At 60.5% G+C, this 454729-nt stretch carries 416 protein-coding genes, 1 pseudogene, 2 riboswitches and 1 other annotated feature (1 of these 420 running past the window's edge); of the genes and pseudogenes, 209 read left to right on the top strand and 208 right to left on the bottom strand.

Going from position 1 to position 454729, the window contains the following annotated elements; genetic code table 11:
- The 4 genes from rsxC to AC2CGQ_RS08150 form a co-directional block, all read right to left on the bottom strand.
- A protein-coding gene (gene rsxC / locus AC2CGQ_RS08165; protein ID WP_484593565.1) for an electron transport complex subunit RsxC crosses the window boundary here: on the bottom strand, nucleotides 1–200 show its beginning. The gene continues 2002 nt to the left of window position 1, outside the view; the window shows 200 of its 2202 coding nt (coding positions 1–200); the start codon lies at nucleotides 198–200; the stop codon falls past the left edge of the window.
- Nucleotides 193–765 (bottom strand): electron transport complex subunit RsxB, encoded by a 573-nt coding sequence (gene rsxB, locus AC2CGQ_RS08160; protein ID WP_015377753.1) that lies wholly within the window; start codon nucleotides 763–765, stop codon nucleotides 193–195. Before rsxB ends, rsxC begins: the two co-directional genes overlap by 8 nt.
- The gene (gene rsxA, locus AC2CGQ_RS08155) at nucleotides 765–1346 is read right to left on the bottom strand and encodes an electron transport complex subunit RsxA (protein ID WP_004938443.1); all 582 of its coding nucleotides are present in this window, start codon (nucleotides 1344–1346) and stop codon (nucleotides 765–767) included. Before rsxA ends, rsxB begins: the two co-directional genes overlap by 1 nt.
- A gap of 135 nt (nucleotides 1347–1481) precedes the next feature.
- Nucleotides 1482–1922, bottom strand: coding sequence for a DUF2569 domain-containing protein (locus AC2CGQ_RS08150; RefSeq protein ID WP_004938446.1), 441 nt, complete (start codon nucleotides 1920–1922; stop codon nucleotides 1482–1484).
- A gap of 224 nt (nucleotides 1923–2146) precedes the next feature.
- Between AC2CGQ_RS08150 and AC2CGQ_RS08145 the strand changes: the two genes are divergently transcribed.
- Together AC2CGQ_RS08145 and AC2CGQ_RS08140 are read left to right on the top strand one after the other, a co-directional pair.
- Complete coding sequence (locus AC2CGQ_RS08145; protein WP_103085594.1) at nucleotides 2147–3187, top strand: oxidoreductase; 1041 nt, start codon at nucleotides 2147–2149, stop codon at nucleotides 3185–3187.
- Nucleotides 3188–3259: 72 nt separating this feature from the next.
- Nucleotides 3260–4264: a bile acid:sodium symporter family protein gene (locus tag AC2CGQ_RS08140; protein ID WP_004938453.1), complete on the top strand. Its 1005-nt coding sequence runs from the start codon at nucleotides 3260–3262 to the stop codon at nucleotides 4262–4264.
- An 11-nt stretch (nucleotides 4265–4275) separates the two neighbouring features.
- Here AC2CGQ_RS08140 and AC2CGQ_RS08135 read toward each other — a convergent pair whose 3' ends face one another.
- The 3 genes from AC2CGQ_RS08135 to AC2CGQ_RS08125 form a co-directional block, all read right to left on the bottom strand.
- A complete protein-coding gene (locus AC2CGQ_RS08135; protein WP_103085592.1) occupies nucleotides 4276–4821 on the bottom strand; it encodes an AAA family ATPase in 546 nt (181 codons plus the stop codon).
- A 109-nt stretch (nucleotides 4822–4930) separates the two neighbouring features.
- The gene (gene add / locus AC2CGQ_RS08130; RefSeq protein ID WP_075685791.1) at nucleotides 4931–5929 is read right to left on the bottom strand and encodes an adenosine deaminase; all 999 of its coding nucleotides are present in this window, start codon (nucleotides 5927–5929) and stop codon (nucleotides 4931–4933) included.
- A 135-nt stretch (nucleotides 5930–6064) separates the two neighbouring features.
- Nucleotides 6065–6820, bottom strand: a complete 756-nt coding sequence (locus AC2CGQ_RS08125) for a DeoR/GlpR family DNA-binding transcription regulator (RefSeq protein ID WP_049241210.1) — start codon at nucleotides 6818–6820, stop codon at nucleotides 6065–6067.
- 97 nt (nucleotides 6821–6917) lie between these two features.
- Between AC2CGQ_RS08125 and AC2CGQ_RS08120 the strand changes: the two genes are divergently transcribed.
- Together AC2CGQ_RS08120 and AC2CGQ_RS08115 are read left to right on the top strand one after the other, a co-directional pair.
- Nucleotides 6918–7514 carry an NUDIX hydrolase gene (locus AC2CGQ_RS08120; RefSeq protein WP_076740264.1) on the top strand — a complete coding sequence of 199 codons (597 nt, stop codon included), beginning with the start codon at nucleotides 6918–6920 and terminating at the stop codon, nucleotides 7512–7514.
- Entirely contained in the window at nucleotides 7511–7879 is a 369-nt protein-coding gene (locus tag AC2CGQ_RS08115; protein WP_103085591.1) for an NUDIX hydrolase, read from the top strand. Before AC2CGQ_RS08120 ends, AC2CGQ_RS08115 begins: the two co-directional genes overlap by 4 nt.
- 32 nt (nucleotides 7880–7911) lie before the next feature.
- Here AC2CGQ_RS08115 and AC2CGQ_RS08110 read toward each other — a convergent pair whose 3' ends face one another.
- Both AC2CGQ_RS08110 and malX read right to left on the bottom strand, forming a co-directional pair.
- Nucleotides 7912–9093 carry a MalY/PatB family protein gene (locus tag AC2CGQ_RS08110; RefSeq protein WP_103085590.1) on the bottom strand — a complete coding sequence of 394 codons (1182 nt, stop codon included), beginning with the start codon at nucleotides 9091–9093 and terminating at the stop codon, nucleotides 7912–7914.
- On the bottom strand, nucleotides 9086–10705 hold the full coding sequence (malX, locus tag AC2CGQ_RS08105) for a maltose/glucose-specific PTS transporter subunit IIBC (RefSeq protein ID WP_076740262.1): 1620 nt from the start codon (nucleotides 10703–10705) through the stop codon (nucleotides 9086–9088). The genes AC2CGQ_RS08110 and malX overlap by 8 nt, the downstream gene beginning before the upstream one ends.
- A gap of 223 nt (nucleotides 10706–10928) precedes the next feature.
- Here malX and AC2CGQ_RS08100 point away from each other — a divergent pair, with 223 nt between their 5' ends.
- A complete protein-coding gene (locus AC2CGQ_RS08100; protein WP_015377763.1) occupies nucleotides 10929–11960 on the top strand; it encodes a Mal regulon transcriptional regulator MalI in 1032 nt (343 codons plus the stop codon).
- Here AC2CGQ_RS08100 and AC2CGQ_RS08095 read toward each other — a convergent pair.
- Nucleotides 11957–12838, bottom strand: a complete 882-nt coding sequence (locus AC2CGQ_RS08095; protein ID WP_021505437.1) for a LysR family transcriptional regulator — start codon at nucleotides 12836–12838, stop codon at nucleotides 11957–11959. The genes AC2CGQ_RS08100 and AC2CGQ_RS08095 overlap by 4 nt on opposite strands.
- 206 nt (nucleotides 12839–13044) lie before the next feature.
- On the opposite strand from AC2CGQ_RS08095, the gene blaSRT reads away from it, so the two are divergent.
- Complete coding sequence (gene blaSRT, locus AC2CGQ_RS08090) at nucleotides 13045–14181, top strand: SRT/SST family class C beta-lactamase (RefSeq protein ID WP_031300463.1); 1137 nt, start codon at nucleotides 13045–13047, stop codon at nucleotides 14179–14181.
- 26 nt (nucleotides 14182–14207) lie between these two features.
- On the opposite strand, the gene AC2CGQ_RS08085 is transcribed toward blaSRT, so the two are convergent.
- A complete protein-coding gene (locus AC2CGQ_RS08085) occupies nucleotides 14208–15116 on the bottom strand; it encodes a LysR family transcriptional regulator (RefSeq protein WP_021505436.1) in 909 nt (302 codons plus the stop codon).
- Between the two features lie 102 nt (nucleotides 15117–15218).
- Between AC2CGQ_RS08085 and AC2CGQ_RS08080 the strand changes: the two genes are divergently transcribed.
- On the top strand, nucleotides 15219–16373 hold the full coding sequence (locus AC2CGQ_RS08080; RefSeq protein ID WP_484593564.1) for a serine hydrolase domain-containing protein: 1155 nt from the start codon (nucleotides 15219–15221) through the stop codon (nucleotides 16371–16373).
- A gap of 44 nt (nucleotides 16374–16417) precedes the next feature.
- On the opposite strand, the gene AC2CGQ_RS08075 is transcribed toward AC2CGQ_RS08080, so the two are convergent.
- Nucleotides 16418–17950: a YdgA family protein gene (locus AC2CGQ_RS08075; RefSeq protein WP_484593563.1), complete on the bottom strand. Its 1533-nt coding sequence runs from the start codon at nucleotides 17948–17950 to the stop codon at nucleotides 16418–16420.
- Between the two features lie 141 nt (nucleotides 17951–18091).
- Complete coding sequence (gene manA / locus AC2CGQ_RS08070) at nucleotides 18092–19270, bottom strand: mannose-6-phosphate isomerase (RefSeq protein ID WP_015377769.1); 1179 nt, start codon at nucleotides 19268–19270, stop codon at nucleotides 18092–18094.
- 478 nt (nucleotides 19271–19748) lie between these two features.
- Here manA and AC2CGQ_RS08065 point away from each other — a divergent pair, with 478 nt between their 5' ends.
- The gene (locus AC2CGQ_RS08065) at nucleotides 19749–20081 is read left to right on the top strand and encodes a hypothetical protein (RefSeq protein WP_021505432.1); all 333 of its coding nucleotides are present in this window, start codon (nucleotides 19749–19751) and stop codon (nucleotides 20079–20081) included.
- 232 nt (nucleotides 20082–20313) lie between these two features.
- Entirely contained in the window at nucleotides 20314–21711 is a 1398-nt protein-coding gene (gene fumC / locus AC2CGQ_RS08060) for a class II fumarate hydratase (protein WP_004938497.1), read from the top strand.
- Between the two features lie 41 nt (nucleotides 21712–21752).
- On the opposite strand, the gene AC2CGQ_RS08055 is transcribed toward fumC, so the two are convergent.
- Entirely contained in the window at nucleotides 21753–22418 is a 666-nt protein-coding gene (locus tag AC2CGQ_RS08055; RefSeq protein WP_160125439.1) for a peroxiredoxin-like family protein, read from the bottom strand.
- Between the two features lie 102 nt (nucleotides 22419–22520).
- On the opposite strand from AC2CGQ_RS08055, the gene AC2CGQ_RS08050 reads away from it, so the two are divergent.
- The 3 genes from AC2CGQ_RS08050 (at nucleotide 22521) to AC2CGQ_RS08040 (ending at nucleotide 24561) form a co-directional block, all read left to right on the top strand.
- The gene (locus tag AC2CGQ_RS08050; RefSeq protein ID WP_015377772.1) at nucleotides 22521–23411 is read left to right on the top strand and encodes a LysR family transcriptional regulator; all 891 of its coding nucleotides are present in this window, start codon (nucleotides 22521–22523) and stop codon (nucleotides 23409–23411) included.
- A 1-nt stretch (nucleotide 23412) separates the two neighbouring features.
- On the top strand, nucleotides 23413–24102 hold the full coding sequence (locus AC2CGQ_RS08045; protein WP_015377773.1) for a helix-turn-helix transcriptional regulator: 690 nt from the start codon (nucleotides 23413–23415) through the stop codon (nucleotides 24100–24102).
- A 90-nt stretch (nucleotides 24103–24192) separates the two neighbouring features.
- The gene (locus AC2CGQ_RS08040) at nucleotides 24193–24561 is read left to right on the top strand and encodes a VOC family protein (RefSeq protein WP_004938508.1); all 369 of its coding nucleotides are present in this window, start codon (nucleotides 24193–24195) and stop codon (nucleotides 24559–24561) included.
- Here the strand turns inward: AC2CGQ_RS08040 and tus are convergent.
- Nucleotides 24551–25489 (bottom strand): DNA replication terminus site-binding protein, encoded by a 939-nt coding sequence (tus, locus tag AC2CGQ_RS08035; protein ID WP_015377774.1) that lies wholly within the window; start codon nucleotides 25487–25489, stop codon nucleotides 24551–24553. The two genes, AC2CGQ_RS08040 and tus, sit on opposite strands and share 11 nt — an antisense overlap.
- 330 nt (nucleotides 25490–25819) lie before the next feature.
- Here tus and AC2CGQ_RS08030 point away from each other — a divergent pair, with 330 nt between their 5' ends.
- Together AC2CGQ_RS08030 and AC2CGQ_RS08025 are read left to right on the top strand one after the other, a co-directional pair.
- Complete coding sequence (locus AC2CGQ_RS08030; RefSeq protein ID WP_484593562.1) at nucleotides 25820–27616, top strand: glycoside hydrolase family 3 protein; 1797 nt, start codon at nucleotides 25820–25822, stop codon at nucleotides 27614–27616.
- A gap of 126 nt (nucleotides 27617–27742) precedes the next feature.
- Nucleotides 27743–29029: a glycoside hydrolase family 10-like protein gene (locus AC2CGQ_RS08025; RefSeq protein WP_434093824.1), complete on the top strand. Its 1287-nt coding sequence runs from the start codon at nucleotides 27743–27745 to the stop codon at nucleotides 29027–29029.
- A 51-nt stretch (nucleotides 29030–29080) separates the two neighbouring features.
- Here the strand turns inward: AC2CGQ_RS08025 and AC2CGQ_RS08020 are convergent, their stop codons facing one another.
- On the bottom strand, nucleotides 29081–30349 hold the full coding sequence (locus tag AC2CGQ_RS08020; protein WP_031300458.1) for an MFS transporter: 1269 nt from the start codon (nucleotides 30347–30349) through the stop codon (nucleotides 29081–29083).
- A gap of 147 nt (nucleotides 30350–30496) precedes the next feature.
- Between AC2CGQ_RS08020 and AC2CGQ_RS08015 the strand changes: the two genes are divergently transcribed.
- From AC2CGQ_RS08015 to bioD, 3 genes are all read left to right on the top strand, one after another.
- Nucleotides 30497–31387, top strand: a complete 891-nt coding sequence (locus AC2CGQ_RS08015) for a LysR family transcriptional regulator (protein WP_004938523.1) — start codon at nucleotides 30497–30499, stop codon at nucleotides 31385–31387.
- A 159-nt stretch (nucleotides 31388–31546) separates the two neighbouring features.
- On the top strand, nucleotides 31547–32764 hold the full coding sequence (mlc, locus tag AC2CGQ_RS08010; protein ID WP_004938526.1) for a sugar metabolism global transcriptional regulator Mlc: 1218 nt from the start codon (nucleotides 31547–31549) through the stop codon (nucleotides 32762–32764).
- A gap of 144 nt (nucleotides 32765–32908) precedes the next feature.
- The gene (gene bioD, locus AC2CGQ_RS08005) at nucleotides 32909–33577 is read left to right on the top strand and encodes a dethiobiotin synthase (RefSeq protein WP_004938529.1); all 669 of its coding nucleotides are present in this window, start codon (nucleotides 32909–32911) and stop codon (nucleotides 33575–33577) included.
- Nucleotides 33578–33582: 5 nt separating this feature from the next.
- On the opposite strand, the gene AC2CGQ_RS08000 is transcribed toward bioD, so the two are convergent.
- A complete protein-coding gene (locus AC2CGQ_RS08000; RefSeq protein WP_462199409.1) occupies nucleotides 33583–34077 on the bottom strand; it encodes a DUF2938 domain-containing protein in 495 nt (164 codons plus the stop codon).
- A gap of 70 nt (nucleotides 34078–34147) precedes the next feature.
- Between AC2CGQ_RS08000 and AC2CGQ_RS07995 the strand changes: the two genes are divergently transcribed.
- A complete protein-coding gene (locus AC2CGQ_RS07995; RefSeq protein WP_015377779.1) occupies nucleotides 34148–34540 on the top strand; it encodes a helix-turn-helix domain-containing protein in 393 nt (130 codons plus the stop codon).
- Here the strand turns inward: AC2CGQ_RS07995 and clcB are convergent.
- From clcB to AC2CGQ_RS07970, 5 genes are all read right to left on the bottom strand, one after another.
- Entirely contained in the window at nucleotides 34537–35838 is a 1302-nt protein-coding gene (clcB, locus tag AC2CGQ_RS07990; protein WP_033633138.1) for a voltage-gated ClC-type chloride channel ClcB, read from the bottom strand. The two genes, AC2CGQ_RS07995 and clcB, sit on opposite strands and share 4 nt — an antisense overlap.
- Nucleotides 35839–35963: 125 nt before the next feature.
- Entirely contained in the window at nucleotides 35964–37103 is a 1140-nt protein-coding gene (osmV, locus tag AC2CGQ_RS07985) for an osmoprotectant ABC transporter ATP-binding protein OsmV (protein WP_015377781.1), read from the bottom strand.
- Nucleotides 37100–37750 (bottom strand): osmoprotectant ABC transporter permease OsmW, encoded by a 651-nt coding sequence (osmW, locus tag AC2CGQ_RS07980; RefSeq protein ID WP_004938544.1) that lies wholly within the window; start codon nucleotides 37748–37750, stop codon nucleotides 37100–37102. Before osmW ends, osmV begins: the two co-directional genes overlap by 4 nt.
- 8 nt (nucleotides 37751–37758) lie before the next feature.
- A complete protein-coding gene (locus AC2CGQ_RS07975; RefSeq protein WP_198509697.1) occupies nucleotides 37759–38616 on the bottom strand; it encodes a glycine betaine ABC transporter substrate-binding protein in 858 nt (285 codons plus the stop codon).
- A 64-nt stretch (nucleotides 38617–38680) separates the two neighbouring features.
- Entirely contained in the window at nucleotides 38681–39397 is a 717-nt protein-coding gene (locus AC2CGQ_RS07970) for an ABC transporter permease (protein WP_004938551.1), read from the bottom strand.
- Between the two features lie 509 nt (nucleotides 39398–39906).
- Between AC2CGQ_RS07970 and AC2CGQ_RS07965 the strand changes: the two genes are divergently transcribed.
- Nucleotides 39907–41394: an MDR family MFS transporter gene (locus tag AC2CGQ_RS07965; protein ID WP_484593561.1), complete on the top strand. Its 1488-nt coding sequence runs from the start codon at nucleotides 39907–39909 to the stop codon at nucleotides 41392–41394.
- A gap of 50 nt (nucleotides 41395–41444) precedes the next feature.
- Here AC2CGQ_RS07965 and AC2CGQ_RS07960 read toward each other — a convergent pair whose 3' ends face one another.
- Nucleotides 41445–41744 (bottom strand): DUF1161 domain-containing protein, encoded by a 300-nt coding sequence (locus AC2CGQ_RS07960; RefSeq protein ID WP_004938557.1) that lies wholly within the window; start codon nucleotides 41742–41744, stop codon nucleotides 41445–41447.
- 89 nt (nucleotides 41745–41833) lie between these two features.
- Entirely contained in the window at nucleotides 41834–42202 is a 369-nt protein-coding gene (locus tag AC2CGQ_RS07955; RefSeq protein ID WP_004938560.1) for a DUF1283 family protein, read from the bottom strand.
- Between the two features lie 148 nt (nucleotides 42203–42350).
- Between AC2CGQ_RS07955 and AC2CGQ_RS07950 the strand changes: the two genes are divergently transcribed.
- Nucleotides 42351–42677 carry a YnfA family protein gene (locus AC2CGQ_RS07950; RefSeq protein ID WP_172574686.1) on the top strand — a complete coding sequence of 109 codons (327 nt, stop codon included), beginning with the start codon at nucleotides 42351–42353 and terminating at the stop codon, nucleotides 42675–42677.
- Nucleotides 42678–42713: 36 nt separating this feature from the next.
- On the opposite strand, the gene ydfG is transcribed toward AC2CGQ_RS07950, so the two are convergent.
- From ydfG to fecI, 5 genes are all read right to left on the bottom strand, one after another.
- Nucleotides 42714–43463 (bottom strand): bifunctional NADP-dependent 3-hydroxy acid dehydrogenase/3-hydroxypropionate dehydrogenase YdfG, encoded by a 750-nt coding sequence (gene ydfG, locus AC2CGQ_RS07945; protein ID WP_016927858.1) that lies wholly within the window; start codon nucleotides 43461–43463, stop codon nucleotides 42714–42716.
- A gap of 125 nt (nucleotides 43464–43588) precedes the next feature.
- Nucleotides 43589–44110: a GNAT family N-acetyltransferase gene (locus AC2CGQ_RS07940; protein WP_004938571.1), complete on the bottom strand. Its 522-nt coding sequence runs from the start codon at nucleotides 44108–44110 to the stop codon at nucleotides 43589–43591.
- Between the two features lie 200 nt (nucleotides 44111–44310).
- On the bottom strand, nucleotides 44311–46662 hold the full coding sequence (gene fecA / locus AC2CGQ_RS07935) for a TonB-dependent Fe(3+) dicitrate receptor FecA (protein WP_484593560.1): 2352 nt from the start codon (nucleotides 46660–46662) through the stop codon (nucleotides 44311–44313).
- Between the two features lie 114 nt (nucleotides 46663–46776).
- The gene (gene fecR / locus AC2CGQ_RS07930; protein ID WP_242142187.1) at nucleotides 46777–47733 is read right to left on the bottom strand and encodes a ferric citrate uptake sigma factor regulator FecR; all 957 of its coding nucleotides are present in this window, start codon (nucleotides 47731–47733) and stop codon (nucleotides 46777–46779) included.
- Entirely contained in the window at nucleotides 47730–48254 is a 525-nt protein-coding gene (gene fecI, locus AC2CGQ_RS07925; RefSeq protein WP_015377788.1) for a ferric citrate uptake sigma factor FecI, read from the bottom strand. Before fecI ends, fecR begins: the two co-directional genes overlap by 4 nt.
- Nucleotides 48255–48680: 426 nt before the next feature.
- On the opposite strand from fecI, the gene guaD reads away from it, so the two are divergent.
- The 3 genes from guaD to dcp all read left to right on the top strand — a co-directional run bounded on the left by guaD (nucleotide 48681) and on the right by dcp (nucleotide 53285).
- Complete coding sequence (guaD, locus tag AC2CGQ_RS07920) at nucleotides 48681–49997, top strand: guanine deaminase (RefSeq protein ID WP_261438266.1); 1317 nt, start codon at nucleotides 48681–48683, stop codon at nucleotides 49995–49997.
- 191 nt (nucleotides 49998–50188) lie between these two features.
- On the top strand, nucleotides 50189–50917 hold the full coding sequence (locus tag AC2CGQ_RS07915; protein WP_015377790.1) for a hypothetical protein: 729 nt from the start codon (nucleotides 50189–50191) through the stop codon (nucleotides 50915–50917).
- 166 nt (nucleotides 50918–51083) lie between these two features.
- On the top strand, nucleotides 51084–53285 hold the full coding sequence (gene dcp, locus AC2CGQ_RS07910) for a peptidyl-dipeptidase Dcp (protein ID WP_021505249.1): 2202 nt from the start codon (nucleotides 51084–51086) through the stop codon (nucleotides 53283–53285).
- Nucleotides 53286–53356: 71 nt separating this feature from the next.
- Here dcp and AC2CGQ_RS07905 read toward each other — a convergent pair whose 3' ends face one another.
- The 5 genes from AC2CGQ_RS07905 to AC2CGQ_RS07885 all read right to left on the bottom strand — a co-directional run bounded on the left by AC2CGQ_RS07905 (nucleotide 53357) and on the right by AC2CGQ_RS07885 (nucleotide 58159).
- Nucleotides 53357–54667 carry an MFS transporter gene (locus AC2CGQ_RS07905; RefSeq protein WP_004938595.1) on the bottom strand — a complete coding sequence of 437 codons (1311 nt, stop codon included), beginning with the start codon at nucleotides 54665–54667 and terminating at the stop codon, nucleotides 53357–53359.
- Nucleotides 54668–54809: 142 nt separating this feature from the next.
- Entirely contained in the window at nucleotides 54810–55439 is a 630-nt protein-coding gene (locus AC2CGQ_RS07900) for an N-carbamoylsarcosine amidohydrolase (RefSeq protein WP_015377792.1), read from the bottom strand.
- Nucleotides 55440–55448: 9 nt separating this feature from the next.
- Nucleotides 55449–56201, bottom strand: coding sequence for a maleate cis-trans isomerase family protein (locus tag AC2CGQ_RS07895; RefSeq protein WP_015377793.1), 753 nt, complete (start codon nucleotides 56199–56201; stop codon nucleotides 55449–55451).
- A 15-nt stretch (nucleotides 56202–56216) separates the two neighbouring features.
- The gene (locus tag AC2CGQ_RS07890; RefSeq protein WP_076740248.1) at nucleotides 56217–57011 is read right to left on the bottom strand and encodes an alpha/beta fold hydrolase; all 795 of its coding nucleotides are present in this window, start codon (nucleotides 57009–57011) and stop codon (nucleotides 56217–56219) included.
- Entirely contained in the window at nucleotides 57008–58159 is a 1152-nt protein-coding gene (locus tag AC2CGQ_RS07885) for an FAD-dependent monooxygenase (protein WP_076740247.1), read from the bottom strand. The genes AC2CGQ_RS07890 and AC2CGQ_RS07885 overlap by 4 nt, the downstream gene beginning before the upstream one ends.
- A 326-nt stretch (nucleotides 58160–58485) precedes the next feature.
- Between AC2CGQ_RS07885 and AC2CGQ_RS07880 the strand changes: the two genes are divergently transcribed.
- From AC2CGQ_RS07880 to AC2CGQ_RS07865, 4 genes are all read left to right on the top strand, one after another.
- The gene (locus tag AC2CGQ_RS07880; protein ID WP_015377796.1) at nucleotides 58486–59544 is read left to right on the top strand and encodes a 2,5-dihydroxypyridine 5,6-dioxygenase; all 1059 of its coding nucleotides are present in this window, start codon (nucleotides 58486–58488) and stop codon (nucleotides 59542–59544) included.
- Between the two features lie 66 nt (nucleotides 59545–59610).
- Nucleotides 59611–60084: a MarR family winged helix-turn-helix transcriptional regulator gene (locus AC2CGQ_RS07875; protein ID WP_004938613.1), complete on the top strand. Its 474-nt coding sequence runs from the start codon at nucleotides 59611–59613 to the stop codon at nucleotides 60082–60084.
- Between the two features lie 85 nt (nucleotides 60085–60169).
- Complete coding sequence (locus tag AC2CGQ_RS07870; protein WP_015377797.1) at nucleotides 60170–60712, top strand: (2Fe-2S)-binding protein; 543 nt, start codon at nucleotides 60170–60172, stop codon at nucleotides 60710–60712.
- On the top strand, nucleotides 60705–64277 hold the full coding sequence (locus tag AC2CGQ_RS07865; RefSeq protein ID WP_484593559.1) for a molybdopterin cofactor-binding domain-containing protein: 3573 nt from the start codon (nucleotides 60705–60707) through the stop codon (nucleotides 64275–64277). The genes AC2CGQ_RS07870 and AC2CGQ_RS07865 overlap by 8 nt, the downstream gene beginning before the upstream one ends.
- 6 nt (nucleotides 64278–64283) lie before the next feature.
- On the opposite strand, the gene AC2CGQ_RS07860 is transcribed toward AC2CGQ_RS07865, so the two are convergent.
- Nucleotides 64284–65165 (bottom strand): LysR family transcriptional regulator, encoded by an 882-nt coding sequence (locus AC2CGQ_RS07860; protein ID WP_033633115.1) that lies wholly within the window; start codon nucleotides 65163–65165, stop codon nucleotides 64284–64286.
- Between the two features lie 108 nt (nucleotides 65166–65273).
- On the opposite strand from AC2CGQ_RS07860, the gene AC2CGQ_RS07855 reads away from it, so the two are divergent.
- From AC2CGQ_RS07855 to AC2CGQ_RS07815, 9 genes are all read left to right on the top strand, one after another.
- Complete coding sequence (locus AC2CGQ_RS07855; protein ID WP_060559628.1) at nucleotides 65274–66017, top strand: sulfite exporter TauE/SafE family protein; 744 nt, start codon at nucleotides 65274–65276, stop codon at nucleotides 66015–66017.
- A gap of 270 nt (nucleotides 66018–66287) precedes the next feature.
- Nucleotides 66288–66611, top strand: coding sequence for a hypothetical protein (locus AC2CGQ_RS07850; RefSeq protein WP_180994458.1), 324 nt, complete (start codon nucleotides 66288–66290; stop codon nucleotides 66609–66611).
- Nucleotides 66612–66871: 260 nt separating this feature from the next.
- Complete coding sequence (locus tag AC2CGQ_RS07845) at nucleotides 66872–68146, top strand: HlyD family secretion protein (protein WP_082997675.1); 1275 nt, start codon at nucleotides 66872–66874, stop codon at nucleotides 68144–68146.
- The gene (locus AC2CGQ_RS07840) at nucleotides 68139–70238 is read left to right on the top strand and encodes a peptidase domain-containing ABC transporter (protein ID WP_484593558.1); all 2100 of its coding nucleotides are present in this window, start codon (nucleotides 68139–68141) and stop codon (nucleotides 70236–70238) included. Before AC2CGQ_RS07845 ends, AC2CGQ_RS07840 begins: the two co-directional genes overlap by 8 nt.
- Nucleotides 70239–70407: 169 nt before the next feature.
- Entirely contained in the window at nucleotides 70408–71463 is a 1056-nt protein-coding gene (locus tag AC2CGQ_RS07835) for a P1 family peptidase (RefSeq protein ID WP_484593557.1), read from the top strand.
- Nucleotides 71464–71479: 16 nt separating this feature from the next.
- Nucleotides 71480–72304, top strand: coding sequence for a M55 family metallopeptidase (locus AC2CGQ_RS07830; RefSeq protein WP_015377804.1), 825 nt, complete (start codon nucleotides 71480–71482; stop codon nucleotides 72302–72304).
- A 201-nt stretch (nucleotides 72305–72505) separates the two neighbouring features.
- Entirely contained in the window at nucleotides 72506–74728 is a 2223-nt protein-coding gene (locus tag AC2CGQ_RS07825; protein ID WP_099981616.1) for a xanthine dehydrogenase family protein molybdopterin-binding subunit, read from the top strand.
- Nucleotides 74728–75186, top strand: a complete 459-nt coding sequence (locus AC2CGQ_RS07820; protein ID WP_004940763.1) for a (2Fe-2S)-binding protein — start codon at nucleotides 74728–74730, stop codon at nucleotides 75184–75186. The genes AC2CGQ_RS07825 and AC2CGQ_RS07820 overlap by 1 nt, the downstream gene beginning before the upstream one ends.
- Nucleotides 75187–75197: 11 nt before the next feature.
- Entirely contained in the window at nucleotides 75198–76502 is a 1305-nt protein-coding gene (locus AC2CGQ_RS07815) for a c-type cytochrome (protein ID WP_280598238.1), read from the top strand.
- Between the two features lie 37 nt (nucleotides 76503–76539).
- On the opposite strand, the gene AC2CGQ_RS07810 is transcribed toward AC2CGQ_RS07815, so the two are convergent.
- Together AC2CGQ_RS07810 and AC2CGQ_RS07805 are read right to left on the bottom strand one after the other, a co-directional pair.
- Entirely contained in the window at nucleotides 76540–77709 is a 1170-nt protein-coding gene (locus AC2CGQ_RS07810) for a cupin domain-containing protein (protein ID WP_085058669.1), read from the bottom strand.
- 292 nt (nucleotides 77710–78001) lie between these two features.
- Entirely contained in the window at nucleotides 78002–78913 is a 912-nt protein-coding gene (locus AC2CGQ_RS07805) for a LysR family transcriptional regulator (protein ID WP_033633109.1), read from the bottom strand.
- A gap of 103 nt (nucleotides 78914–79016) precedes the next feature.
- Between AC2CGQ_RS07805 and AC2CGQ_RS07800 the strand changes: the two genes are divergently transcribed.
- Nucleotides 79017–79583 (top strand): chromate transporter, encoded by a 567-nt coding sequence (locus AC2CGQ_RS07800; protein WP_033633658.1) that lies wholly within the window; start codon nucleotides 79017–79019, stop codon nucleotides 79581–79583.
- Nucleotides 79580–80101, top strand: a complete 522-nt coding sequence (locus AC2CGQ_RS07795; RefSeq protein WP_033633108.1) for a chromate transporter — start codon at nucleotides 79580–79582, stop codon at nucleotides 80099–80101. Before AC2CGQ_RS07800 ends, AC2CGQ_RS07795 begins: the two co-directional genes overlap by 4 nt.
- Nucleotides 80102–80105: 4 nt before the next feature.
- Here AC2CGQ_RS07795 and AC2CGQ_RS07790 read toward each other — a convergent pair whose 3' ends face one another.
- A complete protein-coding gene (locus AC2CGQ_RS07790; protein ID WP_004940750.1) occupies nucleotides 80106–80459 on the bottom strand; it encodes an AprI/Inh family metalloprotease inhibitor in 354 nt (117 codons plus the stop codon).
- Nucleotides 80460–80870: 411 nt separating this feature from the next.
- Here AC2CGQ_RS07790 and AC2CGQ_RS07785 point away from each other — a divergent pair, with 411 nt between their 5' ends.
- Complete coding sequence (locus tag AC2CGQ_RS07785) at nucleotides 80871–82487, top strand: serralysin family metalloprotease (protein ID WP_242141697.1); 1617 nt, start codon at nucleotides 80871–80873, stop codon at nucleotides 82485–82487.
- Between the two features lie 42 nt (nucleotides 82488–82529).
- Here the strand turns inward: AC2CGQ_RS07785 and AC2CGQ_RS07780 are convergent, their stop codons facing one another.
- Nucleotides 82530–83180, bottom strand: a complete 651-nt coding sequence (locus AC2CGQ_RS07780) for a dihydrofolate reductase family protein (protein WP_033633106.1) — start codon at nucleotides 83178–83180, stop codon at nucleotides 82530–82532.
- 69 nt (nucleotides 83181–83249) lie between these two features.
- On the bottom strand, nucleotides 83250–84254 hold the full coding sequence (locus tag AC2CGQ_RS07775) for an alpha/beta fold hydrolase (RefSeq protein WP_156865637.1): 1005 nt from the start codon (nucleotides 84252–84254) through the stop codon (nucleotides 83250–83252).
- Nucleotides 84255–84488: 234 nt separating this feature from the next.
- Here AC2CGQ_RS07775 and AC2CGQ_RS07770 point away from each other — a divergent pair, with 234 nt between their 5' ends.
- From AC2CGQ_RS07770 to AC2CGQ_RS07735, 8 genes are all read left to right on the top strand, one after another.
- A complete protein-coding gene (locus tag AC2CGQ_RS07770) occupies nucleotides 84489–84920 on the top strand; it encodes a DcrB-related protein (protein WP_004940742.1) in 432 nt (143 codons plus the stop codon).
- 31 nt (nucleotides 84921–84951) lie between these two features.
- Nucleotides 84952–89238 (top strand): RHS repeat-associated core domain-containing protein, encoded by a 4287-nt coding sequence (locus tag AC2CGQ_RS07765; protein WP_484593556.1) that lies wholly within the window; start codon nucleotides 84952–84954, stop codon nucleotides 89236–89238.
- An 8-nt stretch (nucleotides 89239–89246) separates the two neighbouring features.
- Nucleotides 89247–89621, top strand: coding sequence for a hypothetical protein (locus AC2CGQ_RS07760; protein WP_230199816.1), 375 nt, complete (start codon nucleotides 89247–89249; stop codon nucleotides 89619–89621).
- A 163-nt stretch (nucleotides 89622–89784) separates the two neighbouring features.
- Nucleotides 89785–90243 (top strand): hypothetical protein, encoded by a 459-nt coding sequence (locus AC2CGQ_RS07755; RefSeq protein WP_166445090.1) that lies wholly within the window; start codon nucleotides 89785–89787, stop codon nucleotides 90241–90243.
- Between the two features lie 3 nt (nucleotides 90244–90246).
- Nucleotides 90247–90642 carry a hypothetical protein gene (locus AC2CGQ_RS07750; protein ID WP_166445091.1) on the top strand — a complete coding sequence of 132 codons (396 nt, stop codon included), beginning with the start codon at nucleotides 90247–90249 and terminating at the stop codon, nucleotides 90640–90642.
- 64 nt (nucleotides 90643–90706) lie between these two features.
- Nucleotides 90707–91036, top strand: coding sequence for a hypothetical protein (locus AC2CGQ_RS07745; RefSeq protein WP_166445092.1), 330 nt, complete (start codon nucleotides 90707–90709; stop codon nucleotides 91034–91036).
- Between the two features lies 1 nt (nucleotide 91037).
- Nucleotides 91038–91505 (top strand): hypothetical protein, encoded by a 468-nt coding sequence (locus tag AC2CGQ_RS07740; protein WP_484593555.1) that lies wholly within the window; start codon nucleotides 91038–91040, stop codon nucleotides 91503–91505.
- 75 nt (nucleotides 91506–91580) lie between these two features.
- Nucleotides 91581–91961 (top strand): hypothetical protein, encoded by a 381-nt coding sequence (locus AC2CGQ_RS07735; protein ID WP_015377818.1) that lies wholly within the window; start codon nucleotides 91581–91583, stop codon nucleotides 91959–91961.
- 68 nt (nucleotides 91962–92029) lie between these two features.
- On the opposite strand, the gene AC2CGQ_RS07730 is transcribed toward AC2CGQ_RS07735, so the two are convergent.
- Together AC2CGQ_RS07730 and AC2CGQ_RS07725 are read right to left on the bottom strand one after the other, a co-directional pair.
- Entirely contained in the window at nucleotides 92030–92926 is an 897-nt protein-coding gene (locus tag AC2CGQ_RS07730) for a PhzF family phenazine biosynthesis protein (RefSeq protein ID WP_484593554.1), read from the bottom strand.
- Nucleotides 92927–92979: 53 nt separating this feature from the next.
- Nucleotides 92980–93897 carry a DMT family transporter gene (locus AC2CGQ_RS07725; protein ID WP_484593553.1) on the bottom strand — a complete coding sequence of 306 codons (918 nt, stop codon included), beginning with the start codon at nucleotides 93895–93897 and terminating at the stop codon, nucleotides 92980–92982.
- Nucleotides 93898–94076: 179 nt separating this feature from the next.
- On the opposite strand from AC2CGQ_RS07725, the gene AC2CGQ_RS07720 reads away from it, so the two are divergent.
- The 4 genes from AC2CGQ_RS07720 (at nucleotide 94077) to AC2CGQ_RS07705 (ending at nucleotide 96663) form a co-directional block, all read left to right on the top strand.
- The gene (locus tag AC2CGQ_RS07720; protein ID WP_033633095.1) at nucleotides 94077–94946 is read left to right on the top strand and encodes a helix-turn-helix domain-containing protein; all 870 of its coding nucleotides are present in this window, start codon (nucleotides 94077–94079) and stop codon (nucleotides 94944–94946) included.
- A gap of 18 nt (nucleotides 94947–94964) precedes the next feature.
- Nucleotides 94965–95399, top strand: coding sequence for a VOC family protein (locus AC2CGQ_RS07715; RefSeq protein ID WP_164094979.1), 435 nt, complete (start codon nucleotides 94965–94967; stop codon nucleotides 95397–95399).
- Nucleotides 95400–95709: 310 nt separating this feature from the next.
- Complete coding sequence (locus AC2CGQ_RS07710) at nucleotides 95710–96162, top strand: MoaF-related domain-containing protein (RefSeq protein WP_015377823.1); 453 nt, start codon at nucleotides 95710–95712, stop codon at nucleotides 96160–96162.
- Between the two features lie 9 nt (nucleotides 96163–96171).
- Nucleotides 96172–96663 carry a nuclear transport factor 2 family protein gene (locus AC2CGQ_RS07705; protein ID WP_021504558.1) on the top strand — a complete coding sequence of 164 codons (492 nt, stop codon included), beginning with the start codon at nucleotides 96172–96174 and terminating at the stop codon, nucleotides 96661–96663.
- Between the two features lie 171 nt (nucleotides 96664–96834).
- Here AC2CGQ_RS07705 and AC2CGQ_RS07700 read toward each other — a convergent pair whose 3' ends face one another.
- On the bottom strand, nucleotides 96835–98034 hold the full coding sequence (locus AC2CGQ_RS07700) for a multidrug efflux MFS transporter (RefSeq protein ID WP_015377824.1): 1200 nt from the start codon (nucleotides 98032–98034) through the stop codon (nucleotides 96835–96837).
- A gap of 255 nt (nucleotides 98035–98289) precedes the next feature.
- Here AC2CGQ_RS07700 and AC2CGQ_RS07695 point away from each other — a divergent pair, with 255 nt between their 5' ends.
- The 3 genes from AC2CGQ_RS07695 (at nucleotide 98290) to AC2CGQ_RS07685 (ending at nucleotide 100417) form a co-directional block, all read left to right on the top strand.
- Nucleotides 98290–98862: a cysteine hydrolase family protein gene (locus AC2CGQ_RS07695; protein WP_033633093.1), complete on the top strand. Its 573-nt coding sequence runs from the start codon at nucleotides 98290–98292 to the stop codon at nucleotides 98860–98862.
- Entirely contained in the window at nucleotides 98859–99875 is a 1017-nt protein-coding gene (locus tag AC2CGQ_RS07690; RefSeq protein WP_484593552.1) for an FUSC family protein, read from the top strand. The genes AC2CGQ_RS07695 and AC2CGQ_RS07690 overlap by 4 nt, the downstream gene beginning before the upstream one ends.
- A gap of 92 nt (nucleotides 99876–99967) precedes the next feature.
- A complete protein-coding gene (locus AC2CGQ_RS07685; RefSeq protein WP_015377827.1) occupies nucleotides 99968–100417 on the top strand; it encodes a MarR family winged helix-turn-helix transcriptional regulator in 450 nt (149 codons plus the stop codon).
- A gap of 37 nt (nucleotides 100418–100454) precedes the next feature.
- Here the strand turns inward: AC2CGQ_RS07685 and AC2CGQ_RS07680 are convergent, their stop codons facing one another.
- The gene (locus AC2CGQ_RS07680) at nucleotides 100455–100736 is read right to left on the bottom strand and encodes a YjcB family protein (RefSeq protein ID WP_004940713.1); all 282 of its coding nucleotides are present in this window, start codon (nucleotides 100734–100736) and stop codon (nucleotides 100455–100457) included.
- A gap of 294 nt (nucleotides 100737–101030) precedes the next feature.
- Between AC2CGQ_RS07680 and mrdA the strand changes: the two genes are divergently transcribed.
- Together mrdA and AC2CGQ_RS07670 are read left to right on the top strand one after the other, a co-directional pair.
- Nucleotides 101031–102956: a penicillin-binding protein 2 gene (gene mrdA, locus AC2CGQ_RS07675; protein WP_076740232.1), complete on the top strand. Its 1926-nt coding sequence runs from the start codon at nucleotides 101031–101033 to the stop codon at nucleotides 102954–102956.
- Between the two features lie 107 nt (nucleotides 102957–103063).
- Complete coding sequence (locus tag AC2CGQ_RS07670) at nucleotides 103064–104782, top strand: penicillin-binding transpeptidase domain-containing protein (RefSeq protein ID WP_021504563.1); 1719 nt, start codon at nucleotides 103064–103066, stop codon at nucleotides 104780–104782.
- Nucleotides 104783–104788: 6 nt separating this feature from the next.
- Here AC2CGQ_RS07670 and AC2CGQ_RS07665 read toward each other — a convergent pair whose 3' ends face one another.
- Together AC2CGQ_RS07665 and AC2CGQ_RS07660 are read right to left on the bottom strand one after the other, a co-directional pair.
- Complete coding sequence (locus AC2CGQ_RS07665; RefSeq protein ID WP_131164220.1) at nucleotides 104789–105187, bottom strand: SRPBCC family protein; 399 nt, start codon at nucleotides 105185–105187, stop codon at nucleotides 104789–104791.
- A 46-nt stretch (nucleotides 105188–105233) separates the two neighbouring features.
- A complete protein-coding gene (locus tag AC2CGQ_RS07660) occupies nucleotides 105234–106472 on the bottom strand; it encodes a hypothetical protein (protein WP_160125455.1) in 1239 nt (412 codons plus the stop codon).
- 335 nt (nucleotides 106473–106807) lie between these two features.
- On the opposite strand from AC2CGQ_RS07660, the gene AC2CGQ_RS07655 reads away from it, so the two are divergent.
- A complete protein-coding gene (locus tag AC2CGQ_RS07655) occupies nucleotides 106808–108433 on the top strand; it encodes a methyl-accepting chemotaxis protein (RefSeq protein ID WP_442222665.1) in 1626 nt (541 codons plus the stop codon).
- 153 nt (nucleotides 108434–108586) lie between these two features.
- On the opposite strand, the gene osmB (AC2CGQ_RS07650) is transcribed toward AC2CGQ_RS07655, so the two are convergent.
- A complete protein-coding gene (osmB, locus tag AC2CGQ_RS07650) occupies nucleotides 108587–108799 on the bottom strand; it encodes an osmotically-inducible lipoprotein OsmB (RefSeq protein WP_004940700.1) in 213 nt (70 codons plus the stop codon).
- Nucleotides 108800–109029: 230 nt separating this feature from the next.
- On the opposite strand from osmB (AC2CGQ_RS07650), the gene AC2CGQ_RS07645 reads away from it, so the two are divergent.
- From AC2CGQ_RS07645 to AC2CGQ_RS07635, 3 genes are all read left to right on the top strand, one after another.
- Nucleotides 109030–109425: a DUF427 domain-containing protein gene (locus AC2CGQ_RS07645; protein WP_004940699.1), complete on the top strand. Its 396-nt coding sequence runs from the start codon at nucleotides 109030–109032 to the stop codon at nucleotides 109423–109425.
- A 131-nt stretch (nucleotides 109426–109556) separates the two neighbouring features.
- The gene (locus AC2CGQ_RS07640; protein ID WP_004940698.1) at nucleotides 109557–110027 is read left to right on the top strand and encodes an Rrf2 family transcriptional regulator; all 471 of its coding nucleotides are present in this window, start codon (nucleotides 109557–109559) and stop codon (nucleotides 110025–110027) included.
- Nucleotides 110028–110220: 193 nt separating this feature from the next.
- A complete protein-coding gene (locus tag AC2CGQ_RS07635) occupies nucleotides 110221–110358 on the top strand; it encodes an AcrZ family multidrug efflux pump-associated protein (RefSeq protein WP_004940695.1) in 138 nt (45 codons plus the stop codon).
- A gap of 39 nt (nucleotides 110359–110397) precedes the next feature.
- Here AC2CGQ_RS07635 and AC2CGQ_RS07630 read toward each other — a convergent pair whose 3' ends face one another.
- The 6 genes from AC2CGQ_RS07630 to AC2CGQ_RS07605 all read right to left on the bottom strand — a co-directional run bounded on the left by AC2CGQ_RS07630 (nucleotide 110398) and on the right by AC2CGQ_RS07605 (nucleotide 116755).
- Nucleotides 110398–111159 carry an amino acid ABC transporter ATP-binding protein gene (locus AC2CGQ_RS07630; protein WP_004940693.1) on the bottom strand — a complete coding sequence of 254 codons (762 nt, stop codon included), beginning with the start codon at nucleotides 111157–111159 and terminating at the stop codon, nucleotides 110398–110400.
- On the bottom strand, nucleotides 111156–112061 hold the full coding sequence (locus tag AC2CGQ_RS07625) for an amino acid ABC transporter permease (RefSeq protein WP_049241052.1): 906 nt from the start codon (nucleotides 112059–112061) through the stop codon (nucleotides 111156–111158). The genes AC2CGQ_RS07630 and AC2CGQ_RS07625 overlap by 4 nt, the downstream gene beginning before the upstream one ends.
- Complete coding sequence (locus tag AC2CGQ_RS07620) at nucleotides 112058–112972, bottom strand: ABC transporter substrate-binding protein (protein WP_049241050.1); 915 nt, start codon at nucleotides 112970–112972, stop codon at nucleotides 112058–112060. The genes AC2CGQ_RS07625 and AC2CGQ_RS07620 overlap by 4 nt, the downstream gene beginning before the upstream one ends.
- Before the next feature lie 17 nt (nucleotides 112973–112989).
- Nucleotides 112990–114327, bottom strand: coding sequence for an LLM class flavin-dependent oxidoreductase (locus tag AC2CGQ_RS07615; protein WP_021504570.1), 1338 nt, complete (start codon nucleotides 114325–114327; stop codon nucleotides 112990–112992).
- Between the two features lie 19 nt (nucleotides 114328–114346).
- On the bottom strand, nucleotides 114347–115651 hold the full coding sequence (locus AC2CGQ_RS07610) for an MmgE/PrpD family protein (RefSeq protein WP_484593551.1): 1305 nt from the start codon (nucleotides 115649–115651) through the stop codon (nucleotides 114347–114349).
- Between the two features lie 216 nt (nucleotides 115652–115867).
- Complete coding sequence (locus tag AC2CGQ_RS07605; protein WP_021504572.1) at nucleotides 115868–116755, bottom strand: LysR family transcriptional regulator; 888 nt, start codon at nucleotides 116753–116755, stop codon at nucleotides 115868–115870.
- A 121-nt stretch (nucleotides 116756–116876) separates the two neighbouring features.
- Between AC2CGQ_RS07605 and AC2CGQ_RS07600 the strand changes: the two genes are divergently transcribed.
- Entirely contained in the window at nucleotides 116877–118043 is a 1167-nt protein-coding gene (locus AC2CGQ_RS07600) for a serine hydrolase domain-containing protein (protein ID WP_172574707.1), read from the top strand.
- A complete protein-coding gene (locus AC2CGQ_RS07595) occupies nucleotides 118034–119251 on the top strand; it encodes an MFS transporter (RefSeq protein ID WP_172574708.1) in 1218 nt (405 codons plus the stop codon). Before AC2CGQ_RS07600 ends, AC2CGQ_RS07595 begins: the two co-directional genes overlap by 10 nt.
- On the opposite strand, the gene AC2CGQ_RS07590 is transcribed toward AC2CGQ_RS07595, so the two are convergent.
- Nucleotides 119178–120053: an alpha/beta hydrolase gene (locus AC2CGQ_RS07590; protein WP_484593550.1), complete on the bottom strand. Its 876-nt coding sequence runs from the start codon at nucleotides 120051–120053 to the stop codon at nucleotides 119178–119180. The genes AC2CGQ_RS07595 and AC2CGQ_RS07590 overlap by 74 nt on opposite strands.
- 143 nt (nucleotides 120054–120196) lie before the next feature.
- Between AC2CGQ_RS07590 and AC2CGQ_RS07585 the strand changes: the two genes are divergently transcribed.
- The 3 genes from AC2CGQ_RS07585 (at nucleotide 120197) to AC2CGQ_RS07575 (ending at nucleotide 123534) form a co-directional block, all read left to right on the top strand.
- Entirely contained in the window at nucleotides 120197–120946 is a 750-nt protein-coding gene (locus AC2CGQ_RS07585) for a DeoR/GlpR family DNA-binding transcription regulator (protein WP_033633079.1), read from the top strand.
- A 12-nt stretch (nucleotides 120947–120958) separates the two neighbouring features.
- Entirely contained in the window at nucleotides 120959–122026 is a 1068-nt protein-coding gene (locus AC2CGQ_RS07580; RefSeq protein ID WP_484593549.1) for an oxidoreductase, read from the top strand.
- A 113-nt stretch (nucleotides 122027–122139) separates the two neighbouring features.
- Complete coding sequence (locus AC2CGQ_RS07575; protein WP_484593548.1) at nucleotides 122140–123534, top strand: MFS transporter; 1395 nt, start codon at nucleotides 122140–122142, stop codon at nucleotides 123532–123534.
- Here AC2CGQ_RS07575 and AC2CGQ_RS07570 read toward each other — a convergent pair.
- The 7 genes from AC2CGQ_RS07570 to AC2CGQ_RS07540 all read right to left on the bottom strand — a co-directional run bounded on the left by AC2CGQ_RS07570 (nucleotide 123519) and on the right by AC2CGQ_RS07540 (nucleotide 128131).
- Nucleotides 123519–124058, bottom strand: coding sequence for a dihydrofolate reductase family protein (locus tag AC2CGQ_RS07570; protein WP_484593547.1), 540 nt, complete (start codon nucleotides 124056–124058; stop codon nucleotides 123519–123521). The two genes, AC2CGQ_RS07575 and AC2CGQ_RS07570, sit on opposite strands and share 16 nt — an antisense overlap.
- Nucleotides 124058–124459, bottom strand: coding sequence for a VOC family protein (locus AC2CGQ_RS07565; RefSeq protein WP_015377846.1), 402 nt, complete (start codon nucleotides 124457–124459; stop codon nucleotides 124058–124060). The genes AC2CGQ_RS07570 and AC2CGQ_RS07565 overlap by 1 nt, the downstream gene beginning before the upstream one ends.
- 145 nt (nucleotides 124460–124604) lie before the next feature.
- The gene (locus AC2CGQ_RS07560; protein WP_004928567.1) at nucleotides 124605–124799 is read right to left on the bottom strand and encodes a ribbon-helix-helix protein, CopG family; all 195 of its coding nucleotides are present in this window, start codon (nucleotides 124797–124799) and stop codon (nucleotides 124605–124607) included.
- Between the two features lie 80 nt (nucleotides 124800–124879).
- The gene (locus tag AC2CGQ_RS07555) at nucleotides 124880–125668 is read right to left on the bottom strand and encodes a spermidine synthase (protein WP_004928565.1); all 789 of its coding nucleotides are present in this window, start codon (nucleotides 125666–125668) and stop codon (nucleotides 124880–124882) included.
- 30 nt (nucleotides 125669–125698) lie between these two features.
- Entirely contained in the window at nucleotides 125699–126154 is a 456-nt protein-coding gene (gene fabZ / locus AC2CGQ_RS07550) for a 3-hydroxyacyl-ACP dehydratase FabZ (protein ID WP_004928563.1), read from the bottom strand.
- 188 nt (nucleotides 126155–126342) lie between these two features.
- Nucleotides 126343–126837, bottom strand: a complete 495-nt coding sequence (locus AC2CGQ_RS07545) for a TIGR00645 family protein (RefSeq protein WP_004928561.1) — start codon at nucleotides 126835–126837, stop codon at nucleotides 126343–126345.
- Nucleotides 126838–126931: 94 nt separating this feature from the next.
- Nucleotides 126932–128131, bottom strand: coding sequence for an MFS transporter (locus AC2CGQ_RS07540; RefSeq protein ID WP_088381569.1), 1200 nt, complete (start codon nucleotides 128129–128131; stop codon nucleotides 126932–126934).
- 97 nt (nucleotides 128132–128228) lie between these two features.
- Here AC2CGQ_RS07540 and AC2CGQ_RS07535 point away from each other — a divergent pair, with 97 nt between their 5' ends.
- Nucleotides 128229–129170, top strand: a complete 942-nt coding sequence (locus AC2CGQ_RS07535; protein ID WP_015377850.1) for a LysR family transcriptional regulator — start codon at nucleotides 128229–128231, stop codon at nucleotides 129168–129170.
- A 6-nt stretch (nucleotides 129171–129176) separates the two neighbouring features.
- Here AC2CGQ_RS07535 and AC2CGQ_RS07530 read toward each other — a convergent pair whose 3' ends face one another.
- The gene (locus AC2CGQ_RS07530) at nucleotides 129177–129470 is read right to left on the bottom strand and encodes an Rdx family protein (RefSeq protein ID WP_004928553.1); all 294 of its coding nucleotides are present in this window, start codon (nucleotides 129468–129470) and stop codon (nucleotides 129177–129179) included.
- A gap of 127 nt (nucleotides 129471–129597) precedes the next feature.
- Nucleotides 129598–130836 carry an NAD(P)/FAD-dependent oxidoreductase gene (locus AC2CGQ_RS07525; RefSeq protein WP_088381570.1) on the bottom strand — a complete coding sequence of 413 codons (1239 nt, stop codon included), beginning with the start codon at nucleotides 130834–130836 and terminating at the stop codon, nucleotides 129598–129600.
- Between the two features lie 191 nt (nucleotides 130837–131027).
- On the opposite strand from AC2CGQ_RS07525, the gene AC2CGQ_RS07520 reads away from it, so the two are divergent.
- The 3 genes from AC2CGQ_RS07520 (at nucleotide 131028) to adhP (ending at nucleotide 134333) form a co-directional block, all read left to right on the top strand.
- Nucleotides 131028–131813, top strand: coding sequence for a sulfite exporter TauE/SafE family protein (locus tag AC2CGQ_RS07520; RefSeq protein WP_015377852.1), 786 nt, complete (start codon nucleotides 131028–131030; stop codon nucleotides 131811–131813).
- Between the two features lie 16 nt (nucleotides 131814–131829).
- Nucleotides 131830–133119: a bifunctional sulfur transferase/dioxygenase Blh gene (gene blh / locus AC2CGQ_RS07515; RefSeq protein ID WP_075685352.1), complete on the top strand. Its 1290-nt coding sequence runs from the start codon at nucleotides 131830–131832 to the stop codon at nucleotides 133117–133119.
- A 197-nt stretch (nucleotides 133120–133316) separates the two neighbouring features.
- The gene (gene adhP, locus AC2CGQ_RS07510; protein WP_118892049.1) at nucleotides 133317–134333 is read left to right on the top strand and encodes an alcohol dehydrogenase AdhP; all 1017 of its coding nucleotides are present in this window, start codon (nucleotides 133317–133319) and stop codon (nucleotides 134331–134333) included.
- Nucleotides 134334–134388: 55 nt separating this feature from the next.
- On the opposite strand, the gene exaC is transcribed toward adhP, so the two are convergent.
- Nucleotides 134389–135909 (bottom strand): acetaldehyde dehydrogenase ExaC, encoded by a 1521-nt coding sequence (gene exaC, locus AC2CGQ_RS07505; RefSeq protein WP_015377854.1) that lies wholly within the window; start codon nucleotides 135907–135909, stop codon nucleotides 134389–134391.
- Nucleotides 135910–136185: 276 nt separating this feature from the next.
- Here exaC and AC2CGQ_RS07500 point away from each other — a divergent pair, with 276 nt between their 5' ends.
- Nucleotides 136186–137961, top strand: coding sequence for a sigma-54-dependent Fis family transcriptional regulator (locus AC2CGQ_RS07500; protein ID WP_075685348.1), 1776 nt, complete (start codon nucleotides 136186–136188; stop codon nucleotides 137959–137961).
- Between the two features lie 53 nt (nucleotides 137962–138014).
- Here the strand turns inward: AC2CGQ_RS07500 and AC2CGQ_RS07495 are convergent, their stop codons facing one another.
- The gene (locus AC2CGQ_RS07495) at nucleotides 138015–138932 is read right to left on the bottom strand and encodes an ABC transporter substrate-binding protein (protein WP_484593546.1); all 918 of its coding nucleotides are present in this window, start codon (nucleotides 138930–138932) and stop codon (nucleotides 138015–138017) included.
- Nucleotides 138933–139081: 149 nt separating this feature from the next.
- Here AC2CGQ_RS07495 and AC2CGQ_RS07490 point away from each other — a divergent pair, with 149 nt between their 5' ends.
- Nucleotides 139082–140278, top strand: a complete 1197-nt coding sequence (locus tag AC2CGQ_RS07490; protein WP_484593545.1) for an MFS transporter — start codon at nucleotides 139082–139084, stop codon at nucleotides 140276–140278.
- Here AC2CGQ_RS07490 and AC2CGQ_RS07485 read toward each other — a convergent pair.
- Nucleotides 140275–142368 carry a putative bifunctional diguanylate cyclase/phosphodiesterase gene (locus AC2CGQ_RS07485; RefSeq protein WP_484593544.1) on the bottom strand — a complete coding sequence of 698 codons (2094 nt, stop codon included), beginning with the start codon at nucleotides 142366–142368 and terminating at the stop codon, nucleotides 140275–140277. The genes AC2CGQ_RS07490 and AC2CGQ_RS07485 overlap by 4 nt on opposite strands.
- A 948-nt stretch (nucleotides 142369–143316) precedes the next feature.
- Here AC2CGQ_RS07485 and AC2CGQ_RS07480 point away from each other — a divergent pair.
- Together AC2CGQ_RS07480 and AC2CGQ_RS07475 are read left to right on the top strand one after the other, a co-directional pair.
- Nucleotides 143317–144756 (top strand): serralysin family metalloprotease, encoded by a 1440-nt coding sequence (locus AC2CGQ_RS07480; protein ID WP_099982543.1) that lies wholly within the window; start codon nucleotides 143317–143319, stop codon nucleotides 144754–144756.
- 98 nt (nucleotides 144757–144854) lie between these two features.
- Complete coding sequence (locus AC2CGQ_RS07475) at nucleotides 144855–145169, top strand: AprI/Inh family metalloprotease inhibitor (RefSeq protein ID WP_099982542.1); 315 nt, start codon at nucleotides 144855–144857, stop codon at nucleotides 145167–145169.
- Between the two features lie 155 nt (nucleotides 145170–145324).
- On the opposite strand, the gene pqqF is transcribed toward AC2CGQ_RS07475, so the two are convergent.
- From pqqF to AC2CGQ_RS07435, 8 genes are all read right to left on the bottom strand, one after another.
- The gene (pqqF, locus tag AC2CGQ_RS07470; protein ID WP_484593543.1) at nucleotides 145325–147637 is read right to left on the bottom strand and encodes a pyrroloquinoline quinone biosynthesis protein PqqF; all 2313 of its coding nucleotides are present in this window, start codon (nucleotides 147635–147637) and stop codon (nucleotides 145325–145327) included.
- Nucleotides 147638–147639: 2 nt separating this feature from the next.
- On the bottom strand, nucleotides 147640–148776 hold the full coding sequence (pqqE, locus tag AC2CGQ_RS07465) for a pyrroloquinoline quinone biosynthesis protein PqqE (protein WP_033634064.1): 1137 nt from the start codon (nucleotides 148774–148776) through the stop codon (nucleotides 147640–147642).
- A complete protein-coding gene (gene pqqD / locus AC2CGQ_RS07460) occupies nucleotides 148769–149047 on the bottom strand; it encodes a pyrroloquinoline quinone biosynthesis peptide chaperone PqqD (RefSeq protein ID WP_015376770.1) in 279 nt (92 codons plus the stop codon). The genes pqqE and pqqD overlap by 8 nt, the downstream gene beginning before the upstream one ends.
- Complete coding sequence (gene pqqC, locus AC2CGQ_RS07455; protein WP_015376769.1) at nucleotides 149047–149802, bottom strand: pyrroloquinoline-quinone synthase PqqC; 756 nt, start codon at nucleotides 149800–149802, stop codon at nucleotides 149047–149049. The genes pqqD and pqqC overlap by 1 nt, the downstream gene beginning before the upstream one ends.
- Before the next feature lie 9 nt (nucleotides 149803–149811).
- The gene (gene pqqB, locus AC2CGQ_RS07450) at nucleotides 149812–150723 is read right to left on the bottom strand and encodes a pyrroloquinoline quinone biosynthesis protein PqqB (protein WP_484593542.1); all 912 of its coding nucleotides are present in this window, start codon (nucleotides 150721–150723) and stop codon (nucleotides 149812–149814) included.
- A 58-nt stretch (nucleotides 150724–150781) separates the two neighbouring features.
- Nucleotides 150782–150859 carry a pyrroloquinoline quinone precursor peptide PqqA gene (gene pqqA / locus AC2CGQ_RS07445; protein ID WP_004937827.1) on the bottom strand — a complete coding sequence of 26 codons (78 nt, stop codon included), beginning with the start codon at nucleotides 150857–150859 and terminating at the stop codon, nucleotides 150782–150784.
- A 117-nt stretch (nucleotides 150860–150976) separates the two neighbouring features.
- Nucleotides 150977–152026 (bottom strand): dipeptidase, encoded by a 1050-nt coding sequence (locus tag AC2CGQ_RS07440; RefSeq protein WP_015377866.1) that lies wholly within the window; start codon nucleotides 152024–152026, stop codon nucleotides 150977–150979.
- Nucleotides 152027–152107: 81 nt separating this feature from the next.
- Nucleotides 152108–152770 carry an O-methyltransferase gene (locus AC2CGQ_RS07435; RefSeq protein ID WP_118892039.1) on the bottom strand — a complete coding sequence of 221 codons (663 nt, stop codon included), beginning with the start codon at nucleotides 152768–152770 and terminating at the stop codon, nucleotides 152108–152110.
- Between the two features lie 94 nt (nucleotides 152771–152864).
- Here AC2CGQ_RS07435 and AC2CGQ_RS07430 point away from each other — a divergent pair, with 94 nt between their 5' ends.
- Nucleotides 152865–153506, top strand: a complete 642-nt coding sequence (locus AC2CGQ_RS07430) for a TetR/AcrR family transcriptional regulator (protein ID WP_076741258.1) — start codon at nucleotides 152865–152867, stop codon at nucleotides 153504–153506.
- A gap of 40 nt (nucleotides 153507–153546) precedes the next feature.
- On the opposite strand, the gene AC2CGQ_RS07425 is transcribed toward AC2CGQ_RS07430, so the two are convergent.
- The 4 genes from AC2CGQ_RS07425 to AC2CGQ_RS07410 all read right to left on the bottom strand — a co-directional run bounded on the left by AC2CGQ_RS07425 (nucleotide 153547) and on the right by AC2CGQ_RS07410 (nucleotide 159188).
- A complete protein-coding gene (locus AC2CGQ_RS07425) occupies nucleotides 153547–154452 on the bottom strand; it encodes a LysR family transcriptional regulator (protein WP_261438161.1) in 906 nt (301 codons plus the stop codon).
- Nucleotides 154453–154591: 139 nt separating this feature from the next.
- A complete protein-coding gene (locus AC2CGQ_RS07420; protein WP_031299643.1) occupies nucleotides 154592–156061 on the bottom strand; it encodes a pyridoxal phosphate-dependent decarboxylase family protein in 1470 nt (489 codons plus the stop codon).
- A gap of 18 nt (nucleotides 156062–156079) precedes the next feature.
- Nucleotides 156080–157462 (bottom strand): diaminobutyrate--2-oxoglutarate transaminase, encoded by a 1383-nt coding sequence (locus AC2CGQ_RS07415; protein ID WP_004937838.1) that lies wholly within the window; start codon nucleotides 157460–157462, stop codon nucleotides 156080–156082.
- Between the two features lie 505 nt (nucleotides 157463–157967).
- Nucleotides 157968–159188, bottom strand: coding sequence for an NADH:flavin oxidoreductase/NADH oxidase family protein (locus AC2CGQ_RS07410; protein ID WP_015377869.1), 1221 nt, complete (start codon nucleotides 159186–159188; stop codon nucleotides 157968–157970).
- Nucleotides 159189–159260: 72 nt separating this feature from the next.
- On the opposite strand from AC2CGQ_RS07410, the gene AC2CGQ_RS07405 reads away from it, so the two are divergent.
- Nucleotides 159261–159668 (top strand): MerR family transcriptional regulator, encoded by a 408-nt coding sequence (locus AC2CGQ_RS07405; protein ID WP_031299644.1) that lies wholly within the window; start codon nucleotides 159261–159263, stop codon nucleotides 159666–159668.
- Here AC2CGQ_RS07405 and eno read toward each other — a convergent pair.
- Genes eno through AC2CGQ_RS07390 form a run of 3 tightly spaced genes read right to left on the bottom strand, consistent with a single transcriptional unit; the run spans nucleotide 159665 to nucleotide 162362 of the window.
- Nucleotides 159665–160948 (bottom strand): phosphopyruvate hydratase, encoded by a 1284-nt coding sequence (eno, locus tag AC2CGQ_RS07400; protein WP_380693943.1) that lies wholly within the window; start codon nucleotides 160946–160948, stop codon nucleotides 159665–159667. The two genes, AC2CGQ_RS07405 and eno, sit on opposite strands and share 4 nt — an antisense overlap.
- 16 nt (nucleotides 160949–160964) lie before the next feature.
- Nucleotides 160965–161393 (bottom strand): adenine nucleotide alpha hydrolase family protein, encoded by a 429-nt coding sequence (locus AC2CGQ_RS07395; RefSeq protein WP_004937850.1) that lies wholly within the window; start codon nucleotides 161391–161393, stop codon nucleotides 160965–160967.
- A gap of 3 nt (nucleotides 161394–161396) precedes the next feature.
- On the bottom strand, nucleotides 161397–162362 hold the full coding sequence (locus AC2CGQ_RS07390) for a DHHA2 domain-containing protein (RefSeq protein ID WP_442519370.1): 966 nt from the start codon (nucleotides 162360–162362) through the stop codon (nucleotides 161397–161399).
- 40 nt (nucleotides 162363–162402) lie between these two features.
- Nucleotides 162403–162478, bottom strand: a riboswitch (Fluoride riboswitch).
- Nucleotides 162479–162653: 175 nt separating this feature from the next.
- Here AC2CGQ_RS07390 and AC2CGQ_RS07385 point away from each other — a divergent pair.
- From AC2CGQ_RS07385 to AC2CGQ_RS07375, 3 genes are all read left to right on the top strand, one after another.
- Nucleotides 162654–164534 (top strand): diguanylate cyclase domain-containing protein, encoded by a 1881-nt coding sequence (locus AC2CGQ_RS07385; RefSeq protein WP_015377872.1) that lies wholly within the window; start codon nucleotides 162654–162656, stop codon nucleotides 164532–164534.
- A 71-nt stretch (nucleotides 164535–164605) separates the two neighbouring features.
- Complete coding sequence (locus tag AC2CGQ_RS07380; RefSeq protein WP_088381578.1) at nucleotides 164606–165454, top strand: AraC family transcriptional regulator; 849 nt, start codon at nucleotides 164606–164608, stop codon at nucleotides 165452–165454.
- Nucleotides 165455–165507: 53 nt separating this feature from the next.
- Nucleotides 165508–165915 (top strand): DUF2000 domain-containing protein, encoded by a 408-nt coding sequence (locus AC2CGQ_RS07375; protein ID WP_049241007.1) that lies wholly within the window; start codon nucleotides 165508–165510, stop codon nucleotides 165913–165915.
- Between the two features lie 36 nt (nucleotides 165916–165951).
- Here AC2CGQ_RS07375 and AC2CGQ_RS07370 read toward each other — a convergent pair whose 3' ends face one another.
- The gene (locus tag AC2CGQ_RS07370) at nucleotides 165952–166821 is read right to left on the bottom strand and encodes a LysR substrate-binding domain-containing protein (RefSeq protein ID WP_172574720.1); all 870 of its coding nucleotides are present in this window, start codon (nucleotides 166819–166821) and stop codon (nucleotides 165952–165954) included.
- 181 nt (nucleotides 166822–167002) lie between these two features.
- Between AC2CGQ_RS07370 and AC2CGQ_RS07365 the strand changes: the two genes are divergently transcribed.
- From AC2CGQ_RS07365 to AC2CGQ_RS07345, 5 genes are all read left to right on the top strand, one after another.
- The gene (locus tag AC2CGQ_RS07365) at nucleotides 167003–168175 is read left to right on the top strand and encodes an MFS transporter (protein WP_254071073.1); all 1173 of its coding nucleotides are present in this window, start codon (nucleotides 167003–167005) and stop codon (nucleotides 168173–168175) included.
- Between the two features lie 17 nt (nucleotides 168176–168192).
- Entirely contained in the window at nucleotides 168193–169245 is a 1053-nt protein-coding gene (locus tag AC2CGQ_RS07360) for an NAD(P)/FAD-dependent oxidoreductase (protein ID WP_172574721.1), read from the top strand.
- Nucleotides 169246–169506: 261 nt separating this feature from the next.
- Entirely contained in the window at nucleotides 169507–169824 is a 318-nt protein-coding gene (locus AC2CGQ_RS07355) for a cupin domain-containing protein (protein WP_015377878.1), read from the top strand.
- A 356-nt stretch (nucleotides 169825–170180) separates the two neighbouring features.
- Nucleotides 170181–170972 carry an AraC family transcriptional regulator gene (locus AC2CGQ_RS07350; protein ID WP_004937878.1) on the top strand — a complete coding sequence of 264 codons (792 nt, stop codon included), beginning with the start codon at nucleotides 170181–170183 and terminating at the stop codon, nucleotides 170970–170972.
- 86 nt (nucleotides 170973–171058) lie between these two features.
- Nucleotides 171059–172594, top strand: a complete 1536-nt coding sequence (locus tag AC2CGQ_RS07345; RefSeq protein WP_166445113.1) for a phospholipase D family protein — start codon at nucleotides 171059–171061, stop codon at nucleotides 172592–172594.
- Between the two features lie 267 nt (nucleotides 172595–172861).
- On the opposite strand, the gene AC2CGQ_RS07340 is transcribed toward AC2CGQ_RS07345, so the two are convergent.
- The 4 genes from AC2CGQ_RS07340 to AC2CGQ_RS07325 all read right to left on the bottom strand — a co-directional run bounded on the left by AC2CGQ_RS07340 (nucleotide 172862) and on the right by AC2CGQ_RS07325 (nucleotide 176744).
- Nucleotides 172862–173404, bottom strand: a complete 543-nt coding sequence (locus AC2CGQ_RS07340; RefSeq protein WP_484593541.1) for an SLATT domain-containing protein — start codon at nucleotides 173402–173404, stop codon at nucleotides 172862–172864.
- 222 nt (nucleotides 173405–173626) lie between these two features.
- Nucleotides 173627–174568: a sugar phosphate isomerase/epimerase family protein gene (locus tag AC2CGQ_RS07335; RefSeq protein ID WP_015377886.1), complete on the bottom strand. Its 942-nt coding sequence runs from the start codon at nucleotides 174566–174568 to the stop codon at nucleotides 173627–173629.
- A gap of 10 nt (nucleotides 174569–174578) precedes the next feature.
- The gene (locus AC2CGQ_RS07330; RefSeq protein WP_277496892.1) at nucleotides 174579–175754 is read right to left on the bottom strand and encodes a Gfo/Idh/MocA family protein; all 1176 of its coding nucleotides are present in this window, start codon (nucleotides 175752–175754) and stop codon (nucleotides 174579–174581) included.
- A 66-nt stretch (nucleotides 175755–175820) separates the two neighbouring features.
- Nucleotides 175821–176744: a substrate-binding domain-containing protein gene (locus AC2CGQ_RS07325; RefSeq protein ID WP_166445116.1), complete on the bottom strand. Its 924-nt coding sequence runs from the start codon at nucleotides 176742–176744 to the stop codon at nucleotides 175821–175823.
- 317 nt (nucleotides 176745–177061) lie between these two features.
- Here AC2CGQ_RS07325 and AC2CGQ_RS07320 point away from each other — a divergent pair, with 317 nt between their 5' ends.
- Nucleotides 177062–178084, top strand: coding sequence for a LacI family DNA-binding transcriptional regulator (locus AC2CGQ_RS07320; protein WP_033633034.1), 1023 nt, complete (start codon nucleotides 177062–177064; stop codon nucleotides 178082–178084).
- Between the two features lie 34 nt (nucleotides 178085–178118).
- Here AC2CGQ_RS07320 and AC2CGQ_RS07315 read toward each other — a convergent pair whose 3' ends face one another.
- A complete protein-coding gene (locus AC2CGQ_RS07315) occupies nucleotides 178119–178781 on the bottom strand; it encodes a hypothetical protein (RefSeq protein WP_166445118.1) in 663 nt (220 codons plus the stop codon).
- Between the two features lie 174 nt (nucleotides 178782–178955).
- Here AC2CGQ_RS07315 and AC2CGQ_RS07310 point away from each other — a divergent pair, with 174 nt between their 5' ends.
- Nucleotides 178956–179336 carry a nuclear transport factor 2 family protein gene (locus AC2CGQ_RS07310; protein ID WP_033633032.1) on the top strand — a complete coding sequence of 127 codons (381 nt, stop codon included), beginning with the start codon at nucleotides 178956–178958 and terminating at the stop codon, nucleotides 179334–179336.
- A 145-nt stretch (nucleotides 179337–179481) separates the two neighbouring features.
- Here the strand turns inward: AC2CGQ_RS07310 and AC2CGQ_RS07305 are convergent, their stop codons facing one another.
- Nucleotides 179482–179832: a GrpB family protein gene (locus AC2CGQ_RS07305; protein ID WP_254071075.1), complete on the bottom strand. Its 351-nt coding sequence runs from the start codon at nucleotides 179830–179832 to the stop codon at nucleotides 179482–179484.
- Nucleotides 179833–180091: 259 nt separating this feature from the next.
- Between AC2CGQ_RS07305 and AC2CGQ_RS07300 the strand changes: the two genes are divergently transcribed.
- Entirely contained in the window at nucleotides 180092–180469 is a 378-nt protein-coding gene (locus AC2CGQ_RS07300; protein ID WP_033633031.1) for a VOC family protein, read from the top strand.
- Between the two features lie 85 nt (nucleotides 180470–180554).
- Here the strand turns inward: AC2CGQ_RS07300 and AC2CGQ_RS07295 are convergent, their stop codons facing one another.
- Complete coding sequence (locus AC2CGQ_RS07295; protein WP_172574730.1) at nucleotides 180555–181013, bottom strand: YbaK/EbsC family protein; 459 nt, start codon at nucleotides 181011–181013, stop codon at nucleotides 180555–180557.
- A gap of 168 nt (nucleotides 181014–181181) precedes the next feature.
- Here AC2CGQ_RS07295 and AC2CGQ_RS07290 point away from each other — a divergent pair, with 168 nt between their 5' ends.
- Nucleotides 181182–181607, top strand: a complete 426-nt coding sequence (locus AC2CGQ_RS07290; protein WP_021503704.1) for a DUF2231 domain-containing protein — start codon at nucleotides 181182–181184, stop codon at nucleotides 181605–181607.
- 10 nt (nucleotides 181608–181617) lie between these two features.
- The gene (locus AC2CGQ_RS07285) at nucleotides 181618–182919 is read left to right on the top strand and encodes a PQQ-dependent sugar dehydrogenase (RefSeq protein ID WP_015377893.1); all 1302 of its coding nucleotides are present in this window, start codon (nucleotides 181618–181620) and stop codon (nucleotides 182917–182919) included.
- A gap of 40 nt (nucleotides 182920–182959) precedes the next feature.
- On the opposite strand, the gene AC2CGQ_RS07280 is transcribed toward AC2CGQ_RS07285, so the two are convergent.
- Nucleotides 182960–183568: a class I SAM-dependent DNA methyltransferase gene (locus tag AC2CGQ_RS07280; RefSeq protein ID WP_015377894.1), complete on the bottom strand. Its 609-nt coding sequence runs from the start codon at nucleotides 183566–183568 to the stop codon at nucleotides 182960–182962.
- Between the two features lie 229 nt (nucleotides 183569–183797).
- Here AC2CGQ_RS07280 and AC2CGQ_RS07275 point away from each other — a divergent pair, with 229 nt between their 5' ends.
- From AC2CGQ_RS07275 to AC2CGQ_RS07265, 3 genes are all read left to right on the top strand, one after another.
- Nucleotides 183798–184199, top strand: a complete 402-nt coding sequence (locus AC2CGQ_RS07275) for a DUF2946 domain-containing protein (protein WP_166445120.1) — start codon at nucleotides 183798–183800, stop codon at nucleotides 184197–184199.
- 225 nt (nucleotides 184200–184424) lie between these two features.
- Complete coding sequence (locus tag AC2CGQ_RS07270) at nucleotides 184425–186491, top strand: TonB-dependent copper receptor (RefSeq protein ID WP_277496893.1); 2067 nt, start codon at nucleotides 184425–184427, stop codon at nucleotides 186489–186491.
- A gap of 140 nt (nucleotides 186492–186631) precedes the next feature.
- Nucleotides 186632–186793 carry a hypothetical protein gene (locus AC2CGQ_RS07265; protein ID WP_015377897.1) on the top strand — a complete coding sequence of 54 codons (162 nt, stop codon included), beginning with the start codon at nucleotides 186632–186634 and terminating at the stop codon, nucleotides 186791–186793.
- A 19-nt stretch (nucleotides 186794–186812) separates the two neighbouring features.
- On the opposite strand, the gene AC2CGQ_RS07260 is transcribed toward AC2CGQ_RS07265, so the two are convergent.
- On the bottom strand, nucleotides 186813–187706 hold the full coding sequence (locus AC2CGQ_RS07260) for a LysR family transcriptional regulator (RefSeq protein ID WP_172574732.1): 894 nt from the start codon (nucleotides 187704–187706) through the stop codon (nucleotides 186813–186815).
- Between the two features lie 84 nt (nucleotides 187707–187790).
- Between AC2CGQ_RS07260 and AC2CGQ_RS07255 the strand changes: the two genes are divergently transcribed.
- Nucleotides 187791–188567 carry an NAD(P)H-dependent oxidoreductase gene (locus AC2CGQ_RS07255; protein ID WP_172574733.1) on the top strand — a complete coding sequence of 259 codons (777 nt, stop codon included), beginning with the start codon at nucleotides 187791–187793 and terminating at the stop codon, nucleotides 188565–188567.
- 15 nt (nucleotides 188568–188582) lie between these two features.
- On the opposite strand, the gene AC2CGQ_RS07250 is transcribed toward AC2CGQ_RS07255, so the two are convergent.
- Together AC2CGQ_RS07250 and AC2CGQ_RS07245 are read right to left on the bottom strand one after the other, a co-directional pair.
- On the bottom strand, nucleotides 188583–189233 hold the full coding sequence (locus AC2CGQ_RS07250) for a LysE family translocator (RefSeq protein WP_099982074.1): 651 nt from the start codon (nucleotides 189231–189233) through the stop codon (nucleotides 188583–188585).
- 91 nt (nucleotides 189234–189324) lie between these two features.
- The gene (locus AC2CGQ_RS07245) at nucleotides 189325–189879 is read right to left on the bottom strand and encodes an NAD(P)H-dependent oxidoreductase (protein ID WP_033633026.1); all 555 of its coding nucleotides are present in this window, start codon (nucleotides 189877–189879) and stop codon (nucleotides 189325–189327) included.
- Nucleotides 189880–189980: 101 nt separating this feature from the next.
- Between AC2CGQ_RS07245 and AC2CGQ_RS07240 the strand changes: the two genes are divergently transcribed.
- Nucleotides 189981–190340 carry a winged helix-turn-helix transcriptional regulator gene (locus AC2CGQ_RS07240; protein ID WP_004937947.1) on the top strand — a complete coding sequence of 120 codons (360 nt, stop codon included), beginning with the start codon at nucleotides 189981–189983 and terminating at the stop codon, nucleotides 190338–190340.
- A gap of 4 nt (nucleotides 190341–190344) precedes the next feature.
- Here AC2CGQ_RS07240 and entS read toward each other — a convergent pair whose 3' ends face one another.
- Genes entS through fes form a run of 4 tightly spaced genes read right to left on the bottom strand, consistent with a single transcriptional unit; the run spans nucleotide 190345 to nucleotide 201809 of the window.
- Complete coding sequence (gene entS, locus AC2CGQ_RS07235) at nucleotides 190345–191628, bottom strand: enterobactin transporter EntS (RefSeq protein ID WP_015377905.1); 1284 nt, start codon at nucleotides 191626–191628, stop codon at nucleotides 190345–190347.
- Between the two features lie 58 nt (nucleotides 191629–191686).
- Complete coding sequence (locus AC2CGQ_RS07230; RefSeq protein WP_484593540.1) at nucleotides 191687–200197, bottom strand: amino acid adenylation domain-containing protein; 8511 nt, start codon at nucleotides 200195–200197, stop codon at nucleotides 191687–191689.
- A 50-nt stretch (nucleotides 200198–200247) separates the two neighbouring features.
- A complete protein-coding gene (locus AC2CGQ_RS07225) occupies nucleotides 200248–200472 on the bottom strand; it encodes an MbtH family protein (RefSeq protein ID WP_004937955.1) in 225 nt (74 codons plus the stop codon).
- A 29-nt stretch (nucleotides 200473–200501) separates the two neighbouring features.
- Entirely contained in the window at nucleotides 200502–201809 is a 1308-nt protein-coding gene (gene fes / locus AC2CGQ_RS07220) for an enterochelin esterase (RefSeq protein ID WP_484593539.1), read from the bottom strand.
- A gap of 200 nt (nucleotides 201810–202009) precedes the next feature.
- Between fes and AC2CGQ_RS07215 the strand changes: the two genes are divergently transcribed.
- Entirely contained in the window at nucleotides 202010–204199 is a 2190-nt protein-coding gene (locus AC2CGQ_RS07215) for a TonB-dependent siderophore receptor (RefSeq protein WP_076741239.1), read from the top strand.
- 740 nt (nucleotides 204200–204939) lie between these two features.
- Here the strand turns inward: AC2CGQ_RS07215 and AC2CGQ_RS07210 are convergent.
- Nucleotides 204940–205560 (bottom strand): helix-turn-helix transcriptional regulator, encoded by a 621-nt coding sequence (locus AC2CGQ_RS07210; protein WP_015377909.1) that lies wholly within the window; start codon nucleotides 205558–205560, stop codon nucleotides 204940–204942.
- Between the two features lie 110 nt (nucleotides 205561–205670).
- Nucleotides 205671–207128 carry an amino acid permease gene (locus AC2CGQ_RS07205; protein ID WP_015377910.1) on the bottom strand — a complete coding sequence of 486 codons (1458 nt, stop codon included), beginning with the start codon at nucleotides 207126–207128 and terminating at the stop codon, nucleotides 205671–205673.
- A 619-nt stretch (nucleotides 207129–207747) separates the two neighbouring features.
- On the opposite strand from AC2CGQ_RS07205, the gene AC2CGQ_RS07200 reads away from it, so the two are divergent.
- Nucleotides 207748–209022, top strand: a complete 1275-nt coding sequence (locus tag AC2CGQ_RS07200) for a Glu/Leu/Phe/Val family dehydrogenase (protein WP_004937972.1) — start codon at nucleotides 207748–207750, stop codon at nucleotides 209020–209022.
- Between the two features lie 39 nt (nucleotides 209023–209061).
- Here AC2CGQ_RS07200 and AC2CGQ_RS07195 read toward each other — a convergent pair whose 3' ends face one another.
- Nucleotides 209062–210600 carry a long-chain-fatty-acid--CoA ligase gene (locus AC2CGQ_RS07195; RefSeq protein WP_004937975.1) on the bottom strand — a complete coding sequence of 513 codons (1539 nt, stop codon included), beginning with the start codon at nucleotides 210598–210600 and terminating at the stop codon, nucleotides 209062–209064.
- Nucleotides 210601–210735: 135 nt separating this feature from the next.
- Between AC2CGQ_RS07195 and AC2CGQ_RS07190 the strand changes: the two genes are divergently transcribed.
- A complete protein-coding gene (locus AC2CGQ_RS07190; RefSeq protein WP_004937978.1) occupies nucleotides 210736–211305 on the top strand; it encodes a DJ-1/PfpI family protein in 570 nt (189 codons plus the stop codon).
- A 7-nt stretch (nucleotides 211306–211312) separates the two neighbouring features.
- On the opposite strand, the gene AC2CGQ_RS07185 is transcribed toward AC2CGQ_RS07190, so the two are convergent.
- The 5 genes from AC2CGQ_RS07185 to AC2CGQ_RS07165 all read right to left on the bottom strand — a co-directional run bounded on the left by AC2CGQ_RS07185 (nucleotide 211313) and on the right by AC2CGQ_RS07165 (nucleotide 218790).
- Nucleotides 211313–211666 (bottom strand): DUF1493 family protein, encoded by a 354-nt coding sequence (locus tag AC2CGQ_RS07185; protein WP_004937980.1) that lies wholly within the window; start codon nucleotides 211664–211666, stop codon nucleotides 211313–211315.
- A 155-nt stretch (nucleotides 211667–211821) separates the two neighbouring features.
- Nucleotides 211822–213264: an efflux transporter outer membrane subunit gene (locus AC2CGQ_RS07180; RefSeq protein ID WP_484593538.1), complete on the bottom strand. Its 1443-nt coding sequence runs from the start codon at nucleotides 213262–213264 to the stop codon at nucleotides 211822–211824.
- A gap of 1 nt (nucleotide 213265) precedes the next feature.
- Nucleotides 213266–216403 (bottom strand): efflux RND transporter permease subunit, encoded by a 3138-nt coding sequence (locus AC2CGQ_RS07175; protein WP_484593537.1) that lies wholly within the window; start codon nucleotides 216401–216403, stop codon nucleotides 213266–213268.
- Between the two features lies 1 nt (nucleotide 216404).
- On the bottom strand, nucleotides 216405–217547 hold the full coding sequence (locus AC2CGQ_RS07170; protein ID WP_075686299.1) for an efflux RND transporter periplasmic adaptor subunit: 1143 nt from the start codon (nucleotides 217545–217547) through the stop codon (nucleotides 216405–216407).
- 124 nt (nucleotides 217548–217671) lie between these two features.
- Complete coding sequence (locus AC2CGQ_RS07165) at nucleotides 217672–218790, bottom strand: MFS transporter (RefSeq protein WP_021503721.1); 1119 nt, start codon at nucleotides 218788–218790, stop codon at nucleotides 217672–217674.
- A gap of 362 nt (nucleotides 218791–219152) precedes the next feature.
- Between AC2CGQ_RS07165 and AC2CGQ_RS07160 the strand changes: the two genes are divergently transcribed.
- On the top strand, nucleotides 219153–220202 hold the full coding sequence (locus AC2CGQ_RS07160; protein WP_004937998.1) for a DAPG hydrolase family protein: 1050 nt from the start codon (nucleotides 219153–219155) through the stop codon (nucleotides 220200–220202).
- 92 nt (nucleotides 220203–220294) lie between these two features.
- Here AC2CGQ_RS07160 and AC2CGQ_RS07155 read toward each other — a convergent pair whose 3' ends face one another.
- The 3 genes from AC2CGQ_RS07155 to AC2CGQ_RS07145 form a co-directional block, all read right to left on the bottom strand.
- Nucleotides 220295–221041 carry an IclR family transcriptional regulator gene (locus tag AC2CGQ_RS07155; RefSeq protein ID WP_004938000.1) on the bottom strand — a complete coding sequence of 249 codons (747 nt, stop codon included), beginning with the start codon at nucleotides 221039–221041 and terminating at the stop codon, nucleotides 220295–220297.
- A 246-nt stretch (nucleotides 221042–221287) separates the two neighbouring features.
- Nucleotides 221288–221968: a class I SAM-dependent methyltransferase gene (locus AC2CGQ_RS07150; RefSeq protein WP_261438149.1), complete on the bottom strand. Its 681-nt coding sequence runs from the start codon at nucleotides 221966–221968 to the stop codon at nucleotides 221288–221290.
- 76 nt (nucleotides 221969–222044) lie between these two features.
- On the bottom strand, nucleotides 222045–223184 hold the full coding sequence (locus AC2CGQ_RS07145; RefSeq protein WP_033633004.1) for an agmatine deiminase family protein: 1140 nt from the start codon (nucleotides 223182–223184) through the stop codon (nucleotides 222045–222047).
- A 143-nt stretch (nucleotides 223185–223327) separates the two neighbouring features.
- Here AC2CGQ_RS07145 and AC2CGQ_RS07140 point away from each other — a divergent pair, with 143 nt between their 5' ends.
- From AC2CGQ_RS07140 to AC2CGQ_RS07130, 3 genes are all read left to right on the top strand, one after another.
- On the top strand, nucleotides 223328–224191 hold the full coding sequence (locus AC2CGQ_RS07140; RefSeq protein WP_015377919.1) for a LysR substrate-binding domain-containing protein: 864 nt from the start codon (nucleotides 223328–223330) through the stop codon (nucleotides 224189–224191).
- A 162-nt stretch (nucleotides 224192–224353) separates the two neighbouring features.
- Nucleotides 224354–226027 (top strand): gamma-glutamyltransferase, encoded by a 1674-nt coding sequence (ggt, locus tag AC2CGQ_RS07135; protein ID WP_015377920.1) that lies wholly within the window; start codon nucleotides 224354–224356, stop codon nucleotides 226025–226027.
- Nucleotides 226028–226229: 202 nt separating this feature from the next.
- Complete coding sequence (locus AC2CGQ_RS07130) at nucleotides 226230–228527, top strand: FdhF/YdeP family oxidoreductase (protein WP_484593715.1); 2298 nt, start codon at nucleotides 226230–226232, stop codon at nucleotides 228525–228527.
- Between the two features lie 67 nt (nucleotides 228528–228594).
- Here the strand turns inward: AC2CGQ_RS07130 and AC2CGQ_RS07125 are convergent, their stop codons facing one another.
- A complete protein-coding gene (locus AC2CGQ_RS07125) occupies nucleotides 228595–230520 on the bottom strand; it encodes a DUF3857 domain-containing protein (protein ID WP_484593536.1) in 1926 nt (641 codons plus the stop codon).
- A gap of 123 nt (nucleotides 230521–230643) precedes the next feature.
- On the bottom strand, nucleotides 230644–231213 hold the full coding sequence (locus AC2CGQ_RS07120; RefSeq protein WP_076741232.1) for a helix-turn-helix domain-containing protein: 570 nt from the start codon (nucleotides 231211–231213) through the stop codon (nucleotides 230644–230646).
- 129 nt (nucleotides 231214–231342) lie between these two features.
- Between AC2CGQ_RS07120 and AC2CGQ_RS07115 the strand changes: the two genes are divergently transcribed.
- On the top strand, nucleotides 231343–232239 hold the full coding sequence (locus AC2CGQ_RS07115; protein ID WP_088381603.1) for a DMT family transporter: 897 nt from the start codon (nucleotides 231343–231345) through the stop codon (nucleotides 232237–232239).
- 209 nt (nucleotides 232240–232448) lie between these two features.
- On the opposite strand, the gene AC2CGQ_RS07110 is transcribed toward AC2CGQ_RS07115, so the two are convergent.
- The 5 genes from AC2CGQ_RS07110 to tetR form a co-directional block, all read right to left on the bottom strand.
- Nucleotides 232449–233054, bottom strand: coding sequence for a nitroreductase family protein (locus AC2CGQ_RS07110; protein ID WP_004938044.1), 606 nt, complete (start codon nucleotides 233052–233054; stop codon nucleotides 232449–232451).
- Nucleotides 233055–233123: 69 nt separating this feature from the next.
- Nucleotides 233124–234422, bottom strand: a complete 1299-nt coding sequence (locus AC2CGQ_RS07105) for a c-type cytochrome (RefSeq protein WP_484593535.1) — start codon at nucleotides 234420–234422, stop codon at nucleotides 233124–233126.
- Nucleotides 234423–234450: 28 nt separating this feature from the next.
- Nucleotides 234451–236709 (bottom strand): xanthine dehydrogenase family protein molybdopterin-binding subunit, encoded by a 2259-nt coding sequence (locus tag AC2CGQ_RS07100; RefSeq protein WP_484593534.1) that lies wholly within the window; start codon nucleotides 236707–236709, stop codon nucleotides 234451–234453.
- The gene (locus AC2CGQ_RS07095) at nucleotides 236706–237179 is read right to left on the bottom strand and encodes a (2Fe-2S)-binding protein (protein ID WP_049188933.1); all 474 of its coding nucleotides are present in this window, start codon (nucleotides 237177–237179) and stop codon (nucleotides 236706–236708) included. Before AC2CGQ_RS07095 ends, AC2CGQ_RS07100 begins: the two co-directional genes overlap by 4 nt.
- A gap of 175 nt (nucleotides 237180–237354) precedes the next feature.
- Nucleotides 237355–237996, bottom strand: a complete 642-nt coding sequence (tetR, locus tag AC2CGQ_RS07090; protein ID WP_015377927.1) for a tetracycline resistance transcriptional repressor TetR — start codon at nucleotides 237994–237996, stop codon at nucleotides 237355–237357.
- 64 nt (nucleotides 237997–238060) lie between these two features.
- Between tetR and tet(41) the strand changes: the two genes are divergently transcribed.
- From tet(41) to AC2CGQ_RS07070, 4 genes are all read left to right on the top strand, one after another.
- Complete coding sequence (gene tet(41) / locus AC2CGQ_RS07085; protein ID WP_139831009.1) at nucleotides 238061–239239, top strand: tetracycline efflux MFS transporter Tet(41); 1179 nt, start codon at nucleotides 238061–238063, stop codon at nucleotides 239237–239239.
- A 197-nt stretch (nucleotides 239240–239436) separates the two neighbouring features.
- Nucleotides 239437–240393: a sulfonate ABC transporter substrate-binding protein gene (locus AC2CGQ_RS07080; RefSeq protein WP_172574740.1), complete on the top strand. Its 957-nt coding sequence runs from the start codon at nucleotides 239437–239439 to the stop codon at nucleotides 240391–240393.
- Between the two features lie 257 nt (nucleotides 240394–240650).
- A complete protein-coding gene (locus AC2CGQ_RS07075) occupies nucleotides 240651–241385 on the top strand; it encodes a MurR/RpiR family transcriptional regulator (protein ID WP_004938065.1) in 735 nt (244 codons plus the stop codon).
- A gap of 128 nt (nucleotides 241386–241513) precedes the next feature.
- On the top strand, nucleotides 241514–242950 hold the full coding sequence (locus AC2CGQ_RS07070) for a 6-phospho-beta-glucosidase (RefSeq protein ID WP_484593533.1): 1437 nt from the start codon (nucleotides 241514–241516) through the stop codon (nucleotides 242948–242950).
- A gap of 56 nt (nucleotides 242951–243006) precedes the next feature.
- Here the strand turns inward: AC2CGQ_RS07070 and dsdA are convergent, their stop codons facing one another.
- The 7 genes from dsdA to AC2CGQ_RS07035 all read right to left on the bottom strand — a co-directional run bounded on the left by dsdA (nucleotide 243007) and on the right by AC2CGQ_RS07035 (nucleotide 249204).
- Nucleotides 243007–244344, bottom strand: coding sequence for a D-serine ammonia-lyase (dsdA, locus tag AC2CGQ_RS07065; RefSeq protein ID WP_261438143.1), 1338 nt, complete (start codon nucleotides 244342–244344; stop codon nucleotides 243007–243009).
- A gap of 108 nt (nucleotides 244345–244452) precedes the next feature.
- Nucleotides 244453–245142: a VIT1/CCC1 transporter family protein gene (locus AC2CGQ_RS07060; RefSeq protein WP_015377931.1), complete on the bottom strand. Its 690-nt coding sequence runs from the start codon at nucleotides 245140–245142 to the stop codon at nucleotides 244453–244455.
- Nucleotides 245143–245168: 26 nt separating this feature from the next.
- The gene (locus tag AC2CGQ_RS07055) at nucleotides 245169–245642 is read right to left on the bottom strand and encodes a VOC family protein (protein ID WP_015377932.1); all 474 of its coding nucleotides are present in this window, start codon (nucleotides 245640–245642) and stop codon (nucleotides 245169–245171) included.
- Between the two features lie 11 nt (nucleotides 245643–245653).
- On the bottom strand, nucleotides 245654–246004 hold the full coding sequence (locus AC2CGQ_RS07050; protein WP_004938082.1) for a DUF1428 domain-containing protein: 351 nt from the start codon (nucleotides 246002–246004) through the stop codon (nucleotides 245654–245656).
- 104 nt (nucleotides 246005–246108) lie between these two features.
- A complete protein-coding gene (locus AC2CGQ_RS07045) occupies nucleotides 246109–247551 on the bottom strand; it encodes a GGDEF domain-containing protein (RefSeq protein ID WP_166445132.1) in 1443 nt (480 codons plus the stop codon).
- Nucleotides 247552–247871: 320 nt separating this feature from the next.
- Nucleotides 247872–248333 carry a GNAT family N-acetyltransferase gene (locus AC2CGQ_RS07040; RefSeq protein WP_041922341.1) on the bottom strand — a complete coding sequence of 154 codons (462 nt, stop codon included), beginning with the start codon at nucleotides 248331–248333 and terminating at the stop codon, nucleotides 247872–247874.
- 55 nt (nucleotides 248334–248388) lie between these two features.
- Nucleotides 248389–249204, bottom strand: a complete 816-nt coding sequence (locus AC2CGQ_RS07035) for an alpha/beta fold hydrolase (RefSeq protein ID WP_166445133.1) — start codon at nucleotides 249202–249204, stop codon at nucleotides 248389–248391.
- Between the two features lie 114 nt (nucleotides 249205–249318).
- Here AC2CGQ_RS07035 and AC2CGQ_RS07030 point away from each other — a divergent pair, with 114 nt between their 5' ends.
- The gene (locus AC2CGQ_RS07030) at nucleotides 249319–249501 is read left to right on the top strand and encodes a hypothetical protein (protein ID WP_004938091.1); all 183 of its coding nucleotides are present in this window, start codon (nucleotides 249319–249321) and stop codon (nucleotides 249499–249501) included.
- A 48-nt stretch (nucleotides 249502–249549) separates the two neighbouring features.
- Here AC2CGQ_RS07030 and AC2CGQ_RS07025 read toward each other — a convergent pair whose 3' ends face one another.
- Nucleotides 249550–251979 carry a DUF3772 domain-containing protein gene (locus AC2CGQ_RS07025; RefSeq protein WP_015377936.1) on the bottom strand — a complete coding sequence of 810 codons (2430 nt, stop codon included), beginning with the start codon at nucleotides 251977–251979 and terminating at the stop codon, nucleotides 249550–249552.
- A 449-nt stretch (nucleotides 251980–252428) separates the two neighbouring features.
- Between AC2CGQ_RS07025 and AC2CGQ_RS07020 the strand changes: the two genes are divergently transcribed.
- Nucleotides 252429–254159 (top strand): ABC-F family ATP-binding cassette domain-containing protein, encoded by a 1731-nt coding sequence (locus tag AC2CGQ_RS07020; protein WP_166445134.1) that lies wholly within the window; start codon nucleotides 252429–252431, stop codon nucleotides 254157–254159.
- Nucleotides 254160–254493: 334 nt separating this feature from the next.
- Nucleotides 254494–255342: an inositol monophosphatase family protein gene (locus tag AC2CGQ_RS07015; protein ID WP_076741221.1), complete on the top strand. Its 849-nt coding sequence runs from the start codon at nucleotides 254494–254496 to the stop codon at nucleotides 255340–255342.
- Here the strand turns inward: AC2CGQ_RS07015 and AC2CGQ_RS07010 are convergent.
- The 5 genes from AC2CGQ_RS07010 to AC2CGQ_RS06990 form a co-directional block, all read right to left on the bottom strand.
- Entirely contained in the window at nucleotides 255285–256661 is a 1377-nt protein-coding gene (locus tag AC2CGQ_RS07010; RefSeq protein ID WP_088381611.1) for a cation diffusion facilitator family transporter, read from the bottom strand. The two genes, AC2CGQ_RS07015 and AC2CGQ_RS07010, sit on opposite strands and share 58 nt — an antisense overlap.
- Nucleotides 256662–256687: 26 nt before the next feature.
- A complete protein-coding gene (locus AC2CGQ_RS07005; protein WP_004938106.1) occupies nucleotides 256688–256867 on the bottom strand; it encodes a hypothetical protein in 180 nt (59 codons plus the stop codon).
- Between the two features lie 107 nt (nucleotides 256868–256974).
- Nucleotides 256975–257067, bottom strand: a complete 93-nt coding sequence (mgtS, locus tag AC2CGQ_RS07000) for a protein MgtS (RefSeq protein ID WP_004938109.1) — start codon at nucleotides 257065–257067, stop codon at nucleotides 256975–256977.
- A gap of 129 nt (nucleotides 257068–257196) precedes the next feature.
- Nucleotides 257197–258219, bottom strand: coding sequence for a magnesium transporter (locus tag AC2CGQ_RS06995; protein WP_004938111.1), 1023 nt, complete (start codon nucleotides 258217–258219; stop codon nucleotides 257197–257199).
- A gap of 75 nt (nucleotides 258220–258294) precedes the next feature.
- Nucleotides 258295–258468: riboswitch (M-box (ykoK) riboswitch) on the bottom strand.
- A 142-nt stretch (nucleotides 258469–258610) separates the two neighbouring features.
- Nucleotides 258611–260230: an ABC transporter substrate-binding protein gene (locus AC2CGQ_RS06990; protein WP_075684430.1), complete on the bottom strand. Its 1620-nt coding sequence runs from the start codon at nucleotides 260228–260230 to the stop codon at nucleotides 258611–258613.
- Between the two features lie 412 nt (nucleotides 260231–260642).
- Between AC2CGQ_RS06990 and AC2CGQ_RS06985 the strand changes: the two genes are divergently transcribed.
- The 3 genes from AC2CGQ_RS06985 to AC2CGQ_RS06975 are packed head-to-tail and all read left to right on the top strand — an operon-like array spanning nucleotide 260643 to nucleotide 264310.
- Nucleotides 260643–261659, top strand: coding sequence for an iron ABC transporter substrate-binding protein (locus AC2CGQ_RS06985; protein ID WP_004938115.1), 1017 nt, complete (start codon nucleotides 260643–260645; stop codon nucleotides 261657–261659).
- Between the two features lie 33 nt (nucleotides 261660–261692).
- Nucleotides 261693–263276, top strand: coding sequence for an ABC transporter permease (locus AC2CGQ_RS06980; RefSeq protein ID WP_031299659.1), 1584 nt, complete (start codon nucleotides 261693–261695; stop codon nucleotides 263274–263276).
- A complete protein-coding gene (locus tag AC2CGQ_RS06975; RefSeq protein ID WP_021503743.1) occupies nucleotides 263273–264310 on the top strand; it encodes an ABC transporter ATP-binding protein in 1038 nt (345 codons plus the stop codon). Before AC2CGQ_RS06980 ends, AC2CGQ_RS06975 begins: the two co-directional genes overlap by 4 nt.
- Before the next feature lie 32 nt (nucleotides 264311–264342).
- On the opposite strand, the gene AC2CGQ_RS06970 is transcribed toward AC2CGQ_RS06975, so the two are convergent.
- Nucleotides 264343–265839: an alpha/beta hydrolase gene (locus tag AC2CGQ_RS06970; protein WP_484593532.1), complete on the bottom strand. Its 1497-nt coding sequence runs from the start codon at nucleotides 265837–265839 to the stop codon at nucleotides 264343–264345.
- Between the two features lie 221 nt (nucleotides 265840–266060).
- On the opposite strand from AC2CGQ_RS06970, the gene AC2CGQ_RS06965 reads away from it, so the two are divergent.
- The gene (locus AC2CGQ_RS06965; protein WP_004938127.1) at nucleotides 266061–266309 is read left to right on the top strand and encodes a glycine zipper domain-containing protein; all 249 of its coding nucleotides are present in this window, start codon (nucleotides 266061–266063) and stop codon (nucleotides 266307–266309) included.
- Nucleotides 266310–266535: 226 nt separating this feature from the next.
- Entirely contained in the window at nucleotides 266536–268641 is a 2106-nt protein-coding gene (fusA, locus tag AC2CGQ_RS06960) for an elongation factor G (protein ID WP_015377944.1), read from the top strand.
- 27 nt (nucleotides 268642–268668) lie between these two features.
- Here fusA and AC2CGQ_RS06955 read toward each other — a convergent pair whose 3' ends face one another.
- Both AC2CGQ_RS06955 and AC2CGQ_RS06950 read right to left on the bottom strand, forming a co-directional pair.
- Entirely contained in the window at nucleotides 268669–269637 is a 969-nt protein-coding gene (locus AC2CGQ_RS06955) for a DMT family transporter (protein WP_172574745.1), read from the bottom strand.
- Nucleotides 269638–269735: 98 nt separating this feature from the next.
- Nucleotides 269736–270563, bottom strand: coding sequence for an AraC family transcriptional regulator (locus AC2CGQ_RS06950; protein ID WP_004938135.1), 828 nt, complete (start codon nucleotides 270561–270563; stop codon nucleotides 269736–269738).
- Nucleotides 270564–270760: 197 nt separating this feature from the next.
- On the opposite strand from AC2CGQ_RS06950, the gene AC2CGQ_RS06945 reads away from it, so the two are divergent.
- Entirely contained in the window at nucleotides 270761–272194 is a 1434-nt protein-coding gene (locus AC2CGQ_RS06945) for an NAD-dependent succinate-semialdehyde dehydrogenase (RefSeq protein WP_484593531.1), read from the top strand.
- A 48-nt stretch (nucleotides 272195–272242) separates the two neighbouring features.
- Here AC2CGQ_RS06945 and AC2CGQ_RS06940 read toward each other — a convergent pair whose 3' ends face one another.
- Genes AC2CGQ_RS06940 through AC2CGQ_RS06930 form a run of 3 tightly spaced genes read right to left on the bottom strand, consistent with a single transcriptional unit; the run spans nucleotide 272243 to nucleotide 275110 of the window.
- Nucleotides 272243–273145 carry an alpha/beta hydrolase gene (locus AC2CGQ_RS06940; protein WP_166445141.1) on the bottom strand — a complete coding sequence of 301 codons (903 nt, stop codon included), beginning with the start codon at nucleotides 273143–273145 and terminating at the stop codon, nucleotides 272243–272245.
- Nucleotides 273135–274028, bottom strand: coding sequence for an alpha/beta fold hydrolase (locus tag AC2CGQ_RS06935; RefSeq protein WP_166445142.1), 894 nt, complete (start codon nucleotides 274026–274028; stop codon nucleotides 273135–273137). The genes AC2CGQ_RS06940 and AC2CGQ_RS06935 overlap by 11 nt, the downstream gene beginning before the upstream one ends.
- Before the next feature lie 26 nt (nucleotides 274029–274054).
- A complete protein-coding gene (locus AC2CGQ_RS06930; RefSeq protein WP_021503749.1) occupies nucleotides 274055–275110 on the bottom strand; it encodes a sugar phosphate isomerase/epimerase family protein in 1056 nt (351 codons plus the stop codon).
- A 140-nt stretch (nucleotides 275111–275250) separates the two neighbouring features.
- Here AC2CGQ_RS06930 and AC2CGQ_RS06925 point away from each other — a divergent pair, with 140 nt between their 5' ends.
- Nucleotides 275251–275844 (top strand): TetR/AcrR family transcriptional regulator, encoded by a 594-nt coding sequence (locus AC2CGQ_RS06925; protein ID WP_021503750.1) that lies wholly within the window; start codon nucleotides 275251–275253, stop codon nucleotides 275842–275844.
- Nucleotides 275845–276053: 209 nt separating this feature from the next.
- Here AC2CGQ_RS06925 and AC2CGQ_RS06920 read toward each other — a convergent pair whose 3' ends face one another.
- The 5 genes from AC2CGQ_RS06920 to AC2CGQ_RS06900 form a co-directional block, all read right to left on the bottom strand.
- Nucleotides 276054–278201, bottom strand: coding sequence for a hypothetical protein (locus AC2CGQ_RS06920; RefSeq protein ID WP_015377952.1), 2148 nt, complete (start codon nucleotides 278199–278201; stop codon nucleotides 276054–276056).
- Between the two features lie 653 nt (nucleotides 278202–278854).
- Nucleotides 278855–279178 carry a cupin domain-containing protein gene (locus tag AC2CGQ_RS06915; RefSeq protein ID WP_166445143.1) on the bottom strand — a complete coding sequence of 108 codons (324 nt, stop codon included), beginning with the start codon at nucleotides 279176–279178 and terminating at the stop codon, nucleotides 278855–278857.
- A 119-nt stretch (nucleotides 279179–279297) separates the two neighbouring features.
- Nucleotides 279298–280017 carry a glucosamine-6-phosphate deaminase gene (locus AC2CGQ_RS06910; RefSeq protein ID WP_021503752.1) on the bottom strand — a complete coding sequence of 240 codons (720 nt, stop codon included), beginning with the start codon at nucleotides 280015–280017 and terminating at the stop codon, nucleotides 279298–279300.
- Nucleotides 280018–280207: 190 nt separating this feature from the next.
- Complete coding sequence (locus AC2CGQ_RS06905) at nucleotides 280208–282088, bottom strand: potassium transporter Kup (RefSeq protein ID WP_166730015.1); 1881 nt, start codon at nucleotides 282086–282088, stop codon at nucleotides 280208–280210.
- A gap of 256 nt (nucleotides 282089–282344) precedes the next feature.
- On the bottom strand, nucleotides 282345–283274 hold the full coding sequence (locus AC2CGQ_RS06900) for a LysR substrate-binding domain-containing protein (protein ID WP_021503754.1): 930 nt from the start codon (nucleotides 283272–283274) through the stop codon (nucleotides 282345–282347).
- Nucleotides 283275–283443: 169 nt separating this feature from the next.
- On the opposite strand from AC2CGQ_RS06900, the gene AC2CGQ_RS06895 reads away from it, so the two are divergent.
- The 9 genes from AC2CGQ_RS06895 (at nucleotide 283444) to AC2CGQ_RS06855 (ending at nucleotide 290877) form a co-directional block, all read left to right on the top strand.
- Nucleotides 283444–284394: a branched-chain amino acid ABC transporter permease gene (locus AC2CGQ_RS06895; RefSeq protein ID WP_166730016.1), complete on the top strand. Its 951-nt coding sequence runs from the start codon at nucleotides 283444–283446 to the stop codon at nucleotides 284392–284394.
- A 10-nt stretch (nucleotides 284395–284404) separates the two neighbouring features.
- On the top strand, nucleotides 284405–285517 hold the full coding sequence (locus tag AC2CGQ_RS06890; RefSeq protein ID WP_166730017.1) for an ABC transporter permease subunit: 1113 nt from the start codon (nucleotides 284405–284407) through the stop codon (nucleotides 285515–285517).
- Nucleotides 285514–286284, top strand: coding sequence for an ABC transporter ATP-binding protein (locus AC2CGQ_RS06885; protein WP_004938167.1), 771 nt, complete (start codon nucleotides 285514–285516; stop codon nucleotides 286282–286284). The genes AC2CGQ_RS06890 and AC2CGQ_RS06885 overlap by 4 nt, the downstream gene beginning before the upstream one ends.
- Nucleotides 286277–286990 (top strand): ABC transporter ATP-binding protein, encoded by a 714-nt coding sequence (locus AC2CGQ_RS06880; RefSeq protein WP_015377959.1) that lies wholly within the window; start codon nucleotides 286277–286279, stop codon nucleotides 286988–286990. Before AC2CGQ_RS06885 ends, AC2CGQ_RS06880 begins: the two co-directional genes overlap by 8 nt.
- A 76-nt stretch (nucleotides 286991–287066) precedes the next feature.
- Nucleotides 287067–288176, top strand: coding sequence for a branched-chain amino acid ABC transporter substrate-binding protein (locus AC2CGQ_RS06875; protein WP_370456115.1), 1110 nt, complete (start codon nucleotides 287067–287069; stop codon nucleotides 288174–288176).
- An 18-nt stretch (nucleotides 288177–288194) separates the two neighbouring features.
- The gene (locus tag AC2CGQ_RS06870; protein ID WP_099982459.1) at nucleotides 288195–288686 is read left to right on the top strand and encodes an L-2-amino-thiazoline-4-carboxylic acid hydrolase; all 492 of its coding nucleotides are present in this window, start codon (nucleotides 288195–288197) and stop codon (nucleotides 288684–288686) included.
- Entirely contained in the window at nucleotides 288683–289909 is a 1227-nt protein-coding gene (locus AC2CGQ_RS06865; protein ID WP_166445145.1) for a Zn-dependent hydrolase, read from the top strand. The genes AC2CGQ_RS06870 and AC2CGQ_RS06865 overlap by 4 nt, the downstream gene beginning before the upstream one ends.
- 83 nt (nucleotides 289910–289992) lie before the next feature.
- Complete coding sequence (locus AC2CGQ_RS06860) at nucleotides 289993–290340, top strand: ArsR/SmtB family transcription factor (protein WP_004938187.1); 348 nt, start codon at nucleotides 289993–289995, stop codon at nucleotides 290338–290340.
- A 3-nt stretch (nucleotides 290341–290343) separates the two neighbouring features.
- Nucleotides 290344–290877: an SRPBCC family protein gene (locus AC2CGQ_RS06855; RefSeq protein WP_015377962.1), complete on the top strand. Its 534-nt coding sequence runs from the start codon at nucleotides 290344–290346 to the stop codon at nucleotides 290875–290877.
- Here AC2CGQ_RS06855 and AC2CGQ_RS06850 read toward each other — a convergent pair whose 3' ends face one another.
- The 3 genes from AC2CGQ_RS06850 to AC2CGQ_RS06840 form a co-directional block, all read right to left on the bottom strand.
- On the bottom strand, nucleotides 290878–291906 hold the full coding sequence (locus AC2CGQ_RS06850; RefSeq protein WP_015377963.1) for a transporter: 1029 nt from the start codon (nucleotides 291904–291906) through the stop codon (nucleotides 290878–290880).
- A 212-nt stretch (nucleotides 291907–292118) separates the two neighbouring features.
- Nucleotides 292119–293549 (bottom strand): SH3 domain-containing C40 family peptidase, encoded by a 1431-nt coding sequence (locus AC2CGQ_RS06845; protein WP_033650062.1) that lies wholly within the window; start codon nucleotides 293547–293549, stop codon nucleotides 292119–292121.
- 151 nt (nucleotides 293550–293700) lie between these two features.
- Nucleotides 293701–294288 carry a hypothetical protein gene (locus tag AC2CGQ_RS06840; RefSeq protein ID WP_484593530.1) on the bottom strand — a complete coding sequence of 196 codons (588 nt, stop codon included), beginning with the start codon at nucleotides 294286–294288 and terminating at the stop codon, nucleotides 293701–293703.
- A 170-nt stretch (nucleotides 294289–294458) separates the two neighbouring features.
- On the opposite strand from AC2CGQ_RS06840, the gene nudI reads away from it, so the two are divergent.
- The 3 genes from nudI (at nucleotide 294459) to AC2CGQ_RS06825 (ending at nucleotide 296940) form a co-directional block, all read left to right on the top strand.
- Nucleotides 294459–294884, top strand: coding sequence for a nucleoside triphosphatase NudI (nudI, locus tag AC2CGQ_RS06835; protein WP_015377966.1), 426 nt, complete (start codon nucleotides 294459–294461; stop codon nucleotides 294882–294884).
- A gap of 93 nt (nucleotides 294885–294977) precedes the next feature.
- Nucleotides 294978–295814, top strand: coding sequence for a D-alanyl-D-alanine endopeptidase (gene pbpG / locus AC2CGQ_RS06830; protein WP_160125517.1), 837 nt, complete (start codon nucleotides 294978–294980; stop codon nucleotides 295812–295814).
- A gap of 139 nt (nucleotides 295815–295953) precedes the next feature.
- Complete coding sequence (locus AC2CGQ_RS06825; protein WP_351005054.1) at nucleotides 295954–296940, top strand: MsnO8 family LLM class oxidoreductase; 987 nt, start codon at nucleotides 295954–295956, stop codon at nucleotides 296938–296940.
- Here the strand turns inward: AC2CGQ_RS06825 and AC2CGQ_RS06820 are convergent.
- Nucleotides 296937–298241 (bottom strand): aminotransferase class I/II-fold pyridoxal phosphate-dependent enzyme, encoded by a 1305-nt coding sequence (locus tag AC2CGQ_RS06820; protein ID WP_351005053.1) that lies wholly within the window; start codon nucleotides 298239–298241, stop codon nucleotides 296937–296939. The two genes, AC2CGQ_RS06825 and AC2CGQ_RS06820, sit on opposite strands and share 4 nt — an antisense overlap.
- 66 nt (nucleotides 298242–298307) lie before the next feature.
- Between AC2CGQ_RS06820 and AC2CGQ_RS06815 the strand changes: the two genes are divergently transcribed.
- The 3 genes from AC2CGQ_RS06815 to AC2CGQ_RS06805 are packed head-to-tail and all read left to right on the top strand — an operon-like array spanning nucleotide 298308 to nucleotide 300121.
- The gene (locus AC2CGQ_RS06815; protein ID WP_021503766.1) at nucleotides 298308–298562 is read left to right on the top strand and encodes a hypothetical protein; all 255 of its coding nucleotides are present in this window, start codon (nucleotides 298308–298310) and stop codon (nucleotides 298560–298562) included.
- Entirely contained in the window at nucleotides 298559–299275 is a 717-nt protein-coding gene (locus AC2CGQ_RS06810; RefSeq protein WP_156865981.1) for a glutamine amidotransferase, read from the top strand. The genes AC2CGQ_RS06815 and AC2CGQ_RS06810 overlap by 4 nt, the downstream gene beginning before the upstream one ends.
- 3 nt (nucleotides 299276–299278) lie before the next feature.
- Entirely contained in the window at nucleotides 299279–300121 is an 843-nt protein-coding gene (locus AC2CGQ_RS06805; protein ID WP_015377971.1) for a PfkB family carbohydrate kinase, read from the top strand.
- A gap of 44 nt (nucleotides 300122–300165) precedes the next feature.
- On the opposite strand, the gene AC2CGQ_RS06800 is transcribed toward AC2CGQ_RS06805, so the two are convergent.
- The 4 genes from AC2CGQ_RS06800 to AC2CGQ_RS06785 all read right to left on the bottom strand — a co-directional run bounded on the left by AC2CGQ_RS06800 (nucleotide 300166) and on the right by AC2CGQ_RS06785 (nucleotide 305387).
- Nucleotides 300166–300879 carry a flagellar brake protein gene (locus AC2CGQ_RS06800; RefSeq protein WP_004938226.1) on the bottom strand — a complete coding sequence of 238 codons (714 nt, stop codon included), beginning with the start codon at nucleotides 300877–300879 and terminating at the stop codon, nucleotides 300166–300168.
- 76 nt (nucleotides 300880–300955) lie between these two features.
- Entirely contained in the window at nucleotides 300956–301738 is a 783-nt protein-coding gene (locus AC2CGQ_RS06795) for an N-formylglutamate amidohydrolase (RefSeq protein ID WP_015377972.1), read from the bottom strand.
- Nucleotides 301739–301839: 101 nt separating this feature from the next.
- Nucleotides 301840–303561, bottom strand: a complete 1722-nt coding sequence (gene olsF, locus AC2CGQ_RS06790) for an ornithine lipid synthase OlsF (RefSeq protein WP_015377973.1) — start codon at nucleotides 303559–303561, stop codon at nucleotides 301840–301842.
- Between the two features lie 155 nt (nucleotides 303562–303716).
- Complete coding sequence (locus tag AC2CGQ_RS06785) at nucleotides 303717–305387, bottom strand: DUF4091 domain-containing protein (protein WP_484593529.1); 1671 nt, start codon at nucleotides 305385–305387, stop codon at nucleotides 303717–303719.
- A 465-nt stretch (nucleotides 305388–305852) separates the two neighbouring features.
- Here AC2CGQ_RS06785 and AC2CGQ_RS06780 point away from each other — a divergent pair, with 465 nt between their 5' ends.
- The 13 genes from AC2CGQ_RS06780 to uspE all read left to right on the top strand — a co-directional run bounded on the left by AC2CGQ_RS06780 (nucleotide 305853) and on the right by uspE (nucleotide 318974).
- On the top strand, nucleotides 305853–307106 hold the full coding sequence (locus tag AC2CGQ_RS06780; RefSeq protein ID WP_380691569.1) for an ABC transporter substrate-binding protein: 1254 nt from the start codon (nucleotides 305853–305855) through the stop codon (nucleotides 307104–307106).
- 78 nt (nucleotides 307107–307184) lie between these two features.
- Nucleotides 307185–308126 carry a carbohydrate ABC transporter permease gene (locus AC2CGQ_RS06775; protein WP_044031158.1) on the top strand — a complete coding sequence of 314 codons (942 nt, stop codon included), beginning with the start codon at nucleotides 307185–307187 and terminating at the stop codon, nucleotides 308124–308126.
- A 10-nt stretch (nucleotides 308127–308136) separates the two neighbouring features.
- Complete coding sequence (locus AC2CGQ_RS06770) at nucleotides 308137–308955, top strand: carbohydrate ABC transporter permease (RefSeq protein ID WP_380691571.1); 819 nt, start codon at nucleotides 308137–308139, stop codon at nucleotides 308953–308955.
- Nucleotides 308956–308976: 21 nt separating this feature from the next.
- The gene (locus AC2CGQ_RS06765; protein ID WP_004938255.1) at nucleotides 308977–310089 is read left to right on the top strand and encodes an ABC transporter ATP-binding protein; all 1113 of its coding nucleotides are present in this window, start codon (nucleotides 308977–308979) and stop codon (nucleotides 310087–310089) included.
- Between the two features lie 20 nt (nucleotides 310090–310109).
- The gene (locus AC2CGQ_RS06760) at nucleotides 310110–311393 is read left to right on the top strand and encodes a Gfo/Idh/MocA family protein (RefSeq protein WP_380691573.1); all 1284 of its coding nucleotides are present in this window, start codon (nucleotides 310110–310112) and stop codon (nucleotides 311391–311393) included.
- A gap of 18 nt (nucleotides 311394–311411) precedes the next feature.
- Complete coding sequence (locus AC2CGQ_RS06755; RefSeq protein WP_041922243.1) at nucleotides 311412–312317, top strand: ROK family protein; 906 nt, start codon at nucleotides 311412–311414, stop codon at nucleotides 312315–312317.
- Nucleotides 312318–312651: 334 nt separating this feature from the next.
- Nucleotides 312652–313422 carry a transcriptional repressor AgaR gene (agaR, locus tag AC2CGQ_RS06750; protein ID WP_380691576.1) on the top strand — a complete coding sequence of 257 codons (771 nt, stop codon included), beginning with the start codon at nucleotides 312652–312654 and terminating at the stop codon, nucleotides 313420–313422.
- Nucleotides 313423–313448: 26 nt separating this feature from the next.
- Nucleotides 313449–314615, top strand: coding sequence for an SIS domain-containing protein (locus AC2CGQ_RS06745; RefSeq protein WP_380691578.1), 1167 nt, complete (start codon nucleotides 313449–313451; stop codon nucleotides 314613–314615).
- Between the two features lie 9 nt (nucleotides 314616–314624).
- Nucleotides 314625–315479, top strand: coding sequence for a tagatose bisphosphate family class II aldolase (locus AC2CGQ_RS06740; protein WP_015377981.1), 855 nt, complete (start codon nucleotides 314625–314627; stop codon nucleotides 315477–315479).
- Between the two features lie 305 nt (nucleotides 315480–315784).
- On the top strand, nucleotides 315785–316096 hold the full coding sequence (locus AC2CGQ_RS06735; RefSeq protein ID WP_015377982.1) for a hypothetical protein: 312 nt from the start codon (nucleotides 315785–315787) through the stop codon (nucleotides 316094–316096).
- 219 nt (nucleotides 316097–316315) lie between these two features.
- Nucleotides 316316–316840, top strand: a complete 525-nt coding sequence (ogt, locus tag AC2CGQ_RS06730) for a methylated-DNA--[protein]-cysteine S-methyltransferase (protein WP_044031154.1) — start codon at nucleotides 316316–316318, stop codon at nucleotides 316838–316840.
- Between the two features lie 280 nt (nucleotides 316841–317120).
- Complete coding sequence (fnr, locus tag AC2CGQ_RS06725) at nucleotides 317121–317885, top strand: fumarate/nitrate reduction transcriptional regulator Fnr (RefSeq protein WP_004938278.1); 765 nt, start codon at nucleotides 317121–317123, stop codon at nucleotides 317883–317885.
- A 126-nt stretch (nucleotides 317886–318011) separates the two neighbouring features.
- Nucleotides 318012–318974 (top strand): universal stress protein UspE, encoded by a 963-nt coding sequence (uspE, locus tag AC2CGQ_RS06720; RefSeq protein ID WP_004938281.1) that lies wholly within the window; start codon nucleotides 318012–318014, stop codon nucleotides 318972–318974.
- Between the two features lie 56 nt (nucleotides 318975–319030).
- On the opposite strand, the gene pntB is transcribed toward uspE, so the two are convergent.
- The 3 genes from pntB to AC2CGQ_RS06705 all read right to left on the bottom strand — a co-directional run bounded on the left by pntB (nucleotide 319031) and on the right by AC2CGQ_RS06705 (nucleotide 322384).
- Entirely contained in the window at nucleotides 319031–320425 is a 1395-nt protein-coding gene (gene pntB / locus AC2CGQ_RS06715) for a Re/Si-specific NAD(P)(+) transhydrogenase subunit beta (protein ID WP_031299663.1), read from the bottom strand.
- Between the two features lie 10 nt (nucleotides 320426–320435).
- Entirely contained in the window at nucleotides 320436–321965 is a 1530-nt protein-coding gene (gene pntA, locus AC2CGQ_RS06710) for a Re/Si-specific NAD(P)(+) transhydrogenase subunit alpha (RefSeq protein WP_004938288.1), read from the bottom strand.
- Nucleotides 321966–322114: 149 nt separating this feature from the next.
- Complete coding sequence (locus AC2CGQ_RS06705; protein WP_144240700.1) at nucleotides 322115–322384, bottom strand: hypothetical protein; 270 nt, start codon at nucleotides 322382–322384, stop codon at nucleotides 322115–322117.
- 118 nt (nucleotides 322385–322502) lie between these two features.
- On the opposite strand from AC2CGQ_RS06705, the gene ydgH reads away from it, so the two are divergent.
- The 4 genes from ydgH to AC2CGQ_RS06685 all read left to right on the top strand — a co-directional run bounded on the left by ydgH (nucleotide 322503) and on the right by AC2CGQ_RS06685 (nucleotide 326222).
- A complete protein-coding gene (gene ydgH / locus AC2CGQ_RS06700; protein ID WP_004938291.1) occupies nucleotides 322503–323453 on the top strand; it encodes a DUF1471 family protein YdgH in 951 nt (316 codons plus the stop codon).
- 244 nt (nucleotides 323454–323697) lie between these two features.
- The gene (locus AC2CGQ_RS06695) at nucleotides 323698–325089 is read left to right on the top strand and encodes an amino acid permease (RefSeq protein ID WP_015377984.1); all 1392 of its coding nucleotides are present in this window, start codon (nucleotides 323698–323700) and stop codon (nucleotides 325087–325089) included.
- A gap of 220 nt (nucleotides 325090–325309) precedes the next feature.
- A complete protein-coding gene (locus AC2CGQ_RS06690) occupies nucleotides 325310–325795 on the top strand; it encodes a hypothetical protein (RefSeq protein WP_015377985.1) in 486 nt (161 codons plus the stop codon).
- 52 nt (nucleotides 325796–325847) lie between these two features.
- Nucleotides 325848–326222 carry a pyridoxamine 5'-phosphate oxidase family protein gene (locus tag AC2CGQ_RS06685; protein ID WP_021503779.1) on the top strand — a complete coding sequence of 125 codons (375 nt, stop codon included), beginning with the start codon at nucleotides 325848–325850 and terminating at the stop codon, nucleotides 326220–326222.
- A gap of 101 nt (nucleotides 326223–326323) precedes the next feature.
- On the opposite strand, the gene AC2CGQ_RS06680 is transcribed toward AC2CGQ_RS06685, so the two are convergent.
- Nucleotides 326324–326734 carry a hypothetical protein gene (locus AC2CGQ_RS06680; RefSeq protein ID WP_033632942.1) on the bottom strand — a complete coding sequence of 137 codons (411 nt, stop codon included), beginning with the start codon at nucleotides 326732–326734 and terminating at the stop codon, nucleotides 326324–326326.
- A 184-nt stretch (nucleotides 326735–326918) separates the two neighbouring features.
- On the opposite strand from AC2CGQ_RS06680, the gene folM reads away from it, so the two are divergent.
- The 4 genes from folM to AC2CGQ_RS06660 all read left to right on the top strand — a co-directional run bounded on the left by folM (nucleotide 326919) and on the right by AC2CGQ_RS06660 (nucleotide 331277).
- A complete protein-coding gene (gene folM, locus AC2CGQ_RS06675) occupies nucleotides 326919–327641 on the top strand; it encodes a dihydromonapterin reductase (RefSeq protein WP_016927586.1) in 723 nt (240 codons plus the stop codon).
- Nucleotides 327642–327716: 75 nt separating this feature from the next.
- On the top strand, nucleotides 327717–328442 hold the full coding sequence (rstA, locus tag AC2CGQ_RS06670; RefSeq protein WP_004938307.1) for a two-component system response regulator RstA: 726 nt from the start codon (nucleotides 327717–327719) through the stop codon (nucleotides 328440–328442).
- Entirely contained in the window at nucleotides 328439–329743 is a 1305-nt protein-coding gene (gene rstB / locus AC2CGQ_RS06665) for a two-component system sensor histidine kinase RstB (protein ID WP_031299665.1), read from the top strand. Before rstA ends, rstB begins: the two co-directional genes overlap by 4 nt.
- Before the next feature lie 34 nt (nucleotides 329744–329777).
- Nucleotides 329778–331277 (top strand): carboxypeptidase M32, encoded by a 1500-nt coding sequence (locus AC2CGQ_RS06660; RefSeq protein ID WP_015377988.1) that lies wholly within the window; start codon nucleotides 329778–329780, stop codon nucleotides 331275–331277.
- A gap of 167 nt (nucleotides 331278–331444) precedes the next feature.
- Here AC2CGQ_RS06660 and AC2CGQ_RS06655 read toward each other — a convergent pair whose 3' ends face one another.
- Entirely contained in the window at nucleotides 331445–332350 is a 906-nt protein-coding gene (locus tag AC2CGQ_RS06655; RefSeq protein ID WP_075684407.1) for an alpha/beta fold hydrolase, read from the bottom strand.
- Nucleotides 332351–332534: 184 nt separating this feature from the next.
- Between AC2CGQ_RS06655 and asr the strand changes: the two genes are divergently transcribed.
- The 3 genes from asr to AC2CGQ_RS06640 all read left to right on the top strand — a co-directional run bounded on the left by asr (nucleotide 332535) and on the right by AC2CGQ_RS06640 (nucleotide 333917).
- On the top strand, nucleotides 332535–332810 hold the full coding sequence (gene asr, locus AC2CGQ_RS06650) for an acid resistance repetitive basic protein Asr (protein WP_004930450.1): 276 nt from the start codon (nucleotides 332535–332537) through the stop codon (nucleotides 332808–332810).
- 86 nt (nucleotides 332811–332896) lie between these two features.
- The gene (ydgU, locus tag AC2CGQ_RS06645; protein ID WP_455677416.1) at nucleotides 332897–332977 is read left to right on the top strand and encodes a small membrane protein YdgU; all 81 of its coding nucleotides are present in this window, start codon (nucleotides 332897–332899) and stop codon (nucleotides 332975–332977) included.
- Nucleotides 332978–333104: 127 nt separating this feature from the next.
- Nucleotides 333105–333917 (top strand): trypsin-like serine peptidase, encoded by an 813-nt coding sequence (locus tag AC2CGQ_RS06640; RefSeq protein ID WP_166445154.1) that lies wholly within the window; start codon nucleotides 333105–333107, stop codon nucleotides 333915–333917.
- Between the two features lie 96 nt (nucleotides 333918–334013).
- On the opposite strand, the gene hrpA is transcribed toward AC2CGQ_RS06640, so the two are convergent.
- The gene (gene hrpA, locus AC2CGQ_RS06635; RefSeq protein ID WP_484593528.1) at nucleotides 334014–337901 is read right to left on the bottom strand and encodes an ATP-dependent RNA helicase HrpA; all 3888 of its coding nucleotides are present in this window, start codon (nucleotides 337899–337901) and stop codon (nucleotides 334014–334016) included.
- Between the two features lie 269 nt (nucleotides 337902–338170).
- Here hrpA and azoR point away from each other — a divergent pair, with 269 nt between their 5' ends.
- Nucleotides 338171–338776, top strand: coding sequence for an FMN-dependent NADH-azoreductase (azoR, locus tag AC2CGQ_RS06630; RefSeq protein WP_015377994.1), 606 nt, complete (start codon nucleotides 338171–338173; stop codon nucleotides 338774–338776).
- 119 nt (nucleotides 338777–338895) lie between these two features.
- On the opposite strand, the gene AC2CGQ_RS06625 is transcribed toward azoR, so the two are convergent.
- Genes AC2CGQ_RS06625 through AC2CGQ_RS06615 form a run of 3 tightly spaced genes read right to left on the bottom strand, consistent with a single transcriptional unit; the run spans nucleotide 338896 to nucleotide 342034 of the window.
- Nucleotides 338896–339219 (bottom strand): YdbL family probable chaperone protein, encoded by a 324-nt coding sequence (locus AC2CGQ_RS06625; RefSeq protein WP_015377995.1) that lies wholly within the window; start codon nucleotides 339217–339219, stop codon nucleotides 338896–338898.
- Between the two features lie 8 nt (nucleotides 339220–339227).
- Nucleotides 339228–339425, bottom strand: coding sequence for a YnbE family lipoprotein (locus tag AC2CGQ_RS06620; RefSeq protein WP_004930472.1), 198 nt, complete (start codon nucleotides 339423–339425; stop codon nucleotides 339228–339230).
- The gene (locus AC2CGQ_RS06615) at nucleotides 339422–342034 is read right to left on the bottom strand and encodes a YdbH family protein (RefSeq protein ID WP_484593527.1); all 2613 of its coding nucleotides are present in this window, start codon (nucleotides 342032–342034) and stop codon (nucleotides 339422–339424) included. Before AC2CGQ_RS06615 ends, AC2CGQ_RS06620 begins: the two co-directional genes overlap by 4 nt.
- Nucleotides 342035–342501: 467 nt before the next feature.
- Here AC2CGQ_RS06615 and AC2CGQ_RS06610 point away from each other — a divergent pair, with 467 nt between their 5' ends.
- Both AC2CGQ_RS06610 and hslJ read left to right on the top strand, forming a co-directional pair.
- Entirely contained in the window at nucleotides 342502–343494 is a 993-nt protein-coding gene (locus tag AC2CGQ_RS06610) for a 2-hydroxyacid dehydrogenase (RefSeq protein ID WP_015377997.1), read from the top strand.
- A 50-nt stretch (nucleotides 343495–343544) separates the two neighbouring features.
- A complete protein-coding gene (hslJ, locus tag AC2CGQ_RS06605; RefSeq protein WP_015377998.1) occupies nucleotides 343545–343973 on the top strand; it encodes a heat shock protein HslJ in 429 nt (142 codons plus the stop codon).
- Nucleotides 343974–343997: 24 nt separating this feature from the next.
- Here hslJ and AC2CGQ_RS06600 read toward each other — a convergent pair whose 3' ends face one another.
- Nucleotides 343998–344252: a DUF333 domain-containing protein gene (locus AC2CGQ_RS06600; RefSeq protein WP_015377999.1), complete on the bottom strand. Its 255-nt coding sequence runs from the start codon at nucleotides 344250–344252 to the stop codon at nucleotides 343998–344000.
- A gap of 477 nt (nucleotides 344253–344729) precedes the next feature.
- Nucleotides 344730–345062, bottom strand: a complete 333-nt coding sequence (ssmE, locus tag AC2CGQ_RS06595; RefSeq protein ID WP_004930487.1) for a multidrug efflux SMR transporter SsmE — start codon at nucleotides 345060–345062, stop codon at nucleotides 344730–344732.
- 238 nt (nucleotides 345063–345300) lie between these two features.
- On the opposite strand from ssmE, the gene nifJ reads away from it, so the two are divergent.
- The 3 genes from nifJ to AC2CGQ_RS06580 all read left to right on the top strand — a co-directional run bounded on the left by nifJ (nucleotide 345301) and on the right by AC2CGQ_RS06580 (nucleotide 350547).
- Nucleotides 345301–348834 carry a pyruvate:ferredoxin (flavodoxin) oxidoreductase gene (gene nifJ / locus AC2CGQ_RS06590; RefSeq protein ID WP_484593526.1) on the top strand — a complete coding sequence of 1178 codons (3534 nt, stop codon included), beginning with the start codon at nucleotides 345301–345303 and terminating at the stop codon, nucleotides 348832–348834.
- 229 nt (nucleotides 348835–349063) lie between these two features.
- Complete coding sequence (ttcA, locus tag AC2CGQ_RS06585) at nucleotides 349064–350002, top strand: tRNA 2-thiocytidine(32) synthetase TtcA (RefSeq protein ID WP_049239791.1); 939 nt, start codon at nucleotides 349064–349066, stop codon at nucleotides 350000–350002.
- 146 nt (nucleotides 350003–350148) lie between these two features.
- The gene (locus AC2CGQ_RS06580; RefSeq protein ID WP_004930496.1) at nucleotides 350149–350547 is read left to right on the top strand and encodes a VOC family protein; all 399 of its coding nucleotides are present in this window, start codon (nucleotides 350149–350151) and stop codon (nucleotides 350545–350547) included.
- Between the two features lie 217 nt (nucleotides 350548–350764).
- Here the strand turns inward: AC2CGQ_RS06580 and zntB are convergent, their stop codons facing one another.
- Nucleotides 350765–351748: a zinc transporter ZntB gene (gene zntB / locus AC2CGQ_RS06575; RefSeq protein WP_484593525.1), complete on the bottom strand. Its 984-nt coding sequence runs from the start codon at nucleotides 351746–351748 to the stop codon at nucleotides 350765–350767.
- A 154-nt stretch (nucleotides 351749–351902) separates the two neighbouring features.
- Here zntB and AC2CGQ_RS06570 point away from each other — a divergent pair, with 154 nt between their 5' ends.
- The 3 genes from AC2CGQ_RS06570 to AC2CGQ_RS06560 all read left to right on the top strand — a co-directional run bounded on the left by AC2CGQ_RS06570 (nucleotide 351903) and on the right by AC2CGQ_RS06560 (nucleotide 354090).
- Nucleotides 351903–352604, top strand: a complete 702-nt coding sequence (locus AC2CGQ_RS06570; protein WP_076741190.1) for a hypothetical protein — start codon at nucleotides 351903–351905, stop codon at nucleotides 352602–352604.
- Nucleotides 352556–353647: a hypothetical protein gene (locus AC2CGQ_RS06565; protein ID WP_080497455.1), complete on the top strand. Its 1092-nt coding sequence runs from the start codon at nucleotides 352556–352558 to the stop codon at nucleotides 353645–353647. The genes AC2CGQ_RS06570 and AC2CGQ_RS06565 overlap by 49 nt, the downstream gene beginning before the upstream one ends.
- Nucleotides 353648–353841: 194 nt before the next feature.
- Nucleotides 353842–354090 (top strand): hypothetical protein, encoded by a 249-nt coding sequence (locus AC2CGQ_RS06560; RefSeq protein WP_015378004.1) that lies wholly within the window; start codon nucleotides 353842–353844, stop codon nucleotides 354088–354090.
- Nucleotides 354091–354251: 161 nt separating this feature from the next.
- Here AC2CGQ_RS06560 and AC2CGQ_RS06555 read toward each other — a convergent pair whose 3' ends face one another.
- Both AC2CGQ_RS06555 and AC2CGQ_RS06550 read right to left on the bottom strand, forming a co-directional pair.
- The gene (locus AC2CGQ_RS06555) at nucleotides 354252–355886 is read right to left on the bottom strand and encodes a peptide ABC transporter substrate-binding protein (protein WP_484593524.1); all 1635 of its coding nucleotides are present in this window, start codon (nucleotides 355884–355886) and stop codon (nucleotides 354252–354254) included.
- A gap of 158 nt (nucleotides 355887–356044) precedes the next feature.
- Nucleotides 356045–356395: a hypothetical protein gene (locus AC2CGQ_RS06550; RefSeq protein WP_015378006.1), complete on the bottom strand. Its 351-nt coding sequence runs from the start codon at nucleotides 356393–356395 to the stop codon at nucleotides 356045–356047.
- Nucleotides 356396–356601: 206 nt separating this feature from the next.
- On the opposite strand from AC2CGQ_RS06550, the gene mpaA reads away from it, so the two are divergent.
- Complete coding sequence (mpaA, locus tag AC2CGQ_RS06545) at nucleotides 356602–357309, top strand: murein tripeptide amidase MpaA (RefSeq protein WP_004930517.1); 708 nt, start codon at nucleotides 356602–356604, stop codon at nucleotides 357307–357309.
- A gap of 3 nt (nucleotides 357310–357312) precedes the next feature.
- Here mpaA and ycjG read toward each other — a convergent pair whose 3' ends face one another.
- Nucleotides 357313–358287 (bottom strand): L-Ala-D/L-Glu epimerase, encoded by a 975-nt coding sequence (ycjG, locus tag AC2CGQ_RS06540; RefSeq protein WP_166445159.1) that lies wholly within the window; start codon nucleotides 358285–358287, stop codon nucleotides 357313–357315.
- A gap of 225 nt (nucleotides 358288–358512) precedes the next feature.
- On the opposite strand from ycjG, the gene tpx reads away from it, so the two are divergent.
- Complete coding sequence (gene tpx, locus AC2CGQ_RS06535) at nucleotides 358513–359016, top strand: thiol peroxidase (protein ID WP_076741187.1); 504 nt, start codon at nucleotides 358513–358515, stop codon at nucleotides 359014–359016.
- A 57-nt stretch (nucleotides 359017–359073) separates the two neighbouring features.
- Here the strand turns inward: tpx and tyrR are convergent, their stop codons facing one another.
- From tyrR to pspA, 7 genes are all read right to left on the bottom strand, one after another.
- The gene (tyrR, locus tag AC2CGQ_RS06530; protein ID WP_015378008.1) at nucleotides 359074–360645 is read right to left on the bottom strand and encodes a transcriptional regulator TyrR; all 1572 of its coding nucleotides are present in this window, start codon (nucleotides 360643–360645) and stop codon (nucleotides 359074–359076) included.
- Between the two features lie 313 nt (nucleotides 360646–360958).
- On the bottom strand, nucleotides 360959–362020 hold the full coding sequence (locus AC2CGQ_RS06525) for a YcjF family protein (protein WP_015378009.1): 1062 nt from the start codon (nucleotides 362018–362020) through the stop codon (nucleotides 360959–360961).
- Nucleotides 362017–363414 carry a YcjX family GTP-binding protein gene (locus AC2CGQ_RS06520; RefSeq protein WP_484593523.1) on the bottom strand — a complete coding sequence of 466 codons (1398 nt, stop codon included), beginning with the start codon at nucleotides 363412–363414 and terminating at the stop codon, nucleotides 362017–362019. Before AC2CGQ_RS06520 ends, AC2CGQ_RS06525 begins: the two co-directional genes overlap by 4 nt.
- Entirely contained in the window at nucleotides 363395–363661 is a 267-nt protein-coding gene (gene pspD, locus AC2CGQ_RS06515; RefSeq protein WP_031299672.1) for a phage shock protein PspD, read from the bottom strand. Before pspD ends, AC2CGQ_RS06520 begins: the two co-directional genes overlap by 20 nt.
- A gap of 94 nt (nucleotides 363662–363755) precedes the next feature.
- Entirely contained in the window at nucleotides 363756–364115 is a 360-nt protein-coding gene (pspC, locus tag AC2CGQ_RS06510) for an envelope stress response membrane protein PspC (RefSeq protein WP_015378011.1), read from the bottom strand.
- A complete protein-coding gene (pspB, locus tag AC2CGQ_RS06505; RefSeq protein WP_004930553.1) occupies nucleotides 364115–364342 on the bottom strand; it encodes an envelope stress response membrane protein PspB in 228 nt (75 codons plus the stop codon). The genes pspC and pspB overlap by 1 nt, the downstream gene beginning before the upstream one ends.
- Nucleotides 364343–364405: 63 nt before the next feature.
- Nucleotides 364406–365071, bottom strand: coding sequence for a phage shock protein PspA (gene pspA / locus AC2CGQ_RS06500; protein ID WP_004930555.1), 666 nt, complete (start codon nucleotides 365069–365071; stop codon nucleotides 364406–364408).
- Nucleotides 365072–365255: 184 nt separating this feature from the next.
- On the opposite strand from pspA, the gene pspF reads away from it, so the two are divergent.
- Nucleotides 365256–366263 carry a phage shock protein operon transcriptional activator gene (gene pspF / locus AC2CGQ_RS06495; RefSeq protein ID WP_044031138.1) on the top strand — a complete coding sequence of 336 codons (1008 nt, stop codon included), beginning with the start codon at nucleotides 365256–365258 and terminating at the stop codon, nucleotides 366261–366263.
- Between the two features lie 193 nt (nucleotides 366264–366456).
- Here the strand turns inward: pspF and zigA are convergent, their stop codons facing one another.
- Genes zigA through folE2 form a run of 3 tightly spaced genes read right to left on the bottom strand, consistent with a single transcriptional unit; the run spans nucleotide 366457 to nucleotide 369131 of the window.
- Entirely contained in the window at nucleotides 366457–367644 is a 1188-nt protein-coding gene (gene zigA / locus AC2CGQ_RS06490) for a zinc metallochaperone GTPase ZigA (protein ID WP_380691610.1), read from the bottom strand.
- A 10-nt stretch (nucleotides 367645–367654) separates the two neighbouring features.
- Nucleotides 367655–368215, bottom strand: coding sequence for an LbetaH domain-containing protein (locus AC2CGQ_RS06485; protein WP_015378014.1), 561 nt, complete (start codon nucleotides 368213–368215; stop codon nucleotides 367655–367657).
- Nucleotides 368205–369131: a GTP cyclohydrolase FolE2 gene (folE2, locus tag AC2CGQ_RS06480; RefSeq protein WP_160125532.1), complete on the bottom strand. Its 927-nt coding sequence runs from the start codon at nucleotides 369129–369131 to the stop codon at nucleotides 368205–368207. Before folE2 ends, AC2CGQ_RS06485 begins: the two co-directional genes overlap by 11 nt.
- A gap of 204 nt (nucleotides 369132–369335) precedes the next feature.
- On the opposite strand from folE2, the gene sapA reads away from it, so the two are divergent.
- The 7 genes from sapA to AC2CGQ_RS06445 all read left to right on the top strand — a co-directional run bounded on the left by sapA (nucleotide 369336) and on the right by AC2CGQ_RS06445 (nucleotide 377245).
- Nucleotides 369336–370985, top strand: coding sequence for an ABC transporter substrate-binding protein SapA (gene sapA / locus AC2CGQ_RS06475; RefSeq protein WP_076741183.1), 1650 nt, complete (start codon nucleotides 369336–369338; stop codon nucleotides 370983–370985).
- The gene (sapB, locus tag AC2CGQ_RS06470; protein ID WP_004930575.1) at nucleotides 370982–371947 is read left to right on the top strand and encodes a putrescine export ABC transporter permease SapB; all 966 of its coding nucleotides are present in this window, start codon (nucleotides 370982–370984) and stop codon (nucleotides 371945–371947) included. The genes sapA and sapB overlap by 4 nt, the downstream gene beginning before the upstream one ends.
- A complete protein-coding gene (sapC, locus tag AC2CGQ_RS06465; protein ID WP_004930580.1) occupies nucleotides 371934–372824 on the top strand; it encodes a putrescine export ABC transporter permease SapC in 891 nt (296 codons plus the stop codon). Before sapB ends, sapC begins: the two co-directional genes overlap by 14 nt.
- Nucleotides 372824–373816 carry a putrescine export ABC transporter ATP-binding protein SapD gene (gene sapD / locus AC2CGQ_RS06460; protein WP_484593522.1) on the top strand — a complete coding sequence of 331 codons (993 nt, stop codon included), beginning with the start codon at nucleotides 372824–372826 and terminating at the stop codon, nucleotides 373814–373816. The genes sapC and sapD overlap by 1 nt, the downstream gene beginning before the upstream one ends.
- A 1-nt stretch (nucleotide 373817) precedes the next feature.
- A complete protein-coding gene (gene sapF, locus AC2CGQ_RS06455; RefSeq protein ID WP_004930589.1) occupies nucleotides 373818–374630 on the top strand; it encodes a putrescine export ABC transporter ATP-binding protein SapF in 813 nt (270 codons plus the stop codon).
- Between the two features lie 420 nt (nucleotides 374631–375050).
- Nucleotides 375051–376235, top strand: coding sequence for a CMD domain-containing protein (locus AC2CGQ_RS06450; protein WP_261438113.1), 1185 nt, complete (start codon nucleotides 375051–375053; stop codon nucleotides 376233–376235).
- Between the two features lie 461 nt (nucleotides 376236–376696).
- Nucleotides 376697–377245 (top strand): inclusion body family protein, encoded by a 549-nt coding sequence (locus AC2CGQ_RS06445; RefSeq protein WP_015378018.1) that lies wholly within the window; start codon nucleotides 376697–376699, stop codon nucleotides 377243–377245.
- 87 nt (nucleotides 377246–377332) lie between these two features.
- Here the strand turns inward: AC2CGQ_RS06445 and AC2CGQ_RS06440 are convergent, their stop codons facing one another.
- Nucleotides 377333–378238 (bottom strand): LysR family transcriptional regulator, encoded by a 906-nt coding sequence (locus AC2CGQ_RS06440; protein ID WP_166445162.1) that lies wholly within the window; start codon nucleotides 378236–378238, stop codon nucleotides 377333–377335.
- A gap of 65 nt (nucleotides 378239–378303) precedes the next feature.
- A complete protein-coding gene (dacD, locus tag AC2CGQ_RS06435) occupies nucleotides 378304–379473 on the bottom strand; it encodes a serine-type D-Ala-D-Ala carboxypeptidase DacD (protein WP_049239775.1) in 1170 nt (389 codons plus the stop codon).
- Nucleotides 379474–379755: 282 nt separating this feature from the next.
- Between dacD and AC2CGQ_RS06430 the strand changes: the two genes are divergently transcribed.
- Nucleotides 379756–382062: an FdhF/YdeP family oxidoreductase gene (locus tag AC2CGQ_RS06430; protein WP_016927545.1), complete on the top strand. Its 2307-nt coding sequence runs from the start codon at nucleotides 379756–379758 to the stop codon at nucleotides 382060–382062.
- 15 nt (nucleotides 382063–382077) lie between these two features.
- On the opposite strand, the gene AC2CGQ_RS06425 is transcribed toward AC2CGQ_RS06430, so the two are convergent.
- Nucleotides 382078–382932: a LysR family transcriptional regulator gene (locus AC2CGQ_RS06425; RefSeq protein ID WP_484593521.1), complete on the bottom strand. Its 855-nt coding sequence runs from the start codon at nucleotides 382930–382932 to the stop codon at nucleotides 382078–382080.
- Between the two features lie 99 nt (nucleotides 382933–383031).
- On the opposite strand from AC2CGQ_RS06425, the gene gloA reads away from it, so the two are divergent.
- Both gloA and AC2CGQ_RS06415 read left to right on the top strand, forming a co-directional pair.
- Nucleotides 383032–383559 (top strand): lactoylglutathione lyase, encoded by a 528-nt coding sequence (gloA, locus tag AC2CGQ_RS06420; protein WP_118891984.1) that lies wholly within the window; start codon nucleotides 383032–383034, stop codon nucleotides 383557–383559.
- 187 nt (nucleotides 383560–383746) lie between these two features.
- Nucleotides 383747–385681, top strand: a complete 1935-nt coding sequence (locus AC2CGQ_RS06415; protein WP_015378024.1) for an exoribonuclease II — start codon at nucleotides 383747–383749, stop codon at nucleotides 385679–385681.
- Nucleotides 385682–385755: 74 nt separating this feature from the next.
- Here AC2CGQ_RS06415 and AC2CGQ_RS06410 read toward each other — a convergent pair whose 3' ends face one another.
- A complete protein-coding gene (locus AC2CGQ_RS06410) occupies nucleotides 385756–387066 on the bottom strand; it encodes an MFS transporter (protein ID WP_015378025.1) in 1311 nt (436 codons plus the stop codon).
- Between the two features lie 30 nt (nucleotides 387067–387096).
- Entirely contained in the window at nucleotides 387097–388260 is a 1164-nt protein-coding gene (locus AC2CGQ_RS06405) for a M20 aminoacylase family protein (protein ID WP_411748630.1), read from the bottom strand.
- A 43-nt stretch (nucleotides 388261–388303) separates the two neighbouring features.
- On the opposite strand from AC2CGQ_RS06405, the gene AC2CGQ_RS06400 reads away from it, so the two are divergent.
- Nucleotides 388304–388588, top strand: a complete 285-nt coding sequence (locus AC2CGQ_RS06400; protein ID WP_126181070.1) for a hypothetical protein — start codon at nucleotides 388304–388306, stop codon at nucleotides 388586–388588.
- 57 nt (nucleotides 388589–388645) lie between these two features.
- Complete coding sequence (locus AC2CGQ_RS06395; protein ID WP_437988532.1) at nucleotides 388646–390712, top strand: carbon starvation CstA family protein; 2067 nt, start codon at nucleotides 388646–388648, stop codon at nucleotides 390710–390712.
- A 48-nt stretch (nucleotides 390713–390760) separates the two neighbouring features.
- On the opposite strand, the gene fsa is transcribed toward AC2CGQ_RS06395, so the two are convergent.
- A complete protein-coding gene (gene fsa / locus AC2CGQ_RS06390; RefSeq protein WP_015378028.1) occupies nucleotides 390761–391426 on the bottom strand; it encodes a fructose-6-phosphate aldolase in 666 nt (221 codons plus the stop codon).
- 149 nt (nucleotides 391427–391575) lie between these two features.
- Here fsa and AC2CGQ_RS06385 point away from each other — a divergent pair, with 149 nt between their 5' ends.
- The 4 genes from AC2CGQ_RS06385 to osmB (AC2CGQ_RS06370) all read left to right on the top strand — a co-directional run bounded on the left by AC2CGQ_RS06385 (nucleotide 391576) and on the right by osmB (AC2CGQ_RS06370) (nucleotide 396199).
- Nucleotides 391576–392475, top strand: a complete 900-nt coding sequence (locus AC2CGQ_RS06385) for a glycyl-radical enzyme activating protein (protein WP_176325833.1) — start codon at nucleotides 391576–391578, stop codon at nucleotides 392473–392475.
- A gap of 4 nt (nucleotides 392476–392479) precedes the next feature.
- Nucleotides 392480–394912 carry a formate C-acetyltransferase/glycerol dehydratase family glycyl radical enzyme gene (locus AC2CGQ_RS06380; protein WP_484593520.1) on the top strand — a complete coding sequence of 811 codons (2433 nt, stop codon included), beginning with the start codon at nucleotides 392480–392482 and terminating at the stop codon, nucleotides 394910–394912.
- Nucleotides 394913–394962: 50 nt separating this feature from the next.
- Entirely contained in the window at nucleotides 394963–395709 is a 747-nt protein-coding gene (locus tag AC2CGQ_RS06375) for a DeoR/GlpR family DNA-binding transcription regulator (protein ID WP_004930631.1), read from the top strand.
- 271 nt (nucleotides 395710–395980) lie between these two features.
- Entirely contained in the window at nucleotides 395981–396199 is a 219-nt protein-coding gene (osmB, locus tag AC2CGQ_RS06370; protein ID WP_004930634.1) for an osmotically-inducible lipoprotein OsmB, read from the top strand.
- A 188-nt stretch (nucleotides 396200–396387) separates the two neighbouring features.
- On the opposite strand, the gene yciH is transcribed toward osmB (AC2CGQ_RS06370), so the two are convergent.
- Nucleotides 396388–396714 carry a stress response translation initiation inhibitor YciH gene (gene yciH, locus AC2CGQ_RS06365; RefSeq protein ID WP_021503812.1) on the bottom strand — a complete coding sequence of 109 codons (327 nt, stop codon included), beginning with the start codon at nucleotides 396712–396714 and terminating at the stop codon, nucleotides 396388–396390.
- Between the two features lie 10 nt (nucleotides 396715–396724).
- Nucleotides 396725–397453: an orotidine-5'-phosphate decarboxylase gene (pyrF, locus tag AC2CGQ_RS06360; RefSeq protein WP_004930640.1), complete on the bottom strand. Its 729-nt coding sequence runs from the start codon at nucleotides 397451–397453 to the stop codon at nucleotides 396725–396727.
- 329 nt (nucleotides 397454–397782) lie between these two features.
- Between pyrF and bhsA the strand changes: the two genes are divergently transcribed.
- Both bhsA and AC2CGQ_RS06350 read left to right on the top strand, forming a co-directional pair.
- Nucleotides 397783–398043 carry a multiple stress resistance protein BhsA gene (gene bhsA / locus AC2CGQ_RS06355; RefSeq protein WP_004930642.1) on the top strand — a complete coding sequence of 87 codons (261 nt, stop codon included), beginning with the start codon at nucleotides 397783–397785 and terminating at the stop codon, nucleotides 398041–398043.
- Nucleotides 398044–398215: 172 nt separating this feature from the next.
- Nucleotides 398216–398515, top strand: coding sequence for an Arc family DNA-binding protein (locus tag AC2CGQ_RS06350; RefSeq protein WP_015378033.1), 300 nt, complete (start codon nucleotides 398216–398218; stop codon nucleotides 398513–398515).
- A 60-nt stretch (nucleotides 398516–398575) separates the two neighbouring features.
- Here the strand turns inward: AC2CGQ_RS06350 and lapB are convergent, their stop codons facing one another.
- The 3 genes from lapB to pgpB form a co-directional block, all read right to left on the bottom strand.
- Nucleotides 398576–399748: a lipopolysaccharide assembly protein LapB gene (gene lapB, locus AC2CGQ_RS06345; RefSeq protein ID WP_015378034.1), complete on the bottom strand. Its 1173-nt coding sequence runs from the start codon at nucleotides 399746–399748 to the stop codon at nucleotides 398576–398578.
- Nucleotides 399749–399754: 6 nt separating this feature from the next.
- On the bottom strand, nucleotides 399755–400057 hold the full coding sequence (locus AC2CGQ_RS06340) for a LapA family protein (RefSeq protein ID WP_004930650.1): 303 nt from the start codon (nucleotides 400055–400057) through the stop codon (nucleotides 399755–399757).
- A gap of 298 nt (nucleotides 400058–400355) precedes the next feature.
- Nucleotides 400356–401120, bottom strand: coding sequence for a phosphatidylglycerophosphatase B (pgpB, locus tag AC2CGQ_RS06335; RefSeq protein ID WP_021503815.1), 765 nt, complete (start codon nucleotides 401118–401120; stop codon nucleotides 400356–400358).
- A 279-nt stretch (nucleotides 401121–401399) separates the two neighbouring features.
- On the opposite strand from pgpB, the gene ribA reads away from it, so the two are divergent.
- Entirely contained in the window at nucleotides 401400–401993 is a 594-nt protein-coding gene (ribA, locus tag AC2CGQ_RS06330; RefSeq protein ID WP_004930678.1) for a GTP cyclohydrolase II, read from the top strand.
- Between the two features lie 56 nt (nucleotides 401994–402049).
- On the opposite strand, the gene acnA is transcribed toward ribA, so the two are convergent.
- The 4 genes from acnA to topA form a co-directional block, all read right to left on the bottom strand.
- A complete protein-coding gene (gene acnA, locus AC2CGQ_RS06325) occupies nucleotides 402050–404722 on the bottom strand; it encodes an aconitate hydratase AcnA (protein WP_004930681.1) in 2673 nt (890 codons plus the stop codon).
- 498 nt (nucleotides 404723–405220) lie between these two features.
- Complete coding sequence (gene cysB, locus AC2CGQ_RS06320) at nucleotides 405221–406195, bottom strand: HTH-type transcriptional regulator CysB (RefSeq protein ID WP_004930690.1); 975 nt, start codon at nucleotides 406193–406195, stop codon at nucleotides 405221–405223.
- A gap of 221 nt (nucleotides 406196–406416) precedes the next feature.
- Nucleotides 406417–406551, bottom strand: a complete 135-nt coding sequence (locus AC2CGQ_RS06315) for a hypothetical protein (RefSeq protein ID WP_255201708.1) — start codon at nucleotides 406549–406551, stop codon at nucleotides 406417–406419.
- Between the two features lie 5 nt (nucleotides 406552–406556).
- Nucleotides 406557–409154, bottom strand: coding sequence for a type I DNA topoisomerase (topA, locus tag AC2CGQ_RS06310; RefSeq protein WP_015378045.1), 2598 nt, complete (start codon nucleotides 409152–409154; stop codon nucleotides 406557–406559).
- 427 nt (nucleotides 409155–409581) lie between these two features.
- Here topA and AC2CGQ_RS06305 point away from each other — a divergent pair, with 427 nt between their 5' ends.
- Entirely contained in the window at nucleotides 409582–409833 is a 252-nt protein-coding gene (locus AC2CGQ_RS06305) for a YciN family protein (protein WP_004930700.1), read from the top strand.
- Between the two features lie 51 nt (nucleotides 409834–409884).
- Here AC2CGQ_RS06305 and sohB read toward each other — a convergent pair whose 3' ends face one another.
- Nucleotides 409885–410931 carry a protease SohB gene (gene sohB, locus AC2CGQ_RS06300; protein WP_004930703.1) on the bottom strand — a complete coding sequence of 349 codons (1047 nt, stop codon included), beginning with the start codon at nucleotides 410929–410931 and terminating at the stop codon, nucleotides 409885–409887.
- 359 nt (nucleotides 410932–411290) lie between these two features.
- On the opposite strand from sohB, the gene AC2CGQ_RS06295 reads away from it, so the two are divergent.
- Both AC2CGQ_RS06295 and cobO read left to right on the top strand, forming a co-directional pair.
- Nucleotides 411291–412052 carry a YciK family oxidoreductase gene (locus AC2CGQ_RS06295; protein ID WP_021503822.1) on the top strand — a complete coding sequence of 254 codons (762 nt, stop codon included), beginning with the start codon at nucleotides 411291–411293 and terminating at the stop codon, nucleotides 412050–412052.
- A gap of 13 nt (nucleotides 412053–412065) precedes the next feature.
- Complete coding sequence (gene cobO, locus AC2CGQ_RS06290) at nucleotides 412066–412656, top strand: cob(I)yrinic acid a,c-diamide adenosyltransferase (RefSeq protein ID WP_004930707.1); 591 nt, start codon at nucleotides 412066–412068, stop codon at nucleotides 412654–412656.
- 39 nt (nucleotides 412657–412695) lie between these two features.
- Here cobO and rluB read toward each other — a convergent pair whose 3' ends face one another.
- From rluB to rnm, 5 genes are all read right to left on the bottom strand, one after another.
- Nucleotides 412696–413592, bottom strand: a complete 897-nt coding sequence (rluB, locus tag AC2CGQ_RS06285) for a 23S rRNA pseudouridine(2605) synthase RluB (protein ID WP_015378049.1) — start codon at nucleotides 413590–413592, stop codon at nucleotides 412696–412698.
- Between the two features lie 161 nt (nucleotides 413593–413753).
- Nucleotides 413754–414551, bottom strand: coding sequence for an alpha/beta fold hydrolase (locus AC2CGQ_RS06280; protein WP_484593519.1), 798 nt, complete (start codon nucleotides 414549–414551; stop codon nucleotides 413754–413756).
- A 149-nt stretch (nucleotides 414552–414700) separates the two neighbouring features.
- On the bottom strand, nucleotides 414701–415060 hold the full coding sequence (locus AC2CGQ_RS06275; RefSeq protein WP_004932057.1) for a Rap1a/Tai family immunity protein: 360 nt from the start codon (nucleotides 415058–415060) through the stop codon (nucleotides 414701–414703).
- A 115-nt stretch (nucleotides 415061–415175) separates the two neighbouring features.
- A complete protein-coding gene (locus AC2CGQ_RS06270; RefSeq protein ID WP_004932058.1) occupies nucleotides 415176–415796 on the bottom strand; it encodes an L-threonylcarbamoyladenylate synthase in 621 nt (206 codons plus the stop codon).
- Nucleotides 415797–415843: 47 nt separating this feature from the next.
- On the bottom strand, nucleotides 415844–416725 hold the full coding sequence (gene rnm, locus AC2CGQ_RS06265; protein WP_484593518.1) for an RNase RNM: 882 nt from the start codon (nucleotides 416723–416725) through the stop codon (nucleotides 415844–415846).
- 239 nt (nucleotides 416726–416964) lie between these two features.
- Nucleotides 416965–417068: a sequence feature (Trp leader region), on the top strand.
- Between the two features lie 24 nt (nucleotides 417069–417092).
- On the opposite strand from rnm, the gene AC2CGQ_RS06260 reads away from it, so the two are divergent.
- The 6 genes and pseudogenes from AC2CGQ_RS06260 to AC2CGQ_RS06235 all read left to right on the top strand — a co-directional run bounded on the left by AC2CGQ_RS06260 (nucleotide 417093) and on the right by AC2CGQ_RS06235 (nucleotide 424185).
- Nucleotides 417093–418655, top strand: a complete 1563-nt coding sequence (locus tag AC2CGQ_RS06260) for an anthranilate synthase component 1 (RefSeq protein ID WP_015378065.1) — start codon at nucleotides 417093–417095, stop codon at nucleotides 418653–418655.
- A pseudogene (trpD, locus tag AC2CGQ_RS06255) lies at nucleotides 418655–420251 on the top strand (bifunctional anthranilate synthase glutamate amidotransferase component TrpG/anthranilate phosphoribosyltransferase TrpD). The gene AC2CGQ_RS06260 and the pseudogene trpD overlap by 1 nt, the downstream one beginning before the upstream one ends.
- 3 nt (nucleotides 420252–420254) lie before the next feature.
- On the top strand, nucleotides 420255–421616 hold the full coding sequence (gene trpCF, locus AC2CGQ_RS06250; protein ID WP_031299679.1) for a bifunctional indole-3-glycerol-phosphate synthase TrpC/phosphoribosylanthranilate isomerase TrpF: 1362 nt from the start codon (nucleotides 420255–420257) through the stop codon (nucleotides 421614–421616).
- A 41-nt stretch (nucleotides 421617–421657) separates the two neighbouring features.
- Complete coding sequence (gene trpB / locus AC2CGQ_RS06245) at nucleotides 421658–422848, top strand: tryptophan synthase subunit beta (protein WP_015378068.1); 1191 nt, start codon at nucleotides 421658–421660, stop codon at nucleotides 422846–422848.
- A complete protein-coding gene (gene trpA, locus AC2CGQ_RS06240; protein ID WP_021503826.1) occupies nucleotides 422848–423654 on the top strand; it encodes a tryptophan synthase subunit alpha in 807 nt (268 codons plus the stop codon). The genes trpB and trpA overlap by 1 nt, the downstream gene beginning before the upstream one ends.
- Nucleotides 423655–423870: 216 nt before the next feature.
- The gene (locus AC2CGQ_RS06235) at nucleotides 423871–424185 is read left to right on the top strand and encodes a BON domain-containing protein (RefSeq protein ID WP_004932073.1); all 315 of its coding nucleotides are present in this window, start codon (nucleotides 423871–423873) and stop codon (nucleotides 424183–424185) included.
- A 44-nt stretch (nucleotides 424186–424229) separates the two neighbouring features.
- Here the strand turns inward: AC2CGQ_RS06235 and ompW are convergent, their stop codons facing one another.
- Nucleotides 424230–424862 carry an outer membrane protein OmpW gene (gene ompW, locus AC2CGQ_RS06230; RefSeq protein ID WP_004932076.1) on the bottom strand — a complete coding sequence of 211 codons (633 nt, stop codon included), beginning with the start codon at nucleotides 424860–424862 and terminating at the stop codon, nucleotides 424230–424232.
- A gap of 286 nt (nucleotides 424863–425148) precedes the next feature.
- Between ompW and AC2CGQ_RS06225 the strand changes: the two genes are divergently transcribed.
- On the top strand, nucleotides 425149–425589 hold the full coding sequence (locus AC2CGQ_RS06225; RefSeq protein WP_015378070.1) for a YkgJ family cysteine cluster protein: 441 nt from the start codon (nucleotides 425149–425151) through the stop codon (nucleotides 425587–425589).
- A 34-nt stretch (nucleotides 425590–425623) separates the two neighbouring features.
- Nucleotides 425624–426376: a YciC family protein gene (locus tag AC2CGQ_RS06220; protein WP_004932079.1), complete on the top strand. Its 753-nt coding sequence runs from the start codon at nucleotides 425624–425626 to the stop codon at nucleotides 426374–426376.
- Nucleotides 426377–426428: 52 nt separating this feature from the next.
- On the opposite strand, the gene AC2CGQ_RS06215 is transcribed toward AC2CGQ_RS06220, so the two are convergent.
- Nucleotides 426429–428132, bottom strand: a complete 1704-nt coding sequence (locus tag AC2CGQ_RS06215; protein ID WP_484593517.1) for a SulP family inorganic anion transporter — start codon at nucleotides 428130–428132, stop codon at nucleotides 426429–426431.
- A 221-nt stretch (nucleotides 428133–428353) separates the two neighbouring features.
- Between AC2CGQ_RS06215 and AC2CGQ_RS06210 the strand changes: the two genes are divergently transcribed.
- Nucleotides 428354–428893, top strand: a complete 540-nt coding sequence (locus tag AC2CGQ_RS06210) for a septation protein A (protein WP_004932082.1) — start codon at nucleotides 428354–428356, stop codon at nucleotides 428891–428893.
- A 76-nt stretch (nucleotides 428894–428969) separates the two neighbouring features.
- Nucleotides 428970–429398: an acyl-CoA thioester hydrolase YciA gene (gene yciA / locus AC2CGQ_RS06205; protein ID WP_004932085.1), complete on the top strand. Its 429-nt coding sequence runs from the start codon at nucleotides 428970–428972 to the stop codon at nucleotides 429396–429398.
- Between the two features lie 67 nt (nucleotides 429399–429465).
- Here yciA and tonB read toward each other — a convergent pair whose 3' ends face one another.
- Together tonB and AC2CGQ_RS06195 are read right to left on the bottom strand one after the other, a co-directional pair.
- Nucleotides 429466–430209, bottom strand: coding sequence for a TonB system transport protein TonB (gene tonB / locus AC2CGQ_RS06200; RefSeq protein ID WP_021503828.1), 744 nt, complete (start codon nucleotides 430207–430209; stop codon nucleotides 429466–429468).
- A 236-nt stretch (nucleotides 430210–430445) separates the two neighbouring features.
- A complete protein-coding gene (locus AC2CGQ_RS06195) occupies nucleotides 430446–431099 on the bottom strand; it encodes an epoxyqueuosine reductase QueH (protein WP_015378073.1) in 654 nt (217 codons plus the stop codon).
- A 175-nt stretch (nucleotides 431100–431274) separates the two neighbouring features.
- Here AC2CGQ_RS06195 and AC2CGQ_RS06190 point away from each other — a divergent pair, with 175 nt between their 5' ends.
- Nucleotides 431275–431571, top strand: a complete 297-nt coding sequence (locus tag AC2CGQ_RS06190; protein WP_004932096.1) for a YciI family protein — start codon at nucleotides 431275–431277, stop codon at nucleotides 431569–431571.
- 100 nt (nucleotides 431572–431671) lie between these two features.
- Here the strand turns inward: AC2CGQ_RS06190 and AC2CGQ_RS06185 are convergent, their stop codons facing one another.
- Nucleotides 431672–432526 carry a LysR substrate-binding domain-containing protein gene (locus tag AC2CGQ_RS06185; protein ID WP_172574760.1) on the bottom strand — a complete coding sequence of 285 codons (855 nt, stop codon included), beginning with the start codon at nucleotides 432524–432526 and terminating at the stop codon, nucleotides 431672–431674.
- 91 nt (nucleotides 432527–432617) lie between these two features.
- Here AC2CGQ_RS06185 and AC2CGQ_RS06180 point away from each other — a divergent pair, with 91 nt between their 5' ends.
- Nucleotides 432618–433562 (top strand): DMT family transporter, encoded by a 945-nt coding sequence (locus AC2CGQ_RS06180; protein ID WP_076740773.1) that lies wholly within the window; start codon nucleotides 432618–432620, stop codon nucleotides 433560–433562.
- Between the two features lie 24 nt (nucleotides 433563–433586).
- Here AC2CGQ_RS06180 and AC2CGQ_RS06175 read toward each other — a convergent pair whose 3' ends face one another.
- Together AC2CGQ_RS06175 and AC2CGQ_RS06170 are read right to left on the bottom strand one after the other, a co-directional pair.
- A complete protein-coding gene (locus AC2CGQ_RS06175) occupies nucleotides 433587–434588 on the bottom strand; it encodes a LacI family DNA-binding transcriptional regulator (RefSeq protein WP_015378079.1) in 1002 nt (333 codons plus the stop codon).
- Nucleotides 434589–434659: 71 nt separating this feature from the next.
- Nucleotides 434660–435214, bottom strand: coding sequence for a D-lyxose/D-mannose family sugar isomerase (locus AC2CGQ_RS06170; RefSeq protein ID WP_154870288.1), 555 nt, complete (start codon nucleotides 435212–435214; stop codon nucleotides 434660–434662).
- A 228-nt stretch (nucleotides 435215–435442) separates the two neighbouring features.
- On the opposite strand from AC2CGQ_RS06170, the gene AC2CGQ_RS06165 reads away from it, so the two are divergent.
- From AC2CGQ_RS06165 to AC2CGQ_RS06145, 5 genes are all read left to right on the top strand, one after another.
- Complete coding sequence (locus AC2CGQ_RS06165) at nucleotides 435443–436477, top strand: NAD(P)-dependent alcohol dehydrogenase (RefSeq protein ID WP_154870287.1); 1035 nt, start codon at nucleotides 435443–435445, stop codon at nucleotides 436475–436477.
- A 4-nt stretch (nucleotides 436478–436481) separates the two neighbouring features.
- Nucleotides 436482–437999, top strand: coding sequence for a xylulokinase (xylB, locus tag AC2CGQ_RS06160; protein WP_044031109.1), 1518 nt, complete (start codon nucleotides 436482–436484; stop codon nucleotides 437997–437999).
- On the top strand, nucleotides 437996–439501 hold the full coding sequence (locus AC2CGQ_RS06155; protein ID WP_484593516.1) for a sugar ABC transporter ATP-binding protein: 1506 nt from the start codon (nucleotides 437996–437998) through the stop codon (nucleotides 439499–439501). The genes xylB and AC2CGQ_RS06155 overlap by 4 nt, the downstream gene beginning before the upstream one ends.
- Nucleotides 439502–439577: 76 nt before the next feature.
- On the top strand, nucleotides 439578–440555 hold the full coding sequence (locus AC2CGQ_RS06150; protein WP_016927501.1) for an ABC transporter permease: 978 nt from the start codon (nucleotides 439578–439580) through the stop codon (nucleotides 440553–440555).
- Between the two features lie 33 nt (nucleotides 440556–440588).
- Nucleotides 440589–441596 carry a substrate-binding domain-containing protein gene (locus AC2CGQ_RS06145; RefSeq protein WP_004932124.1) on the top strand — a complete coding sequence of 336 codons (1008 nt, stop codon included), beginning with the start codon at nucleotides 440589–440591 and terminating at the stop codon, nucleotides 441594–441596.
- Nucleotides 441597–441739: 143 nt separating this feature from the next.
- Here the strand turns inward: AC2CGQ_RS06145 and AC2CGQ_RS06140 are convergent, their stop codons facing one another.
- Complete coding sequence (locus AC2CGQ_RS06140) at nucleotides 441740–442303, bottom strand: TetR/AcrR family transcriptional regulator (RefSeq protein ID WP_025303067.1); 564 nt, start codon at nucleotides 442301–442303, stop codon at nucleotides 441740–441742.
- A gap of 127 nt (nucleotides 442304–442430) precedes the next feature.
- Between AC2CGQ_RS06140 and smfY the strand changes: the two genes are divergently transcribed.
- Together smfY and AC2CGQ_RS06130 are read left to right on the top strand one after the other, a co-directional pair.
- Nucleotides 442431–443903 carry a multidrug efflux MFS transporter SmfY gene (smfY, locus tag AC2CGQ_RS06135; RefSeq protein WP_033632877.1) on the top strand — a complete coding sequence of 491 codons (1473 nt, stop codon included), beginning with the start codon at nucleotides 442431–442433 and terminating at the stop codon, nucleotides 443901–443903.
- 200 nt (nucleotides 443904–444103) lie between these two features.
- On the top strand, nucleotides 444104–444595 hold the full coding sequence (locus tag AC2CGQ_RS06130; protein ID WP_004932132.1) for a Dps family protein: 492 nt from the start codon (nucleotides 444104–444106) through the stop codon (nucleotides 444593–444595).
- A gap of 45 nt (nucleotides 444596–444640) precedes the next feature.
- Here AC2CGQ_RS06130 and AC2CGQ_RS06125 read toward each other — a convergent pair whose 3' ends face one another.
- Nucleotides 444641–444817, bottom strand: coding sequence for a YciY family protein (locus AC2CGQ_RS06125; RefSeq protein ID WP_025159792.1), 177 nt, complete (start codon nucleotides 444815–444817; stop codon nucleotides 444641–444643).
- A gap of 242 nt (nucleotides 444818–445059) precedes the next feature.
- On the opposite strand from AC2CGQ_RS06125, the gene cls reads away from it, so the two are divergent.
- Both cls and AC2CGQ_RS06115 read left to right on the top strand, forming a co-directional pair.
- Complete coding sequence (gene cls, locus AC2CGQ_RS06120) at nucleotides 445060–446520, top strand: cardiolipin synthase (RefSeq protein ID WP_484593515.1); 1461 nt, start codon at nucleotides 445060–445062, stop codon at nucleotides 446518–446520.
- A 56-nt stretch (nucleotides 446521–446576) separates the two neighbouring features.
- Nucleotides 446577–446900: an HI1450 family dsDNA-mimic protein gene (locus AC2CGQ_RS06115; protein WP_484593514.1), complete on the top strand. Its 324-nt coding sequence runs from the start codon at nucleotides 446577–446579 to the stop codon at nucleotides 446898–446900.
- 73 nt (nucleotides 446901–446973) lie between these two features.
- On the opposite strand, the gene oppF is transcribed toward AC2CGQ_RS06115, so the two are convergent.
- The 6 genes from oppF to AC2CGQ_RS06085 form a co-directional block, all read right to left on the bottom strand.
- Entirely contained in the window at nucleotides 446974–447975 is a 1002-nt protein-coding gene (gene oppF / locus AC2CGQ_RS06110; RefSeq protein ID WP_004932143.1) for a murein tripeptide/oligopeptide ABC transporter ATP binding protein OppF, read from the bottom strand.
- On the bottom strand, nucleotides 447972–448988 hold the full coding sequence (gene oppD, locus AC2CGQ_RS06105; RefSeq protein WP_044031106.1) for an ABC transporter ATP-binding protein: 1017 nt from the start codon (nucleotides 448986–448988) through the stop codon (nucleotides 447972–447974). Before oppD ends, oppF begins: the two co-directional genes overlap by 4 nt.
- A gap of 11 nt (nucleotides 448989–448999) precedes the next feature.
- Nucleotides 449000–449908 (bottom strand): oligopeptide ABC transporter permease OppC, encoded by a 909-nt coding sequence (oppC, locus tag AC2CGQ_RS06100; protein ID WP_004932149.1) that lies wholly within the window; start codon nucleotides 449906–449908, stop codon nucleotides 449000–449002.
- A 14-nt stretch (nucleotides 449909–449922) separates the two neighbouring features.
- On the bottom strand, nucleotides 449923–450843 hold the full coding sequence (gene oppB, locus AC2CGQ_RS06095; protein WP_004932150.1) for an oligopeptide ABC transporter permease OppB: 921 nt from the start codon (nucleotides 450841–450843) through the stop codon (nucleotides 449923–449925).
- Nucleotides 450844–450925: 82 nt separating this feature from the next.
- A complete protein-coding gene (oppA, locus tag AC2CGQ_RS06090) occupies nucleotides 450926–452563 on the bottom strand; it encodes an oligopeptide ABC transporter substrate-binding protein OppA (protein WP_004932153.1) in 1638 nt (545 codons plus the stop codon).
- A 147-nt stretch (nucleotides 452564–452710) separates the two neighbouring features.
- Nucleotides 452711–454348, bottom strand: coding sequence for an ABC transporter substrate-binding protein (locus AC2CGQ_RS06085; RefSeq protein ID WP_325961768.1), 1638 nt, complete (start codon nucleotides 454346–454348; stop codon nucleotides 452711–452713).
- Nucleotides 454349–454729 lie beyond the last annotated feature (381 nt).

Below are 454729 nucleotides of genomic sequence, written 5' to 3'. Positions count from 1 at the left end.
TTCAACACCCGATCGCCGGCGCTGACGCACAGCTCGCCTTCCGGCCCCAGATGCTGTTGCAGCGGAATGATAAAGGTCTTGGGCAGGGGCGCGACACGCAGCGGCGCACCGCTGGACTGCGTTTTCATTTCCGGTGGATGGATCCCGCCGTCGAAATCCCAGATCCGGTCTTTTTTAAAGGCGGCGAACAGATTAAGCATGTTGCTCCACGTGGATCACTTGCACCGGGATCGTCTTCATGTCCCACTTCCAGTTGGCGGTGGTGGTAGCGACCGGTCTCATTTCAATACAGTCGGTAGGGCAAGGGGCGACGCACAGATCGCAGCCGGTACAGAGGTCGGTAATGACGGTATGCATGGCGCGGGTGGCGCCGACGATGGCGTCCACCGGGCAGGCCTGAATGCACTTGGTGCAGCCGATGCAGTTGGCCTCGTCGATATAGGCCACTTTACGCTCCGGCTCGGCGGCGGCTTCGCTGCCCAGCGGCTGCGGCTCGACGTTGAGCAGCTCCGCCAGTTTCAGCATCACCTGTTCGCCGCCCGGCGCGCATTTGTTGATCATCTCGCCGTTGGCCACCGCCTCGGCATAGGGGCGACAGCCGGGGTAACCGCACTGGCCGCACTGGCTCTGCGGCAGGATCGAATCGACCTGCTCGGCGACCGGATCCTCTTCCACCTCAAAACGGCGCGCGGCGTAGCCCAGCACCAGTCCGAACAGCAGCCCGAGCGCGCTTAGAGCCGCGATAGCTATCCACAACGCAGTCATTAGAATTTCACCAGCCCGGTAAAGCCCATAAAGGCCAGCGACATCAGCCCGGCGGTGATCAGCGCGATCGAGGAGCCGCGGAACGGCGCCGGCACGTCGGCCACCGCCAGACGTTCGCGAATGGCGGCGAACAGCACCATCACCAGCGAGAAACCGGCGGCGGCGCTAAAGCCGTAAACGGCGGACTGCAGGAAGTTGTAGCCGAGGTTGACGTTAAGCAGCGCCACGCCCAGCACCGCACAGTTGGTGGTGATCAGCGGCAGGAAGATGCCCAGCAGGCGGTAGAGCGCCGGGCTGGTTTTGCGCACTACCATCTCGGTGAACTGCACGACGACGGCGATCACCAGAATGAAGGAGAGCGTGCGCAGGTACACCAGATCCAGCGGAACCAGAATAAAGGTGTTGATCACCCAGGCGCTGACGGAGGCCAGCGTCATGACGAAGGTGGTGGCCATTCCCATGCCGATGGCGCTTTCCAGCTTCTTGGAAACGCCGAGGAACGGGCACAGGCCAAGAAACTTCACCAGAACGAAGTTGTTCACCAGTACGGTGCCGACAAACAGGAGCAGGTATTCGGTCATTGCGATGCCTAAAAAAATAAAAGCCGCCTATTATCGGGAATCGGCGGCCGGACGACAACATATGAATCGCAGGGGTATTGCCTTTTTTGGCGAAAATTTACACAAAATACCCGATAAAACGTGCTGCAACCGCCTTTAACGTTCGGTAAAGGTGCCTTTGACCCGCTGCGAGCGCTTGATATAAGGCACCAGCAGCGCCGCCATCAGCAGCGGCCAGCCGAGGCTGCGCACCGCCACTTCATCCGGCACCGGCGCGAAGGCGAAGGCTTTCACCGCCAGGATCACCGTGATCAGCAGCCATAACAAGAACAGTTTAGGGAAGCGCTGCGACCGCTGGCAGAACAGAAACACCAGCCACAGGGTAAAGCCCCACATCAAGAGCGTGGTCAGCACCGAAAAGTACCATTGCAGGGTAAACGCCTGGGCGTTGGTCAACAGATAGTCGCGCGACTCGGGCATGAAGATCGCCATGGCGTACAGGAGCAGCATCAGGCTGGCGCTGAGCAGGGTAACGATCAGATAGGCCAGCGGGGCCAGCAACCAACCGCCGATACGAGAGTATTCAGCTTGAGACATAAAACGGCTTCCTGATTGAATCGGGGATCACAGGCGGCATAGCTTAGCGGGTAATATAGGCTTCGTCATCTCTATCAAGCGGATAGCTCGGCATTGCGGCGCCGGGCCGCACGTTTGGCTACTCCGGCCTCGCTTTGAATTAACATCTCATTTACTTCTTGTTCCATCCGGCCGCATGGTGTCAAATCGAAAGGGTCTGTCGTGAGCCTGCAAGAGGAAATCCCATGGCTGAAAAAATTCGTGTCGGGCTGGTCGGTTACGGCTACGCCGGTAAAACCTTTCATGCGCCGCTAATCGCCGGTACGCCGGGGCTGGAACTGGCCGCCGTTTCCAGCAGCGATGCCGGCAAAGTGCACGCCGACTGGCCGTCGATGACGGTGGTGGGCGATGCGCAAGCGCTGTTCGCCGATCCGACCCTCGATCTGATCGTGATTCCCACCCCTAATGACACTCATTTCCCGCTGGCGCAACAGGCGCTGGCCGCCGGCAAGCACGTGGTGGTGGATAAACCCTTCACCGTGACGCTGTCACAAGCTCGGGCGCTGCAACAGCAGGCGCAGCAGAGCGGTTTACTGCTGTCGGTGTTCCACAACCGTCGCTGGGACAGCGATTTCCTTACCCTTAAGGCGCTGCTGAACGACGGTTCGTTGGGCGAGGTGGTGTACTTCGAGTCGCATTTCGATCGCTACCGGCCACAGGTGCGCCAGCGCTGGCGCGAACAGGGCGGCGCCGGCAGCGGCATCTGGTTCGATTTGGGGCCGCATCTGCTCGATCAGGCGCTGCAATTATTCGGCAAGCCCGACCGACTGTTTGTCGATCTGGGTGAGCTGCGGCCGGGGGCACAGGCGGTGGACTATTTTCACGCGCTGCTGAGCTATGGCGATCGCCGCGTGGTGCTGCACGCCAGCATGCTGGCGGCGGCGGAGAGCCCGCGCTACGTCGTGCACGGCACCCGCGGCAGCTATGTCAAATACGGCCTCGATCCGCAGGAGGACCGGCTGAAGGCCGGCGAGCGCTTGCCGCAGGCCGATTGGGGCTATGACATGCGCGACGGCGTGGTGACGCTGTCACGTGACGATCTGCTGGCGGAACAGCCGCTGCTCAACATTCCCGGCAATTATCCGGCTTATTACGCGGCGGTGCGCGACGCGATCACCTGCATAGGCGAAAACCCGGTGCCGGCCGCCGACGCCATCGCGGTGATGGCGTTGATCGAACTGGGGCTGGAATCGGCCCGGCTGCAGCAGGCGCTGCCGGTGGTTTGATACCGCCCATTTCTCTGTGCCCGGCGCAACGTCGGGCCTTTTTACGACTTTACGTGCAAGGAAATTCGTTTCATGTCCTGGTTGCAGCGTTTGCGCATTGATAAATTTTTGCTGGTTCTGATTTTGGTGGTGATCGTCGCCTCGCTGTTCCCCTGCGAAGGCATCTGGAAAACCTTCTTTGAACACCTGACCACCGCCGCCATCGCGCTGCTGTTCTTTATGCACGGCGCCAAGCTGTCGCGCGAGGCGATCGTCGCCGGCATGAGCCACTGGAAGCTGCATCTGCTGGTGTTCCTCAGCACCTTTGCGCTGTTCCCGCTGCTCGGGCTGGCGATGAACCTGCTGGTGCCGGGCATCATGACGCCGACGGTCTATCTCGGCTTCCTCTATCTGTGCGCGCTGCCGGCCACGGTGCAGTCGGCCATCGCTTTTACCTCGGCGGCGGGCGGCAATGTGGCGGCGGCGATCTGCAGCGCCTCGGCGTCCAGCATTCTTGGCGTGTTCCTGTCGCCGCTGCTGGTGGGGGCGTTGATGCATACCCAGGGCGGCAATACCGACGTGCTGCACGCCATTGGCTCAATCATTCTGCAACTGATGGTGCCGTTCGTGATCGGCCATCTGGCGCGGCCGCTGATCGGCAAGTGGATCGACCGCCATCGCAAACTGATTAACCTGACCGACCGTTCGTCGATCCTGCTGGTGGTGTATACCGCGTTCAGTGCGGCGGTGGTGGAAGGGATTTGGCACCGTATCGACGGCTGGTCGCTGCTGACCATCCTGGTGATGTCGCTGGTGCTGCTGACGGTGGTGCTGGTGATCAACACCTACGCGGCGCGCTGGCTGGGCTTCAACACCGCCGATGAAATCACCATCGTCTTCTGCGGTTCGAAAAAGAGCCTGGCGAACGGCATTCCTATGGCCAACGTGCTGTTCCCGGCCGCGGCGGTGGGCGCCATGGTGCTGCCGCTGATGATTTTCCACCAGGTGCAACTGATGGTGTGCGCGGTGCTGGCGCAGCGCTATGCGCGTAAAACCGCCAAACAGCGGGCCGAGGCGGAGGCGCTGGCGGCCAAATAGGCCGCAGGCCGCTAACGGTGGCCCAGCGCGTCGAGCAGAAAGTCGGCGCGCTCATCGGGTGAGGCGCGCGGCAGCTCTTGCAGCCGATAGCCATGACGGCGATAGATGGCCACCATCGCCCGATAGGTTTGCTCGGCTTCGGCGAAAGACTGTTTTCTCTCGCTGTCCTGCGCATAAATCGCTCGCCACGGCGGGGCGATGAACACCGTATCGGCATAGCGAAAGGCGTCGATCGCCGCCGTTAAGGGGGCGGGGATCGATAATCCGCACAGCGTCAGGTAACCGGCGATATCCGGCAGGCCGCGATCGAAGAACCAGCATGTTGCGCCCGTCGCTTCGCGCCATGAACGCAGTTCCCAATCGAGCATCCGCTCGGCGAAAGCCTGGCGATCGCCCCACGGCAGCGCATTGCCGCCAATACTCACCTGATCCTGAATAATCGCCCGGCCCGCCTCCTGGGAATGCGGGTAACCGCGGCGATGAAGAACGTCGATGAGCGTGCTTTTGCCCGAACCCGGGCCGCCGGTCAGCACGATACGGCGTAGTTTGTCAGACATGCGGAATTCCTTTCTTGCAACAGAGTGATGGGGTGAAAACAGCGATAAAGACGAACAGGCGGAAGAAAACGGGGGATGAGAAGAAGGCGCCGTTTGGCGCCTGGGGAGATTAGCCCTGAACTTTGGCGCGCAGCGCCTGTTTTTCCTGCTCGCTGAGGAAAGCCAGCTTCAGGCCGTTTTCCTGCGCGGTGCGGATTTCTTCCGGCGTCAGCCCGGCCTGCGGCGCGGCGACGCGGTATTCATGCTCGATCTCGATGCCCTGAACCGCCGGATCGTCGGTGTTGATCGACGCCAGCACGCCGTGGCGCAGGAAGGTGGCCAGCGGATGCTGCGCCAGCGACGGCACGGTGCTGGTTTGGATGTTGGAGGTCAGGCAGGACTCGATGCCGATGCCGTGTTCCGCCAGGAAGTCCATCAGCGCCGGATCTTCGACCGCTTTCACCCCGTGGCCGATACGTTCGGCGCCCAGCTCGCGGATCGCCTGCCAGATGCTTTCCGGGCCGGCGGCTTCGCCCGCGTGCACGGTGATGCGCAGGCCGGCGTCGCGCGCACGGTTGAAGTGACTGAGGAACAGGCTGCCGGGGAAGCCCAGCTCATCGCCCGCCAAATCCAGTGCGGTAATGCCGTCGCGGTGCGCCAGCAACCCTTCCAGCTCCTGCAAACAGGCGGCCTCGCCAAAGGTGCGGCTCATGATGCCGATCAGGCGAATGTCGATATCGCGATCGCGGCAGCCCGAGCGGATCCCGTCGATCACCGCTTCCACCACGCCAGCGACCGGCAGCTGATGCTTCATCGCCATGTAGTAAGGGGAAAAACGCAGCTCGGCGTAGTGCAGGCCGGCGTTGGCGGCGTCCTCGACGTTTTCGTAGGCCACCCGGCGGCAGGCGTCCAGATCGCCCAGCACCGCTACGCCCCAGTCCAGTTTCTGCAGGAAGCTGACCAGATCCGGTTCGGCGTGGGTGATCTGCACGTGCGGGCGCAGGCTCTCCAAATCGTTGGCCGGCAGGGTGAGGTTGAACTGGCGACCGAGGTCGAGAATGGTCTGCGCGCGGATGTTGCCGTCGAGATGGCGGTGAATGTCGGTAAGCGGTAGGCGGGGATCGATCATGCTGGGCACTCGCTAAGTATCGTAGGTAAAGTGCAGAACAGTATAAAAACAAATGAATGAAACTTGCCATCTCGTTGCATAAAAAAGTGACTTGCATCACAAATAATGCGAGGAGTATCGCATTATCGTCGTGAATCAGGCTTTCAACACGCTGACGCCCGCCTGCTGCAACGGCGCGATCAATGCGTCGTCGGTGGCGCGTTCAACGATGATGGTATGCGCCAGCGTAATATCGCCGATCGCATACTGCGAGGCGGCGTTAAGCTTGGCGGCGGAAGCCAGCACCACGGTTTCCGCCGCGCGGGCCGCCAGCGCGCGCTTGATGTAGGCCTCTTCCAGATCGCCGGTGCTCAGCCCCGCAGTGGGGTGCACGCCGGTCACGCCCATAAAATAGATATCGGCGCGAATATGCGACATCGCTTCCACCGCGGCGGCGCCGACGCTGACGATCGAATGCTTGTACAACCGGCCGCCGATCAGGATCACCTCCACCGTGGGATGATCGGCCAGGCCCACGGCGACGCTGGGGCTGTGGGTGACGATGGTGGCGTTCAGGCTGAGCGGCAGCTGCCTGACCAGCTCGGCGGAGGTGGTGCCGCCGTCGATGATCACCACCTGGCCGGGGGCGATCAGCGCCGCCGCCGCTTTGGCGATCGCGCGTTTGGCGCCGGATTCCAACTGATTGCGTTCGGCGAAGCTGGCGATGGCGGATGAAACCGGCAGGGCGCCGCCGTGCACCCGCTGCAGCAACCCCTCGGCGTCCAGTTCGCGCAGATCGCGCCGGACAGTGTCTTCCGACAGCCCGAACAGCTCGCTGAGCTGCTTGGCCAACACCTGGCCGTCCTGAGCCAGTTTCTCCAGGATGATTTTCTTGCGCTGGCTGGTCAACATGGCCATTTTTCCCTCAAACTTGTTTTGCACGAAATATCTTGATCATACACGAAACTGCACGATAGTATCAATTTCCTTCCTCTGGCGGAGTAAACCGATGATAGCCACCAAAGACAGGGTTCGCATTGTCGAAACCCGGGTGTTGTCCGATGACTGGTACCTGCTGAAAAAAACCACCTTTGATTTTCTGCGGCGCGACGGCGTCTGGCAGCGGCAAAGCCGTGAGACTTACGATCGCGGTGACGGCGCGGTGATTTTGCTGTTCAACCGGCAGGCGCAGACGGTGATCCTGACGCGCCAGTTCCGCTTTCCGGTGTTCGTCAACGGTCATGACGGCATGCTGATTGAGGCCGCCGCCGGGCTGCTGGACAACGCGTCGCCGGAGGCGCGCATCAGAGCCGAAGCGGAAGAGGAAACCGGCTATTTCGTGCAGAACGTGGAGAAAGTGTTCGAGGCGTACATGAGCCCAGGTTCGGTCACCGAGAAGCTGCACTTTTTCATCGGTGAATATCAGGCGGGCGATCGCGTCAACGAGGGCGGCGGAGTGGCGGCGGAGGGCGAGGATCTGGAGGTGATCGAGCTGCCGCTGGCGCAGGCCCTGCAGGCGATTCGTCAGGGCGCGATCGTTGACGCCAAGACCATCATGCTGCTGCAGTTTGTCGCCTTGAACCGGACGTTGGAGGAAGAACGATGAAAGCACAACAAATCCTGATCGCCGGCTCCTATCGCAGCGGCACCGATGGCGATCCGCAGCGTATCGCCGCCAATCTGGCGCGCCTGGAACAGGCGGCGCTGGCGGTTTACCTGCGGGGACACGTGCCGGTGATCGGCGAATGGCTGGCGCTGCCTTTGGCGGCGGCGGCAGGCTCCACTCAGGTTGGCGATGCGGTGAGCGAGGCGTTTCTTTACCCGGTGGCCCATCGGCTGATTGCGCAGTGTCAGGCGGTGTATCGCATCGAAGGGGCATCTGCGGGAGCCGATAACGACGTGCGGTTGGCTAACGAATGGGGATTGACGGTCTATCGTCATCTGGAGGAAATTCCGTCTGTTCAGGCGTAACCGAGGGGCGGGCAGAGGCTCGCCCCCTCGCGTTATTGCTCGCCCAGCACCATCCTCAACCCGGCGATCAGCTTGTCCATTCCGGCCTCCAGCTTGCCGCGCGGGCAGCCGACGTTGAGACGCAGGAACCCGCGGCCTTCCTCGCCGTAGGTAAAGCCCGGCATGATCGCCACCTTTTCGCGCTCGATCAGCGCCTGCTGCAGCGCCCGATCGTCTACGGACAGCGGCCGCAGATCGATCCAGGCCAGGTAGGTGGCCTGCGGCGGGCGCCAGCCCAGCGCGGGAAACGCCTGCTCCAGCCGTTCGGCGACGTAGCTCAGATTATCCTGCAGATAGTCGCGCAGGGCGTCCAGCCAGGGTTCGCCGTGGCGATAGGCAGCCACGTGCGCCGCCACCGCCAGCACCGCCGGCGAGGAGAGGCCGTCGCGGGATTTGAGCTGCTGGAAGTAGGCTTCGCGGCTGGCGTCATCGCTGATAAAGCCGTAGGCGCCGGTCAGCGCCGGGATATTGAAACTCTTGGAGCCGGAGGTCAGCAAGGCCCAGGCGCCGGTCGCCACCTGGCTCCACGGCGTATGGTGGTGTTCCCCCCATGCCATATCCATGTGGATTTCGTCGCTGATGACGCGCACGTCGTGGCGCTCGCACAGGTCGGCCATCTGCTGCAACTCGTCGCGGCGCCACACTTTGCCGGTGGGATTATGCGGGCTGCACAGCAGCAGGATCTTGGTTTGCGGCCGCGCCAGCAACGCCTCAAGGTGCGCCATGTCGCAGCGCCAGTCGTCGCCGGCCTTGTGCAGCGGGCAGGCCAACAGCTGGCGTTGGTTGGCGAGGATCACCTTGTAGAAGGCGTCGTAGGCCGGGGTATGGGTCACCACATAGTCGCCCGGTACGGACCATTGGCGGATCAGCTGCGCCGCCATGTAGATAACGGAGGGGCCGTACACCGCCGTTGCGGTGTCGATGGCGACGTTGAAACGTTGCTGATACCAGTGGCGCAGCGCGCCGAGAAAATCCTCGTGCTGCCAGCGGCTGTAGCCCAGCACGCCGTGCTGCAGGCGTTGCTGCAACGCCTCGAGAATGCACGGTGCGGTGGCGAAATCCATATCGGAGATGGTGAACGGCAGCAGGTCGTCGCTGCCGAAACGATCGGCGATATAGTCCCACTGGGTGCACCAGGTGCCGTGGCGGTCGATCGGGGTGGAGAAATCAAACATGGGTGGCTCCCTGCAGCGCCGCGGCAGGTTGCGCCGTGGCTATCAGTGAGTCTAATTCATCTTTCACCGATTGCACCTGCGGGCCGATCACCACCTGCAGATTATGGTCGTTGAGATGCACTACGCCGATGGCGCGGTTGGCCTTCAGCGCCGCGTCGTCCACCCGGCTCATGTCGTTGACCGACAGGCGCAGGCGGGTGATGCAGTTGTCCAGCGTGATAACGTTGCCCGGGCCGCCGAGGGCCGCCAGAATCGCCGGCACGTTGTAGCCGGATTTGCCCACCGCGCCGCTCGGCGCGCTTTGGCTGATGGCGCTGTCGCTCTCACGGCCCGGCGTTTTGATGTTAAAGCGCTGGATGGCGAAGCGGAAAATGGCGTAATAGCCGACGAACCAGACGGCGGCCACCACCGGCACCAGATACCACTTGGTGGCGGTGCCGTGCAGAATGCCGAACACCACGAAGTCGATGATGTTGCCGTCGGTGTTGCCGATGGTCACGCCCAGCAGCGCCATCACGGTAAAGCCCAACCCGGTGAGCAGCGCGTGGATCAGATACAGGAACGGCGCGACGAACAGGAACAAAAATTCGATCGGTTCGGTGGTGCCGCCGACCACGCAGGCCACCACGCCGGAAATCAACAGCCCTTTGATTTTGTGACGATTCTCCGGTTTAGCGCAGTGGTACATCGCCAGCGCCGCGCCCGGCAGGCCGCCGAGGAACGCCGGCATTTTACCCTGTGACAGGAAGCGGGTGGCGCTCTCGGCGAAGCCGGTGGTGGTCGGGCAGGAGAGCTGCGCCTGGAAGATGGTCAGGGCGCCGCTGACGCTGTGGCCGCACACCTCCATCGTACCGCCCGCCTCGGTAAAGCGGATCAGCGCCACCAGAATGTGCTGCAGGCCGAACGGCAGCAGCAAGCGTTCGCCGGTGCCGAACAGCATCGGGCCAAAGGCGCCGGCGCTGTTGATCACCCAGCCCAGCCCGGTGATGCCGGCGGCGAACCACGGCCAGATCAGTGGGATCACCAGGCCGCACAGGCCCAGCACCACGGTGGTGACGATTGGCACGAAGCGCGTGCCGCCGAAAAACGCCAGCGCGTCCGGCAGGCGGATGGTGTGGAAGCGTTCATGCAGGCGATAGACGATGATGCCGACGATCACCGCGCCGAGGATGCCGGTATCGATCGACTGAATGCCGAGGATGTTCTGGATATTGTTGGCTTTCAGCACCAGCGGATCGCTGGTGGGCAGCACGCCGGCGGCGGTCAGGTAGAAGTTGGTGCCCAGATTCAGCACGGCGAAGCCGACGAAACCGGAGAACGCGGCGACGCCTTTGTTTTCGCGCGCCATGCCCAGCGGAATGGCGATGGCGAACATCACCGGCAGGAAGCTGAAGGCGAAGGAGCCTACCTTGCTCATCCAGGTGAAGATCAGCTGGAAGATCGGGTGGCCGATAAACGGCATCAGGGTGATCACGTCGCGGCTGCTCAGCGAGCTGCCGATCCCCAGCATGATGCCGCAGAAAGAGAGCAAGGCGACGGGCAACATGAACGTTTTGCCCAGGCTCTGGAAGAACTCCCAGAGGGTGATTTTGGGTTTGTTGGCTGCTGACATAACCGACTTCTCCTGGCGAAAAGACGAGCAAAAAGGGGACTGCTGATTAGGTAAAAAGAAGATAAAACGTTTTACCTAGCAAAAATGCGCCACCAATCACAAATCTGCCGCCCGGTTTTTGGCGACAATGCGGCTGGCAGTAAAACGTTTTACTGAGTTAACGGATTCGGTATACCCTTGATCATTACGGCGCGGGTTGCCCAGGAACGGGTTCGCAGAGACTATGAGCATCAAAAAAATCACCATCACCGATGTGGCGCAGCAGGCGGGCGTGTCGGTCACCACGGTTTCCCTGGTGTTGAGCGGCAAGGGGCGGATTTCGCCGACCACCGTCGAGAAGGTCAATCAGGCGATAGAGCAGCTGGGCTACGTGCGCAATCGTCAGGCGGCGACGCTGCGCGGCGGTGAATCTGGGGTGATCGGCCTCGTTCTGCGCGACATTTGCGAACCCTTCTATGCCGAAATGACCGCCGGGCTGAGCGAAGCGCTGGAGGCGCACGATAAACTGCTGTTTTTAACCCAGAGCGGGCGCGACGGTCAGGGCTTGCAGCGGGCGTTTGACGCGCTGCTGGCGCAGGGCGTCGACGGTATCGTGCTGGCCGGCGGCATTCGCGCGGCGGCTGGGTTGAAGGAGAAGGCGGCCGAGCAGGGCGTACCGCTGGTCTGCGTGGCGCGCTCCAGCGGTCTTGATGGGGTGGACGTGGTGCGGCCGGACAACATGCAGGCCGCCAAACTGGCCACCGAATTTTTGATCAAACGCGGCCACAGCCAAATCGCCTACCTTGGCGGCCAGAGCGACTCATTGACGCGTGCCGAGCGGTTGGGCGGCTTTTGCGCCACGCTGGTGCAGTACGGCCTGCCGTTTCGCAGCGAATGGATCGTCGAGTGCGATTGCCGGCAGCGTGAGGCGGCGCAAGCGGCGGAACAGCTGCTGCGCCACTATCCGAACATTACCGCTGTCGTTTGCCACAAGGCTTCGGTGGCGCTTGGCGCCTATTTTGGCCTGACGCGCAGCGGCCGCAGCATCGGCTCGGATGGGGTTGACGCTTACTACGGGCGGCAGGTGGCGCTGATCGGCTTCGGCGACGTGCCGGAGGCCGAGCTGACCGAGCCGCCGCTGACCTTCGTCTCCAGCTCGGCGCGGGAAGTGGGGCGCAGCGCCGCCGCGCGCCTGCTGCAGCGCATCGGTGACGCCGACCTGCCGGCGCAGAACGTCATTCTGCCGCCGACGCTGATCCGGCGCGGCTCCGCCTAATCCCGCCGCAGTTCCTCTTCCGCCTCCCGGCGGATCCAGCCGATAAAGGTTTTCATCGCCGGCGTCAGGTCCCGCGACTTCAAATGGGTCAGCCAATAGGCGCCAAGCGCGGCCTCGGCGGCGAACGGCCGCTGCAGCACGCCGGCGGCCAGTTCGCGGCGGAACATGCTGACCGGCGCCAGCGCCACACCGTCGCACTGGATCGCGCCTTCCACCATCAGTCTTGACGAGTCGAACACCGGGCCGTTGATCCGCCACGGCGTCACCTGCGCAGCCGTGAACCAGCGCTCCCATTCATCCTTGCGGTAGGTGCGCATCAGCTGCTCGTGCTGCAGATCCTGCGGCGTGCGCAGGCGCGCGGCGACCGCCGGCGGGCAGAGCACCGTCAGCGGCGCGTCGAACAGCTTGATATTGCAGGTGGCGGGCCAGAGGCCTTCGCCGAAGCGGATGGCGAAATCCATGCCGTCGGCCGACAGATTGACCAGGTTGTTGTGGGTCAGCACCCGTAGATCGATAAACGGGTGCGCCGTGCGGAACGCCGCCAGCCTCGGCATCAGCCAGCCGACGGCGAAGGTGCCGACCACCGCCACCGTCAGCACCTCGTGGAAATGCCCGCCTTCGAACTGCTGCAGCACCGCCTCGATGCGGTCGAAGGCGTCGTTCAACACCGGCAGCAGCGCCTGGCCTTCTTCGGTCAGATCCAGGCCGCGCGGCAGGCGGCGGAACAGCTGAATGCCCAGCTGTTCTTCCAGCATGCGTACCTGCTGGCTGACGGCGGCCTGGGTGACGCGCAGCTCCAGGCCGGCGCGGGTGAAGTTCAGGTGGCGGGCGGAGGATTCGAACGCCCGCAGGGCATTGAGGGGAAGTCGATTGCGCATCGTCGATAGCCATAAGTTTTTCTTTATGCTGGCTGAAATTATTATCGCTTGTCAACCCGGCGGCAAAATCCGATATTTGGCGCGGCTGCTGAGAGCGTCGCGGCAGCCGTAAAGGAATGACATCATCAACCAGGGAAAGCGCCGTGCATAACGCCAATAAAAACTTTTGGCCGCGGCCGATGCCCTGCAACCTGAGAGCTTCTATCATGACGAAAATGAACCGCCTGGCGGCCGCGTTGATCGCCGCGCTGATCCTGCCGACCGCACAGGCCGCACAGCAGCAGGATATCGACGCCGTTATTCAGCCGCTGATGAAAAAATATGGCGTGCCGGGCATGGCGATCGCCGTGTCGGTTGACGGCAAACAGCAGATTTACCCGTATGGCGTGGCCTCGAAGCAGACCGGCAAACCGATCACCGAGCAGACGCTGTTCGAAGTGGGCTCGCTGAGCAAAACCTTCACCGCGACGCTGGCGGTCTATGCGCAGCAGCAGGGTAAGCTGTCGTTCAACGATCCGGCCAGCCGCTATCTGCCCGAGCTGCGCGGCAGCGCCTTCGACGGCGTCAGCCTGCTGAATCTGGCGACGCATACCTCCGGCCTGCCGCTGTTCGTGCCGGACGACGTGACCGACAACGCCCAACTGATGGCCTACTACCGGGCCTGGCAGCCGAAACACCCGGCGGGCAGCTACCGCGTCTATTCCAATCTCGGTATCGGCATGCTGGGCATGATCGCCGCCAAAAGCCTCGACCAGCCGTTTATCCAGGCGATGGAACAGGGGATGTTGCCGGCGTTGGGCATGAGCCACACCTACGTTCAGGTGCCGGCGGCGCAGATGGCCAACTATGCGCAGGGTTACAACAAGGACGATAAGCCGGTGCGGGTCAATCCCGGCCCGCTGGACGCCGAGTCTTACGGCATCAAGTCCAACGCTCGCGATCTGATTCGCTATCTGGACGCCAACCTGCAGCAGGTGAAGGTCGCACAGCCATGGCGCGACGCGCTGGCCGGGACGCACGTCGGCTATTATAAGGCGGGCGCGTTCACGCAGGATCTGATGTGGGAGAACTACCCGTATCCGGTGAAACTGTCGCGTTTGATCGAGGGCAACAACGCCGGGATGATCATGAATGGCACGCCGGCTACCGCCATCACGCCGCCGCAGCCGGAATTGCGCGCCGGCTGGTATAACAAAACCGGCTCTACCGGCGGTTTCTCCACCTACGCGGTGTTCATCCCGGCGAAGAATATCGCCGTGGTGATGCTGGCCAACAAATGGTTCCCGAACGACGATCGGGTCGAGGCGACTTATCGCATCATCCAGGCGCTGGAGAAGCGCTGACAATCAGGGGCGCCGGCGGGGCGCCCCTACCACCGATGCTGCCGTTCACGTTGCTCGCGCATGAAATCGATAAAGGCGCGCAGTTTGAGCGGCAGATGTCTGCCGGCGGGGAAGTAGATGAAAAATCCCGATGCTTCGCTGGCGTAACCCGGCAGCACTTCCACCAGTTGCCCCTGGGCCAGCTCCTGCAACACCGTGCCCTGAAAACGCTGTGCGATACCCAGCCCCGCCAACGCCGCATCCTTGATCAGCCTGTCTTCGTTAAAAATCAAACTGCCGCTGACGTCCAGCGCGCGTTCATCGTCGCCCAGGCTGAAATACCAGGGTTCCAGTTTGCCGCTGCCGGGAAAACGGTAGCGCAGGCAATGGTGCGCGAGCAGATCGTCCGGCGTGGCCGGTGCGCCGCAGCGCGCCAGATAGTCAGGCGAAGCGACCAGCACCCGGCGCTGGCCGTTATCGATCGGCACGGCGATCATGTCCTTTTGCAGCATGGCGTGCATGCGAATGCCGGCATCGAAACTGCCCAGCACCAGATCGGAAAAGCGGTCTTCGGTAAACAGCTCCAGCTGAACCTCGGGATAGCGCCGCTGAAACGCCGCCAGATGTGGCATTACCAGCAGCGAAGCGGCCAACTGCGGCAGCGTAATGCGCAGCAGGCCTGCCGGCTGTGCGCCCAGGGCGCGCACATCGTCCGCCGCCACATCGATCTGGCCCATGGCCGGCGACACCTTCTGATAGAACAACCGGCCTTCGTCGCTGAGGCGCACCGAGCGGCTGGTGCGGTGAAATAACCGCACTCCCAGCTGATTCTCCAGCGCCTGAATGTTTTGCGACACCGCCGGCGGCGTGACGCCCAGTTGGCTGGCCGCGCGGGTAAAGTTGCCCAGGCGTGCCACGGCTTCGAAATAGGGCAGCAGTTGCAGGAGTGAACTCATCTATCAATAACCTCTGCTTAATGATTCATTAAATTATGCCTTATTTTAATTTATGAAGAACGTTTTAGACTGGTTTTACTTTCCCTCAGAGAGATTAAAATCATGTCGGCAATACAACAGGCGTTAACAGAACGGATCGCGGCGATCGATCAACAGGCGATGGCCGAAGGGCGCATCGTCGGCAGCGTGGTGCTGGTGGCGCGGCGGGGCGAAATTTGCTACGCCGGGGCGGCCGGCTATGCCGATCGCGAAGCGCGGCAACCGATGCGGCGGGAAACGCAGTTTCGGCTGTCGTCGGTTTCCAAACCCTATACCACGCTGGCGGCGTTGCGTTTGATTGAGCAAGGCAAGCTGAGCCTGGACGATGCGGTCAGCGACTGGCTGCCGTGGTTTACCCCGGCACTGGCGGACGGCCGGCGCCCGACGATCAAGATCCGTCATTTGCTGAGCCATACCGCCGGGCTGGACTATCGGCTGAACCAACCGCCGGCGGGCGTTTACCATCAGTTGGGGATCCAGGACGGCGTGGAGCTGTCGACGCTGACGCTGGAGCAAAACCTGCGGCTGTTGGCGCAGGCGCCGTTGCTGTCGGCGCCGGGGGAGCGCTTCAATTATTCGCTGGCGATCGATGTGCTTGGCGCGGTGCTGGAGCGGGTGACGGGCATGTCGCTGCCGCAACTGTTTGTCGAATGGGTGGCGCAGCCGCTGGGGCTTGGCAACACCGCATTCCATGCGACGGACGCCGCGAACCTGGCGACGCCGTATTACAACACCCCGCAAGGGCCACTGCGCATGTATGAAGGCCTGCGGGTGGCGCTGCCGGAGGAGATGGCGGGGGGCGAGGTGCTGTTTTCACCCGAGCGCGCGCTTAACGCCGGGGCTTATCCCTCCGGCGGCGCGGGCATGGTCGGTGATGCCGACGACGTGCTGCGGCTGGTGGAGGCGCTGCGCAGCGGCGGGCAGGGCATTTTGCAGCCGGATACGGTGGCGTTGCTGCGCAGTCCGCACGTCGGCGCGCAGGCGCAAACGCAAGGGCCGGGCTGGGGCTTCGGCTTTGGCGGCGCGCTGCTGGTGGATCCAGACGCCGCGCAGACGCCGCAGCACGCCGGCACGCTGACCTGGGGCGGCGTTTACGGCCACAGCTGGTTCTTTGATCCACAGGCGCAGCTGAGCGTGGTGATACTGACCAACACCGCGTTTGAAGGCATGTGCGGCCGCTACCCGCAGCAGATCCGCGATGCGGTTTATGCGGCGTAAATAAAAAAGGCCCCGCAGGGGGCCCTTGTCAGGTTTTCAGGCGATTACTGCGCCGGTGCCGGAGCGGGTTCCGCTTCCTGAGCCGGTTCAGCGTCTTCCGCCGGGGCGCCCAGCATGGCGAACTGGCCGATGAACTCCTGCAGCGACATTTTGTTGCCGTTCAGGTCAACCTGGTTGTCGGCATAGTGGAACTGGCTCGCGATCACGCCGTCTTTCTGGGTGGTCAGCTTGAACATCTGCCCCATGGCCGCCAGGCCCTGCACTTGCTGCTGCGCCAGTTTCTGCGCGTCTTCCGCATTATAGCCCTGCAACAAGGCGGTCTTCGCGGTCACTTCGGTAGCCATCGCTTCCGGAATGGTCAGGTTGATATCCAGCTTTTTAACCGCCTGAGCGATCAGCTGATCCGGCGATTGTGCCGGGGAAGCTGCCTTGCTCGGATCGGTCATCGCCAGATCCAGCGTGAAGACGCTCTCACCCTTGCTGTTTTTCCAGCTCAGCGGGGCGATGCTGAGGCTTGGGTTGCCTTTCAGCAGCAGCGGCAGGTTCTTTTGCAGCATCTCGGAGGTCTGCTGTTCGTAGACGTCCGGATCCAGGTTCTCGCCCTGCTGCAGCAGCGCCATGGTTTGGCGGTTGTAGCTGTCGGAGACGTCTTTCAGCGCCTTGCCGTCGACGTTGTCGATTTTCAGCGTCAGTTTACCGGCGCCGAAGTCGTTGCCCTGCACCTTGAGCGCGTCCATGGTGTAGTCGATCTGGCCGCCGATATTGCTGCTGCCTTGCTCGCCAAATTTGCTCACCAGATTGAAACCGTCCAACGCCACGGTATCTTTACCGTCGATCGTCAGTTTGAACTGCTTCAGCGTCATCGTCTGATCGCCGAGCTTCACGCCGAACTTGCTTTCGTTGCTGTTGCCTTTAAGGTTGAAGCCCTGGAAGGTGATCTGCTCGTTTTGGCCGAATTCGTTCGGGCTGGCGAACACGATAGTGTCGCTATTGGCGTCCAGCGCGAATTTTTTCAGATCGCGGGACACATCGGCGTCAATGGTGGCGCCGCTGAATTTCAGCGAAGATTTATCCTTCTGGTAGTCCAGTGGGATAAAGTCGATGGTGGACGCGGTATCGCCGCTGTACGAGATGCGCGAATCGGCGGTAAACAGCGATTTGCCTTTGGTGGTTTCAAACAGGCCTTTCACCGCCGGGGTGTTTTCCAGCTCGGTATGCACCGACGCCATGCTCGGCAGCAGGTTGAATTTTTTCAGCTGCGCGAACGGGAACGGACCGTGATCGATGGTTTCCAGGAACGCCACTTCTTCACCGGCTTTCAGCGCCGCATTTTCACTGGTATCCGTGCCGTCGGAACGCAGCACATAACGCACTTTACTGCTGAACAGGCCGCGCTGGTAATTTTCATAGCTCAGCTTGACGCCGGCTTTCGGCAGGTAGGCTTTCAGTTGGCCGTTGGCGTTGTCGACGACTTCGCCCATGTGCTGCTCGATCTGTTTCCCGGTGTACCAGGATGCCCCGGTCCATGCTGCGCCAAGAACGACAATGACGCTGACAGCGACTAACGATTTTTTCATAGCTCTGTTTCATCCTTTTTTTCTTATCACCCTCCGTTGCATGGGAGGGGCAAATAGGGGCCGACAAAAAACGCCCGCAGGCGTTTAATTGTGGGGGTAGCTCTCGCTTTCAGCAAGCAATTTGCTGAAATTTATCAACGGTTAGGCCAGCTGGTTATAAACCCGGGCGATGCGGCCGCTGCCGCTGACGTTGACCGGGGATTCGAACGCCCCGATAAAGCAGGACTCGCCCGGTTTGAGCGTCAGGCGTTGCCCGGATTTCTCCAGCGTCGCTTCGCCGGCGACGCAGAACACGATGGCTGCGCTTCGCTGTGCCAGCGCCTGTGGTGCGGCGGTCAAATCGTGCAGTGAGAAGGCGAAATCCTCCACCGGGATCGGGAAGAACAGCTCGTTGCCGCGTTGCTCCGGTTGGGTCAGCAGGCCGGAAGCCGGTTGCGGGCGGAACTGCAGGTTGGCCAGCAGCTCGGGCACGTCGATGAATTTCGGCGTCAGGCCCGCGCGCAGCACGTTATCCGAGTTGGCCATCACCTCCAGCGCCACGCCTTTCAGGTAGGCGTGCGGCGTTTCGGCATACAGGAACATCGCCTCGCCCGGCGCGAGCTGCACCACGTTCAGCAGCAGCGGTGAGAACAGACCGCTGTCGTCCGGATAGAAGCCGGCGATAAAGCGCACGGTATCCCAGGGTTCCCCCTGCTGGTTGTTGAGCGCGGCTTTCAGCACGCCGAGCGCCAGCGATTTTTGTTCGCCACTCATCGTCAACAGGCTGGCGAACAGGGTCGCGAGGTGCGCGGTGTCCGGCTGTTGCAGGAAGGCGGCGATGTCGTGGTGCGCGCCCGCGATCGGTTGCAGCAGGGAAACGATATCGGCCAGTTCGCGAAAGCCGTTCATCGCCAGGAACGGCGTCAGGGCGAACACCAGCTCGGGCTTGTGGTTGGGATCTTTATAGTTGCGTTCGGCGGCGCTCAGCGGGATGCCGGCGGCATTCTCTTTCGCGAAGCCGATCTCGGCCGCCGCTTTACTCGGGTGAACCTGGATCGACAGCGGCTGATCGGCGCACAGCACTTTAAACAGGAACGGCAACTCGCCAAAACGGCTGGCGACGTCGGCGCCCAGCTGTTTTGGCTGGTCTTCATCGATAAGAAAGCGCAGCGAACGCAGTTCGCCGTCGGCGCCCGGCACGCGGGAAGGGCTCTTGGGATGGGCGCCCATCCACAGTTCGGCCATCGGCTGATTATCCGGGTTGGCGATGCCGTAAAGACGGGTCAGCGCATCGTGGCTGCCCCAGGCGTAATTCTGTACCGCGTTGGTCATTTTTTGCATGTCGATAAACGTCCTTAACGTCATTGTCGCACTGGATGACAATAACCTACTGATTTTATACGGTTAACTAAATCTGTGCCGACGACTATCCTACGCCCGCGTCGGCAGGAAAAATCATGGGCGCGATCAAAAAAACGCCGGATAACGTCGCGCCCGGCAATGGGGCCATAGTATAACGTGATAACGATCGGCGTCTCAATTGGCGCGCAGGTCCCAAGGCGACCCGGAAAACCCGCCGATCGATTATTATTTGGCCCAACGGGGATTATTGCCGTTAGCCTGGTCATTCAACGTCATTATTTATTTTTTCAGCATGTCAAACTATGTCGGCTGAATTTATTTTTTACCGTCTGAGCCATTCCCTTATTATTATTCTCGCGCTGCACCGGGCTATCACACGCTGAGCTTAAACCTGGGCGTCAGACCCCTTTACCGTAACGGCTAACACGTCGATTTAACGAAACAAGAGGTCTGTTGCATGAAAACACTGTTGTTGCTGTTGGGGTTTTGCACCGGCGCAGCCCAGGCGGCGGTGATTGTCGCCTATCCCTACGCGGCGCCGCGCGCCGTGGTGATCGCGCCGGCGCCGATCGTCGTCACACCCGCCCCGGTCACGGTTCCCGCCGCGATCGCGCCTGTGGCGTATCCGCTGGCACTCACCGCCGGTGCGGCGGCGACCGGGGCGTATCGGCATCATGAACGGCAGGACGCCTACGACGAGATCAATCATCTGCAGCAGCAACGGATCGATGAACTCAATCATTTACAGGCGCAGCGCATCAATAATTTTAATGCGCGTCATCCGCGTTAATGGTTATCCAGATTTTTATTCTCCAGGCTCATTCCCGGCCGTTTATTTCACCGCGGGTTAACCGGCGGAAAATAACCGCGTCGTTAATGGGTAAAAGAGATGAAACGTGCTGTGAGATAACTCTCTTAATGCGAATAGTTATTATGTCACTATACTGGGAGTGCATGCCGACGTGGGGGGGAGCGCGTCGGCCTAACCCTACAATTTTAGGAATTATGCTAAGGAGATCGTGATGGCAGGCGTTCGTATCGAAAAAGACTCTATGGGCCCCATCGAAGTACCGGCCGACAAGCTGTGGGGCGCGCAAACCCAGCGTTCGTTGGCGCATTTCCGTATTTCCTCCGAAAAGATGCCGACCGCGCTGATCCACGCGCTGGCGTTGACCAAGCGCGCCGCCGCGCAGGTGAACGTGGATCTGGGGCTGCTGCCGGCCGAACGGGGCGCCGCCATTATCAACGCCGCCGACGAAGTGCTGGCGGACAGCCATGCCGACCAGTTCCCGTTATCAATCTGGCAAACCGGCTCCGGCACCCAGACCAACATGAACATGAACGAAGTGTTGGCCAACCGCGCCAGCGAGCTGCTGGGCGGCGTGCGCGGTGAAGAGCGCAAGGTGCACCCGAACGACGACGTCAATAAAAGCCAGAGCTCCAACGATGTGTTTCCCACCGCGATGCACGTGGCGGCGGTGATTGCGCTGCGCGAACACCTGATCCCCGAGCTGAAAGTGCTGCACAAGACGCTGAGCGACAAGGCCGAAGCCTACCGCGATATCGTCAAAATCGGCCGCACCCATCTGCAGGACGCCACGCCGCTGACCCTGGGGCAAGAGATATCCGGTTGGGCGGCGATGCTGGCGCACAATCTGAAACACATCGAGGACAGTATCCCGCACATTGCCGAGCTGGCGCTGGGCGGCACGGCGGTCGGCACCGGCCTGAACACCCATCCGGAGTACGCGGTGCGCGTCGCTAAAGCGCTGGCGGAATTGACCCATCAGCCGTTCGTCACGGCGCCGAACAAGTTCGAAGCGCTGGCGACTTGCGATGCGCTGGTGCAAGGGCATGGCGCGCTGAAAGGGCTGGCGGCTTCGCTGATGAAGATCGCCAACGACGTGCGTTGGCTGGCGTCCGGCCCGCGCTGCGGCATTGGTGAGATTTCGATCCCGGAGAACGAGCCGGGCAGCTCCATCATGCCGGGCAAGGTCAACCCGACCCAGTGCGAAGCGATGACCATGCTGTGCGCTCAGGTGCTGGGTAACGACGTGGCGGTGAACATTGGCGGCGCTTCCGGCAACTTCGAGTTGAACGTGTTCCGCCCGATGGTGATCCACAACTACCTGCAGTCGATTCGCCTGCTGGCCGACGGCATGCAGGGCTTTAACGAGCACTGCGCGGTGGGCATCGAACCGAACCGCGATCGCATCTCCCAATTGCTGAACGAATCGCTGATGCTGGTGACGGCGCTCAATACCCATATCGGTTATGACAAGGCGGCGGAAATCGCCAAGAAAGCGCACAAGGAAGGGCTGACGCTGAAAGCCGCGGCGCTGAAGCTCGGCTACCTGACCGAAGCGCAGTTCGACGAGTGGGTGCGGCCGGAAGCGATGGTCGGCAGCATGCAGAAATAATGACGTCATGCCTAAATGGGGCGCGGTTGCGCCCCGTCTTTTCAAGCCAACATCTCTAGCACCGATAACAGCGCCTGCGGCTCCGGCCGCTGGGTGTAATCGGCGTGCGCTTCGGCGTAGACAATACGGCCATCGCGGGCGATGACGAATCGCGCTGGCAGCGGCAGCGTCCAGCTGTCATCCTGGTTGAACTGCGCCAGATCGAGGCCGAGCCGCTGTTGATACAGGGCGATCAGCGCGTCCGGCAGGCGGTAACGCAGGCCGAACTGGGCCGCCAGACGGTTGCCTGCATCGCTGAGCAACGGAAAGGTGAGATCGTGATCGCGCGCGGCCTGGCGGTTATGCACCGCGCTCTGCGGCGAGACGGCCAACAACTGCGCGCCGTACTGCGTGATGGCGGGCAATGCGGCCTGCAGCGCCTGCAGATCGAGCGTACAGTAAGGGCACCAGATCCCGCGATAGAAACTGACGACCAGCGGCCCTTTTGCCAACAGCGCCGTGGAAGAGCATGGTCGGTTTTCGCTGTCCGACAGTGTAAAGCCGGGCGCGGCGTCGCCGACCTTCAGGGCGCGTTCGGCCACGCCCGACGCGATCTGCGCCTGGATCGCCTCACGCATCAGCGCGTGATCTTGCGCCGCGAGTTTGAACGGCAGTTGGTCGGCCTCGAATGCCGCTTTGAAGGCATCGAGTTTGTCTTGCAGTGTCATGCGTTCTCCTGACGGGAATGAGGGGGAGCGCTTATCTTGCCCATTCCAAAATGGCGCGTGTAGACTGCAATAAATGTAACCGTTATTCCAACAAGGAATGCCATGGGTAAATTTGCCGATTACGAAACCTATGCCTGCGTTTACGAGAGCGGCTCCTTTACCGCGGCGGCGCGGCGGCTGCACGTGGGGCAGCCGGCGGTCTCAAAAGCGGTGGCGCGGCTGGAACAGCAGCTCGGCACGCGCCTGATGCTGCGCTCGACCCACGGCCTGCAGCCGACGGATGCGGGACAGCAGCTGTATCAACGCACCCGGCGTATCCTGAACGAGCTGGCGGAGACGGAAGCGCTAGTGCAGAGCGCCGGCGAGACCCTGAGCGGCCGGTTGCGGGTCGCTTCGGCGGCGGTGTTCGCCCGCATCGTTCCCTTGCCTGATTTGACGGCGTTTATGCGCGCCAATCCACGGTTGCACGTTGATCTGCTGCTGGATGACGGCAATCTGTCGCTGATTGAAGAAGGCATCGATATTGCCCTGTGTGTTGGCGAGTTGGAGGATTCCGGTTTTACCGCCCGCAAGCTGGGTGAGGTAAAGCAATGCGTGATCGGCACGCCCGGCTATTTTGCCGCTGCCGGTATGCCGCAGCGGCCGGAAGATCTGTTGCAGCACGAGATGGTGATTTACCATCGCCGTGGCGGCGGCGAGCAGTGGCGCTTCAGCCGCGGAGAAGAGCAGCGCGCGCTGCGGTTACCGGGCCGCATGCGGGTTAACGCGGCGGAGTGCGTGCGCGAGTTGGTGCTGGCGGGCTTTGGCGCCACCGTCGCCAGCGAAGGCCTGTTTCGCAGCGAGCTGCAAAGCGGGGCGGCGATTGCGGCTTTAGCGGACTGGCAACTGCCGCCGCTGGCGCTGTGGGCGGTGTTCCCCGGCGGCCATTTCGTCTCGGCCAAGGCGCGAGCCTTTGCCGATTTTGTCCAAACCGCGCTATGCAGGGAGCCGTGATATGTCGCGCGCACAACGTTTACTCGATCTGATGCAGCTGCTGCGCAACCACCGTTATCCGGTGGCGGGCCATGCGCTGGCGCAGACGCTGGGCATCAGCATGCGCACCCTGTACCGCGATATCGCCACGCTGCAGCAGCAGGGGGCGGAAATCGCCGGTGAGGCGGGCGTCGGCTATGTGCTGCGCCCCGGCTTTATGCTGCCGCCGCTGATGTTCTCGCCGGCGGAGACAGAAGCGCTGGTGCTGGGGATGCGCTGGGTCAGCCGCCGCGGTGACAGCCAACTGGCGAGCGCGGCGGGTCAGGCGCTGGCCAAGATCGCCGCGGTGCTGCCGCCGGCGCTGCGGGAGGAGCTGGAGGCCAATACGCTGCTTATCGCGCCGGTTCAGGCGCCGCCGGTGGCGGATGAGATGCGGGTGCTGATCCGAGACACCATCCGCTGCGAGCGCAAACTGCATATCGACTACCTCGATCTGGCGGGGCAGCGCAGCGAACGCCTGCTGTGGCCCTTTGCGCTGGGTTTTTTCGATCAGTTTCAGATGTTGGTCGCCTGGTGCGAGCTGCGTCAGGCCTTTCGCCATTTTCGTCTCGATCGCATTCAGGCCGCCACGCCGCTTGCACAGCGCTATCCGCGTGGCCGGCGGCGGCTGCTGAAAGAGTGGCGCCTCAGCGAGGGCATTGCGGAGCAATAGCGGCACGCTGCTGCCATAAACTGTCAGTCGCGCGCCTTAGTCTGTGCCTATCGGGAACCGGCCGGTTCCCATCACCCAAAGGACAGACCGATGACCCTTCCCAGCATGACCCTGCTTTACGTCGACAACCCGCTCAACAGCGCCGCCTTTTATCAACGCCTGCTGGGGCAGGCGCCGGTGGAGCTTTCGCCCGGCTTTGCCCTGTTCGTGCTCAACAACGGCTTCAAGCTGGGGATGTGGGCCAAACAGGGGGTAAAACCCGCCGCCACGCTGACCGGGGGCGGCGGTGAACTGGGCTTTTTATGCCAGGATCCGCAAGAAGTGGAGGCGCGCTATAACCAGTGGCGCGAACTTGGGCTGACTATCGAGCAAACGCCGACCGAGATGGAGTTCGGTTACACCTTCGTGGCGCGAGATCCGGACGGCCATCGCCTGCGGGTGTATGCCCTCAGCGAGTAGCGTCGTCGGTATACAGGTGCAGACGCGGCACCAGCAGCCGCAGCGGCCTGGCGTCGGGTTTGTAACGGTGTTTCACCGCCTCGGCGTCGTAGTTGAGCAGTTCGCCGATCTTCGGCACCGCGGCGCCGCTTTCAACCTGACACAGGGCGATCAGCGGTAGCGGGCAGGGGTGCTGCACCTGTTTTTGCTGCTGCTGATACCACACCCGGGCGATCGGCTGCACTTTTACCGGCCGTTTGATCTTCAGCGTCGCCTGCTGCGGCAGCCGGCTGACGTCGTCGATCTCACGGCTGACCAGGGCGGCCCACTGTTCACGGCTGTGCGGCGGCACCGCGCGGCCGGCTTTCAGGCTTTTCTCCAGCTGCGCCAGAATGTCGTCCCGCTTGACGTTTTTGATGATGTGCTTGTTGGCCCAGCCGAAGCGCACGGAGTCGGGATTGGTCAGGGCGGTGAGGGTGCGATAGGCGCTGAGGGTAATCAGCCCGTGCAGATGGGTGTGCACGAACTCGAAACGCTGCTCCGGCGCCAGGCCGGAATCGACGGTGATAATCTGCTCCAGTTCGCCCTTCAGGCGGTTGATCAGCGCCAGCTGCGTTTGCAGCGCCTGATACTCCGGTTGCTCCACCGCCAGACAGATGACGCCGGGCAGGCGCACGGCGGCCTTGCTGCTGACATTCTCCCGGTTGTGGTGAATGAACAGCCGCTGATAATGCTCCAGCGCCAGATCGCGCGCCGCTTGCCCCACATGCTGCTCGACCGCGATATGCGAAATGGCCTGATGTTCCTGGCCTTTTTCAACCTCCGGCAGGCTGAACACCCGCGCCGCCAGCAACCGCAGCGGGGCGATCTGCTGCTGCAACGCGCCGAGCGCCTGCTCCAGCTCGTTAAAGCAGGCGTTCATTCGGCCAATCACATCGTATCTGCTCATCGCACACCCCCATATTAGTTACAACATACTATAGAAGAGTGGCCGACTGGGGGCAACATCGGCAAACGAAGAGGGAGCGGCCTCACTGGCCACCCGGCTTGCCAGCGAAAAATACGCCTGAGGGACTTCTACAGCAGGGTGTGAAATAGACTTTGCATTGATAGGGGTTTGATTCATTGATGGATTTTTTCTGTTGGTTGATATTTTGTTTGATCCATTTTCCGTTTGCCGTTGTCCAATCGCTGGAACAAACAGAATGGCAGGACGCTATGAGCCCCTCGGGTTATCTTTTCTTCTGTCATTAACGGGTGCTTTAAACGGAGGTTTACTGTGGATATTAAACAGAAAGTCAAAAACATGACGCTGGAAGAGAAGATCGGGCAAAAAATCATGCTGGATTTTCGCTACTGGGATCAGAACGGTAGCAGCAATCAGGATATGACCGTTCCCGATGCAGCCATTGGCAAGCTGATCACCGATAACCACATCGGTGGGGTGATCCTGTTTGCCAATAATCTGAAAGACAAGCAGCAGATCAAAACGTTGACGGCCTGGTATGCCGCGCTGAAAACCCACGCGGGCGTTCGTTTGTTTATTGGCACGGATAACGAAGGCGGTAACGTTTTCCGGCTGCCGCGCGGCGACTACGCCTCATTCCCCGGCAATATGGCGCTGGCGGCGGCGATCGAGGGCGGTGCGGATAAACAGCTCGCCGTTGAACAGGGCAAACTGATGGCCCAGGATATGCGCGCGTTGCATATCAATACCAACTTTGCCCCGGTCGTGGACGTCAACACCAATCCGTTCAACCCGGTGATTAACGTTCGCGCCTTCAGCGATGATAAGAACACCGTTGCCCGCCTGGCGGAAAACATGGTGGCGGGCATGAAACAGCAGGGGCTGATCAACGCGTACAAACACTTCCCCGGCCATGGCAGCACCTCCACCGACTCGCATACCGGTTTGCCGCGCGTCGATCGTACGCGGGAAGAAGCTTTTGCCATTGATATCGCCCCTTATAAACAGGCCATCGATCGCTGCGCGGCGCCGGATATGGTGATGACTGCGCATATTCAGTACCCCGCACTGGATAACAGCCAGATCGACACCCGCAACGGTGAAAAAATCACGGTGCCGGCCACCATGTCGCGCGAAATCCAGACCCAGATCCTGCGCAATGAGCTGGGTTATGCCGGCGTAACGATTTCAGACGCGCTGGATATGGGCGCGATTGCCGAGCATTTCAGCCAGCAAGCGGCGGCTGAAAACGTCTTTACCGCCGGGGTGGATATTGCTCTGATGCCTGTCAGCATCGCCTCGCCGGCGCAGGCGAGCCTGCTGCCCGAGCTTATCCGCTACATTGCGCAGCGGGTGAAAACCGGGCATCTCAGCGAGGCCGATATCGATGCTTCGGTCGAGCGCATTTTGCGCCTCAAATTGCGCCATCACCTGATGGGCCATAGCGATAAACCCTGTTCCCACGACGTTTCGTCCTCCGCGCATCAGCTAGAGAAACGGATTGCCGATCGTTCCATTACCGTGGTTATCAACCGTCAATGTCTGCTGCCGTTAAAGGACAAAGCGCTGCGCTACTTTATTCTGACTCCGTGGGGCGAGCAGGCCAAAGGCATTGCGAACGTGATGGCGCAGGAGGGCTATCAGAACGTCGTGGCCGCGAAGGAAACGGAACTGAGCGACGCCCAGGTCAGGGAACATATTGCCGGCTGCGACGTGTTCTTGCTTGGAACCCTCTCAACCCGCTTTACGCCTGCCGAGCAGGATGGGGTCGTGACCGCCGCAACCGGGGCGGCTAATGACAGCAGCCCTTACCCGGGCTGGCTGAAATACGCCGCCGAGCAGGGGAAAAAATGCGTTCACCTCTCATTGCGCGCGCCTTACGATATCGTGAACTATGCCGCAGACGTGGATGCGGCTGTCGCCACCTATTCTTACTACGGGTATGACAGCGGCGTATGGCGTGGCCCTTCGATGATATCGCTGGCGCAGGTGCTGACGGGGAAAATCAGACCGCACGGAAAACTGCCGGTTAATACCTGGCATGACTACGATGAGCAAACCAATACCGGCAAGGTGGCGTTCCCTCGCGGGACGGGGCTGAGCTGGTGATGGGATAAGGAGAGGCGTCGCCAGAAAGGGCGGCGCCGGTCGCTGGATGGCGTTGATAAAGCGGGCGGTTTCTTGCTCCGCACGCCGCGACATGGGATAACCGTCACTCACGGAAGGAGAACATTTATGCCGACAGGCGCAACAAAACTAGGCGGATGGCTGTTGATGGCCGCCATGCTGGGCGTGAGCGGATGCGCCAAACCCCCTGAGCCGGAAAAGCCTCCGCAGCCTGTACCGCCGGCAACGCCGATGCGGGGCATCTGGCTGGCCACGGTCATTGGCTTGGACTGGCCGCCGGCGGCCTCGCTGAAAGCGGAATCCACGCAAGAGCGGGTGCGTCTGCAGAAGCAGGGGCTGACGGACGCTCTGGACGACATGGTGAAAACCGGGATTAACACGGTGTATTTTCAGGTTAAACCGGACGGCACGGCCCTGTGGCGTTCTGACATCTTGCCCTGGTCGGAGGTATTGACCGGCACCGTGGGCCAGGACCCCGGTTATGATCCGCTGGCCTTTATGCTGACAGAAGCGCACCGACGCGGCATCAAAGTGCATGCCTGGCTGAACCCTTATCGGGTTTCCATGAATACCCGACAGCAAACGATTGATGCACTCAATCATACGCTGCAGTCGCCGCCGGCCAGCGTCTATGCGCTGCATCCCGACTGGATACGCACCGCCAGCGATCGCTTCGTGCTCGACCCCGGCCTGCCCGAGGTGCGCAACTGGATCACCGGCGTGGTGGCTGAAGTCGTCAAAAACTACGATGTCGACGGCATTCAGTTTGACGATTATTTCTATTACGAAACGCCGCAATCGCCGCTGGATGATGAAAAGACGTATCGCGCATACGGCAAAGGGTTTGCAGACAAGGCCGACTGGCGAAGAGACAACACGCTGCAATTGATAAAACAGGTTTCCGCCACCGTCAAAGCACTGAAGCCCGAGGTCGCGTTTGGCGTCAGCCCGGCGGGCGTATGGCGAAACAAAGCGGACGATCCTGCCGGTTCGGCGACGCGGGCCGGCGCGCCGTCGTACGATACGGCCTATGCCGATACGCGCCAGTGGGTCAAACTGGGGCTGCTCGACTATATCGCACCGCAGCTGTATTGGCCTTTCGATCGTGAAATTGTTCGCTACGACGTGCTGGCCAACTGGTGGGCCGAGGTGGTGAAAGACACGCCGGTTCGGCTCTATGCCGGGGTGGCGCTGTATAAAGTGGGCACGCCATCGGCCAGCGAGCCGGCCTGGACCGTCGACGGCGGCGTCCCCGAGCTGAAAAGGCAGTTGGATCTCAACGAGAGCCTGCCGGGGATGGGGGGAACCATCCTGTTCCGGCAACGTTATCTGACCGAGCCGCAAACGGACAAGGCGGTGGAGTACCTGCAAACTCGCTGGAAACCCGGTCAATAATCACGGGCTCTGGCATGACGAGCCGCGGCTAACCACCGCGGCTTTTTCCATTCACAGGCGCGCCGCTTCCGGCAGCCGTTTCAGGTAATGCACCACCAGCAGCGCCAGCAATAGCATCAGGCTGATAAACGCCGCCACGCCATTCCAGCCGAAGCTGTGCCAGAACACGCCGCCCAGGGTGCCGGCCACGCTGGAGCCGACGTAATAGCAGAACAGATACAGCGACGACGCCTGGCCTTTGGCGCGGCGCGCACGGCGGCCGATCCAGCTGCTGGCCACCGAGTGGGCGGCGAAGAAACCGGCGGTGAACAGCATCATGCCGATAAAGATCGCCGGCACCTGCGGCAGCGCGGTAATCAGGATCCCGATCAGCATAATCACGATCGACGCCAGCAGCACCGGGCCGCGCCCGAAGCGCGAGGTGAGCGCGCCGGCCTTGGGCGAACTGTAGGAGCCGGTGAGGTACACCACCGACAGCAGGCCGACGATCGCCTGGCTCAGGTGATAAGGATCCGCCAGCAGGCGATAACCGATGTAGTTGAACAGGGTGACGAAGCTGCCCATCAGCAGGAAACCTTCCGCGAACAGCAGCGGCAGGCCCTTATCGTGCCAATGCAGTTTGAAGTTGATCAGCAGGGTGCGCGGGCGCAGCGAGCTGGCGCGAAAATGCCGCGAGGCGGGCAGGATGCGCCAGAACATGCAGGCGGCGGCGAGGGCGAACAGACCGATGACCCCGAGCGAGACGCGCCAGGAGAAGAAGTCGGTCAGCACCCCGGTCACCAGACGGCCGCTCATGCCGCCGATCGAGTTGCCGCTGATGTACAACCCCATCGAGAAGGCGACGAAGCTGGGGTGGATCTCTTCGCTGAGGTAGGTCATGCCGACCGCGGCGACGCCGCTCAGCGACAGGCCGATCAATGCGCGCATCAGTAAAATGCCGTGCCAGCTGGTCATAAAGGCGCAAATCAACGTGCAAACCGCCGCCAGCAGCAGCGCCACCACCATCACCGACTTGCGGCCGATGGCGTCGGACAGCGGCCCGGTAAACATCAGGCCGATCGCCAGCAGGCCGGTGGAGACCGAGAGCGACAGGCTGCTTTCCGCCGGCGAGACGCCGAAGTCTTGCGACAGCACCGGCAGGATCGGCTGCACGCAGTAAAGCAACGCGAAGGTCGCCAGCCCGGCGGAAAACAGCGCCAGCGTGACGCGCATAAACTGCGGCGTGCCGCGTTCGATATAGGGGAGTTTATTGTTGAGGGTGGAGCGTTTTACTTTTGGCGCAGCGGCCGCGTCATCGTTGGCGGCCAGCGTCGACGGCATCACGGCCGCAGAACGCACAGGGGTTGTCACAGCGTTTCCTTACCGAACTTCGGGGAGATAAACAGACACTTTGCAGATAACAAAATGATAGGGAGCGGCGAATTTTTTGTCTAATATATTAATAATTACAATTAAGACTTTTTAAATATGAATATCGAGTTGAGACACCTGCGTTACTTTATCGCCGTGGCCGAAGAGCTGCATTTTGGCCGCGCCGCCGAGCGGTTGCGCATCTCCCAGCCGCCGCTCAGCCAGCAAATTCAGGCGCTGGAAGAGATGGTCGGCGCGCGGCTGCTGGCGCGCAACAACCGCAACGTCAGTTTGACCCAGGCCGGGGAGATGTTCCTCAAAGAAGCCTATCAGGTGCTCGATCAGGTCGGCCGCGCGGCGGAAAAGGCGGCGCGCCTGGATCGCGGCGAACTGGGGGAAATGACCATCGGCTTTACCTCTTCCGCGCCCTTTATCGGCGTGGTGGCGCGCAGCCTGCGCGCCTTTCGCCAGCAGTCCCCGCAGGTGCACATCAAGATGCGCGAAATCAACACCAAACAGCAGATCGAACCGCTGCTGAACGGCGAACTGGATCTGGGGGTGATGCGCAACACGCGGCTGCCGGAAGCGCTGCACTATCAGCTGCTGCTGCGCGAACCGCTGGTGGCGGTAGTGCCGGAAGGGCATCCGCTGGCGGAAACGCCCGGCGGCGCGCTGCGGTTTCAACATTTGGCGCGGGAGCCGTTCGTTTTCTTCTCGCGCGAAGTGGGCACCGCGCTGTACGACGAAATTCTGCTGCTGCTCGGCAAGGCCGGCATCACCCCGTATATCACCCAGGAAGTGGGGGAAGCGATGACTATCATCGGGCTGGTCTCCGCCGGGTTGGGAGTTTCGATTCTGCCGGCGTCTTTCGCCCGGGTGCGGGTGGACGGCGTGCGCTATTTGCCGCTGGCGGAGCCGGACGCCACCACCGAAGTGTGGCTGGTGCACCACCGCCGGCGGCCGTTGACCGCGGCGGCGCAGTCGCTGATGGCGTTGATGCTGAAATGACGTTGAGCTTGGGCAAATAAAAATCAATTCACGCTGAAATTGCGAGGAATTTGTGCAGCAAATCACATAACGAATCAAATAGTTGACGCTGTATGACAAAAGCCCCACCATAACCCCTAGTCTTTATTTAGAAGCGCGAAAAATAGTAGGAGCCGGTTTGTGATTGCGGTTGGGCAGCCTGGGCATATCGATCAAATCAAACAGACCAATGCGGGGGCGGTTTATCGGCTAATCGATCAACTGGGTCCGATTTCGCGCATCGAACTGTCAAAACGCGCGCAGCTGGCGCCCGCCAGCATCACCAAGATCGTGCGCGAGCTGCTGGAAGCCCATCTGGTCAAGGAAACCGAGTACCAGGAGATCGGCAGCCGGGGGCGCCCGGCGGTGGGGCTGGTGCTGGACACCGAAGCCTGGCACTACCTTTCCGCACGCATCAGCCGCGGCAGCATCACGCTGGCGCTGCGCGATCTCAGCAGCAAGCTGGTGGTGGAGGAACAGCTGCCGCTGGCGGCCGAACATCCCGAACCGCTGCTGAAACGCATCCTGACCGAAGTCGATCAATTCTTTATTCGCCACCAAAGCAAGCTGGAACGGTTAACGGCGATCGCCATTACGCTGCCGGGCATGATCGACGTGCAGTCGGGCGTGGTGCACCGCATGCCGTTTTACGACGTGCTGGAGATGCCGCTCGGCCCGGCGCTGGAAACCCGCACCGGCCTGCCGGTTTACCTGCAGCACGACATCAGCGCCTGGACCATGGCCGAGGCGCTGTACGGCGCCTCGCGCGGCAGCCAGAACGTGATTCAGGTGGTGATCGACCACAACGTCGGCGCCGGGGTGATCACCGGCGGCCATGTGTTGCACGCCGGCAGCCACAGCGTGGTGGAGATCGGCCACACCCAGGTCGATCCCTACGGCAAACGCTGTTACTGCGGCAACCACGGCTGTCTCGAAACCGTGGCCAGCATTGAGAACATGCTGGAGATCGCCCAGCAGCGGCTGAGCGGCTCGATGAGCTCCAGCCTGCACGGCGCGCCGCTGACCGTCGAATCGCTGTGCGACGCCGCGCTGGCGGGCGATCAGCTGGCGCGGGACATCATTCTCGGCGTCGGCCACAGCGTGGGGCGCATTCTGGCTATCATGGTCAACCTGTTCAATCCCGAGAAGATCCTGGTGGGCTCGCCGCTCAACCGCGCGGCGGAGATCCTGCACCCGGCCATCGCCTCCTGCATTCGCCAGCAGGCGCTGCCGGCCTACAGCGAGCAGGTCAAGGTCGAATCCACGCAGTTCTTCAATCAGGGCACCATGCCCGGCGCGGCGCTGGTGAAAGAGGCGCTGTATAACGGTTCATTGCTGGTGCAACTGCTGCAAGGCTAACATCAGAACCTCTTATTAATTCCGCAAAAGATTGAGCTACCTCAAGCCCCTAAGCGGCAGCATCCCCTAGAATTTTTCCGAAATACTTCTTCGCCGCCGGTGCGGCGATACATTGTTAACGGGGCATTCTGGGGCATTTTATTCATGTTGAAGCGTTTATTTGTGACAGGCACGGATACCGACGTCGGTAAAACCGTGGTTTCCCGCGGGTTGATGCAGGCGCTGGCCGCCGAAGGCCGTTCGGTGGCCGGCTACAAGCCGATCGCCGCGCGCTGCCAGGAAACCAGCGAGGGCATCCGCAATAAAGACGCTTTGGTATTGCAGGCATCTTCAACCCTGCCGCTGTCCTACGAGGAGATCAATCCCATCACCTGCCTGGATGAGGTGTTTCATGCGCATGCGACCGAGGACATCAACTATGGCGTGATGAGCAGCGGTCTGCGGGATCTGTCGGCCAAAGCCGATACGGTGGTGGTGGAAGGCAGCGGCGGTTGGCGGGTGCTGATGAACGATCTGCGGCCTTACGCCGAGTGGGTGGTGCAGGAACAGCTGCCGGTGGTGCTGGTGGTGGGCATCAAGCTGGGCTGCGTCAGCCACGCGTTGCTGACCGCACAGTCGATTATCAACGACGGCCTGCCGTTGCTGGGCTGGGTCGCCAACCGCATCAACCCGGGGTTGGCGCACTATGCCGAAACCATCGCGGCGCTGCAGCAGCGCATTTCTGCGCCGCTGCTGGGTGAAATTCCGTACCTGCCGCGCGCGGAGCAGCGCGAACTGGCGCACTACCTCGACATCTCCACGCTGCTGCGCTAGCGCGCTCAGGCCAGGAAAGGGGCCAACAAACGGGCGGAGACAAACAGCCCCAGGCCGTACACCGTATGCACCAGCAGGCTGATGATGCGGCTACGCGTCGGATTGGGGGTGTTCGCCGCCGCCACGCCAAAGCCCAACGCCGGCTGCATCACGAAGAAGGGCGCCGCCAGGCTCAGCCAGCCGCTCAACAGCGCGACCAGCGGCGTCGGCGCGGCGTACCACGCGATGCCCGCCAAGCCGAGCGGGATAAAGGCGAAGGCGACGCCGATCGCGTAGTGCAGCAGCCATCCCATCGCTTTTTCTCCCCGCCGCACCGGCGCAGCCATGATCGGAGCGTGATAAAACCGGCCGTCGAACAGGCCGATAAACCAGCGGCCGACCAGCGCGTAGTTAAGGGGCGGGATGCCCAGCACGCGCTTTTGCACGATGGTCCACAGATCGGTGCACAGCGTGGCGCCCACCCCGGTCAGCAGAATCATCAGTAAAATTTCTGTCGTCATTTTCGTGTCCTTAAAGTCACTCATGGTGTAATGTGCGCACAGTGTGCAACTTAAAGTCGACTTCAAGTCAATGGAAAAAGAACTGGATATTGGCGAGGTGGCGCGTTTGAGCGGCATCGCGCCCTCGGCGCTGCGGCATTACGAGAAAAAGGGGCTGATCGCCTCGATAGGCCGCAACGGTTTACGTCGCCAATACGCCGCCGGCGTGCTGGATCAACTGAAGCTGATCGCCCTTGGGCGGCTGGCGGGATTTACGCTGGATGAGATCGCCTCGCTGTTTGACGATCGAGGGCGCATCGCCCTCGATCGTCGGCTGCTGGCGGCGCGGATTGAAGAACTGGATCGCACCCTGCGGCGTCTGGGGCAGGTGCGCGCCGGTTTGCAGCACATGGTCGATTGCCCTGAACCGGAGCACCTGCAGTGCCCGCAGTTCAGGAAGCTGCTGCAGCAGGGCGAGTTTTAAGCCTCGCGTTTGGGCGGCGGCGCGGTGTGGTAGACCGATACCGGCCGCAGGCCGCGCGACACGGTGGTGGCGATCACGCAGGCCAGCAGAATGCCGGGCAGCAGCGCGTATTCGCCGGTCATTTCAAACACCATCAGCGCCGCCATGATCGGCGCATGGGTGGTGGCGGCCAGCAGGGTAGCCATGCCGGTCAGCGCCAGCAGCAGCGGCACCGCCGCATCCATCCCCGGCCACAGGCCGAACAGCTGGCCGATCATCGAACCGAGCGCGGCGCCGACGAACAGCGTCGGGGTGAAGACCCCGCCGGGCGCGCCCGACCCGCTGCTGGCGAGGATCGCCAACAGCTTGCATACCAGGATCGCCCCCAGCAGCAACACCCCCGGCGGCGCGATCAGCAGCGCCTGCACCACGCTGTAGCCATTGCCCCATACCTGCGGGAACAACAGCGAAAGCAGCCCAACGATCAGGCCGCCCAGCGCCAGCTGCAGCGGCGGCTTCAGGCGCAGCGATCGGAACGCGCGGCCGGTGGCGGTCATCAACCATAAAAACAGCGGCCCGCCGGCGCCGGCCACCACGCCGACCAGCGCCATCAGCAGGTATTGCGTCGGCAAAGGGGCGGCGAGCGGCGTCACCAGGTAGAGCGGCGCCTGGCCGCCGTTGAGCAGGTTGGTCATCAGCAGGGCGCTGACCGCGGCGATCACCACCGGGCCGAGCGAGGCCAGCATCAGGGTGCCGAACAGGATCTCGGCGATAAACAGGCTGCCCGCCAGCGGCGCATGGTAGGCGCTGGCCATCCCGGCTGCGGCGGCGCAGGCCACCCACAGTTTCCATTCTTTCTCGTGCGTAAAGCGCTGGGCAAACAGCGAGCCCACCAGCGCCGCCAGCAGGATCATCGCGCCTTCACGGCCGATGGCGCTGCCGCTCGACACCACCAGCAGCGACGCCAGACACTTCACCAGGCTGGCGCCGGTGTCCAGCTTGCCGTTGCCGGTCTCGATCGCTTCCATATAGTCGGTGGGCGCCGCCGGGCGCTGGTGGCGGTAGCGCTGGTGAACATACAGCAGCAGGCCCGCCGCCAGCCCGCCCAACGCAGGCGTCAGGGCGCGCCGCCAGCCGGGCAGCGCGGCGGCGGCGGCCACCAGACTGCCGTCGGCATTGCCGAGCAACAGCCACTCGAGGCCAATCATCGAACGGTGGAACAGCCACACCGCCAGGGCGGCGGCGACGCCGATGAACACGGCGATAAACAGGCTGCGCAGCAGGGCGCGATAGTGGTGCAGGTGGACCAATCTTTTCATGCGTGGGCGGCGTCGTGAGAAAAATCAAAGGGTCATCAGCGCATTGTGCTTGGCGCTCCGGCCGATGACCAGTGAATCTTTATCAAACTGCGGCATGGGCGGGGCGGTCGGCGCCCCGGCGGGGGTTATTGCGGCGTCAGCACCCGGCGCGTGCGGCCGGAGCTAAGGTAGTCAGCGATATAATCCTGCGAGATTTCGCCGCTGTAGCGGCCGTCTTCATCGACGATCGGCATCCAGGACGTATTGTGCTCATACAGCTTCGACAGCACCACGCGCAGGTTCTCTTCCGCGCGGGCGGTGACGCGAAAGTGGTGCAGGCTGTCGGCGCATACCCCCGGCGCACCGCGCGCCTCGCGGCGTTTGACGTAACCCAGCGGTTTGCCGTCGGCGTCCACTACCGTCACCGAACGGGCGTCGATATCGTCCATCAACCCGAATGCCTCTGTCAGCGGCGTTTCCCGGCGTACCGTCACCGTCTCTTGTTGGTCTGCCACGTCGCCGGCCTGCACCAGCAGCAGGCGCTTCAGCGTGCGATCCTGGCCGACAAAGGAGGCGACGAAGTCGTTCGCCGGGCGCGCCAGCAGCTCATCGGCGCTGGCGTTCTGCACGATCTTGCCCTGGCGGAACACCGCGATGCGATCGCCGAGCTTCAGCGCTTCGTCGATGTCGTGGCTGACCAGCATCACGGTCTTCTTCAGCTGACGCTGCATGTCGAGAAACTCGTTTTGGATGGTTTCGCGGTTGATCGGATCCACCGCGCCGAAGGGTTCATCCATCAGCAGCACCGGCGGATCGGCCGCCAGCGCGCGGATCACGCCGATGCGCTGCTGCTGCCCGCCGGACATCTCTTTCGGGTAGCGGTGCAAAAAGCGCTTGGGATCCAGCGCCACCATGCTCATCAGCTCCTCGGCGCGATCGTGGCAGCGTTTTTTGTCCCAGCCCAGCATGCGCGGCACTACGGTGATGTTCTCCTCGATGGTCATGTTGGGGAACAGACCGATCTGCTGGATGACGTAGCCGATTTTGCGGCGCAGGCTGACGGTATCCAGCGCGCTGGTGTCTTCGCCGTTGATCAGAATGGTGCCGCCGGTGGGTTCGATCAGGCGGTTGATCATCTTCAGCGTGGTGGTTTTGCCGCAGCCGGATGGGCCGAGCAGCACGCAGATTTCGCCTTCCGGCACGTCCAGATTGATGTTGTCGACGGCGTTGAACGGCGTGCCGTTCTTTTGCATGAACTGTTTGGTCAGATTTTCCAATTTAATCATGAGCGGATCCCCTTGGGCGTGAGCGCAATTTGCAAACGGTGCAATAACCAATCGAGGACGATCGCCAGCAGGCTGATCATCACGGCGCCGGTAATCAACTGGCGGATGTCGCTGCTGCTGATGCCGTTGAGCAGCAGCAGGCCGAGGCCGCCGGCGCCGATCACGGCGGCTATCGCCATCACGCCGATATTCATCACCACGGCGGTGCGAATGCCGCCGAAAATCACCGGCAGCGCTACCGGGATCTCCACCCAGCGCAGGCGTTGCCAGAAGGTCATGCCGATGCCGCGGCCGGCTTCGCGCAGCCCGCCGGGCAGGTTGTCGAGCGCGGTGTGGGTATTGCGCACGATCGGCAACAGCGAATAGAGGAACACCGCGGTGATCGCCGGCACGTAGCCGATGCCGTGGCCGATTAAGGAAAACAGCGGGATCATCAGCCCGAACAGGGCGATGGAGGGCACGGTCAGCACCAGCGTGGCCAGGCTCAGCACCGGTGTCGCCAGCCATTTGTGGCGGACGATCAGCACGCCGAGCGGCACGCCGATCAGGATCGCCAGGCCGACGGCGATGCCGACCAGCAGCAGGTGTTCCAGCGTCAATCCGGCGATATAGGCCCAGTTTTGCCAGGCGTAAAGTAAGGTATTCATCATGCCTCCTAAATCAGGCCGCGCTGCTTGAGGAACGCGTCGGCGACCTGTTGCGGCGTCTGGTAGTCGATATCCACTCTGGCGTTAAGCTCGGTGATCACCTGATTGTTGAACTGTTTCGACAGCGTGTTCAGCGCCGCTTCCAGCCCCGGCGTGTTTTGCAACACGTCGGCGCGCACCACCGGCGTGACTGCATAGCTCGGGAAATAGCCTTTGTCGTCTTCCAGCACCTGCAGATCGAAGCCTTTCACCCGGCCATCGGTGGTGTATACCAGCCCGGCGTCGACGAAGCCGTCGCGGATGGCGTTGTAGACCAGGCCGGGATCCATCTGGCGGATTTGCGGGCGATCCAGCGGCATGTCGTACAGCGCCTGCATCGGCTTCAGGCCGTCCGAGCGGCCGGCAAATTCCAGATCCAGCCCCAGCAGCCAGTTGTGTTTCGGGTCGGTTTTACGCACCTGTTCCACTTTGGCCACCAGCTGCGACATCGTGCGGATCTGCTCTTTTTCCGCGCGCCGGCGCTGCATGGCGAAGGCGTAGGTGTTGTTCATGTCCGCCGGCTGCAGCCACACCAGGCCGAGTTTGGCGTCGAGCTTTTTCACCGTGTCGTAGGTTTCCTGCGGCGACATGCGCTTATTGATGTGGTTAAAGATGATCAGCGAGGTGCCGGTGTATTCCCAGGTCATGTCGATCTGCTTGTTGATCATCGCGTTGCGGGTGATCACCGTAGCCAGATTGGTCTTGGGTTCGACCTGAAAACCCTTGGCCCGCAGGTATTGCACGGTGATCGCCGACAGAATGCGCTGTTCGGTAAAGTTCTTGCTCGCCAGCGTCAGCGGGGCGGCCCAGGCGGCCGCGCCGGTCATCAGCAAGGAGAACAGCAGCGCGTGGCGGAGTCGTTGTAACCATCGAGTCATCGCGTTTCTCCCATCAGGATGCGGTGTGCGGGCTGAGCCGGCGGCCGAGACCGGCCAGCGCCAGATCGAGCAGCAGGGCGATCAGCGCGGTGGCGGCGGCGCCGAGGATCAGCGTCGGGAAGTCGTTCAGGTAGATGCCGGGGAAGATCAGCTCGCCATAGCTGCTGGCGCCGATCAAAAACGCCAGCGGCGCGGTGCCGACGTTAATCGCCATCGCGATGCGCACCCCGGCGAAGATCACCGGCAGGGCATTGGGCAGTTCGACCTGGCGCAGCCGCTGCCCGGCGGTCATGCCAATACCGTTGGCGGCCTCGACCAGCGCCGGCGGCACCGAACGCAGGCCGGCATAGGTATTGCGCACGATAGGCAGCAGCGAGGCGAGGAACAACGCCACCACCGCTGGCCGGTCGCCGATGCCGATGATCACCATCGCCAATGCCAACACTGCCAGCGGCGGCAGGGTGTTGCCGACGTTAAAGATCTGCATCACGTGCTCCGCCCAGCGGCGGGCGAAAGGGCGGCTCAGCAGGATACCGCTGGGAATGCCGACCAGCAGCGACAGCAGCATCGAACACACCACCAGGAACATGTGCTGCTGACCGAGGTAAATCAAATCTTCCCGGCGCGACTTGAGGGTTTCCCAACCGATGCCGTAAACCAGCAGCGCGATGACGGCGATAAACAGCAGGCTCCCGAGGAGCAGGCGCCGGTATGGCGCTGACTTGTGCATGATGTTGCGTCCTCCGTTGCGCGGAGCGGCCGACAAGACGGCGCATTCCGCTCTGATTGTTACCCACGGCCCGGCGGGCGTGGCGGTACAAAACGGGCGTTTCGCATGAGGTTAGCGACATTGAGCGAAGGGTGCGTTCGGCACAGCGTGCTGAACGTAGGCTCAATACGTGAGTTAATCAGCATAAGATACTGATATTTAAACCCGAGAAAGCACGAAGCCCAAAGGCGCCGGCTAGGGAAGGTATAGCACCCTGTCGTTGACCGTGCCAAGTTTTATGAACAAAATCAGCTGATTGAGTTTGCCCGTATTGGCGCCGCAGCCCGCGTCAGCGCTGGGATGCGGGTAAAATGAAAAAAATCCACGGCAAAACGTTACGCCGTAACAGTTAGTCCAAATGGTGCGATTCGCCGCCGGCAAAGGCAGGATGTGAGGGCGAATAGACTTGGCGCTGGCGCTTGCTGATATACTCAGGGAAAATAAAAACGCCAGGAAACCTGCATAACGCCATGACAAATAACGTTTCACCCGCACCCATTGCCCACCGCCCGCTGATCCTGATCGCCTGCATGCTGGCGATGTTCATGTCGGCGATCGAAGCCACCATCGTCGCCACCGCCATGCCGACCATCATCGGCGATCTCGGCGGCTTCTCGCTGCTGGGCTGGGTGTTCGCGGTCTATTTGCTGGCGCAGGCGATCACCATTCCCATCTACGGCCGGCTGGCGGATCTCTACGGCCGCAAGCGGGTGTTTTTCTTCGGCGCGACGCTGTTCCTGCTGGGATCGGTGCTGTGCGGCTTCGCCCCCGACATGTATTGGCTGATCGGCTTCCGCTTATTGCAGGGATTGGGCGCCGGCGCCATCATGCCGATCGCGTCCACCATCATCGGCGACATCTACAGCGCCACCGAGCGGCCGAAGGTGATGGGTTACCTGTCGAGCGTGTGGGGCGTATCGGCGATCATCGGCCCGCTGCTGGGCGCGTTTATCGTGCAACACCTGCCGTGGGCGCTGGTGTTCTGGGTCAACCTGCCGATCGGCCTGTTGGCGATGTTCTTCCTCTGGCGCTATCTGCCGGCGCATCAGCAACTGCGGCGGCACGCGCTGGATCTGGCGGGCACCGCCTGGCTGACGCTGTTCGTTTCGGCGCTGCTGCTGGCGCTGTTGCAGATGGAAAGTCTCGGATGGTGGGTGGCGCCGTTGCTGGCGCTGGCGGCGGCGTCGCTGGCGCTGCTGATCCGTCAGGAGCGGCGCGCGGTCGAGCCGCTGTTCCCGCTGGCGCTGTGGCAAAGCCGGGTGATCGTCGCCGGCAACATCGGCGGGCTGGTGATCGGCGCGGCGATGATGGGCATCAGCGCCTTTCTGCCCACCTTCATTCAGGGCGTGATGGGGGGCTCACCGCTGGAGGCGGGCACCACGCTGGCGCTGATGTCGATTGGTTGGCCGCTGGCCAGCACGCTGAGCGGCCGTTTGATGCTGATGACTTCGTATCGCGCCACGGCGCTGTTGGGCGCGCTGCTGCTGGTGGCGGGCGGCCTGATCCTGCTGATGTTGCAGCCGGACGGCGGTCTGATGTGGGGCCGGGTGGCGGCGTTTATGGTCGGCGCCGGCATGGGATTGTGCAACACGACGTTTCTGGTTTCGGTGCAGAACGCGGCGCATTACAGCATTCGCGGCATTGCCACTGCCTGTACAGTGTTTACCCGCATGGTGGGCTCGGCCATCGGCACCGCGATTTTGGGCGCCACGCTGAACCTCAACCTGCAGTGGCGTTTGCCGGAGATTGACGATCCGGTGCAGCGGCTGATGGAGCCGGCGGTGCGGCAGAGCATGGGGAGCGAAGCGCTGGCGCAGCTTATCCAGCAGGTGGCGGCTTCGCTGCATTGGGTGTTCCTGGTATCGGCGTTGGTGTCGTTGCTGGCGCTGGCGGCGGCGATGCTGATCCCGGCGCGTTGTCGGCCGCAAGGCGAAGAGGAAGAGGCGGAGCAGGCGTAAAGGAAAAGGAAAGGGCGCGGCTGTTGCGCGCCCTGGGTAGCCGATGCGGCTTACTGCGCGTTGGAGGTGTCCTGGCTGGTGCCGGTCTGCGCCGCGTCACCACTATCGTCGCCGTTGTTTAGGCGGGTATAAACGATCTTCTGGGTGTCGTTTTCGCAGTGGCCGACCACCTGGCCGCCCGCTTGATCGGCCTGATCGTTAGGCACGATCTCCAGTTTGAAGCCGGACTCCGGAACGCCGTTATTGACGATTTTTTGCGAAATGTCCGCTTTCACGCTTTCACAGGAGGCCAGAGCCGCCAATGGGGCGCCGGCCAGCAAGACAGCGGTTAATATCAGCGTTTTCTTCATCACGTCATCCTTTTAGACAATGAACTTCCTGTAACAGGATAGCAGCAACGGCGGCCGGGTTTCACGCTTGCCCGCCCGCCGCAGGCGGATTAAGGATTAATCCGACGCCCGGTCTGGCGATCCAGACATTTACGGGTGTCCGGTTCCCAGTACGCGTTGACGTTGTTGCTGTCGTTGCAGCGGTCTTCGTCATCCGCCGCGCGATCGGCCTTGTCGAACTCTTTCTCGACGCGAGTGTTGACCTTGTGGCGCAGGGATTTGGTATCATTCCACTGCTCTTTGCTTTGGCGCGCTTCTTCGGTGCTCATCGCGCCGCTGCCTTTGCCATCGACGGTGACGCAGGTACTGCCCTGCGTGCAGGTGGCGGCCAGCGCCGGCGCCTGCCAGGCGCCCATAACGGCCAGCATGGCGACCGGCAGCATCCCGCGCAGCAGTCGTTGGGTCGAAAATGTTTTCATCGTTTCATCCTTATGAGTGAGTGCGCCTGATGATGGCGACACTGGCGTTACCTCGCCCGCAGGCGTGGTGATAAATATACCACTGCGCTCCTGGAATTCACCAGCCAAGCGCCGATTCGTTTACTTTACCGAGAGAAAACTGCGACCGATGTTAAAAACCACGCTGTTGTTTTTCGCCACCGCCCTGGCTGAAATTATCGGCTGTTTCCTGCCTTACCTGTGGCTGAGGAAGCAGGGCAGCGCCTGGCTGCTGCTGCCGGCGGCATTAAGCCTGATGCTGTTTGTCTGGCTGTTGACGCTGCATCCGGCGGCCAGCGGGCGGGTCTATGCGGCCTACGGCGGTGTGTATGTGGCGACTGCGCTGCTGTGGCTGCGAGTGGTGGACGGGGTGAAGCTGTCTGCGCTGGATTGGGTCGGCGCCGGCGTGGCGCTGGCGGGCATGCTGATTATCGTTTCCGGCTGGCGCGCGGCCTGAGGAAACGCGGCGGGAGTCGCCTCCCGCCGTCGCGGCTCAGGCGCCGCGGTGGATGTTCAGCCCGGCGAAGGACTGGCTGACCGGCATCATTTCCAGCGTGTTGATGTTGACGCGCGCCGGCAACGTCGCGACCCAGAACACCGACTCGGCGATGTCTTCCGGCGTCAGCGCATCGGCGCCTTCGTAGGTTTTGTTGACCTTGCCGTCATCGCCTTTGAAGCGCACGTTGGAGAACTCGGTGCCGCCCACCAGGCCCGGCTCGATATCGGTCACGCGGATGCGCGTGCCGTGCAGATCGGCGCGCAGACCCAGGCTGAACTGTTTGACGAACGCCTTGGTGGCGCCGTACACGTTGCCGCCGGCGTAAGGCCAGTTGGCGGCGGTGGAGCCGATGTTGATCACATGGCCGACGTTGCGCTCGACCATGGCGGGCAGCAGTGCGCGGGTCATGTTCACCAGCCCTTTGGCGTTGGTGTCGATCATGGTTTCCCAGTCATCGGCGTTGGCCTTGTGCGCCGGCTCCAGCCCCAGCGCCAGCCCGGCGTTGTTCACCAGCACGTCGATCTGGCGCAGCTCGGCCGGCAGTGCCTCGATCGCCTGTTGAATGGCGGCGCGGTTGCGCACGTCGAGCCGCACGATGTGCAGCGCTTGGCCGAGTTCTTCCTGCAGCTCTTCAAGACGCTCAAGGCGGCGCCCGGCGGCGATCACCTGGTGGCCTTCACGGATAAAACGGCGCGCGATCGCCTCGCCGAAACCGGAGGTGGCGCCGGTAACAAAAATAATCATGTTGCTGTTCCTCAACTGTTTTTACCCTACATGCCTCTATCATTAGCACAAACCCGCAGGCAGTGGCAGGGGTTATCACGGCGGAAAGCAAAAAAGATGACACCGGGCCGGCGGCCCGATGCTGACTAGCGCTGAGGCGGCAGGTGATACACCACGGCGTCATACTTGATGCGCTCGCAACGGCCGGCCAGCACGCCGCCCAGCGACTCGACGAGGCGGCGGCTGGCGGTATTCTGCTCGGCCACCGGGTAGAGAAAGTGCGGCGGCTGAAAGCGCTCGCTGGCCCAGCGCGCGATGCCCTGCACGATTTCGCGGCCGTAGCCCTGGCCATGCAGGCTCTCTTTAACCCAGATGCCCAGCTCCGGGGTGTGGCTGCGCAGATTATGCGCGCCGCCGACCCCGACGAACTGCCGGTCTTCGCGCCGACGGGCGACGAAGATCACTTCTTCACCTTCGCGCATCAACGGCAGCCAGCCTTGCCAGACGTTGGCGAAATCCTCCGGCGACGCCTCCGGCTCAAAGGTCATAAAGCGCGTCAGAGTGGGGGTGATCGCCTGGTAAACATCGTCGGCGTCTGCTGCGGTAAAGGGGGCAATCAACAAACGGTCGGTGTCAACGCGGCACTGAGAAAGGTCATTATGATTCATCTTATTCCCTCGCTTTTCAGGCCAGAATGGCAAAAAAATCCGCGCCCATAAGTTGGGGCGGATCGTCGATATTACGCGCATTGGCGTCAGAAGCGACTTATTTTTCGCCGCTGCGGCGGCGCGGAGGAACGGCTTTATGTGACGGCGTCACGTTGATGAGAAAGACGGCGAGCACGGTTAACCGCGCCCGCCGCTGCGGATCAGAACTTCACCGAACCTTGCAGATAAATCGTGCGCGGCTGGCCGATGTACAGACCCTTGTTGTTGTCGTCATAGGCGCGGGTGAAATACTCGTGGTTGAACAGGTTTTTCACGCCGACGCCCAGATTCAGGCCGGCCATTTCCGGGCCGAAATCATAGGCGGCGCGCACACCCCACAGCATGTAGCCAGGGATGCGGCCGGTGCTGCCGTCGGCGCTTTCCGCCACGGTGTTGGCGTTGTCGGCGAACTGGCTGGACTGGAACTCGCCGTTAAGGTTAAACGCCCAGTTGCCCGGCGTGTAGTCCAGCCCCAGCGTGCCTTTATGCTTCGGCGAGAACGGCACCTGGTTGCCCTTGTAGCCGCCGTCTTCGCGGATGGTGGCGTTGACGTAGGCGTAGCTGGCGTAGGCGGTCAGGTCGTCCAGTTTCGGTGTCAGCTGCGACAGATCGTAACGCAGGCTGCCTTCCAGCCCGGCGTGGCGGGTTTTGCCGCGCGCGGTCACGCTGTCGGTCACCTGGTTGGAGTCGTACTGGTTGTTGAAGTTGATCAGGAACAGCCCGATCTCGCCGGTCAGCGCATCGCCGGCGTAGCGGGTGCCCAGCTCCCAGGTGCGCGCCTTCTCCGGTTCAATTTTGCCGCTGTCGACCGCTTTGCCCATCTGGCTGTATTGCACGGTGCCGAAGGAGCCTTCGGTGTTGGCGTACAGGTTCCAGTATTCGTTCAGGTGATACATCACGTTCAACGCCGGCAGCGGCGCGTTATAGCTGACGTCGAGGCGGTTGTTCTTGATGTAGTTGTTCTGATACGACTTGATGTACTCGTAACGCATGCCCGGCGTGAGGGTCCAGTCGCCGATGTCGATGCGATCGTCGATATAAAACGCGTGCGCCTCGGTGCCGGACTGGGTGTCGCGATCGTACGGGCTGGCGGTGGACGGCAGCCTGCCGGTGCTGGCTTTGCTGGTGTAGCGCAGTTCGTGGGTGGATTCGCTGACGTAGCGGTAGCCGACGCCGACCTCATGCGCCGAGTCGCCCCAGCGGAAGCTCTGGCTGTAGCGCGGTTCTACGCCGCGCACCCAGTATTCGCGCGGCGACAGCGTCAGGTTCTTGCCCTGATCCAGATAGCCGCTGCGCAGGGTGTAGGTGTAGAAGCTCTGCACGTCGAACTTGTGCTGCCGATCCGGCTGATATTGGTAGCCGAAGTTCGCCAACTGGCGGCGGCCCCAGAACTTGTCGTACGGGCGCGTCGACTGGAACGGGTTGGCGTTGTAGTCCGCCCGGCTCAGTCCGCCCGGCATGTTCGCTTCGCCTTCGTAGTATTGCAGCAGGCTGTTGAAGGTGTGCACCTCGTTCGGGGCGTAGCGGCTTTTCAGCATCACGTCGTCGATCTTGGTCGCGCTGTGCTCGCGCCAGTCGCTGCCGCGGGTGCCGGAGTAGAGCAGCGCCGCGCCGAAGCCGTTGTCGGCGGTGCCGCCGATCATCAGGTTGCCGGTGCCTTTCGGGTGATCCTGGCGCGAGGTCGGGCTGAGCTGCCCCTGCATGCCGGCCTCCATGCCGAAGGTTTTCGGGATGGCGCGGGTGACGAAGTTGACGACGCCGCCGACGCTCTGCGGCCCGTAGCGCACCGCGCCGCCGCCGCGCACCACGTCAATCGCATCCATATTGCCGAGCGAGACCGGCGCCAGCGACAGCTGCGGCTGGCCGTAAGGGGCGAAGGGCACCGGAATGCCGTCCATCAGCACGGTGGAGCGGCTGGCGAGGCGCGGGTTGAGGCCACGAATGCCGAAGTTCAGCGCCATATCATGGCTGCCGGTGCCGTTGTTCTCCGGCGCCACCACGCCCGGCACGCGGTTCAACGCTTCGCGCACGGTGGTGGTGCCGGTTTTGGCGAAGTCTTCGCGGCGCACCACGTCGCGCGCGCCGGGGTGTTCGAACACGTCTGCCTGACGGCCTTCCGCCAGCCAGTCACCGACTACCGTGATGTCCTCTTCCTTGTGCGGCTGCGGCAGTGTGGCCAGCGTGTAACCGTTGTTGCCGAGCGCTTTAGCCTGCAGGCCGCTGCCCGCCAGCAGGGCGTTCAGGCCGTCGTCGACACCGTAGCTGCCGTTCAGGCCCGGCGAACGTTTACCTGCGGTTAACGCGCCGTCTACCGAGAGTGCGATGCCGGCGCGAGCGGCGAAAGCGTTCAGCGCGCCGTCCAGCTCACCGGCTGGAATGTGATAGGTTGCCGCGGCGCTGGCGGCGCTCGCTATCAGCGGTGCGGCGAATGCCAGGCCAATAGCCACGGCCAGCGGTTTGGCCCGTTTTCCCCAAAGCGAAGCCGGAGCGACCTTTCCCCAAGCGTTGTTCATACCTTCTCCTGAATCATTTTTATTTATTGCTGCAGTGTTTTCCTGGGAGTCGGATGAGCAAGGCAAAAGGGACAATCAAAAATGCGATTTTTTATCATTTTCATTTAAAAAGATTCAGGCGGGGACGATTTGCAGCCAATAGCGGGTAAAGCTCTGCAGACGTATCGGCAGGGTCTGGCTGAGCAGGGCGAGGGCGCGATCGGTATCGTTGAGCGGGAAACTGCCGCTGACGCGCAGGCCGGCGACGGCCGGATCGCAGCTCAGGTGGCCGCGCCGGTAGCGCGCCAGTTCGGCGATCACCCGGTCCAGCCGCCACTGGCTGACGCTCAGCACGCCGCGCAGCCAGCCGTCCTCCGCCGCAGCCGATTGCTTGTCGCCGAAGGCCGTGGCGCTGAAGCTAATCTGTTCGCCGGCGTTCACCCGGCGCGTTTGCCGCGCGTCCTGCGCCAGCTGCGCTTCAACCGCATGCTCCAGCACCGTCAGGCGCGTCTCGCCAGCGCTCTCACGCACCAAAAAGCGGGTGCCGAGCGCGCGCATCGCCCCCTGCGGGCTTTGCACCCACAGCGGCCGGGGGTCGCGTCCGGTAATCAGGCTGATTTCCCCGGCGTGCAGGCGGATCAGCCGTTGACGATCGTCGTAATGTACGTCCACCGCGCTGGCGGTGTTCAGCACCAGCTGGGTGCCGTCGCTTAACACAATGGGTTTGATCTCGCCGGTGGCGGTGCGGTAGTCGGCGCGTAGCTCCCGGCCGAACGGCGACTGGTAAAGGAAGCCGCCGCCGCCCACGCCGAGCAACAGCAGCAGGCTTTTCAGCAGGGTGCGGCGATCGATCGCCGCCTGGCGGCCGGCGCGGTCGAGCGCACGGTAGCTGAACTTGCCCGGCACGCCCTGCAGCTGGCTCTGCAGCGCTTCGACGCGCTGCCAGGCCCAGCGGTGATCGTCATGCTGCTGATGCCAGGCTTGCCACTGTTGGCGCTGGCGCTCGGTGACGTGCTCGTCGCACAGCAGCGCATACCAGTGTGCGGCCATTTTCAGCGCCTGGCGCTGCTCGGGGGTGATGGCGTTGCTCATGAATAAACGTCGTTTTCCAGGCTGAACAGCAGGCAATGCTCGGTGGCTTTGGCCATGTATTTTTTAACCGAGCTGACCGACACGCCGAGGCGCGCGGCGATGTCCGCATAGCCCAGGCCTTCGAGCTGCGACAACAGAAAGGCCTGCTTCACCTTGGGCCCGAGGCCGTCGAGCATGGCGTCGATCTGCTGCAGGCTGTCCAGCAGGCTCTGGCGCTGCTCCGGCGACGGGGCATAGCCTTCCGGGATCAGCGCCAGCATCTCCAGATAGGCGCGCTCCAGCGTTCTGCGGCGGAACAGATCGACCATCACCCGTTTGGCGACGGTGACCAAAAAGTCTTTCGGTTCGCGCAGGGTTGCCGCGGCGTCGCTTCTCAGCAGGCGCATAAAGGTGTCCTGCGCCACATCGTCCGCATCGAACGCGCAGCCCAGCCGCCGACGCAACCATCCCTGCAACCAGGCGTGGTGGGTGGCGTAAAGGCGCGACAGCGCGGCGTGCGGGGCAGAGGCGGTGGCGGACATGGTTTTCGCATTGCTGGTCAAAAAGATGCGCGGATGATAATTGAGAATGGTTATCGTTTCAAGTTTGGCCGTTGTCCTTAGGCCGAGATTCAACCCCCAGGCGTGGTGTTGAAATAAGCCGTGCGCCGTGAAGATATTCGCTTGCTCATTCAAGGTGCAGCGACGCGATGTTATTTTGGCAGGCAAACGGTTGCTATTGATCCGCCGTCGAAGACTGAGCGTGGGTCTTATTCTCTTTCGCCGGCCTATGCTTTCAGGTTAATTACCAATCAATTGTTTTTATTTAAAAATATATTTTATCGCCGCCTGTTGGCATGCGGCTTGCTATGCTTAAGCCGGTCTTTACGTTTGGGCAAAAAAGCCTTGTTTCATCGGCGCAGGTTATTTCGCGGGTGAGCTTGGCCGGTCGTCACAAGGAAGAAAATAATGGCACTGCAATTCACCACGGCTATTCGGGGCAATTTTTTTGATATCGCAGCCTGTGTGGAGGCGCCGCAACAGCTCGAGGAACGCCTGCGGCATGTTCCCGACGGTTTGCTGCTGCTGAACGACGGCGTCATCGTCTGGTTCGGCAGCTGGCAGCAGGGCGAGGCGCTGCTGCCGCCGGGCTTCACGGTCACGGAATATCACGACAAGCTGATCGTGCCGGGATTTATCGATACCCACATCCACTACCCGCAAACCGAAATGATTGGCGCCTATGGCGACCAACTGCTGGACTGGTTAAACAATTACACCTTCCCGACCGAAAGCCGTTATGACTGTGAGCAGCACGCCGATGCGATGTCGGCCTTCTTTTTGCAGCAGTTGCTGAGTAACGGCACCACCACCGCGCTGGTGTTCGGCACCGTGCATCCACAGTCGGTCGATGCGCTGTTCAGCCAGGCGGCAGCGCTGAACATGCGCCTGATCGCCGGCAAGGTGATGATGGATCGCCATGCGCCGGAGGCGCTGCTGGAAACGCCGGCGCAGAGTTACCGCCAGACGCGTGAGCTGATTGAACGCTGGCACGGCAAAGGCCGCCTCGGTTACGCCATTACGCCGCGCTTTGCGCCCACCAGTACGCCGGCGCTGCTGGCGCAGGTGCAGCGGCTGCGCGAAGAGTATCCCGACGTTTGGCTGCAGACGCACCTGAGCGAGAACCCGCAGGAAGTGGCCTGGGTAAAAGCGCTGTTTCCGCAGCACCGCAGCTATCTGGATGTTTACCACCGTTATGGCATGACCGGCGATAAAAGCGTGTTCGCTCACTGCCTGCACCTGGAGGAGCAGGAGTGGGACTGCCTGTGCGATACCCGCTCGGCGATCGCCTTTTGCCCCACCTCCAACCTGTTTCTCGGCAGCGGGCTGTTTGACCTGCAGCAGGCCTGGCGCAAGCGGGTGAAGCTCGGCATCGGCACCGACGTGGGGGCCGGCACCACCTTCAATATGCTGCGCACGTTAGGCGAGGCGTACAAGGTCGGCCAGCTGCAGCATTACCGGCTCTCCGCCGTAGAAGCGTTCTATCATGCCACCCTGGGCGGCGCCCGCGCGCTGGCGCTGGACGACAAAATCGGCAACTTCAACGTCGGCAAAGAGGCGGATTTCGTGGTGCTCGATCCGGCGGTGACGCCGCTGCAGCAGCTGCGTCACGCCAACAGCGCCACGTTGATGGAGCAAGGGTTTGTGCTGATGACGCTGGGGGACGATCGCAATATTTATTGCACCTATGTGGACGGTAAGGTGGTTTATCAGGCGGCGCGCTGACACAGCCGCATTCATTCCTGGTATTGAAGCGTCCAACGTCGCTGTCTTTCTCTGGTTATTGTGCGGGAAAAGGCGGGAGAGACGTGAAGTCATTGGTACAGGGTTAACACTGTTGAGCGGATACTATTTATTTATCAGGAATGACACTGCGCGTATTTTTAATTAAACACTATATAAAGGATTTATTGCTCATGCTCGTATCTGACCCCCGTTATCACTTGTTAGCCGTCTGCAGCGCTCAGCATCTGCGCGCTGTAGCTGAAAGGATCTGTGCTCGCGATAAACTAGAACCGCTAGCATTTGATGCTGTTCTTTGGCGGAGTTGTTGGACATCACCACTGCCAACCATATCGCCAGAGTCGTCAAGTGAGTTTTTGCAATCGGTGGGGCATGTTTATCCTCGCGCCACTTATGAGCTAAGGTCTTGGCTCATCTCTGGCGGACGTAAGTTGGATCTGCAAGCTGCCGACAAGCTGATTTATCTTGCTCGCGTGATCGAGAAGGAGTGGAAAGTTGAAGAGCAACCTTCTGTTTGGCGCAAGCACCCCAGCAACAGGCTTAATGGTTATGCATACAATATCGTACAGATTCTTATACATACCAGCGTATCTGAGGACTATCCAAAGGAGAATAATATCTCTCACCGGCATGATTTGCTTACGCATTCACCGAGTAACTCAAGGCTCACGGCTTGGATGGAAAAATATCAACATAGCTCAAAAGATCCCTTTGTTTTCGCACGGCTTGATGTGACACGTATCAGTAATATGAGGGAGTTGTTTCTGTGGCAGATTTCGCTTGAAACCCGTAGCGGATTATATACTTCGGCAACCTTCGAGGCTGCAGTGGGGAAAAGAATCAGGTCATACGATCGTCCGGTGCCCGGTCGGCGCATTCAAGCGTTTATAGGTTATATCTAATCGAGTTAACGCACCGCTATACGCCACAGGGAGCGAATCATCATGGGAGGAATATTCTAATCACTTGTTTTTGCTCAAACTGCCAACTGCGCCTAAGCTAGGTGGTGACTCAGAGGGAGCCATTCCCCGAGACCTTATTCCGTGAACATGGAGGAGTTTCGATTTGATGCGTTTATCCACATTGGTGCTGGCGATCGGCATGGCGCTGGGCTCGCAGGCACAGGCAGCAGAAACCCAACCTCACGCCGACCATAGCGCGCTGCCCAGCGGCCAGGCGAAGGAGGCTACCGTGACCGGTGAAGCCAATCAGCACGACAAGCAAAAGACCCAAAACCCGTTCTTCTATCAAAGCCGTCTGCCGTTCCAGGCGCCGCCGTTCAACCTGATCAAGGAGAGCGACTACGCGCCGGCGATCGAAGCGGGCATCAAGCAAAAGCGGGAAGAGGTGGAGAAGATCGCCAACAACCCGGCCAAGCCCAACTTTAAAAATACCTTCGTGGCGCTGGAGCAGGCCGGTTCGCTGCTGACGCGGGTGATGAACGTGTTCGGCGCCATGACCTCGGCCAACACCAGCGACGCGCTGCAGAAGCTGGATGAAGAGACCTCGCCGAAGCTGGCGGCGCTGAACGACGACATCATGCTCAACGGCAAATTGTTCGCGCGCATCAAGGCCATTTATCAGGATCGCGATGCGCTGAAGCTGGATCCGGAATCGCGCCGGCTGGTGGAAGTGACCTACAAGAACTTCGAGCTGGCGGGCGCCAACCTGTCGGACGCTGACAAGGCCAAGCTGAAAGCGCTGAACCAGGAAGCGGCGACGCTGAGCACCCAGTTCACCAACAAACTGCTGGCGGCGAGCAAAAACGGCGCGCTGGCGATAACCGACCCGGCGAAGCTGGACGGTCTGTCCGAAGGCGAACTGGCCGCGGCAGCGCAGGCGGCCGCCGAACGCAAGCTGGAGAAACAGTGGCTGCTGGTGCTGCAGAACACCACGCAACAGCCGTTGCTGCAGAGCCTGAAAGATCGCGACACCCGCAAAGCGCTGTTCGACGCCTCCTGGACGCGTGCGGAGAAGGGCGACGGCAACGATACCCGTCAGACCATTTCCCGTCTGGCCAAGGTGCGCGCCGAGCAGGCCAAACTGCTGGGCTACCCGAACTACGCCGCCTGGAAGCTGCAGAACCAGATGGCCAAGACGCCGGATGCCGCGCTGAGCTTTATGCGCAACATCGTGCCGGCGGCCACCGCGCGCGCCGAGCGTGAAGCCAAAGACATACAGGCGGTGATCGATCAGCAGAAGGGCGACTTCAAGGTGCAGGCCTGGGACTGGCAGTTCTACGCCGAACAGGTGCGCAAGGCCAAGTACGATCTGGACGAATCGCAGATCAAACCTTACTTCGAGCTGAACAACGTGCTGAACAACGGCGTGTTCTACGCCGCCAACCTGCTGTACGGCATCAGCTTCAAAGAGCGCAAGGACATCCCGGTCTATCAGCCGGACGTCAAGGTGTATGAAGTGTTCGACAAGGACGGCAAATCGCTGGCGCTGTTCTACACCGACTACTTCAAGCGCGACAACAAGGGCGGCGGCGCCTGGATGAGCAACTTCGTCGATCAGTCGAAGCTCAACGGCACCAGGCCGGTGATTTACAACGTCGCCAACTTCACCAAACCGGCGCCGGGCCAGCCGGCGCTGCTGTCGTATGACGACGTGATCACCATGTTCCACGAGTTCGGCCATGCGCTGCACGGCATGTTCGCCGATCAGGAGTACCCGAGCCTGTCGGGCACCAACACCGCGCGCGACTTCGTCGAATTCCCGTCGCAGTTCAACGAGCACTGGGTCAGCGATCCGAAAGTGTTCAGCCATTTCGCCAAGCACTACCAGACCGGCGAGGCGATGCCGCAGGAACTGGTCGACAAGATCAAGAAGGCCGACAAGTTCAACAAGGGCTACAGCATGACCGAGTTGCTGTCCGCCGCGCTGCTGGACATGCACTGGCATATGCTGACCGCCGATCAGCCGCAGCAGGACGTGGACAAGTTCGAGGCCGAGTCGCTGCAAAAAGACAAGGTGGATCTCAGCTATGTGCCGCCGCGCTACCGCTCCAGCTACTTCCAGCATATCTGGGGCAACGGCTACGCCGCGGGCTACTACGCCTATCTGTGGACGGAAATGCTGGCGGACGACGCCTTCCAGTGGTTCACCGAACACGGGGGCCTGACCGCCGAAAACGGCCAGCGCTTCCGCGACATGATCCTGTCGCGCGGCAACAGCCAGGATCTGGAGAAGCTGTACATCGACTGGCGCGGCAAAGAGCCGAGCATCGAGCCGATGCTGATCAACCGCGGGCTGAAGGACGAGTAAGTTCGGCCATTCCCGGTAAGCAAACAAAAGGGCGCGTTATGCGCCCTTCGTCTTTTTGGCTTGGCCGACAGTCAGCGGTTCACCACCTTGGCCGGCAGGGCCACCACCAGCAGCGAGCTGAGCAGCAGGCAGCCGGCGAAGGCCCAGAGCGCGCCGCCGCTCTTGCCGGTCAGATCCAGCGCCAGCCCCATCAGCGAATTGCTCACCAGCCCGGCGATGTTGGCCAGCGAGCAGGCCAGCGCGAAGCCGGTCGCCGCCGCCGTGCCGCGCAGGAAGGTGGCCGGCAGGCTGAAGAACACCGGCACCGCGCCGATGATCGCCGCCTGGGCGATGGAGAACAGCAGCACCGTGGCCAGCGCATTGTGGGTGAAGAAGGTGCTGCCGGCCATCGCCAACGCGCCGACGATAAACGGCACGATGATGTGCCAGCGCCGTTCGCGCAGCCGGTCCGAACTGCTGCCGATCAGCAGCATGCCGAGCAGGGCGGCGACGCTGGGGATCGCCGTCAGGTAGCCGATGGTGGTGATGTCGGTGACGCCGGCGGTTTTGATGAAGGTCGGCATCCAAAAGCCCATGGCGTAGGCGCTGAGCAGAATGGCGAAGTCGATGCCGCCGAGCATCCACACTTTCAGGTTGAAGAAGCCGTCGCGGAAGCTGTGCTTGCCGTGATCGGCCTCGGCGTCGTCACGCGCCAAATCGTCGGCGATGCGCTGCTTTTCCTCGGGCGTCAGCCACTTGGCCTGCTGATAAGTGTTAGGCAACAGCCAGAAGGTCAGCACGCCCAACAGCACGCTGGGAATGCCCTCCAGCAGAAACAGCCACTGCCAGCCGTGCAGCCCGTGGCGCATGTCGAAATGGCCCATGATCCAGCCGGAGAGCGGCCCGCCGATCACGCTGGAGAGCGGCAGGCCGATCATGAACAGCGCGATGATGCGGCCGCGGCGATAGGTCGGGAACCACAGCGTCAGGTAAAAGAGCACGCCGGGCAGGAAACCGGCTTCCGCCACGCCGAGCAGAAAGCGAATGACGTAGAACTGCGTCGGCGTGGTGACGAACATGGTGGCGGTGGACAGCAGCCCCCAGGTGATCATGATGCGGGCGATCCACATCTTGGCGCCGACGCGCTGCAGGATCAGGTTGCTCGGCACCTCGAACAGAATATAGCCGACGAAGAACAGCCCGGCGCCCAGGCCGAAGGCCGCTTCGCTCAGCTGCAGCGCGTCGGCCATCTGCAGCTTGGCCAGCCCGACGTTGATGCGATCGAGGTAGGCCGCCAGATAACACAGGCAAAGAAACGGGATCAGTTTCCAGGTGATTTTGCGGTACAGCAGCAGCGATTCTGCGTCCGCTTTCCCCGCCAGCGGGGTGTCGACAATGGCCATGATGTTGTCTCCAGGTGGTGCGTGTTGGCCTCCGCAGGAGGCGCCTGTTGTGTTTGCGTTGCATGGACGCCGCCCTGTTTCGGGCGGTCGCCTGAGGTGCTGTCTGCGCCTTCGTTATTGTCGTTGCAGGTGAATCGTTGATTCATAACCGGTTCAGATAGTCGAGCGCCTCCCGTTTGTGCACCACGTCGCCGTATTTGCTGTCGATGTCGAACAGGTTGGCTTCGTGCGGGCCGGGGTGACGATCGCCGACGCACTCGCGCACCACCATGGCGCGAAAGCCGTGCTGTACCGCGTCCACCGCGCTGGCGCGGATGCAGCCGCTGGTGGAGCAGCCGATCATCAGCAGCGTGTCGATCCCTTGCGCCACCAGCAGCGGCGCCAGCGCGGTGCCGAAGAAGGCGCTGGCGTATTGCTTGCTCAGCACCACCTCATCGCCCAGCGGCGCCACCGGCGGGCAGAACGCCGCCAGCGGGTTGCCTTCCACCATGTCCTTCATCACCGGCGCTTTCTTGACCCACAGGCCGCCATCGGCAAAATGGCCTGCATGATAGCGGATATGGGTGTGGATCACCGGAATTCCCGTTCGGCGCGCGCAGGCCAGCAGCTCGCGGCTTTCCTCGACTGCGCTTACTACGCCCGGCGCGAACAGCGGCGCGCCTTCGGTGGTGTAGGCCTGCATAAAGTCGATCGCCAGCAGCGCCGGGCGCCGGCCGAAGCCGATGCGCTGGCCCCAGACGCCGCGATAGTTGTCGCTGAGGGTGTCGTTCATTCTGCCTCCTCAATAGGCGCCGGACAGCAGGGCGCCGGCGCCGGGGACGATCGGCTCCAGCTCCAGCGCGGTCAGCATCGCGTAAGTGGTGGCGATGGCGGCGGTGATCACCGGTTTGCCGGTTTGGGCCTCCACCGTCGGGACGGCCGGCAGCGAAGGCATCTGCACGCAGGCGGACAGCACGATAGCATCGACCTCGCGTAAGTCCATCTCGGCGACGATCCCCGGCAGCCTGGCCGGATCGTGCCGGCCGACTTCGAGGTTGTCCGGGATCTCCAGCGCGCGCCATACCTTGACCTCGATGCCTTCGTGCTGGATGTAGTCCACCACCAGCTGGGTCAGCGGTTTCATGTAGGGCGCCACCAGCGCGATGCGTTTGGCGCCGATCACCTTCAGGCCGTTGACCAGCGCGCCGGCGCTGCTGATAACCGGCGCGGCGGCCTGATTGTCTTTCGTCACCTGCGCCAGCCGGGCCTGCGATTCGCGGTGGTAGCCCAGCCCCATCGCCATGATGGCCACCAGGCAGGCGTAGCCGAGCACGTCGACCCGCGCGTCGGACAGCTCCAGCGCACAGCGGTCGGACTCGGCGTCCATCGCCGCCAATTCTTCTTTATTGACGTGTTTCATGCGCATGCGGCTGGAGTGAAAGGTGAAACGCTCCGGGCGTATCAACTGGCGCGCGCCCAGCATCGCCGGGATCTCGGTTTCCATCGTGGTGTTGGAGCTGGGCACGATCTGGCCGATGCGGTAGTGGTTGCTCATGTCGGTGTTCCTCAGTTAATCCAGAAAATCGCCCAGGGCGTGGAAGAAGCCGTCGAAATCGTCCCACGGGATCATGTGTCCGGCGTTCTCGACCTCGACGATGGCGATCTCCGGCTGCAGCGCGCGGATCTCCGCCCGGTCTTCGGGCTGAATGACGCCGCCTTTGCCCGCGGCCATCAGCAGCGTCGGCATGGTCAGCTGCGGGTAGTCGCGGTGGCTGTCCACCTGATGAAAATCGTCGTAGGCGCGTTGGATCGCCGGCTCGTAGCAGGTATGCAGCCACTCGGCGCGCAGCTGGCGCTGTTCTTCGCTCCAGGTTGGGCAAAAGGCGCGCATCTGCTCGGCGCTCATGCCCGGCTGCGACTGCCGGATGGAGTCGGCGTACCATGGCCATTGGCCGGGATAGGCGCGGCGGCCGGGGCCGGAAACCGGCGGATCGACCAGCACCAGCCGCCGCACGCCGGCGGGCCGCAAAGCGGCGGCGCGCAGGGCGAAGCGGGCGCCCATCGAATGGCCGAGCAGGGCGTAACTGTCCAGGTTCAGCGCGGCGGCGAAGGCGTTGACGTCCTGTGCGCAGGTCTCTGCGTCATAAGCCAGTTCCGGGCCGCTGGACGACAAACCGCGGCCGCGCACGTCGAGCACGTAGACGTCGTATTTTTCCCCCAGCCGCTCGGCGACGAAGCCCCAGGTGATCGCCGGGCTGGTGATGCCGGGCACCAGGATCAGCGCCGGGCCGTGGCCGCCGTAGCGCAGATAGTGTTGGCGAATGTTGTTGGCGTGAACGTGGGCGCCGTAGAGGAAGGTGCTCATGCGGCGTTCTCCGATTTCAGCGCTTGCGCGTACAGGTCATAGCCGTAAACCCAGGCCGGATCTTCCTGGGTGCGCAGGAAGGTGTTGGCGTTGGACACCGCCTGCACCCTGGAGGCGCGTTCCTTGCGGTTGGCTTCATACAGCTGGAAGGCGGTGCGGTAGTCGCCGAGGCCGGTTTCCTGCAGGCAGCGGGTCAGCATGGCGGCGTCTTCGATCGCCATCGCCGCGCCCTGCGCCATGTGCGGTTTCATCGGGTGGCAGGCATCGCCGAGCAGCACCAGACGGCCTTCGCTCCACAACGGCAGCGGTTTGCGGTTCAGCAATGGCCATTTGGTGACCTGTTCGCTGGATTCGATCAGCGCCTGCACGATCGGATGGTAGCCGGCGAAGGTCTCGAACATCTCTTCGCGGCTGCTGTCGATGAAGCTGCCCTGGAAATCCCAGGCCGGGTGCGGCACGCCGCTGACGTAGTAATATTCGTCGCGCCGTTGGGTGGTGTAGTAGACCATCAGATGGCGATCCGCCGACCACCACTTCACGCAGTCTTCGAACGTCAGGTTGTATTTCGCCAGCTTCTCGCCGCGGATCAGCGCGCGGTGGGCCACCCAGCCGCTGTAGGTCGGCGCTTCGGCGCCCAGCAGATGCTCGCGGATGCGCGAGTTGATGCCGTCGGCGCCGATCACGATATCAGCGTGGGCCGAGGTGCCATCGACGAAGTTCAGCGCCACCTCGTCACCGCGATCTTCAATCTTGCTCAGGCATTTGCCGAAGTGCAGGGTGCCGGGCTGCAGCGCGGAGAGCTGCAACGCCTGCAAATCGCCGCGGTGCACCGTCACATAGGCGGCGCCGTACTCCCGGCGGGCGAAGGCGCCCAGTTCGATGCGCGACAGGTAGTCGCCGCTTTCGGCGTCGCGGCTGAACCAGAAATCGGGATGAGACGCCATCTGCTCCAACCGTTGCTCAATACCGAGACGGCGGAAAATCTTCAGCACGTTCGGCCCCATGTGAATGCCGGCGCCGAGGCGCGAGAACGCCGGGCTCTGCTCATACAGATCGACGGTAAAGCCGGCTTTTTGCAGCAGCCCGGCGGCGGCGGCGCCCCCCAGCCCGGCGCCGACGACGGCGATGCGTGGTTGTTTGCTCATCATGTTTCCCCTGTCTGTTGGCTTTTTTCAGCGTAGGCCCAACGCGTGGTTGGACGATTGATTTATAGTGTATGCACTAGATAACGCAAAGTTGCAAAAGTGTTAAATCAGATCTTGCTCACGCTAATTGACAGCGCATTACTGTTAAACTCATGTTAATCACAGGATTGATAAGGCATGAAATAGGACTTTCTTATGATGGCCATCTGTGGCTTGCTTTCTCTTCCTTTTTTGACTTAGATAAAATGAGTGTGTTCACTTTAAATTGTTTGAAAAATAACCGCCGCCTTGCGGGCGTCGGATACCCTTGACGTGACAGGAGACAGGCCATGGCGGTCAATGAAACCCAGTTGGTACAGCTGTTCGAGCAGGTGCTTACGCTGTCGAAGGTCGATGCTTCGCAGAGCGTGGCGATTTTGAAAAGCCATTATTCCGATGCGCGCACGGTGCGCGCCGCGACCGACGCGGCGCTGCGGCTGGGCGCCAGGGTGTATGCCGTCGAACTGCCGGCGTTCAACCATCCGCGGGCGATGGGCAACGACATGACCGCCTATTGCGGCGATACCGCGCTGACCGGCAACCTGGCGGCGCAGCGTGCGCTGGAGGCCGCCGACCTGATCGTCGATACCATGATGCTGCTGCATTCGCCGGAGCAGGAACAGATCCTGAAAACCGGCACCCGCATCCTGCTGGCGGTGGAGCCGCCGGAGGTGCTGGCGCGCATGTTGCCCAACGCGGAGGACAAAGCGCGGGTGCTGGCCGCCGCCGCCGTGCTGGAGCAGGCGAAGCTGATGCAGGTGACCTCCGCCGCCGGCAGCGATTTCCGCGCGCCGCTCGGGCAATATCCGACGGTGACCGAGTACGGCTATGCCGATGAGCCGGGGCGCTGGGATCACTGGCCGAGCGGTTTCCTGTTCACCTGGCCGAATGAGGAGCAGGCGGAGGGCGTGTTGGTGCTGGAGGTTGGCGATATCTTGCTGCCGTTCAAAAGCTATGCGCGCGAACGCATCACGCTGGAGATCGAACAAGGGTTCGTCACCCGCATTCACGGCGGTTTTGAGGCGGAATACCTGCGCGAATACATGAAATACTTCGACGATCCGGAAGTGTACGGTATCTCGCACATCGGCTGGGGTTTGCAGCCTCGCGCCCAGTGGACGGCGATGGGCCTGCACGACAAGAACGACGGCATGTGCATGGACGCGCGCGCGTTCTACGGCAACTTTCTGTTCTCCACCGGGCCGAATACCGAAGTGGGCGGCACGCGCAAAACGCCTTGCCATATGGACATCGCGCTGCGCCGCTGCGACATTCGTCTCGATGGGCAAACGGTGGTGGCGGACGGGGAAGTGGTGGCGCCGGAGGCGTCGCGCGTGCGCCGGGCCTAATCGTTGCTGCCAACGGCGGGGGTTTGTACTATTCTCGTGGATTCCATAGATGGTGAGAGTAACGCAATGACGCCCCCCGAATACCCGTCAGCCGTGAGCGGCCAACCCGAAAATTATCATTTTACCGAGCAAGTCGGGCACCTGCTGCGCAAGGTTTATCAGCGCCACGTGGCGATTTTCCAGCAAAACGTCGGCGATTCGCAGCTGACGGCGGTGCAGTTCATCACCCTGTGCGCGGTGCGCGATATGGGGCCGAGCTCGCTGACCGAGCTGGTGCAGGTGACGGCGGTGGATCAAGCCACCATCCGCGGCATCGTCGAGCGGCTGAAGGCGCGCGATCTGATCACGGTGACGCCGGATCCGGTGGATCGGCGCAAGGTGGTGGTCGGCCTGACCGACGCCGGCGGCGCGCTGCTGGCGGAAACGGTGCCGCAGGCGGCGAAAATCACAGAATTGACGTTCGGCACGCTGAACCCGGCCGAACGGATAGCGCTGATATTCCTGCTGAATAAAATGCTGGAAGACCCTGCCACCGGCTGATTCGCCCGCGCAACGTCGGTTGCCTGGTGGTCGGTGGCGAGAGGCCAGCCCATAAGACCATCAAGTGCAGGCGGAGACGCAAACAATGGCGATATCTGAAGTGCAATCGCCCAGGGAAGGCGCGAAAACCACGCTGACGGAGCATCCGCTGATGCTGTCGGTGAACGGCGAACAGCTTCATGCGCAGGTGATGGCGGATACGCCGCTCTTGCTGGTACTGCGCAACGATCTGGCGCTCAACGGCCCAAAATACGGCTGCGGCCTGGGCGAATGCGGCGCGTGCACCGTGCTGATCGACGGCGTGGCGGCGCGCTCCTGCGTGATCCCGGCCCTCGGCGTGTCCGGCCGGGCGATCGTGACCCTGGAAGGTCTCGGCACTCGCCGGCGCCCGCATCCGGTGCAGCGCGCCTTTATCGAAGAGCAGGCGGCGCAATGCGGCTACTGTCTCAATGGCATGATCATGACCACCAAAGCCCTGTTGGATCGCAATCCCGCCCCGAGTGAGGCGGAGATCCGTCAGGCGCTGTCCGGCAATCTGTGCCGCTGCGGCACCCATCTTGAAATCCTGCGTGCGGTTCAGCGCGCCATCATTCTCTGCCGCGATGAGGACGCCCACGATCATGACTGATTCCCGTACCCCATCGCCGAGCCAGGCCGAATTGCTGCAGCGCGACGGCGTTCTGTTGATCGTCGACAGCGTGCAACCGCCGCCGGGGCTGGTGCCCAAGGGGCAAACGCCGGTGCTGAAGCCCAAGGAGCAAGGGTTGTTTATCGCCCTGTGCGGCAGCGGTGAAATCTATGCCTTTAACGGCCATGTCGATCTCGGCACCGGCGTGCGCACCGCGCTCGGGCAGATCGTCGCCGAAGAGCTGTACCTGCGCATGGATCAGGTGCAAATGGTGTTGGGCGATACCGAGCGCGCGCCGAATCAGGGCGCCACCATCGCCAGCGCCACGCTGCAGATCGCCGCCGTGCCGCTGCGTAACGCCGCCGCCGAAGCGCGCCGTTGGCTGTTGCGCCAGGCGGCGCAGCGCTTCGATGCGCCGGTGGAACGGCTGACGCTGGAGGAGGGCGTGATCCGCAGCCCGCAGGGGCAAGCGCTCAGCTACGCCGAATTGGTGGCCGGCGGTCATGTCGAACTGTCTATTTCCGGCGACGCGCCGCTGAAACCGCAGGCGGAGTATCGCCTGGTGGGCACCAGCGCCGCGCGCGTCGATATTCCGGCCAAGGCGACCGGCGAAACCACTTACGTACACGATATGCGGTTGCCGAATATGCTGCACGGCCGGGTAGTGCGGCCGCCCTATGCCGGGTACGACAGCGGCGAATTTGTCGGCACCAGCCTGCTGGCGGTGGACGAAACCTCGATCGCGCATATTCCCGGCATCGTCAAACTGGTGGTGATCGGCGATTTCATCGGCATTGTCGCCGAGCGCGAAGAGCAGGCGATCAAGGCGGCGCAGGCGCTGCAGGTCAGTTGGAAAGACTGGCGGCGCAATTTGCCGCAGATGACCGACGTGGCGCAGGCGCTGCGCGACAACCCGCATTCGACCCGAGTGGTGCACGATACCGGCGACGTGGACGCGGCGCTGGCGGCGGCCGACAGGCGTTTCACCCGCAGCTACCTGTGGCCGTATCAGCTTCATGCCTCGATTGGCCCTTCCTGCGCGCTGGCGGACTACCGGCCGGAGCGTCTGCAGGTCTGGTCAGGCAGCCAGAACCCGCACCTGCTGCGCGCCGATCTGGCCTGGCTGCTGGAGTACCCGGAAGCGCAGATCGAGATCGTTCGCATGGAGGCGGCCGGCTGCTATGGCCGCAATTGCGCTGATGACGTCTGCGCCGACGCGGCGCTGCTGTCGCGCGCGGTGGGCAGGCCGGTGCGGGTGCAACTGACCCGCGAACAAGAACATGTGTGGGAACCGAAGGGCACGGCGCAACTGATGGAGGTGGACGGCGGGCTGGACGCCGCCGGGCACCCGGTCGCCTACGATTTTCGCACCTATTATCCTTCCAACGGCGCGCCGACGCTGGCGCTGCTGCTGACCGGCCGGGTCGAGCCGCTGCCGGTGGCCTATGAAATGGGCGATCGCACTTCGGTGCCGCCTTATGAGTATCCGGCGCTGCGCGTCAGCATCGAGGACATGGCGCCGATCGTGCGTGCCTCCTGGATGCGCGGCGTTTCCGCCTTGCCCAACACCTTCGCCCACGAGTCTTATATCGATGAGCTGGCCCACGCCGCCGGCGTCGATCCGCTGGAGTATCGGCTGCGCTACATCAATGATGAACGCGCCAGTGAACTGATGCGCAGCACCGCAGAACGCGCCGGCTGGACGCCGCATACCGAACCGATGCAGACCCCGGCGGAAGACGGCGTGCTGCGCGGGCGCGGCTTTGCCTATGCCCGTTACATCCACAGCAAGTTTCCCGGCTTTGGCGCGGCCTGGGCCGCCTGGGTGGCCGACGTGGCGATCGACAAAGCCAGCGGCGAAGTGGCGGTGACGCGCATCGTGGTCGGCCACGACGCGGGCATGATGGTTAACCCGGACGGCGTGCGCCACCAAATTCACGGCAATGTATTGCAATCGACCAGCCGGGTATTGAAAGAGCGCGTGACCTTTGAGGAATCGACGGTCTCCGCCAAAGAATGGGGGGCCTACCCGATCCTGACCTTCCCGGAGGTGCCGGAGGTGGACGTGGTGATGATGCCGCGCCCTTACGATCCGCCGCTGGGCGCCGGGGAGTCGGCGTCGGTGCCCAGCGCGGCGGCCATCGCCAACGCGGTGTTCGACGCCACCGGCATTCGTTTTCGCGAGCTGCCGATCACCTCGGACAAGCTGCGTGAGGCGCTGAACGGGCCGGATGCCGAACGGCAGGCCGCGCCGCCCAAGAAAAAGAAGCGCGGCAAATGGTGGTTCGGCGGCGCGGCGGGGCTGTTCGGCGCCGTGCTGGGCATCGCCGGCAGCGCCTTGCCGTGGCGGGCGGAGATCGCGCCGGTGGCGACGCCCGGCGCCGGCACCTGGTCGGCCGCCACGCTGGAGCGCGGCCGTCAGCTGGCCGCCGCCGGAGACTGCGCGGTTTGCCATACCGCATCGGAAGGGGCGACCAACGCCGGCGGGCTGGCGATGGCGACGCCGTTCGGCACGCTCTACAGCACCAATATTACCCCGGACGTGGCAACCGGCATCGGCAACTGGTCGTTTACTGCGTTCGATCGGGCGATGCGCCAGGGTATCGCCCGCGACGGCCGCCACCTCTATCCGGCATTTCCTTACACCGCCTTCAGCAAAATGACCGACGGCGACATGCAGGCGCTGTACGCTTATCTGATGTCGCAACCGGCGGTGCGCCAGAGCAACCCGGCCAATCAGATGCGTTTCCCGTTTAACCTGCGGCCGCTGATGGCCGGCTGGAACGCGCTGTTCCTGCGCCAGGGGGAATATCAACCCGATCCGCAACAAAGCGCGCAATGGAACCGCGGCGCTTATCTGGTCAACGGGCTTGGCCATTGCGCCGCCTGCCATTCGCCGCGCAACCTGCTGGGGGCGGAAAAGGGCGGCGCGGCTTTCCTGGCGGGGGGGATGGTGGACGGGTGGGAAGCGCCGGCGCTGAATCAATTGGCCAACGCGGAAAAACCCTGGACCGAGGAACAGCTGTTTCAGTATTTCCGCAGCGGGCATTCCGCCGAGCACGGCGTGGCGGCCGGGCCGATGGGGCCGGTGGTGAGCGAGCTGGCGACGTTGCCGCAGAGCGATCTGCGGGCGATGGCCAATTATGTGATGTCGCTGAGCGCCAAGTCGACGCTGAACGTGGAACCGCAGGCGCAGTTGGCGGCTCGCGCATTGCCGGCGGTGGGGCAACTTGCCGGTGAGCGGTTGTTTCAGGGCGCTTGCCAGGCCTGCCACAGCGCCGCCGCCGGCGGGCCGCAGCTGTTCGGCGTCAGCCCGGATCTGGCCAATAACACCAACATCTTCAGCGAACGCCCCGATAACCTGATCAAGGTGATCCTGCAAGGGATCCCCAAACCGGCCACCGCCGAATTGGGCTTTATGCCGGGCTTTAAGGACAGTTTTTCCGATCGGCAGGTAACGGCGCTGGTGAATTATTTACGCCAACGCTATGCCGGCGACAAACCGGCCTGGCGCGACGTGGAGGCGCAGGTTGCGCGGTTGCGCGCAGAGCCGGGCATGCACTGAGCCGCCTCAGGCATGGCGCAGGAACGCCACCAGCCGCTGCGCCGGCAGCGGCAACTGCGCCGGGTCACGCACCGCGATCGACAGGCGCCGGGTCGCCCAATCGTCCGTCAGCGGCAGTGCGCTGTGCCGAATTTCCGGCTGGCGTTGTGCGCTCTCTTCCGGCACCACCGCCAGCCCGGCGCCGCGCAGCACCATGCGGCAGATGGCGTCGAAATGAGCGGCACGCGCCCGCAATCGCATCGGGCCGCCGCTGCGTATCGCCAATTGCTCAAGATGTTGTTGCAGCGCGCTCTCTTCCGGCAGGCCGATGAAATCAAAAGGCAGGGCGTCCGCAAAGCTGACCTGCCGGCGGCCGCTGAGCGCATGCCCCGGCGGCAGCGCCAGCACCAGACGATCCTGGCGAAAAGGGTAACTTGTCAGCCCGCGCAGATCGGCGTGGTCCGCGACGATGCCGATATCCGCCGCTCGTTCGGCGATCGTCTGCGCGATGGCCGGGCTGGGCAGCTCTTCCAGCGCGATATCGGTGTGCGGGTGCAGCATCAGAAAATCCGCCAACAGCTCCGGCAAAAAGGCGTCGGCGGCGACGGTATTGGCGACGATGCGCAGCTGGCTGCGCTGGCCCGGCGCGAACTCGGCCATATCACCGCGCAGCCGGTCGCGCTGCTGCAATAGCACTCGCGCGTGATGCAACAGGCGCTCACCGGCGGGCGTCGCCTGGACGCCGCGCGGATTGCGCGTCAGCAGCGCTACGCCGGCCTGTTGCTCCAGCCCGCGCATGCGGGCGCTGGCGGCGGCCAGCGACAGCCCGACGCGCTCGGCGCCGGCGGTGATGCTGCCGGTCTCGAGCACCGCCGCCAACAGCCGCAGATCGATAAAGTCAAAATGCATGCGTTTTCCCCTCTGTCTTTGCCGCAGGCAGGCTCTGTCATTGCCGCATTGTGCCGCGGCGCGGCGCTGGCCACAATCGAGCCGTTGATTCGCCATAAGGATAGACGCATGTCGCTGACGTTACTCGAAATTGTCGCCCTTACGGGCATTTTTACGCTGGCCGGCACGGTCAAAGGGGCGATCGGTCTGGGGTTGCCGACGGTGTCGATGGGGTTGCTCAGCCTGATGATGCCGCCGGGGCAGGCCGCCGCGCTGCTGCTGTTGCCCTCGCTGATCACCAACCTGTGGCAACTGCTGTGCGGGCCGACGCTGTGGGCGCTGTGGCGGCGGCTCTGGCCGATGATGCTGTGCGTCACGCTGGGCACATTGTTGAGCGCCGGAGCGCTCACTGCTGGCGACGGCGGCCTGGCGCCGCTGGCGCTGGGCATGTGTCTGATCGGCTATGCCCTGTTGGGATTCACCCGTTTCGACTGGCGCATTTCCGCCGAGGCAGAGCCTTGGCTGGGGCCGCTGTGCGGCCTGGTGACCGGTACGCTGACCGGCGCCACCGGGGTGTTCGTCATTCCGGCGGTGCCTTACCTGAATGCGTTAGGCCTGGCGCGCGATGAGCTGGTGCAGGCGCTGGGGCTGTCGTTCACCGTCTCGACGCTGGCGCTGGCCGCAGGGTTGGCCTGGCATCAGGCGCTGCCCGGCTCGTTGCTCGGCGTTTCCTTGCTGTCGCTGTTGCCGGCGTTGGCCGGCATGTGGCTGGGGGAGAGGGTGCGCCGTCATTGTCGCCCGCAGCTGTTTCGCCGCCTTTTCTTTATTGGGTTATTAATCCTGGGCGTTGAGATTATTTGGCGATTCAATTAATTGAATCGATAGCATCTGCGTGTAATTGGGTTCGGTATATTATTCTGGATTTTATTTTAATATGATGGGTTGCAATGTTTAGAACACACTTTTCTTATTGGTTTTTTTCATGAAATACAGGATGGTTATGGATTTTTATTAGTGTGTTTTAATTTTTCCACTACAGCTATTTTTAATGGCTGTAAAACCAGCAAACCCATAGGAGAGTATTTATGAAGGAAATTTTAAGCAGCCAACTCGATGCGATGTCGGGTGGATGGCAGGATCGCGATGGGAGTGGAAAAAGATCGTCTGATAGCGGAGATGGGGTATATGATGAATAGATATGTTGTTTTTATAAAGAGTGATGAATCAAAAGTGCTAAGAAAGGAAGTGGTTACACGAGAAATTATTAAGAGTATGAAGCGGAAGGGATTCAGGAAGCATCATATCGAAGTAGAGGCTGATAACGAAAACGATGCTATTAACAAATTAAATAAGAAAAGCAATGATTATTTGTATTCATTGAGAAATTTTTCAGGTGATTTATTGTTCTGTTCTATTTGTGTTATTGTTATGACGATAGTCTATTTTGCCACGATGAAAATGAGTTAGAAGTAGATGCTGTTGGATTTAAAAAATAAAACGGCTTGTCGAACTGGATCTCTCTGGTTTCCTCTGGATATGATACTGCCATAGGGTGAAAAATACGTTCATGAAAATTTATTGGTGCTAGGATCACTCAGAAGATTTAAAGGTGTTTATTTTAATAGTTTCATATCCTCTCACCAAAATTAACTGATCTTCTGCTTGTTTTATTATCAATACAATAGCCTGTGAATTTGAATGTTAGCTATCACTAAGGGACGCTGATCATGTTTCGCCAGGAAGCGATCGATAATCAGAAAATGAAATGGCGTGGCCGGGCGCTCCTCCTTCCCGGCATTCCCTTTTGGTTCACGGCGGGGCTGTGCCTGTTTTTTCTCATTGCTTTTCTCACCTTCACCATCGCCGGCACCTATACCCGGCGGGTCAACGTGACCGGTGAGATCAGCACCTATCCCCGCGCCGCGAACGTTTACTCCACGGTTCAAGGGGTAGTGGTCAAACAATTTGTCACCGAAGGGCAGGTGATTGCCGTTGGTGCCCCCATTTACCAGATCGACGTCAGCAAGAGTACCCGTAGCGGTGTGCTCAGCGACAACCAACGGCGGGATATCGATGGCCAGCTGGCGCGCATTGCGCAAATCATTAACCGACTGGAAAGCAGCAAGCAGGCCACGCTTATCATGCTGGAACAACAGAAGGCGCAATACACCGCTGCATTCACCCGCTCCACCGATATCCTCAAACGCGCCCAGGAAGGGATACGCATCATGAAGGAAAACATGGAGAACTACCGGCACTATCAGACCAAGGGGCTGATCAATAAGGATCAGCTCACCAATCAGGTGGCGCTGTATTACCAGCAGCAGAACAACCTGCTGGGCCTGTCCGGCCAGAACGAACAGAATGCGTTGCAGATCACCGCGCTGGAGAGCCAGATCCATATCCAGGCTGCCGAATTCGACAACCAGATCTACCAGATGGAGCTGCAGCGCTATGAGCTGCAAAAGGAGCGGCAAAACATCGATGCCACTGGCGATATTATCGTTCGCGCGCTGGCCGGCGGCCGCATCGATTCGCTGAGCGTCACGGTTGGCCAGATGGTCAACATTGGCGACAGTCTGCTGCAGATTATTCCGCAAAACATCGATCGCTATGCCCTGGTACTGTGGGTGCCCAACGACGCCATCCCCTACATTGCCGCCGGCGATAAGGTCAATGTGCGCTATGACGCCTTTCCGGCGGAGAAGTTCGGCCAGTTCGCCGGCACCGTGTCCGTCATCTCCAAAGCCCCGGCTTCACCGCAGGAAATGCTGACCTACCAGGGGGCGCCCAAAGCGGCGCTGACCGCCGCCGTGCCTTACTACAAGGTGATTGTTATCCCGGAAAAACAATCCATTGCTTACGATGGCAAACGTCTGAGCCTGGAAAACGGCATGAAAGCGCAAAGCACTCTGTTTCTGGAAAAAAGGAAGATGTATCAATGGATGCTGTCGCCGTTCTACGACATGAAACACAGTGCGACGGGGCCGGTCAATGAGTAGGAGCACATTCAAACAGCGGGTCAGCCAACTGGATCTGCGGCTGCGCCACCGGGTTCCGATGATGCACCAGACCGAGTCGTCGGAATGCGGGCTGGCCTGTCTGGCGATGATCTGCGGTTATTACGGCAAAAACATCGACCTGATCGCGCTGCGCCGGCAGTTCAATCTGTCATCCCGCGGTGCCACATTGGCTGGACTGACCGGTATCGCCGAGCAATTGAGGTTGAGCACCCGTCCTCTGTCTCTGGATCTGGACGAACTCGGTGCGCTAAAACTGCCCTGCATTCTGCACTGGGAATTCAACCATTTCGTGGTGCTGGTCAGCGTCAAAGGTCACCGCGCGGTGCTGCACGATCCGGCGCGCGGGCGCCGGGCCGTCAGCCTGACGGAACTGTCGCACAGTTTCACCGGCGTAGCGCTTGAGGCCTGGCCCGGCAGCGAGTTCACCGCCGACAGCGTCCGCCATCGCATTCATCTTCGCACGCTGATCGGCAGCGTGCATGGCCTCAAGGGGGCGCTCGGCAAAATATTTTGCCTGTCTCTGGTGTTCGAAACCATCAACCTGGTGATGCCCATCGGCACGCAGCTGGTGATGGATCACGCCATTCCCGCCGGAGATCGCGGGTTACTGTCGCTCATCTGCGCCGGATTGATGCTGTTTATCTTGTTGCGGGCTGCCATCGGCATGGTGCGGGCATGGTCAGGATTGGTCATGGCGACGCTTATCAACGTGCAGTGGCAGTCCGGGTTGTTCACCCATCTGCTGCGCCTGCCACTCGGTTACTTTGAACGGCGTAAGCTGGGTGACATTCAATCACGCTTCGGTTCACTGGATACGCTGCGCAGCACTTTCACCACCAGTATCGTCGGCGCCATCATGGACGGCATCATGGTGATCGGTGTGCTGGTGATGATGGCGCTGTATGGCGGCTGGCTGACCTGGGTAGTGCTCACTTTCACTGCGCTTTATGTGTTGATGCGGCTGCTGACCTATGGATATTACCGTCAGCTGTCCGAGGAGGCGCTGGTGAGAGAGGCGCGGGCCGGCTCGTATTTTATGGAAACGCTATACGGTATCGCTACCGTCAAAATGCAGGGCATGGCAGAACGCCGCATCGCCCACTGGCTCAATCTTGAAATCGACACCATCAACACGGGTATCCGCGTCACCAGGATGGACATGCTGTTTGGCGGGATCAACACCTTCATAGCGGCGTGCGACCAGATCGTCATTCTGTGGCTGGGAACCAGCCTGGTGATCGATAACCAGATGACCCTCGGCATGTTCGTAGCGTTCGGCGCCTTTCGGGGCCAGTTCTCCGACCGCATCGGGTCGCTGACGGAATTTTTGCTGCAGCTGCGCATGATGAGCCTGCATAACGAGCGCATTGCCGATATCGCCCTGCATCCGCGGGAGGCGCGTAAACCCGATCACCCTTACACGGCGGGGCTGCAACCTTTGGGATTGACGACCCATGCCCTGAGCTATCGTTACGACAGTCAGTCATCGGCTATCTTTGATGGCCTGGACATCAGCGTTGCGCCGGGCGAAAGCGTGGCCATCGTGGGCCCGTCCGGCGCCGGCAAAACCACGTTGATGAAGGTGTTGTGCGGACTGTTTACCCCGGATTCAGGGCGGGTTGAGGTGAACGGTGTCGATATCCGCCAGCTCGGCATCAACAACTACCACAAAATGATTGCCTGCGTGATGCAGGACGACAAACTGTTCTCCGGCTCGATCCGGGAAAATATTTGCGGGTTTGCGGACGAGGTGGACGATGCCTGGATGCAAGCCTGTGCCCGTGCCAGCTATCTGCATGACGTGGTTTTACGCATGCCTATGGGATATGAAACACTGATTGGCGAGTTGGGGGAAGGATTGTCCGGCGGGCAAAAACAACGGCTATTCATAGCCCGGGCAATCTACAAAAAACCGGCTATTTTGTTTCTGGATGAGGCCACCAGCGCGCTGGATAAGGAGAGCGAAGCTGTGGTGAATCAGGCCATCAAGAGACTCAATATCACTAAGCTGATCATTGCCCACCGTGAAACGACCATTGCGTCGGCAGATCGGGTTATACATTTGGGATAAGGGGGGGATCACCCGCGGCACCGGCCATTTTCACTGTTTCCCCCTAAAAACCCAATAAATGGCGATGGGGCAAGGCTATTTTTGCTGCTCGCTTCGGCTTTCAATTTACGGCGCGGCGCATTGCGCGATATTCTGGTTTTCTGATGGGCTGACGGCGGATGAGGGAACCATGACAGACAGCCAGGCGTTTGAACAACAAAGCCTCGACAATCTGCTGAGCTATTGGCGGCGCCATCGCCGCCTGCCGGGCGCGCGCTATCCGGCCGGCCCGACCGACACCCTGTGTGACGTGCCGGGCGTCAGCGTCGGGCATCACACGCTGGCCGACGGCGAATGCCAGACCGGCGTTACCGCCATCGTGCCGCCGGGTGATCTGTTTAACCAGCCGCTGCCGTGTGGTAGCGCGGTGCTCAACGGCTTCGCCAAGCCGCTGGGGCTGGTGCAGCTGAACGAGCTGGGGGTGCTGCAAACGCCTATTCTGCTGAGCAACACCTTCGCCGTCGGCACGCTGTTCAACGTCATGGTGCGGCGCAGCTGTCTGCGTTACCCGCAGATCGGCCGCGGCAGCGCCACCATTAACCCGCTGGTGCTGGAGTGCAACGACGGCTACCTCAACGATATTCAGGCGATGGCGGTGCGTGAGGAGCACGTCTTCAGCGCGCTGGATAACCATTCCACCCGCTTTGCGCGCGGCAGCGTTGGCGCCGGGCGCGGCATGAGCAGCTTCGGCTTGAAAGGGGGCATCGGCACCGCCTCGCGCTATTGTCCTGGGCTCGGCACCACGCTCGGCGTGCTGGTGTTGGCCAACTTCGGCACCCTCGACTCGCTGACGCTGAGCGGCGTGCGCGTTGGCCAGGCGCTGGGCAAGCTGTTGGCGGATCCGCCGCCGCAGGTGGACGCCGGTTCGGTCATTATCATCATCGCCTGCGATCGGGCGCTGGACAGCCGCCAGCTGAACCGCATCGCCCGCCGCGCGGGCGCCGGTTTGGGGCGGGTGGGCAGCCATTGGGGGCACGGCTCCGGCGATATCGCGCTGGCGTTTTCCACCCGGTTGCTGGGGGCGACGTTGCCGGACGAGCGGCTGGAGCCGCTGTTTGCGGCCGCCGCGGACGCCACCGAATACGCGGTGTTGGATGCCTTGCTGAGCGCGGAAGGCGTCAGCGGTTTCCAGCAGCACGATCGTATGGCGTTGGGCCCGCTGCTCGATCGGCTGGCGGCAAATTAAATAACGGGAGTGTGATGTGAAAGTCTTTATCTCTGCGGATATTGAGGGTATTGCCGGCGTGATGCGGCCGGAGCAGTGCAACCCGGCCCATGCTGACTATGCTGCGGCGCGCGAGCTGATGGAGCAGGAGGTCAACGCCGCCATCGACGGCGCTTTTGCCGGCGGCGCCACCGAGGTGACGGTGGCCGACAGCCACGCGATGATGCAGAACCTGCGCGCCGATCGCATCGATGCGCGGGCGCGCCTGGTGCAGGGCAAACCGCGCGGGCTATCGATGGTGGAAGGGCTGCAGCATCAACGTTACGACGGCCTGATGTGTATCGGTTATCACAGCGCCGCCGGCGAACGCGGCGTGCTGGCGCATACCATCAATGGCCGGGCCTTTTACCGCGTCAGCCTGAACGGCGAGGTGGTAGGCGAAAGCGATCTGTATGCGGCGGCGGCGGCCGAGTTGAACGTCCCGCTGTGGCTGGTGAGCGGTGACGACGAGCTGCAACGCTGGATCGCTGAACGTTATCCGCAATCTGGCTATGTTTGCGTGAAACGCGCCATCTCGCAAACCGCCGCCGAATCGCTCAGCCCTCAGCGGGCGCGGGCGGAGATCCGCGAGCGGGCGATGCAGCAGGTGCGCCAGGGCGCCAGACTGCCGGTGGAGCGCCGCTTCATGCCACCTTACCGGTTGACGCTGATGGCGGCCAAACCGGTGCTGGCGGATCTGTTCAGCCTGGTGCCCGGCGTGCAGCGCCAGGACGCGCTCACCGTGGCCTTCGACAGCGACAACATGGCGGCGCAAATCCGCCTGCTCAGCGTCTTCTCCTCTCTGGCGACGACGCAGAGCTGACTCCCGGTGCGGGTTCCCGCCCGCACCGCACGATTCTCCAACAGAAAATCCCTTATCAAGATTAGGCCTGCTGAATAATAGGCTACGCTAATTATTGCTCTGTTGCGCTATGTCACCTGACCGGCGCGGCAAGCCATTCCCATAACAAGAGTTGTTTTGCCGAAGGCAGTGACGCCTTCGGTTTTTTTGGAGTCATGAGCAATGAGCATATCCCAAGTTCCGCTTTCGCGGCGGCGGTTTATCGTCGGCGCCGGGGCGTTGGTGATCGGCGCCTATCTGCCGTCCACCGGCGCGCTGGCGCGCTCGAACGCCCCGGCCGCCTCCGGCACGGCGGCGTTAGACGCCAACGCCTTCGTTCAGATTGGCGCCGACGGCGTCGTCACCGTCATCAGTAAACACACCGAAGTGGGCCAGGGGGTCTATACCGGCATGGCGACGCTGGTTGCCGAAGAGCTCGACGCCGACTGGGCGCAGGTGCGGGTCGTGGCCGCGCCGGTGGACACCAATATCTACAAGAACCTGGCGTTCGGATTCCAGGGCACCGGCGGTTCCAGTTCGGTGGCCAATGCCTATGAGCAAATGCGGCGCATGGGCGCCATGGCGCGCGCGCTGCTGGTGCAGGCCGCCGCGCAGAGCTGGAAAACCTCGGCGCAGGAAATCACCGTGCAGGCGGGCAAGATCCGCCATGCCGCCAGCGGGCGAGAAGCGGGCTTTGGCGAGTTCGCCGCGCTGGCCGCCACGTTGCCGCCGCCCGATCCCGCCAGCCTGACGCTGAAGGACCCGGCCAATTTCATCCTGATCGGCAAAACGCGCGGTTTGCACCGCGTCGATTCGCTGGCGAAAACCAACGGCAGCGCGCAGTTCTCGCAGGATATCCACGAGCCGGACATGCTGACCGTCACCATCAAGAAACCGCCGCGTTTCGGCGGCAAAGTGGCGACCTTCGACGCCGAGCGGGCGCTGGCGGTGCCGGGCGTGGTGGCGGTGAAACAGGTTGCCACCGGCGTAGCGGTTTACGCCAAAAACACCTGGGCGGCGATCCAGGGGCGGGAACGGCTGAGGGTCACCTGGGACGATGCGCAGGCCGAACGGCGCAACACCGAGGAGATCTACGCCGAGTTCCGCCAGGTGGCGCAGAAAACCGGCGTGGTGGCGAAGAGCCACGGCAAGCCGGACGAGGTGTTCGATAAGGCCGACAAGGTGATCGAGGCTGAATACACCTTCCCGTACGTCGCCCACGCGCCGATGGAGCCGCTGGACGGCTATCTGTTCTGGGACGGCGAGAGCGTTAAGGCGCGCTACGGTTGCCAAATCCAGACGCTTGACCACAAGCAGCTGTGCGATCTGTTCGAGTTGCCGCCGGACAAGGTGCAGATTGAAACCATTCTGGCGGGCGGCAGCTTCGGCCGGCGCATCGATTTAGGCAACCCGACGCTGGGGCCGGATCTGGCGGCCGACATGGCGGCGGCGGCCAAGGGCATCGGCCCCGGCCACGGCGTGAAGGTGGTATGGACGCGCGAGGACGACATCCGCAACGGCTGGTATCGCCCGATGATCCTGCACCGCCTGCGCGGCGCCATTCGCGGCGGCAAGGTGGTGGGCTGGACCGATACCGTGGTCGGCCACTCCTGGACGCGCCACAGCGCGATGGATGCGCTGGTGGTCAACGGGCTCGATCAAATGATGGTCGAGGGCGCCAGCGAGGTGTCATACACCTTCGAAGCCTTCCGCTGCGATGCGCACATCGTGCCCGGCAAGGTGCCGACCACCTCGCTGCGGTCGGTCGCCAGCACCCACACCGGCCACGCGGTGGAGAGCTTTATCGATCAGCTGTTGCAGGAAACCGGGCAGGATCCGGTCGAAGGGCGGCTGGCGCTGATGGGCGATGCGCCGCGCGCGGCGGGCGTGCTGCGGGCGGTGGCCAAAGCCGCCGGCTGGCAGGGCGCCAAGGTGGTGGACGGGCGCGCGCGCGGCGTGGGCGTCGCCAAGGCGTTCGATACCTATGTGGCGCAGGTGGCCGAGGTGTCGATCGGCGAAGGCGGCATCCCGAAAGTGCACAAGGTGTGGTGCGCGGTGGACTGCGGCGTGGCGGTGAACCCCGACGTGATCCGCGCGCAGATCGAGGGCGGCATCGGTTACGGCCTCAGCATGGCGCTATACGGCAATATCACGCTGAAAGACGGCGTGGTCGAACAGTCCAATTTCAATAACTTCCGCCCGCTGCGCATCGATGAGATGCCGGAGGTCGAGGTGATCATCGTGCCCTCGACCGAGAAACCGACCGGCGTGGGCGAGCTGGGGGTGCCGACCATCGCCCCGGCGGTCGGCAATGCGCTGGCGCTGCTCGGGCGGCCGCGCACTTCGCTGAGCCTGCCGCTGCATAATCCCACTGCGAATCCGGCGTCTGACAAGGAGAGAACCTGATGATTCATTTAACCGTAAACGATCAGCCGCTGACCTTTGAGGGCGATCCGCACATGCCGCTGCTGTGGTTTCTGCGTGACGAAGCCGGCCTGACCGGCACCAAGTTCGGCTGCGGCATCGCCATGTGCGGCGCCTGTACCGTGCATCTGGACGGCGTGCCGGTGCGTTCGTGCATGACGCCGGTCTCCGCCGCCGTCGGCAAGAAAATCACCACCATCGAAGCCGTGGGCGCCACGCCGGAAGGCAAGGCGGTGCAGGAAGCCTGGCTTGATCTGGACGTGGTGCAGTGCGGTTACTGCCAGTCCGGCCAGATCATGAGCGCCAGCGCGCTGTTGGCGCAAAGCAAGGATCCGAGCGATGCGGACATTGACGCGGCGATGGGCGGCAACGTCTGCCGCTGTGCCACCTATGTGCGCATTCGCGCTGCCATCCACCAGGCCGCCAAGGCGTTGGGTTAGGGAGAGATGCGATGAGCAATGCCTTGAAAGGGCTGTTATGGCTGATTATCGCCGTGGTGGTGTTGGCGGGAGGATACGCGCTGTACACGCTGCTGCGGCCCACCGGCGCTGAGCCGGCGGCGCCGATCGCCGGGGCGCCGGCCGGCATGACCGACAAACTGGCGCGCGGCGAGTACCTGGCGCGCGCCGCCGACTGCGTGGCGTGCCACACCGCGCCGGGCGGCGCGCCTTATGCGGGCGGCTTCGCCTTCAAATTGCCGTTCGGCACCATTTACGGCACCAACATCACCGCCGACAAGGAGACCGGCATCGGCAACTGGAGCGACGATCAGTTCGTGCGCGCGGTGCGTGAGGGCATCGGACCGCAGGGCAACCTGTATCCGGCGATGCCTTATACCTCGTACACCGGGCTGAGCCGCGACGACGTGCTGGCGATCAAGGATTATCTGTTCAGCCTGCCGCCGGTGAAACAGGCCAACCCGCAAAACGAGCTGTCGTTCCCGTTCAACCAGCGCTGGGGCATGAAATTCTGGAACCTGGCGTTCTTCCATGAGCAGCGCTTCGCGCCGGATCTCAACAAGGACGAACAGTGGAATCGCGGCGCCTATCTGGCGACGGCGCTGGGCCACTGCGGCGAGTGCCATACGCCGCGCAATCTGGGGTTCGGTCTTAACCAGAGCAAGCACCTGAGCGGTGAAGTGGTGCAGGGCTGGTTCGCCGCCAACATCACGCCGGACAAACAGACTGGCATCGGTGACTGGAGCGACCAGCAGCTGTCGCAATATCTGGCTACCGGCCATGCGCCGGGGCGCAGCAGCGCCGCCGGCCCGATGGCGGAGGCGGTGGAAAACAGCCTGCAGTTCCTGACGCCGGAAGATAATCTGGCGCTGGTGAAATACCTGCGCGACATCGAGCCTATCGCCGGCGACGGCGCGGCGGCGGTGAACCTGCAGCCGAAGGGCGCGGGGGCTTCCACGCCGATCCTGCCGGGCGGGCAAGACAGTTCGCTTGGGCGCCGGGTGTTCGCCAACGACTGCAGCGGTTGCCACCAGTGGAACGGGCCGGGCCGCCAAAGCGAGTACGCATCGCTGGTCGGCAGCACGGCGGTGAACGATCCGCAGGGGCGCAGCGTGGTGCAGGCCATCCTGAAGGGGACGAGCATCAGCGTCGGCGAGCGGCATGAGATGATGCCGGCGTTCGGCAGCGCCTATTCCGACGAGGAAGTGGCGGCGGTCGCCAACTTTGTGGTCGGCCATTTCGGCGACAAGCAGGGCAAAGTCACCGCCAAACAGGTGGCGGAGCAGCGCAAGCAGTAAAGAAAAGCGGCGAGGGAGCGGCTCCCTCGCCGCGGCGTCAGCGGCTGCGCCGCGACATCACCCGTTTGTCTTTTGGCCGATCCCGCCAGTCTTCAACCTGGTTATTGAAGTTGTCCGCCAGCAGGTAGGCCGGGGTTTTCGCCAGCCAGTCGGACAACGAAATATCCTGATAAATGCCGTTGTCCATCACGATCAAGACCTTCAAATCCTCATCGCCGATGTTCTCGATGTAATGGCCGAAGCCCTGCGGCACGTAACCGACGTCTGAAGGGGCGTACTCTTCCGTCTGCGCGTGGCCGTGCGAGCTGAACACCGTCATGCGGCCTTTGCCGGCAATATAGTATTGCCATTCGTTGGCGTTGGGGTGCCAGTGCAATTCCCGGATCGCGCCGGGTTTCACGATCTCGATGATGCCGGTCATGGTGGTGGAGATGGGGAATTCTTTCGACGACACCAAATGGACGCTGCCCGCGTCATTTTCAAAGAACGGCTTTTGCTTCATTAATTCATAACGGTGGGTCAGCGGGGCGTTATTTAATCCGCCGTCGTTTTTCGGCAATGGCAATGTGGGCGGGATGGCGCCGCCGACAATATAAGCTTCACCCTGTTTGGCCTTGGAAAATACCGCCGCCGGCATGTTGACGCTTTTTTCCAATACCTCTTTCGGCATATGCGCCACCCAATCGGTGATGCTGAAGGTGCCGAATTCGGAGAAATGGCCGTTATCGAACGCCAAAATAAAATGCGCGCCGTCCGCCAACGCCTGAATGGAATGGCCGTAGCCTTTCGGGAAATACCAGACGTCGCCGGGCCCGAAATCCGCCACTTCGCATTTGCCTTCGGGATCGAGAATGGTGATGCGCGCATGGCCCTCCAGCATAAATGCCCATTCGGCGGCGATGGCATGCCAGTGCAGTTCGCGCACGCCACCCGGTTCCAGCGTCATGTCGACGCCGGCCACGCCCTCGGAGATCGGGAATTGCTCGACGGTGGCTTCACGCGCCCAGCCGCTGGGCAGGCTGCGCTTTTTGCTGTCGGTGAATTTGTATTTATAGAGATGCTGCGCATCGGCAGGCGGCTGATAGCTGCTGGGGGGCACGATATTGCGATGGTCGTCGGCAGCGGCATTTTTGGCGATGCCGCCAATCATGCCGGCGGCGGCCGCGCTGACGGCGGAGACTTTCAATATATCACGACGCGATAGCATAGCATTTTCTCCAATATAAAGCCGTGCGCCTGCAGAAGCAGGCGACAGGGAAGGCGCGTTCGCCATTGAAATGATTTTTTGTCATCGGCGGAAATAGGCTGTGACCCTTAAATCCTAGCGGCTGGAAGGTATTGCGTAGGCGCTTATTTGTTTGCGTTTGTTACTAAGTGAGTGCAGGTTTAATTAATTAAACGGAAGTTGAATAGTCATTGGATGGAATTAATTTTAGTCGCCGGATAATTTAAATAAATAATAAACGAACGTCATTTTTTATTGGCCGTTTGGGCTATTTTTATGACTGTCCCACGGTCTCCAGCACCAGTTGCCGAAAGCGCTCGACGATCGGCGAGGCCGGACTGCGGCGCAGCGCCAGGTAAAGCGGGGCGCTGAGCTGCGCCTCTGCGGCGAGAGTGCGGTAGACGATGCCGTCGCCGCCCAGCCGCCGCATCGAACCGGGCACGATTGACACCCCCAATCCGGCGCCGACCAGGCTGAGGGTGGCCGGCAGGCGCGGCGCTTCCTGCACGATGCGCGGGCTGAAGCCGGCGCGGTGACAGGCGGCCAGAATGGCGTCGTACAGCCCTTGGCCGGCCGGGCGGCGATAGAGAATAAACGCCTCGTGGGCCAGTTCGGCCAACGGCAGCGGCTGCTGCGTCTCATGCGCCAGCCGATGGCCCAGCGGCAGAGCGACGATCATCGGCTCGCTGAGCACCGGCTCGACGCTCAGGCCGGGAATGCCGTTGGCCGGCGAGCGCACGAAGGCGGCGTCGAGGCGCTGTTCCAGCAACGCCTCCATCAGTTCGCCGCTGCCGGCCTCTTCCAACTGAGTGGTGATGCCCGGCAGGATGTCGCGGTAGCGGCGCAGCAGGTTGGGCACGAACGGGTGCAGCGCGGCGGAACTGGTGAAACCGATGGCGATATGGCCCTGCTCGCCGCGGGCGGCGCGCTGCACCGCTTCCCGCAGGCGTTCGGCGCGCGCCAGCAGGGCGCGGGCTTCTTCGAACAGCACGCCGCCCGCTTCGGTGACGCGCACGCCGCGCGGCAATCGCTGCAACAATTTCACGCCCAATTCATCTTCCAACCCCTGTAATAAACGGGTCAGCGGCGGCTGCTGGATAAACAGCCGCTCGGCGGCGCGGGTGATGTTGCCTTCTTCCACCACGGTGACGAACGCCCGCAGGCGACGCAGTTCGATCATAGCCATACCTCAAAGGTATCTTTAGTAGTTCCGGAATGCATTAGACATCATGGCACGGCGGCGCGCATGATACCAGACATCAAAACAAGCGATGTGGAACGGCAATGTCATGTCAGATATCAATACGTTAAAACCGCACCCGGCGGCAGCGCCGGGCAACGCGGCGCTGTTTTTGGGCTTTCTGTGGTTGGGGCTGATCGGCTTCGGCGGTGTGCTGCCGATGGCGCGCAGCATGTTGGTGGAGCGGCGGCGCTGGCTGAGCGGCGAACAGTTCACCGAGCTGCTCGGGCTGTGCCAGTTTCTGCCCGGCGGCAACGTGATCAACCTGTCGGTAGCGGTGGGCATGGAGTTTCGCGGGCTGCGCGGCGCGCTGTGCGCCTTGCTGGGCCTCATCAGTGCGCCGACGGCGATTGTGGTGGGGCTGGGCGTGGTGTACGCCCGCTTCCAAAACGATCCTCATGTGCAGCATGTGTTCGCCGGTCTGGCCGCCGCCGCCGCCGGGTTGCTGCTCTCGACCGGGATTAAGATGCTGCTGCCGCTGCGCGGCAAGTGGGCGGCGCTGGCGATTGTGGCGCTGGCGCTGATCGCCATTGCCTGGCTGCGCCTGCCGCTGTTGCCGACCATGCTGGTGCTGGCGCCGCTGAGCATTCTGCTGATGTGGCGGTGGCCGTCATGAGCGGGGTGTTGATGGCGTTGGCGCTGATCTTTACCGAGCTCTCTCTGCTGGCGTTCGGCGGCGGCATGACCATTCTGCCGGAGATGCAGCGGCAGGTGGTGGAGGTGCATCAGTGGATGAGCGCCCAGGAGTTCAGCGCGCTGTTCGCCATGGCGCAGGCCGCGCCGGGGCCGAACATGATGATCGTGCCGCTGGTCGGTTGGCACGTGGCCGGCTGGGCGGGGCTGCTGGTGTCTTCGATCGCCAAGTTCGGGCCGTCTTCCATCGTCACGCTGCTGGTGATGGGGGCCTGGCGGCGCTTTAAGGATCGTCCGTGGCGCCGCATCGTGCAGGCCGGGCTGGTGCCGCTGACCGTGGGGCTGGTGGCGGCCAGCGGCCTTTTGATCGCCGAGGCTTCCGCGCCCAATTGGCGGCTGGCGGCGATCGTGGCGCTGGCGACGGGGTTGAGCATGAGCAAGCGCCTCCATCCGCTGTGGGTGCTGGCCGGTGGCGCGCTGCTCGGCTTGCTGTTCGCCTGAAGGATTAGCGCGGGATCAGCACAAAGCGTGAAGGGCCGTTGCGGTCGATCAGCTCATAGCGCTTCGGCGCGGTCAGGGCCAGAAACGCCACCATGCTCCCTTCGGCGTCGGTCAGCGTCATGCCGTCCGGCGTTGGCCGCCAGGCGACCGGCAGCGCGTGCAGCGCCAGCGGCTGCAGGCATTCGGCTGAGGCGCTGAAACGGAAGGCGTTGGTATTGGCTACCGCTTCGTCGCTCAGCTGCACCTCGCAGACGGTTTTACCGTCGCCGATGGCGGCGAGTTGCCAGTCGCCCTTCAGCGCGGCGGGTTCCAGCAACGGCAGTGAACTGCCCAGGGCACTGCTGCACAATACGCTCATAACGACTCCTGTCAGGCTGGCGCGGCGCAAGGCGCGCATAAGGAAATGGGTTGGCATCGGGTCACTCCTTTCGGCTGTCCGTTCACACCTTAGCACGTTCCCGGCGGGATGATGAGGCAAGGATTAGGTTTTTTAATCCTCGATAATTCTGATCTAACCGGCGATAACATGCCCAAAAAGACGAGTCATTAGCCCGCCGATACGTTTATCTTTCTCATTAATACTGCGCTAATACAAATCGTTATGATTATTTCCGCCTTAACGCCCGGCGCGGTGATGCGCGGCGGCGTGGGCTCGCGCCGTCGGGGTTAATTACTATACTGGTCAATCCTAAGCCATGGCTTAGATTAAAACGACTGATGAATAGTCTTACAAAGCGAGTGGATTCCTACTGTGTAAAAGGAGAATGCAATGAGCAGTCGCCACAACGACATTTTGCAAGATGACGATGAGTTCACCAGCCTGGCCGCCACATCCCCCAACGATCACAACTATCAGTTTTACTATCATCAGCCCGGCAGCCCCTATGACGGATTGGGCTACGGCGCGCTGTTCACGCTGGACAACGCTAACCTGTACAGCAACCAGCGCGGCGGGGCAGCCATCAACAACCTGGGTAAAATCCGCGATAACTTCAGCTTCGATCGCGCCGCCGATCAGCTGACGCGGCCGGGCCTGACGCACAACGGCGATCAGGCGTATCACCAGCCGGTGGCGCTGACCTATTCCTTCCTGACGCAGAGCGCGCTGAACCGCATCGGCCAGACCGGCGACGGCGACAAGGGGCTGCAGCCGCTGACCCTGGCGGCGCAGGCTCAGGCGCTGAAATCGATGCAGGCCTGGGCCGATGTGGCGAACGTAACCTTTACTGCGGCGGCGTCCACCGACATCAACCACCGCGCGGATATTACCTTCGCTTACTTCACCCAGCGCGCCGACGGCAGCACCGCCGCCGGCAGCGGCCCGAATGCCATCAACGCGTACGCCTATTACCCGCCTAGCTCCAAAGCGGGCAGCGATAACGCCTTCGCCGGCACGGTATGGTTTAACAAAAACTTCGCCACCCATAAGGCGCCGGTTAGCGGCGACTTCAGCAGCCAGACCTTCACCCACGAACTGGGGCATGCCCTGGGGCTGGCGCACCCGGGATCTTATGACGCATCGTTAGGCAACCCGAGCTACCAGAACGATGCCGCCTATTATCAGGATTCGTTGCAATACTCGATCATGAGCTATTTCAACGCCGGTTACACCGGCGCCGACACCAAAGGGGTGTACGGCTATGGCCCGATGGTGGATGACATCGCCGCGATCCAAAAATTGTACGGCGCCAACATGAGCACCCGCACCGGCGACACGGTGTACGGCTTCAACTCCAACACCGGGCGCGATTTCCTGACCGCCACGGCGGACAACGGCAAACCGGTCAACTTCGCGGTGTGGGACGCCGGCGGCAACGACACGCTGGACTTCTCCGGCTACAGCCAGCAGCAGATGATCAACCTGAACGACGGCGCGTTCTCCAGCGTCGGCGGCGGCACGCAGAACGTCGCCATCGCGCGCGGGGCGATCATCGAGAACGCCATCGGCGGCAGCGGGCGCGATCTGATCATCGGCAACGATCAGGACAACCTGCTGGCGGGCAACGCCGGCTCCGATATCCTGTACGGCGGCCTGGGGGCGGATCATCTGTGGGGCGGCAAAGACGCCAATAACTTCACCGACTATTTCGTCTATCTCAACGCCAAAGAGTCCACGGTGGCGGCGTTCGACGTGATTGAAGACTTCGAGCACGGCATCGACAAGATCGATCTCTCCGGCCTGCGCTTCAACAACAGCCTGAGCGAGCTGCGCTTTATCGACAGCGGCAGCGCCTTCAGCGGCCAGAAAGGCGAGATCCAACTCAACTTCGACGCCTTCAACGGCACCACCGATCTGTTGATGAACACCCAGAGCAACAGCTACGCCGCCGACTTCAAGATCCACGTGGTCGGGCAGGTGGAGCAGAGCGATATTCTGTTTGCCTGAGGGCGAGGAAGGAAAAGAGAAAAGGGCCGAACGGCCCTTTTTTTACGACTGGGCCGCCGCCGCGCTTTCCACCGTGAAGTCGCCGGTGGCCACCTCGCCGGCGCGGCGGTAGTGGGCCACGATCACGCCGCCGGGTGAGACCACCGATTGGGTCAGCGTGAAGGCCGCCGGCGCGGCGTTGTCATCGAACAGCCGCTTGCCTGCGCCGAGCAGCACCGGGTAGGTAAGCAGGCGCAGTTCGTCCACCAGATCGTTGGCCAGCAGCTGTTGCATCAGCGTGCTGCTGCCCTGCACCAGCAGCACCGGCCCCTGAGCGCGCTTCAGCTCGCGCAGCCGGGCGATGATGTCCCGCCCCAGCCACTGGCTGTTCTGCCACGCCAGCGTCTCGCCGTGGTGGGTGGCGACGTACTTGGTGGCCTGATTGAACACGCGGGCGATATCGGCCGAAAACGGGTCGGCCTCGTCGGTGATCTGCGGCCAGTAGCCGGCGAAGATATCGTAGGTGCGCCGCCCGAGCAGCAGATCGAAAGGCGCTGAGAAAAGATCGCTCATCGTTTCCGCGACGGCGTCATCCCAGTAGGGGGCGGTCCAGCCGCCGAAGCGAAAGCCGCCGCTGCGGTCTTCGTCCTGCCCGCCGGGCGCCTGCATCACGCCGTCGAGGCTGACGAACGCGCTGGCAATAATCTGTCGCATGGCTGTCTCCTGCAATTGAGTGCCAGCTGAAAGTTTAGCCGCCGCGCGCCGGCTGCGCCAACCGGCCGCTCAGGGTTGCAGCGCCTTGAGCAACGCCTGATGGAAACGCTCCGGCTCCTCCATTTGCGGCGCGTGGCCGAGCCCAGCGAACTCGATCAGCGTGGCGTGCGGGATCAGTTTCGCCGCCTGTTTGCCTAACACGTCATAATGCCCGATCGCGGCCTTGACCGCCGGCGGGGCGATATCGCTGCCGATGGCGGTGGTGTCGGCGGTGCCGATCATCAGCGTGGTGGGCGTTTGCAGATCCTTGAACTCGTAATACACCGGCTGGGTGAAGATCATGTCGTAGATCAGCGCCGAGTTCCACGCCACCAGGCGATGGCCCGGCCCGTTGTTCAGCCCGGCCAGCATGTCCACCCAGCGATCGTACTCCGGCTTCCAGTGGCCGCCGTAGTAAGTGTGCTGCTCATAATTGCGGATGCTCTCAGCGGAGGTGTTCAGCTCGCGCGCGAACCATTGATCGACGCTGCGCCACGGTACGCCTTTCGCCTTCCAGTCCTCAAGGCCGATCGGGTTGACCATCACCAGCCGTTCCACCGCCTGCGGATACATCAGGCTGTAGCGCGTGGCCAGCATGCCGCCGGTGGAGTGGCCGATGACGATGGCCTTGCTGATGTTCAGATTCTGCAGCAGGCCGTGGGTATTTTGCGCCAGCTGCTGGAAGCTGTACTGGTAATGCGCCGGCTTGGTGGAGGAACAAAAGCCGATTTGATCGGGCGCGATGACGCGGTAACCGGCCTTGCTCAGCGCCTTGATGGTGTCCTGCCAGGTGGCGGCGCAGAAGTTTTTACCGTGCAGCAACAGCGCGGTGCGGCCGTTGGCGGCGCCTTCCGGCGGCACGTCCATATAGCCCATTTTTAACGGCTGCCCCTGCGAGGTGAAGCTGAACTGTTGCAACGGGTAGGGGTAGTGAAAGCCCTGCAGCTCCGGGCCGAACGTCGGCGTTTCGGCGGCGCCGGCGGCGAACGCGGCCAGCGCGGCGCACAGCAGCGCGCTACGGGTGAATCTCAGCATCCTGATCTCCTGAAAAACGGACGAAAGCCGAGTATAGCCATAATCGGCGCGGCGGCGCGCCGGTGGATTCAGATAATTCTGTAATATGACGGTTTGATTCCCGGCCAGATTCCGGCACCGCTCTTTTGCACAGTGAACGCGGTCACGCCGCGCAACATTCGCCGTATCTGATGGTTTTATTTCAAGGCTAAGTTATGCGATGCTTAAGCATTATTTATGCAAAAGGATCCTCGCATGTCCGCTTTATCCCGCTGCGCTTTCAGCGAAGGCAGCGTCGCTTTGCCGGAAGGCTATGCCGATCGCACGGTCAACGTCCTGTTGGCCGGCGATGATGTTTCCCCCTCAGTCAATATTTCCCGCGATGCGCTGCAGCCGGCGGAGAGCCTGGAAGGGTACGTCACCCGCCAGCTCGATGCGCTGGCGCAGGGGCTGAAAGGCTGGGCGTTCAAAAGCCGCGAGCCGGCGACGTTGGGCGATGGGCTGGCCGCCGGTGAGTGGGTGCGCGCCAGCTACCTGCGCGACGGCAAACGCATCTGGCAGAACCAGGCGGTGTTCGCGCTGGCGGAGGGGCGGGTGCTGGTATTCACTCTGGCGATGGCGCGCAAGCTGACGCCGCAAGACGACGCGCTGCTGCAGCAGGTGCTGAGCAGCTACCGGGCGGCCTAACGATGAACTCTTTGCGTAAAAGGACCTTACGATGACCGAAGCGGCTCGCGTCGGCGATACCATCGGGCATTCCCATGCCCTGGCCGGCATGATTGCCGGCACCATTGTCGGCGGCCTGATCGCCGCCGCAGGCGCGGTGGCGGCGGGCGCGCTGTTCGTCGCCGGCCTGGCGGCTTCCTGTATCGGCGTCGGCGTGCTGCTTATCGGCGCCAGCCTGGCGGTGGGGTATCTCACCGGGGAGGCGGCCACCGCGGCGCGCGACGGCATTGCCGATGCCGGTGCCGGTAGCCTGACCCCCAAAGGCAATATCGTCACCGGCTCCCCCAACGTTTTCATCAACGGCAAACCCGCCGCGCTCGCCACCAACAGCCAGGTGGCCTGCAGCGACGACGGCCCGAGCATGCAGATGGCGCAGGGCTCCGACAAGGTCAGCATCAACGGCCAGCCCGCCTCGCGCGTGGGGGACAAAACCAACTGCGACGCGCAGGTGATGGAAGGCTCGCCCAACGTGTTTATCGGCGGCGGCACCGTCACCACCTTGCCGATCAAGCCCGAAGTGCCGGATTGGCTGTACAAGGTCTCTGACCTGACGCTGCTGTTCGCCGGCCTGGTGGGCGGCGTGGGCGGCGCCGCCGGCAAGCTGGGGGCATTGGGCAAACTGCTGGGCAAGCTGCCCGGCATCAACAAACTGGCGCGCATCGCCTGCCGCGCCGGCACCCTGATGACCGCCACCGCCGCGGTCGGCATTATCGCCCGGCCGGTGGATATCGTCAGCGGCCAGAAATTCCTCGACGGCGAAGACGATCTCGATTTCGTGCTGCCATCGCGCCTGCCGGTCGCCTGGCAGCGCTATTGGCGCAGCGGCAACCCCGGCGACGGCGTGCTGGGCCGCGGCTGGAACCTGTTCTGGGAGAGCAGCCTGCAGCCGTATCAGGACGGCCTGGTGTGGCGTGCGCCTTCCGGCGACTTCGTCGCTTTTCCGATGGTGCCGCGCGGCCACAAAACCTACTGCGAAGCCGAAAAATGCTGGCTGATGCACAACGACGACGGCAGCTGGCAGCTGTTTGACGTCGGCGAACAGATTTTCCACTACCCGCCGCTGGCGGGCGACCAGCCGAGCCGGCTGAGCATGATCACCGACGCCATCGGCAACGCCACCTCGCTGTTCTACGACGATGAGGGACTGCTGAGCGAACTGGTGGACAGCGCCGGGCAGCGCCTGATGTGCCGCTATGCGCAGGGCCGCCTGCGTGAAGTGGCGCTGCAAACCGCCGACGGTGAACGAACGCTGGCGCGCTACGGTTACGATGAGCAGGGCCAACTGACGACGGTGAGCAACCGCGCCGGTGAGGTGACGCGGCGCTTTGGCTGGCGCGACGGCCTGATGATCAGCCACCAGGACGCCGCCGGGCTGCTGAACGAATACCAATGGCAAGAGATCGACGGCGTGCCGCGCGTGACGGCCTACCGCAACAGCGCCGGGGAATCCCTTGAGTTCGGTTACGACTTCGCCGGCGGGCGCCGCAGCGCGGTGCGCGGCGACGGCAAACGGGCGGAGTGGCGGCTGGATGACGACGACAACGTGGCGCAGTACACCGATTTCGACCAGCGCCGCTACGGTTTTATCTACCAACGCGGCGAGCTGTGCAGCGTGCTGCTGCCCGGCGGCGCGCAGCGCCAGAGCGAATGGGATCCTTACGGCCGCCTGCTGTCGGAGACCGATCCGCTCGGCCGCGTGACGCGCTATCAATATTCGCGCAACAGCGGCCGGCTGTTCGCCGTCGCCTACCCGGACGGCAGCAGCGAAGCGCAGCACTGGGACACGCTGGGGCGCCCGACGCGCTATGTCGATGCGCTGGGCAACGCCACGCTGTACCGCTATCCGGATGACGAAGAGAGCCTGCCCGCTAGTGTGATCGACGCGCTGGGCGGGGAAGTGAAGCTGGAGTGGGACGCCCGCGGCCAGCTGACGCGCTACACCGACTGTTCCGGCAGCGTAACGGCTTATACCTACGATGCGCTGGGGCAACTGACGACGCAGACCGATGCCGAAGGCCATCAGACGCATTACCGATGGGATAACGGCGGGCGCCTGCACACCCTGATCCACCCGGACGGTGGCGAAGAGCGCTTTAACTGGAATGCGCACGGCCAGCTGGCCGTGCATCAGGACGCACTGGGCAGCCTGACCCGCTGGCAGTACAACGCCCTGGGGCTGCCGGTCAGCATCACCGATCGCATCAACCGCACCCGGCGCTATCACTACAGCCCGCAGGGCTGGCTGACGCGGCTGGAGAACGGCAACGGCGGCGAATACCGCTTCAGCTACGATGCGGTGGGCCGCGTGCTGACCGAAGAGCGCCCGGACGACACCCGCCACGATTATCGCTACGGCGCGGCCGGGCTGCTGGAGGAGCACCGCGAGGTCGGCCTGCCGGGCAGCGCAGGTGAGCTGACGCAGCGCGAACAGCGCTTCCGCTTCGACGAGGCGGGGCAGCTGGTCTGGCGCGGCAACGCCAGCGCGGAATGGCATTACCGTTTCGACGCCATGGGGCGGCTGCGCGAGCTGAACCGCCTGCCGACGGCGAGCGGCGCGGCGCTGGGCATCGAGCCGGACAGCGTGCAGATGCGCTATGACGCCGCCGGGCGGCTGCTCGGCGAACAGGGCGTGAACGGCGAGCTGCAATACCAGTGGGATGCGCTGGCCAACCTGCAGGCGCTGACGCTGCCGCAGGGCGATCACCTGCAGTGGCTGTATTACGGCTCCGGCCACGCCAGCGCCATCAAATTCAACCAGCAGGTGGTGAGCGAGTTCACCCGCGATCGCCTGCACCGGGAAACCGGCCGCAGCCAGGGCGCGCTGCAGCAGCAGCGGCGTTACGACGCCATGGGCCGCCGCAGTTGGCAGAGCAGCACCTTCGGCCACGATAAACTGACCCGTCCGGAAGACGGCGTGCTGTGGCGCGCTTATCGCTACACCGGCCGCGGCGAGCTGGCCGGGGTGAGCGACGCGCTGCGCGGCGAAGTGCACTATGGTTACGACGCCGAAGGCCGCCTGCTGCAACACCGCGAACCCAATCAGGGCAAACCGGGCGCGCGGCTGGTGTACGATCTGGCGGATAACCTGCTGGGTGAACGCAGCCCGCAGAACGACATCGACGCGCACCTGCCGCTGGCGCCGATCGCCGACAACCGCCTGACGCACTGGCAAAAACTGTTTTACCGTTACGACGCCTGGGGCAACCTGATCAGCCGGCGCAACGGCCTGTACGAACAGCACTACCGCTACGACGCCGACAACCGGCTGGTGCAGGCGCACGGCCGCGGCCCGCAGGGCGAGTTCGAGGCGCAGTATCATTACGACGCGCTGGGCCGCCGCAGCCGCAAGGCGGTGCGCTATAAGGGCAAAACCGAACAGACGACCCGTTTCCTGTGGCAGGGCTACCGGTTGCTGCAGGAGCAGCGCGACGACGGCAGCCGCCGCAGCTGGAGCTACGATCCGGCCAGCCCGTGGAGCCCACTGGCGGCGCTGGAGCAGGCAGGCGACAGCCGCTCGGCGGATATTTACTGGTATCACACCGATCTGAACAGCGCGCCGCTGGAAGTGACCGACGCAGCGGGCAACCTGTGCTGGTCCGGGCAGTACGACACCTTCGGCAAGCTGCAGGGCCAGACGGTAGCCGGCGCGGCGAAGCGGCAGGGCGCGCAATATCAGCAGCCGCTGCGCTACGCCGGGCAATATCAGGACGACGAAAGCGGCCTGCACTACAACCTATTCCGCTACTACGAACCCGAGGTGGGGCGTTTCACCACGCAGGATCCGATAGGGCTACGCGGCGGGTTGAACCTTTATAGATATGCTCCAAATCCTTTGGGATGGATAGATCCTCTAGGACTTAGTGGCTTAAATAGCCTTCAGCAACAAATTGATGAGATTCTATTGGAACATCTTCCTGCTATACAGAAGATAGATCCAAACGCAACCGTTGGATATAGAGGTAGTGCTGCAAGTGGAATAAGTAAGTCCCATGATCCTGCGATTGCTAGACCTATTAACATGAATGATTTCGATGTTGATGGATTTATTAAGTCGGATTACTTAGCTAGTTCACCTGAGTTTAGGAACAGACGCCGGGACGCATCTAAGCTTGGGGGGATGAAATCAATAGAGGAGTCTATCGATTCGAAGTTAAGGCAGAAATTCCCAGGGTTAAGAAATGAACCATTTGGGTTTAGGGTGTTCTACACCCATGAGTTAGATGATCTGGCTAGAAAAGGCGACGTCCAAAGAAGGTTAGGGCGTTCCGGATGTTCATGAAATGGAGAATGGCTGTGAACGAGAATAGGCAATTAGGTATTTTATTATTGGAAGACATTCCATTTGATAAGCTGCTTATTAAGCTGGAAAGGGCGTTTGGTGTTTCACTTCCTTGTGAAGATGATAAGGGGCGCTATGTGGCAAAAGCAGAACTAGATGATTATAATATAGAGGTTATAGATAGAGTTGATAGATTAGGGGATGTTCTTTGTGATGATAATCATGTGATCGACGTGAAAATAAAATCTAATGATTTTTTTAATCCAGACTTTGAGAGAAAAATAAAAAAAATACTAAGAGATGGAGATGTGAAGTGGAAGGATGGAATTTGGACTAAGCTTCATAGGGATGAGGATTATAGAGTCGTCTATCCTGACTCTTAGTGTTCACGTTAACAATGTAACCATTTCTAAATCTGCGTTAGAGCCGACAATTCTCAGTCGGTTCTAAATATCTAGAGTAAAAAAGTATCTAAAAGCAGGTTTGATAATTTTGAAATATCCATCCATAAACATTGATAAATCATTTTATATTACGGTATCTAACATGATTGATTTTAACGCTAGGATTGTGTCTGGTGTTTCCATAGGGAATGTCGTTCTAAATGAAAATATTTCATTATATATTAATGAGATGCAATCCATATTTAGCGTTAAGATTAAAAATCACTCCCTACCTGACGGGAGTGAGCGAAAGTCATATACAGTCGATAATACCTTATCCGTCATAACTGATAAAGACGGTGTCATTTTGTCACTTGGATGTAATGCTCATTACCAAGGGGGCTACAATGGAATCATATTCCCCGGAATGGAAATAACAGATATAATCAAGCTGACGATATCACAGAAAATATACAATGGTTCAATAGTTATTAATGATGACTTTGGTATTTCGTTTATCCTCCCATGCCCATATGATGAGATTGCCGATGCGATAAACGATATTCCTGGCGGGGTGATAATAAACGAAATTTTCGTATCTGATTTTTCATTCTGGCGTTAGCTTATGGAACATATGAGTGAATTTAGTGAGAATATAATTAAATATGGGGTGGGTGATATAATTGTTACTGGCTACATAGATTCGGATACACCACCGTTTTTTCATCCGATGTATGACAGGGTTTACTTTATATCCGGTGAGGTTATATTTGAATTTTACATTGATGATGATGGGGTTGTTAATTCACATTTAGTTGAAAACATCTCTCCGTGGTTTGAAGTAGATGTGGATGATCAATTTTACATGATGTCAATCTATTCACAAGCTTTTAAAACTGAACGGGAAGTTAAAATAATTGCAGTGAATTATAGTGAAGAACCGTTCTCAGTGTTCATCGTCAGGTATAAAGATGGTGACAATGAAAATTCACTGTATTCAATGAAAATTCACTGTATTTAGAGCCAAAGAGTTTTTTGGCTTTTTGATTTCATAGAAAAAACCATGGAATGATTAGGAGTTCAATGTGAGCAAGGAATTAAAGCTTGATGTTATGAATAACAAAAATGACTTGATTGAAGGGACTTTTTGCTACTCGCTTTTTGAGAGGTCGTTCTTTGATGAAAATCTGTTAAGTGACTTAATAAATAATTCAGGGGCGTTTTTAAAAGAAAACGAATGTGATAAGGATGTTTTAAATTTGCTATCATGGGTTGTCAATGGTGTTGATCAGTGTTTTACTTCCCATAGTGATGAAAATGACTATTATTTAATTGAAAACTACTCTGTGGCATTGGAAAATAGGTGGGTGCTTTTTTGGCGGTCAAAAATTGATAAAATAATTGACGGGAAGTAAAATGGATATCAAGAAAATACAAGAGAAATGGGTGCGTGGTCAGTTAATTGGAGTGGACCTCATTGCAAGTGAAAACAATACAGCAAGAGAGATAAATATTTACTCTGAAGAAAGTGATGGTTTCAAAAATACTTTTAATAAGGAGTATGGCATTTCATATGGGAGTGTTATTTCGTTAAGCTCACTCATTAAGAAACGTGATGATTTGTGGTCTGAAATTCAAATAAACAACAAGGTATTGCTTCCTGATGGTGACGTTTTATTTTGCGGGGAGGGCGAAATGGGGAGTGATGGTTTTATTTTCAGAGCAGATAAGTATAATAAATTGAAATGGTTCATGTACTCTACGACCTCTAACCCATTTCTTGATGTTATAAGGTTAAACGGTCGGCTGCATATAAAATCCACGTTGGGTTTTTATCTTGACTTCGGTATCGCTGACAATGATATTTTTCTGAGAAATAAATGAGTGATATTTTTCTAATTGACATCATTAGTATTAAGCCTAATAATAAATGAATTTTTAATTTGATGGAGGTTACCAATGATTAACAAATCTAGTCTGGTTGATGGTATCCTTTTTCGGGATGAGAATGACTCGAATGAAACTGTAGTTTTCAATTTTTATACTTGGGTGGAAATGCTCAAAGCGATCATTGTTAAATATGCGCAAAAGTCTGAAAGTGACGCGGAGTTATTGGTTTTATCATCGAGCTTAGTGTGCAAGCCTATCAACAGTTATACGGCTGTCTGTCTCAGGAGCCATGAAATTGAATATCATTGGGCAATGCTGATAGCTTATGGTGAACAGTATTGGCTGAAAGGCGTAGAATCCAAACAGCCTGATGGCTACTTTGACTGGGATGTGCAACATAGGAAAGAACATAACTTAGCAGAGGAAAGCTTTGTTTTTAGCAATTCATGAATCGCGACCCGATAGGGTCAAACATCCCTCCAAATGTCCAACGCCTTCCTTATCCTACATCCCCCAAACTAAATACCCAATGTGCCATTAATCAGGGTGCGGCACTGCCCGCCGATCCAGGGTTCGCCGTCAATAAAGCGCACGCCCACGCGGCCATCTCGATTCAGTTGGGTGCCCTGGCGCACCTGGTAACCCTGTGCGGTCTGGCCGCCGTCGGGGAAGCGGCTGGCCTGCAGCAAGCGCGCCAGGCAGGCATTGGCGCTGCCGGTTACCGGATCTTCAATCAAAACACCGCATTCCACCATAAACGCGCGCATTTCGTAATCGGCCGGTTCGGCCGCAGAACAGGCGCCATAAATCACTACGCCATCCACATCACAGGCGGTTTGCAGCTGTTTAATCGTGGCCTGATCCGGCGTTACCGCCAGGCAGGACTGCGCGTCCGGCAGGCGCACCATCAGCCAGCGAATGCCCATCTCGGCAATCACCGGCGGGGTGCCTGCTGCAATCACTGCAGGCCGTAAAGCGGCCGTCAGCCGTTCGGTTTCCTCGGCCGCCATGGGGCGGAACTCTACTTCGGGCGCGGCGAACGCCAATGTGCCTTCCGGCTGGATATTGACCGCCACCAGGCCGACGCCGCATTCCTGCATCACCGTTCCAGGGCGTTTAGGCGTCAACCCGGCTTTCAGCAAGGCGTGGGCGGTGCCCAGCGTTGGGTGGCCGGCGAAGGGCAGCTCTTTTTCGGTGGTGAAAATGCGCACCTTATAATCCGCCGCCGGGTGCGTCGGTTTAAGCACGAAAGTGGTTTCCGACAGATTGGTCCAACGGGCCAATGCCAGCATCTGCGCGTCGTTCAGCCCTTCGGCTTCCAGCACCACCGCCACGGGATTGCCCTGCAGCGGCGTACGGGTAAACACGTCCACCTGTTGGTAGGCGCGGGGTGTCACATCATCACTTCTGAGCATTTGCCATCATCCGTTATCAACAAAACCTGATGATAACGATATTTGCAATAGCTTCAAAAGGTTGAGTTTTGTTTTGAGATGCCCGCCCGTCGCCACTTCATCCCCGGCTTGGCGAACATCACCAGGTTGCCCAACAGGATCAGGCACAGGCCCAGCACGGCGTTGAAATGCCACTGGTAGCCTTCGTAAATCGTTGAGATGGTCAGCGCCACCAGCGGGAACAGCAGGGTGCTGTAGGCCGCCGCGCCGGCGCCGATGCGGCCGAGCAGGCTGAAGTAGGCGGCGAAGGCGATCACCGATCCGAAGATCGCCAGATACAACAGGGATCCGATATAGCGGCTGCTGTATTCCATCTGGAACGATGCGCCCTGCGCCAGGGCGATCAGCGCCATCAGCATCGCGCCGTAGGTCATGGCATAGGTATTGGTGGAAAAAATATCCAGCCCGCGGCGCTGATGGCGCGCGCTGATCATATTGCCCAGCGAGAAGCCGTAGGTGCCGAGCGCGCTCAGGCCGATGCCTTTAAGCAGCTCCGGCGCCATGCGGGTGGCGGCCAGATCTTGCCAGAACAGCGCCACGATGCCGGTCAACCCCAGCAGCGCCGCCGGCAGCAGGTTGGGGCTGGGGCGCTGGCGGAAGAACAGCAGGCTGTTGAGGGCGTTGAACAGCACCGCCATCGAGAAGATCACCGATTCCAGCCCGCTGCTGATATAAGCCGCTGCGTGGTAAAAACAGAAGAAGTTGAAGCCGAACACGCAGCAGCCCTGCAGCACGCAGAACAGATGATCGCGCGGGGCGATGTGGCGCAGGCGGCGTGTTAACAACAGCACGGCGAACATCACCGCAGCGGAAATGGCGAAACGGTAAGCGATCGACACGGGAATGGCCACCGGGCCTTCCTGTTGCAGGGTAATCGCTATCCAGGTGGTGCCCCAAATCAGCACCACGGCGAGGTACAACAGCGCATTCATTCTATTCACTCCGAAAAAACCGATGGCGCAGTATCCGCTTTGGCGCGCGGCGGCGCTTGCAGCGCTTTGCGCCCAGTTGCATATTCTTGCGCTTTTTTTTGGTAAAAGCGCGAGGCGGCGGCTGGCATGCCGCGGCGCCACTCTTTACACTGTCAGCATGTCGAACAACGGGGCCGGCGATGTCCAACTATCAGGCGTTTGAAACACTGCGTGAGCACAAGGCGCGGCTGCACGGCAGCGTGCTGCTGGGCACCGGCGTGGAGCTGGCGGCCTGGTCCAACTGCAACGATCGCGTCACGCAGGAAAGCGCCGACCACCATACCCTGAGCCTGTACGTCGCCGACGGCTATGAGTGCTACCAGCAGGTGCCGGGCGGCTGGCGCAACGGCGGCGGGCCGGATCGCTTCTGCATCATGCCGCGCCAGTACGCTTCCACCTGGGATGTGCGCAGCGATCTGTCATTCGTGCATCTGTACTGCACCGATGACCATCTGCGGCAGTTGGCGGAGCAAACCTGGGATCGCAGCCCGGCGGCGATCAACGTGGAGCAACGCAGCTTCGGCGAAGATCCGCAGATCACGCTGCTGTATCGCCAGTTTTTGCTCAACTGCGACTGGCGGGACAGCGCCAACCTGCTGGCGCTCAGCAGCGCCTCGAACCTGCTGATGTCGCACCTGATCCAGCGCTACAGCCAGCTGCAGTGGAAGCTGCCGGCGGCGCGCGGCGGCCTTGCTCCCGCGGTAGCCAGGCGGGTGCGGGAATATATCGCAAGCCACCTGGATCGGCCTTTGTTGTTGGCCGATCTGGCGGCGCAGGCCGGGTTGAGCGAATACCATTTTGCCCGCATGTTCAAACATTCGACCGGCCTGGCGCCGCACCAGTTTGTGATGCGCGCGCGGCTGCAGCGGGCGGAACAGCTGTTGCGCCACAGCCAACAGCCGATCACCGAGATCGCGCTGGCGTGCGGCTTCAGCTCCGCCAGCCATTTCAGCAACCGCTTCAAGGCGGCCTATGGATTTGCTCCGCTGCAGGTGCGGCAGGGGCGCTAACCGGAAGGGAGTGCAAGCATGGATCAACCATTTGCCGGGCTGGGCGTGTTGTTCGTCGCCGGATTCGGGCCGATCACGCGTGAGAGCGACGAGAGCGAGGCGTTTTATGTCGAGGCGCTGGGGTTGCCGCTCAAGCCGATGCCGGGCAACGAAACCTATCTGCTGGCCGAGCAGGGCGCGCTGGACGGGGTGAAGCACTTCGCCCTGTGGCCGCTGGCGCAGGCGGCGCAGTCCTGCTTTGGCGACGATCGCTGGCCGGCGGATCTCGCGGTGCCGCAGGCATGGATCGAGTTCGACGTGGCCGACATGGCGGCTGCCACCCAGGGACTGATCGATCGCGGTTATCGGCTGCTGGTCGCCAATCGTGAAGAGCCGTGGGGGCAAAGCGTTACCCGTTTGCTCAGCCCGGAAGGGTTGCTGGTTGGCGTCACCTATACGCCCTGGCTGCGTTAAACGCCACGCCGTTCGCCGCCGTTTCCCTGCGGCGGGCGGCTTAAGAATAAATACGCATTAGCTTAAAGCGATCTGCGCTATAGACCCATCAAATCCCCGAGTGGTTTCCCTTCCTGAAAGCAGTAATTCCGTTCATTGCGTAAAAACCAATGGCCAGAACGCGCTATTGCCATGCCATTTTACGGCGATTTTTCGCCCGCTTTTTTCGCCGCCAGGTGCCTGATAGGAATAGAGATTATTCTTATATTTCCGCCAACCGTTAAGAAATAATAATGATTCTCGTTTTCAACCACGGAAAGGAGAAGGAACGATGAAAACAGTGAAACGAACGGGCATCGCGCTGGCGATAGCCCTGACTTTCCCCCTGGCATTGCCTGCCGCTTTGGCGGCGCAAACCACCCTGACAAACAGTAAGGCGGCGACGATGACGGAAAAACACGGGCAGTTTATTGCGGTCGGTAAAGTGGTGCAGGTGACCTTCGGCGATTTCGCCTTCAAGCTGGATTTTACCGATGACAAGACCATGACCTTCACCGGTATCGGCGAAGCGTCGCAGGGCATCACCGATACCGTGCAGTACACCGCGGTGGAGATTCGGCCGAAGGTCTACATGGTCTATTGGCATGAACCACAGTCCGGCGACAACGTGACGCATGTCGAGGACTTTGAGCGCGGCGAGGTATACACCAACATCGCCGCCAGGGACGGCAGCTTCACCCATCTGAAAGGGCAGCTGAAAATCGTAGGTCACTCAGGAAACTAAGGAGCAGTTATGAAAAAGGCATTGATCACCTGTGCGATCGTCGGCGGTTTGCTGGCGAGTTACCCGGCGCTGTCAACGGATCAGGCGGCGTCTTACAAATCGGCCGGCAAGGGCGGTTATCATCATGCCCAGCAGAAGCTGAAGGTGGTGGAAGATCTGTATGCAGGCTTTTTCAACCGTCATGACATCAGCGTGGCGCAAAAGCTGATTGTGGAGAACTACAAGCAGCATAACCCGTTCGTCGGCGACGGCATCAAGCCGTTCCTGGATTTCTTCAGCCAGACCTTCAAAGACAATCCGCAGTACAGCGCCAAAATATACCGCAGCGCGGTCAACGGCGATCTGGTCTACGTTCACGTCCAATACCAAAATAACCCGCAGGATCGCGGCACCGCCAGCGTGGATATTTATCGGGTGAACGATCAGGGTAAAATCACCGAGCATTGGGACGTCAATCAGGATGTGCCGGAAAAATCGGCCAACGACAATACCATGTTCTGATCCAAAAGGGCCGCTGCGGCGGCCCTCCACACGCCCGCAACACTTTATTTACTTACATAAATACCAAACGTTCATCGTGTCGAGTAGGCTACGGCCGCCTTTGGCAGTGGTGGTACGGTTGATGGGCGTCATTGTCCCGCCACTGCTTGAGGCGTTTCCCCACATTCCTCGTTATCCCGCGCGTTTATTTTCCACTTTTTTGAACTGATGCCGCAGCTGCAGCGCATTGCAAAGCACCAATACCGCCGTGACGGCGAACACCCAGCGGAACCCCATCATCGCCGAAATGCCCGATCCCAGCAGCGGGCCAACCACGTTGCCCAGGTACATAAAGGATTGGTTATAGCCGAAGATGCGCCCGGTCACCTGATCGGAGGAATACTTCAGCAGCAGCGCCTGCACCGCCGGCATCAGCGCGCCGTCGGCGAACCCCAGCAGGAAGCGCAGAATGCCCAGCTGCAGCGGCGTATTCACCCAGGCCATCACGGCGAACAGGCCGGTGGTGAACAGCAGCGCGGCGATCAGGATGCGCGCGGTGCCGATGCGATCGCCGAGCCGCCCGAGGCGTGGCGCCGAGATCAGCGCCGCAATGCCGGGCACGGCGGCAATCATGCCGCTAACAAAGGCGATATTGCTGACGTCGCCCGACAGTTCGCGGATGAACAGCGTCAGGATCGGGCTGATGGAGGAGTTAGCCAGCTGGATCATCAGGGTACAAACGAACAGCGTGACGATCAGCGTCGGATAAGGCAGCGAACGGAATACCGCCTTGCCGCTTAGCTGATCCGCTTTTTTCACCGTGATGCGCCGTTCTTTAATCAGGAACAGCGTCACCAGGAAGCTGACGAACATCAGCCCGGCGGTGACGAAAAACACCACCCGCAGCCCCAGATGGTCGGCCATCAGCCCGCCCAGCAGCGGCCCGGCGATCACGCCGGAGATCTGCCCGGTAGAGAGCGTGCCCAGCGCCCAGCCGCTTTTATCGCGCGGCGCCTGCGAGGCGACCAGCGCCATGGCGTTGGGAATATAGCCGGACGTCAGCCCCATCAGGGCGCGCAGCGCGAACAGCTGCCAGACGTTGGTGGCCAGCCCCTGCAGGGCGATGACGATCGCCATGCCCAGCGAGGCGCGCAGCAGCATCAGCTTGCGGCCTTTGCGGTCGGCGAGGCTGCCCCACAGCGGCGACACCACCGCCGAGACCAAAAAGGTGCCGCTGAACACCAGCCCGGACCACAGGCTGAGGGACTGATGATCGCTGACGCCGAGCTGTTCGACGTACAGCGGCAGAAAAGGGAGGATTTGGCTCATCGCCAGCCCGGTGAAGAAACACCCGAGCCAGACCGAGATCAGATTGACTTTCCACGCTTCCATCGACTTGTCGTACCACTTTGAATTTGGAGGGATTTGTTAAGCAAGATAATAATAACACCGCGAACTGGCCGGCGCGGGGGAAATGCGTGAGAAAACGTAAAGCCCGTCGGTGGCGTTGTTACATTTCGCTATAAATTAATAGCTATATTATCATAGGTATTTATTTTAAGCTACTCCACCAAGCCGCTCAACAATTGGGCGGCGCCACACTCTCTCTACCCATTTCGCCGTGTCGGCGGCAAGGAGACGCTTTCTATGAATACCGCACTGATCGCTCTGGATTACATCGTGGATATCTCCCACCCGGAAGGAAAAATTGCGCGCTCGGCGCAGCAGGTCATCGAGCGCGATGCCATCGCGCGGGCAAATAGCGCATTGTCTCTCGCACAGCGCAAGGATTGGCTGCGCATATTGGTTAAAGTCGGTTTCGCGGCCGGCTATGTCGATCAACCCAAATACTCGCGGATGTTTGGGCAGGCGCATCAATTTGGCGCTATCGCACTGGGCCAGCCGGGCACGGATTTTCATCCTGATTTAGCGTCTGATTTGGGGGAGTTAACCATCGTAAAACCGCGCGTCAGCGCGTTTTATGGCACCAATCTGGATGCGACGCTGCGCGCCCGCCGCATTGAACGGTTGGTGATCTGTGGGGTCAGCAGCACCTGGGCGGTACAGGCGACGGCGCGCGACGCGCACGATCGCGATTATCAGGTGCTGATACTGGAAGAGGCTTGCGCGGCGGCCACGGCGGAAGAGCACCGGATCTCGATGGAAACGCTTGCCACTATTGCCGATATCGTCACGCTGGAACAGCTGAGCGCATTGTGAAGCTGCTGCGTGAAGAAATCGCCTGGCGTCAGCTGCGACGGGGAGCATGGGTGTTGGCGCCGTTGCTGGCCCTGAGCCTGGCGACAGGCAATGCCAACTGGCTGAAGGCTTCGGTGGTCACCATATCGCTGTTTGTCGTTTGCGAGCGTCTTGAACTGGCGCCGCTCGGCGTGGCGCTGCATGCGGCGGCATTGCTGCTGCTCTTTATGGCGCTGCTGTGCGCCATGCACACGCCGGTAATCTTCATTTTGGCGTGCGTGTTGGCGGCGGCGGCGGCGGTTGGGATCTCCGCGTTCGGCGGCAAGCTGCGATCCCTGGGGAATTTTATTTTTATTCCGGCTCTTTATCTGGCGTGTGAAACCGCTGAAGGTGGCGCCGGCGCGCCATTAGCCCAATGCGGCTTGGCGCTGCTCCCTTTTCTGGAGGCAGCCGTCTTGCCGGTGCTGATGCTTGCACTGGCTGAGCACCGGCGGCTAGCGCGGCTGTCGACGAGTGACAGCCTGCATCATTATCTCCAGCTGCGCCGCAGCGATGAGCTTGGCGCTCGCGTGGCCTGCGGCGAGGCTTTGCTCGCCGTAAGTTGTGCCGTTGCACTGTCGGCGGCGATCGTTGAGTGGCAACACCTCGATTACGGGCAATGGGTGATCTGGTCGGCCGTCAGCGTGATCAGCGGCGATATGGCCGGTACGCGCAACAAACTCCGCCAGCGTGCGTCAGGCGCATTGCTGGGGGTGCCCGTCGGTATTTTGCTGGGTAGCCTCATGCCGCATGGCAATGTGGGTTATGAACTGCTGAGCGTAGTGACGATGCTCACCCTGGTGTCTTTTCATCGTTATACCTTGGGGTTTGGCGCCCGTTGCGCCTGCATCGCCTGCGCGTTGGTGATTGCCGGAAAAGCGCCGTCGATCGCCGCAGAAAGGGTGGTCAATGTGTTGCTGGGTGGTGGCATCGGCCTGCTGTTCGCTTTGGCGGTGCATGCGGTGTTGCCGCTCAACGCCGGCACCCGCCAATAGCGAGCTGGCATATTTCGTCCGCCAATTTCGGTTGACCGTTTCCGGTCTCGGTGTGAAAGTACGGACAAATCTATCGTTATCTATTGATGCCAATGAAAAAAGATCATCCTGAAGACGTGACGCTGCTGCGCACGCAGTTAATGTCGCTGGTGCGCCGTTTGCGGCGCGAGTCGCGCAGCGACGAAAAATCCTGGGCCCAGTTGATGCTGCTGGGAGCTATCGATCGCCACGGCGGTGAGGCGACGCCGTCGCTGCTGGCGGAGTCGGAGCGCATGCGTTCCTCTAACCTGGCGGCCGCCTTGCGGGAGCTGGAGGCCGATGGGCTGCTGGTGCGCACGCCGGATGCCGAAGACAAACGCCGGGTGCGGGTGCGCCTGACGCCCGCCGGGCTGGGGCTGCTGCAGCAAAGCCGCACCCGGCGCGAGGCGTGGCTGCTGGCGGCGATGGAAAGCTGTTTAACGGAGCAAGAACAGGCGCAGCTGATCGAAGCGGGGGCGTTGATGGCGCGGCTGGCGGCGGCGCCGTCAACGGACGCGGAATAATCGGCGGGGCGGCAGATGCGCCGCCCGTGCAGCGAGGTTACGGCATCGGCCAATCGGCCGGCATGGTGCTGACGACGTCCACGTAGCGATCCCAGGCCGATGACCAGAATTGGGTGAAGGCTTCCAGGGTGAGGTGGATGCCCATCAGGCCCATCACGAACCAGCAGGCGGTAAACAGGCCCAGGCTGCTGAACATGAACGCCATGCCGTTGCGGCTGGTTTTACGGCAAACGACGTTTAACTGGCTGGCGAAGAACATCATCACGGCGCTCAGCAACTCCCAGCGCATCATGACTAAACCGGTGGCAATGGTACTCATCGAACTCGATCCTATGTAACAAAAAGCCGCATCCGGCAGGGCGCCGACAGGGAAATGCGGGGGAATAACGGGAATAATGTGATTCAGATCACATTGTAGCATTGGGGCGAACGACGGCTCAATGGGGCGCGCGGTGAAAAAAACGCCGACGGTAACATTCCAATATGCTGAAACAGTTATGCCATTTCATTAGCAACCTTTTCATGGGGCGGCGCGCTCGATAACGCTATGCTTGCCGGCTTTTCAGTTCCCTGATTTTACGGGGAAATGTGACGCAAAAGGTACCGGCACCGCATGGCCCTGTTAAAAGAAAAAATTCGCGACCACTCTGCGGAAGAGAGGCTGTTTATCCGCCGGGCAGGCGTAGCGCTGGCGCTGGTGGTGGTCTGCTTCAGCGCGCTGATCGTTAACCTCTACCGGCTGCAAATCCGCCAGCACGGCTTTTACCAGACGCGTTCCAACCAGAACGACATCAAAATGCTGCCGCTCGCCCCCAGCCGCGGGTTAATCTTCGATCGCAATGGCACTCCGCTGGTGCGAAACGTGACACTGTATCGTGTCGAAATCACGCCCAGCAAAATCACCGACATGGCGGCGCTGCTGCAGGCGCTGACGCCGATCGTCGATCTGACGCCGGAGGACATCAGCGCGTTTCGCGACGATATGCACCACAACAGCCGCTACAAGCCGGTGACGCTAAAAACCGGGCTGAGTGACACTGAGGTGGCGCGCTTTGCCGTCAATCAATACCGTTTCGACGGGGTGACCATCGATACCTATCAGCAGCGTGAATATCCTTACGGCGCCCAGCTGGCGCACGTGCTGGGCTATGTGTCGAAGATCAACGACAGCGATCTCAAGCGCCTGGACAAGGCCGGCCTGAGCGAGAACTATGCCGCCGACCGCAACATCGGCAAACAGGGCATCGAAGCCTATTATGAGTCAGAACTGCACGGCACCACCGGCTATCAGGAGGTGGAGGTGGATAACCATGGGCGGGTGATCCGCTTGCTGAAGGAGCAGCCGCCGAAGGCCGGCAAAAACATTTACCTGACGCTGGATCTGCCGCTGCAGCAGTACATCGAATCGGTGCTGAAGGGGCAACGCGCCGCGGTGGTGGTGGAAGATCCGCGCGACGGCGGCATTCTGGCGATGGTCTCCAGCCCCAGTTACGATCCTAATCCCTTCGTCAAAGGCATCGGCTATCAGGCCTATAAGGCGCTGCTGGGCAACCCGGATCTGCCGCTCATCAACCGCGTTACCCAGGGGTTGTACCCGCCGGCTTCCACGGTGAAGCCCTACATGGCCGTTTCGGCGCTGTTCGCCGGGGTGATCACGCCCACCACCACCTTTTTCGGCGCGCCGACCTGGACGCTGCCCGGCACCGAGCGGCGCTACCGCGACTGGCTGAAAACCGGCCACGGCATGCTCAACGTCACCAAAGCGATCGAGGAATCCGCCGATACCTTCTTTTATCAGGTGGCGTATGAGATGGGCATCGATCGCATTCACCACTGGCTGAGCCAGTTCGGCTACGGCCAGTCGACCGGCATCGATCTGAACGAAGAGTACCGCGGCGTGCTGCCGAGCCGCGACTGGAAGCTGAAGGTGCACAAAAAAGGCTGGTATCAGGGGGATACGGTCTCGGTGGGCATCGGCCAGGGGTATTGGGTGGCGACGCCGATCCAGATGGTGAAAGCCTTGAGCACGCTGCTCAACAACGGCCGGGTGAAAACGCCGCATCTGTTATATTCGCTGCAGCAGGGCAACCGGGTGACGCGCTACCAGCCGCCGGCGCAAACGGCGCAGATCGGCGATCCCAACTCGCCTTACTGGGGCATCGTGCGCAACGGTATGTACGGCATGGCCAACTTGCCGAATGGCACCGGTTACAAGCTGTTCCACACCGCGCCGTATCAGATCGCCGCCAAATCCGGCACCTCGCAAGTGTTCAGCCTGAAGCAAAACCAGACTTACAACGCCAAAATGATCCCGGTGCGGCTGCGCGATCACATCTTTTATACGCTGTTTGCGCCCTACAAAAATCCCCGGGTGGCGATGGCGCTGATCCTGGAAAACGGCGGTGGCGACGGCGTGGTGGCGGGGCCGACCGCGCGCGCGATCCTCGACCACATTTTTGACCCGGCCAACGCGCCGCAGCCCGGCGATACGCCGCAAAGTAAACCGCAGTTAAACGACAGCGCGGATGTGCAACGGTGATGCGGTTTGTTTTTACTTTCTTACAAACTGCAATCTCCTGACCATTTCCGGCAAGGTAGACTGAAATAACACCATAAACTGAATAAAAACGTAGGGTTAACACAACAGTGGCGCCATCGACCAAAAAGAGCGGTAAAACCTATTCCACAGTTCGTTTCGGCTGGATTTGCGCCGGCATGCTGGTCTGTTTTTTTCTGTTGGCGTTCAGGGTCGGCTACCTGCAACTGCTGGAACACCAGCAGTTGGCCAACCAGGCTGACCAACGTTCGATCCGCACCCAGGTGGTGCCGACCAACCGCGCCATGATCACCGATCGCAACGATGAGGCGCTGGCGGTCAGCGTGTCGTCCAAAGACATCGTGCTGGATCCGAAGCATATTCTCGATACCCAGACCGATACCGGCAACGAACGCTGGCAGAGCATGGCCAACGTGCTGAAGATCCCGCTGGCGGACATCCAGCACCTGATCCAGAGCAACGCGCGCAAACGTTTTGTCTACCTCGCTCGCAAGGTAGAGGACGATAACGCCGCCTACATCAGCAAACTGCATCTGACCGGCGTCAGCACCGAGCAGGATTTCAGCCGCTTTTATCCGATGGGCCAGGACGCCGCCGGGCTGATCGGCATCGTCGGCCAGGACAATCAGGGGCTGGAGGGCATTGAGCTGGGTTTCAACCCGCTGTTGCAGGGCAAAAACGGCCTGCGGGTCTATCAGAAGGACGGCAGCGGCGCGGTGATCGGCGTGCTTAAAAGCGTGGATCCGGTGCCGCCGCCGAACGTGACGCTCAGCATCGATAAATTTATTCAGTACGTGCTCTATGCGCAGATCCGCGACGGCGTGGTGGCTAACCAGGCCGACTCCGGCTGTGCGGTGCTGGTCAAGATCGACACCGGCGAGGTCCTCGGCATGGCCAGCTACCCGTCGTTCAACCCGAACAACTATGGCAGCACCCCGGCGAAGGATATTCGCAACGTGTGCAGCAGCGACAGCTTCGAACCGGGCTCGACGGTGAAACCGGTGGTGGTAATGGTGGGGCTGGAGCATAAGCTGATCCGGCCGGATACGGTGCTGGACACCACGCCGTATCGGGTGAACGGTCACCTGATCAAAGACGTCGGCCATTGGTCGAAACTGACCATCACCGGCGTGCTGCAAAAATCGAGCGACATCGCGGTATCGCACATTGCGCTGGCGCTGCCGGCCACGGTGCTGCCGGCGGTCTACCGCAGCTTTGGCCTGGGGCGACCGACCGAGCTCGGCATCGGCAACGAGAGCAGCGGCTATCTGCCGCAGCATCGCGAACGCTGGGCCGATATCGAACGCGCTACCTTCTCCTTCGGCTATGGGCTGCGCGTGACGCCGCTGCAGATGGCGCGCGAGTATGCCGCGATCGGTTCCTTCGGCATTTATCGGCCGCTGTCGATCACCAAGGTGACGCCGCCGGTGATGGGGCAACGTATTCTGCCGGCGGATACGGTTCGGGCCGTGGTGCATATGATGGAGAGCGACGCCTTGCCGGGCGGCAGCGGGGTGAGCGCCGCAGTGCCGGGCTACCGGCTGGCGATCAAAACCGGTACCGCCGAGAAAATGGGCCCGAGCGGCAAATACGACGGCGGCTACATCAACTACACCGCCGGCGTGGCGCCGGCCAGCGATCCGCAGGTGGCGCTGGTGGTGATGGTCAACAACCCGAAAGCCGGCAAGCACTTCGGCGGTTCGGTGGCCGGGCCGGTGTTCGGCAAGATCATGGCCCAGGTGCTGGAGCACATGAATATTCTGCCGGATGCCCAGCCGCTTAACGTGGTGTCGTCGGTCAAGGGGTAAGGGGGATTAGCGCGATTCCAGCAGGCGCTTCAGCGCCTGCAGATCGGCGTTCACCAGCCCGACGTCGCGGGCGAACAGCGCGTCGTCCATGTCCGGCTGGCGGAACAGGGTGAAGATCACCTCGGCACCTTGTCGGTTGGCGAGCGCGCGCAGCGGCACGTAGACTACGCCGCCGTCCGGCAGCGTCACCCAATGATCCAGCACGCCGAAGGCATTGGGCGCGCTAAATCGAATGCGGATCCGCCCCTGCGGGGTCTCCGCCATCCAATCTTCACCTTCCCGCCGTAAGCTATTGGTTAATCCTTTGGCCCACAACGGGAAGTTTTCCGGGCGGCTGAGAAAGGCGTACACCTCGTCACAGGGGCGGTTGATGGCGACATGCAGCGTTTGCGCGCTCAGCATCATGATTTCTCCGGTTGACGGCGATACTTCAGTGTAGATCCCGCCGCGCTCAGAAGTAGTAACCGATGTTTACGTTGGTGCGAAAATACCATTTATTGCTGCCGGAGGACTGGGTGCCGGTCCAGCCGGTGGCGTTTTCCACGCCGCCCCACGGATTGGCGTTCTGCGCCCAGGTCAGATCCACCCACAGCATCACCGGCATGGCGAACACCTGCACCCCGAGCGTATTCATTTTGGAGTCGGAGCCGCCGTGCCTGTCCTTCCAGAGCACGCTGTAGTCGTTGTAGAAGCGCAGCTTTTTCACCGGTCCCCAGGGCACCTCGACGTCGCGCGCCAGGTTGATGGCGGCAGTGGTGGCCTGCGACGGGATCAGATAGGCCGGCGTCAGGCCGTTGCCGCCCATCAGGATCACCGAATTGCTGGCGCCGGCCGGGCCTTTGGCGTCGTAACCGTAGCGGATCACCTGGCCGGACAGATGCCAGGCATCCCGATTCACCAGCGTATGCAGGCCCGCCGCCCAGAAGCTGCCGTTATCACCGGTCGCCTGGTTGTAGAGCCGCGAGGCCGCCAGCGAACCGCCGAGCTCATTGTCCCAACCGCCCTGGTGGAAAGCCCGCGTCAGCCGCAGGTTTACCTGATCGCGTTTTTCGTTGCGCTGCAGATGCTGTGAGGCAAAGTTGGTGTTCTTCAGATCGTCGTAGCTGGCGACGTCGGGGGCGTAACGCACGCCGGTCGGCATCATGCGCGGGTAGTAGGCGGCGTCAAAGGCCCAATCGCCCCGTTGGTATTGGTATTTGGCGCCGAGCCCGGTGTTGACGCCAAAGCCGAGGTAAAACGGAATGCCGTACGACCAGCCGAACTGCGGATAGGGCATCAGGCCGAACGGTTTGAACGGCGCGCCCAGCTGCACGGTGGAGCGCTCAGACAGGTGGTAGCCGACATAGGCGCGGTCGATGGCGTATTTGCGCCGATCCTGAAACCAGAATCCGCTATCGAAAAACGCGTCGTTTATCTGGCCGGCGGCATCGATGCGAAAGGCGTCAAAGCGTAAATGCGGCGGATGCCGATAATTGCTGCTGTGCCAGTCTTCATAGCGATAATTGGCGCGCAGCGCGCCGCCGATATCAATATTCTTTTTATTATCCTCGTTTTGCCAATGAATATGCGGAAAGGCCGGGCGGTTTTTTTTTACCGGCGCCACGGTGGCAGCAGCGTCGCTGGGCAATGTGACGGTAGTCGCGTAACTCACTGGTGAAACAAGAAAAAAACAAAGAGTGATCTTGCGCATGCCTGGCCCCTGGTGAATGTTTGGTTTTTATTAAGACGAGCGGGGTTTACCTGTGAATAAGGCGCTGTTGCTCGTTTGTTTTATATTTGAGACGTTTCATTGTGCGTTTCATATATTAAATTCATTTCCGGTTAATATATGAAACTTTGTTTCTTGTTTAATGGGAAAACTATAAATCCGGTATTGAACAAGTCAAGAAATAAAAATGAGCGTTGACGAGAAATTCCGATTATTGAGTCGCCCTGGTTTGCGGGGGCGACACAAAGCAGGCTGAAATAGTCGTGTCATAAATGCGCGTTAGACTCGCGGCATTCTGGCATTACTGACTAAAAATCATGAACATAAAACTGACACTTGGCCGCCGGGTAAAACCTGCGGCAGCGCTGCCGCACGCGTTTGGCATCGGCAAGAGCATGGGCTTATTAGGCGGCGTAATTTGCGTTATTGCGCTATTTTCTCTGCTGCAATTGTTTTCCACCGTATTTATTTCCACTATTCTGCACGACGCCAAGGTTAACCTGGTGACGGGAGACGGGTTGCATCGCCAGCAGGCGACGATGGATCGCGCCAGACTGTCGCTGCTGACGGCCAGCGACACCCTGAACCGTGCGGGCATCTATTATCTGCAGGACAAAGTCACCGGCTCCGACGGCAGTTGGCATAGCCTGCTGGATGAATCGTTGGCGGCGTTGGAGGCTTCAAAGCAGGCCTTTGCCCGGTTCGAGCGCTTGAGCGCGGCTGCGCCCGAAGCGGCGGGCGCCCTGAAAGACAGTTATCGCCTGTTCTATGACGGCCTGAAGGAACAGGCGCAAGGGTTGCAAAGCAGCGCCAGCATCGATGCGTTTTTCGCCGTGCCGATCCAGGCGTTTCAGGCGGATTTCAACGAAAAGTACCTCGCTTATCAGGCGCTGAACGAACAGCATGGCAATGACGTCAACGTGCGGCAATTGGCGGCGCTGGAGCAGGCCAATACCTTTGCGCTTGGCGCATTGGCCGCGCTGGCGCTGATCGCCGTGGGGGTGTGGTTCGGCGTCGCCCGCTGGGTGATAGCACCGCTGCAGCGGGCAATTGTCCACCTCAACGTGCTGGCCGCCGGCGATCTTTCGCGGCCGCTGCCGCCTGAGCGGGCGTTGAACCGCGAGATGCGTCAGCTGCAAACCAGCATTGGCCACATGCAGGGCGGTCTGCAGCGCCTGGTAAGCGAGGTGCGCGATGCGGCGAGCGGGATCCTGAACGGCGTCGAGCGGCTGGCGGACGGCAATCGACAGTTGACGGCACAGTCGGCGAAGCAGAACGGGGAACTGCAGTTGGCGACCGAGCACGTGCAGCAGTTGGCGGCGCGGGTGGAAGAAAACGGCCAATACGCGCAGCAGGCCAGCCAACGAACCGAACAGGCCCGGCAGTGCGCCGGCGCCGGTGAGCAGATGATGCAAACCGTCAATGTTTCGATGCACGGAATCGTCAACCAATCGGCTGAGATGCGCGGCATTGTCGCGCTGATCGACAGCGTGGCGTTTCAGACCCATATTCTGGCGTTGAATGCGGCGATCGAGGCCGCGCACGCCGGCGTTCACGGCCGCGGTTTCGCCATCGTGGCTAAAGAAGTGGGCTTGCTGGCGCAAAAGAGCAGCCATTCGACGCGCGATATTCAGCAGTTGATCGGTCGCTCATTGCAGCAAATCGATCAAGGTTCGCAGGCGGTCGAACGGCTGACGGGCAACCTGCGCAAAATTATCGATCTGGTGAACAAATGCAGTGCGCTGATGGGGGAAATCTCGCTGGCGTCATTCAATCAAGGGGAGAGCATCCAGGACGTGACGGCGCGCATCACCGCGCTGAATCAGGTGGCGCAGCAAACCGGCGCCGTGGTGAGCGCGGTGACCGAGGCTTCGCAGCTGTTGCAGGGCGAGTCGGAACGGTTAGAAAAAGCGATGGCGCGTTTCAGGCTGCCGGCGCAATAAATACTTCCGATGCAGGTTAATGAATAATAAAGCTGCGCTTAATGTTATTCATTATTTCCCTGTGCTGAGGGACGTTATTTCGATAAATAAAAACAGGCCGGCGCTTATGGATTAAAAAAGCGCCGGCCTGCAGAGATTATTTTAACGGGAGGATTAACGGCTGGTCTGGTGGCCGATAATACCGCCCAGCGCTGCGCCGCCGAGGGTGCCCAGCGTGCTGCCGTCGGTCAGCACTGCGCCGCCGACCGCGCCGACGCCCGCGCCGATCGCCGTGTTGCGATCGCGATTGGACATATGCCCACATGCGGTAACGGAAAGCGTCGCCATCACCACCACCAACACACCTGCGGCACGTTTAATATTCATAATCAGTTCCTGGTAAATTGGCTGATTAATGGATTAAAAATAATCCGATTAACCCACCGGTAGAAGTTGGGATGAATGTATTCCTCCGAAAGAAAATCGAACAGGTAAAAATTCTTAATTTTGCGGCGGTGAAAAGCGATTGCTCGCCGAATGTGCGGCCACCGACAAAACCGCTGGTCTATACTGGGAAGACGCCTCGCGGGGGCGGGGCACATACTCTGGAGGCCGCCATGTCCGATCTCGTTTCCGCGTCCGGCAAACCGGTGAAAATCCCCGGCCCGGATCACCCGATCACCTTGACCCGTCATCCGACGCGGGTCGTGGTGCGTGCTGCCGGGAAAACCCTGGCCGACAGTCGCAATGCGCTCATCCTGCAGGAAGCCACCTATCCGCCGGTGTTTTACTTTCCGCGTGAGGACGTGAAGATGGCGCTGTTGCAGAAAAACGAGCACGTCAGCTACTGCCCGTATAAGGGCGACTGCAGTTATTTCACCTTCGCGCTGAACGGCGCACAGGGGGCCAATACGGCCTGGAGCTATGAAATGCCTTACAACGCCGTGGTGGCGATCAAGGATTATCTGGCATTTTATCCCGACAAAGTGACAGAAATCAGTACTGAAGCCTGACCTGCCGCCGCCGCCGGGCGGGGGCAGGTTGACATTCCGCTTATCCCTACTCATTATGTGTATTACTGGAAACTGATACGCTTTCCTTATGTTTTAATCCGACATAAACGAAACTCTGAGCAGGTGCCAAGGTGTCTACCTCTACGCGATTTGCCGTTGCCATCCATATCCTGACCAACATCACGCTGTGTCGTGGCCAGACGGTGCGTTCCGAAGATATCGCGCGCAGCGTCAACACCAACCCGACGGTGGTGCGGCGGATCCTCGGCGCGCTGGCGGAGGCCGGGCTGACCTATTCGCAGATGGGGCAAGGCGGCGGGGCGCTGCTGGCGCGGCCGGCAGAAGCGATCTCGCTGCTGGACGTGTATCGCGCGGTGGAGGATCAACCCTATTTCATGCTGCACCGCGCCCGGCCTAACGATGCGTGTTATATCGGCCACGCGATTACCCCGGTGCTGGAGCAAGAGTTTGCGCGCGTTGGTCACGCGCTGGAGGCCAGCCTGGCGCAAACCAGCATCGCCGAAATGGCCGGGCAGGTCGAGCGGCAAGCCGGCTATCCTTTCGTCCCTTGTTCAGCGCAATATCAAGCGGATACGCAATAAAAACCCACGCCAATTCCGTCTTCCCGCAGAGCATTTTTTGCATTGCGTTAATGTAATTGTGTAAGTTACATTAGCTCGCATCAAGTGTGATGTGGCTCACGTTTTAGACTGCCTCCCCACGATAATCGATCGATTGGCCGGAAACCTTTTCTTCCGGCGCAGATTCGCTGTGCTTATAAACCAGGAGAGAACGATGTTAGAAATGCTTGAAAGCTTGGCCACCGTGGTGGTCCTGGTGCCGGTAATGGTGGCCGTCTTGCTCGGCGCGATTTACGGCTTGGGTGAAGTGTTCAACGTCTTTTCCGCTATCGGCCGCAAAAATAACGGCTGAATTTGAACGTCAGGGGACGCAACGCCCCCTGACGCAGGACTACAATACCGTCGCCAGGAAGTTGCGCGTCCTCTCATGTCCCGGCGCATCCAGAACCTGCTGCACGCTGCCCGTTTCAACCACCTTTCCCTGATCCATAAAGACAATCTGGTCGGCCACTTCGCGGGCGAAGCCGATTTCGTGCGTGACCACCACCATGGTCATGCCCGAATGCGCCAGGTCTTTCATCACCTGCAGCACTTCGCCAACCAATTCAGGATCGAGGGCGGAGGTCGGTTCATCAAACAGTAACACCTGCGGGTTCATCGCCAGCGCGCGGGCGATGGCGACGCGTTGTTGCTGGCCGCCGGACAGTTCTCGCGGCCAGGCGTTGATGCGATGTTCCAGCCCGACGCGGGCCAGCAGCTGCTTCGCCCGTTCCTGCACCTCGGCTTTTTTTTCCTTTTTCACCCGCAGCGGCGCGTCGCTGACGTTTTGCAACACGGTGCGGTGCGCAAACAAGTTGAACTGCTGAAATACCATGCCGATGCTTTTACGCTGTTCGGCCACCTCGGCTTCTTTCAGCTCGTACAGATGCCGGCCTTTTTGACGATAGCCGATCAGCTGTTCGCCAACGCGAATGGTGCCGCCGTCCAGCTTTTCCAGGTGGTTGATGCAGCGCAACAGGGTGGATTTGCCGGAGCCGGAAGGGCCGAGGATCACCGTCACCGAGCCTGCCGGGATGGTCAGGCTGATGTTTTTCAACACGTCGGTGCCGGAAAAGGATTTCCGCACCCGGTTGATGTGGATGGATGCGCTCATTGTTCACCTCCCTGAGGGGCTTTGCGGTTGAGGAAGAACCCGCCGCGGCGCGTTGCCTGCGTGCCGCGGCCAAAATAGCGCTCCACGTAGTATTGGCCAATCGACAGAATCGAAGTCATGGCCAGATACCACAGGGTGGCGACCAGCAGCAGCGGGATGACCTCGTAGGTGCGTTGGTAAATGATCTGCGCCGAATACAGCACGTCCTGCAGGGCAATCACCGACACCACCGCGGTGGTTTTCAACTGCCCGATCACCTCATTGCCCGCCGGCGGCAGGATGGTGCGCATCGCCTGCGGCAATACCACGCGCCACAGGATTTGCCCACGACGGTATCCCAGCGCTTTGGCGGCTTCCAGCTGGCCGCTGCCGACGCTTTGGATGCCTGCGCGCACGATCTCCGCCGCATAGGCCGACTGATGCATCACCAGCGCGATCACCGCCGCGCTGAAGGTGCTGATAAGGGTATTGGTCGGCGCGCTGGCGACTTCGCCAAGAAACGGGATCCACAGGCTGATGCGCGGATAAAGCGCGGCGATGTTGTACCAAAGGAACAGCTGCACCAGCATCGGCACCGCACGGAAGAACCAGGTGTAGAACCAGCTTACCGCAACCAATACCGGATTGGCCGACAGGCGCATCAGCGCCAGCAGCACGCCACCGGCGAAGCCGAACACCACCGAAATCACCGTCAGCTTAAGCGTCATGAGCACGCCGTTGAGGATGGAAGCCTCGGTGAGGTTTTCCGCCACCACCGCCCATTCAAAGCGCGGGTTGTGCAGCATGGAATTGATGATAACGCCGACGATCAACAGCACAATCAGGGCGCTGAGCCAACGCCCGTAATGCCGATGGCCGACGATGCTCAGTTCCGCGTCGTCGACAGGGTGTTGCCCACTCATTTGGCGATCTCTTCATTGATGCCGGCGGTTTTCACTGCACCAAAACCGATATCCCAGCCGTCGAGGATTTTCTGGTAACTGCCGTCGGCGATCAGAGAATTCAGCGCTGCCTGCACCGGTTTCACCAGTTCGGAGCCTTTCGGCAGGGCAATGGCCACCGTGGTGCCGTCAATGTTGATATCACCGGCCAGCGTCAGCGGTTTAACGTGGGTGGCCTGGTAGCGCAACCCTTCATACGGGCCGAAAAACATCGGTACGCGGCCGCTGATCACCGCTTGCACCCCGGCCGGGCGGTCCGGGAAGATCGGCATGGTGATGGCCGGCTTGCCGGCGGCGACGCATTGATCGCTGGCCTGCTGCAGGCGGGTGATCTGCGAGGTGCCTGCGCCGGCGCCGACGGTCTGGCCGCACAGCTGCGCCAGCTCGGTGTAAGGGCCTAGCGCAGCGTCTTTGCGGGCGATCAAGGCCAGCTTGGAAGCGTGGTAATAGCCGACGAAGTCCACCTGTTGGAAGCGCTTTTTGTTGGCGTCAATGTTGGCCAGCGCGACGTCATAACGGCCGGACTTCAGGCCGGGGATGATGTTGTCGAAGCCGCCGGTGTCCTTCCAGTGGATCGCCACGCCCAGGCGATCGGCAATCGCGCTCATCACGTCGATTTCACGCCCGGCCAGCGTTTTGTTGTCCGCCTGGTAAAAGGTGGTCGGCGGGGTGTTCGGGTTGGTGCCGGCAACGATGTAGCCGGCCTTTTTGATCGCTTCAGGCAGGCTGTCGTGCAGCGCCGGATCGGCGGCAGCTTTCAGCGCCGCCTTGAAGGGAACATCGCCTTCAGCGGCATGACCGGCTGCCAACGGCGCCAGCGTGGAGGAAGCCAACAGCAGGGACAGTACGGTGCGTTTGAATGTGGTTTTCATCATGATTTCCCTGCGGATTAAGCCGATTTTACGTTAGCGAAGTTGATTGCCGGTTCCGGCAGACCCAGGTTTTCACGCAGGGTTGCATGCTGATACTCTTCACGGAACAGGCCACGGCGACGCAGCTCCGGGATCACCTGCTCGACGAACAGTTCCAGCTGGTTGGGCAATACCGCCGGCATGATGTTGAAGCCGTCTGCGCCTTGCTGTTCCAGCCACAGCTGGAAGTCGTCGGCGATCTCTTCGGCGGTGCCTACCACCACGCGGTGGCCGCGCGAACCGGCCGCGACGGCCGCCAGCTCACGCAGCGTCAGGTTTTCCCGCGCGGCCAGATCGGTCAGCAGTTTCACGCGGCTTTGGCCGCCTTCGGTGGCGCCCACGTTCGGCACCGGGCCGTCCAGCGGATAATCGCTCAAATCGAAACCAAAGCGCGCCGACAGCTGCTCAATGCCGTTATCGATATCCACCAGTTGATTCAGCTGATACCAGGTTTCCTGCGCTTCTTCTTTGGTACGCCCGACAATCGGCATCACACCTGGCAGGATCAGCAGGTGGTCCGGGTTGCGGCCGGCGTCGGCCACGTATTTTTTCTGACTGCGGTAGAAAGCTTGTCCTTCTTCCAGGCTGGCGGCGGCGGTGAACACCACTTCGGCGGTTTCCGCCGCCAGCTGCTGGCCGGCCGGGGAAGAGCCGGCCTCAATGATCACCGGCCGTCCTTGCGGCGAGCGGGAAATGTTCAGCGGGCCCTGCACCGAGAAATGCTTGCCCTTATGGTTGGCGGCGTGGATTTTCTCGTCGATGGCGTACACGCCATTTTGCTTGTCGCGCACGATGGCGTCTTTTTCCCAGCCGTCCCACAGTTTGTAGCTGGCCTCGAGGAATTCCCGCGCCACTTCATAGCGTTCGGCGTGCGACGGCAGATCTTCACGGCTGAAGTTGCGCGCCGCATCGCTGGAGAAAGAGGTCACTACGTTCCAGGCGGCGCGGCCGTGGCTGATATGGTCGATGGAGGCCATGGCGCGTGCCAGGTGGAAGGGTTGATCGAACGTGGTGGAGGCGGTCGCCGCCAGCCCGATATGGCGGGTGTTGACCGCCAGCGCCGCGAGCAGCGTCAGCGGCTCCAGGCGTGACATCGTCGAGGGCAGGCGGTGCACGCTGGTTGCCAACGCGTCGCCGACGAAGAACATATCGAAAGTGCCTTCTTCGGCTTTTTTTGCGATCCAGGTGAACCAGTCGATATCGGTCGGTGAACCGCTGGCGCCTTCTGCGCGCCATCCCCCGATGTGGTGCCCCAGAGCCTGAACGAACAGGCCGAGACGGAGTTGGCGCGATGGTGTTGAAGGTGAAGTACTCATAATTATTCCTGTTTTATTATTAATTTAACAATGCAATCAGTCGCGGCAGCGCGCCAGGGGACATAAGCGCGCAGTCGCGGATAACGCTCTCGCCTTCGAGGCCCGGAAGCAGCTGCAGAATGGCGCGCAGCTTGGCGTCGAGGTCTGTCGGCCGGGCGGCGGTTTGCTTTCTTGTGACTATGTCACTTATTTGCCTCCCGTCCTGCAGCGTCAGGGTCAGACGATGGAAGCGCATCTCCGGATCGAGCGCGTCCGGCGGGGCTGCGGGATCGACATGGCGCACAACTTTTGCCGCCAGGGCGGCGATAGCCGCATCGACAGGCTGTTCGCCGTAATGCGTCAGCGGGACCTCGCCGTGGTATAGCGCATCGGCGATGACGTATTCGAGGCTAAAGCGCGCTTCCACACCGGTGGCCGGTTGGCGAATAAAGGGCGCAGTATCTGCGCCGGGCGGAAAACTGACCTCAACCTGTGCGATCTCCGCAAGGACGTCGCCTTGTGCCAGCAGCCGCGCGCGCAGGGCGAGCGCCGCCTCGGCCGCGCTGTGAGTGCCACCGCAAGTCGGGTACCGCTTGAATTCCAGCCCCGGCTGCAGGATGCGCCAGGGCGTGCCCCAGCCGGCGGTCAGGCATTCCGGTTTTTGCCGGCCGCCGCCGTGGGAAGTCAGCAGGCTGTCCAGCACGCCCTCCGGTTGGCCGATGAAACCGGCCTGAGCCAGCAGAGCGGCGTTGACCGCGTTGCGTGCCGCCAACCCGGCATGCAGCGGTTTGGCCGCCGAACCGAACTGGCTGCGCAGGCCCGCTGCCTGCGTGGCCGCCAGGCCCAGAGCAATCTGCGTCTGCCGCTGGTCAAGCTGCAGATAACGCGCCACGGCGGCGCAGGCGGCGACCGCGCCCAGGGTGGCGGTGCTGTGAAAACCCAGCACGTAATGTTGCGTGCCAGCGGCCAATCCCAGCCGGCCAGCGGCCTCTACGCCGATGACATAGGCGGTTAACAGCTCAGTGACATTGTCACTCTCACCGTTCAGCGCCAGCAGGGCTGAGAGCACTACGGTGCTCGGATGGCCACGCAGCGCAGGATGGTAATCATCGAAGTCCAACGCGTGGCTGACATAGCCATAGCGCAGTGCGCGGTTCTCGCTGCCGTTCGGCGGAAACGTCTTACCGATCGCTGCCAGACCGGCATCGCTCAACGCCCCGCGGGCAATCGGCAGCGCGCAGGCGAAGTAATCTTTCACGCCGCGGCGAGCGGCTGACAGGGCGTTTTCATCCGGCTGGCTGTTCAATATCAGATGGGCGAATTGGGCGGTTATCGGTAATGACAAGGCGTTAACACCTGAATTTATATACGGTTATGCACGAGTGCGGGGTGAAAGGTATTGTGTGGCGATTTTCGTTGTCCCGAAAGAACGAACGGCGCTTCCATATCTCTGAATGGAATATAACGACGGCACTGCGCCGCCGTCAGAGCTGCTGGCAGGCTGCGCCTTAGCTATTTTTGTGCAAAGCAAAGCTGTATTTGCTCTAGCACGATAGAGGACTCAGGCCGAGAAAAGGCGAACGCTCATGATGTCGATAAATGCCCTGAGACGCGGTGTAAGATGTTTGCTTGAAGGCCAGAGAATTTTGAGACTGCCACTGTGTCGGCAGTGGTCGCCAAGCACCGGTTGGAGCCGCCGTCGCTCCAGCGCCTCTCGCACCGCGAAATCGGGCAAGCAGGCGATGCCCAGGCCCTGTTCCGCCAGGTAAATCAGCGTGTCGACGGTGTTGCATACCGTGCGCTTGCCCAGGCCTTCGTCGAGCAGTTTATCTCCGCCCGCCACCGGCCAGGTCTCGACTTTGCCGGTGGTGGGGAATCTGTATAACAGGCAGGCGTGATCGCGCAGTTCTGCCGGCTGGCGGGGTATTCCCGCTCGGCGCAGATACTCTGGCGCCGCCACCAGCTGTAGGTGAAACGTGCCCAGTTGGCGGCTCATTAAGCGAGAGTCCTCGGTATCGCCCACGCGGATCACCGCATCGAACCCTTCTTCGATCACCGCGACCCGCCGGTCGGAAAAATCGGTTTCCAGCTCAATCTCCGGGTAACGCCGGACAAATTCCGCCAGCACCGGATTCAGCAGGCCGCCCACCAGCGGCAAACTGACACGCAGCTTGCCGCGCGGCGCGCTGTGCGTATCGCTGATTTCCCGTTCCGCCGCCGCCAATTCCCCGAGAATGCGCTGGCAGCGGTGCAGAAACAGCCGGCCTTCGGCGGTCAGCGTCATGCTGCGCGTGCTGCGGTGGAACAGACGCGCGCCCAGCCGATTTTCCAGGCGGGCGATGCTTTTCCCCACCGCGGAAGCGGAAATGCCGAGCACGCGCCCGGCCTCTACGAAACTCAGCGTCTCTGCGGCCTGCACAAAGACGTTCACCCCAGACAGATTATCCATTGCTTGCCCCATTGCGGACTTGAGTGTCCGCTATGAAAGGAAATCTAGCCTGTTTTTTCGTTAATCACCACGCTCTATGCTCGGTGGCGGCAGCATGGGCTGACTACCTGGGGTAATAAAAATGAATGAATACGGATCCTCTGCCAACGCGATTGACGGCGCGATAGAGCAAGCCTTGCGTGAAAAACGATTGGTTGGCGCGGTCGTTTTGGTGGCGCAGGGCGGTGAGATCGTTTATCACCGCGCGGCGGGCATGGCAGATCGCGAAGCGGGCAAGCCGATGGCGCTCAATACGCTGTTTCGTCTGGCCTCGGTATCCAAACCGATCGTGTCCACGGCGGCGCTGGCATTGATGGCGCAAGGCGCCATGCGGTTAGACGATCCGATCACCCGTTGGCTGCCGAATTTTCGCCCGCGGCTGGCGGACGGCACCACTCCGTTGATGACGCTACGGCATCTCATGACCCACACCGCCGGACTAAGCTACCGCTTTTTCCAGCCGGAAGGGGGATTCTATGCCCAGCTGGGCGTCTCCGACGGCATGGATGAAGCGTCTGTCAGCCTGCAGGAGAACGTGCGGCGTATTGCCTGCGCCCCTTTGCTGGCTCCGCCCGGCGCGGCGTGGCGCTATTCCATCGCCACCGATGTCCTGGGCGCGGCGATCGAACAGGCGAGCGGCCTGCCGCTGACGCAGGCAGTAAAAAAATGGGTGACCGGGCCGCTGGCGATGACGGATACCGATTTCCTGGCGGTGGATCCCGCACGTTTGGCGGCCGCTTACGCCGATCATCCCGGCGAGCCGCGCCGTTTGCGCCAACCGGATCGTTTACCGTTCATCGATGGCAGCGCCGGTTTTCATCTGTCGCCGGCGCGTGCGCTGGATCCGCAGGCGTACGCCTCCGGCGGCGCCGGCATGGTCGGCTCGGCGGAGGATTTCCTGCGCCTGCTGGAAACGTTGCGCCAGGGGGGCGGGCAGGTGCTGCCGGCCGAATGGGTGACGGCGCTGACCACCAACCAAATCGGCGATTTGCCGATGCCGTTTTGGCCGGGGCGCGGTTTCGGCCTCGGCATTACCGTACTGAAAGATCCCGTCGCCGCGCAAACGCCGGAGTCCGTTGGCAGCTGGCGAATGGGCGGCACCTATGGCCACTCGTGGTTCGTCGATCCTGTCCGGCAGCTCAGCGTCGTCGCGTTTACCAACACGGCGCTGGAGGGCATGTCCGGCGCTTTTGTCGGCGAGATTTGTCAGGCGGTCTATGCCGCGACGGGAGCGATACAATGCGCCTGATGCCACCGATTTTCTTTATCGCGCTGGGGTTGTTCGGCGTCTACTGCATCGAGTTTGGCGTGGTGGGTATTTTGCCGCAGATCATCGCGCGGTATGGCATCTCTACGGCGCAGGCCGGCTGGCTGGTCGGGATCTTCGCCCTGACCATCGCGCTGCTCGGGCCGCTGTTGGTGCTGCTGGCGTCGCGATTCAATCGCAAACGCATGTTGTTGATCGCGTTGACCGTGTTCGCGGCGGCCAGCGCGCTGTCCGCTCAGACGGACAGTTTCGCCATGCTCATGTTGCTGCGCATTGTGCCGGCGTTGTTTCATCCGATCTATTTTTCGCTGGCCATGGTGGCGGCCGCGGCGCTTTATCCGCCGCATCTGGCCACCAAAGCAACCGCCTATGCGTTCATCGGCACCAGCATGGGCATGGTGTTGGGGATACCGTTGACGCAATGGATCGCCGGGCAGTTCAGCTATGAGGCGTCGTTTCGATTTTGCGCGCTGGTAAACCTTCTGGCGGCGTTGGGATTGCTGTGGCGCTTGCCTGATGCGGCCGTGCAGCGCCTCAGCTATGGCAAACAGTTGGCAATCCTGCGCAGCGGCACGCTGTGGTTGAATATCATTACCTGCGTGCTGATCTTTGCCGCGATGTTTGCCGTCTACGCTTATGCGGCCGAGTACCTCAGCCGTGAAGCCGGCATTGGCGCCGCCGCCATCGGCTTTCTTCTGGTGGTGTTCGGCGTGGGCGGCGTCGCGGGCAATCTGTTGGCCGGCAAGGGGTTGAGCCGCCATCGTGCAGTGACGGTGCTGCTGCACCCGCTAGCCTTGATTGCGGCTTATGCGCTGCTGTATCGCTACGGCAGCGCGAATATCGGTTCGATGACGGCGCTTTGTCTGTATTGGGGAGCGACGCACACCAGCGGTTTGATCGTGACGCAGATCTGGCTGACATCCGAAGCCCCCGAGGCGCCGGCGTTCGCCACCGGGCTGTATATCGCCTTTATCAATTTGGGCGTGGCGCTGGGCTCACTGGCGGGCGGCTGGTTCATCGCCGCGTGGGGGCTACAGGGCAGCCTGCTGTGCGGAGCCTTGTTCGCCGCGCTGGCGGTGATTACGATCGCCGCCAGGCTGCGGTTGCAGCGGCAGACTACCGCTGCGTTGCGTCGATCATCGCCATCACCTGCCGGAACATCGCGCTTTCCGCATCGGCCAGCTCGTTGACCAGCGTAAAGTGATTGCAGTGGCGGTCGGCCAGCAACTGAACGTCGAGGCCGCGCGCCAGACAGGCGTCATAATAGGCCTGCGTCTGGTTTTTGAAGCCTTGCGTTTCCCGCTGGCCGACGTCGAGCAGGATCTGCGGCGCATGCTCTTTCGCTGGCAGCAAAAACAGCGGGCTGAGCGTTTGCGCCTGTTCGGGCGTCAGGTGCAGCCAGTCGTTGATGTAGATATCGCACAGCGGGCGCAGATCGTAGAGGCCACTCAGCGCCAGCGCGCCTTTGATCGCGTCGGGCGGCAGGCGATAGCGTTGCTGCCAGCCGTCGGCGATCAGCATGCCGCACAGGTGGCCGCCGGCCGAACTGCCGCTGACGAAAATGCGCGCCGGATCGATGCCGAACGGCGCCCCGTGATGATAAAGCCAGGCGACGGCGCTGCGCACCTCGTGCACGATCTCCGCCAGCGTCGCTTCTGGCGCCAGTGTGTATTCCAGCGTGGCGACGGCCACGCCGCGCTGGGCAAACGCGGCGGCCATCGAACAGGCTTCCTCTTTGCGCTGCGAATGCCAGTAGCCGCCATGAATAAAGATCAGCAGCGGGGCGGGCTGCGTGCAAGCCGGGAACAGATCGAGGCGCTCGGCGGCGCTCATGCCGTAACGCAGATCGTAAATGCCGGGCGTCTGTGCCTTGGCGCGCTGGGCCTGCGCGGCGTATTCCGCCATGCAGGCGTCAAAATCCTCCACCGACGCGCGGGCGTTGTATTGCACCGCTCTGGCGGCGGTATCGTCGAACATCAGGTCGATTTTCATAACTTCTCCTTGTTGGTGACGCTCGATTATCCACCTAATGCTTTTTTAATGTTTGATGCGGAATGCGCCGCCGACGGGCGTTCTTTTTTGCTTCTTTTTGCGGTATATTGCTGTTTTATGCGTTCTACTACGGAAATGACCCCATGCACAAAGCGGCACGACAGCGCCATTTACTGGATTTGCTCAGCGAACGTGGGCAGGCGGCGGTGGCGGAATTGGCCACCGCCATCGGTGTTTCGGTCGATACCGTGCGCCGCGACTTGGCCGATCTCGAGCGGCAAGGGTTGGCGCAGAAACATCACGGCGGCGCGATAGCGCTCGAACCCTCCGGCATGCCGCGCCAGGCGCGCGCTGCGCTGTTGCCGCAGGTCAAGCAGCGGCTTGGCCGCGCGGTGGCCGCGCAGATCCCGCCCGGCAGCACCCTGATGCTGGATGCGGGCAGTACGCTGTTGGCGGTGGCGCAGGCGTTGCGCGGCCCGGCGACGGTGATCACCGCTTCGCTGGATATCGCGCAGTGCCTGAGCGACAGGCCGGAGATCAATCTGATCTTGCTCGGCGGCCAGTGGGATGCGCGCCAGCGGCTGTTCGCCGGCAGCGCCACGCTGGCGTTGCTGGCGCGCTACCGTGCGGATATCGCCTTGCTGGGCGCCTGCGCGGTGCATCCTCAGCTGGGACTGAGCGCCGGCGAAGAGGCCGATGCAGAGGTCAAACGCGCCATGCTGGCTAACAGCGGCGAGCGCTGGCTGGTGGCCGACCATATGAAACTGGATCGCTGCGAGCCGCATCACGTTGCGGATCTGGCGCAGATCCAACGCCTGTTTACCGATCGCCCGTGGGACAACCTGGACGAACAATCATTGATTGAACTTTGTGTCGTCGCCGACGACCGCTAGAGGAGAACACTGATGAACGATAACGCTCAACCGTTGCAGGTGGCGCTGATTGGCTACGGCTTTGTCGGCAAGGCGTTTCACGCGCCGCTGATCAACGCGGTGCCGGGGCTGGAACTCAGCGTGGTGGCTTCGCGCGACGCCGACAAAGTTCACGCCGTCCTGCCGCATGCACGCGTGATCGCCGATCCGCTCGAGGCCATCCGCCTGCCGGAGGTCGATCTGGTGGTGATTGCTTCGCCGAACGCCACCCATGCGCCGCTGGCGCTGGCCGCACTGGAGGCGGGCAAGCACGTGGTGGTGGATAAGCCGTTTACGCTGGATTTGGCGCAGGCGCGCGCGCTGATTGCCGCGGCGGAGAAGCACGGCCGCCTGCTGTCGGTGTTCCAGAACCGTCGCTGGGACAGCGATTTCCTGGGGGTGAAACAGGTGATCGAGCAGGGGCTGATCGGTAAGGTGACGCACTTTGAGTCCCATATCGACCGCTATCGCCCTGAAGTACGGGTGCGCTGGCGTGAACAAAACCTCCCAGGCAGCGGGCTGTGGTTCGATCTGGGGCCGCACATGGTCGATCAGGCGCTGCAGCTGTTCGGTTTGCCGCACAGCGTGCAGGCCAACATCGCCACGTTGCGCCCCAACGCGCAGATTAACGACTGGGCCCACGTGGTGCTGAACTATCCGACGCACCGCGTGATCCTGCACGGCAGCATGCTGGTGGCGGGCGGCGTCTCACGCTTTACCGTGCACGGCGAGAAAGGCAGCGTGGTCAAAGCGCGCGCCGACGGGCAGGAGAGCCAGCTGCTGGCCGGCGTGACGCCGGGTTCGGCGGAGTGGGGCAAAGACGACGACGCGATGAGCCTGTTTATCGGTACGGAGCCGGTGCGCACGCTGCCGACGCCGGATGGCGATCAGCGCCAGTATTACTTCCAGGTGCGCGATGCGTTGCGCGGCGCAGGCGCCAACCCGGTTACCGCGGCGCAGGCGTTGGCGGTGATGGCGGTGCTGGAAGCGGCCACCCTGGCGGCGGAAACCGGTGTGACTCAGACGTTGCCGCTCACCGAGGCGGAAATCGCCGCCTGGTAACGGCTCGCGTCAGATAAGGCGTCAGGCGCATGGATACAGTGCATGCCATGCGTCTTCCGCCATGCTAACCCCTGACATAGGCTTACCCGCAGTCTATGTCAGGAGTGTTCATCATGTTATCCCACCCTTCGCCGCAAGGCGTCCGCGGCATACTGGCCGCTCTTTCTCTGAGCATGCTGCTGTCATCGCTTGGCATCAGCATTGCCAACGTCGGGCTGCCGGCGCTCGCCACTGCGTTCCATGCCTCGTTCCAGGCGGTGCAGTGGGTGTTGCTCTGCTATTTGCTGGCCGTCACCACTTGCATTATCGGCATCGGCCGTTTGGGCGACAGCCTCAATCGCCGCCGCCTGCTGCTGGCGGGCATCGCGCTGTTTACCGCCGCTTCGCTGATTTGCACGCTGGCTCCGCAACTGTGGCTGTTGCTGGCGGCGCGCCTGGCGCAGGGGCTGGGGGGCGCAGTCATGATGTCGATCGCCATGGCGCTGGCGGGCGAGGTTCTGGGGAAGGAAAAAATCGGCCGCGCGATGGGGCTGCTCGGCACTATGTCAGCCGTGGGCACCGCGCTGGGGCCGTCGTTGGGCGGCGCGCTGATCGCCGGTTTCGGCTGGCGGGCGATGTTCCTGATCAACCTGCCGCTGGGGCTGCTGGCGCTGTGGCTTGCCTGGCGATACTTACCGAATGGGCCGCGCGCGGCAACGCGCGCGGAACCGTTCGATCGCGCCGGCACGTTGCTGCTGGGCGGCGCATTGCTCTGCTATTCGCTGGCGATGACCCTCGGGCGCGGCGACTTCGGCGCGCTTAACCTGGCGTTGATGTTGGGGGCGCTGTTGGCGGGGGCACTGTTTATCCGCGTGGAACGCCGCGCCGCATCGCCGCTGCTTGCGCCGTCGATGTTCCGCCATCCGGCCCTGACGGCGGGGCTGGCGGCCAGTGCGCTGGTGATGACGGTGATGACCGCCACGCTGGTGGTCGGGCCGTTCTATCTGTCGCGGGCGCTGGGCTTAAGCGCCGCGCAGGTCGGGCTGGTGATGTCGGCGGGACCGGCGGTGGCGATCCTGACCGGCATACCGGCCGGCTATCTGGTGGATCGCTTCGGATCGCAGCGCATCGCCCAGTTTGGGCTGACGGCGGTGGCCGCAGGCGCGGCGTTGCTGTCACTGTTTAACCGTTGGGGCGTGCTCGGCTATATCGCCCCCATCGCGCTGTTGACCGCCGGCTATGCGCTGTTTCAGGTGGCCAACAACACCATGCTGATGAAGGATCTGTTTCCTGAACGGCGCGGGCTGATCGCCGGCATGGTGAACCTGTCGCGCAATCTGGGGGCGATCACCGGCGCGTCGGCGATGGGGGCGCTGTTTTATCTGGCTTCGCAGCAGGTTGCGGGCACTGCGGCCGCCGCGGCTTACGGCATGCGGGTGACCTACGGCGTGGCGGCGCTGTTGGCATTGGCGGCGTTGCTCATCGCCTTCGGCGGTCGCCGCCTGATGCTGCGTTACGGCGCGCGCTGAACCGCGTAGCGTTCTTGCACGAAACCGTTGTCCGATGAAGTGACGGCAAGCAGGCGCAGGCGCTGCTCCTGGCCATCGGCGCCGAATAAGGGGATACCGCCGCCCAACAGCAGCGGCACGCGCGTAATCGTCAGTTCGTCGATCAAGCCGGCCTGCAGGAAGCGCTGCACGGTCTGGCCGCCGTCGATATACAGGTGACGGCAGCCTTGCTCGGCCAACTGCGTCACGATGGCCGCCGGTTCGCCATTCATCCAGCGAACGTGGCCCGTTGCGTGCGGCGCGGGCGGCTGCGTCGACAGCACCACCACCGGCAGTGCGCCATAGGGCCACTCGGGAAAGGCGCGGACTTTATCATAGGTATGGCGGCCCATCACCAGCGCGTCGATGTTGGCGACAAACGCTTCAAAACTCAGCCCATTGAGCAGCGAAACCGCATATTCGGGCCGCAGCAGCCAGTCGATGTCGCCGTCCGGTCCGGCAATGAATCCGTCTACGCTGGTGGCGATGTAAACCGAGCATTTCATCAGGCGAGATCTCCCCGATAAACCACATGCACCTTGTTGCCGTCGGGATCGCGCAGGTAAGCGCCGAAATAGCCTTTGCCGTAGTGCGCGCGCTCGCCGGGCTCGCCTTCACTGCTGCCGCCCGCCAGCAGACCGGCGGCGTAGGCGCGTTTAACCGCCAGCTCGTCGGCGGCGAGGAAGGCCAGCATGCTGCCGTTGCCGGCGCTGGCGGGCTGTCTGTCGAAGGGTTGGTAGGCGTAAAAACGCGGCAGCGTTTGGCCTGGCATCACCCAGCAGCGGGCGGCGGGGCCGCCGTCCGGCGTCACTTCCCGCCGTTGTAAGCCCAATGGCAACAGAATGGCGTCGTAGAACGCGGCGGCGGCATCCAGATCGCTGACGCCGACGGTAATATGGCTGAACATGGCGCGTTTCCTTCCCCAAGAGAGAATAATGAACGCCTAAAACAGTAGCAGCGATATCGCAGGATGGACAGACCGCCGTGGAGGATTCGGATTAGGGACGCGCGCAGGTGTAGCGCGCTTCACGGTTTGCGGGGCAGGCCGCCGTTCAATTGCTCTCGACGCGCGGATTGGCGTGGGTCGGCTGGCTGGGATAATCCACCTGATGCTTGTGCAGATAATCGCGGATCAGCTGACGCACCACCTGAGAAGGGGTGACGTCCTGCTGCAGGCACAGCTCTTCCAGAGCTTTCTTCTTGTCCGGGTCAATCAGCACCGTTAGCCGCGCCGTTTTCTTTTCCATCAGGATCCTCCAGAGAATGATGACTGAATGATAATACCATGTGGACGAAGCGGCCAGCCAGACCGCGTCGCCGCTCGTTCTTAGCGGAAATGCAGCCGTTCTATTTTGCGTGACAGGTAGCCGAGTTCGCAGTTGAACAGCTCGCCGCTGCCGGCGGCCAGCGTGCGCAGCGTGCTGAGCGGCAACGTCACCTGCGCCGGCGTGGCGTAAATGATCACGTTGCCGCTGGGGGCGACGCAAAATAATACGGTGCCGAATATCCGGTGCAGGCTGTGGTACAGCAGGCTGTTTTCATCGGGCAGATCGTGGTAATTGAGCACCAGCCAGCCCCCGTCGTTCAGCCGCGCGGCGCAGTTTTCCAGGAATGTCTGGGTGCCTTGCTGCGGATCCATGGCGAACGCCGAATAGAGATCGGAGAAAATCAGGTCGTAACGCGTCTCGGCGGGCGGGCGCACAAAGTCCATGGCGTCGGCGGTACGCAGGCTGATGGTGTCGGTGGCCGGCAGCGTAAAATAGCGGCGCGCGACGGCGATCACCGCGGCGCGCAGTTCAACCACGTCCAGACGCATGGCCGGATCGAGCGCGTGCAGCGCACGCAGCAAGCTGCCGCCGCCTAACCCCAAGATCAGCGCCGAGGTCGGCGGCTGCCAGGCCACCGCCATCAGCATCGCTTTGATGTAGTTGTGGATCGGCTGCGCGGGGTTGCTGAGGCTCATCTTGCTTTGCTCGCAGATGCCGTCAAACCGCAGCGTGCGGTAGTCCTTGTGATCGGAAACGATGATTTCGCCCCAGGCGTCGGTTTCGCGAGCGATCACCTGGCCGCGCGGGGAGAAATCGAGGGTTCTGAGTAAGCTGTCAACCAGAGACATGGTATTCGCAGGTTTCCTTTGGCAAGCGGCCTATTTACGGGCGCACATGAAATCGGCGGTGCAAATGCGCCGGCCATCGATGCTGGCGCGGCCGGTGAAGCGGGCGATCGCGCCTCGCCGGCGTACAAAGGCGACCTCCATCAACACCTGGTCGCCGGGACGGGCGGCGCGATAAAACCGCGCCCGCTGAATGGAAGCGAAGTAGTAATGTTCTCCTTCATTCAACGCCCCGAGATAATAATGCGCCAGCAGCCCGGTGCTTTGCGCCAGCGCTTCCACCAACAGCACGCCGGGAAAACCGGCGAAGTGCGCATGGCCGTTCCAGAACGTCGGCTCATTGGCGGTGATGTTCTTGATGGCGCTCAGCCGGCCTTCGGCAATGCAGGTGCCGGCGGGCAGCACGCGATCGACCAACAGGCAGGGATAACGATGAGGCAGAATCGCCTGAATATCGTTGAATTGCAGGGGGTGACCGTTTAATGGCATGGAAGTGCGTGATCCTGTCTGCGGCGAATCCGGTGTGGTGGCCGGCGTTCGGTCCATAATGAGTGTAATGACATTATAATAAAATTATCATCAGATGTGCCAGATGAAAGACATGACGGCGGTGACGGTTGGGGAACAGCGAAGGAGGGGAAGACACCCGATCCTGACGATCGGGCGTGGTGGCGCGTTTAGTGCTTGGAGCGGGTCACCTTGTCCAAATAACCCATCACGAAGGCGGAGAGCACGAAGGTGAGGTGGATGATCACATACCACATCAGCTTGTTGTCGGGCACGTTCTTGGCGTCCATAAACACCCGCAGCAGGTGAATGGAGGAGATGGCGACGATAGATGCGGCGACCTTGTTTTTCAGCGAGGTGGCGTCCATTTTGCCCAGCCAGCTCAGTTTCTCTTTCCCTTCGGTGATATCCAATTGCGAGACGAAGTTTTCATAGCCGGAGAACATCACCATTACCAACAGGCCGCCGACCAGCGCCATGTCGATCAGCGACAGCAAGGTCAACACCAGATCGGCTTCGGTAACGGCAAAAATATTTGGCAGGACGTGGAGAATTTCCTGAAAAAACTTGATCGACAGGGCGACCAGAGTGAGCGAAAGGCCGAAATAAACCGGCGCGAGCAGCCAGCGGGAGGCGTACATCGCGTTTTCTAGCAAGCGTTCCATCATAAAATTGTTTTAAATGCGTAGCAAAAAGGGCGCTCAGTATAGCGCAAGAGGCCTGGGTGAAATCAACCGCTTGCGCCAGCAGAGGGCGCTATCAGGCCACTACGCGCGCCGTTTTGCGCCCGCTGCGGATCCACAGCGCCACGGCCCCCGCCGCCGTCGCCAGCGCCACGACGCCCGGCCAGCCCGCGCTTGCCAGAATGCGGCTGCCGAGGGCGGCGCCGGTCGCCATACCGATGAAGACGCCGGTGAACAAGAGGGCGTTCAATCGGCTGCGGGCTGCCTGATCGAGACCGTAAACGATGGTTTGGTGCGCGATCAGCGTAGCCTGGATGCCCAGGTCGAATCCGACGGCGCTCAGCGCAATGAGCGCCAGTTGCGCCGGGAGCGGCAACAGCGGCAGCAGAAACATCAAGGCGAAGGAGGCCAGAACCAGTCCCGCGCCGATACGGGTCACGACGTCAGGGCCGTGCCGATCGGCCAGACTGCCCGCCAACGGCGCCGCCAGCGCACCCGCCGCCCCCGCCAGGCCAAACGCGCCGGCGGCCGCGCTGCCGATCTGGTAGCGCTCCGCCAGCATCAACGCCAGCGTTGACCAGAAAGCGCTGAAGCCCAATGACAGAAAGCCTTGCGCCAGCGTTGCGCGCCGCAGCGCGGGATACTCGGCCCACAGATGTCCCAGCGAGCGCAGCAGCGCGGGGTAACTCAGCGCGTTATGAGGGCGAAGACGCGGCAACATGCGCCAGATCGCCAGCGTGATCGACAAAACGCCCAGCGCCGCGAGTGCGTAGACGCTGCGCCAGCCGGCGTACTCGGCGAGTGCGCCGCTGAACACCCGCGACAGCAAAATGCCGGCCAATAGCCCGGTCATCACTGCGCCGACGGTTTTGCCGCGGCTGGCCTCCGGCGCCAGCGTGGCGGCGGCGGGGATAATGTCCTGCGCGACGGTGGCGGTCAGGCCTATCGCCAGGCTGCTGAGCAACAACAGCGGGAACGAGGCAGCAAAAGCACAGAGTAACAGCGTCAGCGTCAGCAGCGCGCCTTTTACCAGAATGATCCGCCGGCGATCGTACCGGTCGCCGAGCGGCGCCAACAGTAAAATGCCCAGCGCATAGCCTAACTGGGTCAGCGTCGGCACCATGCCGGCATCGGCGACGCCGGCGTGGAAATCGGCGCCCATCATGCCAAGCATGGGCTGGCTGTAATAGATTGACGCGACGCTGAGGCCGGCGCCGGCGGCCAGCAGAAATACGACGTTGGCGGACGGTGCACCGTGGGTGGTGGCGGTGTTCATGGCAAAAATTCCTGCAAAGTGAATGTGCGGTCATTTTTACCGCTTGCTTCATGCCGCTGTAGCCCCCTCGCAGGTAAAACTGTTATACACTCAACGTATGAATAAAATTAACTTACCTAACGGCGACCGCATAACTTTGCTGCATACGCTGGTGCGCATCGTCGAAAGCGGCAGCCTGTCGGCGGCGGCGCAGCAGCTGGGCACTTCGCAGCCGACGATCAGCCGGCGTCTGCAGGCATTGGAACAGCTGCTGGGCGCCAAACTGATCCAGCGGACGACCCACGCCCTCAAACTGACCGATGACGGCGAGCGCTGTTACCGCCAGGCGCGGGGGCTGATCGAACAATGGCAAAGCCTGGAAGAAGGGCTTGGCGGCGCGCGCGACGAACCGGTCGGCGTGTTGCGCGTGCGGGCGCCGCACGCATTCGGCCAGGATCAGCTGATCGGTCCGTTGGGCGAGTATTTGCGGCGCTACCCGCAAACTTACGTTGAGTGGACGCTGAACGATCATTCTCCGGACTTTATTCCCGAGGGGGTGGATTGCGCCATTCACGTCGGTGCGGTGACCGATCCGTCGGTCGTGGCGGTGTTGCTGGCGGAGGTGCCGCGCAGCACGGTGGCGTCACCGGCGCTGTTGGCTGAACGACCGGCGATCGTCGATCTCGACGATTTGGCCTCATTGCCGTGGCTGGCGGTAAACAGTTTTTATCGTAATGAGGTCGTCTTGACCCACGCGACCAGCGGTGAACAGCGGCGTTTCGACATCGCGCCGAGGTTGAGCACCGACAGCCTTTATGCGGCGCGCAAGGCGGCGCTGGAAGGGCTGGGCGTCGCGATCGTGTCGTCTTGGGTGGTGAAAGAAGAATTGGCGCAAGGCGCTCTGCAGACGCTGTTACCCCTGTGGCGAGCTGAGCCACTGCCTATTTACCTGTTGTATCCCTACGCCAGCTATTATCCCGCGCGTTTACGCAAATTCATGGAAATGATGAAAGAAACAATGCCGCGCATTCTCGGCGCGCAGCCGCCGACGGGGCGCTGACGGCCTTCAGTGTCTGGCTTTTTTACCGTCGCTGTGGCCGAGAGAACGATCGGGGAAGCTGTGATCGCGCAGCCGCTGCTTTAACTGCGCCGCATCGGGGAAGCCGCCGTCAATCTTGCGATCCCAAATCATCACGCCATCGACGCTGATTTGGTAGACCCCGCCGGTGCCCGGCATCAGGGTGACGGAGGCGAGATCGTCGCCGAAGGTGTTCAGCAGCTCTTGCGCCATCCAGCCGGCGCGCAGCAACCAGTTGCATTGTGAACAGTAGTGAATCGTAACGGCGGGTGCGTTTTTCATCGTTGATCGACCGGTTAGTGGTGACGGCTTGCAATCAGCCTGCTGGCTCGCAAGCGATGGTGGCTGTGTATCGCCAAATAGTCAAGCGCCTGCTGCGGCCAGAGCGACAAGGGGAGCCGAGTGTGCATCACGGCCGCTTGCTTCCGGCAAACCATTCAACCCCGCGCAGCATGCCCGCCCAATAAAACCGGGGTAAAAACCAGGCTTTCAGCCACCAGGCCATACGGCTGGGCTGGGTTGCGTCGAGCAGTGGAAACGTGGGCAGCAATTTACCGTCATAGCCAAACTCCGCCAGCACAACTTTGCCTTTCTCGACCGTCAATGGACAGGAACCATAACCATCATAATGGGCTGTGAGAGGCGTGCCATGAATACGTGCCGCGACGTTTTCCGCCACCACCACCACCTGCTTTCGCGCTGCCGCCAGGGTTTTGGCGTTTGGCGTTGAGCAACAGTCGCCTACCGCAAAAATATCCGGCCAATGCTTATGTTGCAGCGTCAATTTATCCACATCGCACCAGCCGGCGCCATCCGCGAGTCCGCTTTGCGAAATAAACGCCGGGGCTGATTGAGGCGGCACCACGTGAAGCATATCGAAGGGCAGGGTTAACTCGCGTTTTTCCTCTTCATTTGTCTCCACGGCAAATATCGCTTGCCGATTTTCGCCATCTATACGGATTAAATTATGATTGAAGTTGACCTGTGCACGGTATTTTTCCAAATAGCCGCTCAGCGGGGGGACAAATTGCGGAATGCCAAAAACCGCCGTGCCCGCAAGGCAGAAATTGACGTTAATATTATTCAGAACGCCTTGTCGCCGCCAATGGTCGCATGAAAGATATAAGGCTTTTTGCGGCGCGCCGGCGCATTTTATGGGAAGCGTGGGTTGGGAAAATATCGCCTTGCCGCCTTGCATCTCCCGGATCAGTTGCCAGGTGTATTCTGCAAGATCAAAACGATAATTAGAGGTGACGCCGTTAAATCCTAACGTCTCTTCAAGGCCTTCTATTTTATCCCAACGTAAAACAAGGCCGCAGGCAACAATAAGGAAATCATAGCTTACGCGTTTACCCTGACGGGTCTCGATATATTTTTCATTGGGATCAACCCTGACAACGCTGTCCTGGAGCCATGAGACGCCAGAAGGAATAACATCGCGCATGGCGCGCTGCGTTTTATTGATATCAAAGAGCCCGCCGCCCACCAGGGTCCATGCCGGCTGGTAATAATGACAGTCATTGGGTTCAACGACAGTTATATCCGCATCTTTAACTCGCTTCCTTAAGCTTGCGATGACGCCGATGCCAGATGAACCACCGCCAATAACAACAACTTTCTTCAGGGTGTTTATTTTTTCTGGTTTCATGCAGGTCTCCTTTCATAAGAAAGTAGGGGGTTGTGGCTCAGATTTAAAGATAATTTATAGAACTTATGGTTATATTAAAATTCGCATATTCGATTTGGATATATGTAATAGCTAAATGTAATAAGTTATTTGACAATCAACGCAAACTGATCGTTAATAAATGCCATAAATATCGAAAGGGAATTAATGCATTGGATTTTTTCCATTTTACTTTTTATACCCTGACGCTGTTGGTGATAACCGGGGGAATAGTCGGATTTCTCCTGGCTCTGACCGGGGGAGGCGGATCCATCGTCTGCGTTCCCTTGCTGCTGTATATGGTGAAAATCCCGGATACGCACTTGGTTATAGGCACCAGTGCCATGTCCGTTGCCATTAGCGCGCTGATCAATCTTTTTGTTCATGCCGCCAAAGGAAACGTCCGGTGGCAAACCGGCGTTACCGTTTCGCTGGTGGCGGTGGTGGGAACGCTGGCGGGCTCTCAGGTGGGAAAAATGACGGACGGGCACCATTTAACCCTGCCTTTCTCTCTGCTGATGCTGGTTGTCGCCGGATTGACGCTGAAAAGAAATCATCGGGCAGGCAACGGATTACCGTCCTCCCATCCGACATTTCATCCCGCCATCGTGTGGCCCAGCGTGCTGGCGCTGGGCGCGGTGGCCGGTTTTTTGGGCATCGGCGGCGGATTTTTGGTGGTGCCGGCGCTGCTCTGGTTCTTCCGCTTTTCGCTGGTTGAAGCGGTGGCGACCTCACTGGTCGTGGTTTCCGCCATGGGATTATCGACAAGCGCAAGCTATGCCATGTCCGGCAAGGTGTCGCTGGTCATTACCTGCTGGCTCATCGTCGGCGGCGTTCTGGGGGGCGTCGTGGGGGTGGCGCTCACCGAGCGCCTGAAAAAACGCGAGGACATTATCCGTGTGCTCTATGCCGGCATGTTGTTGGTGCTGGCCCTTTATATGCTTTTTAAAAGCCTATAAAACAAAAGGAAAAAATATGCACATCCGTACTTACCATCATCAGCTCTCCTTTTCGGGGGCGCCCGCAGCGAATGATTTCGCCATCCTGCATCAACAAGGCTATCGGTTTATCGTCAACAATCGGCCAGATGAAGAGCCGGGCGAGTACCTTAACCATCAACAAGAAAAAGCGTTGGCTGAGCAATGGGGAATGGGCTACGTCTATCTGCCTTACACATTCGACACGTTGACCTGGGAGACCGTTTATATCTTCCATTACCTGTTGCGGCGGGGTGAGAAGACCCTGGCGCATTGCAGGAGCGGAGCGCGTTCTGCCTGCCTTTCCCTGCTGTATGCGCTGCGCGAAGGCCAGATAGACGAAGCGCAATTTCGCAGCCAGTGCGCAGAGTATGGCGCCGATGCCGATAAGGCGCTGGGCTGGTATGGCCGGCATCAGGCCGTTCAGCCTCACGCGCAAGTGCACGCGTTTTATGAGCCGGAAAGCGGCAGCCTGCAGTATGTCGTCGCCGATCCCGCAGCGCGTCGCTGCGCCATCATCGACCCGGTGCTGGATTTTGATCGCCGATCGGGCACGGTCTCGCATCAGCAGGCCCGCACCATTTTAAGCTTTATCCAGCAGCAAGGATGGGGAGTGGCCTGGGTGCTGGATACGCACCCGCATGCCGACCATTTTTCTGCCGCCACCTGGCTGGCGCAGAAAACCGGCGCCCTCACCGGCATAGGCGAAAAAATTACCGCCGTGCAGGGGCTGTGGCAAGACATCTATAATTTGAAAGAATTGCCTCCTGCCGAGACCCTGTGGGATGCGCTGTTTGCGGATGGGGACGTCTTTTTTATCGGCAACCTGCGTGCTGAAGTCTTGCTGTCTCCTGGCCACACCCTGGCGTCCGTCACTTATCACATCGCCGATGCGGCGTTTATTCACGATACGTTTTTCATGCCGGACAGCGGCACCGCAAGGGCCGATTTTCCCGGCGGAAATGCGGAAGCCCTGTGGGATTCGTTGCAGCGGATCTTGAGCCTGCCAGCGGATACCCGCCTGTTTACCGGCCATGATTATCGCCCGGCGGGGCGTGAGGCCCGCTGGGAAAGCACCGTGCGAGAGCAGCGCGAGAACAACCCCTGGGTGGCCAACATGGGTAAAGCCCAATTTATCGCGCAAAGAAAGCAGCGAGACGCCACGTTGCCGCATCCGGAATTGATGCTGATGGCGCTGCAGGTCAATATTCGCGGCGGCGTTCTGCCAGATTGCGAAGATGATGGGCGGCACTACCTCAAAATCCCTGTTAATCGCTTCAAGGGATAAATCAAGCCATGGAGGCGCGATCGTTCACGGCTGCCAACCTCAAGGCGATCGCGCCGTCTGTTAATGGTTTTTTATGAAATAAGCAGACTGATTCATATTTAATTATTTGTTTTTACACAAAACAGGTGGCACTTGCCCTCACCGAATACAGTCACTACATTAACAACTGTACTTCCCACTCTGCTAAGGAAAACACCATGAAAGCTGCCGTAGTGACGAAAAACCATACCGTAGACATTCAGGATAAAGTGCTGCGCCCGCTGAAGCACGGCGAAGCGGCGTTGAAAATGGAGTGTTGCGGGGTGTGCCACACCGATTTGCACGTGAAAAATGGCGATTTCGGTGAGGTGCCGGGCATTACGTTGGGGCATGAGGGCATCGGCGTGGTCTCCGCCGTCGGTGAGGGCGTCACCTCGTTAAAAGTGGGTGACCGCGCCAGCGTCGCCTGGTTTTACCAGGGGTGCGGCCATTGCGAATACTGCGTCAGCGGCAACGAGACCCTGTGCCGCTCGGTGAAAAACGCCGGCTATAGCGTTGACGGCGGCATGGCGGAAGAGTGCATCGTGGTGGCGGACTACGCGGTGAAAGTGCCGGATGGGCTCGATTCTTTCGCCGCCAGCAGCATCACCTGCGCCGGCGTCACCACCTACAAGGCGGTGAAGATTTCCGATATCAAACCGGGGCAGTGGATCGCCATCTACGGCTTGGGCGGGCTGGGCAACCTGGCGCTGCAGTATGCCAAGAACGTGTTTAACGCCAAAGTGATCGCCATCGACGTCAACGACGGTCAGTTGGAGTTCGCCAAACAGATCGGCGCCGATCTGACCATCAACTCCAAAACGCAAAACGCGGAGGAGATCATTCAGCAGCAAACCGGCGGCGCTCACGCGGCGGTGGTGACGGCGGTGGCGAAAGCCGCCTTCAACTCGGCGGTGAATGCGGTGCGCGCCGGCGGTAAAGTGGTGGCCGTGGGGCTGCCGCCGGAGAGCATGGATCTGAGCATTCCGCGCCTGGTGCTGGACGGCATTCAGGTGGTGGGTTCGCTGGTGGGCACACGCGAAGATCTGAAGGAGGCGTTCCAGTTCGCCGCCGAAGGCAAGGTGACGCCGAAAGTGACCAAGCGGCCGCTGGGGGATATCAACGCCATCTTCGACGAGATGAAGGCGGGCACCATTCGCGGTCGCATGGTGATCGATCTCGGCATGACGAAGTAGGCCACGCGAAAAAAGAAGGCCACCTGCGGGTGGCCTTCTTGTCATTACGCCGGATTCAGAACAGGCCCAGCGGCTTGGCGTCGTAGCTGACCAGCAGGTTTTTCACCTGTTGATAGTGCGACAGCGCCGCCTTGTGGGTTTCGCGTCCGATGCCGGAGTTCTTGTAGCCGCCGAACGCGGCGTGCGCCGGGTACAGGTGATAGCAGTTGGTCCACACGCGCCCGGCCTTGATCGCGCGGCCCATGCGGTAAGCGCGGTTGATGTCGCGGGTCCACAGCCCGGCGCCCAGCCCAAACTCGGTGTCGTTGGCCAGCGCCAGGGCTTCGGCCTCATCCTTAAAGGTGGTGACGCCAATCACCGGCCCGAAGATCTCCTCGCGGAAGAAACGCATGCTGTTGTTGCCGGTAATCAGCGTCGGCTGCAGGTAGAAACCGTTTTGCACTTCGTCGCCGCGCTGGGCGGGCTCGCCGCCCGCAACGATTTTGCCTCCCTCGTTTTTAGCGATCTCGATATAGGACAGGATCTTGTCGTACTGCTGTTTTGACGCCTGGGCGCCGATCATGGTCTCGGTGTCGAAGGGATCGCCCTGGCGGATGGTAGCGATACGCGCCAGCACTTTCTCCATAAACTGCGGGTAGATGGATTCCTGGATCAGCGCGCGTGAAGGGCAGGTGCACACCTCCCCCTGGTTGAAGAAGCCCAGCACCAGCCCCTCAACCGCTTTGTCGATAAACTCCGGTTCCGCCTGCATGATGTCTTCAAAATAAATGTTCGGCGATTTTCCGCCCAGCTCGACGGTGCTGGGGATGATGTTCTCCGCCGCACAGGCGAGGATATGGCGGCCGACCGGCGTGGAGCCGGTGAAGGCGATTTTTTCGATGCGTTTGCTGCGCGCCAGCGCTTCGCCGGCCTCGGCGCCGAAACCTTGTACCACGTTGAGCACGCCCGGCGGCAGCAGATCGCCGATCTCTTCCATCAGCACGCTGATGCCGAGCGGCGTTTGTTCCGCCGGTTTCAGCACCACACAGTTACCGCCCGCCAGCGCCGGCGCCAGTTTCCAGGCGGCCATCAGCAGCGGGAAGTTCCACGGAATGATCTGGCCGACCACGCCCAGCGGTTCATAGATATGGTAGGCCACGGTGTTCTGGTCGATCTCCGCCGCGGTGCCTTCCTGCGCGCGCAGGCAACCGGCAAAGTAACGGAAATGGTCGACCGCCAACGGCAGATCGGCATTCAGGGTTTCGCGGATCGGTTTGCCGTTGTCCCAGGTTTCGGTCAGCGCCAGCATCTCCAGCCGCGATTCGATGCGATCGGCGATCGCCAGCAGCACGTTGGAACGCTCCTGCACGCTGGTTTTACCCCAGGCGTCCGCCGCCGCATGCGCCGCGTCAAGCGCCAGCTCGATGTCTTTGGCGTCGGAACGCGGGAATTCGGCGATCGGCTGGCCGGTCACCGGCGAGGTGTTGGTGAAGTAGTTGCCGGATACCGGTTCGACGAATTTGCCGCCAATGTAGTTGCCATAGCGTTTGCGGAACGAAACCAGCGAGCCAGGCAAACCGGGGTGGACATATTTCATGTTAAGCACCTCTCTGCAGATGAAAAGCGGCGCTATTGGGCTGCGCCTGTGAATGCGGCATGTCGCCGCAGCAAAGAGAAGCACGGCGCGTGCCAGATTAGCGACAGAGGTAGCATCCGTAAAAAAAAGAACGAGTTATTAAAACATTAAGCATTGAGAGGGCTGAGAACTTCGGGTGGCGCCGCCGTCGCCGATGATTTTTTGTGTCCCGTGTCGCAACGCCTGATACACATTTATGATACACATTTGCAACACTCGCGAACGGGGGAGAAACGCATGTTGTCTGACGACCGCTTGCCCGCAGAGGGCGCCAGCTTGCTGACCCAGCCGTTGGCGGAATCCTGGCAACGCAGCCAGGGTTATGGCTTGACGCGCACCGATCAACATATCCCGTTTATCAAAGCCGGATTGCTCGAAGAGCTGCGCAGCCGCAACGATTGGGTGCCGCAGCGGGTACAGCCGCTGATCGAGCAGCTGGGCGCGCAAATTACGCGCCAGCCCGCCATTGTGGTGATCGCCGACGCCGACGGGCTGGTGCTGGAAACCCGCGGCAATACCGACTTTCTGCATAAGGCGTCGCGCTTTGCGCTGGCGCCGGGCAACCAGTGGGGAGAAGCGGAGCGGGGCACCAACGCCATCGGCACCGCGCTGGCGCTGGGCGCGTTCTGCGAAGTGCGCGGCGACCAGCATTTTCTCAACCAAAATGCCGGATTGAACTGCACCGCCGCACCGATCTATCGGCCGGATGGCCGCATTGCCGGCATACTGGATCTCTCCGCACCCGCGCAGCGCCCGTACCGCGATGCACAGCGCCTGATCATGCAGGCGGTGCGGCATATCGAACACCGCTGGGTCAGAAGCGCGATCGCCGACCGCCACTGGACGCTGCGTCTGCACGCCGATGCCCGCTGCCTGGGCAGCGCGCAAGAGCTGCTGCTGGTGTTTCACGACGAAGTGCTGATCGCCGCCAATCGACTGGCGATGATGGAGTTCCAGCTCTCGTCGGCCTCATTCGGCTCCGTTGAGTTCACCCAGCTGTTTCCCGACCTGTTGCGACAGCCTTCCGGGGCACCGCGCCAGACGCTGGCCGGCAATCAACAGCACTATTATTCGTTGCTTGAGGCGCCGCAGCGCCGCGTCAGCGCTCTGCGTTCTGCGCCGCCGGCGGAACGGCACGACGAGCAGCATCAGAAAGCGCTGCGCATTCTCAACGCCGGCCTTTCGCTGTGCGTGACCGGCGAAACCGGCTGCGGTAAAGAGCATTTCAGCCGCCGCCTGTTTCAAGAGAGCCGCTGGCGCAACGGCAACTTCGTGGCGATCAACTGCGCGGCGCTGCCTGAGCCGCTGATCGAATCCGAACTGTTTGGCTATGCGCCGGGGGCGTTTACCGGCGCCAATCCGAAAGGCTACATCGGCAAGATCCGCGAGGCGGACGGCGGCGTGCTGTTTCTCGATGAAATCGGCGACATGCCGGCGGGTCTGCAAACGCGCCTGCTGCGGGTATTACAGGAAAAAACGGTCACCCCGCTCGGCAGCCGCAGCGCTTATCCGGTCGAGTTCGCGCTGGTCTGCGCCACGCACCACGATCTGCATCGGCAGGTAGAGGCGGGGGCGTTTCGCGAGGATTTGCTGTACCGCATACAGGAATACAGCCTGCGCATTCCGCCGCTCAGAGAGCGGGCGCAGCTGGAAGCCTTCATTTTGCAGCTGTGGCGAGAGCTGGGCGGCGAGCGGCGCGACATTCGTCTGTTGCCGGAGGCGCTGGCGATGCTGGCGCGCTATCCGTGGCCCGGCAACGTGCGGCAACTGTTGAGCACGCTCAAGGTGCTGCTGGCGCTGGCGGACGATCATGCGGTGCTTACCCTGGACGATCTTCCTCAGTCCATCGCGGTGCTGGCGCCGCGGCAAGAGAACGCCGATACCGATCTGGGGGCGCTGCAGGCGGCGATCGACAGGGCGGGCGGCAATCTCAGCCGGGCGGCGAAGGCGCTCGGCGTTTCACGCAGCACGCTGTACCGCAAGCTGGGGAGGCAGAAAACGGCGGCGGAATAAGGCGGCGCGATTGAGCGGCGATAAAGCCCCGCTGCGCGGGGCCTGTTGCTCTCTCAATCCCCCAGCCCCGGCGGGTTAATCTCGGAATGGGCAATCTTCTCGTCGCTCTCCGCCCAGCGATCCAGCACCTGCAGATAGCTGCCGTTGGCGATGGCGCTGTTGAGCGAAGCCTGCACCGCGTCCACCAGGCCGTTGCCTTTCTTCAGCGTGACGGCGATGTTGGCGGTCTTCGGCCAGCCGCCGGGCACGATGCCCACCAGCCGGGTTTTGCCGGTCAGCCGCGCCTGATAAGCGCCGGAAACGTTGGGCCCGAAGGTGGCGTCGGCGCGGCCGGACTGAATAGCCAGCGTGGAGGCGGCCTTGTCGGTGACATACACCGGCTGCAGCGGCGCGAGCCCCTTGGCGCGGTTCTCTTTGTCCCAGGCCAGCAACACCGCTTCCTGATTGGTGCCGGAGTCGACGATGATCTTTTTACCGGCGATATCCGGCGCGGTTTTGATCTGGGTGATTTTACTGTCGGATTTGACGTAGAAACCCAGCGTATCCTGCCGATAGGTGGCGAAATCGAATTTGGTCTTGCGTTCGTTGGTCACGGTGATGTTGTAAACCGCAGCGTCATATTTGCCGGAGGCCACCCCCAGCGGCCAGTCTTCCCACGAGGTGGGCACCAGCTTGAGTTTTAACCCCAAACCGTCGGCCACCAGGCGCGCAATGTCCGCCTCGCTGCCAATCACCGTTTTATTGTCGCGGGCGTACAGGCCGAACGGCGTGCCGCTGCCCAGCAGAGAAATGGCGACCGTCAGCGTGCCGGGTTCCACGAACCGGAAGCCGGCGGGGATTTTGGCCACGGCTTCGGCGCTCTTCACCGTGTGGATCGGCGTTTCGTTGGCGACGAGATCCACGCCTGGTGCGGCGGCGGCGGAAAAACTCAGCAGCGCCGCAATCACTATCATCTTTTTGCTATATATCATTATGTTAATTACCTTCATTATTATGGGTGTCACACGGTCGTTGCACTATCTCTAAAGGCGGCAGATCTGTGAACGAACAAAATCAACTAACCAATCTTGGAAAAATCATGAGGCGCCTCTGGCGGCGCTGAATCGATCGAGGATGCACCATGTCGTCGCGTTTCGCTACGTTGGGCCGCATACCGCGCGGCGTGTGGGTATTGGGTGGCGTGAGCCTGCTGATGGACGTTTCCTCGGAGATGATCCATAGCCTGTTGCCGCTGTTTATGGCGACGACGCTCGGTGCCAGCGTGATCGTCATCGGGTTGATCGAAGGGCTGGCGGAGGCGACGGCGTTGATCGTCAAGGTGTTCTCCGGCGTGCTCAGCGATTACCTCGGCAAACGCAAGGGGCTGGCGCTGCTGGGCTACGGGCTGGGCGCCATCAGCAAACCGTTTTTCGCCATCGCGTCGTCGTCCGGCATGGTGATGAGCGCGCGCCTGCTGGATCGCGTGGGCAAAGGCATCCGCGGGGCGCCGCGCGATGCCCTGGTGGCCGACGTGACGCCGCCGGAGATCCGCGGCGCGGCTTTCGGGCTACGCCAGTCGCTGGATACCGTCGGTGCCTTTTTAGGGCCGCTGCTGGCCGTCGGCCTGATGCTGCTGTGGCACAACGATTTTCGCGCCATCTTCTGGGTGGCGGCGATCCCGGCGGCGCTGGCGATTGCGCTGCTGTTTTTCGGCCTGAAAGAGCCGGCCACCGCGATAATCCACAAGCGCACCAACCCGATCACCCGCGCCAACCTGCGGCTGCTGGGGCGCAGCTATTGGTGGGTGGTGAGCATCGGCGCGATCTTTACGCTGGCGCGTTTCAGTGAAGCGTTCCTGGTGTTGAAGGCGCAGCAGGGCGGCACGCCGCTGGCGCTGATCCCGCTGGTGATGGTCGCCATGAATCTGGTCTACGCCTGTTCGGCCTATCCGTTCGGTAAATTGTCCGACCGCATGAGCCATGAAGGATTGCTGAAAGCCGGGCTGCTGGTGCTGATCGCCGCCGATCTGGTATTGGCGCTGAGCGATCATTGGGGCGGGGTGCTGTTTGGCGTGGCGCTGTGGGGCGTGCACATGGGCATGACGCAGGGACTGTTGGCGGCGATGGTGGCGCACACTGCGCCGGCGCACCTGCGCGGCACCGCGTTCGGCATGTTCAATCTGATCGGTGGCGTGGCATTGCTGCTGGCGAGTCTCTGCGCCGGAACCCTGTGGGAACTGTTCGGTTCCGCCTCCACCTTTTACGCCGGGGCGATCATCTGCGTGGTGACGCTGGTCGGCATGAAGCTGGCGCCGTTCGGCGAACGGCAGGGCGCTTAGCGGCCCTCGACAAACTGCGGCATAGCCTGCAGCAACTCGGGCACCTGCTGGGACTCCACCGCCGGGCTGAACAGAAAACCCTGGCCGATATGGAAACCGGCTTCGCACAGCGTTTGGCGCTGCTGCTCGGTTTCTACGCCTTCGGCGATGATATCGATCGACAGTTTTTGACCGAGAATGCCGATGCTTTCCACGATCGCCAGGATCGCCGGTTCGGTGTTCATGCGTTGAATAAAGTCGCAGTCCAGTTTAATGCAGTCCAGCGGGTAATCCATGATATGGCTGAATGAGGAGTGGCCGGTGCCAAAGTCGTCCAGCGCGATGCGGATACCCATCTCTTTGAGCATTTGCAGCGCGCGCAGTACGTATTTCGAACCGTGCTTGTTGAACGCGTGTTCGGTCACTTCCAGTTCGATCAGGTGATGGGGAATGTGGAACTTCAGCAGACGTTGCAGGAAGGTTTCGGCGTAGTTGTCGCGTAAAAACTCGATCGGCGACACATTCAGCGAAATAGGCCGTACCGCCACGCCGGCCGCGCGCCAGCGGGCGATATCGGCGAAGACTTTCAGCTGCATGGCTTCGCTGATCTTGGTTGCCAATTCGTAGTCGTTGAACGCCTCGCTTACCGTCGCCGGCAGCTGTACGCCGTTTTGCGGGCAGTGCCAGCGCAGCAGCGCTTCAAAGCCGACAATGCTGCCGTCGATCAGGCAGACTTTCGGTTGGTAGCTGGGGCGGATGCAGTTGTCGCGTACGATCTGGCGCGCGTAGTTGAGCTGGCTGGCGCGGGCGCGGGCTTTGTCCATCATCTTGCGATCGAACATGTAGACGCCGCCGCGGCCGCCGTCTTTCAGTTCATACAGCGCGGTATCGGCACATTTCATCAGCTCCGAAGCGTCGCGAGCGTCTTTGGGATAGATGGCGCCGCCGATGCTCATGCCGCAATGCAGCGTCTTGCCGCCGTGGGTGATCGGCGTCTCCAACTGCAGCAGAAACTTGTTGGCGATGCGGAAAATATCCTGCTCGTTTTCGACATCGCTGATCACCACGGCGAACTCGTCGCCGCCGAGGCGGGAGACGAACGAATGCGCATTCATGCAGGCGCTGAGCCTTTTACCCAAGATCCGCAGCAGATGGTCGCCCGCCGCGTGGCCCAGCGTGTCGTTCACCAGCTTGAAGTGGTCAAGATCCAGCAGCATCAGCCCAAGCGACTTTTTGCCGTGCAGGGCGCGTTTCATCTCTTGCTTCAGCTTTTTCTTGAATAAGCGCCGGTTGGGCAGGCCGGTCAATTCGTCATATTCGCTGGCGAGCAACAGACGTTGTTCCATCACGCGTTGCGACGTCACGTCGCGCGAGACGCACAAGATCTCGGCCACGGCGCCGTGTTCATCGCTGACCGGTGTGAGAATGTTGTCCCAGTGCTGTTTTTTACCCTGCGGCGTCACGCTCAATCCGGTGAAGCGCGCATTTTTTCCGGCTCTGACGTTGCGTAGCGCCTTGCTGCCGCGGCGACGGATCTCGGGGGACAGCAGCCCCAGCCAGGGCATGCCAAACTCTTTTTGCGCCGGATCAAGACCGAGCGCCAGGCTGCCGGAGCGATTCATGTGGCGCAGCGTGCCGTCGTGATTGATCACTTTGATGCAGTCGACGCTGGCGTCCAGCATGTCTTGCTGGATAGAGAGCGCCTGAACGTTTTGCTGGCGTTGCAGCATTTGCGGATGGATGTCGGTGGCGGTGAGGTACCAGCTGGGCTCCTGCGCCATGCCGTCCTGACGGGCGTTAAACGCCAGCATAAACCACCGGTAGGCGCCGCTGCGCTCGCGCAGACGGGCTTCGCCGGCGAACGAGGAGAGGGCAACGATCGCCTGGCGCCATTGCGCGGCCAGGCGATCGCGGTCGTCGGGATGCAGTGCATCGAGCCAGTCTGCGGCGGCGTGCTCACCGGCGATGGCGCCGGTATAGTCGCGCCACTGCTTATTGAAGTAACCGCCAAGGCGGTTGCCGAAGCAAATCAGACCCGGCAAGTCGTCTACGATTTCGCTATAGAGATCAATCGGATTTTTGTTATTACTCTGCTTGGGCAACAGGGTCATGCGGTATTTCCTCGGAAAATTACCCATATTCTTGCTCTATAGCAGAGCCTCTTTCAATATAGTCATTGCCAATGAAAATGGGAATAGCCAGCGGGCGCGGCTAAGAACCAGCCTGGTAGCATGAAATAGATTACGCAAGAACGCATTAGGAATACTCCTGTTATTTATAAGCCCCTCTTATATTGCATCGAAAAATAAGTGCTCCGACCACGATGTTTTACTGTCTGAAAAAGTAATCAATATTGATGTTTCAATGTGGCGAAATGTTTAGCTGCCATGCTGTTGTTGCGCTCGGCATTTTGCTTGCGCTATGCACCAATGCTGAAGAAATCCTCGCTTATGGCGGTGATGCTCACCATTTCATGCACGTTTTAACAGGCGCCAAAGCACGGTTCCCGGGCGATGACGAGAAAAGTGATGATATAAATCAAGAAATGTTTTGTTTCATCTGTTGACACTTTGCTGACGTGTGAGATAGCCTCGCGAATGATAATCATTAGCAAAACTGGATGGTGTCGCAAATGCATTCACGTAATGATCCCCAGGTAGCGGTTCGGATGACAGGCAACGTTCATAACACGAGACCACGTCTGCTGTGGTCTCTGGCAACGAGACAATGTATCGAACGGCCGCTGTCATCAAGCCTCTTGGGCGGCATCTTCACTTAGCCTCAACCAGCAGATCTCGGTATTAAGCCATGGCCGGATCAAGGCGGTCTATTATTTCCACGCATTTTTCGCGGATATATCGCGATCTCACGGAGTTGCATACGTTCTCAATCATGGGTAAGGAGGCCTCGGGCGGTTAAAATTAAATTTACTCTCTGGGTGTAAAGGAATTGGCAAAAAGAATGGGGCGTATCGGGTTATCGCTATTCTCAGGACTTTGATTAACCCCAAGAGACATTTCGGATGTCATATTAATACTAGCTTCTTTGTGGAGAAAGCTATGGGTAATACCATGAATGGAAACAAAACAGGTTGGGACAGTGTTAACGATCTTATTCACTACCATGAGCGCGGGAATGGTTTGACGATCAATAATAAACCGTCCTATGACATAAATGATGCGGGGTTGCAGATAGCGCGCAGCGATAAAACCTGGAATGGCGTTCACGTCACGGGCAAAGATGCGACGGTGACCTATTCCTTCCCGGATTGGGAATATAACGAACTGAACCTGGGCCACCGCTCCTCAGAACGCGATACGGGGCTAAGTGCGTTCACGCAACATCAACAAGAACAGGCGAAGTTATCTTTGCAATCCTGGGCCGATGTTGCCAACCTAAAGTTTGTCAAAGTGGCATCGGATCAACCTTCCAATATTACTTTTGGGAATTATGAGGGGAAAGGGCAAGCGTATGCCTTGAAACCATTCTCATATAATGGCAATGACTACAGAGGATACAATTCTGATGGGCAAAGTTGGTATAATATTAAGAACCATTCTGAAAACTTGCACCCTGAGCTGGGTAATTACGGCCGTTTAACCATTACCCACGAAGTTGGCCATACTCTCGGGTTAGATCATCCGGGAACGTATAATGCGGGGCAAGGAAGCCCAAATTATACCAAGGCAGTTTACGCCGAAGATACCCGGCAGTTTAGCGTAATGAGTTACTGGAATGAATCCATTACCGATGCGGATCATGGCCACTACTATGCCGCTGCACCGTTGGTTGATGATATCGCGGCCATCCAACATCTTTACGGTGCCAACATGACCACCCGAACCGGCGACACCGTTTACGGGTTTAATTCAAATACAGACCGAGACTTCTATACACTCAAGGGCAGCCACGACAAGCTGGTGATGTCTGTCTGGGATGCAGGTGGTAATGATACCCTTGATTTCTCGGGGTATAGCCAAAATCAACGTATCAACTTGAACGAAGGCGCTTTCTCCGACGTCGGGGGATTAAAAGGGAATGTTTCCATCGCTGCCGGTGTCACCATCGAAAACGCGATAGGGGGCTCAGGTAATGACATCATCGTTGGGAATCACGCAGACAATACGCTCAAAGGCGGCGCCGGCAATGATGTTATTTACGGCGGGGCTGGTCAGGATCAATTATGGGGAGGAGACGGTAATGACATTTTTGTCTTCTCTGATCTTAATGACTCGCCTGTTCAGGCACCTGATACAATTTGGGACTTTGAGTCAGGCAAGGACAAGATCGATCTGTCCTTCTTCAACCAAGGCGATAAAGGCAGTGATTTCATTCAGTTCGTCGATCATTTCAGCGGGCAGGCCGGTGAGGCGCTATTGTCCTATGATAGCCAGAACAATCTGAGTGAATTGGCCTTCAACATCCAGGGCGGTGCAAATCCAGACTTCCTGGTGCACATCGTTGGACAGGCTGACGTCGCTGTTGATTTTATCGTTTAAAATGGCAACGGTGGGCGATGATGCCCACCGTTTCACATGGGCCACCTATGTATAAATTTATTCTTGTCGGAATAATATTCTTGTTTTCAGGAGTCTCTATGGCAAGCAGCCTGGTTTTACCTTCCGCCGAAACGCTATCCGGGCAGTGGACGGTCAGTGATAAATCAAAATCTTGTGTTGTGCAGCTCAACACGGAGAGTGTGGAATCGGCCGGCGGCTATAGTCTGAAATTCTTGTCTGATTGCACGCCCGACGTATTGCCGCAAGAGCCTGCCGCATGGCGTCCCGCCCCCGATGGCATTGCGCTGTTGGACAAGGATGGGCTAACCGTACTTTTCTTCTCTCAGGAAGACGATCATTACCGTAGTCAAATCTGGGCTGAGACAGGGAAGATCTTGAAGAGAAATAACTAGCCAACAACGCCTTCTTATCCCTCGGCCTCGGCCGGCGCTTCTGAACGCGGTCATCAGGTTTCACGTCGCTCCGCTCACGATTTTCTGAGATATCGTTCCCTTGGTTATTCGTTGTCTTGCTGCGTTTATTGCGTCGGGTGGACACCGGCGCAATATCAGCCGGCAACGAACAGCCGCTGCTGCCAGTACAACAGTTGTGTCAGCGTGATTGGCGCAGCGGCAGCAATGGTCGCGCGATTTTCCAACGCAATCTCCCGCGCGCGTTGCAACGGCTCGGCGCTGAGGCGTTGCAAGTTTTGTTGCAGCGCCTGCTGTGTTTGCTCCAGCTCACCAACGCTAACGTGCGTCAGCTCATGATGCATCTGCTGCAAGAATTCGTCGGTTAACTGCCGCAGCTGTTCCGCGGTGAACGTCGGGGATTGCAGCGCGAACAGCAGGCCTTCGACATGGGTGCAGCGGTGGAAGGCACATTGCACCACGTAGCCCACGTTGCGTTCCACGCGCAGCCGCTGAAAATAGCGCGGCGCGTAAAGCCGGGCCAGCACGCGCAGCGCCCAGCGGCCTTCGGCTTCATCGCTTTGCAGCGGGTAAAACTGCAGCAAGGCGTGTTCGGCGCCGCTTTCCGTCAGCGTGACAGGAGGATGTAAACGCGGCGGCGTTTGCGGCTCAGCCGTTATGGCGTAGGGGAAGTCATACAGCAAATGTGACAGCCGCCGTTTTAACTCGACATCGCCGCCGACCAGGGTGGCATGCCAGTATGGCGCGGTTGCCGTAGAGACGTTCAACGCCGCCGGCAATTGGGCTAACAGGCGGCGAATGGCGATATCGTTTTGTTGTTTTAACTGCGCGTGGCGCAGGTTTCTCGCCGCTTCGTTGATGATGGCCGGCGGCTGCGCCGCCAGGGCCCGGTTCACGACGTTCAGGCCGTGGCAGATCAGCCCGTGGCTGCCCGCCAGCTGCAGCAGCCACACACCCTGGTGGCGTTCGACGCTTAAATGTCCCTCCCGATGCGCTAACTCGGCCGCTCCGGGGCGCAATGCCGCCTGCAAACCACAGGCCTGTTCTTCGCTGAGTGAGCCATGCGACGATGGGCGCAGCAACAGCACCGGCTGCGCCTCGCCGGAACGTAGATGCTGCAGCGGCGCCTGGCCGGCCGGCAAGGGCGGTATCGGCAGCGCCGCCGAAGCGGAGAAAAAGCGGAAAGGCTCCGCTGTAGGCGTCAGCGCGGCGCCGACGAAGGGGCCAAGGGTCAGCGGCAGCCCTTGGATTTCGCGCGTTTCACCGCCCCCCTCGGGCAGCACGGCCAGGCGGCGGCGCGGCGCTGCCATCAGCATAGCGAGTTGCCGTGTCCAGTCGTCATGCTGTTCCGTCGGCGGCAGCCCCAATGCCCTGGCCCGCAGCTGATCGAGCGGCGCCAAACGGTGAAAATCGCGGTTCGCCAGTTGCCCGAAATGCTCGAGCTGGCCCGGTGTCAGCGCGTTCAGGGCCTGCAGCCATGCTAGCAAGGCGCTTTCGATATGGGCGGCCTCAGACGCCGAGCCGTGATTGACGGTGAAAATAAAACTCAGCAGGGCGCTGTTTTCGCCGCAGCGGGCATAATCCAGACGAACGGCGTCACCCCACGCGTGCGCGCGCAGCCGTGCCAGCAGCCCGCCTGGGGCATCGTCCAGCAATAAACGCTCAAGCCGTCGCAGCCAGCCGCGTGAACGGCAGTGCGGCAGGGCAAACACCAGCCGCAGCTGCGGCGCGCCGGGAAGAGACAGCGTGTAATCTTGTCCGGCGGCCAGCGGCGGCAATGTCTCGGGCGGCGTGGCGCTGCCCGACGGCAAGCCGCCACCGTAGCGCTGTGCCAGCGCATGCAGCTGCTCGAGCGATTGCGGGCCTTGCAGCCACAGCGTCATGTTCGGTGCGCGGTAATAGTGGTGGTGAAACTGCCGCAACGCCTGCTGCAATGCGGAAATATCGCTGCCGAAAGCGGCGCGGCTGCCGATATGAAAGCGATGCAGCGCGTCAAATCCGCTGAACATCTGCCGCTGCGCCGCTTCGCAGCGGGTTTCACCGTCGGCGCGCAGCAGGCGGTATTCGGCGTCGATGACCTCGATCTCCTGGGCGATTGCCTCAGCCGCCAGCTGCGGGGCGGCGAGCATATCGCTCAGCCGAGCCAACCCCTCCGCCAGAGGGGCAGCGCCCACTTCAAAGAAAAACGCGGTTTGCGTGGCCTGGGTGGTGGCGTTTAGCCGGCCGCCGGCCGCCTGCGTCCAGCCCATCAGCCCATCTTGCGCGCTGAAGTTCGCGCTGCCGCGAAACAGCATATGCTCCAGCAGATGCGCCAGGCCGGGCCAGGCGGCAGGCGCCTGAAAGCTGCCCGCTTCGATGCACACCAGTGCGGCGGCGCCCTCAGCGGCCGGGGTGCTTATCGCCCTGACGGCCAAACCGTTATCGAGCTGCCACGAAGCGGCGAGTGTCATCGTCAGCCCTTGAAGATCAGTCGGGAGTTGGTCTGATTGCGAAAGCGCAGCTGATCGATACCGATCTGCGAGCGATTCGCCGCTTCACGCGCCGCCAGAATGGTGCCGTGATGCGGCGATTTGCCGCACACCGGGTCGGCGTTGTCGGCGTTGCCGGTCAGCATGAACGCCTGGCAGCGGCAGCCGCCGTAGTCTTGCTCTTTCTCCGAACAGGACCGGCAGGGCTCCGGCATCCAGTCATAGCCGCGATAGCGGTTAAAGCCGAAGGAGTGGTACCAGATATGCTGCAGATCGTGCTCCAGCACCGACGGAAACGTAATCGGTAACTGACGGGCGCTGTGGCAGGGTAACGCCATGCCTTCCGGCGTCACGCTCATGAAGATGGCGCCCCAACCGCCCATGCAGCCTTTAGGCCGCTCCTCGTAGTAATCCGGCGTGACGAACAGCAGGTTGGCCAGTTTGCCGTCGGCGGCCATGCGCTCGCGATAGCGTTTCACCACCGCTTCTGCCTCGGCGATCTGTTCGCGGGTCGGCAGCAGCCCTTCGCGGTTCAGGTGCGCCCAGCCGTAGAACTGGCAGGTCGCCAGCTCGACGTCGTCGGCATCCAGCTGGATCGCCAGTTCGATGATGCGGTCGATCTGGCCAATATTATGGCGATGCAACACGAAGTTGAGCACCATCGGATAGCCGAGCGCCTTGACTGCCCTGGCCATCGCCAGCTTCTGCTGAAACGCCCTGGCGGAGCCCGCCAGCGCGGCGTTCAACGTTTCGTCGCTGGCCTGAAAACTGATCTGAATATGATCCAGCCCGGCGTCGGCGAAGGTTTGCAGTTTCTTCTCGGTCAGGCCGATGCCGGAGGTGATCAGGTTGGTGTAAAACCCGAGATCGCGCGCGGCGGCGATCAGCTCGGGCAGGTCTTTACGCACCAGCGGCTCGCCGCCGGAGAAGCCGAGCTGCACGCTGCCCATCGCCCGCGCCTGGCGAAACACCTCGATCCACTGCGCGGTGGTCAGCTCTTTTTCCTGCGCGGCAAAATCGAGCGGGTTGGAGCAGTACGGACACTGCAGCGGGCAGCGGTAGGTCAGCTCCGCCAGCAGCCAGAGGGGCGGATTCACCGCCGGCGCACGTGGTTCAGTCACGGAAGGTCACCCATTTTTGTTCGTAGGCGCGCTGGAAAAACTCCAGCACGTCGTCCGCCAACCCGTCGGCGCCGGGGAAGCGGGCGTTCAGCTGCGCGATGATGCCATTCAGCGTGGTGTTGCCGTCGACCAGCTGCAAGATGGCGGCGGCGCTGTCGTTCAGCTTGGCCATGCCTTCCGGGTAGAGGATCACGTGGCTGTTTTGCACCGGCTCCCATTGCAGGCGGTAGCCACGGCGGAATACCGGGGTATGTTCAGGGTTCAGCGTCATTACACCAGCCTCTGGTTGTGCCAGACCCGCGCGGCGGTCACGCTGTGGTAAGGCGGGCGGTTCAGGGTGTAGGCCATGCTCATGGCGTCCAGCATGCTCCACAGAATGTCCAGCTTGAACTGCAGGATTTCCAGCATGCGCTGCTGTTTTTCTACGGTGTCGCAATAGTCCAGCGCCAGCGCCAGGCCGTGTTCCACGTCGCGGTTGGCCTGGCCGAGGCGGCTGCGGAAATAGTCGTAACCGGCGGCGTCGATCCACGGGTAGTGTTGCGGCCAGCTGTCGAGGCGCGACTGGTGGATCTGCGGCGCGAACAGTTCGGTCAGCGAGCTGCAAGCGGCTTCCTGCCAGCAGGCGCGGCGCGCGAAGTTGACGTAGGCGTCCACCGCAAAGCGCACGCCGGGCAGCACCAGCTGTTCAGAAAGCAGGGCGTCGCGCTGCAGGCCGACGGCCTCGCCGAGGCGCAGCCAGGCCTCGATGCCGCCTTCGCTGCCGCCGTAGCCGTCGTGATCCAGAATGCGCTGCACCCATTTGCGGCGGGTGTCCGGCTGCGGGCAGTTGGCCATGATCGCCGCATCCTTGATCGGAATGCTGGTCTGGTAGTAGAAGCGGTTGGCCACCCAGCCCTGGATCTGCTCACGCGTCGCTTCGCCGTTGTGCATTGCGATGTGATACGGGTGGTGGATGTGGTAATAAGCGCCTTTGGCGCGCAGCGCCGCTTCAAATGCCTGCGGCGTCAGGGGGCGTGGTTGCGTCATGGCGATTCCCTACAGTTCGATGTTCATGCCGTCCCAGCTCACTTCGATGCCGGCGGCGGTCAGGCTCTGCCGTTCCGCGGAGTCTTCATTGAGGATCGGGTTGGTATTGTTAATGTGGATCAGGATCTTGCGTTTGGCGGGCAAGGCGCTGAGCAGGGCCGCCAGCCCGTGCTCTTCCGCCAGCGCCAGGTGCCCCATGTCCTTGCCGGTATTGCGCCCCACGCCGGCGTTGGCCAGCTCGTTGTCGCGCCACAGCGTGCCGTCGATCAGCAGGCAATCCGCCCGGCGCAGCCAGGGCATCAAGTTCTCGTCCGGCTCGCCGAGGCCCGGCGCGTACAGCAGACCGGCTCCGCGCGCGATATCTTCGATGAACAGCGCCACATTGTGGCCCGGCAGCGGGCGATCGCGGTACGGCGAATAGGGCGGCGCGTTGCTGAGCAATGGAATGGCGGTAAAGCGTACGTTCGGGCAGACCGCCGTGTGAAAAGGTTCGCCGGGCGTTACCGGGTGGTGAATCAACCCGCCGTTCCAGTGGGAGAGCATGGGAAACACCGGGAAGCCGGTGCTGAGATCGTCATGCACTTCAGGGGTGCACCAGACCTGATGCGGGCAGCCCTCACGCAAATTGAGCAAGCCCGCGCAGTGATCGATCTGGCTGTCGGTCAGCACGATAGCGCCGATGCCGGTGCCGCGCAGCACGTCGGGATTGTTCAATTCGGGCGAGGCCAGCAGCTGATGGCAAATGTCCGGTGAAACGTTGCACAGTACCCAGTTTTTACCGTCGTCGCTGACGGCGATGGAAGACTGCGTGCGGCGCGTGGCGTTGATGCTGTGGCTGCGAACGCCCCGGCAGTTGTCGCAGTTGCAATTCCACTGGGGAAAGCCGCCGCCCGCTGCCGAGCCGAGAACTTTTATCTGCATGTCTGAACCAGAAAAAGAAGGAAAGAAATGCCCGCGCGAAAGGCGGGCAGACGGGCGATTAACGGTTGGAAATGTACAGCGTCACTTCCAGCCCCAGACGCAGGTCAACAAACTCAGGTTTAGTCCAGGTAGTCATAGCGGTGCTCCTTTACATGCATCGTGATAGTTCGAGCCCAATGAGAAATTTTCGCATTAGGCCGGCCCAATGTTGGCGAAATGTGACGAAGATCGCAACCTTTAAAGCGTAACCGGGTTATTCACCCCAGGTGGCGGCGAGCGCGTTCAGCCAGTTGCGCCAGGTCAGCTTCTCCAGCAGCCGGTTATCGAACCCGGCCTGCGCCAGCGCTTGCGTCAGGCGCGGCAGGCCGGCGGCGTCCTCCAACGGTTGCGGTACGTTGACCCCGTCAAAATCAGAGCCAAATCCCACGCGATCTTCACCAAGTTTAGCGATCAAATACTCAACGTGTTTAACAATTTCTGTTAGGTCGGTCGTTGCACTGTCACGTTTACCGTCAGCGCGCAGGAAGGCGGTGCCGAAATTGACGCCGACTATCCCGCCGCTCTGGGAGATGGCCTCCAGCTGTGCGTCGGTCAGGTTGCGCGGCTGCGGGCAGAGGGCGTGGACGTTGGAGTGGGTGGCGACCAGCGGTGCTCGGCTCAGCGCGGCGGTTTGCCAGAAGGTTTTCTCGTTCATGTGCGAGACGTCGATCATGATGCGGCGCTGGTTGCAGGCGCGGATCAGCGCCTCGCCGGCCGGCGTCAGGCCGGGGCCGGTATCGGGGGAGCCGGGGAACGGCCCGCTGACGCCGGTGCCGAAGGCGTTCGGCAGATTCCAGAATGGCCCGATGCTGCGCACGCCCAGCCGGTAGAAGGCCTCCAACTGCGTCAGCTCCGCATCGATCATGCCGGCGCCTTCGATATGCAGCACCGCGGCCATTTGCCGGTTGAGGCGGCACTGTTCTATCTCGGCGGCGGTGCGGCAGATGCGCAGCCGCCCCTGGGAAGCCTGTTCCAGCTGATAAAGGATAGCGATCTGCCGTTCGGCGATCGCCAGCGGATCGAAGGCGGCCTGCGCCTCCTCCGGCGTTTGATTACGCATCTGGGCGATATAGCTGACCGGGGGAATAAATACCGCGAACAGCCCGCCGCAGAATCCGCCGCGCTGCATGCGGGAGAAATCGAGGTGGCCCGGCGTGACGCGGGAATAAAAGGCGGCGACCGGATCGTCGTCATGCTGTAGCCACAGGTTGAGCAGCAGATCGTTATGGCCGTCGAACACCGGCCAGAGAGGGGGAAGCGTCATGGGCATTTCACTGAGTCAGGCATCGTGAATGCTATGTTCTCCCATCGCGCGAGGGGGAACAACCCCCGCGCGATGAGGGATTTAAAGGCGTATCGACAGCTCGACGTCATCCGCGAACGGCGTGGAGAGATAACCCGACGCCGGAGAACGCACGCGCGCCAGATATTCCGGGCTGTAATCGGCGTTGTCGGCGACGATCAGCGCGCCGGGGCGCAGACGATTTTCCAGCAGCACGAGGATATCGGGGTAAAGCCCCTTGGCGCCGTCCAGCAACAGCAGGTCGACAGTGGCCGGCAGATCGTCGCGCAGCGTTTCCAGGGCATCGCCCACGCGGATCTCCACCAGATCGACGACGCCGCCTTCGGTCAGGTTGTGGCGCGCCTGCGCCGCTTTGCTCGGTTCAAATTCGCAGGTGATCAACCGGCCGCCGCCGTTGTCGCGCAGCGCGGCGGCCAGGTGCAGCGTTGAAATACCGAACGACGTGCCGAATTCGACGATGTTTTGCGCCCGACAACCGCGCGCCAGCATGTACAGCAATGCGCCGGTTTCCGGCGACACCGCCAGGGGGAAATCCTTCAGGCGATGGTAGAGTTCACGATAGTCGGTTTTGCTCTGCATCAGTCGATTTTGCTCTTCGTCAGGCACGTCGCGGAACAGGGCGGCGAGCGCCGGTGAACGGCCGGCGGCCTGCTGGAACAGGGTGCTTAGCAGCGGCGCCAACGGCACGGTGGTCAGGGTACTCATGGCAAAACTCCCGTAGAAAAAGTGAGCGCGAAAGCGCGTGCCGCTATAATATGACGAACTATTCGCATTTCACTATTCGCATTGGCCGCCCGCTATGACTGAACGCCGCAGTAAGCAAATTTCCTCGAGAAAACAACCGCAACAGGCGCGATCCGCCGAATTGGTCTCCGCCATTTTGACCGCCGCTATTCAGGTTTTGGCGCAGGAGGGCGCCGCGCGTTTCACTACCGCTAGAGTGGCTGAACGCGCCGGCGTCAGTATCGGTTCGCTTTATCAGTATTTTCCCAATAAAGCGGCGATCCTGTTTCGTTTGCAAAGCGACGAATGGCGGCAGACCACCGCCATGCTGAGCGGCATTCTGGCCGATAGAGAGACTGCGCCGTTCGAGCGTTTACGGTTGCTGGTGCAGACATTTATCCGTTCGGAATGTGAAGAGGCGCAGATGCGCGTGGCGCTGAACGATGCGGCGCCGTTGTACCGCGATGCGCCGGAGGCGCAGGTGGCGAAGGCCACAGGCAAGGGTATCGTGCAGGTGTTTATGGGCGAAGCGCTGCCCGATGCGGCGGAAGGTGTCCGTACGTTGGCAGGCGAGCTGATCGTCGGCACGCTTGGGGCGGCGGGCAAGCAATTCTCCGAAACGCCGCGCAGCGATGCGGAAATTGTGGCTTATGCCGACGCGATGGCGGACATGTTTTGCGCCTATCTGGCCGATTTAAACGGGCGAGCGGCGCCGTAAGGGAATGTTTGGTGACGTTGTCACTTGAGGTGCGCGGTGCCTACGCCCGCTGGCGGCAGACGGCCAACACCAACTGCCGCAGCCAGCGGTGATCCGCCTCGGCGTCCAGACGCGGATGCCACATCTGCGAGACGGTGATGGGCGGCGTTCTTACCGGCAGCTCGAAGACGCGCAGCGGGCCATCGGCAGGTTGAGCCTGGAGGAAAGAGGCGGGCAGCAACGCCAACAGGTTCGAGGCTTGCGCCACCGCCAGCGCGGCGGGAAAGCTCGGCACCACGGCGGCGATATGGCGTGCCAGCCCCAGCTCCGCCAGCGCGGCGTCTACCGGCCCGAGGATGCGCCCGCTGCGCGAGGCCACCACGTGGCCGCAGGCGGCGTAGTCGGCGGCGCCGATCTCGCGCTGCTGCGCCAGCGGATGTGCGGTTCTCATCACGCCGACGAAGCGATCGCGGAACAGCGCCTGCAGGCGAATTTCCGGCCCCATGTCACCCAGCACGCCGATCTCCAGATCGACCAGCCCTTCACGCAGGGGGCGGTCGCTTTTCTCCGGCTTGGGCGCAAAGCGCAACCGCGCCCGCGGCGCCTGTTCGGCAGCGGCGGCGATCAGCGCCGGGCCGAAGGCCTCGACGAAGCCGTCGTTGGCGCGCAGCGTGAAGGTACGATCCAGCGCGGCGGGATCCAATGCTCCCTGCGCCGGGCGCAACACAGCGCGTGCTTCGAACGTCGCGTGCCGCGCCCGCTCGCACAGCGTTTCGGCATAGGGCGTCAGCACCATATGACGGCCGGCGCGCACCAACAGCGGATCGCCGGTGGCCGCGCGCAGTCGGCTGAGGGTGCGGCTCATCGCCGAGGGGCTTAAACCGAGACGGCGCGCCGCGCCGGCAACGCTGCCCGCCGTCAGCAGCGCGTCGAGCGCGATCAGCAGGTTGAAATCAGGGTCGGTCATGCGTTTATCCTGTGGCGCTGGAAATAAGGGAAGGCGTTTGCTTCAGTATATCAGCGTAAGCGCTGCGCCACTTGTTCTCTGATGGGCAATAAAAAAGCCGATAACAAACGTTATCGGCTTTACAGGCGGGGGGACGACGTTACGCCGGCAGCTGCTGCGCGGTTTTCTCGACCAGCGCCAGCAACAGCTTGATGTCTTCCAGCGTCACGATCGGGTTCAGCAGCGTCATTTTCAGGCAGGTCACGCCATCGAACTCGGTCACGCCGACGTTGGCGCGGCCCGATTCCAGCAAGGCGTCACCGATGCGCTGGTTGAACAGGGCGACCGCTGCGTCGCCTTTCGCCGCCAGCTGCGCCGGACGGTAACGGAACAGCACGCTGGCCAGCTGCGGCTGCATCACCAGTTCCAGCGATTCCTGGTCGGCGATGTAACGCGCCACCTGTTGCGCCAGCGTGACGCCGTGATCGATGATCTCGGCGTATTGCTTCTGCCCCAGCGCTTCCAGCCCCATCCACAGCTTCAACGCATCGAAGCGGCGGGTGGTCTGCAGCGATTTGGAGACCAGGTTCGGCACGCCTTGCGCCTCGTCGAACTCGGAGTTCAGGTAGGCCGCCTGATAGCGCATCAGCTCGTAGTGGCGCGCGTCTTTCAGCAGGAAGGCGCCGCAGCTGATGGTCTGGAAGAACTGCTTGTGGAAGTCCAGGGTGATGGAGTCCACCAACTCCAGGCCGTCCAGGTAGTCGCGGTACTGCTCGGAGAGCAGCAGCGCGCCGCCCCAGGCCGCATCCACGTGCACCCAAATTTTCTGCTCCGCCGCCAGCCGCGCGATATCGCGCAGCGGGTCGATCGCGCCGGCGTCGGTGGTGCCGGCGGTGGCGACGATCGCCATCACCTGCTCGCCGTTGGCCTTCGCCTGCGCCAGTTTGTCCGCCAGATCGTTCACGTCCATGCGGGCGAAGCGATCGGTTTTCACCAGGGTGACGGACTGGTAGCCGAGGCCCATCAGCGCCATGTTCTTCTGCACCGAGAAGTGGGCGTTTTCAGAACAGAACACTTTCAGCTTGCGCAGATCGCCCACCAGACCGTCCTGCTGCACGGAGTGGCCCTGACGCGCGAAGAACGCATCGCGCGCCAGCATCAGCCCCATCAGGTTGCTCTGGGTGCCGCCGCTGGTGAACACCCCGGCGTCGCCGGGCTGGTAACCGACCTGGGCGCGCAGCCACTCGATCAATTTCATTTCGATCAGCGTGGCCGACGGGCTCTGATCCCAGGAGTCCATACTTTGGTTGGTGGCGTTGATCAGCACTTCGGCGGCCTGGCTAATCACCAGGCTCGGGCAGTGCAGGTGCGCCACGCATTGCGGGTGGTGCACCGACAGGCTGTCTTTCAAAAAGTACTCGATGGCGCGCTCGATCGCCGCCTGGTTGCCCAGGCCTTGCGGGGTGAAGTCGAGCTGGATGCGCTCGCGCAGTTCGGCAACGCTTTTGCCCTGATACATCTCGGGCTGTTGCAGCCACTGCACGACGGCTTCACTGCTCTGCGCGATCGCCTGGCGGTAAGCCTCGGCGCTGTGCGCCGAGGAAGCCAGAATCGGGTTTAACTTGGACATCGCGGTCATTCGCTCCAATCAGACTGGCTTGACGCCGGCGGCCAACAGCGCCTGCTCAAATTTATCCAGGAAAATACCCAGCTCATCGTTGGTGATCAGCAGCGAAGGCAGCAGACGCAGCACGCAGCCGTTGCGCCCACCGCGCTCCAGGATCAGACCGGATTCGAAGCATTTCTTCTGCAGCAGCGCGGACAGCTCGCCATCGGCCGGGTAGCAGCCCATGTGATCCTGCGCTTCGTTCGGCTTGACGATCTCGATGCCGATCATCAGGCCCAGACCGCGGACGTGGCCGATCACCGGATAACGTTTCTGCAGCTCGGCCAGCTTACCTTTCAGCCACTCGCCCTGAGCGGCCACTTTGTCGGCGACCTTATGCTCTTTCAGGTACTGCAGGGTGGTCAGGCCGGTGGCCATCGCCAGCTGGTTGCCGCGGAAGGTGCCGGTGTGGTGGCCCGGTTCCCAGGCGTCGAACTCTTTTTTGATGCCCAGCACCGCGAGCGGCAAGCCGCCGCCGACCGCTTTCGACATCACGATGATGTCCGGCTCGATGCCCGCGTGTTCGAAGGCGAACAGCTTGCCCGTACGGGCGAAACCGGCCTGAACTTCGTCGATGATCAGCAGAATGCCGTGTTCCTGGGTCACTTTGCGGATGCGCTGCAGCCACTCGGCCGGCGCCGGGTTAACCCCGCCTTCGCCCTGAACGGCTTCCAGGATCACCGCAGCCGGTTTACGCACGCCGCTTTCCACGTCGTTGATCAGGTTGTCGAAGTAGTAGGTCAGCGCCTTGACGCCGGCTTCACCGCCGATGCCCAGCGGGCAGCGGTATTCATGCGGATAAGGCATGAACTGCACTTCCGGCATCATGCCGTTGATCGCCGCCTTCGGCGACAGGTTGCCGGTGACCGACAGCGCGCCGTGGGTCATGCCGTGGTAGCCGCCGGAGAAGCTGATCACGCCGGAACGGCCGGTGTGCTTTTTCGCCAGCTTCAGCGCGGCTTCCACCGCATCGGCGCCGGACGGGCCGCAGAACTGCAGGCAATACTCTTTGCCTTCGCCAGGCAACAGAGAGAGCAGGTAATCGGAGAAACGATCTTTCAACGGGGTCGTGAGATCGAGAGTATGTAACGGCAAGCCGCTGGTAATGACATTTTGGATGCTTTGCAGGACGTCGGGGTGATTATGTCCAAGAGCCAACGTTCCCGCCCCGGCCAGGCAATCAAGATATTGATTATTCTCAACATCAGTGATCCAAACGCCCTGGGCTTTCGCAATTGCCAACGGCAATTTGCGCGGATAACTCCTAACATTCGACTCAAATTCGGCTTGACGCGCCAAATAGGTTTCATTGTTTCCGTTTAATGAGTTTGCAACTAAAGTATCAATACGGACTTTATCCGTCATCATATCTCTCCTACAACCGAAGGTCTCAAGACGCAACGATTGAATTAATGAATTAGAAAAGTAACTGCCTTGTGAAAAGCGCGACCAATATATGGCTTTTTCGCCTGGGACTCAATAGCCGATTTTGTTTTGAATTGTTTAGTTTTTTCTTAGGCTCATCAATATGTTGTTGATTTGTTGACCGTTGGTTTTGCCGGCAGAAAACAACATTTCTTTAACATTGCGTAAAAATCCTTTTCTGCTTTCCTTTGGCTGCTTCTTTAATGCATTTATTATTAAGGTGAATTTCCGATTAATAACATAAATAGAAAATAGCGGCTTATTTTCATCTATTCACCACCTTAAGTCCTATAGCGGTTATATACACAAAATTTGTGATGAATATAAGCGGTCGAGCGTTAAAAGCGCAGTATCCAGAGTGGTGATTTCTTGCAGATTTTACGTAGCGCGATCAAAACAGCGGGATTTTTGTGCGGTGCCGGCATGTCTGCCGGCGCCGCGGTCATTAACGTTGCCGTAACCAGGCATGATAGCGCCGCAGAGTGCGGCGGGTGCGCCACCGATCGATGAGCAGCGACCACAGCGGGGAGTAACGCACGTTGCGCGTCCGATTGCGGCTCAGAGCGTGCATGCGGCGCTTGATCAGCGCCATGCGGGCGAGCAGCGTCAGCGTTTTGTCGCGCCATTTTACCGGCGCGGGCAGCGCATGAGGGGCTTCGCCGGTTTGCCAACGGCGCGGCAGATCGGGAATTTCCGCCATGGCGGTGGCGATGCCGACCACCGCGACGCCGCTGTTCAGCACCCGTTGCGCCACCGTCGGGCGGGTGATGCCGCCGGTGGTCATCACCGGCATGCGGGCTACTGCGGCGAGATCGCGGGCAAAGGTCAGGAAATAGGCTTCACGCGCCAGGGTACTGTCGTCTGCCGTTTCGCCCTGCATCGCCGGGCTTTCATAGCTCCCGCCCGATAACTCCACCAGATCGACCGGCAGTTCGTTGAGCATCAGCAACACCTGCCGGGCTTCGTCCGGCGAAAAGCCGCCGCGCTGAAAATCGGCGGAATTGAGCTTTACCGCCACGCAAAAACCTGGCGAGACCCGCTTGCGCACCGCGCGCACCACCTCCAGCAGCAGGCGGGCGCGATTTGCCAGTTCGCCCCCCCAACGATCGCTGCGCTGGTTGGCCAACGGCGACAAAAACTGAGAGATCAGGTAGCCATGCGCCGCGTGGATCTGCACGCCGGTAAACCCGGCCCGTTCGGCGGCGTGCGCGCTGGCGGCAAAGCGGGCGATCACCTCGGCAATCTGCGCTTCGCTCATGGCTTCCGGCTGCGCGAACGCTTTACTGTACTTACCCATGGCCATCGGAATGGCGGAGGGCGCCCAGGCGTTGCCACCCATGTCGGCCATTACCTGGCGGCCCGGGTGGCTGAGCTGCATCCAAACCTGCGCGCCTTCCTGGCGCGCGGCCTTGGCCCAGGTTTCGAACGAGGCGAGCGGCGTATCCTGTTCCAGCACCACGCCGCCGGGGCCGGTCATGGCGCGGCCGTCGATCATCACGTTGCCGGTGATGATAAGACCGGCGCCGCCGATACCCCAGTGGCGATACAAGCGCCATAGCGCGGGGCCGGGCAGTTGGCCTTCATCGGCCAAATTTTCTTCCAACGCGGCTTTGGCCAAACGGTTGGTCAGGCGGCTGCCGTTGGGCAGTGTCAGTGGGGTAAACATCGGGTTTGCGCTCCTGTCGCAGGGGGAATGGCGCTATACTAGGTTTAAAGTTAACTTTAAGGTCAATAGGGCATGAAGATCGGAGAATTGGCGGAACGGGCCGGCGTGGCCGCCTCGGCGATACGCTACTACGAGCAGCAGGGGCTGCTGCCCAAAGCGGTGCGCGGCGTCAACGGTTATCGGGTGTATAGCGAAAGCGCGCTGGAACGGCTGCATCTGATCCAAATTGGCCAGAATCTGGGCTTTTCGCTGCAGGCGATCCAACGCGTGCTGGCGCTGCAGGGCAGCGCTTATGAGGATGGGTTGATACAGGGCGTCGAGACCCGTCTGGCGGAAATCGAGCGGATGTTGGTCACGTTGAATGAGCAGCGAGAAGCATTGCTGGCGACCCGACTTACCTTGCTGGGATCCGGCGTGGCGGGGTTATGCCAGGTCAAAAATGAAAAGTTGGCCGGTGCGTGGCCGGCCTGCAAAGATTAGCGGCGTTTAAAGGCGGAGCGCCCGGCATATACCGCCGCGGTGCCCAATTGGTCCTCAATGCGCATCAGCTGATTGTATTTTTCGATGCGCTCGCCGCGGCACGGTGCGCCGGTTTTCACATGGCCGGCTCGCATCGCAACCGTCATATCGGCGATAAAGCTGTCGACGGTTTCGCCGCTGCGGTGCGAGATAAAGGCGCCCCAGCCGTTTGCCTGGCAAAGCTGCACGGCGGCGAAGGTTTCGCTCAGCGTGCCGATCTGGTTCAGCTTGATCAGCGCGGCATTAGCCAACCGTTCATCAATCCCGCGCTGGATGTATTTCACGTTGGTGACGAACAGATCGTCGCCGACCAGCTCCACCTGGTCGCCCAGGGCGTCGCTCAGAATACGCCAGCCGGCCCAGTCGTCCTCAGCCAAGCCATCTTCAATCAGCACAATGGGGAAATCCTGTACCAGCCGCTGGTAATAGGCCGTCATCTGGGTTGCGTCCAACTCGAGGTTCTCGCTGCGCAGGCGGTATTTGCCGTCGGCGTAGAATTCACTCGAGGCCGGATCCATGCAGATAGCGATATCTTCTCCCGGTCGGTAGCCGGCTTTCTCTATCGCCTGCACGATCAGCTCCAGCGGCTGGCGGTTTGAGGCGACCGCCGGCGCGAAACCGCCTTCGTCGCCGACGCCGACCGACAGGCCTTGTTCCAACAGGATTTGGCGCAGCGCCTGATAGACTTCACTGCCCCAGCGCACGGCCTCGCGCAGCGACGGCGCGCCCAGAGGGGCTATCATAAACTCCTGAAAGTCCGCCCCTTGCCAACGGGCGTGCACGCCGCCGTTGATGATATTCATGCAGGGCACCGGCAGCAGGTTGGCGCCGATGCCGCCCAGATAACGATACAGCGGCAACTGAGACAATTGCGCCGCGAGGCGGGCGGTGGCCAGAGAAACGCCGAGCAGGGCGTTGGCCCCCAATCGACTCTTGTTCTCGCTGCCGTCCAGCGCGATCAGCCGGCGGTCAATCTCCTGTTGTTGGCGCACATCCACCCCGCGCAGCGCCTCATTGATCGCCGTTTTGACGCTGTGCACCGCCTCCAATACGCCTTTGCCGCCGAAACGGTGCGGATCGCCGTCGCGGTGCTCCACCGCCTCGCGCGACCCGGTGCTGGCGCCGGAGGGGACCGAAGCCCGTGCCACGACGCCCGCCGCGCTCATTTCGACTTCGACGGTCGGGTTGCCGCGCGAATCCAGGATTTCTCTGGCGGTTACGTTTTCAATCTCATAGCTCATGGGTAGTCACCTCATTCTAGGGAGTTGGCACATGCTTTATCAGCACGTCGATGGACAAATGGTTAATGAACTCGAAGCCGAAGGAGGAAAAGACGCCGAACGGACGGTTCTGATGGCCTAACAGCAACAGATCGACGCCTTCGCGGGCAATCAGGGCTTCGACGTCTTTGAAGCGATGGATACTGACAATTGCGCGCACCTCCAGGGGGATTGAGCAGTCCTCCACCAGACGGCTGAGCATGGCCTTGGCGGCGATCACCTCGCTGGACTGGCGATCTTTGGTCAGCGAATCGCTGAGGTAGTCCAGCTCGGCATAGTCGGCGCTGATGTGCGCTACGGTGATGCGCGTATTCATCTGCTGATTGAGGCGTTCGGCATGATGCAACAGCAGCCGGCCGTCGCGTTCATCCTGCACCAGCAGTAAAGCATGTTGGTAGAGCGGCATGACTTATCTCCCTGCGTTAGCGATCTGGCGGGTTAACCACGGTAAAACCTCTTTTTTCCGGCTCGTCATGCCGGGCAGAGACACCTGACGAATGTCGAGCACCTGGTTCGGCGAGAAATACAGGGTGGAGCGACGGCAGGTGATATCGGTGACCAATAGCGCGGCCATCTCCAGCCCGGCTTCCTGCTTCGCGTGTTCAAGCGCCTGTTGCAGTGCGGGCAACAGCGGATCGATGTCGCTCATGGTCCGCACTTCTATCTGCGACAGCAGCAGCGAGACGCTATGGATGCGGTAATTCTTGGCGTCGCGGTGCAGCAACTGCGCGGCGGATTGCCCCGAGAGATCGGTTTTGGCGGCGAGCAGCCCGGCGGTGAAGGCGTCATAGTCGACATGAGCAATTGCGCGCAACCGCGAGACCGCCAGCCGATCCTGTTCGGTGGCGGTCGGCGCGCTCAGCGCGACGGTATCGCTCAAAATGGCGCCCAGCAGCAGCGTGGCCTGGGCGGAAGAAAGCGGCATCGGCCTTTCCGCCGCCAGGATCTGCAGGATCACGGTGGCGCAACAGCCGACGGCGCGAACCCAGACATCGGGCGGGTTGCGAGTGACTAACGTGCCCAGCCGGTGATGGTCGATAACGCCGACCACATCGCTGTCGGGCAATGAGGCCGGCCCTTGTTCGACGTCGGTAAAATCGACCAGCCAGACTTTACGGTCACGGAGATCTTCTGTCAGCAGCGCAGGCGCTTGTACGCCGGCGGCGGCCAGTATGTAGCGGGTTTCCGGCGTCAGTTCGCCAAGGCGGAAAGCGACGGCCGGTTTGCCAAGGTGATTGAGCCAGTCCGCGACCACCAGCGCGCTGCAGATGCTGTCGCTGTCGGGATTTTTATGGCCGAAAACGTAAAGCGGCATTTCCCGCGCGTCGGCATCGGGCTGGAGTGGAAAAGGGGTAAAGCGTGAGATTTCATTCATAGCGACTCCTGACATACCTGCCTAAAAAATAAAGCGAAGTTGTATATCAGGCGTCATCATCCGGTTCGAGCGAACGCGGCGGTTGGGAAAGGTGGAACACCATCACCTTGTGAACGACTGTAGCGCAGCGCGGTGACAAACGCAACGCCTGGCAAAGCTGGCGAGAATGCGCAATCGGATTGATACTGAGTGAGTCTATGATGGACAAGGATATTTGCCGCTAATCGACGGAAACGCTGAACGGACTCACGTGGCTATGCCGGGTCCGTCGGTGACACAATGGGAGACAACATGCTCGAACCCTGCTTCCCCGAAAACGAAGCCGAACGCCTGTCGGTATTGCATTCGCTGAACGTGCTGGATTCAAACTCGGTGGAAAAACTGGATCGCATCACGCGGTTGGCGGCGAAATACTTCGGCGTGACCATCGCGCTGGTGTCGCTGATCGACCGGGATCGCCAATGGTTTTTATCGCGTTACGGTCTGGATGCCCGGGAAACGCCGCGCAATATCTCGTTTTGCGGCCATGCTATCTTGCAACGCGAAGCGCTGGTGGTGCCCGATACCGCCAAAGACCCGCGCTTTTTCGATAATCCGCTGGTGATTGGCGGGCCGCGGATCGGTTTTTACGTCGGGCAGCCACTGCTGTCGCTCGACGGGTTGCCGCTCGGTACCCTGTGCATTATCGACAGCCAGCCGCAGCCGTTTTCCCCGGAACAACTGGCTGACCTGCACGATTTCGCTGCCGTGGTGGAGGAGTATTTGCAGAGCATTGAACGCCACGTCTATACCGAAAACCTGAAGTCCAATCTGCAACGCTCGGAAGCCCTGTTCGAACAGACCTTCGCCCAGGCGGCGGTAGGGATGGCGCTGGTGTCGCTGCAGGGGTATTGGCTGCGGGTCAATCCGCGCATCTGCGAAATGTTGCGCTATTCCGAGCGCGAGCTGATGGATCGCACCTTTCAGGACATTACCTATCCGCTCGATCTCAACACCGATCTGGAAAAACTGCAGCAGCTGCTGAGAAACGAGATCAGCACTTACTCGCTGGAGAAACGTTATTTCCGCGCCGACGGCTCGATCATCTGGGTGCAGCTGACGGTGGCGTTAAACCGGCTGCCTAACGGCAAGCCGGACCATTTCATCTCGGTTATCGTCGATATCAGCGAGCGCAAGGCGGCGGAGGCCGATCTGTTCGCTCTGCAACACGAGCTGGAACAACGCGTCGAAATCCGCACGCGAGAGCTGAACGTGGTCGTCAAGAAACTCAACGAAGAGATTGAAACCCGGGTGCTCGCCGAATGTCAGCTCAGTGCGGAGAAGGAGCGTTTGCGCGCCATTACCGACAACATGCCGGCCTTAATCAGCCAGATCGACGGCAATGAACGCTACCTGTTCGCCAACAGCGCCTACAAAACCTGGTTCGGGCTGGAGGAGTCCAGTCTCAGAGAAATGACGGTGCGCGATTTCATGGGGGAAAGCGTTTATCGGATAGCAAAACCGATGATCGAACGGGCCCTCGCGGGCGAAATGGTGAGTTTCGAGAATGAGCTCCAGACCCAGAAGGGGTTGCTGATGATCCACACCACGCTGGTGCCGTGTGAAGCGCAGGGGTTTTACATTCTGTCGATGGACATTACCGAGTTGAAGCGGCTGCAGCAGCGGCTGGAATATGACGCAACCCACGACATGCTGACCGGATTGACCAATCGCCGCGCGTTTCTGCGCCGGTTGTCGGGCACGCTGCAGGCCTGTTGCCATCAGCGGCAGATGGCGCTGTTGTTTATCGATCTCGACGGGTTCAAAACCCTTAACGACAGCTATGGTCATGACTTCGGCGACGCGATCTTGAAGACATTCGCCACATTGCTCAGCGCCTGCGCCGGCGAGCACCACAGCGTCTCGCGCCTGGCCGGTGACGAGTTCACGGTGATCCTGTGGCCGTTGACGGATCCGCGGCGCGAAGTCAGCGAATTTTGCGAAAACGTGTTGGCGCAACTGGCCAAAATTACGCAGATCGGGCCGCAGAAGGTACGGCTTTCCGCCAGCATCGGCGCGGCCATTTCCCCATGCGGCGATGTGACGGAGGAGATGCTGCTGACCCGCGCCGACGGCGCAATGTATCAGGCGAAATCGGCCGGAAAGGGCACTTATGCCATCTGCGAGCTGTGAGCGTGCAACGGTGGCGGTCTCAGGGTAAGCTGTTTTTTCTTTTCCTGTGAGCAGAACTCCGGATTTATTGCATGGCGTCAAATCATCAACATACCGACTGGCTCGAACTGCGGCGCGATGACGAAACCGGTATCGAGAGCGTCAACGCCCACTTTCAGGGGCATGCCTACGATCCTCACGATCATGATGAAATGCTGGTGGGCGTCACGCAGCAGGGCTTGCAGCGTTTCAATTGCCACCGCTCGCTGCATACCAGCCGACCGGGGCGCGCCATGCTGATCGAGCCGGGCGCGGTGCACGATGGCCATGCGCCGCAGGCCGAAGGGTTTACCTATGCGATGCTTTATCTGCCGCAGCGCTGGGTCTCCGACGCGATGCAGCGCCGCGGATTGGGGGACGCCTCAGTGCTGGAAGGCGCCTTCCACAGCACGTTGACCGACGATCCGATGCTGGCGACCGCGATACAACAGGCTTTTTTTGCGTTGCATCAGAGGGAAGGCCGGCTGGCGCGCGATCAAAGCCTGGACCAACTGCTGACGCTTTTGGCGCGGCATATACGCGTCATGCCAACGTCCCAAAGCGATGACGCTTTGATTGAGATGAATCGTTTACGGGACTACTTGCATGAGCACATGGCGGATAATCCCAGTCTGGAGGAACTTGCGCTTCAGTGCGGCCTGGATCGTTTCCGTCTGACTCGCCAATTCACCCGCGCTTTCGGCCAGTCGCCACATGCTTACCTGATCCGGCTGAGGCTGCGTGCCGCGCGACTGTTACTGGCGCAGGGGGAAGAGCCGGCGCAGGTCGCCATGCAGGTCGGCTTTGCCGACCAGAGTCATTTGGGCCGCTGGTTCCGGCGCGCCTACCGTTTATCGCCGGCGGCCTATCAACGCCAGTGCACAAACGTTCTATACCGCTGACTCGCTCATCGCCGATGATGCGCTTTTAAGAGCACAACGGAGTAAAGCGAAACATGTTTGATACCAAGATAGCGTTTATCGTGCGTGACGATCTGCAAACCTGGCAGCGGCTGAACGTGGTGGCCTTTCTGGCGACGGGGATCGCCGCTGCGGCCCCGGAGATCATCGGCGAATGTTACGTGGATGCGGAAGGCAGACGCTACGGCGGCATTTCCGGGCAGCCGATGCTGATTTTCGCCGCGGATCTGCCGGGCCTGCAAAATGCGCATCGTAAAGGGCTGGAACGGGAATTGACGCTGATCCCCTATGTGCACGCCATGTTCTCGACCGGGCACGATGAAGCCAACCGGCAGGTTTTTCTCGCTGAAAACGCGGACAACCTGGACTTGGTCGGCCTGGCGCTGCGCGGGCCGAAGAAAGCGGTGGATAAGGCGATAAAAGGGCTGACGCTCCACGCCTGAGAATACCGTTAACGCGGTGCGCTTCCAATACGGCGCTTAGGCCTGGAACGTCTGCAGCCAGGCGGCGAATTTTCTCACGACCTCATCGTCCCGATCGCGCAGCAGCAGGGAGTAAACGCCGGTTCGGATAGTCAACGCCGGGAAAGGCGACACCAGCCGACCGGACGACAGATGTTTGGCGCAGAACAGGTAAGGTACGACGGCCAGCCCCAGGCCGTCTTCGGCCGCCTGAATGGCGGCGAAGGTATGGTCGAGCGTGAGCGGCGGCGGTGAGGCGTCCAGCGCCGTCGGGTAGGTATTCAGCCAGCTGTGCCATAAATCTTCCCGGGCGCGAATGCGGATGGCGGTATGCTCGCCAAGCTTGTCCGGCGCACTGACCGGCATGGCGCGCAAATAGCTCTGGCTGCAGACCAGCAAGCTGTCTTCCTGCAGGAAAGGGATCGCCTTCAGCCCGGAGAAGTGCGCGGGATCGCGCCGGATCGCCACGTCAAACGGCGTATTGCGATCGACGGCGCCGGTGCTGGTGGTGATATCAACCGCGATCCCCGGATGTATCTCATTGAATGCCGCCAGCTTTGGCATCAGCCAGTGCATGGTAAACGTCGGCAGGCTGTGCACTACCAGCCGCTGCCGGCCGGCGCTCGCTTTCAGCGCGCTTTCCGCTGCAAACAATTCGCTTATCACCCGAGACGCGGTGCGCGAAAAATTCTCACCGGCCGGCGTCAGCCGCACGGACTTGTGCGCGCGATAAAACAGCGTGATCCCCAGCTGTTCTTCCAGGCTGCGAATATGGCGGCTGACCGCGCCGGTGGTGAGAAACAGCTCATCCGCAGCGGCGCTGAAGCTGCCAAGACGGGCGGCGGCTTCGAATGCGGACAGGTGTGGCAGGGAGTGAACTTTTTTCATAGGTTGAGTTTAGCTCAACCAAATGAGGGACGAAAGATCGTTTGTCAGCCGTTGATTTTGCTCACTATTATGGCGCATCCTTCCCGCGTTGCCGAGTGCGCCATGTTAAGTTTCGTCCCGTCAGTTATCCGTGTTAGTCGAGTCATCCTCACCCATCGATGGACAGTGAGGCGGCGCTGAGATGCGAGCTTTCTTTCTGCTTTGCGTAAGCCGGGCAGGCCTCTGCCTGGGCACCATGATGTTCGCTGGCGCGCTGCCGACCATCAGGAGCGAGTGGCAGCTCGACGCCGCTTCGGCCGGCACGGTGCAGACGGTGTTCAGCCTGACCAACGCCCTGGCGCTGCTGGTGGCCTCCTGGTGGTGTGATTCGTTGGGCGCCCGCCGGGTTTATCTGCTGTTCTCCTGGCTGGGCGCCGCTGCGTTGATGCTGTTCGCCGTATTTGCCCATTCTTATCTCGGCGCGTTGATGTTGATGGCCTTCGTCGGTTTGACGCAGGGCGGGGCTTATACGCCGGCGCTGCTGTTGGCGATGGGGATGAACGGTCCGGCGCGGCGCGGTTATGCCATCGGCATGGTGCTGGCGGCCAGTTCGCTGGGGTATTTTCTGTCGGTTTTCATCGCCGGTTGGAGCGCCACGCGCTGGGGCGCCGGCGTGGCGTTTTCGCTGTGTGCCGCCGGTGCGTTACTGGGAGCGCTGGCGGGATCGTTGGCCCTGGTCGGTTATCGGGAACCGCAACCGCGCACGCTGGGGAGGAAGACGAAACGTGAAAGCTATGCTATCACCTACGCGACCCTGCTGTTGCTGATCGGGTATATCGCCCACAGCTGGGAGCTGCTCGGCAACTGGTCCTGGGCGCCCAGCCTGGTCAGCGAGGCGTTGAGCGGCTTCTCTCTGGATCCGCTCAGCGCCGGATTGATCGTCGCGGCGGTGATCCACCTGGCCGGCATGGTGGCTACATTGATTGTCGGCACCGTTTCGGACTATTTCAATCGCGCGTCGGTGCTGATGTTTATGGGCGCCGCCGGCGCATTGGGTTCGCTGTTGATGGGGTGGTCGGCGGACTGGGGGCCGGGCTGGACGCTGCTGCTCGTCAGCATCGGCAGTTTCTTCATCCTCGGCGACTCCGGCGTGCTGTCGGCTGCGATGGCGGACAACGTGCCGCCGCAACAGCTGGGCAGCGTGATGGGCTGGCGATCGTTGCTGGGGTTCGGTATTGGTTCGTTCGCCCCGTTATCCTTTGGCGTGGTGATGGATACCACCCACAGTTGGGGCGCGTCTTACGCCGTGCTGGCCTGCGGCGGCGGGGTAGCCTGTCTGGCGGCATGGCTGCTTTGGCGACAACATTTGAAATGAGGCACGGGCATCATTAAATGAATGGAACATCATCACGCATTGTTATCGTGGGCGCCGGGATTGTCGGGGCATCGATCGCCTATCATCTTGCGCGTCAGGGGCAGCGCGTTATCGTCGTTGAGCAGGCGTATCCTGCGGCGGGGGCCACAGGCAGCTCGTTCGGCTGGATCAGCGAAGGCGTGCCAGAGGGCGCTCCCGATGCGTTTCTGCGACGCGAGATCGTGGCTGACTGGATGCGCCTGACGCAGGAGATCCCGGAATTGTGGGTGAATTGGTCCGGCGCGCTCAGCTATGGTCAGGCACCGGCTACGCAAAACCCCGACAATCGGCGTCTGTCCTTAGCCGAGGTGATGGCGCTGGAGCCGGCGCTCGGGCGGCCCGATAGCCAGGCCTATTTTGCGGCGCGCGATGGCGCGGTCGATCCGCAAGAGGTGACACAGCGGCTGCTCGAACGGGTAGGCGCGTTGGGCGGCGAGTTGCTTCTGGGACGTGCGGTCAGCGGATTTCTGCGCGAAGCCGGTGGGCAGATAACCGGCATCGTTACCGATGAGGGCGCGATCGCCGCCGAACGGGTCGTGCTCGCCTGCGGTACGGGGATCTCGGCGCTGCTGGACGGCAGCGAATTCTCGTTGCCGATCGAGGCGTCGCCGGCAATTTTGTTGCGCTATCACGCGGCGGCGCAGGCGGTGAACACGCTGATTGCGGGCGACGACATTGAAGTGCGTCATGCGCAAAATGGCGATCTGCTCGCGGCGGAGGATTATCCCGCTGGCGGCAATGTCAAACGCGTGGAAGAGGACGCGCAATCGGCGATTCAAAACCGCCTGCACGGCTCGGCGCCATTGCAGCTGCAGACGTGTTCGGTGGGGCTGCGCCCCAGGCCGCGCGACGCTTATCCCATCCTCGGGCCGCTGGGCGCCACCTGTCTCTATGTGGCGGTGATGCATCCGGCCGTGATGTGCGCTCCGACTTTGGGGCGGCTGGTCAGCGACGAGCTGCTGCACGGCGTTAATCCCGCCATTCCTCGCGGCTACCGCCCGGCGCGATTCACTGATTGGGCTGCTGGATAATCTTTCCGACTATGGATTCACACCGTAATGCGCTCAACGTTGCAGCGGTTTTTTGCGCCGTCGGCGAGGCTCTTATATATTTATTAGCATGCCTGAGGCAGGTTAGGCATGAAACGGCGGTCGATCGGGCCGCTGCAAGTACGACAGTTAATCCGTTCGCCAAGAGGCTGCGAGCCTGTGCTTTCGGTAGGGACAGCCGCCAATCGTTTCTACGGCGACCGAAGGCGGAGCAGCTACTCACCGGTCACGAGGACACTTACCATGCATAAGAGAACACTGGCGTCACTGCATTACGAAAACATGCCTTACGATGGGGTACACTTTCACATTTTGAAACGGGAGACGCCTGGCCATACGGCGTTGCTGAAGCTGGATGCGGGCAGCCGGCAACCGGCGCGTTTTCATCCGGGCTGGGTGAAACTGATGGTGCTGAGCGGTGAACTGAAGGTTGACGATCAGACGTTGCAACCCCATGAGATGTTGATCATTCCTGCCAATACCGCTTATACGGTACAGGCCATCACGGAGGTGATTTGTCTGGCGATTTCCGAGCTGGACGGCGCCGAGTTGGCCCGTTAATGAGATAACAACGTTGGATGGAGGAGAGCCTAGGCGCTCTCCCTATCCCTTCAGCAGTAAGCCGTCCCCCAGGCCGAGCTACCTGCTGATTGATGCGTACACCTCCTGATTATGCCACCGCGCTTTCCCTCTCCATCACTTTCGGCCGCGTCGCCCCCGCAACGAGCCGCCGTCGCGCAGCGCATGCGCAACGTCATCGCCTCCGTTTTACGCAGAACGATGAAATTTTGGTGTAAATAGTGAGTTTCTTCGCATAAGGCCCCTGGTGTGGCTTGCGAGAACGTCACTATATGGAGGATCATGCGCTCCCTCTATCAAATAAAAGACATTCGCGTTATCAAAAGGGACAAACGATCATGGGATTCGAAGTCGACAACGCCGAAACGAAACGCATTGACCTCAGCAGCCACGAAAACTCCTCGTTCGAGGTGACGGGGCTGGTGAAACACTATCCGGCGGGCTTCGTCATTCCTTACCACTCGCATAAACGCTGTCATTTGCTCTATTCGCAACAGGGCGTTATGGCGGTCGAGGCGAGCAGCGGTCGCTGGATCGTGCCGCCCACCACCGCGGTTTGGTTGCGGCCGGGGGTAGAACATCAGATCGTCATGCAGAGCAACATCTGCGTTTACGGGATTTTGGTCGATGAAATCACCGCCGCGCGTTTGCCGCTGCGCGACGGCGTATTACAGGTTTCACCGCTGTTGCGAGAACTGATCGCCCAGCTGGCGACGCTGGCGCCTGAAGGGGCGGAGACCAAACGCAATGCGCTGCTCAGAGCGTTGTTCCTGGAGGAGCTGAGCCTGCAGCCGCAGCTGGCGCTGCATCTGCCTTGGCCGGTAGAGGCGAGAATGGCCGAAATTTGCCGGCAGTTGGTCATCACGCCGGCCGACGAACGCGGTATTGAGGCCTGGGCCGATTCACTGTCGATCAGCGTAAAGACCTTTCAACGCCATTTCAGCCAACAAACCGGCATCACCTTCGGCCAGTGGAAACAACGCCTGCGGCTGCTGTCGTCCATTCCGCTGCTGCTGGCCGGCAACTCGATCATCCACGCCGCCTTCGAAAGCGGTTACGAGAGTCACAGTGCCTATTCGGTGGCGTTCAAAAAACTGTTTGGCGTTTCGCCTTCGCGCTTTACGCTATAGCCTTATGGCATAGCGCGCTTCTCCTATAGATTGAAGCAACCTAATGACGTATAAAGCAAAGCAGTCAACCTCCGAGGCCGCGTCCCGTGATAAAAATTGTCGTGTATCTGATTCTCGCCGTGACGGTCGCCATTATTGCGGCAAGAGTCCTCTTTCGTTTGCCGGATATTTCGCAGCGTCTGCCGCAGGCGGCGTTGCCGGCGGATCCTGCCGCGCTATTGCCGGCGCGAGCCGCCGAACTGATGGTGGCGCATCCCGGCCTGAGCGGCGTGGTGCCGCTGGTCAGCGGGCACGATGCATTCGCCAGCCGCCTGGCGCTGGCGCGAATGGCGGAAAGGTCGATCGACGCCCAGTATTACATCTGGCATAACGATACCTCCGGGCAGATCCTGCTGAAAACCCTGTATGACGCCGCCCAGCGCGGCGTGCGCGTGCGGCTGCTCTTGGACGATAACGGCGTCGCCATGGACGAGACCCTGGCGGCGCTGAACGCCCAGGAAAACGTCGAGATCCGTCTGTTCAACCCATCAACCGTGCGCACGCCGAAGTTGGCCGGCTACGCCTTTGACTTTATGCGCATGAACCGGCGCATGCATAACAAGTCTTATATCGTCGATGGCGCTGTGGCGATCATCGGTGGCCGCAACATCGGCGACGAGTATTTCCAGGTCGGCGACGAAAACTATTTCCTCGATCTCGACGTGTTGAGCGTCGGTAACGTGGTGGCGGAAACCGCCGAGGTCTTCGATCGCTACTGGAACAGTGCTTCGGTGTTTGGCGTTGAGCAAATTATCCGAGGCAAAGGCAATCTTTCTGCTTTCCTGACGCAGGCCACCGCGACCGAAAGCAGTGACCGGGCTCGCAAACTGGCGGTGCAGCTGGAAACCAGTGCGGTGCGCTTTCGCGATGGTGCCGTGCAGCCGGAATTCACCCAGGTCGAGCTGGTGGCCGACGATCCGGCGAAGGGATTGGGCAAAGCGTCGCGCGATCGTTTGATGGTGACGCAGCTCAGCAAGATCATCGGCGGCGTCAACCAGCAGTTGGAGCTGGTCTCCGCCTATTTCGTGCCGGGCCGGGAAGGGGCGAGCTTTTTTGAATCGCTTGCCAAACAGGGGAAATCCATCCGTGTGCTGACCAACGCGATGAACACCACCGACGTGCTGGTGGTCCATGCCGGTTACGCCAAATACCGGCGTGAGCTGCTGAAGGCGGGCGTCGAGCTGTTCGAGCTGAAATTGCGCGCCGGCCAACCGACGGGGCGCAAGGAGCTCAAACCGCTGGGGCTGTCCGGCGCGGCGCTGCACGCGAAAACCTTCGCCATCGACGATAAGCGGGTGTTTATTGGTTCGTTCAATTTCGATCCACGCTCGGCGCACCTGAACTGCGAAATGGGCTTTTTGATCGACAGCCCGACGCTGGCGGCCGACACCCGCCAACTGTTTGATGGCCCGCTCGAGTACGCTGCCTATCGGCCGACATTGACGCCCAAGGGTAAAATGGTGTGGAACGAAGCCTTCGAAGACGGCCACACCGAGGTGCACCAGCAAGAACCCGGCGCCGGCTGGGTAAAACGCATCGTTCTCTCCGTGGCCGGCTGGCTGCCGATCGAGTGGATGTTGTAAGGGGAAAGGTTCGCAGAGTTTGGTTGGCAAGTCTTGAACGCATAAAACTTGCCGATTAATCATTACGGCAACAAATTATTTTAGTAGAAAAGGCTGTATTATTTTTGTGTATCCTAATACATCGGAAATAACCACAAATACAAATATGGTCAGAAAAGAAGGGAATATGTACTGCATTGATACTGTCATTTTTAACCAGAAGCGAATAATTCTATGCCAAATGTTTTTTCTAAACCAGTTGATGTCCGTTTTCTCTAAGTCTTTCATTTATATTGTGTTTTTAACGAAATGGTAATCCTGATCGCTATGGTTTTCGCTGTTTCTCAGGCATTCACGATATCTTTTGTTGTAATCGTTTAGTACATTCTTCGTGATGTTTTCACCATCTCTCTGGCTAAGGGCGATAATGTCCTTAAGTTCTCTGGAGAGATCTTTCACTAAATCAGCACAGACTGTCATTTCTTTCGCTCTAATGGAGTATTTCGCGGTTGAAATGAGAACTGAGTATACAAGGATTGCGACAGCAAAGAATATCTGCAACGTACTTAACACGTTGTTGCTATAGTGTAATTTTATATCAGAAAATTGAATTAGTGGCAAAAAAATCAATGCAAGGGAAATAATTATAGATGTTATAAATGTATATGTGTTCAATGATTCTAATCGTTTACCTGCCTGGAATCTTGCGTCAATGGTAATTCGCATTGAATGATATAAGTTATTGGCATTCATTAATAATTCATCTTGTTGTTCACCACGTACACTATTCTTATCGGAGTGGTTGGCTGAGTCGATGTCAATTAGTTTCATTATTGCTCTGATTGGTTGTTACTTATACATTAAACAGGGAGGATATTGTATTATTTATTCCTTGTAATAGGTACATGTTTTACATGAGAAAAGTTAGTTTCATTTGATAACAAAAATACCGTGATAATTTAATCATAGCCCCTTTGAAAAGGGGCATGTTGAATATCAGAACAGAGATTGTAACGATAGAAAGCGCAGCGAACGCAACCGCTGCGCCCGGTGTTACCGGCTGATCGTCTGCTGCAGCGCCTGAACGGAAGAGTCGATGCCGGCATCGACCGACATGGTCAAGTCTTCCATTTCCAGCGACACCCAGTCGTTGTAACCCATCATGCGCACCACCGAGAAGAATTCCTTCCACCACTGCAGATCCCGGCCGCAGCCGACGGCGACATAGTTCCAGGCCCGGCCAGCTACCTCGTCGATCGGTTTGGTCTCCAGCAGCCCGTTGATCTCGACGACGCCGCGTTCCAGGCGCACGTCCTTGCCGTGTACATGGTGAATGGCGGGGCCGAGGGCGCGGGCCACCGCGATGGGATCCGCGCCCATCCAGATCAAGTGGCTGGGATCGAGGTTCAAGCCCACCATTGGGCCAACGGCCTCGCGCAGCCGGAACAGCGTTTCCGGGTTCCACACCAGCATGGCGCTGAAGTTTTCCAGCGCAAAGCGCTCGACGCCGCACGCTTTGGCTCGGGCGACCAGCGCCTGCCAATAGGGGATCGCCACCTCATTCCATTGATAGTCCAGACAGTTTTTCACCGTAGGCGGCCAGCTGACGGTATAGGTGATCCAGTTGGGGATGGTGTCATGCGGGCTGGCCGGCGGCAGGCCGCTCATCATCACGATCTTCTTCACCCCCAGCAGGCCGGCCAGCTCCAGCGTATTGTCGGTTTGGCGCAGATGACGCTGCCCCAGCTCGCCCGGATCGAGCGGATTGCCGGAGACATTGAGCGCGGCGATCTCCATGCCGCGGCTGGCCAGCGCTTCCTGCAGCTGCCGGCGTTTGGCGGGGTTGGCCAGCAGTTCCTCGGTATCCAGATGGGGCGCCGGGGACCAACCGCCGGTGGTCATCTCCACACCGCGCACCCCCAGCTCCAGCAGCCGATCCAGCATCGGCTCGAAGGGTAAATGGCCCAGGCTGTCGGTACAGAACGAAAGTTTCATGGTGCTTTCCTTATTGGTAATTAACCCAGGTGGCGCCGTTGTCGGCGGAACGAACGCAGTTTTCAATCCAGCGCACGCCTTCCAATCCGGCATCGATATCCGGATAGATCAGCGCGGCCAGCGTCTGTAGATCGCCGCGCTGACTGGCGCTGATGGCGATGGCGAACTTGAGGTAAATATTGGCCCAGGATTCGGCCAGCCCTTCGGTATGCAGCGCGCCGAGCCGCTCTTCCGCCAGGGCGCTGTCGTCCAGATAGGGCATGCCGTGGTGCAGCGTCTGGCTGGGCCGCCCCTGGATCTCATAGCGTAATTCGCCGGGTGTGGAATCACTCCATTGCAGGCTGGCGCGTGAGCCCACCACGCGGATGCTTTGGCTGTCCATCGCGCCCGCGTTGATGGCGGAGGCCCACATGCGCCCGACGGCGCCGTTTTCGTAGTGCATCAGCACCATGGCATTGTCTTCCAGCGGGGCGCGGGAACGGATAAAGCTCTGGCGATCGCACAGCAGGGAGGCAATTTTCATGTCGGGCATGACCAGCTGTGAGATGTAGAAGGTGTGGGTAGAGATGTCGCCCAGCACAAAGGAGGGGCCGGCGATTTTCGGATCGACGCGCCACTTTTGCGCCTCGAACGTGTCCGCGCTTTCATTGGCGTTGAAGCCATGGGTGTACTGCAATTCGACCATGCGTATTTCGCCGATGTCGCCGTTCGCGATCATGGCGCGCATCTGCATCAGCAGCGGATGGCCGGAGAAGCCGTAGGTTACGCCGACGATCAGGCCTTTCTCCGCCGCCAGCGCCTTGATTTCTCTTGCCTCCGCCGTGGTAAAGAACAGCGGCTTTTCACAGATGACATGCAGGCCGGCACTCAGCGCGGCGCGCGTAATTTCATAGTGGGTGCCGTTGGGGGTGGCGATGGTCACCACCTCAACGCCATCTTCGCGGTTAGCTTCTTGCTCCAGCAGCTGTTGATAGTCGTCATAGCAGCGTTCGGCGGGCACACCGAGATTGACGCCAAACTCACGTCCGCGCGCCGCGTCGATATCAAAAGCGCCGGCAACCAGCCGATAGGCGGTATTGTCGCGCAGTGCGCCGGAACGATGCTTGTAGCCCACCTGGCTGAGGCGGCCGCCGCCGATCATCGCCCAACGCAGCGGGCGAGGGATGCTTCTTTCACCATTTAACATGCTGACTCCTGATATTGTGGTATTGCACTCGGGTGCAAAACGGGTTTAAAAGAGAGTGGCAACGGTTTATTTCTGGTTCATCTGTGCAAATTGCGGGTAGTTTTCTCGCGTCACGGTGGCATAAGGCACCCAGTTGTAATACTCGGTTTTGGCGCGATCCAACATCGCTCGGGTCACTTGCACCGCGCCGATCGCCTGGGCTTTGGCATCCTGGAAAATGGTCACCGCCAGGTCGCCATTTTTGATAAATTGCAGGCCGTCGGGCGTGCCGTCGATACCGGCAACCAGTACGCCGTTCTTTTTGGCCTGCTTCAGCGCCATGATCGCGCCGATGGCCATCTCATCGTTGTTGGCGGCGATCGCATCGATCGGTACGCCGTTCAGCAACCAGCCGGAGACCACGTCGACCGCTTCATTGCGCTGCCATTTGGCGGTCTGTTTCTCTACCACCTTCAGGTCTTTGTGTTTGGCGATCACCGCTTCCACCGCGCGGGTGCGTTCACGGGTTTCTTCGTTGGAGAGGGCGCCCATCAGGATCGCCACGTTGCCGCGGTAATTCATTTTTTTCGCCAGGGCCTCCATCTGCAGGCGGCCGCTGAGCACCGAATCGGAGCCGACGTAGGCCGTCGCGCCGCTCAGCGGCACTTCGGGTTTACGGTTGACGAAGATAAGGGGGATAGCGGCGCGTTTGGCGGCCGCTATCATCGGCTGGACGCCTTGCGTATCAACCGGGTTGAGGATAATGGCGTCCACGCCCTGATTAATCAGATCGTCTACCTGCTGCACCTGCAGGGCGACATCGCCTTTGGCATCGACGAACTGGCCTTGCAGCTGTTGCGCAGCCAGTTCTCGCGCCATTTGGCTGCGCAGGATGGAGACGAAGTTGAGATCGAAATTGGCCAGCGCCACGCCGACCTGATAGCTCTTGGCCTGAGCGGTCACGACAAACAGCGAGCAGGTTAACATCAACAGCAGTCTGGTTTTTTTCATTACGGTATCCTGTTGAGAAGAGAGGTGTTATGTAAAAACAGCGTTTTTGCAACCGGGTGCAAATCAGAAGAAAAAACGGCGATGAGTCTCTGAATGCCACCGTGAATGTCGGCCATGGATAAAATTTGGTCAACAGGGGGAAGGTAAAAATAGCGCGGACGATCACAAACTCTTTACGTTTTGCACCCGGTTGCACAGCAAATTGCAATCGGGTGCAAAAACGATACATAATTGCAGCAGATATGCCGGCAGGCGCTTAGGGGATCTGAGCGAGCAGGGTATAGTTTAACTTCACCGAAGCAGGGATCGACGCAACCATGAAAAAACACCACAAAGCCACCGCCAGCGACGTCGCCGAAAAGGCTGGCGTCTCTAAATGGACGGTATCGCGCGCCTTTACGCCCGGCGCGTCGATCTCGGACAGCGCGCGTGATAGCGTGTTGGCGGCGGCGGCCGAGCTGGGCTATCGGCCAAACCTGCTGGCGCGCAGCCTGTCGCAAAAACGCACGCACATCATTGGCGTGGCCATCGACGAGATGAAGAACCCGCATTCGATGATGATGCTCGATATGGTCACCAAACAGCTGCAAACTCGCGGTTATATGGCGCTGCTTCTGAACATCACTGCGGGGGAAAACTACCGGGCGGTGATGGCGATGGCCGATCAGCTGCAGGTCGATGGCATTTTGTTCCTGGCGACGGTGTTAACCAAAGAGTGGGCGGCGATCGCGCAAGATCTGCATCAGATCCCGCTGGTGCAGGTATGTCGCAATACGGAAAGCGAACACATTGATGTGGTCAATATCGACGGCTACCGCGCCGGCGAAGAGATCGCTGCGCTGCTGATAGAACAAGGGCATCGGCGCTTTGGTTACATGAAGGGGCCGGACACGCAAAGCAGCCATTTGCTGCGCATGGAAGGCTACCGCGACAGGCTGATGGCCGCCGGCTTTCGGCTGGATCGGGTGCTCACCGCCGGCCACTACGATCGCCAACGCGGTTTCCAGCTGATGAGCGAATACCTGCAGGCAACGCCGGAAAGCGAGCGGATTGAGGCGCTGTTCTGCGAGAACGACGTGCTGGCGCTGGGGGCGCTCGAAGCGCTCAGGCAAACGGCGCCGTCGTCCGCGATGGCCGTGGTGGGCTTCGACGATATCGATGAGGCCGGCTCAGCCAATTGGGCGTTGACCAGCTATAGCCAACGCATCGACCGGCTGGTTGAAGAAGCCTTGAATCGCCTGATCGACAATCGCGCCACGGCAGACGGCGCCTGGCGGCATGGGGAGCTGCGGGTTCGGCGGTCGCATGTGAAGCAAGACAGAATTCAGATCGCTGATTGAGCTCATGGCGGATAACATTTCCGCCATGCAAAAATTATGGCGTTTCATCCGGCACTGAGATAAGCCAGGGTGTAGCTGAGCCATTTTTTATGGCTTCAATATAATTTTCTGCCAAAATCTGATTTTTTGCAGATATTTCACAGAACATTACCAGCTGGCCGAATAGTTCAGTATCATCATTGATTTCATTAGGGATTGCTTCCGGAACGAATGTAACTGCGCGTTTAGACAACGTTCGCACGGTGAATTTTTTACCAATGACAGGTAGGTCATCAAACGCATTAACACCTATCTCAAGTGAATTTAGAGAGGGTGAGTAGACGGCATACCAAGATTTTTTATAGCAAAAAATGTCGCTTTTGAATTCTGGCATTTCTTTGAAATCAATTGAGTTTTCCGTTTTTATTCGCTTTATGGCAGCTAATATATACTTTTTCGTTGAGTATACATCCTTGATTAAGATGGCAACACATAAAGAAAAAAAGCCTGCTGCAATAAAAGAAAATATGGCAATCAGAATGCTAGTGCCAGAAAGGTCTGAATTTAATAAGAAAATTATAACAATGCCGATAACTAGAGAGAAGGATATATTTATCAACCCATCTTTGCTTTTTATTTCCTTCTTGAACTTCACTATAAAATAAATTAATGCAACAAAGACTAAACCATAAAAAAAGAGTAGTGACCGATCGGGCATGATTCCATTCGCCAAAAAATTGATATTACGTTTAATTTATAGTAATGGTTTAAAATAAGCAATGTCAGGTTTGATTTTCAACCGTTATGGCAGGAGTCACATCAACTCAAATCTGACCCTGTGTGAGTTTCTTGTCTCCAGATTTTACGTAGCGCGATCAAAAAAGAGGGCATTTTGACCTGTTTTGCAGAGTTGCTGAATCTAATCCAGATGCTTGAAGTTGAACTGCATCGGCCAATGGTGCGCCGCGATCCGCGGCGCGTCGCGGCATTGCTGCATGAAGACTTTGAAGAGATTGGTCGTTCAGGGCTGCGTTATGACAAACGCCAAACCGTTGCGGCGCTGGAAATGGAAACTGAACATCCGCAGATTTTTGCCGAAGGTTTTAAGCTGGCGCAAATCAGCAAAGGCGCCGTGTTGCTGACGTATAAAAGTTTTCAGCGTGATGCGCAGGGCCACGCCGTTCGTTGCACCGAACGTTCATCGATTTGGCTTCTGACAGCCAAGGCAGGTTGGCAAATGCGGTTTCATCAAGGCACGCCGACTGATGAGTGATTGCATTTAAAAGCGGCCTAGTGGCAGTAAGCCTGGCGGTAAAACGGGATGTCAGAGGGATGGATAGCGTTGAAGGTGAGGCGGGAGATAATGTGCAGGGCTAAACCCGGTACGTCTCCAGTGATTCAATTTAACATAATATACATTATGCGCACCTAGATGCAGGTATGTGGATTATGCCGGCAGCCTTCTGCTGCCTGGTATTTGATTGCCCTGTATTGCTGAGAACATCATAATGCTTGCGCAGATAATCTCTGAACGCCAAATGCCCGATCGCCTGTTCACTTCCCGCAATAAATGCATGCACGTGATGCGTGCGTTTGCCGTTTCCCTTGATGTCGTAACGCCTGCAGGCAATGCCGTTCTCGCTACGCGGCGTATATCCCATGTCACGCATCCTGTCATTCAAGCTATCCAACGCCGGCAGACTTTCAACCTCCAGCAATATATCAATCGTTGGGATCGTGATGATGCGCGCTGATATTTTCCACTCCAATAATGATGACCGGGCATGGTTTCCAATGGCGTATACCTGCCGGTATTGGCCAAAAACCCCCTGCTTTTTTGATCGCGCTACGTGAAATCTGATAAAATGTGGCGGCTACGATACTGCAGATTTCTCCCAAACGCGTCATTTAAGCGGGCAGTATTTGCACGCCAAATGCGCATTGGCGCGCGTTTCATTGCTTTCGGCGCCCACCACGGCGTTGGCTATACTGAATGGAAACATTCTTCCTCGCTCCAGGAGCCTCTCCATGTTTGATCATGTGAAATTTGGCGTCAGCGACTTTGCCCTCAGCAAAGCGTTTTTCCTCAATGCGCTGGCGCCGCTGGGCGTAAAAATCGTTGCTGAAGGCGAGCCCGGCTATGGCGTCGAACTTTGTCCCGATCGGGGTAATGTGTCATTGTGCCTGTTTCAAACCGACGAAAAGCCGGCGCACCTACACCTGGCATTTGTCGCAAGCAGCCGTGAGCAGGTCGATGCGTTCTACCACGCCGCGCTAAAAGCCGGCGGCAAAGACAATGGCGCGCCCGGTTTACGGCCCAATTACCATGCCCACTACTATGCGGCATTTGTGATCGCCCCGGATGGCCATAATATCGAGGCAGTTTGCCACAATCCGATGGACTAGTGATTTTTCCAGTTAAAACAGCATATTAATCACGAGGTAATGCATTGGATTTAACATAACGCAATTGTGACATAGTCACTTAAAGTTACCCCGTCACGTCAATCCATTCTGCTCCGGTGATGCTGGCCAGCCGCTGCGGCGCAATTCTCACGCCTGAGTTATCGCTGCCGCCTGCCGGAAGCACTTCACTGTAGCTGCACAGGCTGCGATCGCAGTAAACTCTCACCGTTGCCGGAGCGGCAAAGGGGCAAACGCCGCCGGGCGGATAGCCGGTCAGCGCCTCCACCTCCTCCGTCGGCAGCATGCGTGCCTTTACGCCAAAGAATTGCTTGTACTTCTTGTTGTCGATTCTGGCGGTTCCCGCCATTACCAGCAGCACCACATCGTCGTTAACGCGAAACGAAAGCGTCTTGGCGATCTGCCCGCTCTCCACGCCAAAGGCTTCTGCCGCCAGCGCCACCGTTGCGGTGTTCTTTGCCAGCACCGTCACCGTCGTCTCCGGTGCGTGCTCGGCCAGAAAACGCTGAACGCGTTCTATGCTCATGCCCTGCCTCCTGATATTGCTAAGCCATTGATAATGCCGAAGTGATGGTTTCGGTTTTAACATCGCATGCTAAAAATGAGAATCAAAATTGTTCAAATCGGTGAATCTGAACAAAGCTTTAAGGGGCCAACGCCTTTTTTATCTATCATTTTTCATGGAGATAACCGTATGACCACGCAAACGACAGCAAGGCCTTCAGCGGCCGCGGTGGCCGTCTATGAATGGCTCAATCCGATACCCTACGGATTTTTTACCGCGGCGCTCATTTTCGACATCATCTATGCCTGCACGGCGAATATTCAATGGGTCAATGGTGCCAGTTGGCTGATCGCCATCGGCCTGATTTTTGCCATTATTCCCCGGCTGATTAACCTGGTGCAGGTGTGGTTCGGCAGCGGCCGGCTACAGGGCTCATCGGTCAAGCTCCATTTCTGGCTGAATCTGTTGGCCATCGTTCTCGCCATTATCAACGCTTTCGTGCATAGCCGGGATGCGTATGCCGTGGTGCCGCAAGGCCTGGTGCTGTCTGCGATCGTGGTCGCGCTGCTGAGCTTCGCCAACATTCTGCTGGCCGTGAGCGCCCGCGCAAAATAAGGAGGTTTTCATGAAGCTATCATCCATCGCGATTGCGCTTTCGGCCGTGTTGGCGCTGGCCGGCTGCGATAACAGCGCCGTCATTTCGCCGGAACAACAAATGGGGCCTGATCCGGCGTTGCCGGCGGCGCAAGACTTCCTGATGCCGCCGATGCAGGTGCCAAAGGGCGTGGGCTGGCAGCAAAACCAGATGCCGAAAGTCGCCGAAGGCTTAAAAATTGACAAGGTGGCAGACGGTTTGCTGCACCCGCGTCAGTTGCTTACCCTGCCCAACGGCGATGTTTTGGTGGTGGAGGCCAACGGGCCGGGCACCGAAGCGGTCAGCACCCCCAAGCAGCTGATCGCCGGGCTGGTTAAGGGCAAGTCAGGTAAAGGGGGAAAAGGCGGTAACCGCATCACCCTGCTGCGCCCAACCGCCGACGGCAGTTGGGAAAAGCATGTCTTCCTCGAGGGGCTCGATTCTCCGTTCGGCGTTCAGCTGATTGGCAACACCCTGTATGTGGCCAACACCGGCAATATCATGCAGTACGCTTATCAGCCGGGCGAAACGCACATCAGCGATCCGGGTAAAGAGCTGGCCGATCTGCCGGACACCATCAACCATCATTGGACCAAGGCCCTGCTGGCCAGCCCGGACGGTAAAAAGCTGTATGTCGGCGTTGGATCCAACAGCAACATCACCGAAAATGGCCTGGCCGTAGAGTACCGGCGCGCCGCCGTGTTGGAAGTGGACACCGCCTCCGGCGCCAGCCGCATCTTCGCCAGCGGCCTGCGCAATCCGACCGGGCTGCAGTGGGAACCGCACAGCGGCAAGCTGTGGGCGATTGTCAACGAGCGTGACGAGATCGGCGCCGATCTGGTGCCGGACTACCTGACCTCGGTGCAGGACGGCGGCTTCTACGGCTGGCCTTACAGCTATTTCGGCCAGCACGTCGATCGTCGGGTGCAGCCGGCGCGGCCGGATCTGGTGGCGAAAGCCATCAAGCCGGACTACGCCCTCAGCTCGCACGTCGCGCCGCTGGGGCTGCTGTTCTACACCGCGAGCGCTCTGCCGGCCGACTATCGCGGCGGCGCCTTTGTCAGCGAGCACGGCAGCTGGGATCGCTCGCCGCTGAACGGCTACCGGGTCAGCTACGTGGCGTTTGAACAAGGCAAGCCGGTCGGTAAACTCAAAGCGGTGGTCACTGGCTTTGTCTCCGACGACGAGAAGGAACTCTATGGCGCACCGGTTGGATTAGCGGTCGATAAGGCTGGCGCCCTGCTGATTGCGGATGATGTGGGCAACACAGTTTGGCGCGTCAGCGCTAAATAACGTTAACGTGCAGGTTCCGAAGAACCTGCACGTGACATTGTCACTCAATGCTTTGCGCCAACCAGACCGTTCTTCCCCCGCAGGCGGGATCTTCCACCACATGATCGACCACGCGGAAGCCGTTCTCTTGCAGCAAGCGCGTATACTCCTCCGGCGCCAGGCTGGAGTGAAACAGCGGCTGGCCTTCGAAATTGCCGATCGCCACGCCGTCTGCAGGGCCGCTGGTGAACATCAGTGCGGCATTCGGCTTGGCGTGCCGTCTGAACAGTAGAAACATGCGGCGCTGATCGTCGCGCGCCAAATGGAAGAAGCTGTCCCAGGCCAGCAGGCCGTCGAATCTTGTCGCCAGATTCAGCTGGCGCATATCCATCTGCCGCCACTCCTGCTGTGGAAAACGCTGCCGGCAGCGTGCGATCATCGCCTGCGCACCGTCGATGCCGGTGACTCGATACCCTTGTTCAATAAAATAGGCGGCGATCGGCGCGCCATTGCCGCAGCCGAGATCGAGCAGCCGTGCATTGGCCGGGGTAAGCTGTAAAAAGCGGTCGAGCCACGGCCGCTCAAACAGCGTGGTGGGTCTGAGGCGTTCCCAGGCGGCGGCATGTTCGTCATAAAGCGGAATAATCGTGCTCGCCAGTTCTTCCGTCATTAATATTTTCCCCGTTATGTTATTGGCGCAGTAAAAATAGCCTTTGGCCAAAATTAACGCGCTTATCCGATAATATATTCATCAACAGGCCGTTGACCAGAAATAAAAGGTTTTAACATTTCGACATAAACCAGTACAATTCCCTACCCTGTGTTAACCCTTTTTTAGGTCGATTGTGTCGTTAATTCAGCCCCATGCATCGCGAAATCGGGCCGCCGCCTGGTTAGGGATGTTTGCCATTCTGATGTTGTTCATTGCGCCGGTGATCTCGCGATCCCTGGAGCATGTACGCGCCGGAAGTGCTGGAACGGCCGTCATGGCGGATTGCGGCATGGATATGCCGATACATCACGAGATGCACTCGCCGTCGCCTGAACCTGAAAAAGCCGCGCAGCCGCTGATGCAGCACGGCGGCGGCCACCACAACATGGCGATGATGATGGACGACAGCGCCTGCGGCTACTGCGTGCTGTTGTTGCATGCGCCGCTGCTGGACGTGAGCCACGCCCCGCTGTTCTGGTCCCTGCCGCTGGCTTCACGCCCGCCGCCGATCCACTATCTCGTTCCCCTGTTTGCCCACGTCGTTCACACCGAATTACAGCCGCGCGCGCCGCCCGTCTCTTTCCTCTGATTTAACAATAAGCCCATTGCCGTTCTCTGTATTGCCGTTGATCGCTTCAACCCGGCGGAATTAATTCGCCCAATGGTTAATCATCGAGACGACATTATTAGCCCGGTTATTTCCACGTTCAGGGAATTAACCCCCCGTATTTACCGATGGTGATTTTCGCCAGGCCTCCCCACGCCTGAATAATCCCTCGGCCAAGAACGGAAAAAGTTAGCTTAAGGAAAGATGATGTTTAAACCCGTTTATAAAAAGAACGCCGCCACCCGCGCCATTACCACCGCCATGCCGCTGTTCCTGCTGGCCGGCCACGCGGCGCAGGCGCATCAGCACCCTACCGACACACAGGTTAATGATGGCGACGTGATCACCGTCACCGCACCACTCTACTCTCCGCTAACCATCGTGACGTCACCGAAAACTCCGCGCCAGCCGGTGCCCGCCAGTGACGGTTCGGACTATCTGAAAACCATTCCCGGCTTTTCTCAGATCCGCAACGGCGGCACCAACGGCGATCCGGTGTTCCGCGGCATGTTCGGTTCGCGGTTGAAGATCCTCACCGACGGTTCGGAAATGCTGGGCGCCTGCCCATCGAGAATGGATGCGCCCACCTCTTACATCTCGCCGGAAAGTTTCGATCTGCTGATCATCACCAAAGGGCCGCAGACGGTGCTGTGGGGGCCGGGATCGTCGGCGGGCACCGTGCGTTTCGAACGTGAACGCCCGCGCTTCGACAAGCCGGGCATCAAGGGCAGCGCCAGCGTGCTGACCGGCTCCAACGGCCGCTGGGACGAGAATATCGACGCCAGCCTCGGCGCCGAACAAGGTTATCTGCGGGTGATGGCCAACAAATCCCGCGCCAACGATTATCAGGACGGCACCCATACGCGCGTGCCGTCGCGCTGGGACAAATGGAACGGCGATCTGGCGCTCGGCTGGACGCCGGACAACGATACGCTGTTGGAAGTGACCATGGGCCGCGGCAACGGCGAAGCGCGCTATGCCGGCCGCAGCATGGACGGTTCGCAGTTCAAGCGCGAAAGCCTGGGCATGCGGGTGGAAAAATCCAACATCGGCGAGGTGCTGGATAAGCTGGAAGCGCAGGTCTACTACAACTACGCCAACCACGTGATGGACAACGTCACCCTGCGCTCGCCGGGCAGCGGCGGCATGGGTGGGCACGGCGGCCATGGCGGCATGAGCATGGGCGGTCATGGCGGGCATATGATGTCCTCCGGCATGACGATGCAGCTCGATCGCCGCACCGTCGGCGGCCGCGTGATGGGCACCTGGCAGTGGCAGGACGTGAAGCTGGAAAGCGGCCTGGACACCCAAACCAACACCCACCGCAGCATGAGCCGCGGCAGTTGGGAAAAAGACGCCCAGTTCAACAGCTACGGCGCCTTCAGCGAACTGACCTGGTCCACCAGCGAGCAGGATAAGCTGATCGGCGGCGCGCGTCTCGATCGCACCCTGGTGGAGAACTTCCGCAACGGCGGCGATGCGGAGCGTTCCGACACCCTGCCGAGCGGCTTTATGCGCCTTGAGCACACGCTGGCCGAGCTGCCGCTGATGCTGTATGCCGGCGTCGGTTATACCGAGCGTTTCCCGGATTACTGGGAGCTGTTCTCGCCGAAGCTCGGCCCGAACGGCAGCAAGGATCCGTTCTCCAGCGTCAAGAGCGAGAAAACCACGCAGCTTGATATCGGCGCGCAGTATAACGGCAAGCGCTTCAATGGTTGGGTCTCCGCTTACCTGGGCCGCGTCGATGATTTCATCCTGTTCAAATACGATCCGCACAACGCGCGCCTCAGCCAGGCCGACAACGTCAACGCCAACATCATGGGCGGCGAAATGGGCATGGGCTACCAGCTGAGCGAACACTGGAAAACCGACGCCAGCCTGGCCTACTCCTGGGGTAAAAACACCCGCGACGGCCGCCCGCTGCCGCAGATCCCGCCGCTGGAAGCGCGCCTGGGGCTGACCTACGAGTACGGCGACTGGAGCGGCACCGGCCTGTGGCGTCTGGTCAGCAGCCAAAACCGCGTGGCGATCAACGAAGGCAACGTGGTGGGCAAAGACTTTGCCGAAAGCGCCGGCTTCGGCGTGCTCTCCGCCAACGCCGCCTACAAGGTGAATAAAAACGTCAAGCTGAGCGCCGGTCTGGATAACATCCTGAACAAGACCTACAGCGAGCACCTCAACCTGGCGGGCAACAGCGCCTTCGGCTATTCGGCCAACAGCGCGGTGAATGAACCGGGCCGCACCCTGTGGGCCAAGGTTAACGTCACCTTCTAAGCTATTCACCGGGCGATGGGTAACCGTCGCCCGGTCAGGCGATATGCGATCCGGTTCTTAGGATATGAGTTTTAAGTTTTTCCCATTCGGTTAGGCGGCGATTACTATCATCCTCAGGTTTATCATTGCCCGGAGGGAATATGCAAAAGATCACTCGTTTTCTGGCCCTGCTCGGCGAGCTGATGATCGAAAAAGCCGAAGACACCGCGCCGCAGGCTGCCCAGCCTGACGATCGTGACGACGCGTTGCCACCGCGCCTTGAGCGTGGTGTTCCGCTGGCCGACCGCTTCCTGTTCATGTAATTTCCCGCGCTGTTTCCGCTCACACTGAACGCACGATATGTTCGCGCAGCCACCGGTGAGCGGGATCTCTATGCGATCGTTCGTGCCACAGCATGGTCATTTCAAAACCCGGCACCGCCAGCGGCGGCGTGATCTGCTGCAATAGAGGCTGGTTGCGCACCAGCCGCTCCGGCAACATCGCCACCAAATCGGACTGCGTCAGTACCGAGATCACAAATAGAAAATGCGGCACGGAAAGCACCACGCGCCGCGTCAGCCCCACGTCCGCCAGCACCTGGTCGGTGATGCCGTAGAAACCGCCGCCGTCCGGCGAGACCATCACCTGCTCCAGTTCGCAAAATTGCGCCAGCGTCAGGTTTTCATGCAGCTTGGGGTGGCCGACTCTGCCCACCAGCACATAGCGTTCACTGAACAGCGTGCGCTGACGCAGACCGGGCGGCGCGCCTTCGCGGGTGTGAAACGCCAGATCGATCTCTCCCTGTTCCGCCAGTTTGGCGAGACGTGCCGGCGCGATTTCCAGCACCGCCAGTCGGGTGCCGGGCGCCGCGGTTCGCAAACCCTGTAGCGCCGGCAGCACGATGGTGGATTCGCCATAGTCGAAGGCGGCAACGCGCCAGGTATCGGTCGCCACGGCAGGATCGAAAGGCGTGGCCGGCGTTACCGCCAACTCGAGCGCCGCCAATGCCTGGCGTAACGGTTCCCGCAGCTGCTCCGCTCTGGCGGTCGGACGCATGCCGCGCGGGCCAGGCAGCAGCAGCGGATCGTCAAAGATCGCCCGCAGTTTGGCGAGATGCACGCTGACCGCCGGCTGAGAGAAATTGAGCCGCTGCGCCGCGCGCGTGACGTTGTTCTCCGCCAGCAGCGCGTCGAGCGTCACCAGCAGGTTGAGATCCAGTCGTCTTAAATTATTCATAGTTATACCTGGGATAACGGTAATTCATTTCTAATATACCTACTAACGCCCTAACCTGCAGCTCTCACCCCAAGGAGAGCTGTTATGAATGTATTGATTGTTTACGCCCACCCAGAGCCGCAGTCGCTGACTGGCTCACTGAAAAACTTCGCCGTTGAACGCCTGACGCAGGCCGGCCATCAGGTCCAGGTGTCAGACCTGTACGCCATGAAGTGGAAAGCGGCGATCGACGCCGACGACAGCCTGGAAGGCGCATCAGGGCCCCGTTTCGATCCTTCGCTGGATTCGAAGCGTGCGTACGCCAGCGGCGTGCAGAGCGCCGACATCGAACGGGAGCAACAAAAGCTGCGCTGGGCGGACGCGGTGCTGCTGCAGTTTCCGCTGTGGTGGTTCTCGATGCCGGCGATCCTGAAAGGTTGGGTCGATCGCGTCTATGCCTATGGTTTTGCCTACGGCGTCGGTGAACATTCCGATACCCATTGGGGCGACCGTTATGGCGAGGGTATGTTGGCGGGCAAACGGGCGATGCTGATCGTCAGCGCCGGCGGGTGGGGATCCCATTACGCCCCGCGCGGCATCAACGGGCCGATCGACGATATTCTGTTTCCGATCCAGCACGGCATGCTGTATTACCCCGGTTTCGAGGTGTTGCCGCCGTTCGTCACCTACCGCGCCGGTAAGACCGACGAGACGCGCTTTGCCGAACTGTGCGAGCAGCTCGGACAGCGGCTCGATAACCTGTGGCGCACCGAGCCGATTCCGTTTCGGCGGCAAAACGCCGGTGACTACCTGATCCCGCAGTTGACGCTGAAAGCCCATCTGGCGCCGGGGCAAGACGGCTTTAGCATTCACCTGAAATAGCGCGAGCCGCTCCCCTTATCGCGGCGCTGACACAGCGCCGCCCCCAAGGAGGAGTTTGGCGCCCAATCCCATCATGACCACGCCCGTAAATCTCTGCTGCCAGACCAACAAACGGGGATTGCGGGCGAGCCATTGCCCCACGGTGCCGGAGGCCATCGCGACAGAGCCCAGTGAAAGGATCCCGGCCAGCTTCTGAATGGAACCTAAAACGAGCAATTGCAACCAAACCGGCCCGTTTTCTGGGTTAACAAACTGCGGCAGAAAAGCAAACATGAACAGCAGCGACTTAGGGTTGGTCAGGCTGTTAATCGCCCCTTCTTTCACCGCCTGCCACCCGGTCATCATCCGGGGTTTCAGTGCGGCATCGGAACGCTGCCGGCTTACCTTCAGCATTTTTATCCCCAGCCAGACCAGATAGGCGGCTCCAACCCAACGCAATACGTCCAACGCCAGCGGATAAGTATGCAGCAAGGTGGCGAGACCGAGCACCAGCATGGAAACCTGCACCATGCCGGCGACAAAAACCATGCCGAAAACATTGAGCAGCGCGATACGGCGGCCTTGGCCGATACCCCGGGCCAGCGTGAGCATCATGTCCGGTCCGGGAGACAGTTCCAGGAGGGTGAGTGCAACAAGAAAAGCAATAAACGTTTCGGCCGAAGGCATGGGGTTATCACCGGCGAGTCATAGGAGACGGTAATCATATTCCTCCCCGGACATTCGCAACAGCACTATCAGGCGCATCAGGGGCGTGTCGTTAATTCAGGGCAGCGAGAAATGCCCGATAGCCCTGCGCGCTGCTGTCCAGCTCGTGCTGCTGAACCTGCTCTGCCGCCCCGTCCGAAGCGGCTTCCTTGCCGTAAAAGGCAAAGAACGAAGCATAGTCGGCCCGCACGTAACCGGCGGTGACTTCAAACGGCCGGAAGATTTCCTCCAGCGAGTAGCGATAACGCCCTTCACGCGCGTAATCTTCTGCGCGCACGCCCGCCGTGACCGCCAGCGCCAGTTTCTTGTTCTGCATCTTATAGCCGCTGCGGGAACCGTAGGCCCAGCCGTAGGTGAGCACGTCGTCCAGCCATTTTTTCAGCAGCGGCGGGCTGCTGAACCAGTAAATCGGGAACTGCAGCACGATGTTGTCATGCGCTTCAATCAACTGCTGTTCTTTGGCGACGTCGATCTGCCAGTCCGGATAGGCCTGATGCAGTTCGTGCACGGTATACAGCGCCGGATAGCGGCGCAGTTCCTCCAGCCAACGTTTATTGACCACCGAGTTCGCCATATCGGGATGGGTCACGACCACCAAGGTTTTCATACTGAGTTCTCCAGTCAGGTGTTTCGACGCATCTTAGGGTATGCTGACAGAATGTAAAATACGCACACTCACGACACATACTTACCTTGGGGAAAGTGTAAATGACCGCAGAATCCCGCTGCAGCCCAACGGGCATCAGCCTCGAAGACACCGGCTATGGCTATACGCTGTCGGTGATCAACGGCAAATACAAAATGATTATTCTCTACTGGCTGGCGCTGTATAAGCCGGTATTGCGGTTCAACGAACTGCAGCGCTGTATCGGCACCATTTCGTACAAGACGCTCAGTTCGACGCTTAAAGAACTGGAAAAAGATCGGCTAGTGGTGAGAAAGGAGTATCCGCAGATCCCGCCCAAGGTGGAGTACAGCCTGTCCGAGCGCGGGCGTTCGCTGATCCCGGTGATCGACATGATGTGCCACTGGGGGGAACAGCACCGGCCGGAACCGCCGGTGCCATAAGGGGTTAATTGTCCGCCGCCGCTGAGGTTGCCGGCGCGGGTTCATCGTGCTCGACCAACGCGTCTGCCGGCCGGCACTGGCGCAGCGTGCGCACGCTGCAGGCCACCAGCACGCCCAACAAGGCGGCGAACGCACCGAACGACAGCACGCTCATCAACGGGGTAAACATCTTGCCCAGAACGCCGAGCCCCAGCGCGCCGATCGAATCGCCGGTCACGTCCTGCGCGGTGCCGAGGCTGTTCACCCGCCCCAGCAGATGATCCGGCGTGTTGCTCTGGATCAGCATGAACTGCAGAAGTGAGGCGATGGCATTGGCATAGCCGTAGCACACCAGCGCCAACAGCGCCGGCGCCAGGTGGCTGAACAGCCCCAGCGATGCGATGGCGGTGAACGCGACGATCGCGGCGGCCAGAATCAGCACGCCAGGGCGAGAGAAACGCCCCACCCAGCCGCTGGTCAGCGCGCCCAACATCGCACCGAGCGGCACTGCGGAGTACATCAGACCAATAGAGGACGCGCCGACGTGGTAAGCGTCCTGCGCCAGCGCCGGGAACAGCACCCTGACGGCGCCGACGATGCTCATCAACATCCCCAGCAACACCACCGAGCCGACCACCTTATTGTGCCAGACAAACTGGAAGCCGCTGGCGAGCGCGCGCAGCGGATGTTCCGGCTCCTGCTGCTGCGGCAGCAGCGTCGGCAAGCGCACCAGCGGCACAAGGGTGCCCAGCGTCCCGGCCGCCGCGACGGCGAAAGCGAGACCGACGCCGCCGAACACGATGATAATCCCGCCCAGCGCCGGCGCCAGGATCGCGCCGATGCGCACCGTCACCATGCTCAAGGCCCCCGCCGCCGCCAGGTTTTCACGCCCCACCAGCAGCGGGATCACCGCCATCAGCGCCGTCATGCCCAGCGCGCCAAAGAATCCGTCCCAGGCTGCCAGCAGGTAGAGCGCCCACAGCGACGGCGCCGGGGCGAAGGCGTTCAGACTCAGGGCGACAAAGCCCAGCCCGCAGGTGCCGCGCGCGAACAGGATCAGCTTGCGGCGATCGTAGCGATCGGCGAGTACCCCGCCCAGCATCAGGCCGATAAACATGCCTGCGCCGTCCAGCGCCACCGCCACGCCCACCTGCAACGTGGAGCCGGTCATCGCCTGGATCTGAATCGGCACCCCCACCGCCAGCATGCCGAGGGAAAACACCGACAGCATGCGGGCGCAGAAAATCGCACGAAAATGCGCATTGCTTCTCAGCAAACTGAAATCAAGAAAAAAAGAAGGTCTGGCCATAGTGTCCTGCATATCATGTTTTAGTACGGGCCGTGGCGCACGCCCCGGCCCGGTTGCGTTATATCAACCCGTATTGCCGCGTCAGCAGCGAATGTAATAGCGGCCCAAGCGTCTCCAGCGAGGCCGGCGACAGGATGTCTGCGTGCTCGCAGCCTTGGTGATGGCAGATCAGCCCATCCAGATACGGCGCCCACACGGCGTTGATATCCATCTCTGGCGGCAGCGTCCGGTCGGCGACGAACAGCGTCGCCGTGCCGTGGAAACGCTGACTGCGCGCCTGAGAAAGAAGGCGCACCGCGTCGCGGTAGTTGGCGACAATGCTGTCAAACATCGCCGCCTTCTCCGCCATCAGCGCCGGATCGCCATGATCTTCCGCCATAAACTCGGCCTGCTCCTGCGCCACCTCCTTCTGCGCCTCCTCCTCGGTGGGGCCGGTCCAGTCCTGGCCTTCCGGCGGATAGGTATCCAGCATGCCGAGGAACGCCACCTCCTCCCCCTGCTGCTGCAGACGCGCGGCCATCGAATGCGCCAGCGTGCCGCCGAGCGAATAGCCCAGCAGGTAGTAAGGCCCCTGCGGCTGCAGGCGGCGCAGAGTGGCGAGATGACGATCGACCATCTGCTCGATATCCTCGCAGGTGGCGATGGCGCCATCCGGCCTTGGCGACTGCAGCCCGATGATGGGGTAGCTCCCCGGCAGATAACGGCTCAGCCCCGAGTACTGCCAGGCGAAACCGGAAGCCGGGTGCAGACAGAATAGCGCCGGGCCTTGGCCGGCCCGCAGCTGCAGGCATTCGCCGACGCCGCGGCTTTCGGCCGAGTTGGCGGCCTGCACGTCATCAAGCAGATGCGCCATCTTCTCCAGGCTACGGGCGAACATGATTTGCCCGACGGTCAATGGCCGAGGGACGCGCCGCCGCAATTCCGCCGCCAAACGCATCGCCAGCAGCGAGTGGCCGCCCAGTGCGAAGAAGTCGTCGTCGGCGTACACGTTTTCACGGCCCAGCAGTTCCCCGAACAGCGCCGCCAGTAGGCGCTCGCTGTCGCTGTGCGGCGCGCGGCCGCTCTGCGGGTTCAGCTGCGGCCGTGGCAACGCCTTGCGATCCAGCTTGCCGCTGGCGCTGAGCGGGAAGCTGTCGGTCATGACATAGCTGACCGGCATCATATGCGCCGGCAAACGCGCCTCCAGCGCCTGATGCAGTACGGCGGTATCCAGCGTCACCCCCGGTTGGGCGATCAGCCAGGCGACCAACTGCCGCATATCGGCGCCGCCCAGTCCCGTCGCGCCCTCGCCCAGTTCGATGGCGTGCACCGCCGCTTGCGCTACCCCCGGCTGCGCCAGCAGCGCCTGCTCGATTTCACCCAGCTCGATGCGCTGGCCGCGGATCTTCAGCTGATCGTCGCTGCGGCCCAAATACTCGACGCTGCCGTCCTCCAGCCAGCGGGCGATATCGCCGGTGCGATACATGCGAGCGCCGTTGCCGGCGGGATCGGCGACAAACCGCTGCGCCGTCAATCCCGGCCGATGCAGATAGCCGTCGGCCAGTTGAATGCCGCGCAGGTAGAGGTCGCCGGCGCAGCCGACGGGCACCGGCCGCAGCATGGCGTCGAGAATGCTCAGTTGGGTGTTCCAGACCGGTTTGCCGATCGGCACGCCGGCGCCGCTCACCGCCGCCAATGCCTCGCCGGACGCCGGTTGATAGGTAACATCGACCGCCGCCTCCGTCGGGCCATACAGGTTATGCAGCGGCGCGGCAACCAATGCCTGATAGCGGGATGCCAGTTCACACGACAGCGCCTCTCCGCTGCAGAACACGCGTTTCAGGCTGGCGGCGGCGCGCTGCGGCGCCCGTTCGTTCAGCGCCTCAACCCAGATAGCCAACATCGACGGAACGAAATGCAGCGTGGTCACACCATAGTCGTCGATCAAGGTCGTCAGCGCCTGCGGATCGCGGTGCGCCTCCGGCGGCGCCATCACCAGGCGCGCGCCGACCATCAGCGGCCAGAAGAACTCCCAAACGGAAACGTCGAAGCTGCACGGCGTTTTCTGCAGGACCACGTCCTGCGCATCAAGCGCATACTCATGCTGCATCCAGAACAGACGGTTGACGATCGCCCGGTGGTTCACCACCACCCCTTTCGGCCGCCCGGTCGAGCCGGAGGTATACAGCACGTAGGCGGGATAATCGCCGTTCCCCGCCGGTGGGCGCGGCGCAGGCACACGCCCGCTGTCATCCAGCGCATCGAACCGCAGCGTCGGCGCCAGCGCGGCGAAGCGGGCATCCAACGCGCTCTCGGTAACGATCAACCGTGGCTTGGCGTCTGCCACCATGTAGGCCAGCCGCTCGTCCGGATAGCCGGTATCCAGCGGCAACCAGGCGGCGCCGGTCTGCACAATCGCCGTCAGCGCCAGGCTGAGGCGCACGGATCGCGGCAACGCCACCGCGACGATATCTCCCGGCTGAATGCCGGCCGCCGTCAGCCGCTCGGCCAGCAGCGCGGCCTGGCGCTGCATGTCACGGTAGCTGAGGCTGTGCCCGGCATCCTGCAGCGCGATGCGTTCCGGCGTGCGCCGCGCTTGATCGGCGATCGCCTGATGCAAGGTGGTGTCCGCCACCGCCTGCCCGGTGCGGTTGACTGCCGCGACCAGCGCCTGCTCCTGCGGCGTTTGCAATTGCCAGCGCGGCAGCGGCAGATCCGGCTGCGCTATCCACTGTTGCAGCAGCGCCATCAGCCGCGCGGCGAAGCGTTCAGGCTGCGGCACCGAATCGCGGTACTCCATCAGCAGACGCAGGCGCTCGCCCGGCAGCACCAGCAGCGTCAGCGGATAGTGGGTATAGCCTTTGTTACGGATGGCATCGCAGCGCAAGGAACCTGCGCCGCCAAGCAAGGCGTCGTTGTCCGGGTAGTTTTCCACCACCAACAGCGTGTCGAACAGCGTGCCCGCCCCGGCCAGATGCTGGATCTCCCCCAAGCCCAAATCGTCGTGCTCCAGCAGTTCAATCTGCCGATGCTGCAGTTCGGTCAGTTGATCCGTCAACGAACGGTCATGCTGCAGACGAACCCGCACCGGCAGCGTGTTGCTGAACAGGCCAACGTGTTCCTCAATCCCTTCTATCTGGCCAAAGCGGCCGGAAACCGGCGAGCCGAACACCACGTCCTGATGGCCGCAACAGCTGGCCAGCTGCAGCGCCCAGATGCCCTGCATCAGGGTATTGAGCGTCAACCCGCGTTCGCGGCACAGGGTCAGCAAGCGCCTTTCCTCGGCCGGCGGCAGCGTCATTTCCAACTCATGCACGCGATCGTTATGCGATTCACCGAACAACAACGTCGGGCGCACATCCTGCAGCGTCTCGCGCCAGAGGCGGCGCGAGGCGTCGGCATCCCGCGCGGTCAGGCGGCGCACGATATCGGCGTAGTTCGAGCGCAGCGGCGGCAACGCCTGCTCGCCTTCACGCAGGGCCAGCATCAGATCGTTGAGCACCACCGGCGTCGACCAGCCGTCGACAATCAGATGGTGTGCGTTAAGGAACAGCGTGTAGCGTTCGCTATCGCCGTGTTTGATCCGCAGCGCATGCAGCATCGCACCCGGCTGATTAAACAGATCGCGCCGCAACTCTTCCTGTTCCAGTTCATGCAGCGCCTGCGCTTCTTGCTCTTCGGACAGCGGCGGCAGCTTACGGCTGTCCAGCGGCCAATGGCTTTCCTGCGGTATCAGCTGCAGCGGTTCCCCCTCGCGGTTGAACCGGGCGGCCAGCTGCGGATGGCGGCGGATCACCGCATTCAGCGCTTGCTGGAGTTGATGTTCGTCCAGCTCGCCGCAGAGGCTCAGGCGCGTCAGCGAGTTATAGCTGCCGCCCTGCTGCGCCGTCTGCGCATGGAACAGCAGGCCATGTTGCAACGGCAACAGCGGCAGCGCCGCGGCCAACGGCCCGCACTCTTGCTCCCAGGCGCGCACCGTCTCATCGTCAACGTTCGGCTGGGCGATCTCGGCCGCCACCAACGTTGCCGCCGCGCGTTCGGGATGACGCTCGGCAAACTCGCACAGTGAACGCACCGCTTGCTCGATGCCGCTGTGCAGCTGCGCAATGTCGCTCTCGCTGAAAATCGCCTCCAGCCAGCTCCAGTTGATCGCCAGGCAGGCGCCGTCGCGCCGCTCTTCGACAAAGATATTCACCTCCAGGCCATACGACAGCGCCTGCTGCGCATCCTGCGCCACGGCGAAGGCGTCGCGGAAGCGGGTTTGGCTGCGTTGCGGCGTCCAGTGCCCCTCATCCTGGCTGAAACGCCCGAGGTAGTTGAACAAGATCTCCGGCGCATTGCGCTGCGCCAGCGCCGCCAGTTCGTCACGCTGCGGATGCAAATAACGTAGCTGGCCATAACCGACGCCGCGATCGGCCACCGCTCGCGTCGCCCGTTTCACCGCACGCACGGCCTCATTGTGCTCAGCGTCATGCAGTTCAATGTGCAACGGATACTCCGCCGTCAGCCAGCCGACAGTGCGGGCCAGATCGAGTCCGTCGTCCAGTTCGGCGCGGCCGTGCGACTCCAGAGAGAAACGCAGCGAAGCGGCCTGGAAACGGCGGCGGCAGGCCTGAGCCAGCGCGCACAGCATGATCTCTTCAACCTGCGCGCGGTATCCCTGCGGCAATGTGCCGAGCAGCGCGGCGGTCAGCCGGCTGTCGAGCAACGTGCGTTTTTCCGATACGTCGCCAGTGCGATCGCTAAGCGGATCCAGCGCGCGGTGCCCCAAACGCGGTGCGCCGTCCGCCAGCATCCGCCGCCAGAACGGCAGCTCGGTTTCCCGGCGTTCAGCGTCGGCTCGTAGGCGTGCAGACCACTCATAGAGCGAGGTTTCTTCCGGCGGCAATGTGATCGGCTGCCCCTGCATGGCGCTGTCGGCCACCTGCCGCAGCTCGTCGAGCAGGATGCGCCAGGAAACGCCGTCGACTACCAGGTGATGGATCGCCAGCACCAGCCCCAGGCTCTGCCCGTCGCGCTGCAACAGGATGCCTTGCATCATGGTGCCGGCAGCCGGTTCGAGATGGTCAAGTGCGGCATCAAACGCCTGTTCCGCCGCTAACTCCAGCTCACCGGATACGTTATGAACCTGCATCAGCTCACCGGCGGCGGCGGTTTCAACCACCAACTGCCCCTCGCGGATCCGCGCGCCCAGCGCCGGGTGCGCCGCACGCAACTGCTCCAATGCATAACGCAGCTGTTCCGGTTGCAGCTCGGCAGGCACGCGCAGAAAAACGCCGTGCGCGAAGCGACGATGCATATCGCCCGTCTCGGCAAACCAGTACAGGATCGGCAGCCCGTCGATCGGGCCTTGTTGCACGCTGCGCGCAGCCTGAGAGTCTACGGCCAGCGGCTGCATCGCCTGCGCCATGCGCGCGGGGGTGTGCAGCGCGAAGATCTCGCGCGGCCGCAGCAGATACCCTTTGCGCCGCAGGGCGGTGCCCAGCCCCATCGCCGAGATGCTGTCGCCGCCGAGCGCGAAGAAATCGTCGTCGGCGCCGATGCGATCCATCCCCAGCAGTTGCGCCATGGCGCCGCAAATCAGCCTTTCCTGCTCGGTGGCCGGCTCGCGAATGCTTTGCGCCAGCGTCTCCTGCGGTTTGGGCAGCGCCTGGCGGTCAATCTTGCCATTCACGTTAAGCGGCAGCTCCGGCATCACCACCAGGATCGCCGGCACCATATAATCCGGCAGACGCTGCGCCAACTGCCCCAGCAGCTCGCTTTGCAGCGAGGGTGAGGCACGGCGCGCGTCATCCTGCACCGAGCAATAGCCGATCAGGCGATAGGTGGCGCCGATCGGCTCGGCGATCGCTACCGCCCGCCCCACGTCCGGCAAGGCGGCCAAGGCGCTTTCCACCTCACCCAGCTCGACGCGGAAGCCGCGCACCTTGATTTGGTGATCGGTCCGGCCAATGAACACCAGTTGGCCCTCAGCGCTCCAGCGCATCAGATCGCCGCTGCGGTACATCACTTCGCCTTCGGCGAACGGATTGGCGACAAAGCGCGCCGCCGTCAGATCCGGGCGCCGCAGGTACCCGCGCGCGATGCCTTTGCCGGAAATGTACAGCTCTCCCGCCGCGCCGATCGGCACCGGCTGCAGGCGGCCGTCGAGCAGCCAGACTTCGGTATTGGCGAGGGGACGGCCAATCACCGGCTGTTCGGCGGCCGTGACCGGCGCGCCGAGGGTATCGACGGTGTATTCGGACGGGCCGTAATAGTTGTGGATCTCCACCTCCGGATGCTGCTGCATCAGGTTCCACAGCGTCGGCGTTGCCGCCTCGCCGCCGATCATCACGAACGCCGGCAGCGGGAACTGCCCCTTCAGCAGGCCGCAGTCCACCAGTTGCGAGAAGAATGACGGCGTGATGTCCAGCAGATCGATCGGCGTCTGTTGGGTTTGTTCGAGCAGCGCCCAGGGATCGCGGCGCAGCTCCTCATCGAAGATGACCAGTTCGCTGCCCATCATCATGCAGAACAGCGGTTCCCAGGAGGAGTCGAAAGAGAACGAAGCGGTATGGCCGGCGCGCAGGCGGCGCGCATGGCGAGCCTGGAATTTTTCGATCGCCGGGCCAAACAGCGAGGCCTGATGCGACAGGAACAGGTTCAGCAGCCCGCGGTGCGTGGACATCACGCCTTTGGGTTTGCCGGTCGAACCGGAGGTGTAAATCATATAGGCCAGATGCGCCTCGTTCAGCGGCGCACGCCGTTCGGCATCCGTTATCGGCGCAGCTTCGGCGGCCGCGCAGCGCGCCAGGCACGCTGCGTCGTCCAGGCACAATACCTGTGGCAGATCCGGCATATTGGCCTGCGTAGCGTGGTGGGTCAGCAACATCGCCGGCCGCGCGTCGTCGCACATCAGCGCCAGGCGTTCACGCGGGTAATCCAGATCGAGCGGCATATAGGCCGCGCCGCTGGCCAACACGCCGAACAGCGCGACCAGCGTGTCCACCGAGCGCGGAATGCCGATGGCGACCACGTCTTCCGCGCCGATGCCGCTTTCGATCAGCACTCGCCCCAGCTGCATCACCCGTTCGGAGAGCTGACGGTAGCTGAGGCGCACATCGCCGCAGGCCACCGCCAGCGCCTCGGGCTGCCGCTCAACCTGGCGCTGGAAAGCGTCCATGATTGACACCATGCCCGCCGGCGGCGTCAGATGCGCGCCGCGCCCCCAGGCCGCGAGCTGCTTTAACTCCCCTTCGCCGATCAACGCCAGTTGACCGTTCGGCTGATGCGGCTGCCGCGCCAGTTGCTGCAGCCAATGGCCGATGCGCTCCGCGTGGTGATGCAAGGTGCGCGGCGAGTATTTGGCCGGGTTGGCCACCAACGACAGCGTCAGCACGCCGTTGCGAAAGCCGATCTCAAACTCGAGATCGTCGACCGGCCCCATCGCCAGCGTATGGGTAACGGCCGCCTGGCCGTCGAAGGACAAGGCGCTGTGGTAGACCTTGACGTTGATCACCGGGCCGTACAGTTCCTGATGGCCGCCGACCAGGCCGAGATCGCGTTTGATCTGCTCCGCTTCATAGCGTTGATGGCGGCGCGCCTGTTTGATTTGCGCCACGGTCGCCTGGCAGACGTCCGCCAGCGACATCTCCGGCGTCACATTCAGCAGCAGCGGCAGCACGTTAACCACCGGGCCGACCGCCGCCAGCGCCTGGGAGCCCATACGGCGCATGAAAGGAAAACCGAGTGAAAAACGGGTTTCGCCGCTCATGCGCGCCAGATACATCGCCAGCGCCGCTGTGACGATATCGGCCGGTTGCAGCGACTGCAGCGCGCCATCGCGCAGCGCTTCGTCAAACAGCGATTCCGGCAGCACCAGCGCCTGTTTGAGCGGCCGGGCGCCCGGTTCAACCTCCCGACTCTCCGTCGATAACGACAGCGGCGACGGCAAATCGCGCAGATGCTGTTGCCAGAACTCGGCCGCCCGCCGGCGCGCCGGCGACGTTTGCCATTGCTGATACTCTTCCACCACCTTGCCGAACGGGGTAAACGGCGATGCCGCCGGCGACAGCCCGTGACGCAGCGCGCGATAGATATCGGCGATCCGACGGGTGATGGCCTCGAAGCTGAAGCCGTCCAGGGTCAGATGATGAAAGCGCTGGTACCAGAACCAGCGATCGGCGCTGACGCGGATCACCGCATGGCGATAGAGCGGTCGTTCGCCGTCCGCCGGCAGATCCTGCGCCAGATCGTCGTTCATCAGCGCCAGCGCCGCCTGCTCGGCGTCCGGCCGCGCGCTGAAATCGAACCACTCCGGCGCATGCACGCGTGCGGGATCGGCTATCAGCGGTAAACGCTGCACCGGCTGGCCGTCCTGCGCCTCAAAGAATCGCGCCTGAACCGTATCCGCTTCGGCCAGCCCCTGACGGATCGCGCGCTCCAGCGCCGAACGATCGATAGCGCCGTGCAGTTCGGTGTAGTGCGCCACGGCGAAGCTGTTGCGGCGCAGCGCGATTTGGTCGGCGATCCAGATCCCCGGTTGCGCAGCAACCAGCGGATAATCCCGATACTCGACCTGAGTATCCGGTAAAGAAAGCGTTTCTGACATGGTGTCTGTCCTTTCCCTCAAACGGAATATATCGATTGACTGCCTGGCGCTTAACGCGCCGCATCCGCCGCTTTCAGCGCCGCCGGCCGCATGTCCTGCCAGTGCGTTTCGATGTAGTCGATGCACTCGCCGCGCGACGCCGGCCCCATCAGCACGCGCCACCCCTGCGGCGTATCGGCAAACTGCGGCCACAGCGAATACTGCTGCTGCGCGTTGACCAGCACGGAGAAACGGAGGCTTTCGTCATCGAACGGGTTTTGTTGTTCCTGAGTCATTTGCATTACCTGTCTGTCAAAATGTGGGATTACTTCATTGCGGAAAGCAGCCGGCGCACGCCGTCCACCAGGCCGCCGCGCCAGCAGAGCGAGTCATGTCCGCCGGAATACACGCGGTAGTCGGTGCGGTGCCCGGCCGCCGTCAGCGCCTGGTGCATCTGGCGATTGACGAATTCGATGTCCGCCTCCCGATCGCCGGCCTGTTGGATCACGGTGAGCTTGGGTGCCGCCGCGTTGCGCTGCCGAACCTGGCGTATCAGCCAGCCTTCCTCCAGTTCGTGGCGTTTTTCGAACTGGGTCACAAATTGCACCGTAGGCCACCAGAAAGAGCCGGACTGGCTCAGCACGTGGCCGAAGCGCTCTGGCCAGTGCAAACCGGCGTATAACGCCGCCAGCCCGCCGTAGCTCTGGCCGGCGACCACGGTGCGCGCCCCAGTCTCGCTGAACGCTTCGCGGCGCTGCGCCTGCGGCAGCAGTTCGTCGATCACCGCCTGCCAGAAGACGGCGTTGCAGGGCAGCTCGTTTTCCCGGTATTCACCATCGATCGCATCGATCAGCAACCAGCACGCGGGCGGCAACTGCCCTTTTGCGGTTTCGTTCTCGATCACCGGCAGCAGCGCATGCCTTTCGATCCAGTTTTGGCCGTCGAGCAGCAGCACCAGCGGGCGGTTCGCTTTCACCGCCGCGTCGCCGCTGGCATACAGCCAAACGCGCCGCTGGTTACCCAGCCGTTCGCTGTGCCACTGAAATCGCTGTAGCCGCGCCTCATCCAGCGGCCGATCGGCAGCCTGCCAGGCGCTTTGATCGTCTGCATCCGGTCCTTGCGCCAGGGATACGGGCCGCGGGCGATGAGACGGCCCCAGCGAGAGGCGATTCAGCGGATCGGCGATCGCCAACGGGAACAGCGATACCCACCAGGCACGCTGCTGGCGGTCGCGTAACGTTTCGTCATCGCTGAAGACGGGGGGGAGATCTCGCTCGGTAATGGGGATCAGGCTGTAGCTGCCGCGCCAGCGGCGATCGATAACGGCCGAGCCGTACCAAACGTCGGTGCCGGGGAGCCTGGTCAGGCTGCTGGGGGACGTGCTGTGGTGATCGGTAATGCCGTTGATATCGGCGTAAACGCGGCATATCGGCGAGTGCCGTTCATCGCCGGCGGGGTCGCGCCATAGCCAGGTCATTTTGACGTGGCGTTCGTCGAGCGCGTCGACGATGGGCGTGCCCTGCGCGGCAACCTTTTGCCACCACGCGGATTGCCCTGCCGCCTCTTCACGCAGCCATTGCGCCGCCAATCCCTCAAGGTCGTTTCCTGGCCTCTTTTCCGGCAAAAACTCCATAGCGCCCCTTACATAACATGAGTGATTTTTACAAAACCTGACAATCGTATTGATACTCATTATCATTTTCAATACTATTTGTCGGATTTTTACCGTCGTACACATACGGCGTCTCCGCGTCGACGGGTGAATACCGCTCGTCGATATTTCGGGGTTTATCAGGGTGGCATAACACACAACGCAGGTATGCAGGAGAGATAATGAAGATTAAAAACAAAGGGATAGCTAACGGGAATGCGGAGGCGATGTCCGCCAGGCGTCTGTTGCTGGGATCGGCGCTGGCGTTATTGCCCTTGGCGCAACACGCGTCTGCGGCAGCGGACGAAACGATTTTGGTGACCGCCGACGCGCAAAACAGCGTGACCGCGCCGGTCAAAGGGATCGTCGCCAAAGAGAGCGCCGCCGGCACCAAGACCGCCGCCTCTCTGCGCAAGACGCCGCAGTCCATCTCGGTGGTCACGCGCGAGCAAATGAACGACCAGGAGCCGGCGTCGGTCGCCGACGCGCTGAACTACACCAGCGGGGTGATCACCACCTACCGCGGCAACTCCAACCGCAATGACGAAGTGATCAGCCGCGGCTTCCGCTATGCGCCCAAACTGCTCGACGGCCTGCACTTTGGCCTCTCGAGCCAAAATGGCGGCGCCGGGCAGATCGACCCCTGGCTGCTGGAGCGCGTGGAGATGGTGCACGGCCCGGCCGGCGTGCTGTACGGCCAGGTCAGCCCCGGCGGCGTGGTGGTGATGACCAGTAAACGCCCTACCGCCCAGAGCATTCACGAAGTCAAATTCAGCACCGGCAACCGCCATCTGGCGGAAACGGCGTTCGATTTCGGCGGCAAACTCAACGACGACAACACCCTGTTCTATCGCCTGAACGGTATCGCCAGAACCGAGCACGAGTTCGTCAAAGACAGCAAGCAGCAACGGGTGGCCATCGCGCCGGCCTTCACCTGGCTGCCGAACGAAGACACCAGCTTTACGCTGCTGACCAGCTACCAGAACGATCCGAAAGCCGGGTCGCGCAACTTCCTGCCGCGTGCCGGCACGCTGTTCCCGACCAGCGCGGGCTATGTGCCCTATGACTTCAACGTCAGCGAGCCCAGCTTCAACAAATCGCGGCGCGAGCAGGCGTCGATCGGTTACAGCCTCGAGCACAACTTCAGCGATGCGCTGTCGTTTACCCAGAACCTGCGCTTCACTCACCGCGATGAAGACTATAAATATCTGGTCTATAACGTAAATTCTGACGTTAACGACCACACCGTGACGCGCAGGGCGCAGCATGAAACGCAGATGACCAACGAGTTTGGCGTGGATAACCAGCTGAAGGGCCTGTTCGATACCGGCGAGGTGAAGCACACCGTGCTGGGCGGGCTGGATTACCGCTACAGCCATAGCGATTCGAAGATGTATCGCGATCGCGGCAACGATTACCCGATCGACTGGGCCAATCCGGTTCGCCCCAGCATTGATGGCAGCGCGCTGACGCTGGTTTCCAGCGAATTGAAGACGCTGAATCAGGTCGGGGTGTATCTGCAGGATCAGCTGGAGTGGAATAACTGGAACCTGCTGCTGTCCGGCCGCCAGGACTGGTCGCAGGTCAACACCCGCGATCGCACCGCCGGCGGCAAAGAGCAGACCTACAACGATGCCCAGTTCACCGGCCGCGCGGGCCTGCTCTACGCCTTCGACAACGGCATTTCGCCGTATGTCAGCTACAGCACCTCGTTCGATCCTAACCTGTATCCGAGCGCGCCGGGCGCCGATCCGCTCAAGCCGACCACCGGCAAACAGACCGAGGTGGGCGTGAAGTACCAGATCCCGGGCGGCAATACCCTGCTGACCCTCTCCTGGTTCGATATTACCCAGCGCAACGTGGCGTCCTATAACCGTCTCACCTCCGCCTATGAGCAGATTGGCGAGGTGAAATCCAAGGGGATTGAGGCGGAAGTGCACGCTCAGCCGACGCCGGCGATCAAGCTGACCGCCGCCTATACCTACACCGACGTAGTGACCAAAGACTCCAACTCGGCGGACGAAATCGGCCACAGCCCGGCGGGCATCCCGCGCCACGCGGCGTCCGCCTGGGGCAGCTACAGCTTCCTGAGCGGCGCGCTCAACGGCCTGACCGTCGGCAGCGGCGTGCGTTACATCGGCGATGCGCCGGCCGACGCCACCGGCCAGTACGACGTGCCGCACTACACGCTGTACGACGCCATGGTGAAGTATGACCTCGGTCAGGCTTCGTCGGCGCTGCGCGGCGCTGCGCTGCAGCTCAACGTGCAGAACCTGACGGACAAGAAATACGTTTCGTCGTGCAGCGGCGAGTACGCCTGCTTCTACGGCAGCGGCCGCAGCATTATCGCTTCGGTCAACTACCGCTGGTAACGAAAATGGGCGGCCAGCGCCGTAATGCGTGTCAGTTAGCGTTTTTCTGAAGGTATTGGTGACGTATTTCGGTCGATAAATGTGAGATGCACCATGAAACTCATGCGCCTCGACCGAGCAAGGGACCGTAGGCGCGGTCCCTTGCAACCCGCGCCTTTGCCCTATCAGACGGTTGGCTTTGCCAACTGCCCTCCCTCCGCCATAGCGCATTGAGGCCGGTTGCGACAGGCGTCCCTGCCTGTCTCACCTGAAACCGCCGTCCATGGCGGTTTCGCCTAATGCGCTATGCCTGCGTTCGGCGTCTTCAAGGGCGCCCAACACCGCGCTCATCTCCAACGTCTCTACCACAACCTCATAAGCGACAGATTTCCCGGTAGCCGCCAGCTCAGGTGTTGACCTTGGGCGCGCATCACCGGCTGCCGAGCAAGACGGCGTTGTCAGGGGCAACCGGCCAGGGAAGGCCGGTTGAGGCGAGACTAACAGGGACGTTTGTCGCAGCCGACCCGCCCGACAATGCAGACGCGGCGAGGGTATCCGCATAACGGACAGACGGTGTTAAGCGAAGGCGCGGGTGTAGGGGCCGCGCCTTCGGCCCCTACAATTGCCGTTCATTGTGGTAACAGAGAAATTCGGGGTATTTACGGCAATTTTTCCTGCACGGCGCTGACAGATACCGGATAAAAAATGCCAGTCAGGTTTACGGCCAGCGCCGCCCCTTTCTTCCGCCTTTCTCGCCGCCTTTACTCCTGCTTCAATTCCCGCAAGTGTTTGTACACCGTGGCGCGCCCCATCGACAGCACGTTGGCGATGTAATCCGCCGCGCTTTTGGCCTTGAACGCCCCCTGATGATAGAGATCGCTGACCAGCCGCCGTTTCTGCTCGCGGCTCAGCGCGCCGAGCGCAGCGTTCTCGCGCCGCAGCCAGTCATGCAGGAAGGTGTTGATCTTCTCCTGCCAGTCGTCTTTGAACAGCTGTTGCGGCTGCGGCTGCAATCGCGTGACCGATAAAAACATGTCCAGCGCATTGCGGGCGTCCTCGAACATCGCGGTGCTCAGGTTGATGCACAGCAGATAGCTGGGCTTGCCCTGCTCGTCGCGCGCGGCGATGCTCACCGAACGCATCTTTTTGCCGTCCCAGTTCAGCTTTTCATAGGGGCCGGTCACGCCGGCGCCGCCATCGAGCTCGAAGTCTTCCAGGCCGGCGTCATCGCCCGGTTTGCGCTTCGACAGGTTGTTCGCCAGATAGGCAATCTTGTTGGTGGCCAGATCGTGGATCACCACTTCCGCATTCGGGAAAAACAGCGCGGCGATGCCGTCGGCGACCGATCGCAAAAGGTCGAGTTGAGAAGAAGAGTTCGGCACGCTGGGGGTCTCCGTATAGCCCGGTTTGGTTTGCGGTTCAGCCGCTTAGCATACCTCAGTTGCCGCCGCTTGCCGAGCGGAGCGGCGGCAAGCGGCGTATCCTTCACCGGTTATTCCGCCTCGGCGCCGCGCCGATAAAACACGTAGCTCTCGCGCGCCACGCTGTCGCGGACCCGATAGCGCCAGATCAGGCCGAGCGTGGTAAACCACAGCGGCATGCTGCACAACGCGATCAGCGTATCGCTATCGAACACCATCAGCACCAGCGTAAAGGCGAAAAATGCCAGCGTCAGCCAGGCCATCGCTACCCCGCCCGGCATTTTGAAGTGGGAAGCGGCGTTCAGATCCGGCCGCTTCTGGCGATACACCAGGTAGGCGACCAAAATCATGCCCCAGCTGTAAACCACCAGGATCGCCGCCACGGTAGAGACAATGGTGAACAGCGTCATGACGTTCGGCACCAGTACCAGCAGCAAGGTGCCGGCCACCATGCAGAAGCAGGAAAACAGCAGGCTGCGGATCGGAATGGCCGTGGTGCGCGACAGAATGCGGAACTGACCGTGGGCGTGCTTTTCCATCGACAGGCTGTACAGCATGCGGGTGCTGGAATACACCCCGCTGTTGGCCGAGGACATCGCCGAAGTCAGCACCACGAAGTTGATCACCGCGGCGGCGGCCGGCAGCCCCGCCCGATCGAACAGCATCACGAACGGGCTGCTGTCCGGCGAGATGTGGCTCCATGAGGTGACGGCGATAATGGTCAGCATCGAGCACACGTAGAAGACGATGATGCGGGCCGGGATCGCGTTGATCGCCTTCGGCAGCACCTTCTCGGGGTTTTTGGTCTCCGCCGACATCGTGCCCAACAGCTCGATGCCGGTGCAGGAGAAAATGGCGATCTGGAAACCGGCGAAAAAGCCGAAGATGCCGTGCGGCATGAAAATGGCGGGATCGGTGACGTTATGCAGCGAAGCGGTCACGCCGTCCGGCGAAGTCCAGCCGCTGAACACCATCCAGGCGCCGGTAGCGATCAACGCGACGATCGCCACCACCTTGATCATCGCGAACCAGAATTCGGCCTCGCCGAACATCTTGACCGACAGCATGTTGAACAGACACAGAAACCCCAGCGTCAGCAGCGCTGGCAACCAGGGCGAGACGTCTGGCAGCCAATATTGCACGTAGCCGCCGCACACCACCACGTCGGCAATGCAGGTTACGACCCAGCTCAGCCAGTAGGACCAGCCGAGAAAAAAGCTGGCGCGCGGCCCCAGGTATTCGGAGACAAAATCGGCGAACGAGCGGTAATCGAGCCGCGTGAGCAGCAGCTCCCCCATTGCCCTCATGACCATGAACATGAAAAAACCGACGATGGCGTAAGTCAGTACGATGGAGGTGCCCGATAGCGCGAGGGTTTTCCCGGCACCCATAAACAGCCCGGTGCCGATGGCGCCGCCGATCGAAATCAGTTGAATGTGGCGCGCACTCAGCCCGCGCTGCAAGGTTTGGGCACAGTGAGGCCCCTCGGCTGAACCTGGGTTCAGCCGATCGCAGTGGTTTTTTGTCATGGTGTTACCTGTCCGTCGTTAAGGCGATTAAGCAACCGATGCGCGGTTGCAGCAGGAATGAAACGCCCGCGGGCGCTCTAACCGGCAAAAAAATTGAGACCAAACGCTGCCCGCCCCGTTGTGACAGGGAGGTAATAATAATGGGTACCAAGAAAATGCTCTCGTGAGCCGTCGTATCGCCCACGTTTGGCGTACAAAGCCTGAGCGTGGTGGGTAAACACTACAATATCAAATGGTTATACTTTCCCTTGTGCAACAAAAAAACGACGCCGGAGCCGTTTTAACATTAATTTAACTCTGGCGAGGGGAAATGCCATTGTCAACATGGCAGTTAAATAAAATGAAACTTTTTGATCACATTCAAGCTTCTGAAAAATAGATAAAAAGGGTTTTTATGCGCTTTATATGCATAAATTATGCATGTGATCGCTCACCGCCGACAAAAAGTAATTAACTATTCATTTACCGCTCTGCAGGCGGCGAAAAACCGTCCGCTGGCCCGATGAGAGGGGGGCTAACAACCGGCATAATTAGTGGTAAATTTAGCGTCGCAAAGTGTTATGCGCTTGCTAATCCACGGTTAAACGAAATAAATACCTCTAATATATAAAGGTTGGTTATGGAAAAGCTATCCTACGCTTCAGACAGCAGCACCACCGCTTGGGCTACATATCTGCAACAAATCGATCGCGTCGCCCCTTACCTCGGTGACCTGTCACGCTGGGTTGATACGCTGCGTCACCCTAAGCGCGCTTTGATTGTCGATATCCCGCTGCAGATGGACGATGGCACCATCCGTCACTTCGAAGGTTTCCGCGTACAGCACAACCTGTCGCGTGGGCCGGGCAAAGGCGGCATCCGCTTCCACCCTGACGTCGATCTGAACGAAGTGATGGCCCTGTCCGCCTGGATGACCATCAAGTGTGCCGCGGTCAACCTGCCGTACGGCGGCGCCAAGGGCGGTATCCGCGTCGACCCGTTCAAACTGTCTGAAGGTGAACTGGAGCGACTGACCCGCCGCTACACCAGTGAAATCGGCTTTATCATCGGGCCACAGAAAGACATTCCTGCGCCGGACGTCGGCACCAACGCCAAAGTGATGGCCTGGATGATGGACACCTACTCCATGAACCACGGCACCACTATCACCGGCGTGGTCACCGGCAAACCCATCCACCTCGGCGGCTCCCTGGGCCGTGAGAAAGCGACCGGCCGCGGCGTGTTCGTCACCGGCAGCGAAGTGGCCAAGCGTCTGGGCGTGCAGATCGAAGGCGCCAAAGTGGCGGTACAAGGCTTCGGTAACGTGGGCAGCGAAGCGGCCCGTCTGTTCGTCGGCGTCGGCGCGCGCGTCGTCACCATCCAGGACCACTCCGCTACCCTGTTCAACGCCGACGGCATCGACCTGGCCGCGCTGACCGAATACCAGGCCAAGCACAAGCAGATCGCCGGCTTCCCTGGCGCCAGCGAGATCGAGAGCGAAGCGTTCTGGTCGGTTGACATGGACATCCTGATCCCTGCGGCGCTGGAAGGCCAGATTACCCGCCAGCGCGCCGAAATCCTCAGCGCCAAACTGGTGCTGGAAGGGGCTAACGGCCCAACCTTCCCAGAAGCGGACGACATTCTGCGTTCCCGCAACATCACCGTGGTTCCGGACGTTATCTGTAACGCCGGCGGCGTAACGGTCAGTTACTTCGAGTGGGTGCAGGACATGGCGAGCTACTTCTGGAGCGAGTCCGAGATCAACGAGCGTATGGACAAGATCATGACCGACGCGATGGTCCACGTCTGGAACAAGGCCGCCGAGAAAGAGTGCAGCCTGCGCACCGCCGCTTACATCGTGGCCTGTGAGCGCATCCTGACCGCACGTAAAGAGCGCGGCATCTACCCAGGTTGATACCCGTATTCCGGCCTGCCCCGGCAGGCCGGATTTTCCTCAGCGCAAACAGCGTTTCAACACCTTACCGGTACTGGTCATCGGCAAGCGTTCGACAAACTCGACGATACGCGGATACTTGAACGCCGCCAGCCGCTCCCGGCTCCAGGCGATCAGCGCTTCTTCCTCGATCGGTTCTTCCGTTTCCTTCAATACCACCACCGCTTTGATCTCTTCGCCCAGCGAAGGATGCTCGACACCGATCACCGCCACCAACGACACCGCCGGATGGCGAATCAGCGCCTCTTCAATCTCGCGCGGATAGACGTTGAACCCGCCGCGAATGATCATGTCCTTGGCACGATCGACGATAAAATAGAAGCCGTCGGCGTCGCGGCGCGCCAGATCGCCGGTGCGAAACCAGCCGTTTTCCAGCACCTCCGCCGTCGCTTCGGGGCGATTCAGATAGCCTTTCATGATGTTGTAACCGCGCACCGCGATCTCCCCCACCTGATCGACACCGTCGATCGGCTGCCCGGTGACGTCGAGCAAGCGAACCTCCACGCCCCAGATCGGTTGGCCGATGGAGCCGGGTTTGGTCACGCGGTGCGGATGGTTAAAGGTGGCGACCGGACTGGTTTCCGACAGCCCATACCCTTCGAGAATGTTGACGCCGAAGCGGCGCGAGAAATCCTCCAGGATCTGCACCGGCAGGCTGGCGCCGCCGGACACCGCCATACGCAGCGTGCTGCGCAAGCGTTCGATATCCGTGTGCTCATCCAGCGCATTCAACAGCGCCCAATACATGGTCGGCACCCCGGCGAAAAAGGTGATGCCGTGCCGTTGCATCAGCGCGATGGCCTGTGCGGCGTCGAAGCGCTCGACCAGCACCAGGGTGGCGGCGGCGGCAAATCCGGCGTTCATCTGCACCGTCGAACCAAACGTGTGGAACAGCGGCAAGGTTACCAGGTGACGATCGGGATTCGCCTCTGAGCCGTCGAACAGCCGCACCGATCCCAATGCGTTGAGCACCAGATTGGCGTGGGTCAACTCCGCACCCTTGGCCCGGCCGGTGGTGCCGCTGGTATAGAGCACCACCGCCGTGTCGCTTTCGAGCGTCGCGGCAGACGCGAACTCAGTGGACTGTGCGGCTATCGCCTGGCTGAAACGCTCCCCCTCGAGCGGCAGCCGATCGCCGATAATAAACACCTCGCGGCATTGTTCCGCCTTCGCCGCCGCCCGCAGCGCCTCTTCCCCCAACGGCAGAGTGCTGCTGCCTTCGAAACAGAACAGCGCCACCGCCGCCGAATCCGCCAGGTAATAGTCGAATTCGGCGCTTTTAAGCAAAATATTCAGCGGCACCACCACGGCGCCGCTTTTGAGGATGCCGTAGTAGATAGCCGGAAACTCCGGCCGGTTTGTGCAGGCCAGCGCCACCCGTTCACCGGGCTGCACGCCGCGCGCGACCAGCAAATTCGCCACCCGGTTGGCCATTTCATTCAGCGCCCGATAGCTGAGCGGGATATCGTCCTGTATCACCGCCGGCCGCTCCGGCCAGGTACGCGCACTCTCTTCAAGCAAGGTTGCCAGATTCAGCATCGGGGATTCTCCCTGGGGTTGAGCGACGAGAAAAGCGCCGCAGTATCACGAGTATAGATAGGCGCTTTGCGGTTCGCATTCCAAGGGGGGCTGGGCTATACCTTAGGCATTCCCCCTCCTGCAGGAGTTGTGATCATGAGCAAGAAAAAGATCCTGATGCTGGTCGGCGACTACGCCGAAGATTACGAAACCATGGTGCCGTTCCAGGCATTGCAGATGATCGGCCATTGGGTGGACGCCGTGTGCCCCGGCAAAGCCGTCGGCGACTATATCCAGACCGCGATCCACGATTTTGACGGCGCGCAGACCTACAGCGAGAAACCCGGCCACCGTTTCACCCTGAACGCCGACTTCGCCGCCGCCAAAGAAGAGCACTACGATGCGCTCTTGATCCCCGGCGGTCGGGCGCCGGAATACCTGCGTCTGAACCCCGACGTGATCGCGCTGGTACAGGCGTTTGACGCCGCGAAAAAACCGATCGCCGCCGTTTGCCACGGTCCGCAGCTGCTGGCGGCGGCCGGAGTGTTGAAAGGCCGCACCTGCAGCGCCTACCCGGCCTGCGCACCGGAGGTGCGGCTCGGCGGCGGTCATTATGCGGAGATCGGCATCGATCAGGCGCACGTCGACGGCAATCTGGTCACCGCCCCGGCCTGGCCGGCGCATCCGCAGTGGCTGGCGAAGTTCGCTGAGGTATTGGAGCAGTAATGCGGCGCTAACGGAGCTGCTCGATCAGAAAATGGATGTCGTACAGCCAGCGTTTGGCGCGCGCGGAGCGCACCAGCATAGACACGCACAGCGGCCGGGTGTGTTCTTTACAGGCGGAGGGAGAAAACCAGCGCCCGGTATTGCTCGGCGGCTGGAAATACAGCTCGTGGTTATAGTTGCCGCTGTCGACGCCGAAGGTGTCGAAGTAGCGGCGCATCAGCGTGTTGGAGTCGCTGAACGACAGATTGAGCACGGTGTTAATCTCGGTTTCCGGGGTGATGGCCACGCCCTTCTGCAGCCGCCCTGATGCGTTGAAGGCGGCGATAAGCGCGATGACCTGTTGCTGAATGTCTTCTGCCATGACGACCTCGAGCCGATATGAAGAAAAAGTGAGTGCAATTACCTGTCTGACTCTGCCCGCCGCGGCGAGTTCGGGCCGCCGCGCGGGTTTTCCGTTTCTTTACACTTTCCATAAAAAGCGCGCGCAGCCAAACGCCCGGCGCGCGCGGTCGAAGGTTAGCGGCTGAGCGTCGTCTTGTCGGCGATGACGCCATCCCCCTGCCGCTCGGCGGCAACCCCGCCGCCCAACACTTTATACAGGGTCGCCTGATTGTCGTACGCGGTCTGCTGTGCGGCGATCAGCGACTGCTGCGCCGTATACAGCGTGCGCTGCGCGTCCAGCACGGTCAGATAGCTGTCCACGCCCTGGCGGTAGCGCAGTTCGGCCAGACGATAATATTGCTGCGCCGCCGCCACATAGCCGGTTTGCGCCGCCAGCTGCTCCCGCAGCGTGGCTTTGCGCGCCAGCGCGTCGGCGGTTTCCTGAAATGCCGTCTGCACCGCTTTCTCATAGGTGGCGACATACAGATCTCTCTGCGCTTTGCTGTAGTTCAGTTGCGACGTGTTATAGCCGCCGCTGAAAATCGGCAGGCTGATGCTCGGGGCGAATGACCAAACGCCCGCGCCGTGGCTGAACAGCGACGAGAGTTCACCGCTGCCCACCCCGCCGCTGGCGGTCAGGCTGATCGACGGGAAGAACGCCGCCCGCGCCGAGCCGATATTGGCGTTGGCGGATTTCAGGTTATGCTCCGCCTGCAGCACGTCCGGCCGCGTCAGCAGCACCTGCGAAGACACCCCGGCCGGCAGGTCGCGCATGATCCCGCCCAGCGCGTCGATGCCGCCGGGCAGCAGGTTTTCCGGCACGCTTTGCCCCACCGCTAAATCCAGCGCGTTTTTCGCCTGCGCGGCGCTGGTCGCATAGCTGGCGGCGTCCGATCGCGCCTGTTGATAAACGGTCTCCGCCGACGCCACGTCGACCAGCGACGAGATGCCGTGCTGCTGGTTCTTGCGCGTCACCTCCAGCGACCGTTTGGCGCTTTCCATCGTCTGCTGCGCCACCGCCAGATTGCTGCGCTCGGCTGCCACCGCCACCCAGTCGGTGACGATGTCGGCGATCAACGTCAGGCGGGTGCTTTTCGCCGCCTCCGAGTTCGCCAGATAGGTTTCGAACGCCGCCCGCGACAGGCTGGCGTTTTTGCCGAACAGATCCAGCTCAAAGGCGCTGACGCCGGCCTGCGCTTCGTAACTCTGGCTGATGGCGGTGGCATTGCCGTTGCCGGTCAGCGAACGCCCGCGACTGCCGTCGGCGGTGGCGTTGATCGTCGGCAACAGCGCTGCCCGCTGCTCACCGTACAGCGCGCGCGCCGAGGCGATATTGGCGATCGCCTCGCGCAGATCGCGGCTGCTGCTCAGCCCCATCGCCACCACCTGGCGCAGCCTGGCGTCCTGCATATAGTCGTGCCAGGCGACGTCCGGGTAGCTCAACGCCTGCTTGCCGGCGGCCTCGCCCTGCGGCAGGTTGGCGGGCACCGGCGCCGCCGGGCGCTGGTAGTGCGGATCCAGCGACAGACACCCGCTCAGCAGCAGCGGTAAAGTTAACATCATGACTCGTTGCAACACGTTATTCTCCTGCCTGCGACGGCGAGTTGGCGGGCCGACGGGTAAACATGCGGCGCACCAGCACATAAAACAGCGGTACGAAGAAGATCGCCAAGGCGGTGGCGGTGATCGTGCCGCCGATAATGCCGGTGCCGATGGCGATGCGGCTGTTGGCGCCGGCGCCGCTGGATACCGCCAGCGGCAGCACCCCGGCGGTGAACGCCAGCGAGGTCATCAGGATCGGTCGCAGGCGCATGCGCGCCGCGTGGACCGCCGCGCCAATCAGCGTTTCCCCCCGCTGGTGCATCTCCTCGGCGAACTCGACGATCAGAATGGCGTTTTTTGCCGACAAACCGACGATGGTGAGCAGCGCCACCTGGAAGTAGATGTCGTTTTCCAGCCCGCGCAGCGTGATCGCAAGCAGCGAACCCACGATGCCCATCGGCACCACCAACATCACCGCAAACGGAATCGACCAGCTCTCATACAGCGCCGCCAGGCACAGGAACACCACAATGAGCGAAATGGCGTACAGCGACGATGCCTGACCGCTGGTCAGCCGCTCCTGATAGGAGAGCCCGCTCCAGGAATAGCTGCTGCCGGCGGAGAACTTCGCCGCCAGTTTCTCCATCTCGCTCATCGCCGTGCCGGAACTGACGCCGGCGGCGCCCTGCCCGGTGATCTCGAACGACGACAGCCCGTTATAGCGCGACAGGTTTTCCGGGCCGTAGATCCAGTGTGAGGAAGCAAAGGCGGAGAACGGCGTCATGCTGCTGTCGCCCGCCGCGTTGGTGCCGCGCACAAACCATTTGTCGAGATCTTCCGGCTTGGCGCGATACGCTACGTCGCCCTGCATATAGACTTTTTTCACCCGGTTGCGATCGATAAAGTCGTTGACGTAGGTGCTGCCGAACGCGCTGCTGAGCGTGCTGTTGACGTCGCCGGCGCTCAGGCCGAGCGCCTGCAGTTTGCCGCTGTCGATCTCCACCTGCAGCTGCGGCGTGTCCGGCAAGGTGTTGGCGCGCACCGCCAGCAGCGACGGATTGCCGGCGGCGGCGGCGACGATCTGATCGCGCATCGCCTGCAGCTCGGCGCGGGTGGTCGCCCCTTTGGCCTGCAGCTCGAAGGTGAAGCCGTCGGACTGACCGAAGCCGTCGATCGCCGGTGGGCTCATGGAAAAGACCTGGGCGTCGCGCAGCGAGGCGAAATGCGCCATGGCGCGTTTGGCGATGGCGTCGGCGGTGTTTTCGCTGCCGACGCGTTGGCTCCAGTCTTTGAGGCTGACGAACGCCATGCCGGCGTTTTGCCCGCTGCCGCTGAAGCCGAAACCGTTGATGGTGAAAATGGTGCTGACGTTGGCCTTTTCCTGCTCGAGGAAATAGGCGGTCACCGCCTCGCTCACCGCCGAGGTGCGGGCATTGGTGGCGCCGGCCGGCAAGGTGTACTGCACCATCACCGACCCCTGATCCTCATTGGGCAGGAAACCGGTCGGCAAACGCAGATACATCACGGCGGTGGCGATCAGCAGCAGGCCGTACAGCAGCAGATAGCGCGTCGGCCGGTGGATCACCCCGCCGACCTTGTCGGCGTACTTCTCCTGCAGCCGGTTATAACCGCGGTTGAATTTACCCAGCAGCCCTTTGTCGGTCTGTTCTTCATGCGACGCTTTCAGCAGCGTGGCGCATAGCGCCGGCGCCAGCGTCAACGCCAGCACCACCGACAGCACCATCGAGGAGACGACGGTGATCGAGAACTGGCGGTAGATCACCCCGGTGGAACCACCGAAGAACGCCATCGGCAGAAACACCGCCGACAGCACCAGCGCGATGCCGACCAGTGCGCCGGTGATCTCGCGCATCGATTTCTCCGTCGCCTCGCGCGGCGGCAGCTTATCTTCACGCATCACGCGTTCGACGTTTTCCACCACCACGATGGCGTCGTCCACCAACAGCCCGATCGCCAATACCATGCCGAACAGCGTCAGGGTATTGATCGAGTAGCCGAACGCCGCCAGCACGCCGAAGGTGCCCAGCAACACCACCGGCACGGTGATGGTCGGGATCAGCGTGGTGCGCAGGTTTTGCAGGAACACGAACATCACCACCACTACCAGGACCACCGCTTCGAACAGCGTTTTCACCACCTCCTCGATCGAGATGTTGATGAAGTCGGTGCTGTCTTTCGGGTAGGCCACCTTATAACCCTGCGGCATCGCGCTTTGATATTCCGCCACCTTGGCCTTTACCAGCTTGGCGGTGTTGAGGGCGTTGGCGCCCGCCGCCAGCTTGACCGCGATCCCCGCCGCCGGGTGGCCGTTGAGGTGCGCGCTGGCGGAGTAGTCTTCGTTGCCCAGTTCAACCCGCGCCACGTCGCCCAGCCGCACCAGCGCCCCGCTGCTGTCGCTTTTCAGGATGATATTGCGGAACTGTTCCGGCGTTTGCAGCCGCGACTGCGCCTTCACCGTGGCGGTCAGCTGCTGATCGGCGGCGGCCGGCAGATCGCCGATTTTACCGGCGGATACCTGGGTGTTTTGCGCCTCGATCGCCGTCTGCACGTCGGAAGGCATCAGCGCATAGCTCGCCAGCCTGGTCGGATCCAGCCAGATGCGCATCGCGTATTCCGAGCCGAACACCTGCACGTCCCCGACGCCCTCGATGCGCGACAGCGGATCCTGCAGGTTGCTGACCAGATAGTCGGAAATGTCGGCCATCGTCGCCTTGTCGGTCTCGTCATACAGCCCGACGATCAGCAGAAAGCTGCTCTGGGATTTCTTGACCGTCACGCCTTGGGCGGTGACGGCGCTCGGCAAGCGGCTTTCCGCCTGCTGAACTTTGTTTTGCACCTGCACCTGCGCGATATCCGGATCGGTGCCCTGATCAAAGGTGACGTCGATGCTGACCGAGCCGCTGGAGCTGCTGGTCGAAGAGAAATACAGCAGGCCATCCAGCCCGGTGAGCTGCTGCTCTATCACCTGAGTGACGCTGTTTTCCAGCGTTTCCGCGTCCGCGCCCGGGTAGGTGGCGGAGATGGAAATCTGCGGCGGTGACACGTCCGGGTACTGCGAGATGGGCAACGAATTGATCGACATCAGGCCGCACAGCATGATGATGATGGCGATCACCCAGGCGAACACCGGCCGCCGGATAAAGAACTGCGCCATATCACTGCTCCCCGCGTTGGTTTTTGTCGACCGAGACTTCAACCGGCTTCACTGCGGCGCCGATCGTCACCTTGCTGGTGCCTTCGACGATCAGGCGATCGCCTTCGTTCAGCCCGCTGCCGATCAGCCAGTTGCTGCCCACCACCCGTTCGGCGTTGACGGTGCGCTGCGCCACTTTGTTTTGCTCGTCCACCACCAACGCGGTGGCTTCGCCCTTGGCGTTGCGGGTGATGCCCTGCTGCGGCGCCAGAATGGCTTTGGGATCGACGCCGTTATCCACCGTGGCGTGGATATACATGCCGGGCAACAGCTCATGTTCGGGGTTGGGGAACACCGCGCGCAGCGTGACCGAACCGGTGGCCTCATCCACCGCCACCTCGGTCAACTCCAGCTTGCCGGCGTGAGCATAAGACGTGCCGTCCTCCAGCTTAATGGCGACCGGCGTGACCGCGCCGCGCTGTAACGCCGCCTGTTGGCGCCGCAGTTTAAGCAGTTGGGCGCTGGACTGGGTCAGATCGACATAGATCGGATCTAACGCGCGGATGGTGGCCAAGGCATCGGTCTGGCCGGCGGTGACCAGCGCGCCCGGCGTCACCGACGAAATACCGATGCGCCCGGCGATCGGCGCACGCACCTGGGTATAGCCGAGATTGATGCGCGCCGTCTCCAGCGCCGCCTGATACTGCGCCACCGACGCCACGGCCTGCAGATACGCGGCTTTGGCGTCGTCTGCGTCCTGTTTGGAAACGCCGTTTTCTTTCACCAGCGCCGCATAGCGCTGCGATTTGAGCCGGGTGGATTGCACCGTAGCCTGGGCGTTTTTCAACTGGGCGGCGGCCTGATCGTAGCTGGCCTGATAGCTGGCGGGGTCAATTTGATACAATACCTGCCCGGCTTTCACCTCGGCTCCTTCGGTAAACAGCCGCTGCTTGATGATGCCGTCGACCTGCGGCCTCACGTCGGAGGTCATGGTGGCGTTGACCCGGCCGGTCAACTCGCTGCTCAGGGTCACTGACTGGCCGCGCAGCGTGACCACGCCGACCTCCTGCTCACCGCCTGCGCCCGCCAGCGCACCGGCGTTTTGCCCATCGCAGCCGGCCAGCAACAGCGACAGCCCCAGCGCTAAAAGCGTTTTCCTCTGCATTGCAATACGATCCTATTGAGAATGACTATTCTCAATATATCGAATGCCGCAATGCGCTTCTGAAAGGGTTGCGTAAGGATTGCGTAAAATCTTTTCGGGCTGGAAAATGCGCAGCGCGGTGGGTTTATCCTAATCTGCGCGCAAGCGTCAGCGCCAAAATCGTGGCGATGCTGATACCCGCCGCTCCCAGGAAAACGGCGGATGAACTGCCGGGAATGAACGCCATAAAGGATGACAAGAACTGGCCGGAGAAAATCGCCATCGATAAATAGGCCAGATTTCGCCCCCGGGTGCGGGGGGAGCTTTTTTCTACGGTCATATGATTAACCAACGGCACCGAGAAGCCGAACCCGCATCCCATCAGAATGCCGCCGGCAACAAATGCCGCAGTGCCGTGCGCAGAGGCGAAGAGCAGATGCGCTGCGGCATAACAGACAAACGCCGCGCCAAGCGCGCCGTTTTCTCTGAGTAAAGCCACCAACCTGGGCATCAGCGCGGCGGCAAAAACGGCGATAAGCGAGATAAACGACAGGAAGTATCCCGTTTGCGCCGCCCCGATATTCATGTGGTGGAAATGCTGCGGGATGATAATGATCCCGGTGAAGAAGCAGATCATGGAAAGCACAGCGGAAAAATAGACCGCGGTTAATCTGCCGGCGCCGGTGGAAATGGCATCATCGCGCTGAACGTTGTCTGATTCGCCCACATCGGACTGGGGTTTGGGCACAAACAGCAACTGCATCGCCAGCAACACCCAGGCGACAAGATACAACAGGAAGGGCCAGCGCCAGCCGAGCGTCGCCAACAGCCCGCCGATAAACAGAAAGATGACGCCGCCCAGCTCGATCGACATGCCTTGCGAAGCGATCATTTTCAAGCGCGCCTGCCCGCTGTAAAAAGCAGAAATCAGACCGGTGCCGGCTGACATCACGATCGCCGTGGCGCCGCCAAGCAGCAGGCGGTCGAGCATCACCGGCCAAAAGCCGCGCAGCAACAGCCCCCCCGACCCAAGCAGGCCATACAACAACAGCCCCCAGCTGAGCGCCGCGTAAGCGCCCGCCTTGTCAATAAAACGTCCGGCGAAGGGGCCAAATATCACCACGCCCAACGACGGCACGGTGACCAGCCAACTGGCCGCGGAAGGCGTGCCCAACTGGCTCGCGATCTCCGTCAAACCGGGAACGATCACGCAACCGACCATGATCGTCAGACAGGCCACGGCCAAGAGCGTAAACGCCGCCATTTTTCTTAATTCACGCATAGAGTGCCTCACTTAAATATCCGATATATGGATATGATATCCACAATTCGGACGGTATTCTTGAGGCTTCTGCCCAACATGTCAACGCGCGAACTGTAAATCGAATGTCAATCCTACCCTGCCAACGTCGGCAACCCTCCAGTTATTACCTGCAATGGCTGGCAGGCGCTTTTTGGCAATCCATGCGCTTTGTCACTCAATGAGCGTTGACATCGCCCACATCCGGCAACAGAATAATAACCACTATTCGGATGAGTAATCCATTATTCGGATAATTCGAAATCAATATCAACCACACCACATCTCGCTGCCGTCAAGTCGGCGACAACCTAAGTGAGGATCTCATGAGTAAAGAAATTTCACGTCGTAATATCATCAAACGCATTCCGCTGTTGGCTGGCGGCGCCTTGCTTTCTCAATCCCTGCTGTCTTCCGCCATGGCGGCACCATCATCCGCCCTACCGGCGGCGACGCGGAAAGGCGCGTTTACTGATGCGGGCGCATCGCTCGATAAGTCATTGATTTCCTACTATCAGGTGCCGATGCAGAAACGCTTGAAGATCAATGAGAAAGGCATTCAGGGCAAGCCCTACGCCGAGTTCTTCGACAGCAATCTGGATGCGCCCGTAGAGATGATCCGCGCGCTGGAACAGGGGCCGTTGGCAAAAGAACACATTCTTCAACCCACGAAAGCGGGCCTGAAAACCCTATTGGAACGTTTTGACGAGTTTCCGGTATCGGGTTACGCCGTCGTTGAGGATGGCGGCCCCTGCGCCTATGCGCAAAGCCGCCATATTTTTCCGGGCGTGACCACGGAGATGTTCAAGTGGTGGTTCTGCTGGCACCCGATCGAAAGCGAACGCTACTATCTGTGGTTCCCTCATGCTCATATCCACAACTCGGTTGTCGATCCCAAGCGTCTGGCGGATACCCGTCTGTCCTACGCTGAGCGGCTGTACGGCAACCCGAACCACATTACCGAGTACATTGGCGATAACTATCTTGACGGCGTTATCCATTTTAATGCGCCGGAAAGCTTCGGCGTCGAGAGCGAGTTGCTCAAAAAGCATCGCTTTACCTTTAACGCCAGCGGCATCATCACGCCTTATGATGCGCAATCAACGCCGCTGGTGCTGATGATTCATCTGGGACGCGACACGCCGCAAGGGATGGAAATGGTCAACCGTTACTGGATCGGCACGCATGAATCCTGGGATAGATTCGACAAGTTCCCGGACGGCGGAAAACGCTCGCGCGAATACATCGCAAAAGCGGGGATGACGAAAGCGTCGCTGGAAGGCTTTGCCTATGAAATGGCCGTCCACGATATGACGGAGTTCTCTTCGCTCGGCCGTTTTCTGCCTGAGATTTATGCCCGGTTCGGCAACAGCTGACTGCCGCCTTCCCCTCGCCAACGCAGCGCCGGGGGCGAGGCATGCTTGCCCATGCGGCGTTTAGCGCCTGCCGGGCCAAACGCCCCGGCTTGTTATGCCAGCATCGCCTCGATTTCCGCTTTGCACTGCATCAGCGAACCGAGCAGATGGTCAAACTTTTCCTCGAAGCGCATGGCCGGAACCGCAATGGATATGGCGTAAAGCTCGTTGACGCCGATATTGAGGTAAACGCCGACGCCACAGACGCCGCGAGCGTGCTCTTCGCGATCGATGGCGTAACGACGGATCCTGGTTTCCCGAATGTCCTCCAGTACGGATGAGACGGTTCTGAGGGTATTATCCGTTCTGACATCCGGCTGGCCGCCAAGCAGATCCGCAATCTTTTCGTCAGGCAGCTCGGCCAGAATGGCTTTGCCATGCGCCGTGCAGTGGCACGGAAAGGCGGTGCCAACGGCTGATACGACGCGAAGTTCCTGATCGGAAACAAACTGGCCTACCGATACCGCGTGGCTGCCGCGGTAAACGCACAAATCGACGGTTTCACGCGTTCGGCGGCCAAGCGTTTCCATCGCCGGTTTTGCAAGGGTGATCACATCCGTATGCGCGGAAGCCGCCAGGCGGGCGAGCGCCGGCCCTAATTGAACGCCGCCGCTGCCCATGATGAGCAGCTGTTGCGATTCAAGCGAGGTGACCAAACGGTGTACGGTGGTGCGCGGCAGCCCCGTTTCCCGGGACAATTGAGAGATGGTCATGCCCTTCGGTTGAGTTTCCAGCGCCCGCAGCAGGGTGGCGGCCCGGGCAATCACCTGTGAGCCGCTATTATCCGCGTCATTACTCATCGTGATGTTCCACATTGAATGGGGTCAGGGACGAAAGAATATCACAGGTTGTCCACATATTGGATAGGTGGACAAGATCCATGGAAAATCCCCCGCCTACCTGCCTCATCACAGATACCAGGATTTTTTAGAGCAACACAGTGAGATAAAAGCAATAGCTCCCCCATGATATTCAGGATGGCAGTCTGCCCATGTTTCATCATCGCGCAGGCGCCTACGCCAACAGCCTCGCGTACCTACGGCTTTTTACGGCTTCGCCAATCTGAACACCGTTTTGGTGTGCCAATAGTAGTCGATCGCCGCCGCGATATTCGGCATCCAACCGTCCGGCTCATAGGGCACGAAGCCGGAAAAACCCAGCCTGCGGGCAGAGACCTGGAACCCCGCGCCGGAGAAAATGCGTGCATAGTCGTCCAGCGAGCGATCCTGCACCACGGTATGCGTCTGTTCAGCGACCCTTGCGCGCCATTGCGGCCACAGCGGGTTGTCGATGTGGCAACCGGTCACCGCATAGTAAACGCCGCCCGGTTTCAGCGCCCGCAGCATATCGGCGGCATGCTGAGCGATATCTTCGATCAGGTAGATGACTTCATGGCTGAAGGCGATATCGAAATGGTCATCCCAGCCTGTCAGCCGCGTGTCGGTTTGATAATCGATCGGCAGGTTTCCTTTCAGGCGATTGGCGTGTTCGACGGACTGGCGGGCGATATCGACGCCGAGCCCTTCACGAAATGGCCGGATTTGGTGCAACAGACGCAGAAAACCGCCCTGATTGCAGCCGAAGTCCAGCACCCTGACGCCGGACAGTTCGTGTTCCGGCACCAGAGTTAGCAGATGCCGCCAGATAGGCGCATGGCCTTCGGCCATGGCCTGCTCTGCGTGCGGATCGCGATACCAGGTGGGAATGCTCAAGGGTGAGTCGTTCATGATGGCCTCCTTATGTTTCCACTCAGCCAACCACAGCCTATGGCGACAAACAACCGTGCGCGCATTTTTTGAACATTCACTGCTCTGGTTTGCCATGCACCGGCAGCTGGCTGGTCACGCAGTGAATGCCGCCGCCGCCGGCCGCGATGGCGTCGATCTCCAACTGCACCACCTTGCGCTGCGGATAGAGCGCCGTCAGCAGCTCAAACGCCGCTTTATCCGCCTGCGGATCGCCAAACTCAGGGGCGATCACCGCGCCGTTGATCACGAAATAGTTGATGTAGCCCGCCGCAAAATCGGGATTGTGGCGGCTGAAACGACTGTCGCGCGGCGCCAGCGGCGGCGAAAGCGTATGCACCTGCAGCTTGCGGCCGTCGGCGTCGGTCGCTGCCTTGAGGATCGCCAGATGCGCCTGGGTAACCGCATGATCATAAGAGGCCGGATCGGTGTCCAGGTTGGCCACCACCACGCCCGGCCGCACGAAACGGGCATAAAAATCGACGTGGGCGTCGGTGATGTCCCGGCCTTTAATGCCCGGCAGCCAGATAATTTTGCGCAGGCCGAGCATCGCCTTCAGCTCCTGCTCCACCCGATCGCGGTTCCAGCCTGGATTACGGTTTGCATTCACCCAACTGCTCTCGGTCATGATGCCGGTGCCGCGCCCATCCACCTCAATGCCACCGCCTTCCCCCACCAGCGCGCTGCGGCGCGGCTGAGCGACGCCGTATTTTTTGGCGGCGAACGCCGCCAGACGCGCATCCCTGGCATGCCGCTGCTTATCGCCCCAGCCGTTGAAGTTGAAATCCACCGCGCCCAGCGCACCGGCGTCGTTGATGACGAAATTGGCGCCAATGTCACGCATCCAGATGTCATCCAGCTCGGTGACGACATAGCTGACGTTCTGACTGCCGCAGGTGGCCTCCGCCAGCTGCCGTTCGTGCGCGCGGCAAAATACCGTCAGCGGCTGAAACTCGGCGATGGCGCGGGCGATGCGCCCCTGCGCTGCCTGCACGTCCGCCGTGAACCCGCCCCAGATGGCCTTCTGGGCGCCGAAGGCGAGAAACGCCCGCAGCTGAGGTTCCCCTTCGTCGGGCATCCGCCAGGCCGGATTAAGCGCAGCTTCTGCGTGACCGCGTAATGGAAAGCCCAACGATGCCGTCAAGCCGACGCCGGCCACCGCCGAAAGCTGCTTGATGAAGGTGCGACGCGATGACATAAACGACCTCTTTTAATTAATTTAAATTCAAATGGTTAACCGAATTCTTCACTCTCCGGCACTTGAATCCCATGCTAGTCTTCCCCTGCCACCGCGACAAACGATATATTTAGTGGATATCTGATTAGACAGGCTTATCGATAATGTTAAAACACTGGCCCCCTTTGAGCGCACTGCGCGGTTTCGAAGCGGCGGCGCGCCTGGGCAGTTTTCATCAGGCCGCCGAAGAATTGCACCTGACCCAGTCGGCCATCAGCCAACAGATCCGCAGCCTCGAGGCGTTTTTGGAACAGCCGCTGTTCTTCCGCACCGGCCGCAGCGTAACGCTGACCGACGCCGGCCACGATCTGTTCAGCACCGCACAGGTGATGCTGCAACAGTTGGCCGTCGGCATTCGCCGTTTGGATCAGTACCGCAAACCCAACCAGCTGATCGTCAACACCACCCCGGCCTTTGCCCGCCACTGGCTCGCGCCGCGGCTGGGCGAGTTCAACCAGCGACATCCGCAGATCGATCTGTGGCTGTTCACCAGCTTTGAACCGCCGGATATGGCGACGGACAGCATCGATCTGGCGATCCGCGACGATCTCAGCGCGCAGGCGGACTGCACCTTTAACGTTCTCTGTACCGACCGGCTCTATCCCGCCTGCCACCCCAGCCTGCTGGCGTTGGCGCCGGAGCAGCGCGTGACCTTGCACGGCGAACGCGAGATGGACTGGAGCCACTGGACGGTGGCGGGCGGCGCGCACGTCGGCCAACGCGACAGCGGGCTGAACTTCTCCGATCCTGGTCTGCTGCTGGACGCCGCCTGCAACGGCCTCGGCATCGCGTTGGTCAGTCAGCTGCTGGCGCAACACGCGCGTGAGGCCGGGTTGCTGCACCCGTTAACCGAGCAACGCGTGCGCGGCGCCAACTGGGCGTGGCTGCTGCATCGCGACAGCGAACACAATCCGCTCGCCCGGCACTTCTGCCAATGGCTGCAGTCGGCGCTGCCCGCCGGCGCATAACGCGTCACGTCACGATTTGCTACTCTGGTCAGGCGACCCCGCCTGACCGCTGCTACCTTCAATAAAGCGCCGCAACAGCCCGAAGAAAACGCGCTAACCTGCTGTTTCAAAAATAATTAGTTGAATTCACCTGATAACTGAACATCGCTAAAAGGATCTTCTATGTCTGCCGGTTTATTGAAAACGATAGCGCTGAGCGTGACCCTTGCTTGCTCCCTTCCCGCCGCCTTTGCCGCCGATCTGACCGCCGGCGCGGTCGCCGCCCCGGATCAGTATGGCGCCAAGGTCGCCGCGCACATTCTGCAGGCCGGCGGCAACGCGGTCGACGCGGCGGTCGCCACCGCCTTTACCCTCGCGGTGACCTACCCTGAAGCCGGCAATATCGGCGGCGGCGGCTTTATGACGCTGTACGTCGACGGTAAGCCCTATTTTCTCGACTACCGCGAAGTGGCGCCCAAGGCCGCCAGCAAGACCATGTATCTGAACGAGAAAGGCGAAGTGATCGAAAATCTCAGCCTGGTGGGCAGCCGCGCCGCCGGCGTGCCGGGCACCGTGCTGGGGTTGTGGGAAGCCCACAAGCGTTTCGGCAAGCTGCCGTGGGCCGAACTGCTGACGCCGGCGATCGGCTACGCCCGGCAAGGTTTCACCGTAGCGGATCAGCAGTATCAGTACCGTGAAGACGCCAACAAGCTGTTCGCCGGTAAAACCAACTTCGGCGACTATTTCGGCGCCATGAAGCCCGGCACGGTGTTCAAACAGCCGGAGCTGGCCGCCACCCTTGAGCGCATCGCCAAATCGGGCGCCGACGATTTTTATCACGGCGAAACTGCCCGCCTGCTGGTGGCGCAAATGCAGCGCGACAACGGGCTGATCGGCGCGGCGGATCTGGCCGACTACCGGGTGAAATGGCGCGAACCGATGCGCATCAGCTGGCGCGGCAACACCGTGTATACCGCCCCGCTGCCCAGCTCCGGCGGCATCGCGCTGGCGCAGCTGCTGGGGATAAAAGAAGATCGCGCCGCCGACTTCAAGGACGTGCCGCTGAATTCGGCGCGCTATATCCACCTGTTGGCGGAGATCGAAAAACGCGTGTTCGCCGATCGCGCCGACTACCTCGGCGATCCGGATTTCACTAACGTGCCGGAAGCGCAGTTGATCGCCCCTGATTACCTGCAAAAACGCGCCGCCGAGATCAATCCGCAGGCGATCTCACCGACCGAGCAGGTACGGCCGGGGCTGGAAACCCACCAAACCACCCATTTCTCGATCGTCGATGCCGCCGGCAACGCCGTCAGCAACACCTATACGCTCAACTGGGACTTCGGCAGCGGCGTGGTGGTCAAAGGCGCCGGCTTCCTGCTCAACGACGAGATGGATGACTTCAGCGCCAAACCGGGCGTCGCCAATGCCTTTGGCGTGGTGGGCAGCGACGCCAACGCCATTGAGCCGGGCAAACGCATGCTCTCCTCGATGAGCCCGACCATCATCACCCGCGACGGCGACGTCACCCTGGTGATCGGCACCCCGGGCGGTTCGCGCATCTTCACCTCGATCTTCCAGGTGATCAACAACCTCTACGATTACCACCTGCCGCTGGCGCAGGCGGTGGCCGCCCAGCGCGTACACCATCAGCTGTTGCCGAAAGACACCGTCTACTATGACAGCTTTGCGCCGCTGACCGGCAAACCGGCGGACGAGCTGAAGGCCATGGGCTACACCCTCGAAGACCAGGGCTGGAACATGGGGGATATTCAGGTCATCCGCATCGATGGCCGCACGCCGGAAACCGCGTCCGATCCGCGCGGCCGCGGCGTGGGCCTGGTGGTGAAAAAGTAACGCCCCGGCGGCCCGCCTCAGGTTAGACGGGCCGCTACTTCCCCGCATTGACTGCCGCTGCGCCCTTTCTTACTCATCTATACTGAAGCGACAGGCTCGCGTTTGACGACGGCGGCGTCTGCCTTCCTTCTTAGACGATAACGACAATATTAATTTTAAATCAATCACCTGCATTTATCGTAAGCGGTGTCGGAGGCAATCAATAATGGCGAAAAGACGAGCAGTACCCGGTGTCCATCCCTACGATGGGCCCGCCGGCGGTTGGGGCGCGCTGAAAGCGACGGCCATCGCCGTGCGCACACAGATGGATACCTTGGAAGCGCCGGTGACGCTGATGCGTACCAACCAGCCCGACGGGTTTGACTGCCCGGGATGTGCGTGGCCGGATAAAGAGCATCGCTCCACCTTTCAGTTTTGCGAAAACGGCGCCAAAGCCGTGACCTGGGAAGCGACCAGCAAGCGCGTGACCCCCGAATTCCTGGCGCAAAATACCGTGACCTCACTGCTGCAAAAAACCGATTATCAGTTGGAGGACTACGGCCGTCTGACCACGCCCCTGTTTTATGACGCCGGGACGGACACCCTGCGCCCGCTGGCCTGGGACGAGGCGTTCCAACGCATCGCCGCCGTCTTGCAGACGCTGCCGCCGGAACAGGTGGAATTTTATACCTCCGGCCGGGCGTCCAATGAAGCGGCCTACCTGTTCCAGCTGTTTGCGCGTGAGTTTGGCAGCAATAACTTTCCCGACTGCTCCAACATGTGCCATGAGCCGACCAGCGTTGGCCTGCCGCAGTCGATCGGCATCGGCAAAGGCACTGTCTCGCTGGACGACTTTGACAGCGCGGAGCTGGTTATTTCCATCGGGCACAACCCGGGCACCAACCACCCGCGCATGATGGGCACGCTGCATGAGCTGGCGCGCAAAAAAGTGCCGATCATTGTGTTTAACCCGCTGCGCGAGCGGGCGCTCGAACGTTTCACCGATCCGCAAAACGTCATCGAAATGGCGACCTACAGTTCGACCCCGATCGCTTCAACCTACTATCAGGTCAAAGCCGGCGGCGATGCCGCGGCGCTCAAAGGCATCGCCAAAGCGTTGCTGCAGTTGGATGATGAGCATGGCAATGCGCTGGATCACGCCTTTATTGCCGAGCACACTGAAGGGTTTACGGCTTTCGACGCCGATCTGCGGGCCACCCGTTGGGAAGCCATTGAGGCGGAAAGCGGTCTGACGCGTCAGGATCTGGAACAGGTCGCCGCCGCTTACGCGAAATCCAACGCCACCATCGTGACCTACGGCATGGGCATTACGCAGCACAATAAAGGGACGGCCAACGTGCGCCTGATCGCTGACCTGCTGCTGCTGCGCGGCAACATTGGCAAACCGGGCGCCGGCATTTGCCCGCTGCGCGGCCACTCTAACGTGCAGGGCAACCGCACCGTCGGCATCACCGAAAAACCCTCGGCCGAATTTTTGGCGAAGCTGGAAACGGTGTTTGGCTTCACGCCGCCCAAAGCCCAGGGTCACGATGCCGTGAAATGCATGCAGGCGATGATCGACGGCGCTTCGAAGGCGTTGATTTGCCTGGGCGGCAACTTCGCCGTGGCGCTGCCGGACCCCGAGCAGAGCTTCCCGGCGATGAAAGCGCTGGAGTTAAGCGTGCATATCGGCACCAAACTCAATCGCAGCCATCTGTTGGTGGCGAAAGAAACCCTCATTCTGCCCTGCCTGGGCCGTACCGAGCTGGACCTGCAGGCCGGCGGACGGCAATCGGTGACGGTGGAGGATTCGATGTCGATGGTGCATGCCTCGTCCGGCAAATTAAAACCGGCGTCGGAACTCCTGCGTTCGGAACCCGCCATTGTGGCCGGCATGGCCAAAACGGTGATGCCCGCCAGCAAGGTGCCCTGGGATGAGTTGGTCGAGGATTACGACGTGATCCGCGATCTGATCGAAAAAACCATCCCCGGCTTCGACAATTACAACGCGCGCATTCGTCAACCCGGCGGTTTTCGCATGCCATTGCCGCCGACAGAACGCCAGTGGCCGACGGCGACGGGCAAAGCGATGTTTTCGGTGTTCAGCGGGTTGCACGAAGACCAGATTGCGGCGGAACAAAATACGCTGCGGCTGATCACCCTGCGCAGCCACGATCAGTACAACACCACCATCTATGCCCTGGATGACCGCTATCGCGGGGTTTTCGGCAGGCGCGATGTGCTGTTTATGAATGACAGCGATCTGCAACGTTTGGGGCTGGAGCATGGCGACGTGGTCGACCTGGAAACGGCGCTGCCCGGCAGCACCCAGCGCCTGGAAGGCATCACGGTGATCGCCTACAACATCTCGGCCGGATCGGTCGGCGCCTACTACCCGGAAGCCAACGTGCTGGTGCCGCTGCATTACATCGATGAGGAGAGCGGTACGCCTTCGTACAAATCGGTGCCAATCCGCGTGAAGCTAAGATCCAAAGAGGTGCGCGCGGTTAAGATCGCTTAGTAGGAATGCTTTGGCCCCCACAGGCATCTGATTGGGGGCCATTTTTATCCGACTACGGAGCAGCGGCCTATTTGCCGTTGGCCAATTCACCGTACACCACCTGGCCGCGGAAACCGCGCCGCACCTGCTGGAACAGCTCGCGGAACGCCGGGTAATCCTGCGCCTGGCACAGCGCTTCCTTGCCGCGAATGGCGTTCACCTGCAGGCGGTGATTGACGGTCACCTGCTGCCCGTCGCGCCGCCACGCGACGCGATAGTCGCCCGCCGCATTGCGGAATTGCCGATCTTTCGGAATGGCGATGATCGGCACGTTGGCCGGCAGCTGCAGACGGTAGGTTTCATCGTAGCGCTGCGCGGTGCAGTAGAACGGCGTTTCGTTGCCCGGCGCCGCCGTGGTGGTATACAGCGTGCGGAACGATTTGCCGCCGGGCGGGTTGGGCAAGGTCATGCCGCCCACCACGCCGAAATCGACGTAGTCGTCCGCCTTGAAGCGGAAGCGGTAACCGAACTGCTTTTTGAGATCCAGCGGATCGCTGTTCATCGCCACCTCGCCGCTGCCGTCGATGCCGGAGGCGGACATGATCGTCGCTTCGGCCTGCGCCCGGTTCTGGCGGTTGATCTGCGAGAAGTAGCCCCGCAGGTCAATCTCTTCCACTTCGCTCAGCCGGCGCTCGGTTTCCCCCTGCAGGTTGCCCGCCTTGTCGAACACGAAATCGACGCTCAACGCGCTCTTGAGCGGCTGCTCGTCGCTGCCCGGCGTGCGCGCCAGTTTGGCGTCGCGCGTCAGCAGCACCGGCGCCCCCAGGTCGCCCTCCGGCAGTTGCCCGAAACGCGCCCAGGGATTGGTGGAATCGAGGTACAGTTTGAATTCCGGCACGTAGGTGATGGCGTGATTGAAGCGGCCAAGCAGCGGCACGTTAGGCAGTATCGGGCCTTCATCCATGCCGATCAGCACCGGCGAGCTTTCGATGCCCTTGGCGGCGAGCAGCGCCTCCAGGATCACCACGTGATCCTTACAGTCGCCATAGTGGTTATCGAGAATGCTCTGCGCCGAATTCGGCTCCAGCCCACCATTGCCCAGATACACCGCCACATAGCGAATGTTTTGCGCCACCCAGCGATAGAGGGCCTCCGCCTGCTCGCGCCGATCGCTGATGCCGGCGGTAATGTTGTCCGCCAGCGCCTGAATGCCCGGCGTCACCTTTGCCGCCGCGCCGGCCTTCAGCTGGTAGGCCTTGGCCAACTGCGGCCACTCGCGGTAGGTGCTGGCCATGATGGTCGGGCTGAAGGTCCAGCTGTCCGCCGCCCAGTTTTGCGCCTTCATCGGCGCGCTGCGCGAATAATGCCAGCGCCAGTGCGCTTGGCCGTTGCGGATCTGCGGCTGGTCGCCGCCCGCCACGCCGCGGGTGAAAATATGCATCGGCAGCTTGGCCGGCGCCTGCAGGGTCACTTCGGCGTCGTCGAACTGATCGAAAACGCTGAACGTCTCCCACAGGCCGAAATAGTCGGGGAAATACGGGGTGTTTTGCGTGCGGCGCAGCTCATACACCACGCGCGATCCCGGCGCCAGGTTGGAGAACACGATGACGCGCACTTTGCGGTCGGCATACAGCGGCGCCGTGGCGCTGGAGTAGCTCTCCTGGGTGTAGATGCGGTCGGGCGCCACGTCGTGGCGCTGGCCGTCGGCGGTCAGCGTATAGGCGGCGACCACCTCCAGCGTTTCCATTTTTTCGCTGTAGCTCAGGCGGATCTGGCTGAATTTCTCGATCGCCGCCTTGGTCTTCAGCAGCACTTCGTAGCTTTCCGTCTTCACGTTGGTGGCGTTGGCGTTAACGCGATAATCCGCGCGATAGCGCACGAAGCTGAAATCGTTGTTGGCCGTGTCGTTCTGGCCCTGATCCGCCGCTGCGGGCGGTGCAGCGGCCAACACGGTGGCCGGATGCGTCGCCGTCAAACCGGCGAGTAACAGTATGGAAGGAATAGCGATTTTCATCTTCGGTCCTTGAAGGGCGTTAAGCAGCGACACCGGGCCATACGTCCGTCCCGGCGTCAAAACAGGCGGGCACACTAATATAATTGAGAATCATTTTCAATAAACGAACCATCAACGCCCGGGTTAGCCCTGCTCGATCAACATGACGGCGGTGGTCTCCGGATCCAGCGCTTCGAAAATATGCTCGCGATCGGCCGAGTAGCTGATGTAATCGCCGGCGCTCAGCTCCAGCGGTTGATCCGCCGGGCCAAGGCGCGCCCGTCCACTGCTGATGATCACATGCTCGACGGTGCCCGGCGGATGCGGCCGCGAGCATTTCGTTTCACCGGGTTGCACCCGCAGCCGGTAAATGTCGCGTTGCGCCCCCGGTGGGCAGGTCGCCAACAGCGTGGCGGCGTAGTTGCCCTGCTCCGACAGCGCCGGCGTTCCCTCATGGGCGCGGATCACTTGCACCGGCCTGCTCGGCTGTGAAATCAGCCGGCTGACCGGCACATCCAGCGCCATCGCCAGCGCCCACAGCGTTTCCAGGCTGGGATTGCCACTGCCGGCTTCGAGCTGCGACAGCGTGGACTTGGCGATACCCGCGCGCTTCGCCAGTTCGGTAACGGACAGGTTCAATCGCTCCCGCTCACGGCGGATTGCCGCCGACAAGAGGCCAATCGGCGTGATGTTCTGCATTAGGCTCTCGCTCATTGTTCGTTATATCATTCAGTTGTTCGACTTGACGAACAGCATCAACCGTGTTCATCATAATGTTCGATTGTTCATTTTAATGATTAAGCGACTTCACCACAAGCACGGTCAGGCCGCGAGGGAAACAATATGAAAACGAAAACGCGCGGCGCAGTGCAAATGATCCTCGCCATGACGATCTCCGGCACCGTCGGTTGGCCGGTACTCGTTTTAGCGCAGCCGCCCGCCACGGTGGTGTTTTGGCGCTGCGCGTTCGGCGCGCTGGCGATGCTGGCCACCTGCGCCGCGCTTGGGCAACTGAAATCAGGCGCCATCAACCGGCGGCAGCTGGCGTTCGCCGTCCTGGGGGGCCTCGCGCTGGTGCTCAACTGGACACTATTGTTTGCCGCCTATGCGCATGCCTCGATCGCTGTCGCCACCGTGACCTACCATGTTCAACCGTTTATGTTGGTGGCGCTGGGAGCGCTGCTGTTCGGTGAAAAACTGACGGCTAACCGGCTGGGCTGGCTTCTGCTGGCGTTCGCCGGGATGGTGTTGATCGTCACCGGCCGGCAAAGCGGTGGCGGCAATGGCGACTATCTGCTGGGCGTGGCGCTGGCGCTGGGGGCGGCCCTGATGTACGCCCTGGCGGCGGCGATCGTCAAACAGCTGGCCGCGCTGCCGCCGCAGCTGATCGTGTTGATTCAGCTGACCGTCGGCGCGCTGGCGCTGGCCCCGTTCGCCGGTCTGGCCCACCTTCCCGCAGATTCGTTCGACTGGCTGCTGCTGGCGACCCTCGGTCTGGTGCATACCGGGTTGATGTCCACGTTGCTCTATGGCGCGATCCAGAAAATCCCCACCGCTCTGGTCGGCGCGCTGTCGTTTATCTACCCGGCAGTGGCGATCGTGGTGGACTGGGCGGCGTTCGGGCACCGTCTCAGCCTGTTGCAGCTGCTGGGCACGCTGGCCATTCTCGGCGCGGCGGCGGGCATGAACTTCGGCTGGCGATGGCCGCCCGCCGCGCACCGGGCCGGTAAAATCGGTTAATCCCGCCCGACGGGCAAGCTATGCACAATAAGGCATTCGCCTTGTGTCCGGCGCGGTGCTATTTATTTAAACTGTGTAGGGTAGAAGGAGTGTTCTATGTGGCATCACCGCCTGCAACGGCGCATCCGTTTCAGCTACTGGAACGAACTGTGCGTCACAAAAAAATAAGGGAAGGCGCAAGCCTTCCCTTTTGTCATTCACCGCTCGGGTCAAAAACGGTCGGTTTTCACCACCTCGTCGAACGGCAGCTTGCCGATGCGCGGGTAAGGTTGCCCCGCCGCCTTGCCGATAGCGACCATCAGCGCGATCTGATAATGCGCCGGCTTATTGATAATCTCGCCCACCGCGTCGAAATCAAAACCGTCCATCGGGCAAGAGTCGTAGCCCTGCGCCTTGGCCGCCAGCATCAGCGTCTGGGCGAAGATGCCGCTGCTGCGCATCACCTCGTCGCGCTGCACCTGCGGCTTACCGCGATAATACTGATCGACGGCCGGGATCATGAATTGCTGCACCGGCTCCGCGGCCTCGGCCCAGACGGTTTTTACCTGTGACTCCCAGCTCGACAGATCGCCGCACAGCACGACCAGCATCGACGCGTCGGTCACCTGCGCCTGCCCCCACGCCGCCTCGCGAATTTTCTCGCGCTGCGCGCGATCTTCGATCAGCAGCGGGCGCCAGTGCTGCAGGTTAAACGCGCTGGGAGCGCCCTGCAGCGCGATAGTCAGCAACGCTTTTTTCTCTTCGAGCGTCATCACGTGCTGCGCATCGAACTGCTTGGTGGCGCGGCGCTGGCGGATTGCGTCTAACGTATTCATTTTACTGCCTCTGTCCATGTAAAAAGCTCTATTGTCGCCAACGCGGCGTGGCTGTCCAGCCCCCGGCGGTTATTTCTGCGCGGTTTCGGCGCGCAAGCGGCCGACCTGCGCCGCCAGGTCCGGCCACGGCGCCTGACCGGCGTAATGCTGCCGCAGGTAGTTGAGCAGGATGGCGATCTGCGCGTCATTCAGGTTATGGCGAAAGCCCGGCATATAGCCCAGCTCGGCGTTCGCCGGCCGCTGTATGCCGTCCAGCACCACGCGAATGGCGTTGTCCGGCGCCTCGGCGAACAGGTTGGTATTCAGCGCCAGAGACGGGCGCACCCCCGCCATCTGCGCGCCTTTTTCCTGCGCATGGCACGCCATGCAGGCGCCGGAAAACAGCCGCGCCCCTTGCGAACTCAGGGGCTCGACCTGGCGCTCCGCCTGAGCGTTCAAAGTTGCCGCCGCGGCCTGCGCCGCCGCTTCCGGATGATAGCTGCGCAGATAGACGGCGATCGCCTGCAGGTCGGCCTGCGGCAAGCGCGACAGCCCTTCTTCGATCACCGGCGCCATCGGGCCGGCGGCGACGCCGTGGTTGGCCGAGTAGCCGGTGCGCATGAAATCGACCAGATCCTGCTGTGACCAGGCGAGCGGCGCGGGCGAGCGGCCGGTCAACGCCGGCGCCGTCCAGCCCTCCGCCACGCCGCCGGCCAGGTGCTCGCCGCCGGTTTTCTCACCGAACAGCACGTTGCGCGGTGAGTGGCAGGCGCTGCAGTGCCCCAACCCTTCGGCCAGGTACGCACCGCGGTTCCAGTCGGCGCTTTGGGCTGGCTGTTCCGGCAACGCGCCCGGCGTCAGGAACAGCAGGTTCCAGGCGAAGATGCCCTGGCGAATGTTGAACGGAAAGTGCAGATCGGTGGCCGGCGGCCGGTACTTGACCGGCGGCTGCGACATCAGATAGGCATACAGCGCCTGCAGATCGTCGTCGCGGGTGCGGGTAAAGGCGGTATAGGGAAACGCCGGATAGAGATAGCGACCCTGGCGATCGACGCCGTGGCGCATGGCGCGTTCGAACGCCGCGTAGCTCCAGCTGCCAATGCCGGTTTCCACGTCCGGCGTGATGTTGGTGGTGTAAATGGTGCCGAAGGGGATCTCCATCGCCAGCCCGCCGGCGTTGCGCTCGCCGCCCGCACGGGTGTGGCACACCGCGCAGTCGCCGAGATCGGCCAACGTTTTGCCACGCGCGATCTGCGCCTCGCTGAAACTGTGGGTCGCATCGGCGGCGAGCGGCGCAATCTCCGGCTGCCAACTGGCGACCACGCCGGCGACTACCACGGCGATCACCGTGACGCCGCCCCACCCGACGATTTTTTTCATCTTACTCATCTTTGCTGTCCTTGTTCGTTACGGGGGGTTAATGGCCGGCCTGAGCGCGCAGCGCGGCGAGCACCCGCGCCGGTGTGAACGGCACCTCGCGCAGGCGCACGCCGAGGGCGTCAAACAGCGCGTTGCCGATCGCCGCCGCACTCGGCACCGAGGCGGACTCTCCTGCGCCTATCGGCGCTTCGTCCGGGCGGTCGATCAGCTGGATATCGATCTGCGGCAATTCGTCGAAGCGCAGGATCGGATAGCCGCCCCAGTCCAATGACGTCACGCCCGACGCGTTGAAGGTCACAAACTCTTTCAGCACCCGGCTGGCGGACTGGATAATGTTGCCGTGCACCTGATGGCGCACCCCGGCCGGATTGATCATCCGGCCGCAATCATGCGCCACGAAGATTTTATCGAGCGTGATCTGCCCGGAAAGGCGATTGACGCTGAGATCGCACACCCAGGCCGCCCAGGCGGCGCCGAAGCCGGGAAATTTGCTGTGGAAATAGCGCGCATAGGCGAAGCCGCGGCCGCTCACCACTTCGGCGCCGGCGGCGCGCGACCGGTGCGCCGGGCCGTCTTGCCAGTTCGCCTGGCGCTTCAGGGCCTCAATCAAGGCCACTGCGCGCGGATCGTTCAGGTAACGCAGGCGAAACGCGATCGGATCCTCGCCAGCACGCCAGGCCAGCTCGTCGATCCAGGACTCATGGGCGAACACGTTGGGCAGCGCCGAAACGCCGCGCATCCACGAGGCCCGCACGATCGGCGCGGCGTCCTGGCAAATCACCCGCATGTGCGGATACTCGTATTGCGGAATGGCGGTGCGATCGCCCATCTGTTGCACGTCAGCCCGGTTGGCCACCTTGCCGGTCAACACCAGCGGCAAGGTCACCGCATTGTTGGAGGGATAGCTGGTTTTCAACTCGTAGGCCGCCACTCGGTTTTGCGCGTCGAGGCCGCCGCGCACCCGGATCAACTGACCGGTGCCCTTCGGCTCCCAGCCGGATTCCTGTTCGCGCATCAGCTGCACCCGCACCGGGCGGCCGGTCGCCCGCGCCAACAGCGCCGCGTCCGCCGAGACGTCGTCGGCGCAGTTGCGGCCATAGCAGCCGGAGGCCTCCATGCGGGTGATATGCACCTGCTCAGGCGCCAATTCCAGCAGCGTGGCGATATCTTTACGCAGATCGTGCGGGTTTTGCGTGCCGGACCACACCTGCGCCCGCCCGTCTTTAACCTCCGCCACTGCGCAGGAAGGGCCGATCGAGGCGTGCTGATGGTAAGGCCAGACATAGTCCGCCCGCACTTCGGTATGCAACAATGCCAGCGCGTCGTCCGTGCCCGCATCGTCGCGCAGCACGCGGTCAGTTTTCGGGTTGGCTTCCAGTGCGGCGGGCAGCGCCTCCGGCGACAGGTCCGGCAGGCCGGCCCAGGGTTTCCATTCGGTTTTCAGCCGGCGCATGGCGGCGATCGCCTGCTCTTCGCGCTCGGCCACAATGCCGATGAAATCGTTGATCACCACCAGTTTCACGATGCCCGGCAGATGCGCGATCGAACTTTCATCCACCGACAACAGGCCGCCGCCCAGCGGCGCGCTGCTGTCGGCGCCTGCGTAAGGCGGGCGCACCACCCGGCCATGCAGCATGCCGGGCAAACGCAGATCGTGCACGTAGGTCAGCGCGCCGCTCACTTTGGCCGGAATATCGACCCGGGCGACGGCGCGGCCGACATAGCGGTTCTGCTGTTCACCGTTCAGCGGCACGTTTTTATCCAGCGCCACGTGCAGATTCTGCCCGCTCGCCAGCTGCGCATAGCTCAAGGCGCGCCCCGGATTCTTGGTCACAAACACCTGCCCCGCCGCCGCCGTCAGCTGGTCGGCCGGCAGTTCGAAGGCTTTGGCCGCCAGCGCCGTCAGCATATGCCGCACCTGCGCCGCCGCCTGGCGCAGCGGCACCGACGTCACCTGAAGGGTGGCGCTGGCGATGGTCGGCCCCTGATCCGGCGTGCGTTGCGTATCGCCGAGGATCATCGTGACGTGCTCGAACGGCACGCAAATTTCGTCGGCGACGATCTGCGCCAGCGCGGTGCGAATGCCGGTGCCGAGATCGACGTGGCCGTTGAATGCCGTCACCCGGCCGTCGGCGGTGAGGCTGATAAAACTGTCTACCCTGTCCAGCGGCAGCTCGGCAGGCGTTGGGGCGGGCTCGGCGGCGAAGGCGTTAAACGGCGCGGGCAGCAGGCTGCTGACCATCACCACACCGCCGGCCTGCAACAGCTGGCGGCGGGTCAGTTCGAGGCGGCTCATGCTTGCCTCCGTGCAGCCAGCAGCGCGCGGGCGCGTTCGGCGGCGCGCAAGATCTCAAGATGGGTGCCGCAGCGGCACAGGTTGTAGGCCAGCTCTTTCTTGATCGCCTGTTCGTCCGCCTCGGGTTCACGTTCGAACAGCGCGACCAGCGTCATGATCATGCCGTTGACGCAGTAGCCGCATTGCGCCGCCTGCTCATCGATAAATCCTTGCTGCACCGGGTGCGGCGTTTCCGGCGTGCCCAGGCCTTCCAGCGTGGTGACGGACTTGCTTCCTACCGCGGCCAACGGCATTGAGCAGGAGCGAGCGGCGACGCCGTTGATAAGAACGGTGCAGGCGCCGCACTCCCCCAGGCCGCAGCCGTATTTGGGGCCATTCAAGTGCAGATCGTTGCGTAACACGTACAACAGCGGGGTCTCGGGCGAGATATCGCCGAGTGGAACCACCCGGCCATTAACATTGATTTCCATGGTGAAACTATCCCTTAAACAAACGGATTTAATCCGTAACATCACTGCGGCGAATAATTGCGCAGCGTGCTAATAATTATCATCAAAAGACTTGATAATGTTAAGGGAATGTAGCCGCCATGGCTTTAACGAAAAGTGGGTATTTTCTATAAATTTCCGATAGATAAGCCCGGTTTTATGATTGCGTCCCGTGATTATTGGCGTTCGTCAACGCGGCCTCGGCACCGTCGACCAACAGCCGCACGCTGGCTTCGAACAGCGCGTCTGCACCCTTATCCTGCAAAGTTTCCCAGCCTTCGCACAGCAGCGGGTAACGCTGGCGATCGGCGTCATTCAGCGTATCGTCCGGCTGCATTTGCTGCTCTTCCAGCACCCAGCCTACGACGAAGCGCCCGACGGCGAACAGCAAATTCACCGCGCGTTCAGGCGTCAAGCCCGCCCGGCACAGCAGCGCCACCTTGGCCTCGATAATGGCGAATTGCGGCTCCTGCGGCCGGGTGCCGGCATGCAGACGCGCGCCGTCGCGGTAAGCCAGCAGCGCCCGACGGAAATTGCTCGCATTGGTGACGACCCAATCCTGCCAGGGCATGTCGGCGGGCACCTCTTCACGGTGATCCAGCATGATGGTTTCCGCCATCGCCTTCAGCAGCTCGGCCTTGTTCTTGAAATGCCAATAGAGCGTGGGAGATTGCACGCCCAAATGTTGCGCCAGGCGACGGGTGCTCAGAGCATCGATGCCGATTTCATTCAGCAGCGCCAGCGCTCCGCGCAGGACGGTTTCACGCGTTAAACGTATCGTAGTATTTTTTTCACTCATCTCTCTATCACTGATAGGGTAACTATGGAATACTCAATACTCTATCACTGTTAGAGTCACAATCTTGAAAAAACCTATGCTGGTTATTTTGTTGACGGTGTTGCTGGATGCGGTGGGCATCGGTCTGATCATGCCGATCCTGCCGGTGCTGTTGCGCTCGCTGGGCGGTCTTGACGCCGGCAGCCTGCATTACGGTGCCCTGCTGGCGGCCTATGCGCTGATGCAATTCCTGTTTTCACCGATCCTCGGCGCGTTGAGCGATCGCTTCGGCCGGCGGCCGGTGCTGTTAATTTCACTCGCCGGCGCCGCGGCCGACTACCTGCTGATGGCGTTCGCGCCGACGCTGGCCTGGCTCTATCTGGGTCGGTTGCTGGCGGGCATCACCGGCGCCAACATGGCGGTCGCCACCGCTTACGTTACCGATATTACTCCTGCCGGCCAGCGCGCGCGGCGTTTCGGCCTGGTGGGCGCGGTGTTCGGCGTCGGCTTTATCGTCGGCCCGCTGCTCGGCGGTTCGCTGGGCGAGTGGCATCTGCATGCGCCCTTCCTGGCGGCGGCGGCGATGAATGCCCTCAACCTGGCGATGGCGTTTTTCCTGCTGCCGGAATCGCGTAAACCCCGCACCCGCGCCGCCGAGAAAATCCGCCTCAATCCCTTTTCGTCATTGCGACGGCTGCACGGCAAACCGGGCCTGCTGCCGCTGGCCGGCATTTATCTGATCATGGCGCTGGTTTCACAGGCGCCGGCCACGCTGTGGATTTTATACGGCCAGGATCGTTTCGGCTGGAGCATGATGGTGGCGGGCCTGTCGCTGGCCGGTTACGGTGCCTGCCACGCGCTGTCGCAGGCCTTCGCCATCGGCCCGCTGGTCGCGCGGCTCGGCGAACGCAAGGCGCTGCTGATCGGCCTGACCGCCGACGCGCTGGGCCTGGTGCTGTTATCGATCGCCACGCGCGGCTGGGCGCCCTTTGCGCTGCTGCCGTTCTTCGCCGCGGGCGGTATGGCGCTGCCCGCGCTGCAGGCGTTAATGGCGCAAAAGGTGGACGACGATCATCAGGGCGAGCTGCAAGGGACGCTGGCCAGCATGGGCAGCCTGATCGGCGTCGCGGGGCCGCTGATGGCGACGGCGCTGTATGCCGCCACGCGTGATGTCTGGCCCGGCCTGGTCTGGGCGTTGGCCGCCGCCCTCTATCTGCTGGTGCCGCCGTTGCTGGCGCGTTCGCGCGAGCGTGACGCGGCATAGCGTAGAGATCCCCTTCTCCCGCTTAAGCTCATTTATGGCTAAGCAAGGCATTATTCAGCATAAGCGGGCGCTTTACACGCCAGTGCGCCGCTCATTATCATCGCCCTTATCCCGCCGCAGGAAAATTTGAATGCCGTTTCATGGCGTTACGCCCAGCGCGTATCGCTATTGTTCACTTCGCCTATCGGAAAATCAGGATGAGAAAACTCACAACGCCGCTGATCGCCGCCCTGCTGCTCGGCCTGCTTAGCCTGCCGGCCGGCGCGCAGGAGAAACCGCAGCAAATCACCATCGGTTACCAGAAAGCCAACATTTTTGCGCTGCTGAAATACCGCGGCACGCTGGAAAAAGCCCTTGAGCCGCAGGGCGTCAAGGTTCGCTGGATAGAATTCCCCGCCGGCCCGCAGATGTTGGAGGGGTTGAACGTCGGCAGCATCGATCTGGCGGCGACCGGCGACGCGCCGCCGGCCTTCGCGCAAGCCGCCAAGGCCGATCTGGTTTATTTGGCGCATTCGCCGCCCAGCCCGAAAACCGAAGCCATCGTGGTGCCGCAGGATTCGCCGATCCGCTCCGTGGCCGATCTGAAAGGCAAACGCGTGGCGTTGAACAAAGGGTCTGACGTCAATTACCTGCTGGTGAGCGCGCTGGAACAGGCCGGCTTGAGCTACAAGGACATCACGCCGGTCTATCTGCCGCCGAGCGATGCCCGCGCCGCCTTCCAGCGCGGCAGCGTCGACGCCTGGGTGATTTGGGATCCCTACTACGCCGAGGTGGAAACCCGCGCCAACGCCCGCCTGCTGAAAGACGCGGAGGGCCTGGTGCCGCACTATACCTTCTATCTCGCCAGCCGCCGCTTTGCCGAAACCTACCCGGACAGCGCCAAACAGGTGATTCAACAGCTCGGCGCGCTGAGCGACTGGGCCAACGAGCATCCACAGGAAGCGGCGGCGATCCTCGCTCAGAGCACCGGTCTGGATCAGGCCATTTGGGCCAGAGCCATCGCCCGCATGCCGTTCGGCAGCCAGCGCATGTCGCCGGAGGTGTTCAGACAGCAACAGCAGTTGGCGGATAAATTCACCGCCATCGGGCTGCTGCCGGTTAAGGTGGATGTCAACGCCGCCCGCTGGTCCGAAGATAAGCCCGAGGCGCCATAGCCTTTGCCGCGCTTTGGTTTTAGAAAGCAGAAACCGGCATTTTGCCGCCGGCATCAGCTGGCCTATGCTAACCCTGTGTGATGAAACGCGTTTTCATGGCATGTCTTCCGGAACGTTTTGCTTTATTTGTTCGTCGTGAACCCTGGGCCGCCCCTGACTGGTGCGGCTTTTCTTTTTGTTCGGCAGTGTCGGCGGCGGCGAATTTTGCTATGGTAACCCGCAGATAAATGTCCCGTTTTCAGCCGCCGGATCGACCCATGTTTACCCATAAAGCAATCGCCGAGCTCAACGCCCTGGAGCTGATGGTTTATAACTACGTCAGCAAACACAAAAATCAAGTGATGTACATGACCATCCGCGAGCTGGCCGAGGCCGCCGGCGTATCCACCACTACCGTGCTGCGATTTTGCAAAAAAATGGGTTGCGACGGTTATTCAGAATTTCGCATCCGTTTCAAACTGTATCTGGAGCAAAGCGATGCGCCGCCGGTCGATTCCGGCATCGGCGAAATTCTCAGTTTTTTTAAAAGCGTCAGCAACGACGAATTTAATCAGTTACTCGATGAAGCGGCGCATCATATCGCCGCCGCCGAGCGGATTATTTTCGTCGGCATCAGCACCTCTGGCGCCTTGGGGAAATATGGCGCGCGTTTCTTTTCCAACGTCGGGAAATTCAGCACCCATATCGACGATCCTTATTATCCCGTCAACAGCGATATGTATAAAAACGCGGTGGCGATCATGCTGTCGGTTTCCGGCGAAACCGAAGAGATCCTGCGGCTGGCCAGCCAATTCAGTCTGCACCACTGCAAGATCATCAGCATCACCAACAACGAAACCTCTTCGCTGGCGCGGCTGGCGGACTTTAATCTCTCCTACCACGTGCCGCAGCATTTGATCGGCGGCCATCACAATATCACCACGCAGATCCCCGTGCTTTACATTATTGAAACCATCGGCAAACGGCTTGGGCATATTAATTCGGCAAAATAAAACAGGCTGTTTTTTTATTGTGACAAATCACTTTGTCCGGCGATTTGTTATATCGTGACATTTCTTTTGGTCTTGTTACTCTATTGGCAATGCGAACGTTATTATCCTTCATTAAATAAGATGAGACATTGACGATGAAACAGTTGCCGAAAGATTTTCTGTGGGGAGGCGCGGTCGCCGCGCACCAGGTTGAAGGCGGTTGGGATCGGGGCGGCAAAGGCCCAAGCATCGCCGACGTGCTGTCCGGCGGTTCGCACGGCGTCGATCGCGTGATGACCGACGGCGTGCTCGACGGCTACCGTTACCCCAACCATGAAGCGGTGGACTTCTACGGTCGCTACAAGCAGGACGTGGCGCTGTTCGCCGAGATGGGCTTCAAATGCTTCCGCACCTCGATCGCCTGGACGCGCATCTTCCCGAACGGCGACGAAGCAACGCCAAACGAGGCCGGCCTGCAGTTTTACGACGATCTGTTCGACGAGTTGCTGAAATACGGCATCCAGCCGGTGATTACCCTGTCGCACTTCGAAATGCCTTACCATTTGGTGAAAACCTACGGCGGCTGGAAAAACCGCCGGGTGGTGGAATTTTTCGTGCGCTTTAGCGAAGTGGTGATGCGCCGCTACCGCGAGAAGGTGAAGTACTGGATGACCTTCAACGAGATCAACAACCAGAGCAACTACCGCTACCCGCTGTTCGGCTACTGCTGTTCCGGCGTGGACTACACCCAGGAAGACAATCCGGAGCAGGCGCTGTACCAGGTATTGCACCACCAGTTCGTCGCCAGCGCGCAGGTGGTCAAACTCGGCCATCAGATCAACCCGGAGTTCAAGATCGGCTGCATGCTGGCCTGCGTGCCGTTCTACCCTTATTCCTGCAAGCCGGACGACGTGATGTACGCCGTGGAGGCGATGCACCAGCGCTATCTGTACACCGACGTGCAGATGCGCGGCTACTACCCAAGCTATCTGCTGCGCGACTGGGAACGCAAAGGGCTGAAGATCGAGATGCAGCCGCAGGACGCACAGATCCTGCGCGAGGGCTGCACCGACTACATTGGCTTCAGCTATTACATGAGCAACGCGCTGCAGGCCAACGCGGTGGAAGGCAGCGACGGCATGTTCGGCTTCCCGGGCAACGTGCCGAACCCGCACGTCAAGGCTTCCGACTGGGGCTGGCAGATCGATCCGGTCGGGCTGCGCTACTCGCTGAACGTATTGTATGAACGTTACCAGAAACCGCTGTTTATCGTGGAGAACGGCTTCGGCGCCTTCGACAAGGTGGAAGCGGGCGGCCAGATCAACGATGACTATCGCATCGACTATCTGCGCGCCCATATCGAAGAGATGAAAAAAGCGGTGATTGAAGACGGCGTAGACCTGATCGGCTATACGCCGTGGGGCTGCATTGACTGCGTATCGTTCACCACCGGCGAGTACAGCAAGCGCTACGGCTTTATCTACGTCGATAAACACGACGACGGCACCGGCACGCTCGAACGTTCGCGCAAGAAAAGCTTCGACTGGTATCGCCGGGTGATCGCCAGCAACGGCGAACAGCTTTAACCGCACGGCAAACCAATCAGGGGCGATGTTCGCCCCTTTTTACTTTATATTGCGCCTTACTCAGCCGTCTGCCCGGCGGCGAGGTACTTCGCCATTTCCGCTGGCGGCACCATGCCGCCGCCGGTCGCCCACACCAGATGCGTCGCCTGCGCCAGGCTTTCCGCGCTCACCCCTTGCCCGCTAAGCTGTTGCGCATTGGCCTCCATGCGCCACGGCCCGGCCATGCCCGCCAGGGCGGAGGGTTCCAGCTGGATATGCTCGTGCCTGTCCAACAACCCGAGCAACGCGAACATCTCTTCGTCGCTCAGCGTGTAAAATGCGCTTAGCAGGCGCTCCATCGCCCGGCCGACAAAACCCGAGGCGCGCCCCACCGCCAGCCCGTCCGCCGCCGTGCGGTTGTCGATGCCGAGATCTTGCACCGCAATGCCGTCATGCAACCCGCTGTAGACGCCGAGCAGCATGCAGGGGGAATGGGTCGGTTCGGCGAAAATGCAGTGAACGTGATTGCCGAACGCCAGCTTGAGGCCAAAGGCCACACCGCCCGGCCCACCGCCGACGCCGCACGGCAGATACACGAACAGCGGATGCTGCGCGTCCACCACAATGCCCTGTTCGGCAAACTGCCGCTTCAGGCGGCCGCCCGCCACCGCGTAGCCGAGGAACAGGGTTTGCGAGTTTTCATCGTCGATAAAGAAGCAATTCGGATCGTTCGCCGCCTGTTGGCGCCCTTGCTCGACCGCCACGCCGTAATCTTCGGCGTATTCCACCACCGTCACGCCATTGTCGCGCAGCTTCTGTTTTTTCCACTCTCGCGCATCCGCCGACATGTGCACGCTGACATCAAATCCCAGGCGGGCGCTGATGATACCGATGGATAATCCCAGATTGCCCGTCGATCCGACGGCGATGCGGTACTGGCGGAAGAACTGACGAAACGCATCGGAACACAGCCGGGCGTAGTCGTCGCCGATCTGGAGCAGCCCCGCCTCCAGCGCCAGTTTCTCCGCGTGCGTCAGCACCTCATAGATGCCGCCGCGCGCTTTGATTGAACCGGAAATCGGCAGATGGCTGTCCTTTTTCAATAGCAGACGCCCACCCAACGCCTGCCCATAGCGCCGATCCAACACCTGCTGCATGGCAGGGATCGCCACCAGCTCGGACTCGATGATCCCCTTTGTCGGCTGGGTTTCCGGGAAGGCCGCGGCGAGATAAGGCGCGAAACGCGCCAGGCGCTGCTCGGCTTCGGCCACGTCGGCGGCGGTCAGCCCGACATGGGGCAAGCCGGCGGCCAGCGTGGTCGCACGCGGATTGAACCAGGTGATCGGCTCGAGGGCGACCATTCGTTGCAGCAGCGGATGCTGCGCAACCCACGGTTGGATCTGTGATTTTTGCATAAGAGTCCCTGACTGATTTGGCGTTGCCGTCACCATGCCGTGAACGCCGGCGGCTGACAAATGATAAATTCTGAGTTTGAGGTGCAATAGATTGATGCAAACGCGGCGTTAGCCTGCCGTCACGCCAAACAGCATGCCCACGCCTGAGGAGACCGCCATCGCCAGCGCGCTCCAGATCAGGATACGCGCCACGCCCGGCAAGATCGGCGCCCCGCCGGTTTTCGCGGCGATGCCGCCGAGAACGCCGAGAGAAATCAGCGCCGACGCCACCAGCGCCGCTCGCGTCCAGTCGAGCGGTGCCCACAGCGCCACCAGCAGCGGCAGCAGCGCGCCGAGGGAGAAACTGAGGGCCGACGCCAACGCGGCCTGCAGCGGCCGGGCGCGGGTGACGGAGGAAATGCCCAGCTCGTCGCGCGCGTGCGCCTCCAGCGCATCATGCGCCATGAGCTTTTCCGCCACCTGCCGAGCCAGCGCCGGATCCAGCCCGCGATGCACGTAGATTGACGTCAGTTCGCGAAACTCCCCCGGATAGTCTTCGAGCAACTCCGCCTGCTCTTCCGCCAGCGCGGCCTTTTCGGTATCCGCCTGCGACGAGACCGACACATACTCACCGGTGGCCATCGACATCGCCCCGGCCACCCACCCGGCGACGCCGGCGATCATCAGCGCGGAATGCGCGGCGCTGGCCGCCGCCACGCCCAGCAGCAGGCTGGCCGTCGAAACGATGCCGTCGTTGGCGCCGAGCACCGCCGCCCGCAGCCAGCCGATGCGTTCAATACTGTGCCGCTCTCGATGCATCCTTTCTCTCCTTCGTTCTCTTACCGCTAGCCCCGCGCCGCCGCTTCCAACCCGGCGATGTCGATTTTGCCCATCAGCAGCATCGCTTCCGTGACCCGCCGCACACGAGCGGCGTCGGGATCGTTCATCAACTCCGTCAGGCGCCGCGGCACAATTTGCCAGCACAGCCCCCAGCGATCGCGCAGCCAGCCGCACTGCTCCGCCTCGCCGCCCTCGCTCAACGCATCCCACAGCCGGTCGACTTCCGCCTGATCGTCACATTCCACCATCACGGAGAAACTGTGGTTGAACGGATCCAGCGGCCCGGCTTCGATCGCCGCGTAGCGCTGGTCCCCCAGCGTGAAAGAAGCCAGTTTCACGCTGCCGGCCGGGCCGCTCGGCGTATCCGCCGGCAGGTCGGAAAACCAGTTCACGGACGAACCGGGGATCAGCGCGACATAGCAATTCAGCGCCGCTTCCATGTCCTTTTCAAACCACAGATGTTGCGTAATTCTGGCCATTTGCGCCTCCTTTACGCATCGAGGATCGGCGCGAACCCGCCAAAGATCATGCGTTTGCCGTCAAACGGCATCTCACCGAGCGCCTTCATGCGCGGATCGTTCATCATTTTCTCGTTGGCGGCGTCGCGCACCGCTTTGGAGGGGTACTCTATCCAGCTGAACACCACCACTTCACCTTCTTGCGCCTTCACCGCGCCGCGAAAGTCGGTGAGCTTGCCGTCGGGCACGTCATCGCCCCAACACTCCACGATGCGCGTGGCGCCAAACTCTTTGAACAGCGGCGCCGCTGCGGCCGCCAACCGGTGATAAGCCTCCTTGTTGGCGGCCGGTACCGCCACCACAAAACCGTCTACGTATTTCATCCTGGTATCCTCTTGTCTGATTAAGGACAGTCGGTTCAGCGCGGGCGACGTTGCCTGCGCCCCCTACCAGTTTAGACGGCGGGCGCGCAACCCGGATCGGAAGTTCAGCGCTCAGGATCGTTCGGTGGGTCAGAGTCCGGCGTGGCGACCCGGTTACGGCCGGCGTTTTTCGCTTTGTATACCGCCAGATCCGCCAGTTTGAGCAAGTCGGCCAGGCTGTGGCCGGAACCGCCCGGGCAGGTCACCATGCCGATGCTGACGGTGATCTGCAGCGGATGGCCGGCCGGCATGGTGATCGATTCCGCCTCAATGCGTTGCCGCAGCCGTTCAGCCAGCTGCAACCCTTGCTGTGGCTGGCCGAGCGTCGAGACGATAGCGAACTCTTCGCCGCCCATGCGGCCGAACAGATCATCGACGCGCAAATCGGCGGCGATCGCACGGGTAAAGGCCATCAGCGCCTGATCGCCGCCGGCGTGGCCGAAACGATCATTGATCGATTTGAAGTAATCAATATCAAGCATCATGACGCATACCAACTCGCCCTTTTGGTCAATCATCCGCTCGCCGCGCTGCATAAACGCATTGCGCGTCAGCACGTGGGTCAGCGCATCGTGGTTCGCCACATGCTCCAGCGTGCGCAGCAGCGCGCTGCGCGCATAGTTCATGCTGGCCACGGCGATGGGCCCCAGCGCCAGCAGCGCGATGCCCAAACGCATCGATACCGCGTTTTGCAACACCTGCATGTCGAGCGTCGTGCTAAGCAACCCGAAATCGATCGCCAGATGGCACCACAGCACATAAATCAGCACCGCAATCATGGTGCAGAACAGCGAAAAGGACATCGCCAGCCACAGCAGCACCGGCATGGGAAAGATCACCGCCCCGGGGCCGCCGATCAGCACGCTGCAGATCGCCGCCAACGCCAGCAGCGCCAATACCGCCAGTTTTCGTCCCGCGCGCGGCCATTGGCTGCGCTGCGTCACTATGCTGCGGGCCGCGCGCAAGCGATGTCGCCAATCGGCGGGAAACGCCAGAATAAACGGCATCAGCGTGACGTAGTTGGTGAACTCGGATGAGAACCACAGTGCCAGCGAGGTCAAATAGGGCCTGCCGAACAGCCACTGCGAGGCCGCCGCGCCCACCAAACCGGTCGCGGCGGCGGCGGCCAGGCAGATGCCGAACAGGTACATGCTGGAGGCGCCACGCTGCAGCATACGCGCCGGCGGCGACAGCCGCATGAACAGCAGATACCCCAACACCACGCCGGTCAGATTGGCGGCGTTCAGCAACAGCGCCTTTTGCAGCGAACTGCCGGTCAGCAGGTCCGCCGCCAGATAACCCAGCACCGCCATGCCCCAGCCGGCGCGCGTGGCCCACTGCGGGCGGCGCACCAGAACCGCCAGCAGTACGGCGTTTACCGGCCAGAATATCGCCAAAAATCCGACGGGGCGGCTCACGATGCCCAACAGGCAAACCGCGAACACCAACAGAAAGACGGTGAGTGCGGGCCAAATTTTCCGGGCATCGGACAACGAGGTGGTTTGCATCTTGGATCCAGAGACTTCTGCTGCGTAAGGTGACAATCTGTTCGTGTCACAACCGTCGACGATGAGGAGAAGATAAGCGGCCGACTCGCCTATTATTGCCAGTTTTGCCGGCCCGGACATCTGTTTATTCATCTAGGAAAAATATATTTGTGTATCAATATATTGACGACACCCGCATACCTGGCACAGAAACGGCTAAAGCGGACGCTTCACTTTGAACATTTCACGCCCCAGTTGGCCTGTTACCGGTAAAAACCGCCGTCTTTTTCCTCAAAAGCAAAATAAGATTGGGCTATGTGGGGTTGTTTTTTCATCCCGCGTCAAAACGCCTTGCGATACATCACAAAACCGGGACGCTCCGCCACCTTGTCGTACAGCCGCATGGCGATCTGGTTGGTTTCGTGGGTATTCCAATACACACGCGGCAACCCCAACTGCTGCGCACGCTCGTAAACCGCCGCGATCAGCGCCCTCGCCACCCCTTTGCCGCGCACCGCCTCTGCGGTGAACAGATCCTGCAGATAGCAGTTGGGCTGCAGCTGAATGGTGCTGCGGTGCAGAAGATAGTGCGTTAATCCAACGACCTGCCCCTGATGCTCGGCGACCAGCGCGTACATCGGTTCGTAGGCGTCGAAAAAACGCCGCCAGGTGGTCTGTGTCACCTCATCCGGCAGCGCCGTTGCCCCCTCCCGGCCGTAAAAGGCGTTATACCCTTGCCACAGTGCCAGCCAGGCGGCGTAATCCCGTTGTTCCAACGATCTGACCACGATGCTTTCGCTCATGATGTCCTCTTCGATGATGCCAAAATGCCCCGCCTCCAGCATAGAACAACGAGCGTCAACGCGCAGGCGGCGGCATCACACCGGCGAGAAAATCCAGCAACGCGCGGTTGAACAGCGCGGGCCGCTGCAGCGGCGCGAAGTGGCTGACGCCCGGCAGCGTCGTCAAACGGGCGCCAGGAATGCTGCGGCTCAGGTAGGCGGCATGTTCGGCGCGGATAAATTCATCGTGTTCGCTGTGAACGATCGTCACCGGCACGCGAATGGCCGCCAATTCCCGTGCGCGGTAGTCCGGCTGGCTGCTCATCATCAGGCTTACGGCGGAGACGAAGGGAGCGAAATCCTCCGGCGTCGGTGACAAGGCGGCATAGTCCTGCGCATGGCGCGCAAAACAGCGCTCGACGAGCGGACTGGACGGCGGCGGTTTAACCCCGCTGGCATCCATATTGCGGCCGAAGAAAAAGACGCCGTCCACCCGCTCGGGCGCCCGATGGGCGGCGATGAGCGCGACGCAAGCGCCGTCGCTCCAGCCCGCCAGCGCGGCGTGGGGGATTTGCAGCGCCGCCATCACCGCCAACAGATCATCGGCCATCCGATCGTAACGATACGGCCGGGCGTCGCGCGTGCTGCGTCCGTGCCCGCGGCTATCGATGAGCAACACCCCGTAGCCGGCGGCCAGCAGCGCCGGCAGTTGATACCCCCAGTTGCCGCTGTGGCCCAGGCCGCCGTGCAACAGGATCAGCGTCGGATCAGCGCCATAGGCCGCATACCAGATGTGCGCGCCGTCGTGTTCGACAAAGCCCTGCCTGGAACCGGGCGGCAACGGCGGCGCGCCCTGCGCGGCAAAGCGGGTCAAATCGTCGTCGGTTTGCATCTTTCTCCCCTCATTCGCCGAGGTTGAGCATCAATACGGCATCCAGGGAGTATAGTTCGCAGCGGCAAGCGGTGCCGTTCGCTTTCCCGGCATATACTTAAAGGAGGAATCGCAATGGAGGACGGTGAGATGAAGAAGATAATTCTCGTGTTTTTGACGTTGATGCTGAGCGGTTGTATCGGCGGAGGCGGCGGCCCATCGAATGCGCCTTCGGCATCGCCAAATGAACCTTACACCTGCACCAAATCCAGCGCCAACAGCGACTGCTCGCAATCGGTGGAACCATCGATGTACTAGCCGCGCTCGGCGGGCCGTCGCTTAACGGCCCGCCGCCTCAAACCGGCACTAGGAGGAGTGCTCCTCTTCATTGGCCTGATATCGCGTCGCCTGCTGCTTCATAAATACCACTTCTTGCGGGCTGGACAGGCTCACTTCCTGCGCGCGCAGCAGCTTGAGGATATTGAACAGCAGTTCGCTCTTGGTGGCGCCGACCATGCGCGGGCTCGGCACATAGCCGGTCACGCTCAGGATAATGCCGTCCGGCCCCAGTTGGCTGAAGCGCACGTAAGGCGCCGGCGTGTCCAGAATGGTTTCGTACTCGTTATAGGCGCTGAGCAAGATATTGCGCACCTGCTCCGGATCGATCGAGGTCGGGAACGTCAACGCGATGGTCACCACGCCTTGCGCGTTGCCCATGGTGGCGTTGCGCACGTTCTGCGAGATCAGCTGCGAGTTCGGTACGATCATGGTGGAACGGTCGCTGAGCTGGATTTCGGTAGCGCGCACGTTGATGCGCCGCACGTCGCCTTCCACGCCGCCGATGCCGATCATATCCCCGACCTTCACCGGGCGTTCGGTCAGCAGGATCAGGCCGGAAATAAAGTTCTTCACAATCTCCTGCAAACCGAAACCGATACCGACCGACAGGGCGCTGACGATCCACGCCAGGTTGCTCCACTGGATGCCCAGCGCCGCCAGGGTGATCAGAATCACCAGCACATAGCCGATATTGCTGAACAGCGTCACCAGCGAGGCGCGAATGCCGACGTCCGAAATGGTCTTCGGCAGCAGCTCAGAGCCAAGCCAGCGCCGTACCGCACGCAGGATGTAGATGCCGATCGCCAGGCAGATCACGGCGTTGAGCAGGTTGCCGGGCACGATGTTGAAACGCTGCAAGCCTTCGCCGGTCAGGATCGAGACGATTTTCTCCATCAGCGAGCCCGGCGTGGTGCTGCCGAACGAGCCGTTGAACAACGCGACGATCATCAACAGCAACAGTGAACATTTGGCCAGCGCGGTGGTGATGATCGCCACCTGCTCCAGATGGCGATCCTTGAAGCTGAGCGTTTTCTTCAGCATCTTGCCGCTGACGGTCTGCGGCGAAAACAGCGCGGCGCACAGGTCGGTGGCGAACAGTACCATGAAGTAGAACGCCATCAGCACCAGCACCACCCAGATCAGCTGGTAGGTCAGGAAGCGGGCGAAGGCGATGTAGCCGATAAGCAGGGAAAGCAGGATCACCACCGAACACACCAGGGTGACGATGTGCACCAGCCCGCCGACCAGCGTGCGTTTTTCCAGGTGCGCGCCCTGCTGCTCCAGACGGCGACGAATGCGCTGGCCGCGCAGCGGCGCCGCCAGCAGCACCATGCCGATCAGCCCCGCCACCAGGCCGTTGCCGAAGATGGTGGTGGCCAATGAGGCGCTGACGACGTTGTTGATCAGCTCCACAGTACCGAACGCCAGCGCCAGACCGGCCAGCAGCGGCGAGAAGTAACGCAGCCCGGCGGCCACTTCATTGTCCAGCGAAGCCAAACGCCAGGACGGGCGATTCAGCGACAGCGCCGCACGCCCCAGCCCGGCGATCAGCGCGCAGAAAATCCCCAGACGGTTAAAGCCTTCGGCAAAGTCTTCCAGCATGACCGGCAGCGGCTGCACGCGGATAAAGACGTAATACAGCAGGTTCAGCGCGATCGAGGTGGTGATCACCGTCACCGCCACGGTGATGATGGCCATAAAGCTGCGGCGCAGGCGCCCGTCCGGCAGGAAGCGAATGCTGACCCAGGCGAGGAAACGCTCGGACAAATAGCGCCCCCAGGACCAGACGATCACCGCCAGCGCCAGCAACGCCAGCGTGCCGTACCGCCATTCGTCCTGCCAACTGGCGTCCCAGGCCGCTTTCATCTCGGCGTTGAACTGGTCCAGCCGCTGCACGTCATCCGCTGACGGCTGCACGACCGGCGTCCAGAATTTGACGCCCAAAATGCTGCCGGTGTTCAGCGCCAGCTGGGTTTTGAACGCCACCCGGCGCAGATCGCTGATCTGCTGGCCCAGATCGAAGGCGCTGGTCTTGATGGCCTGCGCGCGTTTTACCGCATCGTCCAACTGCTTCTTGCTGCTGTTCAGCGCATTGCGCTGCTGGGCGACGGCCGGGGTTTCCGGCAGCGCGCCGGCCGCCGGGGCCGGCCCCAGCACGTCCAGCTGCGCCTGCAGTTTTTCCTGCACCGGCTGCAGATCGGCGGACAATTTATCCATGCTGGCGACCAGATCGTCCGTCGCCAACCGCAGCTTGCTGAGCTGGGTGTCGGTCGTCGCTTTGGAAACCAGCTGCTTCATGCTGTCCAACTGCTTTTGCGCGGCTTTCAGCTGCGTAGCGGGATCGGGCGCGCTTTCGGCGGCGGGATCATCCTGGGTGGCGGCGACGGCGGCGAACGGCGTCAGTTGCATACCCAACAGCAATAATAACAACAGCAGGAACGGGCGAGGCTTTAACATAAATTCAGTGCTCAGCATCATTATCTGATAGACAGACGAACAGGCGGCGGATGAACCGTCGCTTAACCATAAACGCTAATTATAATAGCTGCTTAATGTCGGCCGAAATACAGTAATTATTCCCATTGTGTGCCACGCGCCCGCGCTCGCCTTAGCTTGCTGATAATTCAGGCGCTTTTACACTGGCGATACGGCATGAAGCGCTCTATAATCCAGCCACCGATTAACCTGCAACCAATAAAAGGAGACTTACTATGCTGACGTGTGAATTGGTTTTTCACTCACACTTCTTTGGTAATCGTCGCCGCTCAAGCATTACCGGTATCGCGCTGCGATAACCCAGCTTGAGCGAAGCTTACTAAATCCAGGATCTTCCCTCCGGCTTACCGGGTTGTCGTCAGCAATGTTTGACGATAGGCATTGTCATGCCTGTAACTCTTGAGTAAGCAATGAGCACATTACTGTCTGCACAATCTGTCGGTTACGACAACGCGTTCGGCGTCCTGCTGAGCGAGATTTCCTTCAGCCTGAAAAAAGGCGACCGCATCGGTTTGATCGGCGATAACGGCTGCGGCAAAAGCACCCTGCTGCAAATTCTCAGCGGCGACCTGCCTGCGCACACCGGAACGGTGACATTGTCACATCAATGTCTGATGGCGCGCATCGAGCAGCACCTGCCGCCGGAACTGCACACCAGCACCCTGCTGGATGCGGTTCTGGCGCGGCTGCCTGCGGGCCAACACCTCAGCGAACGCTGGCGCTGCGAAGCGCTACTGGCCGAGCTGGGGTTTGAACCGGCGAGCTGGATGCTGACCGCCGGCACCCTCAGCGGCGGCCAGCATACGCGGCTGCTGTTGGCGCGCGCGCTGATCCGCCAGCCCGATCTGCTGCTGCTCGACGAACCCAGCAACCACCTGGATCTGCCCACGCTGCTGTGGCTGGAACAGTTCTTGCGTAACTGGACCGGCAGCTTCGTGCTGGTGTCGCACGATCGCTACCTGCTCGACCAGGTAACCAACTGCACCTGGATCCTGCGCGACAAAACGCTGCAGTTCTTCCGTTTGCCCTGCTCTGCGGCGCGCACCGCGCTGGCGGAACAGGACGCCGCAGACGAACAGCGGCGACAGGCCGAGCAAAAGGAAATCGACCGGGTGGAAAAAAGCGCCAAGCGCCTGGCGACCTGGGGCAAGGTCTACGACAACGAAGATCTGGCGCGCAAGGCCAAGCAAATGGAGAAGCGCGTCGATCGGTTGAAGGAAGAACAGACCACCCTGACCGCCGGCAGCCCGTGGCGGCTGCGGCTGCAGGGAGAAGCGCTGGACGCCGATCGCCTGCTTGCGCTGCCGCACTGGGCGGTGTGCCCGGCGCCGGATGCGCCGGTGCTGTTCAGCCTGGAACATCTGCGCGTGAAAAGCGGCGATCGCATCGCCATCGTCGGGCGCAACGGCTGCGGAAAATCGTCGCTGTTGCGCCTGCTGTGGCGCGAGTATCAGCAACAAACGCAGCGCCCGGCGCTGTTCCATCCGCGCGTGCGCATCGGCTATTACGATCAGAGCCTGCAACAGCTGCGCGATGAAGACACGTTGAGCGAAGCGCTGGCGCAATTTGCGCCGCTGACCGAGGAACAGCGGAAAATGGCGCTGATCGGCGCCGGGTTCCCTTACCTGCGCCACCATCAGCAGATCCGTTCGCTGAGCGGCGGCGAGCGTTCACGGTTGTTGTTCGTCGGCCTGACGCTGGCCAACCATTCGCTGCTGTTGCTGGACGAGCCCACCAACCACCTGGATATGGCCGGCAAAGAGGAGCTGGCGGAAACGCTGCGCCAATTCCCCGGCGCCGTCATGCTGGTCACCCACGATCGGATGCTGATCGAACAGAGCTGCAACCGCTTTTGGCTGATAGACCAGCAAAAACTGGAGGAGTGGCACGATCTCGCGCCGGTGTACCAGCGCCTGGCGGGTGAAACGCCGGCGCTGCCGACGGCGCACGAGGCCAACGCAGACGCCCCGACGCCAAACCCGCTGTTGGAAGGCGAAGAGGCGTTGCTGACCGCCCTGTTTGCCCTCGAAAGCAAACTGGAGGCCGACCTGGCGCGTAAACCGAAGCATCAAAAACCGGAGCTTCAGGCGCGTTGGCGCCGCGAGATTGCCGACCTCACCGCCCGGTTGCATCTGGGCTAATCCCACAGGCCGCCCGGCGGCCTGTCAGGCTATTGACAAAGAGGGGAAAAAGCGTGGTTTTTCCCCTCTTTGTGGTGATCGGCCGAAAATCAATAAATTGATTTTCCTTGTTTTTTATTCGGTGATCTCTGCCAACCCGGCAAGGGTATAAGGTTTGTCATCAATCTCACAGGCCGCCCGGCGGCCTGTTTTTTCCTCTTTGCAAAAACCGCGTGCCGCCGACGGTTTGAGACGCGACACGCTGCGCTTTTCTTATCCGCAGCGCTGAGCGACACATTACTTTCATCATTCTCTGGCAGGCTACTGCCATTCTTTTTTCGTTATCAGGCACTCCATGACATCACTCTCTCCACGGGACATCGAGGCGCGCTACCGCTTCGCGCGTGAAATCGCCCGCGCCGCCGCCGATCTCGCCTTCAGCTTTTATCAACGCCGGCAGAGTCTGGCCGTCGAGTTTAAACAGGGCCTGCAGGACGTGGTCAGCGAAGCCGATCGCCGCGTCGAGGCGCTGATCCGCCGTATGATCAACCGTCGGTTTCCCCTGGATGGGTTTCTCGGCGAAGAGAGCGGCGGCAGCAGCGGCGATAACGCCACCTGCGTTTGGGTGGTCGATCCGATTGACGGCACCGCCTGCTTCCTGAACGGGCTGCATACCTGGTGTATCGCGATAGGCGTGGTGATCGACGGCGTGCCAACGATCGGCGTGGTCTACGATCCCAACCACCGCGAGATGTTCCGCGCCTGCCGTGGCCAAGGCGCTTTCCTCAACGGGGAACCGATCGGCGTGCATGCCGGGCGCAGCGTCGCGGATGGCGTGATGGGCGTCGGGATATCACCGCGCGCCTCGGCGGCGGAATTCAGCGGTTTTCTCTGTCGCCTGCTGCAGGCGGGCGGCATGTTCGTGCGCAGCGGCTCCGGCGCGTTGATGACCGCCCAGGTGGCCGCCGGGCGCCTGCTAGGCTATTACGAACCGCATATGAACGCCTGGGACAGCCTGCCTGGGCTGGTGCTGACGCGCGAAGCCGGCGGCGTGGCGAATGACTTTATGCACCACAACGGGCTGCGACGCGGCAACCCGCTGCTGCTGGCCAACGCGGCGCTCTATCCGCAATTGGCCGAGCTGATTCAAACGCCGGGCTTGATCGGCTCGACGTGCCCTATCGCGCGTGAGATGGCCGGATAAAGCGCGCGCAGCCGCCGCTCGACCCGATCGACCGCATCGTGCGCGGCGGCGATGGTTACCGCCGGCGACACCCGGCAGTGGAAGTTGACGATGATGCCGCCGTCGGTTCTGCGCGCCCGGATGTTATGGACGTCTTGCACCTTATCCCCCTGCTCCAGCGCCGACTGCAAAATCAGCCGGATATCGGCCAGCTCGGCGGCGGAAACATCCTCGCTGGCCAGCCAGTGCGGCGTCTGCGGCTCCAGATGGGTCTCTATCTCGGTGTCCTCGCCGATCGCCTGACGCAGGATCCCTTCTATCTCCGTGGCGATATCATGCGCCTGCGCCACGCTGGCGTTGGCCGGCACCGCCAAATCCATGCCGATCGCCATGTGCGTCGGCAACTGCTGCAAGGTGACATTCTGCACCTGCGCGCCGTGATTGGCGGCGATCGCCCGAATGCGCGTCGCCATGTCTTCGTCGCTGCGGGTCTGCGGCACCGCGATGACGGTAAACTCCGCCTTGGCATGCTGCTCCCGCAGTCGTTCGACGATTTCTCGCTTGAGCGCATCGATGCGCTCCAGCGGCAAGGTGCGGCACACCGCCACCGTGATCTCGACAAACAGTACGGCGCCGGCGTTGCGAATGCGCACGCTGTCGCAGGCCAGCACCGCCGGGAAGCTGTCCAGCGTGGCGCGAATCGCCTCGGTGGCTCCGGCCGGCGCGGCATCCATCAGCGAGTCGAAGGAGCGTTTACCCAGTTTGATTGCCGCGACAAAGATAAAACCGGCGACGATCAGCGCGGCGATGGCGTCCGCACGGCCAAAGCCCAGCAGCACAAACACCATGCCCAGCAGCACCACGCCGGACGAAAGCATGTCGGAGAAGAAATGCAGCGCATCCGCCTCCAGCGCCGCGCTGTCGGTCGCCTTGGCGACGCGGTTGAGCGCCCGCACGCGGAAAAAATCGACGCAGATGGAAATCAGCAGCACCGCGATCACCACCGGCGCCGCGACGATCTCATGCGGCTGCCCAAGCAGGCTACTGCCCGCCTCGTAGACGATCCAACCGGCGGCGCCGAGCAACAGCAACACCTCGAACAGCGCCGCCAGGTTTTCCACCTTGCCGTGGCCGAAGTGGTGATCGTCATCGGCGGGTTTATCGCTGATGCGCACCGCCAGCCAGGTGATGCTGGTGGCGATAAAATCGGTGAAAGAGTGGATCCCTTCGGATATCAGGCCAATACTGCCGGTAAAAATGCCGGCGACGAATTTGCCCGTGGCCAGCAACCCGCTGGCGATCATCGAGTTTCTGGCCACGGCCTGTTTTTCATTTTGCATGATGCTGCTCACATTCGGACGGTGATTTATTTTTTTACTTTAGAGGATAATTGCCAGACAAAGGCGATCAGCAGCATACTGCCAGAGAAAGTCAGCATGAGGCTAGTAAGAAAATTGGATTTTCCGGTGGAATAAAAATAAATCTCATTCACCCCCACCGAAATCATTAAAATGGCGTAGAGCAATCCCAGAATAAGAATCGTCATTATTATCAACTCCCGTTTTAGGCTGCGCGTTCAGCGCGCCGCTAAATCCTCCCCATAATAAATAGCGATCACGGGGAGGATGCATCTAGGCGGATCTTTAGCGTTCATTAATCATCCCATTTGGTGCTCATATAGGCCGCCAACAGGCCCAGCGAGCTGATCATTGCCAGGAATCCCATAAAAATAGTCATGTTTCCCATTATTTTGTCCTCAGGTTAAATGTTATCGATAAAATCCCCTTGCGTTAAATATCGGGGTTGGTCGGCGTCCATGGTTTTTAACGTCCTCCTCAGGTTTGTCACATTTCCGCCCTTTACGGGCGGAGCGGTTTAAATACCCAAGACGTGTTGGGCGATTTTGAAATAAATAATCAGGCCGGTGCCATCGATAAAGGTGGCGATAAACGGCGCCGACACCACGGCAGGATCGATGCCGAGACGTTTCAGCAGCATCGGGATGATCGACGAAACAATGGCGCTCCACACGGTGATCGCCACCAGCGACAGGCTGACCACCAGCGTCACCTCCATGCCGACGCCCATGATCCAGGCGCGCACCCAGGCCGCCAGACCGATGGTGACGGCGATCAGCAGCGAGGTCGTGACCTCCTTGCGGATCACCGCGCCCAGGTTGCGCAGGCTGACCTCGCCCAGCGCCATGGCGCGCACCAGCGTCGAGGTGATCTGGGTGCCGCTGTTGCCGCCGGTGCCGATCAGCAACGGGATGAAGAACGCCAGCGCAATCGCCGCTTCGAGCTGATCTTCAAACGCTTTCAGCACGTTGCCGGTGTAGGCTTCAGCGACGAACAACATCAGCAGCCACACCGAGCGTTTACGCCACAGCGCCCACGGGCTGGTCTCCAGATAAGGCTTGTCCAGCGGCAGGCTCGCGCCCTGGCGTTGTGCATCCTCGGTGTTTTCATCCTCGACCAGCCGGGCGATCTCACGCTCGCCCAGTACGCCGACCAGCGTGTTATTGGCCACCACCGGCACCACGTCCAGCCCCCCTTTGCCCAGCAGATGCGCCACGTCGTTGCGGTCATCGTCGGGCGAAACCTGGAAATAGCTGTAATCCATCATTACGCCGACGGCTTTATCCTGTTCTTCGCACTGCAACAGTTTTTTCACCGACAGTGTGCCGCGCAGATGATAATCGTCCGCGGTAATAAATACCCGGCTGGGAATTTCGTCCGTTTTGAGCTGTGAAAGTAAATATTCCCGGGCATGATTGACCGTCATCGTTGCGGGAACGGTAATAAAATCGGCGTTCATATAACCGGCGACCGAAGTCTCGTCGAGAGTTTCAGTCGCGTTCAGCGCCGGAGAAGAATAGTGTTGATGTGACTTGATCATTTTGTCAGTCCCTATTTCTGTTGTGAACTTCAACAGCGAATCGCATAGGGGCGTAACCACAGAGGGAGTGCAGACTGCCTATCTCCGCGTCCAGGTTTTAGCACTATACAACGTATCCGAGTTGTTGCTCGGAAGTTACTTTGGGCTGAACCTTAATCCGATAAAGCCTGTCTTAACCTTGGGCATCTCTCGATGTCGTCAGATCAGTAACCTGTGTTTGTATAGGAGCCTCGCCAAACGAGATACTGCATATAAACTACCGGCGCAGTATAGGCGTTGTTTTATCCGGCGGAAAGAAAAGATTGCCCGTCGTTTATGGAGTATTTAGGATAATGTTAATTAAACGGCCATTTATAAAAACGGCTGATATAAATCAGCCGTTTTTTATTTTTCAGTGTTCGAGAATGTAGACGTTTTTATCGTATAAGGCGCCCTGACGAGTAAAGTCGATCCCCTTCACGTAAGGTTTGATGAGCGTGGCGTTGGCTTCGTAGTACACCGGCGCGACCGGCGTATCGACGGCCAGCACCGCCTCGGCCTGCTGGAAATACTGCTGCACCTGCTGCGGTGTCGGCGCCGCCGTCGCCTGATGCAGAATGCGATCGTACTCCGGATTGCGGTATTTGGGGCTGTTCTCGCTGCTGTCGGAACGGAACACGTTCAGGAAAGTAGACGGATCGTTGTAATCCGCCAGCCAGCGGGTAAAGGCCACGCCGTACTGCCCGCGGTTGATATTGTCCAGCGTGACTTTGCGCTCCTGGCTTTGCAAGGTGGCCTCTGCGCCGAGGTTCTTTTTCCACATGGCGGCGGCGGCGATGACGATCTTCTTAATGGTGGCGTCATTGCTGTACAGCACGGTAAAGCGCAGCGGATGCTCGGCGTTGAAACCGGCCTGCGCCAGCAGTTGCTTCGCCTGGGCGTGGCGTTGTTCCGGCGTCAAACCGGCCGCGGCGCCGGGCTGCAGGCTATAGCCGCCCGCCCCAGTTGGGGTAAAGGTCCAGGCCGGCTGCTGGCCGTATCCCAACACTTTGCCGGCGATAATCTCTTTGTCCAGCGCCAGGTTCAGCGCCTGGCGCACCCGCACGTCGTTAAACGGCGCCTGGCGGTTGTTGAAGGCGAAATAGCTGGTGGAGAGCAGCGGATAGGTCACCAGCTGTTGCTCGCCGAGCGTTTTTTTCAGCTGCTGATACAGCTCCGGCGGCGTGGTATACCCCAGCTCAACCTCACCGGCGCGAAAACGCGCCACTTCCGGGAAGCCCTGGATCGGCAAGAAGGTGACCTTGTTGAGCACGGTATTGGCGTTATCCCAATACTGCGGGTTACGTTCCACCACCACCTTTTCGTTCACCACCCACTGGCTGAGGCGGAACGCCCCGTTGCCGACAAAGTGCGCCGGCTGCGTCCAGTTTTTGCCGTACTGCTCCACCACCTTGCGGTTAACCGGCAAAACCGGGAAATGCACCAGTTGCTTGAGCAGATAGGAATTAGGCTCCGACAGCGTCACCTGCAGAGTGTGCGCGTCCGGCGCCTTGACGCCCAGCTCGCTCGGCGGTTTGCTGCCGGCGTTGATCGCCGCCGCATTCAGCACGTAGGCCGAAGCCAGATAGCTGCCGTACGGCGAGGCGGTTTTCGGATCGGTGAGGCGCCGCCAGCTGTAAACGAAATCGTCGGCGGTCACCGGATCGCCGTTCGACCATTTGGCCTGCGGCCGCAGATGGAAAGTCCAGACGTTGCCCTGATGCTCCCACGTCTGCGCCAGTGCCGGGATCACTTCACCGTCTTTTCCGACGCGCAGCAAGCCTTCGAACAGATCGTTGAAGATGTAGAACTCCACATTGCTTTCGGCCAGGTTTGGATCCAGCGTCGCCGGTTCATACCCGTTGGCGCGCACCAGTTCTTGCACCGCCGCCAGTTTAACGCCTGCCGGCACCTCAGCGGCTTGGGCAGCCGTAGCGTTAAAAGCCAGGAGGATTAAACCAGCCAGTTTCTTGCCATTAAATGAATATTTCACGTCGATATCCCTGATTAGTGTTTTATCGCGTTTAATATGCAATGAGGCAGTGGAATAAATTAAATCATTAATCGCTATGAGTCATAACCAAAAGCGGTGTTGAATTTCTTTCATTATCAAAGAAGTACTGGCGACAGAACGATGAAAAACACGAGGATAAACGCGGAGACCGGCATTGCCGTCAGGAACGCCGTGAACCGGCGGTGACATAAATTCAGGCAATCAATACAAGATTATTCCAGCCGAAGCTTAACTTATCCTTAGGGCAATTCATTTTGTGAGCGATCGTCAAAAATAATTTAATACGAATCGTTTTCACTATCATTATTGATGTTCTTGGCTAAAATCGGCCTGCTTGCGCTCGCCAGGCGATATTCGTTTTCTTCATTCGAACGCTAAAAAGGATAACTGCATGAAGCTGCGTATTTCATCTCTCGGCCCCGTCGCCCTGCTCGCCTCCTCGATGATGCTGGCCTTTGGCGCTCAGGCGGCCTCCGCCGACCAGGGCATCGTTATTTATAACGCCCAGCATGAAAATCTGGTGAAATCCTGGGTCGACGGATTTACCAAAGACACCGGCATCAAGGTGACGCTGCGCAACGGCGGCGACAGCGAACTGGGCAACCAACTGGTACAGGAAGGCAGCGCTTCACCTGCCGACGTGTTCCTGACGGAAAACTCCCCGGCGATGGTGTTGGTGGATAACGCCAAGCTGTTCGCCCCGCTGGACGCCGCCACGCTGGCGCAGGTGGAACCACAATATCGCCCAAGCCACGGCCGCTGGATCGGCATCGCCGCCCGCTCTACCGTGTTTGTTTATAACCCGGCCAAACTGAGCGACGCGCAGCTGCCGAAGTCACTGCTGGATCTGGCCAAGCCGGAATGGAAAGGCCGCTGGGCCGCTTCGCCGTCGGGCGCCGATTTCCAGGCGATCGTCAGCGCGCTGCTGGAGCTGAAAGGCGAGAAAGCCACGCTGGACTGGCTGAAAGCGATGAAAACCAACTTTACCGCCTATAAAGGCAACAGCACGGTGATGAAAGCGGTCAATGCCGGCCAGATCGACAGCGGCGTGATCTATCACTACTACCCGTTCGTGGACGGCGCGAAAACCGGCGAGAACAGCAACAACATCAAGCTGTATTACTTCAAACATCAGGATCCGGGCGCCTTCGTCAGCATCTCCGGCGGCGGCGTGCTGGCTTCCAGCAAGCATCAGCAGCAGGCGCAGGCGTTCATCAAGTGGATCACCGGCAAACAGGGCCAGGAGATCCTGCGCACCAACAACGCCTTCGAATACGCCGTCGGCGTCGGTGCGGCTTCCAACCCGAAACTGGTGCCGCTGAAAGATCTGGACGCGCCGAAGGTAGACGCCGCGCAGTTGAACAGTAAGAAAGTTGTCGAACTGATGACCGAGGCGGGCCTGCTGTAAGGCCCGCCGGCAAACCGAGAGTTTTTGATCGTTATGTCAAACCTGAGTACCCACGCCGCGCAGACCGCGCGGCGTTATTCTGTTGTCCCCCGTCACCCGCGGCCAGGGGCGATCGTGGTGGTCAGCGCCGTGTTGCTGTCGTTGCTGGCGCTGCTGCCGTTGGGATTCGTTATCGGCGTGGCGGTTGAAACCGGCTGGCAAACGGTCAAAGCACTGGTTTTCCGCCCGCGTGTGGCGGAGCTGCTGTTGAATACCCTGCTGTTGGTGGTGCTGACGCTGCCGATCTGCGCCGTGCTGGGCGTGGCCCTGGCCTGGTTGACCGAACGCACCACGCTGCCGGGCCGCCGTCTCTGGGCGGTATTGGCGACCGCGCCGCTGGCGGTGCCGGCCTTTGTGCAAAGCTATGCCTGGATCAGCCTGGTGCCGTCGATGCACGGCCTGGGCGCTGGCGTTTTCATCTCGGTGCTCGCTTACTTTCCGTTTATCTACCTGCCTGCCGCCGCCGTGCTGCGCCGCCTGGATCCCGGTATCGAGGACGTCGCCACCTCACTCGGCTCCCGGCCGCCGGCGGTGTTTTTCCGCGTGGTGCTGCCGCAGCTGAAACTGGCGGTCTGGGGCGGCTCGCTGCTGATCGCGTTGCACTTGCTGGCGGAGTATGGCCTGTACGCCATGATCCGTTTCGATACCTTCACCACCGCCATCTTCGATCAGTTCCAATCGACCTTCAACGGCCCGGCGGCCAACATGCTGGCCGGCGTGTTGGTGCTGTGCTGCCTGGGGCTGCTGTTGCTTGAGGCGATAAGCCGTGGCCGCGCACGCTATGCCCGCGTCGGTTCCGGCAGCGCCCGCAGCCAAACGCCGCGCCGCCTTTCGCCGCCGCTCGCCGCGCTGGCGCTGCTGCTGCCGATCGCGCTGACTGCGCTGGCGTTGGGCGTGCCTTTCATTACCCTGGCCCGCTGGCTGTGGCTGGGCGGCCTCGACGTATGGCGCAACGCCGATCTGTGGCCCGCGCTGTGGCAAACGCTGTCGCTGTCCGCCGCCGGCGCGCTGCTGATCACCCTGTGCGCCATTCCGATGGCCTGGCTGTCGGTACGCTATCCGGCCCGGCTGTATCGGGTGCTGGAAGGCTGCAACTACGTGACCAGCTCGCTGCCCGGCATCGTGGTGGCGCTGGCGCTGGTGACCATCACCATTCACAGCTTCCGGCCGATTTACCAGACCGAAATCACCCTGCTGCTGGCGTATCTGCTGATGTTTATGCCGCGGGCGCTGATCAATCTGCGCGCCGGTATCGCACAGGCGCCGGTGGAATTGGAAAACGTGGCGCGCAGCCTGGGCAAATCGCCGGCGCAGGCGTTGTGGAGCACCACGCTGCGGCTGGCGGCGCCGGGCGCCGCTGCGGGCGCGGCGCTGGTATTCCTGGCGATCGCCAATGAACTGACCGCCACGCTGCTGCTGGCGCCGAACGGCACCCGCACGCTGGCCACCGGCTTCTGGGCGCTGACCAGCGAGATAGACTACGTCGCCGCAGCGCCTTATGCGCTGATTATGGTGGCGCTGTCATTGCCGCTCACCTGGCTTCTTTATTCTCAATCTAAACGCACGGCGGGACTATGAGCACGCTCGAACTGCACGGTATCGGAAAATCTTACAACGCCATCAGAGTGCTGGAACACATTGACCTGCAGGTTACCGCCGGCAGCCGCACGGCGATCGTCGGCCCTTCCGGCTCCGGCAAAACCACTCTGCTGCGCATCATCGCCGGCTTTGAAATCCCCGACGGCGGCCAGATCCTGCTGCAGGGGCAAGCCATGGGCAACGGTGGCGGCTGGGTGCCTGCACACCTGCGCGGCATCGGCTTCGTTCCGCAGGATGGCGCGCTGTTCCCGCACTTTACCGTCGCCGGCAACATCGGTTTTGGCCTCAAGGGCAGCAAACGCGAGAAACAGCATCGCATCGAGGCGTTAATGGAGATGGTGGCGCTGGATCGCCGTCTGGCGGCCCTGTGGCCGCATGAACTGTCCGGCGGGCAGCAGCAGCGGGTCGCGCTGGCGCGTGCTCTGTCGCAGCAACCCCGGCTGATGCTGCTGGACGAGCCGTTCTCGGCGCTGGATACCGGCCTGCGCGCCGCCACCCGAAAAGCGGTGGCCGAACTGCTGACGGAGGCCAAAGTAGCGTCGATCCTGGTCACCCACGATCAGAGCGAGGCGCTGTCGTTCGCCGATCAGGTGGCGGTGATGCGCAATGGCCGGCTGGCGCAGGTGGGCGCGCCGCAGGATCTTTATCTGCGCCCGGTCGATGAACCGACCGCCAGCTTCCTTGGCGAAACGCTGGTGTTGACCGCTGAACTGGCGCACGGCTGGGCCGACTGCGCACTGGGGCGCATCGCCGTCGACGATCGCCAACGCAGCGGCCCGGCGCGCATCATGCTGCGCCCGGAGCAGATTCAAATCGGCTTGTCAGATCCGGCGCAGCGCGGCCAGGCGGTGATCACCGGCATTGATTTCGCCGGCTTCGTCTCTACGCTCAACCTGCGGATGGTCGCCGGCGGCGCGCAAATCGAGATCAAAACCGTCAGCCGCGAAGGCCTGCAGCCCGGTTCTCAGGTCACTCTCAACGTGATGGGCCAGGCGCATATTTTCGCCGGCTGACTCACTTAAGGCCGGGCTGCTCCCCGGCCTTCTCAGCGGCAAATCTTGTCACGGCGCGGCTTTTTCGGCGCCAGCAGATAATCCACCACGCTTTCGTCAACGCAGCTGTCGATGCCGTTCAGCGCCAGCGTATGCCCGTCGCGTTCGCGGGTGATCAGCGGGCTTTTAAAGGCCGAGGCCATCACCTGGGCATTGCGGTACGGCGTGGTTGGATCGTAGCGCTGGGCGACGAACAGCAGCGGCGGCAGCGCGGCGGACGCCACCGGGGTGTGCGGCCGATCTTTGCCGCGGTACGGCCACAGATCGCACATTTCCAGCGGGTATTCGTGCAGCGGCAGATAGTGGGCATACAAAGCGGCGGTATTGATCTCCTGCCGCTGCCGGCGCAACTGCTGCGGATCGGCCGTCGGGTTGGCGACGTCGGCGCAGGTGATGACGTTCAGGGCGTCATCGGCATCCGGCGAATAGCTTTCGTCGATCAGATCGGAAACCTGCTGCCCGGCGATGCCGGCATCGAGCTGGCGCAGCACGGTGGCCAGCTCATGCCAGCGCTCCGGCCACAATAACAGCGAACGCGTGACCGTCAGCACGTCGTCGGCGGAGATTTCATAGCCCGCTGCGGTGACGAACGGTTGATCGTGCAGCTTGCGCAGCAAGGCGTGATAGCGCTGCAGCGCCTGATTGGCGCCGCCGCCCAGCTGACAGCTGTCGGTTTTACCGCAGTAGGCGGCGAAGCGCAGGAAGCTTTGCTGGAACCCCCGTTCCTGGTTCAGCCGCTGGGTGAAATCGCCCTCAGCCAGATCCACCACCCCGTCGAGCACCAGCGCGCGCGTTTTCTTCGGAAAACGCTCGGCATACAGCGCCGCCACCTTGGTGCCGTAAGAGTACGCCACCGCCGTCAGCCCTGGCTCGCCCAGCGCGTGGCGGATCGCATTCAGATCGTTGACCGCTTCGTCGGTGCCGATATGTTGCAGCACGTCCGCGCCGGTCTGTTTGATGCAGGCGGCAATCAGGGCGCGCGTCTGGTTCTCCGCGCCGGCCACGTCGTTGTCGTCCGGTTCAGGGAGTTCGTCACCTTCGGCCAGCTGGCAGGAGATTTTCGGCGTCGATTGGCCGACGCCGCGCGGATCGTAACCGATGATGTCGTAGGATTTACGCAGCCTGGCGACGTGGGCGTCGTTGCCTAAATAGGGGTTGATGCCCGGCAGGCCCGGCCCGCCGCTGATCGTCACCACGCTGCCCTTTTTCGGCCCGGTGGCGGGCAGCAGGGTCAGCGCCAGGCGCACGGTCTGTTCGCCCGCCTGCACGGTATGAGCGGGCGGCGTGGCGTACGCCAGCGGCACCTCGAGATAGCCACAGCGCAGCCCCGGCGGCGGCGCCTCATCGAACCAACGCTGAAAGCCGCTGTTGAGACAAGATTGCCAACGAATGCCGTTTCCGGCCGCCGCCCCGTGGAGCGCAGGCTTAGCCTGAGCGGGCAACGCGGCGGCAGTCGCGGCGAGCAGCGCCAGAATACGCAGTACTGACATGGGGAGTCCTTTCAACTCAACGAATCGGTCAAAGGGTAACGGTACCCGGTTAAACCGCTAGCCAATAGAACACAAAAAGCCGCGCGGGTGAAGCCGTCACCGCGCGCCCGGCAAGACTTTTCTCTGCTCGGATTGCTCTTATAACGCACAGAATGCTGCAAAAAACGTCGTTTGCCTGCTAGGCTTAGGGTTCATTATCCCACAAGGAACAGGAGAGCAGCATGTTTGGAAAAGCGGAAGACAAAGCCAATGAAGCCGCAGGCGCGGTAGAAGAAGCGTTCGGCAAAGCCGTTGATTCGCCGGAGCATCAGGTGCGCGGCGCGGCGCGCAAATACGCCTCCCAGGCCAGCTATGCCGCCCGTGACGCCGCGGACAGCGTAAGAACGCAGGTGGAAGCCAACCCGCTGGCCGGCGTGGCCGTTGCGGCGGCGGTCGGCATCGTTTTCGGCTTCCTGCTGGGACGCAAATAAGCGGCGAACGCGCCGCTCGACAACAGGCCCGTTACGGGCCTTTTTTTCGCCTGTGTGCAAACTTTCATCTATCACAGCCATCGCTTAAAAAAACCAACGCCTTCAACTACGATTAGTTTGTGACCAGAGCGAGGCTCTGCGATCCGACGGATAACCCTATGAGGATTATCACCATTATCCATGCTGTTTAAGCCGCTCTCCTTCACGCGGCTAAGAAAGGTTGATTATGGCTCGCACCACCCCTATCGAACGTTACCGCAATATCGGCATCTCCGCGCATATCGATGCCGGCAAGACCACCACCACCGAGCGGATTCTGTTTTACACCGGGGTCAGCCACAAGCTGGGTGAAGTGCATGACGGCGCGGCGACCATGGACTGGATGGCGCAGGAACAGGAGCGCGGCATCACCATCACCTCGGCGGCCACCACCTGCTTCTGGAACGGCATGCAGCATAACTATCCGCAGCACCGCATCAATATCATCGATACCCCCGGGCACGTCGATTTCACCATTGAAGTGGAACGCTCGATGCGCGTGCTGGACGGCGCCGTGATGGTCTATGACTCGGTGGGCGGCGTGCAGCCGCAGTCGGAAACCGTCTGGCGCCAGGCCAACAAGTACAAGGTGCCGCGGCTGGCGTTCGTCAACAAGATGGACCGCATCGGCGCGGATTTTTTCCGCGTGCGCAAAATGATGATCGAGCGCCTGAAAGCCAACCCGGTGCCGATCGTTATCCCTATCGGCGCCGAAGATCACTTCAGCGGCGTGGTGGATCTGGTGCGGATGAAGGCCATTCTGTGGGACGAGGCCTCGCAGGGCATGAACTTCAGCTTCGAAGAGATCCCGGCAGAGCTGCGCGATTCGGCGCAGGAGTGGCGTGAAAACATGATTGAGGCCGCCGCCGAAGCCTCGGAAGAACTGATGGAGAAATACCTCAACCAGGTGCCCCTGAGCGAAGAGGAGATCGTCCACGGGCTGCGGGTGCGCACCGTCGCCGGTGAAATCCAGCCGATGCTGTGCGGCTCGGCGTTCCGCAACAAAGGGGTGCAGCGCATGCTGGACGCGGTGATCGAGCTGATGCCCTCGCCGCTCGATGTGCCGCCGATGGAAGGCCACGGCGAACACGATGAAATCATCACCCGCAAAGCCGATGACAACGAAAAGTTCTCGGCGCTGGCGTTCAAGCTGATGACCGATCCGTTCGTCGGCCAGCTGACCTTCGTGCGCGTCTACTCCGGGGTACTGGCCAAAGGCAGCAGCGTTTACAACCCGATCAAAGGCAAAAAGGAGCGCATCGGCCGGATCGTGCAAATGCATGCCAACGATCGTAAGGACATCGACGAGCTGCACGCCGGCGACATCGCCGCCTGCGTTGGCCTGAAGGATGTCACCACCGGCGATACGCTGTGCGATCCCGGCGCCATCATCACGCTGGAGCGCATGACCTTCCCCGAGCCGGTGATCGCCCAGGCGATCGAGCCGAAAACCAAGGGCGACCAGGAGAAAATGGGCATCGCGCTGCAGCGCCTCTCTTCGGAAGATCCGTCGTTCCGGGTGCGCACCGATGAAGAATCCGGCCAGACCATTATCTACGGCATGGGCGAGCTGCACCTGGAGATTATCGTCGATCGCATGCGCCGTGAATTCGGGGTGGAGACCACCACCGGCAAGCCGCAGGTGTCGTACCGCGAAACCATCCGCAAACGGGTGGCCGACGTGGAAGGCAAGTTCGTGCGCCAGTCCGGCGGTAAAGGGCAATACGGCCACGTGGTGCTGACCGTCGAGCCGAACGAACCCGGCAAAGGCTTCGAGTTCTTCGATGAAATCAAGGGCGGCGTCATTCCCGGCGAGTTTATCCCGGCGGTGAAAAAAGGCGTGCTCGAGGCGCTGAACAACGGCGTGCTGGCCGGTTATCAGGTAGTGGACGTCAAGGTGCACCTGACCTTCGGTTCTTACCATGACGTCGACTCGTCGGAACAGGCGTTTCGCATGGCGGCGATCTTCGGCTTCAAGGAAGCCTGTCGTCTGGCGGATCCGGTGATCCTGGAGCCCATCATGTCGGTGGAGGTAGAAACGCCGGAGGATTACGCCGGCAACGTGATGGGCGATCTCTCCTCACGCCGCGGTCTGGTGCAGGGCATGGAAGAGATCCCGGGCGGCGGCGGCAAGGAAATCCGCGCCAAGGTGCCGCTGTCCGAGATGTTCGGCTACTCGACCACCCTGCGTTCGATGTCGCAGGGCCGCGCCACCTACACCATGGAATTCAGCCACTACGCCGAAGCGCCGCGCAACGTGGCCGAAGAGATCATTCACCACAGCAAGCGTTAACCCTCGCGCCCGCCGCTGCGGCGGGCGTCACCTCGGCTTGTCCTCCAGCGCCACCACCACCGGCTGCGGCTTGATGCGCATGGCGTACACCACGCCGGCGATCAAACAGACGATGCCGGCCAGCGTCAGCAACGGCGGCCAGGCCTGGCGCAGCAGAAAGGTATACGCCAACCCCGCCAGAATTTCGAACACGATGAGCGGCCCCACCAACACCGTCGGCAGCCGCTGGCTGGCTTCGTTCCAGCACAGCGCTCCCAGCCAGGAGCAGAACACGCCGATAACCAGCATCAGCGGAATAAACACCTCGGGGCGCGGGCCGAACGGCAAGGCGAACGCCGGTTCGCTCAGCGCCAATTGGCCGCAGACCACCAGATAGCCCAGCAGCGCCAGCGGCAGCGTCACCAGCCCCTGCGCCGTGGCCCAGGTGGCCGGCCGCTGCGTCGGATTCTCCCGCAGCCAGCGTGAATTGCGCAGCGGGAACCAGGTCCAGCACGCCACCGCCAACACGGCCAGCCCAAGACCGCTGAGATAGCGCCAGCCGTCGATCGATACCGCATTGCCGCGCAGCTCGGCGACGTTCACGCACGCCAATCCACAGACGATCAACAGCAGCGCCGGCGCCAGTTTGCCCCAGGCCAGGCGCCCGTCGTGCCGGCCGTAAAACAGATTGGCGCAAATGGCGATCACTACCGGCAAGGTGCCGATGATCATGGTCGAGACCGGTGCGCCGGTGCGCTGAATGGCGCTGGCCAAACACAGGTAGTACAGCAGATTGCCGATGGCCGTCAGCTTGAGCGCTTCCAGCCAATCCTGGCGCCGCAGCTTGCGCAGACGACGACGATCAAACCAGGCCAGCGGCAAGGTAATCAGCCCAAAGGCCAGATAGCGCCCGGTGGACTGCAGCGCGGCGGGATAGTCCGGTACCAGCAGCGGGCCGACGAAAATCAATCCCCACATCAGCCCGGCGGCCAGGGCAAACACAACGCCAATGAACATAACGACTCCGACAAACGGCCGGTGCGGCCAACCCGCCCGACAAGACAGCGGCAGAGTAGCGAAAACGCGGGGAGGAATTATTGTAGCAGGTTGCTGTTTTAGCCCAATTTCACCTGTTTCTGGAAACGCACCGGCGTGACGCCGTAACGATTAGCGAACGCGCGCGTCAGATGTGCCTGATCGGTCAGCCCCGCCGCCGCCGCCACCTGTGCGGCGGGTATGCCGCGCTCCAGCATGCGTTTAGCCTGCGACAGCCGGATCGCCATCAGCATCTGCTGCGGCGAGACGTGATATTCGGCCTTGAACTTGCGCTGGAAATGGTACGGGCTGAGCGAGACCAGATCGGCCAGTTGGTGGAGGGTTACGGCCTCGGCATAATTATCGTGCAGGTAGCTTTTCACCACCTCGAAACGGTGCGCCGCCTCGGCTTTCTCTCGCTGCCCGGTGCGGATATGCGGGTGCAGCAACTCGACGGCCTCCAGCAGCAGGCCGTCGAGCGTAAGCGGATCCTCGGTTTGCCACAGCATGGCGAGAATGGCGGACAGGCGCTGCGCCGCCCGCGGATCGTGGCGCACCGCCTCGGTAAACCACTGGCTCCGATCGCCGGACAGCTGCTCCAGCGCCTCGGGCGCCAGATAGAGCATGCGGTAACACCAACCGCCCGGCGTTTCGGCTTCGCCGGTGTGCAGCTCGTCCGGGTTCATCAATACCAGCGCGCCCGGCGCCGCTAAATGCTGCGCCCCGCGATAGCGAAAACGCTCCGCCCCGGTGTCCACGGTGCCGATGGCGAAGGCGTCATGGGTATGCGGCTCGAAGGCATAGCGCTCAATGTGCGCCTGATAGAGTTCGACGCCGGGCAGATGCGACAAATGCCGGAACTGCGCGCAATCCTTCTCGAACGGAAACTGTTGTGGAACCCCTTGCACCCGACCTCCTCATCCGTGCTGACAATCTGCTCAGCATAGCCAAAACATCGCCGATTGAGTAGCCGCCCTGGTCCTTTCGTGCCCCTCGCCTGGACGATCGCCGCCATTCGGCGTAGGGTTAAGGTCCCTGTCCCATTCAGGCGCGCCGCATCGCAAAACTCAGCGGCCCCTGACCACTCCGTAAACAAGAGGCAACAATGTATCCGGATACTCAACTGTATATCGATGGACAATGGCGCAACGCGCTGGCCGGGAAAACCCTGCCTGTCACCAACCCCGCCAGCGACGAGGTCATCGGTCAGGTGGCGCACGCCGCCACAGAGGATCTCGATCTGGCGCTGGCCGCCACCGAGCGCGGATTTAACCTCTGGCGCAACACCGCCGCACACCAGCGCGCCAACCTGATGCGCAAAGCCGCTGCGCTGCTGCGCGAACGCGCCGACGCCATCGCCGCCATCATGACGCAGGAACAGGGCAAACCGGTGGCGCAGGCCAAGATTGAAATTCTCAACGCCGCCGACGTTATCGACTGGTTCGCCGGCGAAGCCACCCGCACCTACGGGCAGATCATTCCGTCCCGCGCCCGCGACGTGCAGCAGCAAACCCTGAAACTGCCGGTCGGCCCGGTGGCCGCCTTCACGCCGTGGAACTTCCCGATTAACCAGATCGTGCGCAAGCTGTCCGCCGCGCTGGCGGCGGGTTGTTCCATCATCGTCAAAGGTCCGGAAGAAACCCCGGCCTCACCGGCAGAGCTGATCAAAGCCTTCGCCGACGCCGGTATCCCAGCCGGGGTGATCGCACTGGTGTACGGCACCCCGGCGGAAATCTCGGAATACCTGATCCCGCATCCGACCATTCGCAAGATCTCCTTCACCGGCTCCACCCGCGTGGGCAAACATCTGGCGGCGCTGGCCGGCCAGCATATGAAAAAGGCCACCATGGAGCTGGGCGGCCACGCGCCGGTGCTGATCTTTGACGACGCCGATCTCGACGTGGCGGCCAAAGAGCTGGCGCAGTCGAAGTTCCGCAACGCCGGCCAGGTCTGTATCGCCCCGACCCGCTTCCTGATCCAGCAAGGCGTTTACGAGGCCTTCGTGGAGAAATTCACCGCCGCGGTGCGTGAACTCAAGCTCGGCAACGGGCTGGAAGACGGCGTGACGATGGGCCCGATGGTGCTGGGCCGCAGCGTCGACAATATCGAGGCGCTGGTGCAGGACGCTATCGCCCACGGAGCGAAGGCCAGCACCGGCGGCAAACGCGTGGCGGGCAAAGGCAACTTCTTCGAGCCGACGGTGCTGCGCGACGTGCCGCTGAGCGCGCGCGCCATGTCGGAAGAGCCGTTTGGCCCGGTCGCCCTGCTGCGCCCGTTCGCCACCTACGACGAGGCGATCGCCGAAGCCAACCGCCTGCCGTACGGGCTGGCCGCCTACGCCTACAGCCGCAACATCGCCACCGTCAATGCGCTGGGGCGCGACGTGGAGAGCGGCATGCTGAGCATCAACCACATCGGTTTTGGCCTGCCGGAAACGCCATTTGGCGGCGTGAAAGACTCCGGTCACGGCACCGAAGGCGGCAGCGAAGCGATCGAATCCTACCTGGAAACCCGCTTCGTCACCGTCGCCGGCCGTTAATCACGTGTCTGATGAATAGCCAAACGCCCCGCAATGCGGGGCTTTTTTTTACTCGCCGGCCAGCTCGAACAGCCGGCGCGCCGCCGGAGTCAGCCCCAGCATGTGTATGCAGGCATGCACCATGCCCGGCAACCGTTCACAGCGTACCGACACGCCCGCCTCGCGCAGCCGCTGCGCATACTCCTCGGCCTCATCGCGCAGCGGATCATATTCGCAGCTCAGAATGGTGGCCGGCGGTAACCCGCGCAGCGTGGCGGCGTGCAGCGGTTCGCCGTAGGGTTCGCGCCGCTGAGCCAGATACTGCTGCCAACAAAATACCATCGCGTCGCGCGTCAGAAAGTGCCCCTCGGCAAACTCGCGATAGCTCCTCGTCGCCATTTCGCGGCTGAGCGCCGGGTACAGCAGCAGCTGGCGCTCGATATGCGGGCCGCCGCGATCCCGCGCCAGCAGCGCGACCGCCGCCGCCAGATTGCCCCCGGCGCTGTCGCCCCCCACCGCCAGACGGTCAGCGTCAATCCCTAACTGCGGCGCCTGTTGCGCAGCCCAACAGAGCGCCTGATAGACATCTTCCAGCGGCTGCGGAAACGGATACTCTGGCGCCAGACGATAGTCGACCGACAGGATCACCCGGCCGGTGGCGTTAGCCAGCGCCTGGCAGGGCTGGTCATACAGCGACAGCGAACCGAGGCACCAGCCGCCGCCGTGGGCGAACAGCATCGCCGGTTGTGCAACAGCGCGCCTTTCCCCCGCCGGTAGATAGGCGCGCAGCGCAATCCGGTGCCCATCGGTGGCGACCACCGTATAGTCCCTGACGCCGCCGCTCGGTGCCGCTTCGCCCTGCAGCAAGCGCAAACCGGTTTCCGTGGCCGCGCGCATTTCCGCCAGCGACACGGGTGGCGGCACATCGGCCGATGCCGTCAAAAAGGCGGCGATGCGTTCATCAAGCGGCATGCTGTTCTCCCGCCAGGAACGGCGTAATCAGTGCGATAAACGCCTCATGACACTCCTCGGTGATGAAATGGCCGCAGCCGGCGACCGTTTCGCCCCGCAGATCGAGCGCATTGCCCTGCAGCGTCGTCAGCGGCGCGTCGCCGGTGGCGTGTTCCGCCCCCACGGTCAGCACCGGCATCGTCAATGGCGTGGCGGCGCGCACTCGGTTCTGGCGAACGGTCTCCGGGATCGCCCGGTAATAGTCGAATCCGGCGCGCAGGCCGCCCGGCGCCGAATAGGCGGCGATATAGACCTCAGCCGTCACCCGGTCGCGCCGATAGGACCAGCGGTTGAAGATATAGCCAAGATACTCCCGCTCGCGCCCCTGGGTCAGGGTCTCCGGCAAATCCGCCAACTGGTTGAACATGAAATGCCACAGGAAGATGTTCTCCTCCGGCGCGACGAAAATCGGCGGCGGCGGCGCCAGACCGGGGATCACCGCCTCCGTCAGCACCAGGCGCTCCACCGCCTGCGGGAAATCGCTCGCCATGGCGTAACCGATCCACATGCCGATGTCGTGGCCGACCAGTTGGTAACGTTCGTGGCCCAGTTGCGCCATCATCGCGTGCAACGCCGCACCGATGCTGCCGGTGTCGTAACCGCCGACGGGCTTGTCCGAATCGCCGATGCCCGGCGGATCGACGGCGATCGCCTGAAAACCGGCCGCCGCCAGGGCGCGCATCACATGGCGCCAGGTGTACCAGGTTTGCGGCCAGCCGGGGATCAGCAACACCGGCCGCCCTTCACCGGCTATCACGCAGTGGATACGTTGGCCATTGACCTGGGTATAGACGTGTTCCGCCCCGAGATCCTGCAACAGGATCTCGTTCTCTTGTTGTTTCATGGGGTGACTCCCTGTGATGGACTGGCTCAGCGAATGCCGAGCAAGGCATTGATCTGCTGTGGGTTAACCGGTGCGCCGGCGAAATCGTCGAACACTTTGTCGGTGACATGGATGATGCGATCGCGAATGAAGGCCGCGCCTTCGCGCGCGCCGTCCTGCGGATTTTTCAGGCAGCATTCCCACTCCAGCGTCGCCCAGCCCGAATAGCCGTACTGCGTCAAACGGGAAAAAATGCCGTTGAAATCGACCTGACCGTCGCCCAGCGAGCGGAAGCGGCCGGCGCGATCGATCCATGACTGATAACCGCCGTAAATGCCCTGCCGCCCGGTCGGATTGAACTCGGCGTCCTTAACGTGGAACATGCCGATAACCTCTTTATAGATATCGATAAACTCCAGATAGTTGAGCTGCTGCAGCACCATATGGCTCGGATCGAACAGCACCCGGCAACGCGGATGATGGCCAACGCGCTCAAGGAACATCTCGTAGGTCACGCCGTCATGCAGATCTTCACTCGGGTGAATTTCGTAGCACAGGTTGATGCCCTGCTCGTCGCAGGCGTTGAGCACCGGCAGCCAACGTTTGGCCAGCTCGTTGAACGCAGTGTCGATCAATCCTTCCGGCCGCTGCGGGAACGGGAACAGATAGGGCCAGGCCAGTGAACCGGAAAAGGTGCCCAGCTCGCTGAGCCCGAGCCGCGCCGAGGCTTTTACCGCCAGCAGCATTTGCTGCCGCGCCCACTCGCCGCGCGCGTTGGCATCGCCGTGCAGCGCCGGCGGCGCGAAGCTGTCGCACAGCGCATCGTAAGCCGGGTGCACCGCCATCAGTTGGCCGAAAATATGGCTGGTCAGTTCGCTGACCACCAACCCATGCTCCGCCAACATACCGGTCAGATCGTCGCAGTAGGTTTGGCTTTGCGCAGCGGTGGCCACGTCGAATAAACGCCGATCCCAGGCCGGGATCTGCAACGCGCTAAAACCGGTCTGCGCCGCCCACTCGGCAATGGCGGGCAGGCTGTTGAACGGCGCTGTCTCATCGCTGAACTGCGCGAGATGCAGGCTTGGACCTTTGAGGGTTTTCATCGTAAACTCCTATTGGTTGTCGATTGACAAACAATAGGAGCAAAGCGCAGCGACCGCAAGCGAAATTTATAAAGGCATTGGTATTCCCGCCGATTTAAGCGATCCTATGTCGCTGAATGGCAGGTAAATTGGAGCAGCGAATGGCAGGCAGACCGCGCGAGTTCGATCGCGAACAGGCGCTTTTAAAGGCGCGAAACTTATTCTGGCGGCAGGGTTACGAAGGCACCTCGATGTCGGATCTGGTGGCGGAATTGGGTATTGCTTCCGCGCGCATCTACAAAGCGTTCGGCTCCAAAGAGCAGCTGTTCCGCGAGGCGATCGCCAGTTACGAAACCAAGGAAGGCGGCTTTGCCGATCGCGCCTTCGCGCAGGAAAGCGGCATTCGCCCGGCGATCAAACGCCTGCTGGAAGATGCCGTGCGGCTCTATAGCCGGCCGGATCTGCCGCAGGGCTGCATGGTGGTCTCCTCCGCCGCCAGCGTCAGCGCAGAAAACGACGGGCTCAAAGTCTGGCTGGCAGAGCACCGGCTGCAGCGCACGCAGCAGATCGTCGAACGGCTGCGCCAGGCGGTGCAAACCGGCGAACTGCCGGCCGACACCGACGCCGACAGCCTGGGAGACTATTTCGCCGTATTCCTTCACGGCCTGTCGATTCAGGCGCGTGACGGCGTCACCGAGGCGCGGTTATTGGCGGCGGTAAACGTGGCGCTGACGGTTTTGAACAGCAGCACTTAATCGACCGTCAGGTGCCCTCTTTAATGCGGCTCGGATCACGGCGCGATTTTTATGTGGAAACATATGGCGGCGGAGGAACTGCGTTTCCGATAAAATCCGCGATGTGAGGATTGGTATTTTCCGGTTTGTGGATCAGGGCAACCTGATACGGGATCGGCCTCCACTTCCTCCGTCAGCATGTTGATAGGAGGCAAACCCAACGGGCCAGTTTAATACATGAACCAGTTACCATTAACTTCAACGGCAATCTCCAAGACACTTCCCGGCTGGAAATCAGAGATTTTCATCCGGTTTGCGTCTGTCGGATTCTGAGAATCGTGAATGAAGAGCGCGCCATTACGGTAAGTGGCCGACTTGATTTCTTTAGGTATCGAAACCGTACCGCCGCCGCCCCCGGTTACAGGGTAGGTCTTGGTACCCATTACGTTTGCGCTAATAACACTCAAGATCGGCTGATCGGAGCCGTAGTTTTGACCTTCCAGATACTTAGGCATCCACATCCAGTTGAGATCTCCCGTCAACGACGCTGCGTTAGCGGGGATTGTTACTTTCAGGAATACCTTATTTCGCCCAGCAGTATGGATAATGGAACATGGCGTTGCGATTTGGCCTTCGGTTGTATTACCGTTGCGCATTTGCAAGGTAGTAACCAGAACCCGATAGCGGAAGGTATGGGTCTGATCCATATCCTCACCGTGGACCCACGCCAGTGGCTGCGTTTCCAACCGGTCGACCCACATACGCTCGACGATCTGGCCTTTCTTCGCGTTACCGTCGTAAACGATGGTGTAACGAATACAGTTATCGTTTTCCTTAGGCTGCTGCTTGTAGACTTCATCGAAGTCTTGAACCCAGATCTGGTTGATCTGTTTCGCGTTGTTCACTTCACCGCTACGGGCAGTCAGTGCGTAACGAGTGTTGATGTTAGCGCCACGGGAACAGCCCATTGAGCCTTCTACGACAAAATACGGGAGCTTATCGTAGTCCTGGTTGTACGGATCGACTTTGGAGTGATACCAGTCGTTGGCATCAGAGTTATCGGCGCTGTTGTTGATGTGACCAGCTTGCTCGATGTAAGCATTGTGGATTTGACCATAATAGTCCGTACCGGTTTTAGTCGGCGCCTGGAATGGTACACGGGATGTCCAGTACGTTTTGGCGTTCTCGATGATGACACTCAGGTTGCCACGGTTATAACGAGAGTAGTTGATCCACGCGCGATGACAGATGCCGCGGTATTTCTCATGCGGGTTATCCGTATCGGCGCCGTACTGATCCATGTTGGTCAGACGCCCTCCCTCTGAGGTCTTAACCGAGTTTTTAGACTTATAGAAATAGTCATCAAAGAACTTATCAAGCTCGAAGTGCTTATCGCCGAACTTGTTATTACTTCCGTTACCGACGGTGATGTATTTCCACACACAGTAGTCACACCACCCCAGAGACCAGATGTCCATGGTGGTATAAGGTGGCACCCATTGGCCGCCGTATTGAACGTTGTTACGCTGTAGCCACATACCGCCGACAATGAACGCCGCCATGCAGTTATCCATGGTTTGGATACCGAAGAAGCAGCTATCTGCGCCCTGAAGCAAAACGGGGATGCCGCAATTACGGTAGATCATATCACCGAAGTGTGACTGGTCGAAAATGACGCCGTCGGACAGAATGCCGATGAAGGCATTTTGAATGGTGAGGTCGGCAACACCTACGGCGCGGACGAACCCTGTCATGCGAGTCGTGGTTGGGTAACCGTCTGGACGGAATAAGATGCCAATACGCTGGTCTAACCCAACGCCGTGTACGTCACGCGACCAGCCAAAATCAAGAATAGTGTTGACTTGTTTAGAGCCACGCAGTTGAACCCTGCTCGGGATCTCCAGAACAGCGTTCATGGTTTCCTGGGGTTCAGGACAGATATCCTTATCTTTGCCCATCGCAATAATGGCAGGCGCCGCTGTTCCATCATCGAACGGTAAAGTATATTTGGCACTGTACGAATAGAAACCGAATCGGTATACATTACCCATACATAGAACTTCACCGCCGCCATTTTTCTTAGCGGCATTAATGGCGGATTGAAACGCCACCGTGTTGTCGAACTGCCAGTCTCCTGGTTTGGCGCCGAAGTTCTCCACATCCAGTGTTTGATTGACACGCGTCCAATAGAATCCTTGGCCAGCGGCGATAAAACCGTTATCGTCGACGCCATCCCCAATAGTGGCAACAAACTCACCGCCGCCAAAGCGAAGCCCTGGCAACCAGGATTTCAGAAGAATGCGATCACCGGTGGCGGAGGGTATAACAGTACGAAGTTGTTCGAAACTTTCTACCTGATTGTCTATTTGATCACTCATTGGAAAACATCCTGTTAGATATAGAGAACATTAATGTTAATCGTTAACAAAACACCGCTGTAAAAAGCGCGGCACTGATTTAATTCCTTAATCTTATTTTTTCTTTGGATCACGGATGAAAAAGATTGATGTCATTTGCTCTCGTTAGCCTGAAGTTCACATCCTTATTCGCACAGCTATGCTGTTGTAAACACCACCCTTAAAGCCTTCCAGATAAATTATGACCACAAAGATGCATCGGTCAAGAAATCATGGCGAATTTCTGGCAACACCATTAATTTATTGGATTTTTACTGCCCATTCATTATTTAAGATATTCACTCGCCTGCAATATTTAGAAAGTAAAAAGCCGACAAAAACGAAAAAAACTTCCGAAATAATCAGCCTATTGAAATTATTTGCCTGCGCCTGGATAATGTGCAGAATAAATGGACAGTGCCTTTCAGAATTGGGAACTGGCACTGTCAAAGTTAGCCATTTATTTTGACAGACGGCGAATTACGCAATGATGTTGTCGATTTTTAACATAAACAGATTCTGAACTCTTTCTAATCTGATGTTGAAAAAGCACTACTATAATGCATTCCTAAAAGCGTTGGCTCATCTGAACACCACTAACAGCCAAAGATAACCGTACGATGATTTTTTATTGTTCACGTCCTCGATAAATCGCGCCCTTTTTCCGGCAGATCGAAAATCACCAGCGTGCCTTCGCTGCCCGGCAACACGCGGTGCGGCACGCCGGCCGCGGCCTGATACAGCTGACCGGCCCGCACCACCACTTCTTCCCCCGCCACCTGCAGCCGCAGGTGGCCGCTGATCACCAGCAACCCTTCGCTGTAATCATGCACTTCATCCGCAATGCTGCGCGCATCCATGCGCAGCACTTTGATATTGGCCGCACCGACGCGGCCCAGCACGGCAGAGCGCCAGGCTTCGGGCAGTTCGGCCGCCTGCTGGTTTAAATCGAACAGCATCGGAATTCCCCCAGGTGCATGAAAAAGCGCACTCTAGCCTGATTCTGCGCCGCAGGGAAAGACGCTTTGGTTGCAGGTTATGACCGTTGGTTCTGAGGCGAGACGCGCCGGATGAACGCTTAAGGCAGCAGCGCCGCGGCCTCCCGATCGGCGATAATCAACAGGTCCGGATGCAGCATCAAAATGCTGGCGGGCACTCCGCTCTCCACCGGCCCGCTGACAATGCGCCGCAAAATGTCCGCTTTGTGCGAACCGTTGACGAGCAGCACCAGCTTTTTGGCGGCCATCACGCTTGCCGGCCCCAGGGTGACGTAATGATCGGGCAACCATTCAGTGCGGCCGCCCACCTCTTTGAGCAAAATGTCCGCCATATCCGGCCTGGCGGAAACCGGCACCCGACAGGTGCGGTCTTCGAAGGCGGTGGTGCCCGGCAGATTGCCGCAGAAATGCCCGTCTGCTCCGACGCCCATCACGATCGCATCCAGCCCGCCATCCTCGGCGATACGCCGATCGTGCTGAAGATAGTTGTCCGAATTCAAGACATGCAGTTGCCGCTCGGGGATCGCCGCCGGGCCAAAGAACATACGGTGCAGATTCTCCATGGTGACGCCATAGCCCGATCGGCCGGCGTAAGGAATTTCATCGAAATTATAGTAATGCGCGTTGGCGAATTCCGCGTGGCCCTTGACGCGCGGAGCCAACAACTCATACATCCGTTTAGGCGTCGAGCCGGCGGTGATAGCCAGATTGACGCGCTGCGGGCGCAGCATGTAACTCAACAACAGGCTGGCGGCCAACTCACTCATTTCCTGGTAGTCATTAGCGACGACAAGTTTCATTCCCTTCTCCTTTTTGCAAAAAAAAAACCTAACCGCCCGTCCGGCCATGTTCGATGCCGGGAGAGAAGTTAGGTTTTGCCTGATCGCGTCAGTAACAATCCGTTTCTTGTCAGGTTATGGCGGCCAGCAATGAAATGCAAACCGCGTTGTGTGATGCAAGCCGCAATTGCGGCGATGCCTTTTTCGCGCCCTATACCGGCACGCGGCGGCTAATCTCCACCACCTGATCGCTGGGCAGGTAGTAATAATCCGTGACGTGCATGCCGTTGCGCACCATCAGCGCGAACAGGTTGCGCTGCCAGGATGGCAACCGGTCGTTCGCTTCGCGGCGCACCACGGTCTCGTGCCCGAGATAGTAGGTCGCCTCGTCGAAGTTCAGACCGGATTTCTGCGCCTCGACGTGCTGCAACAGCTGCGGGATGTTAGGCCGCTCCATAAAGCCATAGCTGGCCACGCCGCACCAAAAGCCCGGCGACAGCTCGCGCATTACCAACCGTTCAGCATTCGAGACCCGCGGCTCATTGACGATGGCAATGGTGAGCGCCAGCACGTTGGCGTGCAGCGAACCGTTACGCTTGACCTGCCATTTCATCACCGGCGGCGTCCCCTGCAGGCTGCGAGTCAGGAATACCGCGGTGCCCGGCACGCGCGGCACGGATTCGCGGCGGATTTTCTCCAGGAAATCCTCTACCGGCACTGTCGTTTCACCGAGGGTGCGCGCGGCCGCCAGCACCCCGCGATGCCAGACCAGCATCACGGTATAGACCGCGGCGGCCAACAGCAGCGGGATATAACCGCCCTGCAGCACTTTAGTCATGTTGGCCGTCAGGAAGCTCAAATCGACCACGAAGAACCCGCCCGCCACCAACAGGCTGGCGATCGGCCCCCAGCGCCACACCTCGCGCATGGCGACGAACAGCAGGCCGGTGGTCATGATCATGGTCAACGAGACGGCGATGCCGTAGGCGGCGGCCAGATTGTCCGACGATTTAAAGAACACGGTCAGGAACAGCGTCACCACCATCAGCAGCCAGTTGATGGCGCCAATGTAGATCTGCCCGTAACTTTCCTCGGTGGTTTGCTTGACCCGCAGCCGCGGCAGCCACCCCAGTTGGATCGCCTGCCGGGTCATGGAAAACGCACCGCTGATGATCGCCTGGCTGGCGATAATCGTCGCCAGCGTGGCCAGGATCACCAGCGGGACCAGCAGCGCCGGCGGGCATAAACGGAAGAAGATGTTCTGCGTGACATCGGCGCCGCTCAGGATCAGCGCGGCCTGACCGGCGTAGTTAAGCAACAGGCTGGGAAAAACGATGCCGAACCAGGCCAGCCAAATCGGCCGTTTGCCGAAATGCCCCATATCGGCATACAGCGCTTCGGCGCCGGTGACGCACAAAAACACGCCGCCCAGCACCAGGAAGCTGGTCAGTCCGTTGGAGAACAGGAAGTGAATGCCGTAGAGCGGGTTCAGCGCCAGCAAAACCGCCGGATGCTGGATGATGCCCCACACGCCCAACGCAGCGATAGACAGGAACCACAGCGCCATGATCGGCCCGAACACGCGGCCGATGCGCGCGGTACCCAACGGCTGAATGGCGAACAGACTGAGCAAAATCACCACCGCCGCCGGCAGAATATAGGGCTGCGACGCCGGCAGCACGATGTTCAACCCTTCGAGGGCCGAGAGCACCGAGATGGCCGGCGTGATGGCGCCGTCGCCGTAAATGAGCGCGGCGCCGAACAGGCCGGCGAACAGCACCAGCGGCCGGGATTTTCGCTTGCTGACCAGCAGCGACATCAGCGCCATGATGCCGCCCTCGCCGCGGTTGCCGATGCGCATGGCGAACATGGCGTATTTGAGAGAAGTGACGATCATCAGCGTCCAGAATATCAGCGACAGCAGGCCAAGGATCACCGGCGCCGAAGGCGCGTCGCCGGAGAGAAACAGCACGGTTTTCAGGGTGTACAGCGGGCTGGTGCCGATATCGCCGAACACCACGCCCAATGCGCCCAACGCCAGCGGCGCCAGCCCCGTCTTATTCACGGTTTCCGTATCATTGCCGACAGACATCTGCTCGCTCCTTGACGTTGCGCTGAGAGTGGGAATTGTTGTCACTTTATGGCCGTCGCGCCACGTGATCGGCAAGTTAAGCATAGCCGTCATCTTCGCCAGTGACAGTATCGCGCTTTGAAGCTTCAGCAATCATCGCCGGTGAGCAACGGTTTAAAAACGCCCACCCCGGAGGGCCTATCACTTTCCTGTTGGCGTGGCGCGCGTCGTGGGAAAGTGAAATGAACGTCCGGCTCTCCCCTGTTTAAGCCCGGTGTTACGCGAGCCGGCTCTCATCGGCTTCGCGGCGCAGCCACTGCCGCAGATTTTCGCCTTCCTGCGACAGCTCGCTATCCAGTCGAGCGCACAGGTAATAATCGCGGCCGTCATCGATCGGCAGATCGAACATTTTGATCAACTCACCGCTCTCAAGGTAGTGGGCGATTAACGGTTCACGCATCAACGCGCACCCTAACCCCGCCTGCACCGCCGCCAACGTCAACAATCCATCCTCGAACATCGGGCCGATACTGCGCAGCGGGCGCTTGACGCCGGCCTGCTGAAACCATTGCATCCAGGTATTGCGCTCCTCGTCGTGCAGCAGCGGCAGCGTCGCCAGCTGATCCGGCGTATCGAGCAGACCGTGCAGTTTACTGAATGCCCGGCTGCACACCGGCACCATTTTTCCGGACATCAGCTTCTCGCTGCGATAGCCGGTCCACTGCCCGACCCCGAAGCGGATCGACAGATCGGCGGCGTCGCTCAGGTAATTGCGGTGGTTGGCGTAGACCACATTGATGTCGATATCCGGGTTTTCACGCAGAAAACCGCGCAGCCGCGGAATGAACCAGCCCATGCCGAACAGCGGGATCAGGCTGATGGTCACCTGCCGCGACGCGGATTGTTCACGCACGTGTTCGGTCGCCTGGCGCAGCACGTTGAACGCCGAGCGAATCGAGCGGTAGTACTCCCGCCCCTCGCTGCGCAACACCAGGTTACGCCCCTGCCGTTCGGTCAACGGCATCTGCAAAAATGCCTCCAGCGTTTTGAGTTGATGACTGACCGCCGAAGGCGAAATCATCAGCTCGTTAGCCGCCGCGCTGATGCCACCCAGGCGCGCGATGGCCTCGAACGCCCGCACGGCGCGCAGCGGCGGATCGTTCGGCAGCATCGGCAATGGCTCATCGTACTGTTCTGTTTTTTTCATATATTGACTGTTTTTGGGAAATCGACACTGAAGGAATGGATTCAATATACATAAAAATCAATATATTAAAATCACTCGTTTTTTGTATAAGAAAGTGTTTTTCCGTATTTTACAATTTTTTTAAATTCTCTACTGTGAGCCTCTGACTCATTATCTCCGGACTCTCCTTATGGATACGCTGGTACAGCAAACCGTCAACGGTTTGATGCTCGGCAGCATTTATGCGCTGATCGCGCTCGGCTACACCATGGTGTACGGCATCCTGCGCATCATCAACTTCGCGCACGGCGACGTGCTGATGGTCGGGGCGCTGAGCGCGCTGTCGGCGATAAACGTGTTGCAACACCACTTTCCCGCGTTATCGCCCTACGCCACGCTGCTGCTGGCAGCCCTGTGCGCCATGGCGGTCTGCGCCATCACCTCGATGGCGATCGAGCGTCTGGCCTATCGCCGGTTGCGTAATGCACCGCGCCTGGCCCCGCTGATCAGCGGCATCGGCGTCTCGCTGCTGTTGCAAACCCTGGCGATGCTGATCTGGTCACGCAATCCCCTGATGTTTCCGCAGCTGTTGCCGATGACGCCCATCGCCCTGACCGCAGGCAGCGCCGAACATGCGCCGGCGGTGATCACCGGCACGGCGATCGTCACGCTGGCGGTGGCCGTAGCGGTGATGGCCGGCCTCTGGCTGCTGGTCGAACACAGCCGTTTCGGCCGCGCCATGCGCGCCACGGCAGAAAACCAGCAGGTCGCCGGCCTGATGGGCATCAGTCCTGACCGCATCATCGTTCTGACCTTCGCGCTCGGCGGCGCGCTGGCGGCGGTCGCCGGCATCATGATGGCCAGCAACTACGGCAATGCCGGTTTCTCGATGGGCTTTCTGCCCGGCATCAAGGCGTTTACCGCCGCCGTGCTCGGCGGCATCGGCAACCTGCGCGGCGCGATGCTCGGCGGATTGCTGCTGGGCCTGTTCGAATCGCTGGGCACCGGCTATCTCGGCGAGCTGACCGGCGGCGTGTTCGGCAGCAACTACCAGGACGTGTTCGCGTTTCTGGTGCTGATCGCCGTGCTGGTTTTCCGCCCCTCCGGGCTGTTGGGCGAACGCATCGCCACGCGCGCATAAGGACATCACGATGACCGTTTTGACTCCCCCCGCTCCTCTGGCCACGCCGCGTCGCGCCGGGCTGGGGCTGACGTTGTTCATTCTCGCCCTGCTGCTGGCGCCCTGGGTGGCGGGTGCCGCCGGCGGCAACTATTGGGTGCGCGTTGTCGACTTCGCCTTGCTGTACCTGATGCTGGCGCTCGGGCTGAACATCGTGGTAGGCATGACCGGATTGCTGGACATGGGCTTTATCGCTTTTTACGCCGTTGGCGCCTATCTGGCCGCGCTGCTGTCGTCACCGCATCTGACGCAGCAGTTCCCGCTGCTGCTGCAGTGGTTCCCCGACGGACTGCACCTGTCGATGCTGTGGCTGATCCCGCTGGCGGCGCTGCTGGCGGCGGCGTGCGGCATCCTGCTCGGCGCGCCGACGCTGCGGCTGCGCGGCGATTATCTGGCGATCGTCACGCTGGGCTTCGGCGAGATCGTGCGCATTCTGATGCGCAACCTGGATCGCCCGGTCAACCTCACCAACGGCCCCAAAGGCATTTCCGGCGTCGATCCGGTCAGCCTGTTCGGCCTGAAGTTTTCCGGCATGCATGAGTGGTTCGGCGTGCGTTTTTCCGGCCTGTACCTGTATTACTACCTGTTCGCCGCGCTGCTTCTGGCGATCCTGTGTATCAGCCTGCGGCTGCAGAATTCGCGCATTGGCCGCGCATGGACGGCAATCCGCGAAGACGAGGACGCCGCGCGGGCGATGGGCATCAACACCCGCAACTTCAAGCTGCTGGCCTTCGCCATCGGCGCCACCTTCGGCGGCGTGGCCGGCGCGCTGTTCGCCGCGTTTCAAGGCTTCGTGTCGCCGGAATCCTTCACCCTGCAGGAATCGATCGCCGTACTGGCGATGGTGGTGCTCGGCGGCATGGGGCACATCCCCGGCGTGATCCTGGGCGCGCTGCTGCTGGCCGCCCTGCCGGAGCTGCTGCGCAGCAGCATGGGGCCGCTGCAGCAGGCGCTGTTCGGCCAGGTGCTGATCGACCCGGAAATCATCCGCCAACTGTTCTACGGCCTGGCGCTGATCCTGGTGATGCTGTATCGCCCAGCGGGCCTATGGCCGGCTCGCCATGCCGGGAGGAACGCCGCATGACGCCGCTGCTCGCTTTAAATCACGTCAGCAAACGTTTCGGCGGCCTGACGGCGGTGGATGACGTCAGCATGAGCATCCGCCAAGGGGAAATCTACGGCCTGATCGGGCCGAACGGCGCCGGCAAAACCACCTGCTTCAACCTGATCACCGGCCTGTATCGCGCCGACGAGGGCGAGTTCAGCCTGTTGGGCCAGCGCTATAAACCGCAGGCCATCGACAAAGTGGCGCAGGCCGGCATCGCCCGCACCTTCCAGAACCTGCGGTTGTTCAACGAAATGAGCGTGCTGGAAAACGTGATGGTCGGCTGCCATGTGCGCACCCGCAACGGCCTGTGGGCGGCGATCGCTCGCCACGGGCGCGCTAAAGAGGAGGAACAGGCGGTGCGCGATAAATCTCATGCGCTGCTGGAATACGTCGGCATCAGCCAATTCGCCCATTACCGCGCCGGCGATCTCGCCTATGGCCACCAACGCCGTCTGGAGATTGCCCGCGCGCTGGCGACCGAGCCCCGGCTGCTGGCGCTGGATGAACCGGCGGCCGGCATGAACGCCGGTGAAAAAGTGGCGCTGCGCGAGCTGCTGCTGCGCATCCGCGACAGCGGTAAAACGCTGCTGCTGATCGAACACGACGTCAAACTGGTGATGGGTCTGTGCGATCGGCTGACGGTGCTGGATTACGGCAAAGCGATCGCCGAAGGCGAGCCGGCGCAGGTGCGGCGTGAACCGGCGGTCATTCAGGCCTATCTGGGAGGCGGCGCGCATGTCTGAAGCCCTGCTGAGCGTTAAACGACTCAAAGTGTCTTATGGCGGCATTCATGCGGTCAAAGGCATCGATTTTATGGTCAACGCCGGCGAACAGGTGACGCTGATCGGCGCCAATGGCGCGGGCAAGACCTCCAGCCTGCGAGCGCTGACCGGCCTGCAGCCGTTCGAAGGCGACATCCTGTTCGACGGTTTCTCGATTCGCGGCGTGCCGCCGCACCGGTTGCTGCAACGGGGGCTGGTGATGGTGCCGGAGGGACGCGGCATTTTCACCCGTTTGACGGTACGGGAGAACCTGCAGCTCGGCGCCTATGCGCGGCGCGACAAATCGGCAGTGCGGCAAGATTTCGAACGGGTGTGCGCCACCTTCCCGCGGCTGAGCGAGCGCCTGCACCAACCGGCCGGGCTACTTTCGGGCGGTGAACAGCAGATGGTGGCGATGGGCCGCGCGCTGCTCAGCCGCCCGCGGTTGCTGATATTGGACGAACCCTCGATGGGGCTGGCGCCGATTGTGGTGGAAGCCATTTTCACGGTCATCAAGCAGTTAGCCCGTGACGGCGTCACGCTACTATTGGTCGAGCAGAACGCCCGCCTGGCGCTGGAGTCCACCGATCGCGCCTATGTGTTGGACAGCGGCAGCCTGAGCCACAGCGGCCGTTCCGCCGACATGCTGGACGATGAAAAAATCAAACAGATCTATTTGGGTGAATAACCGTTGTTTCTTTTAACCGCACCAGGAGTATGACATGCAACAGAACATTCGCATCAAACCGTTGGCGCTGGCTGCCATGACAATGATTCTTAGCCTCCCGGCGCTGGCGGCCGACACCGTGTTGATCGGCCTGGCCGGGCCGCTGACCGGCCCTTCCGCGCGCATCGGCAAAGATCTCGAAAACGGCGCGCAACTGGCGATCGCCGACGCTAACGCGCAGAAACCGACGCTGAACGGCAAACCGGTCACCTTCAAACTGGTGTCCGAGGATGACCAGTCCGATCCGCGCACCGCCGTGGCCGTGGCGCAGCGTTTGGTCGACGAAGGCGTCGCCGGCGTGGTCGGCCACTGGAACACCGGCACCAGCATCCCGGCGGCGCGCATCTATCACGACGCCGGCATCGCCCAGGTGGCGCCGGTCGCCACCGGTCACGGCTATACGCAACAAGGTTTTGACACCAGCTTTCGCGTGATGGGCCACGACGACGACGGCGGCAACTACGCCGGGCAATATGCGGTGAAGACGCTGAAAGCCAAGCGCATCGCGGTGATCGACGATCGCACCGCTTTCGGCCAGGGGCTGGCGGACGAATTCATCAAATCGCTGCAGGCCCAGGGCGTGCAGCCGGTCGCCCGTGAATACGTCGATGACAAGACCGTCGATTTCAGCGCCGTGCTGACCACCGTGCGCAGCAAAAACGCCGATCTGATCTTCTTTGGCGGCGTAGATTCCCAGGCGGCGCCGCTGGCGCGCAAACTGAAACAGCTGGGCATGAACGCGCAACTGATGGGCGCCGGCGGCTTTGTCAGCCAAACCTTCCTGACGCTGGCGCAGCAGGAAGGTGAAGGCGTCGTTGCGTTGGAGCCGGGGCTGCCGCTGGAACAGATGCCGGGCGGCAAGGCGTTTGAGCAAGCCTACCGCGATCGTTATCACACCCACATCGAACTGCATGCGCCCTTCGCCTACGACGCCACCCGGGTGCTGATCGCCGCCATTGAGCAAGCCGATTCGGCCAACCCGGCCGATTATCTGCCGAAACTGCGCGCCATACATTATCAGGGCGTGACCGGTGACATCGCCTTCGATGCGCAGGGCAACCTGCAACAGCCGAGCTTCACCCTGTACCGGGTGGTCGACGGCAAATGGCAGCCGCAAACCGTGTTGGGCGGCGCCAAACCACAATAAATCAAGAGGAGCAAGGCGATGAGCTGTGCAAACAACGAGTTGGGCATTTTGGCCCGCAGAAAAATCGAGGCGGAGATCATCAAGCCGATCTACCAGATTCTGGTGCGTGAAATCGGCAAGGCGCGCGCCCAGGCGGTGATCGGCGAGGCCATCGAGAATGCCGCCATCGCGGCGGGCAAACAGTTCGCCGCTCAGGAACCGAACGGCGCGGATCTGCGCAGCTTCGCCGCCTTGCAGTACCTGTGGGAAAAAGACGATGCGCTGCGCGTCGAGGTGATCAATCAGGACGAACAGCACTTCGACTATAACGTCACCCGCTGCCGCTACGCCGAGATGTATCACGAGATGGGGCTGGGGGAGATCGGCCACCTGCTCTCCTGCGCTCGCGACAGCCAGTTTATCGTCGGCTATGCGCCTGACGTTGACCTGCAGCGTACCCAGACCATCATGTCCGGCGCCCCCTGCTGCGATTTCCGTTACACCGCCAAAACGCCGGGAGAAAAGCAATGACGTATCGGGTCAACGGCGAGCGCCTGTGGCAAAGCCTGCAGACGATGGCGCAGTTCGGCGCCATCGCTGACAACGGCGTCACCCGCCTGGCGCTCAGCGAAGAGGATCGTCAGGCGCGCAACCAGCTGCACCGGTGGGCGCTGGAGGCCGGTTGCAGCGTGCGCGTCGATCGGATGGGCAACATGTTCCTGCGCCGTGAAGGCACGCGGCCCGAGCTGGCGCCGGTCGTCACCGGTTCTCACGGCGACTCGCAGCCCCGCGGCGGCCGTTTCGACGGCATCTACGGCGTGCTGGCCGGATTGGAGGTTATTCGCAGCCTCAACGATCGGCAGATCGTCACCGAACGCGCGATTGAAGTGATCAACTGGACCAACGAAGAAGGCGCCCGCTTCGCGCCGGCGATGATCGCCTCCGGCGTGTTCGCCGGGGTATTCGACCTGGAATACGGCCTGACGCGCCGCGACGAGCACGGCGTCAGCCTCGGCGAGGCGCTGGAGCGCATCGGCTACGCCGGCGAGTATCCGGTGGGCGGCGCGCCGATCCATGCCGCCTTCGAGTTGCACATCGAACAGGGGCCGATTCTGGAAGCGGAGCATCTCGACATCGGCGTGGTGACCGCCGCACAAGGGCAGCGCTGGTATGAACTGGAGGTCGTCGGCTTCAGCGCCCATGCCGGCACCACGCCGATGGACCGCCGCCGCGACGCCCTGCTGGGCTTTGCGTCGCTGGTCACAGCGGTCAATCGCATCGGCTGGGATTTCGCGCCCGACGCGCGCGCCACGGTGGGCATGGCGCAAATTACCCCCAATTCACGCAACGTGGTGCCGGGACGCGTCTTTTTCAGCGTCGAATTCCGCCATCCAGAGGAGTCAATTCTGGAGCAGATGGAGCAGCGCCTGCTGGCGGCGGTGAACGCCGTCAACGACGGCAGCCTGACCGCGCGCGCCGAGCGCATCTTCCAGTATCCCCCGGTCGCTTTCGATCGGGGCTGCATCGACAGCGTACGTCATGCCGCGCAAGCGTTGGGCTATCGCCATCGCGACATGATTTCCGGCGCCGGCCACGATGCCTGTTACCTTAACCGCGTCGCTCCGACCGCCATGATTTTCATTCCCTGCGTGGACGGCATCAGCCACAACGAGCGGGAAGATATCACCCCCGCCTGGGCCGCCGCCGGCGCCGACGTATTGCTGAACGCCCTGCTGGCGCACGCCGGCGCCTGATCCTCGCCCCGGTTTCTCGCCGGGGCAAAAAAATATTCAACAAAACGGTTGAATATTAGCCCGCCTGTTCTATATTCAACCATATGGTTGAATTATCTTCCTCACAGCTGGACGCCATTTTTCATGCGCTGGCCGACCCGACCCGCCGCTCGATGTTACGCGCGCTGGCCGGCGGTGAGCGCAGCATCGGCGAACTGGCCGCGCCGCTGCAGATGTCGTTCGCCGGCGCCTCCAAGCACGTGAAAGCACTGGAACATGCGGGCCTGGTGCAACGCACCGTGCAAGGAAGAAACCATATCTGCCGGCTCGAACCCGAGCCTATGGCGCAGGCCATGCACTGGCTGCAAACCTATGAACATTTCTGGACTGAACGGCTGGATGCGCTCGAACAGGCGCTGCTGCAGCCCGAACAGCTTCCTCCCAAGGAGTGAACCATGAATGATTACGGCATGATTATCGAACCCGGCACGCTGCGCATCCAGCGGCTGCTGCCCGGCCCCATCGAACGGGTGTGGGCTTACCTGACCGAATCCGACAAGCGCGCCACCTGGCTGGCGGCCGGCGCCATGAAGTTGGAAAACGGCGCGCCGCTGGAGCTGGAGTTTCGCAACTCCGATCTGGCGGGCGAGCACGAGCCACCGCCGGCCAAGTACAAACAGCACGGCGGCTGCGTCAGCAACCGCGGCCACATCACCTGCCTGTTCCCGCCGCGCCTGCTGAGCTTTACCTGGGCCGAACAGGATCAGGGTCGCCCTTCCGAGGTGACCTTCGAGCTGACGGAACAGGGAAACGCGGTGCTGCTGACGGTCACCCACCGGCGCCTGGCCAACCGCGACGAGATGCTCAGCGTCGCCGGCGGCTGGCACACCCATCTGGATATCCTGCTGGATCGTCTGCACGATCGGGCGCCGCAGCCGTTCTGGAGCACCCATGCCCGGCTGGAAGAAGAGTACCGCGCCCGCCTGTAATTACGACTCGTCCCTGCGCCTGAACGCCAGATAACCGGCTATCAGCGTAAAACTGCCGACCAGCAACACCAGCAGGATAAAACCGTGGTGATTGCTGGCCAGCGGTATCCCTCCGACGTTCATGCCGAAGAAACCGGCGACGATGTTGATCGGCAACGCCAGCACGGTGATCACCGTCAGGGTGTAGAGCGTACGGTTATTCTGCTCCATCAGCTTGGCGCCCAGTTCTTCCTGCAGCAGCCGGATGCGTTCGGTCAGGCTGGCGAGATCGTTCAACACCACGGTGAACTCTTCGGTAAACTGCCGCAGATCCTGCACCACCTCGCGGCTCAGCCAGGCCGGCGGCCGGTTCAACAGGCGAAACAGCGCGGCCGGTTCCGGCGCCAACAGGCGCTGAAAGCGCAATAACATGCGGCGCATGCGCCCCAGCTCGGCGCGGTTGCGCTTGACGCGGCGGGTCAGCAGGCGATCCTCGATAGTATCGACATACTGGTTAGCCTGCCGCACCACCTGCTCCAGCACGTCCTCCTGCTCTTCCAGCAGGTGCGCCAGCAGCTCGGTAGACGATGCCAGCTCCAGCGCCGTCAGGCGGCCAAGCAGCCGTTCAATCAATCGCACCGGTTTGTGACGCACGGTGACCACCAGCCCACGGCAGCAATAGAGCCACAGCGTCGCCGTTTCCGGGTTGCTGTCCTCAGGGTGGAAAATCACGTCGTTGAGCACCGCGAACAGATCGTCGCCCTGGCGCTCGATGCGCGTGGTGTGGGAACCGTGCCGAATTTCATGGAAGAAAAAATCGGAAATGGCGAAATGGTTTTTCAGCCACTTCTCCGCCGCCGCGTGGTTGAGATTGAGGTGCAGCCAGATAAAACCGTCGCCGGGCGACAATGTTTGGTAAGCCTGGCAAACCTGCTGCGAGTTCAGGCGCGCCGGCGGCTCGCCGGAGCGAAACGCATGGCCGTAGATCAGCCCGGTCACTTCATCATCAAAATCCAGCTTATGCATCTTTTCCGCTGCCGTTTGCACCATAACGCCTTATCCTGCCTATGGCCGTTAGCCCAGATCGTCCACGCTGTTATAACAATCTTTATCGCTCGGCGTTAATGATTTTCAACGCTCTTGCTCATTAATATTTTCGTCATAAAAACGTCATTTCATTTTAAAAGTTTTCATCCCCTGCCCGTTCAGCAACCGCACAAACGGGGCCGCATTCGCGGTCGCTTTATCAGCTAAAGAATGGGCTATTCAATAAATCCCAGTTTGAACTGCGCCTTGCCCGCCAGCGACATCAGGCTCGCATCTTCAGGATAGGTCGCCAGCAGCGGGAAAAAGACTGCGCCGCCGATAATGCTGCGGCGCTTTGAATCTGCCGGGCGCAGCCCCCAGATATTCTGGTACGTCATCGGTACAACCTGGCCGTCAACGAGCGCATTGCCGATATACAGCATGATATGGCCCGGAATATAAACCAGCGTGGTGAAGGGTTTGCCGTGATCTTTGAGATAGCGCAGCCGTTCACGGGTGTTCGCTTGAGCAAGATCAACCACCCGGGTGGCCGCCTGTATCTGCGCGGCGGAATTTCTGGGAAGAAAGAGGCCAAAAGGCATCAACAGACTGCGCAGTTCGGCGGAGCAGTCATTATTGAAGTTATAGTTCCCCCAGCCATAAGGCCTGCCGCTCATTGACCGCATCAGTACGGCAAAATGTTCGGGCGTCATTTTCCACGGCATGGCGGCAAATTCCCCCTTCTTGACAACGATCCGGCGCATCTGTGCGCGGCCATCCTCTCGGCGTACCGGCACGGCGACCACAAAAAGACCCTGTCGGTGACGGTAAAATGGCAGGATCGTGCCGTGGCGCGCCGTAAAATAAAATTGGCCGCCGGCTTGCACCGAGACCGGCTGTTTAATGAATGCCCCCAGATTTTTCTCCGCCAGCGCCAGCCATTCGGTGACAAACTGCCGATCCACCGCCGCGATGTCTTCGCTATGCACCCATCCGATCACCGTTGGCGACGCGACGTAGTTCCAGCGTTTATCGCGGCTTTGCGTAATAACGTATACAGGCGTACCGGGACGGATAGATGAATCCTGTAAATTATCAAACGGATAACCCTGTCCAGCCAGGCGAGGATCGTCATAAGCCGGATCGGCCGTCGGCAGGATCCTGACCAGCGTTTCCCTGACTGCAATGCCCCTGCCCGCAGGATGGAACGCCTTATCCATGTCGGTCGACGCGTTATCTCTGACTTGCTGTTTCCAGCGGTCAGTGTGAGTCCTGAAGTTTTCCCCCCAGGAGACACTTTCACTTCCCAGGTATTTATCCATTGCGGCATCACGGCGGCTTTGCGCTTCACGGTTCAGGACGGAAGCGATGTAATGCGGATTCCAGGGGGATTGATCATTCGGCCCCATGCCAAAATAGTGGGATTTGAGGGCGGAGAAATGGCGCTGCTGCGCGGCGGCATCCATCACGGGCACCCGCCGTTGCGGGCCATAGGGGATCCATTTATCGACAGATTGCGAGTAGTTACCCAGCGGGAATAGCGATTTGGTCGCATCGATAGGGGTTGTCGCTACGGCGTCTTGAGGTGGCTCTCTGACCGGCGCACTATGGCAGGCCGACAGCAACAGAAGCATCATCAATACAAAGGGTTTTATTCCATTAGGCATTTTTTATCATCTCCGTGACAGGTGAAAATTTCTTCTTCATCCTGACCAGAAGTGATTGCAAATGATACTCAATAACACTATCGATTGACGCCCGGTTGAGGAACAAAACGCAAAAGCAAGCCCGCCCGCTTGCTCCTGCGCCCTCACATTCTCACCACGCCAACAGACGTTCCAGCGCCGCCGCCGGCCCTTTACGGCCGATAAGCGCCGCCCGATGCCAGATAGAGCCGCTGTCGCTCACCCACTGCTCGCTTACCCACTGGCGCCGGGCCAGGCTGCGCAGTGCCTGGATGCTGTCGACGGTGTTATACACCAGCCAGGCGCCGAACAATACGCCGGCCAAGGCGATCCACAGATTGACCGTTGCGGCCAGCTGCGCGATCAACAACAGCAACAGCGCCATCTGCAGTAAGGTTTTAGCGGTGAAAGCGCACAGAAAGAAGGTCCGCATTCGGTTTTCCAGCGCAAAACAGGGGTTGGTTAACACCTGGCGGGTTTCCTGTACCGGAATGCCTTGCACATAGACCATCCATTGCGAAGCCCGTCGGGGATTCGTCGCCACGCCCTTTTCCGCCAGCTGGTGTAACCGCATCGAAACGGCGACCGGCCAGACGAGCGCGAGCAGCAGGCAATAGAAGAACGCCGCACTGACGCCGCACACGCCCAATCCGATCGCGGCCAGCACCGCCAGCAGAGCCTTGCCGGAGTAAAACCAAAACGGCACCACTTGGTAATTCATAAAGTTCCCTTTTAAGTCCATTAACCAGTCCGATAGATTACTCCCTTATCAAGGCGTTAAACGCGAGGGAACAAAAAATTTTTGCTGTTACGCAGAACGCGATCGGCCCCTCTATCCTGCGCCGCCAAACCTGCTAACCTGCGCATTTTGATTTTTGACAGGAGTCTTCCATGCGCCAACGCATCATTGTCTGCCCGCTGATTGAAAACGATAACGCCTTCCTGCTGTGTAAAATGGCCGCCCACAAGGGCGTGTTTCCCGGCCAGTGGGCGCTGTCCGGCGGCGGCGTCGAGCCGGGTGAACAAATAGAACAGGCGCTGCGGCGCGAAGTGCGCGAAGAGTTGGGCGCCGCGCTGATCCTCGACAACATCACGCCCTGGACTTTCCGCGATGACGTGCGCGTCAAAACTTACGCCGACGGCAGCCAGGAGCAAATCTACATGATTTACCTGATTTTCGACTGCCATGCCGCCAACCGCGACGTGACGATCAACGACGAGTTCGATGACTACGCCTGGGTGCCGCGCGAGCGCCTCGCGGACTACGATTTGAACGAGGCCACCCGCTTCACCCTGCGGCAAAAGGGATTGTTGTAACAGTTTGAGCGATTATCGCCCTATTTCCTTCACATTTGCCGGGCAGACTCTTTTGATATTTTTTAATCACTTAGGGTCACTATTGCCGCCGTTATGCTTTTATCTCACGCTTTTCTCCGTCTGCCTGTCCGGCGCTTCAGCGCCGCCCTGCTGTTCAGCCTGCTGTTCGTTTTGGCGCCCGTGCATGCCGCTGCACCGCCGCTGGTGCTGAATGCCAAATCGGTGCTGGTCGTCAATCAACGCACCGGAAAGACCCTTTATCAGAAGCAGCCGAACCGCGTGCTGCCGATCGCCTCGCTCACCAAACTGATGACCGCCATGGTCGCCCTGGACAGCAAACGCCCGATGGGCAGCAAGCTCAAAGTCACCGCCGCCGATCGCGATCTGCTGAAGAAAACCCATTCGCGGCTGACCATCGGCTCGGTGCTCAGCCGCCGCGACATGCTGCACATCGCCCTGATGTCTTCGGAGAACCGCGCCGCCGCCGCGCTGAGCCGCAGTTATCCCGGCGGGCGCAAGGCCTTCGTGGCGAAAATGAATCAGAAAGCGCGCGCCATCGGCATGAAACGCGCCCGCTTCTACGATCCGACCGGGCTGACGCCGCGCAATGTGGCGACCGCCAACGATCTGCTGAAGATGGTCAATCACGCCTATCGCTATCAGTCGATTCGCCGCTTCAGCACCGACAAGCAGCAGATCGTGCGCCCCGGCCGCGGCCAGCTGGTTTACCGCAGCTCCAACGGCCTGATCAACAACCCCGCCTGGAAGATCCAGCTGCAGAAAACCGGCTTTACCGACGAGGCCGGCCACTGCCTGGTGATGCGCACCACCATCAAAGGGCAGCCGGTGGTGATGATCCTGCTCGGCGCGCAGCCGCGCTACGGCCACTACCGTGACGCCATTCGTCTGAAGGCCTGGCTCGAGCGGTAACATCGCGGCGCTTTACCGTTCTGCGCATATCCAAATCCGTTTTGGATCAATGGAATATCCTATCGCCAATCAGTATTAAGCCGTGCGCCGCCCGCATGGTATTTGTCAGGCATATCTGATGAGGAAAGGAGCGGGAAAAATGGCTTATGCCTTGAGCATATTGGAAAAAAGTCCGATCGCCGACGGGGAAAGCGCCGCGCAGGCGCTGGCGCGCACGCTGCAGCTGGCGCAACGGGCGGAACGCTGGGGGTATCGGCGTTTCTGGCTGGCCGAGCACCACAATACGCCGCAGCTCGCCTGCCCGTCGCCGGAAGTGCTGATCGGCTATCTGCTCGGCCAAACGTCGCGCATTCGCATCGGCTCCGGCGGCGTGATGCTGCAGCACTACAGCGCCTACAAGGTGGCCGAAAACTTCAACCTGCTGGCGGCGCTGGCGCCAGGGCGCGTCGATCTCGGGGTGGGCAAAGCGCCCGGCGGGCTGCCGCTCGCAACCCAGGCGCTGCAGGCCGCCCACGATCGGCAACGCAAGCCGGACTTTCCTCAGCAGCTGTCGCAGTTGACCGCCTATCTGAACGACGACGCCGAGCCCGGCCTGAGCGCCACACCGCTGCCGCCGCAGGGCGCGCAGCGTTTTCTGCTCGGTGCCAGTAAAGAAAGCGCGACGCTGGCGGCCGAGTCCGGCTGGGCCTTCGTGTTCGCCGCGCATTTGAATGGCAATCCGCAGGATATCCGCGACGCGCTGGAGCACTACGCCGCACACAGCGGCGGCCGCAAGGCGCTGCTGGCAGTGGCGGCGATCGTGGCCCCCAGCGAGGAACAGGCCGCAGCATTGGCGGCGGAGATTCAGCAATACCGCGTGCACGTCGCCGGTGAGCAGAGCGTGACCGTCGGCAGCCTGGCGCAGGCCGAGAGTTTCGTGCAGCAGGCCGGCGCCACCGACTACCGCATCGAGCCGCGGGAAAGCCATATTCTGCTCGGCACCGCGCAGCAGGTGCATCAACAACTGGCGCAGCTACAGCAACAGTACGGCGTGGACGAGTTCATCATCGACACGCCGATCGCCGAACCGGCCGCCCGGTTAGCCTCGCTGCAGTTACTGGCGGAAGAGAGTTTGACGCCGGCTTAGTTGATCGCCGCCGCCGCCCGCATGGCTTCGGACAGATCCTGCGCCAGCGGCGCCAACTGCGACGGCGTGACGTTCGCCAGGCTGACGCGGAGCGCCGGACCACACTTCAGGCGGAAAGGTTCACCGCCCTGCACCAGCCACCCCCGCTGCGCCATCAGCTGCGCGGCGGCGCTTTCCGAGCGCACCGGCAGCCACAGATGCAACCCTTCACCTACCGCCAGCGCCGTGTGATTCAATGCATTGAGCCGCTGCACCAGTTCATCCCTTCTGGCCTGATATGCCTGTTGCGCCCGCGGCAGTTGCCCTTCCTGCAAGGCCTGTCTCCACAGCCTGGCGGCGATCTGTTGCAAGATATGGCTGACCCAGCGTTCGCTGATGTACTGATCGGCGCGCATCGCCTGCAGCAACGTCGGGTTGCCACAGGCCAGCGCGATGCGCAGATCCGGGCTGAGAAACTTGCTCAGCGACAGCACGTACAGGCCGCGATCGCCGTCGAACGGCAGATGCAGCGGCTGCTGCGACAGCGGCCCCCAGAAGTCGTCGACGATCGCCAGACACTGCGGGTTGTCGCGCAGAAAACGCCGCCACTGTTGCGCGCGCTGCGCAGAGAGCGAAGCGCCGGTCGGATTGTGAGCGCGCGGCGTCAGGATCACCGCGCCGGCGGCCCCGCTTTCCGGCAGCCGACAGCCCTGTTCATCTACCGACAGCGGCAGCGGCCGCAGGCGCAGGTGACGCAACAGCGTCAATAGCGGCGGCCAGCAGGGATCTTCCACCCACACCGCCGCACCCGGCTGCACATGGCAGCGCAGCGCCTTTTCCATCGCGTCCAGCGCGCCGGAAAACACAGCCGGTTCCCCCAGCGTGACGCCCTGGCGGCTGAGCCACTCGCGTCCCAGACCGGTCAATACCGGCAGATCGCCACTGATGTCATAACCATTTTGCTGCGGGAACACCTCCGCCGCGCCAAGCGCCAACGCCGGCAACAATGCGGCATCCAGATTGCCGCTGGCCAGATCGCACATTCCCGCCGGCACCTGACGCGGCGTATAGGCCGCACTCACCGCCGCCAGCGGCGGCTCCAGCACCACCGTTCCCGCCCGCCCGCGCGTCGCCACCAGGCCGGCATCGCGCAATCGGGCATAAGCGCTGGCGACGGTATTCGGATTGACCTCCAGCTCCGCCGCCAGTTGGCGTACCGGCGGCAACAGCTCGCCCGGCCGCAGCGCGCCGTCTTTGATGCGTGCGGCGATCTGCTCGGCAATCTGGACAGCGCCGCCACCTTTTGCATACAATAAAGCCATACATAAATCCTTTTGTACTAGTTCAAATAAGATTAGCAGCTTCCGCGGCCAAAAGTAAGGGGTTCCATGGATAAACATTACGTGCTCGACATTCAGTATGCAGGAAAAGCCTTTGCCCGCCTGGAGATGTTCTCCCCCTGGGCAGCCGATCAGTTGGAGCAGGCGTGCGCGCTGTTCCCGGCCGCGCAGGGTTATCAGGTGCAGCTCAGCCAGGTCAGCGAACGCCGCATCGTCTATCAGAGCGGCGCGCAGGGCATCACGGTCCTGGGCGAGTCGCTGGCGCTGACGCCGTTCACCCACGCTCACGAGGTTAAACAATGAAAAAAGCCGTCGCCATTCGACACGTCAATTTTGAAAACCTGGGTATTCTCGGTTCCCTGCTCTCGCTGCGTGGCTATCAGATCGACTATTACGATGCCGGTCGCGATGATATTCGTGCTATCAATAATGAAGAGACCGATCTGTTGGTGGTGCTCGGCGGGCCGATCAGCGCCGCCCGGCACTTTTCCGGTGAGCAGCGCTATGATTTTCTCGACCATGAATTGGCGCTGGTCAAACAGCGCCTGGCGCAGCGGCGGCCGACCCTCGGGGTGTGTCTCGGCGCACAGGTGATCGCCCAGGCGCTGGGCGCCGACGTGATTTCGCTCGGCGTTAAAGAGATCGGCTTCGCCCCGCTGACCACGCTCGCGGCCCAAGACGACTCGGTGCTGGCGCCGCTGGCCGATACGCCGGTGCTGCATTGGCACGGCGATATGTTCATGATCCCGGACGGCGCCCGCTGCCTGGCCGGCACGGCGATTTGCCCGCATCAGGCTTTCGACTATCAGGGGTTCGCGCTCGGTCTGCAGTTCCATCTGGAGGCGGATCACCGCGATATCGAACGCTGGTTGATTGGCCATGCCTGCGAGCTGGAGCTGGCCGGCATCGCGCCCCAGAGCCTGCGCGAACAGGCGGCGCGCCACGGCGCACGGCTGGAACAGCGCGCGCGGCAGGTGTTCGCCCGCTGGCTGGATAATAACGAACCAAGGATGTAACTCATGCAACAGGCTTCACCCTTGCGATCACCGTCCATCGACGTGATCAGCATTCAATCTCAGGTGGTTTACGGCAGCGTCGGCAACGGCATCGCCTACCGTGCCCTGCTGAAAAAGGGGCTGGAAGCGCTGCAGGTGCCCAGCGTGCTGTTCGGCTGCCCGCCCTATTACGGCAAGCCGCATGGCGGCGTCATCTCCGGCGAGTGGTTCGGCGGCTTTCTCGACGATCTGATCGCCCGCGGCGTGATGAAACGCACCCGGGCGGTGATCGTCGGTTACCTGGGCGACGTGATGCAGTGCCATATTCTGGCCAACTGGCTGCAGCGGGTGCGCGCCCTCAATCCGCAGATAAGGATCTATATCGATCCGGTTATAGGCGATTACGGCGAAGGGATCTACGTGGATGAGCGCATCGTCAATTGCTATCGTTCACCGTTCCTGCGGCTGGCCAACGGCCTGACGCCGAACGGTTTCGAACTGGAGCAGCTGTGCGGCCGCTCTCTGAGCAGCCGGGAGCAGACGCAACGCGCCGCGCAGGCGCTGTTGAACGACACCACCGAATGGGTGCTGGTCACCAGCGCGCCGGGCGTGGCACAGCACGAAGACGAAGTGGGTTTAATGTTGGTCACCCGGCAGGAAGCGCAGTGCTTTACCCATCCGAAGGTCAAATCGGCGGTCAAAGGCACCGGCGATCTGTTCACCGCACTGCTGGTGAGCCATCTGCTGCGCGGCGCCGCGCTCGACGCGGCCGTGGTTGCCGCCGGCGGCGAAGTGTGCGACGTGCTGGCCGAAGCGGCGCATTTCGGTTGGGAAGAGATCGGCAGCCTGCGGGCGTTAAAACCGTAAGACCTGTGGAGAGTCAGGGGCAGCATGCCCGCCCCTGATAAATATCAGCGTTTTTTCTTTTTGTTGAAATCCAGCTCGAAGGCGAACACCGCGCTCTGAATTTTGCGCTCCATCGCCAGCCCCAGCTTGAGGAAACGGCACGACAGGCGCGAGAAGTGCACCACCTGGTCGTTATCGTCGGTTTCCTGATCGTCGTTGACCACCACCAGCTCCATATTGACCTTGAAGCTGCCGTAGCTGCCCAGATCCAGCTCCGCTTTTTTGAACTGCAGGCCAGGCTGGAAGAAATCCGGCAGCGGGCCGTCGAAACGCAAACCGACGCCGCCGGCGGAGAGATCGTGGATCCGCAGCTCATAAGGCGTGCCGTCCGGGTACTCGCCGGTGCAGAAGAATTGGCGCCAGTGCGGCGTAGTGATGCGGAACTGGCGGCGGCGCTGGATATAGACCAACTCCTGCGGCAGCCGGGTCGAGCAGGCCTGGACGCCCTGATGTTCGGTCAGTTCTGCCTGACCGACGGAAAACTCGATTTTGGCGTCGTGGCTTTCAATCACGATGGTGCAGGCGCCGTCGATGGCGTTTTCCGCTTCCTCACCGCTAAACACGATATTGTCCGGCCCGACGCTCAATAACAGACTTTGAAACCGGTGCTGCTGATTTTCTACGCGCAGCGGCGTGCGTTGTTTGCAAATTTCACGCAGAATCGCCAGAACTTCAAAACGCTCCCGTTTGATAAACAGTCCGTTATCGCTGTGCTCCACACGTCTCTCCTGACTTTTTTTCTAATGACGTCTTATGTATTCCTTATGGTTATCATCTCTGGGAATATTCCTAAAGTCAAATTTGCCAGCGTTGCCAAGCCTGCGGCAGCAGGCGCGCGAAACGTTTCGCCCATGCCTGTTGCCCGCGTTCGTCGGCGATCAGATCCTGGCGAATTTCGATGCCGACGTAAGGCAATCCGCGCCGTTCCGCGTGCACCGGCAACGTGTAGTCGGTGGCGTCGGTCATTGCATAGGGCTCGTTGATCCCCACCTGCAAATCCCCCTCTTCGCGCAGCAGCTCGGCCAGCAGCCGGGCGAATTCCGGGTAGCGATTAAACAGCAACCCCACCTGCCAGGGGCGCGATTCCCCTTTGAACACCGGTGTGAAACTGTGCATGGCGATCACCGCCGTCGGCAGTTCGCGCAGCTGACGTTGCCCCAAATGATCGTCGATGGCGTGGTGATACGGCAAAAACACCTCACGCTCGCGCGCCAGCGCGTGCTCGGCGTCAATACCGATATTGCCGGGTATCGGCGTCAGTTCGGACAAATGCGGGATCGAGCTGGCGATGCCGGGCGCCCGGTTGCAGTCGATCACCAGCCGTGAATAACGCTGGTGGATCAGGGTGGCGTCCAGCTGACGGCTCAGATGGCGCGACACGCTCAGCGCGCCGATGTCCCAGCCGATGTGGCGTTCGATCTCCCCCGGCGGCAAACCAAGGTCGCCAAGGGATTGCGGTATCGCCTTACCGGCGTGATCGCACAGCAGCAAAAAGGGCGCTTTGCCGCGCGGGATTTCCACGGCGGCGGCAGAGGGTTCATCGGCGGACAATAACGGCGGGATAAACGAATGGGGCATGACGGGCTCCGGCGGTGGAAAGCAAAACGTTTATCGTAGCGCTATCCCGTCGCCGGCCCCAAGGTCGTGCTTAGATCAAAAAGGCATGAGTCAGACTGTAGTCATGCCGTCTCGGCCGGCTGCGGCTGGTGCACCGCGATGTAACGCTGATACCGCGATGGCTTGAGCCGCGTGGTATCCACCAACACCAGCCCGTCGATACAGTTGTTGAACGCCGGATCGGTGCCAAAGTCGATAAACTGTACCCCGCCCGGCTCGCACAGTTCGGTGTACTGCTTGTACAGCGTTGGGATCGAGCAGCCGATATTGCTGAGCAGGCTCTTCAGCCGCACCAGATCTTCCTGGTAGTTGTCCCCGGCAAACTGCGCCAGCACCTGCGGCAGCGACGCCGGATAAGGCCGCCGCGACTGCGCGAACGCGTGATCCGGCGAGAAATAGAGCCGATAGAAGGCGATCAGCAAATCACGTGCTGCCAGCGGCATGCCGCCGGAGATCGACACCGGGCCGAACAGATAGCGGTACTGCGGGTATTTCGACAGATAGGCGCCGATGCCCAGCCACAAATAGTCCAGCCCGCGCTTGCCCCAATAGGCCGGCTGAATGAAGCTGCGCCCCAGCTCGATGCCCTGCGCCAGGATCGGTTCCATATCGCGGTCATAATGGAACAGGCTGTTGCTGTAGATGCTCTCCAGGCCCTTACGCGCGATTTGTTCGGCGGTGGGGATAAAACGATAGGCGCCGACGATCTCCAGCTCCTCCTCGTCCCACAGCACCAGGTGATAGTAATCGTCGTCGTAGCTGTCCAGATCGCGGCGGCGGCCGGATCCTTCCCCCACCGCGCGGAAAGCGATCTCGCGCAGGCGCCCCAGCTCGCGCAGGATTGGCGTACGCGCTTCGTCATGGCGACGATAGAGATAGATGGTTTTACCGTCCGGCGTTACCCCCAACCGTTCGCAGTTCGCCAGCGCCTTTTTCAGCTCCAGACGATCTTCCGGCAGCGCGATCGGCGATTCGCTGGCGAACAGCCCCGGCTTGCCCTGGCCCAGACGATAGACGTGGCGGCGAAAACGCTCCGCCAGATCCTTGGCGCTGGTGTGGCCGTCGTGCCAGTTGGCGAACGGCACGCGGCCGCCGACGCGGATCTTGATACGCCCGCCCCGCTGCTGGAACATTTCGCGCACCAGCAGCAAGGTCGACAGCGGCCGGTAGACCAGAGAGGTAAAGTAGAACAGGTTGCTGTTGCGTGCGCTGATGTGGATCGGCACGATCGGCGCGCGCGCTTTGGCGGCCAGGCGCAGAAAACCGGTATGCCAGTGGCCGTCGCGGATGCCTTTCGGGCTCATGCGCGACACTTCGCCTGCCGGGAACAGGATCAGCGCCCCCTGGTTGTCCAGCTGCTGCTGCATGCCTTCAATCTGTTTGCGGCTGGTTTTATAAGCGACGTTATCCACCGGCACGAACAGGCTGCGCAGCGGTTCAATGTAGGTCAGCAGCTGGTTGGCCACCACTTTCACGTCCGGGCGCACCGCGGCAACGGCGCGCAGCAATACCAAGCCGTCGAGCGAGCCGATCGGGTGATTGGCCACGAGCACCACCGGCCCCTGGCTCGGGATGTTTTCCAGATCGCCGTCCACCAGCTCGCAGCTGAGGTTAAAGTAGTCCACCACCTGCTCGATCAGATCGAGCCCTTTCAGATGGGGATAATCGGCGGCGAACTGTTTGAATTCTTTTTCGAAGAGAAGGGTTCTTAGCAGGCTGCGCTGCCAGGCGGGGGTATTGCGGTGTGGAAATGCATCTTGCAACAGAGAATCCAGGCTGAACATCGCGTTATCTCCTGACGTAGTCGCTGCAAACTTAAGCCAGAGCCGTGACTCTGACATGTCAGTTACATGACAATAAAGTGAATCCATCGACTATCAGGTATAGCAAAGTAATGGCGAATTGGGAGCGAAAGACGCATTTTCGCCCCCACTTGCCTTCACATCGGCGCCAGCAACGCTTCGATGCGGCGGTTTACCGCGTCGCGCAGGCGCAGCAGCGAACCGGCCTGGTGCGGATAACGCTTGAAGGTGATGCGCATGCCCAGCTCACTTTCTATAAGCGCTTCCACCGTCGCCCGATCGGTCAAACTCTCCAGCAGCTGCAGCGCGCGCATGTCTTGCAGCCCCTGGTGCAGCACCCGCAGGCGCAGCGACTCCACCGGCTGCAGATCCTCACCGGGGTAGACCACGAACGGATCGCCGGAGGGAAACGCATGGCCGCTGTCGGTCACCGCGTACGGATTGATGCGTTCACGCGAATGGGCGCTGTTATAGAAGTTGAATCCCCAGTGCAGAAAGCCGGCGATGCGGTACAGATACAGCTGCACGCCCAATATGCGGTTGCGCGCCGAAGGCTGAGCGAAGAAGCGATTGGCGACCTCAGTCTTCTGCACGCAGCAGTAATAGGCCCACAGGCCGGGGACCTGGTGTTCGATAAAAGGTTCGAGGTGGTCGGTCGCAACGACCGGGGTTTCCACCAGGCCTTGCTGATAAAACGCGAAATCCGACAGCGCATCGAAGGTGCGGAAGCCATCCAGCAGCGGGCGCAGCGCGGCGCTGGCGCGCCGGTAGGCCGCCAGGTTGTCCAACGTCGGCTCATCGGAAACATGGAACCATACCTGCCGTTCCAGCCCCCGTTCGCGGAACCAGGCGGTCAACGCCGGCAGCAGCGCCTGTAGGAAACGCTGATACGCTTCGCCCTGCGCATCGGTGTGCCAGCCGAACTGCGTTCGCGTCTCGCCCTGCTCCTCCACCACGATCTTCGGCGCATGCGCCGCGCCCCATTGGGTAAACAGCGGCGCGATTTCGAAGTGCTCGATACCCTCTTCCTGCGCCAACGCCACCCACTGCGCCAGACGGCTGAAGTCGAAGCCATACCCGTGCGCCGAATGTGTCACCCTCACCAACTGTACCGTGGTGCGTTCGCCGCCAACGGCGGTATCCAGCGGCGGCGTGAACAGCGGCGTCAGCAGCATATTGACGCCAGCCTGCACCGCGCAGCGCACAAAGTTGCGCACCGCGCGCCAGTACGCCGGGCTGAACACCGCCAAACGGTAGTAATCCGCCAGGCAGTCGGTGTGCAGCCATTCGGTGTGCAACAGCGTTTGCGGCGGCAACGCCGCGGGCACCAGATGCAGCGTCAGTGTGGCCTCGGCCAGCGCCTCGCCGCTCTGGGCATCCAGCAGCCGCAGGGTCAACGGAAAGTCGCCGGCCAGTTGCGCGTCGGCCGGCTGCGTCAGGGTCAACCACAGGCTGCCATAATAGCGGCAGGCGGCAAAAAAACGCCGTTGCGGCAGCGGCATCAGCGGATCGGGAAATAAGCCCGGCTCGGTCGTCAGGTAATTCTCATCGGTCTCGCGATAACAGGGAAAACCGCTCGGCACCGATTGCACCTGGCGCACGCTGATATACTCCGCCAGCGGCCCGTCGAGTTGATAACACAGCTCATGGCGAGTCTCGTTGCCCGGGGTTTGCAAACAGTACACCGCCTGCCAGGACAGCACCTCGTTATTTAACCCGCTCAGCCGATTTTCCACGGCAATGGGCGGCATATTTTGGCGATGAAATACTTTTTCCAGGCAATGCGTAAATACCAGAGACAGGCGCATGATATTTCGCCCTCTTTATTTTGGATGAATAAATGTTGTGAGATTCAGGCTAGCGTCTTTTATCGCCACAAACAATAGCCGGCAATAAAAAACGTTCAAGTGCCCTCCTCGGACAGCCCCAGCAAGATTTTTTTGTTTATTTGCATCACAAAAATGAAAGAAGCTGAAGCTTGCACAATAAAAATATTTTTAATCCCCATTATGGTGCAAGGGTTATCAGTTATTCCTATGCCTGCGAAGGCCGCTAAATGCCGCGCCACCGGGGAAAAACCCCGCTAAAAGGTTAATGAGATGTAAACAGAAACCCCTTTCACTTGGCCGCAAAAGCCTTTCGATTTTAACAACAATGAAACATTGTCGCCCCATTTTTGGGCGTTCGGGGGTGTATTGACACATTGAAAGTTAAGGGATAGAAAGAATTTACGTTGCGAAAAACGCTATTCGTCGCTCACCGAGGGGAAAGCAATGTCACCGATAAAAAATACCGGCCGCCTACTGGCGCATTCTATTCTTGCCAGCACATTATTATTACCCACACTGCTCCATGCCGCAGACAAAATAACTTTACGCTATGCCGTTTGGGACAGAAACCAATTACCTGCCGAACAGGAGATTGCCAAGCGCTTTGAACAGGCCAATCCGGATATAAAAATAGAAATAGAATTAACTCCCTCGGCGCAATATTTCGTTAAATTAGATTCCGCCGCCGCCGGCGGCGTAGCGCCAGATATATTCTGGATCAATATGCCTTATTTTGTGCAGTACGCCAAAAACGGCATTATGGAGCCGTTGGCGCCCTATATTAAGGACAGCGGCCTTAAACTGGACGACGTGGTCGCCAGCTCGGTGAAAGCCTATCAGTACGACGGCCAACAGATGGCCATCCCGCGCGACGTCGATTCCATCGCCGTGTGGTACAACAAAAAACTGTTCGATCAGGCCGGCGTCAGCTATCCCACCAGCGACTGGAGCTGGGACGATCTGAAGAGCAAGGCCGCCGCGCTGAAAAACGGGCTGAAAGGCGCCGCCTTCCCGCTGGTGATGGACCTCAGCATCGACGGCCAGGACAGCTACATGAACCTGCTGTTCCAAAACGGCAATCACATCGTGCCCAAGGATGGCCAGCCTACCGACATCGCCAACGACAAGTCCATCTGGGTCTATCAGCAACTGCAGGGCATGATGAAAGACGGCCTGATGCCGAGCGCCCAGCAGATGAGCGAAGTCAAAACCGAGAACATCTTCCAGTCCAACCGCGCCGCGATGGTCTATGCCGGCTCCTGGCTGGCGGCGCCGTTCGCCAATAACCCGCTGATCAACGACCACATCGGCGTGTTGATGATGCCCAAAATTGAACGCCAGTCCGGCGTGGCCCACAGTTTGGCCTTCGCCATGTCGGCGAAAAGCGCCCACAAGCAGGCCGCCTGGAAATACATCGCCTTCATGAGCAGCGAGGCCTCACAGGCGGAGCTGGCCAAGGTGGTGATCCCGGCCAACAAGACGGCGGCCAAAGTCTGGGCGCAGCAGATTCAGAAAGTCGACGTCTCGCCTTACATCCAGACTCTGGAAGTGACCCAGGCTTACCCCACCGCCGGCACCAATACGCCGAAGTGGCAAAACATGTGGATCGCCAGCCTGAAGAAGATCTTTATGGGCGCGGACGCCAAACAGGAAATGGACAAATCGGTCAAGAAGATCGCGCGCGTCATGGAGCAGTAATCGCCCCGCCGCGGCGCGCTGCCCCGAGCGCGCGCCGCGGTGGACCCACGCTGAACGTCATAGGTGAGGAATGGCAACATGTCGCTGGCAGAAACGGCTACGGTCACCCTGAAACCATCCCGGCGCACCGCCCGCCCCGCGCTCAATCGGCTCGAACGCGCCGAACGCTTCTGGGGCTGGGTGATGATCCTGCCGCTGCTGTTGGGGGTGACGGTGTTTTACCTGATCCCCTTTTTGCAGAACATTTTCTACAGCTTTACCGATCTGAACCAATTCATGCGCTGGAGCAGCATCAGCGTCGATAACTATCTCAACCTGTTTGAAGACGACGACTTCTACACTGCCGCCGCCAACACTCTGTTTTACGTGGTGGTCTGCGTGCCGATCAGCCTGAGCCTGTCGCTGCTGCTGGCGATTGGCCTCAACCAGAACATCCGCGGCAAAGGCCTGCTGCGCACTCTGCTGTTCCTGCCGGCGGTCACCATGCCCGCGGCGGTGGCCATGGTGTGGCAATGGCTGTTCAACAAGGATTTCGGCCTGATCAATCAGGCGTTGGGCCTGCTGCACATTGCGCCGGTCGCCTGGCTGTCCGATCCGGACGTGGTGCGCATCAGCGTGTCCATCATCATCATCTGGTCGTCGCTGGCGCTGAAGATCATCATTTTGCTGGCCGGGCTGCAGAGCATTCCGCGCCAGCTGTACGAAGCGGCGGATATCGACGGCATCCCCACCCTGCGGCGCTTCTTCTGCATCACGCTGCCGATGATGGTGCCGACGCTGTTCTTCGTGTCGGTGATGAGCTTTATCGAGATCCTGCAAGTCTTTGACGTGGTGTTCCTGATGTTCGACCGCGCACTGGTGGAGAACGACGTGATGACCGTCACCAACCTGTTCTACAAGTACGCGTTTTACCTGCAGGAAAAAGGTTACGCCTCCGCCATCACCGTGGTGCTGTTCGCCGTCACGCTGGTGATCACCTTGATTCAAATGGCGATCGGCAAGCGCCTGAAAGTCAGCTGAGGAGCTGCACATGAACGCAAGCAAGAAAACGCTGGTGTACCTGTTTATGGGGCTGGCGGCGCTGGCCTCGGTGGTGCCTTTTATCTGGATGCTGGTGACCTCGCTGAAAACCCAGGCCGAGAGCATTCAGATCCCGCTGACGCTGCTGCCGGCGCATCCCAGCCTGCAGGCCTACGGCCGGGTGATGCACGAAATCCCGTTCGCCGGTTTTTATCTCAACTCGCTGCTGGCGACCTTCTTCACCGTCATCCTGCAGATGGCGATCGCCACCCTGGCCGCCTATGGCTTCTCGCGCCTGCATTTTCGCGGCCGCGACGCGGTGTTTCTGGTGTGCGTGTCGATCCTGATGGTGCCCGGACAGGCGTTTCTGATCCCGCAATTCCTGGTGGTGCAGAAGCTGGGGCTGGTCAACAGCATCACCGGGCTGGTGCTGCCGGGCATTTTCAGCGTTTACGCCACCTTTCTGCTGCGCCAGTTCTTCCTGGCGGTGCCGAAGGAGATGGAGGAAGCGGCGTTGATCGACGGTTACAGCTACTTCGCCATCTTCTGGCGCATCATGCTGCCGCTGATCCGGCCCGGCATTATCGCCTGCGTCATCATCAACGGCCTGTGGAGCTGGAACAACCTGATGTGGCCGCTGATCGTCAATACCACCACCGAGAAGCTGACGCTGCCGGTTGGGCTGGCCTCGCTCTCCAGCCGCGCCGGGGTGGAATACCCGTTGCTGATGGCCGGGGCGCTGATGGCGGTGATCCCGATGCTGATGCTGTTCATTATTTTCCAACGCTATTTCATCCAGGGCATCGCCAGCGCCGGGGTGAAAGGCTAACGCGCAGACAAGGTAAACGACATGGCCGGAATTCAGTTAAACAGCGTTAAAAAAGTGTACCCCAACGGTTTCCACGCGCTGCACGGCGTCGATCTGGACATTGAGGATGGGGAATTTATGGTGTTCGTCGGCCCGTCCGGCTGCGCCAAATCCACCCTGCTGCGGATGATCGCCGGGCTGGAGAGCGTCAGCGAGGGGCAGATCCTGATCCACGATCGCTGCGTCAACGACAGCATGCCGAAGGATCGCGGCGTCGCCATGGTGTTCCAGAACTATGCGCTGTACCCGCACATGACGGTGTACAAGAACATGGCGTTCGGCCTGATCGGCAAAGAGAGCAAGGCCGAGATCGACCGCCGGGTGCGCGACGCGGCGGAAAAGCTGGAGATCACCAACCTGCTGCAGCGCAAGCCGGGCCAGCTCTCTGGCGGCCAGTGTCAGCGGGTGGCGGTCGGCCGCGCCATCGTGCGTAAACCCAAGGTGTTTCTGTTTGACGAGCCGCTGTCCAACCTCGACGCCAAGCTGCGGGTGTCGATGCGCGTGCAACTGATCGAACTGCACAATCAGCTGAAGCAGGAAGGCGCCGCTGCCACCATGGTGTACGTCACCCACGATCAGGTCGAGGCGATGACCATGGGCGATCGCATTTGCGTGATGAACCGCGGCGCCATCATGCAGGTGGATAAACCGATCAACCTGTACCACCACCCCGCCAACCGTTTCGTCGCCGAGTTTATCGGCAGCCCGTCGATGAATTTGCACGATCTGGCGATCGTGCGCGACGGCCAAACGGTGCGGCTGCGTATCGGCCTGCAGCACCAGCTCGATCTGCCGCCTGCGCTGCAACGGCAATTGGCGGACTACCCGCATGCGCGGGTGTGTCTCGGCATCCGGCCGGAGTCCTTGCGGCTGTGCGCGCCCGGCAGCGCCAACTGTTTCCCGGCGCAGATCGTCACTATCGAGCGCATGGGCAACGAAGAGCTGCTGCACTGCGAACTGGCCGATCTGCGCTTCGTGCTGCGCATGGCGTCGCTGCCGGATTGGGAGCCGCGCCTCGGCGAAAACATTCATCTGGCATTCGATCTGACGCGCGCGCATTTGTTCGACGAGCTCAGCGGCCAAAACCTCAAATAACAACAGCGGAGTATCCAGCAATGTCGTCAACACAACCCAACAGCTTTGCCCATCGCCCGGTGCGGGTGCTGGTGGTCGGCGCCGGGGCGCGCGGTGAGATCTACTCGCGCTATGCGCTGGCGCATCCCGATTTGATGCAGGTGGTGGCGGTAGCGGAACCACGTGACGCCTACCGCGAGCAGTTCGTGGCGCAGCATGCCATCGCGCCGGAAAACGTCTTCACCGACTGGCGCCTGGCCGCCGACGCCGGCAAGCTGGCCGACGCGGTGCTGATCTGCACCCAGGATCAGATGCATCTGGAGCCGGCGCTGGCCTTCGCCCGCCAGGGCTACGCCATGCTGCTGGAAAAACCGCTGTCGCCGGACGCCGACGAGTGCCGCGCCATCGTCGCCGAGGTGACGCGCCAAAAGCTGATCTTCTCGGTCGGCCACGTGCTGCGTTACACCCGCTATACCCAAAAGCTCAAGCAGCTGCTGCGCGACGGCGCGATCGGCGATATCGTCAGCCTGCAACATTTGGAACCGGTCGGCTACTGGCATCAGGCCCACTCCTTCGTGCGCGGAAACTGGCGCAACGATCGGCAGGCCGCCTTTATGCTGCTGCAGAAATCCTGCCACGACATCGACTGGATCCGCTACGTGATGGAGCAGCCCTGCGAACAGGTCAGCTCCTTCGGCAACCTGCGCCACTTCCACCAGGAAAACCAACCGGCCGGCGCGGCGGACAACTGCCTGGATTGCGCGGTAGAGGCAAACTGCCCCTATTCCGCCAAACGCATCTATCTAGGCGACAATCACAAGGCCACGCCCGGTTTTCTGCGGGTGCTGACGCCAGAACCCGACCAGACGACGCTGCGGGCGGCGCTGCGCGACGGGCCTTACGGCCGCTGCGTCTACCGCTGCGACAATAACGTGGTCGACCATCAGGTGGTCAACATGCAGTTCGCCGGCGGCCGCACCGCGTCATTCACCATGACAGCCTTTACCCGCCACGAAGATCGGCACACCCGCATCTTTGGCAGCCGCGGCTGCCTGGAGGGCGACGGTCGCCATATCCGCATCACCTCGTTCCTCGACGACGGTGAAACGCATTACGACACCGATGCCGGCCAGGATCTGCACGCCATGGCCGGCCACGGCGGCGGCGACTACTACCTGATGCAGCACTTTATCGCGGCCATTCGCGCCAACGATCCGAGCCAGGTGCTGGCCGGCCCGGCGGAAGCGCTGGAGAGCCACCTGATGGTGTTCGCCGCCGAACGCGCACGCCGCGAGGCGGCGGTGGTCACCCTGAGCGGAGCCTAAAGCATGGCGATGAGACAGATGCGTTACGGCTTCGACATCGGCGGCACCAAAATTGAAATGGCCGCTTACGATCGCCGACTCAATCAGGTGCTGCTCCAGCGGGTGCGCACCCCAACCGGCGATTACGGCGAGTTCGTGGCCTGCATCGCCGGGCTGGCCGAGCAGGCGGATCGCGAACTGCACACGCGCGGCAGCATCGGCATCGGTTTACCGGGGATCACCGATCCCGTCAGCCGCCGCCAGTTAGCGGTCAACGTGCCCTGCCTGACCGGGCATTGCCTGGCGGATGACCTGACGCAGGCGTTGGCGCGACCTATCGCCATCGAGAACGACTGCCGCTGCTTCGCGCTGTCGGAAGCCAGCACGCCGCAAACCGCGCACCTGCCGCTGGTGTTCGGCGCCATCATCGGCACCGGTGCCGGCGGCGGCCTGGTGGTGAACCGGCAACTGCACAAGGGGCGCAGCGGCGTGGCGGGCGAATGGGGCCATATGCCGATATCGGCCCAGTTGGCGCAACGTTACGATCTGCCGCTGTTCAGCTGCAACTGCGGGCTGACCGGCTGCTTTGAACGCTACGTCTCCGGCAGCGGGCTGCTGGCGCTGAGCCGCCATTTCTCCCATCCGGCCGCTGACGTGCCGGCGCTGGTCGCCTGCTATCGTGCCGGTGATGCGCTCGCACAACGGTTGATGACCATGTACGTCGACATCCTGGCCTGCGCGCTGGCCGGCTTACAGCTGCTGTTGGACGTCGATGCTTTCGTGCTGGGCGGCGGGCTGTCCAACGTCGGCGAGCTGTACCGGCTGTTGCCGCCGGCGATGCGACGCTGGCTGCTGCCTGGCATGGAGCCGGCGGCGGTGTTCCCGCCGGTGCACGGTGACAGCAGCGGCGTGCGCGGCGCAGCGCTTTTAAGCGCGCCGGCATAAAAAAAAACAGTGAAAGCCCGGCGGTTGTCGAGCGATCGCTGCGGCTTTCGGCATCGATGGGCTGAATGAATAAGCGCAGGGAATTGGCGACTGAAAAATAACGAATTTGCCGTTTTCACTTTGCGTTAACACCGCTTTCGGTTGCCGCTCAACCGAAAGCAAAATCAAATATAACCAACTGATAGATATAGATATTTTAAAATTAATCGATTGCATTTCAGTGTTTCGTTTGCTGTAATTCGCCACGAACAACTGAAAGCGCTCCGGTCGGTATCGCTGCGGCTTATTAAGCCGCGGTCGGGCACGGCTACAGGTAAATCAGGAGTCTGCATTAATGATCAATACCGCAAAACGCCGGGAATTAATTATCGACCAGCTGTGCCGCGAGGGCTCGGTGCGTGTGGAGCAGCTCAGCCAGCAGTTTTCGGTGTCCAGCGTCACCATCCGCAGCGATCTGCGTCAGCTGGAACAACACGGCTGTGCGGTGCGCGCCTACGGCGGCGCCATGTTGAACAAACAGTTCGCCTTCGACCGCCCGCTGCAGGACAAGGGCCGCATCAATCGCGACGTAAAACACACCATCGCCTGCGCGGCGGCGGCGCTGATTGAAGACGGCGACGCCGTCATCCTCGACTCCGGCTCCACCACCAGCCAAATGGCGCCGCAGCTGGCGGGGAAAAAGGATCTGGTGGTGATGACCAACGCGCTCAACATCGCTTTCGAACTGGCCAACAACGAGCAGATCGACCTGATGGTGGTCGGCGGCAGCGTGCGCCGCAAAGCCTGGTCGCTGTACGGCCCCGCCGCCGAACAACAACTGCGCCAGTATCGGTTCGACAAGCTTTTTCTCGGCGTCGACGGCTTCGATCTCGCGAGCGGCATCACCACGCCGGATCCGGGCGAAGCGCAGCTGAACCGGGTGATGTGCGAGGTGGCGCGCGAAGTGATCGCCATCGCCGACGCCAGCAAATTCGGCCGCACCAGCTTTTGCATGATCCGCGACATCGGCCAGATCCACCGCCTGGTCACCGACAGCCGCATTCCTGAACACTATCTGCAGGCGCTGCACCATTTAGGGATCGACGTGATTATCGCCGACCGTTAATCGAGGCTTTTTAAGGAGCTGTCATCATGAACGCGTATTTCTCTTACGAGACGAATTGGCTGAAGCAGCGCAACGCCTGGCATACCGCCGCAGAAATTTGGCAACAGCCGGATTTGTGGGCGACGCTGCATCGCCAACTGCAGGATCAACAGGCGCAGTGGCAGCCGTTCCTGGCGCCGCTGCTGGCCAATCCGCGCCTGCAAATCGTGCTGTGCGGCGCCGGCAGTTCGGCATTTGCCGGCCGCGCCCTGGCCCCCTGGCTGCGCGAACGCACCGGCCGCGACGTGGTGGCTTACGGCACCACCGATATTGTCGCCAACCCGCTGCAGTATCTCGACCCTGACCGGCCGACGCTGCTGGTCTCCTTCGCCCGTTCGGGCAACAGCCCGGAAAGCGTGGCGACAGTGGAGCTGGCCGATCAATTGCTGCCGGAAAGCTATCATCTGATGCTGGTGTGCAACCCGGACAGCCGGCTGGCGCAGTACGCGCATCAGCGTGGCAACGTCTGCTCGCTGGTAATGCCGCAGGGCGCCAACGATCAGAGCTTCGCCATGACCTCCAGCTTCAGCTGCATGATGCTGAGCGCCGCGCTGCTGCTCGGCCCAACGTCGCTTGAGGCCGCCCAGGTGCCGTTGAACGCCATGGTGCAGCGCTGCCGCACACTGCGCGAAACGCTGCAGCCGCAGGTGAAGGCGCTGGCCGCCAGCGGTTTCCGCCGCTATATCACCCTCGGCGGCAGCTGCTTTACCGGCCTCGCCGAAGAGGCTTCGCTCAAGATGCTGGAGCTGACCGCCGGCCGCATCGTTACGCGCTACGACTCGCCGCTTGGCCTGCGCCATGGCCCGAAATTTATGGTCGACGGCCAGACATTGGTGGTGCTGATGTTCTCCCACCACGACTACGCCCGTCAGTATGACCGCGACCTGTGGAACGAACTGCAGCGCGACGGACTGGCAATGCAGCTGGTCGGATTGACCGGCGAACGTCAACCGCTGTCCGATGCCCTGCTGCATATGCACAACGCGGCAGACGATATCTGGCTGCTGTTCCCGTATCTGCTGTTCACCCAGATGCTGGCCTTCGAGAGTTCGCTGGCGCTGGGGCTGACCCCGGATAACCCCTGCCCGACCGGTGAAGTCAACCGGGTGGTGAAAGGCGTGACGATTTACCGTTTTCCCTCCCCTGAGCTGTAAGGAGATCCCATGTATCTGATAGCCAACCGAGACATGCTGCTCAAGGCGCAGCGCCAGGGTTACGCCGTGCCGGCGTTTAACGTTCACAATCTGGAAACCGTGCAGGTGGTGGCGGAGACCGCCGCCGAGTTGCGCTCGCCGGTGATCATGGCCGGCACGCCCGGCACCTTCAGCTATGCCGGCACCGACTACCTGATCGGTATCTGTCAGGCGGCCGCGCACCGCTACGATCTGCCGCTGGCGCTGCATCTGGATCATCATGAAGCGCTGGACGACATCGAGCACAAGGTGAAAAGCGGCATCCGCTCGGTAATGATCGACGGTTCCCATTTGCCGTTCGAGCAGAATATCGCCAAGGTGGCCGCCGCAGTGGCCCTGTGCCATCGCTACGGCGCCAGCGTGGAGGCGGAGCTGGGCCGCCTGGGCGGGCAGGAAGACGATTTGATCGTCGATACGGCGGACAGCTTCTATACCGACCCGGCCGCCGCGCGCGAGTTTGTCGCCGCCACCGGCATCGATTCACTGGCGGTGGCGATCGGTTCCGCCCACGGCCTGTACCACGGCGAACCCAAGCTGGATTTTGAGCGCCTGGCGCTGATCCGCGAACAGGTGGACGTCCCCCTGGTGCTGCACGGCGCCTCCGGCATTCCGGAAGCGATGGTCAAGCGCGCGATCTCGCTCGGCGTTTGCAAGGTCAACGTCGCCACCGAACTGAAAATCGCCTTCGCCGATGCGGTAAAAAGCTACTTTTCGCAGCACCCGGACGCCAACGATCCGCGCAAATACATCGTCCCCGGCAAGCTGGCGATGAAAGAAGTGGTGGCGGAAAAGATCCGCATCTGCGGCAGCAGCGGCATGCTGTAATCCCGCTCTCGCCCCCGTTGCTGCGGCCGCGCAACGAGGGCGAAAACGGCTGCCATTGCCCGACTTTCCTGAGAGAACGATCACAGCCTGTTATCCCGCCTGCGCCTGAAATCATTAACCGGCCTTCACTATGATCCAAATCATGGTTTTACTCATCCTACCTCCCTATTATCAAATTCATTGAATGCGGGTAGTAGGATTTTTGCCCATTCGTTTTTATTTCTCCAAGCGAAATAGCTTATTTGATGAAAACAAGCGCACTTGTTTTTTAATTGGCAGTGTTTTTACTCTGAAAGGAACAGCATATGAACCATTACTTAGCCGTATTAAGCGCATTGGTCATTCTGCCCTTCGCTCTGCAAGCAAAACCGCTTTCCGGCAGCCAGGTCGCCTCCGGCGTCGTGCGCTTCACCGGCGCCATTACCACGCCGGCCTGCACCGTCAAACATCAGGATGAAAAGCTTATCTCCAGCTGCTTCGGTAAAGTGACGGAATATCAGAACGGGTATATATCCTCTTCGTTAAAAGAGATGCCAAAAGAATTAGTTTCTGCCGTCAGCAGTGAGTTGGTGAATAACGATCCCCATTTAAAGCGCGTGACTATCAGCTATAAGTAAGCACAAAGCGTTACTGCCTGCTGAAATAATAAACAAGACACAACTTGTCTTGATGACTTATAAATTTATTTTATAAATTTATCGCACAATAACTCCCCGCCTTACCGTAAGCCGGCTGTTCGGGCAACCCTGCGGTTGCCCATCAGCATGTCCGAAATCCGCCATCGCTCCCTCCCAGTTCATGCGATAATCGCCACACTAAACTGAGGAGTGAGCCAGATGCAGACTTTTTTGATTGATCGTACCGCCACGCCGGTGGGAGAACTGGTGCTGATTGCCGATGAACAGGGGCGCCTGCGGGCGATCGACTGGACCGATCACGAAGCGCGCCTGATGAAGCTGCTGAACACCCACTACCGCGCCGAGCGGTTCACCCTGCGCGAACAGCGCGATCCCAGCGGGCTGACCGACGCCATGCAGCGCTATTTCGCCGGGGAACTGAGCATTATCGATCGGTTGCCGGTGATGACCGCCGGCACCGAGTTCCAGCGCACCGTCTGGCAACAGCTACGCCAAATCCCCTGTGGCGAGATCCTGACCTACGGCCAGCTGGCGCAACGCATCGGCCGTCCGACCGCCTCGCGCGCCGTCGGCATGGCCAACGGTTCAAATCCGATCAGCATCGTGGTGCCCTGCCATCGAGTGATCGGTTCGCAGGGCGCGCTGACCGGCTATGCCGGCGGCGTACAGCGCAAGCAGTGGCTGCTGCAGCATGAAGGCTACCTGCCGAAAAGTTTGCTGTAGCCGCTGCGATCGGCTTATCCAGCGCCATTGTTTGGCGCTGCTTAATAAAGCACAGTGCCCAACGCCACGCTCGTGCCCGCAGGGCACTATTAATAACTTGTGTGAATAAAACGCATAAGTCACAAATAATACTCATAACTTCAGTCCGATACAGAATAATCGGCGGCATGTGTGCGCAAAATTCGCACACAATACCCCTATTCATGCTAATGCCACCCTTATCAGCTGCAGCAAAAGATGTTAAAATTGACTCATATCAATTATTGAATGAGCGTAATCTATGATCCCGGAAAAACGCGTGATTCGTCGTATCCAGTCTGGTGGTTGTGCGATCCATTGCCAGGACTGCAGCATCAGCCAGCTGTGCATTCCTTTCACCCTCAATGCTCACGAGCTGGACCAGCTCGACAACATTATCGAGAGGAAGAAGCCCATCCAGAAAGGCCAGACCTTGTTCAAGGCCGGCGACGAGCTGAAATCGCTGTACGCGATCCGTTCCGGGACCATCAAAAGCTACACCATCACCGAGCAAGGTGATGAGCAGATCACCGGCTTCCACCTGGCGGGCGACCTGGTAGGCTTCGACGCCATCGGCGGCCTGAAGCACCCGAGCTTCGCTCAGGCGCTGGAAACCTCGATGGTGTGCGAGATCCCGTTCGAGACCCTCGACGATCTGTCCGGCAAAATGCCGAACCTGCGTCAGCAAATCATGCGGTTGATGAGCGGCGAGATCAAAGGCGACCAGGACATGATCCTGCTGCTGTCGAAGAAAAACGCCGAAGAGCGCCTGGCGGCGTTCGTTTACAACCTGTCGCGCCGCTTTGCGGAGCGCGGCTTCTCGCCGCGTGAGTTCCGGTTGACCATGACCCGCGGCGACATCGGCAACTACCTCGGCCTGACGGTGGAAACCATCAGCCGTCTGCTGGGCCGCTTCCAGAAAAGCGAAATTCTCAGCGTGAAAGGCAAATACATCACCATCGAAAACGCCGACGCGCTGTCGGTGCTGGCCGGTACGCCGCGCATCAACGTGACCGTCAACGCCTGATCCCCCCGCCGGATCAACATTTCACCGAAATTGTTGATCCGGCACGCTTCCGTTGTTGTTCTGTTTTTCAATGTTGGGTTACTCTGTAAATTAACAGACTGTTGATTTCAGCTGTAAGGAGGCCCTATGGCGAAGTATCAGAATCTTCTGGTGGCTATTGACCCCAATCAGGACGATCAGCCGGCATTGCGCCGCGCCGTGTACCTGGTAAAACGGAACGGCGGGCGCATCAAGGCCTTCCTGCCCATCTATGACTTCTCTTACGAAATGACGACCCTGCTCTCTCCGGATGAAAGAACGGCGATGCGGCAAGGTGTGATCAGCCAACGCGCCGCCTGGATCAACGAGCAGTGCCGCTTCTATCTCAACGACGGCGTGCCGATCGAAATCAAAGTGGTCTGGCATAACCGCCCCTTCGAAGCCATCATTCAGGAAGTGCTGTCCGGTCAACATGACCTGCTGCTGAAAATGGCGCACCAGCACGACCGGTTGGAGTCGGTGATCTTTACCCCCACCGACTGGCACCTGCTGCGCAAATGCCCTTGCCCGGTGTGGATGGTGAAAGACCAGCCCTGGCCGGAAGGCGGCAAGGCGCTGGTGGCGGTCAATCTGGCCAGCGAAGAACCCTATCACGACCCGCTCAATATCAAACTGGTGCAAGAAACCGTCGAACTGGCGCAAAATGTCAACCAGACCGAGGTTCATCTGGTCGGCGCCTATCCCGTTACCCCGATCAACATCGCCATCGAATTGCCCGACTTCGACCCGAGCGTCTACAACGACGCCATTCGCGGCCAGCATCTGATCGCCATGAAGGCGCTGCGGCAGAAATTCTGCATTAAGGAAGAGTTCACCCACGTGGAAAAAGGCCTGCCGGAAGAGGTGATCCCCGATCTGGCCGAACATCTGCAGGCCGGCGTGGTGGTGCTGGGCACCCTGGGCCGTACCGGTATTTCAGCCGCCTTTATCGGCAACACCGCGGAACATGTGATCGATCATCTGAAATGCGACCTGCTGGTGATTAAACCGGAAAACTTCAACTGCCCGATCGAAGCGGATGAAGATGACGAGCATGACGACGAAGATTAACCTTCGTGCATAAAAAAACGGGCCGCTAAGCGGCCCGTTTTTTTGGTTGCCCAATTCTACTTCTGCAGCGCCCGCAGAATCGCTTCCACGCTGTCTTTGGCGTCGCCGAACAGCATCTGAGTGTTCTCCTTAAAGAACAGCGGGTTCTGCACGCCGGCGTAGCCGGTGTTCATCGAGCGTTTGAACGCGATCACGTTCTGCGCTTTCCACACTTCCAATACCGGCATGCCGGCGATCGGGCTGCGCGGATCTTCCAGCGCCGCCGGGTTCACCGTGTCGTTGGCGCCAATTACCAGCACGGTATCGGTATCCGGGAAATCGTCGTTGATTTCATCCATCTCCAGCACCACGTCGTACGGCACCTTCGCTTCCGCCAGCAGCACGTTCATGTGGCCCGGCAAGCGCCCCGCGACCGGGTGAATGCCGAAACGCACCTTCACGCCGCGCGCCCGCAGTTTTTCGGTGATTTCCGCCACCGGATACTGCGCCTGCGCCACCGCCATGCCGTAGCCCGGGGTGATGATCACCGAGGTGGAGTTCTTCAGTTGCTCGGCCACGTCTTCCGCCGTGGTTTCACGGTATTCGCCCATCTCTTCGGCTTCGCCGGTGGATGAACCGTCACTGCCGAAACCGCCGGCGATCACGCTGATAAACGAACGGTTCATCGCCTTGCACATGATGTAAGACAGGATGGCCCCCGAAGAGCCCACCAGCGCGCCGGTGACGATCAGCAGATCGTTGCTCAGCATGAAGCCCGCAGCCGCCGCCGCCCACCCCGAGTAAGAGTTGAGCATCGACACCACCACCGGCATGTCGGCGCCGCCGATCGAGGCGACCAGATGCCAGCCGAACGCCAGCGCGATCGCCGTCATCAGCAGCAGCGCTATCACCTGCCAGCCCACGCTGTCGGTGCGCACGAACGCCACCAGCAACAGGAACGAGATCACCAACGCCGCCAGGTTCAGCTTGTGGCGATTCGGCAGCATCAGCGGTTTGGAAGAAATGATGCCGCGCAGCTTGCCGAAAGCGACGATCGACCCGGTGAAGGTCACGGCGCCGATAAAGATGCCGAGGAACACTTCGGTCAGATGGATATTCGCCATCACCGGCTCCATCGGCGCGCCGTGATCCAGGTAGCTGTTGAAGCCGACCAGCACCGCCGCCAGGCCAACGAAACTGTGCAGCACCGCCACCAGCTCCGGCATTTCGGTCATCTCGACCTTCTTGGCCAGATAGACGCCGATCGAGCCGCCGATGATCATGGCGATGATAATCCAGCCGACGTTGCCGGAATCCGGCCCCAAGATGGTGGCGATCAGCGCGATCGCCATGCCGGCGACGCCGAACAGGTTGCCCTGCTTCGACGTTTCATGACGCGACAGGCCCGCCAGGCTGAAAATAAACAAAATAGCGGCAACAATGTATGCAGCTGTAACCAATCCTCCAGACATTTGTTACCCCTTAGTTCTTGCGGAACATCTTCAGCATGCGCTGAGTGACGGTGAACCCACCGAAAATATTGATGCTGGCGATCAGCACGGCGATAAAGGAGAGGAAACTCACCCAGCCGCCGTGGCCAATTTGCAGCAGCGCACCGACCACGATAATCCCTGAGATCGCGTTGGTAACCGACATCAGCGGGGTATGCAGCGCGTGGCTGACGTTCCAGACCACGTAGTAACCGACCACGCAGGCCAGCGCGAACACGGTAAAGTGCGACAGGAACTCTTTCGGCGCCGCGTCCGCCAGCCAGCCGAACAGCAGGATCGCCAGGGCCATCAGGCCATACTTCAGCCACGGCGAGGTCGGTTTGGCTTCGGGTTTGGCGGCCGGTGCGGCGGCGGGCGCCGCTTTCGGTTGGGCCGAGACCTGGATCGGCGGCGCCGGCCAGGTGATTTCACCGCTGCGCACCACGGTAACGCCGCGGATCACCGTATCGTCGAAATCGATGTCAATCTCACCGTTTTTCTCTTTCGACAGCAACTTCAGCAGGTTGACCAGGTTGGTGCCGTACAGCTGCGAAGATTGGGTCGGCAAGCGGCTCGGCAGATCGGTATAGCCGATGATTTTCACGCCGTTGTCGGTCACGGTAATGGTGTCGGCCACGGTCAGTTCGCAGTTGCCGCCGGTTTGCGCCGCCAAATCGACGATCACGCTGCCCGGCTTCATCGACGCCACCATCTCTTTGGTGATCAGCTTCGGCGCCGGTTTACCCGGGATCAGCGCGGTGGTGACGATGATGTCAACCTCCGCCGCCTGCGCGGCGAACAGCGCCATCTCGGCCTTGATAAAGGCTTCGGACATCACTTTGGCGTAGCCGTCGCCGCTGCCCGCTTCCTCTTCAAAATCCAGCTCGAGGAACTCCGCCCCCATGCTCTGCACCTGCTCTTTCACTTCCGGGCGGGTGTCGAAGGCGCGCACGATGGCGCCGAGGCTGCCCGCGGCGCCGATCGCCGCCAGGCCGGCCACGCCGGCGCCGATGATCATCACCTTGGCCGGCGGCACTTTGCCGGCGGCGGTGATCTGGCCGGTGAAGAAACGGCCGAACTCATGCGCCGCTTCGACGATCGCGCGGTAGCCGGCGATGTTGGCCATCGAGCTCAGCGCGTCCATCGACTGGGCGCGCGAGATGCGCGGCACCGAGTCCATCGCCAGCGCGGTGACGTTGCGCGCCGCCAGCTTGGCCATCAATTCGGGGTTTTGCGCCGGCCAGATAAAGCTGACCAGCGTGCTGCCTTCGCGCATCAAGGCGATCTCGTCGTCTTGCGGCGCGTTGACTTTCAGGATCAGATCCGACTGCCACACTTCGCTTTCGTCCACCAGCGCCGCGCCGGCGGCTTCGTAAGCGACGTCTTCAAAACTGGCCAGTTTGCCCGCCCCGCGTTCAATCGCGACGGTAAAACCCAGCTTCAGCAGTTGTTCCACCGTTTTCGGCGTGGCTGCGACCCGGGCTTCATTGGCCAACCGCTCTCTTGGTACACCAATACGCATAATGTTCCCTTCTCACCTGTCTTGGATGATGTTTATTATTTTCCTGCCCATAGCACGGCGCCGTCGGCGAGCGTTGCGTTAACTTGCCCGCACTGATTTCAGGCGCCAACTATAACCTACTGAAAATAAGGTCGATGATCCATAATTGCTTACGCATTCATCCCTGTTTTTACATAAAAACGCCGCGCGCGATATGACAAATCGCAATTTACAGTGAAAAAATCCATACAGAACAGCACATTCTGAGTGACAAGAGGTTTACGCCCGGCGTAACGATTTATGGCCGCGCGCGGCGTAAAAGCATAAAAGTTATCATTTTGTGAATAATTAACATTAATGACACCAAAGCCGTTATTATGGAAACTTATGACGGCGGTGCCATCCGTGCGCCCCGCGTCGCCATCGGCGATTTGTCGCACGGGATAACATAAAATGCTGAGACAGTTTTCAGAATTACATGTAATAATCGACGGCTGAATTACACTTAAACAGTTCAGTACGTTATAAACGTTAATGCGCTAGGCGAAAGGATTTTTTATGAAGCTGAAGACCACGATCATCGCGTCAGCCTTGTTATCACTCACCGCGCTGTCTGCTCATGCGGCGCAAGAGTTAACTCCTGAGAAAGCAGCGGCGCTGAAGCCGTTTGATCGCATCACGATTACCGGCCGCTTCAATGCCATCAATGAAGCCGTCGACGCCGTATCCCGCCGTGCAGACAAACTGGGTGCCGATTCCTTCTATATCCAGGACAGCAACAACAGCAACAACGGCGGCAACTGGCGCGTCACCGCAGACCTTTATCATAAAGATGCGCCAGAAGTGAGCAAAACACCAAAATACCGCGTATTTAACGGCGTGAACGAACTGCCTAAAGAGGAAGCCTACCTGCTGGAGCCTTACGATACCGTGAGCGTCAGCGGCTTCTACCGCAGCCAGCCGGATATCAACGACGCCATCTCCAAAGAAGCGAAGAAAAAAGGCGCCGCTTCGTTCTTCATCGTGCGCCAGGTTGACGCCAACTCCGGCGGCAACCAGTTCGTCACCGCCTACATCTATAAGGCCGATGCGCCGAAACGCCGCGTGCAGAGCCCGGACGCCATTCCAGCCGATTCTGACGCCGGCCGCGCCGCCCTGGCCGCCGGCGGCGCCGCAGCCGCGAAAGTCGAAATTCCTGGCGTCGCGTCTTCCGGTTCGCCAAGCCGCGAAGTGGGCCGTTTCTTCGAAACCCAGTCCTCTACCGGCCAACGCTATACCGTCACGCTGCCTAACGGCACCAAGATCCAGGAAGTGAACAACGTGACCGCCGCGCAGATGGTGCCGTTCGATTCCGTCACCTTCACCGGTCACTTCAACAGCATGACCGATGTCTCCACCGAAGTGGCGAAACGCGCGGCCGAGAAAGGCGCCAAGTACTACCACGTCACCCGCCAGTGGCAGAACAAGAGCGGCGGCAACCTGACCGTCAGCGCCGATCTGTTCAAATAAAACCCGTTTTTAGGTTTACCATCGGGCAGCCCTTGAGCTGCCCGTTTTTATTGCCGCTTTTTCCATCGCGTGTTGAATAGTTTTTTGTAAATTCCGCATATTCAATCATTGCATCTCTAATCATCCCTCCGTAGAATTTGCGCCAATTTTTAGGGCTATTGTCTATTCGCGCAGTGGTTGTTAATACATTGTTGCCGCCAAGCAGTTCCCTTCCAGTTGTTTATTCTGCGTTCAGGATCCGTCATTGGAAAAAAAACTCGGTCTTACCGCGCTAACCGCTTTGGTGCTCAGCTCGATGCTGGGCGCCGGCGTGTTCAGTCTGCCGCAAAACATGGCGCAGGTCGCCAGCCCCGCCGCGCTGTTGCTGGGTTGGGGGATCACCGGCGTCGGCATTCTGTTTTTGGCATTCGCCATGCTGTTGCTTACGCGTTTGCGTCCGGATCTGGACGGCGGCATCTTCACCTACGCCAAAGAAGGATTCGGCGAACTGGTGGGCTTCTGCTCCGCCTGGGGTTACTGGCTGTGTGCCGTGATCGCCAACGTCTCGTATCTGGTGATCGTGTTCGCGGCGCTGAGCATTTTTACCGATCGCGGTGGCAACGTTATCCTCGGTGACGGCAATACCTGGCAGGCGCTGATCGCCGAATCCGCCCTGCTGTGGATCGTGCACGCGCTGGTGCTGCGCGGCGTGCAAACCGCCGCCAGCATCAATCTGGCGGCCACCCTCGCCAAGCTGTTGCCGCTGGGGATGTTCGCCGTTCTGGCGGCGATCGCCTTTAAAATGGACGTGTTCACACTGGATTTCAACGGTATCGCCCTCGGCAAACCGGTGTGGGAACAGGTCAAGGACACCATGCTGATCACCCTGTGGGTGTTTATCGGCGTGGAGGGCGCGGTGGTGGTTTCCGCCCGCGCCCGCAATAAGAAAGACGTGGGCCGCGCCACTATGCTGGCGGTGCTGTCGGCGCTGGCGGTGTATCTGATGGTCACCTTGCTGTCGCTGGGCGTGGTGCCGCGCAGCGAACTGGCAGAGATGCGCAATCCGTCGATGGCGGTGCTGATGGTAGAACTGATCGGCCCGTGGGGAGACGTGCTCATTGCCGCCGGCCTGATCGTTTCCGTGTGCGGCGCCTACCTGAGCTGGACCATCATGGCGGCGGAAGTGCCGCTGCTGGCCGCGCAGCACGGCGCGTTTCCGCGCGTGTTCGGCAAGCAGAACCGCCATCACGCCCCGTCCTCTTCGCTGTGGCTGACCAACATCGCGGTGCAACTGGCGCTGGTGCTGATTTGGCTGACCGGCAGCAACTACAACTCGCTGTTGACTATCGCGTCAGAGATGATCCTGGTGCCTTACTTCCTGGTCGGCGCGTTTCTGTTCAAGGTGGCTTACCGCCGCCGCGACAAACGCCTGATCTTCGCCGCCACCGGCGCCTGCGTCTATGGTTTATGGCTGCTGTACGCTTCCGGGCTGATGCACCTGCTGATGTCGGTGCTGCTGTATGCGCCGGGCCTGTTGGTGTTCATGTACGCCCGCCGCGGCCATCAGGATATCAATCTGCTGAATCGCCTGGAAAAAGGCAGCATCTTACTGCTGCTGGTGGCCACGCTGCCCGCCGGCTGGTTTATGCTGCACTAAAGTGCCCCGTCAATGCGGCTGCCCGTCAGCCGCATTTTGCTTCCTCTTTTTCCCCTGCTACCGCGTTTCCCCCCTTTGTACAGTCAGCCATGCGCCACGCTTGCGATCTCAAATGCAATTAATTATCATTATCATTTATTGGTCAATAGTAAGACGCGAGTGCCCCTGGCGAGAGGCGTCAGGCGGCGGATGAAGACAGGCTGAAAATGGAAGGCATTTCATGGCTGAGAAACTGCTGCACGCATTACCCTTGTTTGCCGCTTGGGAAGCACGGATCGCTGAGGGCAATACGGCATTCAATCAGCGGCGCGATCGCCTGGCGATGGCGCGCTATCAACAGGCGCTGGAGGGGGCTCAGGCGATCATCGCCGAGAAGCCCTGGCTGAATGCGGAATATACCGCCAGATTTGAAGCGCTGAATATTTTCGAGTCTGCCCTTGCCGCGCTGATCGTCACGTTCAACAACATTACCCATCTGCGCCTGCGGCAGAAGCCTCTTCGCGGCGTCGAGCTGCATGTTCATCAGGCCCGAGTCGCTATCGAGCAACTGTTGGACGATACGTCGCTGTGCGAACAGATGCAGCAGATCGCCGAACGGCACCTGCTGCGTTTCAGGATTGAAACCCTGCACTTGCTGCGCGAACACCGGCTGCCGGAAACCAGCGTCTGCGCGCCGGCAGCCAACGCTTCCGCTACCTTGCATTAAAAGTGACACACCAATCTGAGGGTCATCTGTAATGAATGAATTGAATGACGAGATGAAGAAGATGCTGGCTAAACAGCTGCCTGTGCAGGCGACCAGCAGCCCGAACGGCGTTCCCGATATCGGCCCCAAGCGCTCTTTGCGCCTCTATGATGACAGTACGCTGATTTACAACGAAAATACCGGTGGCCAAACGCTGAAAAACATCAAGGCCGGCTCGAAAATGGCCGTGGTGATCATCGATCGCGAGGCGCTGGACGGTTACCGCTTCGTTGGCACGCCCGAACTGTTTCTGGCGGGCAAGCCGTTTGACGATGCGTTGACGTTTGCGGAAAAAAATGGGATGAAGCCGCCGAAGTACGCGGTGTTAATTCATATAGACAGTATTTATACCCTGCGCTCCGGCCCGAATGCCGGGACCCAGCTCTAGACGCCGGCCGTCATGCGGCGTGAGACATCACGTTCATGGTTAGGCCATCTCGGTAAGTCAATTGCCTAACCATGAACGGGCGGCCGGGTCGGTACACCCGGTCAGCTTTTAGGGGGAATGGTGATGGTCATGCGCTCACCCACCAGGGCGATCGCAATGCCTTTCTCGCACTCTTTTTGAATGGCCGCCAGCTGTTGCGCTTCCAGCGCATAGGGCAACTGAATATCAAACACCGTCAGGCCCTGCTGCTGCGCCAGGTCAATCAGGCGCACGATATTGGTTTCATCGCTGACCTGTGTCGACACCACTTGCAGCGCCAGCTCTTTCAACTGCTCTTTGCGCGTTTGTGACGTGGTCACGCGCGATTTCAACACCATGCCGAAGATCGGCATCACACCATAAATAGCATCAACAAAGCGCCAGTGCTTCCTGCACGATGCGGACAGAAAATCCATATAGTCGAAACAGATTTTCTCACTGCGCGCGATGGATGCAAGGTGATTGCTGTTCATCCCCTCATTCCTCTCATGGCCAGTGTTAACCCGTGGTCTTTCAAGCCGCCGCCGGGCGGCAACCTGAAACGCATTGGGGATCTTACATCCAGAAATGGATAATCATGCGAAGCTTTAACGACTTTCCGCCGTATGATGGCATAATTCCCCTATTGTTTGCCAGTCTGTCCAGGAGCTTTAATCAATGGAACACCCCAACTCTGCCCCGGTGCTGATTACCGGCGGCGCGCGGCGCATCGGGCTGGCGCTCGCCAGAGCGTTTCTCCAGCGCGGCGTTCCCGTCATCATCGCCTATCGCAGCGAATATCCGGCGATGACCGAGTTGAAAGCCTTGGGCGCCAGTTGTATTCAAGGCGATTTTTCCACGCACGAAGGTATCTACCGTTTCGCCGACCAGGTGCGGCAGGTGGCGCCCAAATTGCGCGCGGTGATCCACAACGCCAGCGCCTGGCAGGCCGAGTCGGCGGAAGTGCCGCCGGAGCAAGTGATGGCGGCGATGCTGCAAATTCACGTCTATACGCCCTATTTGCTCAACCAACTGCTCGAGTCTTGCCTGACCGGCCAGGGCCAGGCAGGCGCTGACATTATCCATCTGACCGACTACGTGGTGGAAAAAGGCAGCGACAAACATATCGCCTACGCCGCCAGCAAGGCCGCGTTGGACAATATGACCCGATCGTTCGCCCGCAAGCTGGCGCCGGAGGTGAAGGTCAACGCCATCGCGCCGGCGCTGATCATCTTCAATCCGGGCGACGATGAAGCCTACCGCCAACAAGCGCTGGCGAAATCGCTGATGAAGGTCGCGCCGGGCGAGAGCGAAGTGGTCAATCTGGTGAACTACCTGCTGGAGAGCCGTTACGTGACCGGCCGCACCCACGGCGTCGACGGCGGGCGGCCGCTGCGCTGAGGCAAAGATCCGCATGGCGCATCGCTGTAGGCCGCGCTATGCTGAAATCCGCTTTTCTTATTAAAACACGGGCATATGCATAAAATTGTTTTTGTGGAAGACGATCCTGAAGTCGGCAAGCTGATCGCCGCCTATCTGGGCAAACACGACATCGAGGTGCTGATCGAACCGCGCGGCGACAGCGCGCAGGCGCGCATTGAGCGCGAGCAACCCGATTTGGTGCTGCTGGACATCATGCTGCCCGGCAAAGACGGCATGACGCTGTGCCGCGATCTGCGCCCTACCTTCCCCGGCCCGATCGTGCTGCTCACCTCGCTCGACAGCGACATGAACCATATTCTGTCGCTGGAGATGGGCGCCAACGACTATATCCTGAAAACCACGCCGCCGGCGGTGTTGCTGGCCCGCCTGCGTTTGCACCTGCGCCAACACAGCCAGCAGCCGAAAGAAGAGTCGGTTCAGCCGCTCACCCAGCACAACGCGCTGCATTTCGGGCTGTTGTGCATCGATCCGGTCAACCGGCAGGTCACGCTGGGCGAAGAGACGATCACCCTGTCCACCTCGGATTTCGATTTGTTGTGGGAATTGGCGACCCACGCCGGGCAGATCATGGATCGTGAGGCGTTGCTGCAAAACCTGCGCGGCGTAAGCTATGACGGCATGGATCGCAGCATCGACGTGGCGATCTCCCGCCTGCGCCGCAAGCTGTACGATAACGCGCTGGAACCGTTCCGCATCAAGACCGTGCGCAATAAAGGCTATCTGTTCGCCCCTAACGCCTGGGCATCGGTGCAACAATGAGAAAACTTTTCGTCCAGTTCTTCCTGTTGCTGTTCGTCTGTTTTCTGGTGATGGCGATGCTGGTTGGCCTGGTGTACAAGGTGACCGCCGAGCGCGCCGGCCGCCAGTCGATGGACGATCTGATGAAAAGTTCGCTGTACCTGATGCGCAGCGAGCTGCGCGAAATCCCGTTGAAGGACTGGAACAAGACCATCGCCACGCTGGATCTCAATCTGTCGTTCAAACTGCATATCGAACCGCTCGGCAAACAGGCGCTGAGCGAGGATCTGAAAAAACGGCTGCGGCTGGGGGAAATCATCGCCCTCGACGATCAGTACACCTTTATGCAGCGCATTCCGCGCAGCCACTACGTGTTAGTGGTCGGCCCCATTCCTTATCTGTTCTACCTGCACCAGATGCGCCTGCTGGATCTGGTATTGCTGGTGTTTATCGGCATGTCGCTGGCGCTGCCGGTGTTTCTGTGGATGCGGCCGCACTGGCAAGACCTACTCAAATTGGAAAACGCCGCCCAGCGGCTCGGCGCCGGGCATCTGGATGAGCGCACCCACTTCGATCCCACCTCCAGCCTGAGCCGGCTCGGCGTGGCGTTCAACCAGATGGCCGACAGCGTCAACACCCTGATCGCCAGCAAGAAACAGCTGATCGACGGCATCGCGCACGAGCTGCGCACGCCGCTGGTGCGCCTGCGTTACCGGCTCGAAATGAGCGATAATCTGTCCGAAAGCGAGCAGCAGGCGCTGAACCGCGATATCGGCCAGCTGGAGTCGCTGATCGACGAGCTGCTGACCTATGCCCGTTTGGACCGCCCGCAGGTTGCGTTAAACATTGAACCCATCGATCTGCCAAAATGGCTTGAGGACAAGGTCGATGATATCCGTCTTATTCATCAGGAACGTGACATCCAGCTCGATATCCCACACGTCGGCGACTTCGGCGGCGTCGATCTGCGCCTGATGGAGCGCGTTCTCGACAACCTGGTCAACAACGCGCTGCGCTATTCCGAACAGCGTCTGCGCGTCGGCCTGTGGTTTGACGGCGACCTCGCCTGCTTGCAGGTCGAGGATGACGGGCCGGGTATTCCGCCGGAAGAGCGTGAACGGGTGTTTGAACCTTTCGTCCGTCTCGACCCCAGCCGCGATCGCGCTACCGGCGGCTGCGGGTTGGGACTGGCCATCGTCCATTCCATCGCCGTCGCCTACCAGGGGCAGGTGTTCGTCGAAGGCAGTTCGCTCGGCGGCGCCAGTTTCCGTTTCTGCTGGCCGGTAAAGCCGACATTCAGTTTAAAAGCCGATCTGGCATAATGCCGCCAGACCTTCTCATTGGAGCCGAATAATAATGACATCTGCACATTCCAACACGTCTGCTTACGATCACCTGCGCGCCCTGTTCAGCCGGTTGTCGCGTTTCGGCCACCTGTCCGCCATCGCCGGTTGGGACATGCAAACCATGATGCCACCGGGCGGCAGCAAGGCGCGCTCCGAAGCGCTGGCCGAGCTGAGCGTGCTGCAGCACCAGATTTTAACGGCACAAAGCACCGGCGCGCTGTTGGATCGCGCGCAGCAAGAGACGCTGGACGAACTCGACCGCGCCAACCTGCGCGAGATGCGCCGCCAATATGAAGACGCCGTGCTGCTGCCGGCGTCGCTGGTCGAGGCCAAGTCGCTCGCGGGTGCGCGCTGCGAACACGCCTGGCGCGCCCAGCGCCCGGCCAACGATTGGGACGGCTTCGCCGACAACCTGCGCGAGGTGGTCAAGCTCAGCCGGGAAGAGGCGCAGATCCGCGCGCAGGCGGCCGGCACAAGCCGTTACGATGCTCTGCTCAACCTGTATGAGCCGGGCATGCGCAGCAGCGATCTCGACCGCATCTTCGGCGATCTGAAAACCTGGCTGCCGGATCTGCTGCAGCGCGTGGTGGCCAAACAAGCTAATGAGCCCTGCCAGGCGCCACAAGGCCCGTTCAATGTGGACACCCAGCGTCAGCTGAGCCTGAGCGTGATGAAACTGCTCGGTTTCAACTTCGACAATGGCCGTGTCGACGTCAGCGCCCACCCGTTCTGCGGCGGCGTGCCGGAAGATGTACGCATCACTACGCGTTACAACGAGAAAGAGTTTCTGACCGCGCTGCTCGGCATCGTGCACGAGACCGGCCACGCCCGCTACGAGCAAAACCTGCCGCGCGATCTGCTCGGCCAGCCGGTCGCCCTGGCCCGTTCTACCGCTATCCACGAATCGCAGAGCCTGCTGTTCGAAATGCAGCTGGCGCGCGGCAATGAATTCCTGAAAATCTTGCGTCCGTTAGTCACCGCGCAGTTTGGCGAACAGCCGGCGCTGGAAGAGACCAACTTCATTCGCCTCAACCAGCGCGTTAAACCGGGCCTGATCCGCGTCGACGCCGACGAAGTGAGCTATCCTGCTCACGTCATCCTGCGCTACGAAATTGAAAAAGCGCTGATCGAAGGCGATATCGAAGTGGAAGACATTCCGGCGCTGTGGAATGAGAAGATGAGTGCTTACCTCGGCCTCGACACCATCGGCAACTACCGCAACGGCTGCATGCAGGATATTCACTGGACCGACGGTGCCTTCGGCTACTTCCCGACTTACACCCTCGGCGCGATGTACGCCGCGCAGCTGTTCCACAGCGTGCGTCAGGCCCTGCCTTCGCTGAACGAAGATATCGCCGCCGGCAACCTGCAGCCGCTGTTCCACTGGCTGCAGCACAACATCTGGCGCCACGGCAGCCGTTTCCCGACCGAGACGCTGATCGCCAACGCAACCGGCGAAGCGCTCAACCCACGCTATTTCCGTCAGCATTTGGAAAACCGCTACCTGTAATCTCCCCTGGCGCGGCCCTGCCGCGCCCTTTTCCCGCCTGCAAGACCGGATAATGCTTCATAACGCACGTTCTGTGCCGACATCGCCTTGGCTACAGAGTGGCGGGTGGCCACTCACCATTAGTATGTTGTAACTAAAACAGCAAAAAACGCCGGCATTCCGGCCTCTTATCCCAGTGCATGACGGGCGATCATCGCCGCCAGCTGCGGCCTCAACGAGGCCGGCAGGTCATGCCCCATGCCTGGCATAATATGCAATTTGGCGTTGACGACCGCGCGGGCGATCGCCACTCCACCCGCCTTGCGTACCAGCCGATCGCGATCGCCGTGAATGACCAGCGTCGGCGCGGCTATGCGCCGGCTGTAGCGACGCAGATCGCCGCTGCCGAGCAACGCGGAAAGTTGCCGCTGCACGCCTTCGGGATCCACGCCCCGCTTCAACAACCGATTCACCAATGCATCCAGCTCCGCCTCCTCCGGCGGATAAAACCGGGTACCGAGCGCGCGCAGGAAGGCCTTCATTCCCTCGTGGCGCTGCTGCAGCGTCAAATCGGCCGCCGGCCGGCGCACCAACAACCACAGCAGCGAAGGCGCCGGCGGTGGCAACAGCGGCTGATTGGTGCTGGAGAACAAGATGCATAACGAGGCGACGCGCTGCGGGTATTCCGCGGCCAGCACCTGGGCGATCATCCCCCCCATCGAAGCGCCCAGTACGTGAGCCTGCGGGATGCGTAAATGATCGAGCAGATGCGCCGCGTCCGTCGCCATGTCCGCCAGGGTATAAGGCACCGGCGTTTGCCAACCGAGCTGGGCGCGCAGCATCAGCAGCCACAACGGCTGCGTACGTTGCGCCTGCGTTTTGCCGGAAAGGCCGACGTCGCGGTTGTCATAACGGATCACTCGAAACCCCTGAGCCACCAGGGCGCGGCAGAAGTCGTCAGGCCACAGCAACAGCTGCGCGCCGATGCCCATGATGAGCAGCAGCGGCGGATGCGCCTCATCGCCCCAGTCCTCATAGGCCAGCGGCACCTCGCCCAGTTCGGTTACGCCACAACGAATCACTATCTCGTTCATTTTAAATCCCTTTTATCGTGCCTGGCGGTCATTATAGCAGCAATCCCCTCGCCGCCGTCGCCCTGTACATTAGGTTACATGCCGAAACCAATCACTCACGGAAAGCCGGGCGCCGTTTGCCTACTATCATTTCAACGGCCCCGCAGTGGGGTTGATACCCAAAAGTCATGTTGAGGATTCTACGATGAAAAAAGTATTAGCTCTGGTTGTTGCCGCTGCAATGGGTCTGTCTTCCGTGGCTTTCGCTGCCGAGGCTGCCACCACCGCACCTGCGGCTACCGCCACCACCGCCACCGCTGCGCCGGCTAAAGCTCAGGTGAAACACCACGGCAAGAAAGCGCCGGTACAGAAAGCGCAGGCGGCCAAGAAGCATCACAAAAAAGCCGTGAAGAAAGCCCCGGCGCAAAAAGCCCAGGCGGCTAAAAAGCACCACAAGAAAACCAGCCACAAAAAAGCGTAATGACGTGAGGGTCCCCTCACCGCTTCAGGCTTGACGTGTACGACACCCGGTTCGCCGGGTGTTTTTTCATCGGGGGGTTCTCATTGATGCTGCGCCGCTACCTGTTCGAGATCGTTCTGACCGCCCTGATCCTTTGCGGACTGATCGCCGTCTTTTTTTACCTGTAGCCTGCCGCGTTGCCGGCGGGAAATTATTGAAAAATCAATTATTGCCCATCCACATGGCTGCTAAATCAGTCTATAGTTAGCATTCAGTGTGTTTATGGATGATCCGTATTTGTCAGGCAAGAGATCTATGCGCATATCCGTTTTACTGTTGCTGTGCTCACTCCCGCTCATCGCTACTCAGGCGGCACGCGCCGACGGTCCGTCCAAGGCCGAGCAAACGCGTCTGTTTTTCGGCAAAGATGAACGAATCAAGGTCACGGATACCGCCGCCCAGCCGTGGCAAGCCATCGGCCAGGTCGAAACCGCCAGCGGCAATCTGTGTACCGCCACGCTGATCTCCCCGCACCTGGCGCTGACCGCCGGCCACTGCGTGCTGGCGCCGCCCGGGCAACTGGATAAAGCCATCGCTCTGCGCTTTGTGGCAGGCGATAAATCCTGGCAGTATCAAACCGGCAATATCGAGACCCTGGTCGACAGCAAGCTGGGCAAAAAGCTGAAGCCGGACGGCGATGGCTGGATCGTCCCGCCCGCTGCGGCCGCTTATGATTTTGCGCTGATCCGGCTGAAAGACAAAAAGCCGCTGCCGATCGCACCGTTGCCGCTGTGGCAAGGCGACAGCAAGGCGCTGACCCAGGCCCTGAAACAGGCCAAACGGCTGATCACTCAGGCGGGTTACCCGGAGGATCATCTGGATGACCTCTACAGCCACCAAAACTGCAAGGTCACCGGCTGGGCCCAGCAAGGCGTACTGTCGCACCAGTGTGATACCCTGCCCGGCGACAGCGGCTCACCGCTGCTGTTGAAAACCGCCGACGGCTGGCAGCTGATCGCCATCCAAAGCTCGGCGCCGGCGGCGAAAGATCGCTATCGCGCCGATAACCGCGCCCTGGCGGTGCCCGGCATCCGCGAAGCGCTGGACGCCCTGGCGGCGGGCAAGTAGCTCTCGCAACGGCGCATCAAGCGCCGTTGCTGTTTATCTGTTCCCTGAATTTCAACTTGCGCTGCGCCGGCCGCTTGCCGGCCGGCGCGCCTGAGCTTAGCCCGAAAGCTGTTCGATGGTTTGCAGAATGCGCTTGTCGGAGATCGGGTAAGGCGTGCCCAACTGCTGCGCGAACAGGCTGACGCGCAGTTCCTCGATCATCCAGCGCACCGCCTTCACCTCTTCTTCCTGCTGCCGCTTCGGCGGCAGCTTGTTCAGCCACTGCTGCCACGCCTGCTGCACCTGCTCCACCCGCAGCATCTGCGCGCGATCGCGGTGTGGATCGATAGCCAGTTTCTCCAGCCGGCGCTCGATCGCCTGCAGGTAACGCAGCGTGTCCGGCAGGCGTTTCCATCCGTTGCCGGTGACGAAGCCACGGTAGACCAGGCCACCGAGCTGGGTCTTGATATCCGACAGCGCCAGCGCCAACGACATGTCCACCCGGCCTTTCAGCCGCTTGTTGATATTGAAGACCGCCGTCAGGATCTGCTCAACCTGCTTGGCCACCTCGACCACCGTGTCGTTCAGCTCGGCGCGGATCTGCTCTTGCAAACGCGCAAAGCCTTCTTCCTGCCAGACCGGGCCGCCGTGTTCGGCGATCAGCTTGTCGATGCCGCACGAAATGCAGTCGTCGATCAGCTCCAGCACCTTGCCGTACGGGTTGAAATAGAGCCCCAGTTTGGCCTTGTTCGGCAGCTTTTCATGCAGATATTTGATCGGCGAAGGAATATTCAGCAACAGCAGGCGGCGTGTGCCCTGCCACATCGCCTGTTGCTGCTCGATTTCGCTGTCGAACAGGCGGATCGCCACGCTGTCCTTTTCATCTACCAGCGCCGGGTAAGCCTTCATCGAATAGCCGCCGCGCTTCTGCTCGTAGAACGCCGGCAGTTGGCCAAAGCTCCAGACATGCAGGTTGCTCTGCTCCAGTCCGTCATCGGCCACCGCCGACAGCGTCTCCTGCACCTTCTCTTTCAACTGCAGGCGCAGGGCGGCCAAATCTTTGCCTTCACGCAGCGTCTGGTTTTTCTCGCCCAGCACGCGGAAAGTCATTTTCAGGTGATCGGGCACCTGATCCCACTGCCAGTCATCACGTGACACGGTCACGCCAGTCATGCGCCGCAGTTCACGCTCCAGCGCGTCCAGCAGCGGCAACTCCAGCGCCGTTACGCGGCCGAGGAACGCTTCGGCGTAGTTCGGCGCCGGCACAAAGTTGCGACGCACCGGTTTCGGCAGCGACTTGATCAGCGCGATCACCAGCTCACGGCGAATACCGGGGATCTGCCACTCGAAGCCCTGCTCCTCCACCTGATTGAGGATCGGCAGCGGGATGTGCACCGTCACGCCGTCGGCGTCGGTGCCCGGTTCAAACTGGTAGCTCAGCCGCAGCTTGAGATTGCCCTGATGCCAGAAGTTCGGGTAGTCCAGCGCGCTGATCTTGTTGGCGCCGTCTTTGATCAGCATCTCTTTTTCGAAGTTCAGCAGATCCGGCTGCTGCTTGGCGGCATTCTTCCACCAGCTGTCGAAATGACGGCCGGAAACCACGTCGTTGGGGATGCGGCGATCGTAGAAGCCGAACAGCGTTTCGTCGTCCACCAGAATGTCGCGGCGGCGCGATTTATGCTCCAGCTCTTCCACTTCGGCGCGCAGCTTCTGGTTGTCGCGGAAGAAGGCGTGGCGCGTCTGCCAGTCCCCCTCCACCAGCGCATGGCGAATAAACAGCTCACGGCACAACAATGGATCGATGGCGCCGTAATTGACCTGGCGCGCCGCGACGATCGGCAAACCGAACAGCGTGACCTTTTCGCTGGCCATCACCGCCCCTTGCGACTTCGACCAGTGCGGCTCGCTGTAGCTGTGTTTCACCAGATGCTGAGCCAGCGGCTCGATCCATTCCGGTTCGATGCGCGCGGCGATGCGCCCCCACAGGCGGCTGGTTTCCACCAGTTCGGCCACCATGGTCCACTTCGGCGGCTTCTTGAACAGGCCGGAGCCGGGGAAGATCGAGAAGCGGGCATTGCGCGCGCCGGTGTATTCCTGCTTGTCCGCATCCTTCTGGCCAATGTGCGACAGCAAGCCGGTCAGCAGCGCGGTGTGCACGCTGCGGTAGTCGGAAGGCGTGCTGTTGATCGGCAGCCCCAGCTCTTTCACCACCTGGCGCAGCTGGGTATAGATATCCTGCCACTCGCGCACCCGCAGGTAGTTGAGGAAATCGTTGCGGCACAGCCGGCGGAACTGGCTGGAAGAGTTCGCCTTTTGCTGCTCCTGCAGATAATCCCACAGGTTGACGAACGCCAGGAAATCGGAGTCTTTGTCGGCGAAGCGGCGGTGTTTTTCGTCCGAGGCCTGCTGCTTGTCCATCGGGCGCTCACGCGGATCCTGAATCGACAGCGCGGCGGTGATGATCATCACCTCGCGCACGCTGCCGCTCTTCTGCGCTTCCAGCACCATGCGCGCCAGACGCGGGTCGATCGGCAACTGCGCCAGCTGACGGCCCTGCGGCGTCAGCTGATAGTGGCCGTTGTCGGCGGTGGCGATCGCCCCCAGCTCTTCCAGCAGGCGCACGCCATCTTGAATGTTGCGCTTGTCCGGCGCTTCGACGAACGGAAACGCGGCGATGTCGCCCAGCCCCAGCGAGGTCATCTGCAGAATGACCGACGCCAGGTTGGTGCGCAGGATCTCTGGATCGGTAAACGCCGGCCGCGACAGGAAGTCCTGTTCGGAATACAAGCGAATGCACACCCCTTCCGATACGCGGCCGCAACGCCCTTTACGCTGGTTGGCGGAAGCCTGCGACACCGGCTCGATCGGCAGGCGCTGCACCTTGGTGCGGAAGCTGTAGCGGCTGATGCGCGCGGTGCCCGGATCGATGACGTATTTGATGCCCGGCACCGTCAGCGAGGTTTCCGCCACGTTGGTGGCCAGCACGATGCGGCGACCGTGGTGCGACTGGAACACTCGGTTCTGCTCGCTGTTCGACAGGCGCGCATACAGCGGCAGCACTTCGGTGTGCGGCAAATTGAGGCGGTTCAGAGCGTCGGCGGTGTCGCGGATCTCGCGCTCGCCGCTCATGAAGATCAGAATGTCGCCCGGCCCTTCGCGCCCAAGCTCGTCCACCGCATCGAAAATCGCCTGCAGCTGGTCGCGGTCGGTATCGTCGCCGTCGTCGACCACCGGGCGGTAACGCACCTCCACCGGGTAGGTGCGGCCGGAAACCTCGATGATCGGCGCATTGTTGAAATGGCGCGAGAAGCGCTGCGGATCGATGGTCGCCGAGGTGATGATCACCTTGAGATCCGGGCGCTTAGGCAACAGTTCGCGCAGGTAGCCGAGAATAAAGTCGATGTTGAGGCTGCGCTCGTGCGCTTCATCGATGATCAGCGTGTCGTACTGCATCAGCAGGCGATCCTGCTGAATTTCCGCCAGCAAGATGCCGTCGGTCATCAGCTTGACCAGGGTGTTTTCCCCGACCTGATCGTTGAAGCGCACCTTGTAACCGACGCTGCCGCCGAGCGGGGTTTCCAGCTCGTCGGCGATGCGGTTGGCGACGGTGCGCGCCGCCAGGCGGCGCGGCTGGGTGTGGCCGATCAGCCCTTTCACCCCACGCCCCAGCTCCAGACAGATCTTCGGCAACTGGGTGGTTTTCCCCGAACCGGTCTCCCCGGCGACGATCACCACCTGGTGATCGCGGACAGCGTTTAAAATGTCCTGCTTTTTCTGACTGACCGGCAGGCTTTCCGGATAGGTAATGCGCGGGCAAGACGCGGCGCGCGCCAGCACTTTTTGCCGCGCCGCCGCGATGTCGCTTTCCACTTCGGCGGCAACCGCCAGCTGGGCATCGGGATTTTTGATTTTTCGTGCGCCCTGCAGGCGACGACGTAGGCGTTGTTGATCGCGGAGCATCAGCTCGCCCAGTTGGGCCGGCAGTGCCTCGAGCGGAGATTTCACGTTCGGTGTTCCTTGTTTCTTCGCCGCCAAGACCAGGCTTAGCAACGGTTTAATGTTTTTTTAGCGATTTTTTTGCTTTAGCCGCACAGCCTATCACAAACGGCTTTTTCGCCCTACTTCCGCGAGCAAAACCTCGGCATGTCATTCAATAAAATCGAACGAAGATCTCGAAATATTGCGCTATCACTGTTGGAGGAATGTGAATAGCATGTACTTCATGCAAGGGACGCTGAGTCCTGATGTCACTGTCACAACGTAAGGAATTATCGATGAGCAACGTATTGGTTCTGAAATCAAGCATCCTGGCGACCTACTCTCAGTCTAACCAACTGGCCGATTTCTTCGTAGAGCAATGGAGCAACGCCCACAGCGGCGACACCATCACCGTACGCGATCTGGCCGCACAGCCAATCCCGGTGCTGGACGGCGAACTGGTTGGCGCGCTGCGTCCTTCCGATGCGCCGTTGACCCCGCGTCAACAAGAAGCGCTGGCGCTGTCGGACGAGCTGATCGCCGAGCTGCAGGCCAATGACGTCATCGTGATTGCCGCACCGATGTACAACTTCAACATCCCGACCCAGCTGAAAAACTATTTCGATCTGGTGGCCCGCGCCGGCGTGACCTTCCGCTACACCGAAAACGGTCCGGAAGGCCTGGTGAAAAACAAACGCGCCGTGATCCTGACCAGCCGCGGCGGCATCCATAAAGGCACCCCAACCGACCTGGTAGAACCTTACCTGCGTCTGTTCCTGGGCTTCATCGGCATTACCGACGTGGAGTTCGTCTTCGCGGAAGGCATCGCCTACGGCCCGGAAGTGGCCACCAAAGCCCAGGAAGACGCCAAAGCGGCCCTGTCTCAGGTGGTTGCTGCCTAAGACCCTGCGCAGGGGCGCCGTGCCCCTGCCGGACAAAAGGCAAGTCCTGTCAAACCTGCACAACCCTCATAATAATCATCTATCCGTATCATTTAGCGCGCCAGACGGCGCGCTTTTTTTTATTTCTTCAACCATTGTCCGTTGATGCCGCGCACATACTCGCCGCTCTGCGCACGCGTCACCAGCTTCTGCCCCGCCATGCGCGCCACTTCGTCGACGGCGATATGGTTGCCGTCCGCCACTTCCTGATACTTCTCGGCGCGGCCGGCGTTGATGCGCTTCACCAGCGCCAGCGTTTCCGCATCCTGTTTCACCGGCGCAATATAGCCGCTCAGGGTTTCGCCCACCCGCCCTTGCTGCTTCGCCTCATCCAGCGTCAGCGCCATCGCCACGCTGCTGAACAGCCAGGCGGCGCCGGCCAGCCACACATAACGTTTTTTCATGTCGGCTCCTAGAACAGACCGCTTTGGGTTTTCAGCAGGTTTTCGACGTCCTTATCCACCTTGATATGAATCTCATGCTCGATCTTGACGTTCATATTGATGGTGATCGGATCCTTCGGCGTCGCCACCTCGATGCGCGGCACGCAGCCGCTCAGCAGCGAAACGCACAGCACCGCTGCCAGCGCCGACACACTCATGATTTTCATTGTTGCTCCCCAGGTTGTGAGAGGGCCTGCTCCAGCCACTCCTGTAAATTGTCGCCGAAGCGCAAACTGCGCCACAGCTGAAACACGTTTTCCTGATGGCGATAGTTCAGGATCACCTCGCGCTTGGCGCTTTTCTGCGGATTGATGCCGTCGATGCGCGCGCTCAGCGTCAGCTCGCCCAGGTTGTCGAGATCGACCCGGGCGTGCGAACGGTTGATTTCCATGTAGCGCAGCCAGTCGATCGCCGCGCCGGTCGCCAGGTTATTGCTGCCGATGGCGTCGGCCATGTCTTTGTCCAGCCGCAGCGTCAGGGTGCCGGCGTTGGCGATCCAGCCGTTTTGCACCAGCCATTTCGGGTGATTCAGGAACAGCGGCAGTTCGCCGTCGACCCGGCCGGACATGGCGAACTGCTTCGGTTTCAGGGCGGTGAACAACGCGCTGAGATCGACCTTGTCCAGCTTCAGCACCGCGGCGTCATGCTGCGGCAACCGCAGCGCCGACAGGCTGATATGCCCGTTGAGCATGTCCACGCCGACGTTGCTCAACGTCAGCGGCTGCCTTTCGCTATAAGGATAGGTGCCCTGCAGATCGGCGGAAATATTCTGCATCTCGAACAGGTTGGTGAAAGACTTGATGCGCAGCGACACCGGCTGTTTGGCCCCCAATTGCCACTGATGCTGCTTGAACCGGTACGACAGGATAAAATCCAGGCCGCTCATCTCGCCGTCCTTCAGCCACATGCCGCCGTTTTTCACCACCCAGTGGCCACCGGCCTCGAACCCCTGTTCGCGAGCGGCGGAAAACGCCGACTGCGCGTAAAACTCGCCGTCGCGCAGCGTGAGATTGAGATCCGGCGCCAGCAGCGGTTGGAACACCTTCAGCGACTGTTTCGGCCACCAGGCTTCGCCGCGCAGACGTTCGCCGTCCCAACGGCCGCGCAGCGCGATCGGCCCAATCTGTTGCGCCTGCAGTTTGCCCTGCAGCTGGAAACTGTCCGGCGAACGGCCGTTCATCTGCAGCGCCAGCACCGGCGCCGGCAGATAGCCGCCGTCGCTGAAGCTGACCTTATCCGCCGCCAGCTGCAACTCGCCGTTGAACTGCGGACTTTGTTCATCACGCCGCCAGCGCAGCGGCTGATTGAGGCTCAGGCGCGGCGCGGCGACCGTCACCAGACCGTACTTCAACTTATCGAAGCCGGTGGAGAGTTTATCGAGCACCAACTCACTGTCGCGCCAACGGCCGCTGCCGGCGACGTCCCAGGCGGCCTGCAGCGGCGGCAAGCGGCCATTGCCCCAGTAACGCCATTGCCAGTTGCCCTTGTCCGGCCAGAAATCCTGTGCCTGGCCGTCCAGGTGCAGCTTGAAGCGGCCCCAGTAACTGTCGCTGGCGCTCAAAATCGCCTGCAGGCGGCCGGTGATGCCGGCGGCGGTCACCTTCACGCCCGCCAGCGGTAAACGCGCCTCTTCCAGCGTCATTTCCGGCGTCACCTTGCCCCACAGGCGCAGCAGCGAACCGGGCTGCAGCACCAGCGTCGGGTTGAGAATGCTGCCGCCGATCACACCCGGGATCGACGCGGTAGTGGAAAAGTCGGCCAGATTGGCCTGGCCGGTCAGTTGGAAGCGCAGATCGCTGTCGGTCAACCCCACCTTGCCCGGCCCGAGGGTGAGCACCGCATTGCCCTTGCCGTTGTGACCCGCAGTGATCACGTTCAGCCGCGCGCTGATCTCCGTTTCATCCAGCCCTTTGCTCCAATCGTGCAGCGCGATGCTGAGCCCGCCGTTCAACGGCTGCTCGCTGTACGGCCAACGCCACTCTCCCTGCTTGATGCTGACCCGCTGCGGCGAGACTTCCCACGGCAACACCGCCAGCGGGCGATCGTCGCCTTTCTCGCTCACCGTCAATACGCCCTGCTGCTGTTGCCAGCGCATGTCCAGCAATACCGGTTTTTCCAGATAGGCGGTCTGCATTTCCCCCTGCAACGCGCCCTGCGTCGGCAGGCTGGCCAGATCCAACGGGATGGTTATCTTGCCGGCGAGGTGCAGCGGTTGTGCGCTGTTGGGCGGAACCACGGTCAGGCTGTGCAACGTCAGCTGCTGTTTTTCATCCAGCTGCGCCTCGGCGCTGAGATTCGGGCCCCGATAATGCAGACGTTGCCCGTCGGGGCCGGAGGAGAGCTGCAGCTTGCCGGCATAGCGCTGCCAGGGAATGAGCGTCAGGTCATTAATGGTGAGATCCAGCGGCGGCAGCTGTTGCTGCAGCTGATCGAGCGCCAGCGGCGCACTGTTGGCGTCGCCGCTCGGCAGTTTTGACAAACAGGCGCTATCGATGCTGACCTTATCGCTCGACAGCTGCCAGCGGCCCTGGCGGTAAGCCAGCCGCGTCGGCCCGACGTTGGCCAACAGGCAATCTTGCGCAGTGAAACGCGCCCCCGCCAACGCCAGGCCGCCCTGGCGCCAGTGCAATTTGCCCTGCAATTCCAGGCGGCTCCCCGCCGGCAACCAATGCGATAACACCCCCGGCAGCCAGCGCGGCAAGGTTTGCCACAACGCCAGCACCAGGATTGCGCAGCCCGCCACCGTCCCTATGAATACTTTCAATCGCCTGGTCATTAAATGATTGCTTCGTTCCTGAGTTAGGCATTGGTTAAGTCTATGCCTGAATTGACAATAATGATGGCACGAATTTGACATAGGGTGAAGCCGAGCGGGCTCGCAGAAGCGATTTGCACCTTTTTGGCGCAAACGTGTGCGGGGTTGTAGATTTTCGTTACATATACATCACATAAACAGGACAGTTTTCAGACTTTTGTTATTGTTGTTACCGTTGATGATTAATAGTCTTGCAACCATTCTAATAAAAGTTTAGCTGCTAGCTAACTGTGTACTAGAGAAGCCATTCCCCACACCCCCGTGGGGATTTTTTTGCCGCCTGTCGCCACCGTCGTCTTCCCTCCATCGTATCCAGCCCCACCGCAGCCTTGCAGCAGCGATTTCGGCCATGTCGGAACGGGCTAACCAATTGTCGAATTTACTAAAATCTGTTAAATTGATCACAAAATCACGGTGGAGAAACCACGATGAAATTGGCGATATACAGTACCAAACAGTATGACCGTAAATACCTCGAACTGGTGAATCAGCAGTTTGGCTATGAGCTGGAATTCTTCGACTTTTTACTCAGTAAAAAAACCGCCAAAACGGCCGCCGGTTGCAAGGCGGTGTGCATCTTCGTCAACGACGACGGCAGCCGTGAAGTGCTCGAAGAACTGGCGGCACTGGGCGTCGAAATTCTCGCCCTGCGCTGCGCCGGTTTTAATAACGTCGATCTGGACGCCGCCAAAGAACTGGGCATCAAGGTGGTGCGCGTGCCGGCCTACTCGCCGGAGGCCGTGGCAGAACACGCGGTCGGCATGATGATGTGCCTGAACCGCCGTATTCACCGCGCTTATCAGCGTACCCGCGACGCCAACTTCTCGCTGGAAGGGCTGATCGGTTTTAACATGCACAATCGCACCGCCGGCGTGATCGGCACCGGTAAAATCGGCGTGGCGACGATGCGCATTCTGAAAGGCTTCGGCATGAAACTGCTGGCCTACGATCCGTTCCCGAGCGAACAGGCGCTGGAACTGGGCGCGGAGTATGTCGATCTGAAGACGCTGTACGCGCAATCCGACGTGATCACCCTGCACTGCCCGCTGACGCCGGAGAACCACCACCTGCTGAATGCCGACGCCTTCGCGATGATGAAAAACGGCGTAATGGTGATCAACACCAGCCGCGGCGCGCTGATCGATTCCACCGCCGCCATCGATGCGCTGAAGCAGCAAAAAATCGGCGCCCTCGGGATGGACGTCTACGAGAACGAACGCGATCTGTTCTTTGAGGACAAGTCTAACGATGTGATTCAGGACGACGTGTTCCGCCGACTGTCGGCCTGCCACAACGTGCTGTTTACCGGCCATCAGGCTTTCCTGACCGAAGAGGCGCTGACCAGCATTTCGCAAACCACGCTGCAGAACATCAGCCAGTTGGATCGCGGCGAAACCTGCCCGAACCAGTTGAACGCCTGAGCGTAACCTCGGGGCGCCCTTGCGGCGCCCTGTTTATTTGAGAGAACGCGATGAGAAAAACCACGGTAGCCGCCCTTGCGGCGCTGGCCTTAGCGGGGTGCAGCATGAAACCACACACGGCCGTCACGCCAGGCGATCTGTTGCATCACAACTTCGTGTTGCAAAGCGTGGATGGCGAAACGGCAAAATCACCGGCGGGCGGCGGCCTGCTCAATCTGGAGTTCGGCGAGAACCTGCATGTCTCCGGCACGATGTGCAACCGCTTTTTCGGCCAGGGGCAATTACGCGACGGCGTGCTGACGGTGAAATCGCTGGCCACCACGCGCAAGCTGTGCCCTGATGAGCAGCGCAACCGCTGGGATCGGGTGATTGGCACCGTGCTGGAAAACGGCGCCGAAGTGACGCTAAACGCACAGCAGCTGACGCTCACCGGCAGCGGCCACACGCTTATTTATACCCTGCGCGATTGGGTGTATTGATCCTGCAGGCCAGGCGCCGTGGGCTTACCCGGCGCAGCTGCCCAGGCCCAGCGTGCGTTCCTCACACTGCTTGCCGTTCGGCATCTGGCACATGCGCAGCGCTTCACCGTTCAAGTTGTGCGCGATGGTGGTGACGCCGCCGACCGCCGCGCAACCGGCGCTGGTCTGCAACGTATTGATTCTGGCACTGTTGCCCTGCTGTACTGGCTCTTCGTTATTGCTGCTGCAGGCGGCTAAAAGCAGCACGGCGCTGGCAAGCAGCCATTTTGATGTCGTCATTATCCCACTCCTGAACCCGGAACTGCGCTGTGTAAAATCGCCATTGCTGATAACGCGCGTCACTTGGCGGACACGTTTCGCTATCTTTGATGCAAACTTGTTTAATCTAGCTCGATATATAAATAATGAAAATATATTCCAGCCATTATTTGTCGTTTTTTTGCGCCGGCCGAACATTTATTTTGTTTGCAGAATATTTCCGTGACGGCGCCACGCGCTGTCAGGCGCTGGCCGCACGCAAAAAAGTGATAACGTCACCGCGGCCATCGAGGAAGTTTTACCCGCGACAGCGGTATTAATTATCTTCGTGTGCTTTCATTGCAGCGGCGCATTTTTTGCTACCGGAGAGAACGATATTTGTGTCTATGCTGGCGGTGCTAAGTAATTAGCATTCCACTATTTTCAGTGAATGATGACTGAATTCTTCAACCGGCGCGACTTGCTGTCACGCCGGCTTTTTTTACATCAAAATAACACTCAGTGCACCGAGGCTTTCGACAGTAAATTAATCACCAGCACGCCGGCAATAATTAATCCCATGCCAACGATCGCCGGCCAATCCAATTTTTGCTGATAAACGAACACCGCGGCGACCGACACCAGCACAATCCCCATGCCCGACCAAATCGCATACACGATGCCCAGCGGCATGCTCTTGACCACCATCGACAGCCCCCAAAACGCCACGCCGTAACCCAGCACCACCAGCAGCGACGGCCACAGGCGGGTAAAGCCCTCAGAGGCTTTCAACATGGTGGTGGCGATCACTTCCGCGACTATCGCCATCGTCAAATACATAAATGCGCTCATGGTTTTCTTCTGTCAATTTGCCGATGCGCAATTATGACGCGCCGGAAATAAATTGTCTTTAAACGGTGAAAACAATTTATTGCCGCCGGCCCCTAATCGGCGAGGAAATATGCCTTTGACGATTTATCACCCGCCACACAAACGCGATAAAGCCGCGTTCGCCCCCTCTGTTAGACTTTTTTCCATTACTGCGAAAGTGCGCTTTCGCGGCTTTGTGAGCAATGAAAAGGTAACGCTGATGATAACTACAGATGGTAATAATGCAGTCGCTTCCGTGGCCTATCGCACCAACGAAGTGATTGCCATCTACCCTATCACGCCAAGCTCCACCATGGCGGAGCAGGCGGACGCCTGGTCCGGCGATGGCCGGCAAAACATCTGGGGCGATATTCCGCGGGTGGTGGAAATGCAGTCGGAAGGCGGCGCGATCGCCACCGTGCACGGCGCCTTGCAAACCGGCGCGCTGTCGACCTCGTTCACTTCATCGCAGGGTCTGCTGCTGATGATCCCCACGCTGTACAAACTGGCCGGCGAGCTGACGCCGTTCGTGCTTCACGTCGCCGCGCGCACCGTGGCCACGCACGCGCTGTCCATCTTCGGCGACCATTCAGACGTGATGGCGGTGCGCCAAACCGGCTGCGCCATGCTGTGTGCCGGCAACGTGCAGGAGGCGCAGGACTTCGCGCTGATCTCGCAGACCGCCACCCTCAACGCGCGCGTGCCGTTTATCCATTTCTTCGATGGTTTCCGCACCTCGCACGAGATCAACAAGATTGTGCCTCTCAGCGACGATACGCTGCGGCAGATGCTGCCGCAGGCGGCGATCGACGCTCACCGCAGCCGGGCGCTGTCGCCGGATCATCCGGTGGTGCGCGGCACCTCCGCCAACCCGGACACCTATTTCCAGTCGCGCGAAGCCACCAACCCGTGGTATGACGCCACCGGCCAACACGTGATCGACGCCATGGAAGCCTTCGCCGCCCTCACCGGCCGCCGCTATCGGCCGTTCGACTATTACGGCCACCCGCAGGCCGAACGCGTGGTGGTGGTGATGGGTTCGGCCGCCGGCACCTGCGAAGAAGTGATCGACACCCTGCTGACCCGCGGCGAGAAAGTCGGCGTGCTGAAGGTGCGGCTGTTCCGGCCGTTCTCCGCCCAGCATCTGCTCGGCGCGCTGCCGGACAGCGTGCGCAGCGTCGCGGTGCTCGATCGCACCAAAGAGCCGGGCGCGCTGGCCGAGCCGCTGTATCTGGACGTGATGACCGCGCTGGCGGAAGCCTACAGCCGGGGGGAGCGCGCCACGCTGCCGCGGGTGATCGGCGGCCGCTACGGCCTGTCGTCGAAAGAGTTCGGCCCGGACTGCGCGCTGGCGGTGTTCCGCGAGCTGGCCCTGCCGCAGCCGCGACCGCGCTTTACCGTCGGCATCTTCGATGACGTCACCGGGCTTTCGCTGCCGTTGAGCGACGAAATCCTGCCGCAGCGCGCCTCGCTGGAAGCGCTGTTCTACGGTTTGGGCAGCGACGGCTCGGTCTCGGCCACCAAGAACAACATCAAAATCATCGGCAACGCCACGCCGCTGTATGCCCAGGGTTATTTCGTCTATGACTCCAAAAAGGCCGGGGGCCTGACGGTGTCGCACCTGCGCGTCAGCGAGCAGCCGATCAATTCGGCCTACCTGGTCAGCCACGCGGACTTCGTCGGCTGCCACCAGCTGCAGTTTATCGATAAGTACCAGATGGTCGAACGCCTGAAGCCCGGCGGCACCTTCCTGCTCAATACCCCTTACGGCGCCGATGAGGTCTGGTCGCGCCTGCCGCAGGAGGTTCAGGCGCTGTTGCACCAACGCCAGGCGCGTTTCTATATCATCAACGCCGCCAAGCTGGCGCGTGAATGCCGGCTCGGCGCGCGCATCAACACCGTAATGCAGATGGCGTTCTTCCACCTGACGCAGATCCTGCCGAGCGACGTGGCGCTGCAACAGCTGCAGGACGCCATCGCGCGCAGCTACAGCAGCAAGGGCCAGGAGATCGTCGAGCGCAACTGGCAGGCGTTGGGCGCCACCCGCGCCGCGCTGACCGAGATCCCGCTGCAGCCGGTCGACGCCAGCAGCCCGATGCGCCCGCCGGTGGTGTCGGACGCCGCGCCGGACTTCGTCAAAACCGTTACCGCCGCGATGCTGGCCGGGCTGGGCGATGCGCTGCCGGTTTCCGCCTTCCCGCCGGACGGCACCTGGCCGGTGGGCACCACCCAGTGGGAAAAGCGCAACATCGCCGAAGCGATCCCGATCTGGCAGCCCGACCTGTGCACCCAGTGCAACCACTGCGTCGCCGCCTGCCCGCACTCCGCCATTCGCGCCAAGGTGGTGCAGCCGGCGGAGATGGAACACGCCCCCGCCTCTCTGCAGTCGCTGGATGTCAAAGCGCGCGATATGCGCGGGCAGAAATACGTGCTGCAGGTAGCGCCGGAAGATTGCACCGGCTGTAACCTGTGCGTCGAGGTCTGCCCGGCGAAAGATCGCCAGAACCCGGAAATCAAGGCCATCAATATGGCGTCGCGCCTCGATAATCTGACGGCGGAGAAAGACAACTACGACTTCTTCCTGCAGCTGCCGGAAATCGATCCGGCGCAGCTGGAACGCATCGACATTCGCACCTCGCAGCTGATCACGCCGCTGTTCGAGTACTCCGGCGCCTGCTCAGGCTGCGGCGAAACGCCGTACATCAAGCTGTTGACCCAGCTCTATGGTGACCGCTTGCTGAGCGCCAACGCCACCGGCTGTTCGTCGATCTACGGCGGCAACCTGCCGACCACGCCGTACACCACCAACGCCGAAGGGCGCGGGCCGGCGTGGGCCAACTCGCTGTTCGAAGACAACGCCGAATTCGGCCTGGGCTTCCGCCTGACGGTCGATCAACATCGCGCGCGAGTGCTGCGTCTGCTGAACGCACTGGCGCCGCAGCTGCCGGAGCAATTGGTCAACGCCCTGCAGATGGAAGACGTGGCGCCGGAGCCGCGCCGCAAGCAGATCGCCGAACTGCGCACGCTGTTGGCGAGTTTCGAAGGCGAAGATGCGCGCCAGCTGGCGGCGGACGCCGACTACCTGGTGGATAAATCGATCTGGCTGATCGGCGGTGACGGCTGGGCCTACGACATCGGCTTCGGCGGTTTGGATCACGTGCTCAGCCTGACGGAGAACGTCAACGTGCTGGTGCTCGACACCCAGTGCTACTCCAACACCGGCGGCCAGCAGTCGAAAGCCACGCCGCTGGGCGCGGTGACCAAGTTCGGCGAGCACGGCAAGCGCAAGGCGCGCAAGGATCTGGGCGTCAGTATGATGATGTACGGCCACGTCTACGTCGCGCAGATTTCGCTGGGGGCGCAGCTCAACCAGACGGTGAAAGCGATTCAGGAGGCCGAAGCCTATCCGGGCCCGTCGCTGATCATCGCCTACAGCCCGTGCGAAGAGCACGGCTACGATCTGGCGCTCAGCCACGATCAGATGAAACAGCTGACCGCCACCGGCTTCTGGCCGCTGTACCGCTTCGATCCGCGCCGCAGCGCCGAGGGCAAGGCCGCATTGGCGCTGGATTCGCGCCCGCCGAACAGCAGCCTGGCTGAAACACTGCTGAACGAGCAGCGTTTCCGTCGCCTGAACGCGCAGCAGCCGGAGGTGGCCAGCACGCTGTATCAGGCCGCCGAGAAAGAGCTGAAGGAGAAGTACGATTTCCTCAGCCTGCTGGCCGGCAAGGCGGAAAAGTCCGCCGCTGAGTAACCTCCCTCAGGGCGCGAGCGATTCGCGCCCTGTTCTTTTACCGCCGACGTAAATCGCAGCAACAAAACCTGCTGGCATTCCGGCGCGCAATCCGTACCATACAGGCCTCGCGTCGGGTGCGTGGCGGCTGGATGATGAATAATGATCAAAATCGGCCGGTTGAATGGTAAACTCGCGGTCTATAACGCCATGCCCCTAGTGCCCCCCATTGAGAATGAGCACGATTTAAATGTCAGAAAAGCAATCCGTTAGCCAAAAAGAGCAGTACAACCTGAACAAATTGCAAAAGCGCCTGCGCCGCAACGTGGGCGAAGCGATCGCCGATTTCAATATGATTGAAGAAGGCGACCGCATCATGGTCTGTCTGTCCGGCGGCAAAGACAGCTACACCATGCTGGAGATCCTGCGCAATCTGCAGCAAAGCGCGCCGGTCAACTTCTCGCTGGTGGCGGTGAACCTCGATCAGAAACAGCCCGGCTTCCCGGAGCACATTCTGCCCGCCTATCTGGAAAGCCTGGGGGTGGAGTACAAGATCGTCGAAGAAAACACCTACAGCATCGTTAAAGACAAGATCCCGGAAGGGAAAACCACGTGTTCGCTGTGTTCGCGCCTGCGCCGCGGCATTCTGTACCGCACCGCCACCGAACTGGGCGCCACCAAGATCGCTCTGGGCCACCACCGCGACGACATTCTGCAGACGCTGTTCCTCAACATGTTCTACGGCGGCAAGATGAAAGGCATGCCGCCCAAGCTGATGAGCGACGACGGCAAACACGTGGTCATCCGCCCGCTGGCCTATTGCCGCGAGAAAGACATCGAGCGTTTCTCGATCGCCAAAGCGTTCCCGATCATTCCATGCAATCTGTGTGGCTCGCAGCCTAATCTGCAGCGCCAGGTGATCGGCGACATGCTGCGCGACTGGGACAAGCGTTACCCAGGCCGGTTGGAAACCATGTTCAGCGCCATGCAGAACGTGGTGCCTTCGCACCTGAGCGATATCAACCTGTTCGATTTCAAAGGCATTCACCACGGCAGCGCCGTGGTGGACGGAGGCGATTTGGCCTTCGATCGCGAAGACATCCCGATGCAGCCGGTCGGCTGGCAGCCGGAAGACGCGGACGACGCGGCGCCTGCGCCAGAGCGTTTGAACGTGCTGGAAATCAAATAAGCCCCCTCGCCGCTTGCCATCCTGCGAGCGGCGACATTTCTCTTTCCCGACGATCTCGATCCTGTTCACAGTTTGCGCAAAATTTACTGGGCAGTGCCGTTTTTACCCTATACTGTTTATTTATACAGTCATATGGAGATCGCGCAATGAACATCACCCCCTGCCTGTCCCACGTCTCGCTGGGCTCCAACGATTTCGAGGCCGCCGCCGCCTTTTACGATCGTGCGCTGGCCGCTTTGGGTTGCCGACGCGTGCTGGAGCATCCCGGCGCCATTGGCTACGGCCGCGACTACCCGGAGTTTTGGCTGCAGGTGCCGATCGACGGCCGGCCGGCCTCGCCCGGCAATGGCACGCACGTCGGTTTTTTCGCTACCAGTAAGCAACAGGTGGATGAATTCCATCGCCAGGCGCTGCTGGCCGGCGCCGTCGATGAAGGCGCGCCCGGTTCGCGGCCGCATTACGGCGAGGCTTACTACGGCTGCTTTGTCCGTGATTTGGATGGGCACAAGATTGAAGCCAGCTTCTGGGATGAAAGCGCGGCCTGAAGAAGAAGGAAATCGAATAAAAAAATGCCGGTGATTAAACCGGCATTGTACGAATCAAATGTGCTATGCAGTAATTCAAAAATAAGAAAGTAAGACAATTATGGAGCGCAACGCCCATCGCTTGACGTTGCATTCACCTGCGAGAGAGATCATGCCCCATTTCCCCCGGCTAAATGTTGATATTGCTCAATGTTAACCGGGTTTTCGTCATTTTTGCCTACAGCCAGCGGCTGCGCTTCAGCCACCAAGCGACGCCAAGCACCAATCCGACCAGCATCAGGCAAAATGCCGCGAAACCGAAAGGATTACCGCCGCCCGGAATACCGCCAAGGTTGACCCCGAACAACCCGGTCAGAAAAGTGGTGGGCAGAAATACCATCGCCAACAATGACATGGTGTAAGTGCGGCGGTTCATCGCGTCGGCCATCACCGTGGTGATTTCGTCGGACAAGATGGCGGTGCGCGCGATGCTGCCGTCCAGATCGTCCAATCCCCGTCCCAGGCGATCGGCGATATCCTGCATGCGCCGACGATCGTCATCGCTCATCCACGGCAGGCGGTCGCTGGCCAGCCGCGCGAAGACGTCGCGCTGCGGCGCCATGTAACGGCGCAGCACGATAAGCTGTTTACGGATCAACGCCAGCTGGCCACGCTCCGGCACCTGCTGTTCCAGCAAGGCGTCCTCCAGATCGATAATCTTGTCGTGCAGATCCTCAATGAATTCGCTGGTGTGATCGGTCAACGCATCGGAAATCTCCACCAGCCAGCTGCCGCTGTTGGTCGGCCCGGCGCCGCTTTGCAAATCATTCACCACCTGATCGATGGAATACACCTTGCGGTGCCGCGTGGAGATAATCAGTTTATCGGTGATGTACACGCGAATGGTGACCAACTGGTCCGGCCGTGAGTTGGCGTTAAAGTTGATGCTGCGCAGCGTGATCATGGTGCCTTCGCCCTGGCGGCTGACGCGCGGCCGTGAGCTTTCGCCGGAGAGCGCTTCGCGCACCGAGTCCGGCAGCAGCGGCGTGGTGCTCAGCCATTCGGTGCTGGCCGGGTGCGCGTAATCAAGATGCAGCCAGCAAGGCGCGTCGCAGGTGATCTTGTCATCCCGCTCGATCGGCGTGACGCCCCCCTTGCCATCCAACTGGTAGGCGTAAACCGCATCGGCGACCTGCAGCTCGCTCCCCTCAATCACATCCATTCATTTATCCCCTCAGTCTTGCTTATGTTGCTGAGTCTAGCGTTAACGCTTTGGAGATCAAAGGCCAAGCTGTAACGCCAGTTTTCTCGTTGTCCCATAAACGTGATCTATACTTCTGCCGCAAGGAACGAACGGAGAACCGCAGGAGATCGCCATGCTAAAAACTTTTCTGGACATCGTCGTACCCACCGTAGGCGCCTTTGGCGCGATGTTTTTCGCCCTCGTCAAAACGCCCTTCCGCATTCGGCGGGAAAACCACGATAAGCTGCTAAACCTGCTCGAATCCGTCGAGAAGCCCCAAAGCGCCCCCATACGCCTGTTGCGCTTTCGCGACTATATCGGCAACAGCAGCGCCAGCCTCACTGCGCTGCAGCTGCTGTTGGCGTTACCGGACAGCGTAGCGGCGCTGGAACGCTATCGCTTCACCGGTGGCCGTCAGCAAATCTTGCGCGCCACGCCCGCTGGCTTCGTGTTGCGGCCAAGCGCCAATAACGCTTTCAAACGTTTCCTGCTTTCCTGCCGCTATTTTTTGCTGTATTTGGTGTTCGTTACGCTGCTGGTGCTGTTCCCCGCTTTGACTCAATGGGGGCTGCAGCAGTTTGGGGTATTGATTACGCCCCATTCACTCCGCTATCTGCCTAATGCGCGCATCACCGACGGCTGGCAGCTGCTGTTCCCCGGCCTATTATTTATTATGATTATGTTCAGCCTGGCATTCCTAACCTTCAGGCAGCTGGCACGCGCGGGTAACCTCAGTTCGGAACGCGCCTTTTATCGCTACTATCAACGCGCGCGTGAGGAACAACGATGCCGGGAAGTCCTGAGACAAATGCGCACGGTGCTGCGCCGAACCTGACGAGGCTGCGCCGCCTGCGCGGCATCGCCATGGCCACCCTGCTGCTGTTCGGCCAATCGGTTCGCGCAGAACCGGTGTTAGAACGTCTCGCCACGCCCTACCACGCGCCGACGGCGGCGGGTTCCCTGCCTTATTTTGTCGCTCGCGCTCGATCCCCCCAGCCGCGTACCGCGCTGGTGGTGATGCACGGGCATCCACGCGACGCCGCCAAGACATTGCAAGCGGCGATCGATGCCGCGCAGGGAGCGGGAGACAACAGTTTGCTGGTCGCCCCGCTGTTCCAGGTTCCGGTGAAACTCGCCGTCCACTGCCATTCCACCGGTCTGCCACGGCCGCAAGACGGTGACGCTCTCTGGCGCTGCGGCTCGTGGATCGCAGGCGGTTTGGATAATGGCGGGAAAACCGGCTCGTTCAACGCCATGGATAACCTGCTGGCCGATCTGAAACGGCGTTGGCCTTCGCTGCAGTCGATCACCGTGGCTGGTTTTTCCGCCGGCGCCCAATTCGTGCAGCATTATGTCGGCTTTGCTCATCCGCCGAGCGGAGTGCGTCTGCGCTATGTGGTGGCCGATCCCGGCAGCTGGCTCTATTTTGATCGCCTGCGTCCTCTGCCCACAAGCTGGGGAAGCTGCGGCAGTGAAACAACCTGTCGCTTCCGCTGGCAAACGCTGGACGCCGGCCAGTGTCCACAGGCTAACCAGTGGAAATATGGTCCGGAAGCGCTTCCCGCTCACCTGCAGCGCACTGCAGACGCAGCCCGCCGGCGCTATGCGGCGGCCGATATCACCTATCTGGCCGCCGCCGATGATACCGGCACCGCGCCGGGCGCCTACTATCGGATACTCGACAAATCCTGCGCCGCCCAGCTGCAGGGCCCCTATCGGCTGCAGCGCGCCCTGGCCTATGCCGACTATGACCGACGTTATCTGGCGCCGGATAAGCCGCATCGGTTAACGATCGTACCCGGCTGTGGGCACAACGTCGCCTGCGTCTTTCCGGCTCCGGCGGCCAGGCACGCGCTGTTTCCCATTAATGCAGGCTAATAATAACGGCAATGAAATAAACCCTTGCCGATAAATCAGACAATATCACCGATAAAGCGCTGGTAATGCCGTTATTATTATGACTTAACATATTGCTATCAATTTTAATTCAAAATGATAATAATAAATCAACACAAAGCTGTTTCAGCGCAAATTTTAGGGGCATATACTTTTCTCACTACGAGGAGGTAGTTATGTTACGCGACCATTTAAAAATAAGCGCCAGCGATACGCTGGAAAAAATCAGCAATATTCATTTGCAAAACCAGGGCCAGGAAGAGATCAGTGAGTTCGTGGTGAAAAACGCCGCCGGCCTGCAGATTGGCAAGGTCTCCGTCCACGATCGTTTCAGTACCCGCCGTTCTTATCCCACCAGCTACCGCATTACTCAGACCGATATGAGCGGCCGCGTAGTGGTGGACGCCATGCGGGACTGTCTGTAAGCGTAACCGCGCTCTGAAATAGACAATATTAATGTGATGATGGCAACCCTGTTTATTATTAAACGGGGTTTGTCGCGTGGAAAAATTAATTAGCCTCGTGGTTTCGCCGCCGAAAAAAAAATACCGCCCCCGCATTGCGTGGGGGCGATAAATAAGCCCACTCAGTGTTTGATGATATACATCATTTGGCTATAGGCCACGTCTTCCGGATTGGTGATCGGGTAGCCTTTTACCCACGGTTTGATCAGGCGGCCATTGGTGTATTGATATATCGGCGCGATCGGCGCCTGATCGGCAATGATCTGTTCCATCTTGTTGTAATCGGCGGTCACCGCCGCCGGGTTGGTTTCCCGCCCCGCCTGCGCCAGCAGCTTGTCGTAGTCCGCATTCTTGAACTTGGCGATATTGCCGCTGTGGGTGGAGGTCAGCAGCGACAGGAAGGTCGACGCCTCGTTATAGTCACCCACCCAGGAGGCGCGGATCACATCGAAATTGCCGGTATTGCGGCTGTCGATGTAAGTTTTCCACTCCTGATTCTGCAGCTTGACGTCAATACCGAGCTTTTTCTTCCACATCGAGGCCACGGCGATGGCGATCTTCTGGTGGCTTTCCGAGGTGTTATACAGCAGCGTCAGCTTCAGCGGGTTGTTCGGGCCGTAACCGGCCGCCTGCAGCAACGCCTTGGCCTGCGCGTCCAGCTCCGCCTGCGATTGCTGTTGCAGCAAGCTCGCTTCCGGTTTGAACCCGGCGGTCACGTCCGGCGTAAAGTGGTAGGCCGGTTTTTCGCCGGTGCCCAACACTTTTTCCGCGATAATCTTGCGATCGATGGCGTAGGACAAGGCCTGACGCACCCGCACGTCGTTGGTCGGCGCACGCTGGGTGTTGAACGCGTAATAATAGGTGCCGAGCTGATCCGGGGTGTACACCTGACCCGGGATGTCTTTCAGCAGCTTCTGATACATATTTTTCGGGAAGGATTCGGTGATGTCGATGTCACCCGCCAGGTAACGCTTGGTGGCGTTGGATTCCTGGTTGATCGGCACGAAGGTCACTTTGGTCAGCACGGTGCGCGCATGATCCCAGTAATGGTCGTTAGGCGTCAGCACCAGCTTCTCGTTCACCACCCGCTCCTGCAGTTTGAACGCGCCGTTGCCCACCAGATTGCCGACCTTGGTCCAGTCGTTGCCGTATTTTTCCACCACCGCCTTGTTCACCGGGAACAGGCTGAAGTTGGCCGTCAGGCTGACGAAGTACGGCACCGGCTTATCCAACTGCACCTTGAGCGTGTAGTCATCCGGCGCCGATACGCCCAAGCGATCGGCAGGCAGTTTGCCGCTGATGATCTGCTCGGCGTTCTGGATCCCCGCCAGCTGCGCGAACCAGGCGAACGGCGACAGATTTTTCGGTTCTACCAGCCGCTGCCAGCTGTAGACGAAGTCTTTTGCCGTGACAGGGTCACCGTTTGACCAACGCGCGTCTTTACGCAGATGGAAAATATAAGTCTGGTTGTCGCTGGTCTGCCAGCGGGTGGCGACGCCGGGGATCACTTTGCCGTTGGCGTCCTGATTGACCAGCCCTTCGAACAGATCGCGCGCCAGCTGCGCCTCCGGCAAGCCAACCGCTTTGATCGGATCGAGCGAGGCCGGTTCGTCTTTAATGTGGCGCACGATTTCCTGTTTGTCCGCCAGCGCGGTGCCCGGGGGAACCTGCGCCGCCATGGCGCTGCTCATACAGGCGCCGATCGCCGCCGCGCAGAGCGCCAAACGAAAACCCCGTTGCATTTTTTTTCCCGTCATTATGATTTGTCCCCCGTTAACCATCTGAATTTTTTATCATATAGCACAAGATCCATCCGGCCTAGAGCCCGCAGGCGAGAAGTTGCAAAAAGTGCGATTCAGGCGATAAAAAACCCGTGCGGCGCAGGGCGGCACGGGTGGGATTGCGGCAGCGACCGTCAGTCGTACAGGTGGATGCTGTTGATGCGGTAGCTGAACTCTTCGCCCTCTTCTTCATCGAACACGGTGAAAAAGCCTTTCTCAGCCAGCGGACGAGCCGAGATATCGGTTTTTTGCAGCTGACGCGCATCCGCGTCGTCGTAGCCGTAGTCGAGATAGAAGGCATCTTTCTGGTAATCGATATGCAGGGTGAACGGATAGTTCGATTCGTCCCCGCGCCCGTCGTCGTTTTTCACCACGCCGAACCATTCCCCCTGGCGGATCTGGTTTTCAGCGTCTACGCCGCACAGCAGCGTAATGGTGTCATTTTCATTTTCGCTATAGCTGGCGATGATTCTGGCTACTGGCATGTTAAATCCTCTTGCGGGTGATTGGCTTAGCTCTGCCGTTAGTATAACAACAGCCTCAGGCCAGGTGCGGTTTAATTGGCGTTTTCGCCGCTACCGCATCACAGATCGCGCAAACGCCGCACAATTGCGATGGGAAAGATGTCTCAAAGCGTAATACACTGAATAAAATGACAATGACTCTCGGCCTTTAACTCAGGGACAACACCATGACCGAACATCGACCGCGCAGTGAACGTGGCCAGTTGGCCATCGCAGGAGAGAACTACGGCAGCTCGCTGCTGGGCGCGCCGCTGCTCTATTTCCCGGCGGCGGTCAGCGGCCCGCAGACCGGGCTGATCATCGCCGGCACCCACGGCGATGAGAGCGCCGCCATCGTAACCCTGTCCTGCGCGTTGCGCAGCATCGCCCCCGAACAGTTGCGCCACCACGTGGTGCTGGCGGTCAACCCCGACGGCTGCCAGCTGGGGCTGCGCGCCAATGCCAACGGCGTCGATCTGAACCGCAACTTCCCGGCCGCCAACTGGCGCTCCGGCGACACCGTCTATCGCTGGAACAGCGCGGCGCCGGTGCGCGACGTCAGGCTCTCCACCGGCGGGCGCCCCGGCTCCGAACCGGAAACCCAGGCGCTGTGTCATCTGATCCATCGCCTGAAGCCGCATTGGGTGGTGTCGTTCCATGAGCCGCTGGCCTGCATTGAAGATCCCGCCAGCTCGCGGCTCGGCGTTTGGCTGTCGCACAAGTTCGAGCTGCCGCTGGTGACCAGCGTCGGTTATGAAACGCCCGGCTCGTTCGGCAGCTGGTGCGCGGATCTGTCGCTGCCCTGCATCACCGCCGAATTCCCGCCGATCTCCGCCGATGCCGCCAGCGAGCGTTACATCGACGCGATGACCGAGCTGTTGACCTACCCGGATTAATCCCTACGGGGCGATATCGACGATCGCCCCGCATTCGAACGCCAGGCCCGGTTCAGCGTCTCGCGCCAGCCAGGTCGGGCCGTCCAGATCGACGAAGCGCGCCGCCGGCGCCAGCGGCAAGGCGGCGGATATCGCCCGCGACGTACACAACATGCAGCCGAGCATGATGGCGAACCCTTGTTCGCGCGCGGCCTGCGCCAGCGCCAACGCCTCGGTCAAGCCGCCGGTTTTGTCCAGTTTGATGTTGACCATCTGGTAGCGTTGCGCCAGCCGCGGCAGATCGGCCCGGGTGTGGCAGCTCTCATCGGCGCAGATCGGCAGCGGATGGATAAAGTGCTCCAGTGCGGCGTCGTCACCGGCCGGCAGCGGCTGCTCCAGCATCGCCACGCCAAGATCGGCCAGCAGCTGGCAGCGCGCCGCCAGCCCTTCCGCCTGCCAGGATTCATTGGCGTCGACGATCAGCGTCGCCTGCGGCACCGCGGCGCGGATCGCCACCAGCCGCTCGCTGATATAGTGATCGTCGAGTTTGATCTTCAGCAGCGTGGCGCCCTGCCTCTCCAGCTCACGCGCGGCGAAGGCCATCGCTTCCGGCGTGCCGATGCTGACGGTCTGCGCCATGCGGATCTGCGCCGGCGCCGTCACGCCGCTGCGCTGCCACAGGCTCTGCCCGTGCAGACGACACTCCAGATCCCACAGCGCCGAGTCCAACGCGTTGCGGGCCGCGCCCGCCGGCATCTGCGTCAGCAGCTGCTCGCGGGTGATGCCCTGCGCGATCGCCGGCGCCATCTCAGCCAGCTGCGCCATCACCGATTCCTCGCTCTCGCCATAGCGCGGATACGGCGTGCATTCGCCGACGCCGCGCACGCCCTGCTGTTCGATTTCGACCACCACCACCCTGGCTTCGGTGCGGCTGCCGCGCGCGATCACGAAGGCGGTGTGCAGCGGCCAGGCTTCCGGGTAAAAACGCATGTCTCTCATAACGGCTCCTGAGCGAAAACTGCGCATCCAGGCAGGCTGATGCGCCGGTGATGTTTTATAGAACAGCCTAATATATACAACTATTTAGCAAACTTTGATATCCAATCCGCCCCGCTTGTCATAAACTGGCGCCAGGGTGTGAACCTGATGTTAACAGCCGTCGCCGGCGCGCCGTTCCATCAGGTTCATACCCTTTGTATAAACACCTGTAAAAGGAATCTAGCAATGACTCAGACAGTACATTTTCAAGGCAATCCGGTCAGCGTAGCGGGCAAACTGCCACAGCAGGGCGAACAGGCCAAGGCCTTCTCGCTGGTTGCCAAAGACCTGTCAGACGTAGCGCTGAGCAGCTTCGCGGGTAAACGCAAAGTCCTGAACATCTTCCCAAGCATCGATACCGGCGTCTGCGCGACGTCGGTGCGTAAATTCAACCAGTTGGCCAGCGGCCTGGATAACACCGTGGTACTGTGCATCTCCTCCGATCTGCCGTTCGCCCAGTCTCGTTTCTGCGGCGCGGAAGGCCTGAGCAACGTGATCACCCTGTCCACCCTGCGCGGCGCCGAGTTCAAACAGGCATACGGCGTTGAAATCGCCGAAGGTCCATTGGCGGGCCTGACCGCGCGTGCGGTCGTGGTGCTGGATGGCCAGGACAACGTGCTGTACAGCGAGCTGGTGAACGAAATCACCACCGAGCCGGATTACGACGCGGCGCTGGCAGCGCTGAAATAACAAAGCCGGCGTTCGCCGGCTTTGGAAACACGCAAAAGGCGCCGCAAGGCGCCTTTCTTATTCTTCGCCCTCGGCGCCGCCTTTACGGCTGCTCAGGCCATACTCGCGCAGCTTGTTGGCGATGGCGGTATGGGAAACGCCCAGGCGCTTCGCCAGCTTGCGGGTGCTGGGATAGGTGCGATACAGGCGCGTCAGCACCGAGCGCTCGAAACGCTTGCTGATGTCGTCCAGCGAGCCGTCCAGCACCTCGTCGCCCAACGACATCTCCACCTCGAACTCCGGCAACACGATATCCTGCGGCCGCAGTTCGTAGCCTTCGGTTTGCGTCAGCGCGCGGTAGATGGCGTTTTTCAGCTGGCGCACGTTGCCCGGCCAGCCGTATTTGCTGAGGAAGCCGCCCAGATCGTTCGCCAGCTTGGGCCGCGCCACGCCCTGCTCATCGGCGAAGCGCGCCACGAACAGCTCGGTCAGTGGCATGATGTCCTGCGGACGTTCGCGCAGCGGCGGGATGGTGATGGTCAGCACGTTGAGGCGATAATAGAGGTCTTCGCGGAATTCGCCGCGCTGCACCAGCTCGGTGAGGTTTTTCTGGGTGGCGCAGATCACGCGCACGTCGACGTGCACCTCATGCTCCTCGCCGACCCGGCGGAACGTGCCGTCATTGAGAAAACGCAACAGTTTGGTCTGCATGCGCGGCGACATTTCGCCGATCTCATCCAGCAGCACCGAACCGCCGTTGGCCTGCTCGAAGAAGCCCTTTTTGCCTTCCAGCGCGTTGGGATAAGCGCCCGGCGCATGGCCGAACAGCTCGCTCTCCACCACGTCATCCGGCAGCGCGGCGCAGTTCAGCGCCAGGAACGGCTGTTTGCCGCGCGGGCTGCGCAGGTGGCAGGCGCGGGCCAGAATATCCTTGCCGGTGCCGGTATCGCCCACGATCAGCAGCGGCGCATCGAGCATCGCCAGCTTGCGCGCCTGCTCCAGCACGTGACGCATCTTGGCGCTCACCGCGACGATGTGGTCGAATTCGGTATCGTCGTTCACCGACAGATTTTGCAGTTGGCGGCCCATGCGCGCGGTGGACTTCAACATCACCACCGCGCCAACCGCGGCCGGCTGTTGCTGTTCGTCCTCCAGATAGATAGGCGTAATGTCCATCAGGAAGTCCTGGCTGCGGATCACCACCCGTTCTGAGTGCGGCGCCGTATGCTCGCTCTCCAGCCAGCGGCTGAAGTTATAGCCGCCGATCAGCGCCCCGGCGGTCTGGTTGCGGATCTTGTCTTCGCTCAGGCTGAACAGCGCCAGCGCCGCCGGGTTGGCCAGCTCGACCTTGCCCTTCATATCGATAGAGAACACCGGCTCCGGCATCGACTCCAGCAGCGCACGCAGCGCGCGATGCTCGCGTTCGGAAGGCATAAAGCTGACGGTGCGCACGTCGGTTACGCCGGCGATGCGGCGGATCTCCGCCATCAACGCGCGGAAAGTATCGAAGTCCAGCTGGGAGAAATTGAGGTAAATGCGGCCGATGGGATCGATCTCGATGCCACGTAAGTCAATGCTGCGCGATACCAAAAGATCGAGTAATTCTCGAGTGAGACCGAGGCGGTCTTCGCAAAATACTTCCAAACGCATCAGTGTTGGCCTTATCTCTGCAAGTGCGGGGATCGTTAGCGATGATGATACTCCCTCGCACCGGGCGGTAGAAGCGATCTGTCAGCAAAAGTTGACAGAACTCTGATTTATTGCCGTGGTTGCTGATTTTAAACGCAAGTGAATAACAGCATCGGCGTCATTTTAGCCTGCAAACAGAGAGTTATCACAATCATAATTAATTTTTCAGAGATTTATCACGCAATCACAGGGGGATCGACTGTCGTCAAGTCTCGATTACGTCCGGCGTCGGCACCGCTCATAAAACGGCGCTCCTGAGAGCGCCGTCGTGGGGTTATTTGGCCTTGCCGTCGCCCTTTTTCAGCGTATCTTTCAACTGGCCGATCAGCTGGCTGCGGAAATCGCCAAGCTTCGGTTTTTCCCCTTCCAGCCACGGCAGCGGGCGGCACAGTTCCATCGCCTTGATGCCCAGCCGCGCGGTCAACAGCCCGGCGCCAATGCCCTGCGCCGCGCGCGCCGACAGCCGCGCCGCCAGATCCTGCGACATCCAGTCCATCCCCACTTCGCGCACCAGCTCGGAAGCGCCGGCGAAGGCGATATTGAGCAGCACCAGCCGGAACAAACGAATGCGGCTGAAGTAACCCAGTTCGATGCCGTACAGCGCGGCGATGCGGTTAATCAAACGGATGTTGCGCCAGGCGATAAACGCCATATCCACCAGCGCCAACGGGCTGACGGCAATCATCAGCGTCGATTCGGCGGCGGAGCGGCTGATTTCGCGCCGCGCCTGATTGTCGAGCACCGGCTGCACCAGTTTGGCGTACAGCTCCACCACTTCACGATCGTTTTGCGTTTCATGCAGCGAGGCCTGCCAGCGCTGCAGCGCCGGATGCCCCTGATCCAGCCCGGCCTGGCGCGCCAACTTCTCGCAGAATTCGCGCCCTTGCCCCAGCCCGTGGCTGTGCAACAGCTCGCGCGCCACGTCGCGCTCTTCCGCGCGCTGGCGCAGCCGATACAAACGCCGCCACTCGGTGACCACCGAACCGACGCCAGCGAACACGATCAGGCCGCCGGCCACGCCGCCGCCCATGGCGATCCAGTCCTGCTGCACCCAGGCGGTATGCACCCACTGCACGCCCTGCGCCACCACGCTGACGCCGAACAGCGCCAGCCCGGCGGTCACCATTTTGCGCCACAGGCTGCGTTTAGGTTTCAGCGCGGCGTTAATGATGCCTTCGGCGCGCCCTTCCTCCTCTTCCTGCTGCAGCTCCGGCGCCGCCGGAAAGAAGCTCTCCGCCTGCTCGGCGTCGAAAGCGACGCCGGCGCGCAACGCCGGTTCCTGCGGCGGCTGCAGCGGCTCGTCAAAATCGATACGCGGTTTGATCGGCTCGCTCATCGCAATTTGTCTCCCAGTAAAAATTCCATCACCGCATCCAGGCGGATGTGCGGCAACGGGGTGTCCACGCTCATGGCGCGCGGACGAAATTCATCGAAGTGGAACCCCTGGCTCTGCCAGAACGCCGGCCCCGGCAGGCGGGCGGGCACTTCGCCGGGGAACACCGTCAGCGGCGCGCCGTCGCTGAGGCGGTTGCCCTTCAGCGCCGGGATACGCTGCCCCTGATGATCGACGATGCCGCTCTCGGTCGCCTGCACCGAGGCCAGGCCGACGCAATCCATGCTGATGCCTTCGAACGCCGCATTCTGCCACGCCTCTTGCACCAGCTGTTGCAGCAAGGACACCAGATTGGCGTGCTGATCGGCGGTGATATGGTCCGCTTTGGTGGCGGCGAACATCAGTTTGTCGATGGTCGGCGAGAACAAGCGGCGAAACAGCGTGCGCTTGCCGTAATGGAAGCTCTGCATCAGTTGGGTCAACGCCAGACGCATGTCGTTGAACGCCTGCGGGCCGCTGTTGAGCGGCTGCAGGCAGTCGACCAGCACGATTTGCCGATCGAAACGGACGAAATGCTCTTTGTAGAAGTTCTTGACGATCGACTGGCAGTAGTAATTGAAGCGAGCGTGCAACATGCCGATGTTGGTATGCTTGTCGGCCTGCGCCAGCTTCGACTCGCCGATCGCGGCCACGTCAGGCCACGGGAAAAACTGCAGCGCCGGCGCGCCGGCCATGTCGCCCGGCAGCACGAAACGCCCCGGCTGAATGAAGTGCAGCCCTTCACTTTTGCAGCGCAGCAGATAATCGGTGTAGGCCTGGGCGATCGCCGCCAGGCGGTTTTCGTCGGCCGGCGCCAGCGGATCGCAGGTTTTGCATAGGTCAAGCCAGGGCTTGGCCCATTCGGCGCGTTCGCCCTGCAGCAGCCCGGTCATCTGGCGCGACCAGGCCAGGTAATCCTGTTCGAGCATCGGCAGATCCAGCAACCATTCGCCGGGATAATCGACGATCTCCAGGTACAGCGTGGAGGTGTCTTTAAAGTGGCGCAGCAGCGAGTCGTTGGAGCGGTAGCGCAACGCCAGACGAATTTCGCTGACGCCGCGCGTCGGCGTCGGCCAGGCCGGCGGCGTGCCGTACAGCTGCGCCAGCCCTTCGTCATAGGTGAAACGCTGGATGCCGAGATCGCGCTGCGGGATACGTTTAACGCCCAGCAGGCGTTCTTCGCGCACCGGTGAAAACAACGGCATGCGCGCGCCGCTGTGCACATGCAGCAGTTGGTTAACGAAAGCGGTGATAAAGGCGGTTTTGCCGCTGCGGCTCAGGCCGGTCACCGCCAGGCGCAGATGGCGATCCATTCCGCGGTTGACCAGCGAGGTTAACTCATTTTGCAGTCGTTTCATTGCTCTCCTTGACGTAACGCCCGAAAGCCTTGTTCAGGCCTTTACGGAACAGCGGTTCCAGCACCAGCGCCAGCACGAAGCGCACCGGTTTGCGGCCGACGGTTTTCAACAGCCAGCCGGCAGCGCCCGCCGGGCCATAGTTCAATAACGCTATGATGATGACTTTAGCCAATGTCTTCAACATTGCCGCCGCTCCTCGTTTAAATCCACCCGTTCTGGCGGTGTTCGCGACATCGATTTTATTCATGACAATGCCCTCCGGCACAAGACGATTAAGGTTATTCACGGGATAACGGCGGCGAAGATGCCCGGCCTGCGCAGGCCGGGTCTCGCAAGAAGGGTTACAGCTTGCGGAAACGGCTCTGTACGCCGAAGGTGTCGGACGTCACGTAACGCTCGACCTGACGCAGCTGCTGCTCGCCGCTGCCCAGCTCATATTCCAGCTGATCGAGCAGCTGGCGCGGCGTCTTCTGATGCTCGCCTTCGAAGCGGCTGGCCGGCGCCTCGTCCAACACGAACACCAGCGCGATATAGGCCACCAGCGTGAAGAAGAACAGCCCAAAGAACAGCGACAACACCACCATCACGCGGATCAGGCGCACCGGCACGTCGAAATAGTGGGCCAAACCGGCGCAGACGCCTTTCACCATGCCTTCTTCGGGTACGCGATAAAGCTTTTTACTGCCCAGCGTATTACTCATCAGGACTGTCTCCAGTTCGGGTGTTCCGCATCAAGGATCTCTTCCAGCGCCTGAATGCGTTCACGCATGCGTTTGGCGTCTTCCGCCAGCTGCGCCAGGCGCTGCATTTCTTGCTGACTCAGCTGGATGCCAGTCTGTTGCCGATTGCTGTAATGCAGCCAAAGCCAAATCGGCGCGACAAACAGCACGAAAATTGTCAGCGGAATGGCAAGTAATAAAGCACTCATTGTTATTCCTTCTTATCGGGTCCTGGATTGGCGGCCACCTCCGGTGTGTGGCCGCGGTTCGCCTTACTCTGAGCGGTTCATCTTGGCTTTCAGCGCCGCCAGCTGCTCACTGATGGCGTCGTCGGCTTTCAGCTCGGCAAACTCCTGGTCCAGCGACTTCTTTTTACCGATGCTGATGCTTTCCGCTTCGGCTTCCATGTGGTCGATGCGGCGTTCGAACTGTTCGAAACGCGCCATCGCCTCGTCCAGCTTGCCGCTGTCGAGCTGGCGACGTACTTCACGGGAAGAAGACGCGGCCTGATGACGCAGCGCCAGCGCCTGCTGCCGCGCGCGGGTTTCGGTCAGCTTGTTTTCCAGCTCGCCGATTTCGCTCTTCATGCGCGCCAGCGTTTCTTCTACGGTCGCCACTTCCTGCGTCAGCGTGGCGATCAGGTCGGCAACCTTTTGTTTTTCGATCAGCGCCGCGCGGGCCAAGTCTTCTTTATCTTTGCGCAGCGCCAGTTCGGCTTTTTCCTGCCAGTCGCTGACCTGGCTTTCGCCCTGCTCGATGCGACGCAGCAACTGCTTTTTCTCCGCCAGCGCGCGCGCCGACGTAGAACGGACTTCAACCAGCGTGTCTTCCATCTCTTGGATCATCAACCGCACCAGCTTCTGCGGATCTTCCGCCTTGTCCAGCAGGGTGTTGATGTTGGCGTTCACGATGTCGGCAAAACGAGAAAAAATACCCATAATTCACTTCCTCTTGGTTCTGATGGCGTCTGAAGCGCCGCGTTAAGTCGTACAGCTTGCCCAAAGAGATAATCAAAACCCGTGCCAACTTTTATACCATTGAAAAACAACAACTCTTTATTTTTGACTCTCTGCGCGCTTGCTGTAGAGTGATTATTTTCACCAAACATTGGCGAATTTCATCATGAACGAACAGCCAGAAAATTTGTTGGGCGAAGCAAACGCCTTTGTCGAAGTATTGGAGCAAGTCTCCCAGGTGGCAAAGCTGAACAAACCGGTGCTGGTGATCGGCGAACGCGGCACCGGCAAAGAGCTGATCGCCCATCGTCTGCACTACCTCTCCAACCGTTGGCAAGGGCCGTTCATCTCGCTCAACTGTGCGGCGCTGAATGAAAACCTGCTGGACTCCGAGCTGTTCGGCCACGAGGCCGGCGCCTTTACCGGCGCGCAGAAACGTCATCTGGGCCGCTTCGAGCGCGCCGACGGCGGCACGCTGTTCCTCGATGAGCTGGCGACCGCGCCGATGCTGGTGCAGGAGAAATTGCTGCGGGTGATCGAATACGGTCAGCTGGAACGCGTGGGCGGCAGCCAGCCGCTGCGGGTGGATGTGCGGTTGGTGTGCGCCACCAACGACGATCTGCCGGCGCTGGCGGCGGCGGGCAAGTTTCGCGCCGATCTGCTGGATCGGCTGGCGTTCGACGTGGTGCAGCTGCCGCCGCTGCGCCAACGCCGGCCCGATATCATGTTGCTGGCCGAGCACTTCGCCATTCAAATGTGCCGCGAGCTGGGGCTGCCGCTGTTTCCCGGCTTTACCGAACGCGCCAGGCAGACGTTGCTCGAGTATGGCTGGCCAGGCAACGTGCGTGAACTGAAAAACGTGGTGGAACGTTCGGTCTATCGTCACGGCGACAGCGACAACCCGCTGGATGAGATCGTCATCAACCCGTTTGCACCACGCGAGGCCACGCCGCTTGCGCCCGCCCCTGAAGGCGTCGGCGTGTTGCCGTCGCTGCCGCTCGAGCTGAAAAACTGGCAGTTGGAGCAAGAGAAGGCGCTGATCGAGGCGGCGCTGCAGCAAGGGCGATTCAACCAGCGCAAGGCGGCGCAGTTGCTGGGGCTCACCTACCATCAGCTACGCGGTATGCTGAAAAAGCATGCGCTGCTGCAAAACGGCGAAACGGACGAGGAATAGCGGGCAAAAAAAAAGCCAGCACCCGAGCTGGCTTAAAAAACACTGGAAGCAATGTGAGCAATGTCGTGCCTTCCACATCAGAGCCGCAAACTGTGGCCTTCCGTGAACTGCCAGGCGATGATAATAGTTATCAGTATCGTCTGTAAAGCACTTTGTTGAGAATTTTTCTCATTACCACACGAAGATTGCGCAATTACCACTCAGGGAACGGGTCTGCCATCTCCAGCCAATAGTCCACGCCGGCGGCCATTTCGTCGTCGTTCAGCAGGCAGTCGTCCAGCAGACGCACGATCGCCGCCTGTTGCAAGTGCTGGCCGATAAACACCAGCTCCTGGCGCATGTCGCCGAACGGCTCCACCCATTTCTCCTGAATATGCGCCCGCGTTTGCGGATCCTGCGGCCAATTATCTTGCGGGATCGCGCGCCAAAAGGTGCCCGCCAGGCCGTAATGGGCGATGCCGCCAGCCTGGCTCCACTGCCCGGCCTGCCGCGGCCGCGTCGCCAGCCAGAAGAAGCCTTTCGAGCGCAGCAGCTTGCCGCCGCCCCAATCGCCGTTGATCACGCGGTAGAACTTGTCCGGCGCAAACGGCCGCCGCGCCTGATAGACAAAGCTGCTGATGCCGTAGCTTTCCGTTTCCGGCACGTGTTCGCCGCGCAGCTCTTTCAGCCAGCCGGGCGCCTGCTGCGCCTTTTCAAAGCTGAAGCTGCCGGTATTCAGCACCGCCTCCAGCGGCAGTTTGCCCGGCGCGATCGGCACAATGCGGGCGTCGGGATTCAGGCTGGCCAGCAGCGCCATCACTTCGCCCTGCTGCGTTGGCGTCAACAGATCGGTCTTGCTGACCAGGATCACGTCGCAAAATTCAATTTGCTCAATCAACAGGTCCGCCACGCTGCGCAGATCGTCCTCACCCAGACTTTGGCCGGCCTCCTGCAGGCTTTGCGCCTGCTGGTATTGCTGAATGAAATTCACCCCGTCGACCACCGTCACCAGCGTATCCAGCCGGGCGAATTGGGACAGGCTTTCGCCCGTTTCATCCTCAAAGGTAAAGGTTTCCGCCACCGGCAGCGGCTCCGAGATGCCACTCGATTCGATCAACAGGTAATCGAAACGCCCGTCCTGCGCCAGTTCGCGCACCGATACCAGCAGGTCTTCGCGCAGCGTGCAGCAGATGCACCCGTTGCTCATCTCCACCAGCTTCTCTTCCTGGCGATCGAGATGCACTTCATTCTCCACCAGCGCGGCGTCAATGTTCACTTCGCTCATGTCGTTGACAATCACCGCCACGCGCATGCCCTGCCGGTTGTTCAGGATATGGTTCAGCACCGTGGTCTTGCCGGTGCCGAGAAAGCCGGAAAGCACGGTCACGGGAAGTTGTTTCATGGGGACCTCATTAAAATTCATTGCGTAATGCCTGGTAACCGCGCACCAGTTCGACGTTGGTGGCGGCCACTTCTTCCGAAAACTGCAGCGCGCCGCGATCGACCTGGCGATAGCGCGACAGATCGCTGTCGGCGCCCACGCGTTCGGTCGAGGGGATATAGCGGTTTTCCGGCAGCGTCACGCCGTCCACCACCGCGTTGTAGCGCACCACGCAGCCGGACTGAACGTGGCAGTTGAACAGCACGCTGTTGAACCCGATAAACACCCGATCGCCGATGCGACACGGGCCATGGACGATGGCGCGGTGGGCGATCGAGCTGTAACGGCCGATGGTGACCGCCGCCCCGCTCTTGGAGTGGATCACCACGCCGTCCTGAATATTGGAGTGCGAGCCGATGACGATCGGCTCCATGTCGCCGGCGGCGTTCAACTCGTCGGCGCGGATCACCGCATACGGGCCGACGTAAACGAAATCTTCAACGATCACCCGGCCGCAAATAATGGCGGTGGGATCGATGTAGGCCAGCGGCGAGACCTGCGGCAGATGGCCGCTGGGATTTTTACGCAGCATGGTGTTCTCCCCGCCAGCTCAGCTCCGCCACCGCATTGTGGGCATGCAGGCTCTCCTGATGCTCGACGCGCAGCGAGAAAGCGCGGTAGTCGCACTGGCTGCGCAGCATGCGGTACAGGCGCCGCGCCGCATCCTCGCAGAACATCAGGTTCTGACCGTTAGCCAGCGCGAAGGCCTGCTCGTCGCGGCGTTTCACCAGCGTTTGCACCGGCGTGCCCAGCGCATGTTCGATGCGGTCAATCAGTTTCACCGGCTCAAACGCCCGTTCATTCTCGGGCGTTACGGTGATCCAGGCCCAGCTGCGCTGGCTGTGGGGCGTGGCCGGCATTCCCTGCTCCAACAGCCACTCGCTCACCTGCCGCTGGCTGACCCGCTCCGCCTCCTGTTCAAAATCAAACTGGAACTGTTGCTGCGCCAGCTGGCGGCTGAGCGCCGCCGAACTCGGGCAGGTGGAGGAATAAGGCACGCCGACGGTCAGCACCAGCGTCAGCGTGTCCGTCAGGGTGGCCTCGATGCGCAGCGGATAGGCTTTCCAGCCGCGCTGCGGCGACAGCAGCGCCGGGCGTGACAGCAACAGCTCGCCGCTGAGCGTCAGGCTGGCGCGATCGCTGTGTTCCGGCTGCGAAGCCAAAAAGGCCTGCAACGTTCGGCCGATGCGCTGCGGCGTCAGCTCGCCCTGCGTCAACTCGTCCAGCGCCAGATACAGCCGCGACATGTGAATGCCGCGCTCGCCCGCCGCTTCGGCGCGCAGGTTGATACCGGCGTCGACCTTCGCCATCAATGGCTTGCCGGCCAGCTCCAGCGGCAGCGCGATCCCTTGCATCCCGACCCAATCGAGCCCGACATCACTCATTTCGCCGCGCCATGCCTGAGCATCCGGCAGCGAACGGCGTGGTGGAAGTGCAACTTCGTTCATACATCCCCTTGCGTTATGGTGACTTTGCCGGGGAACGGTAACATGATTTTGTTATATTATAACATAACATGAAAAACTTTTTTCTTGCCGCTGAACGGGCTGATTAATCAAGTCGCAGAAAACTCAGCGATTTTGCTCAATGGATTGGGCTGCTGGTCAGAGTGCGATACACTAACGCTATTGCTGATTAACCCATGAGCCTCTATGCGTGGTTTACCCTTTTGGATACTGTCGTTGTGCCTGACGGGCTCTGCCCTGGCCGCGACAACACCGCCCGCGCCCACCGCGGCGCCGCTACCGGACATTCGCCAAAGCGGCTTTGTTTATTGCGTCAGCGGCATACTGAATACCTTCAACCCGCAAATGGCCAGCAGCGGCCTGACGGTGGATACCCTGGCCGCCCAGCTGTACGATCGCCTGCTGGACGTCGATCCCTACACCTATCGCCTGATCCCCGAGCTGGCGCAAAGCTGGGAAGTGCTGGATAACGGCGCCACCTACCGCTTCCATTTGCGCAAGGACGTGCCGTTCCAGACCACCGCCTGGTTCACGCCCACCCGCAAGATGAACGCCGACGACGTGGTGTTCAGCTTTGCGCGCGTATTCGATCAGAAACACCCGTATCACGACGTGAACGGCGGCGAATACCCCTATTTCGACAGCCTGCAGTTCGGTGATTCGGTGCAGAGCGTGAGAAAGCTCGACGACTATACGGTGGAGATTCGCCTGCAGTCGCCGGACGCCTCGTTCCTGTGGCACCTGGCCACCCACTACGCGCCGGTGCTGTCCGCCGAGTACGCCGATCTGCTGACGCGTGAGGGCCATCAGGAGCTGATCGACCGCGAGCCGGTCGGCAGCGGCCCGTTCCTGCTCAACGAATACCGCTCGGGGCAATATATTCGCCTGGCGCGCAACGCCGCCTACTGGAAAGGGCTGCCGCGCATGCCGCAGGTGGTGATCGATCTGGGCGCCGGCGGCACCGGCCGCCTCTCCAAGCTGCTGACCGGCGAGTGCGACGTGCTGGCCTATCCGGCGGCCAGCCAGCTGTCGATTCTGCGCGACGATCCGCGCCTGCGCCTGACGCTGCGCCCGGGGATGAACATCGCCTATCTGGCGTTCAACACCCGTAAACCGCCGCTCGACAACCTCAACGTGCGCCAGGCGATCTCGCTGGCGATCAACAACCAGCGGTTGATGCAGTCGATCTATTACGGCACGGCGGAAACCGCCGCCTCGATCCTGCCGCGCGCCTCCTGGGCCTATGACAACGACGCGCACGTCACCGAGTACGATCCGGCCAAATCTCGCGAGATGCTGCGGCAGGCCGGCGTCAGCCAGCTGAACCTGAAGCTGTGGGTGCCGACCGCCTCGCAGTCTTACAACCCGAGCCCGCTGAAAACCGCCGAACTGATCCAGGCCGATCTCGGCCAGGTGGGCATCAACGTCACCATCGTGCCGGTGGAGGGCCGTTTCCAGGAAGCGCGCCTGATGGAGATGAACCACGATCTGACCCTGACCGGCTGGGCCACCGACAGCAACGATCCGGACAGCTTCTTCCGGCCGCTGCTGAGCTGCGCGGCAATCCGTTCGCAAACCAACTATGCTCACTGGTGTGATCCGGGCTTTGACGAAGTGCTGCAGAACGCGCTGCTGTCGCAGCAGCTGTCTCAGCGCATCGACAACTACCGCAAGGCGCAGAAAATCCTCGAGCAGCAACTGCCGGTGCTGCCGCTGGCGTCTTCCTTGCGCCTGCAGGCCTATCGTTACGACATCAAGGGATTGGTGCTGAGCCCGTTCGGCAACGCCTCGTTCGCCGGGGTGTACCGTGAATCCGCGCCGGAGGTGAAAAAGTGATTATCTTTACCCTGCGCCGCATTCTGCTGCTGCTGATCACGCTGTTCTTCCTGACGCTGGTCAGCTTCAGCCTGAGCTATTTCACGCCGCGCGCGCCGCTGAACGGCGCCGCCCTGCTGGACGCCTATCAGTTCTACTTCGTCAGCCTGCTGCACTGGGACTTCGGCGTCTCCAGCATCAACGGCCAGGCGATCAGCGAACAGTTGCGCGAAGTGTTCCCGGCCACCATGGAACTGTGCCTACTGGCCTTCGCCCTGGCGCTGTTTATCGGCATTCCGCTGGGCATCATCGCCGGCGTGCTGCGCGGCAAGTGGCAGGACACCGCCATCAGCACCTTCGCGCTGCTGGGCTTTTCGATGCCGGTGTTCTGGCTGGCGCTGCTGCTGATGCTGTTCTTCTCGCTGCATCTCGGCTGGCTGCCGGTTTCCGGCCGTTTCGATCTGCTGTATCAGGTGAAACCCATCACCGGTTTTGCGCTGATCGACGCCTGGCTGTCGGACTCGCCGTATCGCGCCGAGATGATCGGCAGCGCCCTGCGCCACATGATCCTGCCGATCGCCGCGCTGGCGGTGGCGCCCACCACCGAAGTGGTGCGGCTGATGCGCATCAGCACCGACGACGTGCTGAGCCAAAACTACATCAAGGCCGCCGCCACCCGCGGCCTGTCGCGCTTTACCATCATTCGTCGCCACGTGTTGCACAACGCGCTGCCGCCGATCGTGCCCAAACTCGGGCTGCAGTTCTCCACCATGCTCACGCTGGCGATGATCACCGAAGTGGTGTTCAGCTGGCCGGGTCTCGGCCGGTGGCTGATCAACGCCATTCGCCAGCAGGACTATGCGGCGATCTCCGCCGGCGTGATGGTGGTCGGCACGCTGGTGATCACCATTAACGTTCTGGCCGACATTCTGGGTGCGGCAACCAACCCGCTGAAACATAAGGAATGGTATGCCCTTCGATAACGTATACCGCGAGAAAAAGATGCCGAGCCCGCTGCGCTACACCTGGCGGATTTTCTACGGCGACGCGCTGGCGATGATCGGTTTTTACGGCGTGATCGCCCTGCTGCTGCTGTCGCTGTTCGGCAGCCTGCTGGCGCCCTACGCGCTGGATCAGCAGTTCCTCGGCTATCAACTGCTGCCGCCGTCCTGGTCGCGCTACGGCAACGTGTCGTTCTTCCTCGGCACCGACGATCTCGGGCGCGACATCCTCAGCCGCCTGTTGACCGGCACCGCCGCCACCTTCGGTTCCGCGCTGGCGGTGACGCTGGCCGCGGCGTTCTGCGGCGTGATCCTCGGCGTGTTCGCCGGTGTCACCCACGGGCTACGCTCGGCGGTGCTCAACCATATCCTCGATACCCTGCTGTCGATTCCGTCGCTGCTGCTGGCGATCGTGGTGGTGGCGTTTATCGGCCCCAAACTCGAACACGCCATGCTGGCGGTGTGGCTGGCTCTGCTGCCGCGCATGGTGCGCACCATCTACAGCGCGGTGCACGACGAACTGGAGAAAGAGTACGTGGTGGCGGCCCGGCTTGACGGCGCTTCCACGCTGCAGATCCTGTGGTACGCGGTCATGCCGAACATCGCGGCGGTGCTGGTGACCGAGTTCACCCGCGCGCTGTCGATGGCCATTTTGGATATCGCCGCGCTCGGCTTCCTCGATCTCGGCGCGCAGTTGCCTTCGCCGGAATGGGGAGCGATGCTCGGCGATTCGCTCGAGCTGGTGTACGTCGCGCCCTGGACGGTGATGCTGCCCGGCGCGGCCATCCTCGTCAGCGTGCTGCTGGTTAACCTGTTGGGCGACGGTATGCGCCGCGCAATCAATGCCGGGGTGGAATAATGCCGTTACTCGATATCCGCAATCTGACGATTGAATTTATGACCGCCGAAGGGCCGGTCAAGGCGGTCGATCGCGTCAGCATGACGCTGACCGAGGGCGAGGTGCGCGGCCTGGTGGGCGAATCGGGCTCCGGCAAGAGCCTGATCGCCAAGGCCATCTGCGGCGTGACCAAAGACAACTGGCGCGTCACCGCCGATCGTTTCCGCTTCGACGACATCGATCTGCTGCAGCTGAGCCCGCGCGAGCGGCGCAAGCTGGTGGGCCACAACGTCTCAATGATCTTCCAGGAACCGCAGTCCTGTCTCGACCCTTCCGAGAGCATCGGCCGCCAGCTGGCGCAGGCCATCCCGGGCTGGACCTACAAGGGCCACTGGTGGCAGCGCTTCAACTGGCGCAAACGCCGCGCCATCGAGTTGCTGCACCGCGTCGGCATCAAGGATCACGACGACATCATGGGCAGCTTCCCCTACGAGCTGACGGAAGGCGAGTGCCAGAAAGTGATGATCGCCATCGCGCTGGCCAACCAACCGCGCCTGCTGATCGCCGATGAGCCGACCAACGCCATGGAACCGACCACGCAGGCGCAGATTTTCCGCCTGTTGGCGCGTCTCAACCAGAACAACAACACCACCATTCTGCTGATCAGTCACGACCTGCAGATGATGAGCAAGTGGGCCGACCGGGTGAACGTCTTGTACTGCGGGCAAACGGTGGAAAGCGCCCAGTGCGAAGAACTGCTGGCGGCGCCGCGCCACCCTTACACCCAGGCGCTGATCCGCGCCATGCCGGACTTCGGCCGCTCGCTGCCGCACAAAAGCCGGTTGAATACGCTGCCGGGCGCCATTCCTTCGCTGGAACACCTGCCGATCGGCTGCCGCCTGGGGCCGCGCTGCCCTTACGCGCAGAAGAAGTGCATCGAAACGCCGCGCCTGCGCCCGGTCAAAAACCACTTCTTCGCCTGCCACTTCCCGCTGAACATGGAGGAGCAATAACATGGAAACGCTGTTGGAAGTGCGCAACCTGAGCAAAACCTACCGCTATCGCACCGGGCTGTTCCGCCGCCAGCACGTCGAGGCGGTGAAATCGGTCAGCTTTACCCTGCGCGAAGGCCAGACGCTGGCGGTAATCGGCGAGAACGGCTCCGGCAAATCCACGCTGGCGAAGATGCTCTCCGGCATGGTAGAACCGACCGCCGGCGAACTGTTGATCGACGATCATCCGCTGGAATTCGGCGATTATCGCTATCGCAGCCAGCGCATTCGCATGATTTTTCAGGATCCGAGCACCTCGCTCAACCCGCGCCAGCGCATCGGCCAGCTGCTGGACGCGCCGCTGCGGCTGAACACCGATCTTGAGCCTGCCGAGCGCGAGCAGCGTATCAACCAGACGCTGCGCCAGGTCGGCATGCTGCCGGATCACGCCTACTACTATCCGCATATGCTGGCCTCCGGGCAAAAACAGCGCGTCGCGCTGGCCCGTGCGCTGATCCTGCAACCGAAGGTGATCGTCGCCGATGAGGCGCTGGCCTCGCTGGACATGTCGATGCGCTCGCAAATCATCAACCTGATGCTGGAGCTGCAGGAAAAACACGGCATTTCCTATATCTACGTCACCCAGCACCTCGGCATGATGAAGCATATCAGCGACCAGGTGCTGGTGATGCACGAAGGGGAAATCGTCGAACGCGGCAGCACCGCGGAGGTGTTGGCGGCGCCGCTGCACGAATTGACCAAGCGCCTTATCGCCAGCCACTTCGGCGAGGCGCTGACCGCCGATGCCTGGCGGCGCGACGGCGGCCGTTTCTGAGTCACGCCTTCACCTACAAACCCGCTGCGGCGGGTTTTTATCACCTTGCGCGCCTGCCGCTTAGCGAGAAAGCGCACATGCAAATTACATTCTTGTTATATATCCTTATATTTTATTCCTTTCAGTTATTGATTAGTCCGTAACATTCTTTTATCTCGCCAGGGCGATCGGTGAGGATATCCCCTACGTTGCACTTCTCATACGACAGGATATCGCACTGATGAACAGCCTTCGCCATCGCCGCCTTACGCAGCTACTGCTCACGCTGGCAGCCGGTTTTTCTGTTTACGGCCACGCCCTCTACTGTGATGAGCTGCGCTAAAACCGCCTTTCGCCCCGCCTGCGGGCATGTTGCCTCTTTGTCCAGCCGACGCTGCCGCGCGCAGCGGCGGCTGTTGATCATGATTAAGGATTGACCCTATGGAACGACTCCGTCGACAACATAATGCCCAGTGGTATCACGAAACCCAAAGCAGCGTGCGGGGCGATGCGCCGCTGGAACCGCAGGCGGCCACCCTTCGCGATCGCTTTCTGCTGGGGCTGGGCGCCTTCGCCGATGAAGCCTTAAACAATGCGCTCAGCGCTCGCGGCGGCGTGTTCAGCGCCTCGTTGGCCGGCTACCACGCGCTGTTTCCCGATCAGGTGCCGCTGTCACGATACGTGACATTGTCACCCTACGATCGCCTCAGCACCGCGTTGACCGTCGCTCAGGTGACGGGCGTGCAATCGCTTTGTAGCCACTACGCCGCTCGCCTCGCCCCGCTGCACAGCCCGGACGCCTCCCGGGAAAGCAATATCCGCCTCGCTCAGATCACCCAATATGCCCGCCAGCTTGCCAGCCAGCCCACGTTGATTTGCCGCAAAGCGCTGCAACAGCTCGCCGACGTCGGGCTGAGCCCGGCGGATATCGTCACCTTTTCGCAAATCATCGGTTTTGTCAGCTATCAGGCGCGCGTGGTCGCGGGCGTCGCGGCGTTGGCCGGCCGGCCGGCGGTGGTGGTGCCCGGCTTCCCTAACGTCGAAGACGCCGATGGCGTCGCGTTCAGTGCCGAAGAGTTAAGCTGGACCGCGCGTCTGCCGCCAATCGACACGGAAGCCGCCGCCGCCGAACAGCTTGACGTGCTGGATCAGAGCCACCCGCAGGCGCGCGCCGAATCTTATTATCTGCTGTTGGCGCACGATGCCGCCGCACTGCGCGAGCGTAACGGGGTGTTCAACGGCATCAATGCCGAAGGATATGGGTTATCGAGCCGCCTGAAGGCGCTGGCGACGCTGGCGGTCTCGCGCATCAACGGCAGCCATTACTGCGCGGCCACCGTCGCGCAAGAATTGCAGGATGAGGGATTGGTTCAGGCGCTGTTCGCCGGGCTGCCTCAGGGACTGGCGTATACCGAAGACTCGGTAAAACTCGCGGTGATGCGCACTGCCGCCGAGCTGACTCGCGCACCGGAGAAGTTCACCCCGCAGAGCGTGCAGCCGTTGTTCAACAGCGGCCTGAATCAGGCGCAGGCGCTGGAAGTGATCCTCACCGCCGCGCTCTACGCCTGGGAAAATCGCCTGCGCCAAACGCTGGGCGATGCGGAACCGGCACAACCGGCGCCGTGATCTGTCATCACTGAGTTGACGGCTAGCGTCCTTCGCCGTTAACTCACCCTTCTCTGTTTCGGCGAAAAACTTCACCAAAATATAAATTGATAAAGCAAAAATCCAAACACACTTCATTTATCAGGATTATGATTCGTTTTGTTCTAGCATCGGCGAAAAACAGGGTTCGTCAAAATTATGTCTGCAAACAAAGCAATAGGCAGATTGCGCCATCGCTCAATTCTGTAACCGTTCTCATCGCATAAGCAGTAAAACAAGGTTTTAACCCTGCTAATTAATAGATTAACTCATTAGCACTACTAACCTTTCAGCAGTGGTCGTCTTGCTATTTCGTTTCTATGATTAAGCCGATAGCGGCGTTGTGATGCCCCCTTTTAAATATTCAACAAAGATAAACGCTCGCCGTTATTCCCATTATTTTAATTTTCTATCACAGCAAAAAAATATTGTGAGGTAACCCTATGTCTGAACAAGAACTTAAATCCAGCAACAGTATCGTTAACGTGATTGTCGTCATCGATACCGATGCCCTGATAGAAGCATTCGAGAATAACAACCCCAGCCAGGACGCCGGCAACCCGACGGGCATTGGCCATCAATACGCCTATATGGTCGTCACCTCCGAACAGGTGATCGGCGGCTCCGGTACGGCGGACCTGAATTTTAAAGCCAATGTCGGCGACGTCATTCGCTGGACCGGCACCTCGGAATCCGCCAATTTCGACGCCAGCGTGCTGATCTACGGGCTGCCGCAGTTCGGCAGCGGCACCCAGGTTTTCTCCAACCCGACCTTCAAAATGTATACCCGCAGCTCGATGATGCCGGCGCAAAATACCGTATTCCCCGTCAGCTTCACCAACCAAACCTATTGGTTTATACAGGCGGACATTACCAATACCGGCACGGAAAACTATTGCATCCAATTTGGCCTTTATTATCGGCCAAACGGCGGCGATCAGAAATTACTGGGTTATTTCTATTGGGATCCGACCATTACCATCAGTAATTAACATGATTTCATCGGCCGTTAGAGAAAACATGATTATGGCCCCGTGGGGCCATAATCATGGGGGAACATCGGATAAACTTAAACGTCTCTATTCCTTTTGCCGACGCAGCCACTCGCTGGCGGCATCGAAGAATTTTTGCGCCAACGGCGTGGCGCGCTCCGCCATATCAACCACCACCGCCGCATGGCGCGGCATGGCGGCGATGGCCACCGGCCGCCGCTGCAGTTCCGGCATCAGCGGCGATTGCAACTGGCCGCACGGGAACAACCCGCAACCCAGGCCGACGAAAATCCCTTCCAGCAGTTGGAAGATCGAAGCGGTTTCCAGCCGCGGGTGCAGCGTCAACCCGGCGTCGCGGAAATGCTGATCGAGATAGCGGCGGAAATACCGCGTCGGCTCGGCCAGGCACAGCGGCAAGGCGGCCACCGCCTCCAGCGGCAACGGCGTGTCGCCCACCAGCTTAGGGAAGTGTTGCGGATGAAATACCAGCTCTACGCCGGTTTCCACCAGCGGTTGTGATTGAAAATGCAGTTCCTTCAGCGTCGACAGCTCGAAAAAGCCGATGCCGATGTCGACGGTATGCGCCGTCAACGCCTCCAGCAATTGATCGGCGCTCAGCACCGCCAGCCGGTAATCAAGATGGGGATAACGCTCGCTGACCGCCTTGAGCATTTCCGCCACCGAGATGCTGCACTGCGGCACCACGCCAAGGCGCAACGTACCGTGCAAACCGTGCTTGAGCGACTCCACCTCCAGCTTCAGCCCTTGGTAAACCGAGACGATCTCACGCGCCCACGCCAGCACCCGCTCGCCTTCGGCGGTAAAACCGCCGAAATGGTTGCCGCGGTTAATCAGCGAAACGCCCAGCTCTTTTTCCAGGTTTTTCAATCGCATGGACAGCGTCGGCTGGCTGACGAAGCTGGCCTCCGCCGCCCGGCCGAAGTGGCGTTCCCGTTCTAAATTACACAAATAAATCAGTTGTTTAATATCCATAGCGCGGCTCAATGATCGGCATTCGCGCTCAGTATACCACCGGGCGTCGTCGCTCGCCCGGTGAGTCAGAGCTTCAGCTTCATGTAATCCATCAGGCGTGAGAACACGCCGCCCTGCGGCACCGCCTGCAGCGCCACCAGCGGCAGGGTTTTCACCACCTGGCCATTATCGCTGATGCGGATCTCGCCAACAGTTTGTCCTTTGTTGACCGGCGCTTCCAGCCGCGCGGCATTGATCACGTACTGCGCCTTCAGCTTGTCCGCCTCGCTTTTCGGCAGGCTGAGCGTCTGGTCCTGCGCGCTGCCGACCGGCAAGCGGTGGCTTTCGCCGTACCAGACCGGCTCTTCCCCCAGGCTCTGGCCGGCGCTGAACAGGTGTACGGTGGTAAAGTCGCGCAGCCCCCACGTCAACAGCTTACGCGCCTGTTCCTCGCGGCCTTTGGAACTTTTGCCGCCCATCACCACGGCGATCAGGCGGCGATCTCCTTCGGTGGCGGAGGCGATGATGTTGAAGCCGGCCGAGGCGGTGTGCCCGGTTTTCAGGCCGTCGACGTGCAGAGTCTTATCCCACAGCAGGCCGTTGCGGTTCTGCTGCGTGATGCCGTTCCAGGTCAGCGATTTCTCGCTGTACATGTGGTATTCCGCCGGCTCGCTCATGATGATGGCGCGCGCGATCACCGCCAGATCGCCGGCGGTGGTGAACTGCCCTGGCGCATCCAGCCCGTGCACCGTCTCAAAATGGGTGTTCTGCAATCCCAGCTGGGCGCTCTTCTCATTCATCAGCTTGACGAAGTTGGCCTGACTGCCGGCGACATAGTCCGCCATCGCCACGCACGCGTCGTTGCCGGAATCAATGATGATGCCGCGGCTGAGATCGCGCACCGTGACCCTGTCACCGGGTTTCAGAAACATCAGCGAGGATCCTTTGAACACCGGGTTGCCCTGCGCCCAGGCGTCTTTCCCCACGGTGACGACATCGTCGAGGCCAATCTTATGCTGGTCGAGCGCATGGTCGATCACCAACCCAGTCATCAGTTTGGTCAGGCTGGCCGGATTGCGCCGCTCGTCGGCATTGCCGGCGGCCAACACCTGGCCAGTGGTGTAATCCATCAACACGTAAGAGGCGGCGTCTATCGCCGGCGGAGTCATGGCGGGAAAATGGGACACCGTTTCCGCCGCCTGCGCCGCCAAAGGCAGTAAGATACCGCCGATCACTACTGATACTGAACGCTTCACGCTGTGTTCCTCAGGCCCGCAGGCTAAATAAAATGCCAATATAATCCGTGAGATAGACTGCATGAATTCACTTTCAGACGAAACCATTACTCTTTTGCAGCGGGTGTCTTTATGCAACCATTTGTTTAGGTCAACAAACATCTGCGATAGATATGCTCTATGCCGCCATTGCCCCATTCGATTAGACGCCCGCCTGCCGCGCTCCTAAACTTGTGACATAAATACGCAAAACGCATAAAAAAGCGTTTACTTTTTAGCTACAACCACCTGCGAAGTGTCACCATGAAATTCAAACCGTCAATCAAGCCTTATACCGGCCCGGCGGGCGGCTGGGGTTCGCTTGAAGCCACCACCCGCTTTGTCCTCGACAGTAAACAAACGCTAAAAAACATGCGCAACCTGATGCGCGTCAACAAGGCGCGCGGCTTCGACTGCCCCGGTTGCGCCTGGGGCGACGACAACCACAGCACCTTCAGCTTTTGCGAAAACGGCGCCAAAGCGGTCAGTTGGGAAGCGACGCGCAGCGCCGTGGAGCCTGAGTTCTTCGCCGCCCACAGCGTCAGCACCCTGCAGCAGCAGAGCGACTATTTCCTCGAGTATCAGGGGCGCCTCACCCATCCGATGCGCTACAACGCCGAAACCGACCACTATGAGCCTATCCATTGGCCGGACGCGCTGGCGCTGATCGCCAAACACATCAACGGCATGGACAACCCGAACCAGATCGAGCTGTATACCTCGGGCCGCGCCAGCAACGAAGCGTCGTACCTTTATCAGCTGTTCGGCCGCATGCTCGGCACCAGCAACTTCCCCGACTGTTCCAATATGTGCCACGAGGCGAGCGGCGTTGGGCTGAAGCAGAGCATCGGCGTCGGCAAAGGCACCATCCGCATCGATGACTTCGAAAAGGCCGATGCCATCTTCGTGTTCGGTCAAAACCCCGGCACCAACCACCCGCGCATGCTGCACAGCCTGAAAAACGCCGCCCGACGCGGCGCGCGCATCGTCAGCTTTAACACCCTGCGCGAACGTGGGCTGGAAAGGTTCGCCGATCCGCAGGATCCGGTGCAGATGCTGACGCCAAAATCCTCGCCGATCAGCTCTTCCTATTACCAGCCGAATCTGGGTGGCGATATGGCGGCGGTGCGCGGCATGGTGAAAGCCCTGCTGGAAACCCACCGCCAGCGGCTGGCCGCCGGTGAACCCGCCCTGTTTGACCTGGCGTTTATCGAACGGCACAGCGTCGGCGTAGAGGCTTATCTGGCGCAGGTGGATGCGACCGAGTGGCGGACCATTACCGCACAATCGGGCCTGAGCGAAGCGCAATTGCGTCAGGCGGCGGCCACCTACCAGGGCGCTGAACGGGTGATCTGCACCTGGGCGATGGGCGTGACTCAGCATAAGCACTCTATTGCGACGGTGCGTGAAATCACCAACCTGCAGCTGTTGTTCGGGCAACTGGGCAAACCGGGCGCCGGTCTGTGCCCGGTACGCGGCCACAGCAACGTCCAGGGCAACCGCACCATGGGGATCGATGAGAAGTCGCCGAAGGCGCTGCTCGACAGCCTGGAACGCCACTTTAACTTCACCGCCAATCGCGCGCTGGGCCACAACACGGTGGAAGCGATCGAAGCGATGCTGCGCGGCGAAGTGAAAGTGCTGATCGCGCTGGGCGGCAATCTGGCCGCCGCGGCGCCGGACACCGAGCGCACCGCCCGCGCCCTGCGCAACTGCGATTTGACGGTGCACATCAGCACCAAACTTAACCGCAGCCACCTGGTGACCGGCAAAGACGCGTTGATCCTGCCGACGCTCGGCCGCACCGAACTGGACATGCAGGCCAGCGGCTCACAGTACATCACGGTCGAGGATTCGTTCAGCATGGTGCACGCCTCGGAAGGCATCGGCAAACCGCTGGCGGATACTCAACGTTCGGAGACGGCGATCGTCTGCGGCATCGCCGACGCCGTGCTGGGTACGCAGCAGCTGGACTGGCTGGAACTGGCCGATGACTACTCGCTGATCCGCGATCACATCGCCGCCACCATTCCCGGCTTCGAGGATTTCAACCGGCGCTGCGAGCAGCCCGGCGGTTTCTACCTGGGCAATGCCGCCGCCGAACTGCGTTTCGCCACGCCGAGCGGCAAGGCGGAATTCAGCGACGCCGCGCTGCCGACTACCCTGTTCCCGCAGCTGGGCGGCGAGCAAGCGCCGTTTACCCTGCAGACGCTGCGCTCGCACGATCAGTACAACACCACCATCTATGGTCTGGATGACCGCTACCGCGGCGTTTACGGTCAGCGCGAAGTGCTGTTCATCCATCCGGAAGATCTGGCGGCGCTGGGCCTGCAGGATGGCGAACGGGTAGAGATAGAAACCCTGTGGAACGACGGCGTGGTGCGTAAGGTAGATGGATTCAAGCTGGTGAGTTACGACATCCCGCGTGGCAATCTGGCGGCCTACTACCCTGAAACCAACCCGCTGGTGCCGCTGGCAAGCTTCGGCGACGGTACCGGCACCCCGACCTCGAAGTCGATTCCGGTGGCAATTCGCCGCAGCGAGCAGCAACCGTCGCTGCGCATCGCCTGAAAACGCGCGCCCGGTTCACGCCGGGCGCGCCAATATTTCCAGGATAGTCTGCAATTCCTCGGACAGCTGATGCCGCCGCCAGACGAAATAGAGATCGCTCACGCCCTCCTCGCCCATTTCCACCACCTTCAGCCCCGGCGCCGGCAAGATCAGCGGCAGCAACGAACCCGGCACGCAGGCGACACCGCAACCGGCCTGCACGCAGGCTGCCATCGCGGCATAAGATTCCATTTCCAGCGTCATGCGCGGTTTTAGCCCGCGCGAGGCCAGCCAGTGATCGACCTTCAGCCGGAACGAGCACTCGCGGCTGAACGTGTAAAACTCCAGCGGCGCCAGCGTGGCGGCGTCGGGCTGCCCGACATCCGCCGGCATCAGCAGCACCAGCCGTTCGTCAAACGCCTTTTGGCTGGCCAGCAGCGGATGTTCAATTGGGCCGTCGGTAATCGCCAGATCGAGATCGCTGTCGATCAGCATGCGTTCCAGCACCAGCGAGTCGCGGCTCAGCACGTTGATGTGCAAATGAGGCTGTAAACGGCGCTGCCGGGCAATGCGCGCCGGCAAGTGACTGACCAGCGAAAAATCCAGCGCGCCGAGGTTTAACAGCCCATGCTGTTGCTCGCCGGCGAACAGCTGCTTGCTGCGCTCGGCCTGCGCCACGATGTCGCGCGCCTGCTGATAGAACAGTCGTCCTTTGGGATTGACGTACAGCCGGTTCTTGTCGCGGAAAAACAGCTCGCCGCCCAGCGACGCCTCCAGCTCGCGCAGCCGCAGCGTGACGTTGGAAGGCACGCAGTGCAGCTCGCGGGCGGCGGCGGCGATGGTTTTATGCTCCACCACGGTACAGAAAAACTTCAGCTGACTCAGCTTCATTTATCATTCACTTTTAGTTAGTGTTTTAGTTAAAAACAATCACTTTAGATTAGCATCGATTTCATCTACAGTCTGCCGACACCCTGAGGAGGATCTCTGATGCCACTGAATGACCTACTGACGCTGCCCGGCGTGGCGGCCCAACCGGACGCGGTAACCGATGGTTACGTGTTCAACCACACCATGATCCGCGTGAGGGACCTGACCAAGGCGCTGGATTTCTATACCCGCGTACTGGGCTTTACGCCTGTCTATCTGGAAACGTTCGAAGAAGCCGCTTTCACCATCTGCTACCTGACGCGCAGCCCGCGCGAGCAGATCCCGCAGGATGACGACGAACGCAAACGCTGGGCGCTGAGCCAACCGGGCATTCTCGAACTGACCCATAACCACGGCACCGAAAATCAGGCGGATTTCCACTACCACAACGGCAACGGCGAGCCGCGCGGCTTTGGCCACCTGTGCGTCACGGTGCCGGACGTGCGCGCCGCCTGTGAGCGGTTTGAACGCCTCGGCGTCACCTTCCAGAAACGCCTGCACGAAGGCCGCATGAACTACGTGGCGTTCATTCGCGATCCGGACGATTACTGGATTGAAATCCTGCAGCCGACGCCGCTGCGGGACTGATTGTCTCCCGCCCTTCACCCCGGCCCTCGCGCCGGGGTTTTTCATCTATCGCACTTCGACTGACCAATCTTGCGCAAAATCGCGCGGCAACGCGGGGTTCCGTGACGTTAGGCTTGCTCGCAGCGGGTGATTCGCGTAAAACTGTCAGCCGCAAATCTTGCCACTCACAACCCATTCACTGGACGATATGTTTCAAGATAACCCGCTGCTGGCGCAGCTTAAACAGCAACTTCACTCTCAGACCCCGCGCGTTGAAGGCGTCGTGAAAGGGACTGAGAAAGGCTTTGGCTTTCTTGAAGTAGACGGTCAAAAAAGCTACTTCATTCCACCGCCGTACATGAAGAAAGTCATGCACGGGGATCGCATTATCGCCACCCTGCACACCGAGAAAGAGCGCGAAATCGCCGAGCCGGAAACCCTGGTCGAGCCGTTCCTGTCGCGCTTTGTCGGCCGCGTGCAAAAGCGCGACGATCGTCTGTCCATCGTGCCCGATCATCCGTTGCTGAAAGAGGCGATTCCGTGCCGCCCGGTGCGTGAACTGACCCACAACTTCCAGGCCGGCGACTGGGCGGTGGCGGAAATGCGTCGTCACCCGCTGAAAGGCGATCGCGGCTTCAACGCCGACCTGACCCAGTTTATCACCGACGGTGAAGACCATTTCGCCCCGTGGTGGGTGACGCTGGCGCGTCACAACCTGGAAAAAGAGGCGCCGGAGATGCAGGCACTCAGCGAGCCGAACGCGGCGCTGGTGCGTGAAGATCTGACCGCGCTCGAATTCGTCACCATCGACAGCGCCAGCACCGAGGACATGGATGATGCGCTGTACGTGACCGACAACGCTGACGGTTCGCTGCAGTTGACCATCGCCATCGCCGATCCGACCGCCTACGTCGAACAAGGCAGCAAACTGGACGATATTGCCCGCGTGCGCGCCTTCACCAACTATCTGCCGGGCTTCAACATCCCGATGCTGCCGCGCGATCTGTCGGACAACCTGTGCTCACTGCGCCCTAATGAGCGCCGTCAGGTGCTGGCTTGCCGCGTGACCATCGCCGCCGACGGCGCGCTGGGTGACGATATTCAGTTCTTCGCCGCCGAGATCGAATCCAAAGCCAAACTGGTGTACGACGAAGTCTCCGACTGGCTGGACGGCATTGCCGGCTGGCAACCGCCGAGCGACGCCATCGCGCAACAGATCACCCTGCTGAAACGCGTTTGCGACGCGCGCAACGCCTGGCGCCACCAGCATGCGCTGGTATTCAAAGATCGCCCGGACTACCGCTTCGTGTTGGGTGAAAAAGGCGACGTGCTGGAGATCGTCACCGAGCAGCGCCGCAGCGCCAACCGTATCGTTGAAGAGTGCATGATCGCCGCCAACGTCTGCGCCGCCATCGTGCTGCGCGATCGTTTGGGCTTCGGCGTGTACAACGTGCACACCGGTTTCGATCCCGCGCTGGTTGAGCAAGCGGTCACCGTATTGCAGGCTAACGGCGTGGAAGCCGAAGCCGAAAAACTGCTGACCCTTGAGGGCTTCTGCGAACTGCGCCGCCATCTGGATGCGCAGCCGACCCAGTTCCTCGACAGCCGCATCCGCCGCTTCCAGACCTTCGCCGAGATCAGCACTACGCCGGGGCCACACTTCGGTCTGGGGCTGGAGGCTTACGCCACCTGGACATCGCCGATCCGTAAATACGGCGATATGGTCAACCATCGCCTGCTGAAGGCGATCATCAACCAGCAATCGGCCGAAAAACCGCAGGATGACGTGACGGTGCAGCTGGCGGAACGCCGCCGCCTGAACCGCATGGCGGAACGCGACGTCGGCGACTGGCTGTACGCCCGCTTCCTGCAGGACAAGGCCGGTACCGATACCCGCTTCAACGCCGAGATTATCGACGTGACACGCGGCGGCCTGCGCGTGCGCCTGCTGGACAACGGCGCGGTTGCCTTCATCCCGGCGCCGTTCATTCACGCGGTGCGTGACGAGATGCAGTGCAGCCAGGAAACCGGCACCGTGCAGATCAAAGGCGAAGTGGTTTACCGCCAGAGCGATACCTTGCAGGTCACCATCGCCGAAGTGCGCATGGAAACCCGCAGCGTGATCGCCCGCCCTGTGGCCTGAACGCCAACCTGAAACGGTCGTAACGCAAAACGCCGGCGGTGAGAACCGCCGGCGTTTTTTTCGCCCCGCGTCTGCTAGCGCAGCGGATCGCCGCCGGTTTCACGCAACAGCGGCAGCGCGGCCAGCGAGATCAGCGTCGCCAACATCAGATAGCCGGCGGGCGCCAGCAGCGAACCGCTGAGTGCGATCGACTGTGAAGCGATGTATTGGGCAAAGCCGCCGAAGATTGCGACGCCAAGGCTATAAACCAACGCAAACCCCAGCGCGCGTACGCGCTGCGGAAACAGCTCGGAAATCACCAACAGCGTAGGAACAGACCCCAACGTCGTTAGCCCAACCATCAGCGCAACCACGCTCAGCAACACCGCCGGATACGGCGCCACCGTCAGCAACCAGAAAACCGGCAACGCCAGCAGCAAAATGGCGATCCGCGCCCAGCGGATCAGCGGCAGACGGCCATAGCGATCGCACCAGCCCCCAACCAGCAAACTGCCGCCGAAAGTGATGATCCCGGCCAGCAGCATCGCGGCATAGCCGTAAGTCTGCGCCATGCCCAGATACTTCACCGCAAAGGTACCGAGATAATACATAGAAATGTACGTGGCAACCGTGGCGCCGATGGTCAACATCACGCCGAGCACCACCGCTCGCGAGTGCCGGCGCAGCTGCGCAGGCGGCTCCTGAGTGCGCGACATCGGCGGACGGTCGCTTTCCAGCCCGAGGCGCAGCCAGCAACCGAGCGGAGCAAGCGCCACGCCGATAAAGAAAGGAATGCGCCACCCCCATTCAGCCATCGCGTTCGGTTCGCCCGAAAGCAGCGGCAGCGCGGCGCTCAACCCCAGCGCTGTCACACCGCCAATCACGCTGGCGATACCCTGCGTCGCCAGTGACCAGCTGGAATAGAAGCCGCGCCGATTAGGCGGCGCCGACTCCACCAGCAACGACATCGACGCCCCCACCTCTCCACCCGCCGCCACACCCTGGATAAGGCGCGCCGCCACCAGCGTGATGGTTCCCCAATAGCCGGCGCTGGCGTAGGTCGGCGCAAAACCGATCATCGCCGTACCCAGGCTCATCAACGAAATCGTCAGGATCATCGCCGGTTTGCGGCCGCGGCGATCGGCATAGGCGCCGATCAAAATACCGCCCAGAGGCCGCATAATAAAACTGACGCCGAACGTGGCGAACGCCAGCAGCAACGCCAGATTAGGATCGCTCGACGGCGGAAAGAACAGCACACTAATATAAATGACGAAGAAGTTATAAATGCCGAAGTCGAAAAATTCCAGTGCATTACCGAAGGAGGCGGCAAATATCACTTTCTTGCCACCCGTCTTCGACGGCGCATTTATTTCTGATTGCGTCACCGCCGTATTTTCACTCATTATGACCTTCCCTGTTATTATTCTTTTAGTTTATTTTAAATAGGCTTCCACCAGCGCGCCCCAATAATGGCTGCCCGCCGCCAGGCATTCATCGTTAAAGTCATATCCCGGGTTATGCACCATACAGCTTCCTTCACCGTCGCCATTACCGATCAGCAGATAACAACCCTGCGGCTGCGCCTCGAGCATGAAGGTGAAATCTTCACTGCCCATCAGCGGCTTGGCGCCGTAGTGCGCGCGCGCGGCGCCGAACTGCTGCTGCGCCACCTGATGCGCGAAGCGCGTCATGACCTCATCGTTAACCAATACCGGAGCGCCGTTGATGTGGTTCACGATTGCCGTGGCACCGAAGCTTTGCGCCTGCGCCTGAATCAGCGCAGGAATGCGCGTTAACAGCTCGGTTCGCCACTCGCGCCCCAGCGATCGCACGCTAAGCCGCATTTCCGCGCTGTCCGGGATAACATTGGCCGCCTCACCGGCCTTAATGCTGCCGACGGTGATCACCGCCGCCTCCAGCGGATCGGTATTACGCGAGACGATGCTTTGCAGCGCGACGACGATATGCGAGGCCACCAGCACCGGATCGACGGTCAGATGCGGCATAGCGCCGTGCCCACCGCAGCCTTGCACGGTAACGACGAATTGGTCCGTCGAAGCCATAAAGGCGCCGTGACGGAAGAAAAACTCGCCCACCGGCAGACCCGGCATGTTGTGCATGGCGAAGATGGCGTCACAGGGAAAGCGTTCGAATAACCCTTGCTCCACCATCAACGCGCCGCCGCCCAGCGTCTCTTCCGCCGGCTGAAAAATCAGATGCAGCGTGCCATTGAAGCGGCGAGTTTGCGCCAGGTAACGCGCAGCGCCGAGCAACATGGTGGTATGGCCGTCGTGGCCGCAACCGTGCATGCGGTTGGGCACGCTGCTGCTCCAGGATTTGCCGTTGTTTTCTTCGATCGGCAGCGCATCCATATCGGCGCGCAGCCCGAGACGCTTCGCACCGGCGCCCGCTCGCAGCGTACCGACGACGCCGGTGCCCGCCAATCCGCGGTGCACCTCATACCCCCACGAACTCAGATAATCCGCCACCAAATCGCTGGTACGAAACTCCTCGAAGCCAAGCTCCGGGTGCTGATGAATATCATGACGAATGGCCGTTAGCTGCGGTAAATAACCTGCAATGACTTTATCTATCATTATTAATTCCTTTTATTGACTTTATTATTTGTGAAATAAATGAATGGCGCTTCGAGCGCGAGCCAAGATATATCACGCAAAACGTTTATTAGTACCCCTTGTGTCGGCAATACAGAAAAATAATGCCAAAGGGATCGCGCAAGCGATGGGTTTAGATATTATTCGCCAGATAAAAATTAAAAATGCAGCAGGAAACGCTGCCGGGCCACATTGCGACGACAGCCTGCACCAATGGGGTTTCATCACGTTGTTTTTCCACCAAAACCCCACCTGCTTCACATTTCTCATCCGACCTGCCGCGGTTCGGCGGCAAAACTTCTACTGTTAAAACGTCATCCCTAATAACAACGTCAATTTCTACCTCTGTACGCCAAGGAGTTGTTTCATGAAAAACATCAGGTCCGGACTTATCTGGCTGCTGGTGGCGTTGGTCGGCGCTTTCGCCTTCGCCATGCTGGCGCTCAGCCGCGGCGAACACGTCAACGCCGTCTGGCTGGTGGTCGCCGCCGTCGCCTGCTACAGCATCGCCTACCGCTTCTACAGCCGGTTCATCGCCGACAAGGTCTTTGAACTGGATGACCGCCGTCTTACCCCGGCCGAACGCCACAACGACGGCCTGGACTACGTGCCCACCAACAAATGGGTGCTGTTCGGCCACCACTTCGCCGCCATCGCCGGCGCCGGGCCGCTGGTGGGGCCGATCCTGGCCGCGCAGATGGGCTTCCTGCCGGGGACCATCTGGATCCTGGTCGGCGTTATGTTGGCCGGCGCGGTGCAGGATTTTCTGGTGCTGTTCATCTCCACCCGCCGCGACGGACGTTCGCTGGGGGAGATGGCCAAGCAAGAGCTGGGGGCGTTCGCCGGGGTGATTACCATGCTCGGCGCGCTGGGGGTGATGATCATCATCCTGTCGGCGCTGGCGCTGGTGGTGGTGAAGGCGCTGGCCGACAGCCCGTGGGGGCTGTTCACTATCGCCGCCACCATCCCGATCGCGCTGTTCATGGGCATCTACATGCGCTTTATCCGGCCGGGCAAAATCGCTGAAATCTCAGTGATCGGCTTCGTGCTGATGCTGCTGGCGATCGTTTACGGCGGCAACGTGGCGCAAGATCCCTACTGGGGGCCGTTCTTCACGCTGCACGGCACCACCCTGACCTGGGTGCTGGTGATCTACGGCTTCGTCGCCTCGGTGCTGCCGGTGTGGCTACTGCTGGCGCCGCGCGACTACCTTTCGACCTTTATGAAGATCGGCGTCATCATCGGCCTGGCCATCGGCATCGTTTTCGCCATGCCGGAGATGAAAATGCCGGCGGTTTCGCGCTTTATCGACGGCAGCGGCCCGGTGTTCGCCGGCGCCCTGTTCCCATTCCTGTTCATCACCATCGCCTGCGGCGCCATTTCCGGCTTCCACGCGCTGGTTTCCAGCGGCACCACGCCCAAACTGGTGGAGCGCGAAAGCCACATTCGCTTTATCGGTTACGGCGCCATGCTGATGGAGTCTTTCGTCGCCATCATGGCGCTGATCTGCGCCTCGGTGCTGGATCCGGGCGTTTACTTCGCCATGAACTCGCCGGCGGCGCTGATCGGCACCACGGTGGAAAATGCTTCGCAGGTCATTAACAGCTGGGGCTTTATCGTCACGCCGGAAACGCTGGCGCTGATCGCCAAAGAGGTGGGTGAGAACTCCATCCTGTCGCGCGCCGGCGGTGCCCCGACCTTCGCCGTGGGCATGGCGCACATCATCAGCGAGGTGTTCAATAGCCGGGCGATGATGGCGTTCTGGTACCACTTCGCCATTCTGTTCGAAGCGCTGTTCATCCTGACCGCCGTCGACGCCGGCACCCGCGCCTGCCGCTTTATGGTGCAGGATCTGGTGGGCGTGGCGGTGCCGCAACTGGCCAACAACCGCTCCTGGCTCGGCAACCTGGCGGGCACCACGGTGGCGGTGGCCGGTTGGGGTTTCTTCGTGTATCAGGGGGTGGTCGATCCGCTCGGCGGCATCAATACCCTGTGGCCGCTGTTCGGCATCGGCAACCAGATGCTGGCATCGATGGCGCTGATCCTCGGCACCGTGGTGCTGTTCAAGATGAAGAAGCAGCGCTACGCCTGGGTGACTATTCTGCCGACCGCCTGGCTGTTCGTCACCTCGATGACCGCCGGCTGGCAGAAGATCTTCCACGAAAAACCGAGCATCGGCTTCCTGGCGCAGGCGAAGAAGTTCTCCACCGGCATCGAGCAAGGCACGATCATTGCGCCGGCCAAGTCGTTAAAAGACATGGAGACCATCGTGTTCAGCAACCAGATCAACGCCGCGCTGTGCGGGTTCTTTATGCTGGTGGCGGTGACCATGCTGATCGCCGCTTTCTTCGCCATCCGCCGGGCGCTGCGTTCCGAACAACCGACGGCTCACGAAGTCAGCGCCGCACTGCGAGAGGAGATCGGCCGCGGCTAAACGAACCGAGCATCAAGCAAGGGCGCCGCGGCGCCCTTTTTACTGGCTTTAGCCTAACAGCGTCGAGCCGAACGCCCCCTGCCAATCCTGTTCGAATTTCTCGACCGCGGCCTGTACGGCCGGCGCATTCAGGAACTGCTCCGCCACGTCCACCGGCAGCGTGATGGCCTGACAGCCCGCGAGCAAGCACTCCAGCGCCTGGCGCGGCGTTTTGAAGCTGGCGGCCAGCACCTGCGCCGACGGCGCATGCAGGCTCAACAGCTGCTGCAGCTCGTGCACCATTTCGATGCCGTCGCCGCCCTGCGCATCCACGCGGTTGACATAAGGCGCCACATATTCCGCCCCTGCCAAGGCCGCCAACAGCCCCTGCCCGGCGCCGTACACCGCAGTGCCCAGCGTCGGGATGGACATCGTTTTGAGTTTCTTGATCGCCGCCAGCCCTTCGGCGGTCGCCGGGATCTTGACCACCAACCCCGGTACCCGCTGGCTGAGCAGCGCCGCCTCCGCCACCATACGTTCCGCATCGGCCGCCATCACCTGCGCAAACAGCTTGCCGGTGCCGCCGAGGGCGTCGCGCAGCGCGGGCAGCACTTCCCAGATCGGCTTGCCTTCCTTCGCCACGATGCTCGGGTTGGTGGTGACGCCGTGCAGCGGCAGAATGCGCGCCAGGCGTTTTACCGCGGTCACATCGGCGGTATCGAGATAAAGCTCCATCACGGACTCCTGTGTCATGTTCTGTGGGCGGATTCAAACTCTGATCATCATAGGGCAAAAAAACCGCCAACCTTTGATCAAAATCAATTCAACTTTCATTCGAAACATCTTTAATGGCGAAAGATTCAGCAACGCCAAACGGGTGACTCATGTTCTTCAATCTGCAGCGCTACTCGACCCATGACGGCCCCGGCATCCGCAGCGTGGTCTTTTTAAAAGGCTGCCCGCTGAGCTGCAGGTGGTGTCAGAACCCGGAAAGCCGCTCGCGCCACGCAGACCTGCTGTTTGACGAACGCCTGTGCCTGAGCGGCTGCACGCTGTGCGCCGAGCGTTGTCCGCAAGGGCTGCAACGCACCGACGGGCCGCTGACGCTGCAACGCGAGCTGATTAGCGCAGACGATTATGCCGCCCTGGCCGCCGTCTGCCCGACCGGCGCGCTCAGCCTGTGCGGCAGCTCGATCAACCCCGACGATATCATGGCCGAGGTAATGCGGGATAAGCCTTTCTACCTGCGCAGCGGCGGCGGTTTAACGCTGTCCGGCGGCGAGCCCTTTATGCAGCCGGAGGTTGCGGCGGAACTGCTGCGGCGCGGCCGCGAGGCCGGCATCCACACCGCCGTCGAATCCTGCCTGCACGTTCCCTGGCGTTACATCGCGCCTTCGTTGCCGTGGCTGGATCTGCTGCTGGCCGATCTCAAACACACCGACGAAGCGCGCTTCAGAGCCTGGACCGGCGGCTCCGCCCGCCGGGTGATGAACAATTTCCGCCGGCTGGCGGCGCACGGCGTGCCAATGACCGTGCGCGTGCCGCTGATCCCCGATTTCAACGCCGATCGCCGCTCTGTCCGCGCGATCGTCGACTTCGCCGCCGACGAGATCGGCGTATCGGAGATCCACTTTCTGCCGTACCACACGCTGGGCATCAACAAGTATCACCTGCTCGGCGAGCCCTACCGCGCCGCCCGCACGCCGCTGGACGCGCCCGATCTGCTGGCCTTCGCCGAAGCCTATGCCGGCGCCAAAGGCCTGACCGCCATTTTGCGAGGATAACGCCATGACCACGTTGGATTTGACCACCCTCAGCGCCCGCATTCAGGCGCACAAGAACGCGCTGATTCACATCGTCAAACCGCCGGTGTGCACCGAACGCGCGCAGCACTATACCGAAGCCTATCAACAGCATCAGGACAAGCCGCTGCCGGTGCGCCGCGCGCTGGCGCTGGCCAACCATCTGGCGAAGCGCACCATCTGGATCGCCAACGACGAGTTGATCGTCGGCAACCAGGCCAGCGAGCTGCGCGCCGCGCCGATCTTCCCCGAATACACCGTCGGCTGGATAGAAAACGAAATAGACCAGCTAGCCGACCGGCCGGGCGCCGGTTTTTCGGTCAGCGAAGAGAACAAGGCGATTTTGCATCGCCTGTGCCCCTGGTGGCGCGGCCAAACGGTGCAGGATCGCTGCTACGGCATGTTCACCGACGAGCAAAAAGCGCTGCTGGCCACCGGCATCATCAAGGCCGAGGGCAACATGACCTCCGGCGATGCTCACCTGGCGGTCAACTTCCCGCTGTTGCTGGAGCTAGGTCTCGACGGCCTGCGTGAAAAAGTGAACGCGCGCCGCAGCCGCCTGCGCCTGACCGAGTGGGAAGACCTGCACAAAGCGCAGTTTCTCAACGCTATCGACATCGTGCTAGCGGCGCTGAGCGAACACATCCTGCGCTTCGCCCGCCTGGCGCGCGACATGGCGCAAAACGAAGCCCGCGACTGGCGGCGCGCCGAGCTGCTGGCCATCGCGGATAACTGCGACCGGATCGCCCATCGCCCGCCACAAACCTTCTGGCAGGCGCTGCAGCTGTGCTATTTCATCCAGCTGACGTTACAGATCGAATCCAACGGCCATTCGGTTTCCTTTGGCCGCCTCGATCAATACCTCTATCCCTGGTATCGGCGTGACGTGGAGCTGGAGCAAAAGCTGGCGCGGGAAGACGCCATCGAGCTGTTGCACAGTTGCTGGCTGAAGCTGCTGGAGGTCAACAAGATCCGCTCCGGCTCGCATTCCAAGGCTTCCGCCGGCAGCCCGCTGTACCAGAACGTCACCATCGGCGGACAGAAGCTGATCGACGGCCAGCCGTGCGATGCGGTCAACCCGCTGTCCTACGCCATTCTTGAGTCCTGCGGCCGCCTGCGCTCCACTCAGCCCAACCTCAGCGTGCGTTACCATGCCGGGATGAGCGCCGACTTCCTCGACGCCTGCGTGCAGGTGATCCGCTGCGGTTTCGGCATGCCGGCATTCAACAACGACGAAATCGTCATTCCCGAGTTCATCAAGCTGGGGGTTGAGCCGCAAGACGCTTACAACTACGCCGCCATCGGCTGCATCGAGACCGCCGTCGGCGGCAAATGGGGCTATCGCTGCACCGGCATGAGTTTCATCAACTTCGCCCGGGTGCTGCTGGCAGCGCTGGAACAGGGCCGCGACGCGACCTCCGGGCAGATCTTCCTGCCGCAGGAACAGGCGCTATCCAAAGGAAACTTCGCCGATTTCGAGCAGGTCTTAGCCGCCTGGGATCGGCAAATCCGCTACTACACGCGCAAGTCGATCGAGATCGAATGCGTGGTGGACAGCGTGCTGGAAGAGAATGCCCACGATATCCTCTGTTCCGCGCTGGTGGATGACTGCATCGAACGCGGTAAAAGCATCAAGCAAGGCGGCGCCAAATACGATTGGGTTTCCGGCCTGCAGGTCGGCATCGCCAACCTGGGCAACAGCCTGGCTGCGGTGCGCAAACTGGTGTTTGACCAGGGGGCGATCGGCCAGCAGCAGTTGGCGACGGCGCTGGCCGAAGACTTCGCCGGGCTGGATGGCGAGCAGCTGCGCCAGCGGCTGCTCAACGCCGCGCCCAAATACGGCAACGACGTGGACGAGGTCGATCGGCTACTGGTGCGCGCCTACCAAACCTATATCGAAGAACTGAAGCAGTATCGCAACACCCGCTTCGGCCGCGGGCCGATCGGCGGTGGTTACTACGCCGGCACCTCATCGATTTCGGCCAACGTGCCCTTCGGCGCCGCCACTCTGGCCACGCCCGATGGTCGTAAGGCGCACACGCCACTGGCGGAAGGCGCCAGCCCGGCGTCCGGCACCGACCATCTGGGGCCGACGGCGGTGTTCAATTCGCTCGCCAAGTTGCCGACCGAGGCGATCCTCGGCGGCGTGCTGCTCAACCAAAAGCTGAACCCGGCGACGCTGGACAACCCGCGCGATCGGGAAAAGCTGATGCTGATGTTGCGCACCTTCTTCGAGAGCTACCGCGGCTGGCATGTGCAGTACAACATCGTGTCGCGCGAAACGCTGCTGGCGGCGAAGCAACACCCTGACCAATATCGTGATTTAGTGGTTCGCGTAGCTGGCTATTCCGCCTTCTTTACCGCATTATCCCCTGAGGCGCAGGATGATATTATTGCGCGCACAGAACATACTCTTTAAACCTTTGACTCTTAGCGGCCGCGCCTTGGCGGCCGCATCATCAGGCCGATATGAATTTACGACAACAGACCATATTGCAGTTGGTTAACGATCGCCGGCGGATCAGCGTCAATGAGCTGGCGCGCGCCTCGGGCGTCTCGGAAGTCACTATCCGGCAGGATCTCAACCTGCTGGAAAAGCGCAGTTATCTGAAGCGGGTGCACGGTTCCGCCGTGGCGTTGGAGAGCGACGACGTCGACGCCCGCATGATGTCCAATTTCACCCTCAAGCAGCGGCTGGCGCAATACGCCGCCGCACAGGTCAACGACGGCGAGACGATCTTTATCGAGAGCGGCAGCGCCAACGCCCTGCTGGCGCGCTACATCGCCGAACGCAAGCGCATTACGCTGATCACCGTCAGCCACTACATCGCCAACCTGCTGAAAGAAACCGACTGCGACGTGATTGTACTGGGCGGCATGTACCAGAAGAAAAGCGAGACCGTGGTCGGCCCGCTGACGCGGCTGTGCATTCAGCAGGTGCATTTCAATAAGGCGTTTATCGGCATTGACGGCTTTCAGGCCGAAACCGGCTTTACCGGCCGCGACATGATGCGCGCCGATGTGGTCAGCGCGGTACTGGCCAAGGGCGTGGAGAATATCGTGCTGACGGACTCCAGCAAATTCGGCCAGATCCAGCCCAATCCGCTGGCGCAGCCGGGGCAAATCAGCCGGGTGATCACCGATTCACGTTTGGCGCTGGAGTATCAGCATCAGCTGAAACGCCAGGGCGTACAGGTGGAATTGGTCAACGAATAACGCAGACCACCGCCGCACCGCGCGGGCCACGCCGCGCGTCTTTCCCCTTGCGCAGCGGGATTTTAAGACTATTTACCTGTTTATCCTTCCCGAGAAACCTATACTCAGCTTCGGTAACTTTTGGGCCGTAACCCGCTAATTATTCGGCCGTTAACAAAAAATGCCATTTTTTATATCGATACCGTATGGGAATCAACAGCAGGCCTGATTTATGGTTAACGCCTATACTTATAAGGCACTTCCATATAGCCAATGCTAAGGAGAAGTCATTATGATGATTATCAATAAACGTTTCGCCACCGCCGCTCTGGCTCTGACTCTGGCGTTTTCACTGAGCGCCTGTTCCAACATGTCCAAACGCGATCGCAACACCGCCATCGGCGCCGGCGCCGGTGCAGTCGGCGGCGCAGTGCTGACCAACGGCAGCGCTTTGGGCACGCTGGGTGGGGCAGCGGTGGGCGGCATCATCGGTCACCAGGTTGGCAAATAACCTGCCCGATGTTCCTCCGCCGACAGGCGGGCAAAAGCGACTTGGCGCTTTGACGTATTAACCAATAACGATGATTTCAGGTCTGTTTTACGTTAAGTCTATGGTTCTTTCGCCGTTAACGGGTTAACCCCCGGCAGCAACAACCTCTAGCCATGCCGCAGCATTGCACCGCGGCATGGCGATTCACCTCAACCGCCCGCCAGTTTGACCTTCATGCCTTTGGCTTCCAGCAGCTGTTTGAGCAGATCGCGTTTATCGCCCTGGATCTCGATGACCCCGTCTTTCACCGAGCCGCCGCAGCCGCATTTCTTTTTCAGCTCGGCCGCCAGTTTATCGAGCGCGGCATCATCCAGATCGACGCCGGTAATCAGGCACACGCCCTTCCCCTTGCGGCCGCTGGTCTGGCGCTGGATGCGCACAACGCCATCGCCCTTGGCGCGTTGCGGTTTAACCTCTTCCTGCTTGATGCGACCGGTGTCCGTGGAATACACCAGACGACTGTTATCGTCATTCATCATCGCTTCCTCAGGCCAAAGAGGCGCGGATCGCGCGCAGCGTCGCGGCCGGATCGGCAGATTGGGTGATCGGACGCCCAATCACCATATAGTCCACGCCGGCGGCCTGCGCCTGCACCGGCGTCATGATACGACGCTGATCGCCCGCCGCGCTGCCTTCAGGGCGGATCCCCGGCGTCACCAGTTGGAAAGCCTGCCCGCAGGCCGCCTTCAGCCGCTGCGCTTCGTGTGCCGAACACACCACACCGTCCAGCCCGCAGTCGCGGGTCAGGCGCGCCAGGCGCTCGGCGTGTTCCGCCGGGCTAGCCTCGATGCCGATGCCGCGCAGGTCTTCCGCTTCCATGCTGGTGAGCACGGTTACGGCGATCAACAGCGGCGCATCCGTCCCGAATGACGCCAGCGCTTCTTTAGCGGCAGTCATCATGCGCGCGCCGCCGCTGGCGTGGACGTTAACCATCCAAACGCCCAGTTCGGCCGCCGCCGCTACCGCATGCGCAGTGGTATTGGGAATATCGTGGAATTTCAGGTCGAGAAACACGTCGAAACCGCGCCCATGCAGATCGCGCACCAGTTGCGGCCCAAACAGCGTGAACATTTCTTTGCCCACTTTCAGCCGGCAGTCTTGCGGATCGATACGGTCGGCGAACGCCAGCGCAGCGTTCTTATCGGCGTAATCTAACGCCACAACGATTGGAGATGATTTTAAGTCATTGTTATTAGCGTTATTTTCAGACTTCATTTCTTCTACCTTTTGTAAAATGGAGATAATCAGGGACTCACCCGCGAAACTGACCGCCGCATTCTACATGTCGGAGGCCCGAAATCCCAGCCGCAGCGCGCACCTACGCTCTGTCATGTTACCTCCCGCCTTTGTCATGGCGCGTCAATGAACGCCCGTCAGCAATAAACCACGCAGCGTAAAACGCCGTAAAGATGCGTAAATTGTTAATCAGATATTTTGAATGACTTGCTCAGCATTATCAGATTTTCAATCGGCACGGATGCTTTATTATTCACCCCATCGGAAGCGAATGGCTTCCTTCCTAAATAAACAGACTGGAGTCACCCATGAAAACCATCAAATATTTTGCAGCCGCAGCCGCTATCGCACTGACCTCTTTCGCCACCTTCGCCGCTGAACCGATCAGCAGCCAGCAGGCCGATAACCTGACCGCCGCCGGCATCGTTTCCGCAGGCCACGCAACCACCCTCAGCAGCCTGGAGAAAAAACTGGCCGCTAAAGCGGATGCCCAGGGCGCCAGCAGCTACCGCATCATCTCCGCCGGTGGTAACAACATGTTGAGCGGCACCGCGATCATCTACAAATAATGTTTCCGGTACAGGGTCCGAACGTTCGGGCCCTGCCTCTGTTTGCCGCCTGAAAAAACCGCATTTTCCTCGCCCCGCTTTGTTACAAAAATATTAAATTTTTATTACACACTAGACACCCGATCGTCAGTGGCTTAGCTTGAAGGCATCTTCCTGCAGAAAGGCTTTCAAAATGAGCGAGATATCGACACTTACCATTAAAATTCCTCTGGAACTGAAGGAAAAAATCCGCGCCGCCGCCGCTGAAAACGAATTTTCGTTGAGCGTGGAAGTGTGCCAGCGCCTGGAAAGCAGTTTCAGCGCGCCCGCCACCAAAGCAGAGAAACCGGCCAAAAAGGCGGATGAGCTGCACCACGGCGAAATCGACAATCAAAGCACCGAAGAAGAGATTGAACAGCCGCTGAGCCAGAAAGAGCTGAAGAAACTGCGTCAGCTGTTGAAAACCGGCGCCAAAGGCGGCAAGAAAAAGTAAGTGATGAACATAAAAAAACGGGGCGATTTTCGCCCCGTTTTTTTTTGCCGCTCCGCCGCGTTATTGTCCATCCAGACCGCGTATCGGTTTGACCGATGACCAGGCGCGGCACGACGGGCAATGCCAATAGAGCGAGTGCGCGGTGAAGCCACATTTGTGGCAGCGGTAGCGCGGCTTGGTGCGAATTTGCTCGCCGACCATGTCGCGCAACAGCAGCAGACTCTCTTTCGCACGGCCGTCTTCAGCGTCCGCCAGGTGATAATCCATCAGCCGATAAAACACCCGCATAGTGGGATGACGCTGCAGCTGACGGTTGATATAGACCTGCACCACGTCGCGCCCTTCGTGCTGCTCGATGATCTCGGCCAGCATCAGATCGGCGGTAGCGCCGGTGTTCTCTTCCACGCAGCGCTTAAGAAAATCGGCCCAGTTGTGCTGTTGTTCCGGCAGATGCGTGTAGCATTCCTGCAGCATCGGCAGCGTTTCGCTGACCAACTCTTTATCCTGGCTCAGTACGCGTTGCAGCGACTCTGCCGCTTTGGCGTAGTCGTTTTGCGCCATGTAGATGCGCCCGAACATGATGGACACGCGCGCACACTGTTTATCGGCGGCGTCCGCGCGCTTGAGCAGGCTCATTGCCCGATCGAGATCGTCGCTGCCCATTGCCTGCAGCGCCAACTCACAGTAAAAGTGCGCGATCTCGACGCGTTGCTTCTCTTTGCCCAGCTTGACCAGTTTTTCCGCCACGTCGATCGCTTTCTGCCAGTCGCTGGTCGCCTGATGGATCACCAGCAGTTGCTGCAGCGCCGAGACGCGAAAATCCGCTTCGTCAGTCAACTGGCTGAACATGTCTTCCGCGCGGTCGTACAGCCCGGCCGCCATATAGTCGCGGCCCAGCTGCTGCACCGCCAGCAGGCGCTGTTCGAAGGTCAGGGAGGCGCTTTCCATCAAGGCCTGATGGATGCGGATGGCGCGGTCGACTTCACCGCGCGAACGGAACAGGTTACCCAGCGTCAGGTGGGCTTCAACGGTGTTGCTGTCCTCTTTCAACATGTCGAGGAACAGATCGACTGCCTTGTCCTGCTGGTTGGAGAGCAGAAAGTTCACCCCTGCCACGTATTCGCGCGACAGGCGGTTGGCTTCTTGCTGTTTATCCTGCTGAGCGCTTCTGCGCCCCATGTACCAACCGTACGCGGCAGCCACGGGCAGCAACAGAAACAGCAGTTCTAACATAGAGGATTATTCCTTGCTGACAACAGGCTGAGCCGCCGGTTCAGCGGGCTGCTCAAGCTGCAGCTCCAGCCTTTTGATCTTGCGCTCGGCGCGACCCAGCGCAATACGCGTGCGCAGGTAGAACAGGCCGCAAATGATCCAGCCGAGAACGAAACCGGCACCAAACAGCGTGGCCAACAGGGTCGATACGCGATAGTCGCCCTGCGCAACCAGATAGTTAAAATTGACCACCTGATCGTTATGCGCACCTAAGGTGACGGAAATCACGAAGATCACCAGAACCAACAAAAAAATCAGCAAATATTTCACATTCTTTCCCGCGATGCCGAGTGAATCGGATGAACGATGCCAAAATGTGGCGTCCCTAACCCTTAAGTTAGCATTTCCCGCTGCGGCAGGGAAACCCTGCCGCACGATAAAACCACATATCTGCTGGCATATTCGGCAGTAAACGGTCTTAGCGAACAAATTGATGAGAAAGCTTCTCAAAACGTCGAATTTATAAGGATATGGGGGCAACCGGGCGAATTGCAATGGCGGGAAAATGTAAGCGGTTAATGCGGCACCGATCCGATGCCGCCTATTTTGTGACGTGGTCACATAGCGATCATATCTCCGGCTTGCGCGCCGCGATTTCCTGCTGCTCTTGTGGCGGCGGCGTCAGCGGGCCGAACCAGCGCTGCGCCAGCCAGCAGGTGACCACCACCAGCAGCCAACTGATCAGCGTAGCCATCGCCAGATCGCGCGGCCAGTGCATGCCCAGCAGCAGACGGCTGCCCATCACCCCCGTTGCCCACACCATCAGCAACGCAACGGTTTTATAATGGCGGCGCGGCCACAGCAGCCCTACGCCCAACAGCGCCCAGGTGGCGGCGAACATCGTATGCCCCGACGGGAAAGCGAAGCCGGTTTCAAACTGCCAGTGCTTGCGCAGCCAGTTCGGCACCAGCGTCTGGTCTTGCAGTTGCTCGCGCACCAGCGCGCTGCGCTCTTTGCGATGCAGCGAATAGAAATATTTTCCGTCCACGCCGTGGGTTTGCTCGAGCCATACCACAAACGGCCGCGGTTCTTGCACCCGATCCTTGATCAACGACTTGACCCCCTGCCCAATCACCAACGCGGCGGAAAGCAGGATCGCCAGACCGATGGCCGCCTTCAGCCGAAAGCGCAGGCACCACAAAAACCAACCGCAAAGGACAGCGCTGGTCAGAATGCCCCACGGCGAGGTAACGGTTTCGGTCACCCAGAACAGCGCTTTGAGCAGCCGATCATTGCCGCCGGGCTGCCAATGCCAGCCGGAGGCCCATACCACCAGCGGCATCAACAGCAGCAGCAGCGCGCCGCCCGCCGTACGTTTTGCTATCTCATACATTCCCGTTTTCCTCTGCGTGAATCAGGCTGCAGTGTAACAAGAGTGCAATATTGATAACACGCGAAAAATTAAACAGATAGAAAACCTATCGCAATAATAGGTGGCCAGAAAACGCCATCTGCTGGTTTGCTGAGCACCGCCCGGCAAGAAGTTGTGGCAAAATAGCCGATAATTAACGAAATAGAGATCGGCGTAGCACGTTTTAGTCTTGGTCAATTTACTAAACCGGACTTAGGATGCGCGACAATGATTGAATCGTAGGTTTTTGTGGAGAGTGACATGCAGCTGAAACGGGTGGCAGAGGCTAAACTGCCGACACCTTGGGGCGATTTCCTAATGGTAGGATTCGAAGAACTGGCGACCGGACATGACCATCTGGCACTGGTATTCGGTGATATTTCCGGCGAAGCGCCGGTGCTCGCACGCGTGCATTCCGAATGCCTGACCGGCGACGCGTTATTCAGCCTGCGCTGCGACTGTGGTTTTCAACTGGAAGCCGCACTGGAGCAGATTGCGGAAGAAGGCCGCGGCATCCTGCTTTATCATCGCCAGGAGGGCCGCAATATCGGCCTGTTGAACAAGATCCGCGCCTACGCCCTGCAGGATAAGGGCGCAGACACCGTGGAAGCCAATCACCAGCTCGGCTTCGCCGCCGACGAGCGCGACTTCACCCTGTGTGCCGACATGTTCAAACTGCTGGGCGTCGACGCGGTGCGTTTGCTGACCAACAACCCGAAAAAGGTCGAGATCCTGACCGAAGCCGGTATCAACATCAGCGAACGCGTGCCGTTGATCGTCGGCCGCAATCCGAAGAACGAACGCTATCTGGCCACCAAGGCCGCCAAAATGGGCCATTTGCTCGACCAGAAGTGATCGCCACCGCCGCGGAAACAATCAGGGCGCCTTACGGCGCCCTTTTTATTGATTAATTACAGCATTTTCCTGATCACATAGTGCAGGATGCCGTCGTTTTCGTAGTAAGTCAGCTCATTGCCGGTATCGATGCGGCACCGGGTGTCGACCACTTCCTTGCGCCCGTCGGCATAAGTGATGTGCACCGGCACCGTCTGGCCCGGCTGCAGCTGTTGCAGGCCGCCGACGCTGATCTGCTCATCCCCGGTCAACCCCAGCGTTTTACGCGTCACCCCTTGCGGGAACTCCAGCGGCAAAATCCCCATGCCGATCAGGTTAGAGCGGTGTATACGCTCGAAGGATTCGGCAATCACCACCCGCACGCCCAGCAGGCGCGGCCCCTTCGCCGCCCAGTCACGGCTGGAGCCGGAACCGTACTCTTTACCGGCGATCACCGCCAGCGGCACTTTCTCCTGCTGATACTGCATGGCGGCGTCGTAGATAGACAGCTGCTGTTGCGAAGGAATATGGCGGGTATAGCCGCCTTCCACGCCCGGCACCATTTCGTTGCGGATGCGAATGTTGGCGAAGGTGCCGCGCATCATCACTTCGTGGTTGCCACGGCGTGAACCGTAGGAATTGAAATCCTGCGGCGCTACGCCATGCTCGCTCAGGTAACGCCCCGCCGGGCTGTCGCGCTTGATGTTACCCGCCGGCGAGATGTGATCGGTGGTCACCGAGTCGGCCAGAATCGCCAGAATGCGCGCCTCTTTGATGTCCTGCACCGGATCCGGTTTCACCTTCATGGTGCTGAAGAACGGCGGATGGCGGATATAGGTAGAATCCTCCTGCCACTGATAGGTCGCCGAACCGGTCACCTGGATCGCCTGCCAGTTGGCATCGCCGTCGAACACTTCGCCGTACTCCTTATGGAACATCTCGGTGCGCACTTCTTCCACCGCCTGAGCGATGTCCCGGCTGCTCGGCCAGATGTCCTTCAGGTAGACCGGCTGGCCATCGTTGCCCTCGCCCAGCGGCTCTTTGGTCAGATCGATCTTCATGCTGCCCGCCAGCGCATAAGCCACCACCAGCGGCGGCGAGGCCAGCCAGTTGGTTTTCACCAGCGGGTGGATGCGCCCTTCGAAGTTACGGTTGCCCGACAGCACCGCGCCCACGGTCAGATCGCCCTCTTTGATCGCCTGCTCGATAGGATCCGGCAGCGGCCCAGAGTTACCGATGCAGGTGGTACAGCCATACCCCACCAGATTGAACCCCAACTCTTCCAGATAAGCGGTGAGTTTGGCGCTGTCGAAGTAGTCGGTCACCACTTTGGAACCCGGCGCCAGCGAGGTTTTTACCCAGGGTTTGCTGCGCAGCCCTTTCTTGACGGCGTTTTTCGCCAGCAGGCCGGCCGCCATCATCACGCTCGGGTTGGAGGTGTTGGTGCAGGAGGTGATCGCCGCGATCACCACTGCGCCGTCGCGCAGTTCGTGCTGCTGCCCGTCCAGCGTAAAAGTTTTGCTGTCTGTTTTGGCCTTGTGACCGCCGATATCCAGCTCGGTAGCGGCCTTGAACGCCTGCGGCACATTCGGCAGCGCCACGCGATCCTGCGGGCGTTTCGGCCCGGCGAGGCTCGCCTCCACCGTCGACATATCCAGCGCCAGCGAGCTGGTGAATACCGGCTCATCCCCCGGGTTGCGCCACATGCCCTGCGCCTTGGCGTAGGCTTCCACCAGCGCGATTTGTTCGGCGCTGCGACCGCTGAGTTTCATGTAGCCGAGCGTGACATCGTCTACCGGGAAGAAGCCGCAGGTAGCGCCGAACTCCGGCGACATGTTGGCGATGGTCGCACGGTCCGCCAGCGGCAGATCGGCCAGGCCGTCGCCGTAAAACTCGACGAACTTGCCGACAACGCCGTGTTTGCGCAGCATTTGGGTGACGGTCAGCACCAGATCGGTGGCGGTAATGCCCTCGCGGAGCTTGCCGGTCAGCTTGAAGCCGACCACGTCCGGGATCAGCATCGACACCGGCTGGCCCAGCATCGCCGCTTCCGCTTCGATACCGCCGACGCCCCAGCCGAGAATGCCCAGGCCGTTGATCATGGTGGTGTGAGAATCGGTGCCCACCAGCGTATCCGGATAGGCCACGCGGCGGCCGCTTTCGTCGCTGTGCCACACCGTTTGGCCAAGGTATTCGAGGTTAACCTGGTGACAAATGCCGGTGCCCGGCGGCACCACGCGGAAGCGGTTGAAGGCCTTCTGCCCCCAGCGCAGAAAGGTGTAGCGCTCGTGGTTGCGCTGCATTTCGATGCGCACGTTGTCTTCAAAGGCATTATCGTCGCCAAATTCATCGACGGTGACCGAGTGGTCAATCACCAGATCCACCGGTGACAGCGGGTTCACCTGGTCGACATTGCCGCCCAGCCGCCGCACCGCTTCACGCATCGCCGCCAGATCCACCACCGCCGGCACGCCGGTAAAGTCCTGCATCAGCACGCGTGCTGGACGGTAGGCGATCTCACGGTCAGCATGGCCGGTTTGCAACCAGGCGACGATGGCCTTGAGGTCGTCAACCTGCACGGTGTCGCCATCCACATGGCGCAGCAGGTTCTCCAACAGCACTTTCATTGATTTCGGCAACCGGTCGATATCACCCAGCTGCTTCGCCGCCAGCGGCAGACTGTAGTAGTAATATTCGCTATTCAGCGCAACCAGCTTATCCAGACTTGTTTCACGAAGATCGGACGACATAGCTCCTCCATTTCTTATTGTGATTAAAACAGGGTAATCAGTGAGGTCTTGTTTAAAGATACCACAAAGATAAGTTAACGTTTTGATAACAACACGATTTGATCACAACGATAGGCGGGAACAATCAAGAGGAAGGAAGTGCGAGCGCAGCCAAGGGGTTAGGCCACACGTCAACGAAAACGCCGCAACGAGGCGGCGTTTTCGCAGGGAAAATCTCGCGGCTCTAGCGGGATTGGCGCACCAGGCGGCGACAGACTGTGAGCACAACTGCAGCAATGATGGCAGAGACACCCAATTTAATGGCAATGACAGCCGAGTCGAAATTATTCATCCCTATTTCACCATCACCGCTAATTTCAATGTTGTTGGAAACGAAGCTGTCGAAAGGACGGCGGCTTTTCAGGATGATCCTGAGAAACAAGGAAGGTGCGGGTTTCCGGGCTAAAAAAAACCGGTTAGGCAGGCACCTAACCGGGTTTGATTTGATATCGTCAACGATTACTTAATCGGCAGCTTGATGTCCTTGAACATCGCTTCGATTTCTTCATTGGAGCGCAGCGCCACTGCGCTGTCGACCACGTCGCGCGTCAGGTGCGGCGCGAAGCGCTGAATGAAGTCGTACATGTAGCTGCGCAGGAAGGTGCTACGGCGGAAGCCGATTTTAGTGGTGCTATATGTGAAGATATCGCGCGCATCCACCGTCACCAGATCCGGATCCTGCACCGGATCCACCGCCATGCTGGCGATCACCCCCACCCCCAATCCCAGACGCACATAGGTTTTAATCACGTCGGCGTCGGTGGCGGTGAAGACGATGCGCGGCGTCAGGCCGGCGCGGTTGAAGGCGGTGTCCAGCTCCGAGCGGCCGGTAAAGCCGAATGTGTAAGTGACGATCGGGTAAGCCGCCAGCTCTTCAATGCTGATGCTGCTTTTGCCCGCCAAAGGATGATCGGGCTTCACCACCACCGCACGGTTCCAGTGGTAGCACGGCAACATGATGAGATCGTCGTACAGGTGCAGCGCCTCGGTGGCGATGGCAAAATCGGCGGTGCCCTTGGAGACCGCTTCGGCGATCTGCGTCGGCGATCCCTGATGCATGTGCAGCGAGACGCGCGGGTAACGCTCGATAAAGCCCTTGATCACGTTTGGCAAGGCGTAGCGAGCCTGCGTATGCGTGGTGGCGACGTACAGCGAGCCTTTGTCCGGGTAGGTGTGTTCACCGGCAACGGCTTTGATGGCGTCTACTTTGGACAACACTTCACGCGCGATGCGAATGATTTCCTGGCCGGCGGGGGTGACCTGGGTCAGGTGCTTGCCGCTGCGGGCGAAAATCTGGATGCCCAGCTCATCTTCGAGCATGCGCACCTGTTTGCTGATGCCGGGTTGAGAGGTATAGAGCCCTTCTGCCGTCGAGGAGACATTCAGGTTGTGGTTAACCACTTCCACAATGTAACGAAGCTGCTGCAATTTCATATCTTATACCATCCTAGGTTAAACACTGCGGCTTACCCGCAGCCAGGTATATCGGTGTCGCCCCGGTATGCTGAAACTCACAAGCCATAAACCCCGTGTTCTACCCTGATGGTGAAGAAAACGCCGTTGTTAATAAGCTTTAATAATAAAAAAACTTTTTATATAACCACTATACCACGATGCAGCTTCAAGTATAGATCCGCGTCACACTATGATAACGATTATTTTGCATGGGTATCAACGTGAAACGGCGGTGTCGGAGGGATAAAAACAGCAAAGGATAGATCCGTTTGCCCCTTTTCACCAATAAAAAAACCAGCCGCCAGGGCTGGTTTTTCATCTTGCGGGCAGGACATCGGCCTTACTTCTTGCCTTCGACCCACTTGCCGTCCACGTAGAACGCGGACCAACCGGTCGCCTTGCCGTCTTTTTCAGAGGAGACGTACTGCTGCTTGGTTTTACGGCTGAAACGCACCAGCGTTTTGTTGCCTTCGGCATCCGCCACCGGCGCATCAGCCAGATAGCGCAGTTTCTCCGGCAGACGATCCTTGAAGCGAGCCAGCTCTTCCACCAACGGCGCGCGGGTCTCGCGCGATTTAGGGAAGGTGTTGGCCGCCAGGAACACGCCGGCAGCGCCGTCACGCAGCACGAAATAGGCGTCGGACTTCTCGCACGGCAGCTCCGGCAACGGCACCGGATCTTCCTTCGGCGGCGCGACATCGCCGTTACGCAGGATCTTGCGGGTGTTTTTGCAGTTCTCGTTGGTGCAGCCCATGTACTTGCCGAAACGCCCCATTTTCAGGTGCATTTCCGAACCGCACTTGTCGCACTCCACCACCGGGCCGTCATAGCCTTTCAGGCGGAACTCGCCCTCTTCGATCTCATAGCCGTCACACGCCGGGTTGTTGCCGCAGACGTGCAGCTTGCGCTGGTTATCGATCAGATAGCTGTCCATCGCCGTACCGCATTTCTGGCAGCGGCGGCGGGCGCGCAACGCGTTGGTTTCCGCGTCGTCGCCTTCGAGGATGTTGAGCACTTCCGCTTCCGGCACCAGGTTGATGGTGGTTTTGCAACGCTCCTTCGGCGGCAACGCGTAGCCGGAACAGCCGAGGAACACGCCGGTGCTGGCGGTACGGATGCCCATCTTGCGGCCGCAGGTCGGGCAGTCGATGCTGGTCATCACCATCTGGTTAGGCCGCATGCCGCCTTCTTCCGGATCCTTCTCCGCCGTTTCCAGCTGCTCGCTGAAATCGACAAAGAACTCGTCCAGTACCGCTTTCCACTCGGCCTGGTTGTTGGCGACCTCATCGAGGCCGTCTTCCATGCGTGCGGTGAAGTCATAGTTCATCAGCTCGCGGAAGTTCTCTTCCAGACGATCGGTGACGATCTCGCCCATTTTCTCGGCATAGAAACGGCGGCTTTCCACCCGCACATAACCGCGATCCTGAATGGTCGAGATGATGGAGGCGTAGGTGGACGGACGGCCGATGCCGCGTTTCTCCAGCTCTTTCACCAGCGAAGCTTCGCTGTAACGCGCCGGCGGCTTGGTGAAGTGCTGGCTCGGGATCAGTTTCTGCAGATCCAGCTCGCTGCCGATTTCGACGAACGGCAACGTGCGATCTTCATCGCCCTTGCGCAACGCCGGCATCACCTTGGTCCAGCCGTCAAAGCGCAGCGTACGGCCCTTGGCGCGCAGCTGATAATCGCCGGCTTTCACCGTCAGCGTAGTGGAATCGTATTGCGCCGGCGTCATCTGGCAGGCAACGAACTGGCGCCAGATCAGCTGATACAGCTTCTGCGCGTCCGCTTCCATGTCTTTGAGCTGCTCGGCGAGCACGTTCACGTCCGAAGGACGGATCGCTTCGTGCGCTTCCTGCGAATTCTCTTTGCTGCTGTACTGATTCGGCGCCTTCGGCAGGTATTTATCGCCGAAGTTGTCGCCGATGTAGCCACGCACCATGTTGAGCGCATCCTGGCTCAGGTTGGTGGAGTCGGTACGCATATAGGTGATGTGGCCGGCTTCATACAGCCGTTGCGCCATCATCATGGTTTTCTTCACGCCGAAGCTCAGGCGGGTGCTGGCGGCCTGTTGCAGCGTGGAGGTAATGAAAGGCGCGCCCGGCTTGCTGCTGGTCGGTTTGTCTTCGCGATCCAGCACCGTGTAGCGGGCTTTTTCCAGCAACTTGACCGCGGCGTGAGTCTGCTCGCGGTTGACCGGCTTGAACGGTTTGTCGTGCGCATGGGTCACTTCCATCTGCAGCGCGGTTTCACCCTTCGCCAGCAGATCGGCATGCAGCTCCCAGTACTCTTCCGGCACGAACGCCTTGATGTCGCGTTCGCGCTCCACCACCAGACGCACCGCCACCGACTGCACACGGCCGGCGGACAGGCCGCGGGCGATTTTCTTCCACAGCAGCGGCGAGACCATATAACCCACCACGCGGTCCATAAACCGGCGCGCCTGCTGCGCGTTGACGCGATCAATGTTCAGCTCGCCCGGCTGTTTGAACGCCTGTTGGATCGCGTTTTTGGTGATTTCGTTAAACACCACGCGGCTAAAGCGTTTGTCATCGCCACCGATCACTTCCCGCAGGTGCCAGGCAATGGCTTCCCCTTCGCGGTCAAGGTCAGTTGCGAGATAAATGTGGTCGGCGTTTTCCGCCAACGATTTTAACTCGGCGACCACTTTTTCTTTACCCGGCAGGATTTCATAATGCGCTTTCCAGCCGTGGTAAGGGTCGACGCCCATGCGATTTACCAGCGCCGCCTTCTCATCTTTTTTAACTTTTTTCTTGGCTTTGTCTTCGGTTGAGTCAGCGCTCTTTTTGCTGGCTGAGCCACTGGTCGGCAAATCACGGATGTGACCGACGCTGGACTTCACCACGTAGTCACTTCCTAAATATTTATTAATAGTTTTGGCTTTTGCCGGGGACTCAACTATTACGAGAGCTTTACCCATATTTACCTTTACCTAATTTATTTCTTCTAAAAAGAAGTCTTTTATCTCGCCGTGCCGCGGCAATTCGTGTCTCTTTTTTTATATTGCGGCAGTCTGGCAAGAGATCAACAGATTTTTTTCTTTTGGTTGCCCAACTGCTCAACCTGAACGCAAGTTGTTGATCCTGCCTGCTATTCACCCATGCCCCAGAAGTATGGCTGTGTGAGTTTTATTCATGGCGTAAACAAAACCTTCCACCCGACGCCGCAAAATCCCACACTGTACCTGATAAAAAGCGTCACGCAACCTAATTAGCATGGAAAGTCCGATTTCGCCAACCGGCGGCCGCCCATGTCCATCCAGACGGCAAATAAACCTTAGTCGGTTTGCGGATAAAAGCGAACCGGCGTTAGAATATGCGCAGAGTTTTTAGTTTGGAGTCTAATAAATGCGCACGAATACTGCACCTATCGGCCGCGAGGCCCTGCTGGCGGAAGCAAATAACATCATCCGCCAACACGAAGATTATCTGCACGGCATGATCGCCACCGACGTTGAACAAAAAAGCGGCGTTTTAGTTTTTCGCGGCGAATACTTTTTGGATGCCGATGGATTGCCCACCGCCAAAACCACCGCGGTATTTAATATGTTTAAACATTTGGCTCACCTGCTTTCGGAAAAATACCACCTGGTCGATTAAGACAAGAAAACGGGGGCGCCTGGCCCCCGTTGATTCCCGCTCTCGTTGCCGTTACAACAACGGCTTTTCCCCACGCTGCCACCAGCGCAGCAGCAAACGATCGACGCTTTCCGCCGCGCTGCCGGTGAAGCGATCCATCAGGCGTTTGCGGCGCGTATAGCGCACGGCGATCACTTCGTGGTTATCCAGCTCGGCGATCAACAAATCATCGCTGGTGCCGATGGCGTCGATCAGGCCCTTCTCTTTAGCCTGTGAACCGAACCAGTGCTCACCGGTAGCGACGCTGTCGATGTCGAGCGACGGGCGCTGCTCATGCACAAAGCGCTTGAACAGCTCGTGCGTTTCGTTCAGATCTTCTCGGAACTTCTCGCGCCCTTGTTCGGTGTTTTCGCCAAACAGCGTCAGCGTGCGTTTAAATTGCCCGGCGGTGTGCAACTCCACGTCGATATCGTTCTTTTTCAACAGGCGGTGGAAGTTCGGGATCTGCGCCACCACGCCGATGGAACCGATGATGGCGAACGGCGCCGCCACGATACGATCCGCAACGCAAGCCATCATGTAGCCGCCGCTGGCCGCCACTTTATCCACCGCGACCGTCAGACGAATGCCGCCTTTGCGTAGGCGCTCCAACTGCGAAGCCGCCAGGCCGTAGCCATGCACCACCCCGCCAGGGCTTTCCAGGCGCAACAGAACTTCATCCTGCGCCGACGCCACCGCCAGCACCGCCGAGATCTCTTCGCGCAGCGAGGTGACCTCGTGCGCGTCCATGCTGCCCTTGAAGTCCAGCACATACAGGCACGGCTTGGCCACTTCCACCGCGCCGGACTTGGCGCGCTGTTTCTTCAATTTGTCATCAGATTTGGTCTGCTTTTTGAACTGTTTCAGCCAAACCTTCTGCTCGGCGGCATCCATGCGTGCCAGGCGCATATCGCGCTGCATCTCGCGATACTGTTCGCCGAGATCGGTCAGCTGCAGCTCCCCTTTCTGGCGGCTCTTGCGTTGCCCCAAACTGACCGCCAGGATGGCCAACGCGGCGATGGCGAGCACCACCGTGGCGACCTTGGCCAGAAACAGGCCATAAACAGATATAAACTCCACAGATTCCGCCTTTATTTACAGGTTGTTAGTATGCTTATTTCCATTTTAGCCAACCGCAGCGGCTGCTGTCGCGACTAAATGAAAATTCATTGCGCACAGAGCATCACTATGGGGACGATTTACGGCCGAACCAAGCCGCCACCGCCGCGCTTTTGTTACAAAAGAATGCCATTTCAGCCTGCTACGCATTGAAAATGCCCGCGGATTAAGGCATATAACACCCATTATTCATCAATATGATGAGACGGATTCGCTGCGCGGCCCGCAGACGGTCGAGCCTTCGCTCCCGCCCCGGCCGCGCGTTTCACCCTTGCTCCCCGATATCTGCGGGAGAACAGCCACCCAGGCGAGGATTTATCGTGCATTACCAACCCAAACAAGATCTGCTCGAACAACGTATCATTTTGGTCACCGGCGCCGGCGACGGCATCGGCCGTGAAGCGGCGCTGACCTACGCGCGCTTCGGCGCCCAGTTGGTGCTGCTGGGGCGCACCGAGAGCAAACTGCTGGCGGTACAACAAGAGATCGCAGCCCAGGGCGGTGCCCCGGCCCTGGTGGTGACGCTGGACTTGCTGCACGCCACTCAGGAGCAATGCCGGCAGATAGCCGACGATCTGGCGCACCAGATCCCCCGCCTTGATGGCGTGTTGCACAACGCCGGCCTGCTCGGCGACATCGCGCCGATGGCCGACCTGTCGATGACCATGTGGCAAGAAGTGATGCAGGTTAACGTCAACGCCACCTTTATGCTGACTCAGGCACTGCTGCCGCTGCTGCTGAAATCCCACGCCGGGTCGCTGGTGTTCACCAGCTCCAGCGTCGGGCGTACCGGCCGCGCAGATTGGGGTGCCTATGCGGTGTCGAAGTTCGCCACCGAGGGCATGATGCAGGTGTTGGCCGACGAGTACAAAAACCGCAATCTGCGGGTGAACTGCATCAATCCGGGCGGCACTCGCACCAAAATGCGCGCATCTGCCTTCCCGCACGAAGACAAGAACAAGCTGAAAACCCCGGCCGATATCATGCCGCTGTATCTGTATTTGATGGGCGAAGACAGCCGCCGCAAAACCGGCATGAGCTTCGACGCGCAGCCGAACCGCAAACCCGGCGCAGCCGAATAATCAGGAGCGTTTCATGGCGGAAGATCGTCATCAACAGCGCCAGCAGCGCCTGAAAGAACAGGTCGATGCGCGCATCGCTGCGGCGCAGGACACCCGCGGCCTGCTGCTGGTGTTTACCGGCAACGGCAAAGGCAAAACCACCGCCGCCTTCGGCACCGTCACCCGCGCGGTCGGCCACGGCATGCGCGCCGGAGTGATCCAGTTCATCAAGGGCGAATGGCCCAATGGCGAAAAGAATCTGCTGCAGCAACACGGCGTTGAATTTCAGGTGATGGCCACCGGTTTCACCTGGGAAACGCAAAACAAGGCCGGCGACACCGCCGCCTGCCAGGCGGTGTGGCAGCACGGCAAACGCATGCTGGCCGACAGCAGCCTGGATCTGGTGTTGCTGGACGAAGTGACCTACATGCTGACCTACGGCTATCTGGAACTGGAAGAGCTGAAGGAAGCACTCCTGCAACGCCCTGCGCATCAGACGGTGATCCTGACCGGGCGCGGCTGCCATCGCGATCTGTTGGAACTGGCGGATACGGTCACGGAGATGCGGCCGGTGAAACACGCGTTCGACGCGGGCGTGAAGGCGCAACAAGGGATCGATTGGTAACAAAACGTTCTGGCCCCGAACGGGGCCAGAACGGCGGGATTAGCTGCGTTTGCTTGGCTTGCCTGGTTTGCTGCCTGGCGCACTGCGGCGGCCGCTGCCGGCCACCTGCGAGTGGCGCTTGACCGCCCGGCGGATCTGGTTGGCCTTCACGCGGCGGCGCTCACGCTCCACCGGCATTTTGCTGACCGTTTCCGGTTTCAACTCCACCAGCTCGCGCAGGTAGTTGATCGCAGGCAGATCCAGTTCGGCCCAGCCGCCGCGCGGCAGGCCTTTCGGCAGATCGATGTCGCCGTAACGCACGCGGATCAGGCGGCTCACCTGCACGCCCACCGCTTCCCACAGGCGACGCACTTCACGGTTGCGGCCTTCGGTCAGGGTCACGTTGTACCACTGATTGAGGCCTTCACCGCCCTGGAAGCTGATGGTGCGGAAGGCGGCCGGGCCGTCTTCCAATTGCACGCCTTTGCTCAGCTGCTTCACTTTCGCATCGTCGACCTGGCCGAACACGCGCACCGCGTATTCGCGCTCCACTTCACGGCTCGGGTGCATCAGACGGTTGGCCAGTTCACCATCGGTAGTGAACAGCAGCAGACCGGAGGTGTTGACGTCCAGGCGCCCTACCGCCACCCAGCGCGAACCGCGCAGCTTCGGCAGGCGATCGAACACCGTCGGGCGGCCTTCAGGATCGCTGCGGGTACACAGCTCGCCTTCCGGTTTGTAGTAAGCCAGCACCCGGCAAACCACCTCTTCGGACTCTTTGATCGACAGGACATGACCGTCCAGACGAATTTTCATCGCCGGGGTCACTTCAACGCGATCGCCCAGCTTGGCGACCTTGCCGTCGACGCTGACGCGCCCGGCTTCAATCATGGTTTCGATTTCACGACGCGAGCCATGCCCGGCGCGCGCTAAAACTTTCTGTAACTTTTCGCTCATTGAGCAACCTCTAATGTCGCCTTCACAGGCGTCGGGGGGATACCGCCGTGGCCAACCGCCACCACGGTCATAATACGTTTATCAGGATCGAACCGCGTATTATACAGGCTTTCTAAGGTGTTGAAACCCACTTTATCGGCGGTGGCCCCCACAGGCGGCGTTCACGGCGCCAAAAAATCCTCCACTGCCCACAGCACCGCGTCAGGCCGTTCCAGAATACCGAGGTGAGTGCGGGCCTCCCCTAGACGCACCACGGAGAAAAACGGCTGCTCGGCGGCAAATGCCTGCTGTTGCCGCAAATAGTCGTCGTGGCGATCCAACGAGTAGATGTGCCGGCACGGCGGCGGCGCGCTCATGCCCGCCAGGCGCTGCAGCGGCGAGCCGAATTGCCGGTAGGCCTGTTCGATGGCCACCCCGGCGGCACGCCAAAGCCGGTAATCTTCCTGCGCCATCTCGACCTCCAGATGGCGTTTGACCCGATCGTGGCGGATGCCGCCCTGCCAAAAGTCGAACAAGGCGTCGCGTGCCGCCAGCCACTGCTGCGGCTGCTGCATGCGGCTCACCGCCGTAAAGAACGCCGGCTCCGGCTGCGTCATGATCCAGTCGAGAAACACCATGCCCCGTACCCGTTGCGGCAACGCTTCGGCCAACGCTACCGCCAGCCAGCTGGTGTGCGCCACCGACAGAGTGACCGCGTTATCCAAACGCAGCGCCGTCAGCAGTTGGCGCACATCCTCCAGCAAGTCGTCCGCCGTCAGCGACATATCCGTGGCTTTTGAAGACAGGCCATGGCCGCGCCAGTCGATGCTGATCACCCGATAGCGTTCGGCCGCCAGAGCGATGAACGGCTCAAACACGGTTTTCGGTTCGCACCAGCCGGGCAGCAACACCAACGTGAGCGGCCCTGAGCCGACATCCTGATAGTCGAGTATCATGTTGGCACTGTGAAATGCGGTCATATTACCTCCTGCGCGTCTCTCCCCGACCCGTTCGGGGAATACCGACGGGGATAAGGTGACAGCGCAGCAGGTATTGATCTATTGAAGTTCGTGCGGAAAGCCCCCTGGGCGCACCTTATGAAAAAATGCGCACTAATTGGAATGGGAACTTAATGGCGCACGCAAGGATAGGCGGCACTTAACGCCAGCATGATCACCGACGGTGCGGAATAATGCAGTTGCTCAGGATGCTCGTTCAAATACTGCATCACCGCGTCGGCGGCTACGCCGATGCTCATCCCGGCTTCCGGGCAGATATTGCGATTGCCCTGCATGGAATAAGTATCGAATACGCCGGCGACGTATCCCATGAACATGCCGCCATTCAGCGCTTCGGCCACGGTGGCTTCACCGCTTTTATTTTTTACGTAACCGCTGGATTCCGCCAGCAGACCACTGCCCGAATAAAACCCCGCATTTGCCATTGAGGAAAATAATAAGGCCGCTAAAAAAGAAACCTGTTTAATCATTGCTGCGCATCCTGCCCATTATCAATTCTGAAGTCTTCAAGAATAGCGGCTTTCACGCGAAATAGCGTCGCTTCAGCCGATTTTCAGACAATGGGCAAGGTGGCAACAATTGACATCAACGGAAAGGCGCCGCGTCGCCCGCCCCCTCACGCACCACTTCCGGCGAGGATTCGGTCAGATCGATCACCGTGGTCGGCTGTTGGCCAAGGAAGCCGCCGTGGATCACCAGATCGACCACCTTGCCCAAATGATCGTTGATCTCTTCCGGATCGGACTCGGCAAAATCATTGCCCGGCAGCATCAGGGTGGTGGACATCATCGGTTCGTTCAGCGCCTCCAGCAGCGCCAATGCGATCGGGTTCGACGGCACACGCAGGCCGATGGTTTTGCGCTTTTCATTCATCAGGCGGCGCGGCACTTCTTTGGTCGCTTTCAGAATGAAGGTGTAGTTGCCCGGCGTATTGTTTTTAATCAGGCGGAACGCCGTATTATCGACGTGCGCATAAGTCGACAACTCGGACAGATCGCGGCACATCAGGGTGAAATTGTGGTTGCCGTCCAACTGACGGATGCGGCAAATGCGTTCCATCGCCGCCTTTTCTTCCAGCATACAGCCCAGCGCGTAGCCGGAATCGGTGGGATAAACGATCACCCCGCCCTTGCGCAGCACCTCAACCGCCTGGTTAATCAAACGCGGCTGTGGGTTGTCCGGGTGAATATAAAAAAGCTGACTCATGACTTGCTCCTAAAATGATGCCCGCGCGCGTTGCCACGCGCGAAAAATCAGACCGCCTCGCCAGGCTGCGGCCAATCGCGCCACACCGGCTCGACCCCGCCCGGCAGCCACAGTTTGCGGCCCAGTTCGATCCACGAACAAGGCTGATGAAAATCAGATCCTTGCGAGGCCAACAGGCGGTAGTCCTGGGCGTATTTCGCCAACTGCGAGCGCTCATGCGGCGCCTGCTGACACTGCGCCACTTCCATGGCGTCGCCGCCGTGTTCGGCGAAATGCGCCAGCAAACGTTTCAACCACTTCGCGGTCAGATCGTAACGGCCGGGATGCGCTATCACCGCCTGGCCGCCCGATTGATGAATCGCATCAATGGCTTGTTCTATTGTACACCACTGCGGCGGCACGTAGCCGGTTTTGCCTTTGGCCAGATATTTCTTGAACACCTGCGCCATGTTGTCCGCCACGCCAATCTCCACCAGGTAACGGGCGAAATGGCCGCGGGTCACCGCACCGGCCCCCGCCAACCGCTGGGCGCCGGCATAGGCGTCGGGAATGCGCGCTTTACCCAGACGCGCGCCGATCTCCTGTGCCCGCCGGTTGCGACGTTCGGTTTGTTCCGCCAATAGCGCCACCAGCGCCGGGTGCGCGACGTCCATGCCCAACCCAACGATATGAATTTCATGGTTTTCCCACAGCGTCGAGATTTCCACCCCGTTGACCAGCCGCAGCGGCAACGCCTGCTCCGCAATAGCGGCGGCGGCCTCAGCCAAGCCTGCGGTGGTGTCGTGATCGGTGATCGCCAGCACACCCACGCGCATCTCTACCGCCCGCAGCACCAGCTGCGTTGGCGTCAGGTAGCCATCAGAGGCGGTCGTGTGGCTGTGGAGATCGTACAGAGTAAAAGCGGTGGATGGGGGGGTACTGTCTGTCAAAACGGCTATCCGGCAATGGCTTGGCTTTCTATCATACCCGCGATCGGCGGCCGGACGGAAATCTATTCTGCGCCAGGCAGACGATGAATAGAATTCACGCTGACCGCTAAAACATTGTGCAAAAAGAGGGTTGACTTTGCCTTCGCGAACCAGTTAACTAGTACACAAGTTCACGGCAACGGCCGTGTCGGATGAGAGTTAAAAAAGAGAGTCTGCAAATGAACACATACATTTCTCTTCACGGTTGGTGGCGTACCTCCCTCTTGCGGGCGGTGTAATCGCGCATAGCTGTCATCTGACAATGCAGATTTCCTGAGCCCGCACCTGATGCGGGCTTTTTTATGGACAGAATTCACTGGAACCACCGATGATGAACACCAAACCACAACTGACATTGCTGAAGGCGCAAGCCAGCTACCGGGGCGATCCCACCACCCTTTTCCACCAGCTGTGCGGCGCCCGTCCGGCCACCCTGCTGCTGGAGTCGGCGGAAATCAACAGCAAACAGAATCTGCAGAGCCTGCTGGTGATCGACAGCGCGCTGCGCATTACCGCACTGGGCCACACCGTCAGCGTGCAGGCGCTCACCGCCAACGGCGCGGCGCTGCTGCCGCTGCTGGACGAAGCGCTGCCGCCCGAGGTGCGCAATCAGGCACGCCCTAACGGCCGCGAGCTGACCTTCCCGGCGATCGACGAGGTGCAGGACGAAGACGCGCGCCTGCGCTCCCTGTCGGTGTTCGACGCACTGCGCACACTGCTGACGCTGGTGGACTCCCCGGCGGACGAGCGCGAAGCCGTGATGCTGGGCGGCCTGTTCGCCTATGATTTGGTCGCCGGTTTTGAAAACCTGCCGGCGCTGCGCCAGGATCAACGCTGCCCGGACTTCTGCTTCTATCTGGCGGAAACCCTGCTGGTGCTGGATCATCAACGCGGCTCGGCCCGTCTGCAGGCCAGCGTCTTCAGTGAGCAGGCGAGTGAAGCGCAGCGTTTGCAGCACCGCCTGGAACAGCTGCAGGCTGAGTTGCAACAACCCCCGCAGCCAATCCCGCACCAAACGCTGGAAAACATGCAGCTGAGCTGTAACCAGAGCGACGAAGAGTACGGCGCGGTGGTCAGCGAGCTGCAGGAAGCGATCCGCCAGGGCGAGATTTTCCAGGTGGTGCCGTCGCGCCGCTTCACCCTGCCGTGCCCGGCGCCGCTGGCGGCCTACCAAACGTTGAAAGACAACAACCCCAGCCCGTACATGTTCTTCATGCAGGATGATGACTTCACCCTGTTCGGCGCTTCGCCGGAGAGCGCGCTGAAATACGACGCGGGCAATCGCCAAATCGAAATCTACCCGATCGCCGGCACTCGCCCACGCGGCCGCCGCGCCGATGGGTCGCTGGATTTGGATCTCGACAGCCGCATCGAGCTGGAAATGCGCACCGACCACAAAGAGCTGGCCGAGCACTTGATGCTGGTCGATCTGGCGCGCAACGATCTGGCGCGCATCTGCCAGGCCGGCAGCCGCTACGTGGCCGACCTGACCAAAGTGGATCGCTATTCATTCGTCATGCACCTGGTTTCCCGCGTGGTGGGCACCCTGCGCGCCGATCTCGACGTGCTGCACGCCTACCAGGCCTGCATGAACATGGGCACCCTCAGCGGCGCGCCGAAAGTGCGGGCGATGCAGCTGATCGCCGCCTCCGAAGGCACGCGCCGCGGCAGCTACGGCGGCGCAGTGGGCTACTTCACCGCCACCGGCGATCTGGATACCTGCATCGTCATTCGCTCCGCCTACGTTGAAGATGGCATCGCCACCGTGCAAGCCGGTGCCGGCGTGGTGCTGGATTCCGTCCCGCAGGCGGAAGCCGACGAAACCCGTAATAAAGCCCGTGCCGTGCTGCGCGCCATCGCCACTGCGCACCATGCCAAGGAGGTGTTCTGATGGCCGATATCCTGCTGCTCGACAACGTCGACTCCTTTACCTACAACCTGGTCGATCAGCTGCGCGCCAGCGGCCACCAGGTGGTTATTTACCGTAATCAGATCGCCGCCGAGGTGATCATCGAGCGTCTGCAACAGATGGAACAGCCGGTGCTGATGCTGTCGCCCGGCCCTGGCGCCCCTTCCGAAGCGGGCTGTATGCCGGAACTGCTGCAGCGTCTGCGCGGCCAACTGCCGATCATCGGCATCTGCCTCGGCCACCAGGCGATCGTCGAAGCCTATGGCGGCCAGGTCGGCCAGGCGGGCGAGATCCTGCACGGCAAAGCCTCGGCGATCGCTCACGATGGCGAAGGCATGTTCGCCGGCATGGCCAATCCGCTGCCAGTGGCGCGCTACCACTCGCTGGTCGGCAGCAATATCCCGGCCGATCTCACCGTCAACGCCCGTTTCGGCGAAATGGTGATGGCGGTGCGCGACGACCGCCGCCGCGTGTGCGGCTTCCAGTTCCACCCGGAATCGATTCTGACCACCCACGGCGCGCGCCTGCTTGAGCAGACCCTGGCCTGGGCGCTGGCGAAGTAATATAAGGAACACGACGATGCAACCTATTCTTGAGAAACTGTACCGCGCCGAGTCGATGAGCCAGCAGGAAAGCCAACAGCTGTTCAGCGCCATCGTGCGCGGCGAGCTGGAGCCGAGCCAACTGGCGGCGGCGTTGATCAGCATGAAAGTCCGCGGCGAGCGCCCGGAAGAGATCGCCGGCGCCGCCAAAGCGCTGCTGGACGACGCTCAGCCGTTCCCGCGCCCTGACTATCTGTTCGCCGATATCGTCGGCACCGGCGGCGACGGCACCAACAGCATCAATATTTCCACCGCCAGCGCCTTCGTGGCGGCGGCGTGCGGCGCGAAGATCGCCAAACACGGCAACCGCAGCGTCTCTAGCCGTTCCGGCTCTTCGGATCTGCTGGCGGCGTTCGGTATCCGTCTGGATCTGCCGGCGGAAGAGGCGCGCAAGGCGTTGGACGATCTTGGCGTGTGCTTCCTGTTCGCGCCGCAGTACCACACCGGTTTTCGTCACGCCATGCCGGTGCGCCAGCAGCTGAAGACCCGCACACTGTTCAACGTGCTGGGCCCGCTGATCAACCCGGCGCGCCCGCCGCTGGCGCTGATCGGCGTTTACAGCCCGGAACTGGTGCTGCCGATTGCCGAAACCCTGCGCGTGCTGGGTTATCAGCGTGCGGCGGTGGTTCACGGCGGCGGCATGGACGAGGTGGCGATCCACGCCCCGACGCACGTGGCGGAATTGAACAACGGCGAAATCAGCAGCTACCAGCTCACGCCGCAGTCCTTCGGATTGGAAACCTATCCGCTGGAAGCCTTGCTGGGCGGTACGCCGGAAGAAAACCGTGACATTTTGGCGCGGCTGTTACAAGGTAAAGGCGAGCCGGCGCACGCCGCGGCGGTCGCGGCCAACGTCGCGTTGCTTCTGAAGTTATTCGGACATGAAGACCTGCGCCAAAATGCGCGGCAGGCACTGGATATGATCAACAGCGGGCAGGCCTATGAGCGTGTCATCGCACTGGCGGCAAGAGGATAAATGATGCAGGAAACCGTGCTACACAAGATTGTCCGCGACAAAGCGCAATGGATCGCGGCGCGACAACAGCAACAGCCCCTGGCCGGCTTTCAGAACGACATCGTGCCGAGTGAACGCAGTTTCTATCACGCGCTGCAGGGCACCCGGACGGCTTTCATTCTCGAATGCAAGAAGGCCTCGCCTTCCAAAGGGCTGATTCGCGAGAACTTTGATCCGGTAGAGATCGCCACGGTGTATAAAGATTTCGCCTCGGCGATCTCGGTGCTGACCGACGAGAAATACTTCCAGGGCAGCTTCGATTTCCTGCCGCTGGTCAGTAAAGCCGTCAGCCAACCGGTGTTGTGCAAAGACTTTATCATCGATCCATATCAGATTTACCTGGCGCGCTACTATCAGGCCGATGCCATCCTGCTGATGCTGTCGGTGTTGACCGACGACCAGTATCGCCAACTGGCGGCGGTAGCCCACAGCCTGAATATGGGCGTGCTGACCGAAGTGATCAGTGAAGAAGAACTGCAGCGCGCGATCGCGCTGGAAGCGCGCGTGGTCGGCATCAACAACCGCGATCTGCGCGATCTGAGCATCGATCTGAACCGCACCCGCCAGCTGGCGCCGCGCGTGCCGCATGGCGTGACGGTGATCAGCGAGTCAGGCATCAACAACTATGGGCAGATCCGCGAGCTGAGCCATTACGCCAACGGCTTCCTGATCGGCAGCGCGCTGATGTCGGAACCCGATCTGCGCGCCGCCGTGCGCCGCGTGATCCTCGGCGACAACAAAGTGTGCGGCCTGACTCGTCCGCAGGACGCCGCCGCCGCCTATCAGGCCGGCGCCATCTACGGCGGGCTAATCTTCGTCGGCCGTTCACCGCGCTATGTGGACATCACCCGCGCCCGCGAAGTGATCTCCGGCGCGCCGCTGAAGTATGTCGGCGTGTTCTGCGACGCCCAGCTCGATACCGTGGCGTTGACCGTTGAGCGCCTCGGGCTGCACGCGGTGCAACTGCACGGCGCGGAAGACCAGGCCTATATCAGCGCCCTGCGCGCCCGTTTGCCGGCCGATTGCCGCATCTGGAAAGCGCTGAGCGTGAAAGATCGAGTGCCGGCGCGCGATCTGCAGCATGTCGATCGCTACCTGCTCGACAACGGCGCCGGCGGCACCGGCCAACGCTTCGACTGGTCGGTATTGCAAGGCGAAGATCTGACTAACGTGATGCTGGCGGGCGGCCTGCGCGCCGACAACTGCGTCGAAGCGGCCAAGCTCGGCTGCGCCGGGCTGGACTTCAACTCCGGCGTGGAAAGCGAACCGGGCATCAAAGATCCCGCGCGCCTGGCCTCGGTCTTCCAGACCCTGCGCGCCTACTGAATACGGCTCTATATTAATAACGGATAATAACGGGAACTCTCATGACGCTGCTTAACCCCTACTTCGGCGAATTTGGTGGCCAATACGTGCCGCAAATTCTGATGCCGGCCCTGAAACAACTGGAAGAAGCCTTTGTCAGCGCCCAGCGCGATCCGGCGTTTCAGGCGGAATTTATCGATCTGTTGAAGAACTACGCGGGCCGCCCGACGGCGCTGACGCTGTGCAAAAACCTCACTGCCGGCAGCAACACCAAGCTTTATCTGAAGCGTGAAGACCTGCTGCACGGCGGCGCACACAAGACCAACCAGGTGCTGGGTCAGGCCTTGCTGGCCAAGCGCATGGGCAAAACCGAGATCATCGCGGAAACCGGCGCCGGCCAACACGGCGTCGCGTCAGCGCTGGCCTGCGCGCTGCTCGGCCTGAAATGCCGCATCTATATGGGTGCCAAAGACGTTGAGCGCCAGTCGCCGAACGTCTTCCGCATGCGGCTGATGGGCGCGGAAGTGATCCCGGTGCACAGCGGCTCCGCTACGCTGAAAGACGCCTGCAACGAAGCGCTGCGCGACTGGTCCGGCAGCTATGAAACCGCCCACTATATGCTCGGCACCGCCGCCGGCCCGCACCCGTACCCCACCATCGTGCGTGAATTCCAGCGCATGATCGGCGAAGAAACCAAAGCGCAGGTGCTGGAGCGCGAAGGCCGCCTGCCGGATGCCGTCATCGCCTGCGTCGGCGGCGGCTCCAACGCCATCGGCATGTTCGCCGATTTTATCGATGACGCCGAAGTGGGTCTGATCGGCGTGGAACCCGCCGGTCTGGGCATCGAAACCGGTCAGCACGGCGCGCCGCTCAAGCATGGCCACGTCGGCATCTACTTCGGCATGAAAGCGCCGATGATGCAGACCGCCGAAGGCCAGATTGAAGAATCCTATTCAATCTCCGCCGGGTTGGACTTCCCGTCCGTCGGGCCGCAGCACGCCTTCCTGAACAGTATCGGCCGCGCCGAATACGTGTCGATCACCGACGACGAAGCGCTGGAAGCGTTCAAGGCGCTGTCGCGCCATGAAGGCATCATCCCGGCGCTGGAATCCTCACACGCCCTGGCGCACGCGCTGAAAATGATCCGTGAAACGCCGCAGAAAGAACAGATCCTGGTGGTCAACCTGTCCGGCCGCGGCGACAAAGACATATTTACCGTTCACGACATTTTGAAAGCACGGGGAGAAATCTGATGGAACGTTATCAGCAACTGTTCAAACGCCTGGAAAGCAACAAGGAAGGCGCCTTCGTCCCGTTCGTGACGCTGGGCGATCCTAATCCGACGCTGTCGCTGCAGATTATCGACACCCTGATCGAAGCGGGCGCGGATGCGCTGGAGCTGGGCATCCCCTTCTCCGATCCGCTGGCGGATGGCCCAACCATCCAGAGCGCGACGCTGCGCGCTTTCGCCGCCGGCGTCACGCCGACTCAGTGCTTCGAGATGCTGGCGGCCATCCGCCAGAAGCACCCGACCATTCCCATCGGCCTGCTGATGTACGCTAATCTGGTGTTCCATAAAGGCATCGATGGGTTTTACCAACGCTGCGCCGAAGTGGGCGTGGATTCGGTGCTGGTCGCCGACGTGCCGTTTGAAGAGTCTGCGCCGTTCCGCGCCGCCGCCGCTCGTCACGGTATCGCACCCATCTTCATCTGCCCGCCGAACGCCGATGACGATCTGCTGCGCGAAATCGCTTCGCACGGCCGCGGCTATACCTACCTGCTGTCGCGCGCCGGCGTCACCGGCACCGAAAGCCGGGCGCAGCTGCCGCTGCATCACCTGGTGAACAAGCTGCGCGAGTATCATGCCGCGCCGCCGCTGCAGGGCTTCGGCATCTCCGAGCCCGAGCAGGTGAAGGCCGCGCTGCAGGCCGGGGCCGCCGGCGCGATCTCCGGCTCGGCCATCGTCAAAATCATCGAACAGCACCATGCCAACCCGACGGAGATGCTGACCAGGCTGGCGGCCTTCGTCAGCAATATGAAGCGCGCCACCCGGGCGTGATCCTCTCCAGCGAGCGCCCCGCCGGCGCTCGCTTTAACAGCTTGTTTCCCCTCAAAGTTTGTTCCATTTATTTACAGCAAAAATTTGAACAAACGCAGGTCTTGTCTCACAATGAACTTTGTTCGCTATGCATTTCTTCGTTTGATTTGGGGAATGCGCTCGCTGCGGCGAAAAACCGTACGAGTTTCAACCATAACATTGCATGGAGAGTAATTTATGAAGCTTTTTAAAACCCTTTCGGCCTTGTGCATGGCCGCCGTTGTGGCGGTCGCGGTGAGCGCTTGCGCGCCGACGGCGAAATCTGAGGGAACGGGCGGTTATATCGATGACACGGTGATCACCACCAAAGTGAAATCGGCACTGCTGGCGGATAAAAACATCAAGTCACGTGAGATCAGCGTGGAAACCTTTAAAGGGCGCGTTCAGCTGAGCGGTTTCGTGACGTCCAGCGATGACGCCAATCGTGCGGTGCAGGTCACTCGCGGCGTTGCCGGCGTGAAATCTGTTGAAAACGTGATGCAACTTAAATAATACCGACACAGGGAGGCGCAACGCCTCCCTGTTTGTGGCCTTCATCAGAAGCGGTAACCCGCCCCGAACATGAACACCCACGGATCCAGACGCGTATCGAAGCTGTGGTGCCCACCGTTCGCATCGTTGAAGCGAGTTTTGGTTTCGATGTTCATCCACCACACCGACATGTTCAGCATCCAGTGCTCATCCAGGTTGTAATCCAGGCCGGCCTGCGCCGCCACGCCCCAGGAATCTTTCAGATCGAGGTTGCTCAACCCGGCGCTTTTGCCGTAGTCATTGAACTTCTCGTCAAAGAAAGTGGTGTAGTTAACGCCGACGCCCAGGTAAGGACGCAGCTTATCCTGCTTGTCGCCGAAATAGTATTGCGCCATCAGCGTAGGCGGCAGTTGGTGAACGGTCGCCAAATCAGTGCCGCCCAGCGTAACCTTGTGGCGGAATGGCGTCGCGGCCAACAACTCAACGCCGATGTTGTCCGTCACCATGTAACCGAAGGTCAGACCGAGCTGGGTGTTGTTTTTCGCATCCAGCGAACCCAACCCCAACACGTTGTCCGAACCTGCATTTGGACGCACCGTCGCGGTGCCCGCGCGGAACAGGAAATCACCGGCCTGATGCGCACTTGCCAACATAGGCGCCATCATCGTCGCCAATACCATCAGAGTTGTCTTTTTCATTATCCATTCCATTTGTGTGGTTAATCGCTCGAGGGGGAATATACCTACTTTCGGGTATTTGTGATCCCATCGAGATCACATCTTATGTGTAAAAATTTAAAATCCCACTAAAAACAAGGTTACCTAACCGTCTAATAAATCAAGGATTGATCTGCATCAAAAAATCGATTTTGTTGCAAATTATCTACATGTTCAAATTTCTGTTGCGGAGAAAAATGCGGCTGAGGTAATTTCATTTTCCGTGTTGGTTTTGGTTGGTGCCGTGAGGAGTCGGTGGGCAATCAAGATGAGCGAAATCCTTAATCCCTGTGTCAGCTGCGGCGCATGCTGCGGTTATTTTCGAGTGTCATTCTATTGGGCCGAAGCCGAAGACGGCGGCGGCACCGTTCCCCTTTCCTTAACAGAGCCTTTGACCCCGTTCCTGCGCTGCATGCAGGGGACCAACAGCAAGTCCCCCCGCTGCAGCGCGCTGGACGGTGAAATAGGTAAAGCCGTTTCCTGCTCGATCTACCTTAATCGGCCCAGCCCGTGCAGGGAGTTCGATCAGTCCGGTGAAAACGGCCTGCGCAACGAAGCCTGCGATCGCGCCCGCGAACGCTACGGCCTGCCGCCGTTGCCGGTGACCTTGCCGCTTTCGCTGCCTGAGACGACGATCGTTGAAGAAATAGGCGTAGTGCAATTCGCGGGGTGCCACAGCGGCGTGGAACAGGGTACAATCACCCACTGATTTATCTCTGTTTTCCCGACGCCAAGGAGTCTGCATGCCTATCACGGCCAACGCTTTGTACCGTGACAGTTTTAACTTTTTACGCAACCAACTGGCCAGCATCCTGATGCTGGCGCTGTTGACGGCGTTTATCTCCGTGCTGCTGAATCAGGCCTTCAGCCCTGATGCCGAACAGTTGGCGACGCTCGCTGCCACCACCAGCGATTTCGCCTCGTCTACCGGCATGGGCATTCAGGAAGTGATCCAGCAGATGACGCCGGAACAGCAGATGGTGTTGCTGAAAGTGTCGGCGGCCGCCACCTTCTCTGCGCTGGTCGGCAACGTGCTGCTGGTCGGCGGGATGCTGACGCTGATCCGTCTGGTGTCGCAAGGGCAACGCACCAGCGCCCTGCGCGCGCTCGGCGCCTCGGCGCCCGACTTGCCGCGCCTGCTGCTGCTGCTGTTTATCTGCACCCTGCTGATCCAGCTCGGCCTGACGCTGTTTGTGGTGCCGGGCGTGCTGATGGCTATCGCCTTCGCGCTGGCGCCGGTGATCGCCTCCGTCGACAAAAAAGGCGTGTTCGCTTCGCTCAAGTTGAGCAGCAAACTGGCCTTCGCCAATGCGCGCGTGATTGTGCCGGCGATGATGCTGTGGCTGGCGGCCAAGCTGCTGGTGCTGTTCCTGGTGAGCCATCTGTCGGTGCTGACGCCGAACGTCGCCAGCGTGGTGTTGACCGCGTTGAGCAACCTGGTGTCCGCCCTGCTGCTGATCTATCTGTTCCGTCTGTATATGCTGCTGCGCGGCTAAGGCCGGCGCCACCAAAACCCAAGGGGCACGCTTCGGCGCGCCCCTTTTTTGTTTACCCCGCCGTGGCGGCTTCCGCCTGCTCCTTACTCTGAATCAGCTTCAGCGCCAGATACAGGTCCGGCACCAAAATCAGCTCTTTGTCACGCCCCAATCGGTTGATGCGGAACCAGCGCGTCAGCTCGGTGCGGCGCCCCGCCAGCACCAGCCTTACGTTACGCTGTAACAAATCGCGTTTCAGTTCGTCGATGGCCGCCAGCACGCTGATGTCGGCATGGGTAAAGCTGGCCACCGCGTCCACCACCACCCAGCGCGGCTGGAACGGCGTGCCGTCGACCAAATTGAGGATGCGGCGTTTAAAATACGCCACGTTGAAATAGGTCAGCGGCGAATTGAAGCGATACATCATGACGCCAGGTACCGCCTTCACCCCATTGTTATTGCCCATGGAATGGATCATGCCTTCATCGTTGACGCCCAGCAGTTGTTCCGTCGGCCGGAAGACGGTGCGCAGAAACTGCATCAGCCCCAGCAACACCGCCAGCCCGATGCCGCTGATCACGCCCACCAGCAGCACGCTGAGGAAGGTAAACAGCGCCAGGCGGAACGCCTGCGCGTTGCGACGGCGCAAGATCCAGATGCCGCGAATGTCCAGCAGCGACCAGGCCGCATACATCAGCACCACACCCAATCCCGCCACAGGAATAAACTGCAGCGGCGCCATCAGGAACAGCAAGACAAAGGCGATGACAGCGGCGGCGATGATCGACACCAACTGGCTCTTGCCGCCGTTGGCGTCATTCACCGCGGTGCGAGAATCTGCGCCGCTGATGGCGAAACCTTGCGACAGTGCAGAGACGATATTCACCAGTCCCAGCGCGCGAAACTCAGCGTCGGCGTTCACCTCATAACCGTTTTTGGCGGCGAAGCTGCGGGCGGTGAGCATCATGCTGACAAAGCTCACGACCGCCAGGTTAAGCGCCGGGATCACCATATCGCGCAGCAAACCAGGCTGGAAGTCCGGCCACTGGACGATCGGCAGCACGCCGCTGAAACCGCCCACCGTCACCACGCCATGCTGCTGCAGGCCGCCCGCCCAAGTCACGAACGCCGCCAGCACGATAGCGAACAGCGGCGCCGGCCAATTAGGCCGCCATTTTTTAAATCCAAGCAGCGTCACCAGCGTCAGCAACGACACCGCCATCGTCAGCCAGTCGCTGTGCAGCAGGTTACCGGGCAGCGCGTAGATGCGCTCGATCAACTGTGCCGGGCGCATCGTAAACCCCAACACCTTGCCAATCTGATCGACGATAATGGTGATCGCCACCCCGTTCAGCAGCCCGCTGAGGATCGGCCGCGACAGCAGATCCGCCAGCGCCCCCAGCTTGAACCGGCTGGCCAGCAGGCACCAACCGCCCATCATGGCGGTCATCATGATGGTCAATTGCCAATGGCGTTCCATATTGCCCGCCGCCAGCGGCGTCACCACCGCGGCGATCACCGCACAGGTGGCGGCATCGGGCCCGACGATCAGCTGGCGTGACGAGCCGAACAGCGCATAGGCCACCATCGGCAAGACGCAGGAATAGAGCCCCACCACCGGGCTGACCCCGGCCAACTCTGCGTAGGCGATAGCCACCGGCAACGCCACGGCGGCGACGGAAAGACCGGCGCGAATATCCGGCTTGAGCCAGCTGCGTTGATAGCCCAATAAATGCGTCAAACCAGGCGTCAGGGCCTGGAGAGATTTCCACTGCATGCTGTTTTCCGCGGTAAATTATCTGGTTATTATGACGCTTACTATGCGGCCTGCGGCCCGCGCTGGCAATGCGCCCGCGCTTTCTTGCGTAAGTTTATGCAAATTCCTGCTTTCGCGGCAGAAATCCGCCGGCCAAACGCCGATAATCGGCAACGCCCGGCGGTACACAGAGCTCGCCGAATCCGGTATAGTCGGCCGATGAACAGATGATGGATTGATTTATGAAGCAGTTTCTTGATTTCCTCCCGCTAATTGTCTTTTTCGCTTTTTACAAGCTGTACGACATTTACGTCGCTTCCGGCGCGTTGATTGTCGCCACCGCGCTGGCGCTGGTGTTCACCTGGGTGAAATACCGCAAGGTCGAGAAGATGACGCTGATCACCTTCCTGATGGTGCTGGTGTTCGGCACCCTGACGCTGGTGTTCCACAACGATTTGTTCATCAAATGGAAGGTCACGGTGATTTACGCGCTGTTCGCGCTGGCGCTGCTGATCAGCCAATGGGTGCTCAAAAAACCGCTGGTTCAGCGCATGCTGGGTAAAGAGCTGACGCTGCCGGACAAAGTGTGGAGCAACCTTAACCTGGCCTGGGCGGTCTTCTTCCTGGCCTGCGGCCTGGCGAATATCTATGTCGCCTTCTGGCTGCCGCAAAGCGTCTGGGTCAATTTCAAAGTCTTTGGCCTGACGGTGCTGACGCTGGTCTTCACCCTCCTCAGCGGTATCTATATTTACCGGCACATGCCGGAAGAACAGAAAAAATAGTTACAAAATTGTTAATGCCTGCGGCGCTTGCCGCGGGCAGTATGATGTTATTTCCTCCTTTTAAAAGCAGACTGCTATGACACAACAACGACCTTTACCCAGCGGCGAGCTGGTGCTGCGCACGCTGGCGATGCCGGCCGATACCAATGCCAACGGTGATATCTTCGGCGGCTGGCTGATGTCGCAAATGGACATCGGCGGCGCTATCCAGGCAAAAGAGATCGCCGAGGGGCGCGTAGTGACGGTACGCGTAGACGGCATGACCTTCCTGAAACCGGTGGCGGTAGGCGACGTGGTTTGCTGCTATGCGCACTGCATTCGCACCGGACGCAGCTCGATCACCATCAATATCGAAGTGTGGGTCAAAAAAGTCTCTTCCGCCCCGATCGGCCAGCGCTACCGGGCGACCGAAGCGGTGTTCACCTATGTGGCGGTCGATGCGGAAGGCAACTCGCGCGCGCTGCCTGAGGGCAAAATGAATTTCCGCGTCGGCTTCGAAGAATAAACTGACGCTACACTGCAAATGCAAAAAGGGTCGCCGAGGCGACCCTTTCTTTTTGGTATGACCAAACTCAGTTCAATTCGGTGGTGCCGTTCAACTTGAAGCGGATAGTGACGGTGCGATCTTTCGCTTCTTTGGCTTCATAGCGCCATTTACGCATCGCCTGCTTCACTTCACGTTCAAACATGTTGCGCGGTTCGGCCGACAAGATACGCACGTTGCTGACGCGCCCGTCGCTGTCGATATCAAACTGCACCCGCACGCTGCCTTCGATCTGTAAAGCCTGGGCCCGCGGCGGATAGAGCGGATTGGCGCGGCTGATCGGCCTTGGGCCGAGCTCGCGCGAGTTGCCCTGCACCGGCGCGGCAGGCGCCTGTTTCACCGGCGCTTTGTCGATCGGCTTGGCCGGCGAGTCGTTGTTGAACGGCGACGGTTCGCGCGGCTCGACTTTTTTCGGCTCCGGTTTCACCGGTTTTTCGACCTTCGGCTTCGGCTTGGGTTTCGGTTTCGGCTTGACCGGCTCCGGCTTCACAATCGCCTTCGGCGGCGGCTCCACAATAGGTTCCGGTTCTGGCTCCGGCTCAGGTTCGACCTGCGGCGGCTCCGGCTCGGCCGGTGCCGGCGGCGGCGGTTCGGCCATCGCGGCGGTATTGACCATCATGACGCTGATCGGCGCGTCCTCTGGCTTCGGCAGCTCCACCACTTCTTTTACCGAAGCGTAAAGCAATCCCGCCACCAGGGCGCTGTGCAGGCCTACGGACAAGACGAAAGGCACGGATATACGGCGATTAAGGAACATCTTTTTTAGCGGCATAATGATTCTGTTTCCTCTGGTTCGCCAAGTTTAAATGCAAATAGCAATCATATTCAATAACGAAAGGCAAACTATCGCTTTAATCGTCAGTATGCGCGGCGAAAACCAGCAAACTCATAAGGATATTAACCTGGCCGTTGCTTTTTTACCGCCGGGGCGACACGCTTTATTAACGTCTGGCCAGGCGTCAAAAAGTAAAAAACCCGCCGGAGCGGGTTAATTTCGGTGAGTCAGCGTTATTCTTCATCGCCATAGTAAAGCACGCCCAGCTTGATCAGCGGCCGCCCTTGCGCCTTACGGTGCAGGTTGGTGTCGCGCAGCGAATAGACGCAGCCGCAGTATTCCTGCTGATAGAAGCGTTCGCGCTTGCTGATCTCTATCATGCGCGACGAACCGCCCTTCTTGCGCCAGTTGTAATCCCAGTACACCAGATCGGGGTACTTTTCCGCCGCACGGATGCCGCAGTCGGTGATCTGCTGCATGTTCTTCCAGCGCGAGATGCCCAGCGAGCTGGAGATAGTGTCGTAACCATGCTCATGCGCATACAGCGCCGTGCGCTCGAAACGCATATCAAAACACATGGTGCAACGAATGCCGCGCTCCGGCTCATTCTCCATCCCCTTGGCGCGGGCGAACCAGTTGTCGGTGTCGTAATCGGCATCGATAATCGGCACCCCGTGCTGCTCAGCGAAACGGATGTTCTCTTCTTTACGCAGCAGATACTCTTTTTGCGGGTGAATGTTGGGGTTATAGAAGAAAATGGCATACTCGATCCCGGAGGCCTGAATCGCTTCCATCACCTCGCCGGAACAGGGCGCACAGCACGAATGCAGCAGCAGTTTGTTTTTGCCCGCCGGCAAATCGAGTTTTTCCCTTACCAGTTCCGTCATGTCCTCACCTCAATGGCATATCAGTTTAAGCGCGCCGCACTATACGAATAAAAAGTAGCGGCTTCAAGGCATAAGCGCCAATCCGCCGGGAAATTCGCCCTATGCCGTTCCCCTGCCGCGCCTTTTGCGCTACCTTGGTAGCACCGTTTTATAGCCATGATTTTAAAGGTGAAACATGCTTTATCTGATCTACGCGCAAGACGTCCCCAATTCGCTGGAAAACCGTCTGGCGGTGCGCCCGGCACACCTGGCGCGCCTGCAGGCGCTGCGCGACGCCGGCCGTCTGGTGGTCGCCGGCCCTAACCCGGCCATCGACAGCAACGATCCCGGCGCCGCCGGCTTTACCGGTTCGACGGTGATCGCCGAATTCGCCTCGCTGGCGGAAGCCCAGGCCTGGGCGCAGCAGGATCCCTATATCGCCGCCGGCGTCTATGCCGACGTGACGGTGAAACCGTTCAAACAGGTGTTCTGATATCCAGACCGCCCAATACCGGGAACGCCCCGCGATACAGCGTTCCCGGATCCAGCCACCTCTCTCCGTCACCTTCGTGCTCGATTCGTCTTGCCGATATTCATGTTCCCCACCGTAAATACTCACCGATGACGCTTTCCAGCATCGCCACCGCCGGTTGGCTGGCGGCCGTGGCAGAACGGAGCAGTTGCACTTCATGTGGTGTGACCGACGGCAATTCGTCGAGTATCCGCATCGCCGCCGAAATCCGTGCGCGATCGAGCAGCGTGACGGCCAATCCTGCCTCAACGGCAGCCGCCACCACGCTGGCCGAAGGGCTGCTCACAACCACACGCCAATGCCTTCCCGCCCTGGTCAATGCATCGATCATAGCCTCACGATAAGGGCAATCGGCGGCATGCAACGCCAGCGGCAGTGGCCGGTTAGCCTGCAGCGCCAGCGAACGGCCTCCGGCCCACACCGGCGCAGTCACCGCGAGCGGTGTCTGGCACGGTTTCCCCGAGGGTTGAACCACCAGCGCGAGATGCAGCCGATTACGGCCAACTTGTTCCGCCAGCGCCTGACTGGCAGCGGTAGAGACCTCCAGTTCCACCGCGGGAAAACTGTCGGCAAACCGCGGCAAAATATGGCGTATCACATGGGAAGCGTACTCATCAGGCAACCCCAATTTGATATGGCCGCTTAGCGGCGCGCCCTGCAGTTCCCGCAGAATATCGTCATGGGCGCTCAGCAGCCCGAGCGTCGAAGCCAGCAGCTTGTGGCCCAGCGGCGTCAACGCCACGGACTGATTGTCACGCTCCAGCAAGCGGCCGCCCGCCACCTGTTCCAGGCGCCGGATATGCACGCTCACGGCGGCGGGGCTGCGATTGACAAATGCCGCCGCCGCGCGAAATTGCCCCAAACGCGCAATAGCGTGAAAAGTGCGCAAGAGATCGATATCCAATGTCGGCCGCATAATTTAACTCCATTAAACAACTGAACGAAAATTATTCGATTTATTAAATTATAGCCACTCACTACCATCGGGCGGAAAGGAGGTGACCATCATGTCCCTGCCACCATTTCGCCCCTCTTCCCACCGCGGCAAAGCCGCCCTCTGGCTGGCTGCGGCCGAGGTCCTGCTGATCGTGGCCTGGAGCTCCGGCTTCGTCGGCATCCGCTTCGCCGCCGATTACGCGCCGGTGTTGCTGGTGGCGTTCTGGCGCTGCGTGGTGGTCGCGTTCGCGTTGCTGCCGCTTAGTGTGCGTGCCATCAGGCGCGCATCTCCGCTGACGATAGCTGTTCACGCCGGGATTGGGTTGCTCGCCATGACCGGTTACCTGACCGGCGTCAGCAAAGGCATCGAATATGGCGTGCCGGCCGGGTTGGCCGCGCTCATCGCCGATTTGCTCCCACTCGGCACCGCGCTGCTGAGCATGCTGTTGCAACGCCGCTTGCCCGATGGCCGCGTTTGGTCCGGGTTAGCCTTGGGGGTTAGCGGGGTAACGCTGGCGACCGGCAGCGCCATCTCATGGGGAGACGCCCCATTGTGGAGTTACCTGTTGCCACTGGCGGGGATGTTGGCGCTGGCGCTGGCAACGCTGTGGCAGGAACGGCTGCCGCAGACGCAAGCAATGAGTTTGCCATCCTCGCTGGGGATACAAAGCGCGGTTTCCGCGCTGGCTTTCGCCGCCATGGCCGGCGCGGAAGGCCCGCTGCTGCCAACGGTAACGACGGGGTTTGTGATCGGCGTGCTTTGGACCGCGCTACTGGCGACGCTGGCCGGCTACGGTCTGTACTGGTTTTGTCTAAGGCTCACTTCTGCGCTGCGCGTGACGAGCCTGCTGTTTCTCAGCCCCTTCGTCACCTTCTGCTGGGCAGGGTTAATGTTCAATGAACCCCTTTCCTGGCCCATGCTGCTAGGCGCGGCGGTGGCAGGAAGCGGTTTATGGCTGCTAATCCGTCCCGCCGGGCGGGATGAGCCCAAAACAGCGCAACGCGCTGAAAAATGACGGATAAGGCGAAAGGCGGCGCCGTTATGCGACGAGTTTTCCCCGCACCACCACCTTGCCCGGCTTGATCTCGGGGTCGGCAATACGACGGATCGCCAGATTCAACGCTTGCCAAGCGATCTCTTGCAAGTCGTGTGACACGCACGGGAAATGAAAACCGTAGATCTCGGCATGTGAAACCTCATCGATGCTGAACAGCGACACCTCCTGCATCAACGGCAGCCGATGTTCGATGCAGGCTTTGATAATGCCCAGGGAGATCTGGTTATTGCAGCCAACGAAAAAGTCCGGGGCGCGGTGATTGGCCAGCCAACGGCTCGTCTCTTGCCAGGCGACATCCATAAAGAAATCGGCATACAGCACTTCAAACGACGCCACTTTCCCTTGCAGCGCCGCCTGCAGCCCTGTAACCCTGTCCCGTGCAACGTTGGAGTTCTCCGGCCCGGACACCACTACCACCCGCTGCGCTTTCTGTTCCAGCAGCCAGCGCCCCGCCTGAAGGCCGCAGTCCAGGTTATCGATATACACCCCGCTGCAGTGGCGATTGTCCAGCTCACGGTCGATCAATACCACCGGGATATTCAATGTTTCCAACCGCTTTAGATAGGAAGGCTGGTACAGATGATCGTTGGAAATGACCGAGAGAATGATCGCATCGACGTTGTAGCCAATCAGTTTGTCGATGATTCTGTCTTCGCTTTCCTGAGACTCATAGGAATCGAACACCAGGGTGTCATATCCCATTTTTTGCGCTTCAAGCGTCATCAACCGCGTCAGGCCGCCAAAGAACGGGTTGGCCATATCAGGGTTGACGATGCCGATGGTTCTGCTGCTTTTCGCCCGCAGGTTGCGCGCCGCAGCATTGACCACATAACCGAGTTCGGCAGCGGTCTCCCGAATGCGGCGCAGCGTTTCCGGATGAACCTTGTCCGGCTGTGAAAATGCCCGCGACGCGGTGATTTTACTGACGTTTGCCTGTGCGGCCACGCTAGCCAGCGTCGCTTTCCGTCCTCGCCCCACCGCCAAATGCAGCTCCTTAGCTTAAGGTTATCATTTTGTACCATTAACAACATCATGACAGAACTTTCATCGTGGCGCTAATGGTTTACGCCTGCCAGCCGGTTAATCCGGGGATCGGTAAAGATATCCAGCTCGTCACGGCTCTCGGAAGAGAACTCGGACACCACCGCCCCCCGCTTTCCAGCCTGAAACCAGTGCCGGGTATTGGGCGCGATGGTGTATTGTTCGCCAGGCCGCAAGAGGATATAGCGATTGCAGGTATACCACTGCTCCGCGCCTTCCGGCACCCGGCATACCGGTTCACCGCCGGCGTCATTAAGCGTCAGGTTTTCATCGTCGACAAACAGAAACACCTCACCCCAACGGCAGCGAAACGTCTCTTGCTTGCCGGGCGTGCCGGCAAAAGGAGGATGCAAATGCTCTGGGCAAGTCTGCTCAGGAAACAGCACCAACTCTTTCGCACAATACCGAGGTGAGTTGACATAGGTCAGCAGCTGCAGCCCTGAGACAGGATAGTCGGCCAGGCCAAATGTCGCAATTTCAATACGTTGCTGCTCTTCTTCGGTCAGAACGATGGCCGCCTCGCGCAAATATTCCAGCGTAGCGGCTATGGCACGTTGTTGTTTGTTCATCATTTCCCCTGCAAGGTAACGGTATCGATATCAGAATGCTGATATTAAAACCGTCATTACATCGCCGATTTTGTGATCTTCATCCCCATATTGAATAACAACCCACCAGCAAAATTAACTCCCATCGAGTAATTCCAACATCGATCACAGTTTAACCACCCGCTTTGGCCCACTATCGCCGCATTGAAATGATATCGTTACCATAAAAATGATTCACCAGGAGGCAATATGAAAGCATTAGTGTTGGCCAAGGCGGGGGAAATCGCTATCGAGGACGTCCAGCTTGCCGAAACGCTGGGGCCCGATGATGTGCAGATAAAAATTCATTCCGTGGGCATCTGCGGCAGCGATGTGCACTATTACCAGCATGGCCGCATTGGCCCGTTCGTGGTCAAAGCCCCGATGGTGCTCGGCCATGAGGCCGCCGGCGTGGTGCTCGCGACAGGTGAAAACGTCACTCACCTCAGCGTCGGCGATCGCGTTTGCATGGAGCCCGGCATTCCCGATCTCAACTCGGCGCAGACGCGCGCCGGGATTTACAACCTGGACCCCGCCGTTCGCTTCTGGGCGACGCCGCCGGTGCACGGCTGTTTGCGCGAAACCGTCATCCACCCCGCCGCATTCACGTTCAAACTGCCGGACAACGTCAGTTTCGCTGAAGGCGCCATGGTTGAACCCCTGGCCATCGGCATGCAAGCGGCCACCAAAGCCGGGATCAAACCCGGCGATATCGCGCTGGTGATCGGCGCCGGGCCGATCGGCGTGGTCACCGCTCTCGCGGCGCTGGCGGGCGGCTGCTCGGACGTCATTATTTGCGACCTGTTTGACGAAAAACTCGCCGTTGCGGCCAGTTATGAGGGGCTGCACGCCGTCAATATCAAAACCGGCGACCTGGCGGGGAAAGTGGCCGCGCTCACCAGCGGCAATGGCGCCGATGTCGTGTTTGAATGCAGCGGCGCAAAACCGGCCATCGCTACGCTGGCCGAACATGCGGCGCCAGGAGCGACCGCCGTGCTGGTCGGCATGCCGATCGATGCCGCGCCGATGGATATCGTCGCCGCGCAGGCCAAGGAAATCACCTTCAAGACCATTTTCCGCTACGCCAACATGTACCCGCGCACGCTGCGGCTGTTGAGCAGCGGCAAATTGCGCGTCCAGCCGTTGATAAGCCAAACCTACAAGTTCTCCGACAGCGTGGCCGCCTTTGAGCGCGCGGCGGCGGGACATGCCTCGGACATCAAAATCATGCTGGAAATGGAGTGATCCTATGGCGCTCTATGCTGGCATAGACTGCGGTACGCAAGGCACGAAAGTCGTGATTGTCGACAGCACACAGGGCGTGATCCTCGGTGAGGGCAACGCCCCTCACCGTCTCATCAGCCAAGCCAATGGCCGGCGCGAACAGGAGGCCGACTGGTGGATTGAGGCGCTGGTCATCGCTTTTCGCCAAGCCGTGACTAACGCCGGTATTGATGCCGGGGAAATTCATGCTCTGGGGGTCTCGGGCCAACAACATGGGTTTGTACCGCTGGACGCAGACGGCAACGTGCTGCACAACGTCAAGCTGTGGTGCGATACCGAAACCGCAGAGGAAAACGAACGGCTCCTGCAGCAGCTCGGCGGTGCCAACGGCTCGCTGGAAACACTCGGCCTGCGGATCGCCACCGGTTATACCGCGTCAAAAATCCTTTGGTTCAAGACACACCATCCTGCGTTGTGGGCAAAACTGCACACCGTATTGTTGCCTCATGATTATTTGAACTTCTGGCTGACCGGAGAGCGCGTAGCGGAATACGGTGACGCTTCCGGCACCGGGTTGTTCGATGTGCGCACCCGTAGCTGGAGCAAAGCCGCCGTCGATCTCATCGATGACAGCGGCCGTCTGTGGCAAGCCCTGCCGCCGCTCAAAAATGCGGAGTGCTGCATCGGCACGGTGCGCCCCGCCGCGGCGGAAAAACTCGGCCTCAGCCCAACGGTGCGGGTATCGACCGGCGGCGGCGACAACATGATGGCGGCCATCGGTTCCGGCAACATCGAGGCCGGCACCCTCACCCTGAGCCTGGGCACCTCTGGCACGCTATTCGCCTGGTCTGCCGCCCCCGTCGCGGCGGAATCAGACATGATTGCCGGCTTCTGCTCCAGCACCAACGGGTGGCTGCCATTGATTTGCACCATGAATGTCACCTCGGCCACCACCGCGGTACAAACGCTGCTGGACGAGGACCTTGCGGGCTTTAACGGTTTATTGGCGCAGGCCTCACCCGGCGCAGGCGGTGTCGAGATGCTGCCGTTCTTCAATGGCGAGCGCGTTCCGCCGTTGCCTCACGCGCGCGCCAGTCTGCATAACCTCGATAGCGACAATTTTACCCGCGCCAATCTCTGCCTGGCGGTGGTCGAAAGCGCCACCTATGGCCTGCGCTATGGCATCGAGCTGTTTCGCCGTCAGGGCATTGAAGCGCGCGAGATCCGCCTCACCGGCGGCGGCGCTCGCAGCGCCGCCTGGCGACAAATCGTCGCGGACGTGATGGGGTGCCCGGTGGTCTGTCTGAAAGCCAAAGAGACCGCTGCGCTGGGCGGCGCCATTCAGGCGATGTGGGCGACGACGTTGGCCGACGATCCGCTGCGGAATGCCGGCGCGTTGTTGTCCGAACTGTGCCAACGTTTCGTTGCGCTGGATGAGGCCACACGCGCACGGCCACATGCCGGCAGACGGGCGCAATACGAGACGCTTTATCAACGGTACCTGCAACGCTTGCAGCAGACCTACCCGGAGGTGCAACTGTGACGCGAGATCCCCATACGCAAGCGCCCGCCTACCTGCTGGAGGTCAGCGGCGTCAGAAAAGCCTTTGGCCCGGTCGTGGCGCTCAAGAATGCGGAGTTTTGCCTGCGGCGTGGTTCCATCCATGCCCTGTGCGGCGGCAACGGCGCGGGTAAATCCACCTTTCTCAGCATTCTGATGGGCTTTATTCAACCCGATGGCGGCGACATTTTTATCAATGGCCAACGCTGTGAATTTCATCATCCCCGGGAAGCCCTCAACGCCGGCATCGCCATCGTGCAGCAGGAACTGAGCGCGATCCCGGATCTGACGGTGGCCGAAAACATTTGGCTGGGCCGTGAGCCGAGACGCCTGGGGTTCGTCGATTTCGCCACGCTCAATCAACGCACCACCAGCCTGCTCAAGGAACTCGATTTCAAGATCGACGCCCGAGAGAAAATGCGCAACCTGAGCGTCGCTGAGCAGCAGCTGGTCGAGATCGCCAAAGCGCTGTCGCATGCCAATGCCGACATCATCATCATGGATGAACCCACCTCGGCGATTGGCGAGGAGGATGCGCAAAAAATCTTTCAGACGCTTCAGCAATTGGCGGCGAAAGGTAAAGGCATTATTTACGTCTCTCACCGTTTGTCAGAGATATTTCAAATTGCGGACAGCTACACCATTTTCCGCGACGGCGCCTATATCCATGAAGGTTATATCGCCGACATTACCCGTGAGCAGTTTATCGAACACATTATCGGCGGCGAGTACGACAGCGAGTTCGCCAAATTCAATCAGCCCGGCGAAGAGGTCTTGCTGGAGGTCAACGGCCTGTGTTGGCGCAGCAAGATAAAGGATATCAGCCTGCAGCTTAAGCACGGTGAAATCCTGGGCATCTACGGGCTGGTGGGATCGGGCCGCAGCGAATTTCTCGATCTTATCTTCGGCATTCAGCATGCCGACAGCGGCACGATCCGTTTGGGCGACAAGACGCTGAACCGCCATTCCCCGCGAGAGGCCATCGACAGCGGCATTGCCTACGTGACGGAAGATCGCAAGGAAACCGGCCTGGTGCTGTGCCGTTCCGTCAGTGAAAACATCAATATCGCCTCTTTTGCCGGCATCAGCCGAATGGGGTTCGTCAGCGAGAAACGGGAGCAAGCGCGAACCCGCGACATGATCCAGCGCTTCAACGTTAAAACCCACGATGGCGAACAGCCCGTGGGCAACCTGAGCGGCGGCAACCAGCAAAAAGTGGTGCTGGGCCGCTGGGCGCTGCTGGATCCGGAGGTGTTGTTGCTCGACGAGCCGACGCGCGGCATCGACGTCGGCGCCAAGAAAGAGATCTATCGATTTATGTCGGAGTTCGCCTTGCAAAACAAGGGGATCATCATGGTTTCCTCCGAGCTTTCGGAAATTATCGGCATGAGCGATCGCATATTGGTGTTTCGTGACGGGCAGTTGGCCGGTGAGCTTTCGGCAGCCGATGCGACCCAGGCAGCACTGATGAAACTTGCGGTTTAACAGAGAGAGAAAAAAAATGAGCAGCGCCCACTCCTTATCACCAGGAATTTCATTTTTCACCCGCAATAAGCGCCGTATGCACAAATACGGCATTATCATCGCCTTCTTCGCGCTGTGCCTGATCGTGGCGCTGATTGGCGAATATCAGGTCGCCCAGGGGGCCTGGAGCAGCAATTATTTTCTCAGCAATGAAAACACCCTGATCGTCCTGCGCCAGGTCTCGATCAACGGCATTCTGGCGATCGGCATGACCTTCGTCATCATTACGGCCGGCGTCGATCTCTCCGTGGGCTCGGTGCTGGCGCTAAGCGGGATCGTCGCCGCCCGCTTCGCCACCAACAACAGCGGATTGGCTATCGGCGACACCGCGACCGCCGTCATGGCGCCGCTGATCGTGGCGCTGGGCATCGGGATCGTCTGCGGCCTGGTGAACGGCACCGTGTTGGCTCGCTACCGGCTGCAACCCTTTATCGTCACCATGGGCATGCTCTCTGCGGCGCGCGGTTTAACCATGTTGACCACCAACGGCAATCCGGTTTCGCAATTGAACAGCGATTTCCGCTGGTTGGGCAATGGTTATGTCGGCGGCGTTCCGGTGCCGGTCATCATCTTCATCGTGCTGTTCGCCCTCGCCTGGTTGGTGCTGAATAAAACCCTCTTCGGGCGCTACATCTACGCCGTCGGCGGCAACCCGAAAAGCGCGCGCACCTCGGGGATTAACGTCACGCGCATCAAAATACTGGTGTATACGCTGTGCGGCGCGCTGGCCGGCATCGCCGGCCTGATCCTCACCGCACGCACCGGTTCGGCGCAGACCAACGCCGGCGCAGGGTATGAGCTGGACGCCATCGCAGCGGTGGTGATCGGTGGCACCAGCATGGCCGGCGGCGTCGGTACGCTGGTCGGCACCTTCTTCGGCGTGCTGATTATCGGGGTGATGAATAACGGCCTCGATCTGCTCGGCGTGCAATCGTACTACCAACAAATTATCAAAGGCGCATTGATCGTTCTTGCCGTATTGCTCGACCCATCGCGTAAGCAACAGCGCGATTAATAACATCAGACCCAACTCTACCAGGAGAAAACCATGAATAAGACCAAGATAGCGTTGTTTGCCTCTGCCATGATGCTCGGTAGCCTGTCGGCAGCTCAGGCCGCCCCGGTAAAAATCGCGGTATTGATGTACGGCAACAAAGCCGAGTTCGTGCAATTGATGGAAAGGTTCGGCAAGGAGCACCCGGCGGTGAAAAGCGGCGAAGCCGTGCTGACCTTCTATGATGGGCGTTATGATGCCTCGGTGCAAAACGATCAGGCCGCCACCGCTATCCAGACGCGCGCCGATGCCATTATCGTCAACCCGATGGATTTTGAGGCCAATATCGATATCGTCACTAATGCCAACGAAGCCAAAATTCCGGTGGTGGTCACCAACGCGCGCCTGAACACGGACGCGATGACGTCTGAAGTAGTGTCTAATGACGAGTTGGGGGGATACCTGGAAGCCAAAGCCGTCCTGGACAAACTCGACTGCAAGAACCGAAAGGTGAACGTGGTGATTATCGAAGGCCCGAAAGGCGGCAGCGGCGAGATCCAGCGCGGCAAGGGCAATGATAAAGCGATTGCCGAGTGCGGCGTCGGCCAGGTCACCGTACTTGAACGCAAAACGGCCAACTGGTCACGCGCGGAAGCGCAGCCGCTGATGGAAAACTGGCTGCAGAAACACCGGGGCAAAATCAACGGCGTGATTGGCCAAAACGACGAGATGGCGCTGGGAGCTATCGAGGCGATCAAAGGCGCCGGCCTGAATGTGAAGGACTTCGCGATTGCCGGCGTTGACGGCGTTTCCGACGCGATTCATGCGGTGCAGGCCGGTGAAATGGTCTCTATTCTGCAAGATGCCAAAGGCCAGATGCAGGGTTCCATCGACGTCGCGCTGCGCGCCGTGAAAGGGGAAAGCTATCAACCGCAGTCGGAGATCTGGAAACAATACGCCAAGGATCTGAAATGGGAAGGCGGCACGCAGAAGCATTACTACATTCCGTGGACCGTCGTTACCGCAGAGAACGCCCAGTCGCTGTTGGACGCCCGTAAATAATTTCCCCCGCCCCCTGCCTTCAGGGGGCCCCGCTGGGACGCTTGCCTGCAAACAAAAAAAAAGCCAGCACGGAGTGGCTGGCTAAAAAGTTCTTCGAGGGAATATCTTGTGCGATAAACATACGCCTTTCACTGCGGGCTTTACTAGCTATCAGTGCGATAGGCACCCTCAGTTAAAATCAACGCCTGCATATCGGTGAACATCGTTTCCCATTCCGCCTGATCGATATCCATCAAACCAAAGTAACGCAGCATAAAGGCGCCTTCGGTGGCGAGAAACGCCAGGCGCGCGCGCTTGCCTTCCTCCGTCGTCAAATCCAAACCGGCGATGCGGCTGCGATACCATTCGCGCGTGCTCGCCAGATGCTCCGGCGTTTGAATCAGCGTCGCCATCAGCCCGGCGGCCTTGGCGCTGGCGGTCTGATCCGAGCTTTGCGTCGCCAGCATATGCGCCCGCACGCCGGTCTGCGGTGAAGGATCGTCACCGGCGATAGCGGCGAACAGCGTCTCGTAGGCACTGCCCCAGCGATCGAACATGGCGTCAATCAGGGCGTCTTTGCTGCCGAAACAGTACTGCACCCCGCCCTTGGAGATCCCCATCGCTTTGGCGACGGCGTCGATGGTCAAACCGGCGGCCCCCTGAGTGGCGACGATCTCTTCGGCGGTGTCCAAAACCTTGTCGCGATCGATGCTGCGTTGACGTCCCATTAAGAAACCCTTCTTTTCAATACGAACGTATGGATATATATTATCACCAGTATATCACCCGGCATCGCCGGAGGGTTACCCGAATGGCGGCGCCTTCGCGCCGCCCACTTTAACTGGATTATGACTTATGTACGCCAAGAACCGCTGGTTGATCCTGACGATGGTCGCCAGCGCCCTGTTCCTGATCGTCATCGATATGACGGTGTTATATACCGCTCTGCCGCGTTTAACCCAGGCGCTGGACGCCAGCGCCTCGCAAAAACTCTGGATCGTCAACGCCTACCCGTTGGTGGTGGCCGGTCTGTTGCCTGGCGCCGGCATGCTGAGCGATCGCATCGGCCATAAACGGCTGTTTCTCGCCGGGCTGCCGGTGTTCGCCGTCGCGTCGCTGTGCGCCGCTTTCTCGCCTACCGCCGAGTGGCTGATCGCCGCGCGGGTATTCCTCGCCGTTGGCGCGGCAATGATGATGCCCGCCACGCTGTCCATCGTACGCCACGTCTTTACCGACGAACGCGAACGCGCGCTGGCGATCGGCATCTGGGCGTCGGTGGCCTCCGGCGGCGCGGCCATCGGCCCGGTGGTCGGCGGCCTGCTGTTGGAATATTTCTGGTGGGGCTCGGTGTTCCTGATCAATGTGCCGGTGGTGTTGCTGGTCTGGCCGTTGGCATGGAAACTGATCCCGCGCTGCGGCGGCGATAACCCGCGCCCCGCCGACATCGTTGGCTCGATACAGATCATGATAGGCCTGGTCGGCGCTATCTATGCGCTGAAAGAATTGAGCAAGCCGGCGCCTGACGTCAGCGCCTTGCTCACGGCGGCTGCGATCGGCGTGTTGTTCCTGGTGCTGTTCGTGCGTCGTCAGCAACGCAGCGCCCACCCGATGATCGATTTCTCTCTGTTCCGCAACCGGCTGTTCGCCGGCGGCATCGGCGTGGCATTGCTGTCGATGGTGGCGCTGATCGGCGTCGAGCTGGTGCTCAGCCAACGCTTGCAACTGGTGCTCGGCCTCAGTCCGCTGCAGGCGGCGCTGTTCATCTTGCCGATCCCGCTGGCCTCGGCGCTGGCGGGGCCGATGGCCGGTTTACTGTTGCCGCGCTACGGCGAACGCAGCATCATCCTCGGCGGTTTCGCCCTGACCACCTTCGGCATTGCCGCCCTCGCCCTGCTGTCTCAGAGCGGCATAGCGCCGCAGCTGGTGAGCCTGGCGTTGGTGGGCTTTGGCCTCGGCGGCGTGATCACCGCCGCTTCCACCGCCATCATGCTGAACGCGCCGGAGGAGAAATCCGGCATGGCGGCGTCCATCGAAGACGTCTCCTACGAGCTGGGCGGCGTGCTGGGCGTGACGTTGCTCGGCGGGCTGATGACGGCGGTTTACAGCCACACTCTGGCGCTGCCGGCGGAGCTGCCGGTCAGCGATTTAGCCTACGACAGCATCGACGAAGCGTTGCGCCTGGCGGCCGGAATGGCGGCCGATCGCGCGCAGCAGTTGACGCAGCTGGCGCGTCTGGCCTTTGATCGCGCCTTTATTTCGGTACTGATCGCCGCCGCGCTGTTAATGGCGCTGGGCGCAGGTGTGGTAAAACTGGCGCTGCGCAAGTAACCGAGAAAAGCGGCTTTTTTCGCCTGCGGAACCTGCGTAAACTGATTCGGCAATTTGCTCGACGGATTTATCGTCATCGGTTTGAGCGATGGCAATAATGCCTGTTATCGTATTTAACCCTGCGATAAATCCGGTTACTGTAACAGCTATGGAAATTGATTCTGTCTACTATCGGAACAAATAATCAGGAGAAGATTATTATGGCAACGGCAAAGAAAGCAGCGAAAACCCATATCGGCCTTGACAGTAAACAATCGGCAAAACTCGCCGAAGCGCTCAATGCGCTGTTGGCAAACTATCAGGTGCTGTATATGAACGTGCGCGGCTATCATTGGAACATTACCGGCCCGCAGTTCTTTGAACTGCACGCGAAATTCGAAGAGACATATAACGATCTGCTGACCAAGGTGGATGAGCTGGCGGAACGTATTCTGACGTTGGGCTCGCAACCGCGTCACGCTTTCAGCGATTATCTGAAAACCGCCGACATCAAGGAACACACCAACGTGACCGATGATAAGGGTACGCTGCGCGGCCTGTTGGAAGGGTATTCAATCTTGCTGCAACAGCAGCGTGAGCTGCTGACGGTGGCGGCAGACGCCGGCGACGAAGGCACCGCGTCGCTGATGAGCGATTACATCAAAGAGCAGGAAAAACAGGTCTGGATGCTCAACGCCTATTTGGGCAAATAACTCAGACGCCATAACAAAACAGTCCCTTACGGGACTGTTTTCGTTTTACCACTCGCAGGATACCGCAAACAGCAGCGCGCGCCGATGCTGATCGTCCAGGCGGCGCCGCACCCGGATAATATGGCGATTGCTGCACGACTGGCGTTCCAGCCAGCGATGCCGCCGACGTTGGCTCTGCCGCAACATGCGCCAGCGGCCCACTTCATTTCTACTGCGTCTCATAATTCCGTCACTCGTTCGTCTAATGCCAACCGCGGGCATTATAGCCCTTTCCGCCCGCGATCCAAGCCGCCGTTATCGGCGGCACAGCGGACGCCACGCGGGCAAAAGCCGCTCTTTCAATTTCGGCAAGTGCCTTAACTTCATCATATTTATGTAACATAAGCGCCGATAAAAGGTTTCGCCTTGCCCGATCTGTGCGTACACTCATCATTGGTGGTTTGCGAACGGGATTTTTCGCCTTTATGACAACATTTTATACCGTAATCAGTTGGCTCATGGTGTTCGGCTACTGGCTGCTGATCGCCGGCGTGACGATGCGCATTTTGATGAAACGCCGTGCGGTTCCCTCTGCCATGGCCTGGCTGCTGGTTATCTATATTCTGCCGTTGTTCGGCATCGTCGCCTATTTATCGTTCGGCGAACTGCACCTGGGCAAGCGCCGTGCCGAGCGCGCCAAGGCCATGTGGCCGTCGACCGCGCGCTGGCTGAAAGAGTTGAAAGAGAGCCGCCGCATCTTCGCCACCGAATACAGTGAAGTCGCCGAACCGCTGTTCCAGCTGTGCAACCGCCGCCAGGACATCGACGGCGTCAAGGGCAACCAGCTGCAGCTGCTCACCACTACCGACGACACGTTGAAAGCGCTGATCCGCGACATCGAGCTGGCGCGCCACAACATCGAAATGGTGTTCTATATCTGGCAGCCCGGCGGCCTGGTCGATCAGGTGGCCGAATCGCTGATGGCCGCCGCGCGGCGCGGCGTACACTGCCGCCTGATGCTGGACTCCGCCGGCAGCCTGCCATTTTTCCGCAGCCCCTACCCGGCGATGATGCGCAACGCAGGCATCGAAGTAGTCGAAGCGCTGAAGGTCAACCTGCTGCGCGTATTCCTGCGCCGCATGGATCTGCGCCAGCACCGCAAGGTGGTGCTGATCGACAACTACATCGCCTATACCGGCAGCATGAACATGGTCGACCCGCGCTATTTCAAGCAGGATGCGGGCGTCGGCCAATGGATCGATCTGATGGCGCGCATGGAAGGCCCGGTGGCCACTACGATGGGCATCGTCTATGCCTGCGACTGGGAGATTGAAACCGGCAAGCGCATTCTGCCGCCGCCGCCGGACGTCAACATCATGCCGTTCGAGCAGGAAAGCGGCCATACCATTCAGGTGATCGCCTCCGGCCCCGGCTTCCCCGAGGAGATGATCCACCAGGCGCTGCTGACCGCGGTTTATTCCGCGCGCGAACAGCTGATCATGACCACGCCGTACTTCGTGCCGAGCGACGATCTGCTGCACGCCATCTGCACCGCCGCTCTGCGCGGCGTTGAGGTCAGCATCATCGTGCCGCGCGACAACGATTCGATGATGGTGCGCTGGGCCAGCCGGGCGTTCTTCTCCGAGCTGCTGGAAGCCGGCGTGAAAATCTATCAGTTCGAAGGCGGCCTGTTGCACACCAAGAGCGTGCTGGTCGACGGCCAGCTCAGCCTGGTCGGCACCGTCAATCTCGATATGCGTAGCCTGTGGCTCAACTTCGAGATCACCCTGGTGATCGATGACGACGGCTTCGGCAGCGATCTGGCCTGCGTGCAGGAAGATTACATCGCTCGTTCCAGGCTGCTGAACGCCAAAGAGTGGTTGAAGCGGCCATTCTGGCACCGCCTGGTCGAGCGCCTGTTCTACTTTTTCAGCCCGTTGCTGTAAAAGCCGCGGCGAGCGTGCTTTAATAGCGCCAAATCATTTGTTATCAGGATTTTTTTATGGATTTGAATAACCGCCTTACCGAAGACGAAACGCTGGAACAGGCCTACGACATCTTCCTCGAATTGGCCGGCGACAATCTGGATCCGGCGGATATTCTGCTGTTCAATCTGCAGTTTGAAGAGCGCGGCGGCGCAGAACTGTACGACCCCTCCGAAGACTGGAGCGAGCACGTGGATTACGACCAGAATCCGGACTTCTTCGCCGAAGTGGTGATCGGTCTGGCGGACAGCGACGGCGAGCCGATCAACGACGTGTTCGCCCGCGTGCTGATCTGCCGCGAGAAAGACCACAAGCTGTGCCACATTCTGTGGAAAGAGTGATTCGCCGCTCATATTTCGGATAAAAAAAGCCCCGCTGACTCAGCGGGGCTTTTTGTTGCCGGCTAGCGGCGCATTACAGCGGATCGACCTTCAGGCATGAAACCGCATGACGGAAACTGCCCTCCAGCAGCGGACGCGTCTTGGCGCACTCCGGCCCGGCGATCGGGCAGCGGGTGCGGAACACGCAGCCGGACGGCGGGTTGATCGGCGAAGGCAGCTCCCCTTCCAACAGCTGGATCTGCTTTTCCTTCTCCTTGTCCGGATCCGGAATAGGCACCGCCGACATCAGCGCCTTGGTGTAAGGGTGCTGCGGATTGTGGTACACCTCGTCATAGGTGCCCAGCTCCACCGCATGGCCCAGATACATCACCAGCACGCGATCGGAAATGTGCTTCACCACCGCCAAATCGTGGGCGATAAAGATCAATGACAGCCCCATTTCGCGCTGCAGCTGCTGCAACAGGTTTACCACCTGCGCCTGAATCGACACGTCCAATGCGGAAACCGGCTCGTCGCAGATCACCAGTTTCGGTTCGAGGATCAGCGCGCGCGCGATGCCGATGCGCTGGCATTGGCCGCCGGAGAACTCGTGCGGATAACGGTTGATCAGGTTAGGCAGCAGGCCGACCTTCAGCATCATCGCCTTGACCTTGTCCTTCACTTCCTGACGCGGCATTTTCGGGTAGTAAGTGCGCAGCGGCTCGGCGATGATTTCGCCGATGGTCATGCGCGGATTGAGCGAAGCCAGCGGATCCTGGAAGATCATCTGGATATCGCTGCGGGTTTTGCGCCAGTCGGCGTCGTTCATGCCCAGCAGATCTTTACCCAGCCAGGCGACGCGCCCGCTGGTGGCCTTCACCAGGCCGATGATGGCGCGCGCGAAGGTGGATTTACCGCAGCCGGATTCGCCGACCACGCCCAGGGTTTCCCCCTCGAACAGCCGCAGCGTAACGCCATCGACCGCCTTCAGGGTTTTCGGCGGCTGCCAGAACCACTGCTTATCGTCATGAATGTCGAAGTGCACTTTCAGATCGGCCACTTCGAGCAGCACTTTCTTGTCGGTTACCGCTGTCATACCAACGCCTCCACCGGTTTAAAGCAGGCGCGCAGGCGCCCTTCCCCAAATTGCTCCAATGGCGGAGCGCTCGCGCACTGTTCCATGGCGTACGGGCAGCGCGGCTGGAACGGGCAACCTTTCGGCAGCCGCAGCAGGTTCGGCGGGTTGCCGGGAATGGTCAGCAACGCTTCGCCTTCGGCGTCGAGGCGCGGCACCGCGTTCAACAACCCGATGGAGTACGGGTGGCTCGGCTGGTAGAACACCTCGCGCGCGCTGCCGTATTCCATGGTGCGGCCGGCGTACATCACCAGCACCTTGTTGCAGATGCCGGCCACCACGCCCAGATCGTGGGTGATCATGATGATGGCGGTGTTGAACTCGCGCTTGAGCTCGTTGAGCAGCGTCATGATCTGCGCCTGGACGGTCACGTCCAGCGCGGTAGTCGGCTCGTCGGCGATCAGCAGCTTCGGCCGGCACAGCAGCGCCATGGCGATCATCACGCGCTGGCGCATGCCGCCGGAAAACTCATGCGGATACATGCGCATGCGCTTGCGCGCTTCCGGCATTTTCACCGCGTCGAGCATGCGCACCGACTCTTCGAAGGCTTCGCTTTTGCTCATTTTCTTATGCAGCATCAGCACTTCCATCAGCTGTTCGCCAACGCGCATATACGGGTTGAGCGAGGTCATCGGGTCCTGGAAGATCATCGAGATCTCTTCGGCCCGCAGCTTGTTGAGCTGGTTTTCCGGCAGGTTGAGGATTTCGCGGCCGTTGAATTTGGCCGAGCCGCCGATGCGGCCATTGCTGGCCAGCAACCCCATCAGGGCGAACGCGGTCTGCGATTTGCCGGAGCCGGATTCGCCGACGATGCCCAGCGTTTCACCGGCGCGCAGATCGAAGTTCAGATCGTTCACCGCCGTCACGTCGCCGTCCGGGGTGGAAAACGTGACGCGCAGGTCTTTCACGTCCAGCAGCGGCGACGCTTTAACGCCGACGGCGGTTTGCAGCTCAGGATGTTCAATGGTGCTCATGGTGGCACTCCTTAACGATCTTTCGGGTCGAGGGCGTCACGCAGGCCATCGCCGATGAAGTTGAAACAGAACAGAGTGACAACCAGGAAACCCGCCGGGAACAGCAGCAACCACGGTGAAACTTCCATTGAGTTGGCGCCGTCGCTGAGCAATGCGCCCCAGCTGCTCAGCGGCTCCTGCGTACCCAGCCCCAGGAAGCTGAGGAAGGATTCGAACAGGATCATGCTCGGCACCAGCAACGAGGCATACACCACCACCACGCCGAGCACGTTCGGCACGATATGCCGTAGCACGATGTTGCGCGTGGAGACGCCGCACACCAGCGCCGCTTCGATGAACTCCTTGCGCTTCAGACCGAGGGTTTGGCCGCGCACGATACGCGCCATGTCCAACCACGACACCATGCCGATCGCCACGAAGATCAGCAGGATATTCTGGCCGAAGAAGGTCACCAGCAGGATCACGAAGAACATGAACGGGAAGGAGTTGAGGATCTCCAGCAGGCGCATCATCACCGAGTCGATCTTGCCGCCCAGATAGCCGGACATCGCGCCGTACAGGGTGCCGACGATCACCGCCACCAGCGCCGCCGCCACGCCGACCATCAGCGAGATGCGCCCGCCGATCGCCACGCGCACCAGCAGATCGCGCCCGGAGGAGTCGGTGCCGAAATAGTGCCCCGATTCAACGCTGGGTGCGGCGGACATCATCGCCCAATCGGTATCGTCGTAGGCGAATTGCGACAGCATCGGCGCCAGCACCACAAACAGTGTGATCAGCGCCAGTATGAACAGGCTGCTGACCGCCGCGCGGTTGTGCATAAAACGCCGACGCGCGTCTTGCCACAGGCTGCGCCCTTCCACTTCCAGCTTCTCGCTGAAGTGTTCCAGAGCTTCGCTGTTCTTTTTAGTCAACATCATTCGCGTGCTCCAGATTAATAACGGATTTTCGGATCGATGACCGCATACAGCACATCGACGATCGCGTTGAACAGAATGGTCAGAGCGCCCACCAGAATGGTCAGGCTCAACACCAGGGAGTAGTCGCGGTTCAGCGCGCCGTTAACGAACAGCTGGCCGATCCCCGGCAGACCGTAGATGGTTTCGATCACCATTGAACCGGTGATGATCCCGACGAACGCCGGGCCCATGTAGGACAGCACCGGCAACAGCGCCGGCTTCAGCGCGTGGCGGAAAATGATGCGACGCATCGGCAAGCCTTTGGCGCGCGCGGTGCGGATGAAGTTGGAGTGCAACACTTCAATCATCGAGCCGCGCGTGATACGGGCGATGCTGGCGATATAGGCCAGCGACAACGCCACCATCGGCAAGATGATGAACTTAGGCGCACCGCCGTTCCAGCCGCCGCCCGGCAGCCATTTCAACGTGATGGCGAAGATCAGCACCAACAGCGGCGCCACCACGAAACTGGGTATCACCACCCCGGTCATGGCGAACCCCATCACCGTATAGTCCCATTTGGTGTTCTGGTTCAGCGCGGCGATCACACCGGCGCTCACGCCCAGCACCACCGCCAGCAGAAACGCGGCCAGACCGAGTTTGGCGGAGACCGGGAAAGAGCTGGCCACCAAATCGTTGACCGAATAATCCTTGTATTTAAAGGACGGGCCGAAGTCTCCCTGCGCAAGCTGCGCCAGATAATGACCGTACTGTTTCCAGATCGGGTCGTTCAAATGGTATTTGGCTTCGATATTCGCCATGACTTCCGGCGGTAATGCGCGTTCCCCGGTAAATGGACTGCCGGGCGCCAGGCGCATCATGAAGAATGAGATGGTGATAAGGATAAATAGTGTCGGGATCGCTTCCAACAAGCGACGAAGTATAAATTTAAGCATTGCCCTAACCCTGTGCGACAGCCTGATAACGGCTTATTATTCTCAACATGGGCCGGCGGCCAGGCCGCCGGCTCTTACCGTATCAATGCTTGATGATGTACAGGTTTTTGTCGTACACGTTATCAAGCGGGTCTTTGCCGGTGTAGCCACCAACGTAAGGTTTCACCAGACGGGCGTTCACGTAGTAATACAGCGGAACGATGGCGGAATCTTTATCCAGCTGAACTTCCGCTTTCTGATACAGATCGGCGCGCTCGTCTTTGCTCTTCGCGGTCAACACGTTGGCCATCAGCTTATCGAACTCGGCGCTTTTGTAGTGCGGGGTGTTACTGCTGCTGTCGGACAGCATCATGTTCAGGAACGAACTCGGTTCGTTGTAGTCGGCGCACCAGCCGGCGCGCGCCACGTCATAGGTGCCCTGATGGCGGGTATCCAGGAAGGTTTTCCACTCCTGGTTCACCAGCTTCACGTCCACGCCCAGATTTTTCTTCCAGATGGAGGCGGCGGCGATCGCCAGCTTCTTGTGCAGGTCTGACGTGTTGTACAACAGGGAGAAGGTCAGCGGTTTACCCGGGCCGTAGCCGGCTTCCGCCAGCAGTTTCTTCGCCACTTCGTTGCGTTTTTCCTGCGTCCAGCCGAACCACTCCGGCGGGGTCAGCTTGGCGCCGTCGGTGTATGGCGGCGTAAAGCTGTAGGCCGGCAGATCGCCCTGGTTTTTCACCTTGTTGACGATGATGTCGCGATCCATACCCAGCTTCAGCGCTTCACGCACGCGCGCATCGGTGAACGGCGCCTTCTGGTTGTTGATTTCGTAGTAATAGGTGCACAGATAAGGATCGACGTGCACCTCTTTCGGGATCTCTTTCTTCAGCTTCTGGAACAGTTCGATCGGCATGTTGTTATAAGTCATGTCGATTTCGCCGGTGCGGTAGCGGTTAACGTCGGTCACTTCCGACGAAATAGGCAGGAACGTCACTTTATTGATGATGGTTTTGGCGTTATCCCAATATTCCGGGTTGCGTTCCAGTACGATGCGTTCGTTGACAATCCAGTCTTTCAGTTTGTAGGCGCCGTTGCTGACGTAGTTGGCCGGCAGCGTCCACTTCTCGCCGAATTTCTCCACCGCCTCTTTATAAACCGGCTTCATGGCGTAGTGCGGGGTCATTTCAACCAGATAAGGCACCGGCTCGCTCAGGGTCACCTGGAAAGTGTGGTCGTCGATGGCCTTCACGCCCAGCGTCGACTTGTCTTTTTTACCGGCGATGATGTCATCGACGTTTTCCACATGGGCGTACTGCAGGTAGCTGGCGTAAGGCGACGCGGTTTTCGGATCCACTACGCGCTGCCAGCTGTAGACGAAATCTTGCGCCGTCACCGGCTTGCCGTTGGACCATTTGGCGTCTTTGCGCAGGTGGAAGGTCCAGACTTTGAAATCCTTGTTATCCCAGCTTTCCGCGACGCCCGGCACGATGGAACCGTCCGGGCTGTTGTTCGCCAGGCCTTCCATCAGATCGCGGGTCACGTTGTTTTCCGGCACGCCCTCGATTTTATGCGGATCCAGCGACTGCACTTCGGAACCGTTGTTTTTGACGATTTCTTGCTTATCCGCCAGCTGCACCCCCGCAGGAACGTCGGCGGCGAACGCGCCGGTGGTTGCTGTGATGCCGAGCGCGGCGATGACGCCGGCGGCAATGAGGGTTTTCTTCGTGATGTTGGTCATACTTATCGACTCCAGTTTTTATTATCACAGGCTCTTCGTGGAACCTGCGTTGCCCGTAAGCGGACTCTGTTTTCCCGCCGCCGCGGAACGAATGCGGCGGCCGGCCTTCCCTATATTCCCCAGCGCCTCGGCGTGAGGAATACCCCTTTACTGCTTGATAATGTAAAGATTTTTAACGTCGGTATAGTCCAGCGGATCTTTGCCGGTGAACCCGCCTACCGTCGGCTTAATCAACCGCGCGCTGACGCGGTAATACACCGGGATCAACGCGGAGTCTTTGTCCAGTTGCGCTTCTGCCTGCTGATAGAGCGCGGCGCGCGCGGCCTCATCCGGTGCCTTCAGGGTGGCGGCCATGATGGCGTCGAACGCCGGGCTCTTATAAAACACGGTATTGATGCTGCTGTTGGACAGCACCAGGTTCAGGAACGCGCTGGGCTCGTTGTAATCCCCGCACCAGGTGGCGCGCGCCACGTCGTATTGCCCCTGATGGCGGCTTTCCAGCGAGGTCTTCCACTCCTGATTGCGCAGCGTGACGTCGGCGCCGAGGTTCTTTTTCCACATCGACGCGGCGGCGATCGCCTGCTGTTTGTTTTGATCGGAGGTGTTGTACAGCAGCGAGAATTTCAGCGGCTTGGCGTCGCTGTAACCCGCTTCTGCCAGCAGTTTCTTGGCTTCGGCGTTGCGCTGTTCCTGGCTCCAGCCGGCCCAGGCGGGCTGCGTGAAGTTGGCGCCTTCGGTGAAGGTTGGCGTGAAACTGTAGGCCGGGATCTGCCCCTGGCCCATGATCTTGTTGGCGATGATGTCGCGATCCAGCGTCATCTTCACCGCCGCACGCACCCGCGGATCGGTGAACGGCGCCCGCTGGTTATTGAGTTCGTAATAGAAAGTGCACAGATAAGGGTTAACGTGCAGTTGCTCGGGCACTTCACGCTTCATTTTGACGTACAGGTACGGCGGAATGGCGCTGTTGGTGATGTCGATCTCGCCGCTGCGGAAACGGTTGACGTCGCTGACTTCGGAAGCAATCGGCAGGAAGGTCGCCTGATTGATCACCGTCTGCTTGTTGTTCCAGTAGCTCGGGCTGCGCTCCAGCACAATGCGCTCGTTCACCACCCACTCTTTCAGACGGTAAGCGCCGTTGCCGACATAGTTGGCGGGCAGCGTCCATTTGTCGCCGAATTTCTCCACTACCGCGCGCTTCACCGGTTTGAGCGACGTGTGGCTCAGCATGCTGATGAAATACGGCACCGGTTCGCTCAGCGTCACCTGCAGCGTCTGGTCGTCCAGCGCCTTGACGCCGAGGGCCTGTGGAGGCTTCTTACCGGTCAGGATATCGTCGATATTGTCGACTTTGGTGTACTGCAGGTAGCTGGCATAGGGCGAGGCGATTTTCGGATCGGCCAGGCGCTGCCAGCTGTAGACGAAGTCTTGCGCGGTCACCGGGCTGCCGTCGCTCCACACCGCGCCGGGGCGCAGGTGGAAGGTCCATTGCTGATAATTCTGGTTTTCCCAGCTCCCCGCCGCCGCCGGCACCACATGCCCGTTGGCGTCGGTGCTCACCAGCCCTTCCAGCAGGTTAAGAATGATATTGCTTTCCGGTACGCCCTCGACCTTATGCGGATCCAATGAAGCCACTTCGCTGCCGTTGTTGATCACAATATTCTGCTGCTGCGCCAACTGAACGCCGGCCGGCACTTCCGCCGCCAAACTGCTATTTATGGCGCCGACGCTCAGCGCGCCGCTAATCAACAAGGTCAAAGAAGTGCACTTCAGGGTTTGCTGCATAATCGAGGCTCCTTTTCACCGACAAGCATCGCTTATCGAAGTTTGTGAAGTGTTTATAAGAATTCTAAATAAACGGATACCAGCAAAAATCATTCCCGTTTTTATGGCGCATTTCAGTTAATTGACCACGGGAAAGTTGCTCGGAAATTAGCAGAAGCCAAATTCCATAGCCAATAAATTTTACGAAAATGTTAAGCAATTCTCTTTTATCGCACGAAGCCCGATCCGGCCCCCAAGATCGAGGACGCGGAGAAACAAAATCATCACTATGATTTTAAAGAAAAAAAAGACGAAATCATTTCATTTGAAACCATCAACGCAATCTCATTACCGCACAAAGAAACATTCAGTTAACAATCCGGGCATTCAAAGAACAAACAC

It is taken from the genome of Serratia sp. DFXYC6, assembly GCF_057196085.1.
The sequence above is the reverse complement of the archived record's forward strand: the minus strand, read 5'-3'. Positions and strand labels throughout refer to the sequence as shown.

Coding starts and splice junctions, on each gene's coding strand:
- AC2CGQ_RS07775 (WP_156865637.1), bottom strand. CDS start 84,254: ATGCTGAGATTCACCCGTAGCGCGCTGCTGTGCGCCGCGCTGGCCGCG.
- mgtS (WP_004938109.1), bottom strand. CDS start 257,067: ATGGGAAACATGACTATTTTTATGGGATTCCTGGCAATGATCAGCTCG.
- AC2CGQ_RS07750 (WP_166445091.1), top strand. CDS start 90,247: ATGGAACATATGAGTGAATTTAGTGAGAATATAATTAAATATGGGGTG.
- AC2CGQ_RS07005 (WP_004938106.1), bottom strand. CDS start 256,867: ATGACGATTCTTATTCTGGGATTGCTCTACGCCATTTTAATGATTTCG.
- pqqD (WP_015376770.1), bottom strand. CDS start 149,047: ATGACGCTGAACCCTGAACATACCCCGGTATTCCGCCGTGGCTACCGC.
- AC2CGQ_RS07480 (WP_099982543.1), top strand. CDS start 143,317: ATGGGTAATACCATGAATGGAAACAAAACAGGTTGGGACAGTGTTAAC.
- topA (WP_015378045.1), bottom strand. CDS start 409,154: ATGGGTAAAGCTCTCGTAATAGTTGAGTCCCCGGCAAAAGCCAAAACT.
- AC2CGQ_RS06920 (WP_015377952.1), bottom strand. CDS start 278,201: ATGAGTGATCAAATAGACAATCAGGTAGAAAGTTTCGAACAACTTCGT.
- AC2CGQ_RS06410 (WP_015378025.1), bottom strand. CDS start 387,066: ATGAGTGAAAATACGGCGGTGACGCAATCAGAAATAAATGCGCCGTCG.
- fes (WP_484593539.1), bottom strand. CDS start 201,809: ATGGAGTTTTTGCCGGAAAAGAGGCCAGGAAACGACCTTGAGGGATTG.
- clcB (WP_033633138.1), bottom strand. CDS start 35,838: ATGAAAAGATTGGTCCACCTGCACCACTATCGCGCCCTGCTGCGCAGC.
- AC2CGQ_RS07710 (WP_015377823.1), top strand. CDS start 95,710: ATGAAAACAGTGAAACGAACGGGCATCGCGCTGGCGATAGCCCTGACT.
- AC2CGQ_RS07695 (WP_033633093.1), top strand. CDS start 98,290: ATGAATACCGCACTGATCGCTCTGGATTACATCGTGGATATCTCCCAC.
- gloA (WP_118891984.1), top strand. CDS start 383,032: ATGCCACTGAATGACCTACTGACGCTGCCCGGCGTGGCGGCCCAACCG.
- AC2CGQ_RS07855 (WP_060559628.1), top strand. CDS start 65,274: ATGTCGCTGACGTTACTCGAAATTGTCGCCCTTACGGGCATTTTTACG.
- ribA (WP_004930678.1), top strand. CDS start 401,400: ATGCAGCTGAAACGGGTGGCAGAGGCTAAACTGCCGACACCTTGGGGC.
- AC2CGQ_RS07760 (WP_230199816.1), top strand. CDS start 89,247: ATGGCTGTGAACGAGAATAGGCAATTAGGTATTTTATTATTGGAAGAC.
- AC2CGQ_RS07790 (WP_004940750.1), bottom strand. CDS start 80,459: ATGAGCGTATTGTGCAGCAGTGCCCTGGGCAGTTCACTGCCGTTGCTG.
- AC2CGQ_RS06610 (WP_015377997.1), top strand. CDS start 342,502: ATGAAATTGGCGATATACAGTACCAAACAGTATGACCGTAAATACCTC.
- AC2CGQ_RS06305 (WP_004930700.1), top strand. CDS start 409,582: ATGCGCACGAATACTGCACCTATCGGCCGCGAGGCCCTGCTGGCGGAA.
- AC2CGQ_RS08075 (WP_484593563.1), bottom strand. CDS start 17,950: ATGAAAAAATCGTTAGTCGCTGTCAGCGTCATTGTCGTTCTTGGCGCA.
- AC2CGQ_RS06260 (WP_015378065.1), top strand. CDS start 417,093: ATGATGAACACCAAACCACAACTGACATTGCTGAAGGCGCAAGCCAGC.
- AC2CGQ_RS07415 (WP_004937838.1), bottom strand. CDS start 157,462: ATGACGGATAAAGTCCGTATTGATACTTTAGTTGCAAACTCATTAAAC.
- AC2CGQ_RS06760 (WP_380691573.1), top strand. CDS start 310,110: ATGTCGTCAACACAACCCAACAGCTTTGCCCATCGCCCGGTGCGGGTG.
- nudI (WP_015377966.1), top strand. CDS start 294,459: ATGCGCCAACGCATCATTGTCTGCCCGCTGATTGAAAACGATAACGCC.
- adhP (WP_118892049.1), top strand. CDS start 133,317: ATGAAAGCTGCCGTAGTGACGAAAAACCATACCGTAGACATTCAGGAT.
- AC2CGQ_RS07615 (WP_021504570.1), bottom strand. CDS start 114,327: ATGAGTACTTCACCTTCAACACCATCGCGCCAACTCCGTCTCGGCCTG.
- AC2CGQ_RS07965 (WP_484593561.1), top strand. CDS start 39,907: ATGACAAATAACGTTTCACCCGCACCCATTGCCCACCGCCCGCTGATC.
- AC2CGQ_RS06780 (WP_380691569.1), top strand. CDS start 305,853: ATGTCACCGATAAAAAATACCGGCCGCCTACTGGCGCATTCTATTCTT.
- AC2CGQ_RS08100 (WP_015377763.1), top strand. CDS start 10,929: ATGAGCATCAAAAAAATCACCATCACCGATGTGGCGCAGCAGGCGGGC.
- AC2CGQ_RS06955 (WP_172574745.1), bottom strand. CDS start 269,637: ATGTTCATTGGCGTTGTGTTTGCCCTGGCCGCCGGGCTGATGTGGGGA.
- bhsA (WP_004930642.1), top strand. CDS start 397,783: ATGAAAACCATCAAATATTTTGCAGCCGCAGCCGCTATCGCACTGACC.
- AC2CGQ_RS07685 (WP_015377827.1), top strand. CDS start 99,968: ATGAAAAAAGATCATCCTGAAGACGTGACGCTGCTGCGCACGCAGTTA.
- sapC (WP_004930580.1), top strand. CDS start 371,934: ATGCCCTTCGATAACGTATACCGCGAGAAAAAGATGCCGAGCCCGCTG.
- tus (WP_015377774.1), bottom strand. CDS start 25,489: ATGAGCAGATACGATGTGATTGGCCGAATGAACGCCTGCTTTAACGAG.
- AC2CGQ_RS07565 (WP_015377846.1), bottom strand. CDS start 124,459: ATGTTCAGCCATATTACCGTCGGCGTCAGCGATCTGGATGCCGCCGCC.
- AC2CGQ_RS07620 (WP_049241050.1), bottom strand. CDS start 112,972: ATGAAAACCACATTCAAACGCACCGTACTGTCCCTGCTGTTGGCTTCC.
- eno (WP_380693943.1), bottom strand. CDS start 160,948: ATGAGCTATGAGATTGAAAACGTAACCGCCAGAGAAATCCTGGATTCG.
- AC2CGQ_RS06085 (WP_325961768.1), bottom strand. CDS start 454,348: ATGCAGCAAACCCTGAAGTGCACTTCTTTGACCTTGTTGATTAGCGGC.
- AC2CGQ_RS06130 (WP_004932132.1), top strand. CDS start 444,104: ATGGCAACGGCAAAGAAAGCAGCGAAAACCCATATCGGCCTTGACAGT.
- fnr (WP_004938278.1), top strand. CDS start 317,121: ATGATCCCGGAAAAACGCGTGATTCGTCGTATCCAGTCTGGTGGTTGT.
- lapB (WP_015378034.1), bottom strand. CDS start 399,748: ATGTTAGAACTGCTGTTTCTGTTGCTGCCCGTGGCTGCCGCGTACGGT.
- AC2CGQ_RS07645 (WP_004940699.1), top strand. CDS start 109,030: ATGTCCGATCTCGTTTCCGCGTCCGGCAAACCGGTGAAAATCCCCGGC.
- AC2CGQ_RS07630 (WP_004940693.1), bottom strand. CDS start 111,159: ATGAGCGCATCCATCCACATCAACCGGGTGCGGAAATCCTTTTCCGGC.
- pyrF (WP_004930640.1), bottom strand. CDS start 397,453: ATGAAGTCTGAAAATAACGCTAATAACAATGACTTAAAATCATCTCCA.
- AC2CGQ_RS07015 (WP_076741221.1), top strand. CDS start 254,494: ATGACATCACTCTCTCCACGGGACATCGAGGCGCGCTACCGCTTCGCG.
- AC2CGQ_RS06555 (WP_484593524.1), bottom strand. CDS start 355,886: ATGACGGGAAAAAAAATGCAACGGGGTTTTCGTTTGGCGCTCTGCGCG.
- smfY (WP_033632877.1), top strand. CDS start 442,431: ATGTACGCCAAGAACCGCTGGTTGATCCTGACGATGGTCGCCAGCGCC.
- AC2CGQ_RS06380 (WP_484593520.1), top strand. CDS start 392,480: ATGACCACGTTGGATTTGACCACCCTCAGCGCCCGCATTCAGGCGCAC.
- AC2CGQ_RS07170 (WP_075686299.1), bottom strand. CDS start 217,547: ATGCAGAGGAAAACGCTTTTAGCGCTGGGGCTGTCGCTGTTGCTGGCC.
- AC2CGQ_RS07840 (WP_484593558.1), top strand. CDS start 68,139: ATGAGTAGGAGCACATTCAAACAGCGGGTCAGCCAACTGGATCTGCGG.
- trpB (WP_015378068.1), top strand. CDS start 421,658: ATGACGCTGCTTAACCCCTACTTCGGCGAATTTGGTGGCCAATACGTG.
- tpx (WP_076741187.1), top strand. CDS start 358,513: ATGACTCAGACAGTACATTTTCAAGGCAATCCGGTCAGCGTAGCGGGC.
- AC2CGQ_RS07725 (WP_484593553.1), bottom strand. CDS start 93,897: ATGAATGCGCTGTTGTACCTCGCCGTGGTGCTGATTTGGGGCACCACC.
- AC2CGQ_RS07175 (WP_484593537.1), bottom strand. CDS start 216,403: ATGGCGCAGTTCTTTATCCGGCGGCCGGTGTTCGCCTGGGTGATCGCC.
- sapD (WP_484593522.1), top strand. CDS start 372,824: ATGCCGTTACTCGATATCCGCAATCTGACGATTGAATTTATGACCGCC.
- osmW (WP_004938544.1), bottom strand. CDS start 37,750: ATGAATACCTTACTTTACGCCTGGCAAAACTGGGCCTATATCGCCGGA.
- AC2CGQ_RS06415 (WP_015378024.1), top strand. CDS start 383,747: ATGTTTCAAGATAACCCGCTGCTGGCGCAGCTTAAACAGCAACTTCAC.
- AC2CGQ_RS07540 (WP_088381569.1), bottom strand. CDS start 128,131: ATGAACACCGCCACCACCCACGGTGCACCGTCCGCCAACGTCGTATTT.
- sapA (WP_076741183.1), top strand. CDS start 369,336: ATGCGTGGTTTACCCTTTTGGATACTGTCGTTGTGCCTGACGGGCTCT.
- osmV (WP_015377781.1), bottom strand. CDS start 37,103: ATGATTAAATTGGAAAATCTGACCAAACAGTTCATGCAAAAGAACGGC.
- AC2CGQ_RS06560 (WP_015378004.1), top strand. CDS start 353,842: ATGTTACGCGACCATTTAAAAATAAGCGCCAGCGATACGCTGGAAAAA.
- AC2CGQ_RS07315 (WP_166445118.1), bottom strand. CDS start 178,781: ATGCCCGATCGGTCACTACTCTTTTTTTATGGTTTAGTCTTTGTTGCA.
- AC2CGQ_RS06900 (WP_021503754.1), bottom strand. CDS start 283,274: ATGAAAAAAACAGAACAGTACGATGAGCCATTGCCGATGCTGCCGAAC.
- AC2CGQ_RS06935 (WP_166445142.1), bottom strand. CDS start 274,028: ATGAAACAACAAGAGAACGAGATCCTGTTGCAGGATCTCGGGGCGGAA.
- AC2CGQ_RS08015 (WP_004938523.1), top strand. CDS start 30,497: ATGAATATCGAGTTGAGACACCTGCGTTACTTTATCGCCGTGGCCGAA.
- AC2CGQ_RS06375 (WP_004930631.1), top strand. CDS start 394,963: ATGAATTTACGACAACAGACCATATTGCAGTTGGTTAACGATCGCCGG.
- AC2CGQ_RS07915 (WP_015377790.1), top strand. CDS start 50,189: ATGCTCGTATCTGACCCCCGTTATCACTTGTTAGCCGTCTGCAGCGCT.
- AC2CGQ_RS06995 (WP_004938111.1), bottom strand. CDS start 258,219: ATGATCAAGTCACATCAACACTATTCTTCTCCGGCGCTGAACGCGACT.
- fecR (WP_242142187.1), bottom strand. CDS start 47,733: ATGAGCAACGCCATCACCCCCGAGCAGCGCCAGGCGCTGAAAATGGCC.
- AC2CGQ_RS08110 (WP_103085590.1), bottom strand. CDS start 9,093: ATGTTTGATTTCTCCACCCCGATCGACCGCCACGGCACCTGGTGCACC.
- AC2CGQ_RS07275 (WP_166445120.1), top strand. CDS start 183,798: ATGTTTGCCATTCTGATGTTGTTCATTGCGCCGGTGATCTCGCGATCC.
- AC2CGQ_RS06275 (WP_004932057.1), bottom strand. CDS start 415,060: ATGATTAAACAGGTTTCTTTTTTAGCGGCCTTATTATTTTCCTCAATG.
- AC2CGQ_RS07190 (WP_004937978.1), top strand. CDS start 210,736: ATGAGCAAGAAAAAGATCCTGATGCTGGTCGGCGACTACGCCGAAGAT.
- AC2CGQ_RS06145 (WP_004932124.1), top strand. CDS start 440,589: ATGAATAAGACCAAGATAGCGTTGTTTGCCTCTGCCATGATGCTCGGT.
- fumC (WP_004938497.1), top strand. CDS start 20,314: ATGGCAGGCGTTCGTATCGAAAAAGACTCTATGGGCCCCATCGAAGTA.
- AC2CGQ_RS07395 (WP_004937850.1), bottom strand. CDS start 161,393: ATGCCGCTCTACCAACATGCTTTACTGCTGGTGCAGGATGAACGCGAC.
- nifJ (WP_484593526.1), top strand. CDS start 345,301: ATGATAACTACAGATGGTAATAATGCAGTCGCTTCCGTGGCCTATCGC.
- AC2CGQ_RS08040 (WP_004938508.1), top strand. CDS start 24,193: ATGACCCTTCCCAGCATGACCCTGCTTTACGTCGACAACCCGCTCAAC.
- AC2CGQ_RS07545 (WP_004928561.1), bottom strand. CDS start 126,837: ATGGAACGCTTGCTAGAAAACGCGATGTACGCCTCCCGCTGGCTGCTC.
- AC2CGQ_RS07075 (WP_004938065.1), top strand. CDS start 240,651: ATGTTTACCCATAAAGCAATCGCCGAGCTCAACGCCCTGGAGCTGATG.
- AC2CGQ_RS06170 (WP_154870288.1), bottom strand. CDS start 435,214: ATGAACAAACAACAACGTGCCATAGCCGCTACGCTGGAATATTTGCGC.
- AC2CGQ_RS07125 (WP_484593536.1), bottom strand. CDS start 230,520: ATGAAAATCGCTATTCCTTCCATACTGTTACTCGCCGGTTTGACGGCG.
- AC2CGQ_RS07340 (WP_484593541.1), bottom strand. CDS start 173,404: ATGAAACTAATTGACATCGACTCAGCCAACCACTCCGATAAGAATAGT.
- rsxA (WP_004938443.1), bottom strand. CDS start 1,346: ATGACCGAATACCTGCTCCTGTTTGTCGGCACCGTACTGGTGAACAAC.
- AC2CGQ_RS06850 (WP_015377963.1), bottom strand. CDS start 291,906: ATGGTGCAAACGGCAGCGGAAAAGATGCATAAGCTGGATTTTGATGAT.
- AC2CGQ_RS07595 (WP_172574708.1), top strand. CDS start 118,034: ATGCGCCTGATGCCACCGATTTTCTTTATCGCGCTGGGGTTGTTCGGC.
- AC2CGQ_RS07020 (WP_166445134.1), top strand. CDS start 252,429: ATGAGCACATTACTGTCTGCACAATCTGTCGGTTACGACAACGCGTTC.
- yciH (WP_021503812.1), bottom strand. CDS start 396,714: ATGAATGACGATAACAGTCGTCTGGTGTATTCCACGGACACCGGTCGC.
- AC2CGQ_RS07975 (WP_198509697.1), bottom strand. CDS start 38,616: ATGACCGGCGCGGCCGCCTGGGCCGCCCCGCTGACGCTGGCGAGCAAG.
- AC2CGQ_RS07435 (WP_118892039.1), bottom strand. CDS start 152,770: ATGAGTACCCTGACCACCGTGCCGTTGGCGCCGCTGCTAAGCACCCTG.
- AC2CGQ_RS07280 (WP_015377894.1), bottom strand. CDS start 183,568: ATGACGGAAGAACTGGCGAGCACGATTATTCCGCTTTATGACGAACAT.
- pqqA (WP_004937827.1), bottom strand. CDS start 150,859: ATGACTACCTGGACTAAACCTGAGTTTGTTGACCTGCGTCTGGGGCTG.
- AC2CGQ_RS07100 (WP_484593534.1), bottom strand. CDS start 236,709: ATGAGCCGCCTCGAACTGACCCGCCGCCAGCTGTTGCAGGCCGGCGGT.
- mrdA (WP_076740232.1), top strand. CDS start 101,031: ATGGCCCTGTTAAAAGAAAAAATTCGCGACCACTCTGCGGAAGAGAGG.
- hslJ (WP_015377998.1), top strand. CDS start 343,545: ATGAGAAAAACCACGGTAGCCGCCCTTGCGGCGCTGGCCTTAGCGGGG.
- AC2CGQ_RS06565 (WP_080497455.1), top strand. CDS start 352,556: ATGCCGGGAAGTCCTGAGACAAATGCGCACGGTGCTGCGCCGAACCTG.
- AC2CGQ_RS07495 (WP_484593546.1), bottom strand. CDS start 138,932: ATGATATATAGCAAAAAGATGATAGTGATTGCGGCGCTGCTGAGTTTT.
- AC2CGQ_RS07800 (WP_033633658.1), top strand. CDS start 79,017: ATGTCAGATATCAATACGTTAAAACCGCACCCGGCGGCAGCGCCGGGC.
- osmB (WP_004930634.1), top strand. CDS start 395,981: ATGATGATTATCAATAAACGTTTCGCCACCGCCGCTCTGGCTCTGACT.
- AC2CGQ_RS06980 (WP_031299659.1), top strand. CDS start 261,693: ATGTCAAACCTGAGTACCCACGCCGCGCAGACCGCGCGGCGTTATTCT.
- AC2CGQ_RS07265 (WP_015377897.1), top strand. CDS start 186,632: ATGCAAAAGATCACTCGTTTTCTGGCCCTGCTCGGCGAGCTGATGATC.
- AC2CGQ_RS06735 (WP_015377982.1), top strand. CDS start 315,785: ATGAACCATTACTTAGCCGTATTAAGCGCATTGGTCATTCTGCCCTTC.
- pgpB (WP_021503815.1), bottom strand. CDS start 401,120: ATGTATGAGATAGCAAAACGTACGGCGGGCGGCGCGCTGCTGCTGCTG.
- AC2CGQ_RS06190 (WP_004932096.1), top strand. CDS start 431,275: ATGCTTTATCTGATCTACGCGCAAGACGTCCCCAATTCGCTGGAAAAC.
- AC2CGQ_RS06385 (WP_176325833.1), top strand. CDS start 391,576: ATGTTCTTCAATCTGCAGCGCTACTCGACCCATGACGGCCCCGGCATC.
- AC2CGQ_RS07050 (WP_004938082.1), bottom strand. CDS start 246,004: ATGAAATACGTAGACGGTTTTGTGGTGGCGGTACCGGCCGCCAACAAG.
- AC2CGQ_RS06660 (WP_015377988.1), top strand. CDS start 329,778: ATGACATCTGCACATTCCAACACGTCTGCTTACGATCACCTGCGCGCC.
- AC2CGQ_RS07335 (WP_015377886.1), bottom strand. CDS start 174,568: ATGAAACTTTCGTTCTGTACCGACAGCCTGGGCCATTTACCCTTCGAG.
- oppA (WP_004932153.1), bottom strand. CDS start 452,563: ATGACCAACATCACGAAGAAAACCCTCATTGCCGCCGGCGTCATCGCC.
- AC2CGQ_RS06685 (WP_021503779.1), top strand. CDS start 325,848: ATGAAGAAGATGCTGGCTAAACAGCTGCCTGTGCAGGCGACCAGCAGC.
- rluB (WP_015378049.1), bottom strand. CDS start 413,592: ATGAGCGAAAAGTTACAGAAAGTTTTAGCGCGCGCCGGGCATGGCTCG.
- cls (WP_484593515.1), top strand. CDS start 445,060: ATGACAACATTTTATACCGTAATCAGTTGGCTCATGGTGTTCGGCTAC.
- AC2CGQ_RS07240 (WP_004937947.1), top strand. CDS start 189,981: ATGACCGCAGAATCCCGCTGCAGCCCAACGGGCATCAGCCTCGAAGAC.
- AC2CGQ_RS06815 (WP_021503766.1), top strand. CDS start 298,308: ATGGATAAACATTACGTGCTCGACATTCAGTATGCAGGAAAAGCCTTT.
- AC2CGQ_RS06945 (WP_484593531.1), top strand. CDS start 270,761: ATGTATCCGGATACTCAACTGTATATCGATGGACAATGGCGCAACGCG.
- AC2CGQ_RS07720 (WP_033633095.1), top strand. CDS start 94,077: ATGTCCAACTATCAGGCGTTTGAAACACTGCGTGAGCACAAGGCGCGG.
- AC2CGQ_RS06845 (WP_033650062.1), bottom strand. CDS start 293,549: ATGCCTAATGGAATAAAACCCTTTGTATTGATGATGCTTCTGTTGCTG.
- oppC (WP_004932149.1), bottom strand. CDS start 449,908: ATGATGTTGACTAAAAAGAACAGCGAAGCTCTGGAACACTTCAGCGAG.
- AC2CGQ_RS07955 (WP_004938560.1), bottom strand. CDS start 42,202: ATGAAAACATTTTCGACCCAACGACTGCTGCGCGGGATGCTGCCGGTC.
- fecA (WP_484593560.1), bottom strand. CDS start 46,662: ATGAACAACGCTTGGGGAAAGGTCGCTCCGGCTTCGCTTTGGGGAAAA.
- AC2CGQ_RS07425 (WP_261438161.1), bottom strand. CDS start 154,452: ATGACCGACCCTGATTTCAACCTGCTGATCGCGCTCGACGCGCTGCTG.
- AC2CGQ_RS06870 (WP_099982459.1), top strand. CDS start 288,195: ATGAGCTGTGCAAACAACGAGTTGGGCATTTTGGCCCGCAGAAAAATC.
- mpaA (WP_004930517.1), top strand. CDS start 356,602: ATGACCGAACATCGACCGCGCAGTGAACGTGGCCAGTTGGCCATCGCA.
- AC2CGQ_RS07865 (WP_484593559.1), top strand. CDS start 60,705: ATGACTGATTCCCGTACCCCATCGCCGAGCCAGGCCGAATTGCTGCAG.
- AC2CGQ_RS07260 (WP_172574732.1), bottom strand. CDS start 187,706: ATGAATAATTTAAGACGACTGGATCTCAACCTGCTGGTGACGCTCGAC.
- ydgH (WP_004938291.1), top strand. CDS start 322,503: ATGAAGCTGAAGACCACGATCATCGCGTCAGCCTTGTTATCACTCACC.
- AC2CGQ_RS06520 (WP_484593523.1), bottom strand. CDS start 363,414: ATGAAACGACTGCAAAATGAGTTAACCTCGCTGGTCAACCGCGGAATG.
- AC2CGQ_RS06875 (WP_370456115.1), top strand. CDS start 287,067: ATGACAATGATTCTTAGCCTCCCGGCGCTGGCGGCCGACACCGTGTTG.
- AC2CGQ_RS07730 (WP_484593554.1), bottom strand. CDS start 92,926: ATGCTCAGAAGTGATGATGTGACACCCCGCGCCTACCAACAGGTGGAC.
- AC2CGQ_RS06940 (WP_166445141.1), bottom strand. CDS start 273,145: ATGCCGCTTGATGAACGCATCGCCGCCTTTTTGACGGCATCGGCCGAT.
- tetR (WP_015377927.1), bottom strand. CDS start 237,996: ATGAGTGAAAAAAATACTACGATACGTTTAACGCGTGAAACCGTCCTG.
- AC2CGQ_RS07820 (WP_004940763.1), top strand. CDS start 74,728: ATGATTCATTTAACCGTAAACGATCAGCCGCTGACCTTTGAGGGCGAT.
- ydgU (WP_455677416.1), top strand. CDS start 332,897: ATGCTGCGCCGCTACCTGTTCGAGATCGTTCTGACCGCCCTGATCCTT.
- tyrR (WP_015378008.1), bottom strand. CDS start 360,645: ATGCGTTTGGAAGTATTTTGCGAAGACCGCCTCGGTCTCACTCGAGAA.
- AC2CGQ_RS06450 (WP_261438113.1), top strand. CDS start 375,051: ATGGAACGACTCCGTCGACAACATAATGCCCAGTGGTATCACGAAACC.
- AC2CGQ_RS07890 (WP_076740248.1), bottom strand. CDS start 57,011: ATGAGCACCTTCCTCTACGGCGCCCACGTTCACGCCAACAACATTCGC.
- AC2CGQ_RS07430 (WP_076741258.1), top strand. CDS start 152,865: ATGACTGAACGCCGCAGTAAGCAAATTTCCTCGAGAAAACAACCGCAA.
- cobO (WP_004930707.1), top strand. CDS start 412,066: ATGGCGGAAGATCGTCATCAACAGCGCCAGCAGCGCCTGAAAGAACAG.
- ycjG (WP_166445159.1), bottom strand. CDS start 358,287: ATGAGAGACATGCGTTTTTACCCGGAAGCCTGGCCGCTGCACACCGCC.
- AC2CGQ_RS07850 (WP_180994458.1), top strand. CDS start 66,288: ATGGGAGTGGAAAAAGATCGTCTGATAGCGGAGATGGGGTATATGATG.
- AC2CGQ_RS07215 (WP_076741239.1), top strand. CDS start 202,010: ATGAAGATTAAAAACAAAGGGATAGCTAACGGGAATGCGGAGGCGATG.
- ggt (WP_015377920.1), top strand. CDS start 224,354: ATGTCTGCCGGTTTATTGAAAACGATAGCGCTGAGCGTGACCCTTGCT.
- AC2CGQ_RS06165 (WP_154870287.1), top strand. CDS start 435,443: ATGAAAGCATTAGTGTTGGCCAAGGCGGGGGAAATCGCTATCGAGGAC.
- AC2CGQ_RS07860 (WP_033633115.1), bottom strand. CDS start 65,165: ATGCATTTTGACTTTATCGATCTGCGGCTGTTGGCGGCGGTGCTCGAG.
- AC2CGQ_RS07200 (WP_004937972.1), top strand. CDS start 207,748: ATGGAAAAGCTATCCTACGCTTCAGACAGCAGCACCACCGCTTGGGCT.
- AC2CGQ_RS06210 (WP_004932082.1), top strand. CDS start 428,354: ATGAAGCAGTTTCTTGATTTCCTCCCGCTAATTGTCTTTTTCGCTTTT.
- AC2CGQ_RS07905 (WP_004938595.1), bottom strand. CDS start 54,667: ATGGCCATTGTCGACACCCCGCTGGCGGGGAAAGCGGACGCAGAATCG.
- AC2CGQ_RS06280 (WP_484593519.1), bottom strand. CDS start 414,551: ATGACCGCATTTCACAGTGCCAACATGATACTCGACTATCAGGATGTC.
- AC2CGQ_RS07785 (WP_242141697.1), top strand. CDS start 80,871: ATGAGCAGTCGCCACAACGACATTTTGCAAGATGACGATGAGTTCACC.
- azoR (WP_015377994.1), top strand. CDS start 338,171: ATGAGCAACGTATTGGTTCTGAAATCAAGCATCCTGGCGACCTACTCT.
- AC2CGQ_RS07045 (WP_166445132.1), bottom strand. CDS start 247,551: ATGCAAACCACCTCGTTGTCCGATGCCCGGAAAATTTGGCCCGCACTC.
- AC2CGQ_RS06930 (WP_021503749.1), bottom strand. CDS start 275,110: ATGAAAACCCTCAAAGGTCCAAGCCTGCATCTCGCGCAGTTCAGCGAT.
- pntB (WP_031299663.1), bottom strand. CDS start 320,425: ATGTCTGGAGGATTGGTTACAGCTGCATACATTGTTGCCGCTATTTTG.
- AC2CGQ_RS06600 (WP_015377999.1), bottom strand. CDS start 344,252: ATGACGACATCAAAATGGCTGCTTGCCAGCGCCGTGCTGCTTTTAGCC.
- AC2CGQ_RS07185 (WP_004937980.1), bottom strand. CDS start 211,666: ATGGCAGAAGACATTCAGCAACAGGTCATCGCGCTTATCGCCGCCTTC.
- AC2CGQ_RS08025 (WP_434093824.1), top strand. CDS start 27,743: ATGCCGACAGGCGCAACAAAACTAGGCGGATGGCTGTTGATGGCCGCC.
- AC2CGQ_RS06810 (WP_156865981.1), top strand. CDS start 298,559: ATGAAAAAAGCCGTCGCCATTCGACACGTCAATTTTGAAAACCTGGGT.
- AC2CGQ_RS07405 (WP_031299644.1), top strand. CDS start 159,261: ATGAAGATCGGAGAATTGGCGGAACGGGCCGGCGTGGCCGCCTCGGCG.
- AC2CGQ_RS07715 (WP_164094979.1), top strand. CDS start 94,965: ATGGATCAACCATTTGCCGGGCTGGGCGTGTTGTTCGTCGCCGGATTC.
- AC2CGQ_RS07225 (WP_004937955.1), bottom strand. CDS start 200,472: ATGACTCAGGAACAACAAAACCCGTTCGATGACGAAAGCCTCCGTTTC.
- AC2CGQ_RS07940 (WP_004938571.1), bottom strand. CDS start 44,110: ATGAATCATAATGACCTTTCTCAGTGCCGCGTTGACACCGACCGTTTG.
- AC2CGQ_RS07410 (WP_015377869.1), bottom strand. CDS start 159,188: ATGTTTACCCCACTGACACTGCCCAACGGCAGCCGCCTGACCAACCGT.
- AC2CGQ_RS07600 (WP_172574707.1), top strand. CDS start 116,877: ATGAATGAATACGGATCCTCTGCCAACGCGATTGACGGCGCGATAGAG.
- rsxB (WP_015377753.1), bottom strand. CDS start 765: ATGACTGCGTTGTGGATAGCTATCGCGGCTCTAAGCGCGCTCGGGCTG.
- olsF (WP_015377973.1), bottom strand. CDS start 303,561: ATGTTCAGCCTGGATTCTCTGTTGCAAGATGCATTTCCACACCGCAAT.
- AC2CGQ_RS07575 (WP_484593548.1), top strand. CDS start 122,140: ATGTTATCCCACCCTTCGCCGCAAGGCGTCCGCGGCATACTGGCCGCT.
- AC2CGQ_RS06215 (WP_484593517.1), bottom strand. CDS start 428,132: ATGCAGTGGAAATCTCTCCAGGCCCTGACGCCTGGTTTGACGCATTTA.
- AC2CGQ_RS06350 (WP_015378033.1), top strand. CDS start 398,216: ATGAGCGAGATATCGACACTTACCATTAAAATTCCTCTGGAACTGAAG.
- pqqF (WP_484593543.1), bottom strand. CDS start 147,637: ATGACACTCGCCGCTTCGTGGCAGCTCGATAACGGTTTGGCCGTCAGG.
- AC2CGQ_RS07080 (WP_172574740.1), top strand. CDS start 239,437: ATGAGAAAACTCACAACGCCGCTGATCGCCGCCCTGCTGCTCGGCCTG.
- AC2CGQ_RS06150 (WP_016927501.1), top strand. CDS start 439,578: ATGCACAAATACGGCATTATCATCGCCTTCTTCGCGCTGTGCCTGATC.
- AC2CGQ_RS07870 (WP_015377797.1), top strand. CDS start 60,170: ATGGCGATATCTGAAGTGCAATCGCCCAGGGAAGGCGCGAAAACCACG.
- fecI (WP_015377788.1), bottom strand. CDS start 48,254: ATGTCCGCCACCGCCTCTGCCCCGCACGCCGCGCTGTCGCGCCTTTAC.
- tonB (WP_021503828.1), bottom strand. CDS start 430,209: ATGCCGCTAAAAAAGATGTTCCTTAATCGCCGTATATCCGTGCCTTTC.
- AC2CGQ_RS07165 (WP_021503721.1), bottom strand. CDS start 218,790: ATGGCGGCGTTTACGCTCTTGGCCGTGGCCTGTCTGACGATCATGGTC.
- AC2CGQ_RS08145 (WP_103085594.1), top strand. CDS start 2,147: ATGGCTGAAAAAATTCGTGTCGGGCTGGTCGGTTACGGCTACGCCGGT.
- AC2CGQ_RS07570 (WP_484593547.1), bottom strand. CDS start 124,058: ATGAAATGCTCGGTTTACATCGCCACCAGCGTAGACGGATTCATTGCC.
- yciA (WP_004932085.1), top strand. CDS start 428,970: ATGACACAACAACGACCTTTACCCAGCGGCGAGCTGGTGCTGCGCACG.
- AC2CGQ_RS07780 (WP_033633106.1), bottom strand. CDS start 83,180: ATGCGACAGATTATTGCCAGCGCGTTCGTCAGCCTCGACGGCGTGATG.
- AC2CGQ_RS07960 (WP_004938557.1), bottom strand. CDS start 41,744: ATGAAGAAAACGCTGATATTAACCGCTGTCTTGCTGGCCGGCGCCCCA.
- AC2CGQ_RS06430 (WP_016927545.1), top strand. CDS start 379,756: ATGAAATTCAAACCGTCAATCAAGCCTTATACCGGCCCGGCGGGCGGC.
- AC2CGQ_RS07150 (WP_261438149.1), bottom strand. CDS start 221,968: ATGAACGACTCACCCTTGAGCATTCCCACCTGGTATCGCGATCCGCAC.
- AC2CGQ_RS08085 (WP_021505436.1), bottom strand. CDS start 15,116: ATGAGTTCACTCCTGCAACTGCTGCCCTATTTCGAAGCCGTGGCACGC.
- AC2CGQ_RS07970 (WP_004938551.1), bottom strand. CDS start 39,397: ATGCACAAGTCAGCGCCATACCGGCGCCTGCTCCTCGGGAGCCTGCTG.
- ompW (WP_004932076.1), bottom strand. CDS start 424,862: ATGAAAAAGACAACTCTGATGGTATTGGCGACGATGATGGCGCCTATG.
- AC2CGQ_RS07370 (WP_172574720.1), bottom strand. CDS start 166,821: ATGAAAAAAGTTCACTCCCTGCCACACCTGTCCGCATTCGAAGCCGCC.
- AC2CGQ_RS07040 (WP_041922341.1), bottom strand. CDS start 248,333: ATGAGCGAAAGCATCGTGGTCAGATCGTTGGAACAACGGGATTACGCC.
- AC2CGQ_RS06775 (WP_044031158.1), top strand. CDS start 307,185: ATGTCGCTGGCAGAAACGGCTACGGTCACCCTGAAACCATCCCGGCGC.
- pbpG (WP_160125517.1), top strand. CDS start 294,978: ATGCTTTTATCTCACGCTTTTCTCCGTCTGCCTGTCCGGCGCTTCAGC.
- AC2CGQ_RS07205 (WP_015377910.1), bottom strand. CDS start 207,128: ATGACAAAAAACCACTGCGATCGGCTGAACCCAGGTTCAGCCGAGGGG.
- AC2CGQ_RS06855 (WP_015377962.1), top strand. CDS start 290,344: ATGAATGATTACGGCATGATTATCGAACCCGGCACGCTGCGCATCCAG.
- malX (WP_076740262.1), bottom strand. CDS start 10,705: ATGTCAGCAGCCAACAAACCCAAAATCACCCTCTGGGAGTTCTTCCAG.
- AC2CGQ_RS07705 (WP_021504558.1), top strand. CDS start 96,172: ATGAAAAAGGCATTGATCACCTGTGCGATCGTCGGCGGTTTGCTGGCG.
- AC2CGQ_RS06235 (WP_004932073.1), top strand. CDS start 423,871: ATGAAGCTTTTTAAAACCCTTTCGGCCTTGTGCATGGCCGCCGTTGTG.
- AC2CGQ_RS07950 (WP_172574686.1), top strand. CDS start 42,351: ATGTTAAAAACCACGCTGTTGTTTTTCGCCACCGCCCTGGCTGAAATT.
- AC2CGQ_RS08000 (WP_462199409.1), bottom strand. CDS start 34,077: ATGACGACAGAAATTTTACTGATGATTCTGCTGACCGGGGTGGGCGCC.
- AC2CGQ_RS07900 (WP_015377792.1), bottom strand. CDS start 55,439: ATGAACGACACCCTCAGCGACAACTATCGCGGCGTCTGGGGCCAGCGC.
- AC2CGQ_RS07485 (WP_484593544.1), bottom strand. CDS start 142,368: ATGACCCTGTTGCCCAAGCAGAGTAATAACAAAAATCCGATTGATCTC.
- AC2CGQ_RS07580 (WP_484593549.1), top strand. CDS start 120,959: ATGAACGATAACGCTCAACCGTTGCAGGTGGCGCTGATTGGCTACGGC.
- AC2CGQ_RS06690 (WP_015377985.1), top strand. CDS start 325,310: ATGGCTGAGAAACTGCTGCACGCATTACCCTTGTTTGCCGCTTGGGAA.
- AC2CGQ_RS07115 (WP_088381603.1), top strand. CDS start 231,343: ATGAAAACGAAAACGCGCGGCGCAGTGCAAATGATCCTCGCCATGACG.
- oppB (WP_004932150.1), bottom strand. CDS start 450,843: ATGCTTAAATTTATACTTCGTCGCTTGTTGGAAGCGATCCCGACACTA.
- oppF (WP_004932143.1), bottom strand. CDS start 447,975: ATGACAGCGGTAACCGACAAGAAAGTGCTGCTCGAAGTGGCCGATCTG.
- AC2CGQ_RS06805 (WP_015377971.1), top strand. CDS start 299,279: ATGCAACAGGCTTCACCCTTGCGATCACCGTCCATCGACGTGATCAGC.
- AC2CGQ_RS08140 (WP_004938453.1), top strand. CDS start 3,260: ATGTCCTGGTTGCAGCGTTTGCGCATTGATAAATTTTTGCTGGTTCTG.
- AC2CGQ_RS07660 (WP_160125455.1), bottom strand. CDS start 106,472: ATGCGCAAGATCACTCTTTGTTTTTTTCTTGTTTCACCAGTGAGTTAC.
- AC2CGQ_RS06220 (WP_004932079.1), top strand. CDS start 425,624: ATGCCTATCACGGCCAACGCTTTGTACCGTGACAGTTTTAACTTTTTA.
- AC2CGQ_RS06910 (WP_021503752.1), bottom strand. CDS start 280,017: ATGAAACTTGTCGTCGCTAATGACTACCAGGAAATGAGTGAGTTGGCC.
- AC2CGQ_RS06965 (WP_004938127.1), top strand. CDS start 266,061: ATGTTTGGAAAAGCGGAAGACAAAGCCAATGAAGCCGCAGGCGCGGTA.
- rstB (WP_031299665.1), top strand. CDS start 328,439: ATGAGAAAACTTTTCGTCCAGTTCTTCCTGTTGCTGTTCGTCTGTTTT.
- rstA (WP_004938307.1), top strand. CDS start 327,717: ATGCATAAAATTGTTTTTGTGGAAGACGATCCTGAAGTCGGCAAGCTG.
- AC2CGQ_RS06570 (WP_076741190.1), top strand. CDS start 351,903: ATGCTAAAAACTTTTCTGGACATCGTCGTACCCACCGTAGGCGCCTTT.
- asr (WP_004930450.1), top strand. CDS start 332,535: ATGAAAAAAGTATTAGCTCTGGTTGTTGCCGCTGCAATGGGTCTGTCT.
- AC2CGQ_RS06890 (WP_166730017.1), top strand. CDS start 284,405: ATGACCGTTTTGACTCCCCCCGCTCCTCTGGCCACGCCGCGTCGCGCC.
- blaSRT (WP_031300463.1), top strand. CDS start 13,045: ATGACGAAAATGAACCGCCTGGCGGCCGCGTTGATCGCCGCGCTGATC.
- pspA (WP_004930555.1), bottom strand. CDS start 365,071: ATGGGTATTTTTTCTCGTTTTGCCGACATCGTGAACGCCAACATCAAC.
- AC2CGQ_RS07350 (WP_004937878.1), top strand. CDS start 170,181: ATGGGATTCGAAGTCGACAACGCCGAAACGAAACGCATTGACCTCAGC.
- AC2CGQ_RS06395 (WP_437988532.1), top strand. CDS start 388,646: ATGAAAAACATCAGGTCCGGACTTATCTGGCTGCTGGTGGCGTTGGTC.
- AC2CGQ_RS07255 (WP_172574733.1), top strand. CDS start 187,791: ATGAATGTATTGATTGTTTACGCCCACCCAGAGCCGCAGTCGCTGACT.
- ssmE (WP_004930487.1), bottom strand. CDS start 345,062: ATGAGCGCATTTATGTATTTGACGATGGCGATAGTCGCGGAAGTGATC.
- AC2CGQ_RS06860 (WP_004938187.1), top strand. CDS start 289,993: ATGGTTGAATTATCTTCCTCACAGCTGGACGCCATTTTTCATGCGCTG.
- AC2CGQ_RS07810 (WP_085058669.1), bottom strand. CDS start 77,709: ATGCTATCGCGTCGTGATATATTGAAAGTCTCCGCCGTCAGCGCGGCC.
- AC2CGQ_RS07795 (WP_033633108.1), top strand. CDS start 79,580: ATGAGCGGGGTGTTGATGGCGTTGGCGCTGATCTTTACCGAGCTCTCT.
- folE2 (WP_160125532.1), bottom strand. CDS start 369,131: ATGAACGAAGTTGCACTTCCACCACGCCGTTCGCTGCCGGATGCTCAG.
- AC2CGQ_RS07680 (WP_004940713.1), bottom strand. CDS start 100,736: ATGAGTACCATTGCCACCGGTTTAGTCATGATGCGCTGGGAGTTGCTG.
- AC2CGQ_RS07290 (WP_021503704.1), top strand. CDS start 181,182: ATGACCACGCAAACGACAGCAAGGCCTTCAGCGGCCGCGGTGGCCGTC.
- AC2CGQ_RS06770 (WP_380691571.1), top strand. CDS start 308,137: ATGAACGCAAGCAAGAAAACGCTGGTGTACCTGTTTATGGGGCTGGCG.
- AC2CGQ_RS07140 (WP_015377919.1), top strand. CDS start 223,328: ATGTTAAAACACTGGCCCCCTTTGAGCGCACTGCGCGGTTTCGAAGCG.
- AC2CGQ_RS06985 (WP_004938115.1), top strand. CDS start 260,643: ATGAAGCTGCGTATTTCATCTCTCGGCCCCGTCGCCCTGCTCGCCTCC.
- AC2CGQ_RS06445 (WP_015378018.1), top strand. CDS start 376,697: ATGTCTGAACAAGAACTTAAATCCAGCAACAGTATCGTTAACGTGATT.
- fsa (WP_015378028.1), bottom strand. CDS start 391,426: ATGGAGCTTTATCTCGATACCGCCGATGTGACCGCGGTAAAACGCCTG.
- AC2CGQ_RS06485 (WP_015378014.1), bottom strand. CDS start 368,215: ATGCTGCGTAAAAATCCCAGCGGCCATCTGCCGCAGGTCTCGCCGCTG.
- cysB (WP_004930690.1), bottom strand. CDS start 406,195: ATGAAATTGCAGCAGCTTCGTTACATTGTGGAAGTGGTTAACCACAAC.
- AC2CGQ_RS07295 (WP_172574730.1), bottom strand. CDS start 181,013: ATGAGCATAGAACGCGTTCAGCGTTTTCTGGCCGAGCACGCACCGGAG.
- AC2CGQ_RS07330 (WP_277496892.1), bottom strand. CDS start 175,754: ATGTTAAATGGTGAAAGAAGCATCCCTCGCCCGCTGCGTTGGGCGATG.
- AC2CGQ_RS07815 (WP_280598238.1), top strand. CDS start 75,198: ATGAGCAATGCCTTGAAAGGGCTGTTATGGCTGATTATCGCCGTGGTG.
- AC2CGQ_RS07230 (WP_484593540.1), bottom strand. CDS start 200,197: ATGTCAGAAACGCTTTCTTTACCGGATACTCAGGTCGAGTATCGGGAT.
- AC2CGQ_RS08125 (WP_049241210.1), bottom strand. CDS start 6,820: ATGTTGACCAGCCAGCGCAAGAAAATCATCCTGGAGAAACTGGCTCAG.
- AC2CGQ_RS07325 (WP_166445116.1), bottom strand. CDS start 176,744: ATGAAAAAAACCAGACTGCTGTTGATGTTAACCTGCTCGCTGTTTGTC.
- AC2CGQ_RS06840 (WP_484593530.1), bottom strand. CDS start 294,288: ATGAATTACCAAGTGGTGCCGTTTTGGTTTTACTCCGGCAAGGCTCTG.
- AC2CGQ_RS06185 (WP_172574760.1), bottom strand. CDS start 432,526: ATGCGGCCGACATTGGATATCGATCTCTTGCGCACTTTTCACGCTATT.
- AC2CGQ_RS07585 (WP_033633079.1), top strand. CDS start 120,197: ATGCACAAAGCGGCACGACAGCGCCATTTACTGGATTTGCTCAGCGAA.
- AC2CGQ_RS06865 (WP_166445145.1), top strand. CDS start 288,683: ATGACGTATCGGGTCAACGGCGAGCGCCTGTGGCAAAGCCTGCAGACG.
- AC2CGQ_RS07060 (WP_015377931.1), bottom strand. CDS start 245,142: ATGCATCGAGAGCGGCACAGTATTGAACGCATCGGCTGGCTGCGGGCG.
- AC2CGQ_RS07655 (WP_442222665.1), top strand. CDS start 106,808: ATGAACATAAAACTGACACTTGGCCGCCGGGTAAAACCTGCGGCAGCG.
- AC2CGQ_RS07320 (WP_033633034.1), top strand. CDS start 177,062: ATGAAAAAACACCACAAAGCCACCGCCAGCGACGTCGCCGAAAAGGCT.
- AC2CGQ_RS07155 (WP_004938000.1), bottom strand. CDS start 221,041: ATGAGTAATGACGCGGATAATAGCGGCTCACAGGTGATTGCCCGGGCC.
- AC2CGQ_RS07845 (WP_082997675.1), top strand. CDS start 66,872: ATGTTTCGCCAGGAAGCGATCGATAATCAGAAAATGAAATGGCGTGGC.
- AC2CGQ_RS06620 (WP_004930472.1), bottom strand. CDS start 339,425: ATGAAAATCATGAGTGTGTCGGCGCTGGCAGCGGTGCTGTGCGTTTCG.
- bioD (WP_004938529.1), top strand. CDS start 32,909: ATGTTGAAGCGTTTATTTGTGACAGGCACGGATACCGACGTCGGTAAA.
- pqqC (WP_015376769.1), bottom strand. CDS start 149,802: ATGACGCAACCACGCCCCCTGACGCCGCAGGCATTTGAAGCGGCGCTG.
- entS (WP_015377905.1), bottom strand. CDS start 191,628: ATGGCCAGACCTTCTTTTTTTCTTGATTTCAGTTTGCTGAGAAGCAAT.
- AC2CGQ_RS07735 (WP_015377818.1), top strand. CDS start 91,581: ATGATTAACAAATCTAGTCTGGTTGATGGTATCCTTTTTCGGGATGAG.
- folM (WP_016927586.1), top strand. CDS start 326,919: ATGGAACACCCCAACTCTGCCCCGGTGCTGATTACCGGCGGCGCGCGG.
- AC2CGQ_RS07825 (WP_099981616.1), top strand. CDS start 72,506: ATGAGCATATCCCAAGTTCCGCTTTCGCGGCGGCGGTTTATCGTCGGC.
- AC2CGQ_RS06740 (WP_015377981.1), top strand. CDS start 314,625: ATGTATCTGATAGCCAACCGAGACATGCTGCTCAAGGCGCAGCGCCAG.
- AC2CGQ_RS06880 (WP_015377959.1), top strand. CDS start 286,277: ATGTCTGAAGCCCTGCTGAGCGTTAAACGACTCAAAGTGTCTTATGGC.
- exaC (WP_015377854.1), bottom strand. CDS start 135,909: ATGAAATATGTCCACCCCGGTTTGCCTGGCTCGCTGGTTTCGTTCCGC.
- AC2CGQ_RS06225 (WP_015378070.1), top strand. CDS start 425,149: ATGAGCGAAATCCTTAATCCCTGTGTCAGCTGCGGCGCATGCTGCGGT.
- AC2CGQ_RS06440 (WP_166445162.1), bottom strand. CDS start 378,238: ATGGATATTAAACAACTGATTTATTTGTGTAATTTAGAACGGGAACGC.
- AC2CGQ_RS07895 (WP_015377793.1), bottom strand. CDS start 56,201: ATGAGCAACCACTACCGCATCGGCCAGATCGTGCCCAGCTCCAACACC.
- AC2CGQ_RS06125 (WP_025159792.1), bottom strand. CDS start 444,817: ATGAGACGCAGTAGAAATGAAGTGGGCCGCTGGCGCATGTTGCGGCAG.
- xylB (WP_044031109.1), top strand. CDS start 436,482: ATGGCGCTCTATGCTGGCATAGACTGCGGTACGCAAGGCACGAAAGTC.
- AC2CGQ_RS07095 (WP_049188933.1), bottom strand. CDS start 237,179: ATGGAAATCAATGTTAATGGCCGGGTGGTTCCACTCGGCGATATCTCG.
- AC2CGQ_RS06270 (WP_004932058.1), bottom strand. CDS start 415,796: ATGAGTCAGCTTTTTTATATTCACCCGGACAACCCACAGCCGCGTTTG.
- trpA (WP_021503826.1), top strand. CDS start 422,848: ATGGAACGTTATCAGCAACTGTTCAAACGCCTGGAAAGCAACAAGGAA.
- AC2CGQ_RS06525 (WP_015378009.1), bottom strand. CDS start 362,020: ATGAGCGAGCCGATCAAACCGCGTATCGATTTTGACGAGCCGCTGCAG.
- fabZ (WP_004928563.1), bottom strand. CDS start 126,154: ATGCCATTAAACGGTCACCCCCTGCAATTCAACGATATTCAGGCGATT.
- agaR (WP_380691576.1), top strand. CDS start 312,652: ATGATCAATACCGCAAAACGCCGGGAATTAATTATCGACCAGCTGTGC.
- ttcA (WP_049239791.1), top strand. CDS start 349,064: ATGTCAGAAAAGCAATCCGTTAGCCAAAAAGAGCAGTACAACCTGAAC.
- osmB (WP_004940700.1), bottom strand. CDS start 108,799: ATGAATATTAAACGTGCCGCAGGTGTGTTGGTGGTGGTGATGGCGACG.
- AC2CGQ_RS07385 (WP_015377872.1), top strand. CDS start 162,654: ATGCTCGAACCCTGCTTCCCCGAAAACGAAGCCGAACGCCTGTCGGTA.
- AC2CGQ_RS06895 (WP_166730016.1), top strand. CDS start 283,444: ATGGATACGCTGGTACAGCAAACCGTCAACGGTTTGATGCTCGGCAGC.
- AC2CGQ_RS06625 (WP_015377995.1), bottom strand. CDS start 339,219: ATGAAAAAACGTTATGTGTGGCTGGCCGGCGCCGCCTGGCTGTTCAGC.
- AC2CGQ_RS07145 (WP_033633004.1), bottom strand. CDS start 223,184: ATGTCATCGCGTCGCACCTTCATCAAGCAGCTTTCGGCGGTGGCCGGC.
- AC2CGQ_RS07160 (WP_004937998.1), top strand. CDS start 219,153: ATGAGTAAAGAAATTTCACGTCGTAATATCATCAAACGCATTCCGCTG.
- ydfG (WP_016927858.1), bottom strand. CDS start 43,463: ATGATTATTTTTGTTACCGGCGCCACCTCCGGTTTCGGCGAGGCGATC.
- acnA (WP_004930681.1), bottom strand. CDS start 404,722: ATGTCGTCCGATCTTCGTGAAACAAGTCTGGATAAGCTGGTTGCGCTG.
- AC2CGQ_RS07195 (WP_004937975.1), bottom strand. CDS start 210,600: ATGCTGAATCTGGCAACCTTGCTTGAAGAGAGTGCGCGTACCTGGCCG.
- pspF (WP_044031138.1), top strand. CDS start 365,256: ATGAACGAACAGCCAGAAAATTTGTTGGGCGAAGCAAACGCCTTTGTC.
- AC2CGQ_RS07665 (WP_131164220.1), bottom strand. CDS start 105,187: ATGATGCTGAGCGCGCAAACGCTGCATGTCGCCATCAACCGCCCCTGT.
- AC2CGQ_RS07250 (WP_099982074.1), bottom strand. CDS start 189,233: ATGCCTTCGGCCGAAACGTTTATTGCTTTTCTTGTTGCACTCACCCTC.
- AC2CGQ_RS06400 (WP_126181070.1), top strand. CDS start 388,304: ATGGCGCTTCGAGCGCGAGCCAAGATATATCACGCAAAACGTTTATTA.
- AC2CGQ_RS07700 (WP_015377824.1), bottom strand. CDS start 98,034: ATGGAAGCGTGGAAAGTCAATCTGATCTCGGTCTGGCTCGGGTGTTTC.
- ogt (WP_044031154.1), top strand. CDS start 316,316: ATGCAGACTTTTTTGATTGATCGTACCGCCACGCCGGTGGGAGAACTG.
- AC2CGQ_RS08050 (WP_015377772.1), top strand. CDS start 22,521: ATGGGTAAATTTGCCGATTACGAAACCTATGCCTGCGTTTACGAGAGC.
- AC2CGQ_RS08135 (WP_103085592.1), bottom strand. CDS start 4,821: ATGTCTGACAAACTACGCCGTATCGTGCTGACCGGCGGCCCGGGTTCG.
- AC2CGQ_RS07300 (WP_033633031.1), top strand. CDS start 180,092: ATGTTTGATCATGTGAAATTTGGCGTCAGCGACTTTGCCCTCAGCAAA.
- AC2CGQ_RS06905 (WP_166730015.1), bottom strand. CDS start 282,088: ATGTCTGTCGGCAATGATACGGAAACCGTGAATAAGACGGGGCTGGCG.
- AC2CGQ_RS07885 (WP_076740247.1), bottom strand. CDS start 58,159: ATGATGAGCAAACAACCACGCATCGCCGTCGTCGGCGCCGGGCTGGGG.
- AC2CGQ_RS07440 (WP_015377866.1), bottom strand. CDS start 152,026: ATGACGCTTCCCCCTCTCTGGCCGGTGTTCGACGGCCATAACGATCTG.
- AC2CGQ_RS07770 (WP_004940742.1), top strand. CDS start 84,489: ATGTCCGCTTTATCCCGCTGCGCTTTCAGCGAAGGCAGCGTCGCTTTG.
- AC2CGQ_RS06550 (WP_015378006.1), bottom strand. CDS start 356,395: ATGCCAGTAGCCAGAATCATCGCCAGCTATAGCGAAAATGAAAATGAC.
- blh (WP_075685352.1), top strand. CDS start 131,830: ATGCACATCCGTACTTACCATCATCAGCTCTCCTTTTCGGGGGCGCCC.
- AC2CGQ_RS07055 (WP_015377932.1), bottom strand. CDS start 245,642: ATGGCCAGAATTACGCAACATCTGTGGTTTGAAAAGGACATGGAAGCG.
- AC2CGQ_RS07120 (WP_076741232.1), bottom strand. CDS start 231,213: ATGAGCGAGAGCCTAATGCAGAACATCACGCCGATTGGCCTCTTGTCG.
- AC2CGQ_RS07285 (WP_015377893.1), top strand. CDS start 181,618: ATGAAGCTATCATCCATCGCGATTGCGCTTTCGGCCGTGTTGGCGCTG.
- AC2CGQ_RS07625 (WP_049241052.1), bottom strand. CDS start 112,061: ATGAGTGGGCAACACCCTGTCGACGACGCGGAACTGAGCATCGTCGGC.
- manA (WP_015377769.1), bottom strand. CDS start 19,270: ATGCAAAAAATGACCAACGCGGTACAGAATTACGCCTGGGGCAGCCAC.
- AC2CGQ_RS07765 (WP_484593556.1), top strand. CDS start 84,952: ATGACCGAAGCGGCTCGCGTCGGCGATACCATCGGGCATTCCCATGCC.
- AC2CGQ_RS07560 (WP_004928567.1), bottom strand. CDS start 124,799: ATGGAAAAGAAAACGGCGCGGCTAACGGTGCTGATTGACCCGGACAAG.
- AC2CGQ_RS07035 (WP_166445133.1), bottom strand. CDS start 249,204: ATGCAAACCGACGACGATTTGACCCGCTTTGCCGCGCAGGGCGCGCCG.
- AC2CGQ_RS06885 (WP_004938167.1), top strand. CDS start 285,514: ATGACGCCGCTGCTCGCTTTAAATCACGTCAGCAAACGTTTCGGCGGC.
- AC2CGQ_RS07355 (WP_015377878.1), top strand. CDS start 169,507: ATGCATAAGAGAACACTGGCGTCACTGCATTACGAAAACATGCCTTAC.
- oppD (WP_044031106.1), bottom strand. CDS start 448,988: ATGAGCACCATTGAACATCCTGAGCTGCAAACCGCCGTCGGCGTTAAA.
- AC2CGQ_RS07835 (WP_484593557.1), top strand. CDS start 70,408: ATGACAGACAGCCAGGCGTTTGAACAACAAAGCCTCGACAATCTGCTG.
- AC2CGQ_RS07555 (WP_004928565.1), bottom strand. CDS start 125,668: ATGTCTCTGGTTGACAGCTTACTCAGAACCCTCGATTTCTCCCCGCGC.
- pspB (WP_004930553.1), bottom strand. CDS start 364,342: ATGAGTGCTTTATTACTTGCCATTCCGCTGACAATTTTCGTGCTGTTT.
- pqqB (WP_484593542.1), bottom strand. CDS start 150,723: ATGCAGATAAAAGTTCTCGGCTCGGCAGCGGGCGGCGGCTTTCCCCAG.
- zntB (WP_484593525.1), bottom strand. CDS start 351,748: ATGGATGTGATTGAGGGGAGCGAGCTGCAGGTCGCCGATGCGGTTTAC.
- AC2CGQ_RS07270 (WP_277496893.1), top strand. CDS start 184,425: ATGTTTAAACCCGTTTATAAAAAGAACGCCGCCACCCGCGCCATTACC.
- AC2CGQ_RS06425 (WP_484593521.1), bottom strand. CDS start 382,932: ATGAAGCTGAGTCAGCTGAAGTTTTTCTGTACCGTGGTGGAGCATAAA.
- AC2CGQ_RS07740 (WP_484593555.1), top strand. CDS start 91,038: ATGGATATCAAGAAAATACAAGAGAAATGGGTGCGTGGTCAGTTAATT.
- AC2CGQ_RS08150 (WP_004938446.1), bottom strand. CDS start 1,922: ATGTCTCAAGCTGAATACTCTCGTATCGGCGGTTGGTTGCTGGCCCCG.
- fusA (WP_015377944.1), top strand. CDS start 266,536: ATGGCTCGCACCACCCCTATCGAACGTTACCGCAATATCGGCATCTCC.
- AC2CGQ_RS07995 (WP_015377779.1), top strand. CDS start 34,148: ATGGAAAAAGAACTGGATATTGGCGAGGTGGCGCGTTTGAGCGGCATC.
- AC2CGQ_RS07030 (WP_004938091.1), top strand. CDS start 249,319: ATGGAGGACGGTGAGATGAAGAAGATAATTCTCGTGTTTTTGACGTTG.
- AC2CGQ_RS08045 (WP_015377773.1), top strand. CDS start 23,413: ATGTCGCGCGCACAACGTTTACTCGATCTGATGCAGCTGCTGCGCAAC.
- AC2CGQ_RS08080 (WP_484593564.1), top strand. CDS start 15,219: ATGTCGGCAATACAACAGGCGTTAACAGAACGGATCGCGGCGATCGAT.
- AC2CGQ_RS07880 (WP_015377796.1), top strand. CDS start 58,486: ATGGCGGTCAATGAAACCCAGTTGGTACAGCTGTTCGAGCAGGTGCTT.
- AC2CGQ_RS06795 (WP_015377972.1), bottom strand. CDS start 301,738: ATGCCCCATTCGTTTATCCCGCCGTTATTGTCCGCCGATGAACCCTCT.
- AC2CGQ_RS07755 (WP_166445090.1), top strand. CDS start 89,785: ATGATTGATTTTAACGCTAGGATTGTGTCTGGTGTTTCCATAGGGAAT.
- AC2CGQ_RS07420 (WP_031299643.1), bottom strand. CDS start 156,061: ATGTCCAAGTTAAACCCGATTCTGGCTTCCTCGGCGCACAGCGCCGAG.
- AC2CGQ_RS07390 (WP_442519370.1), bottom strand. CDS start 162,362: ATGAATGAAATCTCACGCTTTACCCCTTTTCCACTCCAGCCCGATGCC.
- AC2CGQ_RS07375 (WP_049241007.1), top strand. CDS start 165,508: ATGTTTGATACCAAGATAGCGTTTATCGTGCGTGACGATCTGCAAACC.
- AC2CGQ_RS08095 (WP_021505437.1), bottom strand. CDS start 12,838: ATGCGCAATCGACTTCCCCTCAATGCCCTGCGGGCGTTCGAATCCTCC.
- AC2CGQ_RS08020 (WP_031300458.1), bottom strand. CDS start 30,349: ATGCCGTCGACGCTGGCCGCCAACGATGACGCGGCCGCTGCGCCAAAA.
- AC2CGQ_RS06615 (WP_484593527.1), bottom strand. CDS start 342,034: ATGACCAGGCGATTGAAAGTATTCATAGGGACGGTGGCGGGCTGCGCA.
- AC2CGQ_RS07245 (WP_033633026.1), bottom strand. CDS start 189,879: ATGAAAACCTTGGTGGTCGTGACCCATCCCGATATGGCGAACTCGGTG.
- AC2CGQ_RS07805 (WP_033633109.1), bottom strand. CDS start 78,913: ATGGCTATGATCGAACTGCGTCGCCTGCGGGCGTTCGTCACCGTGGTG.
- AC2CGQ_RS06755 (WP_041922243.1), top strand. CDS start 311,412: ATGCGTTACGGCTTCGACATCGGCGGCACCAAAATTGAAATGGCCGCT.
- AC2CGQ_RS07500 (WP_075685348.1), top strand. CDS start 136,186: ATGTTGTCTGACGACCGCTTGCCCGCAGAGGGCGCCAGCTTGCTGACC.
- AC2CGQ_RS06785 (WP_484593529.1), bottom strand. CDS start 305,387: ATGCGCCTGTCTCTGGTATTTACGCATTGCCTGGAAAAAGTATTTCAT.
- AC2CGQ_RS07530 (WP_004928553.1), bottom strand. CDS start 129,470: ATGAAAAACGCACCCGCCGTTACGATTCACTACTGTTCACAATGCAAC.
- guaD (WP_261438266.1), top strand. CDS start 48,681: ATGGCACTGCAATTCACCACGGCTATTCGGGGCAATTTTTTTGATATC.
- AC2CGQ_RS06680 (WP_033632942.1), bottom strand. CDS start 326,734: ATGAACAGCAATCACCTTGCATCCATCGCGCGCAGTGAGAAAATCTGT.
- AC2CGQ_RS06970 (WP_484593532.1), bottom strand. CDS start 265,839: ATGTCAGTACTGCGTATTCTGGCGCTGCTCGCCGCGACTGCCGCCGCG.
- AC2CGQ_RS08055 (WP_160125439.1), bottom strand. CDS start 22,418: ATGACACTGCAAGACAAACTCGATGCCTTCAAAGCGGCATTCGAGGCC.
- AC2CGQ_RS06765 (WP_004938255.1), top strand. CDS start 308,977: ATGGCCGGAATTCAGTTAAACAGCGTTAAAAAAGTGTACCCCAACGGT.
- AC2CGQ_RS06925 (WP_021503750.1), top strand. CDS start 275,251: ATGGCAGGCAGACCGCGCGAGTTCGATCGCGAACAGGCGCTTTTAAAG.
- AC2CGQ_RS06405 (WP_411748630.1), bottom strand. CDS start 388,260: ATGATAGATAAAGTCATTGCAGGTTATTTACCGCAGCTAACGGCCATT.
- AC2CGQ_RS07360 (WP_172574721.1), top strand. CDS start 168,193: ATGAATGGAACATCATCACGCATTGTTATCGTGGGCGCCGGGATTGTC.
- AC2CGQ_RS07875 (WP_004938613.1), top strand. CDS start 59,611: ATGACGCCCCCCGAATACCCGTCAGCCGTGAGCGGCCAACCCGAAAAT.
- AC2CGQ_RS07105 (WP_484593535.1), bottom strand. CDS start 234,422: ATGAGTAAGATGAAAAAAATCGTCGGGTGGGGCGGCGTCACGGTGATC.
- AC2CGQ_RS07525 (WP_088381570.1), bottom strand. CDS start 130,836: ATGAAACCAGAAAAAATAAACACCCTGAAGAAAGTTGTTGTTATTGGC.
- AC2CGQ_RS07365 (WP_254071073.1), top strand. CDS start 167,003: ATGCGAGCTTTCTTTCTGCTTTGCGTAAGCCGGGCAGGCCTCTGCCTG.
- AC2CGQ_RS06820 (WP_351005053.1), bottom strand. CDS start 298,241: ATGGCTTTATTGTATGCAAAAGGTGGCGGCGCTGTCCAGATTGCCGAG.
- pntA (WP_004938288.1), bottom strand. CDS start 321,965: ATGCGTATTGGTGTACCAAGAGAGCGGTTGGCCAATGAAGCCCGGGTC.
- AC2CGQ_RS06315 (WP_255201708.1), bottom strand. CDS start 406,551: ATGTCCTGCCCGCAAGATGAAAAACCAGCCCTGGCGGCTGGTTTTTTT.
- AC2CGQ_RS06655 (WP_075684407.1), bottom strand. CDS start 332,350: ATGAACGAGATAGTGATTCGTTGTGGCGTAACCGAACTGGGCGAGGTG.
- AC2CGQ_RS07475 (WP_099982542.1), top strand. CDS start 144,855: ATGGCAAGCAGCCTGGTTTTACCTTCCGCCGAAACGCTATCCGGGCAG.
- add (WP_075685791.1), bottom strand. CDS start 5,929: ATGATCGATCCCCGCCTACCGCTTACCGACATTCACCGCCATCTCGAC.
- AC2CGQ_RS07590 (WP_484593550.1), bottom strand. CDS start 120,053: ATGAAAATCGACCTGATGTTCGACGATACCGCCGCCAGAGCGGTGCAA.
- pspC (WP_015378011.1), bottom strand. CDS start 364,115: ATGAGTAATACGCTGGGCAGTAAAAAGCTTTATCGCGTACCCGAAGAA.
- uspE (WP_004938281.1), top strand. CDS start 318,012: ATGGCGAAGTATCAGAATCTTCTGGTGGCTATTGACCCCAATCAGGAC.
- AC2CGQ_RS07605 (WP_021504572.1), bottom strand. CDS start 116,755: ATGGATAATCTGTCTGGGGTGAACGTCTTTGTGCAGGCCGCAGAGACG.
- AC2CGQ_RS06640 (WP_166445154.1), top strand. CDS start 333,105: ATGCGCATATCCGTTTTACTGTTGCTGTGCTCACTCCCGCTCATCGCT.
- AC2CGQ_RS08120 (WP_076740264.1), top strand. CDS start 6,918: ATGATAGCCACCAAAGACAGGGTTCGCATTGTCGAAACCCGGGTGTTG.
- AC2CGQ_RS06180 (WP_076740773.1), top strand. CDS start 432,618: ATGTCCCTGCCACCATTTCGCCCCTCTTCCCACCGCGGCAAAGCCGCC.
- AC2CGQ_RS07025 (WP_015377936.1), bottom strand. CDS start 251,979: ATGTTAAAGCCTCGCCCGTTCCTGCTGTTGTTATTATTGCTGTTGGGT.
- AC2CGQ_RS07010 (WP_088381611.1), bottom strand. CDS start 256,661: ATGCAAAATGAAAAACAGGCCGTGGCCAGAAACTCGATGATCGCCAGC.
- AC2CGQ_RS06745 (WP_380691578.1), top strand. CDS start 313,449: ATGAACGCGTATTTCTCTTACGAGACGAATTGGCTGAAGCAGCGCAAC.
- AC2CGQ_RS06140 (WP_025303067.1), bottom strand. CDS start 442,303: ATGGGACGTCAACGCAGCATCGATCGCGACAAGGTTTTGGACACCGCC.
- trpCF (WP_031299679.1), top strand. CDS start 420,255: ATGCAGGAAACCGTGCTACACAAGATTGTCCGCGACAAAGCGCAATGG.
- AC2CGQ_RS07380 (WP_088381578.1), top strand. CDS start 164,606: ATGGCGTCAAATCATCAACATACCGACTGGCTCGAACTGCGGCGCGAT.
- AC2CGQ_RS07535 (WP_015377850.1), top strand. CDS start 128,229: ATGAATAAAATTAACTTACCTAACGGCGACCGCATAACTTTGCTGCAT.
- AC2CGQ_RS06915 (WP_166445143.1), bottom strand. CDS start 279,178: ATGCTGTTCGATTTAAACCAGCAGGCGGCCGAACTGCCCGAAGCCTGG.
- AC2CGQ_RS08065 (WP_021505432.1), top strand. CDS start 19,749: ATGAAAACACTGTTGTTGCTGTTGGGGTTTTGCACCGGCGCAGCCCAG.
- AC2CGQ_RS07110 (WP_004938044.1), bottom strand. CDS start 233,054: ATGAATACGTTAGACGCAATCCGCCAGCGCCGCGCCACCAAGCAGTTC.
- AC2CGQ_RS06825 (WP_351005054.1), top strand. CDS start 295,954: ATGGCTTATGCCTTGAGCATATTGGAAAAAAGTCCGATCGCCGACGGG.
- dsdA (WP_261438143.1), bottom strand. CDS start 244,344: ATGCAAAAATCACAGATCCAACCGTGGGTTGCGCAGCATCCGCTGCTG.
- AC2CGQ_RS06195 (WP_015378073.1), bottom strand. CDS start 431,099: ATGACGGAACTGGTAAGGGAAAAACTCGATTTGCCGGCGGGCAAAAAC.
- AC2CGQ_RS08115 (WP_103085591.1), top strand. CDS start 7,511: ATGAAAGCACAACAAATCCTGATCGCCGGCTCCTATCGCAGCGGCACC.
- AC2CGQ_RS06975 (WP_021503743.1), top strand. CDS start 263,273: ATGAGCACGCTCGAACTGCACGGTATCGGAAAATCTTACAACGCCATC.
- AC2CGQ_RS06580 (WP_004930496.1), top strand. CDS start 350,149: ATGAACATCACCCCCTGCCTGTCCCACGTCTCGCTGGGCTCCAACGAT.
- sapF (WP_004930589.1), top strand. CDS start 373,818: ATGGAAACGCTGTTGGAAGTGCGCAACCTGAGCAAAACCTACCGCTAT.
- AC2CGQ_RS07635 (WP_004940695.1), top strand. CDS start 110,221: ATGTTAGAAATGCTTGAAAGCTTGGCCACCGTGGTGGTCCTGGTGCCG.
- AC2CGQ_RS07490 (WP_484593545.1), top strand. CDS start 139,082: ATGTCGTCGCGTTTCGCTACGTTGGGCCGCATACCGCGCGGCGTGTGG.
- AC2CGQ_RS06115 (WP_484593514.1), top strand. CDS start 446,577: ATGGATTTGAATAACCGCCTTACCGAAGACGAAACGCTGGAACAGGCC.
- zigA (WP_380691610.1), bottom strand. CDS start 367,644: ATGAAACAACTTCCCGTGACCGTGCTTTCCGGCTTTCTCGGCACCGGC.
- dcp (WP_021505249.1), top strand. CDS start 51,084: ATGCGTTTATCCACATTGGTGCTGGCGATCGGCATGGCGCTGGGCTCG.
- pspD (WP_031299672.1), bottom strand. CDS start 363,661: ATGAATAAAATCGATGTCGCGAACACCGCCAGAACGGGTGGATTTAAA.